Annotated in this window: 388 protein-coding genes, 3 tRNA genes, 1 other RNA gene and 21 pseudogenes (2 of these 413 only partly in view); 228 read left to right on the top strand and 185 right to left on the bottom strand. The window is 66.1% G+C overall.

All coding sequences use genetic code 11. The features are described 5' to 3' along the window. The 4 genes from nbtC to EET10_RS18660 all read right to left on the bottom strand — a co-directional run. On the bottom strand, positions 1–930 hold the beginning of the coding sequence (gene nbtC / locus EET10_RS18675) for a nocobactin polyketide synthase NbtC (RefSeq protein ID WP_276862153.1). 2,130 nt of this gene lie to the left of the window's left edge; the window shows 930 of its 3,060 coding nt (coding positions 1–930); its start codon is at positions 928–930; its stop codon lies beyond the left edge, outside the window. Positions 931–943: 13 nt separating this feature from the next. Beyond that, on the bottom strand, positions 944–2,251 hold the full coding sequence (locus EET10_RS18670; protein WP_036399897.1) for a beta-ketoacyl [acyl carrier protein] synthase domain-containing protein: 1,308 nt from the start codon (positions 2,249–2,251) through the stop codon (positions 944–946). Then, positions 2,248–3,006: a thioesterase II family protein gene (locus tag EET10_RS18665; RefSeq protein WP_036399894.1), complete on the bottom strand. Its 759-nt coding sequence runs from the start codon at positions 3,004–3,006 to the stop codon at positions 2,248–2,250. The genes EET10_RS18670 and EET10_RS18665 overlap by 4 nt, the downstream gene beginning before the upstream one ends. Before the next feature lie 155 nt (positions 3,007–3,161). Then, on the bottom strand, positions 3,162–3,719 hold the full coding sequence (locus EET10_RS18660; RefSeq protein ID WP_036399891.1) for a GNAT family N-acetyltransferase: 558 nt from the start codon (positions 3,717–3,719) through the stop codon (positions 3,162–3,164). Between the two features lie 242 nt (positions 3,720–3,961). On the opposite strand from EET10_RS18660, the gene EET10_RS18655 reads away from it, so the two are divergent. Genes EET10_RS18655 through EET10_RS18645 form a run of 3 tightly spaced genes read left to right on the top strand, consistent with a single transcriptional unit; the run spans position 3,962 to position 17,051 of the window. Then, complete coding sequence (locus EET10_RS18655; RefSeq protein ID WP_082276256.1) at positions 3,962–8,992, top strand: non-ribosomal peptide synthetase; 5,031 nt, start codon at positions 3,962–3,964, stop codon at positions 8,990–8,992. Between the two features lie 8 nt (positions 8,993–9,000). After that, the gene (locus EET10_RS18650; protein WP_082276321.1) at positions 9,001–13,557 is read left to right on the top strand and encodes a non-ribosomal peptide synthetase; all 4,557 of its coding nucleotides are present in this window, start codon (positions 9,001–9,003) and stop codon (positions 13,555–13,557) included. Between the two features lie 26 nt (positions 13,558–13,583). Next, positions 13,584–17,051, top strand: coding sequence for a non-ribosomal peptide synthetase (locus tag EET10_RS18645; RefSeq protein ID WP_174719743.1), 3,468 nt, complete (start codon positions 13,584–13,586; stop codon positions 17,049–17,051). Positions 17,052–17,098: 47 nt separating this feature from the next. Here the strand turns inward: EET10_RS18645 and EET10_RS18640 are convergent, their stop codons facing one another. The 4 genes and pseudogenes from EET10_RS18640 to istA all read right to left on the bottom strand — a co-directional run bounded on the left by EET10_RS18640 (position 17,099) and on the right by istA (position 20,253). Beyond that, positions 17,099–17,971, bottom strand: coding sequence for an IS630 family transposase (locus tag EET10_RS18640; protein WP_246013657.1), 873 nt, complete (start codon positions 17,969–17,971; stop codon positions 17,099–17,101). A gap of 4 nt (positions 17,972–17,975) precedes the next feature. After that, a complete protein-coding gene (locus EET10_RS30985) occupies positions 17,976–18,251 on the bottom strand; it encodes a helix-turn-helix domain-containing protein (RefSeq protein ID WP_246013656.1) in 276 nt (91 codons plus the stop codon). A 93-nt stretch (positions 18,252–18,344) separates the two neighbouring features. After that, positions 18,345–18,667, bottom strand: a pseudogene (locus EET10_RS18635) (ATP-binding protein); the annotation flags it as partial. Further along, positions 18,664–20,253, bottom strand: a pseudogene (gene istA, locus EET10_RS18630) (IS21 family transposase). The pseudogenes EET10_RS18635 and istA, both read right to left, overlap by 4 nt. Before the next feature lie 223 nt (positions 20,254–20,476). Between istA and EET10_RS32370 the strand changes: the two are divergent. Then, a pseudogene (locus tag EET10_RS32370) lies at positions 20,477–21,703 on the top strand (IS30 family transposase). Positions 21,704–21,875: 172 nt separating this feature from the next. Here the strand turns inward: EET10_RS32370 and EET10_RS18620 are convergent. Then, on the bottom strand, positions 21,876–22,217 hold the full coding sequence (locus tag EET10_RS18620) for a DUF3024 domain-containing protein (RefSeq protein ID WP_246013655.1): 342 nt from the start codon (positions 22,215–22,217) through the stop codon (positions 21,876–21,878). Positions 22,218–22,435: 218 nt separating this feature from the next. Between EET10_RS18620 and EET10_RS18615 the strand changes: the two genes are divergently transcribed. From EET10_RS18615 to EET10_RS18575, 9 genes are all read left to right on the top strand, one after another. Beyond that, complete coding sequence (locus EET10_RS18615; RefSeq protein ID WP_080692200.1) at positions 22,436–23,734, top strand: IS256 family transposase; 1,299 nt, start codon at positions 22,436–22,438, stop codon at positions 23,732–23,734. A 382-nt stretch (positions 23,735–24,116) separates the two neighbouring features. Further along, positions 24,117–27,785, top strand: a complete 3,669-nt coding sequence (locus EET10_RS18610; protein ID WP_122502392.1) for a nitrate reductase subunit alpha — start codon at positions 24,117–24,119, stop codon at positions 27,783–27,785. 1 nt (position 27,786) lies between these two features. Then, a complete protein-coding gene (gene narH, locus EET10_RS18605) occupies positions 27,787–29,382 on the top strand; it encodes a nitrate reductase subunit beta (protein ID WP_051490288.1) in 1,596 nt (531 codons plus the stop codon). After that, positions 29,379–30,050, top strand: coding sequence for a nitrate reductase molybdenum cofactor assembly chaperone (narJ, locus tag EET10_RS18600; protein WP_063467101.1), 672 nt, complete (start codon positions 29,379–29,381; stop codon positions 30,048–30,050). Before narH ends, narJ begins: the two co-directional genes overlap by 4 nt. Then, complete coding sequence (narI, locus tag EET10_RS18595) at positions 30,047–30,790, top strand: respiratory nitrate reductase subunit gamma (protein WP_063467102.1); 744 nt, start codon at positions 30,047–30,049, stop codon at positions 30,788–30,790. The genes narJ and narI overlap by 4 nt, the downstream gene beginning before the upstream one ends. Positions 30,791–30,919: 129 nt before the next feature. Continuing rightward, positions 30,920–32,380, top strand: a complete 1,461-nt coding sequence (locus tag EET10_RS18590; RefSeq protein ID WP_063467103.1) for a nitrate/nitrite transporter — start codon at positions 30,920–30,922, stop codon at positions 32,378–32,380. Then, the gene (gene nirB, locus EET10_RS18585) at positions 32,380–34,890 is read left to right on the top strand and encodes a nitrite reductase large subunit NirB (RefSeq protein ID WP_063467104.1); all 2,511 of its coding nucleotides are present in this window, start codon (positions 32,380–32,382) and stop codon (positions 34,888–34,890) included. Before EET10_RS18590 ends, nirB begins: the two co-directional genes overlap by 1 nt. 49 nt (positions 34,891–34,939) lie before the next feature. Beyond that, positions 34,940–35,305, top strand: a complete 366-nt coding sequence (gene nirD, locus EET10_RS18580; protein WP_063467105.1) for a nitrite reductase small subunit NirD — start codon at positions 34,940–34,942, stop codon at positions 35,303–35,305. After that, positions 35,277–36,407, top strand: coding sequence for a uroporphyrinogen-III synthase (locus EET10_RS18575; RefSeq protein WP_063467106.1), 1,131 nt, complete (start codon positions 35,277–35,279; stop codon positions 36,405–36,407). Before nirD ends, EET10_RS18575 begins: the two co-directional genes overlap by 29 nt. Positions 36,408–36,693: 286 nt before the next feature. Here the strand turns inward: EET10_RS18575 and EET10_RS18570 are convergent, their stop codons facing one another. After that, positions 36,694–38,070, bottom strand: coding sequence for a SagB family peptide dehydrogenase (locus tag EET10_RS18570; RefSeq protein WP_174719702.1), 1,377 nt, complete (start codon positions 38,068–38,070; stop codon positions 36,694–36,696). 238 nt (positions 38,071–38,308) lie between these two features. On the opposite strand from EET10_RS18570, the gene EET10_RS18565 reads away from it, so the two are divergent. Continuing rightward, positions 38,309–38,806, top strand: coding sequence for an MTB12 family secreted protein (locus EET10_RS18565; protein WP_122502390.1), 498 nt, complete (start codon positions 38,309–38,311; stop codon positions 38,804–38,806). Positions 38,807–38,822: 16 nt separating this feature from the next. Here the strand turns inward: EET10_RS18565 and EET10_RS18560 are convergent. The 3 genes and pseudogenes from EET10_RS18560 to EET10_RS18550 form a co-directional block, all read right to left on the bottom strand. Continuing rightward, positions 38,823–39,692 (bottom strand): annotated as a pseudogene (locus EET10_RS18560) (sigma-70 family RNA polymerase sigma factor); the annotation flags it as partial. Next, positions 39,689–40,284: pseudogene (locus EET10_RS18555) on the bottom strand (carboxymuconolactone decarboxylase family protein). The pseudogenes EET10_RS18555 and EET10_RS18560, both read right to left, overlap by 4 nt. A 107-nt stretch (positions 40,285–40,391) precedes the next feature. After that, positions 40,392–40,706, bottom strand: a complete 315-nt coding sequence (locus tag EET10_RS18550) for a type II toxin-antitoxin system VapB family antitoxin (protein ID WP_036400622.1) — start codon at positions 40,704–40,706, stop codon at positions 40,392–40,394. A gap of 216 nt (positions 40,707–40,922) precedes the next feature. Here EET10_RS18550 and hrcA point away from each other — a divergent pair, with 216 nt between their 5' ends. From hrcA to era, 11 genes are all read left to right on the top strand, one after another. Next, entirely contained in the window at positions 40,923–41,954 is a 1,032-nt protein-coding gene (gene hrcA / locus EET10_RS18545; protein WP_036399872.1) for a heat-inducible transcriptional repressor HrcA, read from the top strand. A gap of 59 nt (positions 41,955–42,013) precedes the next feature. Next, entirely contained in the window at positions 42,014–43,162 is a 1,149-nt protein-coding gene (gene dnaJ, locus EET10_RS18540; protein ID WP_063467108.1) for a molecular chaperone DnaJ, read from the top strand. Between the two features lie 18 nt (positions 43,163–43,180). Further along, entirely contained in the window at positions 43,181–43,927 is a 747-nt protein-coding gene (locus EET10_RS18535; RefSeq protein WP_063467109.1) for a 16S rRNA (uracil(1498)-N(3))-methyltransferase, read from the top strand. Between the two features lie 172 nt (positions 43,928–44,099). After that, entirely contained in the window at positions 44,100–44,645 is a 546-nt protein-coding gene (locus EET10_RS18530) for a nuclear transport factor 2 family protein (protein ID WP_063467110.1), read from the top strand. 92 nt (positions 44,646–44,737) lie between these two features. Beyond that, on the top strand, positions 44,738–45,529 hold the full coding sequence (locus tag EET10_RS18525) for a phthiotriol/phenolphthiotriol dimycocerosates methyltransferase (RefSeq protein ID WP_063467111.1): 792 nt from the start codon (positions 44,738–44,740) through the stop codon (positions 45,527–45,529). 203 nt (positions 45,530–45,732) lie between these two features. Further along, positions 45,733–47,088, top strand: a complete 1,356-nt coding sequence (locus EET10_RS18520; RefSeq protein WP_244602006.1) for a cytochrome P450 — start codon at positions 45,733–45,735, stop codon at positions 47,086–47,088. Positions 47,089–47,239: 151 nt separating this feature from the next. Further along, a complete protein-coding gene (locus EET10_RS18515) occupies positions 47,240–48,289 on the top strand; it encodes a PhoH family protein (protein ID WP_036399867.1) in 1,050 nt (349 codons plus the stop codon). Positions 48,290–48,308: 19 nt separating this feature from the next. Next, positions 48,309–48,845, top strand: a complete 537-nt coding sequence (gene ybeY / locus EET10_RS18510) for an rRNA maturation RNase YbeY (RefSeq protein WP_099187517.1) — start codon at positions 48,309–48,311, stop codon at positions 48,843–48,845. Then, complete coding sequence (locus EET10_RS18505; RefSeq protein ID WP_036399864.1) at positions 48,842–50,173, top strand: hemolysin family protein; 1,332 nt, start codon at positions 48,842–48,844, stop codon at positions 50,171–50,173. Before ybeY ends, EET10_RS18505 begins: the two co-directional genes overlap by 4 nt. Next, entirely contained in the window at positions 50,151–50,486 is a 336-nt protein-coding gene (locus EET10_RS18500) for a cytidine deaminase (RefSeq protein ID WP_423793613.1), read from the top strand. Before EET10_RS18505 ends, EET10_RS18500 begins: the two co-directional genes overlap by 23 nt. Continuing rightward, positions 50,483–51,403, top strand: coding sequence for a GTPase Era (gene era, locus EET10_RS18495; RefSeq protein WP_063467113.1), 921 nt, complete (start codon positions 50,483–50,485; stop codon positions 51,401–51,403). Before EET10_RS18500 ends, era begins: the two co-directional genes overlap by 4 nt. A 170-nt stretch (positions 51,404–51,573) precedes the next feature. On the opposite strand, the gene EET10_RS18490 is transcribed toward era, so the two are convergent. After that, complete coding sequence (locus EET10_RS18490) at positions 51,574–53,073, bottom strand: amidase (RefSeq protein WP_122502388.1); 1,500 nt, start codon at positions 53,071–53,073, stop codon at positions 51,574–51,576. 61 nt (positions 53,074–53,134) lie between these two features. Between EET10_RS18490 and recO the strand changes: the two genes are divergently transcribed. From recO to EET10_RS18470, 4 genes are all read left to right on the top strand, one after another. Continuing rightward, positions 53,135–53,932 (top strand): DNA repair protein RecO, encoded by a 798-nt coding sequence (recO, locus tag EET10_RS18485; protein WP_099188467.1) that lies wholly within the window; start codon positions 53,135–53,137, stop codon positions 53,930–53,932. Continuing rightward, entirely contained in the window at positions 53,925–54,818 is an 894-nt protein-coding gene (locus EET10_RS18480; protein ID WP_276861987.1) for a decaprenyl diphosphate synthase, read from the top strand. The genes recO and EET10_RS18480 overlap by 8 nt, the downstream gene beginning before the upstream one ends. Further along, positions 54,818–55,255: a hypothetical protein gene (locus EET10_RS18475; RefSeq protein WP_036399861.1), complete on the top strand. Its 438-nt coding sequence runs from the start codon at positions 54,818–54,820 to the stop codon at positions 55,253–55,255. The genes EET10_RS18480 and EET10_RS18475 overlap by 1 nt, the downstream gene beginning before the upstream one ends. Positions 55,256–56,101: 846 nt before the next feature. Then, positions 56,102–56,335, top strand: a complete 234-nt coding sequence (locus EET10_RS18470) for a DUF3892 domain-containing protein (RefSeq protein WP_244602005.1) — start codon at positions 56,102–56,104, stop codon at positions 56,333–56,335. 356 nt (positions 56,336–56,691) lie between these two features. Here the strand turns inward: EET10_RS18470 and EET10_RS18465 are convergent, their stop codons facing one another. Then, a complete protein-coding gene (locus tag EET10_RS18465; protein WP_036399858.1) occupies positions 56,692–57,084 on the bottom strand; it encodes a Fur family transcriptional regulator in 393 nt (130 codons plus the stop codon). Further along, positions 57,081–57,473 (bottom strand): ArsR/SmtB family transcription factor, encoded by a 393-nt coding sequence (locus EET10_RS18460; protein ID WP_036399855.1) that lies wholly within the window; start codon positions 57,471–57,473, stop codon positions 57,081–57,083. Before EET10_RS18460 ends, EET10_RS18465 begins: the two co-directional genes overlap by 4 nt. Before the next feature lie 192 nt (positions 57,474–57,665). On the opposite strand from EET10_RS18460, the gene EET10_RS18455 reads away from it, so the two are divergent. The 6 genes and pseudogenes from EET10_RS18455 to EET10_RS18435 all read left to right on the top strand — a co-directional run bounded on the left by EET10_RS18455 (position 57,666) and on the right by EET10_RS18435 (position 66,778). Next, positions 57,666–59,060: a glycine--tRNA ligase gene (locus tag EET10_RS18455; RefSeq protein WP_099187515.1), complete on the top strand. Its 1,395-nt coding sequence runs from the start codon at positions 57,666–57,668 to the stop codon at positions 59,058–59,060. A 315-nt stretch (positions 59,061–59,375) separates the two neighbouring features. Beyond that, complete coding sequence (locus EET10_RS18450) at positions 59,376–61,271, top strand: PPE family protein (protein ID WP_425461691.1); 1,896 nt, start codon at positions 59,376–59,378, stop codon at positions 61,269–61,271. 299 nt (positions 61,272–61,570) lie between these two features. Further along, positions 61,571–62,078, top strand: a pseudogene (locus EET10_RS32365) (PPE family protein); the annotation flags it as partial. Positions 62,079–62,092: 14 nt separating this feature from the next. Beyond that, positions 62,093–63,454: a beta strand repeat-containing protein gene (locus tag EET10_RS18445; protein WP_425461710.1), complete on the top strand. Its 1,362-nt coding sequence runs from the start codon at positions 62,093–62,095 to the stop codon at positions 63,452–63,454. 519 nt (positions 63,455–63,973) lie between these two features. Next, positions 63,974–65,155, top strand: a complete 1,182-nt coding sequence (locus EET10_RS18440; protein ID WP_122502386.1) for a PPE family protein — start codon at positions 63,974–63,976, stop codon at positions 65,153–65,155. Between the two features lie 420 nt (positions 65,156–65,575). Next, entirely contained in the window at positions 65,576–66,778 is a 1,203-nt protein-coding gene (locus EET10_RS18435) for a PPE family protein (RefSeq protein WP_122502385.1), read from the top strand. A gap of 302 nt (positions 66,779–67,080) precedes the next feature. On the opposite strand, the gene EET10_RS18430 is transcribed toward EET10_RS18435, so the two are convergent. Further along, on the bottom strand, positions 67,081–67,803 hold the full coding sequence (locus tag EET10_RS18430) for a GAP family protein (RefSeq protein ID WP_063466667.1): 723 nt from the start codon (positions 67,801–67,803) through the stop codon (positions 67,081–67,083). Between the two features lie 664 nt (positions 67,804–68,467). Here EET10_RS18430 and EET10_RS18425 point away from each other — a divergent pair. The 6 genes from EET10_RS18425 to EET10_RS18400 all read left to right on the top strand — a co-directional run bounded on the left by EET10_RS18425 (position 68,468) and on the right by EET10_RS18400 (position 75,049). After that, positions 68,468–70,003, top strand: coding sequence for a phospholipase C (locus tag EET10_RS18425; protein WP_036402768.1), 1,536 nt, complete (start codon positions 68,468–68,470; stop codon positions 70,001–70,003). Between the two features lie 206 nt (positions 70,004–70,209). Then, complete coding sequence (locus tag EET10_RS18420) at positions 70,210–71,742, top strand: phospholipase C (protein ID WP_036402331.1); 1,533 nt, start codon at positions 70,210–70,212, stop codon at positions 71,740–71,742. Between the two features lie 395 nt (positions 71,743–72,137). Next, the gene (locus EET10_RS18415; RefSeq protein ID WP_122502820.1) at positions 72,138–73,664 is read left to right on the top strand and encodes a phospholipase C; all 1,527 of its coding nucleotides are present in this window, start codon (positions 72,138–72,140) and stop codon (positions 73,662–73,664) included. 294 nt (positions 73,665–73,958) lie between these two features. Then, positions 73,959–74,282 carry a hypothetical protein gene (locus EET10_RS18410; protein ID WP_244602004.1) on the top strand — a complete coding sequence of 108 codons (324 nt, stop codon included), beginning with the start codon at positions 73,959–73,961 and terminating at the stop codon, positions 74,280–74,282. 147 nt (positions 74,283–74,429) lie between these two features. Then, positions 74,430–74,726 (top strand): WXG100 family type VII secretion target, encoded by a 297-nt coding sequence (locus EET10_RS18405; RefSeq protein ID WP_036393043.1) that lies wholly within the window; start codon positions 74,430–74,432, stop codon positions 74,724–74,726. A 38-nt stretch (positions 74,727–74,764) separates the two neighbouring features. Beyond that, positions 74,765–75,049 carry a WXG100 family type VII secretion target gene (locus EET10_RS18400; protein ID WP_023363993.1) on the top strand — a complete coding sequence of 95 codons (285 nt, stop codon included), beginning with the start codon at positions 74,765–74,767 and terminating at the stop codon, positions 75,047–75,049. Between the two features lie 172 nt (positions 75,050–75,221). On the opposite strand, the pseudogene EET10_RS18395 reads toward EET10_RS18400, so the two are convergent. Further along, a pseudogene (locus tag EET10_RS18395) lies at positions 75,222–77,230 on the bottom strand (TPM domain-containing protein). Positions 77,231–77,352: 122 nt separating this feature from the next. On the opposite strand from EET10_RS18395, the gene EET10_RS18390 reads away from it, so the two are divergent. Both EET10_RS18390 and dnaG read left to right on the top strand, forming a co-directional pair. Then, the gene (locus tag EET10_RS18390; RefSeq protein WP_063468214.1) at positions 77,353–78,636 is read left to right on the top strand and encodes a deoxyguanosinetriphosphate triphosphohydrolase; all 1,284 of its coding nucleotides are present in this window, start codon (positions 77,353–77,355) and stop codon (positions 78,634–78,636) included. Positions 78,637–78,652: 16 nt separating this feature from the next. Beyond that, entirely contained in the window at positions 78,653–80,599 is a 1,947-nt protein-coding gene (gene dnaG, locus EET10_RS18385; RefSeq protein WP_122502384.1) for a DNA primase, read from the top strand. A gap of 21 nt (positions 80,600–80,620) precedes the next feature. Here the strand turns inward: dnaG and EET10_RS18380 are convergent, their stop codons facing one another. After that, positions 80,621–80,887, bottom strand: coding sequence for a hypothetical protein (locus tag EET10_RS18380; protein WP_063468216.1), 267 nt, complete (start codon positions 80,885–80,887; stop codon positions 80,621–80,623). 193 nt (positions 80,888–81,080) lie between these two features. On the opposite strand from EET10_RS18380, the gene EET10_RS18375 reads away from it, so the two are divergent. Beyond that, positions 81,081–81,153 (top strand) — tRNA-Asn (locus EET10_RS18375). Between the two features lie 60 nt (positions 81,154–81,213). Here the strand turns inward: EET10_RS18375 and EET10_RS18370 are convergent. The 5 genes from EET10_RS18370 to EET10_RS18350 are packed head-to-tail and all read right to left on the bottom strand — an operon-like array spanning position 81,214 to position 85,095. Further along, on the bottom strand, positions 81,214–81,681 hold the full coding sequence (locus EET10_RS18370) for a DUF4395 domain-containing protein (RefSeq protein ID WP_063468217.1): 468 nt from the start codon (positions 81,679–81,681) through the stop codon (positions 81,214–81,216). A gap of 26 nt (positions 81,682–81,707) precedes the next feature. Next, positions 81,708–82,127: a thioredoxin family protein gene (locus EET10_RS18365; protein WP_036402338.1), complete on the bottom strand. Its 420-nt coding sequence runs from the start codon at positions 82,125–82,127 to the stop codon at positions 81,708–81,710. A 60-nt stretch (positions 82,128–82,187) separates the two neighbouring features. Beyond that, a complete protein-coding gene (gene cysE, locus EET10_RS18360; RefSeq protein ID WP_036402340.1) occupies positions 82,188–82,874 on the bottom strand; it encodes a serine O-acetyltransferase in 687 nt (228 codons plus the stop codon). A 2-nt stretch (positions 82,875–82,876) separates the two neighbouring features. Continuing rightward, positions 82,877–83,809: a cysteine synthase A gene (cysK, locus tag EET10_RS18355; protein ID WP_063468218.1), complete on the bottom strand. Its 933-nt coding sequence runs from the start codon at positions 83,807–83,809 to the stop codon at positions 82,877–82,879. Beyond that, on the bottom strand, positions 83,806–85,095 hold the full coding sequence (locus EET10_RS18350) for a TQXA domain-containing protein (RefSeq protein ID WP_063468219.1): 1,290 nt from the start codon (positions 85,093–85,095) through the stop codon (positions 83,806–83,808). Before EET10_RS18350 ends, cysK begins: the two co-directional genes overlap by 4 nt. 356 nt (positions 85,096–85,451) lie before the next feature. On the opposite strand from EET10_RS18350, the gene EET10_RS18345 reads away from it, so the two are divergent. Continuing rightward, the gene (locus EET10_RS18345; RefSeq protein WP_023365582.1) at positions 85,452–86,375 is read left to right on the top strand and encodes a family 2A encapsulin nanocompartment shell protein; all 924 of its coding nucleotides are present in this window, start codon (positions 85,452–85,454) and stop codon (positions 86,373–86,375) included. Further along, a complete protein-coding gene (locus EET10_RS18340; protein WP_063468220.1) occupies positions 86,362–88,281 on the top strand; it encodes a family 2A encapsulin nanocompartment cargo protein cysteine desulfurase in 1,920 nt (639 codons plus the stop codon). Before EET10_RS18345 ends, EET10_RS18340 begins: the two co-directional genes overlap by 14 nt. An 18-nt stretch (positions 88,282–88,299) precedes the next feature. On the opposite strand, the gene EET10_RS18335 is transcribed toward EET10_RS18340, so the two are convergent. Further along, positions 88,300–89,946, bottom strand: a complete 1,647-nt coding sequence (locus EET10_RS18335; RefSeq protein WP_063468255.1) for an NAD-dependent malic enzyme — start codon at positions 89,944–89,946, stop codon at positions 88,300–88,302. Positions 89,947–90,037: 91 nt separating this feature from the next. Continuing rightward, entirely contained in the window at positions 90,038–94,228 is a 4,191-nt protein-coding gene (locus tag EET10_RS18330) for a bifunctional nitrate reductase/sulfite reductase flavoprotein subunit alpha (RefSeq protein WP_063468221.1), read from the bottom strand. A gap of 441 nt (positions 94,229–94,669) precedes the next feature. Here EET10_RS18330 and EET10_RS18325 point away from each other — a divergent pair, with 441 nt between their 5' ends. Both EET10_RS18325 and EET10_RS18320 read left to right on the top strand, forming a co-directional pair. Continuing rightward, positions 94,670–95,185: an LppP/LprE family lipoprotein gene (locus tag EET10_RS18325; protein WP_423793637.1), complete on the top strand. Its 516-nt coding sequence runs from the start codon at positions 94,670–94,672 to the stop codon at positions 95,183–95,185. Positions 95,186–95,434: 249 nt separating this feature from the next. Next, a pseudogene (locus tag EET10_RS18320) lies at positions 95,435–96,978 on the top strand (nitrate/nitrite transporter). Here EET10_RS18320 and EET10_RS18315 read toward each other — a convergent pair. Continuing rightward, entirely contained in the window at positions 96,975–98,927 is a 1,953-nt protein-coding gene (locus tag EET10_RS18315; protein WP_036402348.1) for an acyl-CoA dehydrogenase family protein, read from the bottom strand. The pseudogene EET10_RS18320 and the gene EET10_RS18315 sit on opposite strands and share 4 nt — an antisense overlap. 107 nt (positions 98,928–99,034) lie before the next feature. Here EET10_RS18315 and EET10_RS18310 point away from each other — a divergent pair, with 107 nt between their 5' ends. Then, entirely contained in the window at positions 99,035–99,781 is a 747-nt protein-coding gene (locus tag EET10_RS18310; RefSeq protein WP_063468223.1) for a VIT1/CCC1 transporter family protein, read from the top strand. A 13-nt stretch (positions 99,782–99,794) separates the two neighbouring features. Here EET10_RS18310 and EET10_RS18305 read toward each other — a convergent pair whose 3' ends face one another. Together EET10_RS18305 and EET10_RS18300 are read right to left on the bottom strand one after the other, a co-directional pair. Beyond that, complete coding sequence (locus tag EET10_RS18305; RefSeq protein WP_099188465.1) at positions 99,795–102,203, bottom strand: ATP-binding cassette domain-containing protein; 2,409 nt, start codon at positions 102,201–102,203, stop codon at positions 99,795–99,797. A 148-nt stretch (positions 102,204–102,351) separates the two neighbouring features. Further along, positions 102,352–102,837 carry a MarR family winged helix-turn-helix transcriptional regulator gene (locus EET10_RS18300; RefSeq protein ID WP_036402354.1) on the bottom strand — a complete coding sequence of 162 codons (486 nt, stop codon included), beginning with the start codon at positions 102,835–102,837 and terminating at the stop codon, positions 102,352–102,354. A 203-nt stretch (positions 102,838–103,040) separates the two neighbouring features. On the opposite strand from EET10_RS18300, the gene EET10_RS18295 reads away from it, so the two are divergent. The 4 genes from EET10_RS18295 to EET10_RS18280 all read left to right on the top strand — a co-directional run bounded on the left by EET10_RS18295 (position 103,041) and on the right by EET10_RS18280 (position 108,313). After that, on the top strand, positions 103,041–105,017 hold the full coding sequence (locus EET10_RS18295; RefSeq protein ID WP_211187963.1) for an ABC transporter ATP-binding protein: 1,977 nt from the start codon (positions 103,041–103,043) through the stop codon (positions 105,015–105,017). Beyond that, positions 105,014–105,874, top strand: coding sequence for an energy-coupling factor transporter transmembrane component T family protein (locus EET10_RS18290; protein ID WP_036402360.1), 861 nt, complete (start codon positions 105,014–105,016; stop codon positions 105,872–105,874). The genes EET10_RS18295 and EET10_RS18290 overlap by 4 nt, the downstream gene beginning before the upstream one ends. A 100-nt stretch (positions 105,875–105,974) precedes the next feature. Then, a complete protein-coding gene (locus EET10_RS18285) occupies positions 105,975–107,444 on the top strand; it encodes an amino acid permease (RefSeq protein WP_063468226.1) in 1,470 nt (489 codons plus the stop codon). Further along, positions 107,441–108,313 carry a universal stress protein gene (locus tag EET10_RS18280; protein ID WP_036402362.1) on the top strand — a complete coding sequence of 291 codons (873 nt, stop codon included), beginning with the start codon at positions 107,441–107,443 and terminating at the stop codon, positions 108,311–108,313. Before EET10_RS18285 ends, EET10_RS18280 begins: the two co-directional genes overlap by 4 nt. Positions 108,314–108,836: 523 nt before the next feature. On the opposite strand, the gene EET10_RS18275 is transcribed toward EET10_RS18280, so the two are convergent. The 3 genes from EET10_RS18275 to EET10_RS18265 all read right to left on the bottom strand — a co-directional run bounded on the left by EET10_RS18275 (position 108,837) and on the right by EET10_RS18265 (position 112,000). Further along, positions 108,837–110,165 (bottom strand): ABC transporter substrate-binding protein, encoded by a 1,329-nt coding sequence (locus tag EET10_RS18275; protein ID WP_063468227.1) that lies wholly within the window; start codon positions 110,163–110,165, stop codon positions 108,837–108,839. Positions 110,166–110,259: 94 nt separating this feature from the next. After that, positions 110,260–111,111 carry a carbohydrate ABC transporter permease gene (locus EET10_RS18270; RefSeq protein ID WP_063468228.1) on the bottom strand — a complete coding sequence of 284 codons (852 nt, stop codon included), beginning with the start codon at positions 111,109–111,111 and terminating at the stop codon, positions 110,260–110,262. A 16-nt stretch (positions 111,112–111,127) separates the two neighbouring features. After that, the gene (locus EET10_RS18265; protein WP_036402365.1) at positions 111,128–112,000 is read right to left on the bottom strand and encodes a carbohydrate ABC transporter permease; all 873 of its coding nucleotides are present in this window, start codon (positions 111,998–112,000) and stop codon (positions 111,128–111,130) included. A gap of 34 nt (positions 112,001–112,034) precedes the next feature. On the opposite strand from EET10_RS18265, the gene EET10_RS18260 reads away from it, so the two are divergent. From EET10_RS18260 to EET10_RS18230, 7 genes are all read left to right on the top strand, one after another. Further along, positions 112,035–113,552 (top strand): TldD/PmbA family protein, encoded by a 1,518-nt coding sequence (locus EET10_RS18260; protein WP_036402367.1) that lies wholly within the window; start codon positions 112,035–112,037, stop codon positions 113,550–113,552. Beyond that, the gene (locus tag EET10_RS18255; protein WP_063468230.1) at positions 113,549–114,922 is read left to right on the top strand and encodes a TldD/PmbA family protein; all 1,374 of its coding nucleotides are present in this window, start codon (positions 113,549–113,551) and stop codon (positions 114,920–114,922) included. Before EET10_RS18260 ends, EET10_RS18255 begins: the two co-directional genes overlap by 4 nt. 40 nt (positions 114,923–114,962) lie before the next feature. Next, on the top strand, positions 114,963–115,820 hold the full coding sequence (locus tag EET10_RS18250; protein WP_036402369.1) for a carboxymuconolactone decarboxylase family protein: 858 nt from the start codon (positions 114,963–114,965) through the stop codon (positions 115,818–115,820). A 3-nt stretch (positions 115,821–115,823) separates the two neighbouring features. After that, a complete protein-coding gene (locus EET10_RS18245) occupies positions 115,824–116,576 on the top strand; it encodes an Rv1352/Rv1906c domain-containing protein (RefSeq protein ID WP_244602001.1) in 753 nt (250 codons plus the stop codon). A gap of 149 nt (positions 116,577–116,725) precedes the next feature. Then, complete coding sequence (locus EET10_RS18240; RefSeq protein WP_099187509.1) at positions 116,726–118,195, top strand: alpha-L-fucosidase; 1,470 nt, start codon at positions 116,726–116,728, stop codon at positions 118,193–118,195. A 234-nt stretch (positions 118,196–118,429) separates the two neighbouring features. Continuing rightward, positions 118,430–118,780 carry a DUF732 domain-containing protein gene (locus EET10_RS18235; RefSeq protein WP_167480197.1) on the top strand — a complete coding sequence of 117 codons (351 nt, stop codon included), beginning with the start codon at positions 118,430–118,432 and terminating at the stop codon, positions 118,778–118,780. Between the two features lie 42 nt (positions 118,781–118,822). Continuing rightward, positions 118,823–119,029, top strand: a complete 207-nt coding sequence (locus EET10_RS18230; protein WP_036402374.1) for a hypothetical protein — start codon at positions 118,823–118,825, stop codon at positions 119,027–119,029. A gap of 45 nt (positions 119,030–119,074) precedes the next feature. Here EET10_RS18230 and EET10_RS18225 read toward each other — a convergent pair whose 3' ends face one another. Next, positions 119,075–121,705, bottom strand: a complete 2,631-nt coding sequence (locus tag EET10_RS18225; protein ID WP_063468232.1) for a cation-translocating P-type ATPase — start codon at positions 121,703–121,705, stop codon at positions 119,075–119,077. A gap of 294 nt (positions 121,706–121,999) precedes the next feature. Between EET10_RS18225 and EET10_RS18220 the strand changes: the two genes are divergently transcribed. Next, a tRNA-Ile gene (locus EET10_RS18220) sits at positions 122,000–122,073 on the top strand. 263 nt (positions 122,074–122,336) lie between these two features. Further along, positions 122,337–122,840, top strand: coding sequence for a helix-turn-helix domain-containing protein (locus EET10_RS18215; RefSeq protein ID WP_036402786.1), 504 nt, complete (start codon positions 122,337–122,339; stop codon positions 122,838–122,840). A gap of 210 nt (positions 122,841–123,050) precedes the next feature. Here the strand turns inward: EET10_RS18215 and EET10_RS18210 are convergent, their stop codons facing one another. Beyond that, positions 123,051–123,986, bottom strand: coding sequence for a DUF389 domain-containing protein (locus EET10_RS18210; RefSeq protein ID WP_099187507.1), 936 nt, complete (start codon positions 123,984–123,986; stop codon positions 123,051–123,053). 103 nt (positions 123,987–124,089) lie between these two features. Here EET10_RS18210 and EET10_RS18205 point away from each other — a divergent pair, with 103 nt between their 5' ends. The 3 genes from EET10_RS18205 to EET10_RS18195 all read left to right on the top strand — a co-directional run bounded on the left by EET10_RS18205 (position 124,090) and on the right by EET10_RS18195 (position 128,647). After that, the gene (locus tag EET10_RS18205) at positions 124,090–124,992 is read left to right on the top strand and encodes a TPM domain-containing protein (RefSeq protein ID WP_036402377.1); all 903 of its coding nucleotides are present in this window, start codon (positions 124,090–124,092) and stop codon (positions 124,990–124,992) included. A 74-nt stretch (positions 124,993–125,066) separates the two neighbouring features. Then, entirely contained in the window at positions 125,067–125,687 is a 621-nt protein-coding gene (locus EET10_RS18200; RefSeq protein WP_063468234.1) for a helix-turn-helix domain-containing protein, read from the top strand. Next, positions 125,684–128,647 (top strand): DUF4349 domain-containing protein, encoded by a 2,964-nt coding sequence (locus tag EET10_RS18195; protein WP_122502383.1) that lies wholly within the window; start codon positions 125,684–125,686, stop codon positions 128,645–128,647. Before EET10_RS18200 ends, EET10_RS18195 begins: the two co-directional genes overlap by 4 nt. Before the next feature lie 6 nt (positions 128,648–128,653). Here EET10_RS18195 and EET10_RS18190 read toward each other — a convergent pair whose 3' ends face one another. After that, positions 128,654–129,358 (bottom strand): DUF4190 domain-containing protein, encoded by a 705-nt coding sequence (locus tag EET10_RS18190; protein WP_051490463.1) that lies wholly within the window; start codon positions 129,356–129,358, stop codon positions 128,654–128,656. 206 nt (positions 129,359–129,564) lie between these two features. Between EET10_RS18190 and EET10_RS18185 the strand changes: the two genes are divergently transcribed. Then, entirely contained in the window at positions 129,565–130,410 is an 846-nt protein-coding gene (locus tag EET10_RS18185) for a class I SAM-dependent methyltransferase (RefSeq protein WP_122502382.1), read from the top strand. Between the two features lie 43 nt (positions 130,411–130,453). On the opposite strand, the gene EET10_RS18180 is transcribed toward EET10_RS18185, so the two are convergent. Beyond that, positions 130,454–131,863, bottom strand: a complete 1,410-nt coding sequence (locus tag EET10_RS18180) for an IS1380 family transposase (protein ID WP_036402124.1) — start codon at positions 131,861–131,863, stop codon at positions 130,454–130,456. A 113-nt stretch (positions 131,864–131,976) separates the two neighbouring features. Here EET10_RS18180 and EET10_RS18175 point away from each other — a divergent pair. Both EET10_RS18175 and EET10_RS18170 read left to right on the top strand, forming a co-directional pair. Beyond that, positions 131,977–132,204: pseudogene (locus EET10_RS18175) on the top strand (SAM-dependent methyltransferase); the annotation flags it as partial. Continuing rightward, a complete protein-coding gene (locus tag EET10_RS18170; protein ID WP_122502381.1) occupies positions 132,201–132,836 on the top strand; it encodes a class I SAM-dependent methyltransferase in 636 nt (211 codons plus the stop codon). The pseudogene EET10_RS18175 and the gene EET10_RS18170, both read left to right, overlap by 4 nt. Positions 132,837–133,238: 402 nt before the next feature. Here EET10_RS18170 and EET10_RS18160 read toward each other — a convergent pair whose 3' ends face one another. Continuing rightward, positions 133,239–135,629: an ATP-binding protein gene (locus EET10_RS18160; protein WP_167480196.1), complete on the bottom strand. Its 2,391-nt coding sequence runs from the start codon at positions 135,627–135,629 to the stop codon at positions 133,239–133,241. A gap of 157 nt (positions 135,630–135,786) precedes the next feature. On the opposite strand from EET10_RS18160, the gene EET10_RS18155 reads away from it, so the two are divergent. Together EET10_RS18155 and htpG are read left to right on the top strand one after the other, a co-directional pair. Beyond that, complete coding sequence (locus EET10_RS18155; protein ID WP_036402386.1) at positions 135,787–136,800, top strand: TIGR03617 family F420-dependent LLM class oxidoreductase; 1,014 nt, start codon at positions 135,787–135,789, stop codon at positions 136,798–136,800. 117 nt (positions 136,801–136,917) lie between these two features. After that, positions 136,918–138,879 carry a molecular chaperone HtpG gene (htpG, locus tag EET10_RS18150; protein ID WP_036402388.1) on the top strand — a complete coding sequence of 654 codons (1,962 nt, stop codon included), beginning with the start codon at positions 136,918–136,920 and terminating at the stop codon, positions 138,877–138,879. 12 nt (positions 138,880–138,891) lie between these two features. Here the strand turns inward: htpG and EET10_RS18145 are convergent, their stop codons facing one another. From EET10_RS18145 to EET10_RS18135, 3 genes are all read right to left on the bottom strand, one after another. After that, positions 138,892–139,860 (bottom strand): aldo/keto reductase, encoded by a 969-nt coding sequence (locus tag EET10_RS18145; protein ID WP_036402391.1) that lies wholly within the window; start codon positions 139,858–139,860, stop codon positions 138,892–138,894. A gap of 32 nt (positions 139,861–139,892) precedes the next feature. Further along, entirely contained in the window at positions 139,893–140,507 is a 615-nt protein-coding gene (locus EET10_RS18140) for a TetR/AcrR family transcriptional regulator (protein ID WP_036402393.1), read from the bottom strand. A gap of 99 nt (positions 140,508–140,606) precedes the next feature. Beyond that, on the bottom strand, positions 140,607–141,830 hold the full coding sequence (locus tag EET10_RS18135) for an alkane 1-monooxygenase (protein ID WP_036402793.1): 1,224 nt from the start codon (positions 141,828–141,830) through the stop codon (positions 140,607–140,609). Between the two features lie 288 nt (positions 141,831–142,118). On the opposite strand from EET10_RS18135, the gene glgX reads away from it, so the two are divergent. Beyond that, positions 142,119–144,305 (top strand): glycogen debranching protein GlgX, encoded by a 2,187-nt coding sequence (gene glgX / locus EET10_RS18130; RefSeq protein ID WP_122502819.1) that lies wholly within the window; start codon positions 142,119–142,121, stop codon positions 144,303–144,305. Between the two features lie 174 nt (positions 144,306–144,479). Then, positions 144,480–145,247, top strand: coding sequence for an SDR family oxidoreductase (locus EET10_RS18125; RefSeq protein ID WP_174719742.1), 768 nt, complete (start codon positions 144,480–144,482; stop codon positions 145,245–145,247). A gap of 97 nt (positions 145,248–145,344) precedes the next feature. On the opposite strand, the gene EET10_RS18120 is transcribed toward EET10_RS18125, so the two are convergent. From EET10_RS18120 to EET10_RS18110, 3 genes are read right to left on the bottom strand one after another with little or no spacing between them, the layout of a single operon-like run. After that, the gene (locus tag EET10_RS18120; protein ID WP_122502379.1) at positions 145,345–146,358 is read right to left on the bottom strand and encodes an acyl-CoA dehydrogenase family protein; all 1,014 of its coding nucleotides are present in this window, start codon (positions 146,356–146,358) and stop codon (positions 145,345–145,347) included. Next, a complete protein-coding gene (locus EET10_RS18115) occupies positions 146,355–147,494 on the bottom strand; it encodes an acyl-CoA dehydrogenase family protein (protein WP_036402797.1) in 1,140 nt (379 codons plus the stop codon). The genes EET10_RS18120 and EET10_RS18115 overlap by 4 nt, the downstream gene beginning before the upstream one ends. Next, positions 147,494–148,270 (bottom strand): crotonase/enoyl-CoA hydratase family protein, encoded by a 777-nt coding sequence (locus tag EET10_RS18110; protein WP_036402400.1) that lies wholly within the window; start codon positions 148,268–148,270, stop codon positions 147,494–147,496. The genes EET10_RS18115 and EET10_RS18110 overlap by 1 nt, the downstream gene beginning before the upstream one ends. A gap of 111 nt (positions 148,271–148,381) precedes the next feature. Between EET10_RS18110 and EET10_RS18105 the strand changes: the two genes are divergently transcribed. Next, entirely contained in the window at positions 148,382–149,185 is an 804-nt protein-coding gene (locus EET10_RS18105; RefSeq protein WP_036402403.1) for an SDR family NAD(P)-dependent oxidoreductase, read from the top strand. A gap of 20 nt (positions 149,186–149,205) precedes the next feature. On the opposite strand, the gene EET10_RS18100 is transcribed toward EET10_RS18105, so the two are convergent. Next, entirely contained in the window at positions 149,206–149,718 is a 513-nt protein-coding gene (locus EET10_RS18100; protein ID WP_036402406.1) for a hypothetical protein, read from the bottom strand. Between the two features lie 285 nt (positions 149,719–150,003). Between EET10_RS18100 and EET10_RS18095 the strand changes: the two genes are divergently transcribed. The 8 genes from EET10_RS18095 to EET10_RS18060 all read left to right on the top strand — a co-directional run bounded on the left by EET10_RS18095 (position 150,004) and on the right by EET10_RS18060 (position 158,775). Further along, positions 150,004–152,385 (top strand): heavy metal translocating P-type ATPase, encoded by a 2,382-nt coding sequence (locus EET10_RS18095; protein WP_063468239.1) that lies wholly within the window; start codon positions 150,004–150,006, stop codon positions 152,383–152,385. A 152-nt stretch (positions 152,386–152,537) separates the two neighbouring features. After that, entirely contained in the window at positions 152,538–153,539 is a 1,002-nt protein-coding gene (locus tag EET10_RS18090; RefSeq protein WP_036402409.1) for an Acg family FMN-binding oxidoreductase, read from the top strand. A gap of 43 nt (positions 153,540–153,582) precedes the next feature. Then, entirely contained in the window at positions 153,583–154,164 is a 582-nt protein-coding gene (locus EET10_RS18085; RefSeq protein ID WP_036402412.1) for an Rv1733c family protein, read from the top strand. A 73-nt stretch (positions 154,165–154,237) separates the two neighbouring features. Continuing rightward, entirely contained in the window at positions 154,238–155,368 is a 1,131-nt protein-coding gene (locus EET10_RS18080; protein WP_051490501.1) for a 4Fe-4S dicluster domain-containing protein, read from the top strand. Then, positions 155,352–156,224, top strand: coding sequence for an FAD/NAD(P)-binding protein (locus tag EET10_RS18075; protein ID WP_036402414.1), 873 nt, complete (start codon positions 155,352–155,354; stop codon positions 156,222–156,224). The genes EET10_RS18080 and EET10_RS18075 overlap by 17 nt, the downstream gene beginning before the upstream one ends. Then, the gene (locus EET10_RS18070) at positions 156,225–156,980 is read left to right on the top strand and encodes an NADH-quinone oxidoreductase subunit B family protein (RefSeq protein WP_122502378.1); all 756 of its coding nucleotides are present in this window, start codon (positions 156,225–156,227) and stop codon (positions 156,978–156,980) included. It abuts the gene before it with no gap. Beyond that, complete coding sequence (locus EET10_RS18065) at positions 156,977–158,269, top strand: Ni/Fe hydrogenase subunit alpha (RefSeq protein ID WP_036402418.1); 1,293 nt, start codon at positions 156,977–156,979, stop codon at positions 158,267–158,269. Before EET10_RS18070 ends, EET10_RS18065 begins: the two co-directional genes overlap by 4 nt. Further along, positions 158,266–158,775 carry a hydrogenase maturation protease gene (locus tag EET10_RS18060; protein ID WP_036402420.1) on the top strand — a complete coding sequence of 170 codons (510 nt, stop codon included), beginning with the start codon at positions 158,266–158,268 and terminating at the stop codon, positions 158,773–158,775. Before EET10_RS18065 ends, EET10_RS18060 begins: the two co-directional genes overlap by 4 nt. A gap of 727 nt (positions 158,776–159,502) precedes the next feature. Here EET10_RS18060 and EET10_RS18055 read toward each other — a convergent pair. Beyond that, positions 159,503–159,934 carry a pyridoxamine 5'-phosphate oxidase family protein gene (locus EET10_RS18055; protein WP_036402422.1) on the bottom strand — a complete coding sequence of 144 codons (432 nt, stop codon included), beginning with the start codon at positions 159,932–159,934 and terminating at the stop codon, positions 159,503–159,505. A gap of 249 nt (positions 159,935–160,183) precedes the next feature. Here EET10_RS18055 and EET10_RS18050 point away from each other — a divergent pair, with 249 nt between their 5' ends. From EET10_RS18050 to EET10_RS18040, 3 genes are all read left to right on the top strand, one after another. After that, entirely contained in the window at positions 160,184–160,462 is a 279-nt protein-coding gene (locus tag EET10_RS18050; RefSeq protein WP_122502377.1) for a hypothetical protein, read from the top strand. Beyond that, positions 160,459–161,322 (top strand): ABC transporter permease, encoded by an 864-nt coding sequence (locus tag EET10_RS18045; protein ID WP_122502376.1) that lies wholly within the window; start codon positions 160,459–160,461, stop codon positions 161,320–161,322. Before EET10_RS18050 ends, EET10_RS18045 begins: the two co-directional genes overlap by 4 nt. Positions 161,323–161,570: 248 nt before the next feature. After that, entirely contained in the window at positions 161,571–162,953 is a 1,383-nt protein-coding gene (locus EET10_RS18040; RefSeq protein ID WP_122502375.1) for a WS/DGAT/MGAT family O-acyltransferase, read from the top strand. Positions 162,954–163,086: 133 nt separating this feature from the next. On the opposite strand, the gene EET10_RS18035 is transcribed toward EET10_RS18040, so the two are convergent. From EET10_RS18035 to acsA, 5 genes are read right to left on the bottom strand one after another with little or no spacing between them, the layout of a single operon-like run. Then, entirely contained in the window at positions 163,087–163,344 is a 258-nt protein-coding gene (locus tag EET10_RS18035; RefSeq protein WP_036402426.1) for an acyl carrier protein, read from the bottom strand. A gap of 7 nt (positions 163,345–163,351) precedes the next feature. Beyond that, positions 163,352–164,563 carry a dihydrolipoamide acetyltransferase family protein gene (locus tag EET10_RS18030; RefSeq protein WP_063468245.1) on the bottom strand — a complete coding sequence of 404 codons (1,212 nt, stop codon included), beginning with the start codon at positions 164,561–164,563 and terminating at the stop codon, positions 163,352–163,354. After that, entirely contained in the window at positions 164,560–165,537 is a 978-nt protein-coding gene (locus tag EET10_RS18025; protein ID WP_122502374.1) for an alpha-ketoacid dehydrogenase subunit beta, read from the bottom strand. Before EET10_RS18025 ends, EET10_RS18030 begins: the two co-directional genes overlap by 4 nt. Then, positions 165,534–166,541 carry a pyruvate dehydrogenase (acetyl-transferring) E1 component subunit alpha gene (gene pdhA, locus EET10_RS18020; protein WP_036402435.1) on the bottom strand — a complete coding sequence of 336 codons (1,008 nt, stop codon included), beginning with the start codon at positions 166,539–166,541 and terminating at the stop codon, positions 165,534–165,536. The genes EET10_RS18025 and pdhA overlap by 4 nt, the downstream gene beginning before the upstream one ends. Further along, entirely contained in the window at positions 166,538–168,367 is a 1,830-nt protein-coding gene (acsA, locus tag EET10_RS18015) for an acetate--CoA ligase (protein ID WP_036402438.1), read from the bottom strand. The genes pdhA and acsA overlap by 4 nt, the downstream gene beginning before the upstream one ends. A 261-nt stretch (positions 168,368–168,628) precedes the next feature. Between acsA and EET10_RS18010 the strand changes: the two genes are divergently transcribed. From EET10_RS18010 to EET10_RS17975, 8 genes are all read left to right on the top strand, one after another. Next, entirely contained in the window at positions 168,629–169,609 is a 981-nt protein-coding gene (locus tag EET10_RS18010; RefSeq protein WP_099188463.1) for an Acg family FMN-binding oxidoreductase, read from the top strand. Between the two features lie 159 nt (positions 169,610–169,768). After that, a complete protein-coding gene (locus EET10_RS18005) occupies positions 169,769–170,083 on the top strand; it encodes a hypothetical protein (RefSeq protein ID WP_244602000.1) in 315 nt (104 codons plus the stop codon). Between the two features lie 52 nt (positions 170,084–170,135). Beyond that, positions 170,136–170,567, top strand: a complete 432-nt coding sequence (locus EET10_RS18000; RefSeq protein ID WP_036402441.1) for an Hsp20/alpha crystallin family protein — start codon at positions 170,136–170,138, stop codon at positions 170,565–170,567. Between the two features lie 9 nt (positions 170,568–170,576). Continuing rightward, entirely contained in the window at positions 170,577–172,619 is a 2,043-nt protein-coding gene (locus EET10_RS17995) for an erythromycin esterase family protein (RefSeq protein WP_063468247.1), read from the top strand. A 38-nt stretch (positions 172,620–172,657) separates the two neighbouring features. Beyond that, positions 172,658–173,659 (top strand): 1-phosphofructokinase family hexose kinase, encoded by a 1,002-nt coding sequence (locus tag EET10_RS17990; protein WP_063468248.1) that lies wholly within the window; start codon positions 172,658–172,660, stop codon positions 173,657–173,659. Positions 173,660–173,799: 140 nt separating this feature from the next. Continuing rightward, entirely contained in the window at positions 173,800–174,570 is a 771-nt protein-coding gene (locus tag EET10_RS17985; protein ID WP_036402450.1) for a universal stress protein, read from the top strand. A gap of 334 nt (positions 174,571–174,904) precedes the next feature. Continuing rightward, the gene (locus EET10_RS17980; protein ID WP_036402455.1) at positions 174,905–175,561 is read left to right on the top strand and encodes a response regulator; all 657 of its coding nucleotides are present in this window, start codon (positions 174,905–174,907) and stop codon (positions 175,559–175,561) included. Between the two features lie 241 nt (positions 175,562–175,802). Continuing rightward, on the top strand, positions 175,803–177,452 hold the full coding sequence (locus tag EET10_RS17975; protein WP_174719701.1) for a GAF domain-containing sensor histidine kinase: 1,650 nt from the start codon (positions 175,803–175,805) through the stop codon (positions 177,450–177,452). Positions 177,453–177,515: 63 nt separating this feature from the next. Here the strand turns inward: EET10_RS17975 and EET10_RS17970 are convergent, their stop codons facing one another. Beyond that, entirely contained in the window at positions 177,516–178,325 is an 810-nt protein-coding gene (locus EET10_RS17970; protein WP_036402460.1) for a universal stress protein, read from the bottom strand. Between the two features lie 222 nt (positions 178,326–178,547). On the opposite strand from EET10_RS17970, the gene EET10_RS17965 reads away from it, so the two are divergent. The 6 genes from EET10_RS17965 (at position 178,548) to EET10_RS17940 (ending at position 187,416) form a co-directional block, all read left to right on the top strand. Then, positions 178,548–179,453: a universal stress protein gene (locus EET10_RS17965; protein WP_036402462.1), complete on the top strand. Its 906-nt coding sequence runs from the start codon at positions 178,548–178,550 to the stop codon at positions 179,451–179,453. Between the two features lie 63 nt (positions 179,454–179,516). Beyond that, a complete protein-coding gene (locus EET10_RS17960; RefSeq protein WP_244602003.1) occupies positions 179,517–181,034 on the top strand; it encodes a bifunctional aminoglycoside phosphotransferase/ATP-binding protein in 1,518 nt (505 codons plus the stop codon). Between the two features lie 131 nt (positions 181,035–181,165). Then, positions 181,166–182,164, top strand: a complete 999-nt coding sequence (locus tag EET10_RS17955; RefSeq protein ID WP_036402807.1) for an Acg family FMN-binding oxidoreductase — start codon at positions 181,166–181,168, stop codon at positions 182,162–182,164. A 29-nt stretch (positions 182,165–182,193) separates the two neighbouring features. Beyond that, positions 182,194–183,294, top strand: a complete 1,101-nt coding sequence (locus EET10_RS17950; RefSeq protein WP_036402464.1) for a 3-oxoacyl-ACP synthase III family protein — start codon at positions 182,194–182,196, stop codon at positions 183,292–183,294. Next, entirely contained in the window at positions 183,278–184,171 is an 894-nt protein-coding gene (locus EET10_RS17945; RefSeq protein WP_099187505.1) for a 3-oxoacyl-[acyl-carrier-protein] synthase III C-terminal domain-containing protein, read from the top strand. Before EET10_RS17950 ends, EET10_RS17945 begins: the two co-directional genes overlap by 17 nt. 41 nt (positions 184,172–184,212) lie before the next feature. Further along, positions 184,213–187,416 carry an AAA family ATPase gene (locus EET10_RS17940; protein WP_036402468.1) on the top strand — a complete coding sequence of 1,068 codons (3,204 nt, stop codon included), beginning with the start codon at positions 184,213–184,215 and terminating at the stop codon, positions 187,414–187,416. 32 nt (positions 187,417–187,448) lie between these two features. On the opposite strand, the gene EET10_RS17935 is transcribed toward EET10_RS17940, so the two are convergent. Then, complete coding sequence (locus EET10_RS17935; RefSeq protein WP_081260776.1) at positions 187,449–187,850, bottom strand: DoxX family protein; 402 nt, start codon at positions 187,848–187,850, stop codon at positions 187,449–187,451. Between the two features lie 17 nt (positions 187,851–187,867). Then, a complete protein-coding gene (locus EET10_RS17930; protein ID WP_036402471.1) occupies positions 187,868–188,773 on the bottom strand; it encodes a haloalkane dehalogenase in 906 nt (301 codons plus the stop codon). Between the two features lie 341 nt (positions 188,774–189,114). On the opposite strand from EET10_RS17930, the gene EET10_RS17925 reads away from it, so the two are divergent. The 7 genes from EET10_RS17925 to EET10_RS17895 all read left to right on the top strand — a co-directional run bounded on the left by EET10_RS17925 (position 189,115) and on the right by EET10_RS17895 (position 196,505). Further along, positions 189,115–189,549, top strand: coding sequence for an SRPBCC family protein (locus tag EET10_RS17925; protein WP_036402474.1), 435 nt, complete (start codon positions 189,115–189,117; stop codon positions 189,547–189,549). 57 nt (positions 189,550–189,606) lie between these two features. Beyond that, positions 189,607–190,398 carry an SDR family NAD(P)-dependent oxidoreductase gene (locus tag EET10_RS17920; protein WP_036402477.1) on the top strand — a complete coding sequence of 264 codons (792 nt, stop codon included), beginning with the start codon at positions 189,607–189,609 and terminating at the stop codon, positions 190,396–190,398. Positions 190,399–190,418: 20 nt separating this feature from the next. Continuing rightward, entirely contained in the window at positions 190,419–191,603 is a 1,185-nt protein-coding gene (locus EET10_RS17915; RefSeq protein ID WP_036402480.1) for an acyl-CoA dehydrogenase family protein, read from the top strand. Between the two features lie 116 nt (positions 191,604–191,719). Continuing rightward, positions 191,720–192,496, top strand: coding sequence for a 3'(2'),5'-bisphosphate nucleotidase CysQ (locus EET10_RS17910; RefSeq protein WP_051490466.1), 777 nt, complete (start codon positions 191,720–191,722; stop codon positions 192,494–192,496). Between the two features lie 154 nt (positions 192,497–192,650). Next, positions 192,651–193,961 carry a hypothetical protein gene (locus tag EET10_RS17905; protein ID WP_063468251.1) on the top strand — a complete coding sequence of 437 codons (1,311 nt, stop codon included), beginning with the start codon at positions 192,651–192,653 and terminating at the stop codon, positions 193,959–193,961. Then, positions 193,955–195,391, top strand: coding sequence for an MFS transporter (locus tag EET10_RS17900; protein WP_036402486.1), 1,437 nt, complete (start codon positions 193,955–193,957; stop codon positions 195,389–195,391). The genes EET10_RS17905 and EET10_RS17900 overlap by 7 nt, the downstream gene beginning before the upstream one ends. Continuing rightward, a complete protein-coding gene (locus EET10_RS17895; RefSeq protein ID WP_081260775.1) occupies positions 195,300–196,505 on the top strand; it encodes an aminotransferase class I/II-fold pyridoxal phosphate-dependent enzyme in 1,206 nt (401 codons plus the stop codon). Before EET10_RS17900 ends, EET10_RS17895 begins: the two co-directional genes overlap by 92 nt. A 52-nt stretch (positions 196,506–196,557) precedes the next feature. Here the strand turns inward: EET10_RS17895 and EET10_RS17890 are convergent, their stop codons facing one another. Continuing rightward, complete coding sequence (locus tag EET10_RS17890) at positions 196,558–197,430, bottom strand: DUF3159 domain-containing protein (RefSeq protein ID WP_051490468.1); 873 nt, start codon at positions 197,428–197,430, stop codon at positions 196,558–196,560. 95 nt (positions 197,431–197,525) lie between these two features. On the opposite strand from EET10_RS17890, the gene EET10_RS17885 reads away from it, so the two are divergent. The 3 genes and pseudogenes from EET10_RS17885 to EET10_RS17875 all read left to right on the top strand — a co-directional run bounded on the left by EET10_RS17885 (position 197,526) and on the right by EET10_RS17875 (position 200,058). Beyond that, positions 197,526–198,062: a PadR family transcriptional regulator gene (locus EET10_RS17885; protein WP_036402493.1), complete on the top strand. Its 537-nt coding sequence runs from the start codon at positions 197,526–197,528 to the stop codon at positions 198,060–198,062. Positions 198,063–198,268: 206 nt separating this feature from the next. Further along, positions 198,269–198,528, top strand: a pseudogene (locus EET10_RS17880) (IS256 family transposase); the annotation flags it as partial. Between the two features lie 153 nt (positions 198,529–198,681). Continuing rightward, positions 198,682–200,058, top strand: a complete 1,377-nt coding sequence (locus EET10_RS17875; protein ID WP_122502373.1) for an HNH endonuclease signature motif containing protein — start codon at positions 198,682–198,684, stop codon at positions 200,056–200,058. A gap of 5 nt (positions 200,059–200,063) precedes the next feature. On the opposite strand, the gene EET10_RS17870 is transcribed toward EET10_RS17875, so the two are convergent. The 4 genes from EET10_RS17870 to EET10_RS17855 all read right to left on the bottom strand — a co-directional run bounded on the left by EET10_RS17870 (position 200,064) and on the right by EET10_RS17855 (position 205,121). After that, entirely contained in the window at positions 200,064–201,215 is a 1,152-nt protein-coding gene (locus EET10_RS17870) for a MalY/PatB family protein (RefSeq protein ID WP_051490502.1), read from the bottom strand. Between the two features lie 63 nt (positions 201,216–201,278). After that, positions 201,279–202,394, bottom strand: a complete 1,116-nt coding sequence (locus tag EET10_RS17865) for an NAD(P)H-dependent amine dehydrogenase family protein (protein ID WP_122502372.1) — start codon at positions 202,392–202,394, stop codon at positions 201,279–201,281. A gap of 391 nt (positions 202,395–202,785) precedes the next feature. Beyond that, positions 202,786–203,772 carry an alpha/beta fold hydrolase gene (locus tag EET10_RS17860; protein WP_122502371.1) on the bottom strand — a complete coding sequence of 329 codons (987 nt, stop codon included), beginning with the start codon at positions 203,770–203,772 and terminating at the stop codon, positions 202,786–202,788. Between the two features lie 29 nt (positions 203,773–203,801). Continuing rightward, positions 203,802–205,121, bottom strand: coding sequence for a M23 family metallopeptidase (locus EET10_RS17855; RefSeq protein WP_122502370.1), 1,320 nt, complete (start codon positions 205,119–205,121; stop codon positions 203,802–203,804). A 99-nt stretch (positions 205,122–205,220) separates the two neighbouring features. On the opposite strand from EET10_RS17855, the gene EET10_RS17850 reads away from it, so the two are divergent. From EET10_RS17850 to EET10_RS17840, 3 genes are all read left to right on the top strand, one after another. Next, positions 205,221–205,628 carry a hypothetical protein gene (locus EET10_RS17850; protein WP_244601999.1) on the top strand — a complete coding sequence of 136 codons (408 nt, stop codon included), beginning with the start codon at positions 205,221–205,223 and terminating at the stop codon, positions 205,626–205,628. Positions 205,629–205,651: 23 nt separating this feature from the next. Beyond that, positions 205,652–206,218: a hypothetical protein gene (locus tag EET10_RS17845; protein ID WP_244601998.1), complete on the top strand. Its 567-nt coding sequence runs from the start codon at positions 205,652–205,654 to the stop codon at positions 206,216–206,218. 281 nt (positions 206,219–206,499) lie between these two features. Next, complete coding sequence (locus EET10_RS17840) at positions 206,500–207,513, top strand: phosphorylase family protein (protein ID WP_244601997.1); 1,014 nt, start codon at positions 206,500–206,502, stop codon at positions 207,511–207,513. 3 nt (positions 207,514–207,516) lie between these two features. On the opposite strand, the gene EET10_RS17835 is transcribed toward EET10_RS17840, so the two are convergent. After that, the gene (locus tag EET10_RS17835) at positions 207,517–208,377 is read right to left on the bottom strand and encodes a sulfurtransferase (protein WP_099188457.1); all 861 of its coding nucleotides are present in this window, start codon (positions 208,375–208,377) and stop codon (positions 207,517–207,519) included. A gap of 81 nt (positions 208,378–208,458) precedes the next feature. Continuing rightward, positions 208,459–208,917 (bottom strand): nuclear transport factor 2 family protein, encoded by a 459-nt coding sequence (locus tag EET10_RS17830; protein WP_136624748.1) that lies wholly within the window; start codon positions 208,915–208,917, stop codon positions 208,459–208,461. Positions 208,918–208,951: 34 nt separating this feature from the next. Between EET10_RS17830 and EET10_RS17825 the strand changes: the two genes are divergently transcribed. From EET10_RS17825 to EET10_RS17805, 5 genes are all read left to right on the top strand, one after another. Further along, positions 208,952–209,542: a TetR/AcrR family transcriptional regulator gene (locus EET10_RS17825; RefSeq protein ID WP_136622974.1), complete on the top strand. Its 591-nt coding sequence runs from the start codon at positions 208,952–208,954 to the stop codon at positions 209,540–209,542. Between the two features lie 86 nt (positions 209,543–209,628). Continuing rightward, complete coding sequence (locus EET10_RS17820; protein ID WP_244601996.1) at positions 209,629–210,105, top strand: hypothetical protein; 477 nt, start codon at positions 209,629–209,631, stop codon at positions 210,103–210,105. A gap of 166 nt (positions 210,106–210,271) precedes the next feature. Further along, positions 210,272–210,877: a LemA family protein gene (locus EET10_RS17815; protein ID WP_036402506.1), complete on the top strand. Its 606-nt coding sequence runs from the start codon at positions 210,272–210,274 to the stop codon at positions 210,875–210,877. Between the two features lie 13 nt (positions 210,878–210,890). After that, on the top strand, positions 210,891–212,840 hold the full coding sequence (locus tag EET10_RS17810; RefSeq protein ID WP_122502368.1) for a M48 family metallopeptidase: 1,950 nt from the start codon (positions 210,891–210,893) through the stop codon (positions 212,838–212,840). Positions 212,841–213,052: 212 nt separating this feature from the next. Further along, the gene (locus EET10_RS17805) at positions 213,053–213,238 is read left to right on the top strand and encodes a hypothetical protein (RefSeq protein WP_063468325.1); all 186 of its coding nucleotides are present in this window, start codon (positions 213,053–213,055) and stop codon (positions 213,236–213,238) included. A gap of 63 nt (positions 213,239–213,301) precedes the next feature. On the opposite strand, the gene EET10_RS17800 is transcribed toward EET10_RS17805, so the two are convergent. The 3 genes from EET10_RS17800 to EET10_RS17790 form a co-directional block, all read right to left on the bottom strand. Then, a complete protein-coding gene (locus EET10_RS17800; protein ID WP_081260796.1) occupies positions 213,302–214,369 on the bottom strand; it encodes a 2-hydroxyacid dehydrogenase in 1,068 nt (355 codons plus the stop codon). A gap of 360 nt (positions 214,370–214,729) precedes the next feature. Then, entirely contained in the window at positions 214,730–215,461 is a 732-nt protein-coding gene (locus tag EET10_RS17795) for a hypothetical protein (protein WP_036402510.1), read from the bottom strand. Beyond that, the gene (locus EET10_RS17790) at positions 215,458–216,324 is read right to left on the bottom strand and encodes a TIGR03619 family F420-dependent LLM class oxidoreductase (RefSeq protein ID WP_122502367.1); all 867 of its coding nucleotides are present in this window, start codon (positions 216,322–216,324) and stop codon (positions 215,458–215,460) included. The genes EET10_RS17795 and EET10_RS17790 overlap by 4 nt, the downstream gene beginning before the upstream one ends. Positions 216,325–216,383: 59 nt before the next feature. On the opposite strand from EET10_RS17790, the gene EET10_RS17785 reads away from it, so the two are divergent. Both EET10_RS17785 and EET10_RS17780 read left to right on the top strand, forming a co-directional pair. Further along, positions 216,384–216,932 carry a TetR/AcrR family transcriptional regulator C-terminal domain-containing protein gene (locus tag EET10_RS17785; protein WP_036402515.1) on the top strand — a complete coding sequence of 183 codons (549 nt, stop codon included), beginning with the start codon at positions 216,384–216,386 and terminating at the stop codon, positions 216,930–216,932. Then, positions 216,929–218,191 carry a cytochrome P450 gene (locus tag EET10_RS17780; RefSeq protein WP_122502366.1) on the top strand — a complete coding sequence of 421 codons (1,263 nt, stop codon included), beginning with the start codon at positions 216,929–216,931 and terminating at the stop codon, positions 218,189–218,191. Before EET10_RS17785 ends, EET10_RS17780 begins: the two co-directional genes overlap by 4 nt. Positions 218,192–218,241: 50 nt before the next feature. On the opposite strand, the gene EET10_RS17775 is transcribed toward EET10_RS17780, so the two are convergent. Both EET10_RS17775 and EET10_RS17770 read right to left on the bottom strand, forming a co-directional pair. After that, the gene (locus EET10_RS17775; RefSeq protein ID WP_036402517.1) at positions 218,242–219,834 is read right to left on the bottom strand and encodes a Na+/H+ antiporter; all 1,593 of its coding nucleotides are present in this window, start codon (positions 219,832–219,834) and stop codon (positions 218,242–218,244) included. Positions 219,835–219,885: 51 nt separating this feature from the next. After that, positions 219,886–220,995: a DUF5685 family protein gene (locus EET10_RS17770; protein WP_036402520.1), complete on the bottom strand. Its 1,110-nt coding sequence runs from the start codon at positions 220,993–220,995 to the stop codon at positions 219,886–219,888. A gap of 183 nt (positions 220,996–221,178) precedes the next feature. Between EET10_RS17770 and EET10_RS17765 the strand changes: the two genes are divergently transcribed. After that, the gene (locus EET10_RS17765) at positions 221,179–221,619 is read left to right on the top strand and encodes a protease inhibitor I42 family protein (protein WP_036402834.1); all 441 of its coding nucleotides are present in this window, start codon (positions 221,179–221,181) and stop codon (positions 221,617–221,619) included. 108 nt (positions 221,620–221,727) lie between these two features. Here the strand turns inward: EET10_RS17765 and EET10_RS30080 are convergent, their stop codons facing one another. After that, positions 221,728–222,933 (bottom strand): hypothetical protein, encoded by a 1,206-nt coding sequence (locus EET10_RS30080; RefSeq protein WP_176586653.1) that lies wholly within the window; start codon positions 222,931–222,933, stop codon positions 221,728–221,730. Positions 222,934–223,153: 220 nt separating this feature from the next. Here EET10_RS30080 and EET10_RS17755 point away from each other — a divergent pair, with 220 nt between their 5' ends. Further along, positions 223,154–223,867: a mycothiol-dependent nitroreductase Rv2466c family protein gene (locus tag EET10_RS17755; RefSeq protein WP_063468320.1), complete on the top strand. Its 714-nt coding sequence runs from the start codon at positions 223,154–223,156 to the stop codon at positions 223,865–223,867. On the opposite strand, the gene EET10_RS17750 is transcribed toward EET10_RS17755, so the two are convergent. The 3 genes from EET10_RS17750 to EET10_RS17740 are packed head-to-tail and all read right to left on the bottom strand — an operon-like array spanning position 223,847 to position 227,309. Continuing rightward, positions 223,847–224,995, bottom strand: coding sequence for an acyl-CoA dehydrogenase family protein (locus tag EET10_RS17750; protein ID WP_122502365.1), 1,149 nt, complete (start codon positions 224,993–224,995; stop codon positions 223,847–223,849). The genes EET10_RS17755 and EET10_RS17750 overlap by 21 nt on opposite strands. A 50-nt stretch (positions 224,996–225,045) precedes the next feature. Further along, on the bottom strand, positions 225,046–226,050 hold the full coding sequence (locus EET10_RS17745; RefSeq protein ID WP_122502364.1) for a tocopherol cyclase family protein: 1,005 nt from the start codon (positions 226,048–226,050) through the stop codon (positions 225,046–225,048). Next, positions 226,047–227,309, bottom strand: a complete 1,263-nt coding sequence (locus tag EET10_RS17740) for an alpha/beta hydrolase (protein WP_099187494.1) — start codon at positions 227,307–227,309, stop codon at positions 226,047–226,049. Before EET10_RS17740 ends, EET10_RS17745 begins: the two co-directional genes overlap by 4 nt. A 95-nt stretch (positions 227,310–227,404) precedes the next feature. Here EET10_RS17740 and EET10_RS32360 point away from each other — a divergent pair. From EET10_RS32360 to EET10_RS17725, 3 genes and pseudogenes are all read left to right on the top strand, one after another. Further along, a pseudogene (locus EET10_RS32360) lies at positions 227,405–227,522 on the top strand (ClpX C4-type zinc finger protein); the annotation flags it as partial. 320 nt (positions 227,523–227,842) lie between these two features. Next, entirely contained in the window at positions 227,843–228,640 is a 798-nt protein-coding gene (locus EET10_RS17730; protein WP_036402531.1) for a 1-acyl-sn-glycerol-3-phosphate acyltransferase, read from the top strand. Further along, positions 228,633–228,890 carry an IS3 family transposase gene (locus tag EET10_RS17725; RefSeq protein WP_122502363.1) on the top strand — a complete coding sequence of 86 codons (258 nt, stop codon included), beginning with the start codon at positions 228,633–228,635 and terminating at the stop codon, positions 228,888–228,890. Before EET10_RS17730 ends, EET10_RS17725 begins: the two co-directional genes overlap by 8 nt. Before the next feature lie 76 nt (positions 228,891–228,966). Here the strand turns inward: EET10_RS17725 and EET10_RS17720 are convergent, their stop codons facing one another. The 3 genes from EET10_RS17720 to EET10_RS17710 all read right to left on the bottom strand — a co-directional run bounded on the left by EET10_RS17720 (position 228,967) and on the right by EET10_RS17710 (position 232,005). Further along, positions 228,967–230,187 (bottom strand): alpha/beta fold hydrolase, encoded by a 1,221-nt coding sequence (locus EET10_RS17720; protein WP_063467370.1) that lies wholly within the window; start codon positions 230,185–230,187, stop codon positions 228,967–228,969. Between the two features lie 112 nt (positions 230,188–230,299). After that, positions 230,300–230,626: a ferredoxin gene (gene fdxA / locus EET10_RS17715; protein ID WP_036402840.1), complete on the bottom strand. Its 327-nt coding sequence runs from the start codon at positions 230,624–230,626 to the stop codon at positions 230,300–230,302. 2 nt (positions 230,627–230,628) lie between these two features. Further along, complete coding sequence (locus tag EET10_RS17710; protein ID WP_244601995.1) at positions 230,629–232,005, bottom strand: FAD-dependent oxidoreductase; 1,377 nt, start codon at positions 232,003–232,005, stop codon at positions 230,629–230,631. 100 nt (positions 232,006–232,105) lie between these two features. Between EET10_RS17710 and EET10_RS17705 the strand changes: the two genes are divergently transcribed. Further along, a complete protein-coding gene (locus tag EET10_RS17705) occupies positions 232,106–233,038 on the top strand; it encodes a LysR family transcriptional regulator (RefSeq protein ID WP_036402536.1) in 933 nt (310 codons plus the stop codon). A gap of 8 nt (positions 233,039–233,046) precedes the next feature. On the opposite strand, the gene EET10_RS17700 is transcribed toward EET10_RS17705, so the two are convergent. From EET10_RS17700 to EET10_RS17690, 3 genes are read right to left on the bottom strand one after another with little or no spacing between them, the layout of a single operon-like run. Beyond that, on the bottom strand, positions 233,047–233,763 hold the full coding sequence (locus tag EET10_RS17700) for a sirohydrochlorin chelatase (protein ID WP_036402537.1): 717 nt from the start codon (positions 233,761–233,763) through the stop codon (positions 233,047–233,049). Further along, positions 233,760–234,488 (bottom strand): phosphoadenylyl-sulfate reductase, encoded by a 729-nt coding sequence (locus EET10_RS17695; protein ID WP_036402538.1) that lies wholly within the window; start codon positions 234,486–234,488, stop codon positions 233,760–233,762. The genes EET10_RS17700 and EET10_RS17695 overlap by 4 nt, the downstream gene beginning before the upstream one ends. A 30-nt stretch (positions 234,489–234,518) precedes the next feature. Continuing rightward, entirely contained in the window at positions 234,519–236,189 is a 1,671-nt protein-coding gene (locus tag EET10_RS17690) for a nitrite/sulfite reductase (protein ID WP_036402539.1), read from the bottom strand. Positions 236,190–236,470: 281 nt separating this feature from the next. Here EET10_RS17690 and EET10_RS29985 point away from each other — a divergent pair. The 4 genes and pseudogenes from EET10_RS29985 to EET10_RS17670 all read left to right on the top strand — a co-directional run. Then, positions 236,471–236,695 (top strand): annotated as a pseudogene (locus EET10_RS29985) (TIGR03085 family metal-binding protein); the annotation flags it as partial. 53 nt (positions 236,696–236,748) lie between these two features. Continuing rightward, positions 236,749–236,979 (top strand): FitA-like ribbon-helix-helix domain-containing protein, encoded by a 231-nt coding sequence (locus EET10_RS32355; RefSeq protein WP_081260600.1) that lies wholly within the window; start codon positions 236,749–236,751, stop codon positions 236,977–236,979. Continuing rightward, a complete protein-coding gene (locus tag EET10_RS17675; protein ID WP_167480194.1) occupies positions 236,948–237,373 on the top strand; it encodes a type II toxin-antitoxin system VapC family toxin in 426 nt (141 codons plus the stop codon). The genes EET10_RS32355 and EET10_RS17675 overlap by 32 nt, the downstream gene beginning before the upstream one ends. A 1,013-nt stretch (positions 237,374–238,386) precedes the next feature. After that, complete coding sequence (locus EET10_RS17670) at positions 238,387–239,331, top strand: alpha/beta fold hydrolase (protein WP_099187492.1); 945 nt, start codon at positions 238,387–238,389, stop codon at positions 239,329–239,331. 33 nt (positions 239,332–239,364) lie between these two features. Here EET10_RS17670 and EET10_RS17665 read toward each other — a convergent pair whose 3' ends face one another. Continuing rightward, complete coding sequence (locus EET10_RS17665) at positions 239,365–239,946, bottom strand: TetR/AcrR family transcriptional regulator (protein WP_099187490.1); 582 nt, start codon at positions 239,944–239,946, stop codon at positions 239,365–239,367. An 83-nt stretch (positions 239,947–240,029) separates the two neighbouring features. Between EET10_RS17665 and EET10_RS17660 the strand changes: the two genes are divergently transcribed. The 3 genes from EET10_RS17660 to EET10_RS17650 all read left to right on the top strand — a co-directional run bounded on the left by EET10_RS17660 (position 240,030) and on the right by EET10_RS17650 (position 242,832). After that, positions 240,030–240,431: a nitroreductase/quinone reductase family protein gene (locus tag EET10_RS17660; RefSeq protein ID WP_036402540.1), complete on the top strand. Its 402-nt coding sequence runs from the start codon at positions 240,030–240,032 to the stop codon at positions 240,429–240,431. A 45-nt stretch (positions 240,432–240,476) separates the two neighbouring features. Continuing rightward, positions 240,477–241,136, top strand: a complete 660-nt coding sequence (locus EET10_RS17655; protein ID WP_244601994.1) for a carboxymuconolactone decarboxylase family protein — start codon at positions 240,477–240,479, stop codon at positions 241,134–241,136. 223 nt (positions 241,137–241,359) lie between these two features. Further along, positions 241,360–242,832 carry a wax ester/triacylglycerol synthase family O-acyltransferase gene (locus tag EET10_RS17650; protein WP_063467374.1) on the top strand — a complete coding sequence of 491 codons (1,473 nt, stop codon included), beginning with the start codon at positions 241,360–241,362 and terminating at the stop codon, positions 242,830–242,832. A gap of 177 nt (positions 242,833–243,009) precedes the next feature. On the opposite strand, the gene EET10_RS17645 is transcribed toward EET10_RS17650, so the two are convergent. Then, the gene (locus EET10_RS17645; protein WP_063467375.1) at positions 243,010–243,669 is read right to left on the bottom strand and encodes a class I SAM-dependent methyltransferase; all 660 of its coding nucleotides are present in this window, start codon (positions 243,667–243,669) and stop codon (positions 243,010–243,012) included. A gap of 383 nt (positions 243,670–244,052) precedes the next feature. Between EET10_RS17645 and EET10_RS17640 the strand changes: the two genes are divergently transcribed. The 3 genes from EET10_RS17640 to EET10_RS17630 all read left to right on the top strand — a co-directional run bounded on the left by EET10_RS17640 (position 244,053) and on the right by EET10_RS17630 (position 246,538). Continuing rightward, positions 244,053–244,310: a ribbon-helix-helix domain-containing protein gene (locus EET10_RS17640; RefSeq protein ID WP_036402542.1), complete on the top strand. Its 258-nt coding sequence runs from the start codon at positions 244,053–244,055 to the stop codon at positions 244,308–244,310. Beyond that, positions 244,307–244,711 carry a type II toxin-antitoxin system VapC family toxin gene (locus EET10_RS17635; RefSeq protein ID WP_036402846.1) on the top strand — a complete coding sequence of 135 codons (405 nt, stop codon included), beginning with the start codon at positions 244,307–244,309 and terminating at the stop codon, positions 244,709–244,711. The genes EET10_RS17640 and EET10_RS17635 overlap by 4 nt, the downstream gene beginning before the upstream one ends. A 219-nt stretch (positions 244,712–244,930) precedes the next feature. Beyond that, a complete protein-coding gene (locus EET10_RS17630; RefSeq protein WP_036402544.1) occupies positions 244,931–246,538 on the top strand; it encodes a WS/DGAT domain-containing protein in 1,608 nt (535 codons plus the stop codon). Between the two features lie 16 nt (positions 246,539–246,554). Here the strand turns inward: EET10_RS17630 and EET10_RS17625 are convergent, their stop codons facing one another. The 5 genes from EET10_RS17625 to EET10_RS17605 all read right to left on the bottom strand — a co-directional run bounded on the left by EET10_RS17625 (position 246,555) and on the right by EET10_RS17605 (position 254,762). Next, the gene (locus EET10_RS17625; RefSeq protein WP_063467376.1) at positions 246,555–247,547 is read right to left on the bottom strand and encodes an NAD-dependent epimerase/dehydratase family protein; all 993 of its coding nucleotides are present in this window, start codon (positions 247,545–247,547) and stop codon (positions 246,555–246,557) included. A gap of 66 nt (positions 247,548–247,613) precedes the next feature. Then, positions 247,614–247,844, bottom strand: coding sequence for a DUF167 domain-containing protein (locus tag EET10_RS17620; protein ID WP_036402546.1), 231 nt, complete (start codon positions 247,842–247,844; stop codon positions 247,614–247,616). Positions 247,845–248,387: 543 nt separating this feature from the next. After that, positions 248,388–248,636, bottom strand: a complete 249-nt coding sequence (locus tag EET10_RS17615) for an excalibur calcium-binding domain-containing protein (RefSeq protein ID WP_036402553.1) — start codon at positions 248,634–248,636, stop codon at positions 248,388–248,390. 356 nt (positions 248,637–248,992) lie between these two features. Next, complete coding sequence (locus tag EET10_RS17610) at positions 248,993–250,714, bottom strand: aldehyde dehydrogenase family protein (protein WP_122502362.1); 1,722 nt, start codon at positions 250,712–250,714, stop codon at positions 248,993–248,995. A gap of 187 nt (positions 250,715–250,901) precedes the next feature. Further along, positions 250,902–254,762: an NAD(P)-dependent oxidoreductase gene (locus EET10_RS17605; RefSeq protein ID WP_122502361.1), complete on the bottom strand. Its 3,861-nt coding sequence runs from the start codon at positions 254,760–254,762 to the stop codon at positions 250,902–250,904. Between the two features lie 297 nt (positions 254,763–255,059). On the opposite strand from EET10_RS17605, the gene EET10_RS17600 reads away from it, so the two are divergent. Then, positions 255,060–255,920: a hypothetical protein gene (locus tag EET10_RS17600; RefSeq protein WP_136624747.1), complete on the top strand. Its 861-nt coding sequence runs from the start codon at positions 255,060–255,062 to the stop codon at positions 255,918–255,920. 87 nt (positions 255,921–256,007) lie between these two features. On the opposite strand, the gene EET10_RS17595 is transcribed toward EET10_RS17600, so the two are convergent. Next, positions 256,008–256,727, bottom strand: a complete 720-nt coding sequence (locus EET10_RS17595; protein ID WP_063467380.1) for a hypothetical protein — start codon at positions 256,725–256,727, stop codon at positions 256,008–256,010. 5 nt (positions 256,728–256,732) lie between these two features. Then, on the bottom strand, positions 256,733–257,563 hold the full coding sequence (locus EET10_RS17590) for an SDR family NAD(P)-dependent oxidoreductase (RefSeq protein WP_051490476.1): 831 nt from the start codon (positions 257,561–257,563) through the stop codon (positions 256,733–256,735). Between the two features lie 270 nt (positions 257,564–257,833). Between EET10_RS17590 and EET10_RS17585 the strand changes: the two genes are divergently transcribed. Further along, a complete protein-coding gene (locus EET10_RS17585) occupies positions 257,834–258,838 on the top strand; it encodes an NAD-dependent epimerase/dehydratase family protein (RefSeq protein WP_063467381.1) in 1,005 nt (334 codons plus the stop codon). Positions 258,839–258,896: 58 nt separating this feature from the next. Here EET10_RS17585 and EET10_RS32350 read toward each other — a convergent pair whose 3' ends face one another. The 6 genes and pseudogenes from EET10_RS32350 to EET10_RS17555 all read right to left on the bottom strand — a co-directional run bounded on the left by EET10_RS32350 (position 258,897) and on the right by EET10_RS17555 (position 267,615). After that, positions 258,897–259,001, bottom strand: coding sequence for an excalibur calcium-binding domain-containing protein (locus EET10_RS32350; protein WP_225722907.1), 105 nt, complete (start codon positions 258,999–259,001; stop codon positions 258,897–258,899). A 392-nt stretch (positions 259,002–259,393) separates the two neighbouring features. Then, positions 259,394–260,190, bottom strand: a pseudogene (locus EET10_RS17575) (lysophospholipid acyltransferase family protein). Positions 260,191–260,367: 177 nt separating this feature from the next. Then, entirely contained in the window at positions 260,368–262,206 is a 1,839-nt protein-coding gene (locus tag EET10_RS17570) for an AMP-dependent synthetase/ligase (RefSeq protein WP_036402576.1), read from the bottom strand. 167 nt (positions 262,207–262,373) lie between these two features. After that, entirely contained in the window at positions 262,374–263,594 is a 1,221-nt protein-coding gene (ilvA, locus tag EET10_RS17565) for a threonine ammonia-lyase (RefSeq protein ID WP_099187486.1), read from the bottom strand. Positions 263,595–263,812: 218 nt separating this feature from the next. Continuing rightward, positions 263,813–266,122 (bottom strand): annotated as a pseudogene (locus tag EET10_RS17560) (GH92 family glycosyl hydrolase); the annotation flags it as partial. Positions 266,123–266,229: 107 nt separating this feature from the next. Beyond that, the gene (locus tag EET10_RS17555) at positions 266,230–267,615 is read right to left on the bottom strand and encodes an FAD-binding oxidoreductase (RefSeq protein WP_122502359.1); all 1,386 of its coding nucleotides are present in this window, start codon (positions 267,613–267,615) and stop codon (positions 266,230–266,232) included. 104 nt (positions 267,616–267,719) lie between these two features. Here EET10_RS17555 and EET10_RS17550 point away from each other — a divergent pair, with 104 nt between their 5' ends. Further along, positions 267,720–268,607, top strand: a complete 888-nt coding sequence (locus EET10_RS17550) for a hypothetical protein (protein ID WP_136624746.1) — start codon at positions 267,720–267,722, stop codon at positions 268,605–268,607. Further along, a complete protein-coding gene (locus EET10_RS17545) occupies positions 268,570–269,076 on the top strand; it encodes a sterol desaturase family protein (RefSeq protein ID WP_122502357.1) in 507 nt (168 codons plus the stop codon). Before EET10_RS17550 ends, EET10_RS17545 begins: the two co-directional genes overlap by 38 nt. Positions 269,077–269,131: 55 nt before the next feature. On the opposite strand, the gene EET10_RS17540 is transcribed toward EET10_RS17545, so the two are convergent. Beyond that, complete coding sequence (locus EET10_RS17540) at positions 269,132–270,400, bottom strand: cytochrome P450 (protein WP_036402581.1); 1,269 nt, start codon at positions 270,398–270,400, stop codon at positions 269,132–269,134. A gap of 129 nt (positions 270,401–270,529) precedes the next feature. Between EET10_RS17540 and EET10_RS17535 the strand changes: the two genes are divergently transcribed. The 3 genes from EET10_RS17535 to EET10_RS17525 are packed head-to-tail and all read left to right on the top strand — an operon-like array spanning position 270,530 to position 273,326. Beyond that, positions 270,530–271,711 (top strand): M24 family metallopeptidase, encoded by a 1,182-nt coding sequence (locus EET10_RS17535; protein WP_246013653.1) that lies wholly within the window; start codon positions 270,530–270,532, stop codon positions 271,709–271,711. Next, positions 271,708–272,871: a M24 family metallopeptidase gene (locus tag EET10_RS17530; protein WP_122502356.1), complete on the top strand. Its 1,164-nt coding sequence runs from the start codon at positions 271,708–271,710 to the stop codon at positions 272,869–272,871. The genes EET10_RS17535 and EET10_RS17530 overlap by 4 nt, the downstream gene beginning before the upstream one ends. Continuing rightward, entirely contained in the window at positions 272,871–273,326 is a 456-nt protein-coding gene (locus EET10_RS17525; RefSeq protein ID WP_036402586.1) for a VOC family protein, read from the top strand. The genes EET10_RS17530 and EET10_RS17525 overlap by 1 nt, the downstream gene beginning before the upstream one ends. Before the next feature lie 52 nt (positions 273,327–273,378). Here the strand turns inward: EET10_RS17525 and EET10_RS17520 are convergent, their stop codons facing one another. Both EET10_RS17520 and EET10_RS30260 read right to left on the bottom strand, forming a co-directional pair. Further along, positions 273,379–274,263 (bottom strand): haloalkane dehalogenase, encoded by an 885-nt coding sequence (locus tag EET10_RS17520; protein WP_244601992.1) that lies wholly within the window; start codon positions 274,261–274,263, stop codon positions 273,379–273,381. Next, complete coding sequence (locus tag EET10_RS30260; protein WP_168990988.1) at positions 274,260–274,400, bottom strand: hypothetical protein; 141 nt, start codon at positions 274,398–274,400, stop codon at positions 274,260–274,262. Before EET10_RS30260 ends, EET10_RS17520 begins: the two co-directional genes overlap by 4 nt. Before the next feature lie 163 nt (positions 274,401–274,563). On the opposite strand from EET10_RS30260, the gene EET10_RS17510 reads away from it, so the two are divergent. After that, positions 274,564–274,953: a YciI family protein gene (locus EET10_RS17510; RefSeq protein WP_036402860.1), complete on the top strand. Its 390-nt coding sequence runs from the start codon at positions 274,564–274,566 to the stop codon at positions 274,951–274,953. A gap of 92 nt (positions 274,954–275,045) precedes the next feature. Next, positions 275,046–276,182: a 6-phosphofructokinase gene (locus tag EET10_RS17505; RefSeq protein WP_036402864.1), complete on the top strand. Its 1,137-nt coding sequence runs from the start codon at positions 275,046–275,048 to the stop codon at positions 276,180–276,182. 132 nt (positions 276,183–276,314) lie between these two features. Here EET10_RS17505 and ppsA read toward each other — a convergent pair whose 3' ends face one another. The 4 genes from ppsA to EET10_RS17485 are packed head-to-tail and all read right to left on the bottom strand — an operon-like array spanning position 276,315 to position 284,965. Then, positions 276,315–278,711, bottom strand: a complete 2,397-nt coding sequence (ppsA, locus tag EET10_RS17500; protein ID WP_036402591.1) for a phosphoenolpyruvate synthase — start codon at positions 278,709–278,711, stop codon at positions 276,315–276,317. 19 nt (positions 278,712–278,730) lie between these two features. Next, on the bottom strand, positions 278,731–279,741 hold the full coding sequence (locus EET10_RS17495) for a dihydroorotate dehydrogenase-like protein (RefSeq protein WP_036402593.1): 1,011 nt from the start codon (positions 279,739–279,741) through the stop codon (positions 278,731–278,733). After that, the gene (gene nifJ / locus EET10_RS17490) at positions 279,741–283,313 is read right to left on the bottom strand and encodes a pyruvate:ferredoxin (flavodoxin) oxidoreductase (protein ID WP_122502355.1); all 3,573 of its coding nucleotides are present in this window, start codon (positions 283,311–283,313) and stop codon (positions 279,741–279,743) included. Before nifJ ends, EET10_RS17495 begins: the two co-directional genes overlap by 1 nt. Beyond that, positions 283,310–284,965 carry an NAD(P)-binding protein gene (locus EET10_RS17485; protein WP_036402594.1) on the bottom strand — a complete coding sequence of 552 codons (1,656 nt, stop codon included), beginning with the start codon at positions 284,963–284,965 and terminating at the stop codon, positions 283,310–283,312. The genes nifJ and EET10_RS17485 overlap by 4 nt, the downstream gene beginning before the upstream one ends. 107 nt (positions 284,966–285,072) lie before the next feature. Between EET10_RS17485 and EET10_RS17480 the strand changes: the two genes are divergently transcribed. Together EET10_RS17480 and EET10_RS17475 are read left to right on the top strand one after the other, a co-directional pair. Next, positions 285,073–286,488, top strand: coding sequence for a WS/DGAT/MGAT family O-acyltransferase (locus EET10_RS17480; RefSeq protein ID WP_063467385.1), 1,416 nt, complete (start codon positions 285,073–285,075; stop codon positions 286,486–286,488). An 81-nt stretch (positions 286,489–286,569) separates the two neighbouring features. Further along, on the top strand, positions 286,570–287,058 hold the full coding sequence (locus EET10_RS17475; RefSeq protein ID WP_036402595.1) for a hypothetical protein: 489 nt from the start codon (positions 286,570–286,572) through the stop codon (positions 287,056–287,058). A gap of 119 nt (positions 287,059–287,177) precedes the next feature. Here the strand turns inward: EET10_RS17475 and EET10_RS17470 are convergent, their stop codons facing one another. Then, complete coding sequence (locus EET10_RS17470) at positions 287,178–288,578, bottom strand: wax ester/triacylglycerol synthase family O-acyltransferase (RefSeq protein WP_063467386.1); 1,401 nt, start codon at positions 288,576–288,578, stop codon at positions 287,178–287,180. 678 nt (positions 288,579–289,256) lie between these two features. Between EET10_RS17470 and EET10_RS29700 the strand changes: the two genes are divergently transcribed. After that, positions 289,257–289,604, top strand: a complete 348-nt coding sequence (locus EET10_RS29700; protein WP_122502354.1) for a formyltransferase family protein — start codon at positions 289,257–289,259, stop codon at positions 289,602–289,604. Between the two features lie 75 nt (positions 289,605–289,679). On the opposite strand, the gene EET10_RS29250 is transcribed toward EET10_RS29700, so the two are convergent. From EET10_RS29250 to EET10_RS17405, 13 genes are all read right to left on the bottom strand, one after another. Further along, positions 289,680–290,000, bottom strand: coding sequence for a hypothetical protein (locus EET10_RS29250; protein ID WP_136622969.1), 321 nt, complete (start codon positions 289,998–290,000; stop codon positions 289,680–289,682). Between the two features lie 320 nt (positions 290,001–290,320). Continuing rightward, entirely contained in the window at positions 290,321–291,571 is a 1,251-nt protein-coding gene (locus tag EET10_RS17460) for a PPE family protein (protein ID WP_122502353.1), read from the bottom strand. Continuing rightward, positions 291,568–291,882: a PE family protein gene (locus EET10_RS17455; RefSeq protein ID WP_036402867.1), complete on the bottom strand. Its 315-nt coding sequence runs from the start codon at positions 291,880–291,882 to the stop codon at positions 291,568–291,570. The genes EET10_RS17460 and EET10_RS17455 overlap by 4 nt, the downstream gene beginning before the upstream one ends. Before the next feature lie 153 nt (positions 291,883–292,035). Further along, complete coding sequence (locus EET10_RS17450) at positions 292,036–292,326, bottom strand: WXG100 family type VII secretion target (RefSeq protein WP_036402598.1); 291 nt, start codon at positions 292,324–292,326, stop codon at positions 292,036–292,038. Between the two features lie 37 nt (positions 292,327–292,363). After that, a complete protein-coding gene (esxG, locus tag EET10_RS17445; RefSeq protein WP_036402600.1) occupies positions 292,364–292,657 on the bottom strand; it encodes a type VII secretion system protein EsxG in 294 nt (97 codons plus the stop codon). Positions 292,658–292,716: 59 nt separating this feature from the next. Then, positions 292,717–293,991 carry a PPE family protein gene (locus EET10_RS17440; RefSeq protein WP_122502352.1) on the bottom strand — a complete coding sequence of 425 codons (1,275 nt, stop codon included), beginning with the start codon at positions 293,989–293,991 and terminating at the stop codon, positions 292,717–292,719. Beyond that, positions 293,988–294,302 carry a PE family protein gene (locus EET10_RS17435; RefSeq protein WP_099188455.1) on the bottom strand — a complete coding sequence of 105 codons (315 nt, stop codon included), beginning with the start codon at positions 294,300–294,302 and terminating at the stop codon, positions 293,988–293,990. The genes EET10_RS17440 and EET10_RS17435 overlap by 4 nt, the downstream gene beginning before the upstream one ends. Before the next feature lie 152 nt (positions 294,303–294,454). Beyond that, complete coding sequence (locus EET10_RS17430) at positions 294,455–294,745, bottom strand: WXG100 family type VII secretion target (protein ID WP_036402606.1); 291 nt, start codon at positions 294,743–294,745, stop codon at positions 294,455–294,457. Positions 294,746–294,783: 38 nt separating this feature from the next. Next, entirely contained in the window at positions 294,784–295,077 is a 294-nt protein-coding gene (gene esxG, locus EET10_RS17425) for a type VII secretion system protein EsxG (protein WP_036402608.1), read from the bottom strand. Positions 295,078–295,137: 60 nt separating this feature from the next. Next, on the bottom strand, positions 295,138–296,502 hold the full coding sequence (locus EET10_RS17420; protein ID WP_122502351.1) for a PPE family protein: 1,365 nt from the start codon (positions 296,500–296,502) through the stop codon (positions 295,138–295,140). Then, positions 296,499–296,813, bottom strand: a complete 315-nt coding sequence (locus EET10_RS17415) for a PE family protein (protein WP_122502817.1) — start codon at positions 296,811–296,813, stop codon at positions 296,499–296,501. Before EET10_RS17415 ends, EET10_RS17420 begins: the two co-directional genes overlap by 4 nt. A 299-nt stretch (positions 296,814–297,112) precedes the next feature. Beyond that, positions 297,113–298,996 (bottom strand): serine/threonine-protein kinase PknD, encoded by a 1,884-nt coding sequence (locus EET10_RS17410; protein ID WP_036402610.1) that lies wholly within the window; start codon positions 298,994–298,996, stop codon positions 297,113–297,115. A gap of 242 nt (positions 298,997–299,238) precedes the next feature. Next, entirely contained in the window at positions 299,239–302,316 is a 3,078-nt protein-coding gene (locus EET10_RS17405) for an ATP-binding protein (RefSeq protein WP_122502350.1), read from the bottom strand. 346 nt (positions 302,317–302,662) lie between these two features. On the opposite strand from EET10_RS17405, the gene EET10_RS17400 reads away from it, so the two are divergent. After that, positions 302,663–303,364: a haloacid dehalogenase type II gene (locus EET10_RS17400; RefSeq protein WP_023365156.1), complete on the top strand. Its 702-nt coding sequence runs from the start codon at positions 302,663–302,665 to the stop codon at positions 303,362–303,364. Positions 303,365–303,415: 51 nt separating this feature from the next. Here the strand turns inward: EET10_RS17400 and EET10_RS17395 are convergent, their stop codons facing one another. Beyond that, positions 303,416–303,748, bottom strand: a complete 333-nt coding sequence (locus EET10_RS17395; RefSeq protein WP_036402612.1) for a DUF202 domain-containing protein — start codon at positions 303,746–303,748, stop codon at positions 303,416–303,418. Then, on the bottom strand, positions 303,745–304,134 hold the full coding sequence (locus tag EET10_RS17390) for a YidH family protein (RefSeq protein ID WP_063466377.1): 390 nt from the start codon (positions 304,132–304,134) through the stop codon (positions 303,745–303,747). Before EET10_RS17390 ends, EET10_RS17395 begins: the two co-directional genes overlap by 4 nt. A gap of 387 nt (positions 304,135–304,521) precedes the next feature. On the opposite strand from EET10_RS17390, the pseudogene EET10_RS17385 reads away from it, so the two are divergent. Then, positions 304,522–305,127: pseudogene (locus EET10_RS17385) on the top strand (DUF5995 family protein); the annotation flags it as partial. On the opposite strand, the gene EET10_RS17380 reads toward EET10_RS17385, so the two are convergent. Both EET10_RS17380 and EET10_RS17375 read right to left on the bottom strand, forming a co-directional pair. Further along, positions 305,121–305,648, bottom strand: coding sequence for a hypothetical protein (locus tag EET10_RS17380; RefSeq protein WP_051490483.1), 528 nt, complete (start codon positions 305,646–305,648; stop codon positions 305,121–305,123). The pseudogene EET10_RS17385 and the gene EET10_RS17380 sit on opposite strands and share 7 nt — an antisense overlap. Before the next feature lie 49 nt (positions 305,649–305,697). Next, positions 305,698–306,267, bottom strand: coding sequence for an ester cyclase (locus tag EET10_RS17375; RefSeq protein WP_036402621.1), 570 nt, complete (start codon positions 306,265–306,267; stop codon positions 305,698–305,700). Between the two features lie 98 nt (positions 306,268–306,365). On the opposite strand from EET10_RS17375, the gene EET10_RS17370 reads away from it, so the two are divergent. Further along, positions 306,366–306,992, top strand: a complete 627-nt coding sequence (locus EET10_RS17370) for a class I SAM-dependent methyltransferase (protein WP_036402626.1) — start codon at positions 306,366–306,368, stop codon at positions 306,990–306,992. Here EET10_RS17370 and EET10_RS17365 read toward each other — a convergent pair. The 4 genes from EET10_RS17365 to EET10_RS17350 all read right to left on the bottom strand — a co-directional run bounded on the left by EET10_RS17365 (position 306,961) and on the right by EET10_RS17350 (position 311,359). Continuing rightward, a complete protein-coding gene (locus EET10_RS17365) occupies positions 306,961–308,325 on the bottom strand; it encodes a flavin monoamine oxidase family protein (RefSeq protein WP_036402627.1) in 1,365 nt (454 codons plus the stop codon). The two genes, EET10_RS17370 and EET10_RS17365, sit on opposite strands and share 32 nt — an antisense overlap. 1 nt (position 308,326) lies before the next feature. Then, positions 308,327–309,628, bottom strand: coding sequence for a cytochrome P450 (locus EET10_RS17360; protein WP_036402629.1), 1,302 nt, complete (start codon positions 309,626–309,628; stop codon positions 308,327–308,329). Between the two features lie 87 nt (positions 309,629–309,715). After that, positions 309,716–310,096: an MmpS family transport accessory protein gene (locus EET10_RS17355; RefSeq protein WP_036402630.1), complete on the bottom strand. Its 381-nt coding sequence runs from the start codon at positions 310,094–310,096 to the stop codon at positions 309,716–309,718. 21 nt (positions 310,097–310,117) lie between these two features. Further along, a complete protein-coding gene (locus EET10_RS17350; protein ID WP_051490484.1) occupies positions 310,118–311,359 on the bottom strand; it encodes an MFS transporter in 1,242 nt (413 codons plus the stop codon). Positions 311,360–311,454: 95 nt separating this feature from the next. Here EET10_RS17350 and EET10_RS17345 point away from each other — a divergent pair, with 95 nt between their 5' ends. Both EET10_RS17345 and EET10_RS17340 read left to right on the top strand, forming a co-directional pair. Further along, positions 311,455–312,540: an NAD(P)H-dependent amine dehydrogenase family protein gene (locus tag EET10_RS17345; RefSeq protein ID WP_036402631.1), complete on the top strand. Its 1,086-nt coding sequence runs from the start codon at positions 311,455–311,457 to the stop codon at positions 312,538–312,540. 112 nt (positions 312,541–312,652) lie between these two features. Further along, entirely contained in the window at positions 312,653–314,518 is a 1,866-nt protein-coding gene (locus tag EET10_RS17340) for an Hsp70 family protein (RefSeq protein ID WP_122502349.1), read from the top strand. A 38-nt stretch (positions 314,519–314,556) separates the two neighbouring features. On the opposite strand, the gene EET10_RS17335 is transcribed toward EET10_RS17340, so the two are convergent. Further along, the gene (locus tag EET10_RS17335) at positions 314,557–314,955 is read right to left on the bottom strand and encodes a hypothetical protein (protein WP_081260364.1); all 399 of its coding nucleotides are present in this window, start codon (positions 314,953–314,955) and stop codon (positions 314,557–314,559) included. Between the two features lie 353 nt (positions 314,956–315,308). Then, the gene (locus tag EET10_RS17330; RefSeq protein WP_122502348.1) at positions 315,309–316,262 is read right to left on the bottom strand and encodes an SDR family oxidoreductase; all 954 of its coding nucleotides are present in this window, start codon (positions 316,260–316,262) and stop codon (positions 315,309–315,311) included. An 83-nt stretch (positions 316,263–316,345) separates the two neighbouring features. Here EET10_RS17330 and lnt point away from each other — a divergent pair, with 83 nt between their 5' ends. Both lnt and EET10_RS17320 read left to right on the top strand, forming a co-directional pair. Beyond that, the gene (gene lnt / locus EET10_RS17325; protein WP_081260366.1) at positions 316,346–317,845 is read left to right on the top strand and encodes an apolipoprotein N-acyltransferase; all 1,500 of its coding nucleotides are present in this window, start codon (positions 316,346–316,348) and stop codon (positions 317,843–317,845) included. After that, entirely contained in the window at positions 317,842–318,540 is a 699-nt protein-coding gene (locus EET10_RS17320) for an SHOCT domain-containing protein (RefSeq protein WP_122502347.1), read from the top strand. The genes lnt and EET10_RS17320 overlap by 4 nt, the downstream gene beginning before the upstream one ends. Before the next feature lie 7 nt (positions 318,541–318,547). On the opposite strand, the gene EET10_RS17315 is transcribed toward EET10_RS17320, so the two are convergent. Together EET10_RS17315 and EET10_RS17310 are read right to left on the bottom strand one after the other, a co-directional pair. Further along, positions 318,548–319,222 (bottom strand): MBL fold metallo-hydrolase, encoded by a 675-nt coding sequence (locus EET10_RS17315; protein ID WP_099188453.1) that lies wholly within the window; start codon positions 319,220–319,222, stop codon positions 318,548–318,550. Further along, the gene (locus tag EET10_RS17310; protein WP_063466594.1) at positions 319,171–320,256 is read right to left on the bottom strand and encodes an S-(hydroxymethyl)mycothiol dehydrogenase; all 1,086 of its coding nucleotides are present in this window, start codon (positions 320,254–320,256) and stop codon (positions 319,171–319,173) included. The genes EET10_RS17315 and EET10_RS17310 overlap by 52 nt, the downstream gene beginning before the upstream one ends. Positions 320,257–320,402: 146 nt before the next feature. On the opposite strand from EET10_RS17310, the gene EET10_RS17305 reads away from it, so the two are divergent. The 3 genes from EET10_RS17305 (at position 320,403) to EET10_RS17295 (ending at position 322,996) form a co-directional block, all read left to right on the top strand. Beyond that, the gene (locus EET10_RS17305; RefSeq protein ID WP_063466597.1) at positions 320,403–321,509 is read left to right on the top strand and encodes a class I SAM-dependent methyltransferase; all 1,107 of its coding nucleotides are present in this window, start codon (positions 320,403–320,405) and stop codon (positions 321,507–321,509) included. 13 nt (positions 321,510–321,522) lie between these two features. Next, complete coding sequence (locus EET10_RS17300) at positions 321,523–322,341, top strand: serine hydrolase domain-containing protein (protein ID WP_122502346.1); 819 nt, start codon at positions 321,523–321,525, stop codon at positions 322,339–322,341. 142 nt (positions 322,342–322,483) lie between these two features. Next, a complete protein-coding gene (locus EET10_RS17295; protein WP_036402634.1) occupies positions 322,484–322,996 on the top strand; it encodes a DUF3145 domain-containing protein in 513 nt (170 codons plus the stop codon). Between the two features lie 116 nt (positions 322,997–323,112). Here EET10_RS17295 and EET10_RS17290 read toward each other — a convergent pair whose 3' ends face one another. Together EET10_RS17290 and EET10_RS17285 are read right to left on the bottom strand one after the other, a co-directional pair. Then, on the bottom strand, positions 323,113–323,739 hold the full coding sequence (locus EET10_RS17290; RefSeq protein WP_122502345.1) for a hypothetical protein: 627 nt from the start codon (positions 323,737–323,739) through the stop codon (positions 323,113–323,115). A gap of 272 nt (positions 323,740–324,011) precedes the next feature. Further along, positions 324,012–324,578, bottom strand: a complete 567-nt coding sequence (locus tag EET10_RS17285) for a hypothetical protein (protein ID WP_051490486.1) — start codon at positions 324,576–324,578, stop codon at positions 324,012–324,014. 1,133 nt (positions 324,579–325,711) lie between these two features. Between EET10_RS17285 and EET10_RS17280 the strand changes: the two genes are divergently transcribed. Beyond that, on the top strand, positions 325,712–326,056 hold the full coding sequence (locus EET10_RS17280; protein ID WP_036402636.1) for a hypothetical protein: 345 nt from the start codon (positions 325,712–325,714) through the stop codon (positions 326,054–326,056). Positions 326,057–326,153: 97 nt separating this feature from the next. Here EET10_RS17280 and EET10_RS17275 read toward each other — a convergent pair whose 3' ends face one another. Genes EET10_RS17275 through EET10_RS17265 form a run of 3 tightly spaced genes read right to left on the bottom strand, consistent with a single transcriptional unit; the run spans position 326,154 to position 329,261 of the window. Then, positions 326,154–326,681, bottom strand: coding sequence for an Rv2253 family sensor-like surface protein (locus tag EET10_RS17275; protein ID WP_036402638.1), 528 nt, complete (start codon positions 326,679–326,681; stop codon positions 326,154–326,156). A 52-nt stretch (positions 326,682–326,733) separates the two neighbouring features. Continuing rightward, positions 326,734–327,684 (bottom strand): diacylglycerol kinase, encoded by a 951-nt coding sequence (locus EET10_RS17270; RefSeq protein WP_036402640.1) that lies wholly within the window; start codon positions 327,682–327,684, stop codon positions 326,734–326,736. Beyond that, positions 327,681–329,261 (bottom strand): FAD-binding oxidoreductase, encoded by a 1,581-nt coding sequence (locus EET10_RS17265; RefSeq protein ID WP_063466573.1) that lies wholly within the window; start codon positions 329,259–329,261, stop codon positions 327,681–327,683. The genes EET10_RS17270 and EET10_RS17265 overlap by 4 nt, the downstream gene beginning before the upstream one ends. Before the next feature lie 47 nt (positions 329,262–329,308). Between EET10_RS17265 and EET10_RS17260 the strand changes: the two genes are divergently transcribed. From EET10_RS17260 to EET10_RS17245, 4 genes and pseudogenes are all read left to right on the top strand, one after another. After that, positions 329,309–329,878, top strand: coding sequence for a TetR/AcrR family transcriptional regulator (locus tag EET10_RS17260; RefSeq protein ID WP_036402642.1), 570 nt, complete (start codon positions 329,309–329,311; stop codon positions 329,876–329,878). After that, entirely contained in the window at positions 329,878–331,425 is a 1,548-nt protein-coding gene (locus EET10_RS17255; RefSeq protein ID WP_099187468.1) for a glycerol-3-phosphate dehydrogenase/oxidase, read from the top strand. The genes EET10_RS17260 and EET10_RS17255 overlap by 1 nt, the downstream gene beginning before the upstream one ends. A gap of 37 nt (positions 331,426–331,462) precedes the next feature. Beyond that, a pseudogene (locus tag EET10_RS17250) lies at positions 331,463–331,663 on the top strand (helix-turn-helix domain-containing protein); the annotation flags it as partial. Further along, positions 331,654–333,183 (top strand): annotated as a pseudogene (locus EET10_RS17245) (FAD-dependent monooxygenase). The pseudogenes EET10_RS17250 and EET10_RS17245, both read left to right, overlap by 10 nt. 64 nt (positions 333,184–333,247) lie before the next feature. Here the strand turns inward: EET10_RS17245 and EET10_RS17240 are convergent. The 8 genes from EET10_RS17240 to aceE form a co-directional block, all read right to left on the bottom strand. Beyond that, a complete protein-coding gene (locus tag EET10_RS17240; protein ID WP_036402644.1) occupies positions 333,248–334,135 on the bottom strand; it encodes a hypothetical protein in 888 nt (295 codons plus the stop codon). Positions 334,136–334,260: 125 nt separating this feature from the next. Beyond that, a complete protein-coding gene (locus EET10_RS17235) occupies positions 334,261–335,682 on the bottom strand; it encodes an acyl-CoA carboxylase subunit beta (RefSeq protein ID WP_036402646.1) in 1,422 nt (473 codons plus the stop codon). Positions 335,683–335,718: 36 nt separating this feature from the next. Further along, positions 335,719–336,972, bottom strand: a complete 1,254-nt coding sequence (gene kasB, locus EET10_RS17230) for a 3-oxoacyl-ACP synthase KasB (protein WP_036402648.1) — start codon at positions 336,970–336,972, stop codon at positions 335,719–335,721. 81 nt (positions 336,973–337,053) lie between these two features. Continuing rightward, entirely contained in the window at positions 337,054–338,319 is a 1,266-nt protein-coding gene (kasA, locus tag EET10_RS17225; protein WP_036402649.1) for a 3-oxoacyl-ACP synthase KasA, read from the bottom strand. After that, on the bottom strand, positions 338,316–338,663 hold the full coding sequence (gene acpM, locus EET10_RS17220; protein ID WP_023365075.1) for a meromycolate extension acyl carrier protein AcpM: 348 nt from the start codon (positions 338,661–338,663) through the stop codon (positions 338,316–338,318). The genes kasA and acpM overlap by 4 nt, the downstream gene beginning before the upstream one ends. 77 nt (positions 338,664–338,740) lie before the next feature. Beyond that, a complete protein-coding gene (locus EET10_RS17215; RefSeq protein ID WP_036402651.1) occupies positions 338,741–339,658 on the bottom strand; it encodes an ACP S-malonyltransferase in 918 nt (305 codons plus the stop codon). 172 nt (positions 339,659–339,830) lie between these two features. Further along, complete coding sequence (locus EET10_RS17210; protein ID WP_063466565.1) at positions 339,831–341,162, bottom strand: PucR family transcriptional regulator; 1,332 nt, start codon at positions 341,160–341,162, stop codon at positions 339,831–339,833. A gap of 154 nt (positions 341,163–341,316) precedes the next feature. Then, complete coding sequence (gene aceE, locus EET10_RS17205) at positions 341,317–344,109, bottom strand: pyruvate dehydrogenase (acetyl-transferring), homodimeric type (protein WP_122502344.1); 2,793 nt, start codon at positions 344,107–344,109, stop codon at positions 341,317–341,319. A 197-nt stretch (positions 344,110–344,306) separates the two neighbouring features. Between aceE and EET10_RS17200 the strand changes: the two genes are divergently transcribed. The 4 genes from EET10_RS17200 (at position 344,307) to EET10_RS17185 (ending at position 346,016) form a co-directional block, all read left to right on the top strand. After that, positions 344,307–344,909, top strand: coding sequence for a hypothetical protein (locus tag EET10_RS17200; RefSeq protein ID WP_099187462.1), 603 nt, complete (start codon positions 344,307–344,309; stop codon positions 344,907–344,909). Positions 344,910–344,991: 82 nt separating this feature from the next. Further along, positions 344,992–345,414 (top strand): DUF3052 domain-containing protein, encoded by a 423-nt coding sequence (locus EET10_RS17195; RefSeq protein ID WP_036393365.1) that lies wholly within the window; start codon positions 344,992–344,994, stop codon positions 345,412–345,414. Then, entirely contained in the window at positions 345,414–345,884 is a 471-nt protein-coding gene (locus EET10_RS17190) for a peroxiredoxin (RefSeq protein ID WP_036402654.1), read from the top strand. The genes EET10_RS17195 and EET10_RS17190 overlap by 1 nt, the downstream gene beginning before the upstream one ends. 57 nt (positions 345,885–345,941) lie before the next feature. Next, a tRNA-Val gene (locus tag EET10_RS17185) sits at positions 345,942–346,016 on the top strand. A 58-nt stretch (positions 346,017–346,074) separates the two neighbouring features. Here the strand turns inward: EET10_RS17185 and EET10_RS17180 are convergent. Further along, complete coding sequence (locus tag EET10_RS17180) at positions 346,075–347,073, bottom strand: Fic family protein (RefSeq protein ID WP_246013652.1); 999 nt, start codon at positions 347,071–347,073, stop codon at positions 346,075–346,077. Positions 347,074–347,463: 390 nt separating this feature from the next. Between EET10_RS17180 and EET10_RS17175 the strand changes: the two genes are divergently transcribed. The 6 genes from EET10_RS17175 (at position 347,464) to EET10_RS17160 (ending at position 351,257) form a co-directional block, all read left to right on the top strand. Beyond that, positions 347,464–347,664 (top strand): hypothetical protein, encoded by a 201-nt coding sequence (locus tag EET10_RS17175; protein WP_023365061.1) that lies wholly within the window; start codon positions 347,464–347,466, stop codon positions 347,662–347,664. 9 nt (positions 347,665–347,673) lie between these two features. Then, positions 347,674–348,801 (top strand): epoxide hydrolase family protein, encoded by a 1,128-nt coding sequence (locus EET10_RS17170; RefSeq protein ID WP_036402663.1) that lies wholly within the window; start codon positions 347,674–347,676, stop codon positions 348,799–348,801. 51 nt (positions 348,802–348,852) lie between these two features. Further along, the gene (locus EET10_RS17165; RefSeq protein ID WP_122502342.1) at positions 348,853–349,782 is read left to right on the top strand and encodes a cation diffusion facilitator family transporter; all 930 of its coding nucleotides are present in this window, start codon (positions 348,853–348,855) and stop codon (positions 349,780–349,782) included. A gap of 70 nt (positions 349,783–349,852) precedes the next feature. Further along, entirely contained in the window at positions 349,853–350,014 is a 162-nt protein-coding gene (locus EET10_RS29695) for a hypothetical protein (RefSeq protein WP_167480190.1), read from the top strand. Between the two features lie 67 nt (positions 350,015–350,081). After that, positions 350,082–350,276 carry a hypothetical protein gene (locus EET10_RS29245; RefSeq protein ID WP_136622967.1) on the top strand — a complete coding sequence of 65 codons (195 nt, stop codon included), beginning with the start codon at positions 350,082–350,084 and terminating at the stop codon, positions 350,274–350,276. Between the two features lie 42 nt (positions 350,277–350,318). Then, positions 350,319–351,257: a cobalamin biosynthesis protein gene (locus tag EET10_RS17160; protein WP_036402668.1), complete on the top strand. Its 939-nt coding sequence runs from the start codon at positions 350,319–350,321 to the stop codon at positions 351,255–351,257. On the opposite strand, the gene EET10_RS17155 is transcribed toward EET10_RS17160, so the two are convergent. From EET10_RS17155 to EET10_RS17145, 3 genes are read right to left on the bottom strand one after another with little or no spacing between them, the layout of a single operon-like run. Continuing rightward, the gene (locus EET10_RS17155; protein ID WP_122502816.1) at positions 351,239–352,054 is read right to left on the bottom strand and encodes an SURF1 family cytochrome oxidase biogenesis protein; all 816 of its coding nucleotides are present in this window, start codon (positions 352,052–352,054) and stop codon (positions 351,239–351,241) included. The two genes, EET10_RS17160 and EET10_RS17155, sit on opposite strands and share 19 nt — an antisense overlap. A gap of 11 nt (positions 352,055–352,065) precedes the next feature. Continuing rightward, the gene (locus tag EET10_RS17150) at positions 352,066–352,563 is read right to left on the bottom strand and encodes a low molecular weight protein-tyrosine-phosphatase (protein WP_036402670.1); all 498 of its coding nucleotides are present in this window, start codon (positions 352,561–352,563) and stop codon (positions 352,066–352,068) included. Then, a complete protein-coding gene (locus EET10_RS17145) occupies positions 352,556–353,188 on the bottom strand; it encodes an HAD hydrolase-like protein (RefSeq protein WP_036402887.1) in 633 nt (210 codons plus the stop codon). Before EET10_RS17145 ends, EET10_RS17150 begins: the two co-directional genes overlap by 8 nt. A gap of 294 nt (positions 353,189–353,482) precedes the next feature. Here EET10_RS17145 and cobC point away from each other — a divergent pair, with 294 nt between their 5' ends. Genes cobC through EET10_RS17125 form a run of 4 tightly spaced genes read left to right on the top strand, consistent with a single transcriptional unit; the run spans position 353,483 to position 357,523 of the window. Continuing rightward, positions 353,483–354,535 carry an Rv2231c family histidinol phosphate aminotransferase CobC gene (cobC, locus tag EET10_RS17140; protein WP_081260356.1) on the top strand — a complete coding sequence of 351 codons (1,053 nt, stop codon included), beginning with the start codon at positions 353,483–353,485 and terminating at the stop codon, positions 354,533–354,535. Next, positions 354,532–355,668, top strand: coding sequence for a Nif3-like dinuclear metal center hexameric protein (locus EET10_RS17135; RefSeq protein ID WP_122502341.1), 1,137 nt, complete (start codon positions 354,532–354,534; stop codon positions 355,666–355,668). Before cobC ends, EET10_RS17135 begins: the two co-directional genes overlap by 4 nt. Then, positions 355,665–356,402, top strand: coding sequence for a zinc ribbon domain-containing protein (locus tag EET10_RS17130; RefSeq protein ID WP_036402675.1), 738 nt, complete (start codon positions 355,665–355,667; stop codon positions 356,400–356,402). The genes EET10_RS17135 and EET10_RS17130 overlap by 4 nt, the downstream gene beginning before the upstream one ends. Next, the gene (locus EET10_RS17125; protein ID WP_036402679.1) at positions 356,399–357,523 is read left to right on the top strand and encodes a bifunctional RNase H/acid phosphatase; all 1,125 of its coding nucleotides are present in this window, start codon (positions 356,399–356,401) and stop codon (positions 357,521–357,523) included. The genes EET10_RS17130 and EET10_RS17125 overlap by 4 nt, the downstream gene beginning before the upstream one ends. A 131-nt stretch (positions 357,524–357,654) precedes the next feature. Here EET10_RS17125 and EET10_RS17120 read toward each other — a convergent pair whose 3' ends face one another. The 6 genes from EET10_RS17120 to EET10_RS29690 all read right to left on the bottom strand — a co-directional run bounded on the left by EET10_RS17120 (position 357,655) and on the right by EET10_RS29690 (position 362,641). Then, positions 357,655–358,878, bottom strand: a complete 1,224-nt coding sequence (locus tag EET10_RS17120) for a cytochrome P450 (RefSeq protein WP_036402681.1) — start codon at positions 358,876–358,878, stop codon at positions 357,655–357,657. Then, complete coding sequence (locus EET10_RS17115) at positions 358,871–360,595, bottom strand: N-acyl-D-amino-acid deacylase family protein (RefSeq protein WP_063466559.1); 1,725 nt, start codon at positions 360,593–360,595, stop codon at positions 358,871–358,873. The genes EET10_RS17120 and EET10_RS17115 overlap by 8 nt, the downstream gene beginning before the upstream one ends. Before the next feature lie 19 nt (positions 360,596–360,614). Further along, positions 360,615–361,808 (bottom strand): amidohydrolase family protein, encoded by a 1,194-nt coding sequence (locus tag EET10_RS17110; RefSeq protein WP_036402683.1) that lies wholly within the window; start codon positions 361,806–361,808, stop codon positions 360,615–360,617. Between the two features lie 164 nt (positions 361,809–361,972). Further along, positions 361,973–362,104 (bottom strand): hypothetical protein, encoded by a 132-nt coding sequence (locus EET10_RS31700; protein WP_276863014.1) that lies wholly within the window; start codon positions 362,102–362,104, stop codon positions 361,973–361,975. An 85-nt stretch (positions 362,105–362,189) separates the two neighbouring features. Beyond that, positions 362,190–362,495: a type II toxin-antitoxin system PemK/MazF family toxin gene (locus EET10_RS17105; protein ID WP_036402687.1), complete on the bottom strand. Its 306-nt coding sequence runs from the start codon at positions 362,493–362,495 to the stop codon at positions 362,190–362,192. Next, complete coding sequence (locus tag EET10_RS29690; RefSeq protein ID WP_167480189.1) at positions 362,492–362,641, bottom strand: hypothetical protein; 150 nt, start codon at positions 362,639–362,641, stop codon at positions 362,492–362,494. The genes EET10_RS17105 and EET10_RS29690 overlap by 4 nt, the downstream gene beginning before the upstream one ends. A gap of 226 nt (positions 362,642–362,867) precedes the next feature. On the opposite strand from EET10_RS29690, the gene EET10_RS17100 reads away from it, so the two are divergent. From EET10_RS17100 to EET10_RS17090, 4 genes are all read left to right on the top strand, one after another. Continuing rightward, positions 362,868–364,304, top strand: a complete 1,437-nt coding sequence (locus EET10_RS17100) for an FAD-binding oxidoreductase (protein WP_063466558.1) — start codon at positions 362,868–362,870, stop codon at positions 364,302–364,304. A gap of 272 nt (positions 364,305–364,576) precedes the next feature. Next, on the top strand, positions 364,577–365,611 hold the full coding sequence (locus EET10_RS17095) for a 13E12 repeat family protein (RefSeq protein WP_246013651.1): 1,035 nt from the start codon (positions 364,577–364,579) through the stop codon (positions 365,609–365,611). Next, positions 365,520–365,867: an HNH endonuclease signature motif containing protein gene (locus EET10_RS30970; RefSeq protein ID WP_423793640.1), complete on the top strand. Its 348-nt coding sequence runs from the start codon at positions 365,520–365,522 to the stop codon at positions 365,865–365,867. The genes EET10_RS17095 and EET10_RS30970 overlap by 92 nt, the downstream gene beginning before the upstream one ends. Before the next feature lie 73 nt (positions 365,868–365,940). Beyond that, positions 365,941–366,147: a hypothetical protein gene (locus tag EET10_RS17090; RefSeq protein ID WP_036402689.1), complete on the top strand. Its 207-nt coding sequence runs from the start codon at positions 365,941–365,943 to the stop codon at positions 366,145–366,147. Here EET10_RS17090 and EET10_RS17085 read toward each other — a convergent pair. Next, complete coding sequence (locus tag EET10_RS17085) at positions 366,134–367,630, bottom strand: molybdopterin-dependent oxidoreductase (RefSeq protein ID WP_081260354.1); 1,497 nt, start codon at positions 367,628–367,630, stop codon at positions 366,134–366,136. The genes EET10_RS17090 and EET10_RS17085 overlap by 14 nt on opposite strands. A gap of 229 nt (positions 367,631–367,859) precedes the next feature. Between EET10_RS17085 and EET10_RS17080 the strand changes: the two genes are divergently transcribed. Then, positions 367,860–368,117 (top strand): zinc ribbon domain-containing protein, encoded by a 258-nt coding sequence (locus tag EET10_RS17080; RefSeq protein WP_081260352.1) that lies wholly within the window; start codon positions 367,860–367,862, stop codon positions 368,115–368,117. A gap of 29 nt (positions 368,118–368,146) precedes the next feature. Continuing rightward, positions 368,147–368,428, top strand: a complete 282-nt coding sequence (locus EET10_RS17075) for a hypothetical protein (RefSeq protein ID WP_036402692.1) — start codon at positions 368,147–368,149, stop codon at positions 368,426–368,428. A gap of 32 nt (positions 368,429–368,460) precedes the next feature. Here EET10_RS17075 and EET10_RS17070 read toward each other — a convergent pair whose 3' ends face one another. Further along, positions 368,461–369,966 carry an aldehyde dehydrogenase family protein gene (locus EET10_RS17070; protein ID WP_122502340.1) on the bottom strand — a complete coding sequence of 502 codons (1,506 nt, stop codon included), beginning with the start codon at positions 369,964–369,966 and terminating at the stop codon, positions 368,461–368,463. Positions 369,967–370,066: 100 nt separating this feature from the next. Between EET10_RS17070 and EET10_RS17065 the strand changes: the two genes are divergently transcribed. Both EET10_RS17065 and EET10_RS17060 read left to right on the top strand, forming a co-directional pair. Continuing rightward, positions 370,067–371,158, top strand: a complete 1,092-nt coding sequence (locus tag EET10_RS17065) for a Zn-dependent alcohol dehydrogenase (protein ID WP_063466555.1) — start codon at positions 370,067–370,069, stop codon at positions 371,156–371,158. A 175-nt stretch (positions 371,159–371,333) separates the two neighbouring features. Next, a complete protein-coding gene (locus EET10_RS17060; RefSeq protein ID WP_036402698.1) occupies positions 371,334–371,987 on the top strand; it encodes a TetR/AcrR family transcriptional regulator in 654 nt (217 codons plus the stop codon). A 55-nt stretch (positions 371,988–372,042) separates the two neighbouring features. On the opposite strand, the gene EET10_RS17055 is transcribed toward EET10_RS17060, so the two are convergent. The 6 genes from EET10_RS17055 to EET10_RS17030 all read right to left on the bottom strand — a co-directional run bounded on the left by EET10_RS17055 (position 372,043) and on the right by EET10_RS17030 (position 379,247). Next, positions 372,043–373,062, bottom strand: coding sequence for an alpha/beta fold hydrolase (locus tag EET10_RS17055; protein ID WP_051490490.1), 1,020 nt, complete (start codon positions 373,060–373,062; stop codon positions 372,043–372,045). A 58-nt stretch (positions 373,063–373,120) separates the two neighbouring features. Further along, the gene (locus tag EET10_RS17050; RefSeq protein ID WP_167480188.1) at positions 373,121–374,734 is read right to left on the bottom strand and encodes an MFS transporter; all 1,614 of its coding nucleotides are present in this window, start codon (positions 374,732–374,734) and stop codon (positions 373,121–373,123) included. A 2-nt stretch (positions 374,735–374,736) separates the two neighbouring features. Continuing rightward, positions 374,737–376,290: a bifunctional 3-(3-hydroxy-phenyl)propionate/3-hydroxycinnamic acid hydroxylase MhpA gene (mhpA, locus tag EET10_RS17045; protein WP_036402894.1), complete on the bottom strand. Its 1,554-nt coding sequence runs from the start codon at positions 376,288–376,290 to the stop codon at positions 374,737–374,739. Continuing rightward, positions 376,290–377,228: a fumarylacetoacetate hydrolase family protein gene (locus EET10_RS17040; RefSeq protein ID WP_036402700.1), complete on the bottom strand. Its 939-nt coding sequence runs from the start codon at positions 377,226–377,228 to the stop codon at positions 376,290–376,292. The genes mhpA and EET10_RS17040 overlap by 1 nt, the downstream gene beginning before the upstream one ends. Then, on the bottom strand, positions 377,225–378,355 hold the full coding sequence (locus tag EET10_RS17035; protein WP_122502339.1) for a VOC family protein: 1,131 nt from the start codon (positions 378,353–378,355) through the stop codon (positions 377,225–377,227). The genes EET10_RS17040 and EET10_RS17035 overlap by 4 nt, the downstream gene beginning before the upstream one ends. Before the next feature lie 175 nt (positions 378,356–378,530). Then, positions 378,531–379,247, bottom strand: coding sequence for a 2OG-Fe(II) oxygenase (locus EET10_RS17030; RefSeq protein WP_036402705.1), 717 nt, complete (start codon positions 379,245–379,247; stop codon positions 378,531–378,533). Positions 379,248–379,367: 120 nt separating this feature from the next. Here EET10_RS17030 and rnpB point away from each other — a divergent pair. After that, an RNA gene (gene rnpB / locus EET10_RS17025) (RNase P RNA component class A) lies at positions 379,368–379,784 on the top strand. Between the two features lie 34 nt (positions 379,785–379,818). Here rnpB and EET10_RS17020 read toward each other — a convergent pair. Continuing rightward, positions 379,819–381,393 (bottom strand): CYTH and CHAD domain-containing protein, encoded by a 1,575-nt coding sequence (locus tag EET10_RS17020; RefSeq protein ID WP_122502338.1) that lies wholly within the window; start codon positions 381,391–381,393, stop codon positions 379,819–379,821. A gap of 232 nt (positions 381,394–381,625) precedes the next feature. Here EET10_RS17020 and EET10_RS17015 point away from each other — a divergent pair, with 232 nt between their 5' ends. After that, a complete protein-coding gene (locus EET10_RS17015) occupies positions 381,626–381,991 on the top strand; it encodes a heme-binding protein (RefSeq protein WP_051490493.1) in 366 nt (121 codons plus the stop codon). Between the two features lie 22 nt (positions 381,992–382,013). On the opposite strand, the gene panB is transcribed toward EET10_RS17015, so the two are convergent. Further along, on the bottom strand, positions 382,014–382,868 hold the full coding sequence (gene panB / locus EET10_RS17010) for a 3-methyl-2-oxobutanoate hydroxymethyltransferase (protein WP_036402898.1): 855 nt from the start codon (positions 382,866–382,868) through the stop codon (positions 382,014–382,016). 136 nt (positions 382,869–383,004) lie between these two features. On the opposite strand from panB, the gene EET10_RS17005 reads away from it, so the two are divergent. Both EET10_RS17005 and EET10_RS17000 read left to right on the top strand, forming a co-directional pair. Continuing rightward, positions 383,005–384,396, top strand: coding sequence for a WS/DGAT/MGAT family O-acyltransferase (locus EET10_RS17005; RefSeq protein ID WP_023364983.1), 1,392 nt, complete (start codon positions 383,005–383,007; stop codon positions 384,394–384,396). A 59-nt stretch (positions 384,397–384,455) separates the two neighbouring features. Further along, positions 384,456–386,012 (top strand): alpha/beta hydrolase, encoded by a 1,557-nt coding sequence (locus EET10_RS17000; RefSeq protein WP_036402707.1) that lies wholly within the window; start codon positions 384,456–384,458, stop codon positions 386,010–386,012. Positions 386,013–386,339: 327 nt separating this feature from the next. Here EET10_RS17000 and EET10_RS16995 read toward each other — a convergent pair whose 3' ends face one another. Further along, positions 386,340–387,749: an IS1380 family transposase gene (locus tag EET10_RS16995; RefSeq protein WP_036402124.1), complete on the bottom strand. Its 1,410-nt coding sequence runs from the start codon at positions 387,747–387,749 to the stop codon at positions 386,340–386,342. Positions 387,750–388,007: 258 nt separating this feature from the next. Here EET10_RS16995 and ctaD point away from each other — a divergent pair, with 258 nt between their 5' ends. The 6 genes from ctaD (at position 388,008) to EET10_RS16965 (ending at position 397,340) form a co-directional block, all read left to right on the top strand. After that, on the top strand, positions 388,008–389,735 hold the full coding sequence (gene ctaD, locus EET10_RS16990; RefSeq protein WP_036402710.1) for an aa3-type cytochrome oxidase subunit I: 1,728 nt from the start codon (positions 388,008–388,010) through the stop codon (positions 389,733–389,735). An 87-nt stretch (positions 389,736–389,822) separates the two neighbouring features. Beyond that, complete coding sequence (locus EET10_RS16985; RefSeq protein WP_122502815.1) at positions 389,823–391,382, top strand: alpha/beta hydrolase; 1,560 nt, start codon at positions 389,823–389,825, stop codon at positions 391,380–391,382. Between the two features lie 71 nt (positions 391,383–391,453). Beyond that, entirely contained in the window at positions 391,454–392,794 is a 1,341-nt protein-coding gene (gene glnA, locus EET10_RS16980; RefSeq protein WP_036402712.1) for a type I glutamate--ammonia ligase, read from the top strand. A gap of 54 nt (positions 392,795–392,848) precedes the next feature. After that, positions 392,849–395,830, top strand: coding sequence for a bifunctional [glutamine synthetase] adenylyltransferase/[glutamine synthetase]-adenylyl-L-tyrosine phosphorylase (locus EET10_RS16975; protein WP_036402714.1), 2,982 nt, complete (start codon positions 392,849–392,851; stop codon positions 395,828–395,830). A gap of 17 nt (positions 395,831–395,847) precedes the next feature. Then, the gene (locus EET10_RS16970; protein ID WP_036402904.1) at positions 395,848–396,483 is read left to right on the top strand and encodes a PaaI family thioesterase; all 636 of its coding nucleotides are present in this window, start codon (positions 395,848–395,850) and stop codon (positions 396,481–396,483) included. Beyond that, on the top strand, positions 396,480–397,340 hold the full coding sequence (locus tag EET10_RS16965) for a TIGR03619 family F420-dependent LLM class oxidoreductase (protein ID WP_036402717.1): 861 nt from the start codon (positions 396,480–396,482) through the stop codon (positions 397,338–397,340). Before EET10_RS16970 ends, EET10_RS16965 begins: the two co-directional genes overlap by 4 nt. A gap of 336 nt (positions 397,341–397,676) precedes the next feature. On the opposite strand, the gene glnA (EET10_RS16960) is transcribed toward EET10_RS16965, so the two are convergent. Further along, positions 397,677–399,113 carry a type I glutamate--ammonia ligase gene (gene glnA / locus EET10_RS16960; RefSeq protein WP_036402719.1) on the bottom strand — a complete coding sequence of 479 codons (1,437 nt, stop codon included), beginning with the start codon at positions 399,111–399,113 and terminating at the stop codon, positions 397,677–397,679. A 240-nt stretch (positions 399,114–399,353) separates the two neighbouring features. Between glnA (EET10_RS16960) and EET10_RS16950 the strand changes: the two genes are divergently transcribed. Continuing rightward, positions 399,354–399,773, top strand: a complete 420-nt coding sequence (locus tag EET10_RS16950) for an RDD family protein (RefSeq protein WP_036402724.1) — start codon at positions 399,354–399,356, stop codon at positions 399,771–399,773. A gap of 121 nt (positions 399,774–399,894) precedes the next feature. Here EET10_RS16950 and EET10_RS16945 read toward each other — a convergent pair whose 3' ends face one another. Genes EET10_RS16945 through lipB form a run of 3 tightly spaced genes read right to left on the bottom strand, consistent with a single transcriptional unit; the run spans position 399,895 to position 402,393 of the window. Further along, positions 399,895–400,647 (bottom strand): DUF4191 domain-containing protein, encoded by a 753-nt coding sequence (locus tag EET10_RS16945; RefSeq protein WP_036402727.1) that lies wholly within the window; start codon positions 400,645–400,647, stop codon positions 399,895–399,897. 26 nt (positions 400,648–400,673) lie between these two features. After that, the gene (gene lipA / locus EET10_RS16940) at positions 400,674–401,609 is read right to left on the bottom strand and encodes a lipoyl synthase (protein WP_036402730.1); all 936 of its coding nucleotides are present in this window, start codon (positions 401,607–401,609) and stop codon (positions 400,674–400,676) included. A gap of 10 nt (positions 401,610–401,619) precedes the next feature. After that, positions 401,620–402,393 (bottom strand): lipoyl(octanoyl) transferase LipB, encoded by a 774-nt coding sequence (gene lipB, locus EET10_RS16935; protein ID WP_081260358.1) that lies wholly within the window; start codon positions 402,391–402,393, stop codon positions 401,620–401,622. A gap of 116 nt (positions 402,394–402,509) precedes the next feature. Between lipB and EET10_RS16930 the strand changes: the two genes are divergently transcribed. Together EET10_RS16930 and EET10_RS16925 are read left to right on the top strand one after the other, a co-directional pair. After that, on the top strand, positions 402,510–402,890 hold the full coding sequence (locus EET10_RS16930; protein ID WP_051490494.1) for a DUF1622 domain-containing protein: 381 nt from the start codon (positions 402,510–402,512) through the stop codon (positions 402,888–402,890). Between the two features lie 101 nt (positions 402,891–402,991). Continuing rightward, complete coding sequence (locus tag EET10_RS16925; protein WP_122502337.1) at positions 402,992–404,080, top strand: LLM class flavin-dependent oxidoreductase; 1,089 nt, start codon at positions 402,992–402,994, stop codon at positions 404,078–404,080. 37 nt (positions 404,081–404,117) lie between these two features. Here the strand turns inward: EET10_RS16925 and EET10_RS16920 are convergent, their stop codons facing one another. The 6 genes from EET10_RS16920 to sucB form a co-directional block, all read right to left on the bottom strand. Further along, the gene (locus tag EET10_RS16920) at positions 404,118–405,794 is read right to left on the bottom strand and encodes an acetolactate synthase large subunit (protein ID WP_122502336.1); all 1,677 of its coding nucleotides are present in this window, start codon (positions 405,792–405,794) and stop codon (positions 404,118–404,120) included. Continuing rightward, a complete protein-coding gene (locus EET10_RS16915; RefSeq protein ID WP_036402911.1) occupies positions 405,794–406,453 on the bottom strand; it encodes an RraA family protein in 660 nt (219 codons plus the stop codon). The genes EET10_RS16920 and EET10_RS16915 overlap by 1 nt, the downstream gene beginning before the upstream one ends. 21 nt (positions 406,454–406,474) lie before the next feature. Next, positions 406,475–407,329 carry a hypothetical protein gene (locus tag EET10_RS16910; RefSeq protein WP_122502335.1) on the bottom strand — a complete coding sequence of 285 codons (855 nt, stop codon included), beginning with the start codon at positions 407,327–407,329 and terminating at the stop codon, positions 406,475–406,477. Between the two features lie 33 nt (positions 407,330–407,362). Next, positions 407,363–408,115, bottom strand: a complete 753-nt coding sequence (locus tag EET10_RS16905; protein ID WP_036402914.1) for a flavodoxin family protein — start codon at positions 408,113–408,115, stop codon at positions 407,363–407,365. Between the two features lie 111 nt (positions 408,116–408,226). Further along, entirely contained in the window at positions 408,227–409,138 is a 912-nt protein-coding gene (locus EET10_RS16900; RefSeq protein ID WP_036402740.1) for a TIGR01777 family oxidoreductase, read from the bottom strand. Between the two features lie 39 nt (positions 409,139–409,177). Further along, positions 409,178–410,959: a 2-oxoglutarate dehydrogenase, E2 component, dihydrolipoamide succinyltransferase gene (sucB, locus tag EET10_RS16895; protein WP_122502334.1), complete on the bottom strand. Its 1,782-nt coding sequence runs from the start codon at positions 410,957–410,959 to the stop codon at positions 409,178–409,180. A 232-nt stretch (positions 410,960–411,191) separates the two neighbouring features. Here sucB and EET10_RS16890 point away from each other — a divergent pair, with 232 nt between their 5' ends. Continuing rightward, entirely contained in the window at positions 411,192–412,973 is a 1,782-nt protein-coding gene (locus EET10_RS16890) for an SDR family oxidoreductase (RefSeq protein WP_036402742.1), read from the top strand. Here EET10_RS16890 and EET10_RS16885 read toward each other — a convergent pair. Beyond that, positions 412,966–413,331, bottom strand: coding sequence for a hypothetical protein (locus EET10_RS16885; protein ID WP_051490495.1), 366 nt, complete (start codon positions 413,329–413,331; stop codon positions 412,966–412,968). The two genes, EET10_RS16890 and EET10_RS16885, sit on opposite strands and share 8 nt — an antisense overlap. 183 nt (positions 413,332–413,514) lie before the next feature. Here EET10_RS16885 and EET10_RS16880 point away from each other — a divergent pair, with 183 nt between their 5' ends. Next, the gene (locus EET10_RS16880) at positions 413,515–413,979 is read left to right on the top strand and encodes an SRPBCC family protein (RefSeq protein WP_244601986.1); all 465 of its coding nucleotides are present in this window, start codon (positions 413,515–413,517) and stop codon (positions 413,977–413,979) included. 2 nt (positions 413,980–413,981) lie between these two features. After that, positions 413,982–415,580 (top strand): phytoene desaturase family protein, encoded by a 1,599-nt coding sequence (locus EET10_RS16875; protein WP_122502333.1) that lies wholly within the window; start codon positions 413,982–413,984, stop codon positions 415,578–415,580. Positions 415,581–415,595: 15 nt separating this feature from the next. On the opposite strand, the gene EET10_RS16870 is transcribed toward EET10_RS16875, so the two are convergent. Together EET10_RS16870 and EET10_RS16865 are read right to left on the bottom strand one after the other, a co-directional pair. Next, complete coding sequence (locus EET10_RS16870; protein ID WP_036402747.1) at positions 415,596–417,143, bottom strand: leucyl aminopeptidase; 1,548 nt, start codon at positions 417,141–417,143, stop codon at positions 415,596–415,598. 6 nt (positions 417,144–417,149) lie between these two features. Continuing rightward, positions 417,150–418,286: an adenylate/guanylate cyclase domain-containing protein gene (locus EET10_RS16865; protein WP_036402750.1), complete on the bottom strand. Its 1,137-nt coding sequence runs from the start codon at positions 418,284–418,286 to the stop codon at positions 417,150–417,152. A 45-nt stretch (positions 418,287–418,331) separates the two neighbouring features. On the opposite strand from EET10_RS16865, the gene gcvT reads away from it, so the two are divergent. Further along, the gene (gcvT, locus tag EET10_RS16860) at positions 418,332–419,429 is read left to right on the top strand and encodes a glycine cleavage system aminomethyltransferase GcvT (protein ID WP_036402753.1); all 1,098 of its coding nucleotides are present in this window, start codon (positions 418,332–418,334) and stop codon (positions 419,427–419,429) included. A 50-nt stretch (positions 419,430–419,479) separates the two neighbouring features. Then, the gene (locus EET10_RS16855; RefSeq protein ID WP_063466550.1) at positions 419,480–420,586 is read left to right on the top strand and encodes a branched-chain amino acid aminotransferase; all 1,107 of its coding nucleotides are present in this window, start codon (positions 419,480–419,482) and stop codon (positions 420,584–420,586) included. Here EET10_RS16855 and EET10_RS16850 read toward each other — a convergent pair. The 5 genes from EET10_RS16850 to EET10_RS16830 all read right to left on the bottom strand — a co-directional run bounded on the left by EET10_RS16850 (position 420,583) and on the right by EET10_RS16830 (position 425,174). Continuing rightward, positions 420,583–421,992: a hypothetical protein gene (locus EET10_RS16850; protein WP_051490496.1), complete on the bottom strand. Its 1,410-nt coding sequence runs from the start codon at positions 421,990–421,992 to the stop codon at positions 420,583–420,585. The genes EET10_RS16855 and EET10_RS16850 overlap by 4 nt on opposite strands. A gap of 106 nt (positions 421,993–422,098) precedes the next feature. Next, positions 422,099–422,839, bottom strand: coding sequence for an adenosylcobinamide-GDP ribazoletransferase (locus EET10_RS16845; RefSeq protein ID WP_063466549.1), 741 nt, complete (start codon positions 422,837–422,839; stop codon positions 422,099–422,101). Next, positions 422,836–423,906 (bottom strand): nicotinate-nucleotide--dimethylbenzimidazole phosphoribosyltransferase, encoded by a 1,071-nt coding sequence (cobT, locus tag EET10_RS16840; protein ID WP_051490497.1) that lies wholly within the window; start codon positions 423,904–423,906, stop codon positions 422,836–422,838. The genes EET10_RS16845 and cobT overlap by 4 nt, the downstream gene beginning before the upstream one ends. Continuing rightward, a complete protein-coding gene (locus EET10_RS16835; RefSeq protein WP_036402755.1) occupies positions 423,903–424,445 on the bottom strand; it encodes a bifunctional adenosylcobinamide kinase/adenosylcobinamide-phosphate guanylyltransferase in 543 nt (180 codons plus the stop codon). Before EET10_RS16835 ends, cobT begins: the two co-directional genes overlap by 4 nt. A 24-nt stretch (positions 424,446–424,469) precedes the next feature. Then, positions 424,470–425,174, bottom strand: coding sequence for a DUF3043 domain-containing protein (locus tag EET10_RS16830; protein ID WP_036402758.1), 705 nt, complete (start codon positions 425,172–425,174; stop codon positions 424,470–424,472). A gap of 162 nt (positions 425,175–425,336) precedes the next feature. On the opposite strand from EET10_RS16830, the gene EET10_RS16825 reads away from it, so the two are divergent. Both EET10_RS16825 and EET10_RS16820 read left to right on the top strand, forming a co-directional pair. Further along, on the top strand, positions 425,337–426,413 hold the full coding sequence (locus EET10_RS16825; RefSeq protein WP_099188445.1) for a glycerate kinase family protein: 1,077 nt from the start codon (positions 425,337–425,339) through the stop codon (positions 426,411–426,413). A gap of 81 nt (positions 426,414–426,494) precedes the next feature. Beyond that, the gene (locus EET10_RS16820; RefSeq protein ID WP_036402761.1) at positions 426,495–426,851 is read left to right on the top strand and encodes an iron-sulfur cluster assembly accessory protein; all 357 of its coding nucleotides are present in this window, start codon (positions 426,495–426,497) and stop codon (positions 426,849–426,851) included. A 44-nt stretch (positions 426,852–426,895) separates the two neighbouring features. On the opposite strand, the gene EET10_RS16815 is transcribed toward EET10_RS16820, so the two are convergent. Next, entirely contained in the window at positions 426,896–427,564 is a 669-nt protein-coding gene (locus EET10_RS16815) for an Rv0361 family membrane protein (RefSeq protein WP_122502332.1), read from the bottom strand. A gap of 192 nt (positions 427,565–427,756) precedes the next feature. Here EET10_RS16815 and EET10_RS16810 point away from each other — a divergent pair, with 192 nt between their 5' ends. The 6 genes and pseudogenes from EET10_RS16810 to EET10_RS16800 all read left to right on the top strand — a co-directional run. Then, positions 427,757–428,731, top strand: a complete 975-nt coding sequence (locus EET10_RS16810) for a carbohydrate kinase family protein (RefSeq protein WP_036402763.1) — start codon at positions 427,757–427,759, stop codon at positions 428,729–428,731. 308 nt (positions 428,732–429,039) lie between these two features. After that, positions 429,040–429,267, top strand: a complete 228-nt coding sequence (locus EET10_RS29240; RefSeq protein WP_136623061.1) for a hypothetical protein — start codon at positions 429,040–429,042, stop codon at positions 429,265–429,267. Between the two features lie 693 nt (positions 429,268–429,960). Continuing rightward, positions 429,961–430,910: pseudogene (locus EET10_RS30965) on the top strand (reverse transcriptase N-terminal domain-containing protein); the annotation flags it as partial. A 138-nt stretch (positions 430,911–431,048) separates the two neighbouring features. Further along, positions 431,049–431,393 carry a group II intron maturase-specific domain-containing protein gene (locus tag EET10_RS32345; RefSeq protein WP_246013723.1) on the top strand — a complete coding sequence of 115 codons (345 nt, stop codon included), beginning with the start codon at positions 431,049–431,051 and terminating at the stop codon, positions 431,391–431,393. Between the two features lie 71 nt (positions 431,394–431,464). Beyond that, complete coding sequence (locus EET10_RS30955) at positions 431,465–431,719, top strand: hypothetical protein (protein ID WP_246013617.1); 255 nt, start codon at positions 431,465–431,467, stop codon at positions 431,717–431,719. Continuing rightward, positions 431,679–432,608: pseudogene (locus tag EET10_RS16800) on the top strand (transposase); the annotation flags it as partial. The gene EET10_RS30955 and the pseudogene EET10_RS16800, both read left to right, overlap by 41 nt. A 120-nt stretch (positions 432,609–432,728) precedes the next feature. Here EET10_RS16800 and asnB read toward each other — a convergent pair. Then, positions 432,729–434,705 carry an asparagine synthase (glutamine-hydrolyzing) gene (gene asnB / locus EET10_RS16795; RefSeq protein ID WP_036407289.1) on the bottom strand — a complete coding sequence of 659 codons (1,977 nt, stop codon included), beginning with the start codon at positions 434,703–434,705 and terminating at the stop codon, positions 432,729–432,731. A gap of 11 nt (positions 434,706–434,716) precedes the next feature. Between asnB and EET10_RS16790 the strand changes: the two genes are divergently transcribed. The 5 genes from EET10_RS16790 (at position 434,717) to EET10_RS16770 (ending at position 438,351) form a co-directional block, all read left to right on the top strand. After that, positions 434,717–434,968 (top strand): hypothetical protein, encoded by a 252-nt coding sequence (locus EET10_RS16790; RefSeq protein ID WP_036407287.1) that lies wholly within the window; start codon positions 434,717–434,719, stop codon positions 434,966–434,968. An 85-nt stretch (positions 434,969–435,053) separates the two neighbouring features. Then, positions 435,054–436,163, top strand: a complete 1,110-nt coding sequence (gene ctaC, locus EET10_RS16785) for an aa3-type cytochrome oxidase subunit II (protein ID WP_063466730.1) — start codon at positions 435,054–435,056, stop codon at positions 436,161–436,163. Positions 436,164–436,174: 11 nt separating this feature from the next. Continuing rightward, a complete protein-coding gene (locus EET10_RS16780; protein WP_023364906.1) occupies positions 436,175–436,594 on the top strand; it encodes a cytochrome c oxidase subunit 4 in 420 nt (139 codons plus the stop codon). A gap of 183 nt (positions 436,595–436,777) precedes the next feature. After that, positions 436,778–437,710, top strand: a complete 933-nt coding sequence (locus tag EET10_RS16775) for an MmpS family transport accessory protein (protein WP_036407285.1) — start codon at positions 436,778–436,780, stop codon at positions 437,708–437,710. Continuing rightward, on the top strand, positions 437,710–438,351 hold the full coding sequence (locus tag EET10_RS16770; protein WP_036407282.1) for a DUF2561 family protein: 642 nt from the start codon (positions 437,710–437,712) through the stop codon (positions 438,349–438,351). The genes EET10_RS16775 and EET10_RS16770 overlap by 1 nt, the downstream gene beginning before the upstream one ends. Before the next feature lie 238 nt (positions 438,352–438,589). Here EET10_RS16770 and qcrB read toward each other — a convergent pair whose 3' ends face one another. The 4 genes from qcrB to ctaE are packed head-to-tail and all read right to left on the bottom strand — an operon-like array spanning position 438,590 to position 442,997. Further along, entirely contained in the window at positions 438,590–440,248 is a 1,659-nt protein-coding gene (gene qcrB, locus EET10_RS16765) for a cytochrome bc1 complex cytochrome b subunit (protein ID WP_036407280.1), read from the bottom strand. Next, positions 440,245–441,486, bottom strand: coding sequence for a cytochrome bc1 complex Rieske iron-sulfur subunit (qcrA, locus tag EET10_RS16760; RefSeq protein ID WP_082273349.1), 1,242 nt, complete (start codon positions 441,484–441,486; stop codon positions 440,245–440,247). The genes qcrB and qcrA overlap by 4 nt, the downstream gene beginning before the upstream one ends. Then, the gene (gene qcrC / locus EET10_RS16755; RefSeq protein ID WP_036407322.1) at positions 441,483–442,331 is read right to left on the bottom strand and encodes a cytochrome bc1 complex diheme cytochrome c subunit; all 849 of its coding nucleotides are present in this window, start codon (positions 442,329–442,331) and stop codon (positions 441,483–441,485) included. The genes qcrA and qcrC overlap by 4 nt, the downstream gene beginning before the upstream one ends. 54 nt (positions 442,332–442,385) lie before the next feature. Beyond that, positions 442,386–442,997, bottom strand: a complete 612-nt coding sequence (gene ctaE / locus EET10_RS16750; protein ID WP_036407277.1) for an aa3-type cytochrome oxidase subunit III — start codon at positions 442,995–442,997, stop codon at positions 442,386–442,388. A 151-nt stretch (positions 442,998–443,148) separates the two neighbouring features. Here ctaE and trpD point away from each other — a divergent pair, with 151 nt between their 5' ends. After that, positions 443,149–444,261 carry an anthranilate phosphoribosyltransferase gene (gene trpD, locus EET10_RS30255; protein WP_036407275.1) on the top strand — a complete coding sequence of 371 codons (1,113 nt, stop codon included), beginning with the start codon at positions 443,149–443,151 and terminating at the stop codon, positions 444,259–444,261. Here the strand turns inward: trpD and EET10_RS16740 are convergent. After that, a pseudogene (locus EET10_RS16740) lies at positions 444,199–446,124 on the bottom strand (DEDD exonuclease domain-containing protein); the annotation flags it as partial. The gene trpD and the pseudogene EET10_RS16740 overlap by 63 nt on opposite strands. Positions 446,125–446,285: 161 nt before the next feature. On the opposite strand from EET10_RS16740, the gene EET10_RS16735 reads away from it, so the two are divergent. The 4 genes from EET10_RS16735 (at position 446,286) to pimB (ending at position 449,900) form a co-directional block, all read left to right on the top strand. Continuing rightward, a complete protein-coding gene (locus tag EET10_RS16735; protein WP_036407273.1) occupies positions 446,286–446,546 on the top strand; it encodes a hypothetical protein in 261 nt (86 codons plus the stop codon). A 175-nt stretch (positions 446,547–446,721) separates the two neighbouring features. Beyond that, a complete protein-coding gene (gene ripC / locus EET10_RS16730; RefSeq protein WP_036407271.1) occupies positions 446,722–447,876 on the top strand; it encodes a peptidoglycan hydrolase RipC in 1,155 nt (384 codons plus the stop codon). Positions 447,877–447,925: 49 nt separating this feature from the next. Continuing rightward, positions 447,926–448,747 (top strand): hypothetical protein, encoded by an 822-nt coding sequence (locus EET10_RS16725; protein ID WP_081260736.1) that lies wholly within the window; start codon positions 447,926–447,928, stop codon positions 448,745–448,747. 10 nt (positions 448,748–448,757) lie between these two features. Beyond that, positions 448,758–449,900: a GDP-mannose-dependent alpha-(1-6)-phosphatidylinositol monomannoside mannosyltransferase gene (gene pimB, locus EET10_RS16720; protein ID WP_122502329.1), complete on the top strand. Its 1,143-nt coding sequence runs from the start codon at positions 448,758–448,760 to the stop codon at positions 449,898–449,900. Between the two features lie 69 nt (positions 449,901–449,969). Here the strand turns inward: pimB and EET10_RS16715 are convergent, their stop codons facing one another. Next, the gene (locus EET10_RS16715; RefSeq protein WP_063468032.1) at positions 449,970–451,769 is read right to left on the bottom strand and encodes an AMP-dependent synthetase/ligase; all 1,800 of its coding nucleotides are present in this window, start codon (positions 451,767–451,769) and stop codon (positions 449,970–449,972) included. A 159-nt stretch (positions 451,770–451,928) separates the two neighbouring features. Between EET10_RS16715 and EET10_RS16710 the strand changes: the two genes are divergently transcribed. The 5 genes from EET10_RS16710 (at position 451,929) to EET10_RS16690 (ending at position 455,370) form a co-directional block, all read left to right on the top strand. After that, the gene (locus EET10_RS16710; protein WP_036407268.1) at positions 451,929–452,318 is read left to right on the top strand and encodes a hypothetical protein; all 390 of its coding nucleotides are present in this window, start codon (positions 451,929–451,931) and stop codon (positions 452,316–452,318) included. A gap of 121 nt (positions 452,319–452,439) precedes the next feature. Then, a complete protein-coding gene (locus tag EET10_RS16705; protein ID WP_023364872.1) occupies positions 452,440–452,877 on the top strand; it encodes an SRPBCC family protein in 438 nt (145 codons plus the stop codon). Continuing rightward, positions 452,870–454,147, top strand: a complete 1,278-nt coding sequence (locus EET10_RS16700; protein WP_081260734.1) for an ArsA family ATPase — start codon at positions 452,870–452,872, stop codon at positions 454,145–454,147. The genes EET10_RS16705 and EET10_RS16700 overlap by 8 nt, the downstream gene beginning before the upstream one ends. Next, entirely contained in the window at positions 454,144–454,545 is a 402-nt protein-coding gene (locus EET10_RS16695; protein WP_036407313.1) for a hypothetical protein, read from the top strand. The genes EET10_RS16700 and EET10_RS16695 overlap by 4 nt, the downstream gene beginning before the upstream one ends. 87 nt (positions 454,546–454,632) lie before the next feature. Further along, entirely contained in the window at positions 454,633–455,370 is a 738-nt protein-coding gene (locus tag EET10_RS16690) for a lysophospholipid acyltransferase family protein (RefSeq protein ID WP_036407264.1), read from the top strand. Here the strand turns inward: EET10_RS16690 and EET10_RS16685 are convergent, their stop codons facing one another. Further along, a complete protein-coding gene (locus EET10_RS16685) occupies positions 455,371–456,657 on the bottom strand; it encodes a glycosyltransferase 87 family protein (protein ID WP_036407262.1) in 1,287 nt (428 codons plus the stop codon). 91 nt (positions 456,658–456,748) lie between these two features. Here EET10_RS16685 and EET10_RS16680 point away from each other — a divergent pair, with 91 nt between their 5' ends. The 3 genes and pseudogenes from EET10_RS16680 (at position 456,749) to EET10_RS16670 (ending at position 459,665) form a co-directional block, all read left to right on the top strand. After that, positions 456,749–457,615 (top strand): hypothetical protein, encoded by an 867-nt coding sequence (locus tag EET10_RS16680; protein ID WP_081260733.1) that lies wholly within the window; start codon positions 456,749–456,751, stop codon positions 457,613–457,615. A gap of 21 nt (positions 457,616–457,636) precedes the next feature. After that, positions 457,637–458,140, top strand: a pseudogene (locus EET10_RS16675) (polyadenylate-specific 3'-exoribonuclease AS); the annotation flags it as partial. A gap of 136 nt (positions 458,141–458,276) precedes the next feature. Continuing rightward, the gene (locus EET10_RS16670) at positions 458,277–459,665 is read left to right on the top strand and encodes a class II 3-deoxy-7-phosphoheptulonate synthase (protein ID WP_036407309.1); all 1,389 of its coding nucleotides are present in this window, start codon (positions 458,277–458,279) and stop codon (positions 459,663–459,665) included. A 71-nt stretch (positions 459,666–459,736) separates the two neighbouring features. On the opposite strand, the gene EET10_RS16665 is transcribed toward EET10_RS16670, so the two are convergent. After that, complete coding sequence (locus EET10_RS16665) at positions 459,737–460,915, bottom strand: protein kinase domain-containing protein (RefSeq protein ID WP_036407261.1); 1,179 nt, start codon at positions 460,913–460,915, stop codon at positions 459,737–459,739. A 173-nt stretch (positions 460,916–461,088) separates the two neighbouring features. Between EET10_RS16665 and EET10_RS16660 the strand changes: the two genes are divergently transcribed. After that, positions 461,089–461,373, top strand: the 5' portion of a protein-coding gene (locus EET10_RS16660; protein ID WP_036407259.1) for an Rv2175c family DNA-binding protein. Its footprint extends 120 nt past the window's final position; only the first 285 of its 405 coding nucleotides appear in the window; it begins with the start codon at positions 461,089–461,091; the stop codon falls past the right edge of the window.

Here is a 461,373-nt window from a genome sequence, read left to right as displayed (position 1 = left end):
TTGGCGTTGCATGGCGACGCGCACCTTGGCGCCAAGCTCGTTGATCAAGCTGGTGTGCGCCGGGTAGTGCACCCGAATGATCCGCGCAAAGGTGCCGCGCTGGGTGAACGTGTCGACGATGCCCTGCACCATTTCTCGATCACCCGAAATGCCCACCATGGCAGGAGAATTGACCACTGACAGCTGCGCCCACCCCGGGCTACGCGCCAGTATCTCCTCACAGGTGTCGCGGCCGGCGGCGACGACTGCCATCGCGTAGTCACCGGAAGCGAACTGGTCGGCTGCTTGTGCGCGTATCCCGACGACCCGGACGGCATCTTCCAACGTCATCGCGCCGGATACGTACGCCGCGGCGATTTCGCCTTGGCTGTGGCCGATGGTGACGTTGGGCACAATGCCGAATGATCGCCACAAGGCGGCCAGCCCGGCCATGTGCGTGAACAAGGCCGGCTGGACGACACCGGCGCGGTCTCCGGCCGAAAAGCCTTCGTCGAGAAGGTAATCCAAGGGGGAGTCACTGAACTGTGTCGCGAAGGCCGCGGCGCAGCGATCCGCCTCGGCACGGAATGCCGGCATCGATTCATAGAGCAGCCGCCCCATCCCAGGTCGTTGGCTTCCCTGCCCGGGGAAAACGTATGCACGGCGGCGGATGGTCGCGGGTGTGTTTGTCCGTACCAACAAAGGATGTTCGCGGTCACTGACGACCGCCTGTAGGGCCTCGACAAGATCGCCGCGATCGGCAACCATGGCCAGGGCCCGGTGTCGACGTGCGGTCCGTGTCCGAAACAACATTCCGGCGATCGCCTGTGGTGCGACGTCGGGATGATCTGCCGCATAGGAAAGCAGGGCGGCGGCCTCGTGGCGCAACAAGTCGGGAGTGTCCGACGACAGCAGGACGGGTACGGTGCCGTTCGGAAGCCGGTAGGTCAGCGGTGTCACGTTGTCACACCCCGCTATTCACCGGCATCGCGATGATCGCATGCGCATTGGCGCCTCCGGCGCCGAACGAGGACACGGCGCCGTAGCGGACGCCATCTATGGGTTCCCACTGATGCAGTTTTGTCGCCAATCGCAGGCCCGTCATATCCCAGTCCAACTTCTTGGTCGGGTTGTCCGAAAAGAGAGTCGGCGGAATCTGACCGTGCGCGCCGGCGAGCAGCAGCTTGATGAGGCCGAGTATTCCGGAGGCTGCCTGCGCATGTCCGGCATTCGACTTCACCGAGCCCACCAGCGCCTCGGAGCCCAATGCGCCGTAGGTTCGGAAAAGAGCCAGCAATTCCACCGGGTCACCCGCTGGAGTCGCGGTGCCGTGTCCCTCGATCATTCCCACATCGACAGGGTCGATTCCCGCCGCAGCGATCGTCTTGCGCATCAGTTGCTCTTGCGCGCGCACGCGAGGAATGAGTATCGGCTTTCCTTTGCCGTTGTGGTTGGTGCGAACGGCCAGGATGCGTCCGAAGATCCGATGTCCCAATTTCCGCGCCCGAGACTCACGTTCGACGAGAACCATCCCGGCGCCTTCGCCCCAAACAGTACCGGTAGCGTCGTCGGAGTACGCGCGGCAATGCCCGTCATCGGAAAGAGCATGAAGGCGTGCAAACTCGTAGAAAGCGGCCGGCGAACCCATCACACACACCGCGCCGGCTAGCGCCCATTCGCACTCGCCCGTCTGAACCGAGGTAGCAGCCAGTTGCAGTGCGGTGAGCGACGATGCACACGCCGAATCTATGGCCATTGATGGACCGATCAGGCCAAGGCAGTGCGAGATCCGTCCAGCGCCACCGAGCTGGCCCATACCGACAAGCCGGTGTCCACTGTAGGCGTCGACCGTAGCCACCCGGGGGCCGTACTCCGTCTGCGACATGCCGACGAAACAGCCGACGTCTGCGCCCTCGAGCCTGCCGGGGTTAATTCCGGCATTTTCCAAGGTCTTCCACGCCACTCGCAGCACCACTCGTTGCTGTGGGTGCATCGCGATGGCTTCCCGATGGGTGACGCCAAAGCAGGTAGGGTCGAATGTGCCGGCGCCGTCGAGGAATCCGCCGGCGTCGCACACATGCCCCCAGCCATCGAGCCGGGATAACGACTGCAGTTCATCGAGGGGCCAGCCGCGATCGCGCGGAAAGGGGGCGATCAACTCCCTGGCTTCGGTCAGCGCCGACCACCAGGCGCTGGGTGTATCGATTCCCCCGGGGGCCTCGACAGCCATGCCGGAAATGACGATGGGATCGATGGAGGCGTCGTTGTTCACGCGGTCTGCTCACATCGCGCGCTCGACACCAACAGCTCCGCGACAGCGCCGATGTGTGACTTCAGGTAAAAGTGCCCGCCGTCGAACATCGTGACCCTGGCGGTGTCGGTGTGTCTGCCCCACCCGTAGAGATCGCCCAGCGTGATGAACGGGTCCTGATCACCGCCCATGGCGTGAACCGGGGTCGCTATCTTGACATCTTCAGCGCAGCAGTACGCGTCAAAGGCGTTGTAGTCGGCTTTGATCACGGGCAGTGCCATTCTCATGAGGTCGCGGTTCGCGAACACGTCGGTATCGGTTCCCTCGAGCGCTGCCAGATGGTCGAGGATCTCCTCGTCGTCCTTGGGGTGTGGTGGTTTGGCCGCGACTCGGGAAGGTGCAACCGCGGCGGACACGTGGAGGTGCCGCACGTCGATTCCGCTGGTTTCGGCGATCCGGACAAACTCGAAAGCCACCAGCGCCCCCATGCTATGACCAAATACGACGATCGGAATCCCGCGGTGGTGTTCTGTCGTCGAAAACTCGGCGAATGCCCCGGCAGCGATGTCGGGAAGCGAGTCCAAGGGGGCTTCGGCTGCCCGATCCTGACGTCCCGGGTATTGGAACACGATGACCGTGAACGTCGTGCTGAGCACTTTCGAGAAGTCGCGATAGGCCGATGCGCCGGACCCGGCATGCGGAAAGACAAGCAGCGGAAGGCTGTTGGCCGAATCCGGCCGATGGAATTGCCTCATCCATCCCACTGTGCGCGGCATGCACCACTACCCCTTCGCTTACGGTCGCTGCGCGACAGCCGCAAGAGCCATGCAACTTAGCGAAGGCTAACATAATCTTCGGGCGCACTGGGGTGGGCCTGGCTAGGGCGTGTCTCCCGAATGTTTGGCGCAGTTGCCTGGCGGGCTGTCCACCGCTACCGCTCGCGGACCATCAGGGCAGCGCGCTTGTCCGGCAGATCGAGGTCGGTGATGCGCCGGAACCCGGCACGCTCAAACGCCCGCACCGACCGCGTGTTGTCGACGTCGGGTTCGGCCACCACTCGGGTGGCGCGCGGATCCGCATCCAGCTGCCACGTGCAGACCGCACGCAGCAGGTCGACGGCCAGGCGCTGGCCGCGGCATTCGGCCGGGCCTAGGAGCAAGTGCACGCCGGCATCGTGGTCGCGGGCGGCGTAGTACTGGGCCAGCGGGTCCAGATCGGCGCGGTAGAGCTCCCAGTAGCTCATCGGGACGCCGTTGAGCACGCCCAGGTACGGGGTCGAGTGGGTACTGCGGTGCTGTTGGCGCAGGTAGGAGGCGATTCGGACCCGCGGCCACGGCTTCCCCCAGAAGCGGGCCACCTCGGGATCGTTCATCCAGCAATACACCAGGTCAAGGTCGCGGCTGGGGATGAGCCGACGCAACCAGAACTCTCCGGAGAACCGATGATGGTCCAGCGCGGCGCGGCGTTCCCGCAGGTCGAGCGTGTTCACCGCATACCTCCCGACCGAAGGACCCGCACAATTCGCATGAACGTATCGGACGCAGGGTTGATCCGGTCCCGTAGCCGCTATAGCCGCAACAGCCATCAAACTTAGCGAAGGCTAACATAAGCCCCTGGGCGGGGGATGCCGCTCAGAGCGGACGCCATTTGCATGGCCGGTGGAGAGAGGTTCATTGGTGCGTGTGGTGTCGTTGCAGGTCAAGAGCCGCGGATAGCAGGAGTAGACGAGGCATGGCAGACGATGTGAAGACGATGCAGGAACGGCGCCGGGAACTGCTGCGCCGGCGTATTGCCGAAAGCGGTGTGGCGGCGCGGGAGTCGGCCGGTGCGGCGCGCATCTGCGCGGGTGAACGCTACCGGCTATCCGGCGGCCAGCGCCGGATGTGGTTTCTGCAGGCCATGGACCCCGCCGACGTGACGTTGAACATCTGCGTTGCCTATCGACTGACCGGTGCGGTGGACCAGGCGCGCTTGCGGGCGGCTTTCGCCGATGTTGTTGCGCGCCATGCTATTTTGCGCACCACATATGCGGTGGATAGCGAGGGGGAGCCCTATCAAGTTTTCTCCGACGATGTCGAGATCAATTGGCGAGCCGACGATGTGACCGCTCTTGCGCAAGAGGAACGCGAGCGGCAGATCGAAGACTTGGCCCGGCAGGAGTTCGGCCGGCCATTCGACCTGACGAACGAGCTGCCGCTCCGGATCACCCTGATACGCACCGGTGCGGACGAATTCGTGCTGCTTTTGGTTGTCCACCACGTCTGTTGGGATGACGACTCCTGGGCCGTGTTCTTCGCCGATCTGAGCGCTGTCTACAACCGTCGCCAACTGAGCGGCCCTGCGCCACAGTTCATTACCGTCGAAGTGCTCGAGGCCGCGGCGGAACCTACCGTTGCTGATGTGGGCTATTGGGCGGACACGTTGCGCCCGGCACCCGAACCGGTGGAGCTTCCCGGTGCGGCCGCGCCACACCCGTCCCGGCGGGCTGCCCGTCGCATTCGGGCGGTGCCCGTCGACCTGTTCTGCCGAGTCGAGGAATTTGCCCGAAAACGCTCCGCCTCACCGTTTATGGTGTTGCTGGCGGTCTTTGGGGTGTTGGTGCGGCGTTATACCGGCGCAACAGATTTCCTCGTCTCCGTTCCGGTCACCGATCGCAGGGCGAAAGCCGAGGGTGCCATCGGGTATTTCGGCAACACGCTGTTGCTGCGGATCGCCGCGCGATCAGACGATACGTTCACTTCGTTCGTCGACGCGGTGCGCGAAACCTGTCTCGCCGGCTTCGCCCATCAGTCCGTCGGCATCGACCGTGTGGTCCGCGAAGCAAACCCAGAGCGGATGGGGCACGACGGCATGGACCGGCTGGTTCGACTGGGTTTCAGTATGCGTAAGAGCGCCGGTGGATTGGTGTTGGACGGCATCAGTGTGCGACAACTCGGACTTGGCGCGGTCGCCGCCCATCTTCCACTTGCCCTGGCGGTTGTACTCGACGTGGAAGGCGTGTTCATCGAGTCTGAGTATCAAACCGATGTGCTCAGTTCTGCAGTCGTCGACCAGATGCTGGCTCATTACCTACGGCTGTTGGACAACGCGCTACGTGAGCCCGGGCGGCGCGTCGCGAGTCTCGAGCTGCTCGGCGCTGGCGAGCGGGATGCCGTCCTGGCAAAGTCGCACGGCACACTGGTCGACACACCCGCTACCACGATGGTCGCCGTCTTGGAAGCACGCCCGGTCGCAGCCCCCGACGCGGTCGCGCTGATTTCCGGCGAGGCACAACTGAGCTATGCCGAACTGCACCGGCGTGCCAATCGCTTGGCGCGCTGGCTGGTCCGGCAGGGAGTGGGTCCCGACGACATCATCGGCTTGCGCATGGCCACGTCGATCGAGTTCATCGTGGCCGTGCTGGCGGTCCTGAAGGCCGGTGCAGCTTACCTGCCGATCGACCCGGCGTACCCGGCTGAGCGCATTGAATACCTGGTCACCGACGCCCGCCCACAGATGGTCATGTGTCGCCAGGAATTCGACGCCGCCGGGTGGGCCGCCGCCGAGATGTCGGACGTCGAGCTGACCGATGCCGACCGGCGGCACGCGTTGCGTCCCGAACACTTGGCCTACGTCATCTACACGTCCGGCTCCACCGGCAAACCCAAGGGCGTGGCGGTCTCGCATCATGCGATCGCCGACCACGTCACCGGTTTCATAGCCGAATGGAGCATGACCGTCGAGGACCGGTTGCTGCAATCGTCGTCGGTGAGCTTCGATGCTTCGCTGCTCGACATCTTCGTTACGCTGTCGGTTGGCGCGGCGCTGGTTGTACCCAAGCCCGGGGCTTTCGGTGACCTTGGCTACGTTGCTGATCTGATCACCCGCCACCGCGTCACCGTGCTGCACATGGTGCCGTCCATGTTAAGCACCCTGCTGATGCTGCCGCACGTCAAGCAGTGGCAGGCGTTGCGTCACGTGCCGGTGGGAGGCGAAGCGCTTCCCGGTGAGGTCGCCGACAAATTCGCCCGCTACTTCGACGCGGAGTTACGTAATCACTACGGCCCGACCGAGGCGGTTGTCTGCTCGACGCACATCCTGGTCGAAGGGTCGTACGGCGCGCGTGTGGTGCCCATTGGTGTGCCGAACCGCAATGTCTACGCCTACGTACTTGACGCAGAGTTGCAGCCGGTGCCGGCGGAGGTGATCGGTGAGCTGTATCTCGGGGGTGTTCAGTTGGCACGCGGGTATCTGGGGCGTCCCGGCCTGACCGCGCAGCGGTTTGTCGCCGACCCGTTCAACCCCGGCATGCGGTTGTATCGGACTGGGGATTTAGTGCGCCGCAACATCTCTGGATGCCTGGAATTCATCGGCCGAGCCGACGAGCAGGTCAAGGTTCGTGGCTACCGTATCGAATTGGCAGAGGTTGAGTCCGTGATCGCGACACATCCGGCGGTGCGGCACTGCCTGGTTGTTGCGGAAGAATCCGAGGCCGGGCCCATGCTTGCCGCATACCTGGTCCCAGCGGCTGATTGCGACCAGGTGGCTGTTGACGAGATCCGCGCACATACTGCCTCGGTGCTGCCGGAATACATGGTGCCCAGTGCATTTGCGGTGATCCCCGACATACCGCTGACTGTCAGCGGCAAATTGGATAAGCGGGCACTGCCCGCACCAACGCCTATCGCGGTGCGCCGCTACCGCGAGCCGGCGACGCGGACCGAGCGACGAATGTGCGAGATCTTCGCCCGGCTGTTCGGCTGGGAGCGAGTCGGCGCTGAGGACTCGTTCTTCGGGCTGGGCGGTCATTCACTGCTAGCGGCCCGGCTCGTCGTACAGATCCGTGCCGAGTTCGGTGTCGAGCTTACCGTCCGCGCCGTGTTCGATACCCCGACCCCGGCTGGACTGGCGGCCGCGCTGGTAGAGCAGTTCCGTGCCGAGTTCGAGATCGACCTGGACGCGCTGGATGTCGAGGACGCGTCCGATGACGCTTCCCGTGACCCTCAGTCCGGGCCACAATCTCTTCGCCCAGAGTTCGTCGAATCGGTTCGGCCGGAACGGCTCCCACTGTCGCACTCCCAGCTCGCCGTGTGGTTCCAATATCGGATCAATGGCCCGCGTGACGGCTTCAACATGCCATTTGCGCTTCGCTTCGACGGTCCGCTGGACCCCGTCGCTCTTGCCAAGGCGCTTAACGATGTCGTGGCCCGACATGAGGCGCTGCGCACCAACTTCGCTGAGCACGAAGGCGTTCCGTATCAGATCGTGCACCCCAGCCTGGATCTGGAACTGGCTATCCGGACGATCGACGCGGGCCACCTCGACGAGGCGATGGGGCAGCTGCGCCGGCAGGTGTTTACCCTGGAATCCGGGCCGCTGGTCAGGGTGACCCTGTTTGCGCTGGGCCCTGATACGCACGTGCTGTTCTTGATCGTGCATCACATCGTTAGCGATCATGCATCGCTGGGTGTCGTCTTTGACGATCTGGTCGCTGCGTATCGCGCCCGGCTTCAAGGAGTCGAGCCGCAGCGGGCCGCGCTGCCCGTCCAATTCGCGGATTACGCATTGTGGCAACGAAATGCGCTGGGGTCCGGGTGGGGACACGCTGAGCTGTCGTACTGGCGTGATGCATTGGCTGGCTTGCCGGACGAGATTTCGATAACGCCTGATCGCTCGCGTCCGCCCGTGCTCGGAAAGCGCGGGGAGGTGGTGAGTTTCACGGTTTCCGCAGCGCGCCGGGCGGCCCTTATACAGCTTGCCGAGGAAAATGGCGTGACCGAGTTCATGGTCTATCAGGCCGTCCTCGCAGTGTTGCTGCACAAACTCGGTGGCGGCACCGACATCGCAGTCGGCAGCCCGGTGGCGTGCCGGGTCGATCCGATCACAGAGAATCTGATCGGCCTGTTCGCCAACGTGGTGGTGCTGCGCAACGACTTGTCTGGCGATCCAAGTCCGCGCGCCATGCTCGCCCGCAGCCGCGAGACAGTGCTCGATGCGTTCGCACACCAGGAACTTCCTATCGAACGGTTGGTCGAGGCGCTCAACCCGCCGCGTTCGCTGTCCCGAAACCCGCTATTTCAGAGCATGATCCATTTTCGTGGCGAGGATTGGGCGCTAGTAGCACGCGATCTCACCAGGACGGGCGAAACCACCGTCGTTCCCGTTCCGATTGACTTCGAGGTTTCGTTACTGGATTTGGACGTTGGGATGAGCGTGACACCGCAGGGAGAACTGCACGTGCGGGTTGTTGCCAATGCCGATCTATACCAACCTGCGACCGTCGCACTCATTGCCGATGCTCTCAACGCCGCGCTCGATGCGTTCGCGATGACACCGGACCGTCCGGTGTCCACGCTGGAGTTGCTGCCCGCGGCTGACTTGGAGAAGCTGCTCGCTCCGCCAAGCCCGCCCGTCGCTATTCCGTCGGAGCCGGTCTCCGGCGGCTCGGGGGAAACCGAGCGGGTCTTGGTCGCCTTGCTGGAGGAGTTGCTCGACATCACCGGCGTCGACCGCGATGACAACTTCTTCGCCTTGGGCGGTGACAGCATCATTTCCATCAAATGGGCGGCGCAGGCCACCGCGCAGGGCGTGGCCTTTACCCCGGCAATGGTGTTCGAGCACATGACCATCGCCGAGCTCGCCGCGGCAATTGATGCGGCCACCGCACAGCCGGCCGCCGAGGCCGATTCGGCGCCAGAGCAGGAATACACGCCGACGAGTGCATCGGGCCTGAGTCGGGAGGCGTTGGCCGAGCTGACCGCATCCTGGCTCAAGGAGTCGTGAACGCCGTCATGACCGCAGCTCCACAGCAGATCGAAGACGTTCTCGCCCTCAGCCCTCTGCAGGAAGGGTTGTTCGCCTTATACCGAATGGCCGGGGACAGCATCGATCTTTACACCATGCAGTTCGTGATAGATATCGACGGACCGGTCGACATCGAGCTGCTTCGCCGCAGCGCTCAAGCCATGTTGGACCGGCATGCGAACCTGCGCGCCGCCTTCTGGGATCGCGATTTACCCAAACCGGTGCAGATCGTGCCCGCCCACGCCGAGCTGCCGTGGTCCGAAAGGCTGGCGCTGCCAACGGAATTCGATGCTATCGGACGATCGGAGCGGCGCCGGCCGTTTGATCTGCGTCGTGGGCCGGCATTGCGCGTTGTTCTGCTCACCGTCCCCGGTGAGACCAGGCGCCGGATGATTTTCACCGCGCATCACATTCTGGTGGACGGTTGGTCGCTTGCCGTGTTCTTCACCGAAATGCTCGCCGTGTATCGCGCGGCGGGATCGGTCGATGGGCTGCCAACCGCGCGCCCCTACCGTGACTACATCGTATGGCTCGCCCAGCAGGACAGGGCGGCTGCGATCGCCCAGTGGACCGCGTATCTGAAGGGCGTATCGGGACCGCTCATGGTCGCCGACGGCACAATCGCTGCGGGTGATGGCGTGCCGGAGAAGACGAAACTGCTGTTACCTGCGTCCGATACGGCACGTTTGCGAGAGTGGGCCGGCCGCAACGGCCTCACGCTCAATACCGCAGTGCTTTTCGCCTGGGCTGTGGTGCTCGGTAGGCTCACCGACCGTCGCGATGTTGTCTTCGGCACGATCGTCTCCGGCCGACCCGAAGATTTGCCCGGCGTCGAGACCATGGTCGGATTGTTCATCAACGCCGTGCCGGTTGTGCACCAGATGAGCAGCAGCGAGTCGGTGGTGAAGCAATGCGCCGGGTTGCAGCGCGAGTCATCGGCGATGCGTGACGTCGGTTATCTGAGCCTGTCGGAAATCCAGCGTGAAAATGGTCACGGAACCCTGTTTGACTGCCTATTCGTGTTCGAGAATGCACCGATTGAGGACGCCATCCGCACCGTTAGCACACCCGACGGCATCCGCTTTTCTCCGGTAGAGATGGAAAGTCTGACGCACTACCCGTTGACTGTGGTCTCGCACCGCAGCGGCGACGAGCTGGTGGTGCTGGTCGAGCTGATTCGTGAAGCGCTGCCGCATCTTCCGGCCCGCGAGATCGGTGAGCGCCTGCTTGCCGTGCTGCGACAACTGCCCGATATTGGCGACGACACGCCAGACGCGCTGGATATTCTCACCGCGGCGGAGCGTGCAGAGTTCGATGATCTTGCGGCACGGTCGGCTCCGTCACCGCATACGACGCTGTGGCAGATGTTTGAGTGGCAGGTCCGCGCCACACCGGATGCCGTCGCCCTGACCGCCGGCGGTGGTGAGCGTTATACCTATGCCGAATTGCACGCTGAGGCGAGCCGGCTGGCGGGGGAGCTGGCCGAACAGGGCGTAGGTCCGGAAGCGGTCGTTGCGCTGGTGCTGTCGCGCTCGACCAGATCCCTCGTCGCCATCCTGGCCGTGCTCGCCGCCGGCGGCGCCTATCTGCCCGTCGATGTGACGCTTCCTGAACTTCGTATCGAATCTATGTTCCGCCAAGCAAATCCGGTGTTTGCAATCACCGAGGCCGGTTATGGAAAGCTAGTCGGCGCAAGGGTTCCCACGTTGGTTCTCGACGATCCCCGCGTGGCCGAGCGCATTTCGCGACGTGCTGCCGCCGCGCCGTTGGTTCGCCGTCATCCGGAACACTGCGCCTACGTCATCTTCACGTCTGGCTCGACCGGTGAACCCAAGGGGGTCATTGGCACCAATGCCGCATTACTCAGTTATTTCGCCGACCACCGCGAGCGGGTCTACCGGGAGGCCGCACGGCGTCTACGCCGCCGGCTGCGGATCGCGCACGCCTGGTCGTTAAGCTTCGACGCCTCGTGGCAGCCTATGGTTGGCCTGCTGGACGGTCATGGGATTCATCTGTTCGACGCCGACGAGATACGCGATGCGGATCGGCTGGTGAAAGGTATCGCCACTTACCGGATCGACATGATCGACACTACTCCGTCGATGTTTGTGCAGCTGCGTGCTGCCGGATTGTTGGATCACAACCTTTCGGTATTGGCCCTGGGCGGCGAAGCGATCAATGCGGCACTCTGGGGGCAGTTGCGCGCGCTGTCGGCGGCCCCGGCCTACAACGCGGTCTACAACTGCTATGGGCCCACCGAAATGACGGTCGAGGCGGTGGTGGCCTCGGTCCACGACTACCAGACACCGACAATCGGCACGGCGAACGCTGGAACCTTCGGGTACGTCTTGGATTCCGCGTTGCGGATAGTGCCCACCGGCGTGGTAGGTGAGCTTTACCTGTCGGGCGCGCAGCTGGCCCGCGGCTATGCCGGCAGAACAGCACTGACCGCCGCTCGCTTCGTGGCCGATCCGCTGCGCCCTGGACAGCGCATGTACCGCACTGGTGACTTGGTCCGTCGCTTACCTCATGGCGGCTACACCTATGTGGGACGCAGCGATACCCAAATCAAAATCCGCGGCTACCGCGTCGAGATTGGCGAGATCGAGGCCGCCCTGCGTAGCCAGCCTGGGGTACACGACGCGGCCGTCTCCGTTGTACGCCGTGATGGCGGCACCAGCCTGGTGGGATTCGTTGTGTGGCAAGCGAATGCGCACGCTGACCTGGCGCGCCTGCGTGCTGCGCTCACCGAACACCTGCCCGCGTACATGCTCCCGGTCCGGATCATGGCATTACCTTGGCTGCCGGTGAATGACAACGGCAAGCTGGATAACCATGCTTTGGACCGGCTGGCCGAGACCGCCGTCCGGCACGTCACAGGCGGTGGCGCGGAGTCGGCGTCCACCGCCACCGAGCGGTCGCTGTGCACAGTATTCGAAGAGCAATTCAACGGCATGGTGCCGCACATCGACGACGACTTCTTCTCGCTCGGATTAGACAGCATTGTGGCGATCTCGTTGGTCCACAAGGCTCGACGCCGGGGCCTCGCATTGAATCCGCGGATGGTGTTCACCGCTGCGACAATTCGCCAACTCGCGGCCACGATCGACGGAGCGGCCGGTTCGGGTCCGTGCGTTGAGAGTGCCAAATACGGTGAGGTGCTGCCACTGCCGATAGTGTCGTGCCTTTACGAGTATGGCAACTATCGTCGCTTCACGCACACCATCCTGCTTCGATTGCCCTGCGAGATCGAGCGTTCCTCGATTGAGCTGATGCTGCAGTTGTTGCTCGATGGGCATGACACCCTGCGATCGATTCTGGCCGACACGCCCGACGGGCCGCGTCTGGTGACTCGTGAACCTGGCGTGGTCCGCGCCGCCGACCTACTTTCCCGCGGGGAGCTGACGAAATCGACTGATACCGAACTGAACTCGGCTATAAGATATGAGGCGCGGCGAGTGATCGACGAGATTGATCCCCGCGCGGGAGCGATGGTACGTGCGGTTTGGCTGTCTGGCGTGGACCAACAGGTGCTGCTCCTCACCGTGCACCACTTGGCGGTGGATGTGGTGTCCTGGCACATCATGTTGGGTGATATCGCCGAGGCGTGGCGTTCGTTGACTTTGGGCGCAACGCCGAAGGCGCTGCCAGAGTTCACTTCGTACCGCCACTGGTCGGAGCTGATGTGGAAACGAACGGCTACACCGGAGGTGCGGAACCAACGCGAATACTGGGTCGCGCAGGTCCGCGGGCCCGATCCCGCGTTGGGTGCACGACATCCAGACCCCAGCCGGGATACCTGGTCCACGTTGCGGATCACCCCGACCGAAACGGCGGTTCAGGCCACTGAGCGGGTGCTGGCCGCAGTCACCAGAGAGGAGGGAATGCGCGAATTCTTGCTGGCCGCGATCGCGATTGCCGTCGCGAGCTGGCGTGGTGTTCACGCGCAGGACCCGTCTTCCGGCGTGCTCATCGCTCTGGAGAGCCATGGGCGTGCTGATGCCACTCTCGACACCGACACTACGAACACCGTCGGTTGGTTTACCAGCGCGTTTCCGGTGCGGCTCGGAACTGGTGCTGCGGCTGTCGATATCAAGCAGGCCGAGGCGGATCCGCAGGCCGCCCGGGCGGTACTCGATTCGGTAACCACCTACCTCACGGGTATCCCATATGGTGGTTTGGATTACGGTCTGCTTCGTTATGTTGACCACATCCCCGAATTGCAGGAGGCCCCCGACCCGCAAATCATGTTCAATTACATGGGTCGGCTGGACCTCAGCGGCGTCACGGATCAACCTTGGTCACCACTGACCTGGCCTCACATTGAATTTTTACCGGTCGATCCCGAGCCAGATCTGCCACTGCGCTTTGCCCTGCACATCAGCGCATTTGTACGTTCTACGCCCGACGGCCCGCAACTGACCGCGAACTGGCTGTGGAGTGATGCTCTATTCACACCCTCAGATATCGACCGTTTGATGCAGTTCTGGCAACGTGGCATCGCCGTGCTTGCCGCTGGTATGACAGAGAACGGAGCGGAATGAAGCCGGTGCGGGGGATGGACGGCGCAGTGGACCGGATCAGCAGGGACGCCATCAGGGCGACGGTTGCTGCTCAGCTCGGATGCGCGGCCGCAGACGTGGCCGACCACGACAATCTCATTCAGCTGGGCCTGAACTCGATCCGTATGATGGCGCTGGCCGGCGGCTGGCGTCAACGTGGTGCCAACGTAACTTTCGCCCAACTTGCCGCCAGCCCCACGATCGATTCGTGGCACGCTCTGCTCACCGCGGATGAGATGGGAACGGCGGCAGAGCCAGGCGCAGCTCAGCTCCCCGTGCCGGCGGCCGAAGAAACTCCATTCCCCTTGGCCCCCATGCAACACGCGTACTGGGTCGGCCGCTCCGATGAACAGGAGCTCGGCGGTGTCGCGGCCCATCTCTACGTCGAATTCGACGGTGCGGGAATAGATCCAGGACGCCTGGAAAGGGCGGTGTCCGACCTCGTCGCGAGACATCCAATGCTTCGCACCCGATTCCTCCCGGACGGGACTCAGCAAACGATGCCAAGGCCGGGCGGGCCGGTGTTCGGCGTTGTCGATCTGCGTGGGCACAGCCCCGATAAGCTCCAATCAACACTGGCCGAGCTGCGCCACGGTAAGACTCACCAGCGCCTGGGAATTGAAGACGGTCAGGTCATCGATATCACGCTGACCCGGTACGACCAGGACCGTACCCGGCTGCATCTGGACGTCGACATGCTGGCCTGTGACGCGATGAGCTATCGCGTTGTGGTATCGGATCTGGCCGAATTGTACTGGGGAACAACGATTCCGGCCCCGGGTTACAGTTACCGGCGTTATCGCACCGAACGCCACGAGGACCGCGCCGTGCGAGAGCGAGACCGACACTGGTGGCAGCAGCGGTTGCCCGAGATGCCTGGTGCGCCGGAACTGCCGACCGTCCCGATCGGCAACCGCACCGCCTCGCATCGCACTATCCGTTACGACCACTGGTTGGCGCCGGAAGCAAAGCAGCGACTGATAGCCGGCGCCCATGCTCGTGGGATAACCCCGGCCATGGCGTTGGCGGCGGTCTTCGCCGATACCATCGGCGGTTGGTCTGCGCAGAGTAAGTTTATGCTGAACGTTCCGCTATTTCAGCGTGAACCGGTGCACCCGGACATCGACCGTGTGGTCGGAGACTTCACTTCCTCGATCATGCTCGAGGTCGACGTCACCGAAAACATGTCGGTCGCCCAGCGGGCCTGCGCGATTCAACGCAGTATGTACGAAAGTGGTTCACACGCCGCCTATTCCGGACTTGAGGTGTTACGCGATCTGAGCAGATACCGGGATAAGCTGGTGCTGGCGCCGGTGGTCTTCACCAGTGCACTCGATCTCGGTGAGCTGTTTACCGACAAGGTCGTCGAGACCTTCGGTGAGCCGGTGTGGATCATTTCGCAGGGGCCTCAGGTGTTGCTGGACGCCCAGGTCACCGAGGTACGCGGCGGGTTGCTGCTCAACTGGGACGTAAGCGAGTCTGCCTTCCCACCCGGTCTGGTCGGCACCATGTTCGCCAACTTTACCGAAGCGGTCGAACGGCTCGCTGCAGGCGATGCCGGCTGGGACGCTGAGGCCCCGGTCCGGTTGCCCCCCGCGCAGGCACAGTTGCGTGCGGTGATCAACGCGACCGACGGTCCGGTGAGCGGCAGGTGTCTGCATCAAGGGTTCTTCGAGCATGCGGCGGCGAACCCGGACGCGCCGGCGGTAGTCTGGGGCGTGGGCGAGCTAGGCGGCGCATGGAGTTACCGAGAACTCGCGGAACACGCCCTTGCCGTCGCAGGAGCACTGCACGCCCTCGATGTACGACCCGGCGATGCGGTCGCCGTCCAATTACCAAAGGGGCGCGATCAAGTCCTGGCCGTGCTCGGGGTACTCGCCGCCGGGGCCACGTATGTGCCGATCGGATTCGACCAGCCGGATGCGCGGCGCGCCAAGATCCTTCAGACCGGTGATGTCGTTGCGGCGCTGACGGTCGAAGGGGCGGATGTCGGTGCACCGATTCCGTGTTTATCCATCGATGCGGCACGCAGTTTTCTGGAACCGCTTTTGGAGCCGGCTTTTCCTGATACCGGCGAGATCGCGTACGTACTGTTCACGTCGGGTTCGACCGGGCTGCCCAAAGGCGTCGAGGTACCGCACAGCGCGGCGATGAACACGATCGACGCCGTGAACGAGTGGTTCGGGGTCGGCACCAACGATCGAGCGCTTGCGTTGTCCGCCCTCGAGTTCGATCTCTCGGTCTACGACATCTTCGGTATGTTCTCGGCGGGTGGGGCACTGGTAGTGGTCGATGCCGGGCAACAGCACGTGGCGACAACATGGGTGGAATTGATTCGCCGCCAAAGGGTTTCGATTCTCAACTGTGTGCCGAGCCTGCTCGACATGATTCTGGAGCTAGGCGGGGATCGGCTGGGTGATTCGTTGCGTGCCGTCATTCTCGGTGGTGACTGGGTGGGCGCTGATCTGCCCCGCCGGCTAGCCAAGCAGATCCCGGGATGCCGGTTCGCTGGCCTCGGCGGTGCGACCGAGACTTCGATCCACCACACGATGTGCGAAGTGGTCGGCGAACCACCGGCGCACTGGGCGACGGTGCCGTTCGGCATCCCGCTACGCAATGTACGGTGCCGAATCGTGGCGCCGTCGGGTCGCGACTGCCCGGACTGGGTTGCCGGTGAATTGTGGGTCGGCGGCGCAAATGTCGCTGCGGGCTACCGCAATGACGTGCAACGGACCGCAGATCGTTTCGTCGAGCATGGTGGTATTCGCTGGTACAAGACGGGTGACATCGCCAGGTACTGGCCCGACGGCACCATTGAGTTCCTGGGCAGGGCAGACAATCAAGTGCAGATTCGCGGGTATCGGGTCGAGCTTGGCGAGGTGGAGAGTGCGCTTCGTACCGTGCCCGGCGTGCGCCATGCCGTCGCGGCTGTCGTCGGTACCAGCGCGCCCACGCTGATCGCTGCTATCGCGGGCGATCCGGGCGAGGTCGGCGATGTCACGGCGGCAGTCGTAAATCTATTACCCGGCTACATGATTCCCCGTCGCACCGTATTCTTCGAGCAGATTCCGCTGACCGCGAACGGCAAGCTGGACCGCCGCGCCGTGGCCGCGCTGCTGGAACCCGGAGCCACAGATCATGAGGACGGTGCTGCACGTAACGATGTGGAGGCCGCGCTCGCTGGCATTGTCGCCGAGGTGTTGGGTGTGGATTCGGTTGGTGTGCAGGACGATTTCTTGGCCCTCGGTGGCGATTCGGTGTTGGCCACCACGGTCGTTGCGCGGGTACGCGACTGGCTGGACATCGATCATGCCTTGGTCTCGGACTTGTTCGCCACCCGAACGGTGACCGGATTCGCCGAACGGCTCGGTGCCCGGGAGGCTCAGCGTGGCACGCCGGAACGACTGCCGATTATCGCCCGCCACTACCTCGAGGTCGCCGCATTGACCGATGCGGAAGTCCTCGCCGAGGGCTAGCCTAAGTGGTCTGGCGCGGAATTTCGGTGACGTATTCGTTGGGTCCGTTATGCGGCGGGTGTGAGGGCGGCGCCTTTGTGGGCGGCGATGCGCTCGGGTAGGGCGTTCAGATCGTCTTTGGTGAACTTCCATTCGAACGGTGTGGCGATCTGTTCGTAGTACTGCTGGAAGTCGAGCAGTCGGGCCTGGACCTCGTCGAGTGTGTGGAAGTCGTTGGGTGAGAGGACTTTACGTTGTACGACGGAGAAGTAGATCTCCACTTGATTGAGCCAGGACGCGTGCACGGGCAGGTGGATCAGGTGCAGTTTCGGCCAGCGATGCTGGAGCCGCTCGATGCTGGCCTGTCCGCGGTGAGAGGAGCCGTTGTCGACGACCCAGAACACTCGACGCGCGGTGGCGTAGGGCTCAGTGGTCATGACCTGGTCGACCAGCCGGTCGAAGGGGTCGATGCCGGTGGTGGCTTCGCAGCGGCCGAATACTCTGGCGCGGTGCACGTCCCAGGCTGCCAGGTAGGCCAGGGAGCCGCCGCGGAAGTACTCCGCCTCGACACGCGCCGGCTGGCTGGGTGCCGGGGGTGTGGTGGGGTGCTTGCGAATGCGGGCCTGGATGGAGGTCTTCTCGTCGGCGGAGATGACGTACTCATCGGGGCGCAGCGGCGTGTCATCGAAGCGGTGGGCGTAGAGGTCGAGCACCCGGCCCGCCTTGGGTCCGAAGTCGGGGTCGCGGGGAAAGATCCAGGAGCGGTGCTGCCAGGGTTTGATCGCATCGGCGCTGAGCCAGCGCCAGATCGTGGTGCCCGAGATCGAGGCGGCGATACCTTGCTCGACGGCCGCGCGGGCCAGGTCGGGGCAATGCCAGCGGGCCAGTGGCGTGCCGGTGTTGGCCGGCAGTTCGCAGGCCAGCGCCTTGATCGCGACCACCACGTCAGGGGGAAAAATTCGGGGGTCGTCCTCCCCGGGGCAAATCGGTCAGCCCGGCGAGGCGTTCGTCAAAGAATCGTTTACGCCACTTCGACACCACCTGCCGGGGCGTGTCCAGGCGTGCGGCGATCTCGTCGTTGCCCATCCCCTGGGCGGCGTAGAGCACGATCCTGGCCCGCACGACATCCGAATACGGTGACGTATATCTTCGTGCCCGCGCCTTCAGCTCGGTGCGCTCGGCATCGGTGAGAGTCAGGCGATACGGACCGGTTCGTGGCATGTTGGTCCCTTCGTCGAGAGAACCATGCCACGTAACCGTACGGAAGTGTGGGACCTGAATTACGTCACTGTAATTATGTCAGCGACCACTAAGCTTAACCCACGCGCAGGTGGCCAACTGCCCGATGCCGGCGGGGTTGATTGCGGGGTTGACATCAAAAGAGGACTCCTCCAACCGTTTTGGTCGTGGAAAGCTGGGATGTCACGGATGCGGCGTTTGGCGCGGCCGCGGGCTCGGTCGTCGCATTCGGCGATCACCAGATCCGACAGAAACCCCAGATAGGACAGTTGCTCGGGCTCGGCAGCGGCGGCGATCTCGGCGAATCGGTCACGGATGGTCGGCAGGCGCAGCATGCGGCGGCCCTGCTCGATCGCTGCGCCGGCTGCGTGTGCGGTGACACTGCGCCGCCGGGTCATGAGGTTTCCCGCCCCAGCAGCGTGTCGTATTTCTCCACCGAGGGCAGCGGACGCTCATCGGCAGGCACTGCCGCGCTGCGATGCTTGGCCAGCACCACGACACGACCACCCCGGTGGGCATCGTGGAGGCCGCTCGCCGCGCCGCGACGGTCGGCGGCCTTGCGGGCTTCCAGGGCCACCACATCGGGGCTGGTGGACCCGACCGAGAGCGCGCCGCTGATGCCGGCCAGCACGTCGGCGCGGTAGAGGTGGCGGTGCAGCAGCAGCACCTCCACGAGCACCCGGGTGCCGCCGGCGTCACCGTGGGCTTGGCGGGTGGCGTCCAAAACGTCTGGTGCTCAGCAGTGAAGGCCTTCGATGCGCGGGCCTGCGCCAGCGCGGTCGCCCCGGGCAGCGCGCCGGGCTTGCGCAGCAGGATTTCCAGATAGTGGTCCAAATCAAGGACTTTGGCGCCCTTACCGACCGCGCGCTGATGTCGGGCCACCACCGTGTTGCGGTCATAGACGATCACCGCCGAGGCCGATAGCTTCACCCGCACGCGATGCCCGATGAACCGGACCGGTACGGAATATTGATTGCAGCGCGCTATCACCTGGGCGTCGCGGTCCACTCGAGGCGTCAAAGGCAGTGCGGTGTCGAATGATTCAGTCGGTAACGGGCGCAGCAGTGTCTTCTCGAACGCCCAGTCCTGGCTGAGATGGCGCGGTTGCCGACACGGCGGGCATCGTCGGCGTCATCGGTGGCCTCGAGCGGCGTGTTGAGTTCCTCAATGGAGTCCACCACCGGCATGGGCACGCAATGATTGCGGCGAAACCGCCCGCCCTCGCCCTCCACGCCGCCTCTCTCGTGGCTGCCCTCATGGCCGGGCTGGCAATACCAGGACTCATACCCGTAGTGACTGCGAAACGCGATCCAGCGCTCGTTCTCCTGCCGGGAGCGCCCGAACAACACCTGCTTGACCGCGCTGTTGAGGTTGTCATAGCGCACCTTGTCCACCGGTACCCGACCCAGGCGCTCGAACCCATACACGTGTCCCTCCAGGAACGCCTCCTGGCCCTGGGTCAAAACGCCCGGTGCGCCGCGCGTGCCGAGTACGACAACCGCATGGTGAACAACGCGGTCTTAGCCTTCACCCCGCCAAGCACCACCCACAGGTCATGAAAGTCGACCTCCGCCTCGGCCCCCGGCTCATGGGTCTGCGGCACGTATCCTTGCTCCAGCGGTTTGCCCGCCTCGGCCAGGATTTGGGGGCGGCGCTTGCGGACATAATCGCGCACCGTCGAATACGACAATCCCACCGCGTCATGCTCGTCCACCCGCCGCGCCAAAACCATTCGCGCCGTGTGGCGTTGCTTCTTCGGCGCATCCAGAGCACTACGCAGCATCTCATCGATCGCCGTCTTGAACGGATCCAACCGTGGCGCGACCCGTTGCGGCGTCTTGCGCGCCGGCCGGATCGCCGACTCCAACGCTTGGCGCACCGTGCGCCGATGCACACCATGCCTGTCGGCCAGCGCCCGAATCGACAATCCCTCCACCCGGTGATCACGGCGAATCGCCGCAAACTGCTCCACCCCTGACCTCACCCTCCAAGCCCTCACCTTCGTGACCAGCGATCCGGGCCATCCGGATGCTGCTCACGGTGAGGTGGGGCCAGTTCAAGCCGTCCCAACCGTCACGGCGTGTCGCAGAGGTGGGGCCAAATCAGACCGTCACAACGACACCCCGCCACCCCCGCAGGCGGGGGCCACCTCAAGCCGGGCGGATTCCAGTCAACGTCGCAACACCGAAGACTTTTCGGAGGTTGCGATGGGAGCGGAGCGGAAGCAGCGGAAGGCCCGGGGACGTGGGCGCCCAAGTGGCGGAATGCTGGTCGAGGAGCGGGAGTGGTTCGGCCGGCTGATCGCCCAAGGCATCAGCAACTCTGAGGCGTGCCGGATCGTCGGTGTCGACCGCAAGACGGGGACACGCTGGCGCTATGGGCGCACAGTGGTCAACAAGGCCGGCGATTCGGTGCACTATCCAGCGGTGAGTGACGCGCAACCCGATCCGCATCCCCGATACTTGTCGCTGAACGAGCGGACGATGATCGCTGACTTGCACCGTGAGGGTGTCAGTGTCCGCGGCATCGCCGATCAGCTGGGCCGGGCGGCCTCGACGATCTCACGGGAGCTGCGCCGCGGCGGCGATGACCAGGGACGTTATCTACCTGCTACCGCGCTGCGGCTTGCCGTCGGACGGCGATCGCGATCATCATGTACCCGCCGGGTGGAGCGTGACGAGGAACTCTGCGGTGTTGTTTCTGATCTGCTGGCCAAGAGATGGAGTCCTGAACAGATCGCCCACGAGTTGGTGATCCGGTTCCCCGACCAACCCGAGCGGCAGCTGTGCACCGAATCGATCTATCAGGCGATCTACGACCCGCGGGTCGAGTTAACCCGTCCAGCCAGGTGCCGACGCCGGCGCCGCCGCCGGCAGCTGCAGGGATTGCAGCGTGCTGGCCGGATCGCCAACATGACGATGATCGCTGATCGACCTGCCGAGGTCGACGACCGGGTGCAGGTCGGGCAATGGGAAGGGGACAGCATCATGGGGGCCGGGAACCGTTCTGCGATAGGAACTCTCGTCGAACGTGTCACCCGCTTTGTGATCCTGATCCACGTGTCCACCGGGCGCCCGAGCGCAGAAGCGATGCGTGACGGCGTCGTCGCCGCGCTGGGTGCTCTGGCACCGGATCTTCGACGAACGCTGACCTGGGATCAGGGCAAGGAACTTTCCTACCACCAGCAAATCACCGCGGCCACCGGCACGGACGTGTTCTTCTGCGACGCGCACTCACCATGGTAACGCGGCTCCAACGAGAACACCAACGGCCTACTGCGCGACTACTTCCCCAAAGGCACTGACCTGGAACACATCTCATCGGAGGAATTGCAGCGGGTCGCCGACGAAATCAACGACCGGCCACGCAAGACTCTCGGCTGGGCCCGGCCAGCTGATCTGATCAGCAGCGCTGCTGCGGTGAAGACCGCATAAGAGGTCACAGCAGCCCCCCGCTCTGGCCCGGGGAGCGTTCACCACGTCAACCCCGGTGGCCCGTTCGACGAACGCCGCGCGGGCCGAAGGCCCGCACGGATGTTTACCCCCCATACCCGGCCGGCAACGTTTGGTCATGTCATGTGGGCATTGCTCTGCCCCGCAACGACACTCAGCCCCAAAAGATAGCTGTGGGATCGCGATCGACCTCGGCCAACAAATCCTCGATAACAGAAGTGGGTGACACCCCGTCATAGGCGTGGAAGCGCACATTACGGTCACGCCAGTACAGCGACCACACCCCGGTGGTCTTCGTGTAACGCAGCCGCGCGATGGGGACGCGGGTCCACTCCGTCCCCACATCCGTCCGCCACAGCGAGCGGCACTCCACGATCGTCAGATGACGCTCAGCAACGTCAGCCTCGACGCGCACCTCGTCACGAACATGCTCAGGCACCCTGGCCCGGCACCACCGCTGCACCCGCGCGACATCCGTCTCCGGCAGACCCGACACTCCACTAGCGTCACAGCTGTCCGTTGCGACGTTGACTGGAATCTGCCCTGTCACGGCCAGCCAGAGAGGGCATTCCTGCTCGTCTCCGCCGATACACCCCAGGCGGAGGTTGTCCCGGGCGTCGTAGAACTTGAGGTGGCGGTCCCCCGCTTGAGACCTGCCGTGTGGTAGGTGTCGGGCGTTCCGCCAAGAACACCAACTGCAAGGGGACCACCACCGTGAAGAAGACTAACCAGAATTTGGCCGTGGACGCGACGGCGCCCGCGATCCCAGAACACGTCAGTGTGGCGATGGCCGAGATCGCCGAGAACATGCAGGAGGGCCTGCTGGCTTTGGCCGTGGGCGCCGGTCTGCAGGTGATGCAGATGCTGATGGAGGCCGACGTGACAGCGTTGGCTGGGCCGAAGGGCCGCCATGATGCGGCGCGGACAGCGGTGCGCCACGGCCGTGAACGCGGCTCGGTGACCCTGGGTGGTCGCCGGGTGCCGGTGACCCGCCCACGGGTGCGGGCCGCCGACGGGGCGGGCGAACTGCCGGTCGCCTCGTATGAGTTGTTCAGTTCGACGGAGATTCTGGGCAAGATGGCGATGGAGAAGATGCTCGCCGGGCTCTCGACCCGCCGTTACCCGGTCGGGCTGGAGCCGGTCGGGCAGCAGGTCACCGAAACATCCTCGGCGACAAGCAAGTCAGCGGTCTCCCGCAGGTTCGTCGCGATGACCGAGACCGCGCTGGCCGAGCTGCTCGCCGCGGATCTGTCGGGGCTGGATCTGGTGGCGTTGATGATCGATGGGGTGCACTTCGCCGAATCGTGCTGTGTGGTGGCCCTGGGTATCGGCATCGACGGGGTCAAGCATCCGTTGGCGTTGGTGGAGGGCTCCACGGAGAACGCGACCCTGGTTACCGGCCTGCTGGTGGACTTGCGGGAACGGGGCCTGGACGTGACCCGGCCGATGCTGGTCGGCCTGGACGGGTCCAAGGCGCTGCGCAAGGCGGTAGTCGACGTGCTCGACCATCCGGTCATCCAACGTTGTCAGCTCCATAAGATCAGGAATGTGAAAGACCATCTGCCGCAACGGCTTCGCAGCACCGCCGGCCGCAGGATGACCGACGCCTACCACGCCGACTCGGCGCTGGAGGCCGAGGCGGCCCTGCTGGCCCTGGCCGCCGAACTCGACCGTACCCACCCGGGCGCGGCGGCCAGCCTGCGCGAGGGCCTCGATGAGACGCTCACGGTGCTACGCCTCGGCGTGCCGCCCACGCTGGCGCGGACACTACGCTCGACGAACTGCATCGAATCGATGATCTCGGTGTGCCGCGAGCACGCCGGGAACGTCAAACGCTGGCGCGACGGGCAGATGGCGCTGCGCTGGTGCGCGGCTGGGATGGTCGAGGCCGGCAAGCAGTTCCGTCGCGTCAACGGTCACCTGCACCTGCCGGCACTACGGACCGCGCTCGAACATGAAGCCGCCAAACATGTCGGACCCGTCGCGCACAATGATCAGGTGAGCGCAGCCTGATGCTCACCGGACCGCCACCGAAGTTCCACGGGACTCGGGACATCCTCCCCCAGGCGTCAATAGGTCACGTAGCCATCGTCGATTGATATTTTGCCAGCCGGCCGGTGTTAATTAGATGAAAAATGCACAATTCGAAGCCGTGACGGCTGAGTAGACCGGTGTTACAGCCGTCGCCCGCACATGTCGGCTGTCAACTGATCTTCGCAGGTAGACACCAAGGTTCCAGAGGTACGTCGTTCGTTGTTCGGTGACTGTTGTGTTAAAACAATCGCACCGCCGGCGCGCGGCCGTCAGTGCGAAGTTTGACACCCTCCTGACCGGTCCTACGCTTGGTGAATCACCCGATCTGGGTTGCACATTTCGAGCTTGGAAAGGGGGCGTGATGGTGGATTTGCCCACCAGCAGGGAGGCGGCTGCGGACGCCCTGCTAAGGCTGGGCAGATACTTTCATCGCGGCGAGATCTCCGCTGACCAGCGGACCCTGCACAAGGTGGGCGGCCGATCCGCGGACGATTTCTACCGTGACCGCTGGGCACATGACAAGGTGGTGCGCTCGACGCACGGCGTTAACTGCACCGGGTCGTGTTCGTGGAAGATCTATGTCAAAGACGGTGTGATCACGTGGGAGTCGCAGCAGACAGACTATCCGTCGGTTGGGGCCAGCAAGCCGGAGTACGAACCGCGTGGTTGTCCTCGCGGCGCCTCATTCTCCTGGTACACGTATTCGCCTGCGCGCGTGCGGTATCCGTACGTGCGCAGCATACTGCTGCAATATTACCGCGAGGCGAAGGAGCGGTTGAACGACCCGGTGCTCGCATGGGCAGACATCGTGGACGACCCGGTGAAGTCTGCGCGCTACAAGCAGGCACGCGGCAAGGGCGGGTTTGTACGCGCGGAGTGGTGGGAGGCCGCGGAGCTCGCAGCGGCCGCGCACGTGTACACAATCAAGAAGTACGGCCCAGACCGGGTATCCGGCTTCTCACCCATTCCGGCGATGTCCATGGTCAGTCATGCCGTTGGTGCGCGGTTCATTTCGTTGATAGGCGGCTCGATGCTGTCGTTCTACGACTGGTATGCCGACCTTCCGGTGGCGTCACCTCAGGTGTTCGGTGACCAGACTGATGTGCCGGAGTCGGCCGATTGGTTCGACGCCAGCTACCTGATCATGTGGGGCTCCAATGTCCCTGTCACACGAACGCCGGATGCACACTTCATGACTGAGGCTCGCTATCGTGGCCAGAAGGTGGTCGTGGTCTCACCTGACTATGCAGACAACACCAAGTTCGCTGACGAGTGGTTACCGGCGCGGCCGGGAACCGATGGAGCGCTGGCGATGTCGATGGGGCACGTGATCCTCAAGGAGTTCTTCGTCGACCGACCGACGCCTTATTTCACCGACTACGTGAAGAAGTTCACCGACTTGCCGTTCCTGGTGACGCTTGCCGAGTGCGATGGCGGGTTTGTGCCGGGAAAGTTTCTCACTGCAGCCGATCTTGGCGATACCGCCGAGGGCGCGGAATTCAAGACTGTAGTGCTTGACGCCGACGCCAATCCCAGGGTGCCGAATGGCTCGCTGGGGTATCGGTTCACCGCGTCGGGGGAGGGAAACTGGAACCTCGACCTGCACGGCATGGACCCGCTAATCACGCTGTGCGAAGTGGATAGCGATGCGGCCACTGTCCTGCTTCCGCGATTCGACGGCGACAGTCCGGGCGTGCTGGTGCGTGGCGTTCCAACAAGGCTCGTTGCCGGGCAACGAGTTACGACCGTGTTCGATCTGTTGCTCGCGCAGTATGGCGTGCATCGTGAGGGACTGCCCGGCACGTGGCCGACGGGTTACGGCGACGCGGCCGAGCCCTACACCCCGGCGTGGCAGGAGTCGATCACCGGGGTCCCGGCCAGGGCGGCCGAACGGGTAGCGCGCGAATTCGCCTCCAACGCAGAGCGTTCCGAGGGCCGGTCGATGATTCTGATGGGTGCTGGGACCAACCACTGGTTTCATTCCGACCAGATCTATCGCTCGTTTCTCACGCTGATCATGTTGACCGGCTGCCAGGGGGTCAACGGCGGCGGGTGGGCGCACTATGTCGGTCAGGAGAAGTGCCGTCCGGTGACGGGTTGGTCCACATTGGCTTTCGGGCTCGATTGGCAGCGACCGCCGCGGCAGATGCAGGGCACGGTGTTCTGGTATCTGGCGACCGATCAGTGGCGATACGACCGGTTCACCGCGGAGGTGATGACCTCGCCGCTGGCCGATGGCCGGTTCGCTGGCCGCACCGCAGCGGACAACATCGCGTTGGCCAGCCGGCTGGGTTGGATGCCAAGCTATCCGACGTTCAATCGGAACCCGCTGGATCTGGCCGACGAGGCGATGCAGCTAGGAAAGGACCCGTCGCAGCACATTGTGGACGGGTTGACGTCAGGGCACCTTCGGTTCGCCTGCGAGGATCCTGATGCGCCGGAGAACTTTCCGCGCTGTTTGACGGTGTGGCGGGCGAACCTTCTGGGCTCATCGGCGAAGGGCAACGAGTACTTCCTCAAGCACCTGCTCGGCACCGATTCCAACGTCGCCGCCAGCGATCAGGACGGCGTACGGCCACAAGAGGTTCGCTGGCGTGACGAGGCACCGATTGGAAAGCTGGATCTGTTGCTGTCGTTGGACTTCCGCAACACGAGCACCACGCTGTTCTCCGACATCGTGCTCCCAGCCGCGACGTGGTATGAGAAGCATGATCTGTCCAGCACCGACATGCACCCGTTCGTGCACGCGTTCTCCCCGGCGATATCACCGCCATGGGAGACCAAGACCGATTTCGAGGCATTTCACCGGATCGCGCGCGGGTTCTCCTGGCTTGCCGAGAAGCATCTCGGTAAGCGCAAGGACATCGTTGCGGTGCCGCTCCAGCACGACAGTGCCGACGCCACCGCACAGCCGGGTGGTCGCGTTATGGATTGGAAAGCCGGTGAGTGCGAACCTATTCCGGGCAAGACCATGCCGCGACTGGTGGTGGTCGAACGGGACTATCCAGCGGTCGCAGAAAAGTTGGCGGCGCTAGGCCCGATGGTGGAAACCGTCGGGCTCACAGTCAAGGGCGTAACCACTCACCCGGAGGCGGAGGTCGAATACCTGCGCGGCGTTAACGGAGCTGTGGTCAGCGGGGTCGCGGCCGGACGGCCGTCGCTGGCCAAAGACACGTATGCCGCCGAGGCGATCCTCGCCCTGTCGGGAACGACCAACGGGCGCCTGGCCGTCGAGGGCTTCAAAGCACTGCAGCGTCGTACTGGCATCGAACTCGCCGACCTGGCGAAGGAGAACGAGGGCAAGCGAATCAGCTTCGCCGACACACAGTCCCGGCCAGTAGCTGTCAACACGTCACCGGAGTGGTCCGGTTCGGAGTCAGGCGGTCGCCGCTACTCGCCCTTCACCATCAACACCGAACGCCTCAAACCCTGGCACACGCTAACCGGTCGCCAGCACTTCTACCTGGACCACGATTGGATGAGCGAACTTGGCGAGCAGCTGCCGATCTTCCGGCCTCCGCTGGACATGACCGCGCTATTCGACGAGCCCGTTGTGGGTAATGCGGCCGGCGACTCCATCACCGTGCGGTACCTGACGCCGCACTCCAAGTGGTCGATCCATTCGTCTTATCAGGACAACCTGCACATGCTCACACTGTCCCGTGGCGGGCAGGCTGTATGGATGTCGGACGTGGACGCGGAAAAGATCGGCGTCAAGGACAACGATTGGATCGAAGCCACCAACCGCAACGGCGTGGTGAACGCGAGGGCCATCGTCAGCCACCGGATACCCGAAGGCGTGGTGTTTATGTATCACGCGCAGGACAAGGCGGTAGACGTGCCACGCACCGAGAAGACGGGAAAGCGTGGTGGCATCCACAACGCTCTGACCCGGGTGATGATCAAGCCGTCGCACCTGATAGGCGGGTACGCACAGCAGTCTTTCGCGCTGAACTACCACGGCCCCACCGGAAACCAGCGCGATGAAGTCACAACCATTCGTCGGCGCTCGCAGGAAGTGACGTACTGACATGCGCGTGATGGCACAACTCGCGATGGTGATGAACCTCGACAAATGCATCGGATGCCATACCTGCAGCGTCACCTGCAAGCAGGCGTGGACCAACCGCGGCGGCATGGAGTATGCCTGGTTCAACAACGTCGAAACCCGGCCCGGACAAGGGTATCCGCGTCAGTACCAGGACCAGGACCGGTGGCGGGGCGGCTGGACGCTGAACAAGCGGGGCCGGCTAACCCTCAAGTCGGGCTCGCGGATCAAGCGGCTACTCAACATTTTCGCCAACCCGGACCTGCCCACGCTGGCCGACTACTACGAACCGTGGACGTACGACTACGAGAACCTGCTGGCGTCCCCGGCGATGGATACCACGCCTGTGGCGCGGCCCAAGTCGCTGATCACCGGACAGGACACCAAGGTGACCTGGGGTGCCAACTGGGACGACGACCTCGGCGGCGGACCCGAACAGGTCGGCCGGGATCCATTGCTGGCTAAGGTGTCCGACAAGGTCAAGCTCGAGTTCGAGCAGACCTTCATGTTCTACCTGCCACGAATCTGCGAGCACTGCCTCAATCCATCGTGCGCGGCGTCCTGCCCCTCAGGCGCGATTTACAAGCGCAGCGAGGACGGCATCGTCCTGGTCGACCAGGACCGGTGCCGGGGCTGGCGACAATGCGTCACCGGCTGCCCCTACAAGAAAATCTACTTCAACCACAAGACCGGCAAAGCCGAAAAGTGCACGTTTTGCTACCCACGCGTCGAGGTCGGCATCCCAACGGTGTGTTCGGAGACCTGCGTGGGTCGGTTGCGCTACATCGGCGTACTGCTCTACGACGCCGACGCTGTGCAGGCTGCAGCGTCGGTGGAGCACGAGAAGGACCTCTACCCCGCGCAACTTGCCGTGTTCCTGAACCCGCACGACCCGCGGGTGGTCGCCGAAGCGGAGCGGGCCGGTATTTCTGGTGAATGGATTGAGGCTGCCCAGATTTCGCCGGTGTACCGGCTTATCGTCGACTATCAAGTCGCGCTGCCACTGCACCCGGAGTACCGCACGATGCCGATGGTTTGGTATGTGCCGCCGCTATCTCCGGTCGTCGACGTGCTCACGGAAACCGGCCACGACGGGGAGAACCCGAACAACCTGTTCGGCGCGATCGACACGCTGCGCATCCCGGTCGAGTATCTGGCGGAGCTGTTTACCGCAGGTGATGTCGGGCCGGTTCGCGCTGCACTGCAACGGCTTGCGGCGATGCGCTCCTATATGCGCGCCGCCAATTTGGGAGAAGACTTCGACGAGACGATTCCGGCGTCGGTGCGGCTGCGCGGCAACGAGATTGAAGCGATGTACCGGCTGCTCGCGATCGCCAAATACTCCGAACGCTACGTGATCCCCAGCAGCGCGGGCTCGGAGGCACATCGACTCGACGCGCTCGCGACCGGCTGCAGCCTCGACGGTGACGGCGGGCCGGGTATGACGGCGTTCGATGCGATGGTCGACAAGTTCCACCTCACCGACACCAATGGCGCTGCACCGGAAGACAAGTCGTCCAGGGTCAACCTGCTGAACTGGGACGGCAAGAGCACGCATGGGTTGGTACCGGCGAAATGAAGCTGCTCGCGCTAAGCCGGCGCCCCGCGCAGGCAATTGACTTATCCGAACGGGATCGGCGGCTGGTGTGGCGTGTTGCGGCCCTATTGCTGGACTACCCGAGCGAGCAGACGGTCGAATTGACCGCGCAATTGATCGCGGCCGCAATGCAATTGCCGTCGGCGATCCACGCGGGACTACTCGAATTCTTGTACCACTTCCGTGGAGCCAATCTGCTGCAGCTACAGGCGAACTACGTCGAAACGTTCGACATGAGACGCCGCGCGAGCTTGCACCTGACGTACTACGCCTACGGTGACACCCGCAAGCGCGGCATGGCGTTGTTGCGGTTCAAGCACGCGTACCGACAAGCCGCCACGGGGATCGGCGACGGCGAGCTGCCCGATTATCTGCCGCTGGTGCTCGAGTTCGCCGCCATGATCGACCAGGTGCAGGGCGAGCGGCTGCTGGTTGAGCACGTCCCCGTGCTCGAGCTGCTGCGCCTGTCCTTGCAGGACAGCGGATCGGTCTACGCCGGCCTGCTGACCGCGATCCTGGCCACCCTGCCGCCCATCAGCACGGCCGACCGGCGCCGGATCGCCGAGCTGGCCGCGCAGGGTCCACCCGACGAAGAAGTCGGCCTGGAGCCGTTCGCGATGGATCCGCTCACCGCCGGTGGCCGCCGATGAACAGCGCGCTCTGGATGACCATGCCGTACATCGCGTTCACCTCGTTCGTCCTCGGCCACGTCTGGCGTTATCGCACCGATCAGTTCGGTTGGACCACTAGGTCATCGCAGATCTACGAGTGCCGGCTGCTGCGGATGGGCAGCCCGTTGTTCCACTTCGGGCTCCTCGGTGTGTTCGGTGGTCACGTGGTTGGTCTGCTGGTCCCCGAGTCATGGACATCGGCGGTGGGAATCTCCGAGTACGTCTACCATTTGATGTCGGTGACCTTGGGCTCGCTGGCCGGATTTGCCGTCGTCACGGGTTTGGGCATCCTGCTGTATCGGCGTATCACAGTTCCGGCGGTGCGCAGGGTGACGACCCGTAACGACAAACTGATGTACCTGCTGCTGGTGGCCGCGCTGCTCACCGGAATGGTTAATACGCTGACCAACGTCGTCGCCACCTACAACTATCGCGACACGGTGTCGCCGTGGTTCCGCAGCCTCTTCTCGCTGCACCCCGCACCGGAACTGATGGCCAGTGCTCCGCCGACGTTCCAAGTTCACGCCGTGATCGTGCTTGCGTTGCTTGGTATCTGGCCCTACACCCGGCTGGTGCATATGTTCAGCGCGCCGGTCGGGTATCTGCTGCGCCCGCACGTGATCTACCGCAGCCCAGATCTGAAGCGGCCGGGCAGCCACCGCTACTCCAAGGCATGGGTCGCGCCCGAGGCGCCGCCCGTGCGCAGCAAATGGGTGTGATCGCATGTGGCGCAATGGATGCAATCCGCTGGTACCTCACCGCTGCCGGCGGAAGCGATGTGAGCAGGTTGTGACGAGCAAGTCACGTCGCGCAGTATTGCTGCAATAACTCTTTCGTAGCGTTGGCATGTGCCGATCACAACGACTGTTCGCAAACACCACATCGACGGCTGGGATCCCGAGGACGTCGACGCTTGGCGCAACGGGGGCGCAAAGATCGCCCGGCGCAACCTGATCTGGTCGATCGTCGCCGAGCACGTCGGCTTCTCGGTCTGGTCGATCTGGTCGGTCATGGTGCTGTTTATGCCGCAGAACATCTATCATATCGACGCCGCCGACAAATTCGTCCTGGTCGCGGTGCCGACACTGGTCGGGGCGTTCCTGCGGGTGCCATACACGTTCGCCGTCGGGAAGTTCGGCGGTCGCAACTGGACCGTCTTTTCCGCCACGGTGCTGCTGGTACCGACGCTGCTGACGCTCTACTACATCGCGCACCCCGGCATGTCCTATACCACGTTCATGATCGTCGCGGCGATCGCAGGCTTCGGCGGGGGCAACTTCGCGTCGTCCATGACCAACATCAACGCGTTCTACCCGCAGCGGCTCAAGGGCTGGGCGCTGGGCCTGAATGCCGGCGGCGGCAACATCGGGGTCGCCGTAATCCAGATCGCGGGTTTGCTGGTGATCGCCGCCGCGGGCAACCGCTCGCCGCACTGGGTGTGCGCGATCTATTTGGTGTTGATCGCGATCGCCGCCGTAGGCGCTGCGCTGTTCATGGACAACCTGACCAACCAGCACACCGACGTCCGCTCGTTGGTCCAGGTGATGGCCCATCGCGATTCATGGCTGATCGCGCTGCTCTACATCGGCACGTTCGGGTCGTTTATCGGCTTCAGCTTCGCATTCGGCCAGGTTCTGCAGATCAACTTTCTCGCCGAGCTGAGCCATGGCGGGCCCGTGACGGCCGCCATGACCGCCAATGCCTCGCTGCACGCGGCGCAGGTCGCCTTCATCGGCCCCCTGCTGGGATCGCTGACACGACCCATCGGCGGTCGGCTATCTGACCGATTCGGCGGCGGCGAGATGACGCTCTATACGTTCGCGGCGATGATTGCGGCGACCGGCTGGCTCACGGTTGCCAGCGAGCTCACCGATGCGAGCCACCGCGCTCCCACGGGAGGCTCCATGGCCGCTTACATTGTTGGGTTCGTGGCGCTGTTCATCTTGTCGGGGATCGGCAACGGGTCGGTGTACAAGATGATCCCGTCGATCTTCGACGCCAAGTCGCGAAGCCTCGATCATTTGAGCCCCGCCGAAAAGGCTGTCTGGTCACGACGCATGTCGGGCGCCTTGATCGGGATAGCCGGAGCCATCGGCGCACTCGGCGGAGTCGGCATCAACGTCGTGCTGCGGGCGTCCTACCTGTCCGCGGCGAAGTCGGCGACGATGGCGTTTTGGGTGTTCCTCGGCTTTTACGTGCTGTGCGCGGCCATCACCTGGGTCTCCTACGTGCGCAGGCCCACCAGGGCATCCACCCCGAACGCGGCGGGAACTGAACTGGCCCCCGAAATGGTCTGTTCCACGGCGTGATGGCCAGCGCGAAGACCGTCGTAGTAGTGGGCCACGGCATGGTGGGCCACCGGTTCGTCGAGGCGTTACGCGACCGTGACCGCGACAACCAGTGGCGCGTTACCGTGCTGTGTGAGGAACCCACGCCGGCCTACGACCGGGTGGCGCTGTCCTCGTACGTCAGCAACTGGGACCGCGAGGCGCTTGCGCTGGCCGGAAACGACTACACCGGTGACAGTTTGGTCGAGCTGCGGGTGGGCGAACGGGCGACGGTGATCGACCGCGACAGCCGCATGGTCACCACCTCGGCGGGCGCCCGCATCGGCTACGACGCGCTGGTGCTGGCCACCGGCTCGTACCCGTTCGTCCCGCCGATTCCGGGTAACAATCTGGATCGCTGCTTCGTTTACCGCACGCTGGATGATCTCGACGCGATCCGGGCGGTCGCCGAGCCGGGGGCGGCGGGGGTGGTGGTCGGTGGCGGTCTGCTCGGTCTGGAGGCCGCCAACGCACTTCGCCTGCTCGGTATGACGCCGCACATCGTGGAATTCGCGCCCCGTCTGATGCCGCTGCAGGTCGATGAAGGAGGCGGCGCGGTGCTGGCCAGTCTGGTCACCAGGCTGGGGCTGACCGTGCACACCGGGGTGTCGACCTCCGCTATCGACGATGCCGGCAACGGTTTGCGGGTGACGCTGTCGGATGGCGAGACGATCGACGCCGCGGTGCTGGTGTTCTCCGCCGGGGTGCGACCACGCGACGAGCTGGCCCGCGCCTGCGGCCTGGGAATCGGCGAACGCGGCGGAGTGCTCACCGACATCAGCTGCGCCACCACAGATCCGCGCATCTATGCGATTGGCGAGGTGGCCGCGATCGAGGGCCGCTGCTACGGGCTGGTGGCTCCCGGCAATGCGACCGCCGAGGTGGTGGCCGACCGCCTGCTCGGCGGCGCCGCCGAATTTCCGGGTGCTGACCTGTCCACCAAGCTCAAGCTGCTCGGCGTCGACGTGGCCAGTTTCGGTGATGCACATGCCCACACCGCCGGCGCGCTGGAGGTCGTGCTCAACGACGCCACCAAGGCCACCTATGCCAAGCTCGTCGTCTCCGATGACGCGTCAACACTTTTGGGAGGAATCCTCGTCGGCGACGCCACCGCATACGGCACCCTGCGGCCGCTGGTCGGCCGCCCGCTGCCAGCCGATCCCGCGTCGCTGATCTCCCCGGCAGGTGCGGCAGTCGGCCTTGGCGCACTGCCCGACGACGCGCAGATCTGCTCGTGCAATGCTGTCAGCAAGGGTGCGATCCGCACGGCCATCGCAACCGGCGCATGCGACATTCCGGCCATTAAGGGCACCACGGCGGCTGGAACATCTTGCGGCAGTTGTGTTCCCATGCTCAAGCGGCTGTTGGAAGCCGAGGGTGTTGAGCAGTCGAAGGCCCTGTGCGAGCACTTCACCCAGTCTCGGGCCGAGCTGTTTCAGGTCGTGCAGGTCACCGGTATCCGCACCTTCTCCGGGCTGATCGGCGAATACGGCACCGGCACCGGCTGCGACATCTGCAAGCCCGCGGTGGCATCGATCCTCGCGTCGACCTCCAACGACCACATCCTGGACGGGGAAGCCGCCTCGCTGCAGGACACCAACGACCACTTCCTGGCCAACTTGCAGAAAAACGGCACGTATTCGGTGGTGCCGCGGTTGCCGGGCGGCGAAATCAGCCCGGAGAAGCTGATCGCGATCGCAGAGGTGGCCCGCGATTTCGGCCTCTACACCAAGATCACCGGCGGCCAACGCATTGACATGTTCGGCGCCCGCGTCGAGCAGCTGCCGCTGATCTGGAAGCGGCTGATCGACGCCGGCATGGAATCCGGCCACGCCTATGGCAAGGCGCTTCGGACCGTGAAGAGCTGTGTCGGCTCGACCTGGTGCCGCTATGGGGTGCAGGACTCGGTAGCGATGGCCGTCGATTTAGAGCTGCGCTACCGGGGACTGCGCTCACCGCACAAAATCAAGATGGGTGTTTCGGGCTGCCAACGCGAATGCGCCGAGGCCCGCGCCAAGGACGTCGGTGTCATCGCGACCGAGAAAGGTTGGAACCTTTACGTCGGCGGCAACGGCGGCGCCACTCCGAAACACGCGCAACTGCTGGCCAGCAACCTGGATGCTGAGACCCTCGTGCACTACATCGACCGTTATCTGATGTTCTACGTGCGTACCGCCGATCGTCTGCAGCGCACCGCGGTATGGCAGGAAACCATCGAGGGTGGCCTCGATCATATCCGCGCCGTGGTGTGCGACGACTCGCTGGGCATCGCCGCCGAGCTGGAGGCGGCGATGGAGCGCCACGTCGCGGGGTATTCCGATGAGTGGGCCGGCGTGCTTGCTGACCAGAAGAAGCTCTCGCGGTTCGTGTCGTTCGTCAACGCTTCCGACGAGCCCGACCCCACTATTGCGTTTGACGAGACCGGCCCACGCAAGGTGCCGGTGCTGCTTGGGATGCCGGGCATGGTCAACACGGCAGAAAACGGCAGTTAATAGCGGCGAAACGCAGGTGCCGTAACAAGGCGAGAGAGGAGTTGACACCGTGACCGTTGTCGCAGAGGTACGAACTGAACCGGGCGTGAAGCGCTGGACCCGCGCGTGCCGGGTGGACAGGCTGCTGCCTGGACGCGGTGTGGCCGTGCTGTTGCCGGGCCGCGACCAGGCAGCCCTTTTCTTGCTTCCCGGCGGGAAACTGGCGGCAATCGGCAACGTAGACCCGTTCGGCCGGGCAGCGGTGATGTCGCGCGGCATCACCGGCGACCGGCATGGCGAACCGACAGTGGCCTCACCGCTTCTCAAACACGTCTTTTCGCTGGTTGACGGGCGCTGTCTCGACGACCCGTCACATGCGCTGCCGGTCTTCGAGGTCCGGGTGATCGATGGATTCGTCGAACTCGCCGCCACGTGAACCATTAGCGGGCTTCACGATCGGTGTAACCGCGGCGCGCCGGTCAGAGGAGCTGATCACAATGCTGGAACGCCGCGGCGCGACCGTCGTACATGCGCCGGCGATCCGCATCGTCCCGCTGGTCGACGACATCGAACTACGCCGAGTCACGTCGTTGCTGATCGAGCGGCCACCCGACGTCGTCGTGGTCACCACCGGCATCGGTTTTCGCGGCTGGGTCGAGGCGGCGCACGGCTGGGACGTGGCTGACCAATTGATTGCGGCGTTGGGGTCGACCCGCATCCTGGCGCGCGGCCCCAAGGCCCGCGGCGCGGTGCGCCAGGCCGGTCTGTGCGAGGAGTGGAGCCCGCTCTCGGAATCGTCGGCCGAGGTGCTGGGGCGGTTGGCGGATGATGGCGTCGAGCATCTGCGCATCGCGGTGCAGCTACACGGCGCCGCCAGCCAGTGGGAGCCCAGCACTGACATCTGTGATGCGCTGACAATGGCGGGCGCGCAGGTCATTAAGGTCCGCGTGTACCGCTGGGAGCCGCCCGACGATTCCCGCCGCATGGACCACCTTATTGCCATGATCGTTAACGCCGAGCTCGACGCGGTCAGCTTCACGAGCGCCCCGGCGGTGGCCTCATTGCTGCAGCGGGCGGAGGCCCTGGGTGTACTGGACGAATTGGTCGCCGCGCTGCCCGGCAAGGTCGCAGCGATGTGCGTCGGGCCGGTGACTGCCGCCCCGCTGCGACGCCTGGGAATCCGCGCCAGCTATCCCGAACATTACCGCCTCGGCGCGCTTGTCCGGCTAATGACCGACGAACTACCCCGCCGTGGAAGGCATTTCAGTGCTGGTGGTCATCTGGTCGGTGTCCGTAGCGGCGGGGTTACAGTCGACGGGCGAGTCCGGACAATCCCCCCGGCGAGCATGGCTCTGCTGCGGCGGCTGATGGAAACCCCCGGCGCGGTGGTGTCGCGGGAAGAACTGCTGACCCGGCTGCCCGTCGGCGGTGACACCCATGCAGTGGAAACGGCAATGACGCGACTACGGTCAGCGTTGGGCACCCCGCGCGTGATCCAGACCGTAGTCAAACGCGGCTACCGACTGTCCATCGACTGAGCCGAACGCTGACCCGTGCCCCACGGCTTCGCCGGGTACCCCGAAAGGTCTACGGCCTAAGAGAATCCGGAAGTTGTAAGCACTGTCTGCGGGCGGGTCGCTGCCGCACTGACGGCCGACGCAGACTCGTCGGCTAGATCCAAACTTAACGCACGAGTCTGCATCCAGGGCGTCCAAACTGCGTCCAGGGCCGCGGTATCGCGACTCGTCGCCCTCAGCGCAGAATGAAAACCTGACCCGGGGTCGGGCAACGCCGGACCCCGTGAACCGTTACTGACTCGCGCTCCTAGCTTTCGGCAGGCGAGCCGATGATGATACTGCCGACGTTGCACTCTTGGAGCTCGTCGACTCCGGTGGCCGCGACGAAAGCGGCGGTGTCCCCGAAGCCTTGCGCGCAGGCACCTAAGCCCATCGCTGTCGCGACAAGATAAATCGTCTGCATAAGGACGCCAACATCCTTGAGAATCGCCGCGTAGGCGACCTGTTCGTAGGTCCACATGATGCGGCCGGAACGGGCGGCGATAACGAGGAGCACCTGCGGCTCGGCACCTTGGCTTAGGGTCGCCGCAGCCGGCTTTATCAGTTGGGACACGGCTTTTGAATCCGCGGGTGCCACCGGGCGCAGCACATGGTCGAAGGAGTCGTAGTGATACATGCCGGGCTCGAGTCCGGCGACATGTCGCACCACCGGGTAAAGCTCGAGTTCATAGAGACCTCCACCGGAAGGGTATGGCCGCGACAGCAGTTCTTCGTCGTCGTCGACCGGTAGCGTGCGTCGCGTCCGGGCGGTGCGGTACAGCAACTCGCCGAGTTGTTCGATGGTGACCGGGTCGGTGTCATCGAATGTCCTTGTCGAAACCCGGTCTTCGAGGACGGCGGCCAGGGGCGGATCCTGTGTCCGGGTCGCCGTCAAATCGGGAACGAGAAGAGGGATCGGCAGGCCCGGATAGTTCGCCCTGCGCGCGGGCGGCTGGGGGAATCGGCCTTTTGCCCATCTGGTCGGCCCGAAATGGTCCCAGGTGATGGTGCGCTCACCAAGAGTGCTGCGTCGGTGAAACCACAGATCCGGTGCGCTCCAACTACGGGTCTCGAATCTGCTGTCCTCGTCGCCAGCCGCGACGAGCATGCCGCACCAGCGTAGGTCCTGGACGAACTGCGAGGTGACCGCAGTCGCCGTATTGTGGCCGTCTGCTCGAGGCGCATCGAGTAGGGCGAGCAGCCGGGCATCATGGATGCGCACGTCGCACCACGCCAGCGGATGCTCGAGGACGAAACCGTCTGCGTCCCGGTGCAGTACGGCGAACTTCGACAGCGCGAGGGATCCCGTCGGCGGCGGTTCCGGCTGGGCCGGGGGTCGTCCGACCGGCAGTATGGAGTAGAGGTCTTTTCCATTGTCGCGCACCGTAATTGCGAGCCAGCCGTTCGCCATGAGTTGATCGATCAGAGCGCCCACAACGGATTCGTCTGCTGCCGTAGAGACCTTCGAAATCGACGCCGGCCCTCCGTTGAGGGATTTCAATGCCTGTAGTTGAGCCGAGGATAATCGGGTCAGCTTCTCGCTGAGCGGTGGATTCAGCAGCACAGCTCCAGCAGGCGTGGTCAAGCAGGTGACGCCGGAACGGAACGCGAACGTTGTCTGGCCGGGATAGCCGAGCGCGCGCAAGTCGCCTCCCCTTCCGTTCCTCCAGTGAAATTCGCCGTGCCAAGCCCATCAGCGTAAGTCAGCGGTGTGTCAATCAACAACGACGCATCCTGACTCGCAACCGAATCGGTCGGTAGGTCTATCCTCAGGGGGCGGGCACGTAGTACAACGTGGCGCAAAACCAAACGGCATTGGCACCTGGCACAATTACCATCAAACAACTGCCATCAAACGCGCAAGTCGAGGGGGAACATTGACCATGAAGTCAGTCGCTACGGCTGCGGCAGTGGTCGCCGCAATCGGCGCTGCCGCCGCGGGTGTGACGTCCATAGCATCCGAGAGTTCGGCGGTAAACCAGGTGCTGCCGGTGGTCTTCGGGGCGCCCATGCCACAGGACCCGGCCCCCGCCGCAAACCTGCCGACCGCCGCTCAATTGACCAGCCTGCTCAATAGCCTTGCCGATCCCAGCGTCTCGTTCACCAACAAGAGCGATTTGGTCGAGGGCGGCATCGGCGGGACCGAAGCGCGGCTGGCCGACCATGAGCTGAAGAAGGCTGCCAAGAACGGGGACCTGCCGTTGTCGTTCACGGTGTCCAACATCCAGTCGGCCGACGCCGGGACTGCCACGGCCGACGTTGCCGTCTCCGGCCCCAAGCTGACGTCGCCGGTCACGCAGAACGTCACGTTCGTCAACCAGGGCAGCTGGATGCTGTCGCGCAGCTCGGCCATGGAACTGCTGCAGGCCGCGGGACACTAACCCGTCCTAGCTGGTTCAGCGCGCCCAGATCGAGCTTGGCGATGCGCTGCGGATCGGCCAGCACGTCGATCGCGGCGATCCTTCCCTTGCGCACCAGGAAGCCCATGACCGCGGCGGGGCGGCCGGCGACGAAGACGACCACGCCGGCCGCGCCGTTGACGGTCGCGGGCCGCACCTCGCGTTCGGGTGACGCATAGCTGCGGGCCAGTGCGGCCACGGCCGAGGCTCCGTGCGCCGAGCGGACGGCTCCGGGTCCCAGGTCGCCGCGTAACACGACGCCGGGGTCGAGCAACGACACCAGCCGGTCGAAGTCACCGCTGCGTCCCGCCGCGAAGAAGGCGTCGACGAGCCGGCGCTGCGCAGCGATGCCGCGGTCGGGAACGGCCTCGGCTCGCTCGATGCGTCGCCGCGCCCGACTGGCCAGTTTGCGAGCAGCCTCCGGCGAGCGCTCGACGATGGACGCGATCTGCTCGAACGGGACGGCGAACACGTCGTGCAGCACGGCCAGCCGCTCCGCCGGGCGCAGCGTATTCAGCACGACGAACAGCGCCAGACCCACCGCGTCGGCCAGCATCGCCCGGTGCTCCGGGTTGAATTTCCCGACCGGGTCCACGATCGGATCCGGCAGCCGCTCGACCAGCTCCTCGCGGCCCTGATCGCGGCGGTCGCGCAGCATGTTCAGGCAGATCCGCGCCACCACGGTGGTCAGCCACGCGTCGAGGTTGGCGATACCGCCGGCCCGATCCGTGCTGGCGTCGAGTCGCAGCCACGCTTCCTGAACGGCGTCCTCCGCGTCGTCCGCCGAGCCCAGCATTCGGTAGGCCAGCGCGCCCAGCTGCGGCCGGGCCGCCTCGAAACGCGCGGTCAGCGCCGGGTCGGCCGTCATCGTGCCGTGGTGTGGGGCAGCGCGCACACCCGGTTGCTCGACAAACCCGAAGCCCCGATGCCCAGCGCGATATTGAACCGGGCACGCAGATTGCCCAGGGTGACGATGTGGGTGAGCGCGACGAGTTGAGCCGTGTCCAAGTGCGCGCGTAACGCCTCGAACAGCTCGTCGCTGACCTCGACCGGGGTACGGCTGATCGCCGTGGCGTACCGCAGCACCAGCTTGTCGACGTCGGAGAAGCAGGTGGCCCGCTCGAAGTCGGCCAGCGCCAGCAGTTCCTGGTCGCCGAGCGCGAGGCCGCGGGCGATCTGTGAGCCCAGGTCGATGCAGTATGCACAGCCCACCGTCGTCGCCGCCGTCAATTCGGCCAGGGCCGTATCCGGGGACTGAGCATATCCAGTTTCGATTCGGCCTGCTCGAGCCTGCCGTAGGCGCTGAGCAATCTGGGAATATGGGCGTACATCCGCAGTGGTTCCAGCATGGCGGCTGTTTGCAGTCCGGTCAGCTTCGCCAGCTTGCGCCTGGTGGAGAAGAAGGCGATTTTGGCGGCCGGGCCGGCGTCGCGATCACAGACCCCGATAAGGCGAGACATGGTGGGTTCCTCACGGATTGGTGGTCTTTCTTAGATCGAACACCTGGCGGCAGCAGAATGTGACCGGCCGATCCGCATCCGGCGAGCAGCGAACCAGTCGGTCGAAGCTAGTTCTGGCGACCCGGCTGCATGTCCATGTCGAATACCCGCGCATGCAGCACCGTCCGGTTACGCAGCGCCGCTCGCACCGCCCGGTGCAAGCCGTCCTCGAGATACGTCACCCCGCGCCACTTCACGGCGTGCGGGAAGAGGTCGCCGTAGAACGTGGAATCCTCCGACAGCAATCGGTCCAATGCGAGCACCGTGGTCGTGGTGACCAACTCGTCGAGGCGTATCTGTTGCGGCGGAATCTGCGACCAATCCCGATAGGTCAAGCCATGGTCGGGATATGGCTTGCCCTCCCGCACACCCTTGAAAATCATTGGCGGATCGTCGCTGACGCGCCGTGGTAGCCGCACATGACCATGCCGAACAGGCTAGCCGCAAACGCGCCGCGGACGCAGAGCTCCACCAAATCTGCCGAATGGGCCGGCCGGCACCGTCCTGGTGACGCGGTGCTATTCCACAGCTGGACGTTCAGATACTTCCGAGACCGTAAAATGAACCCGGCCGACCGGGCGTGAAGGAGGTGACAGTCGATGGGAAGCGCGGACGAGCGCCGCTTCGAGGTACTGCGTGCCATTGTCGCCGACTTCGTCGCCACCCAGGAACCGATCGGCTCGAAATCCCTGGTAGAGCGCCACAACCTGGGGGTGTCCAGCGCCACGATCCGCAACGACATGGCGGTGCTGGAAGCCGAGGGATACATCACCCAGCCGCACACCAGTTCCGGGCGGGTGCCCACGGAAAAGGGATACCGGGAGTTCGTCGACCGCCTCGACGACGTGAAGCCACTGTCGAAGGCGGAGCGGCGGGCGATTCAAAGCTTCTTGGCCTCCGGTGTCGATCTCGACGACGTGCTACGCCGGGCGGTACGGCTACTGGCCCAACTGACCCGGCAAGTCGCGGTGGTGCAGTACCCGACGTTGTCGAGCTCGACCGTTCGCCACCTGGAAGTCATCGCGCTGACCCCGGCGCGGCTGTTGATGGTGGTGATCACCGACTCCGGCCGGGTGGACCAGCGCATCGTGGAACTCGGCGACGTCATCGACGACCACCAACTGTCCAAGCTGCGCGAGCTGCTGGGGCAGGCGCTGGAAGGCAAGAAGCTCTCGGCGGCCTCGGTCGCGGTGGCCGACCTTGCCGGCCAATTGCGCGGTGCCGGCGGTTTGGGCGACGCGGTCGGCCGCTCGGCGACGGTGTTGCTGGAGTCGTTGGTGGAACACACCGAGGAGCGCCTGCTCATGGGCGGCACCGCAAATCTGACCCGCAACGCCGCGGACTTCGGTGGGTCGCTGCGCTCCATCCTGGAAGCGCTCGAGGAGCAGGTGGTGGTGCTGCGGCTGTTGGCGGCACAGCAGGAAGCGGGCAAGGTGACGGTGCGCATCGGCCATGAGACGGAAGTGGAGCAGATGGTCGGGACCTCGATGGTGAGCACCGCCTACGGCTCCAACGACACCGTCTACGGCGGCATGGGTGTGCTGGGGCCGACCCGGATGGACTACCCGGGAACTATCGCCAGTGTCGCCGCGGTTGCCATGTATATCGGCGAAGTGCTGGGTGCTCGATGATCGCGCACCCGCTGCAGAGGTTGTTGACAGCCGCGTAGGGCGGCACAGGAAGGTCAATCGTGGCACGCGATTACTACGGGCTGCTCGGCGTCAGCAAGGGCGCCAGCGACACAGAGATCAAACGCGCATATCGCAAGCTGGCCCGCGAACTGCATCCCGATGTCAATCCCGACGAGGCGGCGCAGGCGAAGTTCAAAGAGATCAGCGTCGCCTACGAAGTGTTGAGCGACCCCGAAAAACGCCGGATCGTCGACTTGGGCGGGGATCCGCTGGAAAGCGCCGGCGCGTCGGGCGCCGGGTTCGCCGGCTTCGGCGGGCTGGGCGACGTCTTCGAGGCGTTCTTCGGTGGCGGCTTCGGCGGCGGTTCGGCGTCGCGGGGCCCGATCGGCCGTGTTCGCCCGGGTTCGGACTCGCTGCTGCGCATGCGGCTGGATCTCGAGGAATGCGCGACCGGTGTCACCAAGCAGGTCACCGTCGATACCGCGGTGCTGTGTGACCGCTGCCAGGGCAAGGGCACCAACGGCGATTCCGCGCCGGTGCCCTGCGACACCTGCGGTGGCCGCGGCGAGGTGCAGACCGTCCAGCGTTCGTTGCTCGGGCAGATGCTGACGTCGCGCCCGTGCCCCACCTGCCGAGGTGTCGGGGTGGTCATTCCCGACCCCTGCCATCAGTGCATGGGCGACGGCCGGGTGCGGGCGCGCCGCGAGATCACCGTCAAGATTCCCGCCGGTGTCGGCGACGGCATGCGGGTGCGCCTGGCCGCCCAGGGCGAGGTCGGGCCCGGGGGAGGGCCGGCGGGCGACCTGTACGTCGAGGTCCACGAACAGGCCCATGACATCTTCGCGCGCGAGGGCGACGACCTGCATTGCACGGTGTCGGTGCCGATGGCCGACGCGGCGCTGGGCGTCACCGTACCCCTGGACGCCATCCTGGACGGCCATAGCGAGATCGTCATTCCGCCGGGGAGCCAACCAGGTGCGGTCATTACGCTGCGGGGTCGCGGGATGCCGCACCTGCGCTCCAACACTCGCGGAGACCTGCACGTCCACGTCGAGGTGGTGGTCCCCACCCGGCTGGACCACCACGACGCCGAGCTGTTGCGCGAGTTCAAGAACCGCCGAAGCCGCGACGTGGCCGAGGTACGGTCGGCGCACGCCGCCGGCGGCGGGCTGTTCAGCCGGCTGCGCGAAACCTTCACCGGGCGCTAGCCGGTTGGCGGCGCGCACATGGCGGCGATGCTGTTCTACGTCGACGCGTTGCCCGACACCGGCGCGTTGGCCGTGGTGGACGGAGACGAAGGTTTTCACGCCGCCACCGTGCGGCGGATCCGTCCCGGCGAGGAGGTAGTGCTCGGCGACGGCGGGGGCGACCTGGCCCGCTGCCGGGTCGAGCGGGCCGGACGCGACGGCCTGGCTACCCGGGTGCTGGAGCGTTGGCGCGCCGTGCCGACACGGCCGGCGGTGACGGTGGTGCAGGCGCTGCCCAAGTCCGAGCGCTCCGAACTGGCGATCGAGCTGGCCACCGAGGCCGGCGCCGACGCGTTCGTGGCATGGCAGGCGGCGCGCTGCGTGGCGAGCTGGAACGGTTCGCGCGTCGACAAGGGTCTGCGCCGGTGGCGAGCGGTCGCCCGCTCGGCTGCACGGCAATCACGGCGGGCCTATATCCCGGCGGTCGACGGCCCGCTGTCCACGGCCGCGTTGACCGTGCGGGTCCGTGACGAGGTGGCCCGCGGTGCGATGGTGCTGGCGCTACATGAGTCGGCGATCGATCGGCTTGCCGATAGCGCTGTGGCGCAAGCGGATTCACTGCTGCTCCTGGTTGGCCCCGAAGGTGGCATCGCGCCGGCGGAGATCGACGCGCTGACCGGCGCCGGAGCCGTCGCGGTCCGGCTGGGTCCGACGGTGTTGCGGACGTCGACCGCGGCCGCGGTGGCGCTGGGCGCGCTCGGGGTGCTGACCCCGAGGTGGGACTAAGGCATCTCCGGCGATTCGACACTCGCGTGACCGTTGTGACCAGTCACAGTCTGGCTCGGGTTGTGGACGGGACCACACACCAGCTCCCTCAGCAGACGGCGAAATGGCGAAGCGATTTTCCCACACCACCGTTGCCGGCGTGGGACTCTCGGGTGCAAAAGGAGCGTGCCCCATGACCGATATCGCCCGCGACCTGGGTGCGATTTTCGACGAACACGTCGCTCACGAGTTCGTCGCGAAGGATCTCGCCGCGACCATGGCGACGATGACCGCCGATCCCTACGTCAACCATGTGCCCACCATGATGGGCGGCGTCGGCGCCGCCGGGGTGGCCGAGTTCTACGGCCAGTACTTCATCGGGCACTGGCCCGAAGACACCAGGATCATCCCGGTCTGTCGTACCGTCGGCAGCGATCGCGTCGTCGACGAGATGATCATGTCGTTCACGCACGACATTGCGATGCCGACCTTTCTGCCCAACGTGGCGCCCACCGGCCGCGCGGTGATGCTGCCCGTTGTCGTCGTGATGGGATTCGAGGTGGACCCGGATTCCGGGGAGCCGAAAGTCGCCTACGAACGGATCTACTGGGATCAGGCCTCGCTGCTGGTGCAGGTCGGACTGCTGCACGAGGACCTGCTGCCGGTCACCGGCGTGGCCCAAGCGCACAAGGTCCTGGACAAGGACCTGCCGGCAAACACGCTGCTACGCCCCGTTTGAACCGGCGGCGCGCCAGGATTTTTGACCCGACGTAGGGGGATCACTGGGCACCGCGGGTGTGTATTCCCCCGGCTAGTGGGCATACCTGAACCATGGGCCTTGCAACCAGACTGGTGTCGACCCCCGCCTGGAGAGTCTTCGCCAAGTACTACTACCCATTCATCACCCGCCACGGCGCCGACGACGTGGCGTTGCTGAATCTTGGCTACGAGGAAGACCCGCCGATGGCCATCCCGCTGTCGGAGTCGGACGAGCCGGACCGGTATTGCATTCAGCTCTACCACCGCACGGCCACCCAGGCCGATATCGCCGGAAAGCAGGTGCTGGAGGTGAGCTGCGGCCACGGCGGCGGAGCCTCCTACCTGATGCGCACCCTGTGCCCGGCCTCCTACACCGGCCTGGACCTCAACCCGGCGGGCATCGAGGTTTGCCGCACAACCCACCGGGTGCCGGGGCTGGACTTCGTCCAGGGGGACGCCCAGAACCTGCCATTCCCCGACAATTCCTTCGATGTCATCATCAATATCGAAGCCTCGCACTGCTATCCGTCGTTGCCCCGATTTCTCGCCGAAGTTGCCCGGGTGCTGCGCCCGGGCGGTCATCTGCTCTACGCCGACGTCCGGCACAGCGACCACGTCGCCGAGTGGGAGGCCGAGCTGGCCGACGCGCCGCTGCGGATGCGTTCCAAAGAGATCATCAGCGAGCAGGTCGTGCGGGGGCTCGAAAAGAGCCTGCCGCGCTCGCAGAACATGTTCACCCGGCGTACCCCGGCAATGCTTCGTGGCCTGGTCCGCGACGCCGTAGCCACGTCGAACTCCAAGATCTGTCGCGGGCTGCAGAACGGCGAGAGCTCGTATCGGATGTACTGCTTCGAAAACGAGTGAGTCGTCCCATCTTTCGATACCCGTGCCGGCGCCACGCGCCGGCGACTCAACACTGACTCAACACTGTGGAGATGAATCCAATGACAGCGGCGACAGCGGCGGCCCAACGAGACGTCTATTGGTTGACCCGTAACCCGGTCGGTTGTGCGCGGCAGGCGCTGCGATCGCGGCGAGGCTCTCAAGGATTCAGGGGCCCTCGAGCCGTGCCGCGCCCGCCCGGCCCGCGCGGGCGCCCCTTCGTCGGCGTGCTTCCCGAACTGAAGTCCGACCCGTTCGGATACCTACAGCAGCTGGGGAATACCTACGGCGACGTCTACCGGCTGCCGTTGCCGCTGTACGACGTGGTGGTCCTGAATCATCCCGACCACGTGCGCCACGTCATGAGCCACCGCGACGGCGAGTACAGCCTGATCGGCCCCGCCGCGGGCGCGGCGAGGAGGGTGCTGGGCGCGTCCATGCAGATGATGGAGGGCCCCGAATTCCGTCGCCGACGCAAGCCGCTGACACCGATGATGGGTCGCCAACAGCTGAGCCGGGTCGCCGCCACCGTCGCCGACGAATTCGCCAACCGCCTGACCAGATGGGAGCGGTTCGCGCAGACCGGCGAACCGATCGATCTGCAGCACGAGATCAACGGCGTGGTGATTCCGGCGTTCATGCGAGCGATGTTCACCATGGGGCTCTGCGATGCCGAGCTGCATCGGCTCGACGTCGACGTCCGCACCCTGATGCAGAGCGCATCGTCGCCGCTGCTGCTCGGTGCCCCGCCGCGGGTGTTGCCGGGCGACGGGAACCCCGTGCAAGCCTGGTTGCGGATGCGGCGCTGGGTGAAGCGGCGGGTCGAGGAACGGCTGGCCGACTCCCGCTCCTACGACGACCTGCTGCAGATACTTCTTGACGCGCGCTATGAGGACGGCACGCCCATCAGCCGGCGCGATGTGATCACCGAAGCGATCATGCTGATCGGCGGCGGTTATGAAACCGTGGTCGCCGCACTGGCCTGGACGCTGGCGCTGCTTCCGCAGAATCCGCAGGCGCAGCAGCGACTCTACGACGAGGTCGACGCACTCAACGGAGCCCTGCCCTCCTACGCCGACCTGGACAGGCTGGAGTGGGCGAAGGCGTGTTTCGACGAGGGCCAGCGTCTGCAGGGCCTGCTGCTGCAGCCGCGGTTCGCCATGATCGACGACGTCATCGGTGGCTACCGGATCCGCCGCGGCACCCTGATCGGCTTGCCGATCTACGCCCTGCAGCGTGATCCACGCTGGTGGGGCCCCGACGCCGACTGCTATGAGCCGATCCGGTTCCACGACAAGGACATCGTCGCTGCCCGGCCCAACCTGGCCTTCATGCCCTTCGGCGCCGGGCCGCACCGCTGTTTCGGTGCGGCCATGGGTTACCTGGAGGCCCAATTCTTTCTCGCCCAGCTTCATCAACGGTTCCGGATACAGATCCCCGCCGGCTGGGCTCCCGAACACGACCCTGCGCTGCCGTGGCCGGTCAAAGGTGGCGTGCCGGCCGTCGTCACCAAGGTGCCGGTATCCGCCGAACGGATCTAGCGCCCGGGCGCCGAGACCGCCCCCAGGGTTCGTGGGCGTCGGTTTCGGGGCGGCTTTTCCCGCGGACCAGGCCCGCTGGGCGCACCCGGCGGTAGACTTGACTACCGGCTGTCGCCGCCCGCGAACACAGAAAGTAGGCATCAGAAACCACGTGACGCCCCGCGAAACCAAGGCTGCTGACGCATTATCGGCCTCATCTCAGGTTCGCAGCAGCATCGATGTTCCGCCTGATTTGGTCGTGGGCTTACTCGGATCGGCAGACGAGAACCTGCGCGCGCTGGAACGCACCCTGACCGCCGGCCTGCATGTGCGTGGCAACTCGGTGACCCTTTCCGGCGAACCGGCCGATGTCGCGCTGGCCGAACGTGCGATTTCGGAGTTGGTGGCGATTGTGGCCCGGGGACAGTCGTTGACTCCGGAGGTGGTGCGCCACAGCGTTGCCATGTTGCTCGGCGCGGGCAACGAGTCACCGGCAGAGGTGCTCACCCTTGACATCTTGTCGCGCCGCGGCAAGACGATCCGGCCCAAGACGCTCAACCAGAAGCGCTATGTCGACGCAATCGATGCCAACACCATCGTGTTCGGGATCGGCCCGGCCGGCACCGGGAAAACCTATCTGGCGATGGCCAAGGCGGTTCATGCATTGCAGACCAAGCAGGTCACCCGCATCATCTTGACCCGTCCGGCGGTGGAAGCCGGTGAGCGCCTTGGCTTTCTGCCCGGCACGCTGAGCGAGAAGATCGACCCGTACCTGCGGCCGCTGTATGACGCGCTGTACGACATGATGGATCCCGAGCTGATCCCGAAGCTGATGACCGCCGGGGTTATCGAGGTTGCGCCGCTGGCGTATATGCGCGGCCGCACCTTGAACGACGCCTTCATCGTCCTCGACGAGGCGCAAAACACCACGGCCGAGCAGATGAAAATGTTCCTCACCCGATTAGGGTTCGGGTCGAAAGTCGTCGTCACCGGAGACGTCACCCAGATCGACCTGGCGGGTGGCGCCAAGTCCGGGCTGCGGGCGGCGGTCGACATCCTCGAGGACATCGACGACATTCACATCGCGGAGCTGACCAGCGTGGACGTGGTGCGCCACCGACTGGTCTCGGAGATCGTCGAAGCCTACGCCCGCTCCGAGGAGCCCGGCTCCGGGATGAACCGGGCGGCTCGGCGGGCCTCCGGCGCCCGTGGTCGTCGATGATTGAGCACGTGAGAATCTCATGAGCATCGAAGTATCCAACGAGTCGGGCGTCGACGTCTCCGAAGCCGAGCTGGTCAGCGTCGCACGATTTGTCATCGAGAAGATGGACGTCAACCCGGGCGCGGAGTTGTCGATGGTGTTGCTGGACACCGCCGCGATGGCCGACCTGCACATGCGCTGGATGGATCTGCCCGGGCCGACAGACGTGATGAGCTTTCCGATGGACGAGCTGGAGCCCGGGGGGCGTCCCGACGCGCCCGAGCCCGGCCCGGCGATGCTCGGCGATATCGTGCTGTGCCCGGAATTCGCGGCGGAGCAGGCGGCCGCGGCGGGACACAGCCTCGGACATGAGCTGGCGCTGTTGACAATCCACGGCGTGCTGCATCTGCTCGGCTACGACCACGGTGAGCCGGACGAGGAGAGGGAGATGTTCGCCTTGCAGGAGCGGTTGCTGGAAGAGTGGGTGGCCGCCCAGGTCGAGGCTTACCATCACGACCGCCAGCATGAACGAGACCGCCGGCTGTTGGACAAGTCCAGGTACTTCGACGAGTCGTGACCGGTCTTGCTCAGCTGCTCGGTGCGATCGTGTTGATCGGACTGGGCGGAATATTCGCGGCGCTGGATGCTGCCTTCAGCACGGTGTCGCTGGCCCGCGTACAGGAGCTGGTGCGCGAGGCCCGGCCGGGAGCGGTGGCACTGCTCAAGGTGATGGTGGAACGGCCGCGCTACATCAATTTGGTGGTGCTGCTGCGGATTGTGTGTGAGATCACCGCCACCGCGTTCCTGGTGGTGTTTTTTCGGCACAACCTGAATCTCAACGGCGGGTTGTTCGTGGCCGCGGCCGTCATGGTGGTGACCAGCTTCGTCGTTATCGGTGTGGGTCCGCGTACGCTCGGCCGCCAGCATGCCTATTCCATCGCGCTGGCCACAGCCGTTCCGTTGCAGGTGATTTCATGGCTGTTGATGCCGATCAGCCGGTTGCTGGTGCTGCTGGGCAACGCGCTCACCCCGGGCCGTGGATTTCGCAACGGGCCGTTCGCCTCCGAGGTCGAACTGCGCGAAGTCGTCGACCTGGCTCAGCAGCGCGGCGTGGTTGCCGCCGACGAACGCAAGATGATCGAGTCGGTCTTTGAACTCGGCGACACCCCCGCCCGCGAGGTGATGGTGCCGCGCACCGAGATGATCTGGATCGAGGGGGACAAGTCACCGGCTCAAGCGATGAACCTGGCCGTGCGCAGCGGCCATTCCCGCATTCCGGTGATCGGCGAGAACGTCGACGACATTCTCGGCGTGGTATACCTGAAAGACCTTGTCCGCCAGACCTTCTTCTCGCCAGGCAGCGGTCGGGAAAGCACTGTGGCGGACGTTATGCGCCCAGCGGTGTTCGTGCCGGACTCCAAGCCGCTGGACGCGTTGCTGCGGGAGATGCAGCGCGACCGCAACCACATGGCGCTCCTGGTCGACGAATACGGCGCCATCGCCGGCCTGGTCAGCATCGAAGACGTGCTGGAGGAAATCGTGGGCGAGATCGCCGATGAGTACGACGAGGCCGAGACGGCGCCGGTAGAAGACCTGGGCGACAAACGATTTCGTGTGTCGGCGCGGCTGCCGATCGAGGATGTGGGCGAGTTGTACGGCTTGGAATTCGACGGCGATCTCGACGTCGACACCGTAGGCGGTTTGCTGGCATTGGAATTGGGCCGCGTTCCACTACCCGGTGCCGAGGTGGTATCCCATGGCCTGCGCCTGCAGGCTGAGGGGGGCCGCGACCATCGGGGCCGGATGCGGATCGGCACCGTATTGGTGAGTCCCGTAGAGCTGGGCGAAACCGTAGCAACCGACGGCCCCGGGCACCGTCCAGATGAAGGCGATTCCGATGGCTGAGCCGGCGGACCCTGAGGACGCCAAGCTGGTGGTGCTGGCGCGGGCGGCCATGGTGCGGGCCGAGGCCGACAGCGGAGCAGCGGTACGCGACCGCGACGGGCGCACCTACGTGGGCGTACCGGTGAACTTGTCGGCGCTACGGCTGACCGGATTGCAGGCTGCGGTGGCTGCTGCCGTATCCAGCGGGGCGACCGGTCTGGCGGCTGCCGCGCTGGTCGCCGGATCCGTCGCCGACCCGGGAATCGCGGCCTTACGCGAGCTGTCGCCGATGGCGGTGGTGATCGTCACCGACAGCACCGGAACGCCGTTATGACGGCTGAATTCCGTTCCGGCTTCGTCTGTTTGGTCGGCCGGCCGAACACCGGAAAGTCAACGCTGACCAATGCGCTGGTGGGTAGCAAAGTCGCGATCACGTCGATGCGGCCGCAGACCACTCGGCACACCATCCGCGGGATCGTGCATCGAGAGAACTTCCAGATGATCCTGGTCGACACGCCCGGCCTGCACCGCCCGCGGACGCTGCTGGGCAAGCGGCTCAACGACCTGGTCCGGGCCACCTACGCCGAGGTCGACGTGATCGGATTGTGCATCCCGGCCGACGAAGCGATCGGCCCAGGCGACCGGTGGATCCTCGAGCAGATTCGCTCCGTCGCCCCCGGCGCGACGCCGCAGAAGCTCGTCGTCATCGTCACCAAGATCGACAAACTGCCCAAGGAGCGGGTGGCGGCGCAGCTGGTGGCGGTCGGCGAGCTGATGGAAAACCTGCCCGGCTCAACCGAAATCGTCCCGGTGTCGGCCGTGACCGGCGCGCAGGTCGACGTGCTGGTCGACGTGCTGGCCGGGGCGTTGCCACCCGGCCCGGCGTACTACCCCGACGGCGAGCTGACCGACGAACCCGAAGAGGTCCTGATGGCGGAGTTCATCCGCGAGGCCGCCCTGGAGGGTGTCCATGACGAACTGCCTCATTCGCTGGCCGTGGTTATCGACGACGTCAGCCCCCGCGAGGGACGGGACGACCTGATCGACGTGCACGCCGTGTTGTACGTCGAGCGGGACAGCCAGAAGGGGATTGTCATCGGCAAGGGCGGCGCCCGGCTACGACACGTTGGCACCGCGGCCCGCGGTCAGATCGAGAAGCTACTGGGGACCAAGGTCTATCTCGACCTGCGCGTCAAGGTGGCAAAGAACTGGCAGCGCGACCCCAAACAACTTGGCCGACTGGGATTTTGAACGGCGAGCAGCCGGTTCGTCACGGTTTTCTCGCGCCTGATTGGGAAGCCGCCCATCTCTCAAGCAGGTCATGCCTGTACCCCGACCACCGCGATGCTGTGGCAATTACCCGGCGGCGCGATCGGCCAACGTCATATCGCGCGTTACGTTGAGCGCCCGGGTCGGTGCTGCTAACGCTGTGGCGCCCGGACGCTGTCGGGGCCAGGAGTGTCGGTGCCCTCGTCCCACCAGACCGCCGGCTGCTTGGCTGCCCAGCCGCTGACGGCTTCCAACTCAGCGGCCAGCGAGATCAGCATGCCTTCGCTGTTGGCCGGTCCCATGAGTTGAACACCGATCGGCAGGCCCTCGACGGTGAACCCCGCGGGCACGTTGATCGCCGGCCAGCCCAGCAGGTTCCACGGCCAGGTGTAGGGGCACGCCGCGATCATGGCGCGGTCGGTGGCCAGCCCGCCCATCTGGTCGAACGCGCGGGCCGGCGGCGGGGGCTGTGCGGTAGTCGGTGCCAGTACCACGTCGACGATGTCGAAGATCGAGCCCACTCGCCGCTGTGCGGCGGCTTCGTGGCGGCGCGCGCTGCGCAGGATGGCCTGGGAAAGTATGTGTCCGGTGCGCAGATTGGACACTGTGCGGGGGTCCAGCGTGACGCCGTCGCCCAGCCGCTGCGCCCACTCCCACAATCCGGCGGTGGACCGGGCAAGAAAGTCCCACGACATCTGCACGCTGTAGTCGGGGTTGCCGCGTACCACGGTATGGCCGAGCAGCTGAAGCTGTTCGCCCACCTGACGCGTCGCGGCCAGGATCTCCGGATGCAACTTTGCGCGAAAACCGTTGAAAGGAGGCCGGGTTGACAGGGCGATCTTCAGCGGACCGGGGGCGATGCCGACGTAGTCGGATGCGGTCACCGGCGGTGGCCGGTGCAGGTCGCCCTCGACGTTGCCCGCCGCCGCATCCAGCACCAGGGCCGCGTCGGCTACCGTGCGGGCCAGCACGCCGTTGACCGTGATGCCGTTGAACGCCTCCGGCAGCGGCCAGGTGGAGATGCGGCCGCGCTGCGGCTTGATGCCCACCAGGTGGGTCCACGCCGCGGGAACCCGGATGCTGCCGGCCCCGTCGGAGCCAATTGCCGCGGTGACCAGGCCCGCGGCCACCGCGGCCGCGCTGCCGCCCGACGACCCGCCCGGTGTATGCCGGCGCGCCCACGGGTTGCGGGTGTGTCCGAACCCGGGCCCGCTGGTGAATGGCCACTGGCCCAGCTCACAGGTGTTGGTCTTGCCGACGATCACCGCCCCGGCCGCCTTGAGCCGCCGGACGACCTCCGAATCCGCGGTAGCGGGAGCGACATACCCCTCGGTGCCGTAGGCGGTGGGTACTCCAGCAACGTCGACATCGTCTTTGACCGCGATCGGGATGCCCAGCAGCGGCCCGGTGTCGCCGGCCGCCCGTCGCCGGTCTGCCGCGGCCGCGTCGGCCAGCGCCGACTCGGTCAGGACCACCCGGAATGCATTCAACGTCGATTGGCTCGCCTGGATCTCGCGCAGCGACCGGGCTACCAGCTCGGCGGACGTCACCGAGCCGTTGGCCAGCTGATACACAAGATCGGTCAAGGTGGGCAAGCGCTGGTTACCGGCCCCGGAAGCGGACCCGGAAGCGGACCCAGAAGCGCCAACCACGGGGTACGAGACTATCGGCGCGGATACCCGCGATGTCGCGGCGGGGTGCGAAACTATGGGGATGCGGCTATATCGAGACCGGGCTGTTGTGCTGCGCCAGCACAAGCTCGGCGAAGCCGACCGGATCGTCACCCTGCTGACCCGCGACCACGGGCTGGTTCGTGCGGTGGCCAAAGGGGTACGTCGTACCCGCAGCAAATTCGGTGCCCGGCTGGAGCCGTTCGCGCACATCGATGCGCAACTGCACCCCGGCCGCAACCTCGACATCGTCACCCAGGTCGTCTCCATCGATGCCTTCGCCACCGACATCGTCAACGACTACGGCCGGTACACCTGCGGCTGCGCGATGCTGGAAACCGCCGAACGCCTTGCCGGTGAAGAGCGGGCGCCCGCCCCGGCCCTGCACCGGCTCACGGTGGGCGCGTTGCGGGCGGTCGCCGACGGACGTCGTCCTCGCGACCTGCTGTTGGACGCCTATCTGCTGCGTGCCATGGGTATCGCCGGCTGGGCGCCGGCGCTGACCGAGTGCGCTCGCTGCGCCACACCCGGGCCGCATCGTGCGTTTCACATCGCGGCGGGGGGCAGTGTCTGCGCGCACTGCCGTCCCGCCGGTGCGACGACACCGCCGCTGGGCGTGCTGGAGTTGATGTCCGCCCTACACGACGGCGATTGGGCGGCCGCCGAGCAGGCCCCGCAATCGCATCGCGGCTATGTCAGCGGGTTGGTGGCCGCGCACTTGCAATGGCACTTGGAACGTCAGCTCAAGACGTTGCCGCTGGTGGAGCGGACCTATCGGATCGATCACACCGTTGCCGAGCGTCGCGCCGCGCTGATCAGACAGGTAGGTGAGTGTGGCTAACAAGGCCGAACGAACGCTGACGTCCACCGACTTCCCACAGCTACCCCCCGCACCGGACGACTATCCGACTTTCCCCGACACCTCGACGTGGCCGGTTGTCTTCCCGGCATTGCCGCCGTCGCCCGACGGCGGCCCGCGCCGGCCGCCGCAGCACATCTCGAAGGCGGCTGCGCCCCGAATTCCGGCCGACCGGTTGCCCAATCATGTCGCCATCGTGATGGACGGCAACGGCCGGTGGGCCACCCAGCGTGGCCTGCGTCGCACCGAGGGGCACAAGATGGGCGAAGCGGTGGTGATCGACATCGCCTGCGGCGCAATCGAACTCGGAATCAAATGGCTCAGCCTCTATGCCTTCTCCACCGAAAATTGGAAGCGTTCGGCCGAGGAGGTCCGCTTCCTGATGGGTTTCAACCGCGATGTGGTGCGACGACGCCGGGAGAATCTCAAGGAGATGGGTGTGCGGATCCGGTGGGTGGGTTCGCGGCCGCGGCTGTGGCGCAGCGTCATCAACGAACTGGCGGTGGCCGAGCAGATGACGAAGTACAACGACGTCATCACCATCAATTACTGCGTCAACTACGGCGGGCGCACCGAAATCGCCGACGCCACAAGACAAATCGCGCGCGAGGTGGCCGCCGGCCGGTTGAACCCGGAGCGGATCACCGAGTCCACCATCGCCCGTCATCTGCAGCGCCCCGACATCCCCGATGTCGACCTGTTCCTGCGGACCTCGGGGGAGCAGCGGTCCAGCAATTTCATGCTGTGGCAGGCCGCTTACGCCGAGTACATATTCCAGGACAAGTTGTGGCCCGACTATGACCGCCGCGATTTGTGGGCGGCCTGCGAGGAGTACGCTTCCCGCAATCGACGGTTCGGGAGCGCCTAGTGCCCTCACTGCAGCAGCGTCTGGCATCGATTCTGCGCGACGTCCTTTCCGTCGAGCAGGAACCCGACGGCGCGTTGACGGTCCGCCACAACGGCACGTTCGCTTCGTTACGGGTGGTGAGCATCGCCGAGGGCCTCGAGTTGGTGTCGCTCACCCAGATACTGGCCTGGGACCTGCCGCTGACCAGGAAGATTCGCGATCGGGCGGCCAAGCAGGCGCGTGACGTCAATTTCGGCGCAGTCACCGTGCTGGAGAAGGGCCCCGGCAACGGTACGGCCAAGGGTGCGGCCAAGACAGCGTCCAAAACCGGGGATGTCATGCTGCGGTACAACTTTCCCGGCGCCGGGCTGGGTGACGACGCGCTGCGCACCTTGATCCTGCTGGTGCTCGATTCCGGTGCCCGGATACGTGACGCGCTGATCGCCGGGGCTCCCTGACGCCGATTTCGACGGCGGCGCGGAAAAGTTCGAGCGGTACTGTCGATACCCACCAAATACACATGCTCAGCGAAGCGCGCGGCGTCCTACGCTGGGGGAATGCGCGACCCTGAAGTGATCGACCCCAGCTACGCCTGTTGGTCGCAGTGCGGGGCGCGGGCGGGCCGCCGCGGTCGATCGGCCCGGTCGATGAGCTCTTGGACGAGCGTGCGCGGCAGGCCGGGCGAATGACACGCATGTAATTGGTGTTTGATTTAGGGCACCGGGTGATGCACGCTGAGAGCGCGGTTGTCGAAGTGGTTCTGGCTGGCACCGGACACACCGATAAGCGACAGAGGCCCCGTCTCACCCGAGGCGGGGCCTCATCATGCTTGGAGCGCGACACGCCCGGCGCGAGATGAGCATCACCGCCGAACCTGGACGGTATCTTTCTGGCAGCCAGCCAGTTGCAATACCACTACGACGGGAGAGGTCGCATGTCGAGCAGCCACACCTACGCCGCGCATATGGAGTCGCTCACTGTCCGAGACTCTATGCAGTAAGCGAACTTTCGGGCTGAGCCATAGTCTGCTCGCCGCCTCCCGCATACCCCGCCGCAAATTGCGCGGGCGCGGTCCCTCGGTCGCCGGCCACCAACACCTTGGGCATCCAACTTGGTCCCGCGGGTCCACCGTGACCGCGCGGATTCCTATGCGTGCGTTGGCTTTTCGGCCAAGTACAAAAGGGTTGAGTGAGCATTGCCGTGCCCACCCAACCCCTGGGCCACTACATGACCGTCCTTGCAGACACGAATGTAGAGCCCAAACTTCAGCTCCGTGAAATGAAACCCGAAAGTTAGGAGCCCTCGTGGCTATTCGCATTACCGCCATCCGCCTCTCGGGTGGCACCGATCATCCGCACATCACCCGTCTCTGGTGGGTCAACCCCGCCACCAACGAGACGGGTAACAACACGCGGGCCGAGATCGTCTCATGGATCGAGAACGAGAACGGCAAGGCTTACGTGGAAGACAGCGGCGGGCACCGCGTCAACGTGAAGGTTGTGACCCCCGCGTACGGCCCGATGTACCTCCGTACCTAACGCGGACGGGCGCTGGACCAACAACCTGCTGTCCCTGCCGCAGCGGTAACACGACGCAGCGGGATGGGCTCCGGCGCTCGCCGGGGCACATCCCGCTCTTACCTATGAATCGACGTGCCGGGCGGAGAGTGCGCAGGTGAGGCTTTGTCGCCTCTTGTCGCGTCTGCGGCACCCCGGCGCACATTCGAGTGCAGATTTCGGATAGAGCGGGTTTCAGCTTTGCATCCATCGCGACGCGCTCTCGCAGAGGATCTGGGCAGATCGGGAGCTTCGACAGCGGCCAACTTTGAATGCCCCATAAAGCGCGGAAAAGTTCGAGCGGTGCTGTCGATGACGGTGGGGCAGCGCTCCGAATGTCAGGACCGGCAGGCTGCGCAGTTGCCGAAGATTTCGATGGTGTGGCTGACGTCGGAAAACCCATGCCGGGCAGCCACTTCCGCGGCCCAGGCCTCCACTTCGTGGTCGGCCACTTCGATGGTGGAGCCGCAACTGCGGCACACCAGATGGTGGTGATGATGTTCCGAGCACCGGCGGTAGACCGACTCACCGGTGTCGGTGCGCAGCGTGTCGACCATTCCCGCGGCGGCCATCGACTGCAGGGTGCGATAGACGGTGGTCAGGCCGATGTTTTCGCCCCGGCGGCGCAGTTCGTCGTGCAATTCCTGTGCCGAGCGGAAATCATCGATCGTCTCCAGCAGCGTCGAGATCGCCGCGCGCTGGCGGGTGGACCGGACACTGGTTCCGGTCACGGCGACTCCTCACTGGCGTGGGCGACCGCGTCGACGACGATATGTGCGAGGTGATGATCGGCGAGCCGGTACAGCACTTCACGACCCGACCGCTCTCCGGTGACGACGCCAGCCGCCTTGAGGATCTTCAAGTGCTGGCTGACCAGCGGTTGCGGTACACCCAACGCGTCCACCAATTCATGCACACAGCGTTGCGATTCGCGCAATTGCAACACGATGGCGATGCGTACCGGTGCGGCCAGCGCACGCAGCAACTCGCCGGCGGCGTCGAGAATTTCCCGGGGCGGGGGCGCGGGGGAGGCGGGATGTCCCGAAGAGCTGCCGGCGCCATGCTCATGATGACCGACCAGGTCGTCGACGGCGACAGGCGTAGCGGGGGACGTCGCCATATCTGAACCACCTCGAAACGTACCGGCATCGGGACCGCTCGTCCCGAAACAGCTCGCGGACACCTGCGGCTGTCCTCCACTGTCACATGCGTGATGGTGCATGTCAAAGAGCCGCCGGCCGATCGCTACCATGACTGAGGTTTCCTGCGCAGTGATTGCCCGCTGCATGCAGTTGCCCGATCCGGGAAGGGAGTGCGGTACCGCGTGGCGTCTGTCATCGACACTGTGGTGAACCTGGCCAAACGGCGCGGCTTCGTCTATCCGTCTGGTGAAATCTACGGCGGTACCAAGTCGGCGTGGGACTACGGTCCGCTGGGGGTGGAACTCAAGGAGAACATCAAACGGCAGTGGTGGCGGTCGGTGGTCACCGGCCGCGACGACGTCGTGGGAATCGATTCGTCGATCATCTTGCCGCGTGAGGTATGGGTTGCCTCGGGCCATGTGGAGGTCTTCCACGACCCGCTGGTCGAGTCGCTCATCACGCACAAGCGCTACCGGGCCGACCATTTGATCGAAGCCTACGAAGCCAAGCACGGCCATCCGCCGCCCAACGGGCTGGCCGATATTCGCGACCCGGACACCGGCGAGCCCGGCCAGTGGACCGAGCCGCGCGAATTCAACATGATGCTCAAGACCTACCTCGGACCCATCGAGACCGAGGAGGGGTTGCACTATCTGCGCCCGGAAACCGCACAGGGCATCTTCATCAACTTTGCCAACGTTGTGACGACGTCCCGCAAGAAGCCACCGTTCGGCATCGGCCAGATCGGTAAGAGTTTCCGCAACGAGATCACCCCCGGCAATTTCATCTTCCGGACTCGCGAGTTCGAGCAGATGGAGATGGAGTTCTTCGTCGAGCCGTCGACGGCCAAGGAATGGCACCAGTATTGGATCGACACCCGGCTGCAGTGGTACGTCGACCTGGGCATCGATCCGCAGAACCTGCGCTTGTGGGAGCACCCCAAGGAGAAGCTGTCGCACTACTCCGACCGCACCGTCGACATCGAGTACAAGTTCGGCTTCCTCGGCAATCCCTGGGGTGAGCTGGAAGGTGTCGCCAACCGCACCGACTTCGACTTGTCGACGCATTCAAAGCATTCCGGTACCGACCTGAACTTCTATGACCAGGTCAACGACACTCGGTATACGCCGTATGTCATCGAGCCGGCAGCGGGCCTGACCCGGTCGTTCATGGCGTTCTTGATCGACGCGTACAGCGAGGACGAGGCCCCGAATGCCAAGGGCGCGATGGAGAAGCGGACGGTACTGCGACTGGATCCTCGGCTGGCCCCGGTCAAGGCCGCGGTGCTGCCACTGTCCCGCCATGCGGACTTGAGCCCCAAGGCCCGCGATCTCGCCGCCGAATTGCGCAGCTGCTGGAACATCGACTTCGACGATGCGGGTGCCATCGGGCGTCGCTACCGGCGCCAGGACGAGATCGGGACTCCATTCTGTGTAACAGTCGACTTCGACTCGCTCGAGGACAACGCCGTCACCGTCCGTGAGCGCGATGCCATGACCCAAGAACGGCTAGCGATCGACAAGGTCGCCGATTATCTGGCGGTCCGGCTCAAGGGCTGCGGTTAGCGGGACCCGGATTTCACCGCGCAGACCGTTTGCTGCGGGGCAGCGGCGCCCGCGGCGTACCCGTGCGGCTTCGACCGAGCGACGAACACGGTTCACATTCCGGACCGGCGATCTTTTTCTGGTGGTTGGGTGGTCGACACGGGTGGGTGGTGGGGGTAAATGCGCGGATTTGGTGGGGGGTGTGGCCTAGGGTCGCTGCCAGGAGCGGTGGTTGCTGGCCAGGTGTGGGGTGGTGGCCGGTGGCCGGTGCTGTGGTGGTTGCGGTAACGCCTGCGGGTGGTGTTGAGAATATTCCGTTGAAGGAGGGGCGGGTTGATGAATTTTTCGGTGTTGCCGCCGGAGATTAATTCGTTGCGGATGTTTTCTGGTGCGGGTTCGGGGCCGATGTTGGCGGCGGCGGCGGCGTGGGCGGGGTTGGCTGATGAGTTGGGGTCGGCGGCGGCGGCGTTTGGTTCGGTGACTTCGGGTTTGGCGGGGGGGCCGGGTTCGGCGTGGCAGGGTCCGGCGGCGTCGGCGATGGTGGCGGTGGCGGCTCCGTATTCGGGGTGGTTGAGTGCGGCGGCGGCGCGGGCTGCGGGTGCGGCTGCGCAGGCGCAGGCGGTGGTGGGGGCGTTTGAGGCGGCGCGGGCGGCGGTGGTTCATCCGTTGGCGGTGGCGGCTAATCGCAATGTGTTTGTGCAGTTGGTGATGTCGAATCTGTTTGGTCAGAATGCGCCGGCGATTGCGGCTGCCGAGGGTGTGTATGAGGAGATGTGGGCCGCCGATGTGGCGGCCATGGTGGGTTATCACGGTGGGGTCTCGGCGGCGGCTGCTCAGCTGGCGTCGTGGTCGGGTTCGGTGGCGGGGCTGCCCGGGTTGTCGGGTCTGGTCGGTGGCGCGACGGGGACCGGCGCGGCGGCGGCCGGCGCACCGTCAGCGCTCGCCGCACAGGCGACTGCCGGCCCGGCGGCGGTTTCGCAATGGCTTGACGACTTCGTCTTCAACCTGGGTTTCGGCAACATCGGCTCGTTCAACCTGGGTAGCGGCAACATCGGTGGGGTCAACCTCGGCAGCGGCAATATCGGCGACACCAACATTGGCAGCGGGAACTACGGCAGCGAGAACTGGGGCGGTGGCAATACCGGGACCGCCAATAGCGGCAGCGGAAACATCGGGGACTACAACTTCGGCAGCGGAAACTTCGGCAGCGGCAACCTGGGCAGCGGCAACATCGGCAGCCTCAACCTGGGCAGCGGAAACTTCGGCACCATCAATATCGGTGGCGGAAACCTGGCCGACGTGTCCCTGGGCAGCGGAAACACCGGCGACTTCAACCTCGGCAGCGGGAATCTCGGTGGTGGCAACATCGGATTCGGAAACCTCGGTACCGGCAATATCGGGTTCGGCAACAAGGGTAACGACAACATCGGGTTCGGGCTCACCGGTAACGGTCAAATCGGCTTCGGCGCGTTGAACTCCGGCAGCAACAATATCGGTTTGTTCAACTCGGGCAACAACAACATCGGCTTCTTCAACTCCGGTAACAATAACATCGGCTGGATAAACTCGGGCAACGGGAATACCGGTTTCGGTAACGCTGGCGACTTCAATACCGGCTTCTGGAACGCGGGTAGCTCAAATACCGGCTTCGGCAGTGCAGGTAGCGCCAACTTCGGTATTTTTGACGCGGGAAACGGAAACTTCGGCAGCTTCAACGTGGGCACCCATAACACCGGCTTCGGAAATTCTGGTGCGGGAAATACCGGCTTTATGAACGCGGGCAATTCGAACACCGGTGCCTGGAACGCGGGTAATGTCAACACCGGCTTTTTCAATGGCGGCGACACCAATACCGGCGGATTCAATGGCGGCAATCTCAATACCGGCTTCGCCAGCGCGGTGGACCAGCCGGTCTTGAATTCCGGATTCGATAACCAAGGCGCCGGAAACTCAGGCTTTGGTAACAGTGATCCTAACGGTACTGTCAACTCTGGATTCTTCAACACGGGCATCGGTAATTCAGGAATCTCGAATGCGGGGCCCGCGCTGATCCCCGGCTTCAATTCCGGTTTCGGCAATATCGGTACCAACAATGCCGGATTTGTCAACTCGGGTAATACCCTGTCAGGTATCTCGAATTCCGGTGACGACAGCTCGGGCGTCGTTAATTCCGGCGATCAGAACTCCGGCGGATTCAATTCGGGTTCAGGGATTTCCGGGTTTTTCCGGTAGCTGCCGAGTCTGGGCTGGCTTCAGCGGATTTGTGCGCGCCGCCATGGGCGGCGGCCGCGGCGAACCCCTTTCCCGGTGGTCCCCGCGGTCCCGGTGGTCCTCGTGGTGGTTGGGTGGTCGACACGGGTGGGTGGTGGGGGTAAATGCGCGGGTTTGGTGGGGGGTGTGGCCTAGGGTCGCTGCCAGGAGCGGTGGTTGCTGGCCAGGTGTGGGGTGGTGGCCGGTGGCCGGTGCTGTGGTGGTTGCGGTAACGCCTGCGGGTGGTGTTGAGAATATTCCGTTGAAGGAGGGGCGGGTTGATGAATTTTTCGGTGTTGCCGCCGGAGATTAATTCGTTGCGGATGTTTTCTGGTGCGGGTTCGGGGCCGATGTTGGCGGCGGCGGCGGCGTGGGCGGGGTTGGCTGATGAGTTGGGGTCGGCGGCGGCGGCGTTTGGTTCGGTGACTTCGGGTTTGGCGGGGGGGCCGGGTTCGGCGTGGCAGGGTCCGGCGGCGTCGGCGATGGTGGCGGTGGCGGCTCCGTATTCGGGGTGGTTGAGTGCGGCGGCGGCGCGGGCTGCGGGTGCGGCTGCGCAGGCGCAGGCGGTGGTGGGGGCGTTTGAGGCGGCGCGGGCGGCGGTGGTTCATCCGTTGGCGGTGGCGGCTAATCGCAATGTGTTTGTGCAGTTGGTGATGTCGAATCTGTTTGGTCAGAATGCGCCGGCGATTGCGGCTGCCGAGGGTGTGTATGAGGAGATGTGGGCCGCCGATGTGGCGGCCATGGTGGGTTATCACGGTGGGGTCTCGGCGGCGGCTGCTCAGCTGGCGTCGTGGTCGGGTTCGGTGGCGGGGCTGCCCGGGTTGTCGGGTCTGGTCGGTGGCGCGACGGGGACCGGCGCGGCGGCGGCCGGCGCACCGTCGTCGGCGCAGGCGGCCAGCGTCGTCCCGGCACCTCTTCAGGGCATCAACTTCGGTTTCGGCAACATCGGCTCCCTCAACCTGGGTAGCGGCAACATCGGTGACACGAACATCGGCAGCGGCAACGTCGGCTCGTTCAACCTGGGCAGCGGCAATATCGGCAGCACCAACATCGGTAGTGGCAACCGGGGTGACATCAACCTCGGCAGCGGCAACGCCGGCAACTTCAACTTTGGCAGCGGAAACTTCGGCAGCCAGAACCTGGGCAGCGGCAATATCGGCAGCACCAATCTGGGTGGCGGTAATATCGGCAACACCAACGTGGGAAGTGGCAATATCGGCGACACTAATTTCGGCAACGGTAATGGCGGTAACTTCAACTTCGGCAGCGGAAATTCCGGGAGTAACAACGTCGGCTTCGGCAATACCGGCAATGGGAATTTCGGCTTCGGCAACACCGGGAACAACAATATCGGCATCGGGCTCACCGGCAACGGTCAAATTGGCTTCGGCGCGTTGAACTCCGGCAGCAACAATATCGGTTTGTTCAACTCAGGCAGCGGCAACGTGGGCTTTTTCAACTCGGGTACCGGCAACGTGGGCTTCGGTAATTCTGGCGTGGGGAACACGGGCTTCGGAAACGCGGGCAGTGTCAACACCGGGTTCTGGAACGGCGGCAGCACAAACACCGGTGCCGTAAATGCCGGGGCCGGCAACTTCGGCTTCTACGATTCCGGAAACTTCAATGCGGGCAGCTTCAATGCCGGCAACTCGAACACCAGCTTCGGCAATTCGGGCAACGTCAACACCGGCTTTTTCAACGCGGGCGACATCAACTCCGGGTTCGGGAACGCGGGCGACGTCAATACCGGCTTCGCCAACGCGGGCAACACCAACACTGGAGGCTTCAACGGTGGCGCACTCAACACCGGGTTCTTCAGCGCTACGGCCCACCCCGGCCCTAACTCCGGTTTCTTCAATGTCGGCACCGGTAACTCGGGCTTTGGTCAGAACGACCCAAATGGTACCGGTAACTCGGGTATTCAAAATTCGGGATTCGGCAACTCGGGCTACGTCAACACCAGTACCACGAGCATCTTCGGCGGCAACTCTGGCGCGCTCGACACCGGCTACGGGAACGCGGGTTTCTATAATGCGGCTGTCCAGAACGCGGGCATCGCCATCGCGGGGGTCATGACTTCGGGCATCCTGAACTCCGGGACGGGAAGCTCGGGACTGTTGGTCTTCGGCAACGGGCTTTCGGGCTTCTTCAAGAACCTTTTCTAGCGGCGCCCGAACGCCAATTTTCCGATGGTAGGCCTGTCGATGGGTATTGGAGGGTATGGGGTCTCCGGCAATGGCCGGGTGCTGACCGTGCGGACCTCAAACCGCCGGACGACACATCCGGCGTAGCAGCTGGTCGCCACAGGCTGACCAGGCGGTTCTTGGCATACGCTTCGCAGTTGGCCGCGTCGGTGCGCATGAACGAACAGGCCCCGGCAGCCGACGGTCGGGCATTACCTTCCCGTCGTGGTGGCGATAGGGAAATCACTTGGCGAACCAATCAAGCGGATCATTGTTTGTCCACGTCATTGACATGAGACAGGCATGGCCGCCTGGCCCCGCCGAGATAGTTCCGAGATCTTGCCCGCTGGTGGACCGGCTCTTATCCAATATTTATGAATAACTCGGCGAATCTGGAGTTTTTCGCTGTGGGTTGGCTTACGATCCGCCCGTGGGTTGGTGAGTGTTCGGGCCCGGTCGGTTGTCGGTGCCGTTGGTGCGGCTGGTTGGTTTGGGGTTGGAATGATTCCTGAGTTTGCGTGGTTGCCGCCGGAGATCAATTCGACGCGGATTTTTGCTGGTGCTGGGGCGGGGCCGTTGTTTGCGGCGGCGTCGGCGTGGGAGGCGTTGGCTGCGGAGTTGGCGGGGTCGGCGTCGGCGTTTGATGCGGTGATTGCGGGGTTGACGGGTGGGCCGTGGGCGGGTCCGGCGTCGGTGTCGATGGCGGCGGCGGCGGCGCGGTATGTGGGGTGGTTGAGCGCGGCGGCGGCGCAGGCGGAGACGGCGGCGGCGTCGGCGGTGGCGGCGGCGACGGCGTTTGAGTCGGCGGTGGCGGCGACGGTGCATCCGGCGGCGGTGGCGGCGAATCGGGTGTTGTTGGGGGCGTTGGTGGCGACCAATTTCTTGGGTCAGAACACGCCGGCGATTGCGGCCACTGAGTTCGATTATGTGGAGATGTGGGCTCAGGACGTGGGGGCGATGGTGGGCTATGACGCGGGGGCGGGGGCGGCGGCTGCGGAGTTGATGCCCTTTGGTGTGCCGCCGTTGGATTTGGCGGGGTTGGCCTCGCAGCTGGGTGCGCAGGCGGCGGGGTTGGCGACGACGGCGACGGCGGCGGTGTCGCCGGCGTTGCAGGGTGCGCTGGCGGGGGTTCCGGGGGTGGTGGCGGGGGTGCAGTCGTTGGCCTCGTCGCTGCCGTTGTCGTCGGTGATGCAGGTGGCGCAGGTTGCGGGGTATCCAGCGAGCATGTTGATTTCGCCGTTGATGCAGTTGGCTAACACGGGCAATGCGGGTACGGCGGGGTTGGCGGGGGCGACGGCGGCGGGTCTGGCTGATGCGCCGAAGTTTGTCGGTGATGTCAATCCGATGAAGGGCCTCGGCGGCGGCGCGGGGGTGGGTGCCGGTATCGGCGCGGACTTGGGTAAGGCGCGGTTGGTGGGGGCGATGTCGGTGCCGCCGACGTGGGAGGGGTCGATGCCCAAGGGGTTGTCGTCGGCGGCGATGGCGGGGTTGGGTGGTTTGCCCAATGCGGCGGAGTTGGCGCAGGCCGCGGGGACCGGTAGTGGGATGGGGATGATGCCGATGCCGATGGGGATGGGTGGTGCCGGGGCGGGGATGCCCGGCGGGATGATGGGTCGCGGGGGGGCTAATCCTCATGTGGTGCAGGCGCGCCCGAGTGTGATCCCGCGCACCGGCGTCGGGTAGGGCCGGGACTTCCGCGGCGGGGCCTGCCAGGAGTTGATCACCGCGTCGGGCCGCAACACCCAGGTGATCTACGAACGAGCCAACGCCCACTCCCAAACCGACTCCGCCGGCTGCTCCAGCCGGACCTGACCAACACCGAGCCGGCCTCACCAGCCAGCTCTACAGGGCGCGGGTAACACCAACCAACCAGTGTTACCCGCGCCCTCACCATGTCAGCATCCTGTCAGCCGCTTGGTCGCAATCCAGCGCTTCGGTAGGACGTAACTCACGGAGATCACCGAATGCCCCTGCGGTTTCAGCGTTTGGCGAATCTGGAGTTTTTCGCTGTGGGTTGGCTTACGATCCGCCGATGGGTTGGTGAGTGTTCGGGTTCGGTTGGTTGTCGGTGCCGTTGGTGCGGCTGGTTGGTTTGGGGTTGGAATGGTTCCTGAGTTTGCGTGGTTGCCGCCGGAGATCAATTCGGCGCGGATTTTTGCTGGTGCTGGGGCGGGGCCGTTGTTTGCGGCGGCGTCGGCGTGGGAGGCGTTGGCTGCGGAGTTGGCGGGGTCGGCGTTGTCGTTTGATGCGGTGATTGCGGGGTTGACGGGTGGGCCGTGGGCGGGTCCGGCGTCGGTGTCGATGGCGGCGGCGGCGGCGCCGTATGTGGGGTGGTTGAGCGCGGCGGCGGCGCAGGCGGAGACGGCGGCGGCGTCGGCGGTGGCGGCGGCGACGGCGTTTGAGTCGGCGGTGGCGGCGACGGTGCATCCGGCGGCGGTGGCGGCGAATCGGGTGTTGTTGGGGGCGTTGGTGGCGACCAATTTCTTGGGTCAGAACACGCCGGCGATTGCGGCCACTGAGTTCGATTATGTGGAGATGTGGGCTCAGGACGTGGGGGCGATGGTGGGCTATGACGCGGGGGCGGGGGCGGCGGCTGCGGAGTTGATGCCGTTTGGTGTGCCGCCGTTGGATTTGGCGGGGTTGGCCTCGCAGCTGGGTGGGCAGCTGGGTGCGCAGGCGGCGGGGTTGGCGGCGACGGCGACGGCGGCGGTGTCGCCGGCGTTGCAGGGTGCGCTGGCGGGGGTTCCGGGGGTGGTGGCGGGGGCGCAGTCGTTGGCCTCGTCGCTGCCGTTGTCGTCGGTGATGCAGGTGGCGCAGGTTGCGGCGCAGCCCGCCAGCATGATGCTCGGGCCGCTGATGCAGTTGGGCAGCACGGCCAATGCGGGTACCGCGGGGTTGGCCGGGGCAACGGCGTGGGAGGGTCTGGCTGATGCGCCGAAGTTTGTCGGTGATGTCAATCCGATGAAGGGCCTCGGCGGCGGCGCGGGGGTGGGTGCCGGTATCGGCGCGGACTTGGGTAAGGCGCGGTTGGTGGGGGCGATGTCGGTGCCGCCGACGTGGGAGGGGTCGATGCCCAAGGGGTTGTCGAGTGCGGCGATGGCGGGGCTGGGCGGGGTGCCCACGGCGGCGGAGCTGGCGGCGGCTGCCGGCGGGGCCGGCACCGGCGGAATGCCGATGATGCCGATGCCGATGGGTGCCGGTGGTGCCGGGGCGGGGATGCCCGGCGGGATGATGGGTCGCGGGGGGGCTAATCCTCATGTGGTGCAGGCGCGCCCGAGTGTGATCCCGCGCACCGGGATCGGGTAGGGCCGGGACTTCCGCGGCGGGGCCTGCCAGGAGTTGATCACCGCGTCGGGCCGCAACACCCAGGTGATCTACGAACGAGCCAACGCCCACTCCCAAACCGACTCCGCCGGCTGCTCCAGCCGGACCTGACCAACACCGAGCCGGCCTCACCAGCCAGCTCTACAGGGCGCGGGTAACACCAACCAACCAGTGTTACCCGCGCCCTCACCATGTCAGTCGAAGCGATCCGCGGTCTCGGCGCCGGACGCGATGTGTGACGAGGTGAGGGCACCGGCGCCGGCAGCCGCAATCAGAGCGGGCGCTTATACGCGGCCCATCCCCCTGGTCATCAGGAATGCCCCCAGCAGGGCAATGACGACGGCGAAGATCTGGTGCCGCCGAGCCTTGACCCGGCGCTGCAGCACCGACATGATCTGGCCGGTCTTAGCCGGCGCCGCCAGCTGGCTGGCGAGTGGGAACTCGACGAATGCCAGCGCCACAAGGGTGTAAACCCCCGCCGCTGTGACCTGGGTGGCCACCGCAGCTCCCGAGGCCAAAATCGCAGTGAGAGCCACCAGGAACCGGAGATCCGCCAACATCCCGACCCCGAGGACGAACGCCACCCGCAGCGGTCGGGCCTGCAACGCGAACTGGGCGCGCGTCGACAACCTCGAGATCGTCATGGACGTCCGGACCTGCAACTGTGATGGATTGGCGCCTGTCATCCCCAGCCGTATCCGCTGGCCTGGGGAGAGGCTAATCGCCAGCGCGGCGACGAGCAGCGCCGTGACACCCATCGCGATCTGAATGTGTCTGGCGGTGGAACTGGCGGTGGCAACTTCCACCCGGTGCAGGACGTCGAGCGCGAATCCTCGTAGTCCGAAGAGCACACCCGAAGCCAGACCAACGCTGGTGACAATGCCGCCGAGCCAAAATGCAACGAGCTGGCCGACGGCACGAGGTCGTGACGACAGGAGAACGCCGATCCCGATCCGCACCGGGTCGGCCGTCGCGACGAGCGCCAACACGAGCACCGTACCCCACATGGCAACGGACGCTACAACGACGACGACGATCACGAAACCCCGGTCGAGACAATGGTTTTCCGATCACGACCGGTTACTCGCGCTACGACATCATTCCTGGCCTCAGATTAAGACCGACGGCGCCCAATGCCATTCGTTTGAAAAGTCGAAGAACGGGCGTTGACCTCGAATAATCGGGGCAGTTGCCGGCGCCGCGCCAAGCCGAGAAATAGCACTATGAGGGATCGATTAGGAATGTGAGATTCGATAAATTTTTGTCGTGACGCACTTTAATCCGATGGGTATTGGCACGTTGGTCGCAATGGGTCGCGGCGGCACGGCGTACCGTCTTCTTCGATAACAGGGCAACCGGTCGGTGCGCTTCGGGGGGTCGCCGCCGCGTGAGCACCGCTCCCAGCCGGGGCTTAACCAGACCTCGGCCGTTCGCCCGGTTCTGGTGGCTTCGACAACGCCGGCCAACAGACCCGGAACTCCGTACCCACCAGTACACCGCGACCGGCCAATACCGATCCCCCGGAAACCGATTCCAGCGCGTTTGCTGCAGGTGAAAGTAGGCCTGCGACACGCCGGTCGGCCTGCCGCGATCCATCGGCTTCGTAACTATACCGTGAGCTGAACTGTGCGCAGGGAGGCGAATTACGTGACGGAAAACCCCTTCCGGGGCATGTCACGCCGGGAGTTTCTTGCAAAGCTCACCGGCGCCGGCGCTGCGGCGTTGCTGATGGACTTTGCCGGCCCGGTGATCGAAAAGGCCTATGGTGCGGGCCCGTGCTCGGGGCATTTGACCGACATCGAGCACATCGTGTTGTTGATGCAGGAGAACCGGTCATTCGATCACTACTTCGGCACGCTTTCGAGCACCCGAGGTTTCAACGACCCGTCGCCGGCATACCAGCAAAAGGGTTGGAACCCGATGACGCAGGCGCTCGACCCCGCGGGAATCACCATTCCATTCCGGCTCGATACCACCCGTGGCCCCATTCTGGACGGCGAGTGCGTCAATGATCCCGACCACGCCTGGATCGCCATGCACACCTCCTGGAATAACGGCGGCAACGACAACTGGCTTCCGGCGCAGTCGGCGACGCGCACCGGACCTTATGTCCCGATGGTCATGGGTTATTACACCCGCCAGGACATCCCGATCCACCATCTGCTGGCGGATACCTTCACCATTTGCGACGGCTACCACTGTTCACTGCTCGGTGGCACGCTGCCTAATCGGCTGTATTGGATGAGCGCCACCATCGATCCGGCCGGCACCAATGGGGGACCGCAGTTGGTGGAGCCCGGCTTCCTGCCCGAGCAGCAGTACAGCTGGCGCATCATGCCGGAGAACCTCGAGGACGCCGGCATCAGTTGGAAGGTGTACCAAAGCAAAGATGCTGGACGGTTTATCAACACTCCGATCAGCAATAACGGGCTAGTACAGGCTTTCCAGCAGTCGGCAAACCCGAGGTCGAACCTGGCTCGGTTCGGCATTGCACCGACCTACCCGTTGGACTTCGCGGCTGACGTCAAAGGCAACCGGCTGCCGCAGGTTTCCTGGCTAATTCCACCGTTCATCCAGTCGGAGCATCCCGCATTGCCGGTGGCGCTGGGTGCCGTGGCGATGGTCAATGCGCTGCGCATCCTGCTTTCCAACCCGGCGGTGTGGGAGAAAACCGCCTTGATCATCAGCTATGACGAAAACGGCGGTTTCTTCGACCACGTGACGCCGCCGACGTCACCACCGGGTACGCCAGGTGAGTACGTTACGGTGCCCGACATCAACGCTGTGGCCGGGTCCGGCGGTATCCGGGGCCCGATCGGCCTGGGCTTTCGGGTGCCCTGCCTGGTCATTTCGCCGTTCAGTCGCGGTGGGTTGATGGTCCATGACGTTTTCGACCACACCTCGCAGTTGAAATTGATTCGCGCCAGGTTCGGTGTGCCCATTCCCAATTTGACCGCATGGCGCGATGGCGTCGTGGGCGACATGACCTCCGCGTTCAACTTCGCGACACCGCCGAATCCGACCAGACCCAACTTGAGCCATCCGCTCCTGGCCGCGGTGCCAAAACTGCCGCAATGCATCCCCAACGTCGTATTGGGAACGACGGACGGCACGCTGCCGGCTATTCCTTACCGGGTGCCTTATCCCCAAATGATGCCCACCCAGGAAAGCAGCCCCACCCGCGGGATTCCCAGCGGGCTTTGCTGATCGGCCGGGAAGCCGCCGTTACGGCTTTCGGTGACGGCGGCGGATTTGCGCTCCGGGATCGAAATGATTAGCACTGGCTTGTGTATCGGGTCCGACACGCCGATGGGCTTATCAGGATTGATCGGCGGCGCGACTATACCGTGATCGGGAATGTGAGTAGCGGCCGTCAAGGAGGGCGTGTGGGGAGCGAGCACCCAGTCGACGGAATGACCCGTCGACAATTTTTCGCTAAAGCCGCTGCCGCCACCACCGCCGGCGCTCTCACCTCATTAGCCGCTCCGATTATCGAAAAGGCCTATGGAGCCGGGCCCTGCTCGGGGCATTTGACCGATATCGAGCACATCGTGTTGTTGATGCAGGAGAACCGGTCATTCGATCACTACTTTGGCACATTATCGGGCACTCGGGGTTTCAACGATCCGTCACCGGCATTCGCGCAGAAGGGCTGGAACCCGGCAACGCAGGCGGTCGATCCGGCCGGCACCACCATTCCGTTTCGATTCGACACCACCCGGGGGCCGCTGCTTGACGGCGAATGCGTCAACGATCCCGATCACGGCTGGATCGCGATGCATAACTCATGGAACGGCGGCGCCAACGACGGCTGGCTGCCGGCGCAGGCCGCGTCCAGCCCGCTGCAGGGCAACGTCCCGGTGACGATGGGTTATTACACTCGCCGGGATCTCCCGATCCACTACCTGCTTGCGGACACATTCACAGTTTGCGACGGCTACTACTGCTCGCTGCTGGGCGGGACCACGCCCAATCGGCTGTATTGGATGAGCGCCTGGATCGACCCGGACGGCACCAACGGTGGTCCGATTCTGATCGAACCAAACATCCAACCGCAGCAAAAACTCAGCTGGCGGATCATGCCGCAGAACCTCGAAGACGCCGCCGTCAGTTGGAAGGTCTACCAGAACAAATTTCTAGGTCCCCTCAACAATACGGTTGTGGGCTACAACGGACTGATCAACGATTTTCAGCAGGCCGCAGATCCGCGATCCAATCTGGCCCGGTACGGCATCGCCCCTACGTATCCCTTGGACTTCGCCGCTGACGTCAAGAACAATGCGCTGCCCAAAGTTTCCTGGGTGCTGCCGGGATTCTTGCTATCCGAACATCCCGCATTACCCGTTTCCATCGGTGCTGTCGGAATCGTCGACGTGCTGCGGATTTTGCTGTCGAATCCGGCGGTGTGGGAAAAGACCGCGGTGATCGTCAATTACGACGAAAACGGAGGGTTCTTCGATCACGTGACGCCGCCGACGCCGCCACCGGGTACCCCCGGGGAGTACGTCACCGTCCCCGATATCAACGCGGTGCCGGGTTCGGGCGGTATTCGTGGGCCCATCGGTTTGGGTTTCCGCACCCCATGCATCGTCATTTCGCCCTACAGTCGCGGTCCGCTGATGGTCCACGACACGTTCGACCACACATCGACGCTGAAATTGATCAGTGCGCGGTTTGGAGTGCCCGTTCCCAACCTCACCGCCTGGAGAAACGGCGTGGTCGGTGATATGACTTCGACGTTCAATTTCGCGGTCCCGCCGAACCCGTCGAAACCCAATCTGGATCACCCGTTGCTGAAGTCAGTCCCCAAACTGCCGCAGTGCGTTCCCAACGCGGTATTGGGAACGACGACCAAGACATCAATTCCGTATCGGGTGCCATTTCCACAGATGATGCCCACCCAGGAAACGTCACCGACCCGCGGAATTCCCAGCGGTATCTGCTGAATCGGGCTGGCCAAGTCACCGGATGCCATGGCTGCGGTTCGCCGGTGCCGATCCGTTTCTGCTGGCTGAGGGGATACGGCGGGGAGGCGCCTCCCCGCGCCGGAATGCACGCAACGTGGCACAACAACTTTCCGCACCGAGGCCTTTTCCCTAGCGGGTCGCGGCTGCGCCGAATATGCCGGTGCCAGAAACGAGCCCGCACGAGCATTCCCGACGGGCCGGTTATGTCGATGCGGCCGATTCAAGGTTGAACCGGACACCGCGGACTGCCATCGGAGCGATTGAATACGCCAGGACACGCCGGTTTGCGTTTCGCACCCTACTTCCCTCACGCCTATACGGTCAACTCAAACATTGATAAAGGAGTGCCGGTGGGCGGCGGTGCATTTGCTGGAATGTCGCGTCGAGAATTCCTGGCCAAGGCCACCGGCGTCGGGGCGGCAGCTTTTCTCAAGGACTGGGCCGCCCCGGTGATCGAGAAGGCTTATGCGGCCGGCCCGTGTTCGGGACACCTGACCGACATCGAACACATCGTGTTGTGCCTGCAGGAAAATAGGTCATTCGACCATTACTTCGGCACGCTCTCCAGCGTGGACGGATTCGACACCCCGACGCCGCTGTTCGCCCAGAAGGGCTGGAATCCGCAGACGCAAGCTGTTGACCCCGCCGGCATAACCTTGCCGTATCGCATCGATACGACCAGGGGCCCCAACGGGGTTGGCGAATGCGTCAACGACCCCGATCACCAGTGGATCGCGGCGCATTTGTCGTGGAATGGCGGAGCCAACGACGGCTGGCTTGCGGCGCAAGCCAGAACCCGGTCGGCCGCCAATACGCCCGTGGTGATGGGCTACTACGCGCGCCCCGACATACCGATCCACTACCTGCTGGCCGACACGTTCACCGTCTGCGACCACTACCACTCTTCGCTTCTCGGCGGGACGATGCCCAACCGGCTCTACTGGATCAGTGGCACCGTCAACCCTGATGGCGACCAGGGCGGACCACAGATAGTCGAGCCGTCCATTCAACCGAAACTGACATTCAGTTGGCGCATCATGCCTCAGAACCTCAGCGACGCCGGTATCAGTTGGAAGGTCTACAACAGCAAGCTGCTCGGCGGGCTCAACGACACGTCGCTGAGCCGCAACGGCTATGTGGGCAGTTTCAAGGCGGCGGGAGATCCGCGGTCGGATCTGGCGCGATACGGGATTGCGCCGACGTATCCCGCGGACTTCGTCCTCGACGTCATCAACAACAGGCTGCCGCAAGTCTCCTGGGTTGTGCCGCTGACCGTCGACTCCGAGCATCCGTCCTTCCCGATCGCCGTGGGTGCTGTCACGATCGTCAACCTGATCCGGACGTTGCTTCGCAATCCAGCCGTATGGGAAAAGACCGCGCTGATCATCGCTTACGACGAACACGGTGGATTTTTCGACCACGTCACGCCACCGACGGCGCCGCCGGGCACACCCGGCGAATGGATTCCCAACAGCGTCGACATCAACAAGGTCGACGGCTCGGGCGGTATCCGGGGTCCGATCGGTCTGGGGTACCGGGTGCCATGTTTCGTTATCTCTCCCTACAGTCGAGGCGGGCTGATGGTTCACCACCAGTTCGACCACACGTCGCAGCTGCAACTCATCGGTAAGCGTTTCGGGGTTCCGGTCCCCAACCTGACCCCCTGGCGGGCCAGCGTGACCGGTGATATGACGTCGGCATTCAATTTCGCCACCCCGCCCGACCCGTCGCGACCCAACTTGGACCACCCGGCTCGGCAACTGCCGAAGGTTGCCAACTGTGTGCCCAACGTGGTCCTGGGGTTTCTCAACGAAGGGCTTCCCTATCGGGTGCCCTATCCGCAGACGATGCCGGTCCAGGAATCGGGGCCGGTCCGCGGAATTCCCAGCGGCATTTGCTAGCCATCGAATGCCTTTTGAATGCATCTCTAAACCACACTTGCGCTGCAAGCCGGTGCAGTGCAGGGTTGTTTCCCGATGCGCGGATCGACCGACAGCCTTGGCCGTTGCGCGCGGCGATGCCCGCACCCAAGCCGCCCGACGTGGGTCCGCAGCGCCCCTGCTCGGGCTGGCATGCAGAGAAATCGGAGAAATAGGCATATTGGCCGCGGGATTGCCATACGATGCAAAGTGCCCGATGGTTTGTGGTTGCCATTGAGGGTTGGTTTTCTGGAATCGGCACTGGAAGGGGACAGCGTGCTTTTGCCTCTTGGTCCGCCCTTGCCGCCCGATGCCGTGTCGGCGAAGCGCGGCGAGTCGGGGATGCTTGGCGGGTTATCGGTTCCGCTCAGCTGGGGTACGGCCGTTCCACCGGATGACTATGACCACTGGGCCAAAGAGGATGAAGCTGCCGAGGTTGCCGTCGTGCCCGGTGCGGTGGATCCCGAGCCCGCCGAATCCAGCGCCGACGAGTGGGACGAGTGGGCGGAGTGGAACGAGTGGGAGGCAGCCAATGCCGAACCTCGGTTCGAGGTGCCGCGTAGCAGCAGGGTCGTACCGCATTCTCCGGCGGCCGGTTGAGAGAAAGGGGTGACTGTCGTTCTTCATGACCGATTGGTGACTTCGGTATCACCGCGGTCGGCACTACTAGGAGTCAATCTGCACAAATAACTCCCGACTAAGAGCCCAGTTGACTATATAAGCCCAGTTGACAAGGAGACAGGCAACATGGCAACACGCTTTATGACCGACCCGCACGCGATGCGTGCGATGGCGGGCCGCTTCGAGGTGCACGCTCAGACGGTTGAGGACGAGGCCCGCCGGATGTGGGCGTCCTCGCAGAACATCTCCGGCGCGGGCTGGAGCGGTCTGGCCGAGGCCACCTCGCTGGACACCATGGGTCAGATGAACCAGGCCTTCCGCAACATTGTGAACATGCTGCACGGCGTGCGTGACGGCCTGATCCGTGACGCCAACAACTACGAGCAGCAAGAGCAGGCCTCCCAGCAGATCCTCAGCAGCTAGCCCCGGCCCGACAGCTTCGATACAGGAGGACAAGACCAATGACTATCAATTACCAGTTCGGCGATGTCGACGCCCACGGCGCCACGATCCGTGCCCAGGCGGCGTCGCTCGAGGCCGAGCACCAGGCCATCGTTCGCGATGTGCTGGCCGCCGGCGACTTCTGGGGCGGCGCCGGTTCGGTGGCCTGCCAGGAGTTCATCACCCAGTTGGGTCGCAACTTCCAGGTGATCTACGAGCAGGCCAACGCCCACGGCCAGAAGGTCCAGGCCGCCGGCAGCAACATGGCACAGACCGACAGCGCCGTCGGCTCCAGCTGGGCCTAACTTCTGCCGGACGGAGAGGTTTGCGTTTCCGGCGGCGCGTTGCAGTCGGTACGCCCGCCTCCACGATTGATTGCGCACGCCTACGCACGGGTTGTCAGAACTTCGTGCGTAGGCGTTCGCACTTTTTGTGCCGTGACTCGCGGGTCCAGCCCTAGTCCGGGCCTGGACGGCCCTAAAATCGCCCGCCGCCACCCATGAACCCGCCGCCGGACGAGCCGCCGGACGAGCTGGAAGAACCACCGAACGACGTCGGGCTCCAGCCGCCGAAACCGCCCCGCAGGCCCCCACTGAGCAGGTTCCCGATGATGATGCCGCCGAGGATCGCTCCCGCATTGTCGCCGCCCTGCTGGGTGTAGGCACGCTGAGCCGCTTGCACGTCGGCGTTGGCCAGCGCCTGGGCGTTGGCTGCCAGCGACGATGCCGCATTGGCGTGACCGACCGCTTCGGTGATGTTGGTCGAACGTTTGTCACGCGCGGCGTGTAGCTGACGTTTCGCTTCAGCCAGCCGGGTCCGTGCTTCGGGCCCGATACTGCCGCGACGAGTATCGATATAGTCCGACACCGCGCGCACCCGCGACTCCGCGGTGAACAACGCCTGCTCGAAGGAGCGGTTGAGTCGCTCGGCGTTGGCCTGCTCCTGGGCCACAGTGGTCAAGAGCCGATCCAGATCCGCGCCGGCCTTGCTCACCCGGGCAAAAGTGCCGAGCGGATCGGAGACGCCCGCGCCCCCAGTGTCGCGGGACTCTTCGAGGGCTTGTGCGGCTGCATCGCGCGCGGCGACGAGTTCGCGGGTGTGCGCCGACGTGTTGCCCGGCATCTTCTGCAGTTGCTCGTCGGCTTGCTTGATGCCCGCCTCCACATCAGCCAGGACCGACGGCAGCTCGGCGACGGCGTGCCGGATGTCGCCGGCCGCGTTGTCTACCGCGTCGAGTAGTGAACGGGCTTGTCCGAGCGCGGATTCAGCGGCGCGAACGGCGTCCACCAAGCCGGACTGCCGGCCGCTGACGGCTTGAGCGGACAGCTCACGGGCCATGCCGATGTTGCGGTCGGCGAACACCAGTCGTTCCTGGGCGGCGGTGACGTTGGCAGCCACGGAAGTCAGCGCCGTGTCGCCGAATTCGTGGTGCAAGTCGGCCAGCCGCTGCTGGCTGGGGCCATGCGGGTGGTGAGTTCGACGTACTGCTGGGTCAGCATGTCCAACCGGGACGGGGCATTGATCACCAAGTCGCGCAGCTGTTCGAAGGCCTCCGTCTGCGCCTCCAATTCGCGGTCGGCGGTGGCCGCCGACACGATGACCCGGGTCAAAAGCTCGCGCCGTTGCGCCGGTGTCTCGGGAGCGCTGTCGTCAAGCTGTTGGCGCACGCTGAACGCCTGGGCCAGAGCCGCTTTGGCGTTGTCCACGGCCCGGGTGAACGGCGCGGTGCGCTCTTGGCCGAACTCGTCGATCGCCAGTGCGAGCTCGTTGGAGCTGGTGCGCACCGCATTGTCGACAGCGACCACCATCGACCGGGACAAGTCGTCGAGGATATCCAGCGGCACGGCGGCCAGTGCCCGCTGATCGGTGGGGTCCACGCGTCGTGCCGCGGCCAACGCGTCAGCGCGCCGCCGGCGGGCCCGGTAACGCATCACCACCAGCAGGATCACCACCGCAACGACGATGACGCCCAGCGCCACCAGCAATATCACCTTTCCCGACGAACTGGGTGACTTATTGAGTCCGTTGGCCGCCGCAACAGCGGCACCGCCCCAATCGCCGCTGCGTAGCGCGGGTTCGATCTGGTTTCGGCGAAGGTCTTCGACCTGGCCGGCGCTGACATCTGGCACGGTGGACGGCACCAGGAAGACATAGGACCGGGCGACGGTGGCGACGGCCAGCAGGGCGTCATAGCTCCCCAGTTCGCTGCTCCGGAAAGTGCTCTGTCCCCAATTCATCGCGCTCTGGCCGGAGAAGTTGTCAACATAGACCACCCACAGCCGGATATGGCGATCGGCGTAGAGCTCGTTGATGGCCGATGTGACCTCGGCGCGATCAGAACCGGTCAGCACGCCGGCGTTGTCGGTCACATAGCCCGGTAGCCGAAACGGCGGTTGCGCGGCTGTGGGGGGCGCCAGCAGCATGCCTCCGGCGAGGCCCACAGTGACGATCGTCAGAACCACGCCGAGCAGGCGAGCGATGCGCATACGGCTAATCTAGCCCGGCCAAAAGGCCGGTCCGACGGAAGCGCGGTGCGGTTGCGGCCGCATTGCGGGATGGGGCCGCAACGACACCACCGGCAGCGGCCTGCCTGGCAGACTGTCGGTCGGTGACCACGAATCAGCAAGACCCCTATGGCGACCTCGACCGCCAGCGGCGGGTAGTCGAAGCGCCGAAGTCGGCGGGTCTGCCGGGCACGGAGGGGCAGCACCGCACCGACTTCGCCCGGGACCGCGCCCGGGTGTTGCACAGCGCCGCGCTGCGCCGCCTCGCCGACAAGACCCAGGTCGTCGGACCGCGGGAAGGTGACACCCCGCGCACCCGGTTGACTCATTCGCTGGAAGTGGCGCAGATCGGTCGGGGGATGGCGATCGGATTGGGTTGCGACCCGGACCTGGTCGAGCTGGCCGGTTTGGCCCATGACATCGGGCACCCGCCTTACGGGCACAACGGTGAGCGGGCACTCGACGACGTCGCGGCCTGCTGCGGCGGCTTCGAGGGCAACGCCCAGAACTTCCGCATTCTGACCAGCCTTGAGCCGAAAGTTCTTGATAGCCAAGGGCTTAGCGCGGGACTGAACCTGACCCGCGCAGCGTTGGACGCGGTCACCAAATACCCGTGGACGCGCGGTGACGGGCGCCGCAAGTTCGGCTTTTACGAGGAAGATCAGCAGCCGGCGGCCTGGGTGCGCGCCGGTGCACCGGCTGATCGGCCATGCCTGGAAGCACAGGTGATGGACTGGGCCGACGATGTCGCGTATTCGGTGCACGATGTCGAGGACGGCGTCGTCTCCGAACGCATCGACTTGCGGGTGCTCGCCGACCACGACGACGCGGCCGCGCTGGCCAGGCTGGGCCAGAGCGAATTCCCCCGGGTCGGTGCCGACGAGTTGATGGCGGCCGCCCGCCGGCTGTCAGCGCTACCGGTGGTAGCGGCGGTGGGCAAGTACGACGCCACGTTGGCGGCGTCGGTCGCCCTGAAGCGATTGACCAGCGAACTGGTGGGGCGGTTTGCTTCGGCGGCTATCGCCACCACCCGTGCCGTGGCCGGGTCCGGGCCGTTGAGCCGTTACCAGGCCGACTTACAGGTCCCCGACCTGGTGCGGGCCGAGGTTGCGGTGCTGAAAATCCTGGCGCTGCAGTTCATCATGTCCGACCCACGGCATCTGCAAGCCCAGGCTCGCCAGCGGGAACGCATCCACCGGGTGGCGCAGTGGCTGTCCTCCGGTGCGCCGCGGACGCTCGACCCGGTCTTTGCCGCGACGTACCACACCGCGGCCGACGATGCCGCCCGGATGCGGGTCATCGTCGATCAGATCGCCTCCTACACCGAGGGGCGGCTGGAACGCATCGACGCTGGTCAATTCCCGGGCCGGACCACGGTTTTGCACTGAGCCCTAAGATGAGCGGATGTCGAGTCCGGCTGGGCGCTCCAGGATTTCCGACCGCGACATTGCGGCCATCCGCGACGGCGCCCGCATCGAGGACGTGGTCGGCGACTACGTGCAGCTGCGGCGCGCCGGGGCGGACTCGCTGCGCGGCCTGTGCCCGTTTCACAACGAGAAGTCACCGTCGTTTCATGTGCGGCCCAACCACGGTCACTTCCACTGCTTCGGCTGCGGTGAAGGTGGCGACGTCTATGCATTCATCCAAAAGATCGAGCACGTCAGCTTCGTGGAGGCGGTCGAATTGCTGGCCGACCGGATCGGCTACACCATCAGCTACACCGGCGCGGCCACCAGCGTGCAGCGCGACCGGGGCAGTCGCAGCAGGCTCCTCGCGGCCAACGCCGCCGCGGCCGAGTTCTATGCGGCTGCTCTGGAATCCGACGAGGCCGCACCGGCCCGCCACTACCTGACCCAGCGCAACTTCGATGCCGAGGCGGCGCGTCGTTTCGGCTGCGGGTTCGCGCCGTCGGGCTGGGACTCTCTGACAAAGCATCTGCAGCGCAAGGGTTTTGAGTTCAAGGAGCTGGAAGCGGCGGGACTGTCCCGGCAGGGCCGGCACGGTCCCATGGACCGGTTTCATCGGCGGTTGCTGTGGCCCATCCGGTCGTCGGCCGGCGAGGTGGTCGGTTTCGGGGCGCGGCGCCTGTTCGACGACGACCCGATGGAAGCCAAGTACGTCAATACCCCGGAGACGTTGCTGTACAAGAAGTCGGCGGTGATGTTCGGCATCGACCTGGCCAAACGCGACATAGCCAAGGGACATCAGGCGGTGGTCGTCGAGGGCTACACCGACGTGATGGCCATGCATCTGGCCGGGGTCACCACCGCGGTCGCGTCCTGCGGCACCGCATTCGGCGACGAGCACCTGGCCATGCTGCGCAGGCTGATGATGGACGACAGCTTCTTCCGCGGCGAGCTGATCTATGTTTTCGACGGCGACGCCGCCGGCCGCGCCGCCGCACTGAAGGCCCTCGACGGCGAACAGAACCTGGCGGGTCAGTCGTTTGTAGCGGTCGCGCCGGACGGCATGGATCCTTGCGACCTGCGGCTGGCTTCGGGAGACGCGGCGTTGCGGGACCTGGTGGCACGGCGAACTCCGTTGTTCGAGTTCGCAATTCGGTCCGCGCTCGCCGAGACGGACCTGAACAGCGCCGAGGGCAGGGTGGCTGCGTTGCGTCGGTGCGTGCCGATGGTGGGCCAGATCAAAGACCCGATGCTGCGCGACGAGTACGCCCGGCAGTTGGCCGGCTGGGTCGGTTGGGATGACGTCGCCCAGGTCGTCGACCGGGTGCGCGGTCAGGCCAGAACCGCAAAAACGCCGGGTAGGGGTGGTCCCGGATCGTCCGGATCAAAGGCGCCCCGGCGGGCGACGCAGCAGCCCCCTGATGCGCCTTCGACCGAACCCGCCGCCGCTCGTCCCGACCCCCGCGACCCGACACTGTGGCCGCAGCGTGAGGCGCTCAAGTCGGCCCTGCAGTATCCGGCGCTGGCCGGACCGGTTTTCGACACCCTGACCGTCGAGAGCTTCACCCACCCCGGATACTCGGCCGTGCGTGCGGCCATCGAGGCCGCGGGAGGGACATCGGCCGGGGTCACCGGGGCGCAGTGGATGGACATGGTGTCCCGGCAGACCACGTCGCCGTTGACCACCGGCCTGATCAACGAGCTGGCGGTTGAGGCGATTGCGGTCGACGACGACAAGCTGCCGCGCTATATCGGCGGAGTGCTGGCCCGCCTACAGGAGGTGTGGATGGGCCGGCAGATCGCCGAAGTCAAGTCCAAGCTGCAGCGTATGTCGCCGATCGAACAGGGCGACGAGTATCACGCGCTGTTCGGCGATCTGGTGGCCATGGAGGCCTACCGGCGCAGCCTACTGGAGCAGGCCAGCGGCAACGACCTGACCGCGTGAGGATGATACGGCGTCGGCGCGCTATTTCGCCTGGCGCTCGACAACCCGTTCGATCCGCTCGGCCCGCTCGATGATGGCCGTCTGCTCGTCGATCTCGGTCACCGTCACAAAGCCCGAGTCGGGGGAGATTCGATTGGCGATCTTACGGCGGCCCCCCTCGATCATCGACCTGGCCACGGGACTCCCGGTCAGCGCGCGGTAGGTGCCGGCGATCTGCTCATAGCGGCGACGGCCGGCCTTCGCCCCCAACACGTACCCAATCCCCAACACGGCGACATACCCGATCAAAGCGGTCCCTCCGACTATCAGCGCGGTTCGTTCTATCCTGCCTCATCCGCCCGAGTGCGGGCGTGCCAATCCTGCGAGGCGAGTTCCCACCGACGGGGCTCGGCAGTCTGGCTGATCCCGCAAGTTGGCGCGGGTATGCCAGTACGCTAGAGTCGTCCCGCGATCCGCGACAACCTTGGCGCGGACGCGACGGTCCCCTGTAGCTCAACTGGCAGAGCATTCGGCTGTTAACCGAAGGGTTGAAGGTTCGAGTCCTTCCGGGGGAGCTCGGTCTGCACCGGCCTTATCGCCCGCCGCCGGCTCGTTGGCGGCCTGCTCGGTATCGCTCAGCCATGCGGCGCTTTGGCCATCGGTGTTCGGCGGAGTCGGGCGACCAACGGGTAAAGCTGACAACCCAGGCAGATGCCGAAGGCGGCGTTCAGGAAACAGGCGAATAGCGCGAACGAGGTCGCGACCACGCCCAGCACCGGGACCGCCACGGCGAAGCCGACGATTCCGATGACCGTGAAAACAAGTCCGACCAGCTGGGCGAACTTCAGCGGTGGCACCGGTTCCCGCTGTGTCACCGGTCCCAGCCGGGGCGCTACCAGCTTGGCGAACAGCAGGCCGTAGGGACTGTTGCGCGGACCGCGCAGCGCGCTGATGGCGAAGACGATCGCCTGGGCGACCAGTATCACCGCCGCCGCCTTGGTGCTGAACACCGAGACGATCAAGGCCACGACGAGGACCGTCGTGGTGATCCACGCGGCAAACCGCGGACCGCGGACGTCCACTTGTCCAGGATTACTCGGCATCAAGACCACTCCTTTTACCAAAGGTCTCAGGTGAGCAGGGGCTGCAACGCTGCCCGCAGATCGGCCGCCTTCGGCACCCCCGCGGTGCGGTACAGCTGCCGCCCGTCCGCGTCGAAAATGAACGTGGTGGGTAGCGACAGCACGGCCATCCGCTGTGCGGCCACCGGATTGGTGTCGATGTCGATCTCGACGTGTGCCACATCGGGCAATCCGGCGCACACCTCGTCGACCACACGGCGCACCACTGCGCACGGACCGCACCACGCGGCGCTGAAGTGCACGACGGTGGGACCGGTGTCGGACAGGCCGAGATCGGAGGCGTCCTGGTGAACTGCGGAGCCGGTTTCCCGCAGCACGCCGGACCGTCGATTGACCGTCCAACCGATCGCCGTCGCACCTGTCAACGCTGCGATGAGCGCCATCGAAGCGATTGCGATCGAGCTCATCGGCTCGCCATGCCTTTCATAGTAGTCATAGTCGTCATAGTCGGGTCTTCCTCAGATAGATCAGATGGAGAAATCTTCGCCATGCCATACACCGGCCTCGGGCGGTCGGATCACCCGTCCGGCCGGCGGGTGGTGGTCGGCTGCGGCCTCCAGCCTGGCCACCCGGCTGAGCAGCGACTGGAGGCTGACCCCCACCAAGTCGGGCAACACCGAGTCGTCGTGTCTGGACGAACCGTTACGGCTGATGACCTGCCCGGGGACGCCGACCACCACTGCGGCGGACGGAACCTCTTTGACCACAACGGAATTGGCGCCGATCCGGCTGCCGTCGCCGATCTTGATCGGGCCCAGGATCTTGGCCCCGGCCCCGATGATCACCCGGTCACCGACCGTGGGGTGGCGCTTACCGATATCGGTTCCGGTGCCGCCGAGCGTGACGCCGTGGTAGAGCGTGACGTCGTCACCCACTTCGGCGGTTTCACCGATGACCACGCCGGTCGCGTGATCGATGAACAGGCCCGAGCCCAGCACGGCGCCGGGATGGATGTCGACACCGGTCAGGATGCGGGTGAGTTCCGCCAACGCCCGGGCGGCCAACCGCGCGCCGCGCAGCCATAGCCAGTGGCTGATCCGGTGGCCCCACACCGCGTGGACACCCGGATAGCAGAAAACGACCTCCAATGCGGTCGGCCGGGCCGGGTCGCGCTGCCTGGCCACCCGGATGTCGCGCCGAATCTGCGCCAGCATGGCTAATCGCTCAGATCCGCGAACAACGGCGTGCTCAGGTAACGCTCGCCGAAGTCGGGAAGTACGACGACCACGAGTTTGCCGGCGTTCTCCGGCCGACGGGCCACTTCCACCGCGGCCCACGCGGCCGCGCCCGAGGAGATGCCGACGAGCAGACCTTCCTCCTTGGCCAGCCGGCGGGCCAGGTTGAACGCGTCGTCGTTGGCCACGGTGATGACCTCGTCGACCAAGCCCATGTCGAGCACCGCCGGGAGGAACCCGGCACCGATGCCCTGGATTGGGTGTGGTCCCTTCTGACCCCCGGACAGCACCGGCGACGCGGCCGGTTCCACGGCCACGAACTGCGCCGACGGCCTGCGTTCCTTGATGACCTGCGCGACACCGGTGATCGTGCCGCCGGTGCCGATGCCCGACACGAAGATGTCGACCTTGCCGTCGGTGTCCTTCCACACCTCCTCCGCAGTGGTCACGGCGTGGACCGCGGGGTTGGCCGGATTTTCGAATTGCTGCGGGATGAAATACCGCTCGTCGGTCTTGGCCAGTTCTTCGGCCTTGGCGATGGCGCCTGCCATGCCGTCGGCGCCGGGGGTGAGCACGAGCTCGGCGCCGTAAGCGCGCAGCAGCATGCGTCGCTCGATGCTCATGGTGTCGGGCATGGTGAGCACGCACTTGTAGCCGCGCGCGGCGGCCACCATCGCCAGCGCGATACCGGTGTTCCCACTGGTCGGCTCCACGATGACGGTGTCCGGCTTGATCAGGCCCGCTTTCTCGGCGGCGTCGATCATGGCTACCCCGATGCGGTCCTTCACACTTCCCGCCGGATTGAAGGATTCCAGCTTGGCCACCACGTCGGCCACTGCGCCGTCGGTGACCCGTCGCAGCCGGACCAGCGGCGTGCCCCCGATCAGTTGGGTGATGTTTTCGGCGATGGTCATTGGCGGTCTCCAGCGATGTCGGCGCGCGCCTCCGCGGCCTGCCAGTTGATGTCGAACTCGATTGTCACGTGCACGGGTGTCGTCAGCGCAACCGGCGTGAGCCGCTGAGTCGTACTCTCCAACGCCACTCCGGTCAGCACCCGTCCACCCAGGTGGTGGTGGGTAGTCGTGGCAGTCAGTGTCGTCGCCGTGGTGCCGGGTGCTCGGCGCAGGTAGAAGTCCGCACCGGGTTGAACGGTTCCGGTGACGGCACGCCCGTCGGCGTCGACCAGCTCGTGCCCGTCAGGCACGCTGAACGTCAACGGAATTCGGATCCGGAACGGCCCCACGAGTTCCGAGTCGACAGCGGCGGCGGTGTCGAGGAGGTGCGGATCGCCGTCGTCCCGCAAGGCCGTGTATGCCCCCGCGAGCAGATAGTTGTAGAGATGCACCACTCGATCGGCGTTGCGATAGTGGCTGGAACCGGTCAGCCAGAAGTCGACGTGGTCGATCACCGGCGTGGTGTCGGAGGTGGCGACCAGCCGGTAGCAGCGGTAGCCGTGCGCGCCGTATCCGTGGCTGGCGGTCGACAAGGTGCTGCCGACGCCGAGGGTGCGCTGGTAGCGTCCTCGGCCGGCATCGGTGGTCAGTTGGGATCCGGAGATGTCTTGCCAGACAAGGCCATCCGTCGACTTTTGCAGCTTCACCGCCACGGGGGTGTCGGACGCCGTCCACAGCGAATAGCCGCCCAGCTGTGGCCGCCCGTCGAATTCGAAGGTGAGCACCGGTCCCGGTCCGCGGCGCACCGCGAGGGGGGCATTGAGCGGGCGGGTGTCCAGCGTCATGCCGTTGGTGAAGTACCAGATCGCCGCCTGCGTTGCGGCGATGGCTTCGTGTTCGCTGATGTTGGCCGGCCCCAGCGGATACCCGGCGGCGCGGAGCCGTCGGCTCAGCTCGGCGATCGGGCACATCGGGAAAGAGTTGCGCAGGATCCAGTCCACCTCGGCTTCGCAGTCGCGGGTGCGCAGATGTGGCAGGGCGGACCAGGTGCCCAGGCGGTAGGGCGACGGCTGGTGTGGTGCGACGCCGGTGAAATCCAGCGAGTAGGCCTGCACGTTCGGGTTCAACCTGATCAGGTCGGTGCGGGCGGTGGTGCCGTCGGCGAACACGATCCGGTCGACGGTGTGTGAGTAGGTCCCGCCTCGGTAGCGGGTCATCCGGGTCAACTCGGTGGCCGGTCGTACCCGGATGCGCCGACGGGTCGCCACCGGGGCCGGCGCGCGGTGCGGGATGGACAAGACAGTCATAGGGGTCGTTGCTCTTCCTGAAGACTTTGGGTCGCGCGCGTCATCAAGGTGTGAAGCGCCGCAGCGCGACGATTGCTGAACGGTCAGAAGACGTCAGGAATCAACAGCAGCAACAACAACAGTCCGCGGCGATGCAGCGCGTAAGGACAAAGCGCAGCGGTACGGCCTGTTGCATGGCATCCATTATAAGGCATGCCGCATATCAGCTGTTCGGCTCAGCGATGATGTAACGCTTTGCCCGGGCGACCGCGTCGAATACGCTCTCAGCGCACGTCTGGGCGCGGCCGACGATGATTGCGCCCGACCTCCAGGCCCGGTGCCTGCGCAGGGATCGATCATGCACGGAAGGGACAACGATGAGTTCGCCGCAAAACGAGTCTCAGGCACTGGGTGATCTTGCTGCCAGGCAGCTTGCCAACGCCACCAAGACGGTCCCGCAGCTGTCGACGATCACGCCCCGCTGGTTGCTGCATCTGCTCAGCTGGGTGCCGGTGGAAGCGGGTATCTATCGGGTGAACCGGGTGATCAACCCCGAACGGGTGGCGATCAAGGCCGAAGCGGGCGCCGGAACGGACGGGCCGCTGCCGGAGACCTACGTCGACTATGAGACCAGCCCGCGGGAGTACACGCTGCGAACCATCTCCACGCTGCTCGATATCCACACCCGAGTGTCCGACCTTTACTCGAGCCCGCACGACCAGATCGCGCAGCAGTTGCGGCTGACCATCGAAACCATCAAGGAGCGCCAGGAGTTCGAACTGGTCAACAGCCCCGAATACGGATTGCTTGCCCAGGCGACACCCGGGCAGACCATCCGGACGCTGGCCGGAGCGCCCACGCCGGACGATCTGGACGCGCTGATCACCAAGGTCTGGAAGACGCCCAGCTTTTTCCTGACCCACCCCCAGGGGATTGCGGCGTTCGGCCGTGAGGCCACCTACCGTGGCGTGCCGCCGCCAGTGGTGAGCCTGTTCGGCGCGCAGTTCATCACCTGGCGCGGCATCCCGCTGATTCCCTCCGACAAGGTGCCGGTTGTCGACGGCAAGACCAAGTTCATCCTGGTGCGCACCGGCGAAGAACGCCAGGGCGTGGTAGGCCTGTTCCAGCCCGGGCTGGTGGGGGAGCAGGCGCCGGGGCTGTCGGTGCGGTTCACCGGCATCAACCAATCGGCGATCGCGACCTACCTGGTGACCCTCTACACGTCCTTGGCCGTGCTCACCGACGATGCGCTTGCCGTGCTCGACGACGTGGCGGTGGACCAGTTCCATGAGTACAAGTGAGTACCCGGCGCCAGACGCCGCAGGTGAGGCGCCGATCAGCGCCGCGGAGCTGGCCGCATTTGCCGGTCAGCTCTACGCCGCCGGCATTCGGCCGGGCTTCGACAGCCCGCCGCAGGCGGCTCCGGTGGCCCCGCGCGGCAACATGCCCGACACGACGGCCGCAGCAGCGGCCGGGCGGGCAGCTGCCGGCGCGTTCGACGTGGCGCCGGCTGCGGTTCCGTCCGTCGGCGTAGCCGACATCTACCTTCCGGCGCCGACGTCACCGGAGCCCGAGGGGCCGCCGCAGACGGCACCGGTGGCTCTGCGCGGAAGCGTTCCGGATACGACGGCGGCGCCGGCGGCATCCACGGCAGCTGCCGGCCTGGCGGATCGGTATCCACCGGGTGCCGGCGGGCTGACGGCGTTCGCGGTACCGAGTTCAGGCATCGTGCCGACGGTTCCGGGGGTGCTGGCCGGCGCGGCGCCCCACGTTCCGATCGCTCCGCACGATTCGATGCCGGTTCCGCGGCCCGAATGGCCGCGTGCGGCGCCGTCGGTCGGCGACCTCGGTTGGTCCGACACGGTGCCGGCCCGCCGCGATACGCCGCTCGGTGACGAGCGCAACTACGCCTTCCTCACCCCCTTGCTCACCGAGGCCGACTCGGTGCCCAAGCCGGCCGACGATCACCGGGCGATCGATGTCTTCGACGTCGAGGCCGTGCGTGCCGACTTTCCGATTCTTCGGGAGACGGTCAACGGCAAGCCGTTGATCTGGTTCGACAACGCGGCCACCACCCAAAAGCCGCAAGTGGTCATCGACCGGCTCGCGCACTTCTACGCCCACGAAAACTCCAACATCCACCGTGCCGCGCACGAGCTGGCCGCCCGGGCCACCGATGCCTACGAAGAGGCGCGCGACACCGTCCGTCGATTCATCGGCGCCGCCCGCGACGAAGAGATCATCTTCGTCCGCGGCACCACCGAGGCCATCAATCTGGTGGCCTACGCATGGGGTGGAAAGCATCTGCGCCCGGGTGACGAGATCGTCATCACCCATTTGGAGCATCACGCCAATATCGTTCCGTGGCAACTTATTTCCCAGCAGACCGGTGCCGTGCTGAAGGTGGCCCCGGTTGATGAAGCCGGCAATCTGCTGTTGTCGGAGTTCGAGGCGCTGCTGGGTCCGAAGACCAAACTCGTTGCGGCAACTCATGTCTCGAATGCCCTCGGTACCGTGACGCCGGTACACCAGATTGTCGAGCTCGGACACCGCTACGGCGCCCGGGTGCTGATCGACGGTGCCCAGTCGATTCCGCACCTGCCGATCGACGTTGCCGAGCTCGGAGCTGACTTCTTCGCGTTCTCCGGGCACAAGGTCTACGGCCCCACCGGAATCGGTGTGCTCTACGGGCGCGAGGACGTTCTCGCCGAGACACCGCCGTGGCAGGGGGGCGGCAACATGATCACCGACGTCACGATGGAGCGCTCGCTGTATCAGGAGCCGCCGAGCAAGTTCGAAGCCGGCACCGGCAACATCGCCGATGCGGTGGGTCTCGGCGAGGCGTTGCGTTACGTCGAGCGGGTGGGTGTCGAGCGCATCGCCGCCTACGAGCATGCGCTGTTGCGGTACGCGACCCCGCGGCTGGCCGATGTGCCCGGTGTCCGCCTGGTGGGCACCGCGACCGAGAAGGCCAGTGTGCTGTCGTTCGTGCTGGCCGGCCATGAGCCGCTCGAGGTCGGCAAGGCGCTCAACGCCGAGGGCATCGCGGTGCGTGCCGGACATCACTGCGCCCAGCCGATTCTGCGTCGCTACGGCTTGGAGGCCACGGTTCGCCCGTCGTTCGCCTTCTACAACACCTTCGACGAGGTCGACGTGTTCGTCAGCGCGGTACGCCGTATCGCCGAGGGCGGCATGAACGCCGGCTGAGCGGGATTACGTCCGCATTCAGTCGTAGACCGGCAGCCACATGGTCTCGACGATGGCTCGTGCGACGTCGTCATGGGCCTTGGTGGCGACGCCGTCGTCGACTGCGGCGTGATAGACGGCCTCGGCGACCGTCGCCGAAATCCCGCGGAGGTCCTGAACGTCGGGCAACAGCGAATCCCCGGGCTGGGTCGGATTAGCCCGGCGCGCAAGGGCTTTGGCCGCCGCGCGGAGCATACCCTGAGTCAGCAACCGGGCTCCGGCCACGATGACGCCCAGACCGATGCCCGGAAAAACCAGCACGTTGTTGGCCTGGCCGATGGTATAGGTGGTGCCGTCGGATTCCACGGGCCCGACCGGGGTGCCGGTGGCAACCAGAGCCTTGCCGTGCGACCATGTCAGGACGTCGGCCGGCATGGCCTCCATCCGCGAGGTCGGATTGGACAGCGGGAAGATCATCGGGCGTTCGCACGATGCCGTCATCGCTTCGACGACCTCCTGGGAGAACGCGCCGGAGACCGTCGAGGCGCCGAGCAACACGGTCGGGGAGGCCAGCTTGATCGCGTCGACCAGGCCGATCCGTGCCGCGGGCTGGACGCCCAGCCGGTTTCGGTTTTTCGCATACGGCAGCTGGAATTCCCGCAGACCCTCCATGTCGTCGAACAGCAGCCCCTGCTTGTCGATGGCCCAGATCTGCGACGTCGCCTGCTCGACGGTGGCGCCGTCGGCCACCATGGCGTCCCGGATCTGGTCGGCGACACCCATGCCCGCGGTGCCGGCCCCGAAGACGATCACCTTCTGGTCGCGGACCCCGACGCCGGTGACGTGCGATCCCCCGTCGATGGCGGCCACCACCACCGCGCCGGTGCCTTGCACGTCGTCGTTGAACACGCAGTACTGCGCACCGTAGGTTTGCAGGATCATCCGCGCGTTGGCCGGCCCGAAGTCCTCGAAGTGCAGCATCGCCCGCGGAAACATCCGGTGGGCGGTCTCGATGTAGCGCTTGATGAACTCGTCGTATTCGGCGCCACTGCGCCGGGCGTGCCGGTTGCCCAGGTAGAACGGGTCCTGCAACAGTTGCTCGTTGTCGGTGCCGACGTCGAGCGACACCGCCAGGCAGCGGCGGGGATCGATGCCGCCACCGGCGGTGTAGAGCGCCAGTTTGCCCACCGCGATCTGGATGCCGCCGACGCCCCAGTCGCCGATGCCCAGGATGGCTTCGGCGTCGGTGCACACGATCAGGTCGACGTCGTCGGGTCCGAGGCCCAGGGTTTCGAATGCGGCCGCGACATCGTCGGGTTCGTCGATGCTGAGGAACAGCCCGCGCTGCCCACGGTATTCATCCGAGAACCGTTGGATCGCTTCCCCGACCGTGGGCGTGTACACCACCGGCATCAGTTCGGGCAGATGGTCGATCAGCACCTTGTAGTAGAGCAGTTCGTGGCGGTAATGCAGCTGTTCCAGCAGCAGGTTACGGCCCAGATCGGTGGCCAGGCTCTGCAATTGATGCCACACCCGGTCGGCCTGCTGGTCCAGGGCGAGTACCGCGGACGGAAGGCGACCGACGAGCCCAAGCTGTCGCCGCTGCTCGTGGGTGAAGCCGACCCCGCGATTGAGGCTCGGCGTGGACAGTGCGGCCGGAAACCGGGGCACGCGGGCATCGCTCATCACCATCTCCGTCCGTGACCTGATGCGTCAAGTCACGGTAACGCCGGGGACGTGAGCGCACCGTGAAGAGCCCCAAGAGGAACAGATCGGGTCAGTAGACGTCGCGGTGGTAGCGCTTGGCCGCGCTCAGCGACTGCACGTAGGCGTTGGCCGCTTCGGGCTCGAGGTGTCCGTGCTCGGCGGCGATGTCACACAGCGTGCGGTCGACATCTTTAGCCATCGGGTCGGCGTTGCCGCACACGTACAGTTGCGCGCCGTCCTGCAGCCATCGCCACAGCTGCGCTCCGCGCCGGCGCATCAGGTGCTGCACGTAGACCTTCTCGTGCTGATCGCGCGAGAATGCCAGGTCGAGTTCGGTGAGGAAGCCGTCGGCGTGCATCGCCTGGATTTCCTCACGGTAGTAGAAGTCTGTGGCGGCGTGCTGCTCGCCGAAGAACAGCCAGTTCGGCCCGGTGTGGCCGAGCGCGCGCCGCTCCTGCAGGAAAGCCCGGAAGGGCGCGATACCGGTTCCCGGACCGATCATGATCATGGGTGTGTGCGGGTCACTGGGGGGCCGGAAACTGCTGGATTTCTTTACATAGACCGCGATCTCGTCGCTAGGGGAGCGGTCGGCCAGATAGGTCGAGCACACCCCGCGCCGCGGCACGCCCTGGAAGTTGTACCGGACCGGCGACACGGTCAGATGCACTTCCCCCGGATGCTGTTTGGGGCTGGACGATATCGAATACAGCCGCGGCTGAAGCGGTTTGAGTACAGCTAGCCACTCGTCGGCGGTTGCGGTGACCGGCGCCTGAGCCAGCAGGTCGACTGACTGCCGGCCCCAGGACCAATCGGCAAGCGCGGCTTTGTTTTCCGGGCGCATCAGGTCGGCGAGCTGGCCGGCAACGTCGCAGTCCGCGGTGCGCTGCTGGACGAAGCGCAGCAGGGCGGGGCTGATGTGCGCGATCTCGAGCCGATCGGTCAATGCCGCACGCAGCGACATCGACCCGTGATTGGCGACATCGACTTCGGTGTGGCCATTCAGTCCGGTCACCGTCAGCCATTCGTCGACCAGCCGGCTGTCGTTGCGGGGCCACACCCCCAGCGCGTCGCCGGCTTCGTAGCTGACCGCTTGCTCGGGTGCGTGAAAAACCAACTGCCGCACGTTTTTTCCTGAACGCGGTTTACTGAGCGTGGTGTTGCGGACCACGTTGGTGATCAATGGGTTCTTTTTCGTGAACGCCCGTGGTGTTGGGGTAGCCGTCGGCGACGCCTGAAGCGTTGTGGCCGTGGTCGACACCGTGCCGCGCAGCTCGTGCAGAACCCGGCTCAGCCAGTCGGCGGCAGGATCCTCGTAGTCGGGTTCGCAGTCGACGCGGTCGATGATGCGGGCCGCTCCCAGTTCGGCCAGGCGCTGGTCCAGCGCCCGCCCGTGACCGCAGAAGTTGCCATAGTTGGAATCGCCCAGCGCCAGGACGGCGTAGCGGGTGCCGGCCAGCTGCGGCGCGGTTTCAGCCGACAGCGCCCGCCAGAAAGCTGCGCCGTTGTCCGGTGGCTCGCCGTCCCCGGTGGTGCTGGTGATCAGCAGCAGCTGCTGAGCCGTCGGCAGCTGCGACACCGGGAACTCGTCCATGCCGTGCAATGCGACCGGCAGCCGGGCCGCACGCAGTTGCGCCGCGACGTCAGCGGCGAGTTCTTCGGCCGTCCCGGTTTGCGACGCCCACAACACCACGATCGGGGCGGTTGCCGCAGTGGGCTTTTGGCGGTCGCCGTCGGCACCGTGGGGCCGCATGACCGGCACCGGTTGCGGCATCTCGGCGCGCGCGAACATTCCCGCGAGTAGGCCGGTCAGCCACAGCCGGGTGGGCGTGTCGAAGGGAGCGCTGACCGGCACGGTGGGCACCCCGGCCATGCGCCGACCGGTTTCGGTGCGCAGCCCCGCCAGCAAACCGGCAAGGTAGGAACGAGCGAACGGACCGAACTGGGGCATCGGTTCGGTTGCCACTCCGAGGAATTCGGCGAGCGCGTCGATGTCGGCCACAGCGAGGCGCGGGGTGTCGGTGAGCAACTCCGGTTCGGGTGCGTCGGCCCCGCTGGGTTCGTCTGCCGAACGTGGCCACGCCGCGGTTTGGGCGACTTTGGTCAAGGTGACCGCACACGCCTTGTATTCCGGTTGCCGTGATATCGGGTCGACGGCGTCGTTGGTGACCGCATTGATCGAGAGGTACTCGCCGAAGACGTCGTTCCAGTGGAAGGGAGCAAAACAGTTGCCGGGCCGCACCCGGTCGGTGACCAGGGCGGGCAACACCGCGCGACCGCGACGTGACGCTATCTCGACGTCGTCGCCGTCGCAGACGTGCAGTTGTGCGGCGTCATCGGGATGGATCTCGACAAACGGTCCCGGGTTGAGTTTGTTGAGTTTGGCCACCTTTCCGGTCTTGGTCAGTGTGTGCCACTGGTGCGGCAGGCGCCCGGTGTTGAGCAGGAACGGGTAGTCACCGTCGGGCATCTCCTCGGGCAGCAGATGGGGACGGGCGAAGAACACCGCACGCCCACTGGCGGTCGGGAACGCCAACCGCGGCACCGTCCCGTCGTCGCGAACCAACAGGGTCTGGCTGACCCCGTCGTTGCGGTAGCGGATCGGGCTGCGGCCATCGCTTTCGGGTGGGCAGGGCCACTGCAACGGTGTCTGCCGCAACCTGTCGTAGCTGACCCCGCGCAGGTCGTATCCGGTCGCCGGGTTCGAGAACCGCTTGATCTCTTCGAACACCTCCGCGGCGGATTGGTAGCTGAACGACTCCGAATAGCCCATCTCGCAAGCGATCCGGGCGATGATCTGCCAGTCCGGCAGTGCCTGCCCGACCGGCTCGACGGCCTTCTGGAACAACGTCAGGGTCCGCTCGGAATTGACCATCACCCCCTCGGACTCGGCCCACAGGGCCGCGGGCAGCAACACGGTCGCGTACTCGTTGGTCTCGGTCTCGGCGAACGCATCCTGGCTGATCACCAATTCGGCCTTCTCCAGCCCGGCCAGCACAGTCTTCCGATTAGCCACGGTGGCTACGGGATTGGTGCACATGATCCAGCATGCCTTGATGTCGCCGGCGGCCATCCGGGAGAACATATCGACCACACCGGCGCTGACTTCGGTGCGCAGCGACCCGTGGGCAATGCCCCATTGCTGCTCCACGAATTCGCGGTCGGCGGCCGAGAGCACCGAGCGCTGTCCCGGCAGACCCGGCCCCATATAACCCATTTCGCGTCCACCCATGGCGTTGGGCTGCCCGGTGAGGGAGAAGGGGCCGTTGCCCGGCTTGCAGATGGCGCCGGTGGCCAGATGCAGGTTGCACAGCGCGTTGGTGTTCCAGGTGCCGTGGGTGCTCTGGTTGAGTCCCATTGTCCAGCAGCTCATCCAGTTGGTGGCTTCGCCGATCCAGCGCGCTGCGGTGCGGATGTCTTCGACAGGAAGACCGGTGATTTCGCTGACCTTGTCGGGTGGGAACTGCTCGAGAAAGCTCGGCATCACCTCCCAGCCCTCGGTGAACTCGGCGATGAAATGCGGGTCCGTGTGGCCGTTTTCGACGATCAGCTGCAGTAAGCCGTTGAGCAGCGCCAGGTCGGTGCCGGGAGCGATCTGCAGGAACAGGTCCGCCTTGTCGGCGGTCGCGGTGCGGCGCGGGTCGACGACGATCAATTTGGCGCCGGCCTGGACGCGTTCCATCATCCGCAGGAACAGGATTGGGTGGCAGTCGGCCATGTTGGCGCCGATGACCAGAAACAGATCGGCCTGATCGAAGTCCTGATACGAGCCGGGCGGTCCGTCGGCGCCCAACGACAGATTGTATCCCGAACTGGCCCCCGCCATGCACAGCCGCGAATTGGCCTCGATCTGGTTGGTGCCGATGAACCCTTTGGTCAGCTTGTTGGCCAGGTACTGGGCCTCGATCGACATCTGTCCCGATACGTACACCGCGACGGCGTCGGGGCCGTGCTCGTCGATGATGTCGCGTAACCGCTTGGCGCATTGGGTGATGGCGTCGTCGATGCCGACCGGCTCGAGGGGCTCTCCACGGTCATTGCGCAGGCATGCCGACTCCAGCCGTCCCGGCGCGGCGAGCAGGTCTGCCGTCGTGGCCCCCTTGGTGCACAACCGCCCAAAGTTGGCCGGATGGGAGGTGCGGCCAATTGACTTGGCAATGTGGCGCTTTCCGGTTTCCGCGTCCGTTGTGACCTGCAGCACAATGCCGCAGCCCACGCCGCAATAGGCGCACATAGTCTCCACGGCGTCCTTACCGGGCGCCATGAGTTCCCTGGACACGCCTACTTCCTTTCTCACAGCCGCTGCTTACACACCGCTGTGCAACGGGGTATTCGCCAAATCCTGCGACAGGGATGTTTCGGTACGGGATGTGCGACGTTTCGGCCGTTTTACGGTCTTCTCGCACCGGGTTAAACGTGCCGGTGCGTTGCTGGAAACCGGTGAGCCCGTCGATCGGGCCCTCAGGCCGACCCGCTCATCCCAGGTCGTCATCGACCGGTGTTCTCGAGGCCAGATTACCCGCGACTGACCTGCGGTGACGCCCCTCGCGCCGCCACACCCGCAGTTGTGACGAAACGTGGGGAAGATTCACAGTTTTCGCCCAGCTCTCGGCGTTCGTCCCGGACGGGATCTGAGGAGATCCCAAGAGGTTCGCCTACAGAGATTTACCTGGTACTGCACAGATTTCGCTAAGCTCGCCAGGTGGTGCGTAGGCGGCCGACTCTGATTCGTCTGTGCCTGGGTGTGATGCTCGGGATCGCCGGAATTGCCGGGGCTGCGGGTTGCGCCGGGAAATCGCCGACACCGCCGCCTCCGCCGCCGGATACCTGCAAGCAGTCCGACGGCCCGGCAGCCGAGACGGTGCGACAGTCCATAGCCGCTGTTCCGATCGAGGTGCCTGGCTCCAGCTGGGTGGAAATCGCGCGGGGACACACCAGGAAATGCCGGCTGTACTGGGTGCAGATCATCCCTACCATCGCCTCGGAGTCGACTCCGCAACAATTGCTGTTCTTCGACCGCAACACCCCGTTGGGGTCGCCGACCCCCGATCCGAAGCCCTACATCACGGTGCTGCCTCCTGGTGATGACACCGTGACGGTCCAGTACCGGTGGCGAGTCGGCGGTGATCCCGAATGCTGTCCCAGCGGTATGGGCACGGTTCGATTTCAGATAGGTCTCGACGGCAAGCTGAAGGCACTGGGCCCGATACCGCACCCGTAGCGGCCTGTAGCGACCCAATAGCGACCCAATAGCGACCCAATAGCGACCAATAGCGACCAATAGCATTGGCCCACAGTTGGTTACGCCGACGTAGCCAACCGGTCACGGTAGGCGCCTACAGGACTTGTTCAGCTGTTCTTCAGCAGATTCAGGCTGCCCACAACGTGCCGCGCGACTGCAAGTTTGGCACTCTGGGAGTTCGTGGTTGTTTCCCGGCGGGAAGCAACGTGGCCGGGGCTAAGGAGAGTGATGGAACAGCAGATGCTGCTGCAACGTGAGGAGCCGCTGAGCAATTCCGGCCACGCTCAGCACAATTCGGATACTTCAGCAAGGCGCAGGACTGGCTCGCGGCATATTTCGCATTGGGACGCCGAGGATGTCGCGGCATGGGAAGCCGGCAACAAGGTCATTGCCCGGCGCAATCTGTTCTGGTCGGTGGTCACCGTGCATCTGGGCTACTCCGTGTGGACGCTGTGGCCGGTACTGGTGTTGTTCATGCCCCAGAGCGTCTACGGTTTTTCCGCCGGCGACAAATTCATGCTCGACACCGTCGCAACCCTGGTCGGGGCGTGTACGCGGCTGCCGTACTCGCTGGCCACGACGATCTTCGGCGGCCGCAACTGGGCGATTTTCTCGGTGACCGCGCTGCTGGTCCCCACCATCGGCACGCTGGTGCTGTTGACTCATCCGGGGCTGCCGTTGTGGCCGTATCTGGTGTGCGCGGCGCTGACCGGGCTGGGCGGCGGTAACTTCGCGGCGTCGATGAGCAACGCCAACGCGTTTTACCCGCATCGGCTGAAAGGCTCGGCGCTCGGCATTGCCGGCGGCGTGGGAAATCTCGGGGTGCCGACCATCCAGTTGGTCGGGCTGCTGATCATCGCCGTGTTCGGGGACGGAAAGCCGTACCTGGTGTGTGGGCTCTACGCGGTGCTGCTGGCCGGCGGGGCCATCGGTGTGGCGCTGTTCATGAACAACGTCGAGCAACACCGGGTGAAGGCCAACCGGCTGCGCCCGATCATCTCCGCTGTCCTTGCCATTCGCGACACCTGGCTGCTGGCACTGCTCTACCTCGGCACCTTCGGCTCGTTCATCGGGTTTTCGTTCGCATTCGGGCAGGTGCTGCAGACCAACTTCGTGGCAGCCGGTCAAAGCACCGCGCAGGCGGCGTTGCACGCCGCCGAATTGGCTTTCCTGGGACCGCTGCTGGCCGCGCTGGCCCGCGTCTACGGCGGCCGGCTGGCCGACCGGCTCGGCGGCAGCCGTCTCACCCTGGTGGTCTTTGTCGCTATGACGCTGGTTGCCGGGCTGCTGATCGGCGCCGGCAGCCTGGAAGACCGGCACAGCGGCCCCATGCGGGGAGCCAGCATGGCCGGCTACTTCGTCTGCTTCATTGCGTTGTTCATCCTGTCCGGGTTGGGCAACGGGTCCGTGTACAAGATGATTCCGACGATTTTCGAGGCATGCAGCCGCGAGCTGCATCTCGGCTCGGATCTCGGCGAAGCCGAGCGCCGGGACTGGTCGAGGCTGATCTCCGGGGTGGCCATCGGGCTGGTGGCGTCCTTGGGTGCGTTCGGAGGGGTCGGAATCAACCTGGCGCTGCGCGAGTCCTACGTGGCCACCGGGGCCGCGACCGACGCGTTCTGGATCTTCATGGCGTTCTACGCCGGTGCGGCCGCCCTGACGTGGAAGGTCTACGTTCGCCGGCCGGTGGGGTACATTCCGGCTCTGCAGCCGGCCGCCGTCGAGCTCGTGGCGCAGCCGGCCGCCGTCGAGCTGATGGGTCGCTGAGCTAGTCGGGCAGGTTCTCCGGATGCAACATCTCGGCGTAGCGCAACGGTTCGGGGATCCCGAAGCCGTCCACCAACGTCTTGGCGTGGGGGCGTAGCACCCGGCACCGGTCGTTGATGCCGCGGGTGACCGCCTTGGCTCGTTCCGTCGACAGGAACCGGTGTTCGATGTACCAGGCCTTGTCGTCCTCGATCACCGACAAGGCGTACAAGTCGCACACCGCCTCGAGCACTTCGCGGGCCTCGCGGTCCGGGCAGGATTCGATCCCGGCGACGAATGCCTCCAGCACCACCCGGTCGATGTGTGCCTGCGCGGCGTGCAGCACGTGATCCTGAACCGCGTTGAAGGCGTCGAACGCCGACATCTCGTTGGATTTGCTCTGCAGCCGCCGCGCCACCGAGGACAGCAGATACTCCTCACGGTCCTCGAACATCTTGACCTGGGTGCCGCGGTTGAACAGGCTGCCCTCTTCCTCGTTGTCCTGGCGGGCGTCCACGACCGTCTGAATGATGGTCTCGGCCGCGGTGCGTTTCAGCACCCGCTGACCGACGGTGTTGGCGGCGAAGCGCACCCATTCCACCGGGCTCATGCTGCGGATGTCGTCGGCGTAGGCGGTCAGCAGCTCCTTGGCGACCAGCTGGGTCAGCACGTGGTTGTCACCCTCGAACGTGGTGAACACGTCGGTGTCCGCACGCAGTGCGATCAGCCGGTTCTCGGCCATGTAACCGGCTCCGCCGCAGGCCTCCCGGGCCTCCTGGATGGCGCGGCTGGCGTGCCAGGTGTTGGCGGCCTTCAACCCCGCGGCCCGGGCTTCCAGCTCACGCTGCTCCTCGGCGTCCGGGTCGTCTGCGGTTTGCATGTCATGGCACCTGGACACCAGCTCGTTCTGGGCGAACTGCAGCGCATACGACCGCGCGATCAGTGGGAACAACCGCCGCTGGTGGACCAGGTAGTCCATGATCAGAACTTCGTTGTTGTCGTCGTCGGGTGCGCCGAATTGCCTGCGCTGCAACGCATATCGGGTGGCTATATCCAACGCGACGCGTGCCGCCGCGGCCGCGCTGCCGCCGACCGTCACCCGGCCGCGGATCAGCGTGCCGATCATGGTGAAGAAACGGCGGCTGGCGTTTTCGATCGGCGAGCTGTAGGTGCCGTCCGGTGCGACGTCGCCGTACTTGTTCAGCAGATTCACCCGCGGAATACGGACGTGATCGAACATGATTCGGCCGTTGTCGACGCCGGGCAGGCCACCTTTGTAGAGGCAGTCCGACGTCGTCACGCCCGGCAGGTCGTTGCCCTCGTCGTCACGGATCGGGACCAGGAAGCAGTGCACCCCGTGGTTGACCTGCTCGCCGTTTCCGGTGGTGATCAGTTGCGCGAAAACCGCTGCCAGGCGCGCGGTTTCGGCCGCCCCGCCGATGTAGTCCTTGCGCGCCGTCGGGGTGGGGGAGTCGATGACGAACTCTTCGGTCTCGGCGTCGTAGGTGGCGGTGGTCTCCAACGACTGCACGTCGCTGCCGTGCCCGGTCTCGGTCATCGCGAAGCAGCCGCGGATGCCGAGGTTGATGATCTTGGGCACGTACTCCTCGTGATGGCGCTGGGTGCCCAGGTTCTCGACGGCACCGCCGAACAGGCCCCACTGCACTCCGGCCTTGACCATCAGGGACAGATCCGACATGGCCAGCATCTCGATCATCGTGATCGCCGCGCCCACGTTGCCGGTGCCGCCATGCTCCTTGCGAAAGCTGTCTTCGGCGGCGCCCGCGGCGGCCAACAACTGCATCTGCTCGGCCACCTTGGCGCGGGCGATGACGGTGTTGGGTGTGTAGTGCGGGCGGAAGATCTCCAGGTTCAGCTTCTTGCGCATGTCGTTTTTCACGTCGCGGAAGCGCCCGTCGAGGGCGTTGCGCAGATGTTCGGCAGTGTCGGCAGTGTTGGTCATGTCCGGCGCCATACCCGAACCGTAACCCCGTCAACCACAGTGTGGGCCAACAGACGACATCGGTGTCCGAATACGGAAGGCACATATGTCGTTTCGCCCCTGTGGGTTTAGATAGCGCCATGGCGAATCCTGAACCCGGGTCACGGCCGGGCGAATCGGGTCAATCCGGCGAACCGGCCTTCGACGTCGGGCACTCGCACTCCGACGTCAGCGGCGGCTGGTTGCGGGCGGCGGCCTTCGGCGCGATGGACGGCCTGGTCAGCAACACCAGCCTGATCGCCGGTGTGGCCGCGGCCGAAAGTGTCCACGCCACCATCGTCAGCGGTATCGCCGGGCTGCTGGCCGGCGCGTTCTCCATGGCTTTGGGCGAATACACGTCGGTGACCACGGCCAACGAGCAGATCGACTCCGAAGTCCATCTCGAGCGTCGGGCCCTGCGCTCGCGTCCGCACGACGAACGGGCCGAATTGGTTGCGATGTTGCGGGAGCTGGGTATGAGCGCGGAAACCGCGGAGATCGCCACCGACGAAATTCACCGCGACGAGAACCAAGCGGTCAACTTTCACCTGGTGCGCGAGATCGGCGTCGATCCGGCCGCCAAGCCGTCGGCGCGGGTGGCAGCCGGGTCGTCGTTCGCGATGTTCGCCATCGGGGCGCTGCTGCCGCTGATCCCCTACCTGCTCGGCTTCGGGTCGTTGGTTGCCGGGCTGGCATGTGGCGGGGCCGGGCTGCTGGTCGCCGGCGGCCTGACCTCCCGGTTCACCGGCAAAGCGGTGTGGTGGGCGGCGTCGCGGCAACTGATCTTCGGCGCCGCCGCCGTGGCAGCCACCTATCTGGTGGGATTGCTGATCGCGGCCGTGCTGTGAGCGGCCCGCGACGTCACGATCGGGCGGTCATGCCGTGACCGGGCGGACGTAGCCGGAACAACACGAAACCGGCCCACAACGCACCCATGATGGCCAGCATGGCCATGTCGAAGGCCCACCAGCCGGTGTAGTGCGTCCACACCCCGTTATGGGCCGCCAGCGGGTCGACCCGCCGCAGATCAACGGTGGAGGCCGCTGCGGCGAAGCCCCAGTGGGCCGGAATCAGCCAGGCGACCTGGTCGAAACCCCAGGTGCCCACCAGGGGCAGCAGCCCGCCGCCGAAGAGCGCGGACGCCAGGATCACCGGCACCGCCAGCGGCAGCACCTCCCGCTTCGACCTGCCCAGCGTGGACAGCGCCAGGCCGACGATCATCGAGACGACGGCCGTGGCTGCCACGCTCACGTAGAGCTCCACAGTGGCATTGCGCAGTAGCACCGCCTCATGGACGGGCGGACCTTTGCCGGCGACGACGATGGCGGTGAGGATGGCGGCCTGGATCGCCGCGACCAGGCCGAACACCGTGAGCTTGGCGACAAGGTAGGCCGGCGTCGACAACCCGACAGACTGCTCGCGCCGCAAGATCTGCCGCTCGCCGACGAGATCGCCAATCGTCAACAGGATGCCCATCAGCACCGCGGCGAGGTTCATCGCGGCCAGGATTTCGGTCGCCTCGTGCGGGTTGGGCGCCGACCGGCCAGCGCGGTCGAACCCGGAATCTCCGGGAATCAGCAGCGTCAAGCCGCCCAACACAAACGGCAGCAGCAACAGGCAGAGCAAGGACACCCGCCTGGCGACGAACAGGCGGACCTGACGACGAATCGCCAGCCCGAGCTGCTGGTCGGCAGTGAGCTCGGCGGGCGGCCGCCCGGGAGCCGCCACCGCGGGCGGTGCCGGCCGTAGTGATCCAGATGCCTGCTGGCGGTTCAGGAACGCCTGATGCGCACCGCCGGGATCGGCGTCGACCTGCGCGAAAACCTCGGACCAGTCGGTGGTGCCCATCGCCGGTTCCAGCTGCACCGGCGGCCCGGCGAAAGCCAAGGTGCCGGCCGGGGTGAGCAGCAACACCTGGTCGCACAAGTTCAGGTGAGCAAGCGACGTCGTCGCCACCGCGACGACGCAGCCGAGGTCGGCCTGTCGGCGCAGCATCGCCATGACGTGGCTTTCCTGCGCCGGATCCAGCCCGGCGTTCGGTTCGTCGACCACCAGCAGCGACGGCCGGGAGACCAGTTCGGCAGCCATCGACGCGCACCGGCGCATTTCGGGCGCAAGTTTGGCCACCCGGGTGTTGCGATGCGGCGTCAGTTCGAGTTCGTCGAGAACATGGTCCACCACCCGGTCGCGGGTCTCGGGAGTGGTATCGGGCGGTAGCCGCAGCTCGGCGGCGTAACCCAGGGCCTTGCCGACGGTGAGGCAGCCGGGTACCGCATCGTGGCGCGGCACTGCCCCGATGCGCGATCTCGTCCAGTCGGGCTCGGCCTGCACGTCGTGGCCGTCCACGGTCAGCACTCCCGAACCGAGCGGCCGCAGGCCCGCAAGCAGCTCGATCAAGGCGGTGGTGCGGTTTTCCGACGGCCCGACGACCGCGATCAACGTTCCCGGCCGTGCGGTGAACGAGATGTCAGAAAGCAGTTCGCGCCCGTCGACGGTCAGTCCCAATCGATATGCCGCCACGCCGACCGTGCGCGCGCCGGGTGTCAGCGGCAGCCGGCTGGTTGTCGGCCCCTCCTCCGCGGATCCGGCGTCGGGTCCCGCCGCGAGCAGCTTCCGGGTGGCACCGGTCATCCGCTCGAACAGACCGCGTCCCCCGGGCTGCTCAGCCGCCTGCACGGGCTGCTCACCCGCCGGCGCGGGCTGGTCAGCCGGTGGCGGGTGCCCGGCCTCCGGCGCGGGCGGCGTTTCCTGTGGTGTCAATCGGATGGGCTTGGTAGCCCTGCCGAACGTCGGGGCCGCGGGGATTCGCTGGGTCGCCGACTCTGCGACGATGCGCTGCGCCGCCGCCTGGGCGGGTTCTGGGCGGGTGATCGACGTGGCCGGCATCCGCTGCGTGGCCTGCTCGGTCGGTTTCCCGGGTTTGCGCCACTGACCGGTAGGCGGCGGGGTCGGCCGGTGCGCCTGCGGCGGATCGGCCGATGCCGTCGGCGCTCCCGCGGGCGCGGCGAGCTGGAAGGTAAGCCGGGGTCCCCGGCGGGGGTCGCCGATGGCGATCGTCTGGCCGTCGCGGATGTCGACTGCCGACAGCCGGGTGCCGTCGACGAAAATGCCGTTGCCGCTGCCGTCCATGGCCACCCAATGCGTGCCCTGGAACCGCAGCACCACATCCGGGGCGGGGCGGCCGCCAGGACCGGGGTGGTGCAGGCGGATGTCGCAGTGCTCGCCGGACCCCGCCAGCACGTCACGGCCCGGGGCAAAGACGTACCGCATCGATCCGAACCAGACGGTCAACGGCGGGGCGTTCGGTATCAAGATGCGGCCGCCACCTTTCGTCACCGAATGTCGTCACCGCAGCGACGATCGATATTGACTGAGTACCCGGCGGGCGGGTCTATCTATCCAGGATGCACCGCGACGGTCACAATGTGTTGCGGCCCGGGGTGGCCGCCGCGTTGTCGAGCAGCCGGCGCAGCACCTCGACGGCCTCAGCCAACACCTGCCGGTCCGCCGGTCCGAGTCGGGCCAGTTGCGGTTCGATCGCGGCAGCACGGTCGGCCCGCACGGCGGCCAGCGTGCGCTGCCCTTCCGATGTGATCCGAATGCGGACCGCGCGGGCATCGCCGGGGTCGACCGTCCGGGTCACCAGACCGGCCTCTTCGAGGCGTCGTACCTGTGTGGTCATCGTGGGTTGGGAACAGTGATCGACCGCGGCGAGGTCGCCGATGCGTGCTTCGCCCTTGGCTTCGATGGTTGCCAGCAGCCGGGCCTGCGCCGACGGCAACGGCATCTGGATGCGTTGGGTCGCCAGCCGGTTGAGTCGCGCGACCACACCCAGCAAATCGGCGCCGAGACCCTGATGGGGCACCACTGCCCCGGCTTGGTCGGTGGCGGCGGATGAACTCATGGCCCCATCGTTGCATAGCTTTGCTATGTGACACCAATCGTGGGCGCTGGCAAGCCAATCCGACGGGCGGCTGTGTGCTGCCGCCGCATGCGGCTTCACCTGGCAGAATCGGTGAGGTGACTGTGCCGGCCCCCGTTGCTTCGCGACATCGGCGACATCGACGCGGGCGGCTGCAACCGGTGGAACTGGCCCAGGCATCGGTGATGGCCGCGCTGTGCGCGGTGACCGCCATCATCTCGGTCATCGTTCCGTTCGCCGCGGGACTGGCGCTGCTGGGCACCGTGCCCACCGGGCTGCTGGCCTACCGCTTCCGGCTGCGCGTGCTGATTGCCGCGACAGTTGCCGCCGGGGTGATCGCCTTCCTGATCGCCGGAATGGGCGGCTTCATGGGCGTGGTCCACAGCGCCTACATCGGCGGGCTGACCGGAATCGTCAAACGCCGGGGGCGGGGCACGCCGACGGTCATTGTGTCGTCACTGATCGCCGGGTTGGCCTTCGGCGCGGCGATGGTCGCGATGCTGGCGGCTCTGAGCCGGCTGCGGCACCTGATTTTCGATGTGATGACCGCAAACGTCGAGGGTCTTGCGTCTTTTATGACCCGGATCCATCTGCAGGGCGCTGCCGCCGACCTGCAGCGATACTTCGCCGACGGTTTGCAGTACTGGCCGTGGGTGCTGCTGGGCTACTTCACGCTCGGGATCGTGATCGTGTCGCTGATCGGTTGGTGGGCACTGTCGCGGCTGCTGGAGCGGATGCGCGGAATTCCCGACGTGCACCAACTGGACGCTCCGGCCGGTGATTCAACGGACCCGATAGGACCGGTTCCGGTGCGATTGGACAATGTGCGGTTCCGCTATCCCGGTGCCGCCCAAGACGCGTTGCGTCAGGTCAGCCTGGCTGTGCGGGTCGGTGAACACGTGGCGATCACCGGCGCCAATGGTTCCGGCAAGACCACGTTGATGCTGGTACTCGCGGGCCGGCAGCCGACGTCGGGCACAGTAGAGCGTCCGGGCGCGGTGGGTCTGGGCAAGCTGCGCGGCACGGCAGTGGTTTTGCAGCATCCGGAAAGCCAAGTGCTGGGCACCCGCGTCGCCGACGACGTGGTGTGGGGCCTGCCGCCGGGCACCAGGATCGACGTCGCCCGGTTGCTCACCGAAGTCGGCCTGGACGGACTGGCCGAACGTGACACCGGCAGCCTGTCCGGTGGTGAGTTGCAGCGGCTAGCGCTGGCGGCGGCGTTGGCCAGAGAACCGGCGCTGCTGATCGCCGACGAGGTCACCACGATGGTGGACCAGCAGGGCCGCGATGCGCTGCTGGGCGTGTTGTCCGGCCTGACGAAACATCACCGCACTGCTCTGGTACACATCACGCACTACAACAATGAGGCCGATTCGGCCGACCGCACGATCAACCTCAGCGACTCTCCCGACAACGCCGACATGGTCGAGACGGCAGATGTTCCGGCGCCGGCCGTCGCGGTGGGTGGCCTGGGGCACAAACCGGCGCTCGAACTGATCGGCGTCGGACACGAATACGCCACGGGCACACCGTGGGCCAAGACCGCGTTGCGGGATATCAGCTTCGTCGTGGAACAGGGCGACGGGGTGCTGATCCACGGCGGCAACGGCTCTGGCAAGTCCACGCTGGCGTGGATCATGGCTGGACTGACGGTTCCCACCACCGGCGTTTGCCTGCTCGATGGCCGGCCCACCCACGAGCAGGTCGGTGCGGTGGCGTTGTCATTCCAGGCGGCCCGGCTGCAGCTGATGCGCAGCCGGGTCGACCTGGAAGTCGCCTCCGCGGCGGGCTTTTCGCCCCGCGATCACGACCGGGTGGCCGCGGCGCTCAGTGTCGTCGGGCTGGATCCCACGCTGGCCGGGCGCAGTATCGATCAGCTCAGCGGTGGCCAGATGCGCCGGGTGGTGCTGGCCGGGCTGCTGGCATGTTCACCTCGGGCGTTGATTCTCGACGAGCCGCTGGCGGGTTTGGATGCCGCCAGCCAACGCGGTTTGCTGCGACTGCTGGAAGACCTGCGCCGCGAGCAGGGTCTGACGGTGGTGGTCATTTCTCATGACTTCGCCGGGATGGAAGAGCTTTGCCCCCGAACCCTGTATCTGCGCAACGGCGCCATGGAACCGGCGTCGACGAGCGCCGCGGGCGGGACGGGGAGCATGTCATGACGCTGTCGGCAACCGCCGCCTCCGACGCCGACGGACGCGGCGCCCGTCGCCCCACCCGACCGGTTGTCCTGCTGGTTCCGGTACCGGGCACCTCGGTCATCCACGACTTATGGGCCGGCACGAAACTGCTGGTGGTCTTTGGCATTTCCGTGCTGCTGACGTTCTATCCGGGCTGGGTGACGATCGGGCTGATGGCGGCGCTGGTGCTCACGGCGGCCAGGCTCGCGCACATCCCGCGCGGTGCGGTGCCGTCGGTACCTCGCTGGTTATGGGTGGTACTGGCGATCGGCGGCATTACGGCCGCGCTGGCCGGCGGCGCCCCGTCGATCGCGGTGGCCGGAGTGGAGCTCGAACTGGGTGGAGCGTTGAACTTCCTGCGGATCACCGCGCTGTCGATCGTGCTGCTGGCGTTGGGTGCGATGGTTTCCTGGACCACCAACGTCGCCGAAATCGGGCCTGCGCTGGCGAGTTTGGGCCGGCCGCTGCGACTGCTGCGGATCCCGGTCGACGAGTGGGCGGTCACCCTGGCGCTGGCGCTGCGCGCTTTCCCGATGCTGATCGACGAATTCCAGGTGCTCTACGCCGCCCGCCGGCTGCGGCCCAAACGGATACCGCGCAGTCGCAAGGCCCGGCGGCAGCGGCGCACTACCGAAGTGATCGACCTACTCGCGGCTGCCATCACCGTGACGTTGCGACGCGCAGACGAGATGGGCGATGCCATCACCGCCCGTGGCGGCACCGGGCAGCTGTCGGCGTACCCGGCGCGACCCAAACTCACCGACTGGACGGCCCTGATGATCACCGCCGTCACCGGCGGCGCAGCGGTGGCGATCGAGACGCTGCTGCGGGTCACCTGAGCGGCGGTTCGACGCCGATCGGCCCGGCCATTCAGCGGTTCGCTGCCGGAGTGCGGCACGCCGGGTTCATAATCAGCCTGGTCCAGCACCAGGAGGGCACTTGCCGGCAACTTCGGCCAGTCTGAGAGAGCAGATGCTGCGGCGCCGCCCGGTGGTCGGTGCCGCGGTCGCTGCGGGGGTCGACGGAGGCCTCAAGCGCAGCATCGGCACCTTTCAGCTGACCATGTTCGGGGTCGGATCGACGATCGGCACCGGGATCTTCTTCGTGCTGTCCGAGGCAGTGCCTCAGGCAGGCCCGGGCGTGATCGTCTCGTTCGTCATCGCCGGTATCGCCGCCGGACTTGCGGCCATCTGCTACGCCGAATTGGCGTCGGCGGTACCGGTTTCGGGTTCGTCGTATTCGTATGCCTACGCCACCCTGGGCGAGGGGGTGGCAATCTGCGTGGCAGCCTGCCTGCTGCTGGAATACGGCGTGGCCACCGCCGCTGTCGCGGTCGGCTGGAGCGGTTACGTCAACAAGCTGCTGCACAACGTGTTTGGATTCCATTTGCCCAGCGCGTTGTCGGTGGCGCCGTGGGATCCGCAACCCGGCGAACCACACGGATACGTGAACCTTCCGGCTGTCATCCTCATCGGGCTGTGCGCGTTGCTGCTGATCCGTGGTGCCAGTGAGTCGGCGAAGGTCAACGCGGTCATGGTGCTGATCAAGCTGGGTGTGCTGGGCATGTTCGTGGTCCTTGCGTTGACGGCCTGCAGCACCGATCACTTCAGGCACTTCGCCCCGTTCGGTGTTGCCGGAATCGGCGCGGCGGCCGGCACCATCTTTTTCTCGTTCATCGGCCTGGACGCTGTGTCCACCGCCGGTGAGGAAGTGAACAACCCGCAGCACAGTGTGCCGCGGGCATTGATGGCGGCGCTGGCTGTCGTCACCGGCGTCTACGTGCTTGTCGCATTTGCCGCGTTGGGCACCCAGCCATGGCAGCTTTTCGCAGGCCAGGAACAGGCCGGGCTGGCCACGATTATGGACAATGTCACCCACGGCACCTGGGCCAGCACCATTCTGGCCGCCGGCGCGGTGATCTCGATTTTCACCGTCACGCTGGTCACGTTGTACGGCCAGACCCGCATCCTGTTCGCGATGGGACGGGACGGGCTGCTGCCGGCACGGTTCGCCGCGGTGAATCCGCGCACCCAGACTCCGGTGAGCAACACCGTGATCGTCGCGGTCGCCGCGTCGATCCTGGCCGCTGTGGTACCGCTGGACCGCTTGGCGGACATGGTGTCCATCGGTACGCTCACCGCGTTCATCGTGGTGTCGGTCGGGGTGATCATCCTGCGCGTGCGTGCACCCGAGCTGCCGCGGGGGTTTTGGGTCCCCGGTTACCCGGTGACACCGGTCCTGTCGGTGCTGGCCTGCGGCTACCTGCTCTACAGCCTGCACTGGTACACCTGGATTGCGTTCACCGCCTGGGTGGCGGCGGCGCTGCTGTTCTACCTCTTCTGGGGGCGCCACCACAGCGCGCTCAACAACCCTGCGCTGCTTGCGGATCCACCTGCGGAGGAGCTGTGAGCGTCGTCGTGGGGTATCTGGCCGGCCGGGTTGGTGTGTCGGCCCTGCAGCTGGGCGTCCGGTTGGCGCGGACGCTGAACACGTCGCTGACGGTGGCGACTATCGTGCCGAAGCCGTGGCTGCCGGCATCGCTGTCGCAACCGGATTATGCGCAGTGGGCCGATGAGCTGGCCACCGACTCGGCGACGGAGGCGCAGCGTTACGTTCGCGCCGTGGCCGACGGGGTCGAGGTCAGCTATCTGCATCGCGAACACCGGTCGGTGTCGGGCGGATTGATCGAGGTGATCGAGGAAGTCGACGCCGAGATGCTGGTGCTGGGCTCATTCCCGAGTGGGCGACGGGCGCGGGTATTGATCGGCTCGACCGCCGATTGGCTGCTGCATTCGTCACCGGTGCCGGTGGCGATCAGCCCTCGCCAGTACGACTCCCAGACCGGCCGGCTGACCAGGCTCACCTGTGGGTATTCTGCGGCGCCGGACTCGATCGAGGTGGTGCAGCGGTGCTCGGAGCTGGCCCGGCGCTACGGCGTGCCGTTGCGGGTGATCACCTTTGCGGTCCGCGGCCGGACGATGTATCCACCCGAGGTGGGCCTGCACGCCGAGTCATGGGTGCTGGAGGCATGGGCGGCGCAGGCCCAAGGAATGCTGGAAAGGCTCAAGACCGACGGAGTAGTCGGCAAAGATGTTGTACTGCAAGTGATTACCGGAAATGGATGGCAACACGCGCTGGAGCACACCGACTGGCAGGACGGTGAGATATTGGCATTGGGCACCTCACCGCGCGGCGATATCGCCCGAGTCTTTCTCGGTTCCCGCAGCGGCAAGATCATCCGTCACAGCCCGGTACCGGTGTTGGTGCTGCCCGGCTAGGACGGTGCTGATCTACGCTGTGCGTGGTCCTGGACCAAGCGATCACGTCGTTAACGTGGACCCCAAGTCGAGTCGGTGCGCCGATTTGCCCGGCTCACTCGGAGGTTCATGGTGACATGCCGATACCCCACCTTCGCTCAAACCTCTTGAGATGGCGGGCGTTTGGGGGATGTCTCCCGTGTTCGCCGAGTCGGCTGCCATACCGCCGCATCGAGTGTGCAGTGACGGCTTTGACCGTGTATGGAGGGCGGGAACCGCCGCGATCGGCCGCCCTGACGGCACACTCGACGCCGTCAGCGCACAGTCGACGCCGTCAGCGCACAGTCGACGCCGCAAGCGCACACTCGACGCCGTCAGCGCGCAGCGGGCGCCGTCAGCGACCGACCCAACCGCGCCAGCACGGGATTTCCATCTCCCAACACCGGAGCGCAGCCCCACGACCGCTTTGAGCGAGGAGCCCTGGGGTGCAACGAATTTGTCGCCACCAGATGGGCAAAACGAGACATCCCCGCATGTCCGGCTGTCAGCGCTGTGCGGCGGCGTTGGCCGCGGCCTGCGCCTGCCTCAGGATTGTCGCTACATCGCCGCGGCCAAGGAACATTTCGTCGAAATAGGGCTTGAGGGCGTCGTTGCCGGCAGCGAATCCGGAACCACCGGGGGCCGGGATTCGCGGTCCGTTCAGCACCGCGAAAAACGGGGTGACGTCGACCCCCTTGGCTTTCCAGTAGGCGAAGTAAACCGGCTGGGCCGACAGCACCGCCGGGATGGCCGCTCCTTCGCGGCCCAGGTAGGTGTTGCCGTCGCTGCTGCCCATCCAGGCCAGTACCCGGCGCACCGCGTCGGGATGCTTGGTGGCCGAATTACCGGCCGCGGCAATGCCGTTTGTGACGCTCACCCGACCCACCGGCCCGATCGGCAGCATCGCGACACCCCAGCGGAAGGTGGCGTCGCGAGCGACCGGCGCCAGGCTGTAGGTGCCGGACTGAAACAGCGCCATGCGGCCGGCCAGGAACTGGTTGCGGGAGAAATCACCGTTGTCGTTGGTGTCGGAGGCGGGCGGCGCGACGTGGTCGTCGTTGATCAGGCCGACCAGATAACGGAAAGCCTCGATGGCGGGCGGATTGTCGAAGGCGAACTCGTTGCCGCGCTGGAATACCCCGCCGGCCGAGCCGATGTAGTTCAGGTAAATGCCCTGCGGGTCGTTGGCGGCGTTGTAGCCCCACTGGCGGACCCGTCGGGCCTCGAAACCCGTTGTGCCGGCGACATGTCCGTCGGCGTCGACGGTGAGCCGGGCCAATAGTGGGCGCAATGTGTCGTCGGGGCCGGGACTCCAGCGCACCCGGTCCAGCTCGGCCGCCTCGACACCGGCCGCCGCCAGCAGGTCGGCGTTGTAGAACACCGCGACTCCGGCGTCGGTCAGCTGCGGCACTGCCCACAGCACACCGTTACGGGTGAACTGGTCGACCACCGACGGCTCCCAGTCGCCCGGATCGAGGGCTGGGTCGATCTTCATCAACCGGCCGCTGTCGGCATAGGCGGCGAGGTGGGCGTTGGACAGCCAGAAGATGTCGTCGCCGCTGCCCCCGGCCACGTCGGTGCGCAGGGTGTCGAAGTAGTTCGAATACGACACGAGATTCGTGCGGACTTCGATGCCGGGATATGTGCGGGTGAACGCTTCGAACGAGCGCTGATAGGCCGATGCGATCGGCTCGGCCCACAGCCGGACGGTGACGATGATCCTGCCGGCGGCCGGTTCGCCGGCACGGTCCAGCACCACCGCCGTAACCCCGAGAAGCGCCGCGATCGACGTGAGCGCGGCGGCGACCAATGTGGAAAAGCGGGGTCGCGTCATGGTTTGCGTCCAGATGGCCGTGACGGTCGTGGATCGGCCGTTGAGCCTGCCGCCAGGACGACAGCCCTGACGGCAATATCGGTGCAATGACGCGTCATTTGAGCCCCGAGACGAGGATCGACGAGACGATATGCCGCTGAGCCGCGACGAACAGCACGATCAGCGGAACGATTGCGACCGTCGTGGCCGCCATCACCAGCGTCCACTGGGCGTTGAACCGGGACTGCAGGTCGGCCGTGGCCACCGTCAACACCCGCCACTTGTGGCCGCTGGTGATCACCAGCGGCCACATGAAGTTGTTCCACTGAGAGACCACGGTGATCAGCGTCAGGGCGGCCAGGACCGGACGGCTGGACGGAATCACCACGTGCACCAGCACATCCAGGGTGTTGGCGCCGTCCAGGAAAGCGGCGTTGATCAAATCGTTCGGGATGATGCGAAAGTGCTCGCGCAGCAAGAAGATCGCATACGGCGATCCGAACATGAACGGCAGCACCAGTGCCCAGAACGTGTTGCGCAGGCCCAGCTGGGCCATCATCAGATACAGCGGCACCACCGTGACCGTCGCCGGCACCATCAACGTCGCGATGTAGACCCAGAACAACACGTCTCGTCCGGGGAACTCCAACCGGGCGAATGCGTAGCCGGCCAGCACCGAAAACGTCATCTGTCCCAGCAGGATCACCGCCGTCATCAGCGCGGTCACCACCGCCGCGCGGCCGAAGCCCCCGCCGGCCAGATCGGCGTAATTCGACAGCGTCGGCGGGCGCGGCAACTGCAGCGGTGTGCCCGTCGCGAACTGGTGGGCGGAGGTGAACGACGTGAGCAGCCCAAGCAAGAAGGGCAGCAACGTGATCAGCGCGCCGAGGATCAGGCCGGCGTAGATCACGGCGTTGGCCGCCGCGCCTGATGGTCCGGCTCCTCTTCGGGCCGTGCCGGCCCGCATCGTCGCCGAACGGCGGCTAGATGAGGTCATAACTGATCCGTCGCCTGAAGTACAGGTGCTGAACGAAGGTGACGCCGACGAGAATGACGAACAGCACCACGGCCATCACCGACGCCCGCCCGATGGCCGCCGAACCGAATGCCTCGGAATAGATCTGGTGAGCCACCAGGTCGGTGCTGCCTTCGGGCCCGCCGCCGGTCAGCGCGTAAACGATATCGAAAATCTGTGCGGCGCCGACGATTCCGGTGACCAGCACGAAGAAGGTCGTCGGCCGTAGCATCGGCAGGGTGATCCGCCAGAACCGCTGCCAGGCAGTCGCGCCGTCGGTGCGCGCGGCCGCGTGGATGTCGTCCGGGATGGCCAGCAAGCCCGCCAGGAACGACAACGAGACATAGCCCACGTTGGTCCAGACGACGACGGCGGCCACCAAGGGCAGGGCCAGGTCGGGGTTGCTGAGCCATTCGACGCGGCGGCCCAGCACGGCGCTGACGGCGCCATCGGTGGGCGCCAGGATCCAGCGCCACATCACCGCGATCGCCAGTGGGGCGCAGACCCACGGCAGTACGTAGAGCGTGCGGAAAAAATTGGTGCCCGGAAGCTGGCGGGCCAGCATCATCGCGGCCAGCAACCCGAGCACCGTCTGCGCCGGAACCACGATCGCCACGAAAACGGCGGTGACCACCAGGGAGCCGCCGAAGCCGGAGTCCGCCAGCACCGACCGCCAGTTGGCCAGCCCGACGAAGCGCAGCGGGCCCAGCAGATCCCACCGGTACAGGCTCAGCCAGACGACCACCAGGATGGGCAGCAACAGAAAGGCGAGCACGCCGAACAGGCTGGGCGCCAGCAGGGCATACGCCAGCGCGGTGGGTCGACGTCGTGTGGCGCGCATGGGTGTATTAAAGCGTGGTCGATACGGTGGAGTCGTGACACCGAAGCGCGGGATCGATTCCGACTTCCTGGACCTGCCGCGCCACGCGTTGGCCGACGCCGCGTTGTCAGCGGCCACCGCCGCCGGGGCCAGCCATGCCGACCTGCGGATTCATCGAACCAGCACCGAGATCATCCAGCTGCGCGACGGCGAGCTCGAGACCGCAATCGCCAGTCACGACGTGGGCTTCGCGGTGCGGGTGATCGTCGACGGCACGTGGGGCTTCGCCTCGCACGCCGAGCTGGCGCCGTCGGTGGCCGCCGACACCGCGCGCCGCGCGGTGCAGGTGGCCACCACGCTGGCCACGCTGAACACCGACCGCGTCGAGCTGGCGCCCGAGCCGGTGTACGCCGACGTCAGCTGGGTGTCGGATTACCAGATCGACCCGTTCGGCGTGCCCGCACCCGAGAAGATCGCCGTGCTGCAGGACTACTCCGGCCGATTGTTAAGCGCCGACGGCGTCGATCATGCGTTAGCCAGTCTGAATGCGGTCAAGGAGCAGACCTTCTACGCCGACACTTTCGGGTCGTCGATCACCCAGCAGCGGGTGCGGTTGTTCCCGTCGCTGGAGGCGGTCACCGTCGATGCGGCGGCGGGCACCTTCGATTCGATGCGCACCCTGGCGCCGCCGACGGCCCGGGGCTGGGAGATGGTCGCCGGCGACGAGATCTGGAACTGGACCGACGAACTGGCTCAGCTACCGTCGTTGCTAGCCGAGAAACTCAAGGCGCCCAGCGTGACCGCAGGCCCCACCGACCTGGTGATCGACCCGACCAACCTATGGCTGACCATCCACGAATCCATCGGCCACGCAACCGAATACGATCGTGCCATCGGCTACGAGGCGGCCTACGCCGGAACCTCGTTCGCCACACCGGACAAACTCGGTACCCTGCGCTACGGCTCACCGGTGATGAACGTGACGGCCGACCGCACCGTCGAATTCGGTCTGGCCAGTATCGGTTACGACGACGAAGGCGTGGCCACGCAGAGCTGGGATCTGGTGCGCGACGGAGTGTTCGTCGGCTATCAGCTCGACCGGGTGTTCGCGCTGCGGCTCGGCAAGGAGCGCTCCAACGGCTGCTCGTATGCCGACTCACCCCATCACGTGCCGATCCAGCGGATGCCCAATGTTTCGTTGCAGCCCGGGCCCGAGGATCTCAGCACCGCCGATCTCATCGGCCGGGTGGCGGACGGCATCTATATCGTCGGCGACAAATCATGGTCAATTGACATGCAGCGCTACAACTTCCAGTTCACCGGTCAGCGATTCTTCCGCATCCGCGACGGCCGTCTGGACGGTCAGTTGCGCGATGTCGCCTATCAGGCCACCACCACCGACTTCTGGAATTCCATGGAGGCCGTGGGCGGCCCATCGACCTGGCGGCTATGTGGCGCGATCAACTGTGGCAAGGCCCAGCCGAGCCAGATCGCGGCCGTCAGCCACGGCTGTCCGTCGGCGTTGTTCCGCGGCGTCAACGTGCTCAACACCCGTACCGAAGGCGGCCGATGATCACTGCGCAGCATGTCGTCAACATCGTCTTGACGGAAGCGGCACAGCGTGGCCGCGCCGACGAGACCATGGTGCTCGTCGTCGACCGAACCGAGGCGACGTTGCGGTGGGCGAGCAATTCCATGACCACCAACGGGCTTTCGACCAGCCGCAACGTGACCGTTATTTCGATTGTCCGCCAAGGTGATAACGCGTTCGTCGGCGCGGTGGAGTCCGGTGAGGTCGACCCATCGGTGTTGCCCGGGCTGGTGGCCGCGTCGCAGGACGCGGCCCGTTCTGCCCCCGAAGCCGGTGACGTCGCACCCCTGCTGGCCGATGCCGGGATTCCCGTCGACTGGGACGCGCCGGTTTCCCGCACCGGTGTCGAGGCATTCGCCGATGTCGCGGCTTCGCTGAGCCGCGAGTTCGGGGGTAGCGACCGGCTGTACGGCTATGCGCACCACAGCCTTTCGACGATATTCCTGGCGTCGTCGACCGGTTTGCGGCGGCGCTACACGCAACCGGCCGGCGCGGTGGAGATCAACGTCAAACGCGGCGACGCCAGTGCCTGGGCGGGCGTGGGGGCTCCCGATTTCGCCGGTGTGCCCATCGATGTGCTGCTCGATCAGCTGTCGACCCGGCTGGGGTGGGCGCAACGCCGGGTTGAGCTTCCCTCGGGACGTTACGAGACGATCATGCCGCCGTCGACGGTGGCCGACATGATGCTGTACCTGTCGTGGTCGATGGCCGGCCGCGGGGCACAGGAGGGCCGCACCGCGCTGTCTGCCCCCGGCGGCGGGACCAGGGTAGGGGAGCGGCTCACCGAACTGCCGCTGACACTGTTCTCCGACCCGATGGCGCCGGGCCTGGCGTGCAGGCCGTTCGTCGCGGTGAGCAACTCGTCGGAGACGGTGTCGGTGTTCGACAACGGCATGGACGTCGGCCATGTGGACTGGATCCGCGATGGGGTGATCAACGCGTTGGCCTATCCGCGGGCCACGGCCGCCAAGTACGACGCCCCGGTTGCCGTGGCGGCCGAGAACCTGCTGATGACGGGCGGTTCGGCTGGTCTGGCGGAGATGATCGCGGCCACCGAGCGCGGTCTGCTGCTGACCACGTTGTGGTACATCCGCGAGGTCGACCCGACCACGATGTTGCTCACCGGGCTGACCCGCGACGGGGTCTACCTCATCGAAGACGGCACGGTGACGGCCGCGGTCAACAACTTCCGGTTCAACGAAAGCCCGCTGGACCTGCTGCGACGCGCCACCGAGGCCGGTGTCAGCGAGGTCACGCTGCCCCGGGAATGGGCGAATTGGGCCACCCGGGCGGCGATGCCGTCGCTGCGGATACCGGACTTCCACATGTCGTCGGTCAGCCAGGCGCAATAGCCGATTGCCGGGACGTAGGGCACGCCCTAGCGTGTGAAAGATGGCGGCGGAGGCACCGGTTGGTGACGGCCTGGCCCGGTTGATTGCGTGGTCCCCGGGCGACGGGCGGATGGCGAGCCTGGTCCGGCGACTATGTGCCCGGACGTTGTCGCTGCCCGCCGTGCCTTCCGAGGTGGCCGTCGATGAGCCGGCGTCGGAGGCAGAACGTGCCGTTGCCGAGTTCGCCGAACAATTCAGCGTCGACGTGTCGCAGATCAGCGCCGAGCAGCGATCGGGTTTGCTTGAGCAGTTGGGGGACAATGCGTTTGGGGCTGTCGTATCGATCTTCATCGCCGACTTCGTGCCGCGGGTGCGCGCGGGTCTGGAAGCTCTGGGCGCCGGCTCGCAGTACCTGGGATGGGTGCGGCAGCCGGTCAGGTGGAACCACGCGGCGACCGAGGGGCCCGGCGTTTTGTTCAACGACTTGTTGCCCGCCGTGGCCCGGATGCGCGCACTCGATCCCGTCACCTCCGAGCTGGTCCGGCTACGGGGCGCGGCTGCGCACAACTGCCGGCTATGCAGGTCGCTGCGTGAGGGCACCGCCCTGGATGCCGGTGGTTCGGACACGCTGTACGACGAGATCGAGCGCTTCGAGACCTCGGTTCTGCTAGCAGATCGCGCAAAAGCCGCCCTGCGGTATACGGATGCGTTAATTTGGACGCCTGCGCACCTCGCCGCCGACGTCGCCGCCGAGGTGCGCTCAAGGTTCGCCGACGCGGAGGCCATCGAGCTGACCTTTGACATCATGCGTAACGCCAGCAACAAGATTGCCGTGTCGCTGGGCGCTGACGCGCCGAGGGTGAAGCAGGGCACTGAGCGGTACCTGATCGGGGCCGACGGTCAGACGGTGTTCGGCTGACCGATGAGCACCGGAAGCATGGTCCGGGCGATATTGGCCATCGCGGTGGGGGTGACGTCGGCGTGCGGGCTGGCGGGGTGTTTCGGCGCGGGTGGCAAGACCGCCCGGCCGACGGTGCCGGTTCATGACCGCGAGGAATCACGACTGCCGCCGATATATCCCGGAACGACGGTGTCCATCCCGCCGTCGACTACGCCGGTGGGTCCGGCGAACACCATCCCGGGCGACGGCACTTACCGGGTCGGGGTGGACATCCGGCCCGGAACATACCGGTCGCAAGGCAGCAACGCCTGTTATTGGGAACGGCTCAGGGGGCTCGGCGGAACCGTCGACGACATCATCGCCAACGGCGCTGGAACCGCGCCCCAGGTCGTGCAGATTGCGCCGACGGACGTCGCGTTCAAGACGCAGCGCTGCCCGGCGTGGACGCTGGATTCCGGCGCTACTGCCCCCTCGACGACTTCGACGACTTCGACGACGCCGGTGACGGTGCCCGAGGGTGCCCACGCATGTCCGACCACGGCCGGGCCCGCCGGCGGGTTGAGCCGGTCCGCGGTCGGATCGTCGGCGACATCCTGCCAGTTCGCCGAACAGGTTCGGCTTGCATACGGAGCCAGCGGACCAGCCGGCCCGGCACCTCGGCAGGTCACCGCCGTCAGCCCGGTGACCGGTCAGTCTTACACCATGACCTGCTCAGCCGACGGGGGATTGGTGGTGTGCCGCGGCGGCGACGACGCCGTCGTCTACCTGTACTGATGCGACAACGGTCGCAACGCCAGGAGATCTGTTCGGCGGTCTTTATCCACGAAAACGCCTGCGTCCGTTGGGCTTTGCGGTGGCCAGACCCAGCCGTCGAAATCCGTGACATTACCACGGACGCCGGCCGTTCCGAGTAAGGTGCGTGGATGACCGACTATGAACCGACCAAGGAGTCGCTCGCGACGCATCCGGTGCCCGAGTGGTTCGAGAACGCAAAGTTCGGGATCTTCATCCACTGGGGTTTGTACTCGGTGCCCGGCTGGGCTCCGCTCGAGGCCGACACCCAGGAGCTGATGGCCACCAAGGGACCCGCGTATTGGCTGAAATACAACCCGTATGCCGAGTGGTATCAGAACACCATCGGAATCCCGGGCAGCCCGTCACAGCGGCACCACGTCGAAACCTATGGCCCCGACTTCACGTACGACGACTTCAAGCCGATATTCAACAAAGCGGTGAAGCAATTCGATCCCGACTCCTGGGCCGCATTCTTCGAGCAAGCGAACGCGCGCTACGTGGTGCTCACCACCAAACACCATGACGGGTTTACGATGTGGCCCAGCCGGCACCCCAACCCGCACAAGGAATCCTGGCATGCCGACCGCGACCTGGTCGGCGACCTGACCAGCGCGGTCCGCGACCGCGGCATAAAAATGGGTCTGTACTACTCGGGTGGGTTCGACTGGACGTTCGACCCGACGATCATCACCGACCTCCCGGGACTGGCGAGCTCACTCGTCCAGACCGACGAGTACGCGCAATACGCGGACAACCACATTCGTGAGCTCGTTAACCGCTACCAGCCGTCAGTGCTGTGGAACGATATCGGCTACCCGCCCCAGTCCAAACTCGCTGAGCTGTTCGCGCATTACTACAACCAGGTGCCCGACGGAGTCATCAACGACCGCTGGGCCCAGCTTCAGCTGCCGAAAGTCCCCGGTGTCGAACCCCTGGTCATGGGAGGTCTCGGGCTGGCCGGTGTCCTGTGGAGGTTCCTGCCCGACCGGGTACGGGTGCTGGACTTCCCGACCGGTTTCCACTACGACTTCCGCACCCCGGAATACGCCCAATACGACGAGATCAAACCCTACAAATGGGAATCGACCCGCGGCGTGGGGAACTCATTTGGCAACAACCGCCAAGAGGGTCCCGACGAGATGCTCACCCTCACCGATCTGGCCCGCAGCTTCGCCGACCTGGTCAGCAAGAACGGCAATCTGCTGCTTGGCATCGGACCCTACCCCGACGGGACGATCCCGGAGCTGCAAGCGCAGCTGCTCGCCGATTTCGGCGCATGGCTCGACGTGACCGGCGAAGCCTACTTCGACACCCGCCCCTGGACGATCCCCCAAGCCACCGCCACCGACGGCACCCCGCTGCGCTTCACCCAGACGGATGACGCCCTGTACGTGACGTTTCTCCAGGCCCCGGGGGAACGCCGCGTCGGGCTGCACCGCCTATTGGGGGCCTCGGAGACCACCGTCCAGTTGCTTGGTGGCGGCACACTGCAACACGAATGCGCCGGCGATCGCATCAACGTCACGTTCCCCGACGCGTTGGACGTCTGGCCGGCCTACGCGCTCAAGGTCACACCACCGCCCACCCTCGCGAACTGACACCAACAGCACACCTGAGGCGTCGGACGCGGCCGGCGCTATTCATGTTGGCGAGCCGGCCGGCCGGCGGCTGGAACACAGACACCGCGGCTGGCACCACCCATAAGTACTGGCACTGTAGGAGATTTGGGCGTTGACTTGGATATATCAGGGGTCGGATCGGGCTTCCGTGCATTGGCAGGTTTAGCAATGAAAGCCACTCGAATGGGCTCGACTGGTCGAGTCCGATCACGGTTGGCTGCCGTATCTGCGGCCGCGCTGCTGGGCCAAATCGGGCTGCCGCCGCCGCCTGCATCGGCGGACTGCGTCTTGAGCGCGCAGGATCAGCACTACATCGCACTGCTGGCACACCGGCAGATCGGCGCGGCTTCCGGGAACACCGACTGTGACGTGGCAGCACAGGGCCGGCAAATCGCCAATGACGTTCGCGTGGCAGACAACCCACCATTGCGGGCGTCGACCATCGCCGATGACGTGTACTATCGGACGAACTTGACCGTTGAGCAGGCTGCGTTCGAGGTCGCGGCAGCGATCTACGTCTACGCACCGGATATGGTCTGGGTTGTCAAAGACACAGCGTTGTGATCGCCGCCGGATCGCGGTCTACGTGCCCAAGGAGACGTCCAGATGATCACCAAAGCGCTGATCAGTGCCATTATCGCCGTCGGTGCCGCGATAGGGGTGGCCGCACCGGCCATGGCTGATGAGCCAATTGCGCCCGTGACGACCTGTAACTGTGACCAACCCGTCGACAAGCCTGCTGCCCCCAGCCCGCAGCAGATGAACCAGAGCATCCGGGAGGCCCTCGCCAGCCTGGAAGCCGGCGAAGTTTGATCCGAAGGGTGGGCCGGACCGCTTAACCGCCACATCCCGATTTCTTCAGAAAACCTTGACGCTCAACACTTTTCGAGCGGCTACCTCAGGTGATCCGCTGCTTGCCGAGCGGCGGCGGTGACGCGCTCGCAGGTGCTTGTCGAGCGCGTCGACAGCGAGCAGGATCGGCATCGAGCTGAGCGCGACGACCCAGCCCCACAGGGGCGGGTTCCACTGGCCGAGCAACCTGGCGACCGGCGGCACCCACAACTCGACCAACGACAAGGTCAGACCGATGAGCGCCGCCGGCACCAGGAGCCGGTTGCTGGTCCAGCCCAGCGCCCCGGGCCAACGCGACGAGGACCGGCAGGCGAAGACGTTCGCCGTCTGGGCGAAGACCACCGTGATGAATGCCGCGCCGGATGCGGCCGCCAAGGCGTGCCCGGTGGGGAACGGGTCGGCCGGACGCCAGCCCAGCGCCAGCATGGACACCAGGAAGGCGGCCAGGGACAGGACTGCCTCGAGTGGCCCCAGCAGTCCGAAGGCTCGGCGCAGCACGGTGTGGTTCATCAACCGGCCACGCACCGGGGGACCTTCGAGCAGGTGCTGCGCCGGCGGCTCGGCCCCCAGCGCGACCGCCGACAAGGTGTCGGTGCCGATGTCGAGCGCGATGATCTGCAAGACCCCGAGTGCCAGCGGGAACAGGCCGCCCGAGAGTGCCCAGACGAGAAACGGCGCCAGCTCGGCGACGTTGTCGGTCAGGTGGTAGGTCAGGAACCGGCGGATGTTGACGAATGTCGCGCGCCCCTGCTCGATACCGGCCACGATGCCGGTGAAGGAGTCGTCGAGTAGCACCAGGTCGGCGGCCTCGCGGGCGACGTCGGTGCCGGATTCGCCCATCGCCACGCCGATGTCGGCCTCGTGCAGCGCCGGGGCGTCGTTCACTCCGTCTCCCGTCATCGCCACCACGTGGCCCCGGGAGCGCACCGCACGGGCGATCCGAAGTTTGTCCTCCGGGGAGACCCGGGCGATCACCACCCCGTCGCGGTCGAGCAAAGCGGCCAAATGCTGCTCGTCGTCGGGCAGGTCCGCCCCCGAGAGCACCGGCGAGTTGGGGAAGCGCAGCCCCACCTGGTCGGCGATGGCGGTGGCGGTGGCCGGATGGTCGCCGGTCACCATCGCCACCTTCACACCGGCCCGCCGGCAGGCCTGCAGCGACTCGGAGACCTCGTCACGCGGCGGATCCTGCAGTGCCACCAGGCCCACCAGGCGGGCGCCCTGATCGCAGTCCTCTTGGCTGCGCGGCGTGCGACCGTTGCGCGGGCTGGCGGCGACGGCGAGCACCCGCAGCCCACGGTCGGTGAGGGCATCGACTGCCCGGTGGGCCCCCGGGTCGTCACCGCAGAGCGGAAGCACCGTGTCGGGTGCCCCCTTGACGATGATCTCGTCGGCCAACACCACGGCCATCCGGCGCAGCCGGGGGTCGAAGGGGAACCGCAACTCAGCCGTCATGGTGCGACGGTCCGCGTCCGTGTCGAAGCCCAGCCGCCGGGCCAGGGTGTCCAGGGCCGCTTCCATGGGGTCGCCGTGCGCGCGCCAATTACCTTGGGCCTCTTCGGCGTATCCGGTGGAACAGCGCTCGGCGGCCAGGGCGAGCTCGCGGACGGGGTTTTCTGCGGTAGGGGAGGACCAGGCCAGTGTGGCCGTCGGCCCGTAGCCGGCGCCGTCGACGGTCAACGAGCCCGCGGGTGTCCACGCATCCACGACGGTCATCTGGTTGCGGGTGAGGGTGCCGGTCTTGTCGGTACAGATGAACGTCGTCGAGCCGAGCGTCTCGACGGCCTCGAGGTTGCGGACCAGGATCTGGCGTTTGGCCATCTGCTCGGAGCCCCAGGCCAGCGACAGCGTCACCGTCGGCAGCAGCGCCTCGGGGACCAGGGCGACGGTGACCCCGATCGCAAACACGAAGGCCTGCTCGACGGGGTTGCCCACGAGCATCGAGATCAGCAGGAAGACCACGCCGACGCTGACCGCGATGGCCGCGGTGAGGCGGACCACGCCACGCAGGCCGCGGGTCAGGGGCGTGTCGGGTTTGGTTGTCGACGTTGTCAGCCGGGCGATGCCGGCCAGCCGTGTGTGCTGGCCGATCGCGGTGACCCGGGCACACGTATCGCCCTCGACGACAAAGGTTCCGGCGAACAGCGCGTCGCCCTCGGCCACGGCGCCCGCCACGCTCTCGCCGGTCAGCATGGAGGAGTCGACCAGCAACCGGTTCTCGGCGAGCACCACGGCGTCGGCGGGCACCCGGTCGCCGCTTTCCAGCAGAAGGATGTCGTCGACCACCACGTCCTCGGCGGCGACGACCTGCCGGCGTCCGTCGCGCCACACCGTGATGCGCGTCGGCAGCATCTGTTGCAGCCGGTCGGCGGCGCGGTCGGCCCGTGCTTGCTGAATCATGGCGAAGACGCCGTTGAGCACGATCACGGCGATGATGGCGATGCTTAGTTGGGGGAGCTTGGCAATGAAGGCGAGCAACGCCGCCGCCCAGAGCAACAGGGCGAAGAAGTGAGTCAGCTCGCCGAGCAGGCGACGGATTACCGACGGCCGCCGGGCCGCGGGGAGCCGGTTGGCGCCGTCCTTGGTTCGGCGTGCGGTGGCCTCGGCCGTCGTCAGCCCAGGTGGCAGGACATCGGCCATGGCCCTCCTCTCGGCTGCGTGTCGTACCTTGTCGGGTGGGGCGTTTTGGTTCGGGTCTTGACGCAACGCTAACCGCGGATGGTGGTTCGCGCGTAGCTCGCTGGCAACAGCCGAAATGCTATCGACGGGGCGGTCCCACGTGCGCGCTCAGCCGGCCGCACGGCGTCCGGCTGCTGCCGCGTTGGTCTACCCTTTCGTAGGTTCGATTGTCTTGGACGAAGCGTCGTGCGAGCCGTCGGTACTACACAGGCGTTGTGACAGAAGGCGGAAGATAGAAGCAGAAAGTTCCCTTGCGGGGCGGTAGCTCAGTTGGTTAGAGCCGCGGACTCATAATCCGTTGGTCGCGGGTTCGAGCCCCGCCCGCCCCACTTCAGAGGTCGCCCGCTGCCCGGCGAAGTGGGCCCGGTGGGCCATTGTGGTTCGATCCTCGGCCGGTTGCTTGCGATGGGCGCTCCACCTTGCAGCCGGGGGCGCAGCGGCCGGTTCGATCCGTGGTCAAAAGGCCGCCGCGAAGTGCAACGTGTTCGTCCTCCCGCGGGGTGTGCGTCGCCCCTTCATCAAGGCCGCTGCCTGGGACCCCAGCGCCATCATCGACGTTGTGTTTTTTGTGGTTAGTTTCTACCTTGGACCTATGCCCACCGACACTTTCCTGCGCACTGGCGAGGTCGCCAGCCGACTTGGCGTGTCCCGGCAGCACGTTGTCGACCTTTGCAACCAGGGCAAGCTGCCGCACATCATGGTCGGCGCGCACAGGCGGATTCCTGAGCAGGCCGTCATGTCAAAGTTCGTGAACACGCGCGACCCGCGCAGCGATGGCAAGCAGCAGTCCTTGTGGCTGCACGCAGCGTTGATCCCAAAGTTGGTGCACACCCCTGATGCGGTTCTCGGAATTGCGCGACGCAACCTGGACAAGCAGCGGGAGCGTGGATCTGCTCGTAGCACGGCCTACATTCGCGAATGGGAGTCCATTCTGGATGCGGGGGTCGGACGGGTGATCGAGGCGTTTTTGGACCCGTCAGATCATGGGGCGACCTTGCGATCCTGCACGCCATTCACGGGCGTGCTGAGTCAGGACGAGGTGCGGACCATCAAGAAGGCGTACCGCGAATTGCGGGATTCGGCGCAAGTGGTGTGAGGCGGACGACCGGGCGACGCCAACGAGCCCAGCCGCCCCGGTAATCGGTCATCCCGGCGAGCGCCCCTGGTAGGTGCCGTCGACGTACCTGCGCCACAGGACATCCCGACACCAAGCTGTAGCAGCGAAAAGCAGGCCTGCATGTCGGCCAGTGTGCAAATCGGCATTTACGGGGATCCCGGCGTCGATCGGGCGCGGGCGTTTCCGTTCTCACGCGTTCAGCGCTGGCCCCCGCCGGCGTGAGCCGGTACGGAGATGGACCCACAGCACCAGGACCCCTGCCAGCACGATCCCAGCCAGGTTCACCCCGAGTTGTACCGCGGACTGTCGGGCGACCTGCCAGTCGCCCACGGTGGCGGCGACCACCGCGAATCCGGCGGCTGGGACCGTGGTCACCGAAATGAACACCCCGACCAGCGCGGAGGATTTCGCGGACACCAGCGATAGCATCCCGGCTGCGCCGGCGAACAGTGCGACCACGAACGACAGCGGACCGACCTGAAAGATGAAGTCCACCTGTTCGAGCTGTCGGGTGTTGCCCAGCTTGATCCAGCCCACGGCCTCACCGCCGAGCACGCCGATCGCCGTGACCAACATCGCCAACGGGAAACCGACGACCAGCGCCAGCGCCGCCCGCCGGGCGAGGTAGCCGCGCCGCCGCACGAAAGCGACCGCGAGCGCGGCAAGCGGCCCGAACTCCGGGCCCACCACCATCGCGCCGACAACCGTGACCGGGGAATCCGTCACGACCCCGACCGCCGCGATGAGACAGGCCAGCGTCAGAAACGTCAGGTAGGTGGCGTTGAGCGTGGACTCTTCCCGGGTTCGCTCGGCCAATTCGTCCCAGATCACCGCGTCGGCGGGATCGCCGTCGGCCTCTTTCTCGGCGCGGTATGCCGCCGTGGACACCACCGTGTCGACCACGTCGAGGGTGATCGCTCCCCGCCGTTTGAGCCCGAGTGCCTTGAGCTCGTCGATGACGTCGTTGGCGCATTCGCGCGCGATGTCGGCGGTGATCTCGTCGCCCCGCGGATCTAGTGCCGCATCCCGGTGCACGACGATGTGGGTCACCCCCACCTCGCGGCGAAGGACCTGGAGCACCGAATCGCTCGACTCAGTCGGCGAAATCACCCGCAGATGAAGCATTTACGCACAGTAGCGGCAGCCGTCGGTCCGGGTTCGGGTCCGCGTGGACAACCGTTGCAAGTGAGCAGCCGGCCCGTCCACGGATCAGGGCTAGGTTACCCGTATGCGCATGGTCCGCCTCATCGGTGCCGTCCTCGTGACGATCCTTGCGGGGTTACTGCCGGCAACACCCGCTGGGGCGCTCCCGCCGTCCAAGCTCACCGATCACATCACCGACAACACCGGCGCGTTGACCGATTCCGGCCGGGCGGCGGTCAGTTCGGCAATCGACCGGCTTTACCGCGACCGGCGCATCCAGCTGTGGGTGGTCTACGTCGACAACTTCTCCCGGTTCAAACCCGACAACTGGGCCGAGCGAACCCGCATCGCCAGTGCGATGGGCGACCAGGACGCGCTGCTGGCGGTGGCCACGAACACCAAGTTGTATGTTCTCGCCCTGCCGCCGAAGATGCAGGTGCTCACCGCAGACGAGCTGAACAGCTTGCGCAGCAACAATATTGAACCGGCGGTGACCGCCAGGGACTGGAGCGGTGCCGCGGTCGCTGCGGCCGAAGGATTGAACAAGGCGCCGAACTCCGCGAAATGGGCGTGGCAGCCGATCGCGATCGCGGTGGCCCTGGTCGTCCTAGTCGTCCTAGTCGTCCTAGTCGTCGTAGTCGTCGTAGTCGTAGCCCTGGTGGTTGTGGTGCTCTATCGCAGGCGCCACCGGCGGCTGGACCGCGGTGATGTCCACGCGAACATTGAAGTACCCGAGCAAAACTTGGTGCAGGCGCTGGCCCGGGCGGACGCCAGATTGCGCCAAATTTCCGACTACGTCGCACGGCATCGCGCAAGCATCGGCGCTGAGGCCCGGACCCGACTCGAAGAGGCGAAACGGCATCTGGCAGCGGCGCACGGCAAGGAGGCAACCAACGAGTCCGAGGCCATTGCGTATGCCAACCGGGCTTCGGCGCTGGCCGCTGAGGCGCAAACACTGGCAAATGCCGACGTGCTGGGACACCGCTGATCCAACGGCCGAGTTTCGGCGAGGCCTAACCGCCAACGTTGACAGTGTAATAGTAACAGTGTCAGTATTGAGACATGACCGAACAGGCGTCCTGGACGCTGGACGAGCTGGTGCGACGGGTCGCCGTCAGCCTGGCCGATCCCGCGTATCCGGGAGCCCCCAACGGGCGGGTCCGGGAGCTACCCGACCGGCGGGCGGTGCGGTGGTATACGACGGCCGGACTCGTGGACCCGCCGGCCAGGCAGGGCCGCACCGCGGTCTACCGCCCCCGGCACCTGCTACAGCTTGTCGCCGTCAAACGCCTTCAGGCGCAGGGCTATTCGCTCGCCGAGATCCAGGGCGAACTGGCCGGAGCGACGGACGAAACACTGCGAAAGGTCGCCGCCGTCCCCGACGCTGTCATCGCCGAGCCGGAGCCTGCATCCGTCGAGCTGCCGGCACCCGCGCGCCGGAGCCGCTTCTGGGCCGCCCCGCCCACACCTGCGCCGGCTACCGAACCAGCGGCTCACGGCGCTGACACTGTCACCACATTGGCGGCCGTTCACCTACCCGGCGGGGCACTGTTGGTACTGCCGGGCGCACCCGACGAAGACGACATCGACGCGATCCACACCGCCGCTCGGCCACTGCTCGAACTACTGGCCGAACGTGACTTGCTGTCCGGCCCGCCCCTCAATGAACGGAGCCCATCATGACCGTCCGCATCACGTCGATGACCGACGCAGAGCATGGCGCGGCCACCGCAGACGCCGGGGCTCGGTCGGGCACGCTGCATTCCGACCGGGGCAGTCTGCCGCTGGAGCGCGTCGACGTGCGCGTCGAGATCGCCGGGCTCACCAGTGAGGTCGAGTTGACCCAGGATTTCGTCAACACCTTCGACGTGCCGCTGGAAGCCACCTACGTGTTCCCACTGCCGGATCGAGCCGCGGTCACCCGAATGCGGATGACCGTGGACGGGCGGGTGGTCGAGGCCGAGCTCCTGGAGCGTGAAGCTGCCCGCCGGGCCTACGACGACATCATCGTGTCGGATCGGCGCGCAGCCATCGTCGAAGAGGAGCGGCCGGACGTCTTCACCATGCGGGTTGGCAACATATTGCCCGCCGAACGAGTCAGTGTCGCGCTCACGCTGGTCAACCCGCTGGCTTACCAGGACGGTGCGGCCACGTTTCGCTTCCCGTTGGTGGTCGCGCCGCGCTACATCCCCGGCGCCCCGCTGCCGGATAGCGCGGTCGGCGACGGCTACGCCGCTGACACCGACGCAGTCCCCGACGCCTCGCGCATCACCCCGCCGGTGCTGCTGCCCGGCTTCCCGCACCCCGTTCTAGCGACCATCGACGTCGGCATTGACCCCGCCGGCCTCACATTGTCGGAGGTGCGGTCCAACCTGCCCGCGGAGTCGACCGATGACGGCCGCATCACGGTGCAGCCGGGCGAGCGTGCCAACCAGGATTTCGTCCTGCGGCTGCGCTACGGCGCCGAAGACCTCACCGATTCCCTCGTGCTGGTACCCGATGCCGACGGTGACGAGGGCACCTATCAGCTCACCGTGCTGCCGCCGGCATCGGGCGCGCCGCCGCGTCCCCGCGACGTGGTGTTGCTGCTGGACCGCTCCCGCAGCATGGCCGGTTGGAAGGTGGCGGCCGCGCGCCGGACCGCGGCCCGCATCGTCGACACGCTCGACAGCGCAGACCGGTTCGCCGTGCTCACATTTGGCGATCTCATCGAGCGTCCCGCGGGTCTGCCCGACGGTCTGGTCGACGCCAGTGACCGGCACCGGTACCGGGCCATCGAGCACCTCGCCCGTGTCGACGCCCGTGGCGACACCGAGTTGCTCGCACCGCTGCGGCAGGGGCTGGCCCTGTTGCGTGGTTCGCAGGGGCGTGACGCCGTGCTCGTCGTCGTGACCGACGGGCAGGTCGGTAACGAGGACCAGTTGCTCCGCGAGCTGTCGCACGAACTGCAGCAGGTGCGGGTGTATGCGGTCGGCATCGACCAGGCCCTCAACGGCGGCTTCCTGGACCGCCTGGTCGGACTCGGCGCGGGCCATTGCGAGCTGGTGGAAAGCGAGGACCGCCTCGACGAGGCAATGCAGGCCCTGCAACGTCGTATCGGCGCGCCACTCGCACATTCGCTGACGCTGCATGCCCAGGGGCTGAACATCATCGCGGACAGCGCAAGCCCGGTTCGGCTACCCGATCTGCTTCCGGGAGTGCCGCTGGTGGTGACCGGGCGGTACCGGGGAAACGCGACCGGCACACTGACCCTGCGTGGCACCACCGGCGAAGGCGGGGACTGGTCAGCGACAGTCGCCGGACAGCGTCGCGAGGCGCCGGCCGTCACCGCTGGGTGGGCGCGGGCCCACCTACGCGACCTCGAGGACCGCTACGTCGCGGCTGCCACCGAGGAGTTGGAAAAGCGGATCGTCGACACCTCGCTGCGGTTCACAGTGCTGTGCAGGTTCACCGGCTACGTCGTCGCTTGTGACCATCGGGACAGTTCGGACCCCCGGGTGGCCGCCAAGGGTGAAGTGCAGCATCGGGTGATGCAACCCGTCGAGGCGCCGGCCGGATGGGAGCGGTGGCCGGCCCGGGACGACGCCGGTATTTCTCACCAGGGCGCGCCGCGGTCTGCAGGCTCCGCCGACGCGGCGGGCGCCCGGGTGGCAACGCCGGCGGCTGCGGCACCGTCCGCCACTACGTCGTCGGTCGCCGCGCGAACGATCAAGCTGCGCAACGCAATTGCGGTGGCCATCGCCGGCGTCGTGCTGGTCGGTCTCGGCTGGGCGTGGTCGCTCACCCGCGACGGGTTGCCCGTCACCGCGCGCGACTCGGGAGTGGCCGGCAAGCCTTCCGCAACAGCGGATGCAACCGTTCCGGGGACCAAGGGCGGCATCGCCGAAAACACGGTGGCCGCACCAGAGGCGCCGCCACCGCCGCACACCCCGCCGGACGGCACCTACAAGCGCGACATCGTCACCACCGGTTCGCTGCAGATGGTCGTCGCGGAGCCCGCCCAGCTGGCCGACCGGCTGGTCTTGACGGTCACCGATGCCGGCGGGCGAGTGGACTCGCGGTCGGAGCGGTCCGGCACCTCGTCGCGGTCCGGGTCGCCGGTGGTCAATCTGGTGGTCCGCGTTCCTGCCGACAAGCTCGACGCGGTGCTGGCCGACGTCAAGAAGCTCGGGGCCGTCACGTCGATCTCGATCAACCACGCTGACGTCACGTCGCAGCGCGTCGACCTCGATGCCCGCATCGAGGCCTTACAGACCTCGGTCAATCGACTCTTGGAACTGATGCGCCGCGCCGACAACACCGCTGACCTGCTGGCCGCGGAGTCGTCGCTGACCCAACGACAGGCCGAGTTGGACTCGCTGCGGGCTCAGCGCGCAACGCTTGGCGACCAGATTTCCTACGCGACGATCAATGTCAACCTCTCCGCCGAACCGACCGTGAACCGGGTTGGCTTCCTCGGTGCACTCGACCGCGGCTGGCACTCGGTGCTCTCGGCTGCCTACGGCATCATGTTGACGGCCGGGTTCCTGTTGCCGTGGTTGCCGGTGCTGGCCGTGCTGGTGTTGGCGGTCGTCGTGGTGCTGCGTCGGTGGTCGTTCCCGCGAGCATCCAGTGCGGCCGGCAGCCCGACAACTAGCCCGTGACCACCCTCACCCCTTGATCGACCCGGTGCGTTTCACCTTGGTAGTGGCGATGCATACCACGTCGCGGTCACCCTGGTTCCAGGTCGCCTCCGTGGGATACAGCACATAACTTTCGAAGTCCTCGCTGTCTGCGGCATTGGGCGCATAAGCGGCGAACGCCGACAAGCACCTCTCCCGATAGTCGCTCTCCAGGGTGGACTGGCCGGGGAAACTACGTGCAGTGACCCGCAATTGCGCATACACCTCGCCCTCGTGTGGTTTGGCGCACGACACCTTCGGAAGCGTGGCGACCCGCGCATTGTCACCCGGGATCGACTCGATGCAATCGCCGACGGCGAGGCTGGTTGCGCGCACCGAACCGTCGTTGGTTACGACGGCAGCGATGATCGCGACCCCGAAGAGTAACGTCCACAGCGCGGACAGCACCAGACCGGCGATTGCCATGCCGCGCCCGCCCTGACCCCGAGTCTTGATCTGTTTGAGCGCGATGATGCCGAAGATGACACTTAGCAGGACACCGCCGAGAACCCCGAAGATCAGCGAAGCGATCGCAAAGCCGTTGGTGCCCCGGGGCGGCGGAGGCGGCGCATAGGGCTGGCCGTACTGACCGGGCTGCTGCGGGTAGCCGCCGGGGTAGCCGGGTTGTTGTGGATAAGGGCCCGGCCCCGGTGGCGGTGCAGGCGGCGGATATGGCGGCGGCTGAAACGTCATGAGGGCAACCGTAATACCACGTGAGCCGCCAACGGGGGGCGTCGACAATATCGGCACTGTTGGACAGCCGATCGGGTTCGGCGCTGTCGCCGGGCGCGTGGCCTCCCTCGGAAGACCTGCCGCGCGTCAGGGGTGCAACCCTGCCACCCCCCAGCGTTCGTTATACTATCTAAGTATCCGCGGTCCGAGAACGAGAGAGCAGGCATATGCCACGCACCGACAACGACACCTGGGACTTGGCAACCAGCGTGGGGGCGACGGCCACGATGGTGGCGGCAGCCCGGGCGATAGCCACCAAGGCCCCGGCCCCCTTGATCGAGGACCGGTTTGCCGAACCACTGGTCCGTGCCGTCGGCGTGGACTTCTTCACCCGGTGGGCCACCGGCGACCTTGTCGCTGCCGACGTCGACGACGACGAGTCCGTTTGGAAGCTCGAGCACATGCCCGATGCGATGGCCGCACGGACTCGCTTCTTCGACTCGTTCTTCCGCGACGCGACGCAGGCCGGGATCCGTCAGGCCGTGATCCTGGCATCCGGTCTGGATGCGCGCGCCTACCGGTTGGCGTGGCCGGCCGATATGACGGTGTTCGAGATCGACCAGCCGCAGGTGATCGGGTTCAAGACCGCCACCCTGGCCCGGCTGGGAGCCGCCCCGGCGGCCGATTTGCGCCCGGTGGCCGTCGATCTGCGCCACGATTGGCCGAAAGCCTTGCTGCACGCAGGTTTTGACAGAAGCCGGCCGACCGCGTGGATCGCCGAGGGGCTCTTCGGTTACCTGCCGCCGGCTGCTCAGGATCGCTTGCTGGACAACGTCACTGCGCTCAGCGCCGACGGCAGCCGGCTGGGCTGCGAGGCGGTCCCGGACATGTCGCGGCTGGACGTCGACAAAGCCCGGGAGATGATGCGCCGAGCCACCGCTAAGCCTGAATCCACCGATGTACTTGGTGTGACGGTTTGCGACCGGATTGAGTTGAGGCCGCTGGGTGGTGGCGCGTTTGAGCTGCTGGCCTCTTCTGCCAGCTTGTCCAGTTGGGATTGGCCCCTGAAGTAGGGCGGTTTGGTCAGGGCGGGCGGTGACGGAGCGCGGTTTTCTTTCAGGCGGCCAGCGCTGGTGGTCCGCGGTGGGTGGCGTGAAAGGCGTTGAGCCAGTGTTGTTCCCAGGGCCAGTCGCGGGGTAGGTGCCAGGTGATCGTGTCACGTCCGGCGCGGGCGGGGCGGGCGGCGACGTTAATCAGTTGGGTGCGGATGGTGGCACCGCGGGCCAGGGCGTGTTCGGGTGAGGCCAACACACCCAGGGCGCGGGTGAGCGCGTGGGCGGTGGCGGCCAGGGCCAGCCAGGCGGCATTGGCATTGAACTTGCCCGAAGGTAGATGGGCGAGTGGCCCGGCGAACAGGTCGGCGAAGACCTGTTCGATGATGGCGTGGGCGCGGTGTTGGGATTCGGCCTGCACGAGTTGAAACGGGCTGTTGGTGAATACCGCGTGATAGCGGTGGGCGGCAAACAGCTCGCCCTGGCCGTGGCCGGCGGGGCTTTTGGCCAGATCGCGCACCCGGCGCACGATCAACCGCCCCTCGGTGGCATGCGCTGGGGTGGAGGTGAACGCGGTGTAGGGGACTTCGGCGATCTCGGCGTCGGAGATCCATTGCCCGGCCTGCTCGTCGAACACCGCGTTGGGATAGGCGATGGCGGTCCAGGCGTCCTCGTCGATGGCGGCGATGGCACGGCGGATCTTGGGATCCATGCGCACGGTGACCGAAAAATGTGCCCCATTGCGGCGGCAGGCGGCCACGAACGCCCCGTTGTAGAAGGCCGAGTCGACGCGCACCACGATCAGCCCGGTAATCCCGGCGGCGCGGGCAGTGCTGATCGCCTCGGCCACTAGCGATGCCGCCCCGCGTGCGGAGGCGGCGTTGCCGCCGCGCAGCCGGGTGGTGGTGATCACCGGGGCGGCGATCGGGGTACTCACGGTGGCGATCAGCGCGTTAAGCCCGCGCACCGTCAGCGATTTGGACGCGATCTTGGCATGCCCGAACGCCGCGCCCTGCTTGTCCGGCCCGAATACCCGCTTCTGCGTCGAGTCGACATCGATGAATGCCAGCTGATCGGCGCCGGGCAGCAGCGGGGTGCGCGCGGCCAGCTCGGCCAGCACCATGCGGTGCGCCGCTCCTAGTTGACGCACGTGGCCGTGGGTGAACGCGCGCAGAAACGACCCCAGCGTGGAAGGGGCGCGGATCCCGCCGAAGGTGTCCGGCAGCGCGCCGTGGCGCAACAGGTCCATGCCGTCGATATCGTCGGCGCCGGCGATCATCCCCGCGATCAGCGAGCCGACCTTCACACCTGCGTTGGCGCCCACCTCGGCGTTGAGCCGAACATGCTGGGCGACAAGCTCTTCCAGCCCCACCAGCTGGGCCAGCCGCATCACCGGCACCAGCCCGGCATGCGACACGAGATTCGGGTCATCGAAGCTGGCGTGCGTCTTGGCCGCGGCATGTAACAATTGCACTTACGAGGTGCCCTTTCCTCGGGACGGATTGAAGCTTCACCAACTCCGATCTTCCCAGGTCAAAGGGCACTTCTGCTGTTACGACACACTCAAGGCGCCAATTGCATCGGTGCATTCAGGCTAAGTGGCGCGAACACGGTTTCGACCTCGAGTTCGCCGATCTGGGCTACGAGGGCGAGCGCAACGACGTCGGCGGCTATCTGGACCAGCTGGGCTGGCGCTCCGCCGCTACCCGAATGAGTCGGTTGTTGGCCGACAGCGGTCTTGCGGCGATCCCCCAAACCAACGACTCGGTGTCGATGGCCGACACCATCTACTACAGCTCCGTGCTGGGCGTATGACGCAAGCGCGTCGCCGCGGGCTCAACGGCGTCGTCACCCGGATGTGGAGCCTGCTGGCCCCAGCCTACGACCTGCCGGTGTTGCAGCAGTGGGTGTACCGTCCGCCGCACGACGAGGTGATTGCGCATCTGCGCGGCCACGGATCCCGCAAGATCGCTGATATCGCCTGCGGCACAGGAATTCTCAGCGACCGGATCCAGCGCGAACTGAATCCCGACGAGATCTACGGCGTCGACATGTCCGACGGCATGCTCAACCAGGCGCGCGCCAGATCCAACCGAGTGCAGTGGATGCGTGGTCCTGCCGAGCAACTGCCCTTCGACGATGGCGCACTCGACGCCGTGGTGACGACCTCGGCGTTTCACTTCTTCGATCAGCCGGTGGCGTTGCGGGAATTCCATCGGGTACTGGCGCCCGGCGGGCTGGTGGCCGTGGCGGCCCTGAGCGCACGCCAACCGCTGCTGCAGGCACTCTCGGCCGGCAGGTGGAAGCCACAGCACAATGCCTCGCCGGCCGAGGTGCGGGCACTGTTCGAAGACGCCGGGTTCGTCGTGAGCGATCAGCACCGGGTCCGGCGGCCGGTCTGGACGAAGATCGTGTCAGACCTGATCACCGTCGGCACCAAGCGCTGACGGGTGAGCACGTAGCGACGGCTCTTGCGGGCGGTACCCGACAACCCCGAAGACGTTGTCCACCACGCGCTAACTCCGCGCGCATCTTCTCGGCGAACAAGCCGACTGCCGGTAACGGCCGCAGCATGACGGTGATCTCGTCGATCAAGCCGTCGGGCCTAGCCTGACTTGATAGCGGCGCGGAATGCGTGCATGGCGATCTCCTTTACAGGGGCAGTGTCCGGCCCACGGCGACCGTGACGGCGGCGACGAGGATCAGTGCGGTCAACGCGACGTTGCGCGGCTAGAGTCCACAGAAACCCGGTGCCGGGCTGATCAGGCACACCGGCGGCTACCCCTCCGGTGCCACCGTGTCGTCCGTTGGCAACGGCCGCGCCCAGGCCGCCGTCGTTGCTGGTTCGGTCAGTCTTCCGCGGGCTGGGTGACAGCCATGGGCACCGTCCAGGTCCACGCCGTCTCGCCCGTTTCCGGCGTGGTCATCTCCAGTCGCGCACCGCGCGCGGCAAGCTGCTGGGGGAGTAGGGCCGTCGGGTCGGTGGCCGCCGTCGGACTTGGGGCTGTTCTGGATTTTTCGATCACGGTGACCACCAGGTCGGTCTCACAGGTGGCCTGCAAGATGATCTCGTCGGCGATTGCATGCCGCAGAATCGCCGTGACCAGCTGCTGGACCGCGTCGTAGAGCCCGCTTGTGATGGCTCTGTCGATGGTGTCCAGCGGGCCGGTGAAGAAAACCTGGAATCTGGCGTCCAGAGCTTCGGCCACTTCGCCGAGCAGATCCGACATGCGCAGCCGAAAGTTGGTCTCGTCGCCGGTCGGTATGTCGAGTTCGTTGATGGTGTTGCGGACCTCGTTGATGACGGCGTCGAGTTCGCTGACCGACTCGCCGATGCGTTCGGCGACGGCCGGTACTCGGGCCAGCGGCAAGACTGCGCTGAGTTGCAGACTGATCAGAAACAACCGCTGAGTCACCGAGCGATGCAGTTCCAGTGCGATGCGTTCGCGCTCGGCCGCCACTCGTAAGGTCCGTGCCTGCGCTTCGGCGAGGCGCAGATTCACCAGGTTGTCCACCCGCGCCCGAAGCTCGCCCAGCTGGAATGGCTTGGACAGGTAGTCGTTGGCGCCGGCTTGTAGCAATGCCAGCCTGGATTGGTCGTCGGCGCGGGCGGTGAGGATCAGCACCGGTGTGTTGGCCAGCACCGGGTCGGCGCGGACCTGGTGCAGCAGTTCGTCGCCGCTGAGCTGCGGCATCATGATGTCGCACACGATCAGGTCCGGGCGGTGCGCACGCGCCAGCTCCAGTCCGGACCGCCCGTCGAACGCCGCCTTGACCCGATAGCGCGGCGACAGTGATTGGCACACAAAGGTATTGAGGTCGACATTGTCTTCGATCACCACGATGACAGGTTTGGAGTCTGCGATGTCCGGTTCACCCTGGACTGACGTTGTCGAGATCGCGGTGATTTCGGCTATCGCGCCGGCGGGATCCGGGCTGGAGCGCTCTTCGCCGCGGGGACTGGCCGGCTGCACCGGCAGACCCGCCGGCGCGAGCCGTGGAAGGTCGACGATGACCAGCGCTCCGCCTTCACGGGCGTCGCTGATGGTGACACTGCCCCGGTGCAATCCCACCAGGTCGCGGACAATGCTCAGTCCTAACCCGGTGCCACCGACCGCCCGCGTGGGACCGCCCTCGACCTGGTGGAACCTTTCGAAGACCGCCGCGCGCTGCTCGTGTGGAATTCCCGGACCGCTGTCGGCGACCTCGATAATGACTCGATGGTCGGGATCCGTCGAGACCGAACAACGCACTGTGCCACTGGGCCGGGTGAATTTAAAAGCATTGGACAACAAATTCACCAATATCTGGTGCAAGTGCTCGGGGTCGAGTTCCGCCGTAACAGGCTGGTCTGCGTTGACGCTGAATTCGATGTCACGGTCTACGGCAAGCGATTCGAACAGGGAGGCACCCAGGCGCACATGCTCGGCGACGTCCACGTGCGCGTAATTGGGTTGGACGGCACCGGCTTCCAGCCGAGAGGCATCCAGCAGGTTGTTGACGTGCCGTTGCAGCAACCGGGCGTTGCGGACGATCAGCTCGAGATCGGCACGTGACGGCTCCTGCGGTTCGGTCGATTCCAGCAGCCTGCGGGCGGGCTCCAAGATTAGCATCAGCGGGGTCCGCAGTTCGTGGCTGACGTTGGCGAAGAACTGGCTTTTCAGGTCGTCGAGTTCCTTGGCACGCGCGTAGAGATCGGCCAGTTCGGCGTTGGCCTCCTTGAGCTTTCGGCTTGCCTCGGCCACCTCGTAGGCGCGGGCGAAGACCTCCTGCTCCATCTGCTGGGTGGTGGCGCGCAGCGCGGCGGTCTCCTGCTGCTGTGCCGCGTCGGATGCTTGCAGGCGGACGAACTCGGTGACGTCCTCGACCCGATGAATGACATAGCGCAACTTGCCGGCCGAGTCCAATACCGGTGAGTTGGCGGGGCTCCAGAAGCGTTCCTCGAAGTCCCCGTCCGGGCGCCGAACATCGTAACGCTGCACCGGCATCGCGTCGGGGACGCGATCGCGCACCACCCGTTCCAGCGACACCCGCAGGTTGCGGACTCCTTCGGCATTGGGGTCATCGGGGTTGTCCGGAAAGATCTCGAAGATGACGTGTCCCAGAATCCGCGTTCGTTCGGTCATCGTCGCCTGCAGGTAAGCGTCGGTGACGGCGACGATCCTCAAGTCAGGGTCCAGTACCAAGAACAAGCCCGGAGCCGACTCGAACAACAGCCGGAAGTCGACAGCCTCAGTCAAACGCGCACCTACGTTCTCGCATCGCGTTAACGCTACTATCGCGCCACGCCGCCTATCGGCCAAACCGAAGCGGCGATCCAACCGTAGCCCGGTCGATGGGCAGCGGCGGAAGATCCGGATGCAGCGGTGCCGCCGACCGTGCACGTAGGCTCCCGCCATGCATATCGACGCGATGACGTTTCCCGAGCCCTTAGGCAAGGTCGGTGACGTGGCCCGGCAGGCCCGGGCGGCCGGATTCTCCGGTCTGGTGTTCACCGAGGCGGGCCGCACCGCCTATCTCGGTGCCGCCGTGGCCTCGCAGGCGGCTCCCGGCCTCGAGTTGTCCACCGGCGTCGCGGTGGCCTTTCCCCGAAGCCCCTTCGTCACGGCGGCCACCGCGTGGGAGCTTCAGGACGCAACCGGCGGCAGATTTCGCCTGGGTCTGGGCACACAGGTGCGCCGTCACGTCGTGCACCGCTACGGGACGGCTTTCGACCGGCCCGGGCCGCGGTTGCGCGACTACGTGCTGGCCGTCAAGGCGTGTTTCTCCGCTTTCCGCACCGGGACGCTCGATCACCACGGCGAGTTCTATGACCTCGACTTCATCACGCCGCAGTGGAGCCCGGGCCCCATCGACGTCCCCGATCCCAAAGTCGATGTCTCGGCGGTAAATCCATGGATGCTGCGGATGGCGGGGGAAGTGGCCGACGGCGTACACGTCCATCCGATTGGCGAGCCTGGCTACATCGCCCGGCACGTTGTGCCCAACGTGTCCCTGGGCGCGGCAAGAGCGGGGCGCGCACCGTCGGACATCGCGTTGATCGTGCCCGTGCTGACGATCGTCGGCGACAGCGACGAAGAACGTGACAAGGAACGAGAAGCCGTGCGAGCCAGCATCGCCTTCTACGCCAGCACACCCAACTACGCGTTCATCTTGGACGAGGCGGGATTCGAGGGCACGACCGCCCGGATACGGGAGAAACAGAAGGCCGGTGACTTCGCCGGCATGGCGGGCCAGATCACCGATGAGCACATTGCCGTCTTCGCCACGGAGTCGACCTGGGACGGGTTGGCGGACGCGCTGGCCGACAAGTACGCCGCGATCACCGGCCGCCTCGTCTTCTACAACGCCCGAGGCGATCGGGAGCGCTTCGAGCGGTACGGCGAGGTAGCCCGCCGCATACGGCGGTGATGCGATCTCGGTGACCGTTGCCGACGCGGCGGGCCGCCTACTGGGGCGGTGACCCCCAGCCAACGGCCGGCTGGCGGCTCGCTAAATTCGAGACGCGATCTCGTCGGAAGGAATGTCATGAACGCACATGTCGAGCAGCTGGAGTTTCAGGCGGAGGCCCGGCAACTGCTGGATCTGATGGTCCATTCGGTGTACTCCAACAAGGATTCATTCCTGCGAGAGTTGATCTCGAATGCTTCCGATGCGCTGGACAAGCTGCGGATCGAAGCCCTGCGCAACAAGGATCTCGACCCCAACACCATTGACACCTCCGATCTGCACATCCAGCTCGAGGTGGACAAAGGTGCAAGAACTCTGACCGTTCGCGACAACGGCATCGGTATGACGCGCGCCGAGGTCGTGGACCTGATCGGGACGCTTGCCAAGTCGGGCACCGCCGAGCTCCGACAGCAACTCAGGGAGGCCAAGAACCTCAAGAACGACGCCGCCTCCGAGGAACTGATCGGTCAATTCGGCATCGGCTTCTACTCGTCCTTCATGGTGGCCGACAAAGTCGAGCTGCTGACCCGCAAGGCCGGCGAGAGCGAAGCCACCCGGTGGGAATCCAGCGGCGACGGCACTTACACCATCGAATCCGTCGACGCATCAACTGCCGGGGTTGGGCAGGGAACGTCGGTCACGCTGCACCTCAAGCCCGAAGACGCCGAGAACGACCTGTTCGACTACACCTCGGAGTGGAAGATCAGGAGCCTGGTCAAGAAGTACTCCGACTTCATCGCCTGGCCCATCCGGATGGAGGTCGAGAAGCGCACCCCACCCGCCCCCGACGACGAAGGTGGCGAAGAGACGGTCAGCGTCGAAACCGAGACCCTCAACTCCATGAAGGCGCTATGGGCCAGGCCCAAAGAAGAGGTCTCCGCCGAGGAGTACCAGGAGTTCTACAAGCACATCGCACACGCCTGGGACGACCCGCTCGAAGTCATCGCGATGAAGGCCGAGGGTACCTTCGAATATCAAGCCCTGCTGTTCATCCCCAAGCACGCCCCGTTCGACCTGTTCAACCGGGATGCCAGCTTCGGAATCCAGCTCTACGTCAAGCGCGTGTTCATCATGGGCGACTGCGACCAGCTCATGCCCGAATACCTGCGCTTCGTCAAGGGTGTGGTCGACGCACAGGACATGTCGCTCAACGTGTCCAGGGAACTCCTGCAGCAGGATCGCCAGATCAAGGCCATCCGTCGCCGCCTGACCAAGAAGGTCCTGGCCACCATCAAGGACCTGCAGGGCGAGCGCCCGGAGGACTATCGCACCTTCTGGACCCAATTCGGCAAGGTCGTCAAGGAGGGCCTGCTGTCGGACTTCGACAACCGGGAAACCCTGCTGCAGATTTCGTCCTTCGCCTCGACTCACAGCGAGGAGGAGGCCACCACGCTGGCCGAGTACGTGTCGCGCATGAAGGAGGGCCAGGAGCAGATCTTCTACGCCACCGGGGAGTCGCGTCAGCAGATCCTGAGGTCCCCGCATCTCGAGGCGTTCCAAGCCAAGGGCTACGAGGTGCTGCTGCTCACCGACCCGGTCGACGAAGTGTGGGTCGGGGTGGTCAGCGAGTTCGACGGCAAGCCGCTGCAGTCGGTCGCCAAAGGCGAGGTGGACCTCGACTCGGCGGAGGACCAGAGCGAGGCGGAGCGCGAGGAGCAGCAGAAGGAGTTCGCCGACCTGCTCACCTGGCTGAAGGAGACCTTGAGCGAGCACGTCAAGGAAGTGCGGTTGTCGACACGGCTGACCGAGTCGCCGGCCTGCCTGATCACCGACGCCTTCGGGATCACCCCGGCGCTGGCCCGCATCTACCGGGCTTCGGGGCAGGAAGTGCCGGTCGGCAAGCGGATCTTGGAACTCAACCCCAATCACCCGCTGGTGACCGGCTTGCGTCAAGCGCACCAAGACCGCAGTGACGATCCCTCCTTACCGGAGACTGCGGAATTACTCTACGGCACAGCGCTTTTGGCCGAAGGCGGGACACCAGAGGATCCGGCGCGGTTTGCGGAGCTGCTGGCCGGCCGGCTGACCCGCACGATTTAGCCGTACACCGCTTTATCGGCGGAGCTTCTCACGGACCGTGTCGGTGAGGAACTGCCTCATCGACGTTGGACGAAATGCCTTGGCCGCCTTGGTGAGTGCCTCACGGGATTCCGCGCTGAGCTCGAGATCGGCTGCGGCGACGTTGAACTCGAGCTGTTCGACGCTGGATGCCCCGGGGATCGCGACCACTCCCGGCAGGCTGATCAGCCACGCCAGCGCCACCTGGGCCGGCTTGGCGTCGACCTCTGCGGCAACATCGCGAAGCGTCTGCAGCAGCGGCTCGATCCGGCGCAGATTCTCGCTGCTGAACAGTTGGTTGACGGCACGCACGCCGCCCGGCCGGTTGTCCACGCCGTACTTGCCGCCCAGCAGGCCCTGTGCCAGCGGGCTGTAGGCGATGACGACGCGGTTCTCCCGCTCGGCGAACGGAACCAGGTCGTCGAGCGCGCCCGGGTGCGCCAGGGAGAAATGCACCTGGTTGCTGATGACCGGGCGGCCGAGCGCGGCGTCGGCCTTTCGCCATCGGGCCAGCGAGTAGTTGGACACACCGGCCGCGCCGATCTTGCCTCCGTCGAGAAGCTCGCGCATTCCGGGCATGATCACCGAATCGGGGACCACCGGATTGGGCTGGTGAACCTGGTAGAGCGGGATGCGGTCGAGCTGCAGCCGCCGGGCGCTGGCCTGCGCGCGCTGCTTGATGACGGCGGGAAACGGAGCGATCGGCAAGATCTTGCTGGCCACCGCGACCTTGTCGCGCTGGTCGCCGAGTGCCTCGCCGAGGATCCGTTCGCTTCTGCCGAAGCCGTAGACCTCGGCGGTGTCGAACAGCGTGACACCCAGCTCGAGGGCGCGCTGCACGATGTCGCGGGCCGCGCCGGAGGCGTAACGGTCCCCGTATCCCCATTCGCGGGAACCGAACTGCCAGGTGCCCAGCCCGATGCGGCTGACTTTTCCTATTCCGTCGACGTCGAGATATTTCATATTTCACACCGTACTGAGGTCCGCACGTTCGATTAGCCACCGATCGATTCGACGAACGGCGTGAGCAGACGCGCCATGCCCCTCGCGGCTTCGTCGGCGTCGGCCGGGGGCAGCGCGAGAAAGCTCAGTGCGGCCCGGACCACAGCCTGCCCCATCACTGTCGCGTCGTATTCGTCGGCGTTAACCCAGCTGTGTTGGAAGGTCCGCGACAGCTGGCTCGAGGCATGGTCGACCAGGAACTGGCTCTCGACCGTGATCAACCGGAGAATGTCGTTGGGAGCATCCTCGGTTCGCAACACCTGCACAAGGGGATCGTGGTCGACGCGGTCGAAGAAGTCGCGAAAGACCGTCCGCATGGCACCGTAGCCGTCGCCGTGGTGTTCGTCGATGGCCGTTCGCATGCCGGTGACGATGGTGTCCGTCAGTCGAAGGGCATAGCTACGCGCCAGGCCGCGTCGTGACTGGAACTCGTTGTAGATGGTGCCCCTGCTGACGCCGGCCGCCGATGCCACGTCGGCCATCGTGATCGACGACCACTTCCGCTGGAGCAGCAAGCCGTGCAGCGCGTCGAGCACCCCGTTGTGCATCAGGCTCAAAGCGGTGCTCTGATACGGGTTGCGGTTTCGCGACGGCTCGGTGTCGACCATGTGGCTGAGATTAGTGTGCACGGACGGTGCTTTCGGCGTCGTGCCCGCGGGGCCGGCGTCGGTACCCGCGGGCGGACCCCGGGCATGGACCGGCGGCCATCACCGGGTTCCGTAGCGGGCCAGGACTTTGTCGCGCTTGCGCGGATCGATGTTCACCTTGGTGATGTCACCGCCGTAGTGCTCGATTACGCGGTGGTCCATCACCTTTCGCCACAGCGGGGGAAGATAGGTCAGAGTGATCAGGGTGGCGTACCCGCTGGGCAGGTTGGGGGCACCGGCCATGCTGCGCAGCGTCTGATAGCGGCGCAGGGGATTGGCGTGATGATCGCTGTGCCGCTGCAGGTGGTAGAGAAAGATGTTGGTGACGATGTGATCGGAGTTCCAGCTGTGCATCGGCGCGCATCGTTCGTAGCGTCCGGAAGCGTTTCGTTGCCGCAGTAGACCGTAATGTTCGAGGTAGTTGACCGATTCCAGCAGCGACGCGCCGTAGAACGCCTGGATGATCAGGAACGGCAGCACCTGCCACCCGAAGGCGGCGGTCAGCCCGCCGAACAGGACGATCGACATGACCCAGGCGTTCAGCACGTCGTTGCGCAGGCTCCAGGTGGGCTCGTTGATCCGCTGCATGCGGGTCTTTTCCAGATCCCAGGCCGACTTGAGTGAGCCGAACATGCTGCGCGGCAGGAACATCCAAAAGCTTTCCGCGAATCGCGCGCTGGCCGGATCCTCCGGGGTGGCCACCCGCACATGATGGCCGCGGTTGTGCTCGATGTAGAAGTGTCCGTACAGCGTCTGGGCGAGGGTGATCTTGGACAGCCATCGCTCGAGGTTCTCGCGCTTGTGCCCCATCTCGTGGGCGGTGTTGATGCCTACTCCGCCGACGACGCCGATGGTCAGCGTCACGCCGATCTTGGAGATCAGGCCCAGGCCGCCGCTGATCCCGAGCCAGCTCAGGTCGTCGGCCGTCCACAGGTAGCACGCCAGCACCAGGCTGACCATCTGGAAGGGAATGAACGCGTAAGTGCAGTAACGGTAGTACTTGTCGTTCTCGAGTCGCTCCATCACCTCGTCGGGCGGGTTTTGGCCGTCGGGGCCGAAGAACAGGTCCAGGATGGGCAACAACACGTAAAGCAACAGTGGCCCGACCCACCACAACACCGGCGTGGCGGCGTTCCAGCCGAGTTTGCCGAACACCCAGGCAAGCGCCACGCTCACCGGCAACGCCGTGGGCAGGACGAGTCCTACCAGCCACAGGTGTCGCTTGCGGTCCCGCCATCGTTCGACCGGAGACTCTATTACTGCTCCTATTGCGGTAGTCCCCATGGTGTTTCCCTTCTGGACTAGGTCACCGCCGGGGCGGCGGGTCGACCTGATGAACATATCAAATGATTTGTTCAATTGGTAGATAAATCAGGAAATTTGTTCAACCGCGGTGGCCGACGACTCTGGGCTCCGCGGTGCGCGCTGACATCCCATACGCTGCGCCAGCGCCGTGCGCTGCGAAATCGCTTCGTCCACAAGGTGTTTGGTATGCAACTGGCATCGACCGAAGTCGACGAGGATAACGCGGGCCGGGTTTGGCCGCGGCACCGACGGGGTATCAACTGCGCCATGACCAGCGCCCCCTTCCTCGCCGCCCCGCCGACCCTCGAAGTCTGGCCTGGCCGGGCCTACCCGCTGGGCGCGACATACGACGGGGCTGGCACCAATTTCGCACTGTTCAGCGAGGTCGCCGAGAAGGTCGAGCTGTGCCTGTTCGACGCCGACGGCATCGAGACCCGGATCACCATGCCGGAGGTCGACGCCTTCGTCTGGCACGCCTACCTGCCGACCATCGAACCCGGCCAGCGCTACGGGTATCGGGTCCACGGTCCCTACGACCCCCGCGCCGGCCACCGGTGCAACCCGAGCAAATTGCTGCTGGACCCGTATTCCAAGGCCATCGACGGCATTTTCGACTGGAACCAATCGCTGTTCGGCTACGCCTTCGGTGACCCGGAGAGCCGCAACGACGACGACTCGGCGGCCAGTATGCCCAAGGCCGTGGTGATCAACCCCTACTTCGACTGGGGCACCGACCGCCCGCCCAACCACCACTACGCCGACACCGTCATCTACGAGGCTCACGTCAAAGGCCTGACGCAAACCCACCCGGACGTCCCGGAGCACCTACGCGGCACCTACGCCGCGGTGGCCCACCCGGCGGTCATCGAGCACCTCACCGGCATCGGTGTCACCGCCATCGAGCTGATGCCGGTGCACCACTTCGCCAACGACTCCACCCTGGTCGAGAAGGGGCTCTCGAATTACTGGGGCTACAACACCATCTCGTTCTTTGCGCCCGACCCGAAGTACTCCAGCGCCACGTCGGCAGGCGGCCAGGTGCAGGAGTTCAAGGCGATGGTGCGCACCCTGCACGAGGCGGGAATCGAGGTCATCCTCGACGTGGTCTACAACCACACCGCCGAGGGCAACCACCTGGGCCCGACGCTGTCCATGCGCGGAATCGACAACGCCGCCTACTACCGGCTGGTCGACGACGACAAGCGCTACTACATGGACCACACCGGCACGGGCAACAGCCTCAACGTCGGGCATCCGCACTCGCTGCAGCTGATCATGGATTCGTTGCGGTACTGGGTGACCGAGATGCACGTGGACGGCTTCCGGTTCGACCTGGCCGCGACGCTGGCCCGGGAGTTCTACGAAGTTGACCGGCTAGCAACGTTTTTCGAACTTGTGCAGCAGGATCCGACGGTCAGCCAGGTCAAACTCATCGCCGAGCCCTGGGATGTCGGGCCGGGCGGCTACCAGGTGGGCAATTTTCCGCCGCAATGGACGGAGTGGAACGGGAAGTTCCGCGACACCGTCCGCGACTTCTGGCGCGGTGAGCCCGCCACGCTCGACGAGTTCGCCTACCGGCTGTCCGGATCGGCCGATCTCTACGAGCACACCGCGCGCCGGCCGGTCGCCTCGATCAACTTCGTCACCGCCCACGACGGGTTCACGCTGCGCGACCTGGTGTCCTTCAACGACAAGCACAACGAGGCCAACGGCGAGGACAACAACGACGGCGAAAGCCACAACCGGTCATGGAACTGCGGCGCCGAGGGACCGACGGACGACCCGGGCGTTAACGAGTTGCGCGCCCGCCAGCAGCGCAACTTCCTCACCACCTTGCTGCTGTCCCAAGGCGTGCCGATGATCTGCCACGGTGACGAACTCGGACGCACCCAGAACGGGAACAACAACGGCTACTGCCAGGACAACGAAATCACCTGGATAAATTGGGCGCAAGCCGACGCCGGGCTGCTGGATTTCACCCGCGCGGTGTCGGCACTGCGCGCCAGCCACCCGGTGTTTCGCAGGCGCCGGTTTTTTTCCGGCAAGCCGGTGGGCCGTCGCGGCGAGGACGGTCTGCCCGACATCGCCTGGTTTGCCGCCGACGGATCGGAGATGACCGACGAGGACTGGGGCGCAAGCTTCGCGAAATCCATCGCGGTGTTCCTCAACGGCCACGGCATTCCCGACCGCGACCTACGGGGTCAGCGGGTGCTCGACGACTCGTTTATCCTGTGCTTCAACGCCCACTACGAGCCGATCGAATTCAGCTTGCCACCAGCAAGATTCGGCGAGAAGTGGCGCACCGTGATCTACACCGGTGCCCGAAAGCTGGCGCCCTGCGACGAATTGCCCGCCTCGGCAAGGCTCACCGTCGATGCGCGCAGCACGGTGGTGCTGCAAGCCGCCAGCGAATCGCAGAGCCAGTCCGATATCGCCGGCATTGCCGGTCGGTAGCGCTTCGGCCAGGTGAGAGACCAGCCATCTCGCCGAGACTGTAGTTTTGCAGGCCGGTACTCGTACTTTGTCTGCAATAACACAGTTTCGGCGACCCGATAAACGCTGTGGCTCTGGCGGGTCCCGTCGCACATGGTCAACACTTGGGGAAGGGAGGCGGCTATGTCGAAAACGGTGGTCATCGGCGCCTCGAGCGGCTTGGGGCGCTGCATCGGTATCGGACTTGCGCAGCGCGGCGACGACGTCGCGCTGCTCGCGCGGCGGCTCGAGCGCACCCAGGACGCTGCCAACGAAGCTGGCCCCGGTGCCATCGCCCTGAAATGCGACGTCACCGACGAGGCGTCGTGCCGATCGGCCATCGCCGCGGCCGCCGAGGCGCTCGGCGGAATCGACAACCTCGTCTACGCTCCGGCCATCAGCCCACTGGTCCGCTTGGTCGATACCGATGCCGACACCTGGCGGCGAGTCTTCGACACCAACGTCATTGGCGCGGCGGTGGCGACGGCGGCAGCGGTGCCACACTTGGCCGCCGCCTCGGGCAAGGCGGTCTACTTGTCCTCCGACACGGGCGGTTACACACCGCCGTGGCCCGGTCTCGGCGCGTACGGGGTCAGCAAGGCGGCCCTGGAGAGGCTGGTCGAGGCGTGGCGGGCCGAGCACCCCGAAATCGGGTTTACCTGCCTCATCGTGGGCGAGTGCGCCGGCGGCGAGGGCGATGCGCGGACCGGCATGAACATCGGCTGGGACAGCGATCTAGCCAGGAAGGCCTATCCACTGTGGCTGTCCGCAGGCGCCATGCCGGGCAAGTTGATGCCGGTCGAGGACCTGGTCAATGTGGTGCACACCATCCTGTGCACCCACGCGGCAACGTCGATGCCGGTCGTGGTTGCCAGGGGTGGATCGGCTGCCGGCGGACCGGTTCTCGACGCTGGTGAGGGTTAGGGGAGCCGACCACGCGCAGCGCGAGGTAACGCCAGCGCTTGAATCCAAGAGCGCGATTTGCGCCGTGGCATACGCTCGGCGAAAAATCGCCGTGGCGTCACCCGGTGATCAGGCTCCAGAGGCCGGCCGCCCCCGCTCCCAGTGCCGCGCGGGTGACTTGTTCGTCCCAGTGGTGGACCGAACCGAACTCCGAGCGCCACGCCAGTGCCGCGCGGGTGTACTCGTGCAGGCGGTGTTCACGCGTGGTACCCATCGCGCCATGGACCTGATGGGCGTTGCGCACCACGACCGAACAGGCCTGGCCCGCACACGAACGTGCCACGGCGACAAGGAAATCAAGGTTCGGCGCCGCCCAGTCGCTGCGCACCGCCGCGGTGAGTGCGGCCTCCGTGGCGGCTCGGGCGAGGGCGGCCTCGGCGGCGATGTCGGCGATCAGGTGCTGGATCGCCTGGAATTTCGACAGCGGTCGACCGAACTGGACCCGTGATGTCGCATGCTCGATGGACAGCTGCACACTCCGGTCCAGTGCCGCACATACCTGGATCGCCCGCACCAGTGCGGACTTGCGCGACAGCGTCGCCACCACCGGCGCGGCGATCCGAACCCCGCGCAGCACGGCGGGATCCGCCGATACCGTGTCGCGCGGTTCACCGATCAGGTTGGTACCAGCGGTGATAACGAGCGATTCTGCCGCCAGGTCGGCCACCTGGTATTCGGAGCCGGCTTGCCAGATCACCACGATCCGCTCGGCGCCGCTGGCCCAGGGCACGTCGTCGGCCACGCCCCGGTCGTCGAGCAGACACACCGTTCGCACCGCGCTGTCGGCGGGCATCCGGTTGGCCTGCAACAGCCAGCAGGCCAACAAATCATGCTCGGCCAACGGAATTCGCACCGCATGGCGCACCGCCGCGGCAAGCAGCTCGGCTGCTTCGTACCATCCGGCCCCGCTGCCGCCGGACTCTTCGGAGCCGGTCAGCCGCACCAGGCCGAGATCATCGAGCCGTGTCCACAGCTCGGTGTCACGCGCCACGCCCCCAGGATGGGTGTCACGATAGCCGGCGAAGACGGCGTCCATCATCTCGGCCAGGGCGGGGTCGACTCCGGTCGTCATCGCAGCCCCAGCCCCCGCGCGATGACGCCCCGCAACACCTCGTTGGTGCCGCCCCGCAGCGTGAAACCCGGACGCTGGTCGACCGCCTGCGACACCAGCCCGCCGTGGTGCGAATCGCCACCGGCGTGCCGGTCGGCGAAGTCGGCGATGTCGCCTTCGGCGGTGGTGCCGAGCACCTTGACCACCGCCGCGGGGACGTCGGCCCGTTCGCGGCGCTGCAGCGCCCCGGCCACCGCGGCCGACATCTGATGCAGACCGGCCACCCGCGCCACCAGCCGGCCCAGGTTAGCATCGTGCGAAAGGCGTTGTGCTGCCATGCTTTCAGTGGCCGACGCCAGCAGCACGAAGGTCGACAGGAAGCGTTCGGGCCCGCTGCGCTCGAAGCTCAGCTCGGAGGTCACCTGCTGCCAACCGTTGCCGATTTCGCCGAACACCATGTCGTCGGGAACGAACGCCGCGTCGAGGATGACTTCGTTGAAGTGGTGGTCGCCGTTCATCGAGACGATCGGCCGGATATCGACGCCGGGCCCGCGCAGGTCGACGATGAACTGACTGAGCCCGGCATGCCGATCGGCAGGATCGACCGGTGCGGTGCGGGCGAGCACGATGAACGCGTGCGCGAGGTGGGCGCCCGACGTCCAGACCTTGGTACCCGACAACGACCAGCCATCCTCGACGCGCTCGGCCCGGGTGCGCACACTGGCCAAATCCGAGCCGGAGTCCGGTTCACTCATGCCGATGCCGAAAAAGCACTCGCCGCGCACGATCCGCGGCAGGAAATACGACTTCTGCTCGTGGGTGCCGTATTTCAGCAGCGACGGCACGATTTGGCGGTCCGCGATCCAGTGCGCAGCGACCGGAGCACCGGCTGCCAGGAGTTCTTCGGTGACGACGAACCGCTCCACAAACGAGCGTCCGTGGCCGCCATATTCGACCGGCACCGTCATGCCCAGCCAGCCGCGCGCCGCGAGCGCCGCGGTGAAGTTCTCGTCCCACTGTGTCAGCCAGGCATCGACGGAGGGGGTGAACGCTCCGGTGGCCAGCTGGTCGGCGAGAAACGCGCGAACCTCGGCGCGCAAGGCGTCGGTCGCCGAGGGGTCGACGACGGCGGGCGGCACCAACCTGGGCGGTGCCATCAGCGCGTCTTCCACTTGGCGATGCGGTGCTGGTGCTCGGGGTCGCGATGCGCCAGCGGTTGCATGGCCGCGGCCAGTCCCAGCGTCGACTCGAGTGAGCCGGTCCGGGATTCCTGCAGCAGCCGCTTGGCCATCCGCAACGCGTGGGCCGGATTCTTGCTGATGCGTTCGGCCAGCGCGTGCGCCTCGGTGAGCAGTTCGTCGTGCGGCACCACGTGGCTGACCATGCCCCACTGCAGGGCGGTTGCGGCGTCCACGCGGTCGCCGGTGAACGTCATCTCCGCGGCGCGTTCGTAGCCGACGGTCCGCTGCAGAAACCAGGTGCCGCCGTCGCCGGGGATCAGGCCGAGCTGGACGAAGCTTTCGGCGAACCAGGCGCGCTCCGACGCGACCCGGATGTCGCACATCATCGCCAGGTCGCAGCCGGCGCCGATGGCCGGCCCGTTGATCGCACCGATCAACGGAACCTCGAGGCGGGTCAAAGCCCGTGGGACCCGCTGGATGCCGTCGATATAGGCGTGCCGCTGGTCGAGTGCGTCAAGCCCGAACATCCCGTCGCGGTTGGCCATCTCCTTGACGTTGCCGCCCGCGGAGAAGATCTTGCCCGTCCCGGTCAGAATGACCACGCAGACACTGGTGTCGGCGTTGGCGTCGTCGACGGCGGTCTCGAATTCGGTGATGAAATCCTTGCCGGTGATCGCGTTGCCGACGTCGGGCAGGTTGATCGTCCAGATCCGGATCGGTCCGTTGCTGGCAATGTCCAAGACGGTGCTCATGACGGAAACTGTAAGGACTCGGTCTTGCGCCAACCCGCTCGCGGTGCCCGAATAAAACTGGCGGCTTTCGCCGATGCCACGCGGTGCTGGCTTCAGCGCGGAGGAGGAACCATGCCCGACGTCGCGAAGTACGGCCCGTGGGCGGTGATCGCCGGTGGTTCGGAGGGCGTAGGAGCCGAATTCGCCAAGCAGTTGGCCGGTGACGGGCTGAACCTGGTGCTGATCGCGCGCAAGCCGGGACCGCTGGCCGACACCGCGGACAGGTGTCGGGAGTTCGGTGTGCAGGTTCGTACGATTGCCGTGGATCTCCTTGATCCCGAATCGATTTGGCGGATCAGCGCGGATACGGCCGAGCTGGAGGTTGGCCTGCTGATCTACAACGCCGGTGCCAACACCTGCCGGCAGAAGTTCCTCGACGCCGACCTCGACGACGTCGCTCGAGTCATCGACCTCAACGTGGCCCGGATGCTGGAACTGGTACATCACTTCGGGCGGTCGATGCGGGCCCGCCGCCGCGGCGGCATCCTGCTGGTCGGTTCGACCGCGGGCACGTACGGTTCGATGCGGCAGTCGGTGTATACCGGCGTCAAGGCGTTCAGCCGGCTGTTCGCCGAGAGCCTGTGGCTGGAGCTGCGCGACTACGGGGTTGACGTCCTGGAACTGGTGTTGGGGGTCACACGCACGCCGGCCATGGTGCGAGCCGGGCTGAACTTCGACGTGCCGGGGATCTCGGTTGCCGAACCCGCCGATGTGGCGCGCGAGGGGCTGGAGAACCTGGCACACGGCCCGGTGTTCATCGCCGGCGACAACGCATCGGCGGTGCAGCGCGGCAGTGGACCCGATCGTGCCGCGATAGTCCTCGGCGGCCACCGGCTGATGCAGAAACTCATCGGTGCCTCGCGGCGAGATGTGTGAGGAGACCGACGCTGAGATCGTCAGCTGCCCGGCCCGATGACGAAGCAGCGGCCGGTGCTGCTGTCCAGAAACACTTCTGCCACCGCAGATTGGTTGATGGTCGCAAACTCGAAGCGGTGCACTTGTTGTCCCGCTTGGATATCGGCTTCCTGGGATTCCGTGGTGCCGTCCTTCTTGCGCACTACCGCGGTGACCTTGTCGGGTTTCGACATGTTGTGCGGCTCATGGAAATACCACACCTCGATGCCGGCCCCGGACGACGTCGCCTGCCAGCCGTCGGAGTAGAAACATGCGGGATTGCCTTCGGCGTCCGGCGGCGGCGGTGGACAGATCGACAACCCCACACACGGTGCGGTGGTGGTGGGAGGTGACGCAGTGGTACCGGGTTGAGTGGTGCTCGCAGTGGTCGTGCTGACCGTCGTCGAGGTCGAACGCGAAGCCGACGCGCGTGGCGGCGTCTGCTGCTGCGACGCGCATGCCGCTATCCCCGGCCAACTCAGCGCGAGGACGACCAGCAACCTGATTATCGGCATCGGATTCCTTCGGTGCTCGTCCCGTGGCCGGGTAGGCGGCTAGACCTGTCGGCGCGTGATTGTACGCACCACCCGGCTTGACCAGGTGTCGTTCGACGCTTGTGGATCACGAATGCGTCGACGCCGGCCCGGCCAAGCCCGGTGTCCAAGGACCCGGGGAGCCGGGCATTACGGCGCTAGCAGGGCCAACGCCGAGCTGGTGAACTCGACTGCGGATTCGTTCAGCTGTATCGGGCCCCGCTGTGGTGGACGTCGAAAGTATCGGTCAACGATAGGATTTTCGAGGTGGTTGGCGATACGGCAGCTGGGGGCGGCCGGTGGTTGCCGCGTGTTCGCCGACTGACCCAACCGGCGCTGGTGGTGTCGACCGTCGGTCTGTTGGCCGCCGGTGGGATCGCCTGGTTGCTCGGTGCGCGCGACCTGGCCGACGGCTGCTGGATTGCGGGTACGGTGGTGGCCGTTGCGCCGGCCTCGGTCTGGGTATTGGCCGCATTGCGCCGGGGCCGGATCGGTGTCGACGTCATCGCGGTGTTGTCGCTGATCGGCACCCTGCTGGTGGGCGAATACGTGGCCGGCGCATTGATCGCGGTGATGCTGGCAACTGGTCGCGCCCTCGATGCGGCCGCCGAGCGCCGCGCGTCGCGCGATTTGCGGGCGCTGCTCGAACGTGCGCCCCGGTTCGCCCGCCGACGTGCCGGTACGCAGGTGAGCCTGGTTCCGTTGGCGGAGGTGGCCGTCGACGACATTGTCCTCGTCGGCCCGGGTGAGGTGGTTCCCGTGGACGGGCGCATCGTCGACATGGTGGCCGTCCTGGACGAGTCCGCGCTGACCGGTGAGCCGCTGCAGGTCGAACGGGGGATCGGGGAAGCGGTCCGTAGCGGTGTGGTCAACGCCGGCAGCGCTTTTGAGCTGCGCGCGACCGCAACCGCCGACGAGAGCACCTACGCCGGAATTGTGCGGATGGCGCAACAGGCGGGCGCGGACAATGCGCCGATCGTGCGGTTGGCCGACCGCTACGCGGCGTGGTTCCTGCCGTTGTCGCTGCTGCTGGCCGCGGCGGCCTGGCTGGCGAGCGGGTCGGCCGTCCGCGCCGTGGCGGTTCTGGTGGTGGCAACCCCCTGTCCGCTGCTGCTGGCCGCGCCGGTGGCGATCGTCTCCGGACTGTCCCGGGCCTCCCGGGCGGGGGTGGTGATCCGCAGCGGCGTCGCGTTGGAAAACCTCGGGCACGCAACGACTTTGGTGATGGACAAAACCGGCACGCTGACCATGGGACGTCCTGCCGTGGTTGACGTGGTGGCCGCCCCCGGCCGGGACGCCACCGAGACGCTGCGGCTGGCCGCCTCGGTGGACCAGCTTTCCCCGCACGTCCTGGCCGAGGCCATCGTCACCGACGCGCTCAGCCGGGGTCTGGGTTTGTCACTTCCGACCGATGTCGTCGAAGAGCCGGGCCGCGGTGTCACCGCCAACGTCGACGGGCATCGGGTCACGGTCGGCAAGTCGGCCGCCGACGCCCTGACCGGCGCCTGGGTGCGAGCCGCGGTCAACCGGGCCCGGTTGGACAGCGCGGCGATCGCCTGGGTCTGCGTCGACGGTGACCTGGCCGGGGCGGTGTTGCTGCGCGACCCGTTGCGCCGGCAGGCGCCGCGCACGGTGCGCCGATTGCGCGATGCCGGGCTGACCCGGCTGATCCTGCTCACCGGCGACCGGGCCGAACCCACGCGCGAGGTCGCCACGATTCTGGGCCTGGACGAGGTCTACGCCGACCAGAGCCCGGCCGACAAGTTCGCCGCCGTGCGCGCCGAATCCGAACAGGAGGTGACTGTGATGGTCGGCGACGGCGTCAACGACGCCCCCGCGCTGGCGGCGGCCACGGTCGGGGTGGCGATGGGCGCCCGGGGAGCCACCGCGTCTTCGGAGGCCGCCGACATCGTCTTGACCACCGATCGGCTCGACCGGCTCGCCGATGCGATGGATATCGCGCGCTGGTCCCGGCGGATCGCCGTGCAGAGCGCAGTCGTGGGCATGAGCCTGTCGCTGCTGGCCATGGCGATCGCGGCGCTGGGCTGGCTGCCGCCCGCGGCCGGTGCATTGTTGCAAGAGGGTATCGATATCGCGGTGATCGGCAACGCGCTGCGGGCGTTGCGCGGTAACCCGCACACCGAGCTGCACTTGGCCGCGGGTACCGAGCGGCTGCTGCACCGCTTCGCTGACGAACACGACCAGCTGCGTGACACCATCGCGCTGCTGCGCACCGCCGCCAACCGGGTGGTCGCCGGACCCGATGCCGCGGCGCTGGCGTCGTTGACCGCGGCGCATACTTTGCTGACTGAGCGGATCCTGCCGCACGAACAGGCCGAGGAGGCCCAGCTTTACCCGGCGCTGGCGCGTCCGCTGGGCAGCGGTGAAGCCACAGCCACCATGAGCCGCACCCATGCCGAAATCCAGCGGCTTTCCGATCGGATCGCGACCCACCTGGCGTTGGCGCAGTCGGCCGGGGCAATCCAGCACGATCAACTCGATGACCTGCTGGCCTGCCTGTACGGCCTGTATGCGTTGTTGCGCTTGCACTTCGTGCAGGAAGAGGAAAGCTACTTCACCCTCGCCGAGGACGACTCCGCGACCGGTCTGCCGCCGCGGCCCGCCGGCGCGCAACCGCGCAAATCCTGAATCACGGTTGTCCGGCGTGCTGCCGAGGGGACGTTCGCCGATTCGGCAATGGCACAAAGTCCTTCGCTGCAAGGACGCCGTGCCCTCGTCCGGCCTATGTGATTGCGCAATCGTTGATACGACGACTCCGACGACCGAAGGGAGTAACGACCATGACAGCGCATTTCCCAGATGCCGGCACGGTCCGCACGGTGCTGACGCTGGCCTCTCGGGCGCCATCTGTGCACAACACGCAGCCGTGGCGGTGGCGGGTGGGCGAGGCGTCTCTGCATCTCTACGCCGACGCCAGCCTGCAGCTGCCCAGCACCGACCCGGAGGGGCGCGACCTGATCCTGAGTTGCGGTGCGGCATTGAACCACTGTGTCATCGGCCTGGCCGCGACGGGCTGGCAAGCCAAAGTGTGTAGGCTGCCCAACCCGGCAGACCCGAGTCACCTTGCCTCGATCGAAGTGTCTCGTCAGAACGCCGATCAGTTGGATATCATGCTGGCCGCGGCGATACCGCGGCGGCGAACCGATCGGCGGCACTACAGTTTTTGGCCGGTTCCGGTCAGCGACATTGCGTTGATGGCTGCGCGAGCGGCCCGCAATGGGGTGACGCTACACCAGGTCGACGCCATGGACAAGCTGAATGCCGTTGTGGCGAAATCGGTTTGGGACCACGCATCCGATGCCGACTATCTCGCCGAGCTCACCGCATGGAGTGGCCGGCACGCCTCGGCGGTCGGCGTTCCCGCCCGCAATACGCCCATACCTGACCCCGCGGCGGCGCTACCCAGCCGGCGTTTCGCCGGCCCGACGCTGGCCATGCCGTCGGATGTCTCGCCCGCCGACGACAATGCGGTGATGCTGGCCCTGGGGACGCGCACTGACGACCGGCTGGCTCGGCTACGCGCCGGTGAGGCAACCAGCGTCGTGCTGCTGACCGCGACGGCGATGGGACTGGCCAGTTGCCCGGTCACCGAACCGCTGGAAATCGCCGAAACACGTGCGGCGGTTCGTGCCGATGTCTTCGGCGATAGCCAGTATCCGCAGATGCTGCTACGGGTGGGCTGGGCGCCCATCAATGCCGATCCGTTGCCGTCGACGCCGCGACGCCCCCTCTCGGAGATCGTCGAGTGGATTGCCGACGGCGAGAAATCCGTCAACGGATAGGCGTCCGATAACCAAGGCCCGCAAGAAGTTTCAGGAAGTTGTGATGGAGACGTTCACGATAGACCCGCGCTGTTGGCGGCTCGCCCGGCTGGTCGGTCGCAATCCGCTGCTTCGGCGCACCGACCGTCTCGAAGCCCTGCTGCTGCTGGTCGCGCTGATCGCGTCGCTTTTTTTGATACCTGCCGCCGCCGTCGCGGGCGTCGAGGTCTTCGACGCCCGGGATCGCCAGTACGCCGCGCAGGCACAGGCACGGCAGCCGGTCACGGCCACGGTCACCGGTGCTACCCACAACCCGAACTCTGAAGGGATCGTCGTGCACGTGCGCTGGCCGGTGGGGGCCGGCGAGCGCACCGGCTCGTTCCGGCACAGTGCCCCGCTCAATGTGGGGCAGCGCGTCGAAATCTGGGTGGACCGGGACGGCAATCTTGTCAGCCCCCCGACACCGAGGTGGCATGCGGGTGTGGACGCGGCCGTCACCTCGGTGCTGATCGTGCTGACGTGCGCCGTCGCGATGGTGTCACTGGTCGCCTCGGTCCGCTCCCGGCTCGACCGGGCACGCGATGCCGCGTGGGAGCGGGAAATCAGGTGCCTGCAGGACGACGGTGGCCGGACGAATCGGTATTGACCACATGCGCCGGGACAAGATTCAGATGCTGCAGCCCTCGCCAGCGCTCGTGAAATAGGCTGATGACGTGTCGATGACCAGACATGGGGAAGACTCCGATGCTGCTTTGCTGGACACCGCCGGGTTGCGCCGCCTGGTTGAGGTACTGATCCGGCGGGACTACCGCGTCATTGGCCCGACGTTGCGTGACAACGCGATTGTGCTCGCCGAACTCGAGTCGGCGGATGATCTTCCGCGCGGCTGGGGCGTCGACGTGGCGCCGGGGCACTATCGGGTGCGCCGGCGCGGCGACGACGCGCTGTTCGGACATTCGGCGGGGCCGCAGTCGTGGAAACAGTTCCTGCACCCGCCGCGGCAGCGGTTGTGGGCCGGCACCCGGGACGGGTTCGGCGCCATCGATTCCGAGGATGTTCCGCGGTATGCGTTCCTCGGGGTGCGCGGCTGCGATCTGGCCGCGATCGCGACCCTCGACCGGGTGCTGGGCGGTGCGGCCTATGCCGACAGCAGCTTCGTCGGCCGCCGGCGGCAGGCTTTCGTCGTCGCGGTGAATTGCACCGAACCGGGCGGGTTGTGTTTCTGTGCCTCGATGGGCACCGGACCCGCGGTCGGCCCCGGTTACGACTTGGCGTTGACCGAGCGCGTCGGCGCCGACGGCGTGACCTACCTGGTGGATGTGGGCAGCCAAGACGGCGCCGACGTGCTCGCCGCGGTGCCGCACCGGCCGGCCGGTGGCGACGAAATCGATTGCGCGCGTGCCGATGTCGAGGCTGCGTCGCACCGGATGGGACGGCAGATGCCGGACACGGATCTGCGTGAGCTACTCGTCAGGTCACGCGAGTCGCCGCAGTGGGAAGAGGTGGCCAGCCGCTGCCTGACCTGTGGCAACTGCACGATGGTGTGCCCGACCTGCTACTGCACCAGCACCGAAGACGTCACCGACCTGACCGGTGAGCACGCCGAACGCTGGCAGCACTGGGCGTCCTGCTACGAATTCGACTTCACCTATGTCCACGGCGGCGGCAGCGTGCGCCGCTCCGGCGCGTCGCGGTACCGGCACTGGCTCACCCACAAACTGGGTACCTGGCACGACCAGTTCGACATGTCGGGCTGCGTCGGCTGCGGACGATGCATTGCCTGGTGTCCCACCGGCATCGACATCACCGAGGAAATGAACAAGATGGACCGCGATGACCGACCGGGCTGACCGAGCTGACCGGGTGACCAGCGCCGCGCCATCATCTGCGATGGCGCCGGTCCCGTACCGGGTGCGCAGCCGCGTGGTGGAAAGCCCGGATGCGGCAACGTTGTGTCTGGAGCCGCTCGATGCGGTGCTTCCCGCGCCGCAGCCCGGCGAATTCATGATGCTCTACGCCTTCGGCGTCGGCGAAGCGGCGATATCCATCAGCGGTGATCCCACCGTCACCGACGGCTCGATCACCCACACCATCCGGGCGGTCGGGGCGGTCAGCCGTGCCCTGCACGACGCGCAGCCGGGCACTCTTGTCGGCGTGCGCGGGCCATTCGGCACCACCTGGGGACTCGACGAGGCGGCCGGACGGGATTTGGTGATGGTGGCCGGCGGCGTGGGACTGTGCCCGCTGCGCCCGGCAATCCTCGGCGCGTTGGCCAACCGCGCCCGCTACGGCAGGCTGATGCTGGTCGTGGGTGCCCGCTCCAGGGCCGACTTTCTGTTCGTCGCACAACTGGAAAAGTGGGCGCAAGACCCGCACATCGAACTCCACCTGACCGTCGACGTTCCCGTCCAGGACTGGCACGGTGAGGTCGGCCTGGTGACCGAGCCGGTGCGCCGGCTCACGCTGCGGCCCGACCGCACCACCGCGTTCCTGTGCGGGCCGGAGCCCATGCTCCGGTTCGGCGCGGACGCCCTTCTCTCCAAAGGTGTTGCAGCCCAGGATATTCGGGTATCACTGGAGCGGAACATGCAGTGCGGTGTCGGCTGGTGCGGCCACTGCCAGTTGGGCCCATTGCTGGTGTGCCGCGACGGCCCGGTCGTCGGCTACGACGTGGCCGGCCCACTACTACGGGTCAAGGAGCTGTAAATGAGCCCCAGTCTTGCGGTGTGGAAGTTCGCCTCGTGCGACGGGTGCCAGCTGACCTTGCTCGACTGCGAGGACGAGCTGCTCACCCTGGCCGACCAGGTGACGATCGCGACCTTCGCCGAGGCCTCCAGCGCGATGGTCGGCGGGCCGTACGACATATCGCTGGTCGAGGGTTCCGTCACCACTCGCCACGACGCGCAGCGCATCCGGGAGATCCGGGACCAGTCGAAGATATTGGTCACCATCGGTGCCTGCGCGACGGCCGGGGGCGTGCAGGCGCTGCGCAACTTCGCCGACGTCGCGGAGTTCACCTCGCTGGTCTATGCGAACCCGGAATACATTGACACGCTTGCGACTTCGACACCTGCGGCCGCGCATGTCAAGGTCGACTACCAGCTTCACGGCTGCCCGATCGACCGCGGACAGCTCTTGGACACCCTCGCGGCGCTGCTGGTCGGGCGCAAGCCGCGGCTGCCGGCCAAGACGGTGTGCACCGAATGCAAACTGCGTGGTACGACGTGTGTCGTTGTCGCCGAAGGCATTCCGTGTCTGGGACCGGTCACCCATGCCGGTTGCGGCGCGTTGTGTCCCAGCCATCACCGGGGCTGCTACGGCTGTTTCGGTCCGTCGGCGGTGCCGCAAACCGCCACGCTGATCCCGCTGTTGCGCCGCGACGGAATGTCCGACGGGGATGTCGACCGGGTGTTCTCGACGTTCAACGTCACCGCGTTCGCCGCCGAACGGAGCAAGCAGTGACCACCGACAACCGGACACTCAGCGTCGGCACCCTGACCCGCGTCGAAGGGGAGGGGGCGCTGCACGTCACCCTGAAGGACGGCGCGCTGGACAGCGTGCAGCTCAACATCTATGAGCCGCCAAGGTTTTTCGAGGCATTTCTGCGGGGGCGGGCCTATACCGAGCCGCCGGACCTGACCGCACGGATCTGCGGCATTTGTCCGGTTGCCTATCAGGTCAGCGCCTGCAACGCGATCGAACAGGCCTGCGGCGTCGAGGTGGATCCCGAACTCGTGGCACTGCGCCGGCTGTTGTACTGCGGCGAATGGATCCACAGCCACGTCCTGCATGTCTACCTGCTGCACGCGCCGGACTTCCTCGGCTGTCCGGACGTAATCGCCCTGGCCCGCGACCAGCGCGCGGCGGTCGAGCGCGGGCTGCGGTTGAAGAAGGCCGGCAACAAGCTGATGGACTTCATCGGCGGACGGTCGATACACCCCATCAATGTGCGTCTGGGCGGGTTCTACTCGGTGCCCGACCGGTCGCAGCTGGCGCCGCTGGCCGAGCTGTTGCGCCGGGCGCTCGACGACGCGTTGGCGACGGTGGAGTGGGTGTCCGGGTTTGACTTTCCCGACCTCGAACTCGACCACGAGATGCTGGCGTTGAGCCAGCCGGGGCGCTACCCGATCGAGAACGGCAGCATCGCCCGCAGCGCCGGCCCGTTTTTCGCCGTGGCCGAGTTCACCGAGCACGTGCACGAGTCGCAGGTTCCGCATTCGACTGCGCTGCATGCCGCCCTTGACGGCGGCCGCTACCTGACCGGGCCGATGGCGCGGTATTGCCTCAATTCGTCGGCGCTGTCGCCGGTCGCCGCCGAGGCCGCCGGGGCCGCCGGGCTCTCCGGCGAGTGCCGAAACCCGTTCCGCAGCATTGTTGTTCGTGCCGTCGAGGTGGTCTACGCGATCGAGGAGGCGTTGCGCATCATCGACGGATACCAGCGGCCGTCACGGCCATTCGTGGAGGTCCCGGTCCGTGCGGGCGTCGGTCATGGCGTCAGTGAGGCGCCCCGCGGCCTGCTGTACCACCGATACGAAATCGACGACGACGGGCTGATTTCGGCGGCGACGATCATTCCGCCCACCTCGCAGAACCAGGCGGCCATCGAGAGCGACCTGGCTCGTGTCGTTTCGGCAAACCTCGCTCTCGCCGATGCCGAGTTGACCACACTGTGCGAACGGGTGATCCGCAACTACGACCCGTGCATCTCCTGCTCGGCGCACTTCCTGACGCTGACGGTGCAACGCGAATGACCGCGGGCCCGGTTGTCGTCATCGGGCTGGGCAATCGCTACCGCCGCGATGACGGCGTGGGCATTGTCGCCGCCGCCGCGCTCGACGAACTGGGGTTGCCCGATATCCGGGTGGTGACCGACATTGTGGAGCCCATGGGTCTCGTCGAGGCGTGGTCGGGCGCCCGCCTGGCCGTCGTGATCGATGCCGCGGTCAGCTTCCCGTCGACGCCCGGCAGGGTAACCCGTTGTGCGCTTGGCGATCTGGTCACCGCAACGGACGGGGTGAGTTCGCATCGCGTCGACGTCGCCGCCGCATACGCACTGGGGCAGGCCCTTGCCCGGGTGCCCGACAGGCTGGAGGTGGTCTCCGTCGAAGCGGCCGATACCGGTCATGGCGTGGGTTTGACACCGCAGGTGGCAGCTGCCGTACCGGCGGCGGTCAGCATGGCGGTGGATCTGGCCGCGGAGGTAGTCCCGGTTGCTGCCCGGCGAGACCGCGACTGGTCACATCAGGGATACGAGTAGGCGAGGGTGTCTGACAACGGCTTCCAGGTCGCTTCCGGGACGCTGTGTCGACTCGGTCATCCCGTAGGTCATCTGTTTGGCGATCGGATGCTTGCGCGAAGCCAAAAGGCTGCTCGTCTTCGATGTCCGCGGGCGCGGGCCTGGGTGTGCACGCATAGCCGGGCGTCTGTCTTCGGGACGGGGGCACGCATTGTCGCTCAAACTTCTTGTAATGGCAGGTGTTCGGGGGAATCACGTGCTCACAGGGTCGACTGCAATGCCGCCGTGTCGAGTGTGCGGTGACGGCTTCGATTGTGCGTGTACGGCGGGAATATCGCGATTGGCCCGCCCTGAGCGCACGTTCGACGCCACCAGTGCACGCTTGACGCCATGAACGCACAGTCGACGCCGTGAACGCACGCTCGACGCCGTGAACCAAAACTGAATGCCCTGGCTATCCCGTATCCGGCGAATCGGCGGAAGTGGAGTGTGGCTGCATCCCGGCCCACACCGCCTCGAATTCGGAAAGCAGTGTTGACATCTGCGGTGCACGCGCCATTACCGCTGCGCCGACGATCGCAAGAAACGGGCCGAGCACGCGGGCGAACATGCGTGTCCGTGGCCGCAATCGGGAAGAGTTCATGGCGACACCTCAATCGGGCGGTCAGATGTTGCGCCCCTAGGGGTGTGTCAGCATCGGCAGGAGCTCAACGGCAGGCGCAGCGCGCAACGGCTCCACATGCCGAGCTCACTGGAGCGGCTCTGACGGGCTCGGCCGATCGAACCGGAACCGCCGTCCGGTCACCAGGTCCGGAAGTATCCGCACATAGTGCTTTTTCTCGGTTGCGATCCAGGTCAAGAGCTGGGCGCGGTCGGCCTCCTCGATCTCCTCGTCGCTACGAAGCGAGCGCGCCCTGCCCTGGATGATCACGCTCCAGCCTTCGACGGCGGTGTGATCGTCGACTTCGAACAGCACCTGGTTGTTCATCGCGGCGCTGACCAGCTTGGTGCCTTCCGCGGTGCGGAACAGAATGGTGCGGCGCTGGACGACGAAGTTCACCGGGAAGATCTGCGGACGGCCGTCCACGCTGGTGACCAGCCGCCCCAAGGTCACGCTTTTCAGCAGTTCCCAGCATTCGCTCACGGGGAGGATGGTGATCACTTCTCCGGTTCCCGACATCAGCCAACCCCTCTCATCTGATACCTGACAGGCATGATGCTATTGGAGTCGGCTCCGTATCCGCGCCAGCTGGCCACCCCCGTAGCAGGACTGGGTTGGCAGAAGCGACGCCCGGGGCAGTTCAATCCACGGCAGCGGTGTACGGAATTGCGCTGATACGCGGTAAATCGCCAACTCGATAGCCCTGGCTGAGTGCCGCGGGCTGCTTCCAGTGCGAATGACCAGGAAACGATACTATCATATAGCGCCATGGACATGCTCTTCCTCATTAGGTGTCCCGGCCCGAGAGACCTCGACCATGAAACCAAGGTCAAACCGGAGCGGTTCATCGCCGACGGCGCCGCCAACAAGCGGATGTATCGTCAGCATCACCTGTGGCCAGATTCGCCCCGGAAGGATCTCGATCCTGATGTTGCAGCGCTCGGATCACTGTCGCCACAACAAGTCAACGCCGTTCTGAGACTCCGGTTGCCGGATCTCGGCGAGCCCTGCTCGGCGCACCATCTCACGAGGTGGGCTCTGCGATGAGTCCCCGGGTTATCGATCCGCCCCGGCACGCAACCTTGTGGAGGCTGAGTAAGAATGTGAAGACACCACGCCTGCTGGCGCTTCGGCAGGGGTGGGTGCTCTTTGGCCGCTTTATCTCACCGAGTCTGAGCGTCGGAGAGAAACTCACCACGGTCGGAGCGCCGGTGGTGTTCATGGTGGGCTTCTATATCCCGTTCGCCAAACCGTGGAACCAGTTCGTCGGCGGCTCTGGAGTAGCCAGCAGCATCGGGCAATACATCACGCCATTGGTCGCATTGCAAGCCATCGCTTTTGCGGCAATCGGATCGGGCTTCCGAGCGGCCACTGATGCCTTGCGAGGCATCAATCGACGGTTCGCCACGATGCCAATTTCCCCGTTGACACCGGTGCTTGCTCGCGTGTCCGTCGCTCTTTACCGATGCTGCTGGGGCCTGTCGGTATCACTGATTAGTGGTTACGTGGTCGGATTCCGGTTTCATCGCGGACCCCTTTATATCGTCGGCTTTTGCGTATTGGTGCTCGTGATCGGGGTTTTGCTGGCGCTAGCTGCTGATTTGCTGGGCACCGCTACCAAAAACCCCGACGCGATGGTGCCTCTCCTGTCCCTGCCGATCTTGATCTTCGGACTGTTGTCCGTCGGTCTCATGCCTATCCGGCTGTTTCCTCGATGGATTCACCCATTCGTGCGTAATCAACCCATCTCTCAGTTTGTCGAGGCATTGCGCGCTCTGGCGGGCGATACCACTAAGAAAGTCTTACCGGTTACATGGCCTGTCATGGCGCCGACGTTGGCGTGGATTCTCGGCTGCCTGGTGGTTTTGGTGCCGATCGCGGTCATTGTCTTATCCAAGCGGCGATGATCGTGATGGCAATTCAGCCATCCACTTGGCGGGCAATTGAATGCTAATGAGTAGCATTATCGCAACGATCGTAACGTCACGTTATCGATTGTGTTCACGCCAAGTTGGCGCCATTCGTGGCTGGGAGCAGTGCCCGTGCGCTCAGCATCAATCGAACGATGTTGAGTACCGCAAACAGGAGCGTATATTGTAAGAGTTTCTGGTTCTTTTATCTGGTAATTATTTTGGGTTGTCAGCGGGGTTCGACAGTGAAATTTCTTAACGGCGCGGATGCGCTCATGCTCTATAGTGAGAAGCCCAACGTCCATATCCACACGCTCAAAGTCGCGATCATAAAGTTGGACGACGACTGTCGGAATTTTGATATCGAGTCGTTCCGTTGGGCGATCCGCAATCGGCTGTACAAGCTTGAGCCGTTGCGCTACCAGCTGGTCAACGTACCGTTCAAGTTGCACCACCCGATATGGCGCGAGCACTGCGACGTCGACCTCGACTACCACATCCGGCCATGGCGCCTGCCCAGCCCGGCTGGTCGCCGCGAGCTACACGAGGCGATCGGAGAAATCGCCACTACCCCCCTTGATCGCCGACGCCCACTGTGGGAAATGTACGTCGTCAGCGGCCTGTCCGACGGCCGCATCGCAGTGGTCACCAAGATTCATCATGCACTTGTCGACGGAGTCGCCGCCGCGAACCTGTTCGCCCGCAGCATGGACCCGCAGCCCGGGCCGGTAGCCCGTCCGTACCTGCCCGACCCCGCTCCCCGGAAGTGGCAGGTGATGAGGTTGGCGCTCGCGGACCACCTGCACCAGGCTGGTCGAATCCCGGGCACAATTCGCCACACGGCGCAGAGTCTGGCCCGGATGCGCCGCAGCTCGCGCGAGCTTTCGGCGGCGGTACCGCGGTCGGCGGCGCCACCGCGGACCTTCATCAACCACCTCCTGGCCGGCCCGCAGCGCAGGTTCGCCAGTGTCAGCCTGGCGTTGGCCGACGTCAAACGGACCGCCCGGCATCTCGGGGTTACCATCAACGACTTGGTATTAGCGATGTCGGCGGGTGCACTGCGATCGTTGCTCTTGCGCTACGACGGAAAGGCCGACCCGCTGCTGGCGCTCATTCCGGTGAGCTGGGATTTATCGGCAGATCGGATTTCTGGGAATTGCGCTGACGCGTTGTCCGTTGTGCTGCCCGTTGACCTTCAAGACCCGCTAGAGCGGGTGCAACGCTGCCACGAAAACGCCATTTTGAGTAAGGAGCGTCACCGGCTCAGGGGGCCCAGGCTCCTCAGCCGCTGGTTGGACTGTGCGCTGCCCGTAGCTGTGGAATCTGGCCTACGGCTGGCGTCCAGCCGCAGAGCGGTAAGCAAAATGCCCAATGTGACAATCGCCAATGTTGATGGGGCCTTCCAGCGGTATGGCCGGGTTGGCGGCGCGCTGGTCACCGAAATATATTCAGTGGGGCATTTGCCCCCGTGGAGTGGACTCAACGTGACCGTGTGGAGTTATGTCGATCAGCTCAATATCGCGGTACTGACCGACGGCGCAACTGTTGACGACCCGCACGAGGTGACGGCGGCCATGAACACAGAGTTCGCCGAAATCCGCAGGAATGCGGGCCTTTCGAGCTGTTGACGGTGGCTTCACCATTATGGCAAGCCATTCTCGTACGCCATTCCGGTGCCGATCTGATCAGTCACTTAAGGCGCGGCGGGTGTGTAGACCAGTTCGTCAGTCGGCCCCGCAAAGCGGCGGGCGGGCTCCCCGTTCAAGCCGTTGTGGTCGCGTGCTTGTCGACGTAGTTCACCACGTCGGTGAGGGTGCGAAGGGACGCGTAGTCCGACTCGGGAATGTCGACGTGCATCCGTTTGTGGATCCCGAGAAGGAAGTTCAGCCAGTCCATGGAATCGAGGTCGACTTGATCGCGCAGCAGCACGTCGTCGCGAATGTCGTCGGCGTCGACTTCGGGTGCGATGGTGGTCAATACGGACAGCACCGCGTCACGGGTGTTCTGTTGGGTCGTCATGTGTGCATCACTTTTCCAAGAGGTCGGGTTGTTGGAGGAGTTCATTGATGGCGCTCAGGAACAGGGCGCCGCGGTGGCCGTCGCTGGCCCGGTGGTCGGCGGCGAGGGTGCCCTGCACGGCGGTGACGACGCGAATGCCGCCGTCGATGACGCAGACCCGCTGGGTCGGCTTGCCGAAGCCGACGATGGCGACCTGCGGTGGGTAAATCACGCCGAAGACCGTGTCGACGCCCTGGTCGCCGAGGTTGGTCACCGTGATGGTCGGGTCCGACATCTCCGAGCTCCGCAACGAAAAGGAACGTGCCCGCGCCACCAGGTCGGTGAGGTCGCCCATCAACTCGTCGAGCTTCTTGTCGGGAACGTCGTGGATGGCCGGCGCGACCAGCCCCCCGCCGCGCAACGAAATCCCTACGCCGACATGAACACCCGTCGCGGGCTGGAACCCGTCGTCGCGCCAGAAACCGTTGAACTCGCCGTAGCGTTGGGCGGCGAGGCCGACAGCCTTCAACAGCAACACGGCCGGCAGCACCCGCTCGGTGATTGATCGCTCGGCGTTTCGCGCGGTCAGCCAGGTCAGCGACTTTTCCATGATGATTTCGTCGGCAAGGTAGTAGTGCGGAATCTCGCGCTTGGACCGGCTCATCGCCGCCGCGATGGATTTCCGCATCAGCGCGGCGCGGTCGGCCGCGCTCGGTTTGGTGGCGATCGTGGCCGCCGGCTTTTCGGCCGGCTTGGCCGCCGCCGCATGCTCGACGTCGTTGATGGTGACCGCTCCCTGCGGACCGGTGCCGGTGACGGTGTCGAGATCGACCTGTAGCGACTGCGCCAGTCGGCGGGCGGCGGGGGAGACCCAGCGGCGATGCGGCGGCGGCCCCGGCGGGGTCACCGGCGCCACGCCGGCACCCGACGGTACCGACACCGGCGCCGCAGCGGCCGCAATCGGGGGCCGGGCCCGCTTGCGCGGTTGTTTGGTCGGTCGCTCACCCGGTTCCAGCAACGTGGCCAACGGGGTTCCCACTTCGACGGTTTCGCCCACCGGCACCAGCAATTCGTTGACGGTGCCCTCCTGCCAGCACTCGATTTCCACTGCGGCCTTGGTGGTTTCGATGATGGCCACGATCTGCCCGCGGGTCACTGTGTCGCCGGGTTTGACCAGCCATTCATTCAGGGTGCCCTCGTCCATGTCGGAGCCGAGTGCGGGCATGGTGAACTCGATCATGATTGGTCACCGAACATGTCGTGCACGGCGGCGACGATCTTGGCGGGCTGCGGCAACGCCGCCTCCTCCAAGTGTTTGGCATAGGGAATGGGAACCTCTGCGCTGCACACCCGGGCCACCGGTGCATCGAGGTCGTAGAACGCCCCCTCCATGATCTGCGCCGAGATTTCTCCGGCCAAACTGCCGCTGCGCCACGCTTCGTCGATCACCACCGCGCGATGTGTCTTGCGGACCGACTCCAGGATGGTGTCGGTGTCCAGCGGTCGCAGCACCCGCAGATCGATGACTTCGCAGTCGATTCCGGCCAGCGACAGCTCGTTGGCCGCGTCGAGCGCCTTGCCCAGGCAGCCGCCGTAGGCGATCAGCGTCACGTCGGCGCCGCTGCGGCGCACCGCTGCCCGGCAGATATCGGTCGGCTTGAGCGCGTCGACATCGGCCGAGGTGTTGTAGAGCTGAACATGCTCGAAGATGATCACCGGGTCGGGGTCGGCCAAGGCGGGGGCCAGCATGCCGTAGGCATCTTCGATGGTCGCCGGAGCCACCACCTTGATGCCCGGAATGTGGGCGTACCACGGCTCGAGGCTGTGCGAGTGTTGCGCGGCGAGTTGACGTCCGGCCCCGGTCGCCATCCGGACGACGATCGGCACCGAGAACTGCCCACCGGACATGTGCCGCAGCGCCGCAGCGGTATTGACGATCTGGTCCAGCGCCAGCAGGCTGAAGTTCACCGTCATGACTTCGACTATCGGGCGTAATCCGTTGAGCGCCGCGCCGATTCCGATGCCGACTAAACCCAGTTCGGACAGCGGGGTGTCGCGCACCCGTTCCGGGCCGAATTCCTCCAGCAGACCCTTGGAGGCGGCGTACGTTCCGCCGTAGCGTCCGACGTCTTCGCCCATCAGTACGACGTGCGGGTCGTTGCTCAAGGCGTCGCGGATGCCGTCGTGAACCGCGGTTCGGTAGCTGGTCTTCATCGCGCCGGCTCCCAAGTCGATTCGTCGGTCGCGGTGCCGTCCCCGACCGGCGTCAGCACATCCCGCGCGAGATCGGCCGGGTCTTCCCAGGTCCCGGCTTCGGCGTAGGCCACCGCCGCCTCGATCTCGGCGGCCGCCGAATCCTCGATCTCGCGCACGTCGTCGTCGGTGAGCGTGCCGCTGTCCAGGCACTGTTGGGTGAACAGCCGGATCGGGTCACGCTCGCGCCACCGCTGGACTTCGGCCTTGTCGCGGTACAGTTCCGGGTCGAACATCGAATGCGCGCGGAACCGGTAGGTACGGAACTCGATGAAGAACGGGCCGCCGGTATTGCGGACGTGGTCGACACCCTGTTGGGTGGCGTTGAGGCACGCCTCGACGTCCATCCCGTCCACGGCCAGCGTCGGGACCTTGTACGACGCCGCCTTGACGGTGAGGTCGGTCTGGGACTGCGCCCGGTCCAATGCGGTCCCCATGGCGTAGAGGTTGTTCTCGCACAGGAACAACACCGGCAGGTTCCACAGCGCCGCCATGTTCAACGACTCGTGAAACGCGCCTTCGGCGACCGCGCCGTCGCCGAAATAGCATGCTGTCACGCGGTTTCGCTTCAGCATCGCGTCGGCGAGCGCGACACCCACCGCCAGCGGCAGGCCGCCGGCCACAATCGCGTTGCCACCGTAGAACCGCCTGGACTTGTCGAACAGGTGCATCGACCCGCCGCGGCCGCGCGAGCAGCCCTCCTGCTTGCCGAACATCTCGGCCATGATCGAGGTCATCGGGAGGCCGCGCAGCAGCGCGTGCGCATGCTCGCGATAGGTCGCCACCACCGCGTCGTCTTCGGCAAGGGCGCGCAGGGAACCCGCGGCCACGGCCTCCTCGCCGACGTAGAGATGCAGGAACCCCCGAATCTTGGCCGCGCTGTAGAGTTCTGCGCATTTTTCTTCCATCCGGCGCACCCGGACCATATCCGCCAGCAGTTCCTGCGCCAGCTTCGTATCGGTCACTGCGACACCTCCTGGGGCTGCTGTTGCTGAGGAGCGGTCAAGTTCTCCACGGTGGAGGTGTCACCTTCGGGCAGCCCGAGCTCGCGAGCCTTCAGCAGCCGCCGCATGATCTTGCCGCTGCTGGTGTGCGGCAACGCATCGACGAACTGAATCTCCTTGGGCGCCACGGCAGCTCCGAGCCGCTTGCGGGCGTGTCCCAACAGCTGCAGCCGCAGGTCGTCGTCGGCGACGAAACCGTCCTTGAGGGTGACAAAGGCTTTGATGACTGCCCCGACGGTCGGATCCGGCTTGCCGATGACGGCCGCCTCGGCCACCGCCGGATGGTCGGTCAGCGCGCTTTCCACCTCGAACGGCCCGATCAGATGGCCGGCGGATTTGATGACGTCGTCCTTGCGGCCGACGAACCAGAAGTAGCCGTCGGCATCCTTCTTCGCCAGATCGCCGGTGAGATAAAGCCCGTCACTGAAGCACTTTCGATAGCGGTCCTCGGCGTGCAGATAACCGCGGAACATCGACGGCCAGCCCGGCTTGAGGGCCAGCTCACCCTCCACGTCGGGCTCCTCGATCACCGACGTGCTGCCGTCGTCGTTCTGGCGCACGATGTAGGCGTCCACGCCGGGCAACGGCCGACCCATCGAGCCGGGCTTGATGTCGAACGCCGGCGTATTGGCGATCATGATCCCGCCGGTCTCGGTCTGCCACCAATTGTCGTGAATCGGCAAGCCCAGCACCCGTTTTCCCCACCAGACCGCCTCGGGATTGAGTGGTTCGCCCACACTGGCGATGAAACGCAGCTGCGGGAACCGGTAATGCGCCGGTAGTTCGGATCCGGCCTTGATCAACATCCTGATGCCGGTCGGTGCCGTGTACCAGACCGACACGCTTTGGTCCTGCAGTATCCGGTACCACCGCTCGGCGTCGAACTCCGCTTCGTCGACGACGGAAGTCACCCCGTGCAGCAGGGGGCTGATGATGCCGTACGACGTTCCGGTGACCCACCCGGGATCGGCCGTGCACCAGTAGATGTCGTCGGGATGAAGGTCGAGCGCGTAGCGGCCGGTGACATAGTGCATCGCGACGGCACCGTGAACGTGGATGGCGCCCTTGGGGGTGCCGGTGGTGCCGCTGGTGAAGTGCAGCAGTGCCGGGTCCTCGGCGGTGGTGGGTTCGACCGGCGTGTTCTCCTCGGCTGCGTTCATCCAATCCCAGAAGTTGAGCGTTCCCGGTAGCTGCTCGCCCGTCTTGTCGTCGTCGACGACGAGCACGTGTCGTACCGAGGTCAACCGGTCGCGAATCTTGGCGATCTTGCGCTGGTAGATCGCCTTCGTGGTGACCAGCACGTCGGCTTGCCCGATCTCGACTCTGGTGGCGATCGGCTCTGGCCCGAAAGCCGAGAACAACGGCGAAACGATGCTGCCGTTGCGAAGTGCACCCAGCATCGTGAGGTAGAGCTCGGGGATCCGGCCCATGATCGTGAACACGCGGTAGCCCTTGTTGATGCCCAGCGCGCGCAACACGCCGGTGAATCGCGCCGCGAGTCGGCTGAGCTCCGCATAACTCAGATCCCGCGTGGATATCGCGCCGTCCCAGCTCTTGTCGGTGACGAACCGCAATGCGGTGTGTGTGGCGGCCGGGCCGGTCGCGTCTTGGACGTGTCTGTCCAGGGCGGCGTAGCCGATGTTGCAGCTGTCCTCGCCAATGCCCCCGCCCATACCCTCACACAGCGCCGGCACATCCGACCACCTGAACTGGGCACGCGCCCGCTCGTAGTCGGTGAGATTGGGCGGGACGCGGTAGTCGTGGGGCGTCTTGTGAATGACATCCATCAATCGTCCTAACGATTCGACACGGCCTACACCCAGCGCGAAGCCGTGGCCTCTTCATCGGTTTCATCGTTTTCCCGGGCCTGGCCACCCGATAGAGAAGAAAGTCATCAAGTCCACTGCCGGTTGTCCTTCGACTCGGAACTCAGCCGCCGTCCAGCTCCTTCAAGGCCCAATGGGCCACCGCGCCGGGGACCAAGGACTCTGGCGCCGAATCCCGGCTGCGACGAAAGTCGATATCAGATCACAAGGCAGGTGAATGCGATGACCCAAGCGATGGTCGACACCACGGTAATCACGAAGGCCGTGGAGTTGGCGTGCCATGCTCCTTCACTACACAACAGCCAGCCGTGGCGGTGGTTCGCGGGCGGTACGGCCGTCGATTTGTTCCTCGATCCGCGCCGCCTGGTGACCTCGGCGGACAGCTCGGGTCGCGAAGCGGTGATCAGTTGCGGTGCCCTACTCGATCACTTTCAGGTCGCCATGGCCGCCGCCGGGTGGGACGCAGCCGTCGACCTTTTTCCCAACCCCAACGATCTGGACCACCTGGCCTCGATCGACTTCGCCCCGATGGACTATGTCACCCAACCCCGGCGTGACCGGGCCGGCGCGATATTGCGTCGCCGAACCGACCGGCGTCCGTTCCGGGCGCCCAGCGAATGGGCGTCATTGGAATCCGTGCTGCGCAGCTCGTTCGAAAACGACGGGATCGAGCTTGCGGTATTGGCCGACGACGCGCGGCCTCGACTCGCCGAGGCGTCGCGGCTCACCGAGGCGCTGCGCCGCTACGACGACTCATACCATCATGAATTAGCGTGGTGGACAGCGGCTTCCAGGGAATCGGAAGGGATACCCGAAAGCGCGCTGGCGTCCGGGTCGGCGGCTCGGGCGGTGGCTGTGAATCGCCGGTTTCCTGCCGACTGGCACAGCGAGCGCAGTTCGGCCAGCAGGCCCGATCAAGCCAGAATCGTGGTGCTGTCGACGCCCGGGGACACCCGCGCCGACGCCCTCGATTGCGGCCGGGCGCTGTCGGCCGTCCTGCTCGAGTGCACCCTTGCCGGATTGGCGACCTGCCCGGTCACCCACCTGACCGAGATAGCAGCCAGCCGCGCCATCGTCGGCGATCTCACCGGCAGCCCGGCGGTACCTCAGGTGTTGATCCGGATCGGCGTGGCACCCTCCGGCGAGGTTCCGCCGCCCACACCGCGGCGACCGTTGCGCGACGTGCTGGAGTTTCGCCGCTGAACCATGGCGATCGGGCCCCGCCGGTCAGGCCGCACCGATTACCGATCACAGGTGACTTCCGGCCCTATGCGCCGGCCGAAAAGCGCCGAATCATTGGGCCAACCCGGCGAATCGACGAAAGCCGCGTGCACACACAAAGAAAACACAAAGGAAATCGGTATGGGTTCTCCGTTGGGAAACGCTCCGCTATTGACAGATTCCGATCTCGATGCGCTGGCGGTGCAGTTCCTCGACTCGGCGTATGCCGACCACCACAAATATTCCGAGTGGCCGCTGGATCGGCGGATCGAGGGTTTTCTGCTTCGCCGGGGACTTGTCCGTCTCGCCGAAGACGGTGACGCATATGGCCTGATCCTGGACCGCGTCATGGCCTACCTGGGGGCAGCCCATCGTCGAGGTCCCGGCACCGGCGGCAGAGCCGACGAACGGCCCCGCCGGCCCGGGACTTCGGTCCCTATCGTCGGCCGGGATTGACTGGTCGGATAGAAATCGCCACTACGAAGAGTCGAAAATCAAGGAGATAATCATGACTTCTTTCTCCGTGCAGCGCCGGCCCAGGTCACTGTTCCCGGACTTTTCCGAACTGCTCGCCGGCTTTCCGTCGTTTGCCGGCCCGCGTCTCGCGGCCGAAAGCCGGCTGATGCCGCTCGAGGACGAATTGAAGGAAGGCCGCTACGAGGTGCGCGCCGAAATCCCGGGTGTCGACCCGGCCACGGACATCGACATCACCGTGCACGACGGGCGGCTGACCATCAAGGCCGAACGAACCGAGAAGAAAGAATTCGATGGCCGGTCGGAATTCTCCTACGGCTCGTTCGTTCGGACCGTCGCGTTGCCGGCCGGCGCCGACGAAGACAGCATCGAGGCCACCTACGACAAGGGCATCCTCACCGTCTCCGTTGCCGTGTCGGACGCCAAGCCCGCCGAGCGCCGGATTCCGATCCAGCGCGCCAACTGACTGAGCGCCATGACCAGTTCAGCGAAGACCACCCGGCACGCGCCGCGGCGGGTATTCCGTGACCGCGGCGAGGCCGGCCGGGTGCTGGCAAGTCTGTTGAGTGCCTATCGCGACCACGGGGACGTGATCGTGTTGGGCCTGGCGCGGGGTGGCATACCCGTCGCCTGGGAGGTGGCGGCGGCGTTGCACGCTCCGCTGGACGCCTTCATCGTCCGTAAGCTCGGCGTTCCCGGCCACGAAGAGTTTGCCCTGGGCGCGCTGGCAAGCGGTGGCCGCGTCGTCGTCAACGACGATGTGGTGCGGGGGTTGCGGATCACGCCGCAGCAACTGCGCGACATCGCCGAGCGCGAAGGCCGCGAGTTGGTCCGCCGCGAGGCCATGTATCGCGCGGGCCGCCCGCCGCTCGACGTCGCCGGCAAGACGGTGATCCTGGTCGACGATGGGTTGGCCACCGGCGCAAGCATGTTCGCGGCGGTGCAGGCGTTGCGCGAAGCCGAGCCCGAACAGATCGTGATTGCGGTGCCGGCGGCCCCGGAATCCACCTGCCGGGAGTTCGCCGGCATCGTCGACGACGTCGTATGCGCCTCCATGCCCACCCCGTTTCTGGCGGTCGGCGAATCGTTCTGGGACTTTCGCCAGGTCACCGACGAGGAGGTCCGCCGGCTGTTGGCCACCCCGACCTCGGGCATCTCGGTGATCCGACCCGCGGCGCCGACAGTCGCCGAGGTGATCAACAGCGTGGCCATCGACGCTCCCGGCGGTGTTCCACCGCCGGAAACCCTGGAAGAGCTCATCGGCGACGCGCCGATCGTGTTGATCGGCGAAAGCTCGCACGGCACCCACGAGTTCTACGCGGCCCGGGCCGCCATCACGAAATGGCTGATCGAGGAGAAGGGCTTCTGCGCGGTTGCCGCGGAGGCGGACTGGCCCGACGCCTACCGGGTGAATCGGTATGTGCGCGGCCTGGGCGAGGACCGCAGCGCCGCAGCAGCGTTGAGCGGTTTCGAGCGCTTTCCGGCCTGGATGTGGCGCAACGTCGTGGTCCGCGACTTTGTCGACTGGCTGCGCGCACGCAACCAGCGGCACCAATCGAATGGTCGACGGCAAGCCGGTTTCTACGGCCTGGACCTCTACAGCCTGCACCGCTCGACGCACGAAGTGATCAGCTTTCTCGACAAGGTCGACCCTACCGCGGCGGCACGGGCACGCGCCCGTTACGCCTGCTTTGACCACACCTCCGCCGACGACGGTCAGGCCTACGGGTATGCGGCGGCATTTGGCGCCGGTCCCTCGTGTGAACGTCAAGCCATCGAGCAATTGGTCGACCTGCAGCGCCACCTGCTCAGCTATGCGCGCAGGGACGGGCTGCTCGCCGAGGACGAAGCGTTCTACGCCCAACAAAATGCGCAGACCGTACGCAACGCGGAGGTGTACTACCGCGCGATGTTCAGCGGACGGGTCACCTCCTGGAATTTGCGCGATCAGCACATGGCCCAGACCCTGGACGCGCTGCTGAAGCACCTCGACCGCCACGACAATGTCCCGCCGGCCCGAATAGTGGTGTGGGCACACAATTCTCACGTCGGAGACGCCCGGGCCACCGAAGTATGGGCCGACGGACAGCTCACCCTCGGTCAACTTGTTCGGCAACGATACGGTGACGAGTCGCGTCTGATCGGGCTGTGCACCTATTCCGGCACGGTGACCGCTGCCAGCGAATGGGGCGGAGTCGCCGAACGCAAGGTGGTTCGACCCGCACTCAACGGAAGCATCGAGCAACTACTTCACGAGACCGGACGCAACGCCTTCCTGGTGTCACCGCAGATAACCCCGGAAGCCGCGGACCCGCTCAGCGTCGTGCGGCTGGGACGTGCCATCGGGGTGATCTACCTGCCTTCGACGGAGCGGCAAAGCCACTACTTCCACGTCCGCCCCGCCGATCAGTTCGACGCGATGATCCACATCGACAAGACCCGCGCGCTCGAACCTCTCGAGACCACCAGTTTGTGGATCGCCGGCGAGACACCGGAAACCTACCCGAGTGGCCTGTAGCCGCCGGTCCCAGCGGAGTCAACGGACATGAAACGGAGATGACCAAGCCGGCCCACCCAGTCGCGACCGGACCTCGAATCGTCACGTTGACCATGAATCCGGCGCTCGATATCACCACCAGCGTCGACGTCGTCCGGCCGACCGAAAAGCTGCGCTGCTCGGCGACCCGCTACGACCCGGGCGGCGGCGGGATCAACGTCGCCCGGATCGCCCAGGTCCTCGGCGGGTCGGTGTTTGCGGTGTTTCCCGCGGGTGGGTCGCATGGCGGGCTTCTGGTGCGGCTGCTCAGCGAGGAGGGGTTGCCGTGCGCACACATCCCGATCGCCGCGTCGACCCGGGAAAGCTTCACCGTCAACGAGACCAGTACCGCCCGGCAGTACCGGTTCGTGCTTCCGGGACCTCAACTGACATCGGCAGACCAACAGCGATGTCTTCAGGAACTGCGGTTTGCCGCGCGCTCCGCCGACTTCGTGGTGGCCAGCGGCAGTCTGCCGCCAGGGGTACCCGCCGATTACTATCAGCGGGTTGCCGATGTCTGCCGCCAGCTCGGTGCCAGGGTCGTGTTGGACACCTCCGGAGGCGGCCTGCGGCACATCTCCCGCGGGGTCTTCCTGCTCAAGGCAAGCGTGCGAGAACTCCAGGAGTGCGCCGGACGCGAGTTGGTCACCGAGTCCGCGCAATTCGGCGCCGCGCACGAGCTGATCGACCGCGGCCTTGCGCAAGCCGTGGTGGTGTCGCTGGGATCGCACGGCGCGCTGCTGGCCACACGCGACACCAGTGAGCGGTTTTCGGCGGTTCCGATGGGACACGGAAGCGGCGTCGGGGCCGGCGACGCCATGGTTGCCGCCATCACGGTGGGCCTGTGCCGCGGCTGGTCGCTGGCCGAGTCGGTTCGGTTGGGGATTGCGGCGGGCGCGGCAATGCTGCTGACACCCGGTACGGCGGCATGTGAGCGCGCGGACGTGGAGAGGTTGTTCGAACAGGTTGGCCAGCCCTCCGAAGTCACCGAAGTCACCGACGTGTCCGCCTCCGCGATGTGACCGTGAGGGTTCGACGTCGGATTCTCGGCGGAACCCGCCGGGGACGAACGACATTCCAGGTAAGGCCGAACGGCCCCTGCCCACGGAGCCGATTTCGCAATAGCCTGACATTGAGCGGGTCGAAGTAGTCAGGAGCCCACATGTCGCAGCCGGACCCGAAGTCAGTGGTCGTGGCCGTCAACGGCTCACAAGCCGCGGTCAACGCTGCCAAGTGGGCGATCGAAGAGGCAAGGGGCCGACAGCTGCCGCTCCGCCTGGTATATGTCATTCCCGCCCCTGATGTGCCGGGCGAGTCGGTGCAGAACTCCGAGTGGGAGCTCGAGCGCGCCGAGCGGGCGCTGTATCAGGCGGACGGGGCCATCCAGGGCGAAGGACGACCGGTCGAGACCGAAACCGCAATCCGATCCGGCGATCCGGCACAGGTGTTGATCGGTGAATCGCAGGAGGCCGCCCTGATCTGCGTCGGCACCGCGCGGCGGGGCAGGGCGGCCGATGGGTTGTTGGGTCCGACCGCCGCCGCGTTGGTCACGGGCGCCCACTGCCCGGTCGCGATAGTGCGGACCAATCCCGACGGCTCGCCCACCAAGCTGGGCGTGATCGCCGTCGTCCTCAACGACGAAGCCGACAACGACGAAGTCGTGCACCAGGCGATGGAGGAGGGGCGGCGCCGACATGCCACGGTGCGCCAGATCGATCGCCGGCTCAACAGCTGGGTCCGCCGCTATCCGGACGTGCCCGTCCAAATCGTTGCCGCGGGTACCGGCGCGAAGGGCGCCGAGCGCCACGGCAGCGCGATCGACCTGGCCGTTGTCGGCCAGACCGACGCCGAGCAGCTCCCGGAACTGGCTACCCCCAATTGCCATCCGATTCTGGGCTATCCCGACTGCTCGATCCTGGTGGTTCGGCGCTGACATCGGGCGGGAGAGCACGCCGCGCATTTCGGCCAGTTGCGAGCACGACATACCCACCGATTTTCTTGCGGCGCCAACCGGTTCATCGCCCGACCCGGTGAGTGGAAAACCCGTCGGCCACGTCGTCTTCGACGGCGGCAGGTGGCGCCGCGACGCCGGGTGACGGGTACGGGCCGGATCGCGTCCAGGGTCGGGATGCAAGACGCGCAGGGCGTACGAGGGACACGAAAGAGATGCCAACCGACATCGCCGTCCAATATGGGCCCAATATCGGCAATAGTGGCAATAGTGGGGAATAGTTGGGAGTTGGCGCGGTCAGCTGAAAGGACTCGCAATGGTTAAGGTTTTCTTGGTCGATGACCATGAAGTAGTCCGCCGCGGATTGACCGATCTGCTCGCCTCCGACCCTGACCTCGAGATCGTCGGCGAAGCGGGTTCGGTATCGGAGGCAATGGCGAAGATCCCGGCGCTGAAGCCGGATGTCGCCGTGCTCGACGTGCGCCTGCCCGACGGCAACGGCATCGAATTGTGTCGTGACCTGCTGTCCGATCAGCCCGAATTGCGGTGTCTGATGCTGACGTCGTTCACCTCCGATGAAGCGATGCTGGAGGCGATTCTGGCCGGCGCCAGCGGCTTCGTCGTCAAAGACATCAAGGGTATGGAGCTGGCCCGGGCGATCAAAGACGTCGGCGCCGGCAAGTCGCTGCTGGACAACAGGGCGGCCGCCGCGCTGATGGCAAAGCTGCGGGGCGGGGCTGAGCATCACGACCCGTTGTCCGGATTGACCGAGCAGGAGCGGACGCTGCTGGGACATCTCAGCGAGGGATTGACCAACCGGCAGATAGCCGCCCGGATGTTTCTGGCCGAGAAGACGGTGAAGAACTACGTGTCGCGCTTGCTTTCCAAACTCGGTATGGAGCGGCGAACCCAGGCAGCCGTGTTCGCCTCGAGGCTGGGCCAAGGATCTGCGCCGCCAACGCCCGGCAACTGACGCGTCCGGCCAAGACCCCGGCCGGAATTATTTTGCCGGTCAGCGCCGCCGGCGAATCATGGGCTCCGGGGGTAATGGCTACTTGGCCGCGGGGTCGTTAAGCTGGTCAGCGACATCCGATTGTCGCCCGGATAGCGCCGGCTGTCGTAAGCCGGGGGCGTGGAAGGTTTCGAGTCAGGTGGCTAGTGACCAAAGCGGCTCACCATTTGCGGGGTTGGGTCAGCCAGGACTAGTGGACAGGATGCACGCGCAGCTCGACGAATTGTTGGCGGCCCGTGACCAAATGGAGCAATTGCTGCGCGTGATCGTCGAGATCGGGTCGGATCTCGACCTCGACGGAACTCTGCGGCGGATCGTCGCCGCGGCCAGGGAGTTGACCGCCGCCCCCTACGGCGCCCTGGCCGTCCGTGATCTCGAGGGAACGTTGCTCTCGTTCATCCACGAGGGGATAGACGCCGAGATGGCGCGACGGATCGGGCATCTGCCGGTCGGCAAAGGGGTGCTGGGCGTCTCGCTCGTCGAAACGCCGGCGTTGCGCCTGGATGACCTGACCGCACACCCGGCCGCCTGCGGGTTCCCCGAGCACCATCCGCCGATGCGCGCTTTTCTCGGCGTGCCGATCATGATCCGCGGAACGGTATTCGGCCACCTCTACCTCACCCATGTCGGCCCCGGCCGGGTCTTCTCCGAATCCGACGAGTTCGCGGCTCGCGCGCTGGCGTTCGCGGCCGGGGTCGCCATCGACAACGCGCGGGTATTCGAGCGCGAGCGCACTGCGGTGAAGTGGATGGAGGCCAGCCGCGAGATCACGACCGCACTGTTGACCAGCGCCGAGCCGCAGCGGCGTCCGTTGCGGTTGATCGCGGAAAAGGCTTGTGTACTAACCGATGCCGAACAGGCGATTGTGCTGATTCCGCTCGATGCCGACCAGCCGCCCGAGGAGATCGACACGTTGGTTGTTTCCGCCGCGGTGGGGCGGCATGCCGCTGAGGTCGTCGGCCAGCGGGTCCCGGTGGACGGCTCGACCACGGGTACCGTTTTCCGGTCCGGCCAACCGCTGATCACCGAGGCGTTCAACCACAGGATTCCCGCGTTCACTGATGTCGCGCAGCGTTCCGCGATTCTGATGCCACTTCGCGCCCACGACCACGTCGCCGGGGTGATCGCCATTGCCCGCGGCGCCGACAAGCCGCCTTTCGACGCCAGCTATCTGGATTTGGTGCGCGATTTCGCGACCCATGCCACGATCGCACTGATGCTCGCCTCCGGCCGTGAGGATGCGCGGCAGCTGACCATCCTGGCCGAGCGCGAGCGCATCGCTCACGACCTGCACGACCACGTCATCCAGCGGCTGTTCGCCGCGGGGATGGATCTGCAGGGCACGCTTGCCCGGGCGCGCTCACCGGAGGTGATCGGCCGGCTCGGCCGCACGTTGGATGATCTGCAGACCATCATCGAGGAGATCCGCACCGCCATTTTCCAGCTGAAGGCTCCGCTGGAGCGCGACGGCGGCTTTCGGCACCGCATTCAGGCAGTGGTCGCCGACCTGACCGAGCATCGCGACATCGTCACTACCGTGCACATCGATGGTCCGATGGCCGCCGTCGGCGGCGAACTGGCCGACCACGCCGAAGCGGTCACCACCGAGGCCGTCAGCAACGCCCTGCGCCACTCGGGCGCTACCGAGCTGACCATCGAGGTCGGCGTGGCCGACATGTTCAGCCTTGACATCGTCGACAACGGGTGTGGCCCGCCCGCCGGCATTTCGCGCCGCAGCGGCCTGGCCAATATGCAGCACCGGGCCGAACAACTCGGCGGCAGCTGCGAGATCAGCAGGGCATCCGACGGCGGCACCCGGGTCCACTGGACGGCTCCGCTGGGTGACTGCTGACGACGGCTGCTCGGCGGGTGGCGTTGTCGCCGTCACGGTCGGCCCGCCGCTGTGGCGGCGCCGTCAGTTCGGCACTACGAGCACCGAATGCCCATCGCGGCGTGGCACGTGGAATGTCACCGGGCCGACCATCCGCGCGACGTCGTCGGCGTCGTCGCTGCCCACGACGGCCAATTGGATCGGTTCCTCGGTCCTGCTGAGAAATTCGGCGACCCCATGCCGAGCGGCTGCCGGTTGGACGTGGAGGTCTCGATACTGACAAACCCAGCGGTCGAGCCGACGATTCAGCTGCTCGTAGCGAATCTCACCCACACCCCATCGCCAGACACCCATCGCCAGGATCGGCGCCCCGCGAAGGTGCGCCTCCCGGAAGCCCTGTTCGAGCACCGCGTCGTTCGCCGGTGAATCCTCGACGACAACAGCGATCCAGGCCGAATCCGGCACGGCGTCGTTATGGCCGCTGCGGATGACCGCGGTCGGGCACCGGGCCTTTCGCGCCACCGCCTCGGCGGTCGAGCCCAGCAGTTTGCGGGCGACCCGCCCGATCCCCACCGACCCCACGCAAACCATGGCCGCCGAACGTGATTCGTCGATCAAGGTGCCGCCGGGTGATCCGTGGACGATCTCGGTCTCGACTTTGACGGCCTCGTCCATGGCGTGCAGCGCGGCCGCGGCGCCGTGGAGGGCCATTTCGGCGTATTCGACGTCCAGACTTTCGTCGCCGGCGGGCATATCGGCGCCGCGGGGGGTCGCATGGATCAACCGCAGCGGGATGTCGCGGCTGATCGCTTCGGTAACCGCCCACTTGGCGGCGTTGATCGCGGCGTCCGACCCGTCGATACCCACCACGATTCGTGATTGCGGATGATTCATCGCATCCTCCCGATCAGACGGCCCGCCCACAGACCAGCGAACCCGTCACTTCGCGAGGTTATTGCGCATCGCCGGTTGCCGGCAGGGTCGTTCGACCCCTGCTCGCGAGGCGTTGGTCCCCGGTGGGTAGCGAAGGTCTGACGGCCACGCGGTTGGTGACTTAAGCCCCACGACCGGTGCCGGCGCGGGCACTAGCGTTTTGGTTGGCTGAGCGAGAAGGGAATGTCTACAACCATGAAACGTCTGGGCATCGTCGTAGGCGTCGACGGATCGGCCGCGTCGAATGCGGCAGTGTCGTGGGCAGCACAGGACGCCACGCTGCGCCATCTTCCACTGACCTTGGTGCACATGGTGAATGCGGCCGTGCCGATGTGGCCCGAGATGCCGATGGCGATGGGCATGGCCGCGTGGCAGGAGGAAGACGGTCGCCAGGTCCTCGAACAGGCGGTCAAGATCGCTGAGGAGGCTGTGCAGGCCCACCGGGAGATCACCATCCACAGCGAGCTGAGATGGTCGCCTCCGGTGCCCACGCTGGTAGAGCTGTCCGCCGAAGCAGAGTTGGTGGTGGTGGGCAGTTACGGGCGCGGAGCGGTCGCCCGGGCGGTCCTGGGCTCGGTCGGTTCGGCGCTATTGCGCCGCGCGAACTGTCCGGTCGCCGTCGTCCGCGACCCGGACCCGGCCGCCGCCGATCCTGCGCATCGTGCTCAGCTGCAGCAAGCCCCCGTCGTGGTCGGAATCGATGGCTCGCCGGTCTCGGAGCTGGCGACGGCCATTGCGTTCGACGAGGCGTCGCGCCGCGGTGTGGAGTTGAAGGCGGTGCATGCCTGGAGCGACCTGGAAGTGGTCGACCTGCCGGGTTTGGACTGGGCGACCGTCAAGGCCGAAGCGGAGCAGACCGTGGCCGAACGCCTGGCCGGCTGGCAGGAGCGTTATCCCGACGTCACGGTCCATCGGCTCGTCGTGTGCGATCGGCCGGCGCGCGAGCTGATCGACCAAGCGCAAAGCGCCCAACTCGTCGTGCTGGGCAGCCACGGCCGAGGGGGATTCACCGGAATGCTGCTGGGTTCAGTCAGCAATGCGGTGGTTCACTCGGTTCGGACACCGGTGATCGTGGCTCGTCCGTCCTGAGCCGTCCTGGCCACAGCGCCGAGATGTCCGCGTCAATCGGCAACGAGCGCATGGGAGGCCGTGATCAACGCCGACAGAGATACTGCCGACGCAGCGACGACCGCTGGGGTGCTCTACGTCGATGTGCACGAAACCCACACCGGTGTCGTGGTGCTCGCCGGCGACCGGGCCTACAAGGCGAAGAAGCCGGTGTTGACCGACTTCCTGGATTTCCGGACACCCGAGCAACGCGAACGCGCGTGTCTGCGCGAAGTCCAGTTGAACAGCCGGCTGTCTGCCGACAGTTATCTCGGCATCGCGCATCTCTCCGACCCTGCCGGAGGTCCCGCCGAACCGGTCGTGGTGATGCGGCGTTACCGCGACAGCGACCGGTTGGCGTGGCTGGCCAAGCACGGCGGGTGCGAGACGTCGGTTCGGGGGTTACTGGACACCATCGCCGCAGTGCTGGCCCGCTTTCACGAGCATGCTGAGCGAAGTCCACTGATCGACGCCCAGGGCGAGGTCGGCGCGATCAATCGACGCTGGACTGATAACCTGACCGAACTTCACCGCTATGCGGGTGCGGTGTTCTCCGACGAGTCGATCGGGCGGATCGAGCAGCTGGTTGCCGAATTCGTCTGCGGCCGTGACGTTCTGTTCAACCGCCGGATCGCGGAAGGCTGCATTGTCGACGGCCACGGCGATCTGCTTGCCGACGACATCTTCTGCGTCGCCGACGGACCGGCCCTGCTCGATTGTCTCGAGTTCGACGACCAACTTCGTTACGTCGACCGTATCGACGATGCAGCCTTCCTGGCCATGGATTTGGAGTTCTTGGGCCGCAACGACCTTGGCGAATACTTTCTCGAACGCTACCTGGTTCATTGCGGCGATACCGCGCCGAAGCCGCTGCATGACTTCTACATCGCCTATCGCGCGGTAGTGCGGGCCAAGGTCGACTGTGTCCGGCTGTCGCAGGGCAAGTCGTCGGCCGCGGCCGACGCTGCCCGGCACCTGGCCATAGCCACCCGGCATCTGCGCCAAGGCGCGGTTCGGCTGGCGCTGGTCGGCGGCAACCCGGGCACCGGAAAATCCACCGTGGCCCGCGCATTGGCGGAACGCGTTGGGGCTCAAGTCATCTCCACCGACGACGTGCGCCGGCAGCTGCGTGAGTGGGGCGCCATCGCGGGAGAGTCCGGCGTGTTGGATGCCGGGCTGTACAGCCCCCGAAACGTCACGGCCGTCTACGAGGTAGCCCTGCGCCGAGCGCGTCTGAGTCTGGCGAATGGGCGGCCGGTGATCCTCGACGGGACCTGGCGCGATCCGCAGCTGCGCGCCCAAGCGTATCGCCTTGCCGCCGAAGCACATTCGCCGCTGGTGGAACTGCTGTGCACGGTCCCGGTCGACACGGCAGCCGACCGAGTCAGGACCAGGCAAGCGGGCAATTCCGATGCGACGCCGCAGATTGCCGCGACCCTGGCCGCTCAGCACAACGGCTGGGACACCGCGCATCCGGTCGACACCTCCCGTCCGCTCGAGTTCTCGGTTCGGGAAGCCCACGACGTCTGGCTCGGTGCCACCGGAGCCGGCGCGCCGCAATAGCACCGCGGTCGTCGGATTCGCTCCCGGCGGCCGCGAGCCGAGCCCAAGGCCCCTCTCGTCGAGGACCAACGGCCCTGTCCGCCCGCGGCGCAAGTTCCTAGCGTTGACCACACAGGCGAAAGGTGATGCTCATGACGGCGGCGACGGGGCCCGATGGACCCGATGCGGTGGTGATCCGCGAAGCGGTGATGTTGGCATGTCATGCCCCGTCGTTGCACAACAGCCAGCCATGGCGATGGATTGCGGAGGGTCCCACGTTGCACCTGTGGGCCGACACCAGCCGGTCGATGCCGGCTACCGACCACACCGGCCGGGAACTGTTGTTGAGCTGCGGCGCGGTGCTGGATCACCTGCGTGTCGCCATGTCGGTGGCCGGCTGGGACACGACCACCGAACGGTTTCCCGATCCTGTCAACCAGGATCACCTCGCAACATTGCGATTTCGTCGCGCCGAAACCGTCACGGCAGAGCAGCAGCGGCGGGCGCAGGCCATCCTGCGACGCCGCACCGACCGATTGCCGTTCGACCCGCCCGGCCGGTGGACCGCGGCGGAGTCCGTGCTGCGCCGCGTGGTCGCGCCCTATCACGTCCACCTGGGCGTGGTGGCCGACGACCAGCGTCCGGCCCTGGCCGAGGCGTCCCGGCTCACCGAGATGCTGCGCCGTTACGACACCACATATCTATCCGAATTACGTTGGTGGACATCGCCGTTCACGGAAGACCCCAGTCACGCGCCGGAAGGCGCGCTGGTGTCCACCGCCGAAGCGGCTCGAGTCGACATCGCGCGGGCGTTTCCACCGGCCGGCGGCGGGCACCGTCGTCCGGGCATCGATCATGACCAGTCCAAAATCGTGGTGTTGTCCACCGACAGCGATGAGCCGTTGGACGTGTTGCGCTGCGGCGAGGCGATGTCGGCCGTGCTGCTCGAGTGCACCATGGCGAGCATGGCCACGTGCACGCTGACGCATATGACCGAAATGACGATGAGCCGCAACATCATCGCCGAGATCACCGGGACCGCGGGCCGGCCGCAGCTACTCATCCGAGTCGGCCGATCACCGGCCAACGACCAGCACGTCGAGCGCACCGCGCGGCGGCCCGTGACCGAAGTACTCGAATTCCGGCGTTGACCTGCGCCGGCGGGAAGGAGGTCCAGCTCATGACGCGGCACTGGCTGGTAATGGAGACGGCGAACGGACCGCAAGCGCCGTTCGTCACCCGGGTCGCCGGCGCCGGCCGGCATCTGCCCGAAACACACCTCACCACAGACGAATTGATGGCGACCACACGTCATCACACCCATATCGACCTAGAACGGCTGACCGGAATACGGGAGCGCCGGGTCTCGGTGGGGGATGAGGATTCCTACTCCCTGGCCACGTCCGCGGCACTGAACGCACTGGCCGCCGCGCGGCAGGACCCGGCGTCGCTGGACGTGGTGATCAACTGCAGCATCACCAAGTTCCGCGGCGGCCTCACCCAATGGCTGGAACCGACCATGAGCAGCGCTGTTGCCCGTGCCATCGGGGCTGCGCGGGCGATGACGTTCGACGTGTCCAATGCGTGCGCCGGAATGCTGACCGGGGTAACGATTCTGAACAACTGGATCCGGCAGGGCGTGGTCGAGCGGGGACTGGTCGTCAGTGGCGAGTACATTTCCCAGCTCAGCCATAACGCCGCGCGCCATATTCGCAACATCATGAGCAAGGAGCTGGCCTCGTTGACCCTCGGCGATGCCGGTGCGGCTCTGCTGCTGGAGCGCGCACCCGTCGGCTCGGCGGGAATCGCCCTGGCCGGGTTCACCACCGTCGCCGACTACAGCCGGCTGTGTCTGGCCTACCCGCGCGGACACGACCCGGGCGCGCGGATGTTCACCAATTCCCGCGCCATCCACCAGGCCGCGATGGAAAACACGCCGCTGCTGTTGCAGGAAGTCCTTGATACGGCCGGCATTTCGATTCACGACATCGACCACGTGATCACCCATCAGACGTCGGCGCGGGCAATCCGCAAGGGCATGGCCCGAATGTCGCAGTCGTTCGGCGACAAGCCCCGCCATGACGCGGTGATCACCGTGGACCGGTACGGCAACACGGCGTCGACCACCCACACGGTGGCCCTGGTCGAGGAACTCGAGGCCGGACACATCGCACCCGGAGAACGGATCGCGCTGATCGCCCTGGCTTCGGGGCTGGAAATAGGAATCGTCTTACTGACCCTGGATGAGGACATGGTGAGCCGGTATGGGCACAGTCATTGACCGAGTCGACCTCACACACCCGGGCCTGCTGCATCGGCACAGCGCGCTGCACCTGGCCGTGGCCGCGGCCAAGGATTGCCTGCAGCGAGCGGGATGCGATCCCGGCGAGCTGGATCTCGTGGTCAACGCGGGGATATATCGCGACCGGAATCTGGGCGAACCCGCGCTGGCAGCGCTGATCCAGGACGACATCGGGGCCAACCCCGAAGACCCGCATGCCGGTGGTCACGGCACGTTCTCCTTCGACATCGCCAACGGCGCCTGCGGTGTGTTGACCGCGCTGCAGATCGTCGACGGTTTTCTGCGGACCCACAGCATCAATCGCGCGCTGATCGTGGCCAGCGACGCCGATCCCGGGCACGGGATGAGCGAGCACTTCCCGTTCTCGGCCGCCGGAGCCGCGTTGTTGTGCGGCTGGACCAACGACGACTACGGTCTGAGCCGCGTCTCGTGGGCGAACCTGGATGACGGGGCAACTGACGAGACATTCCGTGCCACCGTCGGTTTCGCCGACGCCCGTAATGTTCTCCGGTTCAGCGAGTCGGCCGACATCGATGACCAGTTCGCCGCCGCGGCGGCCCAGGCGGTGGCGGCCTGCCTGGCGGCGCATTCCGTGCGGCTGTCGGCCATCGACATGATCGTCGTCGCTCCGGCACGGCAGGGGTTCCGTGCGGCGCTGGGCAACCGGCTCGGGGTGCCGGCCGACCTGATCCGCGTGGCGGACGACGAGCACATGCATACGGCGGCGCTGGCCGCAGCCTTCCAGGGGCAGGTGGAGAGCCTGCCCGCGGGCACCCAGGTGCTGTTCGTCGCCGCGGGTGCCGGCGTGACCGCCGGCGCGGCGCTGTATCGTCAGCCGCCCCGCGTCGTCGGGTGAATATGTAGACCCGGCGTCTCGGGCAGTGCCACGATACCGAGGTGGACGTCAGTCGAACCGTCGCCGCGGACGCGTCCTGCCGATCGTGTGGCAGCGCGGTGGCCGCCACCGCGAAGTTCTGCAGCGAATGCGGTGAGCCACTGATCCGCAGCGCCCGGTCAGCGGAGTACAAGCAAGTCACCGTCTTGTTCGCCGACGTCGTCCGCTCGATGGACATCGCTGCCTTGCTGGGCGCGGAGCGGCTGCGCGAGATCATGGCCGAGGTGTTCACACGCTCGGCGACCGCGGTGCAGCGTTACGGCGGCACGGTCGACAAGTTCACCGGCGACGGCATCATGGCGGTATTCGGGGCGCCGGCTGCACTCGAAGATCACGCGTTGCGAGCCTGTCTGGCGGCGGTGGCCATTCAACGCGAAATCCAGCCGCTTGCCGGCGATATCGAACGCGATGACGGGGTGGCGTTGCGGTTGCGGGTCGGGCTCAATTCGGGCCAGGTGATCGCCGGTGAAATCGGTTCCGGCCCAGCGGGTTACACAGCGATCGGCGAACAGGTGGGGATGGCGCAGCGCATGGAATCCGCCGCCCCTCCCGGCGGTGTGATGATCAGCGAATCGACCGCACGCCTGGTCGAAAATGCCGCTGTCCTGGGTGATTCCGAGCTGGTGCAGATCAAGGGCACCGACGTGCCGGTGCCGGCGCACCGGCTGCTGGCCGTGGGCGACGGGCGCACCCAACGTCGGCGACGGGAGCCGACGCTGGTGGGCCGGACCTGGGAGCTGAGCACCCTGACCGGAATCCTGGACCAGGCCGTCGGCGGCCACGGCTGCGTGGCCGGAGTGGTGGGACCGCCCGGCATCGGCAAGAGCCGGACCGTCGGCGAGGCGACACGGCTGGCGGCTGACCGTGGCGTCGAGATCTTCGCCACCTACTGCGAATCCCACACCCGTGACGTCCCTTTCCACGTGGTGGCCCGGCTACTTCGAGCGGTGTTCGGTACCAGCGACAGCGCAGCCGACGCGGCCCGGGGCGCCGTGCGCGCTCGCGTGCCGGCCGCCAACCCGGAGGACCTGCTGCTGCTCAACGATCTGCTCGGAATCGGCGATCCCGCAACGGCATTGCCTCCCATCCCGCCCGATGCGCGGCGGCGCCGATTGACAGCGCTGCTCAACGCAACCGCGCTGGCCCGCACCCCGCCGGCGGTGTACGTGATCGAGGACGCGCACTGGATCGACGAGGCCAGCGACGGCATGCTGGCCGAATTCGCCACGGTGGTTCCCCAAACCCGCTCGCTGGTCCTGGTGACCTATCGCCCCGAGTATCGAGGGCCGTTGTCGCACCCGCCGGGTGGTCAAAAGATCGCCCTTGCGCCGTTGAACGCAGACCAGACCCGCGCACTTGCCGGCGAGTTGCTGGGCAGCCACCCCTCGGTGGCCGGTCTGAGCCTGCAGATCATCGAGCAAGCGCTCGGGAACCCGTTTTTCGTCGAGGAGATCGTCAGAGACCTGGCCGGGCGGGGCGTGCTCGACGGCGACCGGGGCCGCTACGTCTGCCGGCGGGAATCGGCTGCCATCAGTTTGCCCGGCACCCTGCAGGCCACCATCGCCGCCCGCATCGACCGCCTGCCGGCCACCGCCAAATCGGTGCTGTACGCCGGGGCCGTTATCGGGGCCCGCTTCACCCCAGGCGTGCTCAACACCGTGATGGGCGCCACCGACACCGTGCCGGCTGACCTTTCCGACCTGCTGCAACTCGAACTCATCGACCAGGTGCGGTTCACCCCGGACGTCGAGTACGCGTTTCGGCATCCGCTGGTTCGCGCGGTGGCCTACGAGTCGCAGCTGAAGACCGAGCGCACCGAAATCCACCGCCGGGTAGCCGCCGTCATCGAACAACACGATCCCGGCTCGGCAGACCAGAACGCCGCGCTCATCGCCGAGCACCTGGAAGCGGCCGGAGATCTGGTCGAGGCATTCGACTGGCACCTGCGCGCCGGCGCCTGGTCGCGACACCGTGATCTCGCATCGGCCCGAACCAGCTGGCAGCGCGCGCGAACTGTCGCCGACGGCCTGCCCACCAACGATCCGGCCCGGGTGAGGTTGCAGATCCAGTCGCAAACTCTGTTGTGCGCCACCGCGTTTCTCGCCGCGCGCAATGCCGCCGATACCGGCTTCGAGGAACTGCGCGAACTGTGCACGGCGGCCGGCGACGAGATTTCGCTGGCGATCGGTATGTCCGGGATCATCATGGCGCTCGCGGTCAACGGCCGTGCTCGCGATGCGGCACAGCTGGCCGGCGAGTTCACCGAGCTGGTCGAATCGATCGCAGATCCGACGCTCACCGTCGCTCTGTTCTATGCGGGGTGCTACGCGAAACTGGAGGCCGGCGAGGTCCGGGAGGCGTGGCGCATGGCGCAGCGAGCCGTCGATCAGGCCGCCGGAGATCCGACGAAAGGTAGTCTTATCTTCGGTTCACCGCTGGCAATGGCAACGGGCCTCAAGGGTTTCGTCGGAATCTGCCTGGGAATGCCGGGCTGGCAAGCCAATTGCGACGCGGCCATCGTCATGGCGGCCTCGATCGATCCCACGATCCACGTCATGACCGTCATGTGGAAACACGTCTTGGCAATTCCGTTCGGCGCCTTGGCTGCCGACACGACCGCCTTGGCGGCCACCGCCGAGGCACTACGCATTGCCGAGCAGACCGGCGACGAGCTGGTTCTGGGGTTCGCCCGACTCGCGCACGGCGTGACGCAAATCCATCATGGCGGCGCCCACCGCGACGACGGCCTCGCGCTGCTGGTCAAGGCGCGGCAGTCAGCGGCGAGGCAGCGTTTCGTCAGCTTGGCGATCGCCGTCGTCGACCCCGAGATCGCCAGACACAAAGTGCGGCAGGGAGATCTCGACGGCGCCATCGAACTGGCGCGTTCGGCCGTCGACGACAGCTTCGCCTCCGGTGAGATGATATGGCGCTGGCTGGCCGTCACCGCTATGGTTGAATCCCTGCTTGCTCGTGGCACCGGCGCCGACCTCAAGGAAGCCCAATCCGTGATCGACCGGTTGGCCGCGGTACCCACCGATCCCGGCTTTGTTCTTCACGAACTGCCACTGCTGCGGCTGCGCGGTTTGGTCGCCCTGGCGCACGGCGACGCGGCCCGCCATGACGAATTCATGGCGAGTCTTCGGGCCAGGGCCGCTGCGCTGGGCTTCGAACCTCTGGCTGCCGCAGCCACTTCGGCTCATTCCTGAGGCGCCGGCAGACACGGCCGCCGGTGTGGGAGCTAACTGTTACGGCTGAGTTTGAGTGCGGTGGTGATCATCGGAACCTGCAACGGCAGCCGCGCCAGCGCCATGATCCGCATCGGCCAGGGCTTGTCCCACCACAGCCGGACCATGTTGAGATTGCCCGGAAAGACCGCCACGAACAGCCCCGCGGCCGCCAGCGCGGCCACTCGCCGGGTGCGTCGCGGCAGCAACAGCGCTGCGATGACCAACTCGGCGACACCCGATACGTGGGTGTAGAGCCGCGGGTTTCCGGGCAGTTCGGCGGGGATGATGTCGTCGAAAGGTTTGGGCGCCACGAAGTGGATGGTGCCCACGCCGATCAGGAGCGCGGCGATCCGATACGCCGCGATCTGGTTACGGTCATGCCGTGCACCCGCAGGCTCGGTCACCGATGACATCGAATTGTGCCCGGGGCTCATCGCGTAGCCTGCTGCCAGGAAATGATGCGTTCGGCAAGCTCCGGTCCGCTGTCCTCCTGGATGAAGTGGTTGGCGTTGATTCGGGCATGCGGCTGGCCCGCCGCGCCCGGGATGTGGTTGATCAACGGACGGTCGGCTCGTCCCAGGATCGGGTCGCGTTTTCCGAAGATGGCAAGGAAGGGTTTCTCCCACCGGCCAAGTGCGTCCCAGGCGGCGCGGTTGGCCGCAATGGCGGGGTCGCCGGCCGAGGTCGGTACCAACTGGGGAAAAGCGCGGGCGCCCGCTTGGTACCGCTTGTCGGGGAACGGAGCGTCGTAGCCGGCCCGTACCTCGGCCGGGACCTTGTGTACGGTGCCGGTGTCGACGATGCGGCCGGCGGGCAGCACGGGGGAGTAGCGCGCGAAAGCCCGCCAGATGTAGAACGCGGGCGGGGTGCGCCGCTGCGCGGTGGGAAGGAAGCCGTTAGCCACCACCAGCGCCGCTATCCGGGCGTCCCGTTCCGCGGCGATGCGCAGGCCGATCAGCGATCCCCAGTCTTGTACGAAGAGCGTGACGTCGTGCAGATCGAGATTCTCGAACCACGACGTCACCCATTCCACATGACGCAGGTAGGTGTAATCCTCGATGCGCGTTGGTTTATCGGAGCGGCCGAAGCCGATCAGGTCGGGTGCCAGGACCCGGTTGCCGGCCTCGGTGAGCGGCGGGATCATCGTCCGGTACAGGTAGCTCCAGGTGGGCTCGCCGTGGAGCAGCACGATCGGCGGCCCGTCGGTGGGACCCTCGTCGAGGTAGTGCATGCGCAACGCCTGGGTGTCGGTTGCCACCACATCGACGTAGTGCGGTGCGAACGGGTAGCCGACCAGGTTTTGGAACCGGGCATCCGGTGTTCTCAGGACATCCATCAGTCAGCTCCTTCGGGATGGCACGGCGAGCTAGTCTGCTACGGCAAGCCTGCCATGCCGCCGCGCCGGGGAGGTGGGCCGGCCGGTCCAGCCGGCCCACTGCGACAGCCGAACCGCCCATCCCAAAGCACCGAAACATCGTGCCGCAGTTGGTATCTCACGGTCTACAGCCAAGCCGGCGACGGGATGGCGCCGGCACCGCGGAGCCGACAACTGCTTGGGCGCGGGACGCGACGTTCATCCGACCATGGTGCCGGTGGTTCGCGGCCGCTTGCCGGGCGGAATTTCTGCTGCGTCTAGCATGTGCGGGAGTACGAAGCCGCGGCCAGGCAGGAGATCTCATGGTCGAGATTCACGTGGAGCGGACCATCGCTGCGCCGATGGAAAAGGTCTTCGACTGGCTGGCCGACCCGCACGCGTTGGCCGCCGCCCCGTTGGTGCTCCGGGCCGGTTACACCAAGGACTCGTCCCCGCCGGGTCCGGGCGCGGTGCGTGAAGTGGTGGCGCTCGGCACGTGGTTTCGCGAGCAGATCACGGCCTTTGATCGGCCGCACAGCTACACGTACCTCATCCTGCGCTCATTTCCGCCGTTCAATCACGAGGGGGGCACTCTGACGTTCACTCCCGCGGGCAACGGCACCCATGTCGATTGGCTGACCACCTACACCCATCCGGCCCGAGCCGGCGGCAACCTGCTGGCCGCGATCACCCGCCCGCTGTTGCGCTCCAGCTTCCCGGCGATCCTTGCCGCCTGCGCGACGACGCTCGAAAGCTAGCGGTGCCGAAGAATCGGCTCGCGGTCGTGGGCCACCGAAGTCGGGAGTGGACCGGCCGTGGTCCATGCTGAACGTGCGCGCGCGCGGACGTTCGTCGTGACGGGTGCGGCCTCGGGCATCGGCCGGGCGACCGCGCGTCGCCTGCTGGACGAAGGTGGCTCGGTCGTCGGCGCCGACCTCGTCGCCCCGCACGAGGACCTCGGCCCGCGATTCACGTTCGTGGCGGCCGACGTGACCGACGAAGCCGCCGTCGCCACCGTCACGGATGCCGTGCCCGGCCGCCTGGACGGGGTCGTTCACTGCGCCGGCGTCGCCGGCGGCGGCCCGGTCCACCTGCTGCCCCGGACCGAGTGGGACCGGGTGATCGGGATCAACCTCACCGCGACGTTCCTGGTGGCCAAGGCCGCACTGGCCAGGATGATCGAGCAACCCCGCGTCGACGGCGAGCGTGGCTCGATCGTCACCCTGGCCAGCATCGAAGGTCTGGAAGGCACCGCCGGCGGTAGCTCTTACAACGCCGCCAAGGGTGGTGTCGTGTTGTTGACCAAGAATATTGCGCTCGACTACGGGCCGAGCGGCATCCGCGCCAACGCCATCTGCCCGGGCTTCATCGCCACGTCGATGACCGAAAGCGTCTTCGGTATGCCGGGCATGGAGGGCCCGCAAGCCGCGATCATCGCCGAGCATGCCCTGCGGCGGCTGGGCCGCCCGGAGGAGGTCGCGGCCATGGCCGCCTTTCTGGTGTCGCCGGAAGCATCCTTCGTCACGGGTCAGGCCATTGCCGTCGACGGCGGCTACACGGCCGGACGCGACCATGGCGTTGTCCGGCTTTTCGGCTTTCCCGAGTGAGACGAGTGATAGGAACCCCGATGACGTCGATAGCCGAAGCGAGCGGGCGGGTCGTCGCCTTGGCCCGCGGGATGCGCGATCTGGTGCGGGCCGAGGCCGCCGAGTCCGAGCGGAATCGCACGCTGACCGATCCGATCGTCGATGAGATGTGGGCTACCGGGCTGATGTCGGCGTTCAGTCCCGTCGCCGCCGGCGGGGTCGAGCCGCCGTTGGCCGACACGATCGAGATGTGGATCGAAATGGCTTGGCAGGATGGGTCTTTCGGCTGGATCGGGATTGCGAACCTGCCGTCGCGGTTCGCCGCCGCAACCTACCTGCCCGACGACGGCTTCGCCGAGGTGTTCAGCGCGCACGACAACCATGTCACGATGGGCGGCCAGTTCTTCCCCAACGGCCAGGGGACCGCCGTCGACGGCGGCTACCGGTTGAGCGGATCGTGGAGCTTCGGCTCGGGCATCGGCCATTCGCAGTACATCGCCGCAGGGTTTTTCCCGATGGACAACGGCGAGATGCGCTGGATCAGCGAAGGCATCCCCGACATGCGGGTGGCCGTGGTTCCGCGCGACGACATCCAGTTCAACGACGGATGGTACGTGCAGGGGCTCAAGGGAACCGGGTCTTATGACTACAGTGCCCAGGATGTGTTTGTGCCGCACAGCCGGACCTTTCCGCTGTTCACCCGCGAGCCGTATCGGGGGAGCTCGCCGGCCACTCGCATGGGCCTGATGCCCGTCACCGCCGCCGGTCACGCATCGTGGGCACTCGGAGTCGCCAAGAGCATGCTCGACGACGTCGCCGACCTGGCGGCCACGAAGTACCGGATGAGCGACATGGCGCCATTGGCCAGTCGCCCGACCTTCCAGAAAGGGCTTGCGCACCACGTCGCGGCATGGCGGGCCGCGCGCCTGCTCGTACTCGACGCGTTCACCACCGCCGAAGCCGCGGTCGCCGCCGGTGACGACCTGACCCCGATGTTGCGAGCGGACCTGCGCGCGGCCGCGGTCTACGCCACCGATACGGCACGAAGCTGCGCGGAGTGGGCGCACCTGGTCGCCGGAACGAGCTCGATCCGCGAAGGCAGTCGTCTCGAGCGCGCGTTCCGTGACATGTACACCGGGACTCAGCATGCCTTCATCAGCGAGAAGGTGGCCATCGATTGCGCCCAGGTGTGGCTGGGCATCATCGAGGACCAGTTCGGCCTCTGAAATCCGCTTTGTGTCCGCTTTGCCATCGCGATCCAACTCGCCGGGACGGCGAGCAGCCGATCCGCGGTGCGGTAATTTGGCAAAGATTGCCAACCCACCCGGAAAAGCGGTTCGCCATGGATGACCACGCTCTTGCCGCATGGCTGGCCACCGAGGCCGGGCAGCTCTTGCTCCAAGTTCGGCAGGAATTCGCCGACGCTGCGACGAGCGAGCGAAAAGCGAAGGGGGACAAGCGATCTCATGATTTCTTGATACAAGCACTGGCCATGCGGCGTCCCGCCGATGCGGTGCTGTCCGAGGAGGGCGTCGACGACCCGGCGCGGTTGCGCTCGGCGCGGGTGTGGATCATCGATCCGCTCGACGGTACCCGTGAGTTCTCCGAACTCGGACGTGAGGATTGGGCGGTTCACGTCGCGCTGTGGCAGACCGATGAGCTTGTTGCCGGTGCGGTGGCGCTGCCGGCGCAGGGCGTCACCCTGGCGACACCGCACGTTCAGCCGCCGCCCGCCGCATCCGGCCGACCACGCATCGTGGTGTCGCGCACCCGTGCGCCCGCTATCGCGCTGGCTGTGCGCGACGCGTTGCACGGCACACTGGTCGAAATGGGCTCGGCCGGCGCCAAGGTGGCAGCGGTGGTGCAGGGCTCGGCCGATGTGTACGTTCACGCCGGAGGCCAATACGAATGGGACTCCGCGGCGCCGGTCGCGGTGGCCCGGTCCGCCGGTTTGCATGCCTCCCGTATCGACGGATCCCCCCTGGCGTACAACCGGGCGGATCCGAAGCTCCCGGACCTGGTGGTATGCCGCCGGGAGCTGGCCGACGCCGTATTGGCCGCCACCGGCGTCGCGGGCCGACGGATCAATACCGGCGATACGGAAAGCCGAATTGTGTAAAGCACGAAAGCTGTTGTGCGTCGCCGCCGAATGACTTTCGCGAGCGTCTTCCGCCGATCGGGGGACAGGCGATTCATCCCGGCGCTGACCGCTCAGGCGACAGACATTTCCGCGTCGTGACGTCATTGTTATGCGTAGTCGTTCGCGCTGTCGCTTGGGGCCGCTCGCGATTGACGAGCAGACCCAGCGCCTCACGGATTCCGACAAAGGAGAACACTACATGCCGAGCGACCTTATTCTCGGCTCTGCGGTCACCGGCGCAAAGTTCACTCCGCGTAATCACGCCGCCACGGGAAATTCATTCATCGATCTGGTGTCACGCGGACGGACGATCAAATCCGACACCGGCCAACTCGTCGCCGAGGGCGCCGGGTTATTTGATATCGGGGTTCGCTATTACCATTACCACGCGCGAAATCCTCAAACGCAAGAGCAAAGCACCTCCAACGCGCTGTATGCAGCGGTGAGTCATGAGATCCAGGACCGGTTTCCGGGGATGCTGATCAGCTTCGGCGCCAGCCGCAACGGCGTCGAGGTCAAAGAGGCGATCAAGCGTCACGGCGAATGGGAGCGCATCAGTCAGTCCGCACTACCGCTACACCTGGGCGGCGCCCACTTTGTCACCGGTCAGGCCGCGGTGGAGCTGCAAATAATCCTTGACCTGGAGCGTCGCGGCGTCGATATCGGTATCGCGGCCGCATCGCACCCCGAATTCGGCCGCGCCGTCCGTCACTATGTCCCGTCGAAGAAAGACAACGAGACTGCGCTTGACGTTCACTCCACGACCGGCGGCAGCTCCTACGGAAGCACGTCACCGCATACGCAATTCCAGGTTTATCGGAAGGCGGTCGACGCGCGTCGCCGACTGCACCTGCTACACGAAGTGGAATGGGTTCAGCTGGACCGCAGCTATGCAATGACGCGTTTCGCGGCAGAGCACCCGCTGATCCGCCTCGGCTCCGAAGGCCAGCTCAATATCACATTGCTATTCGGGTTTTCCCCGCGCTTCCCTTTTCCGGATTCTTACGAAGACTTCCGTCGTGCGGTATCGCTGGCCAAGTCCCTTGAATTTGATCTTTCCGGAAAGCGCGTCCGCACCGTAACGGTCTCCGTCGGCGCCGCGGTGCTGCCTCAGCACGCAACCGCGCACATCAAGAACCTGGAGTTCGGCGAACGCAAAGGGCAACTCGCGGGCCCGCTGGAGCGGCTGGCCTGCTACGCGGCTCAAGCCGACAGCAACGTCGACGTGATCCGGTCCGGGATGGAGGACACCCCCTACATCGTCACACCCGACGGCGAGGTCACCTTGACAGACAACCTGGGCCTTGCGCACCAAGTCAAAGCGATGATCGACAGTTGCGGCTCGGGCGTGCTCACCGACCGTGCCGCGGTCAGGTCCCGGATGGGCTTCGGCGAGTTGTCGAAGCTCGTCGAGCCACCGACAGCCGCGCTCGCCGCATGGTGACCACTCGCCACCGTGGTATGGCGGTCGCCGTCTGCACGTTGGCGACCTTCATCGTCAACGTCGACAACACCGCGTATCAGGTCTCATTGACTCAGATCCGCGACAGCCTGCCGGCCACCTTCACGCAGGGCCAGTGGATTCTCAACGGTTACATTCTGACGCTGGCGGCTCTGGAAGTAGTCGCCGGCGCCCTCGGCGACCGATTCAACAAGCGCAGCCTGCTGGTAACCGGACTGGCCATCTACGTCACCGGCTCGATCCTCACGGCGTTGTCTCCCAACGCATTTGCGATGATCGCCGCCCGCGTGCTGGCCGGCATCGGGGCCTCGATTCTGGTGCCGGTCGGTTTGGCCATGGTTCGGGTACTTGCCAGGGACTCACGAGAACTGGCGCGCTTCACCGGCGGGTGGGGGGCAGTGGTGGGCCTCGGGATGGCCACCGGGCCGCTCGCCGGGGGCTTTGTCTCCGGGAACCTGGGGTGGCGAATGCTGCCGTTGGCCACGGCCGTGCTGGCAACGGTGTTCGCGGTGCTGGCGATCGTCTTCCTCCCGTCGACTCCGCCGCAGCATTGCCCGCGACACGACTGGAACGGGATCGTTCTTCTGGGCGTGGCGATGTTCGGCTTGATCGGTTTGCTCATCGCGGTGGGGGAGCCGAGCGATGTCACCCAGTTCGGCCTGCTGATCCTGGTGACGTTCCTCGGCGGATACCTGGTGATCAGGCGGCAGCGGAGCGGCTTGTTCCCGATACCCGAACAGGCCTGCCGGTCGCCGAGGTTCCGCGCGGCGATGTATGTGGCGATCAGCAATTACTTCTGCGTGGGTGGCGCAATCTTTCTGCTGGCCAGCGTATTCTTCCAGGCGCGCCAACACCTGTCGGTGATCGTCGCGGGTGTAAGCCTCGTACCGCTTGCGTTCGGGTACGCGATCGGCGCGCGAATATCACCGATGATCATCGGGCGATGGGGGGTGTTTCGAGCCGTCGTCGCGGCCGGGTTGCTCATGCTCGCCGCGAGTTCGTCCATCGCGGCGCTGATTGCCATGTCGTCCGGCGTCACGACCGTCAGTGTGGTCGCAATGGTGCTTGGCGCCGGAATGGGTATGGCCAACACTCCGACCAATGTTTTGGCCATGTCCGAGCTTCCCGTCGACTATGCCGGCACCAGCGGAGCCTTTGCCTCGGTGGCGCGTCAGTTGGGCCAAGCGATGGGCATTGCCGTCTGCGGGGCGGCGTATTCGCTGTCGGCTGCCGCGCCCGGGCCGGCGAGTTTGCCGTGGATCGCGGTCGTCACCGCCGCCGCGATCATCACGTTGACGGGAATGGTATTCCTGACTCGGCATTCCAGCAGCACTGTCTCAGGAGGTCACCATCACCGGGGCATTTTCGACTCGATCGGCCGGGGACCCGTCGCCAACGCTGGCGCTCAATGACTCGGTAGCCCAACTCCGCAGGTCGGGGGCGGCCGTCATTTCCTTCGGCGCCGGTGCCCCTACCATCCCGCCGCCGGACACGACGTTCGACGCGCTGGCCGCGTTCGACGTCAAGAACGCGTCGGGCTACGGCAGTAGCCGCGGTGAGCCTGCGCTCCTGACGGCGTTAAGTGACTGGTATGCAGCCGAATTCGGCCGTCCGACCACTGCGGCACATCATGTCGTCACCAATGGCGCCAAGCAGGCGATCATGATCGCGCTGCTGGCGCTGTGCGATGTGGGTGACGAAATAGCCATTCCGGCTCCTTACTGGCCGAGTTACCTTGATATCGCCCGCCTTTCGGGCCTGACGACAAGAGTGCTGCCGTACCTGTCCGGGACGCCCGATATCGGCGAGTGGATCGATCATGTAGGCGATCGGACCAAGGTGATCGTGTACTCCAGCCCGTCCAATCCGACCGGGTCGGTATTGCCGGCAACGGACGTCCGGGTCCTCAGCGAATGGGCCAAGGAGACGGGTCGCTGGCTGATAGCCGACGAGATATACCAGTTTCAATACTATGCGGAGGACGGCCCCGCTCCGTCGGTCCTGCGCTTGCCCGAAGAGGAATCCGAACACGTCGTCCATATCTCCAGCGCATCCAAGACATTCGCGCTGATGGGCCATCGGGTTGGCTGGATCACCGCGCACCCCAGCGTGATTGACCGGTGTTCGGCAATCGCGTCGAATATGGCCGGCAATGTGAACACGGCCGGGCAGGCGTTGGTGACCCGCGCCTTGTCAACACCCCGCGACGAGTTGGCGCAGCGATCGGCACAACTCAAACGCCAGCGTGATGTCCTCTGCGCCGCCCTGCGTGATTGCGTCCCGTGGCTGCGCTGGACGACGCCCGACGGTGGCCTGTTCGTATGGTGCGAGCTGGCCGACCACCTTTCCGGTCGTTGGGACGGCGACACCGTGGCGGCCGCCCTGCTGTCGGACCAACACGTTGCCGTCGTGCCGGGGTCAGCCTTCGGCCATCGTGACGCGGTGCGCCTGTCGTTCACCGAGTCGCCCGACAAGATCGTCGAAGGAGTGCAGCGGATCAAGCAGTGGGGCGAAGCTCGGCTCTGATTCGGTGTAACGTGCGCTGCCAACGGTTTCGGGCCGGCTGTATCGGCAGCCGTTAGTGCTTCTTGTCCGCGGCGAAGAGTTTGACCATGAGGCCGGATGCCACGCTGCCGGCCATGATCAGCGTGATACCCACCGCGAAATCCACCGAGTCGGTGACCAGGCCCGCGATCCCGGTGACCACGACGAACGTGGGCAGCCACTCGACGAGCCCGATGGTCGACGGCAACCGGGCCGGTTCTCCGTTGGCCAGGTCGAATTTGGCCGAGGCGTAATCCGGGTAGAACTCGGTGACCGCCACTGCAAAGAAGATGGCCGCCAGCTGCAGGATCCAGCCCGTCCAGAAGTTGCTGGGTTCGTGAAAGGCATAGTCGCCGACAAAGCCGACCGCTGCCGTGAACGTGAACGCGCCTGCCCACACTGCGGTGATCACCGCATTGATTCGCATAAACAGGGGGCTGTCCCAATACTCTTGTGGCGTCGTGTCTTTGGCGTAGGCCATGGTGAACGGCTTGCGGATCAGCAGGGTGAGCCAGGCGAAACCGGCCAGGGAAATGTTGGTCAGCTCGCCGGACCACAGTTCGAGCCAACGGATCACGTTGTCGGTTGCGGCCAATCCGATGACGGCCAGCGCCGCGAAGAACAGCGCACCGAAGGCCTCCAGCGTGTGAACCTTGATGCCCCGGATGAGACCGGCAACCATGACGAGCAACGAGAACCCCAGCGCGGCTACCACCGCTTCCTCGAAGCGGCCCGGTCCGGACAGGATTGACAACAGCGCCCACGGTGCGATTCCGGCGAAGGGCGACTTCAGAAACGAGTCGATCACGCCTGCCCGGCGGTTTGCCTCCGGCCGGCCCTTCGACTGCTGAGCGTCGTTGTCGCTACCGGAAGGGGCCGGCAGGTCAGGGCGGGCGGTGTGGCTCATCTGCAACTCCTCGCGGTATCGACCGTCCAATTATGACATGTGAATAGTGGCATGTCGTTAGTGACATGTCAATGATGGATGGTTAAAATGGTCTGGTGAGCCTGCGACATGCCGCGTTGGGGTTGCTTTCCCAGGAGCCGGGTAGTGGATATGACCTGCTGAAACGGTTCAAGTTGTCGATGGACAACGTCTGGCCGGCTACCCAGAGCCAGCTCTACGGCGAACTCAACAAGCTCGCTGCCGCCGGGCTGATCAAGGCGTCCGACACGGGGCCGCGGGGGCGCAAAGAGTACGCGATCACCGATGCGGGCAGGGCGGAGCTCAATCGCTGGATCACTTCTCCGCAGGAGGATCCGCCCATTCGCAACGCTGCGTTGCTGCGGGTGTTTCTGCTCGGCCACCTGCCCCCCGGCCAGGCGCGTAAGTACTTGGAATCACTGTTGTCGCTGGCCGAGGAGGAGCACGCGCACTACGAGCAGATCCGCGACGCCTACGACTGGTCCGACGATGACGACAGCTTCTTTGCCCGCGCCGTTCTCGAGCAGGGATTACGCTGGACTCGCCACGAGATCGAGTGGGCCACCTGGGTCATCGAGCGCCTGGATCGGCGGGGTATTCGACGTAGCGACTAACGTGGATCGTTCACGCGATGAAGCAGATGCATTGGGCTCGAACGGTGTTCAGGCCCGCGTCCAGGCAGTGGCTTTGGCCGTTGGCCTCAGTTGGGTTGGTAAATCACGTTTTCTCTAGTGGCAGAAGGACTTTCCGTTGCCTACCCGTTGACGTCAACGGCTGCTGAAATATCTGCGTTGGTGGCACGTCAGTGCGGGGTCGTGTCAAGATCGCCGACGATGCCGACGTGTTCTCTGAAGTCCTACCACTACCCGGCGGAGCATTGGATCCATCGTCACCATGGGGCTGGGCTCGCGGGCGTCCGGGCTCGCGATGGCGTTCAAGTTGACCGAGGCCATTGAGGCACGCTGGCGCGCCGTGAACGCGCCGCACCTGGTCGCCCTCGTTCGGGCCGGAGCCGTGTTCGAGAAGGGCAAACTCATAGAAAGAGCGGTCGTTTCGTCAACTACGAAGGAGGCCGCCTGACGCTCGCCCATCCACAAGTCTTGACAATATCTCCAGTCAAGGTGCCCGCCGGTACAGCGGGTGGCTGTTCGCCATGAGTGAACACGTGAAATCGGTTGTTCGGCAATCACTTTCTGACCGGTTCTTGTCGGTGGCGGCCGATAGATTGCACGTATGGGCTCGCGCGGTGTCGTGGATCGGGAGACAGTTACGGCGGTCTTTGATGCACTCGACGCCGCGGTGGATAGGTTGGTGGGTCTGGACTTCGATGGGTTGACGACTCCGGAGTGGTTGGCGCTGCTTGGGCGCTGTGAAAAGGTGCGCCGGCGGCTGCCGGTGGCTGAGCATCAGCTGATCAACCACCTGGCCCGCCAGGCCAGCGCCGAAGAACTGGGCGGCAAGCTGTCGCATGCGATCGCCGATTGGACGCTGACCAGCCGGGCTGAGGCCACTCGGCGCATCAACGCCGCCGCCGATCTGGGGCCGCGGCGCGGATTGACCGGTCAGCCGATTCCCCCGGCGCTGGCCGCCACCGCCGCCGCCCAACGCGACGGCGCGATCGGCGCCGAGCACATCGCGGTGATCCGACGGTTTTGCCGGCAGCTGCCGGGCTGGGTGGACCAAGCCACCCGCGAGCGCGCCGAAGCCCAGCTGGCCCGCCAAGGCGGCCAGTTTCGCCCCGAACAGTTAGCGGGGTTGGCCGACACCCTCGCTGATTGTCTCAATCCCGACGGCACCTACCGCGACGAGGATCGGGCGCGGCGGCGCGCTCTGATGTTGGGCAGCCAGCAAGCCGATGGCATGTCGGAGCTGCGTGGGCTGATCACCCCCGAGCTGCGCGCCACCCTGGAAGCGGTGCTGGCCAAGCTGGCCACCCCGGGCATGTGCAACCCCGAATCTGAAAGCCCTTGTGTCGAGGGCAGTCCCAGTCAAGACGCCATCGACACCGACACCCGCTCAGCGGCCCAACGAAACCACGACGGGCTGCTGGCCGGGCTGCGCGGCCTGCTGGCGTCGGGGGAGTTGGGTCAGCACAACGGCCTACCCGCGACGATCATCGTGTCGACCACACTGGCCGAACTGGAAGCCGCCGCCGGACAAGGACTCACCGGCGCCGGCACCCTGCTGCCGATGAGTGATGTGATTCGGCTGGCCCGCCACGCCCGGCATTATCTCGCGGTTTTCGACGGCGGTAAGGCGTTGGCGCTGTATCACAGCAAACGGCTGGCCTCACCGGGGCAGCGAATCGTGTTGTATGGCAAGGAGCGCGGGTGCAGCGCGCCGGGTTGTGACGTCAAGGGCTACTTCTGCGAGGTCCACCACGTCATCCCCTACGCCCAATCCCCGAGCACCGACGTCAACCAACTCACCTTCGCCTGCGGCGGCCACCACCCGTTAGCCGACAAAGGCTGGAGCACCCGCAAAAACACCCACGGCGACACCGAATGGACACCCCCACCACATCTCGACCGCGGCCAACCCCGCACCAACACCATGCATCACCCCGAGAAACTGCTCCGCGACGGAGACGACGACGACGAAACGGAGTAGCCCGGTCAGCCCAGAGCTAACCTGTCCGCCAGCGCCCGGCCCATTCGCGATACGGCTTCGATCAGGATGGCTTGGCTGGCCGCGAAATTGATGCGCACATGCCCGTCCCCGCCCGTTCCGAAGACGTGGCCGGAACTCAGCGCCACGCGGGCGTGGTCCCGGAACCACCTGGCCGGACCCGACAGGTCCGACACCACCGCAAGGCCGTCGGCGGCTCGTTCGTCGAAACCGAGTGCGCGACAATCCAGCCAGGCCAGGTAAGTGCCTTGCGGCCAAAGGTATTTCACCCCGGGAAGGTGTTGCTCGACCAGATCACCCAATAACGTTCGGTTGGTCTCCAGGCCCTGCAGCACGGCGTCGAGCCAATCGCCGCCACTGCGAAATGCTTCGGTATGCGAGATGACACCGAGGTGGCTTGGCCCGTGACTGACTTCCTCGGGCATGCGGCGAAGATCGGTGCCTGCTTCGGCACCGGCGATGGCCACAGCGGCTTTGATCCCGCAGAGATTCCATGCTTTCGAGGCAGACATCAAGCTGAATGCGTTCTCGGCACCGGGCACGCTCAGGTACGGCGTGAATCGCGCTCCGCTCATGACGAGCGGAGCATGAATCTCGTCGGATACCACCCGCACGCCGAACCGGCGTGCGAGTTGGGCGATCTCGCTCAGTTCGTCGACGGTGTGCACAGCGCCGGTAGGGTTGTGGGGATTGCACAACAGGTAGGCGACGTTCCCGCCGGAGCCACCGGCGCGCGCGAACGCCCTCTCCAACGTGTCCACATCGATCCGGCCGTCAATACCCAGCGGCGCTTCGATCAGCTGCCGGCCGTCATGGGACACGAATGCGTAGAACGGTGCGTAGACCGGCGAATTGACGATGACCGTGTCACCGCGCTCGGTGACCAACCGTAGTAGCTCGACAACACCGAGCATGACGTCGGGCACGATCGCGGTGCGGCCGACCTCCAGATCGTGCCAATCCCAACGTTGCGAGGCGTATTCGGCCACCGCTTCGGCATAGGCGGTGCCGTGGGGATATCCGGTGTCGCCGCGGTCGACGGCGCTGTGGATGGCGGCGGCCACCGTCGGCGCAAGATTGACATCCATCTCCGCGACCCACAGCGGCAGGACATCGGCCGGGTAAGCACGCCATTTCATGCTGGTGCGGCTCTGCAATTGCTCGAGCGTCAGCTCCTCGAACGGATTCGTCACTGTTGCAGATTACGGCGCACCGGTGCGGAGTCGCCGAGCGGCAAACGCGTGCACGGGGATGGTCAACGGCAAATCCACCGAACTGAGCAGGCCCGGCTCCGCGGCGATGACATAGGGGACGGCGTTGACCACGCGCATTGCCGTGGCGACCATCGCGCCGGCCCCCGAGGTCATTCCCGCGATACCGGCTCGATGCGGGTCCCGCAGCGTTGCCGCCATGGTGCAGTCGATGTCGGGGTCCCCGGTGATCACGATGCGATACGACAGGTCACCCACACCGGTTGGCCAGTGGGGCGCGACGTCGTGCGCGAGCCGGGTGACGTGTTCGATGACGATGACTTCGCGGTCCTCGGCCACGCCGATCGCCTGCATGCGTATCGCCCCGCATGTTCCGGCCGCGACGGTACCCATCGCCACCTCCAGCGTCCGGTTGGTGATGGCACGATCGAATCTCTCACGGATTTCCTGCAATTGGATGCCGAGCGCATCGGCGATCAATCGGATCTGTCCCTGCCATTCGCCGGCTATCGCGCCGGGAATGGCGACCCAGGGTTGGTAGTCGAGCGACTGCCCGAATCCCAGCCCGTTGATCATGATGTCGGCGACGCCGTAGTCGTCATACAGGCCGATCTCTAGGGCGTGGATCTTCTCGATGGTCGACGACTGGGTGGACAGCACCAACGGCAGGTAATCGGCGACGAAGCCCGGTTCGATGCCCGAGGCATACAGCGACACCCGGCCTCGCCCGGCCGCGGCGGCGAGTTGGTCACGCCACCCGGTGGGCTGGTAGGCATGCGGGTTGACCAGCCGCGTCGTACTGGTCGTGGCGATGTTGATTCCCGCTTCGAGCAGCTTCACGTAGTCGGGGATCGCGAGCGCGTCGCGTTCGGGGCCGGCGGCCGCATAGACCACGCATTCGGGCTCGAGGGCAATCAGTGCGTCCGCGTCATCGGTGGCGGCAAGACCTATCGGCTCCCCGTTGGCGAGCTCGCCGGCGTCCTTGCCGACCTTTTCGGGCGAATGTACCCACACACCAACAAGTTCCAGGTTCGGGCGGCGCTGGATGGCGCGGATGGCGATCGACCCAATGCCACCCGTCGCCCACACCACCACGCGGTGCGACATCGTTTCTCCTTTGTTGTGGCTCTGCGGTCCTGATGCGCAGCAGACTCAACCTCGGCGACGGCATTCCGGGCCGAAGCAGCCGTAGCCAGCCAACCCACGTCGAGTGCCTGATGTGAAGTTCGGGTACCAGGTCGGCCATCGTTGGCCCCTTCGGCCGCGGTGACGCACAATACCGAATATTTGATCCGCAAGTTAACAGTGCCGGGTCGACAGGTCAAGCTCCAGCAGCTCAACGCCCGGCTTCGCCCTCGAGTGCGGTGAACAAAAGTTAGGTTATGGCTTGTAGGTGTGACGGCCGAAACCGACTCGCGCTCTTCTGCGAGCCTCGTCTCGGCACTGCTGACCCGTCCCGGCGAACTCGCCGCCGTGTCAGCCGATGGCGCCCGAGCCGTTAGTCGCCCTGGTCGACCAGAACCGCTCCCTCGGGCCGGTTCCCCAGCGTCTGCAGCCCGATGTCCTCGCCGCCGGCGATGACGCGCACGATCTCGGCCAATTCCGTGGGCGCGTCACATTGCAGATAATGGTCGGCGCCGGGTATCACCCAGTAGCGGCTGCGCCCGGGCTGGTTTTTCAGATACGCCTGCCAGACATGGTTGGCGACGCGCAGCGGCGCCACGTTGTCGTGCAGTCCCCACACCAGCGTGGTGTTGAGAGATATCGTGGAAAGCTGTTCAAGCCAGCGGGTTTCGTCGGCCGCCCGCTCATGAAGGTACTGAATGGTGTCGGGCAGCACCGAAATCCCGTCGTTGTGGGCAAAGCACTTCGCCAGCGCGGCGATCTCCGGGTCGTCCAGCGTCCGCCGCGGGATGAAGGTGCTGGCTCCCAGGCCGGCCGCCAGCAGCTCGGGCGTCGTCGCGGCGGCAGTGGCCCGCCCCGTCGCGCCGTCGAGCAGCGCCGTCTGGAACGTGGTGAGGTTCGACAGCGGCAGGTAGATGTTGGCGTTGGTGATGATCACGTCGAGCGGTAGCGCCGCTGGGTCTTCGCCGGCCAGCATGCCCAGCGCGATCATGCCCACGCTGCTGCCGCGGTCGTGGGTGAGCATCCGGAACTCGGTCAGCTGCCACACCCGCCTGATGGCGTGAACGAGCAGCCGGGCGTCGTCGTACAACGAATAGACGTAGGGCGCCGACGGTTTGTCGGACAGGCCGTAGCCCGGGAAGTCGAGCACGAAGATGTCGAACTCCGAGCCCAGCTCACCCGCCAGCCCGAAGTAGTCGATGCTAGACGTCGGGAAGCCATGGACCAGCACCAGCGCCGGCGCCCCGGGCGTGCCGCTGCGGCGGGTGAACACCGACACTTCGGCGTCGTTATTCGCCGTGGTGGTCGACCGCCAGCGCAATTGGGTACCGGTGCTGTGCCATTCGGTGAAGATGTCCACGGGTGGGGTTCCTTCCAGTCCTTTCAGACTTAGGCGAAGGTCGCAATCGCCAGCAATAGCGGCAGCTGGTTCGAACGACGTTCGGGTGCCTGCAGTCGCTCTGGCCCGAAGAACGAGCCGCTGAGGTAGTTGTCGGCGTTCCACACCGAGGTGGTGCTCACCTGACCTTGGTAGCTGAAGTTGTCCAGCACATAGGGCACGGCGTCGGCTTCCAGCAGCGACGGACCGCTCATCAGCTGGAAGTGCAGATGCGGGGCGTTGGAGTTGCCGGTGTTGCCCAGCTTGGCGATCTGTTGGCCCTTTGTGACCTTGTCACCGGGTTTGACCAGCAACGAGCCCTTGATGAGGTGCGCGTAGAGCGCGTACACGCCGTCGCCGAGGTCCATCACGATGTGGTTGCCGTCGATGGTGTCGATTGTCATCTTGGCGGCCAGGGCAGGATCGGAGGCCGGCAGGATGCCCGGTACGTTGGCCTCGACAGTGTCGAGTGTAGAGGCCACGGTGCCGTCGGCCACCGCGTAGACGGGAACTCCGTAAGAGACGTAACTCTCGTTCTTGGTTTGGTCTCCAGTGTAGAAATTGCCCTGGTCGTCCATGTGCATCCAGTCGATCGCGAAACGCTGGCTGTTGTTCAGCTTCATGTCGACCGGCATGATGGCGTCGCGGTGCGCCCAGCCCGGATCACAGCAGCCGTTGAAGGCGACCCAATTGTTGCCCCGCAGTGGCGGGCTGATCACCCGCGGGGTGCCGGCCGAGATATCGAACGGAGCACCCAGGGTGTCCAGCGGGCCGGGTTCGTTGCTCACCGCCGGCTTGGTCACCCCGGTGCCATGCAGATGCAGCATGACCGCCTTCGGGAATTGCGCCGACGTGTCAAGCGTGAAGTCCAGCAACAGCGTCCGTGACGTTTGCGGTGCGATGCCGAAATCGGGGGAGGGCTGTTGGGTGAGCTGCCGTAAGCGGTTGCAGTTTCCATAGTTACAGGCGGGGTCGACCAACTGCGGGCCGGCGAACGTGGCGAGCACCTTCTTGGGATCCTGGGCGTCGACCACGTCGACTGCAGTGAGGCTGGCCGGCCCCCCGGTGGCATTGGTGATCTGCACGTCGAAGGCCAAGTGATACTTGCCGTCACTGCCGGGGAAGGGAAATGTCGGGCGGCTGATCGGCGCGACGGTCAGCGGGGTAAAGGCGTCGGGCACCGTCACACCCGCGAGCGGGTTGGTTCTGGCCGGGGTGGTCGAGGTGCCGCCGCCAGTTTGCCCACTCGACGAGCACGCGGCGACGAACAGGATCAACCAGAAGGTGGCCAACGATTTCCAGAGCGGACGGCGTGCGGGGTCAGGTGCCATCGGGTGGGTCTCCTTGGTCGGGGCCGGGTCCCGTGAGCTTAGTCTTCGGCTCTGCTATTCCGGCCGACGACATGCACGCGCAGGCTTACCATGCTGGTCATGATCACTACCCGGATAATCGGTGTTGGCGAATATCAGATCAGCTCCGAGGAAGCCGGCGTCATCAATGCGCGGTATGTCTCTTCTGGTTCGGTTCGGTCGAGCAGCGGGATCGGTTCGGGACGGGCCAGGGGCGATACGTCCAATGGCTTCCCCGGCGATTACCGTGTGCAATACTTCGACGCTGCAGGCGAATTGACCGGGGATCTCGACTTGCGGATCCAGCGGGCCGGAGCGTCCTATCGGTTGACCTGGCGACACCGCTCGCAGAATGTCGGTCTGCCGGCGGCGGTCGGCGAGGTGGTCTTCGAAGGCATCGGCTTTCCGAATGGAGAGCGATCCATGGCCATTGCCTATTGGATGGCGGAAAGAGTGTCGGCGGCAATTGAAGGCCGGCCGCTGCTCTGACACGAATCCACCCGGGAGGCACGTTGAGACACAGGTTGTTGTTACTCGCCGTCGCTGTGGCGCTGGCCGTAACGGCCTGCGGCGAAACATCTCACCCGCGCCTGTGGGGAGCGTTCACCGAACGCGGCTTGGCCAACGTCCCGATGAAACCCGGCGTCAACGTGCGCGTCTTCAACGACGTGAACTTGGACGCGCACGGCTACATCAAGTACGACAAGTCGAACGGACACCTGACGCTGCAGCCGGGCACGTATCGCATCGATGGCTGGTCGCTGACCTCGTTCGGTTTCAAGCTGACGCCCGAGCAGCAGGCGGCCGCCTATTCGGCTCCGGGTTATGCGTTCTTATGGAATGTCGACCAGAAAAAGATGGAGATCCTGGGTTCGCTTCAAGATCCCCGCTATTCGCACCAGAGCATCATCAACGGCGTGCTCACGCTACGCAAGACGACGAATTACTTCGTCGGCCATCAGAACGGCGACAAGGTCGACGGGATAAGCCTGCAGCTCTACGATCCCAACATCAAAATGCCCGATGGACAGGTCTCGACCAACCACGCGTTCGCGCAGCTGGTCGTCGAGCGGTTGTAGCGCCGCCGGCCCGTTCGCTCACTCGGCGACAGCGAAATCGACACCAGTGCGGAAAACTTCGAGTGGCCGTCGCGCGGCCGTTGATCTCGGCGAAAGCCATGGCGGGCCGAACAGCCAAAATTTTGTGTCCCGGCATAACGACACGGAATCGTTGGCGAAAAACATCGATAACGCATAGCCAGCGTTGCGTCATGTGGCGCCAAAATCTAAGCCACACCACCCATGAGACAGCGTGTCCTGGCAGCCGCGACCGACGAAGTTCCGCCGGGGATAGGGGGATCGTGCTCGAGCGGTTCCGGGCTGCGGGTGCGGTGTTGGCCGCCTTGTCGCTGGGCGCAGCAGCGGTCTCGTCGAACACCAGGGCCGACGCCGGCGGCTTCGCGACGGTGAGCCCATGCCAACAGCGCACGCTGATCCTGTCGGCCTTTCCCGCAGAAGCCGACGCGGTGTTGGCGCACACCACGCTTGACCCCAACCCGGTTGTCGTCGCCCACCATCGGCACTTCTACCTCGGGGCGATCGCCGGAAAGAGGGTGATAGTGGCGATGACCGGCATAGGGCTGGTCAACGCCACCCGCACCACGGAGATCGCCCTCGATCGTTTCACCTGCTCGTCCGGCATTTCCGTTGGCGCAGTGGTGTTTTCGGGTGTCGCCGGTGGCGCCGGACGCACCGCGATAGGAGACGTGGCCATCCCGGCGCGCTGGACCCTGGACAACGGCGCGACATTTCAGGACGTCGACCCCGGGATGCTGGCCGCGGCCCAGACACTGGCCGTCAACCTGGGCAACGTCAACAATCTCGGCAACCCTGCCTGCCTGTGCAAGCACATGCCCACGGTGCCATTGATCAACCTGGGGCGACAGACGCAACTCCTCGTCGGCGGCGACGGCTCCAGCAGCGACAACAACAACGGCCAGGCGTTTCCCTGTATCCCCAACGGCGGCGACGTCTTTGGTTGCCAGCCATGCTCGGCGCCGGACCGCTCACTTCTTTACACCGGCAACTTTCTGCACGCGTTGTTGCCGTTCCTGGCCCACGGCTTGCTGAGCAACCTGAAGGTACCGGTGCACAACCCGGCCTTCGACGCTGTGGACCAGGAGACCGCCGCGGCGCAAGCGGTCGCCAACGCGCGTGGCATACCGTTTCTGGGCATCCGCGGCATGTCCGATGGCCCCGGTGACCCGCTGAACCTGCCCGGCTTTCCGTTCCAGTTCTTTCTCTACAAGCAGATCGCGGCCGAAAACGCCGCACTGGTGGCCCAGGCGTTTCTGCAGAACTGGGCCGGCGCCTGATGCTCAGGGGCTTCCGGCGCCCCGACCAACGGGACGAGTCGGGTCCGTACACCACTCGGACCACGATCCGGGATACAGCGCCGCCTCACGACCCATCGCGGCGAGCGCGGCTACGATGACGGCCGCGGTGATACCGGATCCGCAGTAGGCGCCCACCGGGCCGTCGCGATTGATGCCGCGGCCGGACAACAGCCGGGTAAGCGCGTCCTCATCGAGAAACGTTCCGTCGCAAGCTAGGACGGCAGCGCTGGGAAGGTTTATCGCGCCGGGGATGTGACCGGCAACCGGGTCGACCGGCTCGACATCGCCGCGAAAGCGCTCCGGTGCCCGTGCGTCCAGCAGCGGCACCGCGCCTGACCCGGATTGCTGCGCAGTCAAGGTGGGCCGGCGCCCGGCAGCCAGATCATCATGGCGCACAAGCACATTCCCGGCGAGAGGCGTCACCGCGCCGGTCTCCAACGGCTGTTCGGCTGAGCGCCATGCGGCCAGGCCACCGTCGAGGATGCGGACGTTCTGGATCCCGGCTGCAGTGAGCAGCCACCACGCTCGCGCCGAACCGGCCCGGTTCCAGTCGTCGTACGCCACGACCAGGCCGTCCTGCCGAATTCCCCAGCGGCGCGCGGCCACCTGAAGACTGCGCCCCGAGGGTAGTGGGTGACGGCCGCGGCCGACGACGGTGTGGTCGCTGAGTTCGTCTTCCAGCGAGACGTAGACCGCCCCGGGTAGGTGGCCCCGCAGATAGGCCGAATGCCCGTCGGGTTCGTCGAGTCGCCACCGCACATCGAGTAAGGTGACGGGCTCGCCGGACCGGATTCGGCTGGCGAGCTCGGCGACAGTGATCAGCACCTGATCTCTAGCGTTCACCCGGTTCACCTCGTTGTCGCTCCTGGTTGCGGAACGGGCGCCGTCGAAGGCGACAACGAGCCTAGCGCCCGCCCGGACGATTCAGGCCGCGTTACCGGCAACCAATGGCGCGAGCCGCGATCGGTCGAAAAAGACTTCGTCGTGCACGACCTTTCCGTCGCGGAGAAAGACGATATCGACACCGTGGATGTCGAGATGAGTATGCCCGGCGCGGAGCCGGAAGGTGGCGTCCCATGTCACCGCGGCGCCCTCGGCGCCGTCGAAAACAAACACCTCCCGGGCCGACCAAGTCATCTCCCAGAGATCGAAAAGCTTTGAGAGGTAACGGCGTAGCGCGTCCCGACGCTCGATGGCGGCCGCACCGATGTTGGGATCGCGATAGACGAAGGGTTCGGTGTACCACGCCACGACCTCTTCAACATCGTGGCGGTTCCATGCGCCCAGAAAGGCCTCGGATTGACGGAGCCACTCGGCTGTGTCCATGACCGCCTCCTGCGGATCGAGCCATAACAATTTTAGAAAAATCGTTCTAAAAGTCAAGGGCGGCGAAGTCTGGTCAAGCACAATGGGTTAGGTGGGCAGGCCGCGACGACACGACACCGAAGCAATGCTCGACGCCGCGCGCTCGATCGCGTTGGAGCGCGGGGCACGCGCCGTCACCGTCGATGCGATCGCCGCACTGAGCGGTGCTTCGGTGGGTTCGCTCTACAACCGCTTCGGCTCCCGCGACAAGATTCTGACCGCGGCATGGCAACGGGCACTCGAGCGCTTCCAGGCACCGTTCCTGGACCAGTTGCGCCGGGACAATATCAATGACGCGGCGGTTGGTGCCGCGCGGTGGATCATGGAGTTCGCCCGCAACCAGCCCGAAGATGCGCGACTGCTCGCCGCGTTTCGCCCCGCCGATGTGCTTACCGATCCCAATGCCCCTGCGGCACGGCATCTTGCCGGCGGCAACGCCGCCATTCGCGATGCCCTGCGCAGACTTGCCGAGCGCACCGGCGGGGACGAACGGGCCCGCGAACTGCTGTCACTGGCCGTCATCGATATCGCCGGCGGCGCAATTCGCCGCCGTTTGCTCACTGGTGCACCGATTTCTGCGGCGTTCGAAGCCGACGTCCTGGCCGCTGTCGTCGCCGTCCTTGACCGCATTGCGCTCAGATGAACAGGGCCGGTTTGCTGGATTGGTCCGCGACCGGGCGCGCCGGGCGATACCTTGGTGACACCGGCGAAAGTAGGTGAACCAGATCGGTGGCGCGGGGGTTTCGCAATAACGTGACGATGTGGCTTGCGGCAGCTGTCGCGTCGGCGGTCGCGACGGCGGGCCCGGCTGCAGCGGTGCCCAACACGCAATGCGCGCTGGCCACACCGGTCCAGGAGGTGCCCAGTGTGTCGGAGCTGCCGCCGGCGCTGCTCAAACTCCTGCCACCGATCGCGGACATCGGTGCGCCTTTCAACAAGACGGACGCGGTCACCGATCCGTCACTGCCGTTTCGGCGACTGATTCGTGCCGGCAATCGCGGCACCGACTGGTTTGTCTGGTACGAACACGGCGGCCTTACCTACTTCTGGCAGGCGGTGGTCGTGCGCGTCGTATCTGGCTCCGCAACAACGACATTGGCGAACGCCGGAGCCATTTCCGACACATTGTGCAGCTTCACCGACGGGGTGTTCGGCGGCACCGTTCCACCCTATCCACAAGGCACCTGGGCCGAGGCTGCTTACTGATGCGTTTCGATGTCGACGCAATGTGGCGCGGCACGGCGTTCCCACCGTGACGGGGGTGCCGCTGCGCCACCCGGGAACGCAGGAATCGCCCACGGGGACACCGGTGCCCCGCTAATATCCGGCGTGGCCGCGCGATGCGGCAAATTCCGACGGAGAGGGACACCTCATGGGACTCGTCATCGGCGTCCTCGTGGCAATCGTGGCAGTCGTCATTGTGCTGCTGGTCATGGTGATCGCCGGCTACAACGGTCTCGTTCGGGCCCGCAACGCCTACAAGAATGCGTTCGCGCAGATCGACGTCCAGATGCGCCGCCGCTTCGACCTGATCCCCAACCTGGTCGAAACGGCCAGGGCGTACATGGCCCACGAGCGCCAAACGCTGGAGGCCGTGGTGAATGCCCGCAACATGGCAATGGCGGGTCTATCCGCCGCACAGGCGAACCCGGGGGATCCCGCTGCGATGCAACAACTCTCGGCTGGGCAGCAGCGGCTGGACGGCGCGTTGGGCCGGCTCATCGCGGTCGCCGAGAGCTACCCTGACCTCAAGGCCAATCAGACCATGATGCAACTTTCGGAGGAGTTGACCTCGACCGAGAACAAGGTTGCGTTCTCCCGGCAGGCCTACAACGACGCGGTGATGAGCTACAACAACCGCCGCGAAACGTTCCCGGGCAACATCTACGCGGGCATGTTCGGCTTCACCGCTGCTGCGCTGCTCGAGCTTCCGCCGGATCGCCCGGAGATGCGGGAAGCGCCGCGGGTCCAGTTCTGACGCTTCGATCGGCGTGAACTTCTTCGACCACCAGCGCGCGGCCCGGAGTAGCACGCTCAAGCTGGTGTTCCTGTTCATCGTCGCCGTGGTGGCGATGGTCGCCTTCATCGACGCCGCCGCGGCGGTCGCGATGACGTATCGAAGGGCCGACCCTTCAGCGGTGTTCGACGTCGTCGTCGGCGTTACGGCCGTGACGCTGCTGATCATCGCCGGCGGCATGATTACCAAGACGGTCGCGCTACGCCAGGGCGGGGCGGCCGTTGCCGCCTCGGTCGGGGCCGTCCAGGTCGACCCGACGAGCTCTGACCCGCAGTTGCGCCGACTCGTCAACATCGTCGAGGAAATGTCGCTGGCATCCGGGGTGCCGGCTCCGCGCCTGTTCGTCCTGCCGGAGGAACCCGGCATCAATGCGTTTGCGGCCGGTTTTACCCCGGCCGACGCGGCGATTACGGTCACCAGCGGTGCACTGTCCCAGCTCAATCGCGACGAGCTGCAAGGTGTGATCGCCCACGAGTTCAGCCACATCCTCAACGGCGACATGCGGTTGAACATCAGGCTGATCGGACTGTTGAACGGGATCCTGCTGATTGGCCTGACCGGTTTGCGGGTCCTGCAGTTTGGCGGCGGCCGCGGCGGCGGTTCCAAGAACGGCGCGCCGATCTGGATGATCGCGCTCGCGATGATGGTGCTCGGCTTCATCGGGGTGTTCTTCGCCAACATCATCAAGGCGGCGGTGTCCCGCCAGCGCGAGTGGCTGGCCGACGCGTCCGCGGTGCAGTTCACCCGTCAGACCGACGGACTCGTCGGGGCGCTGAAGAAGATCGCGGGCATCGCGTCCGGGTCGGCGCTGCGCGACGCCCGCAGCGCCACCGAAGTCAGCCATATGTTGTTCGGCGAGGGCAGACGGTCGTTTCGCGCGTGGTACGCGACGCATCCGCCCCTGGCCGACCGGATCAAGGCGCTCGACCCCAGCTTCGACCCGCGTGAGGTGGACGCGCTGAAGCAGCGCTACGGACAACGGTTGCCCGACGGGCTCGCCGAGGACGCGATGGCCGGATTCACCCCGACCGGCACTGCCTCCGCTGTCGGCGCGGCTGTTCAGCCCGCCGCGACGGTAGCGGGGCCGTTCGGGGCGGGTCGGCGTGGCATCAGTCCCGAGCAGGTGGCCGATCGCGCCGGCACGCTCACCCGGGCCGACCTGCAGCACGGCTCGGCGCTGCACGCCACGATTCCCCCAGACGCTCGTCGGCTGGCCACCCAGCCGAGCACCGCCGCGGCCGCGATCATCGCGTTGCTGCTGGCCCGTCCCGGCGATCCGCTGCATGCTCGCCAGCTCGCCTCGGTAGCGCAGCGGCTAGGGCACCGGGAGGCGCAGGCAGCCGCCGCGCTGGTGAACACGATGACGGTGTTGCCCGCCGAGCTACGGCTGCCGTTGGTCGACCTGGCTATCCCGCAGCTCGCCGCCCATCCGCCCGCCTTCCGGGAAGCGCTATTAGGGGTGCTCAACGAACTCGCCGTCGCGGACGGCTCGGTGTCGATGTTCGAGTACTGCGTGACGCGGCTGGTCTGGAGCTACCTGCAGGACGCGGCCAATCCGCACCGCCGAAGCAAGGTCGGGCATGGCTCGCTCGACCGGGTGCGGCCGACGGTGACGACGCTGCTCGCGACGCTCGCGGTCGCCGGCGCCGGCGACCAGGAGTCGGCTCGGCGGGCCTACGATGGCGCGCTGCGCCGGTTGTACCCCGATGCCGCTGCGCCACCGCCGCGGCAAGTGGCATGGCAGCAGGCGCTCGACCAAGGCTGGGCCGGACTGGACGGCCTGGCGCCGAAGGCCAAGCAGGCACTCGTGGAAGCGATGGCCGTGGCGGTGACCGCCGACGGCACCGTGACGACCGCAGAGGCCGAGATGCTGCGGGCGGCATGTGCATTGATGCACGTGCCGTTGCCCGCGTTGCTCACCTGAGCGGCCCTGCGAAATTGTGCCGGTGTTCGCGTCGCCGCGCCGAGGCGGACGAGTGGGTCTTTATTCCGTCTTCCAGATGACGAATGCTGGCACTATCGACCCCGTGGCCCAAGATGAATGGTGGTGGGTGCCGAGACCCCCGGACAACGGCGAGGTGCCAAGTGGGTCGGCTTATCCCGCAGCGCAGGACAAGTCAACACTGGGGACAGTTGATGGCGTTCGAGGAGCAGATCATCGCATGGGTGACCGGCGATGGTGAGCAGCGGCCGTCGACGATCACCACGATTCAGACGTTGCTGGAACCGCCGGGGGTGCATAGTTCCGTATCAGACGTTGAACCGATTCGCCAGCGAGCGTTGTGGATCCGGATGCAAGGGCACCACGGTGCGGGTCGCTGAGGGTCATACCGCTTGCTCCCCGACCGCCGGTCGACGGACGGCTCCACCGCAATCAGAAACTGCCTACAAAACTGCGTTACTGAGTTCAGCCCCCCGGCGACCGGCCACGAATTCGGCGATATTATCGAACGTAATGTCGGCAATATTGCCGAGGGCTTCCCAGGTCAGGAACGCCTGGTGGCTGGTGATGAGAACGTTGCCGAAACCAATAAGGCGTGCAAGTACGTCGTCGGTCATGACCTCCGCGGAAAAATCCTCGAAAAAATAGGCCTCCTCTTCCTCGTACACGTCGAGACCGGCGGCGCCGACAATGCCGGATTTCAGGCCTTCGATGAGCGCGACCGAGTCGACGAGCGCGCCGCGACTGGTATTGATGAGGATGACGCCGCGCTTCATGCGCGCGATGGTCTCGGCGTTGATGAGGTGGTGTGTACCGGCCGTGAGTGGCGCGTGGAGGCTGATCACGTCGGCCTGTGATAGCAGGTTCGGCAGCGGGACGTACTCGATCCCGTTCGCTGCGGCGAACTGCGCGTCTACGAAGGGGTCGTGGGCGAGCACACGCATCCCGAACCCGCGGAGAATTCTGATCAGGCACTTGCCGACTCTGCCCGTGCCGACAACGCCGGCGCACTTGCCGTGGAGGTCGGTGCCCACAAGACCGTTGAGCGAGAAGTTCCCCTCCCGCACGCGGACGTAGGCTCGGTGTGTCTTGCGGTTGAGGGTGAGCAGCAGCGCGGCGGCGTGTTCGGCGACGGCGTGGGGCGAATATGCCGGCACGTGCACTACGCCGACCCCCAGGCGGCCCGCGGCTTTGATGTCCACGTTGTTGTAACCGGCGCAACGCATGGCAATGAGGCGCACACCCGAATCGCGCAGCGCCTCGATAACCGCGGCGTCCAGCCGATCGTTGACAAAGGGGCAGACGACATCACTGCCGGCGGCTAGGCCAACGGTGTCGGAAGTCAGGCGGGTCTCGAGGAAATGCAGAGCGTAGTTGCGCCAATTGTGATCGCGGAAGCAGGCCTCGATGTACGGCTTGCTGTCGAAAAAAGCTATCTTCGGGCGGATGTCTACGCTATGGGAGCCCAACGACGGGGCAACCGACCTTGCACGGCGCAGGTCGCGGCTCATCACGACCAGGTGCGGTAGTTTCTTCAGCGGTAATCGATACTCGCCTGGAGATTCAACTGAAAGCAATTATTTGATTAACCCTTCTCCTCACAAAGGATAGCCACGAGACCGCCAATCTTTGCGGCCAACCTGTTCGCCGACTGAATGCAGATGTCGCCTAACGCGTATCCCTAAATACAAAGAATCTTGCGCTGGGGCTTTCAGGCGCATGATCAAATTTTGCCGAAACGCCGGCCGAAGTCAATTCAAACTGTCGATGGAATAATAATGACAGTTTATATCTAAGCTAAGGCGTGCTCAGTTGACTGTTTAATCCTGATTTAGTGAGCCGCTCTGCCAGGTGTCCTGATGTTCGCGTCGTCACGGCCAGGCTTCCCAGGTGATCATGGTCCGCATCGGCCCGGCGAACACCGGCCGCACCGCTGCCAAGCGCCACCGTTGTTCGACCACCGGCGCCAGGGCGTCCGTCGTCGCCAGCGGGTCGTCGTCGAGGTAGACGACGGTGATGTACTGCGGGTCGGTCCGCCATCCGCGGGGCATCGGATCCCATGCGGTGGTCGAGCCGAATGTCCAGGCTCCCGCCACGCCGGGGACGGCCAGCAGCGCCGGATAGTGTTCGCAATGCAGCCATTCCAGCCATCGATCGGAGCGGCCGTCAAAGGATTCCTCGATGATCAGCAGCACTCCCCGGTGCGGCCGGAACGGCACCACCTCGTGGGAAACGAGCGCGCGCGGGGCGGCTTGCCACTGCAACAGCCGCAGGCCCGCCACTTCCAACAACGGTCGCATGACCGGCATCCGGCCGCTGTCCCGCAACGCCCGGCCCAGCGCCACGAAGTCGTCGAATGTCTGCCGAACGGGGTCACCGACGAGATAGTGCACGGCATTGGCGATCTCGCCGAGCGGGCCGCGGCTTGCCAACCGGTGATCGAGGTAATCGCCGTCAGCGATCCAGCGCAGCCCGTGCACGATGCCCGGCAGTTGATATTGCTCGGGCAGGTGATCGAGCAAGTGCCATCGCAGATAACCGCCGTCGTCGTCGGGCGGCGCGGCTGCGGTGAGGCTGAAAATGCCTGCCCTGACCCGGTTCACGAGGCGGCCAATTCGGCGAGCGACTGCAGGTTCTCCAGGCAGTGCGTTAGGCAGCTGTGGACGAACGTGGCGGCGATGGTCGTGGCCCCGTGCTCGGACATCTCGGCGAGCACGGCGCGGGTCCATTGCGGTTCGCCGATCGGGTCCAGCGGCGCCGGGGGCGTGAGCACCACTTCGAAACCCGGCCGGATTTCGAAACGGTTCAGCCACTCTCGGGCTTGGCGCAGGCTCACGTTGAAGGGGACCCAGCCATCGGCCAGCGTCGCGGCTCGCCGCAGTGACCGCAGGGTGCGTCCGCCGACCCAGATGGGGACGTGCGGCTGGACCGCGCACGGGTCGACGACCATGCCGTCGAAGGAATAGAACTCGCCATGGTAGGCGGGCTCGGGCACCGACAGTGCCGAGCGCAACGCTCGCAACGCGTCGTCGGCCCGTGCTCCGCGATCAGCAAACGGAGCGCCGACGAGGTGGAATTCCGCTTCGAGGCTGCCGACGCCCACACCAAGGATGAGCCTGCCGCCGCTGACCGCGTCCAAAGTGCCGTAGCGCTTGGCGATTTCGAGCGGATGGTGATAGCCGAGCACCAGCACGTTGGTGGCCAGCCGAATGCGCCGGGTGCGCGCCGCCAGGTAGCCCAAGGTGGCCAACGGATCCCAATAGCGGGTCCCGCGGCGCCGCTTCTCGGCTTTGGGCAAGGCTATGTGCTCGCTGCAGGTCAGGTGGTGGTAGCCGAGCCGGTCCGCGGCTTCGGCGATCTGTGCCAGGTCTTCGACGGTGGCGTGCCTTTCCCAGTCGGCGCTGACCCCGGGCAGCATGGTCACCACCGGCGTGGCAATCGACAGCTTTGCGGCGACGGCGCTCATCGCGCTAAATTCTAACAGTGCTCGAATTATTTCGAACGCCGCTCGAATAGGCGCGTTCAATGACCTCCGCACAACGGCGGGCCTACGGCGAACTCGACCGCGCTCGGGTGGTGGCGTGTCTGCACAACCTGGCCCGGCGGGTGGGCGTGCAGCAGGTGACGATGCGTGAGCTCGCCGCCGAGCTCGGCGCCGCGGTCCCGTCGGTGTATTACCACGTCCCGGGCAAGCAGGCCGCCCTGGATCTGCTCGCCGAATCCGTTCTGACCGATATCCCCGAACCCGAAGCCGGGCCCTGGGACACCCGGCTCACCGAGCTTTACTGTGCCGCACGCGAAGTGATGCTCGACGTCCGCGGCATCGCCGGCGTCCTGCAAACCAGTGGCGGCGGGGAACGCGCCCGGCGCCTGGACAAACTGAGCCGCGCCCTTCTCGCCGAAGCCGGACTCGCCAAAAGCGGTGCTGCCGCAGCACATTCGGTGCTGTACACCTATCTGCTGGGTTCGATCAGCCTGGAGGAGTCCCGCGGCAAGCGCCAGCCCGCATCGCGGTTCCGGGCCGGACTCGACGTCGTCATCGCCGGTATCAAGGCATGCGCGGAGCACCGATGAGCATTCCGAAGCTCAGGTCGCTGATTGTCGAAAATCACGACAGCGCTTCCGGTCGGGACGCCGCCGCCGTGCTGAACCCGGACACTTATCTCGCCGGTGCTCCGTTCGAGGCGTTGCGCCGGTTACGGGCCCACGCGCCGGTGTATCCGGTGCAACTTTCCGGACTGCCCAGAACGTGGTTGCTGACCCGGCACTCCGATGTGCGACTGGTCAGTCGCGACACCGAGACGTTCACCAGCAGCAAGGGCAACACCCTGCTGGAGGTTGAGGCGGCGCCGACCTCGGCGATGCTGCCGGGAATCGACCCGCCGCGACATGTCCACTACCGCAAGCTGATCAACCAGGGCTTCACCGCCCGCAATGTGCTGCGCCTGGAACCGCGAATGCGCCAAGTTGCCCGCGACATCGTCGCCAACATCGATGGCAAAGGCGAATTCGACGCCGTCACAGACATTTCCGCGGAAATATCGCTGCAGGTGATCGCCGAGGTACTGGGCGTGCCGGCCGCGGACCGGATGGACGTCTTCCGCTGGAGCAACGCGATCGGAAGCCTGGGCATCGAAGACCCCGACTACGCTCCCACACCCGAGGCGCTCGGGCTGGCGGCCGCCGAAATGTTCGCCTACTGCGGAGAATTGGTCGAACACCGGCGAAAGCACGGCCTCACCGACGACATCCTGTCCGCTCTGCTCGCCGCCGAGGTCGACGGCGAGCAGCTCAACCGCGACCAGCTCAACGAATTCTTCCTGCTGCTGGCGATTGCCGGCAACGAGACCACCCGCAACACCCTCAGCCACGGCATCCTGGCGTTGTCCGAGCATCCGGACCAGCAGGCGCTGCTGGCCCGCCAGCCCACCGCGGCCAAGTTCGCCGTCGAGGAACTGCTGCGCTGGGCCACCCCGGTGATGCACTTCCGCCGCACCGTCACGCGCGACGTCGAGATCCGCGGCCAGCACATCCGGGCCGGCGACTGGGTGCTGATGCACTACCTGTCGGCCAACCGCGACGAGGACGTGTTCGAGCGGGCTGCCGAGTTCGATATCACCCGCGGGCGCTCCGGCCCGGGGCCCGACCATGTCGCGTTCGGCGGCGGGGGAGTGCACTTCTGCCTGGGTGCTCAGCTGGCCCGGCTGGAACTGCGGGTCATGCTGGAAGAGTTGTATCCACGTGTGCCCGGCCTCGTCGTCACCGGGTCGCCCGACCGGCTGCGGTCTTCGTTCTTCCACGGGATCAAACGGCTGCCGTGTGCGGTGGGTTGAGAAGCCGGCCGCTCGACTCGGGAAGCAGTCGCCGCCACCAGGGATCGACGTCAATCGGCGTCGGCCGGGTCGAGCAGCTGCACTTCCTCGAGATCCATCTCCGCCTGCAACTCACGCAGCACGATGTCATCGATCAGGTTCTTGTTGCGCAGCGCGGTGACGGCCTGCCGCTGATATTGCAGAACGCCGAGTCGGACCCGCCGAACCAGATCGCAGTGTGCCACCAGATCGCTCGTCGCGGAGTCGGCGCCGTTGGCCCCGACGAGTTCGGCGCGTTCTTCGTAATCATGCCGCAGGCGTTGCACGATCTCGGTGCCCGCCCCGAGCGCGTCGGCGACGGCCGGCAAGGCTTCCAGGGCGGCCTCGGCGCTGCGAGTTCGGGCCAAATGCAGTTCGTCGGCACGAGTGACGTCGTCCGGCATTCGGGCCCAGCGGACCACCGCGGGCAGTGAGCTGCCCTGGACCAGCACCGTCACCAGAATGACGATCGACACGACAAAGATGATCAGGTTGCGGTCGGGGAACGGTGCGCGGCTTGCAGTCGTCGTCGGGACCGCGAGTGCTGCCGCAAGCGAGACCGCGCCGCGAAATCCCGCCCAGCTGGTCACGCAGCGGTGGCGGAAGCCGACGTAGCGGTGGGGTTTGCGCAAGGCCCGGTCTACCGCGCGTCCCAGCAGGGTGGTCAGCTCGACCCACACGATTCGGGTCGCCACGACCACCCCCGCGACGACCAGCGCCAGGACGGTGGCGCGTCGCAGTCCGCCGTCGACGTCGGAGATATGGTCGATCGCACCGGGGATCTGGACCCCGACGAAGACCCACAACGAGCCGTTGATGAGGAAAGTCGAGATGTCCCAGAATGCGAAGGACTGCAGGCGGGAACGCGCCCGAATCACCCGCGGGCCGGTGTAGGCGAGTACCAGCGCTGACACCATGACCGCGACGACGCCGCTGCAATGCAACTGTTGGGCGAGCAGGAACGCCGCGAACGGCGTCATCATGCTCAGTGCAGCTTCCTCGAGTGGTGCGTCAATCCTGCGGCGCAGCGTCGTTACCAGTCCCCCGACCAACAGCCCCGCGACGATCCCGCCCAGATAGGAGGTGACAAAACGGCCGACCAGGGCCGCCGGCCCGATCCCCGGCGCACCTTGGGCGACGGCCACGGTCATGGCGAACAGGACCAGCGCCGTGCCGTCGTTGATGAGGCTCTCGCCTTTCAAGACGGTGAGCGTGCGCCGCGGCAATTTTTTGGCCAGGCCGGCCACCGCGGCGGCGTCGGTGGGAGACAGCACCGCACCCAGCACCGCCGCAGCATGTGACTCCATGCCGAACGCCCGTGCGGTCCATGACACGGCTACCGCGGTGGCAATCACCAGACCGACGCTGAACATGATGATGACGCGTAAGTTCCAGCGGATTTCACGGAAGCTGGTGTTCAGGCTTTCCCAGTAGAGGATCGCCGGCAGGAATAGCAGCAGCACGATTTCGCCGTCGATCTCGACGCTTCCGAACTCGGGGATGAGACCCAGCAGCGCACCCAGCAGGATGAGCAAGACCGGCGGGCCCACCCGGTAGCGCCGACCCAGAATGGTTCCGGCAACCACCGTGGCGACGAGCGTGACGATAACGACAAGACCGAACACCAGCCCATCTTCGCCTACGGGCTCAGCGATCCCGCGGCCACATGGCCCGAACTACGAGCAGTCGCAGCAGTCTCCGCAGTCGCAGCAGTCTCCGCAGTCGCAACAGCAGTCTTCGTCGCAGCAGCAGTCACAGCAACATGCGTCGGTGCAGGTGTTCCAGCATCCCTGTTTGGGACTTTGCTCCGGATTGGGCGGTAGCTCACCCGGATCGCCCGGGTAGGGGCCGGCGCCCATCGCCTGGGCGCCGAAGGTGATCCCGTCCTGCTCGCCATGCGGTGTCCCGCCGCGCGCGGTGTAGCCGGCCCGGTTGAAGGTGCGCGATATCGCGCGGCGCACCTCGCGGGTCAGCAACCGCCGCGCCAGTCGTCCGTCGGTGAAGTCGACGTCGGCCAATGCCAGTTCGATGCCCAGCGCCGCGTCGTCGCACAGGATGCGGGCCGCCGCGACGGATGTTCCCGTGGCCGCCAACGGGTTCCACTTTCCGTGGGCTGCGTCGTCGTGGCAATCTTCGACCGCGTCGAGGACATGCGCGATCCGCCCGAACAGCCGACCGACCTCACGCAGCGGCTCCTGGTTGTCCGGTCGGCCGGCCAACACCGCGGTATGGGCGAAGGCCGCGGCTACCGCGGTCTCGGTGGGCTCGGTCACCAGCAGTAGCGAGCCGCCCGGGCCCGCGCGACCGACCATGGCCTCGAGCTCGGTCTGCCGGTCGATCGCGGCGACCAGCACGCCGGTGTCGAACCCAAGGGAGTGTCCGGCATCGCTGCCTTGGCGCACCCAGCGATCGGCGATGCGGCGCGCCGCCACCCGCACCGGGGCCACACCGACCACGCCGTCACGGTCGTCGACGTGATCGCGCACCCGGGCAGCGGCCAGCGCCAGCGACACCACGGCGGCCAATCGCACGCACTCACCGGTCGCCACGTCCGCACGCCGCATCCCGCGCAATGGACAGGGCCCGGCGGTCCGTCGCGTTGGTCGCGCGTCGGACTGTGCCTCGACCAGCAACGAGACCACCAAGCCGTCGTAGTTGGTGGCGATCCGCGCGGCCTGGCCGTAGTCGTCGCGAAGGGCCAGGCACAGCCCGCATAACTGCGCTCGCCATACTGCTGTGAGTTCGCCACCGAGCCGGTGACGGCACGGCCGGATGATGCCAAACACGCGTTGAAGCTACCGGACTAAGGCCGGACTCGCGCCGGGAAACGCCGCGACGCCGAGCGCGGGAAACGCGAGAGCGGGGATTCGCCGGGACGCCTCACTCGCCGGGCGAGCAAAGGTCCTTGCCGGCCAACGCGATCCCGATCAGGCGACTATGCTGCAAACCCTGATTGAAGGGCGGTGTTGATGAAGATCAGGCTCATGGTGACCGTCGGCATGGTTGTCTTGTCGGTGGTGTTGGGTTGCATCGGCTGTGCCAGCAAGGCTCGGCCACCGGCGACCAAAACCATTGACGTGTCGATGGATGACGTGTTGAAGCAAAGCGCGATCGAACGCGATGTCACCATGTCGGTCGGTGACACGCTGCAGGTGACGCTGGGGTCGAATTACACCACCCCGTTCCGATGGGCGGAAGACATGAAGATCGGTGACGCCACGGTCCTCAAGCAGGTCGATCACCGCTATGTGCGGCCAGACACCGACATGATGGGCGCGCCCGGCACCGAGGTGTGGACGTTCACGGCACTCAAGCCCGGCACCACCACCATCACCACCGGCTACGCCAGCTTCGTGGGCGGCGACAACGCGCCGACGTGTACCTTCACCGGGAAAGTGACTGTGCAATAGCGTGTGGCGCACGAGCTGGGTTGACTCGTGCGACGTCGAGACCAACACCAGTGCCGAAACATTCGACCGAGTGGACGTCGCGCTGATGTCGGTCTCGGCGAATGTCGCTCACGCGGGGTGTTCGGTCGTGGTCGGCGGCGTTGTCACCGGCGGGGTCGAGGGCTTGGTTGTTAACGGCGGGGTCGAGGGTTTGGTCGTCACCGGTGGTGTTGTCACTGGCGGGGTCGAGGGCTTGGTCGTCACCGGAGTGGTTGCATTCGGAATGCATCGTTCTGGATTGTGGCCGCAGTGATATCCCGGAGGACATTCGACGCAGACATACGTCGGCGACGGCGGTGTCCCCCCGCCTGGCAGGTCGTCACAGATACCGTCGCCGTTCAAGTCCACGCACGGGAGTTTCTTTTCTCCTGACGGTACGAGCCAGTCTTTACCGACATACTGCACCCAGATCGGCGGGGTAACGCTTGAGCCGAAGATGGCGCTGGTCCTGGTGCTTTTCGTGGTATGGGGTGTGCCCCGGTATACCGAGTATCTGATCCACGGCCCGGTATTGCCTGCCACCGCCGGATCGGATTCTTTATCGAGGTAATCCGGGGCCGCAATTGCGATGTGCCCATATTCGGTGCGGCCCGGAATGCTATGCGATGACGCCACAACAAACTGACCCTGATTTGCCAGGTCCGTGACCTCGGACCCGGGATTGATACCGACGCCGACGAGCTTCCAACCGCTTCTGTCCGGATTCTTGACCGCTTGCGCGAGGAACTCGTTCATCTTGTCGGCATTACGCAGCTTTTCGTCGTAGACCCCGTCATAGTAACGATCTCTGAAATAGGGAATGTCCAGGATTGCTCCGAGGGCGCCCAGATACCAATTGCATGCCTGTAGCGAATAGGGGGCCCACGGCTTTTCGGAGGCAGCCGACAGAGCGTCCACGAACCCTTGCCGCATCAACTTGTTGGCGAGGTCGATGGCGTCCTGATATGGGATTTTCCGGTTTTGCTCCCATGACACGACGACATAACATGCCGCCGGTGGGTGGGCGCCGTGCATATCGTCCTCGCACTGGCGGGCAGCATCCAGCAATCGGCCCGCGTGCTTTCTATCCGCGGCCGGGCCCCGTTCCGCATCCGGCGCACCCTTTGTGGGCTCGCAGGCAGCTCCATTTCCACAATTATTTGGTTGACGACTGCAGGCAACGGGTATCACCGTGCCGAACACCATCAATGTCACGCCCATGAGCACCACGGACCAGCGCAGCTTCATGCCCTGGCTCCGCAGAAAAGCGGCTTGGCGCCCCAGAAAACCCTTCATATAAAATCCCCCTCGCATTTATCCGCGCGCCGGCCTATCGCAACACTGCACCAAAAAACCTGGCACCTGCTAGGGCCTTTGGGCCTCATCGGCCGATTACCTAAGAAATTGTGGCCGGCGATATCAGGTAATCGCGCAGGCACGGCTTTCGGTCCGGCACGCTCGCGCTAGGCTACGCAGCAACGTCAACTCGCGACGCGCCGTCGAAAGGTCCAGGGTGATGAGCACTGTCGTAGATTTCCACTTTGACCCCATGTGCCCGTTCGCCTACCAGACCTCGATCTGGATCCGTGACGTCCGTGCGCAGTTGGGCATCGCCGTCAACTGGCGGTTCTTCAGCCTCGAGGAGATCAACCGGGTAGCGGGCAAGAAACACCCGTGGGAGCGCGACTGGTCCTATGGCTGGTCGTTGATGCGCATCGGCGCGCTGCTGCGCCGCACCGATATGTCCTTGCTGGACAAGTGGTACGCCGCGATCGGCCATGAATTGCACACGCTTGGCGGCAAACCGCACGACCCCGCCGTTGCGCGGCGCCTGCTGGGCGAGATCGGCGCCGACGAGGCGGTTCTCGATGCGGCCCTTGCCGATCCGACCACTCACGACGAGATCCGTGCCGAACACCAGCGGGTCGTCGACGCCGGCGGATACGGCGTGCCGACGCTGTTCATCGAGGGTCAATGCCTGTTCGGGCCGGTGCTGGTGGACCCGCCGACCGGGCCCGACGCCCTCACACTGTGGAACGTGGTCACCGGTATGGCCGAATTGCCGCATGTCTACGAGCTGCAGCGGCCGAAGTCGCCGGCCGACGCCGAGCTTATCGCCCAAAGCCTGCGGCCTTACCTCGACGGGCGCGATTGGGTCAGCATCAACCGCGGTGAAGTCGTCGATGTCGATCGCCTTGCCGGACGCACGTCACACCATGGCGATGGGTGAGATTTTGACGCCAATCGCCAAGGCACCGGCCAGTTCTCGGCTGACGTCGTAGTCGAAGACCACATGGCCGCTGAGTACGTCGACGTCGCGTTTGGCCCGTTGCAGCGGGTTGCTCAGAAAGTGCGCACCGGCGCCCGACGCCTCGAGCAGGGCGGTGATCACCGCGCGTGATTCCCGCACGATGTGCGCGGCGGCCAGGCGGGCATCGGCGCGGACCGGACGCGCTACCCGCTCTCCTGCAGTCAGGATCTGCTCGATTCCCTCGACGGTGCCGGCCAGCAGCCCGTGCAGTGCACGCAGCCGGACACGGGCCTCGGCCAGTCGGGCCTGAGCAGCCGGCCTGTCTTTCTGCCGGCCGCCGTCGTAGGCCAGGACGCGTTCGTGGAGTCGCTCGGCGAAGATGGCGGTGACGCGCTCGGCCGCACCCAGGGCGGGCATCGCGGCGACCAGCGCCAGCGCGGGTACCAGTGGCCAGCGGTAGACGGCCGCGTCGTACAGCTGCGCACCCGGCGCGGTGCCGGCGTAGATGTCACTGACCTTGATCAATCGGTGCTCGGGAACGAAGACATCCTCGATGACCACGTCGTTGGAGCCGGTGGCACGCATCCCGTCGGTTTGCCAGACATCGACAATCCGGATGTCGTCGGCGGGCACCATAGCAAGTGCGGGGTAAATCGCGTTGTCGGGACCGCAGAGCGCGCCGACGATCGTCCAGTTGCCGTCCATCACACCGGTGGCCCACGACCAGCGACCGGACAGCCGAACGCCCCCGTCGACCGCAACCCCCCGCCCGGTGGGCGCCAACGGTGCCGAAGCCAGAAACGGGCGGGAACCGAACCCCTCGCTTTGCGCCCGCTCGTCGAACAGGGCCAGCATCCAGTTGTGCAACGTGTAGAACGCCGCGGTCCAGGCGGTAGAGGCGCAGCCGTGTGCCATCCGGCGCACGGGATCGAAGATTGCCGCGAATCCGGCTTGCTGACCGCCGTACCGCGTCGGCTTCAGCAGATCGAAGAATCCCGACTCGACCAGCTCAATAACCGTGGCGGCAGGTAACCGGCGAAGGTCCTCGGCCTCTTGTGCACGCTGGCCCAGTCGATCCACGAATGCGTCGGTGACGCCGGCGGTCATGTGCTGACCATACTGTCTCGGGCGGGCACGACCGGCTCGGATGGGCGCCGCTACCCCGTCGGCCTGCTGCCGATTTCCAGACCCGTCAGCTCGGAGGTGCCGTCGAAGACCACCCGGCCGAACTTGCGCACCACGCAATGCAGCCGGCCGGCAAGATGCTCGAAGTCGGTGTCGACGTTGCGCCGCTCCGCGGGCAGTGGCACCGGTAGGACGTGCGGATCACGGCCGGCGGCGGCACCGTCCAGCCAGATCTGGTACAGCGGCGTGAACGCCCGGATACGCCAGTGGCCGTCGCCGACCTGTGATCGCACCAGCGCCGGGGGCGTCATCCGGATCACCTCGTCACCGAGGCGCACCACCACTCCGGTGACGTCCTGGCGGATGGGGCCCAGCTGAAGAAGTCCGCCCGAGAATGCGACGGAGACGTCCGCGCCGTCGAAATCGTGTGCCTGGCCCCACCACCAGCGCTCGGGAAAGCCCGCGCCCCAGTTCCGTTCGGCATAGAGCCGGCCGTCGTTGAACGTCCAAGTTCCGTCACCGAATTCGACTGTGCCGCTTGCCTTCCCGCCCAGGCGGTAGGGATGCCAGTATTGGTTCAGGAACGGGATCGAGGAGAAAACCCCGCCGCCCCCGAAAACCTTGGGCCATTGGAACAAATCAGTGAATCGCAGATTCAGATGGATGTCGTCGAGGTCGATCCGTAGCCCGTCGGTGGCGGCTGCGAAACTGCCTGCCGGGTCGGTCCCGGCGTGGACCGTGAACGGCGAGGATTCCGCTTCGGCGCCGTCCAAGGCTGCCGACCGCACGATGCCGCCGGGATGCAGCGCGACCGCCACGGTGGCCCAGTCTCCGTCCGGGTGCCGGTTGACGCTGCACAGCCCGACCACGACGCGATCCGAGGCGCTGTCGGTGAGGCGCCAGAACCAGCCCTCCATTTCGCAGCCATGAGAGGGCAGCGGATCGCCGAAGGGCAGGTCGGCGCCGGTGCTGCGATAGGCATCGACCAGTCGCTTGGCGATCCCCTCGGCGGCCCAGCGCAGGTATGCGGCGGTCATCGGTGCCGCGTCGCGTAGATCTCGGCCAGGAACTGCTCGACGGCGATCGCCGCGTGCGCTGCCCGGGCCGACCCGAAGATGTCGAAGGCGTGCTGGGTAAGCGGCAGTTCGGCGTACACCACGGGTTGGGTGCTGACGTCGCGAAGCGCGGTGACGAACCCGCGTGCCTGCTCGACGGGCACCAGCGAGTCGTTGCGGCCGTGCAGCACGAAGAAGGGCGGAGCCTCAGCCGAAACATAGTTGATCGGAGACGCGGTGACAAACGGCTCCAGGTTGGTGGCGGGGCGTTGTTTGAGAACGGATTTCACGAGCAGCGCCGGCATCATCGGATGCATCGCGTCGTCGAAGCGGGTGAAGTCGTAGACACCGTAGAACGGCACCGCCGCGTGGACGCGGGTATCGGCGTCTTCGAATCCCGGTTGGAATTGCGGATCGTTGGGTGTCAGCGCTGCCAGCGACGACAGGTGACCGCCGGCCGAGCCGCCGGTGATGGCGATGAAGTCGGCGTCGCCGCCGTACTCGGCGATGTGTGCCTTGACCCAGGCGAGGGCACGCTTGACGTCGACGATGTGATCGGGCCACGTGTTGCGCGGGCTGTGCCGGTAGTTGATCGCCACGCAGACCCAGCCCAATTCGGCGAGGTGGCTCATCAAGGGGTGGGCCTGTCCGCGTTTGTTTCCGGTCGTCCAGGCGCCGCCGGGGATCTGAAACAGCACCGGCGCCTTGCCGGAGCGATCGAGATCCGGACGTCGCCAGATATCGAGATAATTGGCCCGGCCGTACTCGCCGTAGCTGATGTCGCCGTCGTGGGCGTAGTCGCGGTAGATCCGCAGCATGCGCAGCGGTCCGGGAGTCTTGGCGGTGCCACCGCCGGACGGGCGGCGCCACAGGCCGTCCGAGTCGGTGCGGCGACCGGTCCCCAAGCCGCTGTCCAACGCCGCGGCAAGCGGCGCATCGGCTCGATGGCCTGAGCGACTGAAGTTGAGCAGACCGAATGCCGAGATGGCAGCGACCAGCCAGGAGAGCGCCCGCACCGGCCGGGTCAGGCGCCGGGCGGTCAACGCCAGTCCGCCTACCTGGCTGGCCAGTGTCGGCAACGGGAACTCGGTGACCACCAAACCGAAAATCCATGACCACAGCGACGCGAAACCGTTGCGCGCCAGGGGTTTATATGCGTTGAGCGTGGAGGCGGCAGTCACCGCCGTCACTATCACAGCGCCGATTTGTCGGAGGATGTGGATGACCTGAGCTCTGCCCATGTGGCCACCTTACTTAGCTCCCCTTCTGACCCGCTTGTCAGGCCGACCCTGACGTCCTAACCTTGTCAGGATAAACCTGACAGAATGGAATGGCGATGAGTCCGCAAACTACGGCAACCGCGCAGATCTGGTGCTCTTTCTGCGGCAAGTCGAACACCGAGGTGGGCAAGCTCGTGGCGGGTCCGGGAGTGCACATCTGCGACGAGTGCGTTGCGGTAGCCGAGGCGATTATGGCCAGGTATCGCGACCAGCCCGCCGAGCTTCGCTTGCCGGTGTGGGAGTCCATGAGCGACAAGCAGATGCTCGGCCATATTCCGCGCATGGCAGTGGTGGCGCGGCAAGTCGAGACCGATCTGCGTTCTTGGGTGGCCGAGCTTCGCCGCCGTGGCGTGACGTGGTCGAGAATTGGTGCGGCTCTTGGTATCACTCGGCAGTCCGCATGGGAACGATTCTCCGGAGAACAGTAGGTCCGCCGCTGCCGGGTGGGCGTACCATCGGTTCCAGCTCAGCACCTATGCGCGCCCGGGAAAGGCATGAGCGACATCGACAACTGGGACCGCAGTTTGACCGAGCACGTCATCACGCTGACCCGGCCGATCGTCAAGCGGTATTTCCGTTCAGAGGTACGTGGTCTGGACAATATCCCGCCCGGCGCGTCCCTGGTGGTCTCGAACCATTCCGGCGGCCTGGTTTCGGTCGACCTGTCGGTGTTTGCTGTGGGCTATTACGACAAGTACGGCTACGATCGCCCGCTGTACGCGCTGGGCTTTGACACCCTGTTCGCCGGGCCGGCCGGCGAGTTCTTCAAGCGCACCGGAGTGGTCCGCGCAACGCGCGACAACGCCGCCAAGGCATTGGCCGCGGGTGCGGTCGTGCTGGTATTCCCCGGCGGTGACTTCGACGTCTATCGGCCCACCCTGCGGGAGAACGTCATCGACTTCGGCGGCCGAACCGGCTACGTGACCACCGCCGTCGCGGCAAAGGCGCCGATCGTGCCCGCCGTCTCCATCGGCGGCCAGGAAGGCCAGTTCTTCCTGACCCGGGGCCGGCGGCTGGCCCGCGCGCTGGGACTTGCCAAGTGGGAGCGCAAACTGTTCCGGACGAACATCCTGCCGGTGACCTTCGGCTTCCCGTTCGGGCTCAGCATTGTCGCGCCGGTCAACATGCCGCTGCCTACCAAGATCGTCACCGAGGTGCTGCCTCCCGTCGACGTCGCTGAGCAATTCGGCGACGCTCCTGACGTCAAAGAAGTCGATGCGCACGTACGCCAGGTGATGCAGAAGGGGCTGGACAAGCTGGCAGCCAACCGCCGCTTCCCGATACTTGGCTGACGACCGCCAGAAAGCGAAGCGGGACAACCGCTTTCACGTCGGTGCCATCGACAGCCAACTCGGCGGCGGTCATTTACGAAGATTCGTCGCCGGGCAGGAGCAGGACGAGTGCCGACGCATCCTGTGGATCTTCTGGTCTTCTGACGGCGTCTACGGCGCCCCACGCATCCTGGCCGACCTGCGCGCCGACGGTGAGCAGGTGACACGGAAAACCTTGGCGGCCTTGCTGTGCACCGGGCACAAGGCCTAGTTCGTCGGCCCTCAACCCCCAAACTCGCCCAGCGCTCACCCGTGCCGAACGCCGGCCGAGCCGTAGCTACTTCGGGCTAGCGTGTGCGTTGGAACGACGCCGGGTCCACCATCCCGGACTGCGCCAGCGCGTCGTCGATGAACCGCTGTACCGGCCGGGAGCGGAAGAAACCGGTGTGACCGCCTTGGTACCAATGGATCTCCGGTTTGCCCCAGTGCTCCCAGAGCCGGGTGACTTGGTCGTGCGGATCCACCAACCGGTCAGCGATGCCGGCGTAGATGAAGCGGCCTTGCACCGGCACGCGGGGAGTCAGCGCCAACGGCGAGATCATCCGGCCTATGGGCTGGGCCGACCTCATCGTCTGACGCAGGTGACGTTGACCGCTGAGGCCGGCATGACGGCCAACCAGTTCCACCAAATCGACGGCTGGTACCCCTAAAATCGCACCCGTCAACCCGTCATCGAGGCTGGCAACCAGCGAACTGATCAGACCTCCCAGGGAGATGCCGTTAAGGCCGACCATCGAGTCGGGCTGTTGTGCGCGGATCCACGACAACAAGCGGCGGATGTCCCACACTGCCTGGGCGACGCCGTGAACCGCGTCCATCACATCCGCGCCGGGGAACACGGCGCCGTTCGGCCGACCGCGTGCCCGTGGGCCGTGCAGGGGAAGGACGGGAAGTACGACGTTGAGATCGAGGTTGCGATACAGATACCAGGCGTGAAACAGCATCAGGTCGAGCCCGGCCCGCCCCATCTCGGCCCCGTGCACACACACCAGCCACGGCCGCGGCCGGCGGTGTCGCAACATCAAGGCGTACTCGCGGTTGTTACCCGAATAGCTCAGCCATCGGTCACGGCCGGGTTCGCCGGGATGCGGTTCGTAGCCGCTGTCGAACGAGAGGCGCTGGTAGCTGCGCCCCATGCGGTCCACCCGCTTGACCGCGACGTCGGCCAACGCGGGGGGTGCCGCGAAGAATCCCTCCGGGTGGTCCAACCAGCCCCGGTGGCCGTAGAAGTCGAGTCCCGCAAGCACTTCACGATCGATCCGTTCCCGAGTGGGTGCGGCGGGGGTGGACCGCAGCATGCCGAAGCCGGTCAGCAAGATTTCGTCGCGGAACGCCTGCGCGGCGAGCGTGATGGTGGGCCGGGCCACCGGCATTTCATCGGGCCGGCGGTCCAGATAGGTGCCCCAGGATCGGGCGTAGAAGCCGCTGGTGCGGGTGATCGGGCCCAGCACCTGTCGCAGCGGATTGGCGCCGTTGCGGCGCCGCTCTGTCTGGTCGATGTCCGGCATCTCGTCTGTAACCTTGCTCGATGCGGTCTGGCTTTTCGGTCAGCCTAAGCTCAAGGGTACGGTAACCCTGCAGCGCAGGGCGTTTCGCATGAAGTGACGCGCTGGGCCGGCTTTATGTCGCCTCAGCCTTACGTGGCAGCTCCACGACCGCGGCGGGGTCGTTCTCGGTCATCCCGACTTTCGACGCGCCCCCGGGCGAACCGAGCTCGGCAAAGAAGTCGGCGTTGATCTGCTGGTACTCGCTCCACTCGCCGGGAAGGTCGTCTTCGTAGTAAATCGACTCCACCGGACACACCGGTTCGCAAGCGCCGCAGTCGACACACTCGTCGGGGTGGATGTAAAGCATCCGGGCGCCCTCGTAGATGCAATCGACGGGGCATTCCTCGATGCAGGCCTTGTCCTTGATATCAACGCAGGGTTCGGCAATCACGTATGCCACAATCATTCTCCTTTCTGACAGCCGCCGATGTGGAGCAACTCCGGCACGCTCGCAACCTTGACCCGCGGCCGGTTCTGCGCGGCACCGGCTTCCCGCTCGAAGCGGTCGATCAGCTGCCAGTGCGCGGCGCTGACCAGTTGTGGCTGCCGCGAGGCCAGCCACTGGGCGAGTTGGTCGGCACGATCCTCGGCGGGGGTGGCGGTGCCTGGGCCGGCGGCCAGGTCCGCGAGCAGGGTGTCGACGGTGTCCTGGGCGTCCTTCTTGTTGGTACCGATCACCCCGCTCGGTCCGCGCTTGATCCAGCCGACGACGTATTCGTTGCGGCTGCCCGTTATCCGGCCGTCGGTGTGGGGGATGGTGGCGCTCTTGGTGTCGAACGGCAGCCCGGGTGTGGGTATACCGCGGTAGCCCACCGATCGCACCACCAGCTGCGCGGGCAGCTCTTCCCGGGCGCCGGTGTCCTTGGCCACCATTCGGCCGCCGGCGTCACTGACCAGCTCGTTGCTGCCGAGCACGATACTTTCCACCTTGTCGTTCCCGTTGATTTCGATGGGAGACGTCAAGAACCGCAACACGATCCGGCGGTGTCCGGACCGGGGCGCGCGGGCGGCGTAGTCGCGCAGCACCTTGATGTTCTGTTTGGCGACTTTGCCGGCGGAGGCCAGATCGTCGTCGCTGATGCCCTCCAGCTGGGTGGGGTCGACGACAACGTCGACGCCCTCGAGTTCTCCGAGTTCGCGTAATTCCAGGGTGGTGAACGCGCTCTGCAGAGGGCCGCGGCGACCGATGATCACCACTTCCTCGATGTGGCAGGCGCGCAACGCCGTCAATGCATGGTCGGCGATGTCGGTGACCGCAAGTACGTCGGGATCGGTCACCAGGATGCGGGCGACGTCGACCGCGACGTTGCCGTTGCCCACCACGACGGCGCGGTGGCCCGATAGATCGGGGGACATCTGCTCGAAGTGTGGGTGCGCGTTGTACCAGCCGACAAAATCGACCGCGGCGACGCTGCCCGGCAGCTGTTCGCCGGGAATGCCCAGGGGCCGGTCGGATTGGGCGCCGACGGCGTAGATCACCGCGTCGTAGCGCTCGGCGAGTTCTGCGGCCTGGACATGCTGGCCGACCGTGACATTGCCGAAAAACCGGAATCGGGGGTCTTGCGCGGTTTTCTCGAACTGCTGGCTGACCGATTTGATCTTGGGGTGATCGGGTGCCACCCCGGAGCGCACCAAACCCCATGGCGTGGGCAGCATTTCCAGCATGTCGATCGCGACCTCGAGCCCTTCGCCGGCGTCGGCGGCTTTCAGCAGCGACGCCGCGGCGAAGAATCCCGACGGACCGGAACCCACAATCGCTACGTGATATGGACGGGTCATGAATCTCATGGTTGTCGTCCGCGCCGGGCCGGGGTAGACGTGTCGATGTTGTGTTGTCACAAACAATGGTTGTGTCGCCGTTTTCGTGGTTTCATCAACCATGCCGCTCAGTTCCCGCATGCCCGAACTCGCCTCGTTCGAGATCTTTCTGGCGATCGCGCAGACCGGCAGCCTCGGCGGTGCCGCCCGCGAACTCGGCTTGACCCAACAAGCCGTGTCGAAACGGCTCGCGGCGATGGAAGCCCAGGTCGGCGTGACGCTGGCCGCCCGAACCACCCGCGGCTCACAACTCACCCCGGCCGGGGTGGTCGTCGCCGAGTGGGCTGCGCGCTTACTTGACGTCGCGAGCGAGGTCGATGCCGGTCTGGGTGCCCTGCGCAAGGAGGGGCGCGAGCGGATCAAAGTGGTGGCCAGCCAGACGATCGCCGAACAGCTGATGCCGCACTGGCTGCTGTCGTTACAGGACGCGGCCAGGCGGCGCGGCGACAGCGCCCCCCAGGTGATCCTGACGGCCACCAACAGCGAGCACGCCATCGCCGCGGTTCGTGGCGGCACCGCTGATCTCGGATTCGTCGAAAACCCCGGGCCGCCAAGAGGGTTGGGTAGCTGTGTGGTGGGCCATGACGAGCTGGTGATCGTGGTGCCGCCAGGGCACAGGTGGACTCGGCGAGCGCACCCGGTGAGCGCCGGTGAACTCGCGCAAACACCCTTGGTTACTCGCGAACCCCGTTCGGGCATCCGCGATTCGCTGACGGTGGCGCTGCGTCAGGTGCTAGGCGACGATGTGCGCCAAGCGCCGCCGGTGCTCGAATTGTCCTCCGCCGCAGCCATGCGCGCCGCGGTGCTGGCCGGTGCCGGGCCGGCGGCGATGAGCCGGCTGGCGGTTGCCGACGACCTCGCGGTCGGCCGACTGAGCGCCGTTCCGGTGCCCGATTTGGACCTGCGGCGCCAGTTTCGGGCCATCTGGGTTGGCGGGCGCACCCCGCCTGCTGGGGCCATCCGGGAGCTGCTCAGCCATATCCGCTCCGGCTAGGAACGCGGCTAGGCCGCGGCGTGGTGGGCCAGCGCCTGGTCGTAGCGGTCGAGGAGCGTCTCGGCCACCAGCCGGTGCGCGCCCAGCGGTTGCGCCATCGGAATACCGTTGTCGCGCGCGTAGTTCCACACCTTGTCGGTGATCAGACCCGGCGCCAGGAACCACGGTGCGATGACGAGGCGGCGGGCGCCGTGGCGCCGCAACCCCGCGACCGCGTCGGCCACCGACGGTTGTGGCCGGGTGGCAAAGGCGATGGTGGCCCCGGCCCAGCGGGTGCCGGCGGCCAGCGTGGCGGCCACCTGGGCGGTGCGTGCATTCGCTGCGGTGTTCGATGAGCCGATCGCGACCACCACCACACCCAGGTCCCGGTCCAGCGGCGAAACATCGAGTTCTGCCAGGCGTTCGCGCAGTACCGATATCAAGCGATCGTCCTCACCGAGCACGTCGGCCTGACGGACGCCGTGCGCACCGGCGCGCGCAATCTGGGTGGGGATGTCGCGGCGTGCGTGGTAGGCGCTGGCCAGCAGCAGGGGAGTGACGACGGCCGGGCGGCCGTTGGGCAATCCGGTGAGCACGTCGACGAAGCTGGGCCCGGCCAGTTCCAAGAAGGCCGGCCGCACGTCGAGTTCCGGCCGGATGCCGGTGAGCTGGGCTGCGACCGCTCGGGCGTTGGCCGCCGATCGCGGATCTTTGCTGCCGTGCGCGGTGAGGATCAACGTGCTCATGAGGCGTGCAACCCGCATTCGGTCTTGGCCAGCCCCTGCCAGCGCCCACTGCGCGGGTCGGCCCCGGCGACCGGTTTGGTGGTGCACGGGGCGCAGCCGATCGACGGGTAGCCCTCGTCGACGAGCGGGTTGACCAGCACGTTGTTCTGCTGGACGTAGGTCTCCACGTCCTCGTCGGTCCAGGTGGCCAGCGGGTTGACCTTCACCAGTCCGAACGCCTCGTCGAAGCTGATCAGCGGGGCGTTGGCGCGGGTGGGCGCCTCCACCCGGCGGATGCCGGTGACCCAGGCCGAGTAGCCTCGCAGCGCCTTGGTCAGCGGGAGGACCTTGCGCAGCCGGCAGCACTCCGTGGGATTGCTGGCGAACAGGTCCTTACCGAGCAGCTCGTCTTGCTCGGCCACCGTGTGTTCCGGGGTGACGTTGAGAACCCGGATGTCATAGACGGATTCGACCGCATCCCGGGTGCCGAGGGTTTCGGCGAAGTGATAGCCGGTATCGAGGAAGATCACCGGCACGCCCGGGCGCACTTTGGAGGCCAGGTCGACCAACACGGCTTCTTGCATGTTGGAGGCGACCACGTAGTTGCAGGTGGCCCAGCCCCGGGGGCCGTTGACGCCGCCGAAGTGGGCGTCGGTCCAACGCAACAGGTCGGTGGCGCTGGCACCGTCCAGCTCGTCGGCACCACGGGCAGCCAATTCACGTAGCTGCGCCTCGGTATAACTCATCTCGTCGTCCTCCGCTCGTTTCGGGTGGACTTATCGAAGGTCGGCCTCCTCGGCCCGCAGTGCCCAGGTTGCGAACCGTTCGCCGTCGTGGCGTTGCTTGACGAAGTTGCGGACCACCCGATCGATGTAGTCGCCCAGTTCGTCGCTGGTGACCTTGTGCTGGCGCAGTTTCCGGCCGAATCCGCTGTCTTCGCCGAGGCCGCCGCCGAGGTGGACCTGGAACCCCTCGACCGGTTTGCCGTCCCCGTCGTCGACCATTTGGCCCTTGAAACCGATATCAGCGACCTGAATTCGGGCGCACGAGTTGGGGCATCCGTTGACGTTGATGGTGATCGGCACGTCCAGATTGGTATTGATTTCGGCCAGACGGCTTTCCAGCTCCGGCACCAAAGACTGTGCCCTGACCCGGGTTTCGGCAAACGACAGCTTGCAGAACTCGATGCCGGTGCAGGCCATCATATTCTTGCGCCACGACGACGGCCGCGACGGCAAACCGATGGCATCCAGACCGGCTACCAGTTCATCGACCTTGTCGTCGGCGACGTCGAGGATGACCAGTTTCTGGTAGGGGGTGAACCGGGCGCGTTCCGAACCGGCCCTTTCCATGAGGTCGGCCACCTTGCACAGGATGGTTCCCGATACCCGGCCCGCGATGGGGGCCACACCGACGGCGTTGAGCCCATTCTTGAGCCGCTGCACTCCGACGTGGTCGATCGGGTGCTTGACCGGCTCGGGGGCCGGACCGTCGATCAACCGCCGCTGCAGATACTCGGTTTCCAGGACCTCGCGGAATTTGGCCACACCCCAGTCCTTGACCAGGAACTTCAACCGGGCCTTGGCGCGCAGCCGCCGGTAGCCGTAGTCACGGAACAGCTTGGTGACCGCTTCCCAGACGTCGGGAACCTCGTCGAGCGGAACCCACACGCCGACTCGTTGGGCCAGCATCGGGTTGGTCGACAGGCCGCCGCCGACCCACAGGTCCATCCCCGGGCCGTGCTCAGGATGGTTGACGCCGATGAAGGCGACGTCGTGGGTTTCGTGGGAGACGTCCTGCAGGCCCGAGATCGCGCTCTTGTACTTACGCGGCAGATTGGCGTACTCGGGATTGTTCATGAACCGCCGCAGGATTTCGTCGATCGCCGGTGAGGGGTCGAGGATTTCGTCGACTGAGTCGCCGGCCAGCGGCGAACCGTGGATAGCGCGCGGGCAGTCGCCGCAGGCTTCGGTGGTGGTCAGACCGACCGACGCCAGCCGGTCCCAGATCTCGGGCACGTCTTCGATTCGGATCCAATGGAATTGGACGTTCTCCCGGTCTCCGATGTCGGCGGTGTCACGGGCGAAGTCGGTCGAGACTTGGCCCAGGGTGCGCACCGTGGCGGCCGACATCGGCTTGCCGTCGGAGCGCACCCGCATCATGAAGTATTTGGCCTCGATGGTGTCGGTGTTTTCCTCACCGGTCCAGGTGCCGTCGTAACCCTGTTCACGTTGGGTGTAGAGGCCCATCCAACGGAAGCGGCCACGAAGGTCGGACTTTTCGATGCTGTCGAAACCTTGCTTGGCATAGACGTTCAGGATTCGGTCGCGGACGTTCAGCGGTGCGTCCTCTTGCTTGAACTGTTCCGCGTCGTTGAGCGGCTCACGCTGTCCAAGTGCCCACTGGCCTTCGTTACGAGTCTTGGCGGGACGGGCTGCTGTGGTCATCTGGCATACTCCTTCGCGAACATTGGCGATCCGGATCGCCGTTGCGCGCAGCGCTTTGGCGGTTGTTTCCCTTTCGGCGGGAGTCGACGGTGGGCGGCCACCGGACCGGCCTGCGACATCAGCGATGATGTTGGTCAGCGACAGGTACCCGAAGGTACTTCACCGGACCCACGGGTCATGACATCGATGTTGCGCTGTTGGTTGTTGCGCCGGTAGGGACCTTGATGTTGTGAGGTCACATCGTTTGGTTGTGAGCGCCGCGAGCCTTGGCCGGGGTGTGCGCGCGGTATCTGAGTCGGCGGCTGCGCGTTTGCGGGCTGGAAGTCGAGTGGGCCGGCGCCGCCGAGGTGGTTCGGGTGCGCTCGGGCGATCCTGCCGCACGGCTCAGCGGCCCGCCCGGAGAGCTGCTGTTGTATGTGTTCGGGCGCCAAGCGGCGGCACACGTCGACGTTTGCGGACCGCCGGAGGCCGTTGCGGCGTTGCAGCGCACTCACTTCGGTATGTGAGTCGGACACCCGTCGTACTTGCGGTTTGGCGCTTGTAGCGCCAAAATGGCGCCATGCCCAGTGTGCAGATCAAGGACGTTCCGGAGGACACCCACCGAGTCCTGCGTCAGCGAGCGGCACGCGCACATCAATCCCTACAGGAATACCTCCGAAGTCGACTCATCGCCGACGCGAATCAACCCACGCTGGATGAGGTGTTCGACCGAATCACCACACGTCGCGGCGGCCGCGTGTCTTTCAGAGCCGCCGTCGATGACGTTCGGGCTGATCGTGATCGTCGTTGATGCGAGCGTGCTGGCCGTAGCGCTGGGCGACGACGGGTCGGACGGCCGGCTCGCGCGGGAACGTTTGGCGCACGAGACGTTGGTTGCTCCGGAACTCATCGACCTCGAGGTGGTCTCGGTGTGGCGCCGCCACGTCGCGGCAAGACGGATGCCGGCTCGAAGGGCCGCGTGCGCGGTGGCGGACCTGACCGATCTGCCGCTGCGTCGGTCCTCACATCAGCCATTGCTCCACCGGGTGTGGGAATTGCGGCATGTCCTGACGGCCTACGATGCCGCCTACGTTGCGCTGGCCGAGGCTCTCGACGTCGTACTTGTCACCGCAGATGCACGCCTTTCCCGTGCTTTTGGCTCCTATTGCGAGATCGAGGTCGTCGGCGAAATCAGCGATTGCTGAGGGCGGTCGCGGGATATCGCTGGTCTGCTTGAGACCAGACCCGCCACGGAAATGGACGATGGCGGGACGGTGTTGATCTGGTTGCCGCGCTCACCGGAGTCCGGCCGAGCGGATACGCGATTTGCCCGGCTCGCTCGGATTCATGGTGACCACGAATGCGGCTGGTCAACAAGATCGTCTTGCGCAGCCTTGGATGCCTGGCTCTGCTTTCGGCACGCCGATACCGCACCTTCGCTCAAACCGCTTGTGATGGAGGGCGTTCGGGGGATGTCGCACGTGCTCACCGAATCGGCTGTCCTGCCGCCTTATCGAGTGTGCAGTGACGGCTTTGACTGTGCATGTAGGGCGGAAACCGGCCTGATCGGCCGCCCTGACGGCGCACTCGGCGCCGTCAGCGCACAGTCGGCGCCGTCAGCGCACAGTCGGCGCCGTCAGCGCACAGTCGGCGCCGTCAGCGCACAGTCGGCGCCGTCAACGCACAGTCGGCGCCGTCAACGCACACTCGATGCCTTCAGCCACGCACCCGACCGCACCAGCCCGATTTCCATCTCCCACGCCGGGGGCGCAGCCCAAGGACCGCCCGTTAGCGATAAGCTCAGGCACGCAACGGAATTGTCGCTAACAGGCGGGCACTTTCAGTGAATCAACGCGCACCCCGACTCCGAGTAACTCGAGTGACTGATGCGACCACACCGGCCGTCGGACCGAGCCGGTAGCGGTTGAGGCATCCGCCTCAATTTTCGGATCGTGATCGTTGGCGAGGCACGCATTCTGCGACCTGATCACCGAGCGCTGCATGTCCATGCCGCGAGAGTTAGGAATATGACGCCCATGGCCGCATCGAGGCTACTACCCACATTGCGGCAATAACATGTCGGCGCACACGTAGCACGTTCACGTGCGTCAGGAACTGCGGTTCTGCACTTCGGCCGACGGTGTGCGGATCGCGTACGCCACCAGCGGACACGGCCCCGCAGTGGTCAAGGCCGGACATTGGATGACCCACCTCGAACATGACTGGACGTCGAAGGTCGGGCGCCACTGGGTGCAATTCCTCAGCGAACAGCACTCCCTGGTCCGCTACGACGAACGCGGCTGCGGGCTATTCCGACCGGGACTACCCGAGCCTGACGCTGGAGAACTGGGTGGAGGACCTCGAGGCCGTCGTCGATGCTGCCGGGGTGGACCGTTTCACCCTGCTGGGTGCCAGCGGGGGTGGTCCGGTCGCGATCTGCTATGCGGCTCGTCATCCGGGTCGGGTGACCGGTCTGGTGCTCTACGGCACCTACGCACTGGGCCGGGTCGCCTTCATCCCGACACCGCAGGCACGCGAGGAAGCCGAACTGCTCATCGGGCTGACCCGGGTGGGCTGGGGCAAACCGAACCCGGCGTTTCGGCGACTGCTCACGACGTTGTTCCTGCCGGGCGGCTCGGACGCGCAGATGGCGTGGTTCGACGAGTTGCAGCGATCATCGTGTTCGGGTGAGCACGCGGCACGCTCCCGCGCGGTCCGCTACGGCGTGGACGTCAGCGAATTGGCGCGGACCATCACGGTCCCGACCCTGGTGCTGCATGGCCGCGACGACGCGGTGGTCGCCTTCGACGAGGGCCGCAAGCTCGCGTCCTTGATACCGGGCGCCACGTTCGTGCCACTCGACAGCGCCAATCACATCCTGCTCGAGGACGAGCCGGCGTGGAGCGTTCCGCGCACAGTTGCGTGGCTCCTTCCTGCAGGCCGCTGCGCGCCGCCGCTCGACGGTGCCCTGCTCACCGACCGCGAGATCGAGGTCCTGCGCTTTATTGCGCAGGGCCGCGACTACGAATCCATTTCGGCGGCAATGTATTTGAGCGTTCAGACGGTGGAGCGGCACCTGTCGAACTGCTGCGCCGAGCTCGGTGTCGCGGGGAAGTCGGCGCGGGCGGCTGCGGCTGCCCGACTGGCGGCGCTGAACCTGTAGCGATGCGGCGGTGGTTGATCCTGGTCGCCGGCTTCACCCGTTTTTGAGGTGCGCGTTGACAATTGGCGTGACCCGCGCAATGAGTTCGTCGGCTGGTGTGGACGCGATCGGCTCCACCCGCAGAACGTGGCGCAGGTAGGCGATCCCCAGTAGGTGGGCCATCGCCAGGTCGATCCGCAGTTTGGCATCCGACCCCTGCAACGGCTTGGCCAGCTGCGGGTACAGCTGGCCCTGAATGAATTGCCGCACCAGGGCGGTGGATTCCTCGTGGGTGGCCGCGCCCCGCAGGATCGCCAGCAGCGGGGCGCGGGAATCCGGGTGCTCCCATGCCTCGAAGAACACCCGGGTCAGCCGCGCGCCGATGTCGCCGCGATCGCCACTGACGACGCGCGCGCTGATCTCGTCCGACTCGAACGGCCAGCCCACGGTGGACCGGAACAGCTCGGCCTTGCTGCCGAAATAGTGCCGGATCAGGGCCGGGTCAACGCCGGCGGCGGTCGCAATGTCGCGGACCGACGTCTTTTCATATCCAGAGTCGGCGAACAACCGACGAGCGGTCGTGACGATCGCGTTGCGGGTGTCGGGATTACCGGGGCGTCGTCCAATCGGGCGCATAGTTCCGAAATTCTACAGTCGTTGACTTCTGTGTCCGCGAGCGTTAGCCTAAACATATAAATTCCACAAGTGAGGAGTTTAAAATGCCGGCACCACGATGGGTTGCCCAAGCCAACAAGTTGGGACTCAATCGCGTCACCAAGTACGTCGCCACCTGGGCGCCGGGATGGGGGGTCGTCATCCACCGCGGTCGCACATCTGGCCGCGTCTTTCGCACACCGCTGTGGGTCTTCCGCCGCGACAACGAATTTGTCGTCGCACTGACCTACGGCCCCGGCACCGACTGGGTGCGTAATGTGCTCGCCGCGGGCGGCTGCGAACTGCAGACCAGGCGGCGGCACTACCAGCTCGGCGCCCCGACACTATTTCGTGACGAGATGGCGAACGGCATGCCGCCGTTCATCCGCTTCATGCTCCGCAGGGTGATCAAGGCGCCGGAATTCCTCAAGCTCGACGTGGTGCGCGAGCTGGTACCAGCAGGCTGATCCCGGCCGAATTCCGTTGTGGCGGCTTGGGAAAGGGGGAGCAGAGTGACGGTGGAGTTACCGAGCAGTCCGCTTGGTGAGGTGGATCCGCAGTTCGAGAGACTCGCACTGGACGTGGGGGCGGCTACGTTCTCGCTGCCCGGGACGAGCGCACGGGAGAAGCTCATGCAGAACCTGGCCATGGATATCTGCCGTCCGACCCTGGGGCTGGCGTTCCGGATGCACGTCACCGCGGCCACCATGCACGGTCTGAGCTACGCCGACCTGTTGGCCGCGATCCGGTTTGTCGCCCCGTATTCGGGTTATCCGGCGGTCGCCGACGCACTTGCCCGGCTGCAGCAGGTCGCCACCGAGATCGGCATGGACACCAGTGATCTCGACGAATTGCCGGCACCCGCTGTCGTGGACGCCGCGGTAGGACACCTCGACACCGGCGACGAATGGACCACCGAATTCATTGATCGGCAGTTGTCGCGGGCGTGGTCGGAGGACCGGCTCAGCATGCGAGAGCGCGCCATCATGGCGCTGACTTCCGATGTCGCCCTGCAGGCTCTCGGCGAGTCTTTCCGCCGGCACGTCGAACTCGCGCTCGATGCCGGTCTCGGCAAGGACGGCGTTCGTGACGCGGTGCGCTTCTGCGCCGAGCACGGCATCGCGCGGGCCGCGGCAGCGCTGCGCGAGCTCGACAATGTGCTGTCGACATAGTGGGTTCAATCGCCCCTCGCCAGGGAATTGTCGGCGTGTCTCCGGATTCGGCACCCGCTGCTATCGGCGTAGTGGACCTTTGCCTCTAGCCACGCGGCAGCATCAGCGACTTGGCTCACCTTGTAAGAACGGCATCGTCTGCGAGGTTGCGTCTAGCCACCGAACTCAACAGCGGCGCGCATTGGGCTTGACCGCATTCGATCGATTATCGGGCTAGGTGACGATGGAGCAATTGAGCGGTTTGGACGCCGCGTTCGTGTACTTCGAAGCTGCCGGCGGGGCGCACGTCAGCTCGTTCGCGATCTACGACCCGTCGACGGCTCCGGGCGGCACTGTCAGCTTCGACGATGTCGCCGCGCATATCGGCTCCCGGCTTGGCGCGGACCGCGCTTTTCGCTCGGCGCTGGCTCGGGTCCCCTTCGATCTGGATCACCCGTACTGGGTGCGCGACAAGAACTTCGAGCTGAGCCGGCACCTGCACCACCTGACCTTGCCCCGCCCCGGTGACTGGCGGGAGCTCTGTGAGCTGGTGTCACAACTGCATGCTCGACGCATGGATCTGAGCCGGCCTCCCTGGGAGTGCTACTTCATCGACGGGCTCGGCAAGATCGAGGGATTCCCGGACGATGCCTTCGTGGTGTGCTTCAAGATGCATCATTCGGCGGTCGACGGCATCACGGGCATGGGCATCGTCGGCGCGCTGCATGACCCCACCCCGGAAACCCGGCCAGCGCCGGCGGACGAGTGGAGCCCGGAGCGGCGCCCGTCGCCGCTGAATCTGCTCGTCCGCGCCGCGGTCAGCTATGCCCGACGACCGCCCCGACTGCTGTCTGCGGCCAGACACGGCGTTCCCGTCCTGGCTCGGCTGCCCGCAGCGATGACCCGATTGAGGTCGACAGGTCAGGTGGAGCAAGGACTTTTCGGCGGCGTGCCCCACACCCGGTTCAACGACCGCACCGATGGCCGTCGCAATTTCGACGGACGAGCCTACGACCTGGCCGCAATCCGGGCCGCACGCACGCAGGTGCCGGCAGCCACGGTCAACGACGTCGTGCTTGCGGGCATCGGGGGCGCGCTGCGCCGCTATCTGCTGGACAAGGGGGAGTTGCCCGAATCGTCGCTCGTCACGGTCATCGCGATGCAGGAGCACGTCAAGGGACGGCGCGGGGCGAATCAGCTTGCAGTGGCCCGTGCATCGCTCGGCACGAACATCGCCGACCCGGTATCCCGGCTGCGGGCCGTGCACGAGTCCAGCGCCCGCTCGAAGGCCTTCATCGAGGCGGTGGGTCCGCGCTCTTTCGTCGAGTACGCCGAGTTCTTGCCGGGCTCCCTGCTAGTCCCGGCGATCCGTCTCGCAAGGGCGGCACACCTCGGGCAGTACTGGGACACGTCGTGGGTCGCCAACACGTACGTGACCACCATGCGCGGTTCGCAGTCCCCGATCTACCTTGTCGGTGCTCGGATGATCGCGAGCTATGGTTTCACCCCATTCTCGCAACGAAACGGGTTGATGCACAGCGCGGTCAGCTATTGCGGACGCATGCTCGTCAGCATCAACGGCTGCCCGGCCGTGCTGCCGGATATCGAGCACTACGGCGAGTGCATGGACGCGTCGTTCGCTGAACTACTGCCGCGTGCAGATCTCGGCACCGGGTCGAGACCGAAACCAGCCCCCGCGCCCGCCCATCACCGGTAGCCTATCCGGCTATTGCGGCGAGAGCCGCTATGGCTCTCGATTCTGTTCTCGTCATGGGCGCATTCGGCATCGTGGGCAGTTCGCCCGCTTCTCAATGTTTGTTGTCGCCGGATCTGCTCTCCGAGATGCGCGCCACCTCGCGGTTGGCAGTGCTAACCCGCATCGGCCGAGGCGCCGTCATCGTTGGCGTGTGTCCGGAGTTGCGATCACGACATCCATGACAAGCCCCAATCGATGCACGCGCGAGTGATGCTCGACATTCCAGCCGTGTTCCAGCAGAGCGGTCACGCTGACGAGACGACACCCGCCCAAAACCTTTGGCGCAAACCGCCATAGCCTCATCCAAGTTCGCGAGATGGCTCGTTCGGCCAGCCGATCTCCGTGGCCCAGGCTGGCTATGCAGAGCCGGCCGTTGGGTGCGAGGATCCGCCGCAGATCGTCGAGCACGGTCCGGGCGTAGGCTTCGTCGAGCAGATCGAACACAAACGTAGACAGCACTCGGTCCGCGCACCCGTCATCGGCGGGTAGCGGCAGCGAGCCGTCGACAAGCACTATTCGGGCCTGCTTGGCCCTGGCGGCGACTCGACGGGTGGCCAAGCTGACCATCACCGGGCTGACGTCGACGCCGAGGTAGTTGACCGTAGGCGGCAGCGACGCCAGCAGACGCGCGGCTAACCGACCAGTGCCGCAACCGAACTCAAAAATCGTCTGGTCCCCGGCGAGGGCGGCATTTGCCACGAGCCGGTTTATTGTCGTGTCCTCATAGAAGGCCTGCCAGTCCTGGACGCGACCGATCCGGTCGTAGAGCGAACGGGCCTCGCCCACCGTGAGCGCCACGCGTTGTCCTCCCTGATCGCCAGCAAACGGGTGCGGAAATGGTAGCGCCGGTGTCGACCGGCCCGGGCCTCGCGCTACCGTCGGGATCAACCAGCGAGTTATCGCCGCCGTGATGCCCACGGGTTGGGTGAGGCTACGACAGCGAATAGCCATGCGTGGCAACATAAGTCACCTGGGTCATGAAAACACCGCCCGGCGCCTAGACCCAGGATCGGGACGCGGCTACCAAATCAGAGGCCGACTTGAACGCTGAACTGAGCCAAATCGCCGCCCAACGAGCGGCCCCTGTGCGGTCAAACCAACAGTGCCACACCACTTTGAGTTAGCGTCGGAATGGTGAAGGGGACGCCTGGCTAATCCAGTTGTGATGTATAATATGGTGTATGCGTCGCACCAACATCTACCTTGACGAGCAGCAGACCGCGAGCCTCGACCGGTTAGCGAAACAGCAAGGTGTGTCGCGGGCCGAACTTATCCGCCAGCTGCTCGAGCGCGCTCTGGCCAGCGCTGACGACAACCTGGCGTCGGATCTGAAAGCGATCGACGATTCCTTCGGTACGCTTCGAGACGTTGACTTGCCGGGGCGTTTTCCTGGCTATCGGGAGGAGCACCTCGCCCGAGTGTGGCGCGGGACGTCGTGATCCTGGTCGACTCCGATGTGCTGATCGCGCACTTGCGAGGTGTGGCCGTCGCCCGCGACTGGCTTCTCAATGTTCGGAGTCGCGGACCCCTGACAATGAGCGTGGTATCGATCGCGGAGCTGATCGGCGGTATGCGGACTGTCGAGCGGCGCGAAGTGTGGCGCCTGCTTGCATCATTTCGTGTCGAGCCGGTGACTGAGATCATTGCTCGCCGCGCTGGAGACATGATGCGCCGATATCGGCGCAGCCACAACGGTATCGGACTCGGCGACTATCTCATCGGTGCAACGGCGGACGTGCGGGGCCTAGAACTGGCGACGCTGAATGTGCGGCATTTCCCCATGTTCGAGCATTTGCAGCCGCCGTTTGCCATCACGGACGGGCAGCCGCCGGGGGAGTGACTCAATGGACCGCTCGCCTCGACGGCAGGAGTTCTTTCCGAATCACGTTGTCAATGCCAGTCGGCAAGCGGTGGCAATGTCTGCTACCGCGCCCTCGGTCCCCACGGCGCCTCACCAGCCCCACCCGGGGTAGCCCGCGCGCATCGGCTGGGCGCATGATTCTCGGATACGAAGCGCGGGCACCCCGGGCTTGCGGTCGATCGTTCGCGGAGGTGCAAGGTGGCAGAGCGGCGCCGGCTCGGCATCCAGGACTCCCTGTGGCTGGAGATGGACCGGCCGAACAACCTGATGGTCGTCGACACGGTGGTCTGGACGACCGACCCGCTCGACTGGAGTCGGGTGCGCCGAGTTATCGAGGAGAGGCTCACGACCCGCTATCCCGTGTTCCGCAGCCTGGCGGTCAAGGACCGCGACGGCTCGTGGTGGTGGGAGGTCGACGACGAGTTCGACTTCGAGCGGCATGTCACGGTTGTGGACCTGAAGGATCCCGACGACCGCCGCGAACTGCAGGTGCTGGTCGCAAGCCACCGCACCGAAATGCTCGACCGCAACCGGCCACTCTGGCAAGGGATTTGGGTGAACCGCTACCGGGATGGCAGCGCTATCATCATGCGGACGCACCATGCCGTCGCCGACGGGATGCGCATGGTCGAACTGGCGATGAGCCTTTTCGACGCGTCTCCCACCGGAGGTCCGATCCGCGGCCCCGGGGTCATGCAGCACGGGGCGCGGCCGCACCCGCCGGGGCAGCCGATGCGGCAACGACTGCGCACGGCAGCGGGCCGGGCGGCCGCTACGGCGCAGCGCGCGAGGTCGCTGATCGAAGAGACGGTGAGCGACCCGGGCGGACGGGCGACGGACGTGGCTGCCGGCATGATCGGGGCGGCTGCCGCAGCGCCTCGTATCCTTAGTCGTGCCACCGGTTTCGGTCGTTTGGCGTTGCAGAACCCGGTGGGGGCCGGCCACACGATCACCACCTCGGCGCGGGCGGCGGCGTCCGACGTCGTCGAGTCCGTCGGCGCCATGATGCGGGCGACGCTGCCCGGCAGTGGCACGCTGGTCGACGTGTTCTCCGCCGCACCTGGTGACCTGGACATCCTGCGCAAGCTGCTGCTCGGCACTCGCAACGACCCGACGATCTGGACGGGTACCGCGGGCCAAGACAAAGCGGTGGCGTGGTCAGAGCCCATTCCGCTGGCCAAAGTCAAGGCCGTGGCCAGGGCGAACAACTGCACGGTCAACGACGTGCTGGTGACCAGCGCGGCCGGAACATTGCACGACTACCTGCAGGCCCACCACGCCCGCTGCTCGGCGGTGACCTTCATGATTCCGGTCAACCTCAAACCCGTCGACGTGACGCTGCCTGACAATCTCGGTAACGAGTTCGCCCTCGTACAACTCGAACTGCCCACCGATGAGGCCGATCCCCTCCGGGTCCTGGCCGTAGCCAAGAACCGGATGAACCGGATCAAGCACGGCCACGAGGCGGCCGTGGCGTTTCGCCTGCAGGAGACCATCGCCGGATTCAATCGGCAGCTGTATGAAGCATCGGTGGACTTGTTCACCAACCGCACGATCGGCACCTTCACCAACGTTCCTGGCCCGCCGATGCCGGTGTACCTGGCCGGTAGCAAGGTGGCGGGCATCGTCGGGTGGGCACCGGTATCGGGTAATCAGCCCATGAGCTTCACGATTTCCACCTACAACGGCAACGTGGTGGTGGGCATCGCCTGCGACAAAACCCTGGTGCCCGATCATGAAACGATCGTCGACGGGTTTGCCGGGGCTTTTGAGCGGTTGCTGGCGGCGAGCCCCGGGGTTGCCTGATGACGGGACGGCTCGCTTATGTTTCGTCGGCGTTGCGATGCGCGAAGGTCGCGATGATCGCCTCTCGGGGCGAGCGCCAGGTCACCCCGAGTTCGGCCAGGGTGCGCGAGTCGTCGGTGGGTATCGCCGCGGTGAGCAGTTGTGCGGCTTCGAAACTGAATCCGGCGCCCAGCGGCAGCACCGCGCCGATGACGTCGGCGATCCTCCCGACGGCCCGAAACATACGGCTGGACAGAGGGATTCGTCTGATATGGCGCCCGCAGCCGGCCTCGAGCGCACTGATCATCTCGTCGAAGCTCAGCATCACACCGCCGCACAGGTAGCGTTTCGGGCCGCGGCCCGGACTCATCGACGCCACGTGTACGTCGGCGATGTCTCGCACGTCGATCATCATCATCCCGGCGTTGCGCAATCGCGGTGCCACACCCGTGCGGACGATCGTGGCCCAGCCCTGCTCGGTGATTCCGGGGTTCGTCATGTAGGCCCGGCCGACGACGCTGGACGGATAGGTCAACACGATGGGCGCACCCTCGTCTTGCAGCCGCCGGGCAACTCGATCGGCGTAGCCCTTTGTCTTGGCGTAGGCAGATCTGCCCGCCGCAGTCGGAGTGTCCGGTCCGATCACCGGTCCCGGCGGCGGGAAGAGGGCGCTGTAGCTGTTGAGGGAGACGATCGGGTCCAGCCCACGCTCATGCGCCTGACGCAGCACCGCCTCGGTGGCATACGCGTTGACTTCCCACATCAACTTCTCGCGCCGGTTGTCGGTGCCGACGACGCCGGCCCCGTGCAGCACGGTTTCGGCGTCGTCGACGAGCCGCGCAACGGTATCGGGCTCTCGCACGTCGCCGCGATGCACGGTGATCGCCCCGAATTCCGAAAACTTATGTAGCAGTGGGGGATTGTCCCAGCCGGGCTCGGCGAGGAGCCGTACCTGGTGGCCGGCCGTCAACAGTCCACGGACGATGTGCGCGCCGAGATATCCGGTGCCACCGGTGACTGCGATCTGCACGAATTGGTGACTCTACCGGTGTGCATCAGAGGTCGGGAGGTGCGCCCGGCGCCTGGCCGTGCGCGCCTAGCGGCTGACGCGGAAGCGCTTGTGACTCGACGTCGCTCCGGACACCATCTGGACCCGGCTCCTGGGCACTCCCAGGTGGGTGGCCAGTAACCGCGCGACCGCGTCGTTGGCCTTGCCGTCCACAGCCGGCTCGCGCACGTAGATCGTCAACCCACCGTCAGGACCGATTTCGACCAGCGGCCCCTTGCGGCTGCCCGGCTTGGCCTTGACCATGAGGATGTCGGTCATGCTTGGTGAGGTTACTCCTGTCTACTTCACTCCTTCGCTGCCGCGGGTCCGGCCGTTGTCGCACAACATGTTCGCGGTCGTTGGACAGGATCGGCGTCCTAACGCATTTCGGCGTTCACCGGAGCCGGCTTCGCGTGCCCGTGCGCGCGCCGGTTGACCGCATCTCAATGCGCCATCTCAAGGTTTTGCATCGAGTGTTCGGGGCGATGCACCGGTCGTGGATTGTCGACTCCGGTTCGTCTTCCCGAAAGTTGTGGTCCGCCTGACCAGGCTCACATTCGGGCTCTTCGGCTCCAAGGCAATAACGGCCGTTGGCGCCGCGGTCGCTGTCCCGTCCACAAGCGTCCGCCCCACGCAGCCGCCTCCGCCAAGGTGACCTTGAGGACATAGCATCTTCCCTCCCGCCAGGAACGCGCGCCCAGCGCGCCGGGATGCTCATCTCACGATGCCCGGGACGGTATTCATTGCCTCAAATGCTGGATGCCCGCGTCAGCTGATTCGTCGCATCGATTGCTAGCGGCTTCTTTGGATGGGGCTTTGCGGTTAGCACTCGCAGGCGAAGCCATCGTTGTCACGGTCCTGCCTCGGGCAGTAGGCCGGATCGTCGCTGGGGATGTTGCATCTGCCGTGCGCGTGCGCGTCGGTGCAGTTCTTGTAGACGCAGCTGCCGGTTGAGCTCACCTCCGTGCAATTCGCGTCGGCAGGCTCGGTCTGCGCGACCGGGGCAGCGCCGAGGGCGATACCCCAAGCCGCGGCGGTGATTGCTACGCATACCAGCAATTCACGAACCATCGTCGATCCGCTCCTCGTTGAGGATGCCCACCCTGTGGGACGGAGCCTACGCCGCGTTTGCTGATCGCACAATCAACGGCACTCCAAAACTATTGCCGGCAAATGCATTCGAGTCCGATACTGACGACTCAAGTCCGAGCAATTCGCATAGCCAGCTGCGCAGGCTGCACTGAGTTGAGGCTCCCTCAGTTGCGACGCACCCGCGCCAACAGGTATTTGCCCCGCCGCTCCCGACACGAATCGTGGACGCGACCTCCGTCTGTTCGGTAAGCACCGAGGAAGGCGTGGTCGGCGCGATAGCAGCTGTGGCTGTCAGCGGACCACGACGCTAGGAGCGAGTCGCCCGAGCAAGCCCGTCATCCCCCCAAAGCCGACGCAAAGATCCCGGGCAGCGCGGTGGGCTTGCCGTCCACCAGGAATTTGACCAGTCGACGGATCGTCGTCTCCGCGGTCTTGTTGGTCACGAAAAAGACGGGCTTGGGCGATATCGTCAACTCGCCTCCGAGGATGGCGCGCGGTGACGGCCGGAATGGGATCTCGGCGATGGCCTTCTGCGGGTGCTGCAGCAAGAAGGCGTTGTGCACCACCCCGGTGCCGCTGCCGATGTCTTGCGGAGTGTGCCCGGGGAACGCACCCCAGGGCGTGTATCCCAGCAAGAAATTCATCGCCGACCACACGTTGACCCCGATGTCGCCGTAGCGCAGGCCGGAAATCGCGTCATCGAAGGCCGCTGCGTTCGTCTTTCGCGTCTTGGGGTCAATGATGATCGTCGCGCCTAGGGTGCCCGGCAGAATGTCGTTGGCGAAATCGACGGCGTTGCACATGAATTCGCGCGCCGTCTTGCCGGGAAGCCGCACGATTCCCAGGGCGCCGGCGAACACCTCGTCACGCAGGATGCTGGCACCGCTGTGCGGGTCGACATCGGAGATGAGCACCCGGCTCTTGTCGCCGCTGAGGACCTCCGCGCCGCGCATCCCCTCGCACGCCTGCTCGGTCTTCTCTTGCGAGCGGGGGTAGTACGTGCGGCGAGGCTCGACCTCACGCATGACGGCGCGAATTTCGGCGATGAGCTGGTCGGTCAGCTCCCAATCTTCCGAAACGAGCATGACCTGGGTCGCGATGCAGTTGTGGCCGGCGTTGTTGAGCTTGCTGGATGCGATGTGTTCGGCCTGGAACCTGAGGTCGGCGTCGCTCCAGTCGCCCGGGACGACGATCACCGGGCTGAGTCCGCCAAGCTCGGCCGAGATCGGCTTGTCCAGTAACGGGGTGTTGTTGGCCTTACGAGTCGCCGCCTCGGCATCGCTGCCCCACACGATCGCGTCGTAGGTTGCCGCCGAACCGGTCATGTGAATGGAGTCGACCTTCGGATGATGAGCCAGGTAGCTGCCGACGTCGGCGCCGCCATAGACGAAGCGCAGCCAGCCACGCGAGACGAAGTCATTGAAGATCTTCTCGTAGAACGGGCCGAGGTAGTCGTTGACGGGGTTCATCTTCACGACGCAGACGTTCCCCTGGGCGAACAACTGGTCGAGGATGTCGAGCGTCGTAATGGTTCCCACGTTGCCGGCGCCGAGGACCGATGCGACGCCCGGGTGGTCGTAGCCGGCACCGCGGTACATGCGGGCGGCGTCCTTGCGCGTTTGCTCAGCACTGACGCCCGGCTCGATCCAGACCTGCGCCTTGTAGCCGTTGAGCAGCAACCGGTCGTAGACGGTGACCGGGAAGACGTCGACGACGACCTGTCCGTCGGGCCTGGTGTGCACCGCGTCGGCCTTGATCGGCTCCTGCCCGGCAAGTATCCGCCTGAGCACCAGGGCGTGCGAGTTGACGCCCTGGATGAAGGCCCATACACCGGTCAGCCAGTCTTCGGCGACCCAACTGGAGGTCGAGGCGATGCCTTTCGCCCTGTCGGCCGCGGCCACCATCTCCGGGGCGAAATTGAGGATCTTGCGCGGCAACGCTCCCAGCAGTGCCACCTTGGCTTCGAGGGACAGGGCGACCCAGCTGGCCGCATTAGCGTGCAGAGCGTCAAGCGCCGTGTCGAGTGTTGTCGTATCGAGTGATGCTTGTGTGGTCATGGGGCCGTCCTATCTTGCTGTGGCGACGGTGCGCGCCGCCTCGGCGGCTTTCCGCATCGCTGCCTGTAGCGTGCGCCGTTCGCCACGCGGTCGAAAGGGGTCAAAGGTCCTGACATCGAGCCTCGAACTGGATGCGGTAGCTGGGCTGACGTCGGTGCGGGTGCGACGAGCCACATCGGCCCGGACTTCACGCCATCAAATCGCCCATCTTCTGCAGCATTTCGACCACGTCGCCGGGCAGCGTGGTCGGCTCCTTGCCGACGGCGTAGCAACCCAGGATGATCTCGGCCGAGCGGTCGATGATCTCGACCATGTCGGCGGCGCGGCGCAGACTGCGGCCGGCGACCAGTATCCCGTGGTTCTGCATGAGCACCGCCCAGCCGTCCCGGATGGCCTCGGCCACGGCATGTGCCAGCTCGTCGGTTCCCGGCATGATGAACGGCACCCGCGGGATGTCACCGAAGAACGCCGCCTCGGTCGACACCGGCAGAAACGGCAGCCCGGTATTGACAAGCATGGTGGCGTGCGGTGCGTGGGCATGCACCACCGCCTGCGCGTCGGGACGGGCACGGTACACCAGGCAGTGCATCATTCGTTCGCTCGACGGTGAGGGAGCGCCGGGATCAAGCACGTGCCCGTCTAGGTCCAGGCGCACCAGGATTTCGGGCCGCAGGTCCCCCTTGAACATTTGGCTGGGCGTGATCCACAGCTGGTCGGTTCCAGGGATGCGCACGCTGACGTTACCGCCGGTGGCGGTGATGAGTTCGGCGGTGTAGAGCTCGTGCACGGTCTGCAGCAGGGTGTCCCGGAGATCTCCCGCGGATCCGGTTGGTGTCGGCAATGCGGTGGCGGGTGCGGCGGACGGCACGGCTGCGGTGGCGTCGGGGATGGTGGCCAGATCGCCCGGATCACCGGCTTCCTCGCGGGCCTCCTGGTAGAGCCGGGCCAGATCGTCCTGCATGTTCTGCAACGTCATCGCCTTGGCTGTGTCGCCGCTGAACGAGAGTCGCCCGCCCATAGCCGCTTGCATGGGATTGACGCGCCCGGTGAACATCCCGTCGAGGATCTCGGCGCGCATGCGTAATTCGACGTCGGCGGGCGTAGCGGGATCGCCGAGGTCGGCGGTGATCGCGCCGCCCTGTAGTTGCAGGAAGAACGCCAGCTCCAGGTCGGTGAGCGTGAAGTGCAGCGTGACGGATTTGCCTGCGGCAAAAGCGCTTAGCGCCTCATCGTGGGTGATCCGGTCGACAAAGCCTTTCAGGATGCGCCGCATGCCGTCGCGCATTTCGGGCGGCACCTCGGCGCCCGGCGCCAATGTCGTTGCGGGGGGCGCTGGTTCAGGCTGCGCAGCGGCCGCGCCCCGGTCGAGCTGCAGGTCCGACACCGCGGGCCCGGGTTGGCGGGCCAACTGTTCGAGGACTCCGGGTTCCGGTGTCGGGCGCGGTGCGGTCCAGTCGAAGCTACGCAGGGTTTCGGGGTTGAGGACGTGCAGCGGCGCCTCGCCGACGAGCAGTCGGCGCAGGTCTGCGCCGATCATCCGCCCTTGGTGCGCCGCCACGTCGATGGTGTTGCCGCCGACGTGCGGCGTCGCGATCACATTGTCGAGGGCCAGCAGCGGGTGATCCGACCCCGGGGGCTCGACGCTGAAGACGTCGAGCGCGGCGCCGCCGAGGTGTCCGTTGCGCAGCGCGTCGGCCAGGGCAGCCTCGTCGACGAGCGCCGCGCGCGCCGTGTTGACCAGGCAAGCGCCCGGCCGCATGCGGGCCAGTGCTGCGGCGCCGATCATTCCGCGTGACTGTTCGCTCACCGCGGCGTGCAGGCTGACGAAGTCGCTGCTGTCCAGCAGCTCATTCAACGTCGCCGGCCCGGCATCGGCCAGCACGATCTGCTCGGCATCGACATACGGGTCGAACACCAGGACGTGGGCGTCGAAGGCGCGCAGGCGTCGGGTGACAGCACGGCCCACCGCGCCGAAGCCGACCAGACCGATTGTCTTGTGCCACAGTTCGTGACCTTGCAGGCTGGTGAACGCCTGACCCATCCGGCCCATGTCGCCGGCGGCGACCCCCGGCTGATGAAGGAACGCCGACGCCGTGGGCAGCCGGCGGGCCAGCATCAGCAGGAACGCGACGGTGAGGTCGGCGACGGCGTCGGCGTTGCGTCCCGGGGCGTAGAGGACTGGAATCTCGAACGCGGTGCACGCCACGAGGTCGACGTTGACCGCGTTGCCCCGGCACGCGGCCACGACCCTCAGATCGGGCAGTTGCCGGATCGCATCGGCGTCCACCACGTCCACTTCGGTGATGAACACGTGCACCCCGGCCAGCGCCTCGACCAGGCTCGGCCCGGTCAGCAGCCGCATTGCGGTGCGAAAGCTCGCGTATTCGGTGTCGCCGAGCGCGCGCAGCGCCGCCAGTCCGTCGTCGTCCATGTCCGCGGTGACCATGATGCGCGGCCGCAGCGCCGGTCGCGACCGCGCAGCCGTAGCGCTCATCGCCTTGAGCGCCGACGGCAGGATCAGTTGCGACGCAAGCGTTTCGGCGTCGGCTCCCGCGGCCCGCAGCTGTTGCCAGCCGCCGTAGAGCTGGTGGTAGGCGCGTGTCCGCTCGCCGTCCGGCAGCACCGTGCGGGCCTGGCCGTGGAATCGCTGGGCGCCTTCGACCAGATCGGCGAAGACTCCGACGGCGACGCCGGCGCACAGCGCCGCGCCGAGCGCGGTGGATTCCGGTGTGGCGCCCACTTCGACGGGCATGCCGAGGACGTCGCTGAGTACCTGCGCGAATACCGCGCTGCGCGACATGCCGCCGGCGAGGCTGAACGCGGAGGGGCTGGTGTGTGTTGCCGCGACGTCACGGAACTGCTCGAGGTTGGCGCGCACCGCATACGCCATGCCGTCGACCACGGCACGCTCCAGGTGGCGCCGCCGTTGCGGATCATGGGCGGTGCTGAGGTGCGACAGCGTGATAGTGCCGGTGGGCAGCCGCAATTCCCGCGCGTTCATCACGCCGGTGCCAAGGGTGGACAGAATGCCGGCCGCACCCGGCTCAGACAACCCCGCTTCGGCTAGGAAGTGGGCCACCGGATGCTCGGCGTCCGGGTGCAGGATGCGTGCGAACCAGTCGAGCGCTTCACCCATCGCTCCGGCGTTGCTCTCCAACACCCAGCGGTCCGCCAGCACGTGGCAACCGGTCCACAGCCGCTCGTCGGGATCGACAACCGGTCGGTCGAGCACCAGCTGGACGGGAACCGTGGTGCCACCAATCGCCCCCACCTGTCCCGGCGCTACCGCGCCGACGCCCAGCATGGCGCACTGGGTATCGGCGCCGGCGACCGCGACCGGAGTCCCGGCGCGTAGCCCGAACAACTCCGCCGCCGTGGGCGTGACTGTGCCTAGCCGGGTACCCGCGGGGCGCAACGGCGGTAGCAGGCGACGCGGAATGCTCAATTCGTCGGCAAGGTCGACCGACCAATCACGTTGCGCCACGTCGAACAACAGGGTGGGGCTGGATTGCGACGGCTCGCTGCCGGACTCGCCGCACAGCCGGTAGGCGATCCAATCGCTGAGCGTGAGCACCATCGTGGCGCGCGCCCACGCGTCCGGATTCGTCTTTGCCAACCAGCGCAGTCGCGCCGCGGTGGCAAGCGGGCTCGGCCATTGCCCGGTGCGGACATAAAGCGCGCTGCCGTACTCGCTCGCCAGCTGAAACGCCTCGCCGGCCGCGCGTGCGTCGCGGTTGGGCGTGGCCAACAAGGCGTTGCCGTCTTCGTCGAGTACCAACGTGGTGTGCCGCATGCTTGTCGCCGCCACACCCAACACCTGATCCGGCGTTGCGCCCGCCTTGTCCAGCGCCGCGCGGGCGGCCTCGGCGAGGGTTGCCCAGATCAGGTCTAAGTCGAGATCGGTGCCCAGTCCGCCGGTTTCGGGCGCCGCCGGGTGGGTCCATGACCGGAAGATGCGGGTAAACGCGCCGCCTGCGATGTCAACGAGCAGACAATGCCCGCCGCTGCCGCCGGCATCGAGCGCCATCAGATAGCTGGGGTTCATCATGGCCTCACGGAATTTCGGGCGTCATCTGCTTGATTCGACCACTGCGTGCTCGATCGCCAGTAGAGTCCGAAGTCCTTGCGTCGACCGGTGCCGGCGACCGAGTTCGCGCATCCAGGTGTCCACGTTTTCTGCTCAATGCGGCGCTCGCGTCGCGGAACACGATGTCACGCTTTGCGTGCGGCCAGATGGCCCATCGACAAAGCACTGCACTGCGAGGAGCCTCGAATGAAACCTTCGAAGTTGCTCCTCAGAAGATGACTCGGAGGGTGGTCGCCAATACAGATGAGGCGATGACGAGTGGGCGACGAGCACTCGCCACTGGGTGCGCTGATGCGGCCACTTCGCCTCCGGATTGAGGATTCACTTGCTGCGCCGAAGCAGTGCACGGGCGCAGTCAAAGTGTGGCTCACAAAACAATATAACCAAGTGAAATGGAGTGCGCCGAATATGACTAGCATGCTTATGCCCGGACATGCTGAAATCTACAATGCGCTTCCGAACGTCGAGGACGCCGACAAAGAGCGGCAATCACGAACAGAGTTTGACAACTTCCTGGACGATTTCGCTGAGATATTGGTTGAGGCCGAGCTCTATAAAGTTGGGCTCGATGAGATAGCCGGCCCGCTACTGCTGCACAGTCATTTCCCGGTCAGCGGTGACACGGCAATTGTCGAGAGGCCAGCGGTGCTGGATGACGGTCGTCCCGCACTCGTGGCACGGCCCGAAGCCGTGATCCCTGAGGCAGTTGCGGTTCGGTGGAAGTGGCAACCCGAAACGGCGCAATTCCATCCATTGGAGTATTGCACCGATCCCGTAGCGGTTTCATCCGCCCAAAAACTCAGCCAGAATCCCGATTTTCTCAGCGCGGTGGGGCAGCTACTTGAATCATACGGTCTTCACGACGTCATCGGTCTCACCGTATTGCCTCGAAGTCTCGAAGTCAAAGAAGCGGGTTTGGTCTATTTCGAACGCTCCGCCGATGACCTGAGTGTCACAACGGTTGAGGCTTCGTCGTTGCCGGGGATCATAACAGCATGGGCCGCGACCATAACCAATGAGGGCGTACGAATTCGACCGCAAACCAGGTGCGATCTCACCACGAGATTTTGCGGGTCATGCAAGTGCCTCCGGACTACCTGCGTATCGGATCCAGATTAGGGGTCGCGGTAGGTAATTTCGGAATCAACACCTGCTTCTTCAAGAAGGCGGGCCGAAGTCCCTACGCCCAGGTGAATGCGGCGTGACTCAGCTCTTCAGTATGTACTCGCTTGTCATCGTGGTGCGGATGCGGTGCAAATCCAAGAATGAAGTCACGCTGCGCAACATCTTGATGATATTCAACACCAGTTTGAACGGGTTCCTGCCGGCTCCGTAGAAGAGGAAGTAGTTGGTGACGTGCCTGGTTGACGGCCATGCTTCCTCAACAATGCCCTCGTAGCTCGGCGCATCCGGTGTAACCGCCCTGATCACCAGGTTGCGCACATAGCGGGCTCTGGGCTGCATTGCTTCGGAGACCGGCGACTGCGTTCCGTGCCAGCGCCGAATCCATTCCGCGCGGGAAAGTCGCTTGGGCCGTTCCATCAAAGTCACTGCGACAATGCCGGGGGAACGTTTGCCGTCCGGCCAATTTCTCGGAGCAGAATGGCGATTACCGCCGTATTCGGTGTACATCGACTCGTCAACCAGATAACCGGCGAACCGGAAGCCTGCTTTTCGGAAGATCTCATCGAACGATGCATGTTCGCCGGCATCGTCCAGCCAGATGGCAACCTCAGCACACATCCGCTCTCCAGCGTAAAAGGGTGCGGGTGACCGTATGTTCGCATCCTGGTCAACGATATACATGCTGAGCTTGAGAGCTCCGGTCTGCAGCAGTTTGGGCGCGACGGCGGTCAGCAAATTTTGCTGGCGGTGACTACGACGCTGGCGGTCCGAGTCCCAGAGTATGTACACCAATTTGTCCATAGCCGTTAGTTCAGCGTCACCCGCCTGTCGCCATACATCTTCTCGGTGGAATTCCCCATGATGCTTATCCGACGTTTCCGCGATGCGAACCGCTCCAACAACGTCTGCGAGGCGCGGTAGGCGCCTCCGGGAATGAGCAGCGGACTACTGCCCAGAGCAGTGATGGCGTCGTGGGCGACCTTGTCCACCGTCAACGGCTTAGGAGCGAAAAATCTCAGACTCGCCGGGTTGCTGGAGGTGTAGTTAGGTGTCTCGATGGCGCCCGCGCAACAGGCCATGACGTCGACCCCGTGCGGCTTCAGTTCGTACCACAATCCCTCGGCCAGAACGATGTTGAAGGCTTTGGTGGCACCGTAACTCGCCAGCCAGGGAGCGCCCTGCATGCCGGAAAGCGACGTCATCAATATGATCCCGCCTCGCTTCCGCGCGCTCATCTGCTGTCCGAAGTGATGTGCCAGCATCAGCGGACCGCGGCAATTTACGTCAATAGCCCGCAGATGACTCTCGACAGAATGGCCGAGGAAAGGACCGATCAGCATGTAAGCGGTGTCGTATACCAGTAATCCGATGTCGAGATGGTTTGTCTCTCTGATAATCGTTTCCATCATGTCCGGGGCGGCCAGATCCATCGAAATGGTCTGCACCGATACACCGTATTTGTCTTCGAGTTCGGTGGACCGCGACTCCAGTGGACCGGACCTGCGTGCAATCAACACCAGGTTCAAGCCTCTTTGTGCCAGCTCAGCGGCAAAAGCCGCACCCAGCCCTACCGACGCGCCGGCAATGAGCGCCCACGGCCCATATCGTCTTTTGAAGCCATCCGATTCACTGCCCATCACCGCTCCCTCGACCGGGTCTCGGTGCTGAATTCTAGTTGTGATTACGCATAATGGTCAAGGACGGTCTTTTTCCCGGGCGCGGCCGCCTCGAAATAAATTCGCGTCATCCACGCCGTTGTTACGCCCCAGATGAATTGAAATTGAACTTGACATTTCGCACCACCTGGCAATACGCTAACGACCGGGCCGGAGTCGGGTCTCTCTATACCACGCCATACCAGGCCGCAAATGCCGGCAAAACGCCGACAATATTTTTGGGCAGGCATCATGAAGACACTCGTTACGGGAAGCACCGGGCTGGTCGGAAGCGCACTCGTCGAATGTCTCCTGGCCAGGGGTCACGAGGTTCGTGCGCTAGCCCGAAAGACATCCGATCTTACTCATCTCCGGGCCACTCAGGCGGAGGTCGTCGTCGGCGACATTACCGACTACGAAACCTTGCCGCCGATCGTTCAAGGCATCGAAACGGTTTTTCACGCGGCGGCAAAGGTCACTCCGGGGTGGGGGAGATGGGACGAGTTCGAGAAAACGACGGTGCACGGTACGGAGAATATGCTGAGAGCCAGCGCTGCGGCCGGGGTCCGACGTTTTCTTCATGTCAGTTCGTGCGCGGTATACGGCGATGCCTGCCAAGAAGGTGATATTCCGGTCGACGAATCAACCCCGACAATAGTGCAGAAGACACCATTGACCTACTACGACTACGCAAAGCTGCTCGCGGAGCGGGCCTGCTGGAAATACCATCGACAGGGCAAAATCCAGGTCTCGATGATCAGGATAGGCACGGCGTATGGCCCGCGTGACAAGCTTTTCTGTGATCGGGTCTACAACCAGACCTCTTTTCCCGTCATGATCTGGCCGGGCCGGGCGAATCCGCGATACTCGATTGTTTATGTATACGACGTCGCTGAATTGGCTATCCTGGCGGCTACCAACGACAAGGCGGTCGGACAGGTGTACAACGTCGCCGGGAGACCCGTAAGGCTAAAGCAGTTCACCGAGGCCATGATCGAAGCGCGCGGAATACGGCGGCATTGGATAACCATGCCCTACGCCATGGCCTGGCTGTGGTGTTATGCGATAGAAACCATCGCTAAGTTGCGGCGCTCCGAGGAAATGCCGTACCTGACACTGGCAACTCTGCGCAACCTGTACACCGAGAATTATCTTGACGGCACCAAGGCCAGGAAAGAACTCGGATGGCAGCCCACCACGTCACTGCGGGAAGGCACCCGACAATATGTTCTGTGGCGGCGCGCCAACGAAGAGTGATGAAATAGATCGCCTGCGGCCGTACCGTGATGACCGCAGGCGTCGGCGGCCCGCCGGCTTATGACGTCGAAGGCCAGTCGGCTACGAATTCACACGCGATGCCGTTGTGGTTGAGGTCGAGATCGGCGCGGTAGTGCGGGTCGCTCCGCGGGATATTGACCATACCCTGGCTGGCCACGCACTGTGACGAGTCAGACCCTGCATTAGCCAGCGGAGCTGCACCGATCCCGGCTGCCGCGATAGCCGCGCCGACCAGAAGTGTCCGTATCATAGGTCGTCCTAACTTTGAATGAGTTGAACTTGATTTCTTCATAACGCGATGCCAAGCGATTTTGTTCCGCTGGAAGGCAACGTGTGGGGCGGATTTGGTGGTAGTTCGCAGCGTCCGAGTTTTTGGCCCGCGAGATATTTCGACGGGTCGCAAAATTGCTGTCGGCTTCTTTCACAAATATGTTGGAGGTGCCGCAAAAAACAAGATGTCTTGACACCCGATTTCCAGTTCGACGGGGCCGCGAATCTGCGAGCAGCGCATCGTCGCGTTCTGGTTGACCGGCGTCAACCGATGATCGGAAAACGGCGCTTGGCGGCGAACTCGTCGAGTCCCGTTTGCATTACCTGCCGCACGTACGCGTCGACCTCCGCGGCGTCGGGATGCGCGCCGAATTGCGCGGCGATGTGGATCGGCGCCAGCACTTGGATGACGATCTTGGTGGGCAGCGGCAGGTTGACCGGCACCACAATGCTCAGCCCGAACGGGAAGCCGAACGTGATGGGCAGGACCTTGGAATGCGGCAGCTGGTCCAGCCGAAGGGCGCACGCCAGCCGGGTGCCGCGCGACAGAAACAGCTGGTTCTCTTGCGCGCCAACGGAAACCATCGGAACGATGGGAACCGCGGCGTCGATGGCCGTGCGGGCGTAGCCGATGCGGCCACCGAGTCGATGGTGTTGCGGGACCAGGTGGGCCGGTACGCGTCGTAGTCACCACCCGGGAAGTCGATGACCACGGCTCCGGCCCGCAGCGCTTCGGCGGCGTTGGCGCGGGTGGCGCGGACATACCCCAAGCGGCGCAACGAATCGGCGGTCGGGCCGACCAGCATGATGTCATGGGTCAGGGTGTAGATGGGCCGGGTGTAGCCGAACTCGCCGTAATAGTCGACCGCGAACACCACCTCGTCCATCGGGAGAAAGCCGCCGGAATGATTCGACACCACCAGCACCCCTCCGGGCGGTAACAACTCCAGACCGTGCACTTCCGATCGGTAATACCGCTTGACGATCGGCCGGGCCACCCGCATTGCCCGCTTCGTGAGGCCGGGATCCCACCCGGCGATTTCACTGTCGTTCACTGCCATTCCTTAGCCGAGGGTGCCGGGAGGGTGCTGATCTAGGTGCGGCGTTGAGCGGAGCGCGAGGCTGCGGCAGTCACGTCGCTGACAGGTTGGAATAACGCGCACCCCGCCCCGGGGTGTCGGCAGTCACGTCGCTGACCAGGACCGACATCGCCCAATAGCAAACGGCTCGACAACGGGCTAGTCAGCCAAGTTGACGATGTCCGGTCCGGGCGTCTTCGCATACAGCTTGTCGATCTCGGCGGAATACTTCTCGGCGATCGGCCTGCGCTTGAGCTTCATCGTCGGGGTCAGTTCGTCGCCGCCCGGTTCCCACGGGGTCCCGACGATGACGAACCGCTTGATCTGCTCGACGCGGGAAAGCTTTGAGTTCCCCTCGCGGACGGCGGCGGCAAGCATCTCGCTGGCCTCGGGGCGTTGCGCGAAGGCGGCGGCCGAGTGGTCGGCCATGCCGAGCGCGGCGGCCTGGGCGGCGGCAGCCTCGCTCTCGAGGACAATGAGCGCTGTCACGTAAGGCCGGGCATCACCGATGGCTACCACCTGGTCGATCAACGGAGACGTCTCCTGGATGGCCATCTCGATGTTGGTGGGGGAGAGGTTCTTTCCGGATTCGTTGACGATCAGCTCTTTCTTGCGGTCGACGATCGTGACGAAGCCACGTTCGTCGATGGTGCCGATGTCGCCGGTATGCAACCAGCCGTCGGCGTCGATCGCTTCGGCGGTCTTCTCGGGCTGCTTTCGGTAGCCGCGCATCACGATCGGTCCACGGATGAGCAGTTCGTCGTCGTCTGCCAGCGAGATCTCGACGTTGCGCAACGCCCTTCCGACCGAGCCGACCTTGTTCGCGTCGGGCCGGTTGGAGGTGGCGCCGCCCACACACTCCGACTCGCCCCACACTTCGTAGACGGGAATGCCCAGGCCCCAGAAGAATTCGATCGTTTCGACCGGGATGGCGGCGGCCCCGGTCACTCCCCAGCGCAAGTGGTCCAGGCCGAGCGCGGCGCGCACCTTGGCCAGCACCAGACGGTCGGCGATCTTGTGGCGCAGGGCAAGTGACGGGGACACGGATTTGCCGGCCAGCATCTGGCTGGCGGCGCGTACGCCGGTGTCGATGGCCCACAGCGCCAACCGCCGCTTGAGCCCGGTCGCCTCCGTGTCGAGCTTCGTCTCGATCCCGACCTTGATCTTGTGCCACACCCGCGGCACCCCGAGCCACACCGTGGGACGAGCATCCGGCAGGGCCTGCGCGATCGCCCTGGGGTCGGCGACGTCGGTCATCGGCACCCCCAGGACCATGTTGGCGTAGTGCCCGGTCACCCGGTCGGCGATGTGTGCATGCGGCAGGTATGAGGTGATCCGATCGTCTGGGCGCAGGTCGAGGAGGTCGACGATGGCCGCGAACTCGGCCATGACATTGGCGTGGGTAAGCTCGACGCCCTTGGGCGGGCCGGTGGTCCCCGATGTGTAGATCAGTGTTGCGACATCGTCCGGCCGTACCGACCGCCACACCGAATCGAAGTCGAAATCGGCTTTGTCTCCTAGCGATTCGATATCTGCGAGGGTGTGGCAGCCGTCGATATCGGCGTCGACGGCCACCAGGTGCGCGAGGTCGGCGCCAGCCGCCCTGATAGCGGGCAGAAAGTCTTTTTCGGTGAAGACGACCGCGTTCTCGGCATTGGTGAACAAGTACCGGATCTGGTCCGGCGCCGAGGTGTTGTAGATCGAGAACGGGATCGCGCCCAGGTGCATAGCGGCAGTGTCGGCCAAATGAAACTCCGGGCGGTTGCGCAGCATGAGACCGACTGTGTGCCCGTGTTGGACGCCGAGTGCGGCCAGTCCGGAGGCGATCCTCCGTACCCGATCGGCGTACTGGCGCCAGGTCAGGACCACGGCGTCGCCGGTCGTGCGGATGGCCACCGCGTCCGGCTTGAGGGCTGCGGTCTGCTGAAAGGCCTGTGGCAGCGTGGATACCAATGCGCCGCTCGGGTGCCGAACCACCGTTGGATCGCCGTTGGTCATGTCCTGTCCGCTCCTTCGACCACGAGACTCACGGGAGTCGCCTATCGCTTCCGAATACCCACGGCGAATCTCCGCTTACGTCGGTTATCGCGGAGTCTTTCTCGTTTCTTGCGCCGGGAGTAGAGTCGTTCGTCCTCATCGCGGACGCCACGGAGGAGCCGCGCTGGCTAGGCGTCCTCGACGCAGACGACGAATCCGGCTCCGATCAGCGCCTCCAACACCTCCTCGCGGTGTGCTGCACCGCGGGTTTCGAGGGTAAGCCGAACCTCGACTTCATCCAGCGCCAGTTTGCGTGCGGTACGGACGTGCACCACGTCAAGCACGCTGGCACCGGTCGCGCTGACCACGGCGAGCAGCCTGCTGAGCCCACCGGGGCGGTCCGGGATGGTCACTTTGATCGCGAGGTAGCGGCCGGCTGCGCGCAGGCCGTGGGTGACCACGTGGGTCAGCACCAGCGGGTCGATGTTGCCTCCGGACAAGACCGCGCAAACGGGGCCGGTCGCGTCGGGTTCGGGCGCCGACGTCATCACCGCTGCCACGGCTGCCGCCCCGGCCGGTTCGACGATGAGTTTCACCCGCTCTATGCACAGCAACAGCGCGCGCGACAGTGCCTCTTCGCTGACCGTCTGAATCGAGTTGACGAATGCCCGGACATGGGCGAAAGGAATTGCCCCGGGTGCGGCGACGGCGATGCCGTCGGCCATCGTCGACATCGACTCCAAGCGCACCGGATGCTTGGCCGCCAGCGACGCCGGCCAGGCCGCCGCATTCGCGGCCTGCACGCCGATGACCCGGACGTGCGGCGCCAGAAAGTGCGCCGCAGTGGCGATTCCGGCTACCAGGCCGCCGCCGCCGGTAGGCACCACGATGGTGGCGACATCGGGGATCTGCTGCAGGATCTCCAGCCCGACGGTGGCCTGGCCGGCGATGACGTCGGGGTGATCGAACGGGTGGATCAACACCGCGTCGTGCTGCTCCGCGTACTCGCGCGCCGCCACCAGCGCGTCATCGATCGTGTCGCCGATCAGGTGAACGTGTGCGCCATAAGCCTTGGTGGCCGCCAGCTTCGGGAGCGCGACGGTGACCGGCATGAACACCGTCGACGCGATCCCGAGTTCGGTCGCGGCCCAAGCGACGCCCTGCGCATGGTTACCGGCGCTGGCCGCCACCACACCACGAGCCCGGTCCTCGACGTTGAGATTGGCGATCCGGTTGTAAGCTCCACGCGCCTTGAACGACCCAGTGCGCTGCAGGTTCTCGCATTTGAGCCACACCTGTCGGCTCATGCAGTCGGAGAGTATCCGCGACGCGACGACCGGGGTCGGCCGCACCACCGGCTTCAGCAGCTCCGCCGCCGCATTGATCTGGTCGAGGGTCAGCAGCTCCACGGCGCGACTCGCAGCTCGGCCAGCCGGCGCTGGATCATGATGTCATCGGCATTCATCGGTGGCCTTCGTCGTCTTCGGGAACAGGCCAAGGCTAGAGCGTGTCGCTCGCGTTACGACTTCGGGTGGGAGTAACCCGGCCGTGCAAGCTGGTCCGACGCTGTCGGGGTCGGCGACTCAACCATGCGAATCGCCTCTCACGACCGCTGCTGCGACGGCGGAGCTGCTGCGCCGAACGACGGTGGCGCGGCGGCCTCCGCAGCGCCCCAGACCATAGTGGGGGTTGCGGAGAGCGAGAACGTCACGTCGCCGCCGGTACGGATGAACGACTCCGGAAGAAATGTCTGATCGGTGGCCCGGCCGTCGACGCTGAGGCCGTTGATGTACTTCAGGCCGTTGTGTCCGGACGCGCCCGGGGCGAAGATCCGGATGGTCTTGCCGCCCGGAATCGATACCTGAGCGCGATCGAACAGCGGTGTGTTCACGGTGAGGACCGGCGTTCCCGGGGTGCTGGGGAACAGGCCGAGTGCGGCCCAGACATACCAGCTGGATTGCGCGCCGAGGTCGTCGTTGCCCGGCTCGCCATCGGGTCTGGGGCCGAATAGTTCGCTGCGCACCCGGTTGACCGCCTCCTGGGTCTTCCACGGTTGACCGACGTAGTTGTACAGCCACGGCACCCCGAAGTCCGGCTCGTTGCCGGCCCACATAAACGGCCTGTTGGGGCCCGCATTGAGTTCAGTCAGGAAGCGGTCGAGCCGGTCGGCCGCGGCCTGGCGGCCGCCGAGAGCGGCCACCAGGCCCGCGACATTGTGCGGCACCAACCACAGGTATTGCTCGGCGTTGCCCTCGTCGTACCCTTCCTGGCCGAAGCCCCGGAGAGGCTCCACGAAGCCGGGCCCGAGGGGGAACGTGCCGTCGGCGTTGCGGGGCGAGAGGTAACCGGTGGCCGGATTGAACAGGTTCTGCCAGTACTGCGCCCGGTTCTGGAACTCGGCAGCGGTCGCGGTGTCGCCGAGCGCATCGGCGAACCGGGAGATGGCGAAGTCGTCGACCGACCACTCCAGCGTGATCGAGGCGCCGACGATGTTGTGGTCGGCTCGGAACTCGTCGGTCTGGGGTGCGTAGCCGCGCTCCAGGTAGGTGGCAATTCCGGGTCGCTCCACGTAGCCGCCCCGACCGACACCGCCCTGGGTGGCTCCGCTGACCATGTAGCGCAGCGCCGTCTTGACGTCGAAGTCTCTGGCCCCGAAGGTGTAGAGGTTCACGATGAGCGGCACCACGTTGTCTCCGGTCATCTCGCCGGTCGCGGAATTGGCCAGGGCCCAACGGGGAAGCGATCCGCTTTGCTCGGCGTCGTTCACCAGCGATTGGGCCATGTCGCCGGCCTGTGCCGGGAACAGCAGTGCTTGCAGGGCCGCCAAGCACCGATAGGTGTCCCAGTCGGAGAAGTTGGCGTACTGGGTGTGCCCCCGGGCCACGGTGTGGATCTTGCCGTCGAAGCCGATATAGCGGCCGTCGGCGTCGTTGAACGTGTTGGGGTGCAACAGGGTTCGATACAGGGAGGTATAGAAGGTTTGCAGGTCGGCGCTATCGGTGCCGGCCACCGTGATGCGGGCCAGCGCGGCGTTCCACTGCGCTAATGCGGCGGCGCGCACCTCGTCGAAACTCCGTCCGCCCTCGGCCGCGAGGTTGGCCCGCGCCCCGTCGACACTGACGTAGGAAATCGCGGTCCGCGCCTCGAGTGTCGAGCCGGTCGGGAACTCCACGTACCCCCCGCTGTGGATCGAATCCGCGCTGCCGGCACCGGGATAGACCGCATCGCCGTCCCAGGTGCCATACGAGGTGAACGGCCGGCTGAACTTCATGGCGAAGTACACCGTGTAGGTGTTGTTCTTGCCGCAGAATCCACCGGTCGTCGCAGATCCGGTGATCGTGGTGTGGTCCTGGCCGATCTGGATGGTCGCGGCGTCGTTACCCCCCAGCGACCCGCCGGAACGCACGTGGAACAGCGCAGGCTGACTGTTGGCCGGGTAGCTGAACCTGCCGACACCGGTGCGCGTGGTGGCGGTCAGTTCCGCGGTCACCCCGGTGACGGGGAAGCGCACCGTGTAGTAGCCGGGCACGCCCACCTCGGTGCCGTCGTGGGCGATCTCCTCCCAATCGTCCCAGGGCCGCGGGCCGATCGGGGTGGTGGTCGGCAGCATCGAAATATCGCCGAACGCAGCGCAGCCCACCGAGGCGTGGGTCATGCTGAATCCGGTCGAGCGCTCGTTGTCGTGGTCGTAGCCGGCATAGGTGTCAGTGGTGTCCGGCGAGTACTGCACCATGCCGAACGGCACCGTGGCCCCGGGGAAGTTGTTGATTTCACCCACCGTTTCGCCACCCGTCCCGGTGCCGATGAGCGTGTCGACGTGGCTGATGGGGTTCACGACGAACGCGGGTTGATCGGCGTGCGCCGCCGGTGGCGCACCGCTCAGCATCACGCCGACAAGCGCCGCTACCAGCGCGGCCAGCGGCCTACCTGAGCGCATCGCTGACTACCCTCTCGACGTCTCGAGATGGATCGATGGACCGGACGGCAGCGGCGCATGGTCGATGAGTCGTTGCGGCGGCCGCGAGCCCAACAAGGTGTGGCCGCTCACGTTATATCGGCCGGGAACAGAATACCGGGGTTGAGGATCCCCGCCGGGTCGAAGCTCTGTTTGATTCGGTGCATCAGCGCGATCTTGGCCGGGTCTTCGAGCTGCAGGAAGTACGGAGTCTTGGCGTGACCCAGGCCGTGCTCGCCGGAGATCGCGCCGCCCAATTCCATTGCCAGTGCCAAGATGTCGGTCATCAGCTGCTTCTTCTTCGCCGGCTCCTTACAGATGATGGCCAGGTGCACATTGCCGTCGCCGGCGTGGCCGCAACCGATCGCGGCGCCGCCCGCGGCCGCCGCCTGAGCGCGTGCGGCGCTGAGGAACTTCGGCATCGACGCGCGCGGCACGACGGTGTCGATGATGTCGTCGGCACCCGCGGCTTTTGCCGCCCAAAACGCCTTCTCGCGCGCCTCGATCAGCTTGCGCGCCGAGCTTCCTTCCAGTACGTAGGCGTCGATGGCTCCCATTTCGGCCAGCATCTCGCCGGCCGTCTCGACATCCTCGAGTAGCCGATCTGCGGTGCGATTCTCTACTGCCACAAGAAGATACGCTTGACAGCTGTCGCGGACCTGATCCGGAATGCCCAGCTCCAGGTTCTGGGTGTGCACGAGCGCGGCCATCGTCAGGTTGTCGATATATTCCAAGATGTACGGTGCCAGCCCGCTGGCGACGATCTTGGGCACCGCCGCCATGACTTGATCGAAGTCGGCGAACGGGGCCAGCACGCTGGCGCTGTGGTCCAGACGTGGATGCAGCTTGACGATCACCTCGGTGGCCAGGGCCAGGGTGCCTTCCGAGCCGACGATGAGCTGGGTCAGGTCGTAGCCGGAGGACACCTTGGCGATCTTGCCGCCGGTTCGGATGATCTCGCCGGTCGGCAGCACTGCCTGCAGCCCCAGCACGTTATGGCGGGCTATGCCGTACTTGACCGCGCGCATACCGCCGGCGTTCGTGCCGACGTTGCCGCCGACGCTCGACGACAGCTCACCTGGATGAACCATGTACCCCAGCCCGGAATCGACGGTCGCGGCGTCCAGTTCGGTCAGCGTCAGCCCGGGCTGGACGACGGCGACCTGGTTAGCGGTGTCTATCTCCAGTACCCGATTCATTCGTTCGAACGAGATCAGCAGGCCGTCCTCGCACGGCCGCGCGGCCCCCGACAAGCCGCACCCGGACCCGCGTGCCGTCACCGGGGTTCGATGGTCGGAGGCGGCCGTCAGCAGTCGCGAAACCTCTTCTGCGGTGGCCGGTTTGACGACGTAGGCCGGCCTCTGCGGCGGCTGCGTCAACTCCTCGTCGTGGGAATAGTCGTCGGGAATTGCGTCGCCGGTGAGCACATTGGCGCTCCCGACGATGTCCACCAGCCGCGCTGTGATGTCACTCATGGAAGGCCTCGTGTTTCTGCCGTGCCGGACAGCGATTCACTCTATAGCCGGCTGCGGCCGAAAATCTCAGTTGGTTCTCAGCCGCGCGGAGCATCCTGAGCGACGTGCAACCCTTCGCCGGGCTTCGCGGGTCGGCCCCGCCGCCTGACGGTGGCACGTGGGTGCCACCATCGGGGCCGGCAACCTCCCCGCCGCGACGGGGCCGCCTGGCGACCGGATTGCTCGTGCTGCATGGTGTCGAGTTGGTCATGCTGTTGCAGGCTGCGGGCATGGTCGGGCGTCTCGTGCGGGCGCAGCCGGGTCACGGGGCGGGTCTGGCAATGGTGCCGGTGCTGATGGCGGTGCTGATGGTGGGATGGCAGGCGGTGCCGCTGCTTCGCGGGCAGCGGTCGTTGAACCCGGCCGGATTGGCCGTGCAATCGGGGATAGTGATGACCTCGATCGCGGTGGCCACCCGCAACCTCGTCCCCGGGTTGATCGGGATCGCGCTGGCATGCGCGGTATTGGCCGGTTGGGGTCGACTCGCCAACTCCCGCCGCGTCGGCATCGGGCGCTACGCCGGCGCGGCGCCGCCGCAGGCCACCGCGACCGCGGCCCCGCAGCGAGCATCGGACGCCGGATTGGGTGGTGTCGTGCTGGCGGTGGTGACGGCGCTGGTGGTGTTGGCCGCGCTCAGTGTGCGCAGCGGCATCATTTTCGGGTTGGCGATTCTGGCGATCATCTTCATTCCGCTGGAGCGGCTGTTCGCGTTGCATCCCCGTCGAGTGTTGCGGCGCGGGTGGCGAACCGACGTGGTGCACTATCTGGTAAACGGAACCGCGCTGCGGCTTGGGCTGCTCGTCTCGGTGGTCGTAATCGGCGGAGTGCTAAGAGTTTTCGTGCCCGGGCCGGTGCGCTACTCGGTTTCCGCAAGTCCGGGCTGGGTGCAGCTGGTCGCGGGGGTTGGCGACCGCGATGGTTGGTGGCTACGCCGGGCACCGGGCGGCGCATGAAGTGCCACTGCTGTGGCGGTTCCACCGCGTGCATCACAGCATCCGGGAAATGGATTGGCTGGCAGCGAATCACCTTCACCCGCTTGATGAGACCTTCATCCGTTCGGTCGCGGTGCTGCCGCTGTACGCCCTGGGTTTCGGGAGGGTCAGCCTGGGGGCGTTCCTCGTCCTGATCACCTTGCAGGCGGTCTTCATCCACGCCAACGTCCGGGTGAACTTCGGCCCGCTGCGGTGGGTGATCGCCACGCCTCAGTACCACCATTGGCACCACGCCCGTGAACCGCAGGCCTACAACAGCAACTATGCCGGTGAACTCCCGGCGCTGGATGCGTTATTCGGGACCCTGTACCTGCCGGCCGACCGCTGGCCCGCGCAGTACGGCGTCGACGACAGCGAGCCCGCAGGCTATCTGCGTCAACTTGCCTGGCCGCTGCGCGCAGGTTGCGCGGTCGACGCGGCCCATCCTTGACGGCGTAACCGCCAAGGTTCCCGCTTCAGCCCGACTCCCGTTGGCGGGCAGGCGATTACCACGGGCGTTGGGTGCCCAGGAGCGGTGTGGGGGTAAAGACGACCGGCAGCTTGCCCAGTCCGGTCATGCTCGGGTTTCCCCGATACTGGTGCACGCCGTCGAGGTCGACCCGGTAGTCGGGGATGCGGTCGAGGACTGCCCTGACCATCACCTCGGCCATGAGGCGAGCCAGATGAGATCCGATGCAGCGGTGCGGTCCGAGGCCGAAGGCGAGGTGGCGGTTGGGGGTTCGGTCGAGGACGATCGCCTCCGGTCGGTCGAACTCGTGCTCGTCGTGGTTAGCGGCCAGCCAGCTGATGACGACGCGGTCGTTTCGCCGCAGCTGTTGGCCCCCGACGGTCACGTCGCGGGTGACGGTGCGGCTCAGTTGCTGGTTGACCGAAAAGTAGCGCAGGAATTCGTCGGTGGCAGTGCGGTAGAGGTCGGGCTTTTCGATGAGCTGGTGGCGCAGCTGCGGGTGGGTGCCCAGGTGCAGCAGCGTCAGCGCGGTCTGTGAGGTGGTGGTGTCGACGCCGCCGGCGATGAGGTTCCAGATGATGGTCAGCAGCTGTTCGTCGGACAGCCGCCGGCCGTCGAATTCGAACTGGATGAGAAAGCTGGTCAGGTCGTCGTGCGGGTCGGCCCGTCGGGTGGCGGCGAACTCCAGGACGTCGTGCATCATGGCGGGCGCGGCGGCCAGCGCGTTGGCGTACTCGGGACTGTCCTGCGGCACGGCCATGACGGAGTGGAAAAGGTTGGCATACAGGTGCCAATTGTCATACGGCAGACCCATCAATCTCATGGTCAAGATGGCCGGGACCGGGCTGGCGTAGTCGAGGACCAGGTCCATACGCCCGTCGGCGATGCGCTGGTCGAGAAACCAATGCGCCGATTGCTCCATGAACGGCCGCATCTTCTGCACGGCGCCCGGTGAGAAGAACGGCGCCAGCGCGTGACGTAACGCCTGATGGTAGGGGCCGTCGACCTCGCCGATGCCCAATGCCGGGTGACCTTCGGGACGGGGCACCCCCATCTCGCCCTGATAGTCGATGCCGTCGGGCGCGTTCGGTTGGTACTTGTGGGCGAAGGTATCGCCGTCCCGGGCGGCCTGGCTGACCGCGTCGTAGCTGGTGAGAAACCAGAATCCGCCGTAGTTTTGGTTCCACGCCACCGGGCAGGTCCGTCGGAGTTCGGCGTTGACGGCCAATTCGTTGAGGTTGAACTCGTCGGAATGATGGTCGAAATCGACTATCGCGTCTGGGCTGACGCCGGGGCGGGTGACCATCGAAAAGCCTTTCCTCGCAAGTTCGTTGTTGCCTCGTCGGCTTATTAGGCTATCTTTGCATTATTACGCATTTGAGGATGCGGAGGTAGCGACATCGAGGATTGGTCGGCGGGAGCCACCATCGGCGGAGTGGCGATCCCGGGCACGCCCGACCTGGCCCGGATGCGACGGCAGCGATATGCGCGGTTGCAGGCCGAAATTGCGGCCGGCGGTCTTGACGGGCTGGTGTTGCTGGGCTCCAGTGCGGTGACGTATGCGACCGGTGCTGCGATGCCGGCCGTCGCCGGTGACCGGGCCGCGCTGTTCCGCGCGCTGGCGGTCGTGGTTGCCGGGGAGTCGGCGCCGCACCTGTACACCGTGTTCGACGACGGCGTGCCGGCAGAGGTGCAGCTGCATGGGCCGTTGTTCCCGGATCTCGACGACGCGATGGCAGGGCTCGCCGCGGCGCTGGGCGAGCACTTCGTTCCCGGCGCTCGGGTAGGTGTCGATCATCTTTCTCATCCGATGCTGCGCTGCGTTACCGGCATCGATTGGGTGGATGCGTCCGGGGTCCTGGGCGCGGCCAAGCTGGTGAAGACCGGTGATGAGATTGCCTGTATCAGGCAGGCGCAGCGGCTCAACGAGCTGGCAATGGTCGATGCGATGCGCCTGTTGCGACCCGGTGTCCGGCAGACCGATTTGAGTGCGGTGTTTCTTCGCCGAGTGTTCGAGCTAGGTGCGTCGGCGGGCGGGATCGATCCGATCTGGCAGGTGATGGCCCCGAGTCGCGAACAGGGACCGTGGACGCTGCACGGGGATCTGGCCTACCCGACCGTCACCACCGACCGGTTCCTGCGCCATGGCGATGTCATCTGGGTGGACGCCGGCGTCATGTGGCAGGGGTACGCGTCCGACTACGGCCGCACCTGGATTGTGGGCACCGGCCCGAATGCCAGGCAGCTCGGACAGTTTCGTCGTTGGCGGGCGGTCGTCGACGCGTGTCTGGAGGTCCTTGGGCCGGGGTTGTCCGGCTTGCGGCTGGGCGAGGTTGCCATCGAGGCCAACGACGGTGTCCGGCCGTGGATCGAGCATTTCTATCTCGCTCACGGCGTGGGCACCGATAGCGCCGAGATGCCCTTGATCGGAACGGATTTCGGCGCGGATTTCGACGCGCAGCTGGTTATGCGGCCGGGCATGGTCGTGGTGTTGGAGCCGGTGATCTGGGAGGACGGTGCTGCCGGTTATCGCTCCGAAGACATTGTGGCCGTGACCGATACCGGATGGATCAAGCTCAGCGGCGCCACCTACGACCCTTATGGGTTTGCCGCATGAGCCCCGTTCCGCGGGATCGTGGGGTGCGCATCGGAATGATGAGCCTCGAGGACGACGCACGGGTCGACTTCGGCTGGCTGCGGGCTCAGCGCCGCGAAAAAGTCTTCTCCGCCATGGAAACCCACGATGTGGACACACTACTGCTTGGCGGTGCCGGCAACGTGCACTACGTGTCCGGGGCGCGGCTCCTCGGCCGCGCCGGGGTGCTGCCGTTCGCGCCGGCAGCGGTGGTGGTGCGGTCGACCGCGCGGGTGCACCTGCTGTCGACCTGGGACGAGGGGGTACCGCCGGAGATCACGCGTCAGGACCTGTATGGGTTGAGCTGGAATCCGGCCAATCTGATGGAATCGTTGGCTTCGATTCCCGGCGTGAGTCGGTCGCGCCGGGTGGGTATCGATGGAGTGACACCGATGTTTGCCGGTTTGATTTCTCAGCTGACCGGCTCAGCCGAACCGGTCGATGCCGATTCGATACTGGCGGCCGCGCGCCGGATCAAGATGGCCGAGGAGATCACCTGTCTCGAAGTGGCGGCGGCCATTTCGGAGTCGGCGTTAGGCGCCATGGAAGACGCTTTGCGGCCTGGCATTACCGAGCGTGACCTGCTCGGGGTGTACTACCAGCAGGTGGCGCGGCTGGGCGCGCCGACCGCGCCGTCGGAGAGTGTTTGCTTTGCGACGCCTTCGCGTGGGCCGGTGTGGTTTCGGCATCTGGCGTCGGAGCGTCCTATCGGGGACGGCGAGCTGGTGGTGCTGGCGCCGGGCGCGTTGTACGCCGGGTATGAGGCCGGCGTGGCACGTACCCGAGTGGCGGGGGAGTCGGCTCCGGCAGGGCGGGCGGATCTGGCGTCGCGGTGTGCCGTCGGCATGGACGCGCTACTGGCCGCCTGCCGAGCGGGCAACACCGGGGCTGGCCTGTATCGAGCGTGGGAGGACGCCGGTAATCGGGAGTCGCCGGTGCCGTTGGCTCACGGGCTGGGGCTGGGTGCTGAACCGCCGGTCATCGGTTTGGGGCGTGGCTGCGACGTCATGCTCGAGGAGGGCATGGTGCTGAGCGTGCAGTCGTGGGTCGCCGCGGAAGGCGTCGGGGGTTGCCTGGAGCGGGCCACCGTCGTCATCGAGGGCGGGGGAGCATCGACACTGACCCGCTATGGAAGGTTGTAATGTCTGGTAGCCGAGCCGTTTTCAACCATGTCGGGTTGTGCGTCAGCGATCGCCGGCGGTCCCGCAGCTTCTATGAAGGCCTGCTCGGGTTCGAGTTCTGGTGGGAACTCGATACGCCCGACGAAGGCACCGACCGGCTTCTGCAGCTACCGAAGCCGATCGGACTGCACGCGACGTATCTGGTGCGCGATGGGTTGGTGCTGGAGCTTCTCGACTACGCGGGGCGCGGGGTCCACGCCGGAGCACACCGAGTCATGGACCAGGTGGGGCTTACCCATATCTCGTTTTCCGTGCCTGACCTTCCTCACGTGGTGGCCAGCGCCGAGAGCCTCGGCGGATCGGTGGTGGACGGGTCGGTGTCGGAGCAATCGGCGATGATTCGCGATCCGGATGGCCAACTGCTCGAACTGTTGTCGGATCAGTGGCTGGCGGTGCTGCCGCCCCGTCGGCAGTGAAAATCCGTGGGGCAAAGCCTGTTCCGTCGATGCAATGTCCCGGGGCCGCCGGTCAGCGGCGTGCGGATAGGTCCAGGACGAAGTCGCGCAGGGCTACGCCGATGGCCTCCGGTGAGTCCTCTTGGATGAAGTGCCGGCCAGCCACCTTGATTTCCCGCTGGTTGCGCCAGGTACGGGCGAATTCCAGTTCGCTGCCGCCTTCCTGGAGGATGGTGCCAGGGTCTGCGACGATGAGCAGTTTCGGGATGTCGCTGTGAGACAGGAAATCTGAGTACTCCAGCACCAGCCTGTGGACATCGGCCGGCTCACCCTCGATCGGGATCTCGCGACCCCACAGCAGCGTAGGAATACGGCTGTACGGCGTGGGATAGGGCTCGCGGTAGGTGGCCATTTCCTCGGTGCTCAGTTGGCGCAGTACGCCGCCGGGCAGCACCTGCTCCACGAAAGCGTTCCGGTCCAATGCCATCTGCTCTCCCCGCTCGGAGCGTAGCGCGCGGAAGAACGGCTCGAGGTCGGTGAATCCTGCCCAGGGCCGTGGCTGGACAAGGGCCTCCATGTAGGCGATGCCGGCAATCTGTTCGGGATAGCGCAGCGCCCGGTAGAACCCCAGCGCCGAGCCCCAGTCGTGGACCACCAGCACCACGCGCTCGGCAACCCCGACGTTCTCGAACCACGCATCGAGGTACCTGGCGTGGTCGGCGAACCGATAGGAGAAGGTTGGCGATTTCGCAGAGGTCCCCATCCCTATCAGGTCCGGGGCCAGGCATCGAGCAAGATCGCTGACGTGCGACATGACGTTTCGCCACAAGTAGGAGGAGGTTGGGTTTCCGTGGAGGAAGACGATCGGATCGCCCTCTCCGGCGTCGACGTAGCTCATCACGCTGTTGAGCACGCCGACCCGCTTCTTCGGCCCGGTGATCGGTGGCAATGGATTCACAACTGCTCCCTGAAGCCGGTGATATCCGCGCGCCGGATCGTCGGCCAACGATCATGTCCCACCGCCGGTTCGGGCCGGCTGCACAATGGGAGGGCATGGCTGTGCACGATCAGGTTCACGGTTTCCTCCTGTGACATCGGTTGCAGTGTAGGCATGCGGCGCAGGTTCGGGCGGTCGATAGCGCCCGGGAGAAGTCGGCGGTGCTGCATCGGTCGACCAATATCGTCGAAGTGCCACCTCGGATGCGGCGCTGTGACGCAGAATTGCGAAGCACAACGCGTCGGCAACAAGGAGTGGATCGTGACGGACCGGATCCAAGCGCCGAAAGTCATCGAAGATTCGGGCGACCCGGTCGGGTTGACGCTGTACGTCGTCACCTCGACGGCGGCACGCGGTACAGATGCCGTGCAGCAACACCTCCAGGATCACTTCGCCTACCTGCGCGAGTTGGAAGACCGCGGAGTGCTTTTCGCTGCGGGCCCACTATGGACCGACGACGGCGAATACTTCGAAGGCGACGGCATGCTGATCTACCGCGCGGGTTCGGTGAGCGAGGCTCAGGCGATTGCCGACGGCGATCCGATGCATGCCAGCGGCGCGCGGACCTATCGCATCAGACCGTGGTTGATCCATGACGGCAATATCGGCATCCGCGTATTTCTTTCCCAGTCGCGCCACGAGCTGCTATGAGCAGCCCTCTGGCTGGCGCGCGATGACTTACCCCGGTATTCACCCGTTTTGAACCTCACGCCCCAGAGCTTCTCTGGCGTAAGGTGCGCCTCGTGAGATCTTCGATAACGCGGATTGCGCTCAGCACCGGCGGCGGTGATGCGCCCGGGCTCAATGCCGTCATTCACGCGGCCACCCTGGCCGCGCGTAATCGCGACTGGGAAGTCGTCGGGATCCGCGACGGCCTCAACGGGTTGTTGTTGCCCGACGCCTATCCCGACGGCGGGTTGATAGAACTCACCCGCGACCGCGTCCGCGGCATCATCCACCAGGGCGGCACCATCATCGGTACCACCAATCGCGGCAACCCCACCGCCTATCCGGTGCAACAAAGCGACGGCACCTGGATCGAGATGGACCGCACCAAAGAACTGTTGGGCCGCTTCGAGGAACACGGAATCGATGCACTGATCCTGGTCGGCGGCGACGGATCGATGGCGATAGGCCAGCACTTGCACAACGCCGGACTTCGGCTGGTCGGGGTGCCCAAGACGATCGACAACGACCTGGACAAGACGACCTCGACATTCGGCTTCGACAGCGCCGTCGACTTCGCCTCGGAGTGCATCGACCGGCTGTTCACCACCGCGACATCGCACGGCCGCATCATCGTGGTGGAGGTGATGGGCCGCTACGCCGGCTGGATCGCCCTGAACGCCGGCATGGCGTCGGGAGTGCACGCGATCCTCATCCCGGAGATCCCATTCAGTCTCGACCCGGTGGCGGCGGTGATCCGGGACCGCGAACGGCACGGCGCGAAGTTCTCCATCGTCTGTGTCGCCGAGGGCGCCCGGCCGGTCGGCGGCGAGGTGTCGATCGTGGGCAAGTCGGTGGGGCAGGCGGAGCGTCTTGGCGGCATCGGCGCCAAAGTGGCCGCCGAGCTCGAACGGATGACCGGACGCGAGGCACGCACCGTGGTGCTCGGCCACTTGCTGCGGGGCGGCTCGCCGACCTCGTTCGACCGCTTGCTCGGTCTGCGCTTCGGCGCCGCGGCCGTGCGGGCTCTCGACGAGGGGCACAGCGGCGTCATGGTGGCGCTGAATCCGCCGACCGTCGATTACGTGCCACTCGCCGAGGCCACCCACCGGCAAAAGACGGTCCCGCTCGACTGCGACTCGATTCTGACCGCGCGGGATATGGGCATCAACTTCGGGGACGAAATGCCCACCCATAGCGCGATCGGTGGATGACCCGACGGCGATGTCCGTGTGACGATCTCATCGCAGCCACCGCCGAGATCGACGTCCGCCGAGATCGACGTCATCGTCTCTCGCACTTTTCCGCGGTGGTGTGGATTTCGGCGTGAGCCGATGCACGCGAATTCAGGGCCGCGACGCCACCTGCTGCTCCAGCTCGAGGATCTGCCGGGTGGTCTTGACCACCACATCGGGGTTGAGGCTGATCGAGTCGATACCGATGCGGACCAGGAACTCGGCCATGTCGGGGTAATCCGACGGCGCTTGCCCGCACAGCCCCGAGTGAATCCCGTTGCGGCGGCAGCCTTCCACGGCCAGGCGAATCATCTCCTTGACTCCCTCGTCGCGCTCGTCGTAGTCGAAGGCCACGATCTCGCTGTCGCGATCCACGCCGAGCGTGAGTTGAGTCAAATCGTTGGAGCCGATGGAGAAACCGTCGAAGCGCTTGGCGAACTCGTCGAGAAGGATGACGTTATTCGGGATCTCGCACATCGCATACACCTGCAGCCCGTTGCGGCCGCGCTGCAGCCCGTGTTCGGCCATCGTCGTTAGCACCAGGTCCGCCTCGGCGACGCGGCGGACGAAGGGCAGCATGATGACGACGTTGGTCAGGCCCATCTCCTCACGCACCCGTTGCATCGCACGGCACTCCAGCGCGAAGCCCTCGGCATAGGCCGGGTGCGCATAGCGTGACGCGCCGCGGAAGCCGATCATCGGGTTGCTCTCGGTCGGCTCGAAGCCGCTGCCGCCGATCAGGCTGGCGTATTCGTTGGTCTTGAAGTCCGACATCCGCACCACCACGGGCTTGGGCCAGAAGGCCGCCGCGATCGTGCCGATTCCCTCCGACAGCCGCTGGACGAAGAACTCGCTGCCGTCGGCGTAGCCGCGGGTGAGCCGCTCGATCGTCCGCCGTGCATCGGGGTCGTCGACCTTGTCCGGATGCAGCAGCGCCAGCGGGTGCACCTTGATGTATTCGCTGACGATGAACTCCATTCGGGCCAGCCCCACACCGTCGTTGGGCAAGAACGAGGTCTTGAAAGCCAGATCGGGGTTGCCGAGGTTGATCATGATCTGGGTGCGCGGCCGCGCCAGGTCGGCGACCTCGGTGCGGTCGACGTGGAAGCCCACCTCGCCGCGGTACACCCGCCCGGTGTCGCCCTCCACACACGACACGGTGACGACCTGGCCATCCGGGACGCTCGTGGTGGCATCGCCCGCACCGACCACCGCCGGGATGCCCAGCTCGCGCGCGATGATGGCCGCGTGGCAGGTTCGCCCGCCGCGGTTGGTGACGACGGCGGCCGCCGTCTTCATCACCGGCTCCCAGTCCGGCGTGGTGGTGTCGGCCACCAGCACCTGGCCGGGCCGGAAGGCCGACAGCTGCTCGAGGTTGTCGATCCGTTTCGCGACACCGGTGGCGACCTTCTCGCCGACCGAGCGGCCCTCGGTGAGGATCTCGCCTTTACCTTCCAGCACATAGGTTTCTATGGTCGTCAGGCTGCGTTGGGAGGCCGCCGTCTCGGGCCGGGCCTGCACGATGTAGAGCTTGCCGTCCAGACCGTCTTTGGCCCACTCGATATCCATCGGGCGCCGGTAATGTCCCTCGATGGTGCAGGCGTAGCCGGCGAGCTCCAGAACGTCCTCGTCGGTGATGCAGAACCGGGCACGGTCGGCCTTGGGGGTGGGGATGTTGCGGGTGGTGTGCTTGGTGCCGCCCTCGACGAAGATCATTTTCACCGCCTTGTCGCCGACCAGGCGGCGCAGCACGGCACGATGGCCGGCCTGGTAGGTCGGCTTGTGGACGTAGAACTCGTCGGGGTCGACGGCACCCTGGACCACGTTCTCGCCCAGGCCGTAGGCGCCGGTGATGAAAACGACGTCGTTGAACCCGGATTCGGTGTCGATGGTGAACATCACCCCCGAGGAGGCCAGATCGGAGCGCACCATCTTCATCACGCCGATCGACAGCGACACCTTGAACTGGTCGAAGCCCTGGTCGATGCGATAGTGGATGGCCCGGTCGGTGAACAGGCTGGCGAAACAGCGGCGGCAGGCGTCGAGCAGACTCTCCGACCCGGTGATGTTGAGGAAGGTTTCCTGCTGGCCGGCGAAGCTGGCCGTCGGCAGGTCCTCGGCGGTCGCCGAGCTGCGCACCGCCAGGCTGACCTCCTCGCCGTACTCCTCCTGCAGCGTGCGGTAGGCGGCCACGATCTCGGCCGCCAGGTCGTCGGGAAGCCCGGCGCCGTAGACGATTTCCCGGGCGCGTTTACCTTTGCGCGCCAGTGCGGTGACGTCGTCGGGGTCGAGGTCGTCGAGCTCGGCGTGCAGCGCGTCCCAGGCGCCGGCGCTGTCCAGCATGTGTTTGTAGGCCTGGGCGGTGATGGCGAACCCGTGCGGGACGCGGATACCCTGCTCGGACAGCTTCTGGTACATCTCGCCGAGCGAGGCGTTCTTGCCGCCGACGAGCGGCACGTCCTCGATGCCGAATTCTTCGAAGTAGCGAATGTAGGTAAACGTGCTCATGGTGCCTTCCTCCGTGTGTTCAATAGGATTCGTACAGTCCGTAATTGGCTTTTCGCAGCGCCCAGACGTAGTCGGCGCGCTCGCGGGAAGCGGAGTCCTCGGCGCTGGGGGCCGCCAGCAGCCCGCGTACCTCATCGAGGGTCTGAAAGCCCTTGCGGCTCATCCAGTCCGAAAGTCCCCGCAACAGCACGCCCGCGTACTCGGGACCGTGGCGCAGCAACGCCGACGCCGACTGCACCACGTCTGCCCCGGCGAGCAGGTACTTGGCCACATCCGCGGCGTGCTCGACCCCCGTGCTGGCGGCCAGCGAGGCGCGTATCCGCCCGCGCAGCAACGCGATCCAGGTCAGCGGCAAGCGCGTGTCCGTCGGCGTCGACAGCGTGATCGTGCGCACGGTGCTCAGCGTCTCGGGGTCGATGTCGGGTTGCAGAAACCGGTTGAACAACACCAGCCCGTCGGCACCTGCGGCGTCGAGGCGGTGCACCATGTCGGCGGTCGCGCTGAAATAGGGGCTGAGCTTGACGGCCACCGGCACGGTGGTCGCGCTTTTGACCGCGGCCAGCACGTCGAGATGACGCCGTTCCACGGCACTGCAGTCGACACCGGTATCGCCGGGAAGGTAGTAGATATTCACCTCGATCGCAGCCGCACCGGCGTCCTGCATCCGCCCGGCGTAGCGTGCCCAGCTGCCGGGGGTCGACGCGTTCAGGCTGGCGATGACCGGGATGTCGACGGTGGCCGCAGCGCGCTCGACCAGACGCAGATACCGCTGGCCGCCACCGCTCTCGCCGCTGTGCGGGGGGAAGTAGCTCAGCGACTCGGCGTAGCTTTCGCTGCCCTGGGAGGCCATCCGCTGGTTGTGCTCGGCTTCACGGCGCAGTTGTTCTTCGAACAGCGAGTACAGCACCACCGCCGCCACACCGGCGTCGGCGAGCCGCCGGACACCGTCGACGGTGTGGCTCAGTGGGGATGCCGAGGCCAGCAGCGGGTTGCGCAGGCTCAGCCCGAGGTAGCGGGTAGACAGGTCCATCAGCGCTCCCGTCGCGCGTCGGAGGGAAATCGGTGCGGCGCTTGGCACGCCATGTCCTCGTAGACCTCCCAGCGTTGGTCGATGGACTCCTGGGCAAGCGCGAGCAGCCGTTCGGCCTCCTCGGGATCGGAGTTGGCCAGGCTGCGGTAGCGCAGCTCACGATTGCGAAAGTCGGCCAGCGATACCCGAGGGCGGTGGGAATCCAGCAGAAACGGCGGTCTGCCGCTGGCGCGTAGCACGGGGTTGAAGCGGATCAACGGCCAGTGCCCGCTGGCGACCGCGCGGTATTGCTGCTTCAGGCCATACCGCAGCTCGAAGCCGTGAGCGATGCAGTGGCTGTAGGCGATCACCAGCGACGGCCCGTCGTAGGCCTCGGCTTCCCGCAACGCCAGCAACGTCTGCTGCGGGTCGGCGCCCATCGCGACGCGCGCCACGTAGACGTTGCCGTACGAAATGGCCTGCAGCGCCAAGTCTTTGCGCGGAACGGTCTTGCCGCCGGCGGCGAACTTGGCCACCGCGCCCAGCGGCGTGCTCTTCGACATCTGCCCGCCGGTGTTGGAATACACCTCGGTGTCGAGCACCAGCACATTGACGTTGTGCCCGCTGGCCAGTACGTGGTCGAGCCCGCCGGCGCCGATGTCGTAGGCCCAGCCGTCGCCGCCGACGATCCACACGCTGCGGCGGATGAGATGGTCTAGCACACTGCGCAATTCGTCTGCAATGCCGGGCGGCAGCCGATCCAGCCGGCTGGCTAGCTCGGTGATCCGCTGGCGTTGGGCGTGCAACTCTGATTCCCGCCGTTGCGGGGCGGCCAGGATGGCGTCGACGAGGTCGGCGCCCAGGCGGTCGCGCTGTTCGGTCAGCCGCTGGCGGGCCTGATGCAGGTGGGTATCGGCCGCCAGGCGCATGCCCAGACCGAATTCGGCGTTGTCTTCGAACAGCGAATTGGACCAGGCGGGGCCCCGGCCCGCGGCGTTGGTGGTCCAGGGTGTGGTGGGCAGGTTGCCGCCGTAGATCGACGAGCATCCGGTGGCATTGGCGATCATCAACCGGTCGCCGAACAGCTGGGACAGCAGTTTGAGGTAGGGCGTTTCACCGCATCCCGCGCAGGCGCCGGGGAATTCGAACAGCGGCTGCAGGAACTGTGCGCCGCGCACCGTGCCGAAGTCGACCATCGAGCGGTTTGGCACCGGCAGGGTTTCGAAGAACGCGATGTTCTGGCGTGCCTCGGCAACCAGCGGTTCGCGCGGCGCCAGGTTGATCGCCTTGGTGATCGGCGTCCCGGGAACCACGGCCGGGCAGGCTTGCACACACAGGTTGCATCCCGTGCAGTCCTCGGCATACACCTGCAGCGTGTAGCGGGTATCGGGCAGGCCGACGGTATTCAGCGGTGCCGACCGGAAGGAGGCGGGCGCGTCGTGCAGGCGGTCCTGCTGGTAGAACGTGGTCCGGATGACGCTGTGCGGGCACACGAATGCGCAGTTGCCGCACTGGATGCAGGTGTCGGGATCCCACACCGCGACCAGGTCGGAGATATTGCGTTTCTCGTAGGCCGCGGTACCGCTGGGATAGCTGCCGTCGACCGGAAGCGCGCTGACCGGTAACGCGTCGCCGCGCCCGGCAATCATCTCCGCGGTCACCCTTCGCACGAAATCCGGGGCATCAGGAGGCACCGGCGGGTCGAGTCCACGGGTGGAGGTGGCGTTGTCGGGCACCTGCACCTGGTGCAGGCCGGCGAGGGCTCGATCGACGGCGTCGAGTTCGCGACCGACCACGTCCGCACCTTGCCCGGCATAGGTTTTGGCGACGCTGTCTTTGATCTCGGCGATCGCGGTCTGCACCGGCAGCACACCGGCGATCGCGAAAAAGCAGGTCTGCAGCACAATATTGATCCGGCCGGCCAGCCCCACCTCACGCGCGATGGCTGCGGCGTCGACGACGTAAAGCCGGATGTGTTTGTCGATGATCTGCTGCTGCACCGGGCCGGGCAGGCTATCCCACACCCGCTCGGGCGTCCGGGAGCTGTTGAGCAACAGCGCCGCACCCTGGGCAGCGTGGCCCAGCACGTCGACCTTGTTCAGCAACCGTTGGTGGTGGCAGCCGACAAAAGCCGCGCGCTGCACCAGATATGGCGCTTTGATGGGTTCCGGCCCGAAGCGTAAATGCGAAACAGTTTGCGATCCGGACTTTTTCGAGTCATAGACGAAGTAGCCCTGGGCGTAGACGTGGTCCTGGGCGCCGAGGATCTTGATGGTGTTCTTGTTGGCGCCGACGGTGCCGTCGGAGCCGATGCCGAAGAACACGGCACTGGTGATTGCGGGGGAGTCGATGTCGAATCCCGGGTCGTAGCCGATGCTGGTGCCGCTGACGTCGTCGTCGATACCCACGGTGAAACGGGTGCGCGGCCGCTCGCGGGCCAGCTCCTCGAAAACGCCGGCGACCATGCCGGGGGTGAATTCCTTCGACGACAGGCCGTAGCGTCCGCCGCACACCAGCGGCAGCGACGATCGTTCGCCGCGGCTGTGGGCCTCGGCCAGGGTGGCGACGACGTCCAAATACAGCGGCTCGCCGTGGGACCCGGGCTCCTTGGTGCGGTCCAGCACCGCGACGGCGCGGACCGAGGGTGGCAGCGCTGTCAGGACCGCTTGCGCCGGGAACGGTCGGTACAAACGGATCTGCACCACCCCGACCCGCTCGCCGCGCGCATTGAGAACGGCCACGGTTTCGGCCGCGGTCTGGGCGCCCGAACCCATCAGCACCACGACCCGCTCGGCCTGCGGGTGCCCGGTGTAGTCGACGATGTGTAGCGGGCGTCCGGTGCGCTGGGCGAGCTCGTCCATGAGGTCCTCGACCACCTCCGGCACCCGGGCGTAAAACGGGTTGACGGTTTCGCGGGCCTGAAAGTAGGTGTCGGGATTTTGCGCGGTGCCGCGCACGAACGGCCGTTCGGGAGACAAAGCACGGTCGCGGTGGGCCAGGACCAATGCCTGCGGGACCAGGGACCGTAGGTCGTCGTCGGTGAGCGCCTCGACGGTGTTGAGCTCGTGCGAGGTGCGAAAGCCGTCGAAAAAATGCACGAACGGCACCCGGGTGCGCAGGGCGGCCGCCTGCGCGACCAGGGCCAGGTCGTGGGCCTCCTGCACCGACGCCGACGACAGCAGTGCAAAGCCGGTCTGGCGCACCGCCATCACGTCCTGGTGGTCACCGAAAATCGAAAGGCCCTGGGCGGCAAGGGATCGCGCGGCAACATGGAGCACCGCCGAGGTGAGCTCGCCGGCGATCTTGTACATGTTCGGGATCATCAATAACAGGCCTTGCGACGAGGTGAACGTCGTCGCCAGCGCTCCGCCCTGCAGGGCGCCGTGCAGGGCGCCGGCCGCCCCGCCCTCGCTTTGCATCTCCACCACCGTCGGCACGGCGCCCCACACGTTCGGCCGGCGCCGGTTCGACCACGCGTCGGCCAGCTCGGCCATGGGCGAGGACGGCGTGATCGGGTAGATGCAGCACACTTCGTTGAGCCGGTAGGCCACCGATGCCACCGCCTCGTTGCCATCCACCGTGATGCGTGTCATCGCGGCTCCGGCATCATCTCGATGGCGTGCACCGGACACTGCTCGTAGCAGGTGGCGCAACCGGTACACCGGTGGTAGTCGAAGCGGTAGCGGTGACCGCGGCCCAGCTTGATCACCGCGTCCTCCGGGCAGGCGCCCAGACAGCCGTCGCACTCGAAGCAGTTACCGCACGACAGGCAGCGGCCGGCCTCGAACGTCGCAGCCCGCGCCGAGAGGCCGCCGATGACTTCGTCGAACCCGGTAATCCGTTGTGCCGGAGCAAGTTCAGGCTGCCGACGCTGGCCGGCGTCGCCGAAGTACCACAGGTGCAGCGCGTCGAAGCCGGCGACCGGATGCTTTGCCGGGCGCTGAGCGGAGGCGCCGCGCAGCCACGCGTCGATGTAGTGGGCGGCCTTCTTGCCATGTCCGACACCGACGGTCACGGTGCGTTCGCACGGCACCATGTCGCCGCCGGCGAACACCCCAGGGCAACCGGTCATCAGCGTCGGTGAGACCCGCACGCTGCCGTCGCGGTCGAACTCGACTCCGGGAAGGCTGCGCATGAACGCCGATTCGGTTTCCTGCCCGAGCGCCATGATGACCGAGTCGGCGGCCAGGGTCTCGAATCTCCCGGTCGGGCGGGGACGTCCGGATTCGTCGAGCTCCATCAGCTCAACCCGGAGCTCGGTGTGGTCGAAGGCGGTGATGGTGCGCAGCCAATTGATCCGCACGCCTTCGCGTTCGGCTTCGTGGACTTCGTGTTCGTGAGCGGGCATCTGGGCCGCGGTGCGCCGGTAGATGATCACGGTGTCCTCGGCGCCGAGGCGGCGGGCGACACGGGCGGCGTCCATGGCGGTGTCGCCGCCACCGTACACGGCCACGCGGTGGCCGAGGTCGGGTTTCTCGCCGGCGGCGACCGCACGCAGGAACGACACCGCGTCGATCATGGGGCCCGCGTCCCGAGCCGGGATGTCGACGCGCTTGGCCAGATGCGCGCCCACCGCGACGAATGCCGCATCGAAGTTCCCGGCTTGACGCTCAGCGGCGAGGTCGTCGACGCGATGCCCGCAGACCAGCTGCACGCCCAGCGCGGCGATACGTTCGATTTCGGCATCCAGCACGTCGCGGGGCAGCCGATAGCTCGGGATGCCGTAACGCATCATCCCGCCCGGCTCCGCGCCGGCGTCGCGAACTTCAACGTGGTGGCCCAGGCGAGCCAGGTGATAGGCGGCAGACAGCCCGCTGGGACCGGCACCCACGACGAGCACTCGCTTGCCGGTTGGCTGCGGTGCGGGCCCGAACCGCCAGCCTTGGTCGCGTGCGGTGTCGCCGAGGAACCGCTCCACCGCGTGCACCGAGACCGCGGCATCGAGTCGTGCTCTGTTGCAGACGGATTCGCACGGGTGATAGCAGACCCGGCCGTGGACGGCCGCGAACGGGTTGTCGGCGACGAGTTGGCGCCACGCCTGCTCGTGGCGTCCGGCCCGGGCAAGGGCCAGCCAGGCCTGGATGTTCTCCCCGGCCGGGCATCCGGCGTTGCACGGCGGCAGCAGGTCGACGTACACCGGGCGGCGGTCACGCATCGGCCCCGCGCGGTGCTGCCCGTGCAGCAGGTCGGGCAGGGCTGTGAGGTCGCCGCGGGGCACGAACTCATCGGCGTCACCGGACGTCATGGTGCTGACGATAGGACTCGTTGTGCGGCTGTGCTGCTTTCGTTTGGCCCTCAAGGTGAGGACTTCCGACTCTGATCGGAGAGCGCGCAACGGCGGACAGTAGCGGGATGGAGCATTTGACCGCCCTGGATGCCGCTTTTCTCGAGGTCGAAGACTCCGATCCACATGTGAGCCTGGCGATCGGCGGTTTGTCGATCATCGAAGGGCCTGTCCCGGCATTCGAAGAGTTCGTCTCGGGTCTGGTCGAGCGGGCTTCGGTGATTCCGCGGTTCAGGCAGATCCTGCGGACGCACCCGCTGGATCTCGGTCCACCCGAGTGGGTGGATGACCCACATTTCGACATTTCGCGGCACCTGCATCGCCTCGCCTTGCCGCACCCCGGCGGGGACGCCGAACTGTTCGAAATGATCGCCACCGTGATGGAGCGCCGGCTTGACCGCGAGCGCCCGCTATGGGACTGCTTCATGATCGAGGGGCTCAGCGATGACCGCTGGGCGGTGCTGACCAAGCTGCACCACTGCATGGCCGACGGCATCGCGACCGCGCAGATGTTGGCGCGGTTCAACGACGGTGGCAGTAACGGGGGCGGCAGCGACTCTTTCGCCACCGATATCCGGGCCGCGAAGGAACCCGATCGGCATGGGCTTGGCCTGCCGAAGATCAGCCTCAACCCGTTGAGCTGGGTGAGCGGGATGGTGCGCAGTACATTGGGCGCCGCGAGCGTCGTCGAGCATGTCGCGGTGGGCGCGGCCGAACTGGCGGGCAGTCTGCTCAGTCCGGCGCCGGATTCGTCGTTGCACGGACGGGTCACCGCGATGCGGCGCTACCATGCGGCCCGGGTCCGGTTGGCTGACGTGCGCGAAGTTGCCCAGGCGTTTGGTGTGACGCTCAACGACGTTGCGCTGGCGGCGATCACCGACAGCTACCGCAGGCTGATGCTTGCGCGGGGGGAACACCCCGGCCGCGACTCGCTGCGCACCCTTGTCCCGGTGTCGGTGCGCGGAGCGAACCAGTTCAACCGGGCCGACAATCAGGTCTCGGCGATGCTGCCGTTGCTGCCGGTCGATGAGCCGGACCCGGTGCAGCAGCTGCGGCTAGTGCACAGCCGACTCACCCGGGCGAAAGGCAGCGGTCAACGCGAAGGCGGCAACGCCGTGGTTTCGGCGGCCAAGAACATCCCATTTGTGTTCTCGGCGTGGACGATTCGGTTGCTCAGCCACCTGCCGCAGCGGGCGGTGGTGGGGTTGGCGACCAACGTTCCCGGCCCGCGACGCGAACAGAAGCTGATGGGGCGGCGGGTGCTGGAAATGCTGCCGATCCCGCCGATCGCTTTGCAGTTGCGCACCGGCGTGGCGATGGTCAGCTACGCCGACAATTTCGTCTTCGGCATCATGGCGGACTACGACACCGCGCCCGATATCGAGGCGTTGGCGGCAGGCATCGAGGACGGGGTGACGCGGCTTCTCGAGATCAGCCGGGCGCGCCGGGGCAAGCGAGGGTCCAAGCCGCGCGCTGCCGGGTGACTGATGTGAGCTGCGCGGCTGCGAAGGCCTGCGAAAGCCCTCGGGTGGCGGGCAAGAAACTTAGCTGATATAACATCTAGCATGTCAAAACAATTGCATGCGGTCGAAGGTGTCAGCGACGGGGGGCAGCGCGCGCTCACTATCATTCGCCCGCTGGTAAACCTGTTGCTGCGCACCCCTTTCGGGGGCTCGGCGGGTAAGCATTTCATGGTGTTGAGCTTCACCGGGCGCAAGACTGGTCGTCAGTATTCGATACCGATAAGCGCCCATTGGTCGGACGACGGTCTTTTCGTCCTCACCCGTATGCGATGGAAGAACAACTTTCGCGACGGTGCCACGGCCGAGATCCACCACGACGGCATGCCGATGACCATGCGTGGCGAACTCATCGAAGATCGCGCGACCGTCGCCGAGATGGTGCACCGCTGCGCCGAGTCCTATGGGTTGCGGCGCGCGCAACTGATCATCGGGTTGAAGTTCCGCGACAAGCGCATACCCACCCTTGAAGAGTTTGCCGAGGCGGCCGAACGCCTGAATTGGGCCGTGGTCCGGTTTACGCCGGCCGACTAGCTGCGGCAATCGCGGGCTGTCGAATCCGAGGTGCCGGCCGAGTGTGCGGTGTTGTAATCGCCTTATGTGGCAACGAGTTTCGCCGACCCGGGTGTGGCTGAGACGTTAGCGTGCCGGCTTCAGGAAGATGCGCGGCTCGGTCGCGTGGACCGTGTTGCCGCGGCGTCCTTCAGCTCCTGGTAGGCCTGCAGCGTCAGGCGGGCGAGGCGCGTGGGGTCGTCGATCGCCGCAGCGTTGGCGATGAAGCCGAAATCCATACTGTCGTGGTAGGACGCCATGGTGACATTGAGCCCGATCGAGGCGGCGAGCGCCGAGACCGGGTAGATGCCCAGCAGGCGGGCTCCGTTGAGGTACCGGGTTTCCTTGACGCCTGCGACGTTGGAGATGACGAGATTGCATGCCGGATGGCCGATGCGATCCAGATGTGTGGACGCGCCAAGGCCCGCCAGCGCGACGAGTCCGACCGCGTAGGTCATCGCGGCCTCCTTGGACATGGCGGCGAGTTCCTTCTTGGCGGTGGCGACCGAATCCACCACCTCGCGGATGCGTTCCGGCATGCTCGCTCGCGGCTCGCCGAGTCGCACGAACATCGCCGACACCCGGGTGCCGATCGCGGTGTCGTCATCGCTCCGCAGCGACACCGGGCACATCGCGATGAACGGGTGCCCGAACGCGCGGTCGGTCTCGCGCAGGTAAGCATGCAGACCGCCGTCGATGACGCTGGCCGCGACGTCGTTGAGGGTGGCGCCGAAGTGGTGGCCGACCGCACGCATTTCGGCGAGCGGCAACGTGAGTGTGGCGAATCGCCGCCCCATTTCGAGTGGAGCGTTGGTGGGAGCATGCTGCGCCACGAACGGCAGGTTGCCCTCGAGATGCGAGCCGAGCAGACCGGCGAGCACCTTACGTAACGCACCGACCGCGACCTGGTTGAGTGCCACGAGTTCGGTGACTGCGCCTCGAATCGAACCGGCAACCTTGTGGTTGAGTCCAGTCGACGAGTGCGGTTGCGCTGCCGGCGCGCCCAGCGCGAACGCGGGCTCAAGGATGGGGGAGCGATCGGAGGTACTCAGGCCTGCGTAGAGCCGCTTCAGGCCCGATTCGCCGTCGATGATCGAGTGATGAGTCTTGGTGTAGATCGCGAACATCTCATCCGGTAGTCCATCGATCACCCAGCAGCGGAATAGCGGCCGGTGCCGGTCGAGTTGCGGCTCGTGCAAATCGGCAACCAGGCGCAGGAGGTCGTCGTAGCAGGCGCCGGCAGGAAGCGACAGGTGTCCGATGTGGTAGTGCGGATCCCAGGCCGAAACTTCCCTGAAATGGGGCGCACCGCGAACCAGAAGTTCGGGCACATAGTTGAACGGCGGTGCCGGAGAGTACTCCCGATAGGTCTGCACCAGCTCGGCCACGGGGTCGCGACCGGCAGGCTTTTTGAACAGCAGCATGGCGCCGACGTGCGTGGTGCCGGCCGGCGACTCCAGCAACAGCCATGAAAGATCCAGTGGCGGAATCGGTTTGGTCATCGTGTGGCTCCCATCCGGAAGCCTTGCCGGTTAAGCGCTATCGGGGCGAGGCTCGTACGGAAATGCTCTCTGGCGAAGCGCGCAGCCGGCCAGGGCACAAGGACCCCGCTGTGGCAGTCGTAAGTCCCTGCGGCAAGGTCAACCAGGACTTTCAACAAACTGTCATTCAATCTGCAGTGATAATCCGGATCTGTCTCATACCTTGGCTGTAATCACTCGGCAAATGCTCTGTGGTGCCGTTTGTGAACGCAGCAACAAATTTGCTCGCCTGATCACTCTCAGTGAGTCATCGTGTACGGATTCCCGCCTGCAATAAGCGTAGGAATAGGGTGCTCTCCCCGGCTGTCACGAGGCCTGGGGCGCTCGACGAAAAACACACGCCATAATGCAATTATATTGGTGAGTCAGATTTCGGAACCGCCTGCAACTGCCAACATCGCGCTCATTGTTGGGAGCGATATTGTCAGTCATCTCGTCAGCGTCGAAATCACTTGGCGAACAATAGACTACGGCGGACGGTGCACATTACTGTTTACTCGCGCACGGATCCGCAAGACAGCCCCTCCTCAGCTGCAGCGCTTGTTATTCCTCGAGTATGAACTCCTCCAACGGTGGCCTACCGACACTTGCGGCGTCACCCATCCCCCGCCTCGACCCGGCCGCTTCTCAACACGATCAATGGCTGGCGGACCTGCGCCGGCGAAGCCATCGATGCCTACGAGCTTGTTGATGTCAACGGTATCCAGAGCCACGAACTGCTCGACCGCATCCGACCGGACATCACGGTATCGGTGCGTTGTTGCCAGAAGTTCAGCACGGCAACAATCGCCGTGCTTTTCCAGTCGGCCGTGCCGGTCATTCCTCAACCTGCACCCCGGTCGCCTGCCGTCATGTCGTGGCGTCAATCCTTTTGCATGGTCGATGTTGAACCAGGAGGACTATGCGGCGTGGACCCTTCACCACGTCGACGTCGAGTTCGACACCGGCGCGATCGTCGACTGCGTCGGGGTCCCGTTGCGTGACTGATGTCTTTGCCGAAGGGTCGAAATGGTTTGATAGCCCAGTGCTCACTGAGCACTGGGCTATTCGGGTTGAGCGATTCTAACGGCCTGGCGTGGGAGAAGGCGCGGGTGAAGGTTGCGCGTGGTTGGGCACACCGTGGCCGCCGTTCGGAATTTCCATCACCATCGCGGGATATTCGCGCTGATGGTGATGGGAGCCGCCGGCATGTTCGCTATAGACAGCCATCCCAAAGCCAGCAAAGAATATTGCGGCAACGACCACTAGGGTCCCGACGACAACGGTTACCCACGCCGCGGCTTTGAAAATCTTTGGGGTCTCCGATTTTTGCGAGACCATTGTCGGTGCAGGAGCTACGGTGTCAGATACTTCATTGACGGGAGTCTTGGATGTTTCAATCACGTAGAGATTTTAATCGTGTTATCTGAATGTGGACTGTTCATTCCCGGACAAATGCCTGTGAGCTGATGTAAGTCAATAACTTTTGGCTATTGGTTGATCGAGGAGATCGATGAGTATATTAACCGAAACTTCTGCTGAAAGATGGCCATGACGATTATTCCGATCGCAGATTCGATTGATATCAAACTACCGCCATCAAAGCGCGGCCTAAGCAGTTCGACCGACTCGGTCCTCAGCAAAACGAATTACAGCAGTTCGGGAAGTCGTTTCCGATCAATGCCGGCAATTTTAGATCAACCAGCATGAAAAAGCCGGGACCGCTACACCCCAACCGCCGCCGCCGGCTGCGGATGCCAGGTGGCCGGCAACATGGGCAGCTGCGCGCCATCACCGAACTCGGCACCACGTACGGTGGCCAAACCGCCAGCTTGCACGCCGGCCCCTTGTTCGGCGGTGCCCGCAAATCCTAATGGCCCGGCACCCTGGTGGCCAGCCGTCACCGACACCAACTGTGACTGGGGCACCACCGCCGAAATACCCGCCACCGGCTCCACCGCAGCGACTTCGGCGGCCGCCACCGGGGTTGCCGCAGCCATAGCCGTCAATGGAGCGGTCGCAGTGGCCAGGCCCACACCCGGGACGCCGGCCATCTGGGGAGCGACACCGCCAGCCAACATCCCGGCTAACAGGGGAGAGACACCCAAGACATTCCCGATCACCCACTCGAGCAGGATCTCTACGACACCGAAGTACCCGTAGGCCAAGAAGTACGCGACCAGCAAGCAATTTATACCAAACTGGATGAATAGGGGAGCATCTTCGATTAATTGGAGCACCAGCCCAATTACATTAAGAGTCAAGACATCTAACGCCAGCCAAAGCACCGCGAATCCGAGCGGAATGAGTTCCGACAGCAATGTTGGAAGTACTTCCCATAGCAGCCGGCCTACATAGTCCAGAAGCTCGGTGATTTGTTGCCATGGGAAGGGTGTGAGGGTGGTTTGGGCGGTGGTGGTGGCGATGGTGCTGCCGGGTTTGATGATGAGGGGTGCGGGGGTGGTGTGGGGGGTGGTGGCCAGTGCGGTGGCCGAGAGTGCTTCGTAGGCGCTCATGGTGGTGGCGGCTTGGATCCACATGCGCAGGTAGTCGGCTTCGTTGAGGGCGATGGGGATGGTGTTGATGCCGAAGAAGTTGGTGGCCAGCAAGACTGCGTGGGTGGTGTGGTTGGCGGCCAGTTCGCCCAGGGTCGGCATTGCCGCGAGGGCGCTGAGGTAGGCCGTTGCGGCGCTGTGGTGGACGGTGGCGGTGGCGGCGCTGTCGGCGCTGGCTTGGGTCAGCCAGGCCAGATACGGCGCGTAGGCGGCCGCGCAGATCTCGGCGCTCATGCCGTGCCAGCTAACAGCTTCCATCCCGGCCAGCGCGGTGCTGAGTTCTTCGGCGACGGCGGCGTATTCGGCGCTAAGCGACGACCATTGGGTGGCGGCTGCGATCAGCGGGGCGGGCCCGGGTCCGGCGCTGAGCAGCGCGGAGTGCACCTCCGGGGGTGAGGCCATCCAGACCGGTGCGCTCATGCTCCGCCGCCGGCCAGGCCGTAGGTCAGTGCTGCTGCGCTATCGCCGGCGGCGTAGCTGATCCCGGCGGCACCCAGGCCGACTCCGGAGCGGGTCAGCTCTTCGACTCCCTCGGTGGCCACGCCCACGTGCTCGATACCGCATGCGCTTAAGCCGGCCGCGGTGCCCACCGAGACCGGATCGGCCGCCGGTGCCACCACCGCTGAAATCATCGGTGCGGCAGCGGCATGCGCGGCCGCCAGCCGAGCGCTCAACGCCTCGACCGCGGCGGCCGCGCCCGCCAAGCCCTCAGGAACCACCCACAACGTCACCGTCACAACCCCTTGCTGCGAAAGTCAGGCACTGCCCGTTCCATGGAAGACAATGCACCATTGCAATAGTCTCATACCGCATGGTTTTTCGAGCGTCCGGCCAAGCGATTGACAACCGGCTGACCACCGTCGACGCGTTGCCTTCTCAGGGGTTCACCCTCCCCATTTGGCGGCTTCGGCGATGTCGCGCGCGTTCATCGCCAACGTGTTGGACTCGTGAGTGGAGGCCATCGAGTGGTAGGCGCGCACCAGGTCTTGCATGGCGTCATTCCATTGGGCCTGCCAACCCTGATAAGTCATTCCGGTGTCACCCTGCCATGCATTGGACAGCGCGGATTGTTCGCTAGCGATGTCGGCACCCAGGCCCTGAAGCGTTCCCGCGTATCCCGACATATCCCCGGCGTGACCCAACATCGCCGCGTAGTTGTACATAATTTGTGACATCACAAATTCCTTTCAAGAATGAGTAGTGGTGACCGACTCAGAATCCGGTGTAGCTTGACGCCGCGGCAGCGTCGGCGGCCACGTAAGTCCCGGCAGCATCGCCCAGATTGGCCTGCGCGATGTCTAGCAGGGCGTTGACCTTGCCTGCGGCCTCGACGAACCTCGCGTGCGCGGCCTGAAACGCCGCGGCCGACTCACCCTGATGAAACGCTTGCGCCGACATCGCCGATTGCTCGGCCGAACCGATGGTGTGACGCATCAGCCCGGCCTTGGCGGCAAACGCCGACTGCGACGCCACCAACTGCGGAATGTGGGCATCCAACAAGCTCACAACATATCTCCTGTCTACTCGATCTTGTTAAATTCTTGCGACCATGTGGGCGCGATACATCACAGAGCAGCCAGGACTAATCCGCTATCAGCGGCTGTCCCAACCGGATCCGGGTGCCAGGTGGCCGGCAACATGGGCAGCTGCGCGCCGTCACCGAACTCGGCACCTCGCACGGTGGCCAACCCGCCAGCGTGCACACCAGCACCCTGCTCAACCGTGCCAGCAAACCCCAAGGTGCCAACACCCTGAGGCCCCGCCGACACCGCCGACACCAGCTGCGCCTGCGACGCCAACGCCGGCATACCGGCTAGCGGCTCCACCGCAGCGACTTGAGTGGCCGCCAGCGGAGCGCCGGCAGCTACACCCATCAAAGGAGCGGCCGCGCTCGAAGCGACAGCGGAACTTGGCGACGCCAATGCCGCAGCTGCTGAGGGCGCCAACGCTGGACCAATCAAAGTCAAGTTTCCGATGATCCAGTCAATCACGATCCCGATGACATGTAGGGGAGCAACAATAGGTAATAGCACACCCGAGATTCCGAACACCGGAATCGCGATCAACCAAAACGTAGCTGCAAAAGCAAGATCATACGCAAGAGTGGCATTACCTGCCCACAATGCTATCGCAGCGGCGACAAAAAGGAATGGCACAACCCAGACGGTGAGAAGAAAACCCCAGAATCCGACAATGAGGATAATCTCGGTCAGGATAGCTCGGGCAATATATTCGAGGATCTCCCACAAGGGGAAGGGTGTGAGGGTGGTTTGGGCGGTGGTGGTGGCGATGGTGCTGCCGGGTTTGATGATGAGGGGTGCGGGGGTGGTGTGGGGGGTGGTGGCCAGTGCGGTGGCCGAGAGTGCTTCGTAGGCGCTCATGGTGGTGGCGGCTTGGATCCACATGCGCAGGTAGTCGGCTTCGTTGAGGGCGATGGGGATGGTGTTGATGCCGAAGAAGTTGGTGGCCAGCAAGACTGCGTGGGTGGTGTGGTTGGCGGCCAGTTCGCCCAGGGTCGGCATTGCCGCGAGGGCGCTGAGGTAGGCCGTTGCGGCGCTGTGGTGGACGGTGGCGGTGGCGGCGCTGTCGGCGCTGGCTTGGGTGAGCCAGGCCAGATACGGCGCGTAGGCGGCCGCGCAGATCTCGGCGCTCATGCCGTGCCAGCTAACAGCTTCCATCCCGGCCAGCGCGGTGCTGAGTTCTTCGGCGACGGCGGCGTATTCGGCGCTAAGCGACCACCATTGGGTGGCGGCGGTGAGCAGCGAGGCGGGTCCGGGGCCGGCGCTGAGGAGTGCTGAGTGCACTTCTGGTGGGCTGGCCATCCAGATGGGTGCGCTCATATTGCACCGCCTGTTAGGCCGTAGGTCAGTGCTGCTGCGCTATCGCCGGCGGCGTAGCTGGCCCCGGCGGTGCCGAGGCCGACTCCGGAGCGGGTCAGTTCTTCGACTCCTTGGGTGGCCAGGCCCAGGTGTTCGATACCGCCGGCGCTAAAGCCTGCTGCGGTGCTCAACGAGACCGGGTCGGCCGCCGGTGGTATTACCGCGGAAATCGCTGGTGTGGCAGCGGCATGCGCGGCCGCTAGCCGAGCGCTCAACGCCTCGACGGCGCTAGCCGCACCCGCCAACCCTTCAGGAACCACCCACAACATCACCAACACAACCCTTTCCATGAATGTCAGCTGGTGGACGCCTTATCGGCGAACACGCAGCACCGGAAATTCTGATACCGCGGGGTTTTCGAGCGTCTGGCCGAGGTGATTTGACGATCGGTGCACCGCGTCGGACGCGTTGTTTTGTTGCGGGTTTAGGCTCCCCATTTGGCGGCTTCGGCGATGTCGCGGGCGTTCATCGCTAGGGTGTTGGACTCGTGGGTGGAGGCCATGGAGTGGTAGGCGCGCACCAGGTCTTGCATGGCGTCATTCCACTGGGCTTGCCAGCCCTGATAGGTCATTCCGGTGTCGCCCTGCCAGGCGTTGGACAGTGCGGATTGTTCGCTTGCGATGTCGGCGCCCAGGCCTTGCAGGGTTCCGGCGTATCCCGACATGTCTCCGGCGTGGCCGAGCATCGCCGCGTAGTTGTACATGATTTGTGACATCAGAAATTTCCTTTCAGGAATGGGCAGTGGTGGTCGGCTCAGAATCCGGTGTAGCTTGACGCTGCGGCCGCGTCGGCAGCCACGTAAGTGCCGGCGGCGTCACCGAGATTGGCCTGCGCGATGTCTAGCAGGGCGTTGACCTTGCTGGCGGCCTCGACGAACCGTGCGTGCGCGGCCTGAAACGCCGCGGCGGACTCGCCCTGATGAAACGCTTGTGCTGACATCGCCGATTGCTCGGCCGAACCGATGGTGTGACGCATCAGCCCGGCTTTGGCGGTAAATGCGGTCTGCGACGCTACCAACTGCGGAATGTGGGCATCCAACAAGCTCACAACATGTCTCCTGTCAATTCGGTGTTGTTAAATTCGTGCGGCCCTTGTGGCCGCGATACGTCACAGAGCACTCAGGGCTAATCTGCTATCAGCAGCTGTCCCAACCAGATCCGGGTGCCAAGTGGCCGGCAACATCGGCACCTGCGTGTCGTGGCCGAACTCGACATCTCCAACGGTGGTTAATCCGCCAGGCTGCACAGCACCGTGTTCGACCGTGCCGGCAAACCCCAAAGCGCCGGCACCCTGAGACCCCGCCGACACCGCCGATACCAACTGCGCCTGCGAAACCACCGCCGACACACCCGAAGCCGGCGCCACCGCACCAACTTCCATACCCGCCAACGGAGCAACCGCAGCCAAGCCCATGGCGGGAGCGGCAGCCATTGACGCTGCAGGCACACCGATTGCCGTCGGTACCGCGGTCGCTACGCCCGGGACGAAGCCTGAGCTAAGCGCAGATAACCCGCCCGCAGTTGCGACGATCGAGCCCATGAAAAACCCAGACAGATTGCCGATGATTTGTACCACGATTTCGACGATGGGGGCGACCACGACATAGATAGGAAGAAGTGGCGACGCGACAATTCCCAAAGCTGCTGCGATTAGCAGAAGTCCATCTACTACTAGGCCGATAGCACCGATTTCGGCTGTGAGAGCTGATCCAGTCAGCAGACCGACGATCGCTATCAACCCGAAAATCGGTAATGTGATCAAAGCGAGGATGGCTGTTCCGATGAGAATGGGAATCAATATAAAAAGTGCGGCTATGCTGAGTATAAAAGCGATGATGATCCTGGGTATCAGCGTCAATATTTCCAAAAGAATGGTCGTCCATGGAGTGGATGACAATATTTGGGCGGCGGTGGTGGTGGTGAGGGTGCTGCCGGGTTTGATGATGAGGGGTGCGGGGGTGGTGTGGGGGGTGGTGGCCAGTGCGGTGGCCGAGAGTGCTTCGTAGGCGCTCATGGTGGTGGCGGCTTGGATCCACATGCGCACGTAGTCGGTTTCGTTGAGGGCGATGGGGATGGTGTTGATGCCGAAGAAGTTGGTGGCCAGCAGGATTGCGTGGGTGGTGTGGTTGGCGGCCAGTTCGCCCAGGGTGGGCATGGCGGCCAGGGCGCTGAGGTAGGCGGTTGCGGCGCTGTGGTGGACGGTGGCGGTGGCGGCGCTGTCGGTGCTGGCTTGGGTTAGCCAGGCCAGATACGGTGCGTAGGCGGCTGCGCAGATCTCGGCGCTGGGGCCGTGCCAGGCAAGGGTGTGGGTTGCGGCTAGTACGGTGCTGAGTTCTTCGGCGACGGCGGCGTATTCGGCGCTGAGGGTGGACCATTGGGTGGCGGCGGTGAGCAGCGGGGCGGGCCCGGGTCCGGCGCTGAGCAGCGCGGAGTGCACCTCCGGGGGTGAGGCCATCCAGACCGGTGCGCTCATGCTCCGCCGCCGGCCAGGCCGTAGGTCAGTGCGGCTGCGCTATCGCCGGCGGCGTAGCTGATCCCGGCGGCACCCAGGCCGACTCCGGAGCGGGTCAGCTCTTCGACTCCCTCGGTGGCCACGCCCACGTGCTCGATACCGCATGCGCTTAAGCCGGCCGCGGTGCCCACCGAGACCGGATCGGCCGCCGGTGCCACCACCGCTGAAATCATCGGTGCGCCAGCGGCATGCGCGGCCGCCAGCCGAGCGCTCAACGCCTCGACCGCGGCGGCCGCGCCCGCCAAGCCCTCAGGAACCACCCACAACGTCACCGTCACAACCCCTTTCGATGGATCTCCCGCGGCGAAACTGCCCGGCTCGACGCTTCGCCGAATCATACGTCTGTATTGAATCCAATACATTGGTACTGGCTACAGTTGCACAAATCAACTGTGTGTGTCAACCCCCGGTTTCGGTTCGGCTGCCAGACTGCGGCGGCGTGGCGGTACGTGTGCCCGACGAGCGTCGCAGCCGGGCGCTGCGGCCAACCATCATCAAACGCAGTCGCGTGGTTGTGTCCGTACGCGCCTCAGGGCATCTCCGGCTGGGCCGGGGCAAAACCCTGCCCTGCCTACTTCTGCCGAAGCGCCACAATCTGGTCATTGCGGCCGCCGACGTAGACAGTGCCCATGTTGTCGACCGCCAAACCCCAGGGATTGTCGAGGCCGGTGAAGTGCAGCTCGACTTGCGTCGACGAGCCTGGCGGGAGTTTGAGTATCCGGCCGTTGCCTTTGTTGGTGACGTAGACCGCGCCCTCACTGTCCACGGTGACACCGCCGGGTTGCTTGAGTCCGGTAAAGGGCAGTGTGACTTGGGTTTTCGCGCCGGCCGGCAACGCCAGGACCCGATTGTTGCCGCCGTCGGCGACGATCACTGTTCCGCTGCCGTCCACCACCAAACCGGTTGGATCGCTTAGGCCGGTGAAGGGCAGAACGAACTGTGCGTTCGAACCGGCGTACAGTGCGACCACTCGGTTCTTCGCCGTGTCGGTGACATAGACGGTGCGGCTGCTGTCCACCGACAACCCGGTCGGATTGCTTAGATCCGTAAAGGGAAGGGTGACTTGGGTTTTCGAGCCGGCAGGAAGTACCACGACCCGCCTGTTGCCGGCGTCGTTGACGTAGACGGTGCCGCTGTTGTCGGCTGTCACACCGGTCGGATAGCTGAGGCCGTCGAAAGGCAGTACGACCGGAGTGGTCGATCCCGCGAACAATGCCAGTATCCGATTGTGCAGGGTGTCACCGACATAGACCGTGCCCCCACTGTCGACCGACAGGCCATGCGGGTCCCGAAGGCCGGTGAAAGGCAGCACCACCTGCTGAAACTCGGTGCGTTCTGGACTCAGCTTGCTGACCGTGACCATGGCCGCAACAGCGACAGCCACCGTGAGCAGGGCCGCGGCCGAGATGGCGACGGCCTTGCGGCGCCACCATGGCCGCGACGGTGACCGTGTCACCTCCGCCGGCGGGCCGGCAGCGAGTTGTTGCCCTGGGACCGAGAGCGCCTCTGCCAGCTGCCGCGGCATCGTCGGCGGGGCCGGGAGATTCTGCCGTGGCGAGCGTGGTTGGCCACGAGTGTCGGGGTGGGCGTGCGCACCGACGGGGTGGGGAGTTGGCGGCGGTGTCCGAACGGACGGCTGCAGCGGGGGCGCGGTCAGGGCGTCATGGGCGGCTCTGGCCAATTCGACCGCGGTCTCGTAGCGGTCGTCGGGATTCTTGGCCATCCCTTTGGCGATGACCATGTCCAACTTCACCGGCAGCCCGGGAATGGTGCTCGACGGCCGCGGCGGCGGCGCCTCGAGGTGGCTGGTGATCTGTTCCTCGATGTCACCGGGGAAGGGGCGCTGCGCGGTCAAGCACTCATAGAGCACACAAGCCAACGAGTAGATATCCGAACGGGCATCGATCTGCGCGGTGCTGAGCCGTTCCGGGGCCATGTAATGGCAGGTTCCGATCACATCACCGACTGTTGTCAAGCCCAGTTCGCCCGCCGCGCGCGCGATTCCGAAATCGATCAGATAGGCGAAGTCGTCGGCGTCGAGCAAAATGTTTGACGGCTTGACGTCTCGGTGCAACAGCCCATCCCGGTGCGCTGCGTGCAGCGCCTTGGCAACCTGCTCGATGATGCGCACCGCCCGCATCGGCGGCAGCGGCCCGTGGCTGAGCACCGACTGTAGGTCGCGGCCCTCGATCAACCGCATGTCCACGAACAGCCGTCCGTTGATCTCCCCGTAGGTGTGGATCGGGATGAGATGTGGGTTGCTCAATCGTGCGGCGGCATGAGCTTCGCGACGGAACCGCTGCTGGAACACCTCGTCGTCGGAAATCTCGGCGGGCAGGATCTTGACCGCGACGACCCTGTCGGTGACGGTGTCATAGGCCCGCCACACTTCGCCCATGCCGCCGCGGCCCAGCAACTCGACCAGGCGGTACCTCCCGAACGAAGTTCCCTCCAACGAGCCCTCCCAGCAACCGCCAGCAACTGGCCAGACCATACGCGGCACCGGCAACAGTTGCAGGCATTTCAACGCGCCACGGCGCTCCCTATCCGGTGTCCGGGGTGTGGACCAGCCACCACGAAACTACCGGTTTGCTGCGCCGGGGGCCGTCGTACGCGGGGCCTCGCGAGCAGACACAGAGTCGCACGGCGCGGACCCCGCGCGTGCGACTCTGTGTCTGCTCGCGCACCGGGCCGCGCTCAACCGCGTTGTGCATACCCGATCGCCTCCTCGGTGGAAAGTCGAGCGCCCTCCGCCCAGAAGGCATCGAAATCGCTTTGCCCCAACGCCTCTCGAATGCAAGCGACAGCAGCGTCATACCCCGCTTGATACATCGTGAAGCGGGGATGGCCCATGCGCTGCCGGATCGCCTCCGCCGCGCCCAGCAGACGCGCCGCGTACGGATGGTTGCCGTCGCTGACAGCAAGGCGGGCAAGGCATTCCAGCGTGTCGTCCACTCGCAGATACCCCTGGGTGCGGGCGGCGATCGTGAGGGCGTCGTGGGCATCGCGCGCGGCCTGTTCCGGCTCGTCCTGTGCCAGCGCGACAAACGCCCGCGCCAGCAGCGCCATCAGCCGGTACCAGCCCGGCACCACCGCCACCATCTCGTCGGCCAGCCGTCGGGCGGCGGTCAGTTCACCGCATGCCAACAAGGCCTCGGGCAGCGGGGCAACGCTCCTGGTGAACACCTCGCGCAGCGGATTGGTCTGCTCCAGGGCCGTCTCGGCCGCTTTCCTGGCTGCCGCGGCGTCACCGCGGGCCAAGGCGGCGTTGGCGAACACCGAGTACACCGCGTCGGCGAAATACCCGCCCATCATGGTTGCCGCCGCCAGCGCGGACTGCGCTGCGGCCAGGGCAGCGTCGGCCTGGCCGTGGAATGAGAGCACTTCGCTGAGGCTGACGTAACTGAATACCGCCATGGTGAGGTCACCGGTCGCCTCGACCTCCTCGATCACACCGCGAACCATCTCCGCGGCCCCGGCGAGGTCTCCCCGAATCATCAATGCGGTGCTCATCCAGGCTCGGCAGTTTCGCGAGAAGAATCGGTCGCCCAGCGCGTCGGCGAGGTCACGTCCTTGTTCGCCGGCCGCAATCGCGGGGATGGGTTCACCGGCCAACACTGCTGCGGTCGCTTGATAGCTGAAGATTTGGCACAGGCTTCGCCGATCACCGCTCGCCCGGACCAGATCGACCGCCTCGTCGAAGTAGGGCCAGCGCAACCCGGGGTCGTAGAGGGCAAGCATCCCGCACGCGATCAGGGCGCGGGCGATCAGCCCGGGATCGTCAAGCTCACGAGCGACGGCCAGCGCCTCCTGTGCTCGCCCCAGCTCCGCTGGAATGCCGACCCAGCTGGCGAGGATGCTGTACTGTGCCACCGATCCAGCCCAGACCGCTGGCGCTATTGCCGAGCGATCCGCGTCGGCAAAGATGGCCGACAGACCGGCCAGCGCCTCTTTGACGCGCCCGCCTCGTAACCACAAGGGCCGCAACGACAAAATGAGCTGTAGGGCGGCGTCCGGGTCGCCGGTTGTCCGACTCCAGGTGAATGCCGCTCGCAGATTGTCGATTTCGGTTTGCGCCCAATGCAGCAGCCGCTCGTCGGCCCAGTGGCCATGTGCCTCCAATTGGGCGGCCATACCCGTGTAGTAATCGCGGTGGCGGGTGCGCACCTGGTCGGTCTCGGCGGACTCGTCGAGCTTCTCCAGCGCGTACTGGCGCACGGTTTCCAGCAACCGGTATCGCATCCCGTCGCCGGTGTCGTCGGCGACCACCAATGACTTGTCGACCAACAGGCTTAGTTGATCAAGCAGCTGGTAGCTTTCGACTTCGCTGCCGGCGGCGACGGCTTGGGCGGCATCGAGATCGAATCCGCCGGCGAACACCGCCAACCGGCGAAACAGCACCCGCTCGGGCTCGGTCAACAGCGCATGCGACCAGTCCACCGAGGCCCGCAGCGTCTGCTGGCGTCGCACCGCGGTGCGCGCGCCGCCGGTGAGCAACCGGAACCGGTCATGCAGGCCGTCGACGATCTGCTGCAACGACAGCGCCCGGATACGGGCTGCCGCAAGCTCGATCGCCAGCGGCATGCCGTCCAGGCGGCGGCAGATTTCTTCGACCAGCGCGATATTTTCGTTGTCGACACCGAACTCGGGGCGGGCGTGGCGGGCGCGGTCGGTGAACAGCGCGACGGCCTCGTCGGTCACGGACAGCGACGGCACTCGCCAGCTCAGTTCGCCGGGCACCCCCAGCGGCTCGCGGCTGGTGGCTAGGATCGTCAGCCGTGGGCAGGCCGCGAGCAGCGTGACGACCAGGCTATCGCACGCGTCGAGCAGATGTTCGCAATTATCAAGCAGCAGAAGGGCTTTGCGCTCGCCGAGGAATCGGATCAGCAAGTCCATGGTGGAGCGGCCCGGTTGGTCGGGCAGACCCAGCGCGCGCGCAACGGTCACCGGTGTGACGTCGGGGTCGGTGATGGGAGCCAGGTCTATGTACCACAGCCCTTCGCCGAACTCGGTGCCGAGTTGGTTGGCGACCTGCACCGCAAGGCGGGTCTTGCCGGCGCCACCGGCCCCGGTCAATGTCACCAGCCGCTCGCTGGCGACCAGACGGCGCAACTCCGCCATTTCGGCCTGGCGCCCGACGAAGCTCGTCAACTGCGCCGGAAGGTTAGGCGCAGCGATATTGCGGACGCGAAGTGGCGGGAATTCGTTGCGCAGGTCGGGATGGCACAGCTGGACGACGCGCTCCGGGCGCGGCAGGTCCCGCAACGGGTGGCTGCCCAGATCGGCCAGCCACACCCCCTCGGGGAGCCGATCGACAACCAGCGGCTGGGTCGCCCCGGACAACACGGTTTGGCCGCCATGGGCCAGATCGCGCAGCCGCGCGGTGCGGTTGATGGTGGGGCCGGCGTAGTTGGATTCGTCGCGTAGCTGAATCTCGCCGGTGTGGATCCCGATGCGCAGCCGGATCGGGGCCAGCGGCGCGCGCTGCAGCTCGAGCGCGCAGGCCACCGCGTCGCTGGCGCGGGCAAATGCGGCCACGAAGCTGTCCCCCTCGCCCTGCTCGAGGGGGCGCACCCCGTCGTGGGCGGCGATGGCCTTGTTGACGGTGGTGTTGAGCCGGGCCAGCGCCGCGGTCATGTTCTCGGGCTGGGTCTCCCACAGCCGCGTCGAGCCCTCGACATCAGCCAGCAGCAGCGTCACCGTTCCCGTCGGCAGCAACTCGCTCACGCCCAACTCATCCCAGGTCAGCGGCGGAATCTCCGCACGTCGGCTCATGGTATCCAGCGCCCGGGGACCGACGGCAAAGAACTCGCGCAGTAGCGACCGCGCAGCAAGAGTGTCCGAGCGGCGGCAGTTGGGTCGGACGTGTCCTCGGCGATACCCGGGGTCGTGGGCCACTTGCGGAGAAGGAAAAGATATTTCCTTATCGAGATTCAAAGTCTTAGGCCTAGCTGCCAGACGTCGTCGCGACCGCACCGGCCGGCGCGACACTTGGCGCCGTTATCAGGGCAAACGCCGAAATTCGCATAGCTCGTCAAAGCACCCCTGCGACGCTGCGGTAACGCGCTTTGATTGGCGGCCCGCCGGCCTTTGGTTTGCGGCCAGGCTGCATGATGAACCCATGGTGAAAGCGATCATTTTCGACGTGCAAGGGACGGCGACGGATTTCCATTCGACTGTCTGTGAGGAAGCTCAGCGGATCAGCGCCGGCCGACACCCCGGCGTTGACTGGGCCGAGGTAGTCACCCGCTGGCGTGCGGGTTACTTCACCACGTTGAAGGCCGCACCGAGCGAGCATGGCAAGTGGATCTCGGTGTCCTCGGTGTATCGGCGCTCCCTCGACACGGTCCTCGACGAATCCGGAATCACCGATTTCTCCGCTGCCGAGCGCGATGAACTCACCTTGGCCTGGCAGCGTCTGAGGCCGTGGCCGGACACGGTGGCCGGACTGACCCGGCTGAAACGCGACTACACGTTAGCCACCCTGTCGAACGCCGACGTCAGTGCGGTGATCAACATTTCCAAACGGGCGGGTTTGCCGTGGGATGCGATTTTCGCCGCGGAGATGGTGGGGGCGTTCAAACCTGATCCGGCCGTCTACCACATGGCCGCGACCTACCTCGGACTCGAACCCGCCGAGATCATGATGGTGGCAAGCCACAAGTACGACATCCGTGCCGCGGCCGAACTCGGGTTCCGCACCGCCTTTGTCGCCCGCCCGCTGGAATTCGGTCCCGGCGGTGACGCCGACGTGGCTTACGAGGACGAGTTCGACATCAACGCCGCCGATTTCCTCGACCTTGCCGATCAGCTCGGTTGCTGACCGGTTTCGTCGAAAGACGTTTCGGTACAACGGAATTGCGCCAAGATACCACTACAGCAATTGGGCAAGCGCGGTCACGACCATGAGCACCAGCACCGCTGACCCGACGATGTAGACCTGGCGGCGCGCAGTGATTCGCGCGGGTCGGGGGCGGCTCAGCGTTCGTTGCCGCTGCCAAGCGATCGCGTAGCCGCACGAGGCCGCAAGGGCGGCCAGGCCGGCCGGGATCAACCCCAGCGCGCCGTGATCGCCGTGCAGATTCTTAAGTGTGAGCAACACGCCGTTGACCAGCAATGCGAACGACGTCCTGGTCCAGGCCAGCGTCGTCCGTTCCGCCTGCAGGCCGCGATCCGATGTCCCGCCGGTCGCCGCCGGCTGGCTCAACCCCGGACCGCCTTCACGATCACCAAGCCGAGCGCCACGATCCCGACCACGGCCAGACCCACCGCCAGGTACGCGGGCGTGGGATGACGGGGCAGGGGCCGGCCGCGGCGCATGGCACGATCGGCCTGCCGCCAGCGCAGCAGGCCCATCCCGCTGGTGAGGATTGCCAGCGCCGCGAGCGCCACCCCCAGCATCCGGCGGGCGCCGGGGATTGCCAGCTCCGGGACGAGTTGCACCAGGGCGACCGCTGCGGCGAGCAGTCCCAGGGCGGTGCGCTGCCAAGCCAGGAACGTCCGCTCGTTGGCCAGGGTGAACCGGTAGTCGGGTTCGGTCTCCGCGGGGCCGTCAGCGCCCTGCGTGCCGGCGGGCGTGTGGTTATCGGCCACGGGGCAACTCCCAGAAAGTCGGGGACAGGCGCTTCGACGTCGACCGAGTGTAGCCAGGGCTCGCGCCCTGGCGCGGTGGAATGCTCTGGCGCGAAAACGACTCCCATCCGATGCTCACCCGGTCCGATCGTTGTTGCGTCTGCGTCGACACGGTCACGCCTCACATTTAGTCGGCCTAAGCACCTGACCAGCGGTTTCGGGTCCGTGTTGGTTTGCCGAACTGGCCACCCATCGGCTGGCCCGCCGCTACTCTGTCACTGTTCGGAGCTAGCTCTGCCTATGTAGGCGCCTATATAGGCCGGTATCGGAGGGCTATGACGAGTTCCGAAGTGGCGGCGCCGCACAGCGGCTGTCCAATGGCGCGCGGCTTACCCGGGACCGCGCACGACCCGGTTTATTTTGACGTTCGCGCGGCGTTATTTCGATGCCCTGCACGGCTATTTCGGCAGCGGCACTGGTAATCCGTCGCAGGTGTGGCAGGCTGCCTTCGAGACGAACGACAGCGATGAGCCGATCATGTTGCAGCACATGCTCACCGGGATGAACGCGCACGACACCTTCGATCTGGGCATCACCGCCGCCGAAACCGCCGGTGATTCCTTGGAGCCGCTGCGAAACGACTTCGACGCGGTCAATGACATTCTGGTGAGTCAGGCCAACGTCATAGCCGACGCCACGGAACAGATTTCGCCGGGCTTTGCCCGCTACCGCAGGCAGTTGACCGGCGACGACATCGGCCTACTCACTGCAGAACTGCGGCAATCTCGGGACATGGCATGGACATTCGCGCAGCAGCTGCTGGCCGAGCCGGAAAGCAACCGCTCCAAAGTCATCGACGATCACGATACGATTTTTGCGTGGTGGATCAGACGCCACCTGAACCCGCCACCGCCGTTGTCGGAATGGGTCGAGGTCATTGCGCGGGAGGAAAGCCGCGATACGGCCCACAACATCGGTGTCCTCGACCAGACCGCGTCGAGACCGCGTCAGTGACGCGCGGATCCGGTCAGAAGCTGACCGTTTGGTGCTTGCAGTAGGCAGATGACGGTGCTGGGAGTGGGGTTGGCCCCGGTTCTGTCTTGGTTGGAGTCGATCAGATAGGTCACCGAATATGCGCCGCTGTCTACGGATTGCCCGGTGTAAGACCCGATTCCGGCGGCACATTCGCGGTTCGCGACGGTGCCGATGGCGTTGTCGACCGCCACCGGCGCCCGCAGATACACCTCGGCCAAATGCGGTGTCGCACAGTCGACCACGGTGACAGTGATCCGGCTGAGGTCGGCCGGGGGCAGGTCGGCCACGCACTCGCCGACCTGCAGGGCGATCCATTTCTCGGTGCGTGGGCCTGCCGGGGTCGGTGGTGTGCTGGCGCGCACGGCCACCGTTGTCGGCTTACTGCCGGCCGGGCTGGTGCCGGCCCGGACGCTGTTGGTGGCACAGCCCGCCAACAGTGCGGCCGCCGACAGTACGGCCGCCGACAGTCCGCACAGCGGGTGATGGATTCTTTGCCTCATCGCAGCGGGATTCTCAGCATCGGGGACCTCGGTGCGAAAGCGTACTCGCCTAAGTCCGGGCATCGACGAAGGCCGGCGGCGTGGTGTTGGTCAATGCGGGGTCCGGTTGCTCCGACGACATCGTCAGCAAGCCACGCAGGCAGCGTGCCGCCACTAGCCAGTTCGCCGGCTTCTTCAGATCCAAGCCGCCGACCAGCTGCTTGACCATTGTCACCGTGTCGAAGTAAATACGTTCGCAGACAAGTGTTTCGGTGTCGTCGAAGACGAAGTACGCGGTCATGCGGACCCGGAACCGGCTTCCGGTGGGCGGGATCGTGCCGAGGTAGCCGCGGTGGGTTCCCATCAGCCAGAACTCGACGATCACCGCATCGGCGCTGTGGCGCAAGGCGATGATTTCGTGGTCCTGGTCCGGGAACGCCGTCCGGGTGTAGCCGTAGTAACCGCGTACCGCCTGGTCGCCGTCGTGGACGGTCATTTGCGGGATCAGCTCGTAGCGGGGATGCGGGAACGTCGCCAGCACGGCGTCCCAGTCGTGGCGGACCTCGTCGTGGAAGTGGTCGAGCACCAGCTTCTGCCGGGCGGCCAGCACGTCGGCGGCGGGTAATGCGGGAATGGCCATGCTTGAGAGTAAACGCTGCGGTCGGCGTCATCGAGTGGTGGCATCCGCCGGTGCCGCCGCAGCGGGTCGCCCACCCTCCGAGAGGTTTTCACGGCACAATGATCGCCGTGCGGCTGTCTTCCCCACCGGCTCTCTCGGACGCGCTGAACGTCATGCGGCCGTCGGCCCGGTTGCGCGGACAGGCGGGAGCGCTCGAGGGCTACCTCGACGAGGGGGACAGTGTGCTCGACGTCGGGTGCGGGACCGGCTATCTGTCGGCGTATCTGCATGAGATGTACGGAGTGAACGCCAGCGGCGTCGACGTGCAGGACTCGCGCCGGACCCAGATCCCGTTCCGCCTGTTCGACGGCACCTCAATTCCTGTTCAAGGCAAGTCATTTGACCATGCGTTGCTCAGTGAGGTGCTGCATCACAGCCATGATCCCCTGGCGCTGATCAAGGAGTGCTACCGGGTCGCGCGGCGCAGCATCATTGTGTTCGAGGACATGCCGCAGGGCCGCAGCGGCAAGTTGATCCTCCGTGCGCACGTGGAAGCGTTCGCCCGCTACTATCGCTACCCATTCCGCCCGGCCAACGTCGATGCGTATCGCCGTGCGCTGGAGTGGTTGGGCGACAACGCATCCTGCGTCGCACGGATCCCGCAGCCGCCGGAATGGCTGCGTGTATACCCGCGGGTGCTGTTGGTATATGCGCTTAGGCCACCGTCAGCGTCTCGGTCATCATGACTTCGCTGGCGGCCCGCTCACCGGAGCGAATCGCGCCATCGATCCAGCCGCACATGGTGGCCGATGTCTCGGTGCCCGCCCAGTGAATGCGCCCGCACGGCCTGCGTAGTGCATGCCCGAACTGGGTGAGCACACCCGGGGGTGCGTGGCTGATCATCCCGCCCCCGGAATAACGCTCACGGTTCCAGTTCTGCTCCACGTAGTCCACCGGCCTGCCGGCCTTGGCGCCGAACCGGTCCACCAGGGTGTCGAGCACCGCCTGGCGGCGCCCGGCCGCGTCAAGACGCTCGTATTGCCGAGCGGTGGGGCCCTCGATGACCACCACCAGCACGCCGGGGCCGCCGGTGTCGGGGCAGCCGTCGATGGTGAGCGTCGCCAGCGATCCCGGCGCAGCGCTTTGGCCGGAGAGGCCGCAGGCACGCCAGAAGGGCTCGTCGTAGACGATCGAGACCTTGACGATCGCACCGCTGGGCATCCGCTGATGCAGAAACGACCGATCGGTGGGAAGCATTGGCTCATAGACGATTTGGCTGGCGATGGCCAACGGCACCGCGACGATGACCCGACCGGCCCGCACCGTTAGACCGTCCGCTTGCACGGTGGCGCCGTCGGAGTCCTGGCTGATGGACCGCACCGGCCGGGACAACTTGATCGCGTCATCCAGCTCGGCGGCCATCGGCCGGTAGATGGCACCCATACCTCCCACTGGCCGGGAGTCTTGCGAGCCGCCCTCGCCACCCAGTACGAAACCGGGCCCACCGCCTGATGCCATCTGATAGAGAACGAACAGCATGGAGACCTCGGAAGCGTCCGAGGTATAGGTGCCGGCGATGGCGGTTTCCAGCAGGTCGTGGGCCGCCTTGGACATGACGTTGGTGCGCAGCCACTGGGCCAGCGTCATGCGATCCCACTTGGCGGCCTTGTTGGCTTCCCATGGGGCCTCGAGCGGGATCGTCTTGCACATCTGGCCGATTTCGAACATGGCCGCGCCAAGATTCAACGAGGCCCACGGGCTCATGGTCCACGGGACAGTGCCCTGGTAGCGATGCTGCTTGCCGTCGACCACCATCATGGCTTCGCCGCCGGTGTACTGTTTGAAGGCCGAGACCCCGAATTCGTGCATCAGCGCATAGATTCGGTCCTGGGTCGGCCCGATCCAGGCACCGCCCTTGTCGATCCAGGATCCGTCGTCACGCTCGACGGTGAAGGTGCGGCCGCCAACCCGGTCGCGCGCCTCCAGCAACGTGACGGAACGACCGGCCTGTTTGAGCCGAAGCGCGGCCGTCAAGCCAGCGAATCCGGCGCCCACCACACAGACGTCAACGTCGGGCATCTCATTGATTCCAGGCCACCGGCAGGCATTTGATGCCGTGAATGAACTGCGACAGCAACCGGGCCGGCTCCTCGGTCACGACGACGTCGGGCATTTGCCGGCGCAGTTCGTCGAATACCACCCGGATCTCGCGGCGAGCCAGGTTGGCCCCCAGGCAGAAATGCGCGCCGCCACCGCCGAAGCCCAAGTGTGGGTTGGGGTCGCGCGCCACGTCGAACCGCCACGGATCGGCAAATTTCGACTCATCCCGGTTGGCCGAGCAATACCACAGTGAGACCTTGTCGCCGGCGGCCATCTTGGCGCCTCTGAGTTCGACGTCCTCGCTCAGGGTGCGGCGCATGTAGACCACCGGAGAGGCCCAGCGCACGATCTCCTCGACCGCGGTATGCGCCAGCGCGTCGTAGTTGGACCACCACCTTTGTCGTTCCTCCGGATAGCGCGACAGCGCCAGCACGCCGTGGCTGATCGCGTTGCGGGTGGTCTCGTTGCCGGCCACCACCAGCAGGATGAAGAACATCGCGATCTCCGACGACGACAGCCGCTCGCCGTCGACCTCGGCTTCCACCAGACTCGTCGTCAGATCGTTGTGATGGTTGACGCGGCGGTCATCGGCCAGTGCGGTGGCATAGGCGCCGATGTCCATCGAAACGTGAAGAAACTCTTCGAAATCGGTCGTCAGATCCGGGTCGCCGAACCCGAGAATCACATTGGTCCAATGGAATATCCGATGGTGGTCCTCTTCGGGAATCCCCATCATGTCGCAGATGATCTGCAACGGCAGCGGCCCGGCCAGCTCGCTGACCAGGTCGGCTTGGCCGTCGGGATGGTTGGTGATCATCGCCGCGACCAGTCGCTGCGCACGGTCGCGCACCGACGCCTCGATGCGGGCCACCACCTTGGGTGTGAACGCCCTGCTGACGATGGAGCGCAGCCGCTGGTGCCGGGGATCGTCGAGCACGATCATCGAGCCGAAGTACTCCGCCAATTCCGGCGTCTGGTCGTTGATCGTGATGTTGGGGGAGGAATGGAAGACCTCCGGATGGCGGCTGGCGAAGAAGATGTCGTCGTGGCGGGTCAGTGCCCAATGCCCGGCGCCACCGGTGAATCCCGGCAGTTCGAGCGCCGGCCAGAACGAGACCGGAGCTTCCCGTCGCAAGGTGGCGAAGGCGCCGTCGCGAAAGTCGTCGTCGCGGCCCCAGAATTCCAGCGAACCCAGATCGATGTCGGAGAGTGGAACCTCCGGTGGCGGCGTCCCGTTCACCCGGGGCACCAGGCCGGCATTGCGGTCAGTCTTGAGGTCCACCGTGCTCCTCCTTTGTCCCGCTTCGTCGGTGAAGGGTGACATTGGCGAGCTTAAACCGCCGGCGGTCGAGTTAGTGACCCGGCAATGTCAATGCGTGCAGACCGTGTGCCCCGGCGCGCCCGTCGCCGTCTGCTGTGTCACCACGTTGCCGTCGAGCAGAATTCTGCAGGTGATGCTGCCCGGCCCCTGCGCGCTGAGCACGAACACCTGAGCCCCGAAGGCGGTGAACTGCGTCGACCATGGCAAACCCACATTGACCGCACGCTTCTGACCGGTGTCGGTTTGGTACGAGATGTACTCGGCGACACCGCTGCCACTCACCTCGTAGCGGACCTGCGGTAGCTGAGGAAGTGGATCCGCGTTCGCCAGACCACACGTGGCTGTGAAGCCGATGCCGAGAGCGCACACCGTCGCGGGTCCGCTCAGGCGTTTGAGGTGACGTAGCTTGGCTGCCGATCGACTGGTCATGGTTGTCCATCGTGTCACCACTTAGGACGGCATGTAAGGGGTTTGGGTCCGCTTTGGCGCCGCAACGCGCGGTAACCCGATGGTGAACATGCTGAGCAGCGCAACCAACTGGATTGCGACCACCACCACGACCACCGTGCCGGTGGAGATTTCGTACAGCCAGCCGACGAGGGCGCCACCGGCCGCGCTTGCCGCGCCCAGTCCGGCCGCGAACACGCCGTAGGCGCTGGCTCGCCGCGGGGCGGTGACCATGTCGGCGACCACCGCCCGCAGCGTGGATTCCTGGATCCCCACGGCCGCACCCCACAACAGCGCGCCCACTACTACCATCGCGGTGTTGCCGCTGAAGGCGAACAAGACCACCATGATCGACAGAAGCGGCAGTGCCGCAAGGCTTTTCCCACCGAACCGGTCGTAGCTGTAGCCGGAAGCCAGAGCGGCCAGCGCATCCGCGGCCATCGCGGCCGCGTAGACCACCGGCACCGTGGCAGCGCTCAGCACGCCGTGGGTGACCATGTGAAACGACAACAACCCGAACGTGGCGAAGCCGGACATGGTGACCGCGGTGAATCCGCAATAAAGCCAGAACCGTGGCGGCAACGCCCAGAACCGTTGCGCTGCAACACCATCGGGTGATGCTGCGGGAGCCGCTGGATCTTCGTAGGAGTCCGGATGCGGCACTCGGACCCGCAGCCACAGCAGCAGCGCCAGCGCCGCCGCACCCGGCAGCGCCAGCACCCCGAGCGCGGGAGCGTAGTCGTTGCCGGTGACGGCGAGCACCCCGGCCACGGTCAGCGGGCCGATCACCGCCCCCACCTGGTCGAGCGCCTCGTGCACCGCAAAGCCGCGGCCGCGACCCGTGACACTGGCGGCGTGCGACAGCAACGTGTCCTTGGCGGGACTGCGCACCGCCTTGCCGACACGCTCGCCGATCACCAAGCTGCAGGCGACCCACAACGCGCCCGCGACTCCCAGCAGCGGAACCGTGATCAGCGTCAGCGCGTAGCCGGCAACCGTCCACGCCCAGAATCGTCGGGTTCGATCTGCCAGGGGACCCGACACCAACCGCAGCGCCAACGCGGCGGCCTCGCCGATGCCGGTCACCACGCCGACCACCAGTCCGGTCGCACCCAGGGACGCCAGCAGCGGACCGGTGATCGACCGCGCGCCCTCGTAGACGAAGTCGGCGAGCAGGCTGACCACGCCGAACACCGCCACGAAGCGCCACGCACTCAACGCTGGCCGGCTTCGCACCGCTCCGATGCTAGAGGTGTGCCAGCTTTGTCCTGGCCTTGCCCAAGCCTTGTCCCGGCTTGCGGCTTCGCGTCGCTTAGGGTGAAGCCGGGAGGTGGCAGTTGATGTCGCAACGGGACGCGAAGCGAGTAGTCGTCTGGGGCACCGGCTTCGTCGGCAAGATGGTGATCGCCGAAATCGTCAAGCATCCGCTGTTCGAGCTGGTGGGGGTCGGTGTCAGCAATCCAGGCAAGGTCGGGCGCGACGTAGCCGAGGTCTGCGGGCTGCCCGAGCCGGTGGGCATCGTCGCCACCGACGACGTCGACGCCCTGATCGCGCTCAAGCCTGACGCATTGGTGCACTACGGACCGACCGCGATGCGCGCCGACGCCAACGTCGCACTGATCACCCGGTTCCTGCGGGCCGGCATCGACGTGTGCTCGACCGCGATGACACCGTGGATCTGGCCGACAATGCACCTGAACCCGCCGCAGTGGATCCAGCCCATCACCGAGGCGTGCGAGCTGGGGCAGTCCTCCTGTTTCACCACCGGCATCGACCCGGGATTCGCCAACGACCTGTTCCCCATGACGTTGATGGGACTGTGTTCGGAGGTACGGCGGGTACGGGCCGCCGAGCTGCTGGATTACACCAACTACGAAGGCGACTACGAGAAGGAAATGGGAATCGGGCGGGAACCCGAATTCAGCCCGATCCTGGAAAACCGCGACGTATTAATTTTCGCGTGGGGCGCCACCGTCCCGATGATCGCCCACGCTGCCGGGATCATGCTCGACGAGATCACCACCACCTGGGACAAGTGGGTGACGCCCACCGAGCGCCAGTCGGTGAAGGGCGTCATCAAGCCCGGCCAGGTCGCCGCCGTCCGCTTCACCATCAACGGCATCTACCGTGGCGAGACGCGCATTCAACTCGAGCACGTCAACCGCATCGGTCGCGACGCCGCACCCGACTGGCCCTCAGGTCACGACGACGACGTCTACCGGGTGGACATCGACGGAACCCCCAGCATCTTCCAGGAAACCGCGTTCCGGTTCACCGACGGCTCGGGCCGCGATGCGGCCACCGCCGGGTGCCTGGCGACCGGGATGCGGGCGCTCAATGCCGTCCCGGCCGTCAACGACCTGTCTCCGGGCTGGGTGACCGCGCTGGACCTGCCCCTGATTCCCGGCGCTGGCACCATCCGCTGAGCCATGTCGTTATACAGCTCGCGCATAGCCGGCGCAAAGAACGGCTATAGGTGTAGACGGCACAATTTCGGGTAGGCGGGCGCGGGGGCGCGCAGCCGGACGGGGACTAACCATGGCAGAAGGACCACGGCCCGCACTGGGTCTGTCGATCGGTGCCACCAACCTGGCGGCGGTGACCGCCGACCACGCGATCACCCGCAAGCCGGTGCTGACTTTGTATCGACAGCGCCCGCCCGAGGTGGGACTGCCGTCGGAAAACTCGAGACTGGATCAGCCCGGCCTGGTCATGAGCGACTTCGTGGACCGGGTGGGGGACCCGGTCGGCATCGTCGCGGCCGACGGCTCGATTCACCGCAGCGAGGCTCTGGTGGTCGACAGTCTGCGTGCTCTGGCCTACACCGCCACCGGTGGGCGGGCCCTGCCCGACGATGTCGCGCTGACCTATCCCGCCCACTGGGGGACGGCCGCGGTCGACGCGTTGGGTGCCGCGCTGAGCCGGGTGCCGGAATGGTCGCACGACGCCCCGCCAATCCTGATCCCCGACGCGGCGGCCGCGCTGTTCGCGATGCGGGCCAACCCCGGCATACCAGCCCGCGGCATCGTCGCGGTCTGTGACTTCGGCGGCAGCGGAACCAGCATCACGCTGGTCGATGCGACCGGCGACTATCAGCCGGTCGCCGCGACGGTCCGGCATCGAGACTTCTCCGGTGATCTGATCGACCAGGCGCTACTGACCTACGTACTGTCGGAGATGCCGGCCACCGGTTCTTTCGACCCGTCGGGGACCGCGGCCATCGGCTCGTTGAACCGGCTGCGGATCGAATGCCGCAATGCCAAGCAGCGGCTCTCCCAGAGCACGGTGACCACCCTGGCCGACGAGTTGCCGGGGATGCATGGCGAAATCCGGCTCACCCGAAACGAGCTTGACGAGACGATTCGCGAGGCGTTGGCTGGTGTCGCCGCGGCTGTGGAACAGACGTTGGCGCGCAACGGAATTCACCCGGCGGACCTGGTCGCGATCATTTCCGTCGGTGGTGGTGCCAACATCGCGTCGGTCACCACGACGCTGTCGGGGCGATTTGGCGTTCCGGTGGTCACGGCGCCGCGCCCGCAACTGACCGCCGCTATCGGCGCGGCGTTGCGGGCGGCCCGAGGGCCCGCCGACACCAGTGCGACGGTGTTGACGTCGGCCCCGCCGGTCGCCGCGACGGCACTGGCGCCGCCGCTTGCCTCGCTGGCACCGGGTGGCGCGGATGCGCCCGCGTCGGCATTGCAGCCCGCGCTGGCCTGGTCGGAAGCCGACGATGATTCCCGCGTCTTGCCGGTGCCCGGCGGCGACTACGCCGATGCCGGCGGTTCCGGCTACACCTCCGCCCGGCCGCAGCTGGCGTTCGACCATGACACGCCCACGGAGTCGAAGCCTGAGCCGCCGGTCATCCCGTGGTATCGCCTGCCGGCCGTGATCATCGTCAGCACGGTCGTCGCAGTGCTGCTGGTCGGCACCGCGGTGGCGATCGCGCTGGGCTCTAGCGACAAGCCTGCGACACGGTCGCCAGGGGTGAGCCCGGCCCCGACTACTTCCGAGCCGGCCCCGGCGCCGCCGGCCGAGGGGAGCCCGGAGCCGGCGCCGCCACCGCCCGGCACCCAAGAACCGGCGCCGCAAGCGCCGCCGCCAGCGCCGCCGTCGACCCAGGCACCCCCTCCTACCGCCGAAACGACACCACCGCCCCCGACGACAACCCCACCGCCGGAAAGTACGGCGCCCCCAACGACGGCGCCCCCTACGACCACTCGGCCGCCCGCAACAACCCAGCCGCCCGCAACAACCCAGCCGCCCGCAACGACCCAGCCGCCGGCCACCACGCAGGCACCGCCGACCCAGCAAGCGCCGGCGGTGCCGCAGATCCCGCCGATTCCGGCCATCCCGCAGATCCCCGGCATCGGTTTCCCGCAGATACCCCCGGTTCCCGGGCTCTAGACCTGGTCCTCCCGCGCCGGGTAGCGCGCTAGTTCGTCTTAGCCCCCCGCGGCTGTCTCATCCCGGGCGGCCTTGAGAACTTCCTCGTTGTAGGCCTTGTCCCTGTCCAGATTCTCCGCGACCTTCCTGTCTTCGTCTGTTTCCTCGTTGTCTGCCTTGGCTTTTGCCGCCGGCGAATCCTTGTCGTCGGCGTATCGAGGATGACCGTTTTCGTCGAGCCAGTCCCCCACCGCCGTACCGGTAATGGTCCTGCCGGAGCCGGGCAACACCAGCGTCGGCCGGTCCTCATAGGCCGTCATCATTTCGGCTGCGGTTTCTTTGGCTTCGTCGCTGGGTTCCGGTACTTCGGAGGTATTCGGTTTCCCGCCGTCGCTGCTGCTGCCGGCCTGGTGCCGGTGGTCGCTGCGGCCGGCGGCCTGCTCGTCGTGCGCAGTCATGCCCGTGCCCCTTTGCTGTTGCCGTTTGTGACCGACCCCTCAATTCCGGTTACCCAATGCAGCGCTGGATCGAAACGCCTGCCGGTACGCAGGTCGTCGTCCCTACACGGCAGCCGCACACACGACACGCACGCCGCGATAGCGGTCGCAGTGGCTGCAGTCGCGATGAACACAACCACCGAGCCCGGTCCGGGTAAACGCCGCAGCGGGCACCGACACGCCCGCCCCCGTCTTGGCGATCAGCGAATCACCCTGCGCGCCAGCCCTTCTGGCTGCGTCCTCGGCGACTGGCAGTAGGCTGCGCTATCCGCCGGTTCCGGCAGGATCACTACCCCGCCGGTTCCGGCGGCCTATCAGGCCGGCGTCGGATAGCTGACCCCCGTGAGACGCTCGGAAACCTCCCAGAGACGTCGGCAGTCAGCGTCGTTGCGGGCCCGGGCGGGCACCTTGGCCTCCGTCACGCCACCGCCGGCTGCCTCGTAAAAGCCCCGGGGGCCGTAGAACACGCCGCCCTCAGCCTGCGGAGTGGTGGCCGCATACAGCGCGGGCAGTATCCCCTCGTCGATCTCCTGCCAAAAGAATGGAGTCAATCGCCACGACGCCTGGTACAGCCGCTGCATCAGCGCCGGCTTTTCCCGGCCGTGCGAAGGTCCGCTGATCTGCAGGTTGGTCTTGGTCAACCCGGGGTGCGCGGCATTGGACATGATCCCCCAGCCGGCCTCGCGGCTGCGGCGGTCCAGTTCGCGGGCGAACATCAGCACTGCCAACTTCGACTGTCCGTAGGCCGCCATGGGGGCGTAGGACTTTTCGAACTGCAAGTCGTCGAAGTGGATACGACCGCGCCGTGCCGCCAAGCTGCTCAGCGAGACCACCCGCGCGGCCGGCGCCGCGCGCAACAGCGGCAGCAGATGGGCGGTCAGCGCGAAGTGACCGAGATGGTTACTGCCGAACTGCAATTCGAAGCCGTCGGCGGTGGTGTCGCGTTCGGGTGGGGTCATGACGCCGGCGTTGGTGATCAGAATGTCGATCGGGCGGCCTTCGGAGTTCAACTGCTCACCCAACGCGGCGACGGCGGCCAGCGACGACAGGTCGAGTGCCTTGATGGTCAGCTTGGCGTCGGGAACCGCGGTGCGGATCTGGTCGATCGCCGCCTCACCCTTGGCGCGGTTGCGGATTGCCATCACCACATCGGCGCCGGACGCCGACAGTCGTCGGGCCAGCCCGAACCCGAGACCGCTGTTGGCGCCGGTGACGACGGCGAGCTTGCCGGACAGATCGGGCACCGTGGCGATCAGATCGTTAGCCATGCGTTTCACTCCTTTTCCGGTGGCGCCTGTCTAGTGTCCTCTTTTCCTCGCCGTCGCAGAATCCGACCGGCATGCTGAACACCATGGCCCTCCATTCGGGAACGTGCCGGCGACGCGTCCCCGGATGGGCGGTGGCGTTGGTCCTCGGCGCGCTACCGGCGCTGGCTTTCCCGGCGCCATCGTGGTGGTGGCTGGCGTGGTTCGCGGTGGTGCCGCTGCTGCTGGTGGTGCGGGCCGCGGCCACATCGTGGGACGGCGCCGTGCGGGCCTGCTGGGGTGTCGGCGGGTTTGTGTTGACCACTCAATACTGGCTGGCGACCAGCACCGGCCCGCTGTTGGTGGTGTACGCCATCGGACTCGGGGGCCTGTGGCTGCCGTGGGGATGGATCGTCCACCGGCTGTTGTCGGCGCCGGTGACCGCCGGCCGCGTGGCTGCCGCGGTCGTGATGCTGCCCAGCGCGTGGGTGGCGGCCGAAGCGGTGCGGGCATGGCCCCCGTTGGGCGGTCCGTGGGCGCTGTTGGGGGCATCGCAATGGAATCAGCCCGTCACACTGGCGTCGGCGTCCGTGGGCGGAGTGTGGCTGACGAGCTTTCTGGTGGTCGCTGCCAACGCCGCCATCGCCGTCGCGATCGTGCACCACGGGCCGATGCGGATGGTCGCACTGGGGTGTGCGGCGGCGTGCGCGGCACTGGGGCCGGCGTGGTACCTGCTGGGCCCGGCGCCCGCCTCCGGTCCGACCGTGCGAGTCGCGCTCGTACAGCCCGGCGATATCGACGATGCGACCGCCCGCGAAGCGGCCAGTGAGGCGATCACGGCCACCCTCGTAGGCCAGCGCCTGGACTTGGTGGTCTGGGGCGAAAGCAGCGTGGGGCAGGATCTCACCAGACATCCCGAGGTGCTGGCCCGCCTGGCGGAGTTGTCCCGACGGGTGGGCGCCGAGCTGCTTGTCAACGTCGATGCGGCAGCGCCGGGTGGGGGCATCTACAAGTCGTCGGTACTCGTGGGTGCAGGCGGAGTGCTCGGCAGTTACCACAAGACCCGTCTGGTGCCGTTCGGCGAATATGTGCCGCTGCGGCCGCTGGTCGGCTGGGTCACCCGCCACAGCAAGGCCGCCGCCGAAGACCGGAGGCGGGGAGCCGGGCCGGTGGTGCTGTCTGCCGGTGGTCTCGATATCGGACCGCTGGTCAGCTATGAGACCACGTTTTCCGATCTGGCGCGGCGCGAAGCGCTGCTGGGGGCCGAGTTGCTGGTGTACCAGAGTTCCACCTCCACTTTTCAAGGCAGTTGGGCGCAGCTGCAATTGGCCGCGCAACCCGCGGTGCGTGCGGTCGAGGCGGGCCGCCCAGCGGTGCATGCCGGGTTGTCCGGCGACAGTTCGGCCTTCGACGTCCGAGGGCACCGGCTGGCGTGGTGCCCGTCGGATTTCCGGGGCGCCGTGGTGGTCAGCGTTCCGTTGGGCTCGAGCACCACGCCGTACCAACGGTTGGGGGATTGGGTGCCGGTGACGGCGTTTGTGGTGCTTGGCGGTGCGGTGGTCGTCGCGATGCTTCGCGCCCGTCGGCGTGACAAACTGCGTGGATGAACAGCAGACGGGTCGCCAAGATTTCGCTGGCATTGGCCATCGCGATGCTGGTGGTATCGGTGGCCGGCTTCATCACCACGTCGGTGGTCAACGCATTTTTTCTGGACAAGTACAACGCCTACGGTGAAGTGCCCGTCCCCGGCTCGGGCAGCATCCATCTGCCGGCGGGGGAAGTCACCGTCAGCCTGCACACCGTCGTCATCGGCGGCACCAACGGCACCGGCCTGCCCGTCCCGCCGTTGGGCATCTCCATCGACCCGCCCGAGGGTGTGCCACAACCACGTCTCACCGAAAGTATGGGCAGCACAACGACGGTCAACAACGACGCGCATGTGCGGGTATGGATTGTCCAGGTTCCGGCCGAAGGCACCTATCGCGTGACCACCGAGGGGCAGGTCGGCGGATACATCAATCCGCGACTGGCTTTCGGTCATCAGAGTTCTTACGGCTATCTGGTGTGGGTATTCGTCGCCGTCTTCGTCGTCGGCCTGGCGGACCTGGCGTTGTCGGTGATGTGGCTGAGCCGCAGCCGGCCCAAGGTGGTGTCGCCGGCCGGGTGGTCGGTGCCCGTCGAACCCAGCGACGAGGGTGTCAAGCTTGAGCGCCTCAAAACGATTGCCGCGTTGCGTGATTCAGGTGCGCTGACCGAAAGCGAGTTCGAGTCTGAGAAGCGCCGGATTCTGGAGGGGCACTAACCGGCCTTCAGTGACCCCGGGCGACCCATTCTTCGTAGTGGACGATCTCATCGCCGACGGTGGTGCTGTCGCCGTGGCCGGTGTGCACGACGGTGTCGGCGGGCAACCTCCCGAGCCGTTCGGAGATCGACCGCAGAATCGTGGGGAAGTCGGAGAACGAGCGTCCGGTTGCCCCGGGTCCGCCGGAGAAGAGGGTGTCACCGCTGAACACCACGCCGGGGCCGAGGTCCGGGGCATACCAGCACACCGATCCCGGTGAATGGCCCGGGGTATGCAGGGCACGCAACTCCATCCCGGCCACCCGCACCGTATCTTCGTCAGCGATGGGACGAAAGTGTTTGTCCGGGTGCGTCATTCGCCACAATACGTCGTCGCCGGGGTGCAGTAGCACGGGCGCGTCCAGGGTCTCACCGAGTTGGGGGGCGACCGTCACGTGGTCGTTGTGGCCATGCGTGCACACCACCGCTACCACGTTGCGGCCCCTGACCGCCTCGATGATCGGCACCGCGTCATGGGCGGCGTCGAAAACCACGACCTCGGAGTCGTCGCCGACCAGCCAGATGTTGTTGTCGACTTCCCAACTGCCGCCGTCGAGTTCGAAAGTTCCATGGGTGACCACGCGCTCGATCGTCACAACATCACCACCGAGCGCAGCACCTTGCCGCCGTGCATCTTGTGGAATGCCTCCTCGACATCGCCGAGCCCGATGCGTTCGGAGACGAACTTGTCCAGCGGAAGCCGGCCCTGCTGATAGAGGTCGATCAGGGTGGGGAAGTCGCGTTCGGGCAGGCAGTCGCCGTACCACGAGGACTTCAACGCTCCGCCGTGAGAAAAGAAGTCCAGCAGCGGCATGCCCAGACGCATTTCGGGCGTGGGCACACCCACCAGTACGACGGTTCCGGCCAGGTCGCGGGCATAGAAGGCCTGCTTCCAGGTTTCGGGCCGGCCGACGGCGTCGATCACCACGTTGGCGCCGAAGCCGTCGGTGAGGTCTTGGATGGTTGCGACGACGTCGGATTCGCTGGCGTTGACGGTGTGGGTGGCGCCGAATTCGCGGGCCCATTGCAGCTTGGTGTCGTCGGTGTCAACCGCGATGATCTTTTTGGCACCGACTAGCGCGGCACCGGCGATCGCGGCGTCGCCCACACCGCCGCAGCCGATCACCGCCACGCTGTCATCGCGGGTCACACCGCCCGTGTTGATCGCCGCACCGATGCCGGCCATCACTCCGCAACCCAGCAGACCGGCCACGGCCGGGTCGGCTGCCGGATCGACCTTGGTGCATTGACCCGCGTGTACCAGCGTCTTGTCGGCGAACGCGCCGATGCCCAACGCGGGGGTGAGCTCGGTGCCGTCGGTCAGCGTCATCTTCTGTTCGGCGTTGAAGGTGTCGAAACAGTAGTGCGGCCGGCCCCGTTTGCACGCCCGGCACTGACCGCAGACAGCACGCCAGTTCAGGATCACGAAGTCGCCCGGTTCGACCGTGGTTACCCCAGGGCCGACCGCTTCGACCGTGCCCGCGGCCTCGTGGCCCAGCAGGAACGGGTATTCGTCGTTGATGCCGCCGTCGCGGTAGGTCAGATCGGTGTGGCACACGCCGCAGGCGCTGAGGTCGACGACAACCTCCCCGAGCCCGGGCTCCGGGACGACGATGTCCACCAATTCGACGGGCTCACCCTTTTTTCGTGAAATCACGCCGCGCACTGTCTGACTCATGGGCTCAAACCTATAGCTCGACGTTATGAGCCTCACCGAGACCGCGCTCAGCGCGTCGATTCTGCGGTGAGTGCGTCCATTTCGGCGGCGTGCTCACGCTGAACGCAGACTCAGCGCCTCACCAGCCCGGTGTAGCGTCGCTGACCATGACGGCAACCGACACCGGCCCCGAAACCGGCCCCGAAACCAGCCCCGAAACCAGTGAGGAATTTGGCAACCGGATTGTTGCCGCCATCGACGGCGCCGGTTTGGCGATTCTGCTCAGCGTCGGCCATCAGACCGGGCTGCTGGACACGATGGCCGAGCTGCCGCCGTCGACCAGCGCCCAGATCGCCGAGGCGGCGGGCCTGAACGAGCGCTATGTCCGGGAATGGCTGGGCGGGGTGACCGCCGCGCAGGTCGTCGACTACCACCCCGAGAAGGGCACCTACGCGCTGCCCGCCCATCGGGCGGCAGCCCTTACCCGAGCCGCCGGACCCAACAACCTGGCCCGCGTCACGCAGTTCATCTCATTGCTCGGCGAAGTCGAGCAAAAGGTCATCGACTGCTTCCGGGCCGGCGGCGGCGTGCCCTACAGTGACTACCCGCGCTTCCACACCCTGATGGCCGAGATGAGCGGTGAGGTGTTCGACGCCACCCTCGTCGACGTGGTATTGCCCATGGTCGACGGCCTGCCGGAGCGTCTGCGCGCCGGTGCCGAGGTGGCCGATTTCGGTTGCGGCAGTGGGCATGCGGTCAATTTGATGGCGCAGGCCTTCCCGCACAGCCGGTTCACCGGCATCGACTTCTCGGACGCCGCCGTCGCGGCGGGTGCGGCGGAAGCGGCTCGACTTGGCTTGAACAACGCCGCGTTCGAGCGGCACGACCTGGCGCACCTCGACGAGGTCACCGAAAAAGCAGCCGCCTACGACGTGATCACCGCCTTCGACACCATCCACGACCAAGCGCAACCGGCGCGGGTGCTGGCGAACATCCATCGAGCGCTGCGACCCGGTGGTGTGCTGCTGATGGTTGACATCAAGGCGTCGAGCCGGCTCGAGGACAACATCGGTGTTCCGCTGAGCACCTATCTGTACACCACGTCGATGATGCACTGCATGACGGTGTCGCTGGCGCTGGACGGCGTGGGGCTGGGGACGGTGTGGGGCCGGCAGGTGGCCACCTCGATGCTTGCCGCCGCCGGGTTCGTTGATGTGCAAGTCCGCGAAATCGAGTCAGATCCGCTGAACAACTACTACATCGCCAGGAAGTGAAGCGCCCGACTCCATGGCCGCTCTGAACGCTCTTGACGACTGGCCGGTCCCCGCGGCTGCCGCCGCGATAGTTGGACCCGACGGTGTGCTGGCCACCCACGGCGATACCGCACAGGCTTTCCCGCTGGCGTCGGTGACCAAGCCACTGGTGGCGCGTGCCGCGCAAGTCGCCGTCGAGGAAGGTGTCGTCGACCTGGACACCCCGGCCGGACCCCCCGGCTCCACGATCCGCCACCTGCTCGCGCACGCATCAGGGTTGGCGATGCATTCGGCGAAACCGCTCGCTCGTCCCGGCGCCCGGCGGATGTATTCCAACTACGGCTTCACCGTGTTGGCCGAGGCGGTGCAGCGGGAATCCGGCATCGAGTTCGCCGGCTACCTGACCGAGGCGGTGTTCGAGCCATTGGGCATGGCCGCCACCCGGCTCGATGGCGGCACGGGCGCGGCCGGATTCGGCGCCACGTCGACCGTCGCCGACTTGGCGCTCTTCGCCGGTGATCTGCTGCGCCCGCAGACCGTGTCCGGACCGATGCACGGCGAGGCGATCACCGTGCAGTTCCCAGGCCTGGACGGGGTGCTGCCCGGATACGGCGTCCAGCGTCCCAATGACTGGGGGCTGGGCTTTGAGCTCAGGGATGCCAAGTCGCCGCACTGGACGGGTACCCGCAACTCGCCGCGAACATATGGCCATTTCGGTCAGGCGGGCGGGTTTGTCTGGGCCGATCCCGACGCGGACCTGGCGCTGGTGGTCCTCACGGATCGTGATTTCGGCGAGTGGGCTTTGGATCTGTGGCCTGCGGTTTCGGACTCGGTTTTGACCCAGTACAGCTAATCCGGACTGCACACTAGCGCAACACCGGTCCCACAGGGCACAATAGACACGCAAGACAACAATAATTTCAGGCAGGTATCTCGCTCTGCTGGTTCGCCAGGTCGTTGGGGAAGACGTCCCTCGTGAACCGAAGGAGCAAGAGATGCGTGCGTCGAATCAGTTCGCCGACGTGACGACCGGCGTGGTGTACATCCACGCCTCGCCCGCGGCGGTATGCCCGCATGTCGAGTGGGCGTTGTCGTCGACCCTGCAGGCCAAGGCGAATCTGGTCTGGACGCCACAGCCGGCGATGCCCGGGCAATTGCGTGCGGTCACCAACTGGGTGGGGCCGGTGGGCACCGGGGCCCGGCTGGCCAATGCGTTGCGCTCGTGGTCGGTGTTGCGGTTCGAGGTCACCGAAGATCCCAGCCCGGGCGTTGATGGGCAGCGATTCAGCCACACCCCGCAGCTGGGCTTGTGGAGCGGTGCCATGAGCGCCAACGGCGACATCATGGTGGGAGAGATGCGGCTGCGGACGTTGATGGCGCAGGGCGCTGACACCCTTGCCGCCGGGCTGGATTCGGTGCTCGGAACGGCGTGGGACGAGGCGCTCGAGGTGTACCGAGACGGTGGCGACGCGGGTGAGGTCGCGTGGTTGAGCCGCGGGGTCGGTTAGCTACTTCGACCTGAAAGAGTTGCGCCGGCGTTGAGGGGTTGAACCCCTTCTGAGGCAGGGGATTGCGCGATGAAGATTCGAACAAAATCCGGGATGCTTCACGACACCGCTAGCCGTCAGGGCGCCACGACAACTTCGACGGTGCTTGCGCCCGGGTCTGCCACGATGGTCAACAAGGTAGCGCCGGCTGCCGAAGTGACTTGTCCGCCTTTGACATTCACCTGATAGCCGTTCGGATACTCGATGGCGGGCACTGAGATGACTGTCTGCTCGCCGGAGACGAAACTTCCGTGGTAGTCGGCTCGCTCAGTCGAATAGGACAGTTGGAACTTGCCTACGCGGAATGCCCAGAACTTGGGTGTGCCGCCGACCACTCGGGGGTACGGTTCGGCGAGCACTGCGAGTTTGGCTGTGTTGACGTTATCGCCGGTCGGCGGGAGTGCCGGATTGTAGACCAGCGCCTGCGCATCGGATGCCGTGCTCGTCGGATCATTGCCGGTGTACGCCCACTCCAACCAACCCATGTTCTGCAGGTCCGCTTGCGGTATCACCTCGGTGATGTTCTGCAGGTTAGTGGTGGCGCCAAACTCCGTCATCAGTTGCGGGATCTGGAAGAACTTTGCGTAGATTGTTCCGTTGGTTTGCGTGATCGCGTCCAAGACCGGGCACTCGACATCTACATGCACCGTATTCTCGGTGGCGCAGTAGTCGTGAAACGCGAAGGCGGTGTGTGGGTCGATCACTCTGCCGAGGTCCGTGTGGATTCCGGCGGCGAAGAGCTTGATACGGCTGGAAGAAGACCAACCTGGTTGGGTCGACCGCCCGGATTATCGAAGCGATCTTTTTGTAGAAGTTCGTCGACTTGTGGTCCTGGACCGGGCAGCCCAAGACCGGGTTCAAGCACCCTTCTCACACGAATCCCGGAAACGGCTCGTTAAACGCCTCGTAGCCGTTACTGCGGCGTTGTTGCGGAAGTACTCCGCGACATGCGCCCAGGCGCGTGCAAAGTGGTCTTCTACTCCGATCCCGTCCGGCGCCGGCGCGTCTCGCCAGAACGCGGCATATGCATTTTCCAGCGCTGGTTGAGGAAATAGTTGTTGGGAAAACCGAATTGGTGGTTGGGCAGCCTGGTTTCCGGCACCGCGCACGCCGGGGCGCCCTCACCTCGAAAAATCTCGTTGTACATATCCTGGCGCATATCGAGCAGGCTGACGATGCCGTGCGCCGCCAGCGTCTGCACGGTCTGCGCGATCGAGGCGAGGTAAGTGTCGTCATAGGTGAGCGGTTGGAGTTCGACGGCCGTCCAGAAGACACCCAACCGCACCGCGTTGAAACCGCTGGCGGCAAGGAAAGCCGTGTCGTCGTCGCCGAATCCGTCGGCGGACGGCTCGTACCGTGGGAATTTGTATAGCTGGTTGAGACCGTACAACACGACGAATCGCCCGCTGGCGTCGGTTATCCACGTGTTGGTGCCGCCCAGTGGCAGCATCGGCCCGGGAGGCATCGTCGCGGCGGCTTGTGGGGCAGTGCGCCACGATGCATCTGTCGTCAGGGCCAAAATGAGCAGACCGGCTGCGACCAAACGGGTAACGTGGCGATGCGGGTTCTGCGGTCGCTGTCCAAACGTGTGGTCGTGGGGCGTCGTTGTGTGGGTAGATGAATTCCTGGATCGAGGCGGTCAGTTCGAGAACCGCGGCAATGAAATACCAACGGCCGCAACGAGTTATCGGTTAGTACGGGTAACCAGCGTTCCGCCCGGTCGGGCCATGACGAGGCTGGCGTGAACCACAGGCGGACGCCACAGCCGCCATTGTCCTTGTGCTCCAATTCGTCTCGCCCTCGGCGCCATTCCTCGGTCGGCGTCACGGCCTCCTGGATGGTTGGGATCGACGGCTTTCGGCCTCGGCCCCCACTGGCCTGCCCTCGCAGTCGACGTTGGCTTGGCCGGAGCTGTGGTCCGGGGAAAGGGTGCCTGGTGCGCGCACTGCCCCGATCGAATGATTGACCTCTCGATCCCGCAACTCAACCGCAGATACGTTTCCGTCGGGGCTGGATGATCGCTCGATCCGCGGATCGAAGAACGGCGTAAAGGGGCGAAGAATACCTGATCATCGACGCCCACGGACCAGCCGGAGATCAAGACCGGGCGACCATGAAATTTCGGCCCTTATAGCGTCGCACACTAAGGCGCTATTCAGTGCTCAAACGAAAACCGGCTTATACCGTACAGATATCTCTCATCAGATGCTAATAAAAAGCCATTATAAATCTATAACCTAAAATTATTGAGTTCATCGATTTCAGCGCGCGGCGCTGGTACGTACCCGCCACCGTTCCCCCGACTTGACAACGTTCCGTTGACCGGGGCTCCTGCGTAGTGATGATCGACGGACGATATGCCTATGCGGCGTAAGCAATGGGGCGTGGCGGCGGGGCCGTTACCGCCTTTTCGGTCGGTCTGATGTGTCCCGCTCACCGGTCCACTTCGAGTTGACACGGTCGGCCCTCCGTGCCGTAAACTGCCGCGAGTATGTTGCGACTTTTGGCCGAACTAGCGAGTCAATGCCACACGTTTATCAGAACAGTCCGGACTTCAGATCCTTCTCGAGAAGGTCCGTTTACTTACGCTGTCTGGCCGAAGCTCATTCACATGTTCAGATCTGACTTGAAATCAGCCGTATGGATTCAGCAAGCCAAAGAAGGGTCAAAACACAAATGAAGTCGTACCTTACTCGCCTTGGCGCCGCGACGTTGGGCTGTGCTGCGGTGATTGTGTCTTCTGCTGCGGTTGCCAGCGCTGACCCGCCGGACCCGCACAAGCCAAACATGACGATGGGCTACTGCCCGGGCGGGCGTTGGGGTTTTGGCGAGTTAGCTGTGTGCGACGGCGAGAAGTATCCCGACGGGTCGTTCTGGCACCAGTGGATGCGAACCTATATGACCGGGCCGCAGTGGTACTACGACTGCGTCAGCGGCGACGAGCCGCTGCCGGGTCCGCCACCGCCCGGTGGTTGCGACGGCGCGATTCCGCCCGATCAGCCTGATGCGCCTGCCAGCTGACCGCTGCCGGTGGTGATCGCGGCCTGACCTGAGGGCTAGCGGGAGGTCCCCGGGCTGGATCGGGTTGGCTCCGAAGCCCGCCACCCAGTAGCTATCGCTAGATAACACTGTCCGGCTCGAACGCCGGCTTGGCCGATACCGGCATATCGACATTTCCTTTGCAGGCGCCGCTGGTGATGTCGGTGTGGAACACGCCGGTGAGGATTCCATACGCTCCGGGTGTATATACCGCAATGGATGTGGCCGGGTCGTATTCGATCGTCCTGTCGGGCAGCAGGCAGTCCCATTTCCAGGTCGTCTCTCGCACCCATTGGGAGCCGTTCCAGGTGTATTCGATTGGGCGCTGGATGAACTCGTTCTTGGCCGGCGGCCCATCGGTCACCGTCGCGATACAGACACCCGCCGCGCAGCTGGACCTGAAGGAGTATTTCGCCCGGTGGGCGTATTCCGGTGCACCGGCTGCGATGCTGGTGCCGGTTTTCGCGTTGGCCCCGAACGTCACGACGTATTGTCCGTTCCAGCTCGGACCGTCGTCGGCTGCCGCCTGGGGAGCTTCCGACGTCACGACACAACACCACGACGCAGCAGCCAAGGTGACGAGCGCGGTCTGGCGAAGTCCGGACATCTTCCCTCCCTGATCGGGTTTGGAAAAGATGTCGGGTTCCGTGACCGAGTCGTTACACCGCTGAGGGATTGGGGCGCAGCAGCTGTAGCGCGGCCGGAACCGCGGAGATCTCGGCGGGCAGCGGACACGCGAAGTCGCCGTCGGCGTACACGTTGATGCCGGGGCACTCGACGTCGACGGTCTTGGCCCGTGCGGTGGTCACCTCGTCCAGTTCGACGTGAGTGCCCTTCATGGCGGTGGGGAAGAAACGGATTAACCTTGTCCGTGATCCCGACGCCACCATGGTGATGTCGAGCAGACCGTCGGAATGATCGGCGTTGGGGCAGATCAGCAGCCCGCCGCCGTAGCTGCGGGTATTGCCGAAGGCGGCGAGCGTGAGGTCGGTCTCGATCTCCCGGGCACCGTCGAGGATCAATCGGAACGGCAACGTCCGCAGCTGCGACAGCTCGGCGAGCATCGCGATGTAGTAGCGCATGCGCCCATGCGGCCACCGCATCCGATTGGCTCGATCGGTTACCAGCGAATCGAATCCGGTTGCCGCCACGGTGCCGAACCATTTATCGACCCCCGCGCGGTCGCGGATCCGGCCCAGGTCAATGGTTTCCGTCCAGCCGTCGACGACGATGTCCGCGGCGGCTTCGGGATCCTTGGTGGGAATCCCGAATTCGCGGGCGTGATCATTGCCGGTGCCCGCCGGGATAATACCCAGCGGAACATCGGTGCCCGCCAACACCTGCAGCGCATTGGAGATAACACCGTCGCCGCCGGTGACGACGACGGCGTCGGTGCCCTTCTCGAGTGCAGCCGAAACGAGATAACGCGCGTCTTGCGCGTCGTCGCCGATGATTTCGACGACTTCCACACCGCGATGATGCAGCCGGGCAATCGCGATTTGTGCGGCCCGGACCGCGGCGCCGTGCCCCGAGACAGGATTGGTCAGCGCGGTCACCTTGCCGATCTCGCGCCGGCGCGGTTGCCGGGAGACAGGGTTCTCGGCAGTCACGGAATCAGCTTGCCGGGATTGAGAATTCCGGCCGGATCCAGGGTCGCCTTGATCGCGCGCAGCAACTGCACACCCAGATCGCCAACCTCCTCACCCATCCAGGGGCGGTGGTCGGCGCCAATCGAGTGGTGGTGGGTGATGGTGCCGCCGTTGGCCATGATCGCGTCCGACGCCGCCTTCTTGGCTGTCATCCACTGCTCGATCGGATTGCCTCGCTGCCCCGCGACGACGGTGAAGTACAGCGACGCCCCGGTCGGGTACACGTGCGACACATGGCACATCACCAGCGCCGGGGTACCCGATTCCGCCAGTGACGTGGTCAGCGCCTCGGTGACTGCGGCTTTCAATGTCGCGATGTTGGACCAGTCGGTGGCGGTCTCCAGCGTCTCGCAAAGTGCGCCGGCCGCCAGCAGCGAGTCGCGCAGGTAGGGCGCGGCGTACCGGCCGCGCTCCCATGCCTGCGCCGGCCCCTCACCCAGTGACGTTCCGCCGTTGGCCGCCAGCAACGCGCGCGTCTCGGCGTGCCGGCTTTCGGCGTGTTCCTTGGTGCCCTCGAAAAGGGTGAGGCCCAAACAGCCGCCGGTGATTTGGCTTTCGCCGATCGATTCGGTGGTGGCGAGGTTCACGCCGGTCTCGGCCTCATCGGAGAGGCGGACGACGGTGGGTCCGGTTCCGGTTTGGGTGATGGCACGCAGCGCCTCGACGCCGGTAGTGAAGTCGGGGAACGACCAGGCCTCGTAGCGCGTCGTTTCCGGTATCCGGTGTACCCGCAGTCGCACCTTGGTGATGACGCCGAAGGCACCCTCCGAGCCGATCGCAAGTTGGCGCAGGTCCGGACCCGCCGCCGATGCCGCTACCCGGCCCAGATCCAGCACACCCACCGGGGTGATCATCCGCAGCCCGAGAATCATGTCGTTGAACCGGCCATAGCCGGCCGAATCCTGGCCGGAGGAACGGGTTGCCGCGAAACCACCGATGGTGGCGAATAGGAAGCTTTGCGGAAAGTGCCCGAGCGAGAAGCCGTGCTCGCCGAGCAGGCGTTCGGCCTCGGGGCCGGTGACGCCGGCGCCCAATTCCGCTATGCCCGATACCTCGTCGAGAAAGTGAAGTTGGTTGAAGCGTCGCAAATCCAGCGAGATCACCGCGCCGAACTTGCCGCGGTCGGGATCGAGCCCGCCGACGACGTTGGTGCCGCCTCCGAAGGGGACAACGGCGATGCCGTGGTCGGAGCAATACCGCAGGATCGTGGCGACAGTGCCGTCATCACCGGGCAGCAACACCGCGTCGGGAGCATCCTGAGGACCAGTGTCCTTGCGCCGCAGCATGTCTGGGGTAGATTTGCCGCCTGCGTGCAGCAACCGGTCGCGATCGGTGGCACGGAAGTATTCGGCGCCGACGATTTCGGCCAGCGCATCCCGGTCGGCCTGCGACAACGTGGACGGGCGCAGTGTCACCTGATCGGGATCCAGTTCGGCTTCATCCGAATCGCCAAGGCCGACAACCTGTTTCAGCAGAGCACGGACGCTGTCGGAGAGCGGCTTCGCAGCGGCGGGATCTCCCCACGCGTTCCATTTCATGGGCGGAAGGAGTTCCTCGAGATGTGTCATGCGTTACAGTATTACATATGCTGTCAACGAGTAATGCTCCCGAAAACATCGGGGCCCGCATACTTGCGGCGACCGCGAGCTGTGTCCGCGATTACGGTGTTGACAAGGTGGCTCTCGCCGAGATCGCACGACGCGCGGGCGTCAGTCGCCCGACCGTTTACCGCCGGTGGCCGGACACCCGGTCGATCATAGCGGCATTGCTGACCAGCCACATCACCGACGTGCTCAACGAATTGCCCCTCGATGGCGACGACCGTGAAGCCGTGGTGCGACAAGTCGTCGCGGTGGCTGATCGGCTGCGGCGCGACGACTTGATCAAGGCGCTGATGCACTCGGACCTGGCCAGGGTTTACATCACCGAGCGCCTGGGCACCAGCCAGCAGTTCCTGATCGAAGGGCTCGCGGCGCGGCTCAAACTGGCACAACGATCGGGCAGCGTCCGCGCCGGCGACCCCCGTCAACTCGCGACCATGGTGCTGCTCATCGCCCAGTCGACGATCCAGTCCGTCGACATCGTCAATCCGATCCTCGGTTCCCAAGCACTGGCTGCCGAACTCACCTACTCACTGAACGGATACCTGGCCTGATGCCCAATTCGACCGCTCTGAACGCCGCGCGCCGCACTGCCGAACTGACCGCTCTCGCCGAGGGCGAAGCGCTGGATGTGCTCGTCATCGGTGGCGGCATCACCGGTGTCGGGATCGCGTTGGACGCCGCGTCCCGAGGCCTGCGGGTGGCGCTGGCCGAAAAGCACGACCTCGCGTTCGGCACCAGCCGGTGGAGTTCCAAACTGGTGCACGGCGGGTTGCGCTACCTGGCGAGCGGCAACGTGGGCATTGCCCGGCGCAGCGCGATCGAACGCGGAATCCTGATGACCCGCAACGCCCCTCATTTGGTGCATGCGATGCCGCAGCTGGTCCCGCTGCTGCCGTCGATGGGTCACGTCAAACGCGCGCTGGTGCGCACCGGGTTCCTGGCCGGCGACGCGTTACGCATGCTGGCCGGCACGCCGTCCTCGACGCTGCCCCGATCGCGCACAATCCCGGCGCAGCGCGTGGTCGAGATGGCGCCGACCGTGCGACGTGACGGCCTTGCCGGCGGCTTTCTGGCTTACGACGGACAATTGATCGACGACGCCCGACTGGTAGTGGCGGTCGCGCGCACCGCGGCCCAGCACGGCGCCCGGATCCTGACTTATGTTGGCGCATCGAACGTGACGGGCACTTCGGCGCGGTTGACCGACCAGCGCACTGGCCAAACCTTCGATGTGTCCGCCCGCGCCGTCATCAACGCCGCGGGCGTGTGGGGCGGCCAGATCGACCCTTCGCTGAAGTTACGTCCCAGCCGTGGAACGCATCTCGTATTCGACGCCGATGCCTTCGGGAATCCGACTGCGGCGCTGACTATTCCGATTCCCGGTGAGCTCAACCGCTTTGTGTTCGCCATGCCCGAGCAGCTGGGCCGGGTTTACCTGGGGTTGACCGACGAAGATGCTCCCGGACCGATTCCGGATGTGCCAGAACCATCTTCGGAAGAAATCATGTTCCTGCTGGACACAGTCAACACCGCACTGACGACCAAACTGCAGACCACCGATGTCATCGGTGCCTATGCCGGGCTCCGGCCACTGATCGACACCGGCGAGGGCCGTACCGCTGACGTTTCCCGCGACCACGTGGTCATCGAGTCCCCGTCGGGGGTGATCAGCGTGGTCGGCGGCAAGCTGACCGAATACCGGTATATGGCCGAGGATGTGCTGAACCGCGCGATCAGCCTGCGGCAGTTGCGCGCCGGTGATTGCCGGACTCGCAACCTGCCGTTGATCGGTGCGCCGGCGAACCCCGGGCCTTGCCCGCAGGGACCGGCGGCCGGCTTGCCCCAGTCATTGGTGGCGCGTTACGGCGCCGAAGCAGCCAATGTCATCACCACCGCCACCTGCGAGCGTCCCACCGAACCGGTCGCCGACGGCATCGACGTAACCCGGGCCGAGTTCGAGTACGCAGTGACCCATGAGGGTGCACTGGATGTCGACGACATCCTGGATCGCCGAACCCGAATCGGCCTGGTGCCCCGCGATCGTGAGCGGGTTGTCGCCGTCGCCGAGGAGTTCCTCGCGGGGGCCGCACCCGGTTAGCGGAACTGAGTAGTGTCGGCAGAATGGTTCACATGCCATGGCAGTTGAGCGTGCGGGCAACGACCCGCTGAAGCGAGCGTCGCGCCCGCGGCGCAGTCCCGGGCGTCTCGACCGGTCGTTGGACGCGGTCATCCTCGAGGCGACGCTGGCGGGTGTGGCCGAAGCCGGCTACGACCAAGTGAGCATGGACGACATCGCGTCCCGCGCCCGGGTCGGCAAGGCGGCGATATACCGGCGCCGGCGCTACTGGCCCAACACGGTGTTGCTTCGCTGCTCGTCGACAAGCGCGACGAAGTCTTCAGCTATCCCAAGGCCCGCAATCTCAGCTTCCGCAGTGTGGAGATCCTGCGCGGCGTCGGAGTGGGCGACCGGGTGCACGCGGCTGCCGAGCATGTTTCGACCATGGTGGTGAAGCCGACGCTCAACAGCGCCGAAGAGCGACCGGCAATGGACATCGACGCACTCTTCGCGGGCCTGGACACGCTGAGCCCCGAACCGGCCGCGCAGTATTGCCCACAGAGCAAATCTGAACCGATCTTGTTGGGTGCGACCCGCGCCCATGGCGGCGAAGTTCGCTACGGGACGAAGTTCGTCTCGTTCGACATGGACGAGGCCGGCGTCACCGCGACCATCGCCGACCGGAAATCGGGAAAGCGCGAGACGGTACGTGCCGACTACCTGATCGCCGCCGACGGCGTGCACAGCCCGTTCCGCAAGGCGCTCTCGATTACCACATCCGGTTACGGGGCGCTGCCGATCTATGTCGTCTTCATCTACTTCCGGGCGCCGTGGCGGCATTTCGTCTCAGACCTGAACGACGGGGACGCGGTGCAGGTCACCAACCCGGAAGCACCGGGAATATTCTTGGCGGTCACCGACGACATCGGCATGTTCACCACCACCTAATTTCCCGCCAAAGGTGAAACGGCACAACAGTTTACGCTGCAGCATTGCCGTGATCTACTGGCCATGGCCATCGGTGAACCTCTCGACGCGCAGATTATCGAAGTCGCGTCGTGGCAACCTTACGAACAGGTGGCCGACCAGTTCTGTTGTGGTCGTGCAATTCTGGTCGGCGATTCGGCGCACACGATGCCGCCGTTCAAGGTCGGGGGAGCCAACTGCGCAATCCAGAGCGCACACAATCTGGCCTGGAAGCTGGCTGCCGTCCTGCAGGAGACCGCCGGTCCGGGGCTGTTGGCCACCTATCACGCCGAGCGTCACCCGGTCGGCCGATTCGCGGCCCGCCAGTCGCTCACCGGCCCGACCGTCACCATGCTCGAGTTGAACGAGGACCGACCCCGGTTGCCCGCCGGCGAAGAGTGCTCGATGTTCCAGTTGCTGATCGGTTATCGGTATCACTCGGCGGCGGTAGTGACGGACCAGCCGGCGATGGACCCGGACGAGGTGCAGCAGGTGGACGAATTATGTGGGCAACCCGGCACCCGGGTACCGCATCTGTGGATAACGCAAGGCGGACAGCGCACTTCGACCCTGGATCTGCTCGGCCCCGGATTCACCCTGCTCACCGGCGACGAGCGCTGGCGCGGTGCTACGGCTGCGGCGTCGCAGGCCCTCGGTGTGCCGATCGCGACGCGATGCCTCCGCGACGAGGCGTGGTTCGCGGTGACCGGTCTCGCGCCGGAAGGAGCGCTGTTGGTACGCCCGGACGATATTGTCGGCTTGCGGTGCAGGGAGCTTCCGGACGACCCCATTGGCATTCTGCGCCAAGCACTGTCGAGGATCCTATGCCGCTGACGAGCAGACATACAATCGCGTTCCGCCGGCCTTTGGCGTGCGATTCTGCGACTGCTCGCCAGCGTTAGATAGCCATGCGCGTGCGGTCCAGGTGGCTCGCGATTCGCTGGGCGAGGCGGTGGGGCTCCTGTCTCACGTCGCTGGCGACAATCGGGATAATCGTCCACCCGAGTTCCTGGATCTTGGCCCACCTTGATTTGTCACGCAGCATCTCGTTGCGCCCGGCATGCCACTCAACACTTTCGTACTCGGCCGCCAGACGCCTGTCAGGCCAAGCGAAGTCGAGTCGCCACAGCTCGCCGCCGCGGCCGTAGATCGGATATTGCAGTTCCGGGAGCGGCAACCGGTGGTCGATGATGACGAGCCTAACTTCGCTCTCCATAGCCGATTCCGCTCGGGGGTCGGCAAGTGGCAACAGTTCGCGCACCGCGACGACTCCCCGGCGACCTCGCTGCTCGATAACGGCACTTTCAATCTCGGAGCGAGTGCACCGCATTGATCGCAGTGCGGCGTCAAGAGTGGCCAAAGCTCGGGGACGGCGCAGCTGTCGTGCGACCTCGACGGCCGTCCACGCCGGGGCGGTTGCCGGACGGCCTGACACCCGCTGCAGCCGGGCGCCGGTGCGCTGGTGAACCATCAAACCGACAGTGGGCCGCATCCGTACGCCGGGGTCGAGCACATGAATCGCTGTGGTGTTCTCCGTGTCGAACCCGTATAGCGTGGCCGCAGTGCCCAGGCAAGCCACGGCCCGTTGTCCCATGAAGACGTCAAGTGCGGCCAAGCGCCCCAGTAGATCTGGCGTCCGGGCTGAGTAGACCCCGTACCACACGCGAACGAGGCCACCGTTCTTGACCTGGACGTCGAGCTGTTGTCGGGTCATGACCGTCAGCAGTTGGGCGGTGGTGGCGAACCCGCCGGCCTTTTCCAACAGCGCTAGCGCTCCAAGGTGCACCGGGACAGCATGCGAGGAGTGGCTGGCCTGGGCCAGTCACGCTGGGGACAATCGCTGCGAGCAGTCGCAGAATCGCAGTGCGCGGGTCGCGCGCATGCGATTCTGCGACTGCTCGCGCTCAGGAACTACAGCGGAATGTTCTTGTGTCGCCCGCGCCGTGCCGGTGCCTGGGCCAGCGCCTCGGTGAGCTTGCTGCGGGTGTGCGCCGGGTCGATTTTCTCGTCGACCACGCCGATGTCGATGGCACTGTCCACGCCGCCGGCAATCCGCTCGTGCTCGGCCGCCAGTTCGTCGTGCAGCGCTTCGCGTTCGTGCTCGGCCGCCGCGGCCAGCTTCTTCTTGTGCAGGATGCCGACGGCCGCCTTGGCACCCATCACCGCGACTTCGGCGTCCGGCCAGGCGAACACCTTGGTGGCATTCAGCGAGCGAGAGTTCATCGCAATGTAGGCACCGCCGTAGGTCTTTCGGGTGACCAGGGTGACACGCGGAACGGTGCACTCGCCGAACGCGTGCAGCAGCTTTGCGCCGCGACGTACCACGCCGCCCCACTCCTGGTCGACACCCGGCAGATAGCCGGGCACATCGACCACCACGACCAGCGGAATCCCGAACGCATCGCAGAGCCGCACGAAACGTGCTGCCTTCTCGGCGCTTTCGGAGTTCAGGCAGCCGCCCAGTCGCAGCGGATTGTTGGCCAGCACCCCGACCGTGCGCCCGGACAGCCGGCCCAACCCGACCACCATCGACGGCGCCCAATTGGCCTGGAACTCGTCGAACGGCGTTTCGCCGTCGAGGATTGCGGTCACGATTGGACGCACGTCATAGGCCCGCCGAGGAGATTCGGGCAGCAGCGCGTGGATATCGGTGTCGCCGGCCTCGGCCTTGGTCCGGTCGAAATGACCTTGTTGGCAGAACAATCCGACTAGCCGGCGGCCCCGCTCGTAGGCGTCGAGCTCGTCGTCGGCGACGATGTGGCACACCCCGGACTTCTTGTGGTGGGTCTCCGGACCGCCGAGGGAGGCCATGTCCACGTCCTCACCGGTGACGCTGCGCACCACGTCGGGCCCGGTGACGAACACCCGGCTTTCCGGTGCCATCACGATGACGTCGGTCAATGCCGGACCGTAAGCGGCGCCGCCGGCGGCGAAACCGACGACCACCGAGATCTGCGGTATGTAGCCCGACGCGCGGATCATGGCCTCGAACACCGTGCCGACCGCGTGCAGCGCCCGCACCCCTTCGGCCAACCGGGCGCCACCGGAGTGCCAGATGCCCACGATCGGGCTCTGCTCCTCGATGGCGGTGTCGTAGGCGTTGACGATGTGTGCGCAGCCTTCGGTGCCCATGGCGCCACCCATCACGGTGCCGTCGGTGCAGAACGCGATGGTGCGCACGCCGTTCACGGTGCCCGAAGCGGCCAGTACGCCAGAGCGGTCACGCTCGTGCAGCAGCTCCACGCTGCCGTCGTCGAAGAAGGTGCTCAGTCGCAGCAGCGGATCGCGGGGGTCGAGCGACTCGCCGACCGCCTCGGGGGCCATGATCGTCATCGCAGGTCTCCTGTTGCTCCGGGGGTGGCTTGGGGTTCAGTACCGCCCGAAAGCGATGGCCACGTTGTGGCCGCCGAATCCGAACGAGTTGTTGATCGCATACCGGTAGTTGCCCGGCCGCGGCTTACCCGCCACCACGTCCAAGTCGATCTCTGGATCGAGGTTTTCCAGGTTCAGTGTCGGGGGAACGACCTGGTCCCGCAACGCGAGCACGGTCAGGATCGATTCCACCGCGCCAACCGCACCCACTGAGTGGCCGAGGGCAGATTTCGGGGCATACACCGCGGGCTTGTTGCTGCCCAAGGCATTGTTGATGGCCCGGCCCTCGGCAACGTCACCCACCTGAGTGCCGGTGGCGTGGGCGTTGACGTGATCGATATCACGGGGAGTCAGTCCCGCGAGCTGAACCGCCCGCGTGATCGCGTGTCCGGCGCGTTGCCCGTTGGGATCCGGTGCCACCATGTGGAAGCCGTCCGAAGTAATGCTGGCCCCCATGATCCGGGCCAGGATGTTGGCACCGCGGGCTTTGGCATGCTCTTCGGTCTCGATCACCATCAGCGCACCGGCTTCGCCGAACACGAAGCCGTCGCGGTCTTTGTCGAATGGGCGACAGGCACCGGCAGGGTCGTCGTTTTTGGTGGACATCACAATGCGCATATTGGCGAACCCGGCGATAGGCACGGCCTCGATCCTTGTTTCCACGCCACCGCAGATTGCCATGTCGGCTTCACCGAGCACGATCTGCTGCCACGCTCGGGCGATGCCTTCCGAACCGGACGCACACGCCGATACCGGCGTCATGACGCCGGCCTTGGCATGGCGTTCCAGCCCCACCGCAGCCGCGGCACCGTTGGGCATGTACTTTTGCACGGCCAGCGGGGAGATCGCTCGGAATCCGCGCACGCGCATTTCGTCGTACCCGAAGACGAGCTCTTCGGCCGAGCCCAATCCGGTGCCGATGGACACCGCCAACCGGTTGGTGTCCACATCGGGTGATCCGGCGTTCTCCCACACCCGGCGTCCGATGACGGTGGACATCCGCTGCAGGTACGCCGTCCGACGCAGCTCGACCCGCGTCAGCTCATGGTCGAATTCCTCCAGCAGGTGCCCGCCGATACGAACAGGAAGGTCGAACTCCTCGACGAACGGGTCGTCAAGGGTCCGGATACCGCTCTGCCCGTCCAGCAACAACTTCCACGTGGTCTCCGCGTCCGTTGCCAATGCGGTTGTCATGGCGACGCCGGTGACCACTACGTTCGGGAGCGTTTTCCCGGTAACCAGCTCTGTCATGAGTGTTACGAACGTTCCTTTCGTATTTGTCCGGCGGTTCCTCGGGCCGTTTGCGGCCCGCATCGTCGCCAGACGCCGTGCTCAGTAGCGCCCGAAGGCGAGCGCCACGTTATGACCGCCGAAACCGAACGAGTTGTTGATGGCATAGCGGAATTCGCCGTAGCGAGGTTCGCCCGCGACAACATCAAGGTCGATTTCAGGATCAGGGGTCTCGTAGTTGAGGGTGGGCGGGATGACACCGTCCCGCAGTGTCAGCACGGTAAGTACCGCCTCCAGCGCCCCGACTGCGCCAATGGAGTGACCTAAGGCCGATTTCGGCGCGTACACCGCGGCCTGCTCACAACCGGCGACCCGGATGGCGTTGGCCTCGGCCGCGTCGCCGATCGGTGTCGCCGTGCCGTGCGCGTTGACGTGGTCGATGTCCTTGGGGGACAAGCCCGCCAGCTCCAGCGACCGGGTCATCGCCCGGCCGGCACGAATGCCGTCCGCCGCGGGCGCCACCATGTGGAAGGCGTCCGAGGTGATACCGGCACCCATCAACCGAGCCAGCGGCTTGGCGCCGCGAGCCTTGGCGTGCTCCTCGGTCTCGAGCAGCATCAGCGCACCGGCCTCGCCGAACACGAAACCGTCCCGGTCCTTGTCGAACGGCCGCGAGGCACGCTCGGGCTGGTCGTTGCGGGTCGACATGGCCCGCATCATCGAGAACGCCGCGATGGGCAGTGCCTCGATGGGACCCTCGACACCGCCGCAGACGGCGACGTCGGCGTCGCCCATGACGATCTGACGCCACGCGTGGGCAATGGCCTCCGAGCCCGACGAACAGGCCGAGACCGGGGTCATCACGCCGGCGCGGGCGCCGAGCTGCAGACCCACGACCGCGGCGGCGCCGTTGGGCATGATCATCTGAACCGCGAGCGGCGACACCTTGCGGGGCCCGCCCTCGTTCATCAGGTCATAGCTCTCGATCACCCGCTCGGCTCCACCGAGGCCGGTTCCGACCACGACGGTGAACCGGTCTGGATCGACCTGCGGGCTGCCCGCGGACTCCCAGAGGTGTCCGCTGAGCAGCTTGGCCATCCGCTGGACGTACGACATGCGCCGCATGTCGAGGCGGCCCATGTGGTTGTCGACCGGGTCCTTGAGGTGGCCACCGATCTTGACCGGTAGGTCCCACTTGGTGACGAATTCGTCTTCAAGGACGCGAATGCCGCTCTCGCCGGCCAACAGACCCTTCCACGTGCTCTCGATGTCCGGCGAGATCGACGTCGTCGCTGTGACGGCGGTCACCACGACGTCCTTGAAAGGAGCGCCGCGGTAACCGCCATTAGCAGTGGAAGGCTTGGTCACTTGCTCTCTGCTTCCAGCCTCGCCTTGACGTTGGCAACAGCCTCGGGGTTCTCCGACTCGAGCTTGGCGCGCAGCGCCTCGGCAGCCTCGGGGTTCTCTTCCTCGAGCTTCTGGATGTAGGCGACGACGTCACCGACGGTACGCAGACCGGCCAGGTCCTCGTCGGGGATCTTCACACCGTACTTGTCCTCGGTCTGCACGGCGATCTCCACCATCGACAGCGAGTCGATGTCCAGGTCGTCGACGAACGACTTCTCCGGGGTGACCTCGGAGGGCTCGATACCGGTGACCTCTTCGATGATCTCGGCGATACCGGCGATGATTTCTTCCTGACTGACGGCCACAGTTAGCTTCCCTTCGTAATATGTTGTGGGCAAATCGGTTTGACGTACTTTTATTTGGTTCTGGACGAATCCTGCGGTTACAGGTTTGCCAACTCGTCCAGATCTGCGGGTGACTTGACGGCGCGCGTCGCAACCCCCCGAAGTTCGCGTTTGGCGATGCCGGTGAGCGTGCCCGCGGGGGGGAACTCCACGATCGCCGTGACTGGGCTCTCTGCGTGGTCACGCAGATAAGTGGTGCACAGGTCCCAGCGCACCGGCTGGGTGAGCTGGGAGACGAGGGCCTCCATCGCCGCGTCCGCGGAAGTGACCGGCTTTCCGTCGCGGTTGGACAACAGCGTGGTGGTGGGCTCGGCGGTCGCGATGCCGGCCGCTGCGGCCGCGTAGGCCTCCAGGGCGGGGGCCATGAACTGGGTGTGAAACGCTCCGGCGACGCCGAGCGCACGCACCCGGGCCTTGGCCGGCGGGTCCTCGGTCAGCTTTTCCAGGGCGGTCAGCCGGCCGGCGGCGACGATCTGGCCGGCGGCGTTGCGGTTGGCCGGTACCAGGTCGAGCTGCTCGAGGCGACTCAGCACCTCGGCCTCGTCGCCACCGAGCACCGCGGACATCCCGGTCGGCTCGGCGGCGCACGCCTTGGCCATCTCGGCGCCGCGGGTCGCGGCCAGTGCGACGGCGTCGTCGGCGGCCATCACCCCGGCGATGGCGTAGGCCGCGATCTCGCCGACCGAGTGGCCGGCCACGACGAACTCCTGGCCCACCAGCAGACCCCTCTGTGTCAGCTCCTGGTAAGCCAGCAAGGTGGCCGCAACGATCAACGGCTGAGCGATCGCCGTGTCGGTGATCTCCTCGGTCGACGCGGTGGTGCCCAGGCGGGCCAGGTCCAGGCCGCTGGCCTGCGACCACGAGGCGATCCGGTCCGCCGCGCCTGGCAATTCCAGCCACGGCGACAGCATTCCCTCGGTCTGGGAGCCCTGTCCGGGCGCAAGCAACGCAATCACGTGTCTAAGAGAACACTGTGGAAACGGTTTTGCGCCGTGTAACAGATTATGAACCTCGTCTTAGGTTTTTGTGGAGACCCTACAAAACAGCCGCGTAAGCTACATGTTTGAGATCGAGCCGCGACCTGTGCCCTGAATCACTATATGTCCTGATTCGGCCGCCGGCGGCTTCTCAGGCCCCTTCTGCACCCCGCCTGAGCGGGAGCGGAACCGCTGCCATGGCATTGTTGGCCACGCCGGAGTGCGGTGCCGGATAGTTCAGCTGACCCACCGTCGCGGCCACCCGCAGGACATAGGCATCGCGGGGCTGGGTGGGATCACGCCCGGTGAAATCGGTGATCCGCTTGAGCCGGTACCGGATGGTGTTTGGATGAACGAACAACTTCCTGGCACACGCCTCAATCGCGCCGCCACAATCCAGATACGCGTCCAGCGTCTCGATGAGCGTCGGGCCGGCGTCGGCCAGTGGCCGCATCACGTCGGTATGCAACGCCACGATCGCCGAGGCGTCACCCATCAGGGCGCGTTCCGGCAGCAATTCACGTGCCAGCACCGGCCGCGGCGCGCCGCGCCAGCCGGCGACCGCGTTCATTCCCGAAATCGCCTCGCTCGCACTGTGATAGGCCGCGGTGAGCATGGGAGCGGTCGGCCCGATGACCACCGGCCCGGCGGAGAACGCCTCCAGCAGGTCCTTGAGGAATTTATCGGTGGGCGACAAGTGGCCGGACACAATGGCCACCAGCCAGGTGCCGTGCACGTCGGTGAGCGCTGCGCGGCCGTGGCGGGCGGCGATGTCGCGGACGTCCTGGCTGGCGCGCTTGCTGCCGTCCTCGTTATTCGAGCCGTCGCGCCCCGGCGCCGGGGCGCCCACCACCACCGTTGCCGGCGCGGTGGTGTCCCAGTTCAGTGCGGCCGCCCGGGACAGCAGCTCCGGGCCGGTGTCGCCGCGTACCACCGCGTCGACCACGCTGGCTTCCATCCGGCTGTCCCAGGTGCCGCGCGCCTCGGCGGCGTCGGCGTAGGCGGAGGCGGCGGTGAAGGCCAGGTCCCGGCTGTACTTCAGGATGCCCACGGTCAGCGCGGTCAACTGCTCCTCGGAGCGGGCCAGCAGCGGCACCACTTCTTCGAAGAACTCCATGGTGACCCGCACCATGTCGACGGTGTGACGCAACGCGATTCGTCGGGTCAGGTCCTGGGGCACCAATTCGAATGCCTGTGCGGTATAGCTCACGTCGCTGTGCGGGTCCTGCATCCACTCGACGAAGTTGACCACGGCCGTCTGCACCACCAGCGCGACGCTGGCCCGCTGGGACGCCTCCAGATCGGCGAAGAACGGCAGCCGCTCCTGCATCGCCGAAACCGCCTCGGTGGCCAGCCGGCCCGAATACTGTTTCAACCGTCGCAACAGCGAATCGGGCACGGTGTCCAGCAGTTCGAGCGGCGACCTCGACGACGCAAGCCGCGCCAATGGTGAAAACTGGGGTGAAAACTGGTTGTCGCTCACCCCTAAAAGCTACGCCTGTTTTCTGGCACTTCCCGCCAAAGCGCGTGACGGGTTCTTAGTGTCGTCTTATTCAGCGCTCGCGCTATGTCCGCTATGTCCGCTATGTCCGTTATGTCCGTTATGTCCGTTATGTCCGTTATGACCGTTATGTCCGCTATGTCGCCGTGCCGGCGTCGGCATCCTGCTTCGCTGCCGCCTGCACGTTGTCGATCTGGTACTGACGGGCCGCCGCCACCGACACCGAAGGGTCGATTTCCCCGTCGCGGGCCAGCGCCTCCAGCACCGCGACGACGGTCGACTCGGCGTCGGTGTTGAAGTAGCGCCGTGCCGCGGGGCGGGTGTCAGAGAAGCCGAACCCGTCGGTGCCCAGCGTCACGTAGGTGCCCGGCACCCAGGGGCGGATCTGCTCGGGGACCGCACGCATCCAGTCCGACACCGCCACCACCGGGCCGGCGGTATCGGCGAGCGCCTTGGTGACGTACGCCTCGCCCGCCGGCTGGCCGGGATTGCGCAGCCGTTGCTTCTCGACGGACACCCCGTCGCGGTTCAGCTCACTCCAACTGGTCACCGACCACACGTCGGCGGCCACGTCCCACTCGGCGGCCAGCAGCTCGGCCGCCCGCAGCGCGTCGGGCATCGACACCCCCGAGGCCAGGATCTGCGCCTTGCTGGAGCGTTGCTCGGTGGCCGCGCGGTACCGGTAGATACCACGCAGCACGCCCTCGGGATCGAAGTTCTCCGGCTCGGGCGGCTGGACGTAGGGCTCGTTGTAGACGGTGATGTAGAAGAACACGTTCTCCGGGTTCTGCCCGAACATGCGCGCCAGTCCGCTTTCCACGATGTAGGCGATCTCGTAGGCGAACGCCGGGTCGTAGGAGACCACCGCCGGGTTCGTGGCGGCCAGCAGCAGCGAGTGGCCGTCGGCGTGTTGCAGCCCTTCGCCCGTCAGCGTGGTGCGGCCCGCGGTGGCGCCGAGCAGGAACCCGCGCGCCATCTGGTCGCCCGCGGCCCACAAACCGTCGCCGGTGCGCTGGAAACCGAACATCGAATAGAAGATGTAGACCGGGATCATCGGCTCGTTGTGCGTCGCATACGACGTGCCGGCCGCGATGAACGAGCCTACCGCCCCGGCTTCGTTGATGCCCTCGTGCAGGATGTGGCCGTCGTGGCTTTCCCGGTAGGCCAGCATGAGTTCGGCGTCGACCGCGGTGTAGAGCTGGCCGAGGCGGTTGTAGATCTTCAAGGACGGGAACCAGGAGTCCATCCCGAAGGTGCGGGCCTCGTCGGGAATGATAGGGACGATGCGCGGGCCAACCTCCTTGTCCCGCAACACTTCCTTGAACGTGCGCACCGTCGCCATGGTGGTGGCGACCTCTTGGTTTCCGGATCCCTTCTTCAGGGCGGCATAGATATTGCGGCCGGGAAGCTTCAGCGCCTTGGTCTTGGTCCGGCGTTCGGGCACGAAGCCGCCGAGGGTGCGGCGCCGGTCGAGCATGTACCGGATTTCCGGGGCGTCCAGGCCGGGGTGGTAGTACGGCGGAAGGTAGGGGTCTTCGTCCAGCTGAGCGTCGCTGACCGGGATCCGCATGGCGTCCCGGAAATACTTGAGGTCTTCCAGCGCAAGCTTTTTCATCTGGTGGGTGGCGTTGCGGCCCTGGAAGTGCGCGCCCAGCGAATAGCCCTTGATGGTCTTGGCCAGGATCACCGTCGGCTGCCCCTTGTGGTCGACGGCGGCGCGGTAGGCGGCATAGACCTTGCGGTAGTCGTGGCCGCCACGCTTGAGGTTCCAGATCTCGGAATCGCTCATGTGTTCCACCAGCGCCTTGGTACGCGGGTCCCGGCCGAAGAAGTGGTCGCGCACGTAGGCGCCGTCGTTGGCCTTGTAGGTCTGGTAATCACCGTCGGGGGTGACATTCATCAGGTTGACCAGCGCGCCGTCCTTGTCAGCGTGCAGCAGGGCGTCCCATTCGCGGCCCCACACCACCTTGATCACGTTCCAGCCGGCTCCGCGGAAAAACGACTCCAGCTCCTGGATGATCTTGCCGTTGCCGCGTACCGGGCCGTCGAGGCGCTGCAGGTTGCAGTTGATGACGAAGGTCAGGTTGTCCAGGCCTTCCAGCGCCCCGATGTGGGCCAGCCCGCGGCTTTCGGGCTCGTCCATCTCGCCGTCGCCCAAGAAGCACCACACGTGCTGTTCGGAGGTGTCCTTGATGCCCCGGTCATGCAGGTAGTGGTTGAACCGCGCCTGGTAGATGGCGTTGAGCGGGCCCAGGCCCATCGACACCGTCGGGAACTCCCAGAAGTCGGGCATCAGCCGTGGGTGCGGGTAGGACGGCAACCCGCCGCCGGGGTGGCTGTGCTCTTGGCGGAAGCCGTCCAGTTGGTCGGCGGTCAACCGGCCTTCGAGGAAGGCGCGCGCGTAGATCCCGGGGGAGGCGTGGCCCTGGATGAAGATCTGGTCCCCGCCGCCGGGATGCGACTTGCCGCGGAAGAAATGGTTGAAGCCGACCTCGTAGAGGGCTGCCGAGGACGCGTAGGTCGAGATGTGACCACCCACGCCCACCCCGGGCCGTTGCGCGCGATGCACCATGATCGCCGCGTTCCATCTGATCCAGGTCCGGTAGCGGCGCTCGACGTCCTCGTCGCCGGGGAACCACGGCTCCAGCTCGGTCGGGATGGTGTTGACGTAGTCCGTCGACGTCAACGACGGGATGGCCACCCGCTGTTCGCCGGCGCGTTCCAGCAGCCGCAACATCAGGTAGCGCGCCCGCGACGGGCCGGAATGCTCCAGCATCTCGTCGAAGGACTCCAGCCATTCCGAGGTCTCTTCGGGATCGATGTCGGGCAGATAGGACGCCACGCCTTCGCGAATAACCCGAACGCGGTCGGGTTCGCTTGCGCTGCTTGGGGTTTTGGCCAAATCGTGGCGGGCGAACTCGGTGGTCACGCGCTACTCCTGGAGTCGGCGGGTGTGCTGCTTGGGACGCGTCGGCGGTCCGTCCCCCTATCGTGCCGCACCGACGTCGCGGGCGGATAGCCGCCGCCCGATCGGGGTTGCGGGATCGCGGCCGCCGGAGCCTCGGCGCCGGCCGGAGTCGGAGCGTCGCGGATAGTTGATGCCCCGACCCGGTAACGTCACTAGCCGTGCTCATCGGATGGCGTGCCGTCGCTCGTCGGCACGCGGGGGTTGTGACCAGTCTGAATGCCAGGCGAGTCGCCCAGCTCTGCGGTTGCATTGCGGTGCTGCTGATGGCAATCCTGGGGTGTACCAGCGTCACCGAGGGCACCGCGACTCCCGACACCAAGGTTGCTCCGGCCTACCGGTCGTCGGTGTCGGTGTCGCTGTCGGCCTCGTCGGCGACATCCAGTATCCGCGAATCCCAGCGCCAGCAGTCGCTGACGACCAAGGCGATCCGCAGCTCCTGTGAGACCCTGGCAACCACCAGCAAGGACGCTATCGACAAGGTGAATGCCTTTGTCTCGGCGTTCAACGCCGGCCGCAGCACCGGGCCGGCGGAGGGCCCGGCCATCGAAGCGCTCAACAACAGCGCCTCATCGGTGACGGGCAGTCTCAGCGACGCGCTGTCCAGGGAGATGCGCGACGCGCTCAACGCCTATGCCGATGCGGCGCTGGCGGTGGCGAATGCCATCGGCACCCACGCGCCGACCGGCGAATTCAACCGGCGAGTCGATCAGCTCAACGACACCAAGACCAAGGCGCTGAAAATGTGCATGGCCTCCTATTGAGGCGGCGTTATTGGCTCGATGGCGTTTGTGCGACGATAGTGCCCATCACGCGTCGTGTGGCTGAACAAAGGGAGGTTCCACGGTGGTCGCGGCGGATCACGCCCCGAGCTACGCTCGCAAACTGGGCATCCAACGAGACCAAGTCGTCCAGGAGTGGGGCTGGGACGAAGATGCCGACGACGACATCCGCGCGGCAGTCGAGGAAGCCTGCGGCAGCGAGCTGCTGGATGAAGACACCGACGAGGTCGTGGACGTCGTGCTGCTGTGGTGGCGCGACGGCGACGGCGACCTGGTGGACACCCTGATGGATGCGATCAGCCCGCTCGCCGAGGACGGCGTGATCTGGGTGCTGACCCCCAAGACCGGCCGGCCCGGCCATGTGCTGCCCGCCGACATCGCCGAGGCGGCGCCCACCGCGGGGCTGATGCCGACCTCGTCGGTCAACCTCGGTGACTGGAGCGCCAGCCGGCTGGTCCAGCCGAAGTCACGCGCCGGGAAGCGCTGATGCTCGACGTCGGGGCCACCGCTCCGGACTTCACGCTGCGCGACCAGAATCAACAACCCGTCACCCTCAGCGACTACCGAAGGCTTCCTGGCGCGAAGAACGTGCTGTTGGTGTTCTTCCCGCTGGCCTTCACCGGGATCTGTCAGGGCGAGCTGGACCAACTGCGTGACCACCTGCCTGAGTTCGAGAACGATGACAGTGCGGCACTTGCCATTTCGGTGGGCCCACCGCCGACGCACAAGATCTGGGCGACGCAGAGCGGGTTCACCTTTCCGGTGCTGTCCGATTTCTGGCCGCACGGTGGGGTCAGCCAGGCCTACGGCGTGTTCAACGACCAGGCCGGCGTCTCCAACCGCGGTACCTTCGTCATCGACCGGTCGGGGATCATCCGGTTCGCCGAGATGAAACAGCCGGGTGAGGCCCGCGATCAGCGGCTGTGGACGGATGCGCTGGCGGCCTTGCGAGCCTGAAGGTTTGGGCGGTTGGGCCGCGGGCGGGTAGCCTGCTGCGGACCCCCCGGGTTTCAAGGGCGCGTAGCTCAGTGGTAGAGCTCTGGTTTTACACACCAGCGGTCGGCGGTTCGATACCGTCCGCGCCCACCAGTGGATGCGGGTTACCGATACCCGGGGCGCCACCCGATCCGCCATTGGTGCGGTCAATTCAGCCTCGGCGTTTGTAGCGGTTCTGGGCGTACTCCTGCACCCATTGACGACTTGAGCGCCACTGCCCGTCGGAGCCTTTGGTGGCTTGCAGCGCACCGCGGTTAGCGGCTACGCGCAGCGCCGTGGCGTTGAGCTCGTCGGTCGCGAGCGCGGCCAGTGGGACCAAGCGCGCCGGCCCGGCAACTGCCGGCACGATGAATTTGTAGAGGTTCTCCATGATCGCCCGCGCGATGAACTCGCCTAGTGCGCCGTAGTCGCCGCCGTCGGCGCGCTGTAGCGCTCGCAAATATCTGCGGCGGTCGCTTTTGTAGATGATGGCCGGCGGATACCCCAGGCGCACCAGAATGAGGTTGAGCACCAGCCGTCCGGTACGTCCGTTGCCGTCGAGGAACGGGTGGATCGCCTCGAAGTCGCGGTGAACCTTGGCGATCCGTTCCGGGAAGTTCAGGGAACGCGCCTCGATGTCGTTGGCTTCATCGAGCCATGAGGCCATTTCGGCGTCGATGAGTGGCCAGGTAACGGGCTTCATTCCGCCATGAAATGCTTCAATTTCATGTTGGCGGAATGCGCCCGGGCCTTCGGCCGGCGACGCGCTGGGATCAGGGTCGACGGCCCACACTAGGGCCATGACCTGCTGATGGATGTGGCACACGTCTTGCATGGTGATATGGCGCTCAGGGTCGTAGCTGGTCGGCTGGATGCCTTCGCGATAGACCCAATCAGCGGCATTGGCGTAGCCCTTGACCTCCATGTATTCGCGGAGTCGCTTCGCGCCGACGGCGCGGCCCTCGTCGAGTAGCTTCTGGACTTCGCTGATGACCAGGGTGTTGCCTTCGATGGCTGTCGAGTGATGCGCCTCGGCTGTCCAGATGTCTTTCCAGATGCCTGCGGCTTCTAGCGGGCTCGGCAGGCCGCCAAGCCGGTTCCATAGTTCGGATATCAGGGTGTCGAGTCGGTTGTAGACCTCGGATCGCGCCGGTCGACCCCTTGTGGCCACAGTGCTCCTTGACCCTCTCTTTGGTTGCTCTGAATTCATACGGAGCATCGATTTACAAAGTATAGTACGAAATTTCTGTTGTGAACTGGGGAAACGTACAGATTTCGTACTGTACGCTTTGTTTCCTGTTAGCGTATATATTTGCCGGACCGAGGGTCAGCCTGGCGCTGCGATGACGAGATTCGCCTGCGACGCTGCGATGGTGGTGCTGCTACTGATGGTGGTGCTGGTGCTGCAAGCCTGGGTCGGTTGACACACCAGCGGTCGGCGGTTCGATCCCGTCCGCGCTCACCGGCTGCGCGAGCGCAGCGCCGCGGCGACAATCCAAGCCGGTCGCGCCGCGGCGTCATACCCGCCGCGTTGTCGGTGACGAGCGGGTATGGCAAGGTCGTGGACGTGGGTGAGCTATCTGGTTCTCAGAGCGACGGTGCGGGACGGCAGAAGTCGAGACCGCCGGTGCGGCCGCTGTCATCGGATCAGCAGCCGGCGACCAAGGCGGACCTGTATGCCGCGGTGGACGCGATGCGCGCCGACATGCGCGAACTGCTCGAGCAGATCAGCACACTGATCAAAGAAGCCAACAAGAAATAGTCTTGCGGCGTGAGGCCGTTTCGCATCGACGTCTCTGACGACGTCCTGGATGATCTGCAGTCCCGTCTGGCGCGCACCCGCTGGCCCGAAGCCGAGTGTGTGGACGACTGGAGCCAGGGCATTCCACTGGAGTACACCCGCGATTTGGCCACCTACTGGGCCAACGACTACGACTGGCGGGCACGCGAAGCGGCGCTGAACCGCTTCGACCAGTTCGTCACCGAAATCGACGGACTCGATATCCATTTCATCCATCAACGGTCACCACATGACGACGCCTTCCCGTTGGTGATCACGCATGGCTGGCCGGGCTCGATCGTGGAGTTCCACAAGGTGATCGAGCCACTGACCAATCCCACCGCCCATGGCAGCCGCGCCGAAGACGCCTTCCATGTCGTCTGCCCGTCGCTTCCCGGCTACGGCTTCTCCGGCAAGCCGAGCCACCCGGGCTGGGGGGTAGAGAAGATCGCTCAGGCCTGGGAAACGCTCCTGCAGCGCCTCGGCTACCAGCGCTACGGAGCCCAGGGTGGCGATTGGGGAGCGGCTGTCACCACCCAGATCGGCCGCAACGCCGGCCTTTCCGGCGGCCACTGCGCGGCCATCCACCTGAACATGCCGATCGCCTGGCCCACGACCGACGAGCCCACCGACGACGAGCGGCAGGCGCTGCAGGACCTGGCCCAGCACCGCAAGTGGGGCACCGGCTATTCCAAGCAACAATCAACCCGGCCCCAGACCCTGGGTTACGGCCTGGTGGATTCACCGGTGGGACAACTTGCCTGGATCGTCGAGAAGTTCTGGGCGTGGATGGACTGCGACGGTAACCCCGAGAACGTGCTCACGCGCGATGAGCTGCTGGACAACGTGATGATGTACTGGGTGACCGGCACGGCAGCATCCTCGGCCCGGCTGTACTGGGAAAGCATGAAGAGCTTCCGGCCGGGCGGCCGGGTCGAACTGCCGACCGGCGTCGCGTCGTTTCCGAAGGAGATCCTGCGGGCGTCGCGGCGGTGGTGCGAGCCCAACTACAACATCACCCACTGGACGACCATGCCGCGCGGCGGGCACTTCGCCGCATTCGAACAACCCGATCTGTTCGTCGAGGACGTCCGCAGGTTTTTCGCGACAGTGCGGTGACGTTCCGCCTCACACTCGGAGCGCCGAGCACCACGTGGCACGCTACTGGGCATGCATGTGATCAAGGGTCTGCGGGATCCGGCCGCCAGTTTCCCGTTGGCGCACCGGTTCGACGACCGGGCGGAGCGGAGCCGGGCCAATCGTGCTGTGGCGCTGAGTGCTGTGGGATTGGCGCTGACGGGACTGATCGAACTCGCGATTGCGATGGTGTCCGGGTCGGTGGCGTTGCTCGGCGACGCCCTGCACAATCTGTCCGATGTCTCGACGAGCCTGGTGGTCTTCGTCGGATTCCGCAGCTCGCAGAAGTCGGCGAGCCAGCGTTACCCGTACGGCCTGGAGCGGGCCGAGGATCTCGCCGGTATCGGGGTGGCACTGGTGATCTGGGCCAGTGCCGCGGTAGCCGGTGTGGAAAGTGTGGACAAGCTGCTGCGCCACGGGACCACCCAGCACGTGGGCTGGGGCATCGCCGCGGCGGCGGTCGGCATCGCCGGCAATCAGCTGGTGGCCCGCTACAAGCTCGTCGTCGGCCGCCGAATCCAGTCGTCGACCATGATTGCCGACGCCAAGCATTCCTGGCTGGACGCGCTGTCGTCGGCGGGCGCGCTGCTGGGTCTGTGCGGGGTCGCCGCGGGCTGGGGATGGGCCGACGGCGTTGCCGGCATCGCGGTGACGGGATTCATCTGCCATGTCGGTTGGGAGGTGACCTCAGACATCGGCCACCGGTTGCTCGACGGGGTGGATCCGGCTGTCATCGCCACCGCGGAGGCGGTCGCCGCCGCCACACCGGGGGTCAGCCACGCCCACGCACGCGCCCGCTGGACCGGGCGCACGCTGCGTGTGGAAGTGGAGGGCTGGCTTGATCCGGCCACCTCGGTGGCCGAGGCCGACGCGACCGGCCGCCTGGTGGCCGAACGGCTGTCCGCGAAGCTACCCGAGATGCGCAGCTTCGTCTGGGCGGCGCGTAGCGCGCAGCCGGTCTGAGACGGCGGTATGCGACGAGGTTCTCACCCGCTGGAAGGTTAGCCCTCCTAAAAATGGGCACATTCCCGGCATGTCGATCGAACCGTCACCCCGCGATATCGATGCTGCGGGGGCTGGCCTGCCTAAACTGCCAGTCGAGCCGGGTTGGTACGGCCATGCTCGCGAGATGTGGTGGATGCTGGCGGCGCAACTGGTCGTCGTCCTCGCGCTGATTGCCGTCTTGGTGATGTAGCCGCCCGGGCGACGATTGTTACCCAGCACACAGGTTGGTCCGGCCGGAAGCGGGCACCCGTGCACAGGTGAGCAGTCAACCTTCACCTCCGCCTCCCGACCCGCCCAACCTGTCACCGAAAGGCAAGTGGGGAGTTGCGCCGTCGACGAGTCCCCAAGTGATGCGCCCCGGGCGCCGTGCAAAGTCTGCTCCGCTGCTCTGGTGGGTATTGGCCGCGCTGGTTGTGGTGGTGATCGTGCTGGCCATCGTGCTGACGGTCTAGCGGCCCGGCCGCCACGAAGCGGACGTATGAGACGCTGCCGAGGTGGTTGCGTCGCGGCAGGCCCGGATCGCCGGTGTCTTGGTGGGTTACCTGGCCGACCTCGCCCTGGGCGATCCGAAGCGGGGTCATCCGGTCGCGGTGTTCGGGCAGCTGGCCGCAAAGTTGGAGCAGACCAGCTATCGCGACAGCAGGCTCGCCGGGATGACGCACGTTGGGGCGTTGGTCGGTGCCGTGTGCCTGCTGGGCGCGGTGCTGCAGCGGGGTCCGGGCAGGGTGCGGTCGCTTGCGGCCACGGCGACGGCCACCTGGGTGTCATTGGGTGGGATGTCGTTGGCTCGCACCGGCCGGGCGATGACTGAGATGCTGGAGCGCGGCGATCTTGAGGCGGCGCGACGGCTGCTGCCGTCGCTGTGCGGGCGCGATCCGGCCGGGCTGGACCTGCCCGGCTTGACCCGCGCGGCGCTGGAGTCGGTGGCCGAAAACACCTCCGATGCCCAGGTGGCGCCGCTGCTGTGGGCGGCGATCGGCGGCGCACCCGCGGTACTGGGATACCGCGCGGTCAACACGCTGGATTCGATGGTCGGCTACCGCTCGCCGCGGTATCTCCGATTCGGTTGGGCCGCAGCACGATTGGATGATGTAGCCAACTATGCCGGGGCGCGCGTGACCGCGACGCTGGTGGTGCTGTGCGCGCCGCTGGCCGGCGGATCGCCGTTGGGCGCCCTGCGGGCCTGGCGTCGCGACGCCGTGCGCCATCCCAGCCCCAACGCGGGCGTTGTAGAGGCGGCGTTCGCCGGGGCGCTGGGCGTGCGGCTCGGCGGGCCGACCCGGTACCCCCACGGGCTGCAGATCCGGCCCACCCTCGGCGACGGCCGCCAGCCCACGCTCGCCGATCTGCGCCGGGCGGTGCAGCTGTCGCAGGTGGTGCAGGCCGGTGCGGCGTTGGGCGTTGGGTTGATGCTCTACCGCCGGCGGCCGTAGCGGTCGGCAAGTTTCTTCTCGACCGTCATCGGCTCGTCCGCCGGCGGCCGCTCGCGCCGTTCGCGGCGGCGCGCCCGCAGCTCGGCGTAGGCGAAATAGCCCAGTCCGATCGGCGCCAGGATGCCGAAGGTAATCCACTGGATGCCGTAGGACAGAAACGGTCCGGCATCCAGATGCGGTATCCCGATCAGGCCGAGTCCGCCGGGCTGGTCCTCGACCAACTGCAGATAGGATCCGGCCAGCGGAACTCCGGTCAATGCCGACACCTGTGCCGTGCTGATCGAATATACCTGCGGGAAACCGTCTCTGGTGAACGGCTCCTTGCCCACAGCCGTCGGTTCGGAATCGCGCAGTCGCGCCGTGATGGTCACGGTCTGCGCCGGCGGGCGGGGGATCGGCGGCACGTGTGAGCCGGGCTCGGGCCGCACGTAACCCCGGTCGACGAGCACCGTCGGCCCGTCGTCGACGGCGAATGGCGCCAGCACCTCGAACGCCTGCTCGCCGTCGACCACCCGCAGCCGAGCCAGCACCTGCGCGTCCGGCAGATAGCGCCCCGTCGCCGTCACCCTGCGCCACTGCGCGCCCTGAGCTGATGAATCTTGTTGTGGCAGAAGAGTTTTCAGCGGCACAGGCGGCGTGTGCAGGGAATAGTCGATCTGGCGGTTCTCGCGGGAGGTCCTGGTGTTCTTGCCCAGCTGCCACGGGGCGAGCACCGTAAAGCACAGGTACGTGAACGCGATGACCACCAGGATCAGCGCTATCCATCCCGGCCGCAGCAGGAACGTCAGGCTTGGAATCCGTCTGGGCATCACGGGGATCCGTTCTGCGCCAGCCGCTCGTCCACCCAGTCATGCAGGCCGGGCAGCGCGGCCTCGATGACGGCGAAGACCTGCTCGAATTCGTCGTGGCCGCCGTAGTAGGGATCGTCGACGTCGAGGGCGCGGGCATTCGACCGCGGGTCGAACGAGCGCAGCATGCGCAGCCTCGCATCTTCGACACCGAGCTGGCGCAGCAGCCGAGCGTGGTTGCGGCCCAAGGCAATCACCAGGTCTGCCGCCAGATGCCCGGCATCGATCTGCGCGGCGCGGTGCTCGGTGGGGTAGCCGTGGGCGCGCAGCACCCGCCGGGCCCGCTCGTCGACCCCGTTGCCGATATGCCAGTCGCCGGTGCCGGCACTGGTCACCCGCACGACATCTCCTAAGCCGCGCTCCCTGAGTTGGTGGGCGAACATCTTCTCGGCCATCGGCGAACGGCAGATGTTGCCGGTGCAGACGAAGGTGACGTGCAAGGTTGGCGGATCAGACACCCAGCGCCTCCCGCAGCTCGTCGATGGTGCGGGCGTGCCTGACGAGGGTGGCGTCCGTGTCGTGGCCGAAATCGTCCTGCCCGTAGCCCCAACCGACCACCACGGTGTCGATGCCGTGCGCTGCCGCGCCCTCGACGTCATGATTGCGGTCGCCGACCATGAGGACCCGCTCGGGCAGCGGTCGCAGCTGGGTGAGCGCGTGGCCGAGCACCTCGGTCTTGCTGCTCCGGGAGCCGTCGCCACCGGCTCCGGCGATGACCTCGAAATGTTGCTCCAGCCCGAAGTGCGCCAGAATGCGCCGCGCCGTTGGCTCGAGCTTGCAAGTGGCCACCGCCAGCCGGACCCCCGCGGCGGTTAGATCGCCCAGCAGCGGCGCTATCCCGTCGAACACGGTGTTCATCGCCCAGCCGCGGGCGCCGTATTCGGCCCGGAAAGCCGCGATCGCGTCGTCGACACGATCGCCGAGTTCCATCGCGCGAAAGGTGTCGTCCATCGGCGGGCCGACGATCCAGGCGGCCAGGTCGCCATCGGGAACGGCGGCGCCGATGTGGTCGAGCGCATGACGGAAGCTGGCCACGATCCCGTGTGCCGAATCGGTCAGGGTCCCGTCGAGGTCGAAGATCACCAGCTGCGGCGACCCGTCGGAGACGGTGGTAGGGCGGTGCGCGGCGCCGCGGTCGGGCGAATCGGTCACGATCGAACTTGTCACGCCTTCCATTGTCGGTGATGCGGCGGGGTGTCCGGCACCGACCGGCGTTAACGCCAGTCGGCGGACCGGACCGGCGCAGACCCGGCTTGGCCCGCTTCCACCCTGGCCAGCCAGGATCGCGACTGCCGGCCGGGACCCGACCGCGTCACGCTCGCCGGGGGCGGTGCTCCGGATGCCTGGGGAGTCCACCGGCGCACTAGTGTTTCACTGGTGGCGGACCTGGATCACAGCGCGTCGATTTGCCTCGCCGCGGCGCGCTATCACGGTGATCAGGACGTGGCGCCCGACATGCTGGATTTCGCCGTCAATGTCCGTGACACCCGCCCGCCGCAGTGGCTTGTCGACGTTCTGGCGGCCCGGCTGACTGATCTGGCGCGCTATCCCAGCGTGGACGAGGTGCGCCGGGCGCAACAGGCGGTAGCCGCACGGCACGGCCGAACCCGCCACGAAGTGCTGCCCCTGGCCGGGGCGGCGGAGGGTTTCGCGTTGTTGCCCAACCTGGCTCCGGCGCGCGCAGCGATCATCGCGCCCGCGTTCACCGAGCCGGCGGTGACGCTGAGCGCCGCCGGAATCCCGGTGGACCACGTTGTCCTCGAGCCGCCGTTCGGCCTGGCCGGTGCGGCGTTGCCCGAGGCGGCCGACCTCGTGGTGGTAGGTAACCCGACCAACCCGACCTCGGTGTTGCACACCCGCGAGGAGTTGCTGGCGTTGCGGCGACCGGGACGAATCCTGGTCGTCGACGAAGCGTTCGCCGATTCGGTTCCCGGGGAGCCGGAGTCGCTGGCCGGCGACTGCCTGCCTGATGTGCTGGTACTGCGCAGCCTGACCAAGACGTGGTCGCTGGCCGGTCTGCGGGTGGGGTATGCCCTCGGCGCGCCGGACGTGCTGGCCCGGCTGACCGCGCGGCGCGCGCACTGGCCGGTGGGCACCCTGCAACTGGCGGCCATCGCGGCGTGCTGTGCGCCCGAAGCGGTGGCCGAGGCCGCCGCCAGTGCCGAGCGGTTCGTGGCACTGCGCGCGGCGATGGTGGCCGGCCTGAAATCGGTGGGTGCCACGGTGGTCGACGGTTGCGCACCGTTTGTGCTGTTCGGCATGCCGGATGCCGAGCGAATACGAAACGACTTGCACCACAAGAGAATTGCGGTTCGCCGCTGCGATACGTTCGTCGGCCTGGGCGACCGGTATCTGCGCGCGGCGGTGCGCGCGGAGTGGCCGCGGCTGGTTCAGGCCATCGGTTGCTGGCACAGCGGGAGGCGCCAATGAGTGTGCGGTTGGCTGACGTCATCGAGGTGCTGGACCAGGCGTATCCGCCGCGGCTTGCCGAGTCGTGGGATTCGGTCGGCCTGGTCTGCGGCGATCCGGTCGACGTGGTGGATACGGTGACCGTCGCGGTGGACGCGACGCCGGCGGTCGTCGACGACGTTCCCGACGGGGGCCTGTTGCTGGCCCATCATCCGTTGCTGTTGCGCGGGGTCGATACCGTGGCTGCCTGTACACCCAAGGGTGCGCTCGTGCACCGCTTGATCCGGTCGGGCAAGTCGCTGTTCACCGCGCACACCAATGCCGACTCGGCGTCACCGGGGGTCTCCGACGCGCTGGCGCAGGCGCTGGGGCTGACCGTCGAAGGAGTGCTTGACTCGTTGCCCGGGGTGGCCGATCAGGACAAGTGGGTCATCTACGTGCCGCGCGAGTCCGCGGATGCGGTGCGGGCGGCGGTGTTTGACGCCGGTGCCGGACATATCGGTGACTACTCGCACTGCAGCTGGAGCGTGACCGGTAGCGGACAGTTCCTCGCGCTGGAGGGGGCATCGCCTGCAATTGGCGCCGTCGGCACCGTCGAACATGTGGCCGAGGATCGGGTGGAGGTGGTCGCACCCGCGCGGGCGCGGACCGCGGTGCTGGCGGCGATGCGGGCCGCGCACCCCTACGAGGAACCGGCATTCGACATCTTCACGCTGGTGCCGCCGCCGGCCGGCGTCGGGTTGGGGCGGATTGGCACGCTGCCCCAGCCGGAACCGCTTCGCGACTTCGTCTCCCGGGTCTGCGCGGCGCTGCCCGCGACGTCCTGGGGAGTGCGTGCCGCCGGTGATCCCGGCCTGCCGGTTTCGCGGGTGGCGGTCTGCGGTGGCGCCGGGGACTCGTTGCTGGGCGCTGCGGCCGCAGCGGAGGTGCAGGCCTATGTCACCGCCGACCTGCGGCACCACCCCGCCGACGAGCACTGCCGGTCCTCGCCCGTGGCCCTGATCGACCTCGCACACTGGTCCAGCGAATTCCCTTGGTGCGGCCAAGCCGCCGGCGTGCTGCGGTCACATTTCGGCGGGTCGCTGGCGGTGCGGGTGTCCACCATCCGCACCGATCCGTGGAATATGGCGACAAGACCTGGAGACCGGACATGAAAGCCGAAGCGGCACAGCAACGTTCGCTATTGGAATTGGCGAAGCTGGATGCCGAGCTATCGCGGATCGCGCATCGGTCCACGCATCTGCCCCAGCGAGAGGCCTACGAGCGGGTGCAGATCGAGCGCGACGCCGCCGGCGACCGGCTGGCCGCCGTGCGAATCGCCGTGGAGGACTTGGACGCCCAGGTGTCGCGATTCGAGGCAGAAATCGATGCGGTGCGCAAGCGTGAGGAGCGGGACCGGTCGCTGCTCACGTCCGGCGCCACGGACGCCAAACAACTGTCGGACCTGCAGCACGAACTGGAAACGCTGCAACGTCGTCAGGCCAGCCTGGAAGATTCCCTGCTGGAGGTGATGGAGCGCCGCGAGGAACTGCAGGCCCGGCAGGTCGCCGAGTCGGCGGCATTGGAGAAGTTGCACACCGAGCTGGACGGCGCCCGGCAAGCCCTGGACGCCGCGCTGGCCGAACTCGAGCAGTCCCGCCGGGAACGCTCGTCGCGGCGCGAGGAACTCAGCGTCTCGTTGAATCCCGACCTAGTTGCCCTCTACGAGCGGCAGCGGGCCGGGGGAGGGCCGGGTGCCGGACCGTTGCAGGGTCATCGATGTGGGGCCTGCCGGATCGAGATCGGCCGCGGCGAGTTGGCCCGGATCTCGGCGGCCGCTGACGACGATGTGTTGCGGTGTCCGGAATGTGGCGCAATCCTATTGCGGGTCAAGGGTTTTGAGCAGTGAAAGTCATCATCGAAGCCGACGGCGGGTCGCGGGGCAACCCCGGGCCGGCCGGATACGGCGCGGTGGTGTGGACCATGGACCGCTCGACCGTGCTGGCGGAGTCCAAGCAGGCGATCGGTCGGGCCACCAACAACGTCGCTGAATACCGCGGGTTGATCGCCGGCCTGGACGACGCGGTGAAGCTGGGCGCCACCGAGGCAACGGTGCTGATGGACTCCAAGCTGGTGGTGGAGCAGATGTGCGGGCGCTGGAAGGTCAAGCACCCGGACCTGGTGGAACTGCATGCACAGGCTCAGGCGCTGGCACGGCACTTCCGCCGGATCAGTTACGGGTGGGTGCCGCGGTCGCGGAATGCGTATGCCGATCGGTTGGCCAACGAAGCGATGGATGCCGCGGTTCGCACCAATCGCCGTGGGCAGAACACCACCGTGCCGGTGGTGGCCGTTGCCGACCCGCCGCACAAGCTTGCGACCAAGTCCCCGACAGCTCCCGGATGGACGGGCCGACGCGGCGCGGCCACCCGGCTGCTGTTGTTGCGGCATGGGCAGACCGAGCTGTCGGTGCAGCGCCGCTATTCGGGGCGGGGCAACCCGGCGTTGAACGAAGTGGGATGGCGGCAGGCCGGGCTGGCCGCCCGCTATCTTGCGCAACGCGGCGGGATTGCGGCGGTGGTGTCCTCGCCGCTGCAGCGGGCCTATGACACGGCGACGACGGCGGCCCGGGCCCTGGGTCTGGAGGTGACCATCGACGACGACCTCGTCGAGACCGACTTCGGCGCATGGGAGGGAATGACTTTCGCGGAGGCTGCCGATCGCGATCCCGAGCTGCACCGCCGCTGGCTGCGTGACACCGGCGTCACGCCCCCGGGTGGAGAAAGTTTCGACGACGTGCTGCTGCGGGTTCGGCGTGGGCGTGACCGGATCATCGCCGGGCACGAGGGCGCCACGGTCCTGGTGGTCTCTCACGTCACGCCGATCAAGATGTTGTTGCGGATGGCCTTGGACGTCGGCCCTAACGTCTTGTACCGCTTGCACCTCGATTTGGCGTCGCTGAGCATCGCCGAGTTCTACGCCGACGGAGCGTCGTCGGTGCGGCTGGTGAACCAGACGGGTTACCTGTAGCTCGCCGACTATGCGCGCCGAGCGTGTATTCAGTGCGAATTTGCCCGCGATCTTTCGCACTACGTGCACGTTCGAGAAGGGCTAGCGGTGGACTCTGGGGCGCCGACAAGGCGCCGTGAGGGAGGCGGGCGTCAGGCCGGCGCCGGGGCGAACTCGACCGGCAGTGCGGCGGGCGAGCGGAAGGCGACCCCCACCACATGCGGGGTCGGTGCGCTCGCGTCCAGCCGAAGCCCTGGCAGTCGGTCCAGCAGTGCGTTGATCGCCACCGCGGTCTCCATGCGCGCCAGGTGCATGCCGAGGCATAGATGCGGGCCGCCGCCGAATGTCAGGTGCGCGATGTTTTTACGGGTGGGATCGAAGCAGTCCGGGTTCGGGTAGCGCGCCGGGTCCCGATTGGCAGCCGCGACGCTGACGCTGACGTTGGTTCCCGCCGGAATCGTGATCCCACCGAGCTCGCAGTCGCGGACCGCCGCCCGCACCACCGTGGTGATCGGCGGCTCCCAGCGCAACGCCTCCTCGATGGCACCGCGCACCATGCCGCGATCGGCCTGCAGCGTGTCCATCAGCTCCGGTTCGGTGAGCAGCGCGACCAGCAGGTTGCCCGAGGCCCGGTAGGTCGTCTCGACGCCGGCGGGCAGGATCAGCAGCAGGAACGCGAAGATCTCGTCGTCGGTCAGCCGTGCGCCGTCGACCTCGGACTCCGCGAGCGTGCTGATCAGGTCGTCCTGCGGGTTGCGTCGCCGCGCGGCGAGGATTTCGGTGAAGTAGGCCTTCAGCGATCTCGACGCGGCCAGCCCGCACTCCCAGTCGTAGACCACATTGAGCAGCTCGATCGACAGCCGCTGGAAGCGCGGGTAGTCCTGTCGCGGCAGGCCCATGATCCGCGCGATCACCTGGACTGGAAACGCGAAGGTGAAATCGCGGGCCAGCTCGGCGTGCCCGCGCGGCGCGAACCTGTCGATGAGCTCCTGGACCACCACCTCCACCAGCTCGGCGCGCCACCGTTCCAGCAGCGCCGACCGGAACGACGGTGACACCAGCGCCCGGCTGGCCCGATGCTCGGCTCCCTCGAGTTCCAGCAGGGTGCGGCCCATGACCGGGCCCATGATGTGCTCGTAGATCGACGAGGAGAAGGTGTCCGGGTGCGTCAGCACCGTCTGGCACTCGTCGTAGCCGAGCACCGTCACCCCGAAATCGCCGATCTGCCCGGCCTTGACCTCGGTGAAGGGGTTTCCGAGCATCACCCGGTGTCGCGCGCGTGCCTCGCGCAGCCGCTCGTGCACGTTTTCGACCTGCATGAGCAGCCCGCCCTGCAGCTCGGTCGGGTCGAAGTCGTGGGTTGCCACCTCAGCCATGAGCCGACACCGTCTCGGTATCACGCCCGGACCGCAGCACGGTGCCGGGCAGCGCGCCGGTGGCGACGCCGTCGCGGCACACCTCGACCCCACCGACCAGCACCGAGCTGATCCCCCGGGCGTCGGCGACCAACCGGGGCGCGCCCGCCGGCAGGTCGTAGCGAGTGCGTTCGGGGCCGTGGCCGACGGTCGCCGGGTCGAAGAGCACCAGGTCGGCGTGCCAGCCCGGCGCGATTCGGCCACGCTGCGTCAGCCCGTAGAACCGGGCCGGCACGTCGGTGATCAAGCGCACGGCTTCCTCCAGCGTCACCACCCGGTGCTCGCGCACGCCCTTGCCCAGCAGCGACGTCGTGTAGATCGCGCCGCACATCATGTCCAGGTGGGCGCCGGCATCCGAGCCGCCGATCACCGCACCCGGGTGGCGCCACACCTGCGCGCGCGCCCGCCAGTCGGCCGCGTCGTCCCCGGTCAGCGGCGGGGAGAGTCCGGTGCGCAGCTCGTCGGCGATCACGATGTCCAACAGTGTGTCGAACGGCTCGCCACCGCGGGCGGCGGCGACCTCGCCGACGCTGCGCCCGGTCGCGTCGGCGTTCTCCGGCGCGAACGTCTCGACGATGACCAGCCGGTCCCATTGCGCGAGGCCGCGCAGCATGCCCGCCTCCTTGGAGGCGGCGCCCTCGGCGAGCCGGCGACGCACCGCGGGGGCGGCGAGCGCGGCCAGGCGTTGCGGCACCGGCAGGTGCATGGTGTCGCGCCAGCCGGGCAGCCCGTCGAGCACGAAACCGGACAGGAATGAAAGCCGGATCTTCATGCCGTGCGGCAAGGTCAGTGCCACCACCCGGCCCCCGTGTTCGGCGGCGACATCGTAGGCGCGCAACTGATTTTCGTGCCCCGCCGGGTTTGCCGCCGAAACACCCAGCAGGTTCCAGTTCAGCGGCCGGGCGGCGGCGACGGACATGTCGGTGAGCAGCGCGATGTCGTCATCGGTGAAGCCGGACAGGCAGCCGGGGATGATGGCCTCCAGCGTCGTGCCCGGGTGGTCGCGCACGCCGGAGGCCAGCGCCACCAGTTCGTCTCGCGAGGCGCTGCGGGACGGCACCGGTTGGCCGGAAGCGTCGTTGTGGGTGGGCGACTGCGAGGTCGACAGCCCGAGCGCGCCGGCGTTCAGCGCGTCGTGCAGCAGCCCGACCATCGTGTCGATCTGTGCCGCGGCGGACTGGCCGCCGACCGCGTCGTTACCCATCGCCGCCAGCCGCAGCGCCGAATGACCAACCAGGAACCCGGCATTGACGGCGATGCGGCCCTCGAGGCGGTCGAGCCAGTCGCCGAACGATGCCCAGCCCCAGTCCAGGCCGGCGCGCAGCGCGTCCAACGGCATCCCCTCGACCCGCGCCAGCATGCGGGTGAGGTAGTCGTGCTGGTCGGCCGCGGCGGGCGCCAGCGTGAAGCCGCAGTTGCCGCCGAAGATCGTGGTCACCCCGTGCTGCACCGACGGGCTGGCGGTCGGGTCCCAGAACAGCTGCGCATCGTAGTGAGTGTGCAGGTCGACGAATCCCGGTGCTAACGTGAGTCCTTGGGCGTCAACGGTTTTCGCCGCTGAATCGTCGTTTTCTCCCACGGTGACGATCCGCCCGTCACGGACGCCGACGTCGCCGTGGCGGGCGGGCGCGCCGGTGCCGTCGACGATCTCGGCGTCACGGATCAACAGGTCGAGCATGGGCCCCTCCTACGCCTTTCTATCCGGTGGCCGCGAGCCACCGTTCGTCCGGCAGCGGGTGACGAAACAGCTGTGCGGCGTTGCGGTGGGTGATCTTGGCCGCGTCCTCCGCCGAGAGGCCGGCGACGTTGCGCGCCACGACCTGTTGGGTGTCGGGCCAGGTCGAATCGGCGTGCGGATAGTCGCTTTCGACGAGGATGCGGTCGGCCCCGATCGCGTCCAGCGCACCGAACGCGTGCGGATCGTCGATCGAGCAGAACCAGAAGGTACGGCGCAGCACCTCGCTGGGCAGCAGGTCACTTTTCCACGAGCCGCCCTCGTGGCCCGAAGCGGAGTGCGCCAGAACGTAATCGGCGCGGTCGCCGAGCATGGCCGCCCAGCCCAGGCCGCCCTCGGCCAGCGTGATGTTCAGCCGCGGGAAGCGCACCGGGATGCCCGACCACAGCATGTCCGCGCAGGCGACCAGGCCGTTGACCGGGAACAGTGTGGTGATGGTCTCGAACGGGGTGTCGAAGGCGGGGATCGGCGCCCACTGCGCCGACCCGGTGTGCAGGCACACCACCGTGTCGGTCTCCTCGCAGGCGGCGAAGAACGGATCCCAGACCCCGGTGTGCAAGCTGGGCAGGCCGCATTGCGCGGGCAGCTCGGGGAAGCTGACCGCCTTGAACCCGCGGTCGGCGTTGCGGCGGATCTCCTCCGGTGCCAGCTGTGGGTCGGCGAGCCACGGCAGCTGCAGCGGGATGATCCGCTGCGGGTAGGGCCCGGCCCACACCTCGAGGTGCCAGTCGTTCCAGGCGCGCAGCACGGCCAGCCCTAGCTCCAGATCGTCGCTCTTCCAGAACACGGTGCCCGCGAACCCGGCGATCAGCGACGGGAAGTTCAGCGACGCCCAGATGCCGGCCAGGTCCATGTCGGCGATGCGGGCGTCGATATCCCAACAGCCGCGGCGCATTTCGTCGAACCGGGCGGCTTCCATGCTCCATTCCTCGCGCGGCCGGCCGATCACCGCGTTGAGCCCGATGTTCGGGTATTCCCGGCCCTCGTAGCGCCACACCTGGCGCCCGTCGTCGGTCTCGACGACCGTCGGGGCGCGGTCGGCCAGCAAGGTGGGCAGCCGCCCGACGAACATGCCGGGCGGCTCGATGACATGGTCGTCGACCGAGATCACGACGTGCTGTCGCTGCCGGGGATCGGGGTCTGGCAGCAGCGCCATACTTGATGACTATCGTCGGTTTTCCGGCGGTGTCAATGCCTTTTACCGCTATCTATGCAATGAATATAAGGTTGCCTTGTCAGGACAGTCGCGTGATCCCCGGGTAGGCGTCGAAGCCGCGGTCGAAGCTCATGAGGCAGTGATGTGCTGCCGGGCCATGATGCCTAACCCACCAGGTACATCGGGATGGTGGCGTCGACGAAGATGACCGTGTTGCGTCCGGCGGCTCCGGATAACCTGCGTTCGGTCTCTTCGAGCATCTGCTCGATGTCGGGTGCAGGAAACTCGTGACGCACGGGTTCGGGACGAACTGTGTCGCAACATTAGTGCGCAGTCCAAGCGCCCAGCCGGCCGCACGCCTCGATTGCCTGCGGCATGACGTCACCGGCCACCCGCCGGGGTGGCCAGAATCTTGAAAAGCATGTTGTTCACATTTGTGAGTGCTCGTACGTCGACGTGGTCGTGGAATGGGGCGAGCCGCGCCTTCCGTAAATTCGTGATGAATCCCGGCGCAGCCCAGATGTCGTCTCCGATGGGCACCCCGAAGCCGGCGGCGGGTTCCCCGGTGAATACGGGTACCACGATAATCGTTGGTTCAGAGGCGATTTCGTTGTAGAACGTCGACGACAGGACCAGGACGCTGCGCCCGTCATCGAGGAGCCAGACATCCCCACGGCATGGGCTCATGGCCGCGGTAGCGCCTCAAGGTTTTGCTCAGCCCCCGCTTCCGCGAAGGAGACAGCGCCGGGTTTTTTCGACATCCACTGGCCGGCATACCGTTTGACCAGGTCGTATTGGTCGTCAGACAGCCGCAGTGTGATCGTCGTTGCCATGGCTGGAAGATAGCGCGATTTGCTAGCACTGCAGGTGCGCAACCGGCGAGGCGCGCAGCCGGATCGATTGGTTCCCGGACCCGCCACGCCAACGATGAAAGTAAGAAACTCAGCCGTGCGGGGTAACGGTTCGGGCACGTTCCGGTCATGGCCCGACACGTCATGCGCTACAGCGGTTCCCGGTACTCGACAATGCCGGACATGACGCAATCGCCGGAGCCCGACGTTGGCTCGTGAATTCTCGCGTCAGATGTTTCTGCGGGGTGCCGCCGGGGCATGGGCCGGCGGCGCGATTCTAGGCCCGGCCCGGGCCAGCGCCGAGCCCGCTGCCTCCGGTTTGGACGGTCTGGCGGCGGCAGTCGGTGGACGGGTGGTACGCCCGGACGACCCCCAATTCGCAGCGGCCAAACAGGTTTTCAATACGAACTACAACGGCTCGACACCGGCGGTGATCGTCACTCCGACATCGGCGGCCGACGTGCAGAAGGCGATGACCTTCGCCGCCGCACACAATCTCAAGGTTGCTGCGCGCGGTGGCGGACACTCCTATACCGGGGTGTCCACGGCCGACGGTGTGATGGTGCTCGACCTACGCCAGCTGCCCGGGGGAGTCAACTACGACGCCGCTACCGGGCAGGTCACGGTGCCGCCCGCGACGGGTTTGTACGCCGTGCACGAGGCGCTGGCCGAGGTCGGCCGCGGCATCCCGACGGGTACCTGCCCGACAGTCGGTGCCGCGGGACACGCGCTGGGCGGCGGCCTGGGCGCCAATTCCCGCCACGCGGGTCTGCTGTGTGACCAATTGACTTCGGCGTCGGTGGTGTTGCCCAATGGCCAGGCGGTCACCGCGTCAGCAACCAGCAATCCCGACCTGTTCTGGGCGCTGCGCGGCGGCGGTGGCGGCAACTTCGGGGTGACGACTTCGCTGACCTTTGCCACCTTCGCCACCAAAGACGTCGACGTGGTGAACCTCAATTTCCCACCGCAGTCGTTCGCGCAGGTCCTGGTCGGTTGGCAGAACTGGCTGCGTACCGCCGACCGAAACAGCTGGGCGCTGGCCGACAGCACCACCGATGCGCTTGGTACGCATTGCCGTATCCTCGCGACCTGTCCGGCCGGGTCCGGTGGCGCCGTGGCGAACGCCATCACGTCAGCCGTCGGCGCACAACCGACCGGTACCGAGAACCACACCTTCAATTACCTGGACCTGGTGCGGTATCTGGCCGTCAACAACCTGAACCCGTCACCGCTTGGGTATGTCGGCGGATCCGATGTCTTTCCCACCGTCAACCCGGCCGTCGCTGCGGGGATAGCCGCGGCGGTCGACGCCTTTCCCCGCGACGCGGGCCGCATGTTGGCGATCATGCATGCCCTCGACGGCACTCTCGCCAGCGTGGCGCCGGGGGCCACCCCCTTTCCGTGGCGGCGGCACGGCGCGCTGGTGCAGTGGTACGTCGAAAACGCCGGTTCCCCGGCGGCGGCGACCAGCTGGCTCAACACCGCACACCAAGCGGTGCAACGGTATTCGGTCGGCGGCTATGTGAACTATCTTGAGGCAGGCCAGCCACCGTCGCGGTATTTCGGCCCGAATTTGGCCCGGCTGAGTGCGGTACGGCAGAAGTACGATCCCAGCCGGGTCATGTTCTCCGGGATGAATTTGTAGCCGACCAGTCTGCGTCGGCCGTCGCGGGCGGACCATGGTCGCCGAAACCACATGCGGTTGCGTTGTGTCGGTCCTGGTGCCACTTAGGCGGATCGGACAGAGCTGGGGCCTCGGATCTCTGCAATCCCCTGTGTCACTGTGGTTTCAGTGGTCACAGGACGGCGATTGTTGTCGGTGGGTGTTCGTAACATGTCAGGCATGGGTGCGGGCAGTCGTGAAGACATCGTCGGGGTCTTCAAAGCGCTGGATGCGGATCTGGAGCGTTGTGCGAGTTGTCTTTTGACGTGCTGACCACCTCCGAACGGTTGCGCGCTCTGGAGCGCCGGGAGTGCGTGGCACGGCGCCTGCGGACACCCCAACACGCGCTGATCAATCAGCTCGGCGCGCAGGCCGGCGAGGAAGAGCTGGGCGGCAAGCTGCGTTCGGCGCTGGCCGGTCGGTTGCGTATCACCAAGGCCGAGGCCGGGCGGCGCATCGATGAAGCGGCTGATCTGGGGCCGCGGCGGGCGCTGACCGGTGAGCCGGTGGCGCCGCAGTTGTCCGCGACCGCGGCCGCCCGACGAGACGGCCTGATCGGGGACACCCATGTGCGAGTGATCCGCGGTTTCTTCGCCCACCTGCCCGCCGAGGTGGACCTGGCCACCCGGCAGGCCGCCGAAGCCGATCTGGCCGGCAAGGCCAGCAGCTATCGCCCCGACGAGTTGGCCAAATACGCCCAGCGGATCATGGACTGGCTCAACCCCGACGGCGAGTTACGCGAGCAGGAGCGGGCCCGCAAGCGCGGCATCACGATCGGCAAGCAGGAATACGACGGCATGTCGCGCATCAGCGGCTACCTGACCCCGGAGGCGCGGGCCAGCTTCGAACCGGTGTTGGCCAAACTGGCGGCCCCCGGCGCCTGCAACCCCGACGACCCAACACCGGTCATCGACACCACGCCCGATGCGGACGCGGTGCGCCGCGACACCCGCAGCCAAGCCCAACGCAATCACGACGCCCTGCTGGCCGGACTGCGCGGCCTGCTGTGCAGCGGGGACCTGGGCCGCCACAACGGCCTGCCGGTGTCGATCGTGGTCACCACCACGCTGAAGGACTTACAGGCCGCCGCCGGCAAGGCCCACATCGGCGGCGGTTCGCTGCTGCCCATGTCGGATCTGATCCGCCTGGCCAGCCACGCCCATCATTTATCTGGCGATCTTCGACCACGGCAAGCCCTTGGCGCTGTATCACACCAAACGCCTAGCTTCTCCCGCACAGCGAATCATGTGGTACGCAAGCGATCGCGGGTGCACCAAGCCGGGATGTGATGCCCCCGCCTACCACAGCCAAGTCCACCACGTCCGCGGCTGGGCCACCACCGGGCGCACCGACATCGATGACCTCACCCTGGGCTGCGGTATCGACAACCGACTCGCCGAAAATGGCTGGCGCACCCGCAAGAACGCCTACGGCGACACCGAATGGATACCGCCGGCGCACCTCGATCGCGGACAGCCCCGCACCAACCCCTACCACCACCCCGAACGATTCCTCTACGACCGCGACGACGACCAACCCGTTTGACGCGCAGAGGCTTTTATCCGTCCACGTCGCAATCGTTGATACCCAAACTCACTGCGGGTCGTAGCATCCCAGTATGAGAAGGACTTTCGTCGTGACGTTCGCGATCGGGTTGCTGGTCGCGCTGTTCGGTGTGATCTGGGCGCTGCAGGGATTCGGTGTGCTTGGGGGTAGCCCGATGAGCAGCACCGCGACCTGGTCCATCATCGGTCCGATCACCGCGCTGATCGGCATTGTCATCGCGGTGTTCAGTTGGCGGAAACTGTCGGCTAGACCACGGTGAAGGCCACCGTGTGCCACCCGGTGGCGCCGTCCGGCACGGGATCGGCCTGATCCGCGGTTTGGACAGCTCCGGTGTTGTCGGTGGCGCGCACGGTGATGGTGTGTTTCCCAGGGTTTTTCGCCTGCCAGGGAAAGCTCCACAACCGCCACGTCGCGTTGGAATAGCTCGCGCCTTGGTGCGCGGGCTGCCATGCGCCGTCGTTGATGCGGACCTCCACGGCCCGCACGCCACGAATCTGGGCCCACGCGACACCGCCGAACACCACGGGTCCCTGAGGCACCCGCTGACCACTTTTCGGCACGTCGATCCGCGACTCGGTCTTGATGGGCGCCCGCGCCGCCCAGCCGTGCCGCGTCCAGTACGCCTTGGCTCTGTCGAAGCGGGTCAGCTCCATGTCGACGACCCATTTGGTGGCCGACACATACCCGTAGAGGCCAGGTACCACCAGCCGCGCCGGGTAGCCATGCTCGATCGGCAGCGGCTGACCATTGAGGCCGACCGCCAGTAGCGCGGCGCGGCCATCGGTAAGCGCCGCCACCGGCGTGCCGGCGGTGAACCCGTCGATAGAGGTTGAGAGCACCATGTCGGCGTCGGCGTGCACACCGGCCGCGGCCAGCAGATCGGCCAACCGGTATCCGGTCCAGATGCCCGTCGAAATCAGTTTGCCTCCAACGGGATTCGACACACATGTCAGTGTCGTCACCGTCTCGACGACGTCGAAGCGGGCGAGGTCGGCGAAGCTGTAAGTGGTTTCGCGGTCCACCATGCCGTGGATGTGCAGCCGCCAGTCGCCGTGGCTGAGTTGGGGAACGCTCAGCGCGGTGTCCACCCGGTAGAAGTCGGCGCTCGCGGTGACAAAGTTCGGTAGCGCAACGCCATTCGGTTGCACATCGGCAGGTATGGGCGGCGCCGGTGTTCGCGGTCGGGGGAGCGCGAAGCTGTTGCGGTCGGCGGCCACCGAGTGCACCAACCGCGTGATGACCGCACCCACCACGCCAGTGACTACTCCGAATCCGAGGAATCCGAATACGACCAAGCTGCGCCGGCCGGCATCGGGCTGGTCCGGTTTTTCCGGGCCGGGCCCGAACCGACGGGCGAGCAAGCGCAGGGTCGCCACGCCGCAGGCGGCGCCGGCGACGGTGGGGATCGTGTCCAGTGCTGACGTACCTTGCCGAGACAGCACCGCGACGCAGCCGAGGACGCCCGCCGCGGCGATCACCGCGCTGCCCAGCGGTCGGCGCTGCGTCTCGAGGGTCCCGGCAATTGCGGCGATCGTGGCGATCACCACGAGCACGACGACGGCCAGGAAGAGTTTGTCCAGAGCGCCCAGGGTCGCAATCGCCCACTCTTTGACCGGCCCCGGCGTCAGGTCGACGACCGTCGAACCGATCGCGGTACGCGCATCGGCTCGTGCACCGAACGGGATGCCCACCAGCTGGGCCACTCCAAGCGAGACGGCCGCGGTGGCGACGCCGGCGATCATCCGCTCACTGGACGGGGCGACAGCCATCGAATTACTGTACTCGCGTAGCCCTGAACGACCGTAAACACCTTGGCGTACAGGTGAACCGGTGACACGGGAATACTGCCGTCGAGCTGCGGCCCGGTACTGGCGGTGACAACAGCAGCAAACCGGACTGTCCGCGGCATATCCTTTGAGGGTCCTTCGGGGACCACTGCGAATGCTGGGGCCGGGATAAGCGGAGAGTCGGATGACGACCATGACGGCATGCCGAACGTGTGGCACCGAGCCTTTGGCCAATGCCCGCTTTTGCCACAATTGCGGCTCACCGGTCGACGACACCGCTGCCCGCGCCGTGTTCGGCGCGCCGGCGGCGTTGGAGGATCACGCTGTTCGTGCCTGCCCGGCCGCCCCGGGGCTGGTCACAGAACGTGATCGAGGTGATCGCGACGGCGCCCTACCGCGACTGCGTGCAGCCGGCGACGAGCTGTTTCAGCGCGAAAGCTAGGGCATTTCGGTACGGCTACCGGCGCTTTGGTGGAGACACTGTTGGCCGGCGCCCCACCAGGCGACCCGGGCGACCTATCAGAAGCCGCCGAAGCCGTCGACAGGTTGGCGGCCGCGCCGAGCGACAGCGGTTTGAAATCGCGTGAAATCAACCTGCTGCGGTTGCGTGCACTGCTGGCGCGGGCGTGGGGTGATCGGGTTCGCTTCCGCGACCTGCGGGATCGCTACCGCGACCTGGCGACATCACTGGGCTTCGAAGGGCATATCGCGTGGGCCAAGGCTCTCAAACCGCCGCGTGACCGCTATCGCTGAGCCCCAAATCCATAGTCTCCCAAGCGCTTCGGTTAGCGCGGCACCGGGTGCCGGACGAATGCTCGAGCCTGAGTGAACGCGCGGATCCCCTCGATGCCGAATTCGCGGCCAATGCCCGACTGGCCGCAGCCGCCGAACGGCAGCCGCGGGTCCTGGGCGGCCAGGCCGTGGCAGTTGACGCTGACCGTGCCCGCCACCAGCTGCGACGCCACCCGGTCCGCGAGCGCATCGTCGCCCGTCCACACCGACGCGGTCAGACCGAACTCGGTTGCGTTGGCTGCGGTTACCGCGTCGTCGAGGTCGTCGTAACCGAAGATCGGCAACACCGGGCCGAACTGCTCCTGGGTGGCCAGCGCCGAGTCGGGGACCAGATCGGTGACCACGGTCGGCAGTACGAAGTATCCCGCCGCGTCGGCATCGGCCTCGCGGATCCGTCCCGCGGTCCGCACCGACGCGCCGCGCGCCTCGGCGTCGCCGACGAGCGCGGTCACCCGGTTGCGCCCCGCCGCGGTGTGCAGCGGGCCCAGCGTCGTCTCCTCGGCGAGGCCGTCGCCGACCACCTCCCGCTCGCAGCGGGCCAGCACCGCCTCGGCCAGCTCACCCGCACGGTCCACCGGAGCGTAGAGCCGCTTGATCGCCATACAGACCTGACCGCCGGTGGTATAGGTCGCCGTCACCAGCCGCTCCACCAGCTCGTCGCTGACCGCGAGGTCGGGGGCGATGATCGCCGCGTCGTTGCCGCCCAGCTCCAGCAACACCGGAGTCAGCCGCACCGCCGCTGCGGCCATGACCGCGCGGCCGGTGGCCACGCCGCCGGTCAGTGAGATGAGGTCGATGCCGGGGTGGGTGACCAAAGCCTGGGCAAGATCACTGCCCGGGCCCGCGAGCACGTTCACCACGCCCGGCGGCAGCGCCGCGGCCAGTGCCCCTGCGAGTTCCAGCGCCGCGAGCGGACACGTCGGCGGCACCTTGACGACGGCGGTGTTACCCGCCGTCAGGGCCGACGTCAGTTTCGTCATCGTCAGCGCCAGTGGCCAGTTGAACGGCAGCACCAGCGCGGCCACGCCGAACGGCTCCCGCTGCAGGCGCGGGTACGCCGACCGCGGGTCGAGTTGCTCCGGTGCCAGCGCCGCCGCGGCCATCGACCCGATCAGCGCCGCCAGGCCCGGGCCGGTGCTGATCTCAAAGTTGGCCTCACCGAGGACTTTTCCGTGTTCACGGGTGTACAGCCGCGCGCCGTCCCGCGCGGCCAGCTGTTGTGCGGCCGTGGTCGCCGCGGACGTGAGCGCGGCGACCCGCTCGGCGACGCCGAGCGCTCGCCACGCCGGCGCTGCCCGCCGCGCCGCCGACACCGCGGCGTCGAGCTGGGCCCGGTCTGCGGCGGGCGCGTGGCCGACGATCTCGGCCGGCCGGGCCGGATTGTGTACCGGGTAAGTCCCCGCGGCGCCCGGCTGCGGTTCCCCGCCGATCGTCAAGACCGGCCCCTCGCCGGCAACGTGGCTGTCGTGCGTGATCACCGTTGATCGCGTCTCGCTCATCTTGGGCCGCTCTCCTTACCTGACGCCCGAGGCAACCTTGACCCGGTGCGGTTATCTCGCCATCGTAAGTCGCTATGACACCGATCACAGGTTCCCTCCCATGAGGGCGGTGGTGCTGCGCGAGGCCGGGCGGCCGACGCAGGTGGAGGAACTCGCGCTGCGGCGGATCGGCGACCACGAAGTGCGGGTGCGACTTCAGGCCAGCGGTGTGTGCCACACCGACCTGTCGGTGTGCGACGGCTCCATGCCGGCGCTGCTGCCCTGCACGCTGGGTCATGAGGGCGCCGGGATCGTCACCGAGGTGGGCGACGCCGTCACCACCGTCAGCCCGGGCGACCATGTGGTGCTGACGTGGAACGTGCCCTGCCGGCGCTGCCCGCACTGTCTGCGCGGCGAAACCCAACTGTGCTCACACGGCCTCCAGCACGCCTTCGGCGGGCCGTATGCCGAAAGTCCGACCGGCCCGGTGTGGCCGGAGATGGGCGCCGGGACGCTGGCCGAAGAGACCCTGCTGCCGGCCGCCGCCGTCGTGCCGGTCGACCGATCACTGCCCCTGGACCACGCCGCGCTGCTCGGTTGTGGGGTCACCACCGGAGTCGGAGCGGTGCTGCGCACCGCAGCGGTCCGCCCCGGGGACAGTGTGCTGGTCATCGGGTGCGGCGGGGTGGGCCTGGCCGCGATCCAGGGAGCCCGGCTGGCCGGGGCGGCGCGGATCATCGCTGCCGACCGCAACGCTGCCCAACTTCCGGCCGCAACCGCCAGCGGCGCGACCGACACGGTCGACGTCGGTCAGGCCGACCTCGTCGGCGCAGTCCGCGACCTTACCGGCGGCTCCGGCGTCGACCACGGGATCGAGGTTGTCGGCAAGCCGGCGACGATTCGCGCCGCCTTCGACGCCACCCGGCGCGGCGGAGCCGTCACGCTGGTGGGTGCCGCCGGGTTCACCGAATCGGTGACGTTGCCCGCACTGATGCTGATGGCCGACGGCAAGAAGATCCAAGGAAGCGTCTACGGCGCCAGCGACCCGGCCCGTGATATCCCGGTGCTCGCCGAGCTAGCACTGCGCGGCCGGCTCGACATCGAGGCGCTGGTGACCCGACGCATCGGCATCGACGACGTCGAAGCGGCCTTTGCCGACATGACCGCCGGGCGAGGCGCACGCAGCGTGGTCTGCTTCGGCCCGCCAAGCTGATTCGGAACGGACTCGACTCGGATGCCGGCCAGCGGGTAAATTCCGGCCGCCGTGAACGACCACGAGCAGCGCCGCGACGGCCGCAACACATCCGCTCCCACGATATTCTGAGTGTATCGTCAATATTGAGGTATTGAGGCAAAAGCCGTATCGGCGTGGGACGAGGAGAAGCTGCGTGGACGATTCCGACAGGCCGGCCAACCGTCAGGAACGTCGAAAGCAACGCACCCGAGCCGCCCTGATCAAAGCCGCACAACGATTCATCGCCGCCGGCAAGGTCAACGTCCCGGTGCAGGACATCAGCCACGCCGCCGACGTCGGCGTCGGGTCGTTCTACAACCACTTCGACAGCAAGGAAGAACTGTTTCAGGCGGCGGTCAACGAGGTGCTCGACGCGCACGGGGCGTTGTTGGACGCCATCACAGATGCGTCCGAGGATCCCGCGGAGACCTTCGCGCGCAGCTTCCGGCTGACCGGCCGAATGTTTCGCCGGCGCCCGGAGGAGAGCGGCGTCGTGCTCTCCCACGGGCTGGAATTGATTACCTCGGACCGTGGCCTGGCGCCGCGCAGCAAGAGGGATATCGCCGCGGCCGCGGCGGCCGGCCGGTTCGACGTGGAAGACCCGGAACTGGCGATGGCGGTTGCCGCCGGCGCGCTGTTGGGACTCGGTCAACTGTTGTGCGATCAGCCCGAGCGCGACGCCGCCCAAGCCACCGACGAAGTCGCCGAAAACCTACTGCGGCTGTTCGGCATGCCCGCCGACGAGGCGCATCGGCTTTGCCTGCGGCCGTTGCCCTTTCTGGACGACGGCGCGAGCCCGGTGGTCTGAGCGGCAGGCGGTCGCATCCGGGAAGCGGCCCGGCACCATCCCGGCGTGCCGCTGCTTACCGGCGGGCCACGCGGTCGCAGAATTCGGTGAGCACGCCAACCGTCGCCCGAGGCGCCTCGAATGGCCAGAAGTGACCGGTGTCGAACAGGTGCACGTCGCTGCCCGGCGGCAGCATCGCCAAAAGCTCTGGCTCGCCGTAGAACTCGCGTGGCTGCAGTGGATCATGAGCGCCCTGCAGCAGCAGCACCGGAGCCGCCCAGGCCCGGATGAGCCGGGTCCGCCGATCCACCCACTCCTGCCGAAACGACGACGAGTGGAAGTAGCGGGGTACCGCGGTGGCGATCCCCGGGTGGCTGAACTCCTCGATGGTGCGGATCAGGTCTTCGCGGGCCACGGGCCGCTCGGTGAGCCACGTATAGACGGTCGTCACGAACCGTCGGGCCTCGCGCAGCATCGCCGGCGCCTCCGCCGACTGCATCAGCTGTTCCTGGGGATGCAGTCGCGGGTGCAGATGCCAAAGATGTTGCTGGCCACGACCGTATCCCCGCACCCGTGCACCCATTGCCGCGACCAGGTGATCACCGACCGGGCTGCCGCGGTCATGGGTGATCAGGATGAATTCGCCGATACCGAGTTCATCGAGGAGCGCGCCGAGCTGCGCCGCGACGCCGGCCTGCCGGTAATCACCGCTGCGCTTGTCGGATTGGCCGTAACCCTTGAGATCCACGGCCAGGCAGTGATAGCGCCGGGCGAGGCCTTCCAGCGCATAGTGCCACTGCCACCAGGAGTCGGGCAGCCCATGCAGGAAAACCACCGTGGGGTCCGAACGGGCGCCGCATTCCACGAAGTGCCATCTGACGGTTTCGCTGTCGCCCGGTGCGTCGACGAACCGGTGCGCGGCCGTTACGGCGCCGAGGTGCTCGACGTCACCGTCGCGGTGAGCCCGGGCAGACGTGTCGGGCAACCCGGCCACGATCTCCTCGGCGGACCGAGCGGCGTGCGCCAGCCCGCCGTCGAGGTTTTCCATCACGCGTTGCGGCGGTTCGGTGTAGGACAAGTCAACCGGTGCTGTCATTGTTGTCGCTTTCGTGAAGACGGCACAGGCGTGTCCGCCGGGCCGATCGGGGCCGACATCAATTGTGTTGCCGTGCTGGCGCGGTCGACTTGGCCGACTTCGCAAGGCTTGGCAGCTGGCCCCGCACGAGCGGCAGCCACCACGACGGGCTCGGCGGCGCCGGCAGGCGCCGCGCCTTGCGGTGCCGTCCGCGTCGCGGCAGCGGGAACACCAGCAGCAGAACGAGTGTCAGACCGGTGATGACGGCGCCTGCGGTGAAGGCGTGCGACAGGCCGGTGACGAAGGCATCGCGGACAGCGTCGTTGACGCTGGGGCCCAGCGTGCCCAGTTGCGGGTCGGCGGCGACGTGCATGCCCGCCGCGGGTGATTCGCGGATGGTGCCGGCCGCTTGCGTCGGCACCGCCGCCGGCAGCCTGAGGTGGTTGCGGTAACCGGCGCTGAACAGCGAGCCCAGCAGCGCGATGCCCAGCGCAGCGCCCAGTTCGCGAGTGACGTCGTTCATCGCCGAGGCGACGCCTTGTTTGTCCGGCGGCAGCGAGTCCACGATGGTGTTGGTCGCCGGGGTGGCCGACAATGCCAGGCCACCGCTGAAGACCAGCATGCCGATCAGCAGATCGGTGTAGGTAGAGGCGGTGCCGAGGCGGGCCAGCAGGGCGAAGCCGGCAACCATGCACGCCAGCCCAGCGGCGATTACCAGCCGATTGCCAAGGCGTTCACCCAGTTTCGGTGCGATCGCGGAAACAGGAAGGACGACCGCGGCCATCGGCAGCATCGCCAGGGAAGATTTCAAAGGCCCATAGCCGAGCATCAGCTGGAGGTATTGCAGCCCGACGTAGAAGAAGCCGAAGGTGCCCAGGAATTGGATGATCAGCGCCGCCGTTCCGGAACTGAAGCCGCCATCGGCGAACAGGCGCGGATCCAGCATCGGGCGCGCGACGCGCAGCTCGTGGACGACGAACAGGGTCATCGCCGACACCGCCGCGACGAAAGCGACAACCACCGTGGAATGGGTCCAGCCATGGTCGGCGCCTTCGATGATGCCGTACACCAGCGCACCGATCCCGATCGCGCTCAAACCGGCCCCGGGGAAGTCGGGCGCGGGTTCCTCCGCGCTCTTGGTGCTGGGCACCAGCGCCACCGTGACCAGCAGCGACACCGCGGCCATTGCGGCGGTGCCGATGAAGGTGGAACGCCATGAGTAGTGCTCGAGCAACAGGCCACTGATCAGCAGCCCCATAATCGATCCCGCACTGGCGAATCCGGCCCAGATGCCGACGGCGCGGCCTTTATGGTCGGGATGCACGACCGCAGTGATCGTCGACAGCGTGCTCGGCATGATCAGCGCCGCGCCGATACCCATGATCACCCGGGCGATGATGATCGTGTGGGGTGAGCCGGCGGCGGCTGCCAGCACGTTGGCCAGCCCGAACAGCACGGTGCCGCCGATCAGGGTGCGCCGCCGGCCGAAGTCATCACCGATCGCTCCCGCCGGCAGCACCAGCGCCGCCAGCGCCACCGTGTAGGCGTCGGCGATCCAGGTCAGATCGGTCGCGCTGGCCCCTTGGTCCAACGCGATGTCGGGCAGCGCCACGTTGACGCCGGCGACCGCCGACATGACCACCACCAACGCGCCGCAGCACGCCAGCACGACACCACGCGGATCGTTGCGCATCGTCATCTCCTCTCGTATTCGGCGCTATCGCCGTTGCCGGGCAACACAAATCGGGGCACCGCAGCGCAGAGGCCGGCCAGTCGGCGCCCGGCACGCAACACGGTGCGGTCGGGCCGGATGACGGCCGCCGTCACCGCGCCGCGCTGCAGCCAGTGAGCAAGTTCGCTGCCCGGCGCCGCGTCGATTACCACGGCCCCGCGGCGACGGAGTTGTTCGCGCTGACCAGAATTGGGTGTCTCGGTGGTGATGAGCGCGAAGCCTCGTCCCAGCACCGCGTCGAGTCGTTCACCCGTAGGAAGAATTGCGTTGGGGCACAACGCTCCTGCGCGCCGCCAGCCGCCAAACGTCTTGTGCACCAAGGCGCTGCGGTGCAATGCCGGTGTTCGGCTGTTGGTTAACCGTGACCGCATCCCGGGGACGAAATGCAGCCGAGGCACCACGGCGCCGCGCACAGCGTTGCCGAACCTGCCGCCGGCCGTCATGGACCAACCCACAGTCAAGGCGAGTCCGATCATGGCGCGGGCGTGCGGCTTTCGCTCCTGCTCGTAGGTGTCGAGAACGGTGGCGGGAAGGTTCCCGGTCAGCACGCCGGCCAGCTTCCAGGCCAGGTTCGCCGCATCACGGATGCCGGCGCCCATGCCCTGGCCGATGAACGGCGGTGTCAGATGAGCGGCGTCGCCGAGCAGAAAGACGTTCCCCTGGCGCCAGGTGTCGGCCACGGCTGCCCGAAACGTGTATTCGGCCACCCGCACCACGGACAGCTCATCGGCCGGCACTCCGTTGACCCACGGGGCAAGCAGTGGATACAGGCTCGTCATCGTGGCGAAGCCGGCTGCTGTTTCGTTGTCCCGCAGCTGAAATTCCCAGCGGTAGCGGCTTTCACCGATACGCATGTAGGTGGCCGCCCGGTAGGGGTCGCAGACTTGGTACACCCCGTCCCACCGGTCGATCGCGGAGTCGGTCGCCACATCGACGACCAGCCAGCGCTGCTCGAACCGGAGGCTACGCAGCACGCCACCGATCGAGGAGCGCACGACGCTGTTGGCGCCGTCGCAACCCAGGACGTAACCGGTGTCGACGACGTGCTGCTCGCCGCTGACCCGATCGGTGTATCTGAGGCGCACCCGGCCGGGCTCCCGCTGGCTGACCTCGGTGACTTCGGCGTTGCCGCGAAACGCAACACGGCTGTGCTTCTTGAGGTTTGCCCGCAGGAGTTCTTCCAGCTCGGGCTGGTCGAACATGTTGGCTTGCGCGCAGCCGTGCGCGCTGTGGGCCGGATCTCGGTGAAACTGAGCCAGTGTCCGCAGATCCGGGTCGACCAGCCGCAGCCCCAGGGCCGGGCGCGAGATCGCGGCGAACTCGTCACCGATGCCCAGCCAGGTGATGATCCGCCTGATCTCGTCGTCCAGGTGTACCGCCCGCGGTTGCGGATAGACACTTTCCCACCTGTCCAGCAGCAGGGAGGGCATGCCGTATTGGGCCAGCAGGGTGGCCGCGGTGACGCCGGTCGGCCCGGCGCCGACGATGACGACTGGCACGGATCCGGGCGGAGTGATCACTTGTACCGCACCACCGTGCGTTGGGCGCCAAGGTCGATCGCGCCGTCGTCGGTGCCGACGGTGGCCTCGACGACGTCGCCGTCGTGCAGGTACTTGGCGTTGCGGAGCTGGCTCTTGAAGAAGGCTTTCCACTTGACCGCGGGCGGCAATAGCGAACTGACGATCTGGACGGGTTTCGCCGGAGCGCTGAGCGCAGTGCCCACCGGGGTCCCGGTCAGCACGAGATCTCCGGGCTGCAGATGCTGAAACCGCGCCAACCCCTGTAGGGCTTGCAGTGGCGAGTAGATCATGTCGCCGGCCACCCGCATGTCCTGGCGCAGTTCGCCGTTGACCCGCAGCCGCAGCCGCAGCTCGCCCAAGCGCCCCAGCTCGCCGGCATCCAGCAGCACCAGCGCGGGGCCGACCGGGGTGAACGTCGGATACGACTTTGCTTCGTAGAACTGTGTTTTAGGGAGCTGGATGTCGCGCGCCGACACGTCGTTGGTCACCACCAGGCCGGCGACATAGTCGGTCCAGTTGGCGGCGGTGACGGTGGCGCCGACGGGCAACTCCCGTCCGATGACCAACCCGATCTCGACCTCGTAATCCAAGAACCGGACGTGCCCGGGTTTGACGATGTCGTCGAACGGGCCGCTGATCGAACCCGACGCCTTTCGGAAGAAGGTCAGCGGCGTCGAATTCGGGTCCATACCGGAGTCTTTGACGTGTGAGGCGAAGTTGGTCATCTGCGCCACCACCCGGCAGGGCGTCGTCACCGGCGACATGAGTCGCAGGCCGTCCATCGGTATCACCTCACCGCCGGTCGCTGCGGCGTCGATGGCGGCGCGGTCGGCCAACAACTCGCCGGTGCTTACCGCGGCGGTATCGACTTTGCGTGCGCCGTCGGCCGTTTGCACCCACCAGGCGTCTGCGGTGCGAAGGATGGTGACGCTCATGAGTTGGCCGCTTTGATCAGGCCCATCAGGCGGCGGGAATCGAATTCGTTGTCGGCGCGCAAGCCGCGGAGCATCGACAGCGCTTCTCGCGGTAGGGATTTGAGGTCGGCACCGAGGAAGTCTTTGGTCGCGCGCGGGCCCCATTGGGCAAGGCCCGAAGCCGCGAACGGCGCCCAGCCGGGTTCGAGCGTGCAGTCGAACATGTCTCCGTCGGTGAAGTGCTCGACGAGCAGCCCGTCCGGGTCGCGCCAGTAGTCGAAGAGCTGGCTGCCCTGGATGTGGCGGCCGATTCCCCACGACCGGCGATACCCGCAGTCGGACAGGTATTGCCCGCCGGCGGCCAACGAATCCAGGTCGCAGACCTGATAGGCCGAATGCACATAGCGATTGGCCGGACCCAACGCGAGCGCCAGGGTGTGGTGGTCGGTGGGGGCCAGGCCGCGATCGCAGCGGATGAAGCTCATGGTCGGGCCCCGCTCGCGTTGACCCGGGTAGTACAGGAAGTCGCTGACGATCATGCCCAGCGTGTCGAGGTACCAGTTGAGTGTCTGCAGGTAGGTGGTGGTCTGCAGGACCAGGTGCCCGAGCCGTTGCACGGTGGCTGGTCGCCGCGGCGGCCGTTGGGTGGCGTTGATGCGCTGCACTTCGTGTCCGGCGTTGAAGGTGTGCGGCGGCTGCGACGGCAGCGGTTCCAACTGGTGGGTCCCCGCCACCACACGGACCGTGAGCCCGCCCGGATCGGTCAGGTTGACGGAGATGCCGCCGAGCGCCTGGGGCAGTCGTTGGAGGTTCCGTCCGGTTGCGTCGGACAGTCGCAGCAGGTCGTCTTTGTCCTGGGTGGTGAATGCCGCGCCGACCAGTCGGGACCGGTGGCCGCGCCGGATGAGGATGCACGGCGATCCCGCGTCGGCCCCACGCAGCTGCAACTCGTCGGGGGTGCGCGCGGAGACGGCGAAGCCGAACGCCTGGGCGAACGCCCCGGCGCGGTCCAGGTCGGGCTTCTCGAACTCCAGCCAGGCGATGTCGTGAACCTTGATCACCGGGTTGCGCGAGCGTCCGGGATGCTCTTCGGCGCGAGCGCCATGCCCGCTGTGCAAGTTGTTGTGGGCGGCCAGATCGTACGTCACCAGGCATCCTCCAGAATTAGGAAACTGACGATATCTTCAGTCAAGAAGCTATCATCAGTCAAGAGGTTCTGAAGAAAAATTCAAAACTGTGGTGACCGCGGTGGATCGCCCCACCGTTGCAGGGTCGGCCACGCTCGACGGACCGCACGCGCGCGGTCGGCTGAACCCGGCGGTTTCAGGCGGCGTCGTGAAAGATCAGCCCCAACGCGTAGCGTTCTCCCGAATGCACGACCGAGATACCGTGCCGTACCGGTGCGGCCGACCACCCGCGAGCCGACGGCACCGGGCGGTCCCGAGTGGTGAATGCGTACCCATACCCTTGCGGCAATTGCGTTGCGGTGCCCCGGGATTGGGCTCGGAGCCGCTGCTCGACCAGGAGGAACTCGCCGCCGGCGTAATCGGTGGCGGGGTCGCTGAGATTGATCACCACCTGAAGCGGAAACACCAAGTCGCCGTAGAGGTCACGGTGCAGGGCGTTCCAATCCCCAGTGCGATATCGCAACAGCAGCGCGGTGGGCTTGGTCTGGCCGGCGGCATGGCACATCTGTAGCCATTCGTCCAAGGTGTCCGGCCAGGGGCTGTCTCGGCCCAGTTTGGCCCACCAGTCCCGGGCGATGGTCAGCAGCCGCGGATACAAAGCGTGCTTGAGCTGCTCGAGCGGCTCCGGGTAGGGCCGTCGAAAGTAGCGGTATTCGCCGGTGCCATAGCGGTGGCGCTCCATGTCGACGGTCTTGCGGAACAGGTCGTCCTGGGTGTAGAGCCTGCGGAGGCGCGCCGCCTCGGTGGCCGTGAGCAGCCTGGGTAGCAAAGCGCCGCCGTGGGCGTTGATCTGTGTGGCGATGGCGTCCCAGTCGCCGGAGTCGGCGCGGGTATGCCACGGGGTCGACGACATCGCTCCGCACCTCCTGTCGCATGCTGCAGCGGCAGACAATAGAGAAACGATATTGAATCGCGGCGGCCAAACGCACGCTGGCCTTGGAATATGCACAGGAGGTACGGTGTTGGTCGCGGACGAGTTGGCCGGGCGGCCGCGGCTCGAGTTGGTTCGCAAGGGCCAGCGCCGAGTCGAGGAAAGTCCGGACTTCACAGAGCAGGGTGATTGCTAACGGCAATCCGAGGTGACTCGCGGGAAAGTGCCACAGAAAACAAACCGCCATCCTCGCGGTGGTAAGGGTGAAACGGTGCGGTAAGAGCGCACCAGCATCCCGGGTGACCGGGGTGGCTAGGCAAACCCCACCCGAAGCAAGGCCAAGAAGGCTGCACGAAGGTGCGGCCGCGCAGACGCTCGAGGGTTGCTCGCCCGAGTCTGCGGGTAGGCCGCTCGAGGCACCCGGTGACGGTGTGTCCAGATGGATGGTCGCCGCCGTGCCGCCGTTGGTTCAGCCGCGGCGGCAGGGAACAGAATCCGGCTTACAGGCCAACTCGCCCGCGCTCGCACTCCACCGGGATGTGCCTCGCGCGGCTCACGGTCGTGCTTTGCGCACCGCTTTGTCGAGTTTGCGCAGCGCCGCACCGAGCTGTGCCCGGCAGCTTTCGGCAAGATCGTTTTCCTGCTGATAGAGCAGGCCGTAGGTGAAGGTGTCCTCGCCCGCGGCATGGGCGGCTTCGGTCTGCTCGAGAAGATGTTCCCGGCTGACGACGCTGTCTTGATGATCTCCGAGCAACGTCTGGACAGCCTTCGCCTGCTGGGCCACCCTGTTGGCTCCGGTAGCCGCCGCGGTATAGCGTAATCGCTTGGCGCGCTTGCGGATTCGATGCAATGCCGCGTCGGGGTGCATTACCGCGGCCGCACCTGCCTCGGCCTGGTCCGCCGGGGCGGCTGTGGCGTGGGCGGCCCGCGCCGCCTTGGCGGCCTTCGCGGCTTTCTTGACGCGGCGGTAGGCCGCGTCGATGTTTGGCGGGGTCGCCGGCTCGGGCCCCGGTCCGAGGATGGTGGTCACGGGGTATTCGGCCACCATCGCGTCGAGAGCGTCCAATAGGCGGAAGTATCGCTTCGAGCGCATCGCGATCAGCGACCGTCGCAATCCCGTCTGATATCGCCGACGGGCGCCCTCGACGAGCCGTTCGCGTACGGGCCCGCGCACCAACGCCGGGTCCAGCCCGTCCAGTTGCTTCTGATAGCGCTCGGCGAGCACCTCGGCGTCACGCGCCACCCCCAAGACACCGGCGAGCTCACGCAGTTCGTCGAGAACCCACGCGCCGTCGGCCAATCCGAACGAATCCGGGGCCTCGCGCAACAGGCTGCGAATCTTGCGGGTGGTCACCCGCATCTGGTGCACGGAGTCGTCGACGTCGGCGCGCACCGCACGATCCCACGTCAGCAGCTCTTCCACATGCTGGGCCACCGCCCGGTGGACCGGATCCACCGGCGCCGGCTCGCGCGCCGACCGTGACGTCCGGCCCAGCACGCGGGCCAGCTTGGAGCCGTGCCCGGCGGGGGCGGCCCCGGCGTCGAGCAACCGGTTGCTCAGTCTGTTGAGCAGCTCGTGACCGGCGGCCCCCGTCGCGTCGATGAGCTCGAGTTCCCACTCCCGCCACTGTTGTTCGGCGGGCCCGGCATCGGAGCCGTCGGCCGGTCCAGCCGACCATGCGGTGACGTGGTCGTTGCAGAATTCGGCCAATGCGGCGCCATCGGCGCCGTACAGAAACTGGCTTTCCCGCTGAGTGGTGATCCGTGCGACCGGCTCGACGGGGCGGTCCCGGACGATCGCCAGCACCACGTCCAGCAACTCGGCCGGCACGGCGTCCCCGGCCGTGATCGGCGCGTGGACTTCGGTTCGGGCGTCCGGCCCGGCCGGCAACTTCAGGTGCCACCCGGCGTCGGGGCCACCGGTTCGCCGTCGCAGGGTGATCCGGTTACGGGCCAAGTCCTGCGCCGGCGTGTCGAAGTACACCGCGTCGAGTTCGTGGGGCGGCTTCTTGTCCACCCGGGCCACGGCCGCAATTCCGTCAAACGACGGCGACACCGTCGACTCGACGACGTCGAACTTGCGCTCGACCTCCAGCTTGCGCGCCATCTTCGGCGCAGGTACGGGCATTTCGCCTCCGGTGACAGCGCGTCGCCGCGGTCGTACATCGTGGATAGGCCTCATAGAGAGTGCCACACCCGGGGTTGGCCGCCCGGCCCAGGCTCGGGTCACACGGCGTACGGCATGTTGGTCGGTGCGTGTCGCCGGAACCACTTATCGTTTGCGGTGCGGGCCACCGCTGCGGCTTGGCTGTGAGAGGCCGATCGGATCCCCTCCGGATCCCCTGACGAAGGAGTTGTCGATGTTGTTCTTGGGTTGTGCCCCGTCCCGGGTGGTCGCCGGCGGGTTGGGTGCCGGTGCGATCAGCGCCGCGATGCTGTTGGGCGGCATCGGGCCGGCCTGGGCCGATCCGGGCGACCCCGCACCGCCACCGCCGAATTGCACGGCAGCCGACCTGGCCGGGGTGTCCGCGGGGGTGGCGGCGGCGACCTCCGCTTATCTGTTCACCCATCCGGACGTCAACGATTACTTCACCAGCCTCAAGGGTCAGCCCCGCGAGGATATCCGTGACCAGCTGCAGCAGTACATGGATGCCAACCCGGCGGTTCATGCCGACCTACAGGGCATTCGCCAGCCGTTGACCGACTTCCGGAATCGGTGTCAGTGACAACCTGGAAGATCGAGAAGACCTAGAAGCAGTGCTCCTCGGCGGGGAAGATCCCGCCGGCCACCTCGTCGGCGTATTGCCTTGCGGCGCGGCGTAATTCGCCTGCAATGTCGGCGTAGCGCTTGACGAAGCGGGCGGCTTTGCCACCGCTGAGACCGGCCATGTCCTGCCAGACCAGGACCTGGCCGTCGCAGTTGGGTCCGGCGCCTATCCCGACCGTCGGAATGGTCAGCTTGCCGGTGATCTGGGTGGCCAGCTCAGCCGGCACCATCTCCATCACCACCGCGAAAGCTCCGGCTTCGGCGACGGCGATCGCATCCGCCACGGTCTGCTCGGCGGCATCACCGCGGCCCTGCACCCGGAACCCGCCCAGTGTGTTCACGCTTTGCGGGGTGAAGCCGATGTGAGCCATCACCGGGATCCCCGCCGCGGTCAGGCAGGCGATCTGCTCGGCCACCCGCTCGCCGCCTTCCAGCTTGACCGCGTGCGCGCCGCCCTCCTTCATGAACCGGGTGGCCGCGGCCAGCGCGGCGCTGGGTCCGGCCTCGTAGCTGCCGAATGGCAGGTCGGCGACGACCAATGCGTGCGGGGCACCCCGCGCGACGCCGCGGACCAGCGGAATCAGCTCGTCGACCGAGATCGGCACCGTGGTGTCGTAGCCGTAGACGACGTTGGCGGCCGAATCGCCGATCAGCAGGACCGGGATGCCGGCGTCGTCGAAGACCCTCGCGGTCGAGTAGTCGTAGGCCGTGAGCATGGCCCACTTGTGGCCTTCGGCCTTCCATTTCTGCAGGTGGTGGGTGCGGACCTTGGTTCGTGGCGCGGCCGGGTCGGCGGGTGTCGACGGGCTGGCGCCGTAGATATTCTGCTCAGACATCATTGTCCCTAGGTGTTGGTCGGGTCGATCCTCGTGGCCCAGCAGGGGGTCCCCGGGTTCGTCTGACACTCACAGTCTGCCATCTCTTCGGCCTAGATACACTGTGGGACCCCGTGAATCGGCTTACCATCGGCGGATGCAGCGGCTCAGTGGCCTCGACGCCAGCTTCTTGTACCTGGAAACCTCGTCCCAGCCGATGCACGTGTGCTCGATCATGGACCTGGACACCTCGACGATGCCGGGCGGCTACACCTTTGACCGGCTGCGCGAGGCATTGTCGCTTCGCGTCAAAGCACTGCCGGAGTTCCGGGAGAAGCTCGCCAGCAGCCCGTTGAACCTCGACCATCCGGTCTGGGTGGACGACGACGACTTCCACATCGATCGCCATGTGCACCGCATCGGTTTACCGTCACCGGGCGGCCGGGCGGAACTCTCGGAGATCTGCGGACATATCGCGTCGCTGCCCTTGGATCGCCGGCGACCGCTGTGGGAGATGTGGGTCGTCGAAGGCGTGGCAGGTACCGATTGCCATCACCGGGGCCGCATCGGGATCATGACCAAGGTGCACCACGCCGCCGTGGACGGGGTGACCGGAGCCAACCTGATGTCGCAGCTGTGTACCACCGAAGCCGATGCGCCCGCGCCGGATCCGGTGGACGGAGTCGGTGGTGGCACCGGCTGGCAGATAGCCGCCGGCGGCCTGGTCAGGTTTGCCGCCCGGCCGCTACAGCTGGCCAACGTGATGCCGCAGACGGTGTCCTCGGTGGTCTCCACGGTGTTGCGGGCCCGCGACGGCCTGACCATGGCACGCCCATTCGCCGCGCCGCGTACCGTGTTCAACGCCAGCATCAGCGGTCGCCGCAACATCGCCTACGCCGAACTGGATCTCGAGGACATCAAGACGGTGAAGAACCACTTCGGCGTCAAGGTGAACGATCTGGTGATGGCACTGGTTTCCGGGGTACTTCGGCAGTATCTCGCCGAACGCAACGCCCTGCCCGACTCGTCGCTGGTGGCGTCGGTGCCCGTTTCGGTGCACGGCAAGTCCGATCGTCCCGGCCGTAACCAGGTTTCGGCGATGTTCTCCAGCCTGCACACCGAAATCGCCGACCCGGTGGAGCGTCTGCGGGCCATCGCCCAAGCGAATTCGGCTGCGAAGGGCCATAGTTCGGCTATCGGCGCGACGCTGTTGCAGGATTGGTCACAGTTCGCCGCGCCGGCCGTTTTCGGGGTGGCGATGCGCGTCTACGCCAGGACCCGGCTGACCGAGAGTCTGCCGGTGCACAACCTGGTGGTCTCCAACGTACCGGGGCCGCAGGTTCCGTTGTACCTACTGGGTTGCCAGGTCAAGTCGATGTACCCGTTGGGGCCGATCTTTCACGGCTCCGGTCTCAACATCACGGTCATGTCGCTCAACGGCAAGCTGGACATCGGTCTCGTCTCGTGTCCGGAACTGCTGCCGGACTTGTGGGAAATGGCCGACGAGTTTGCTATTGCCATGGAAGAACTGCTGGCGGCCGTCGGGTGATTCGACCCACGACGCTCATTGGCCAGCATCTTCGGCCGGCTCTGGCACCATAGGTTGCCATGTGCCTGTTTCGCCGCGAAAAGTTCGCGCGCATGTTGCTGATCTGGACCGTGATCGCCACCGTGGCGTTGGTTCTCACGGGCTGCATCCGCGTCGTCGGCGGGCGCGCTCGCATGGCCGAGCCGAAGCTGGGACAGCCGGTGCAGTGGACGCCGTGCCGCAGCTCCAATCCGGCGGTGAAGATTCCCGGCGGCGCGCTGTGCGGCAAGCTCGCCGTGCCGGTCGACTACGGCCATCCCGACGGTGACGTCGCGGCCCTGGCCCTGATTCGCTTCCCGGCGACGGGGGACAAGATCGGTTCGCTGGTCATCAATCCCGGTGGTCCGGGTGAATCGGGTATCGAGGCCGCGCTCGGCGTTTTCCAGTCGTTGCCGAAGCGGGTCCATGAACGGTTCGACCTCGTCGGGTTCGACCCGCGTGGCGTGGCGTCCTCGCGTCCCGCACTGTGGTGCAACTCCGACGCCGACAACGACCGGCTGCGGGCGGAGCCGCAGGTCGACTACAGCCCGGCGGGTGTGGCACGCATTGAAGAGGAAACCAGGCAATTCGTCAGCCGCTGTGTCGCCAAGATGGGCAAGAAGTTCCTGGCGAACGTCGGGACGGTCAATGTCGCCAAGGACCTCGATGCCATCCGCGCGGCACTGGGCGACGACAAACTGACCTACCTCGGCTACTCGTACGGCACCCGGATCGGCTCCGCCTACGCCGAGGCCTACCCCCAGCGGGTGCGGGCGATGATCCTCGACGGCGCGGTCGACCCCAATGCGGATCCCATCGAGGCGGATCTGCGTCAGGCCAAGGGATTTCAGGACGCCTTCAACGACTACGCCGCCGACTGCGCCAAGGACGGTAGCTGCCCGTTGGGCAACGACCCGGCCAAGGCCGTCGACGTCTACCACAGCCTGGTCGACCCGCTGGTCGACCCCAACAACCTGCAGGTGAGCAGGCCGGCGCGCACCAACGACCCGCGGGGACTCAGCTACAGCGACGCGATCGTGGGCACCATCATGGCGCTGTACTCGCCGAATCTGTGGAGTCACCTGACCGACGGCCTTTCGGAGCTGGCCGACCACCGCGGGGATACCCTGCTCGCGCTGGCCGACATGTACATGCGCCGCGACTCGCACGGTCATTACACCAACGCCACCGACGCGCGCGTGGCCATCAATTGCGTTGACCAGCCGCCGATTACCGACCGCGCCAAGATCATCGACGAGGACCGCCGCTCCCGCGAGCTCGCGCCGTTCATGAGCTACGGCAAGTTCACCGGCGACGCGCCACTTGGCACCTGCGCATTCTGGCCGGTGCCGCCGACCAGCAAGCCGCACGTCGTCTACGCACCGGACCTGGTGCCGACGGTCGTGGTGTCGACAACCCATGACCCGGCGACTCCTTATAAAGCCGGAGTTGACCTGGCAAACCAGCTGCACGGCTCGCTGCTGACCTTCAACGGAACCCAGCACACCGTGGTCTTCCAGGGCGACAGCTGCATCGACGACTACGTCACGGCCTACCTGATCGGCGGGACCACCCCGCCGAGCGGCGCGAAATGCTGACGCCGGCGGCGCAACCCGGCGACTAAGTGGTCACCCACGCAAGTTCGCCGAGGGTGGGCATCGCGCTGGCGTCGATCTCGACAGGTGTCGGGCGAACGCCGGCCTCCTAACAGAACAGATCGACCCCCGACGAATTTGCGAGTGCGACCACTGAGCCTGAATCCACCGATGTACTTGGTGTGACGGTTTGCGACCGGATTGAGTTGAGGCCGCTGGGTGGTGGCGCGTTTGAGCTGCTGGCCTCTTCTGCCAGCTTGTCCAGTTGGGATTGGCCCCTGAAGTAGGGCGGTTTGGTCAGGGCGGGCGGTGACGGAGCGCGGTTTTCTTTCAGGCGGCCAGCGCTGGTGGTCCGCGGTGGGTGGCGTGAAAGGCGTTGAGCCAGTGTTGTTCCCAGGGCCAGTCGCGGGGTAGGTGCCAGGTGATCGTGTCACGTCCGGCGCGGGCGGGGCGGGCGGCGACGTTAATCAGTTGGGTGCGGATGGTGGCACCGCGGGCCAGGGCGTGTTCGGGTGAGGCCAACACACCCAGGGCGCGGGTGAGCGCGTGGGCGGTGGCGGCCAGGGCCAGCCAGGCGGCATTGGCATTGAACTTGCCCGAAGGTAGATGGGCGAGTGGCCCGGCGAACAGGTCGGCGAAGACCTGTTCGATGATGGCGTGGGCGCGGTGTTGGGATTCGGCCTGCACGAGTTGAAACGGGCTGTTGGTGAATACCGCGTGATAGCGGTGGGCGGCAAACAGCTCGCCCTGGCCGTGGCCGGCGGGGCTTTTGGCCAGATCGCGCACCCGGCGCACGATCAACCGCCCCTCGGTGGCATGCGCTGGGGTGGAGGTGAACGCGGTGTAGGGGACTTCGGCGATCTCGGCGTCGGAGATCCATTGCCCGGCCTGCTCGTCGAACACCGCGTTGGGATAGGCGATGGCGGTCCAGGCGTCCTCGTCGATGGCGGCGATGGCACGGCGGATCTTGGGATCCATGCGCACGGTGACCGAAAAATGTGCCCCATTGCGGCGGCAGGCGGCCACGAACGCCCCGTTGTAGAAGGCCGAGTCGACGCGCACCACGATCAGCCCGGTAATCCCGGCGGCGCGGGCAGTGCTGATCGCCTCGGCCACTAGCGATGCCGCCCCGCGTGCGGAGGCGGCGTTGCCGCCGCGCAGCCGGGTGGTGGTGATCACCGGGGCGGCGATCGGGGTACTCACGGTGGCGATCAGCGCGTTAAGCCCGCGCACCGTCAGCGATTTGGACGCGATCTTGGCATGCCCGAACGCCGCGCCCTGCTTGTCCGGCCCGAATACCCGCTTCTGCGTCGAGTCGACATCGATGAATGCCAGCTGATCGGCGCCGGGCAGCAGCGGGGTGCGCGCGGCCAGCTCGGCCAGCACCATGCGGTGCGCCGCTCCTAGTTGACGCACGTGGCCGTGGGTGAACGCGCGCAGAAACGACCCCAGCGTGGAAGGGGCGCGGATCCCGCCGAAGGTGTCCGGCAGCGCGCCGTGGCGCAACAGGTCCATGCCGTCGATATCGTCGGCGCCGGCGATCATCCCCGCGATCAGCGAGCCGACCTTCACACCTGCGTTGGCGCCCACCTCGGCGTTGAGCCGAACATGCTGGGCGACAAGCTCTTCCAGCCCCACCAGCTGGGCCAGCCGCATCACCGGCACCAGCCCGGCATGCGACACGAGATTCGGGTCATCGAAGCTGGCGTGCGTCTTGGCCGCGGCATGTAACAATTGCACTTACGAGGTGCCCTTTCCTCGGGACGGATTGAAGCTTCACCAACTCCGATCTTCCCAGGTCAAAGGGCACTTCTGCTGTTACGACACACTCAAGGCGCCAATTGCATCGGTGCATTCAGGCTAAGTCGCCGCGGAATCAAGGGACGTTTGGCCCTAGGACGCGACGGTGGCATGCCGGAATACTTGGGCGGCTTGTCCGATGCTGTTCCGACGCTGCTCCGATGCTGCTCCGATCATGAGACCCCCTGGAGTCAACCCATGACCACTGAAGCGCCGCCCGCCCACGACCTTCAGGCCCGCCGGCCGTTTCCGGCCCGGGTCGGGCCGAAGGGCAACTTGATCTACAAGATCATCACCACCACCGACCACAAGATGATCGGCATCATGTACATGGTCGCCTGTTACATCTTCTTTTTCATCGGCGGCCTGATGGCCTTGCTGATCCGCGGTGAACTCGCCGCACCCGGGCTGCAATTCCTGTCCAACGAGCAGTACAACCAGTTGTTCACCATGCACGGCACGGCGATGTTGCTGTTCTACGCCACCCCGGTCGTGTTCGGGTTCGCCAACCTGGTGCTGCCGCTGCAGATCGGCGCGCCTGACGTGGCCTTCCCGCGGCTCAACGCGCTGTCGTTCTGGTTGTTCATCTTCGGCGCGCTGATCGCGCTCAGCGGCTTCATCGTGCCGGGCGGTCCGGCCGACTTCGGCTGGACGGCCTACACTCCGCTGTCGAACGCGATCCACAGCCCGGGACCCGGCGGCGACCTGTGGATCCTGGGCCTGGGTGTCGGCGGCCTGGGCACCATCCTGGGCGGGGTCAACATGCTCACCACCGTGGTCTGCATGCGCGCGCCGGGCATGACGATGTTCCGGATGCCGATCTTCACCTGGAACATCATGGTCACCAGCGTGCTGGTGCTGATGATTTTCCCGCTGTTGACCGCCGCGCTGTTCGGCCTGGCCGCCGACCGCCACCTCGGTGCCCACATCTATGACGCCGCCAATGGCGGGGTGATCCTGTTCCAGCACCTGTTCTGGTTCTTCGGACACCCCGAGGTGTACGTGATCGCGCTGCCGTTCTTCGGCATCGTCTCCGAAGTGATCCCGGTGTTTGCCCGCAAACCGATTTTCGGCTACACCACGCTGGTCTACGCGACCCTGTCCATCGCGGCGCTGTCGGTGGCGGTGTGGGCCCATCACATGTTCGTCACCGGGGCGGTGCTGCTGCCGTTCTTCTCCTTCATGACGTTTCTGATCGCGGTGCCGACCGGCCTGAAGTTCTTCAACTGGATCGGCACCATGTGGAAGGGCCAGTTGACGTTCGAGACGCCGATGCTGTTCTCGTTCGGGTTCCTGGTCACCTTCCTGGCCGGCGGCCTGACCGGGGTGATGCTGGCCAGCCCGCCGCTGGACTTCCACGTCAGCGACAGCTATTTCGTGGTGGCGCACTTCCACTACACGCTGTTCGGCACCATCGTGTTCGCCACCTACGCCGGCGTCTACTTCTGGTTCCCGAAGATGACCGGACGTCTGCTCGATGAGCGGCTGGGCAAGCTGCACTTTTGGCTCACGTTCATCGGGTTCCACACCACGTTCCTGGTCCAGCACTGGCTGGGCAATGCGGGGATGCCGCGCCGCTACGCGGATTACCTGCCCACCGACGGCTACCAAACGCTGAACGTGGTCTCCACTGTGGGGGCATTCATCCTCGGGGTCTCGGTGCTGCCGTTCGCATGGAACGTTTTCAGGAGTTGGCGCTTCGGCGAACTGGTGCTGGTCGACGACCCCTGGGGTCACGGCAATTCACTGGAATGGGCCACCAGCTGCCCGCCGCCGCGGCACAACTTCACCGAGCTGCCCCGAATCCGCTCGGAGCGGCCGGCGTTCGAGCTGCACTACCCGCACATGGTGAAGCGCATGCGCGCCGAGGCCCACGTCGGCCGGCACGAAGAAGTAGCGGAAGCCCAGAGCGTCGGCGCCGACTGAGGCCCGCCGCGGACCCACCGCGCGCCACGCCGTGCGAGATCAAGGCGTGACACCTTCGTGTCGCGGCGGGTATCCGTGGGTGAGACGATGCTGGCCATGTCGCGTCTGAGACCGTTCAGCTCGGCGCTGCTGTCAGTGGGACTCGTGCTCGGCGGTCAACTGGCGTCGGCCCGCGCGACTCCCGAGGCCGACACCGGTCAGACTCAGAGCCCGGTAACGCCCGCGGCCGCGGCGCAGCAACAGAATTGGGGTTCGTGCTCCGCGTTCGTACCCGACACCCGGGATATCCCGACGGCACGCTGCACGACCGTGGCGGTCCCGGTCGACTACGACCACCCCGGCACGGCGCAAGCCGAGTTGGCGGTCATCCGGGTTCCCGCGACCGGGCAGCGGATCGGGTCGCTGCTGTTCAACCCCGGCGGGCCGGGCGCGTCCGCGGTCGACATGGTTGCCGTGATGGCGCCCGAACTCAAAGACACCGACATCGCCCGCCACTTCGACCTGGTGGGTTTCGACCCCAGAGGAGTCGGCCACTCGACACCGGCCCTGCGGTGCCGCACCGACGCCGAGTTCGACGCCTACCGGCGCGACCCGATGGTCGACTACAGCCAGGCCGGGGTGGCCCACATCGAGCAGCTGTACCGGGAGCTGGCACAGCACTGTGTCGACCGGATGGGGCCCGGGTTCCTGGCCAACGTCGGGACCGCGTCGGCGGCGCGCGATATGGACGGGATTCGTCAGGCCCTCGGTGATGACCAGATCAACTACCTCGGCTACAGCTACGGCACCGAGTTGGGCACCGCCTACGTCGAGCGGTTCGGCGCCCACGTCCGGGCCATGGTGCTCGACGGCGCGATCGACCCGACCATCGGTCCGATCGAGGAAAATGCCAAGCAACTGGCCGGATTTCAGACCGCTTTCAACGACTATGCCGCGGATTGCGCCCGCTCGACGGCCTGCCCGCTGGGCACCGACCCGGCCCAGTGGGTCAACCGCTACCACGCGCTGGTCGACCCGCTGGTAGCCAAGCCGGGCAAGACCTCGGATCCGCGGGGCCTGAGCTACGCCGACGCCACCACGGGCACCATCAACGCGCTCTACACTCCGCAGCATTGGAAGTACTTGACCAGCGGCCTGCTGGGGCTGCAGCGCGGCACCGACGCCGGCGACCTGCTGGCCCTTGCCGACGACTACAACGGCCGCGACCGCGAGGGCCACTACGACAACGACCAGGACGCGTTCAACGCGATCCGCTGTGTCGACGCGCCGGCGCCGACGGATGCCGCGTCCTGGGTGTCGGCCGATCAGCAGTTCCGCCAGGCCGCGCCGTTCCTCAGCTACGGGCTGTTCACCGGCTTCGCGCCGCGAGATCTGTGTGCGCTGTGGCCGGTACCGGCGACCTCAACACCACACGCCGCGTCACCTGCCGGTCCGGGCAAGGTCGTGGTGGTCTCCACCACCCACGACCCGGCCACCCCCTATCAGGCCGGGGTAGACCTGGCCCGGCAGCTGGGCGCGGCGCTGATCACCTACGACGGGACCCAGCACACTGCGGTGTTCGACGGCAACGACTGCGTAGACACCGCGGTGGTGCGCTACCTCGTCGATTTGACGTTGCCGCCGACGAATCTTCGCTGCGGGTCTTGAGCCGGCTTCGCAACGTGTCTGGCCGGGCATTGGTAACACGGTATTAACAGAGCTTGCATAGTGTTCCAGTTATGGATCGGCAGAAGGAATTCGTCCTGCGCACGCTCGAAGAACGCGACATCCGCTTTGTTCGGCTCTGGTTCACCGACGTGCTCGGCTTCCTCAAGTCGGTCGCCATCGCCCCTGCTGAACTCGAAGGCGCCTTCGAGGAGGGTATCGGCTTCGACGGGTCCTCGATCGAGGGCTTCGCCCGGGTATCGGAATCCGACACCGTGGCCAACCCGGATCCGTCGACCTTCCAGGTGCTGCCGTGGACGACCGGCTCCGGGCACCACCACTCGGCGCGGATCTTCTGCGACATCACCATGCCGGACGGCTCACCGTCGTGGGCCGACCCGCGGCATGTGCTGCGCCGGCAGCTGACCAAGGCCAACGAGCTCGGCTTTTCCTGCTACGTCCATCCCGAAATCGAATTCTTTCTGCTCAAACCCGGCGCCGAAGACGGGTCGGAGCCCATTCCGATCGACAACGCGGGGTACTTCGACCAGGCGGTGCACGAATCGGCCTCCAAGTTCCGCCGGCATGCGATCGAGGCTCTGGAGTTCATGGGCATCTCGGTGGAGTTCAGCCACCACGAAGGCGGGCCCGGCCAGCAGGAGATCGATCTGCGGTTCGCCGACGCGTTGTCGATGGCCGACAACGTGATGACCTTTCGTTACGTCATCAAGGAAGTGGCGCTGGAAGAGGGTGTGCGCGCGACGTTCATGCCCAAGCCGTTCGGGCAGCACCCCGGTTCGGCGATGCACACCCACATGAGTCTTTTCGAGGGTGACGTCAACGCCTTCCACAGCCCCGACGATCCGCTGCAGCTGTCGGACGTGGGCAAGTCGTTCATCGCCGGAATTCTCGAGCACGCTTCCGAGATCAGCGCGGTCACCAACCAATGGGTCAACTCCTACAAGCGGCTGGTCCAGGGCGGTGAGGCGCCCACTGCCGCCTCGTGGGGTGCGGCCAACCGTTCCGCGCTGGTGCGGGTGCCCATGTATACGCCGCACAAGACGTCCTCGCGACGCGTCGAGGTACGCAGCCCGGACTCGGCGTGCAATCCCTACCTGGCGTTCGCCGTGCTGCTGGCCGCTGGATTGCGTGGGGTGGAGAAGGGTTACGCGCTGGGCCCGCAGGCCGAGGACAACGTGTGGGACCTGACCCCCGAGGAGCGCCGCACCATGGGCTACCGCGAGTTGCCGTCCAGTCTGGACAGTGCGCTGCGCGCCATGGAGGCTTCCGAGCTCGTCGCGGAGGCGTTGGGGGAGCATGTTTTTGACTTTTTCCTGCGCAACAAGCGCCGAGAATGGGCTAACTACCGCAGCCACGTCACGCCCTACGAACTGCGCACCTACCTGTCGCTCTAGCCCAACGCGGCCGCTCGCGCCGCTACCGCGCCGGCTTGCGCTACCGTCGAGGTCGTGACGAAGCCCGCGACGCAGCGACCCAAGCTGCCCAGCGTCGGCCGTCTCGGGCTGGTCGACCCGCAGGCTGGCGCCCGGCTGACCCAGCTGGGTTGGACCGACGAAGACGACCAGGCCCACGTCGACCTGCTGTGGTCGCTGTCGCGGGCCCCGGACGCCGACGCCGCACTGCGAGCGCTGGTGCGGTTGGCCGAAAACCCCGACACTGGATGGGAAGAGCTGAACGCGGCTCTGCGCACCGAACGCAGCTTGCGCGGACGGCTGTTCGCGGTGCTGGGTTCCTCGCTGGCGCTGGGGGACCATGTGGTCGCGCACCCGCGGTCCTGGAAGCTGCTGAGCGGCAAGATCACCCTGCCCTCGCGCGACCGGATGCAGCAGTCATTCCTCGCGTGTGTCGAGGGTTCGTCGGATGCGCCGGGCTCGGTGGGACACCGGTTGCGCGCCCTGTACCGCGACCACCTGCTGGTGCTGGCGGCGCTGGATGTGGCCGCGACCGTCGAAGACGAGCCGGTGTTGCCGTTCACCGTGGTGGCTGCCCACCTGGCCGACATCGCCGACGCGGCGCTGGCCGCGGCGCTGCGGGTGGCCGAGAAGACGGTGTGTGGTGACCGCGCTGCGCCGCGGCTGGCCGTCATTGCGATGGGCAAATGTGGTGCGCGCGAACTGAATTACGTCAGCGATGTCGACGTCATCTTCGTCGGCGAGCGTGCCGACCCGGTCACCACCCGCGTCGCCGGCGAGATGATGCGGGTCGCGTCGTCGGCGTTCTTCCAGGTTGACGCCGGGCTGCGGCCGGAGGGCCGCAGCGGGGAGCTGGTGCGCACTGTCGAATCGCACCTCGCCTACTACCAGCGCTGGGCAAAGACCTGGGAGTTCCAGGCACTAATGAAGGCCCGCGCGGCGGTTGGCGACACCGAACTCGGCAAGCGTTACCTGGAAGCGCTGATGCCGATGGTGTGGACCGCCTGCGAGCGTGCGGATTTCGTGGCCGAGGTGCAGGCCATGCGCCGCCGGGTGGAGCAGCTGGTACCGGCCGACATCCGCGGCCGCGAGCTCAAGCTCGGCAGCGGCGGGCTGCGCGACGTCGAGTTCGCCGCGCAGCTGCTGCAGCTCGTGCACGGCCGTAGCGACGACTCATTGCATGTTGCTTCCACCATCGACGCGCTCTCGGCGTTGGGCGACGGCGGCTACATCGGGCGCGAGGACGCGGCCAACATGATCGCCTCCTACGAGTTCCTGCGGCTCCTCGAACATCGGCTGCAGCTGCAGCGGCTCAAGCGCACTCACCTGCTGCCCCCGGCCGACGACGACGAGGCGGTGCGCTGGCTGGCGCGTGCGGCCCACATTCGGCCCGACGGACGACACGATGCCGCTGGGGTATTGCGCGAGGAGCTCAAGCACCAGAACGTGCGGGTGTCCCGGTTGCACGCCAAGCTCTTCTATCAGCCGCTGCTGGAATCGATCGGCCCGGCCGGGCTGGAGATCGCGGGCCGCGGCATGACGTCCGAAGCCGCCGAGCGGCAGCTGGCGGCACTGGGCTACGAGGGGCCGCAGACCGCGTTGAAACATATGTCGGCGCTGGTCAACCTGAGCGGTCGCCGCGGTCGGGTGCAGTCGGTGCTGTTGCCCCGGCTGCTGGACTGGCTGTCGTATGCGCCGGACCCCGACCGCGGGCTCCTGGCCTACCGGAGACTCAGCGAGGCGCTGGCCACGCAGAGTTGGTACCTGGCCACGCTGCGCGACAAGCCGACCGTGGGTAAGCGGCTGATGCATGTGCTGGGCACCTCTGCGTACGTGCCGGACCTGTTGATGCGCGCGCCCGAGGTGATTCAGAACTACACCGACAGCCCGACCGGGCCCAAGCTGCTCGAGACCGAACCCGTCGCGGTGGCCCGGGCGCTGATCGCCTCGGCCGGGCGCTATGCCGACCCGGCGCGCGCCATCGCCGTCGCCCGCACCCTGCGCCGCCGGGAACTGGCCCGCATCGGTTCGGCAGACCTGCTGGGGATGCTCGAGGTCACCGACGTGTGCCAGGCGCTCACCTCGGTGTGGTTAGCGGTGCTGCAGTCCGCGCTGGATGCGATCATCCGGGCCAACCTGCCCGAGGACGGCCACGCCCCAGCGGCCATCGCCGTCATCGGCATGGGCAGGCTGGGCGGTTCGGAACTGGGCTACGGCTCGGATGCCGACGTGATGTTCGTGTGCGAGCCGGCCGACGGTTTCAATGACGCTCAGGCCGTCAAATGGTCGACGTCGGTGGCCGAGCAGGTGCGAACGCAGTTGGGCACACCCAGCGTCGACCCGCCACTGGAGGTCGACGCCAACCTGCGTCCCGAGGGCCGCAACGGACCGCTGGTCCGCACGCTGGCCTCGTATGAGGCCTACTACGCGCAGTGGGCGCGGCCGTGGGAAATCCAGGCGCTGCTGCGGGCCCATTCGGTGGCCGGCGACGCCGAACTGGGCCAGCGGTTCCTGCTGATGGCGGACCGGACGCGATATCCGCCCGACGGCGTGTCCGCCGAGGCGGTGCGCGAGATCCGCCGGATCAAGGTGCGTATCGAGTCCGAGCGGCTGCCCCGCGGGGCCGACCCCAACACCCACACCAAGCTGGGCCGCGGCGGACTGACCGACATCGAGTGGACGGTGCAGCTGCTGCAGCTGCGGCATGCCCACGAGGTGCCGGCGCTGCACAACACCTCGACGCTGGAATCCCTGGACGCGATCGCCGCGGCCGGGCTGGTCCCCGACGACGAGGTCGACCTGCTACGCCAGGCCTGGCTGACCGCCACCCGGGCCCGCAACGCGTTGGTGCTGGTCCGCGGCAAGCCCACCGACCAGCTGCCCGGACCAGGACGTCAGCTCAACGCCGTCGCGGTGGCCGCGGGCTGGCACAACGACGATGGCGGGGAGTTCCTGGACAACTATCTGCGGGTGACGCGGCGCGCAAAAGCGGTGGTGCGCAAGGTGTTCGGAAGTTAGGGGGAGGACGGTTGGAGTTGGACGCCACGTTCGAGGTGTTGAGCGAAGCCGAGCACAATCGCGTCACCGCGACGTATGCGCCGCTGGCCGCGGCGGTTCGCGACCTCATCGACGCCACCATCCGGACCGAGGCCGACGACGACGTCATCCTTCAGGCGCGCACCGCGATCGAAGCGGTGACGCGGTCATTGCGCAGTCAACGAACCCGCCCCTCGGGCATCAGTTACCGGGTCGACGGGCGCCCCGTCCCATTGGGCAACGCCGCAGTGGGCCAATGTAACCCGATCGCCCCGCCGCTGGTTGTCCACCATGACCCGGATGCCCGGGACGGGCGCTGCTTCAGCGAGTTCGTGCTGGGCACGGCCTACGAGGGGCCGCCTGGGCTGGCGCATGGCGGTGTGTCCGCCCTGGTGCTGGACCACATGCTGGGCGAGGCGGCCAGCCGGGGGCTGACCCAGCCGCTGTTCACCGGCACCATCACGGTGAAGTACCTGCGCGGCACACCGCTCGGGCCGGTTCGTTCCGAAGCCTGGATCGACCGCACGGCGGGGATCAAAACCTTTGCGCGCGGCTTCATTTCGGACAAGGCGGGAGTCACCGTGGAGGCCGAAGGCATCTTCATCAAGCCGGCGTGGGCGCGAGAAGGCGAATGAAGTTCTATATCAGCAGCGCCTTCCTGCAGACCGCGGAGATCGTCGAGATCGCCAAGGCCGCCGACGATCTGGGCTACGACGGCATCGGTATCCCGGACCACGTCGTCAACCTGGAAACCCTGACCACCCCGTACCCCTACACCAAAGACGGACAGCGGCGCTGGCCACCGTTCACCGACTGGCCCGATCCCTGGGTACTCGTCGGTGCGCTCGCGCAGGTCACACGACGGCTGAAGTTCGTCACCACGGTGTACATTCCCGCCATGCGGAACCCCTACGCGGCGGCCAAAGCCATTGGCACCGCAGCATTCTTGGCTTCGGGCCGGGTGGAGCTGGGCATCGGGGTGGGCTGGTGCGAAGAGGAGTTCACCCTGATGGGCGAGCAGTTCGCGGCCCGCGGCAAACGCACCGACGAAATGCTGGAGTTGATGCGGGAGCTGTGGAAGCCGGGCTGGACGGAATTCGACGGCCGGTTCTACCGGACTCCGCGGCTGGAAATGCAGCCGACGCCGCCGCCGATACCGGTGTATGCCGGCGGGCTCAGTGACATCGCGTTGCGCCGTGCGGCCCGCTATGACGGCTGGATCGGGGACCTGATCAAGACCGACCGCGCGATCGAAGCGGCCGGCCGGCTACGCGAGTTGCGCGTCGAAAATGGCCTGCCGCTACACGATTTCACCATCCTGACGCCACTCACCGATGCTTTTGCCGCCGCCGACTATCGGCGGGCCGAGGAGGCGGGCATCACCGGGATCCTCACCATGCCGTGGATGTTTTACGCCGGGCCGGATGCCGGTCTGGCGGAAAAGGTGGACGCCATGCGGCGTTTCCGCAAAGACCTGGCATTGGACGGCTAAGACCGGCTAAGGTGGCGCTGCCATCTGCCACATTGCCGTCTCGACGGGGCGGTACCCGGTTTGCCCGGCTTGCAGCGACAAGCATAGGAGCGTGACTCTCAGCGCGGCGCCGACAACGCGAGGCGTTGCCGTACGGCGCGCCAGGCATGACTGCGGCGTTGCCGCACAATCGGTTTGGCGTCGTGACGCACTGCGCGACACCTAACCAGCTGCGATGTCACGCCGAAAACCCGTGCACTGGCTTATGTTTCGGCGCGAGGCGCGAATACAGACAGCCCGCTTGGCGATCGATGAGATGATCGCCAAGCGGGCTGCTGTACCCGGGGCTAAACGTCTCTAAACGTCGTAATACAGCGCGAACTCGTATGGGTGCGGCCGGACGTTGACCGGCTCGATCTCGTTCTCGCGCTTGAAGCTGATCCACGTTTCGATCAGGTCAGGCGTGAAAACGCCGCCCTCGGTGAGGTATTCGTGGTCAGCCTCCAGCCGGTCGATCACCGCGGACAGCTGGGTGGGCGCCTGCGGGATGTTCGCGGCCTCCTCCGGCGGCAGTTCGTAGAGGTCTTTGTCCACCGGAGCCTGCGGCTCGATCTTGTTTCTGATGCCATCCAGGCCCGCCATCAGCATGGCCGAGAACGCCAGATAGGGGTTGCCGGATGAGTCGGGGCAACGGAACTCCAGCCGCTTGGCCTTCGGGTTGCTGCCCGTGATGGGAATACGGACGCATGCACTCCGATTCCGCTGGCTGTACACCAGGTTGATCGGGGCCTCGTAACCGGGAACCAGCCGCTTGTAGGAGTTCACCGTCGGGTTGGTGAACGCCAGCAGCGACGGTGCATGGTGCAGCAGACCGCCGATGTAGTGGCGCGCGGTGTCCGACAGACCGGCGTACCCGGTCTCGTCGTACATCAGCGGGCTGCCGTCCTTCCACAGCGACTGGTGGGTGTGCATGCCGGAACCGTTGTCACCGAACAGCGGCTTGGGCATGAACGTGACTGTCTTGCCCGCCTGCCACGCGGTGTTCTTGACGATGTACTTGTACAGCTGCAAGTCGTCGGCGGCGTGCAGCAGCGTGTTGAACCTGTAGTTGATCTCGGCCTGCCCGCCGGTGCCCACCTCGTGATGGCCCTTCTCCAGGCTGAAGCCGGCGTTGATCAGATTGCGCAGCATCGTGTCGCGCAGGTCGACGTAGTGGTCGACCGGCGCCACCGGGAAGTAGCCGCCCTTCGGGCGGACCTTGTAGCCGCGGTTGGGGCTGCCGTCGGCCTCGTTGGGTGCGCCGGTGTTCCACCACCCTGCGATCGCGTCCACTTCGTAGAAGGAGCCATTGGTGCGCGAATCGAAGCTCACCGAGTCGAAGATGTAGAACTCGGCCTCGGCACCGAAATAGGCGGTGTCGGCGATGCCGGTGCTGATCAAGTAGTTCTCGGCCTTGCGGGCGACGTTGCGGGGGTCGCGCGAATACGGCTCGAGGGTGAACGGGTCGTGCACGAAGAAGTTGAGGTTCAGCGTCTTGGCCGCCCGGAACGCGTCGATGCGCGCCGTTACCGGGTCGGGTAGCAGCAGCATGTCTGATTCGTGAATCGACTGGAACCCGCGGATCGACGAGCCGTCGAAAGCCAAGCCGTCTTCGAACACGCTCTCGTCGAAGAACGAAACCGGAATTGTGAAGTGCTGCATGGTGCCGGGCAGGTCACAAAACCGGACGTCGACAAACTCGACGCCCTCGTCCTTGACAATTTTGAAGACGTCGTCGGGCGTCTTATCCGTCACAGAGTGCTCCTTTACTAGGTGATTCGCGGCCGACGGTATGGAGGTGTTGTTGCCCGCCAGTCAACCCCGTGTTGCGCAGACGTTACGTGACCATACGCCCGCCAACAGTCCGCGGTTGGTGGCCGGGTCCTATTGTGGGGCCATGGCCCGCAAGATCGTAACCGGTCAACCGATCGGGTTGTCCGGTCCGTCCCGCGGCCGGCCCGGTGTGATGCGGAGCCAGCCGATCGGACCGGGCCGATGACGGCGGAATCTACCGGATATCCCGGCAAGACGCGCGGTTTTCCGCGGACCGGGCCGGGTTCGCTGGCGCCGATGGGGCGCCGGCTCGGCGCGCTGTGCATCGACTGGCTGGTGGCTTACGGACTGGCCCTGCTGGGCCTGGGTGTCGGCGCCTGGTCCCAGGCCATGCTGTCGTCGATGGTGCTGGTCATCTGGCTGCTGCTGGGTGTCATTGCGGTGCGCCTGTTCGGATTTACCCCGGGCCAGTTGCTACTGGGTCTGGTGGTCGTGACGGTGGATGGCCGGCTGCCCGTGGGGGTCGGCCGGTTGGTGGCGCGGGGCCTGCTGATCGCGCTGGTGATCCCACCGCTGTTCACCGACTCGGACGGACGGGGGTTGCACGACCGGCTGACCGGCACGGCCGTGGTGCGGCGCTGACAGTTGAGTTGCGGGTTTCCTCCTCGTGCGGCCTCGTGTGGCCTCGTGCGGCCGCGCCGTACGCATCGTCGCCGCGCTGATAACGCCCGGGTGTTCTGGGGCTACTTGCCGCTGTGTGCGGCTATTTGCGGCGCACGGTGCGCTGGACGCCGCGCACCTTGCCGGCGTTGGGTAACGGGCCCTTCGGCAGGGCGCCGGTACCGGCGCGGGAACCCAGGGCGGCCAGACGCGATTCCAGGGTGTCCATCTGCTTGACGGTGATGTTGGCCGGAAGTTTGGTGAGGTGGCGGTCCAACTTGGCCAGCGGCACCTCGCCGTCGCCGTTGCCGATGACGATGTCGTAGATCGGCACATCGCCGACCAGGCGAGCGGTGCGCTTCTTCTCTTGGGCCAGCAGTGGTTTGACGCGGCCCGCCGATCCCTCGCCGACCAGGATGACACCCGGCCGGCCGATCACCCGATGCACCGCGTCAAAGTGTCCGGTGGTGGCCACCCCCGGGGTGACCCGCCACTTGCCCCGCAGGTTGTCCAGCACCCAGGCCGCGGCGCCGGTTTGACCTTCGGCTTGCCGGTAGATGCTGCGCTGGGCGCGGCGGCCAAAGATGATGAACGCCACCAGCGCGCCCAGCAGCACGCCGAAGATGATCAGCGTGATCATGGTCAAGCCGCCGGCCCACACCCCGACGCCCACCGAGACGCCGACGATCAGCACGAACGCGCCGATCATGTACGGCAGCAGGCGCTTGTCCTCTTTGCGCTGGATGTTGAACGCCTGCCACAGCTGAGTGCGGCGCTGCCGGGCGGCGGCCTTGCGGGCAGCACTCGCCGCGGCTTTGGCGGCCTTGTTCTCAGCGGCGTTTCGGGGTTTTGCCATAGTCCTCAAGGATACGTACGCTGCGGCTAACCGGAGTCCGAGGTTGGCGAGCGCCGGGCCTGCCGGTAGAGGCGGCCCGCCCGGTACGACGAACGCACCAACGGCCCGGACAGCACCCCGGCGAAGCCCAGCCCCTCGGCGTACTGCGCGTACTCGACGAACTCGTCGGGCTTGACCCACCGCTCGACCGGGTGGTGGCGCGGCGACGGTCGCAGATATTGGGTGATGGTGACGATGTCGCAACCGGCGCCATGCAGATCGGCCAGGGCGGCGCGCACCTCGTCGGGGGTTTCACCCAGACCGAGGATGAGGTTGCTCTTGGTCACCAGGCCGGCGTCGCGGGCCGCGGTGAGCACATCCAGGCTGCGCCGGTAGGTGAACGCGGGCCGGATCCGCTTGAAGATGCGGGGCACCGTTTCGACATTGTGCGCCAACACCTCCGGGCATGACTCGAAGACCTCCGCTAGCCGGCTGGGCTCGCCGTTGAAGTCGGGGATCAACAGTTCGACGCCGGTGTGCGGATTGAGCTCCTTGATCGCCCGCACGGTTTGCGCATACAGCCAGGCACCGCCGTCGGGCAGGTCGTCGCGGGCCACCCCGGTGACGGTGGCGTAGCGCAGTCCCATCGTGTGCACGCTCTCGGCGACCCGTCGCGGCTCGTCACGATCCAGGGTGGCGGGCTTACCGGTGTCGATCTGGCAGAAGTCGCAACGGCGGGTGCACTGGTCGCCGCCGATCAGGAAGGTGGCTTCCCGGTCCTCCCAGCATTCGAAGATGTTGGGGCAGCCGGCCTCTTCGCAGACGGTGTGTAGGCCTTCGCGCCGGACCAGGCTTTTCAGCTCGGTGTATTCCGGGCCCATGCGCGCCCGGATCCGGATCCACGGCGGTTTGCGTTCGATCGGGGTTTGCGCGTTGCGCACCTCCAGGCGCAGCAGGCGCCGGCCCTCGGGTGCGACAGTCACATCGCTGATGCTACGCGTGCGCCGGCAGGCTCCGCCCGGCCACGATGCCTGTGGGGGTACCGCCCGGTTGCGGGGGAGTGGGGGTGTCATCTGCCTGCGGGGGCACGTGGTCACTGACCGGCAGGACGCCATCCAGGGCGTCGCACACCGCGTCGGCGACGGCGGAGCGGACCTCGGCCACAGTCACCCTGCGTCCCAACTCGACGGACAGCGACGTGACCCCGGCGTCGCTGATTCCGCAGGGCACGATGGCGGTGAACGCACCCAGGTCGCAGTCACAGTTGAGCGCGAACCCGTGCAGCGTCGTCGCGCGCGACACCCGCACGCCGATGGCGGCGACCTTGCGTGCCGGGCGTCCCGCGGCGGCCGGCAGCCATACCCCGGACCGGCCGTCCACCCGGATGGTCTGCAGGCCCAGGTCGCCGCACACCTTGATCAGCGATTCCTCAAGGCGCCGAACGTAATTCACCACATCCAGCGGTTCGGCCAGGCCGATGACCGGGTAGCCGACCAGCTGCCCTGGGCCGTGCCAGGTGATCTTGCCGCCGCGGTCGGTGTCGATGACGGGGGTGCCGTCGGTGTCGTTCATGGGCCGTTCGTGCGGTTCGGTGCGGCGCCCCGCGGTGTAGACGGCCGGGTGCTCCAGCAGCAGCAGCGTGTCCGGTCCGCCGGCGACCCGGATGTCGGCGAGCTTGCGCTGCAACTGCCAGGCGTCGTGGTAGTCGATGGTGCCAAGCTGACGGACGTCGATCTCGGCCCCGCTCGACCGGGTTGAACCAGCCACGGTAACGAGGCTACCCGAGACCACCGCAGCGGGATCGTGCTCGCGCTGAGGCGACGCGAGCGGAACCGCCGGTTGGATGCCGGGAAAAAGCGCTGTGCCGAGCTAATGTGCGTGCAATGAGCTTCATCGAAACCGTTGTCCGCGTGGGCATGGCGATCGACGGCCTGGGCGTCGCGGTGATCATCATCGGCGCTGTGGGCGCTATCGTGCTGTTCCTGTGCCGAGCGCCGCGCAACGCCGCCCAGGCCTACCGAGAGTTTCGCGTACAGCTCGGGCGCTCCATCCTGGTCGGCTTGGAGCTTCTGGTGGCCGGTGACATCATCAAGACGATTGCCCTGAAACCCAACGCACAAAGTGTCGCCGCCCTGGCCGGCATCGTTGCCATTCGGACCTTCTTGAGCTTCTCGCTCACTGTGGAAATGACCGGACGGTGGCCCTGGCAGCAGAACAAGACGACGGACTCGGCCACGCCAGGCGAGCTCGCCGCGGAGGCTTAGTTATAGTTAGTTAGCCTTATTAGCTTAGTCAGCCGGCCCGTTCGAGCCCAAAAACCTCCGTTACCCCGCAACTGCGCATCCGTCGGCGTATTAGTGAAGCGATGAAAGTCGGATTGCTGGTGGCGCCGATGCACCCGTTCGAGTCGTACCGGGCGATGATCGGCCTCGCCGAGGACGCCAACGCCGACTCCGCGTGGATCCCCGACCATCTGCTCGGGTGCGCGCATCCCGCGCTGTGGCCCGACATGGCTTTGGCGTCGCTGTCGCCGGACGCAGACGCATGGTATGACCCGTTCGCCTGTATCGCGGTGATCGGCCGGGAATCGAATCTTTCGATGGGGGTGTGCGTCACCGACCCGATCCGCCGCCGGGCAGCCGATGTCGCACGGACGACGCTGACCTTACATCAGTTGTGCCGCAATGGATTCAGCTTGGGTGTGGGGGCGGGAGAGGCCGAGAACCTGGTGCCGTTCGGCTACGATTTCTCGGCTCCGGTAACCGAACTGGAGACGTTTCTGGGCGAGCTGCGGGCACTGCTGGATCGCGGCATGACGGCGTCGGGGTCATGCGGCCGGATCGGTCTGCCGTTGCGGCGCGACGGCCTGGGCTCACCGAAGGTATGGGTGGCCGGTCACGGTCCGCGCATGTTGCGGCTCACCGGCGAGTACGGCGATGGCTGGGTTCCGGCGTGGCCGATGAGCCCGTCGAGCTACGGCGACAGACGCGACGCGGTGGCTAAGTACGCCGCTCGGGCCGGGCGGGCGATGCCGGAGTGTGCGTTGCACGTCGCGGTGATCGTCGGTGAGTCCCGGGACTATGTCGCTGAACTCATGGAACGCGATCCTCTCGGTAAACTCGGCGCATTGATGTGCTCGGCTGAGCTGTGGAGCAAGCATGGACTCAGCCATCCGGCCGGTGACCGATGCCGCGGACTGGTGGACCTGATCTATCACGACCTCGATCCGGAACTGCTTCGCGACATTGCCCCGACCATCCCGTTCGAGCTCGTCGAGGAGTTCATGTTCGTCGGGAACGCCACCGAAATCGCGGCTAGGGTCAGTGGCTACGTCGACAACGGCCTGGAACACGTCATCGTGGGCAACGCCACCGGAACCGTCGGCGGGATCGACGAGATCAACGCCAACGCAGGGCAATTGCTGACCTTGGTGGCCGCTCTTCGTGAGCTGTAGGCGCCTCCGCCGTCCCGGCGAGGCAGCTGGCTGGCGCCTACCGCCCGCCGCCGGCCAGCAGCTGGTGGCAGTCGACCGAGCGCATCTCCATCATCAGCGCCATGTTCTGCTGCGGGTCCACCGGCGCATCGATGACGTGCACTCCGCCTGCCGCTGCGGCCTGGTCGAGGATCGCGCGGAACTTGGCGGGATCGTCGAGGCGATGGCCGGTGGCTCCGTAGCCGTGGGCATACGCGACAAAATCCGGGTTGCCGAAGTCCACGCCGTACCGTTGGTAGCCGTCGAGCATTTGCTTCTGAGCGATCATGGCCAGGCTGGCGTCGTTGAACACCACGACGATCAGATCCAGCCCGAGGCGGACGGCGGTTTCCAGGTCCTGGTTGTTCATCGCGAATCCGCCGTCGCCGGTGAGCACCACGACCTTACGTTCGGGGTGAACGAGTTTGGCCGCGATGGCCGCCGGCAGGCTGATCCCCATGGAGCCCAGCGCATGATCGATCAGCATCGTGTTGGGTTGGCGGGCATTGAAGTTGCGTGTGGCCCACATCATGTGGATGCCGTTGTCGAGCGAGAGGATGTCCTCGTCGGCCATGAACTCGCGCAGGGTGGCGATGAGATATCCCTGCTTGGCGGGCGGCGAGGCGTCGGCGGCTGAGCGTTTGATGCTGTCCTGCATGGCTTTTCCGAGACGGCGGAAGCCGTCGTGATCCCACGCCGGATTAGGGGTGAGTTGCGCGGTCAGGCGACGCAGCGCGTCCGCCATGTCGCCGACCACCTGTGCCTGCGGGAAATAAGAGTTGTCGCCTTGGGCGGCAAAGGGATTGAGGTGGATGACGGTGCGCCCGTCATCGGGCGCCATGAACAGGGTCGGCTTCTCCATGACGTCATGACCGACGTTGAGGAGAACGTCGGCCGCCTGGATGGCGCAGTTCGGGTAATCGCCGGGCATGATCGAACAGCCGAGGTAGTTCGGGTCGTCCTCGTTGGCCACGCCCTTGCCCATCATGGTCGCCACGAAGGGGATTTGGGTCTGGGCGATCAACTCCCGCACCGCCGCCGCGACCGCCGGCCGGTTGGCGCGGGTGCCGCCGCCCACCATGATCAGCGGCCGGCTCGCGTTCTGGATCAGCTGCGCTGCGGTGTCGATGCTGTCCTGCGTCGCCACCGGAATGTCGCTGTGCCGGCACGAAACCAGCGGCCCGAGTTCGGTCTCGCGTGCCACGTCTTCGGGCAGTTCCAGATGCGCGGGCCCCTGACGTTCGCCCAATGCCGACATCATCGCCTGTCGCAGCAGCGATCCGGCCATCTGTCCGGACGGGATCTTGGCCGCGAACTTGGTGATGGGACGCAGCACATCGACCACGTCGACCAGTTGGTATTGCCCCATGCGGTTGTCGCGCGCCGCTTTTTGGCCGGTGATGACCAGCATCGGCATGGCCGCCAGATACGCGTGGGCGACCGGGGTGGTCAGGTTCATCGCGCCCGCGCCCAGAGTCGACATGGCAACGGCGAGCCTGCCGGTCAGGCGACCGAAGGCCGCGGCCGCGAAACCCGCGGCCTGTTCGTGGCGGAACAGGACGAACTTGATCCGCCCGTCCTTGCGGAGCGCCTCCAGGAAGTGCAGGTTCTCATCGCCTGGAATGCCGAAAACATACTCGACGCCTTCGGCCACCAGCGCCTCGACAATCTGCTCGCTGGTATTCGACGGCGGCATCAGAGCTCACCGCTGCCGTGGCGCAGCACCGCTTCCGGATCCTCGGATTTCAGGCCCTCCTTCAGCTGGTCCATTTTCTGCATCACCTGGCGCGCCTTGGTCAGCATCGCCTCGGCCTCGGCACCGGGGATGACCACGGCCGTCGACCCCTTGGCGAAGATCACGTCGCCGGGCACCACGGTGACCCCGCCGACCGCCACCGGAACATCGGCCAGATAGGGCTGAACCTCGTTGCCGCCGGCGCGCACCGTCTCGCCGTGGCAGTACGTCGCGAAGTTGTAGGTGTTCAGTTCCTCGAAGTCGCGCAGCATTCCGTCGGCGAGAATGCCTGCCATGCCGAGGTTTTGCACCCGGCTGAGCTTGGTGCCACCCCCAAGCGACGTGTGCTGGTACCCGTTGGACGCCATCACCAGGACAGCACCCTTGGCCTCGTGTTCGGCGACGGCACGGTAGATGGCCGGCCCGAGGCTGTGCTTCTGCGGATCCATCAGGTCCTTGCGCACCGGCAGAAAGGAGATGGTCACCGCCGGGCCGACGAGGACCCGATCCGGGTCGGGGCTGTGCAGTTCGATGATGTGCGCACGATGTTGATACGTCATCATCATCGCGTCGACGACGTCGGCGACGCCGAGACCAGCTACCAGTTCCCTGAGTTGCATGACTTCGTCCAATCCCTTCTGTTAGCGCTCATTGTCGGTCTCACAAGGCAGCAAGCGAAGTAGCAGACTCACCACCGGGAGCATCCGTGCCATCGCGTTCGGCACCAGGTTCTCCAATGAATCCCTGATGGCCGTAGCGGTTTCGGCGTCGGGTAGGCCGGTGTTCCCCAGCGCGCCGCTGACTGCGTGCCCGCGTCGTCTGCCGTCGGCAAGCACCGCGTCGACGGCGCCCAGCAGCGAGCCGTTGTCGTGCAGGGGTTGCAATGCGGTGTAGTAGAGCACCAGCATGCCCGGCCAATGAGCAAGGTTTCGGGGCAGGCTGACCTGTAGGTTTCGCGCGGGGCCGCGGGCTCCGATCAGATTCACAATGCGCACCATTTCCGCGACATGCGGCGGCATCTCGTCCAGGCTCATCAACAGCGCACATGCGGCCGGCGGTGGCCGGCGGGGGGGCTGCTGAATCCACGGGCACGCGGGCGGGGTCAGGCCGTGCAGCCGGGCCCGGACGGCGCAGAACCCCACCAGGTTGAGCGGATTGCCGGTGTCATACCCGGAAAGTGTTGTGCGGATGACATTTTGGTCATCGGCTCCGATTCCGACGGATTGCAGCGCGGCAGCGCTGAGTTGCGGTACCGGCGGCAACTCTTGCCCCTGGCGCAGCGCGTCGGCTTCCCAGTACACCGCGCCGTTGGCGTAAAGGGGTTTCATGGTTTCCCACGTCCAGCGCAACGCACCGGGGATCGAGGCGAGATTACGCCAGATCAGGTTGACAAAGGTCATCCCGAGCGTTTGGCGGATGTCGGCATAGAGGTCCGTGATTTCCCCGGTGGCCGCGGCCTCGCTGATACTGGGAACCGGATCTCCGGATGACCGCATGACGATGGCTTTCAGGCTGAATCCATCGCCGGCTCAGTCTGGCATGTTTGCGCGCATATGCTCGATCGCGAGCTTCATGGCCGCTTCCTTGACTTTGTTGCGCGCCATCATCTTTGCGTTGTGTTTGGCGATGCTGATGGTGTAGGGGTTCTCCCGCAACAGCTTTGCCGCAAAGAGCAGGTTGAGCGCGGTCAGCTCGGCGTTGCGGCGCACGTACGGCGACAACTCGCCGCCGGCCTCGATGTAGCTGGCTCCGGGTCCGGCGTCGCCGACCCAATACACATCGGTATTGGGCGGGACTGTCGCGCCGAAGTGCAGGAGGTTGGCGAAAGTGTTGGCCACGCAATCATGGCTGCCGTCCTCGTTTCCGGTGACCACGATGCCCGCCACCGACCCGTACAGCGGGAACTGTCCGGTCCGCTCGCACATTACCGTCTTGGTGGTGCCGTCGAGCCGTTCGATCACCCGCTGGATCACCGATGACCGCACGCCCATCCAGATCGGCATTGCGGGCACGATGATGTTGCAGCGCTTGACTTTTTCCAGGATCGCCGGCCACTCGTCCCCGTCGCCCTCGTCGTTCATCACCCCGGGCTTCACGTTGTAGTCGACGACCCGGACGATTTCGGTTTCGATGTCGGGCTCGTGAGCGCGCAGACGCTCGATCAGCAGATTGCACAGCGCCTCGGTATTCGATACCTCCGGCGCATTTTTCAGGGTGCAGTTCAGAAAGAGCGCGTAAAGCGGCCCTTCCTTTTTCAGGTCGTGGAATACCGACGTCGCCACGCGTTTCTCCATTTGTTGACCGCTGGTGGAATTTTGATGAGACCGCAAGCGAAGAGTACACGAATGTACGCGTATCGGAAGGGGATACGCCGGGCAAAAAGCAGCTGAGTGCTAAGCGTGGTCGCGCCGCGCGGTGGCGTAGCGCAGCGCTTCGCCAATTGTGTTGTGGTGGAACTGAAAACCGGTTTGTTCCAGCGCAGCCGGGATGGCGCGCTGACCGCTGAGCAGCGCTTCGTCAGCGAACTCGCCGAGCGCGGCGCGTACCGCGAAGCCGGGCAGCATCAACGGGGTGGGGCGGTTCAGTGCCCGGCCGAGGGCGGTGGTGAACTCGGCGTTGGTCACCGGCGCGGGCCCGGTCATGTTCACCGGTCCGGACAAGTCCGGGTTGGAGATGGCGAACAGCAGCGCCCGCACTTCGTCCTCGAGGCTGATCCACGACATGTATTGACGGCCGCTTCCCAGCCGCGCCCCCAGGCCCACGGAGAATGCCGGCCGCATCGGACGCAGCGCGCCTCCGGCCGGAGCCAGCACCAGCCCGGTGCGGGCCAATACCACACGAGTGCCCGCGTACTGGGCCGGCAGTGTGGCGGCTTCCCAGTCCACGCATAGCTGGGCCAGGAAACCCGTTCCGGCTGAGTCGTTTTCGTCCACAACGCGGTTCCGGGTGTCTCCGTAGTAACCCACCGCGCTGGCGTTGATCAGGGTGCCGACACCGGCGTCGGCGACGGCGGCGGACAACACCTCGGTGGGCGTGAGCCGACTGTCGCGCAGGCTCTGTTTGAAGGCACCCGACCACCGGCGCCGGCCGATGTTGACGCCGCACAGGTTGACCACGGCGTCGACGCCGGCGAGTACGTCGGGATCGAACTCGCCGCTGTCGGGATTCCAGTGCAACTCGTCCGAACTCGCCGGTGTCCGGCGCACGATGCGAAGGACCGTGTGGTCGGCGGCGCGAAGCGCGGCGGCCAAAGCCGAGCCGATCAAGCCGGACGAACCCGCTATCGCGACAACAGTCTCGGGCACCGTTTCATCTAGCCTTTCTCGGCCCTTCTTGACGGCCCATCAAAGACCCAGGTCTGCTTCGAATGCTCCCTCTTCGAGGCGGTGCTTGATGGTGCTGAGGAAACGTCCCGCATCCGCGCCGTCGATGAGGCGATGGTCGTAGGTCAGCGGCAGATAGCACACGGAGCGCACGCCGATCGATTCGTTGCCGAAGGAATCGACGATCACCCTGGGCCGTTTGACGATCGCTCCGGTACCCAACATGGCGGCCTGCGGCGGCACCAATATCGGAGTGTCGAACAAGGCGCCCTGGCTACCGATGTTGGTGATGGTGAAGGTGCCGCCGGACAATTCGTCGGGCTTCAAGTTGCCTGACCGCGCGCGGGCGGCGATGTCGGCAATCGCGCGGGCCAGCCCGGCCAGCGACAAGTCGCCGGCGTTGTGGATCACCGGGGACAGCAGACCCTGCTCGGTGTCGACGGCGAACCCGAGGTGCTCGGCGTCGTAGTAGGTGATCTCCTTGGTCTGCTCGTTGTAGCTGGCGTTGATGTTGGGATGAATCTTGAGGGCGTCGATGACCGCTCGGGCGAAGAACGGCAGGAAGGTCAGATTCACCCCCTCCCGTTCGGCGAACGCCGCTTTGGCCCTGGCGCGCAGCGTCACGATCTTCGTCATGTCGACTTCGTGGGTCTGTGTGAGCTGCGCAGTCGCCTGCAAGGACTCGCGAGTCTTGTTGGCGGTGATCTGGCGGATCCGGCTGGCCTTCTGCGTGGTGCCGCGCAGATGCGCCAATGCGGGCGCCGGGGCGGGCGGGGCGGCGGCTTGGGCAGCCGGCGCAGGGGCTGGAGCCGGCGCCGGCCCGGCTGGTTTCTTCTGTTCTGCCGCGGCCAGCACGTCCTGCTTGCGGATCCGGCCGCCGACGCCGGTGCCGGTGACCTCGGCGAGGTCGATGTTGTGCTGTGAGGCCAGCTTTCGCACCAACGGTGTGACGTACGGGGTGCCTTCCGCTCCGCCTTGGGGCGCGGGCTGAGATGGTGGCGCTTCGGCCTTCGGCGCGGGCGCGGTGGCGGGTTCCGGCCTGGGTTCCGGCTTGGGTTCGGGAGCGGGCCTGGCGGGCTCCGGCTTGGATTCAGGCTTGGGCTGGGGCTTGGGTTCAGGCTCGGCTTCGGGTGCGGGGGCCGGCTTGGGTGCGGCCGGCGCGGCGGCTTGGGAGCCGGTGCCGATCCGCGCCAACTCGCCGCCGACCTGGACGACGTCGTCCTCGTCGGCGGTGATGCTGACCAGAACGCCGGCCACCGGTGACGGGATCTCGGTGTCGACTTTGTCGGTGGAGACCTCCACCAGCGGGTCGTCGACTCCGACCGAATCCCCGATTTTCTTCAGCCAGCGGGTCACGGTGCCTTCGGTGACCGATTCGCCGAGTTCGGGCATCAAGACCGGTGTGGTGTCGCCGGCGGAAGCCGACGGCTGGGCGGGTTCTGATACCGCCCGGGGTTCCGGTTCGGTCTCGGGCGCCGGTTGGGCCTGCGGCGCCGGCTCGGCCCTACCGGAACCCGAGGCCTCCGGCTCTGGTTGGGCGGGCTTCTGGTCGCCGCCGCTTTCCGACGTGTCGCCGATGATGGCCAGTTCGCCGCCGACTTCAACCGTGTCGTCCTCCTGGGCGATGATCCTGGTCAGCACGCCGGCGGCCGGCGAAGGGATTTCGGTGTCGACCTTGTCGGTAGACACCTCGACGAGGGGCTCGTCGATCTCGACCGTGTCGCCTTCCTGCTTGAGCCAGCGGGTGACGGTTCCCTCGGTGACGCTCTCACCGAGTGCCGGCATCTGGACTGAGAAGGCCATCTCTGTTGACTCCTCGATCGGTCGTCGGTCGGCGCAAGCCGACCTCTGGCTTACCACACAGTCGTACACCGGGTGCGGAACCCAAGTAGATGTCGAAACCTATCCTGTCACTGCCGCGCGGCCGCCACGCATTCAGGGCGCGGCGCCTTCCGGCAGCAACGGCGACCGTGCGGCGCTTGCTACGGTGTGGCCACTGGTAGGCGAAGCAAGTCCCAGGTGAGGCGGAGGTCCGATGCCGGCAGCACAACAGGCACCCCAGCGGTTCGTCGACAGCGCCGACGGCGTTCGTATCGCGGTCTACGAAGAAGGCAACCCCGACGGTCCGGCGGTGGTGCTGGTGCACGGCTTTCCCGACTCGCACGTGTTGTGGGACGGCGTGGTTTCGCGGCTGGCGCAGCGTTTCCGGGTGATCCGCTACGACAACCGCGGGGTCGGCCTGTCGTCAGCGCCGAAACCCGTCTCCGCCTACACCATGGCTTGTTTCGCCGACGACTTCGCCGCAGTTGTCGACGAGCTGAGCCCGGGCCGGCCGGTCCACGTCATGGGCCACGACTGGGGCTCGGTGGGCATCTGGGAGTATCTGACCCGCCCCGGCGCCAGCGACCGCGTCGCCTCGTTCACCTCGGTATCCGGCCCGAGCCAGGATCAGTTGGTCAACTACCTGTTGGGCGGGCTGCGCCGGCCATGGCGGCCGCGACGGTTTGTCCGGTCGCTCACCCAGGCGCTGCGGTTGAGCTACATGGCATTGTTCTCGGTGCCGGTCCTGGCGCCGCTGTTTGTGCGGATGGCGCTTTCGCTCGCGGCGGTTCGGCGCAACATGGTCGACAACATCCCTGCCGAGCAGATCCACCACTCCGACAACCTGCCCAGCGACGCCGCTCGTTCGGTGAAGACCTACCCCGCCAACTACTTTCGGTCGTTCTCCCGGCAGCGCCGCAGTCGTGGCATCACCGTCATCGGCGTGCCCGTGCAACTCATCGTCAACACCCAGGACCCGTATGTGCGGCCCTACGGCTACGACGAGACCGCACGCTGGGTGCCGCGACTGTGGCGACGCGACATCAAAGCCGGCCACTTTTCCCCGATGTCGCACCCGCAGGTGATGGCGGCCGCGGTGCACGACATTGCCGATCTTGTCGAAGGCAACCCGCCCAGCCGCGCGCTGCTGCGGGCACAGGTCGGCCGGCCGCGCAAGCACTTCGGTGACATCCTGGTGGCCGTCACCGGGGCCGGAAGCGGAATCGGCCGCGAAACCGCACTCGCGTTTGTCCGCGAGGGTGCCGAGGTGGTGATCAGTGACATCGACGAGGCCACGGTGAAAGACACGGCCGCAGAGATCGCCGCACGCGGTGGCGCCGCCCATCCGTACGTGCTCGACGTGTCCGACGCCGAGGCGGTCGAGGCGTTCGCCGAGCAGGTCAGCTCCGAACACGGCGTTCCCGACATCGTCATCAACAACGCCGGCATCGGCCAGGCGGGCGGCTTCCTGGACACCCCCGCCGAACAGTTCGACCGGGTGCTCGCGGTCAATCTCGGCGGCGTGGTCAACGGTTGCCGTTCCTTTGGCCGTCGTCTGGTCGAGCGCGGCACCGGCGGTCACATCGTCAACGTGTCGTCGATGGCCGCCTACGCGCCGCTGCAGTCACTCAGTGCCTACTGCACCTCCAAGGCGGCGACGTTCATGTTCTCCGACTGCTTGCGGGCCGAACTCGACGCCGCCGGCGTCGGACTCACGACCATCTGTCCCGGCGTCATCGACACCAACATCATCGCGGCCACCCGCTTCGATGCGCCCGACGGCAATGCCGAGCAGGTCGAAGACCGGCGCGGGCAACTCGGCAAGATGTTTGCGCTACGCCACTACGGGCCGGACAAGGTTGCTCACGCGATCGTGTCCGCGGTCAAGAAGAACAAGCCCATCCGGCCGGTAGCTCCGGAAGCCTACGCGCTGTACGGCCTCTCGCGGGTGCTGCCCCAGGCGCTACGCAGTACCGCACGCATGCGGGTCATCTGACGTCTCCCAGGCTGGTGTCGGCGGTCTCGGAGGCCTGGGTCCGTCGCACCAACAGCGCGCCGCCTATCCCGACGACCCCGATGACCACCAGCGGGATGGTCCACATGCGCCGGCTCGATACCGCCGATTCACATTGAGCCACGAAGTCGGTGTGCGGGATGACCTGGTTGAGGATCGGGATGTTGGCGCCGTTGCTGTCGTTGGCGTTTCGCGCCGCGGACAGGTCGGTGGCGAACCCGTTTCCGCAGGAAATCGAACCGCCGTTGCTGTTGGACACCGACACCGGCACCAGCAGACCGATGACACCGGCCACCAACAGCACGGCACTCACCGCAATGATCAACCGTCGCAGAGTCACAATTCGGCCTTCCTCGAAGTTTCCGGTCGCTTCCAGTCGCTTCCGGTGGCCAAGGTGGGTTAGCCGCTGCGTCGTGCCGCTAAACCTGCGGTGTTTGCTCGCCGGCCTGCGCGGTATTGCGCATTGGTTCCCGGCGCGGCGGGTACCCGCTCGGATTACCCCGGCGCGAAAGAAGGACCACTCATGACCGTGATGCGAGAACTGATCGCTGCCCGCGACGTGGCGGCGTCGTGCCAGGACGTCTGGAGCGTGCTGGCCAACGGATGGACCTACAGCCAGTGGGTGGTGGGCAACAGCCGCACTCGCGCGGTCGACCCGCACTGGCCGCAGCCGGGTTCGGCAATCCGGCACTCGATAGGGGTCTGGCCGTTGGTGATCGACGATCAGACGGTGGTCGAGAGTTGTGCGCCCGGCCGGGAAATCGTCTTGCACGCCGGTCTGGGCTGGTTGGGTGCCGCCCGGATCACCATGCGGCTGCAGGGCATCCCAACCGGGTGCCAGGTGGAGATGATCGAGTTGCCGGTGCAGGGGCCCATGCGGGTGATCCCGGATCGGCTGGCTCTGGCGGCCATTTATCCGCGCAACCGCGAATGCCTGTTGCGGCTGGCGGCCATGGCGGAACGCTTCGAGCCCAGTCAGGTCACGTAGTCATGGCCCAGGCTTCCGACGCGGTTGACGCCGTCGTTATCGGCGCCGGACATCACGGGCTGGTTGCCGCGTCGATGCTGGCCGACGCCGGGTGGGACGTGCTGGTCCTGGAGGCCCAGCCCGAGCCGGGCGGCGCGGTGCGCAGCGCCGAACTGACACCTGGCTACATCACCGACCTGTTCAGCTCCTTCTATCCCATGACGGCTGCGTCGCCGGCCATCGCCGCGCTGCAGCTGGAAGACCACGGACTGCAATGGTCACATGCGCCCGCGGTAGTTGGTCATCCGCGCAGTGCGACCGATGACGACCCGCCCGTCCTCTACCGCGACCCGGCCCGCACCGCGGCGGACTTCGAGCGCCGCCACCATGGCGACGGCGAAAACTGGTGGCGGGTGGTGAGATTGTGGGAACGAATCAAGCGACCGCTGCTGGACGCGATGTTGTCGCCGTTTCCGCCGGTGCTTCCAACGATCCGGCTGCTGGTCAAGCTCGGTGCCGCCGACGGCGTTCGGCTCGCGCATCTGCTGGCGCAGCCCGCCAACACCATGGTGGATCGGATGTTTTTCGGTGAGGCGCCGCGAGTGTTGTTGCTGGGCAACGCAATGCACGCTGACGTGCCGCTGGATGCGCCGGGCAGCGGCGCATTGGGGTTTCTGATGACGATGCTGGGTCAGGACTGCGGCTGGCCGGTGCCAGTCGGCGGTTCCGGTCAGTTGACCGCGGCTCTGGTGAACCGCGCTTCGTCGGCGGGCGCGCGAATTGAGTGCAATCAGAACGTCGCTCGGATCAATGTCCGCGGTGGCCGCGCGGTGTCGGTGACCACCAGCGGTGGGCGAACGGTTCGGGCGCGACGGTCGGTGGTCGCCGATGTGGCGGCGCCGCGACTGTTCTGCGACATGTTGCCAGCCGAGGCGGTCCCGGACGGCTTGCTGCGCGAGCTCGAGCACTACGTCTGGGATCCGCCGGTGGTCAAGGTCAACTATGCGCTCAACGGTCCCATCCCGTGGCGGGCGGAAAGTTTGCGGCAGCCGGGCACCGTCCATCTCGGGGCCGACGGGGACGGGCTGGTGCGCTGGATGGCCGACCTGAACACCCGGGTGGTGCCCGAGCATCCCTTCATGCTGCTGGGCCAAACCACCACCGCCGACCCGACCAGATCACCTGTCGGTACCGAAAGTGTTTGGGCCTATTCGCATCTGCCGCGCACCGTGGCTGACGACGCTGCGGCGGAGCAACTGGCCACATCGATCGACCACGTCATCGAAGCGCATGCTCCCGGGTTCGGGGCGCGGGTGCTCGACCGGTTCGTGCAACGTCCGTCGGATCTGGAAGCCAGTGACGCCAACCTGCATCTCGGTGCGCTCAACGGCGGCACCGCTCAGTTACCGCAGATGCTGATATTTCGTCCCGCTCCGGGACTGGGTCGCGCCGAAACCCCAATCGAGGGACTGTATTTGGGTAGCGCGTCGGCTACTCCGGGTGGCTCCGTGCACGGCGCCTGCGGGCGGAACGCCGCGCAGGCCGCGCTGGCGGCCGCCGGCCTGACCGGCTGGCCGCGGCGCAAGCTGAGCCGCGCGGTGATCTCGCTGCTGACCAAGTAGCCGGCCGGCGGTTTTCTAGCCGTTTTCGCAGATGTCCTCGAGCGCCGCGACCATGGTCCGGGTCGGCACGCCGGTGGCACCCTTGGGCGTGTAGCCCCACGCGCTGCCGGTGTTGTAGGCGGGGGCGGCCACGTCGATATGCGCCCAGTCCACCGAGTCGGCGACGAATTCCCGCAGGAACACGCCGGCCACCAGCATGCCGGCGAAACGTTGACCACTGACGTTGGCCAGGTCGGCCACCGTGGATTTCAGGTCCTCTTTGAGCTCATCCGGCAGCGGCATGGGCCAGCCGTTTTCGCCGACCCGCCGCGAGATCGCGGCGACGCGATCGCGGAACGCGTCGCTGCCCATCACGCCGGGGATACGCGCGCCCAGCGCCACCGTCTGCGCACCGGTCAACGTCGACGTCTCGATCAGATAGTCCGGGTTGTCCTCGCAAGCCCGAACGATCGCGTCGGCCAGGATCAGCCGGCCCTCGGCGTCGGTGTTGAGCACCTCGACCGTCGTTCCGCCGTATTGGGTCAGCACGTCGCCGGGGCGCTGCGCCGTCGCCGAGGGCATGTTCTCGGCGATCGGCACCGTGGCGATCACGTCGATCGGCAACTGCAGCCGCGCGGCCAGCGTCACCGTGGCGATCACCGCGGCGGCCCCGGCCATGTCCGAGGTCATGTGGTGCATCGACGCGGCCGGCTTGATCGAGATCCCACCGGTGTCGAAGGTGATTCCCTTACCGACCAGCGCGACCTTCTTGACCCGCTTCGCATTCTTGGCCAGCCGCGATCCCCGATAGACCAGCCGCACCAGGCGCGGCGGCCGCGACGAGCCCTGGCCGACACCGATCACACCGCCGTAACCGGCCTTCTGCAGCGCCTTCTCATCGAGCACCTCGACCTCGAGTCCGGCCGCCTCGCCCAAAGCCTTTGCGCGCCTAGCTAACTCGGCGGGGTAGAGGTGGCTCGGCGGCGTGTTCACCAAGTCGCGGGCGGTGGCAACCGCGGTCGCCACCGCCGCGGCGTGGGCGCTGTGCTTCTTGGCGTCCTTGGCCGTGCTCAGCACCGTGATCTTGTGCAGCCCTTCGTCTTTGGGCGCGGTCTTGGCGCTGCGGAAAGCGGTGAACCGGTAGCTGCCCAGGATCAGCCCCTCGACGGTGGCCGAGCAGACGCCCTCGCCGGGCAACTCGGCCAGCGTGGTGATCACCGCCTGCGCGCTGCCCAGCGACCGCGCGGCCACCCCGGCGGCCCGGCGAATGGTGTCCGGCGGCCAGTCCGAACGCGGCTTGCCCAGGCCGACCGTCAACACACTGCCCACCGGCAGCGACGGCACGACCAGCCGGTGCACCTGTTCGGCGGCGCCCGTGGCCTGCAGTGCGCGCAGGCCGGCCTCGATCTCGGCGACCGCGTGGGCGCTCAGAAACGGCTCGGCGACGGCCACCAGCGCCCCTGGAGTCTCGTCGTCACCGGCCGAGACGACCGGCACGATCAGTACTGCAGAACCCGCACCGCGTTTCGGCGGTGAGGTGGCAACGTTGACGGCGGGGCTGTGGTAACCCGGTTCGGTGGTCACGCGCAATTACCCTACGGGACTTGGCCCGTCGGCGTCGCGGGCCTGCAGTTCGAAGGCCGTCACCGGGGCGTCAAAACCCTTCAGCGTCAGCGGGCCGTGCGGGGTCGCGGGCCAATCCGGCAATTTCTCATGGAGATCGCTCGCGGCCAGGATTTGTCCCGGTGCCGCGACGGCCACGAGTCGCGCGGCGAGGTTGACCGGGCTGCCGAAGTAGTCGCCGTTGATGGCCAAGACGGTGCCGTAAGCAAGCCCGGCACGCACCTGCAGGTCGGCCTCGCGCGCCCGCGGATGGTCGACTAGATCAACCGCCGCCTGCACCAACCGCTCGGGTGTCGGGCTCACCCACATGACCGCGTCGCCGATGAACTTCACCAGCCGGCCACCGTCGGCATGCACCACGTCGGCGACGGTGGCGCCGAACTCGGTGAGTAGATCCTGCAGCTGCGCAGGTGTGAGCGTCTGGGTCAGCGCGGTGAAGCTGGACAGATCCGCAAAGCCGATGCCACAAGTGATGCTCGCCGACGTGTCCTGAACGACACCTTCGAAATACGTGCGGGCACTGGTCAGATGATGCCGGTGAACGACGTCGATCAAGCTCCCGATCCGGGGGACGAACTCGGCGATGGCCCGGTACGCCTGGGCGGTGGCGAGCTCGTCATGGGTGTGGGTCATCTGGATGTCCGGCATGCCGGCACGGATCATCGTCGACTCGGCTTCGGCGAGCCGGGCCATCGCGGTGCCGACCACCCGCAAAAGTCCGTACGCCCCGTCCTGACCTACGACCGCTTTCAGCGCCACCCAGGTCGCCAGCGCCTCGACGTCGGCCTGGCTCAACGCCGGAACATCGGGACCGGCGACGGTAAGACCGAGCAGGGCCCAGACGCGGGCGACCTCCTCGGCGGACAACCCGAGTTCTTCGGCCGCCGACTGCACGGTATGGATGGGAGGCCCCGACCATTGCAAGACATCACCGGCAAGGCCGAATAGCCGGCCGCGGCGCTCGGCTTCGGCCATCTCGTCGACGGTGAAGCCCAGTCCGTCCAGGTACTTGATCAGGTCGGCGCGCCCGCGTGGATCAGCGATTCCGGCAGCTTCCAGCGCTTCGACGTCGAGGGAGTCGGGAGAGTCGAGGGAGTCGGACACCTACCCAAGTGTGCCAGCCGCCGACGCCGATTAGGGTGAGTCGTCGTGACCGATGAGCTGCAGCATGGACCCCTGGAAGATCGCCACCGCGCATTGGGTGCCAGTTTCGCCGAATTCGGCGGCTGGCTGATGCCGGTGTCGTATGCCGGGACCGTCGGCGAGCACCATGCCACCCGCACTGCCGTCGGCCTGTTCGACGTCAGCCACCTCGGCAAGACGCTGGTCCGGGGACCGGGTGCGGCGGAGTTCGTCAACTCCGCGCTGACCAACGACTTGCATCGCATCGGCCCCGGTAAGGCGCAATACACGTTGTGCTGCAACGAATCCGGCGGCGTCATCGATGACCTGATCGCCTACTACGTCGACGACGACGAGATCTTCCTGGTACCCAACGCCGCCAACACCGCAGCGGTGGTCGGCGCATTGCAGGCCGCCGCCCCGGGTGAGCTGACGATCACCGACCTGCATCGCTCCTATGCGGTCTTAGCGGTGCAGGGCCCGCGCTCCACCGATGTGCTCACCGCACTGGGCCTGCCGACCGACATGGATTACATGGGCTACGCGGATTCGGCGTATTCGGGAGTTCCGGTGCGGGTATGCCGCACCGGCTACACCGGTGAGCACGGCTACGAACTGCTGCCGCCCTGGGAGGCTGCCGGCGTGGTGTTCGACGCGCTCGCGGCGGCGGTCACCGACGCCGGCGGCCAGCCCGCCGGTCTGGGCGCTCGCGACACACTGCGCACCGAGATGGGTTATCCGCTGCACGGGCATGAACTTTCGCGCGACATTTCGCCGTTGCAGGCCCGCTGCGGCTGGGCGATCGGCTGGAAAAAGGATGCGTTCTTCGGCCGCGACGCGCTGCTGGCGGAGAAGGCAGCGGGGCCGCGGCGGTTGCTGTGGGGACTGCGGATGGTCGGGCGCGGCGTCTTGCGCCCGGGTCTGACGGTGCTGGTCGGGGATAGGGCGGTCGGGGTTACCACCTCGGGAACGTTTTCACCCACGCTGCAGGCCGGCATCGCGCTGGCGCTGATCGATAGCGATGCGGAAGTGGTCGACGGTGGGCAGGTCACCGTCGAGCTTCGCGGCCGCACGGTCGACTGCGCTGTGGTGCGCCCGCCGTTCGTCGAGGCGAAAACGCGTTAGCGACCCACTCGCGTGCGGAAAACCCTTCCTACACCGATAGAATCGGCGCCATGACCAGCGGGTCCCTACAGTTCACGGTTACGCGCGCGGCGAATCCGGCAAGCGATGCCCAGCGCGTAGCGATCCTGCAGGACCCCGGTTTCGGCACGTTTCACACCGACCACATGGTCTCGATCGACTACACCGAGGGCACGGGCTGGCACAACGCGCGGGTCATCGGCTATGGCCCGATCGAGCTGGACCCGTCGGCGATCGTGCTGCATTACGCGCAAGAGGTCTTCGAAGGCCTCAAGGCCTACCGCTGGACGGACGGCTCGATCGTGTCGTTTCGGGCCGAGGCCAACGCCGCAAGATTGCGGTCCTCGGCCCGGCGGCTGGCGATCCCGGAATTGCCCGACGAGCTGTTCATCGAATCACTGTGTCAGCTCATCGCCGTCGACAACGCCTGGGTACCGCAGGCCGGCGGTGAAGAAGCGTTGTATCTGAGGCCGTTCATCATCGCCACCGAGCCCGGCCTGGGAGTGCGGCCGGCCAAGGAATACCGCTACCTGCTGATCGGCTCACCAGCAGGCGCGTACTTCAAGGGTGGCGTCAATCCCGTCAGCGTCTGGGTGTCAACGGAATACGTGCGAGCCAGCCCCGGTGGCACGGGCGCGGCCAAGTGCGGCGGCAACTACGCCGCCTCGCTGCTGGCCCAGGCCGAAGCCGTCGACAACGGATGCGACCAGGTGGTGTGGCTGGACGCCGTCGAACGCCGCTACGTCGAAGAAATGGGCGGGATGAACATCTTCTTCGTGTTCGGCAGCGGCGGATCGGCCAGGCTGGTCACCCCGGAGCTGTCCGGCTCGCTGCTGCCCGGCATCACGCGGGATTCGTTGCTGCACTTGGCGATTGATGCCGGTGTCACCGTCGAGGAGCGCAAGATCGATATGGCCGAGTGGCAGAAGAAGGCCGCCGTCGGCGAGATCACCGAGGTGTTCGCTTGCGGTACCGCCGCCGTGATCACCCCGGTCTCGCGGGTGAAATGCGGCGACGTCGAGTTCACCATCGCCGACGGCCAGCCCGGTGAGCTGACCATGGCGTTGCGTGACACGTTGACCGGAATCCAGCGGGGCACCTTCGCCGACACCCACGGGTGGATGTCGCGGTTGGGCTAACTGGCTGCCGCGGCTGCGGCGGCGGCCGGCCGAACCGGCTCGGATTGCCAGCTGCGCGCGGCCCGTACGGTCGGCCGGCGGCGGACGGAGCCGTCACAGTCGGTGAGAAGGACCAGCCTTGGTACGCGGGTCTGCGGTCGCGATGATCGATCGTGCGCCCGGTCGTCCATTGGCCCGGGTGCCCGGACGGCTGCGAAAGCGGCAACCAGGGACAGCGCCAGCACAACGACGACCGGCCAGACGGTGGCGTGTTTTTGGGCGATCATGCCGAGGACACCGCCCACCAGGGTGAACGTGATCGCGAGCAACGTCGCCCCGAAGCCGATCAGCGTCGCGCGGTGCTGCTCGGCGGCGAACACGCTGATCCAGGAAACCGACGCGGCGGATACGGGCTGGGCGGCCAGCGTCGCCAACAGGAAAACCGTGCCGTACGCCCACAGGTGGTACCACTGGCCGGACAACTCCGCCACGATGCACACCAGGGCTGCGGTCGTGCTGCACAGTGCGCTGCCCAGCAGCATGCCGCGCACTCCGAACCGGCGGTAGACCTTGCGCCAGAACGCCGAACCGACGACCAGTCCGACGCTGGACAGGACCACCAGCACATGCAAGCTACCCATCTTCTTTGCGGCGCGCAGGCTGTAGAAGGTGGTTCCCAGGCAGATCGGGGCGAACAGCAGATACGTCATCGCGTACTGGCGAAACCACGGCTGGGCCTGGGCGACCGCGAAACCCTGTCGATAGATTTCCCGAAGCGGCGGGCGGGCGGTGGTGGACGCGGACCGCATGGGACCCACGAGCAGCGCAGCGACACTGGAAGCGATCAGAGCCAGGGCACCCAGCCACAGCAGATCACGGTAGTGGGCTATTTGATCACCGCTGGCCAGCATGGGCGCGATCAGCAGCATGACGCCGGTGGCCAGCGTCGATCCCGCGGCACCTTGAGTCAGGAACAGTTCGCCGCGGCGTCGTGCGGGCAACTTGCTGGAGACCATGTCGGTATAGGCGACAGTCGCCACCGCGATGACAACTCCGGCGGCGGCTGTGGTCAGCAGAAACACCGCCGCGGCGTAGACGCCGGTCCATGGGATTACCGCATCCCAGATCAGCAGCGCGGCCACCGTCGCCGCGGTCGCCGCCAGCAGCACGTGGCGCATCCGGCCGGCTCGCTGCAGGATCGCCGGCGACGCCGAATTTCCCATGATCAAGCCGATGCTGTACGCCGGAAACAGCATCCCGGCCGCCCAGGTGATGCCCTGATGTGCGCAGATGAAGGGCAGCACCACGGCGCTGTTGCTGAGTTGCATTCCGGTGGTGTAGAAAGTGCCCTGGGTCACCAATCGCCCGAACGGGCTGGTCCGCGCCGAAGCGGCAGCGACCGGCCTGGTCGACGGTGATAGCGGCATGTCTGAAGAGGTTAGGGCTGCTAAGCGGCCGAGACAATCCTCCGATCGGCCACAATCAGGGGAAACGCTTGTCCCCCGATTGGGGGAACGGCGGTGTCGCGACAGACTAGAAGCGGGCCAGTGCCGCCAGCATAAGTGCGCTGACCGTCGTCGTGAGTTCAATGGCCGCGCCGATCACGTCACCGGTGACGCCGCCGAACCGGCGCCTGCAGTGCGCGACCAGGGCGGCCCCGCACACCACCGCAACCAGTACCGCAACCGGTCCCTGCCAGGGCCGGGGACCCGCCGGCAGCGAAGCCGCCAGCAGCACCGCCAGCCAGGCCGCGACCACGGCCGCAGGCTGGGTACCGGCGACCTGCGCACCCAGGGTGCTGCCCTCGGCCGCCGGTACCGACCGGCGACAGGCCAGCACCGCGGTGATCCGGCCGGCGAACACCGCCACGATGACGCCGGCTACGCCCAGCATCGCGAAGGCCAGCCCCTGCAGCGTGATGACCAGGACCACGGCGGCCACCCCGAACGGCCCCGAAGACCCGTCGCGCATCACGGCCAGCGCGCGCTGCGGCGGGCCGTAGCAGCCCAGACCGTCGGCCGTATCGGCAACGCCGTCGATGTGCAGGCCGCGGGTTGCCGCCAGCAACACCGTCACTGCCAGCAACCCGGACAACGGGCTGGACGGCCCGAAGACCACAGCGCCGGCCCAGGTGACAGTGGCGGCCAGGCCACCCAGCGCCGCGCCGACCACCGGTAGCGCCGTCATCGAGCCGCGTCCCATCGGAGCGGCCCGCGAGCTCGGCATGCGCACCACCGTGCCGAAGGCGAAAGCTGTTGCCAGGTAACGGATCACGGCCAGGCCGGGCCGATACCGGAGGTTCGGGGACCGGACACACCGGCCTCGGTGAAGGTAGCCATCGACGACAGCGCGGCCACTGCGGCGCGCAGCACCGACAGCGCAAGCGTGGCGCCGGTGCCCTCGCCCAACCGCATCCGCAGGTCCAGAATCGGATCCAGCTGCAGCGCCGTCAGGGCCAGCTGGTGGCCCGGTTCGGTGGACCGGTGACCGGCCTGCCACCACTGCCGGGCGCCGGGCGCCAGGCGTTCGGCGACCAGAGCTGCGGCCGTCACCGCCATGCCGTCGAGCAACAGCGGAGTCCGCCGGACCGCGGCCTGCGCGCAAAATCCCGCCATCGCCGCCAGATCCGCGCCACCGCAGCAGCGCAGCAGCCCCACCGGGTCGGGCAGCACCGGCCGCGCCCGGAACAGCGCATCACGCACCGCGGCCGTCTTGCGGGCCCAGCCGGCATCGTCGATCCCGGTCCCGAACCCGACCACCGCGACCGGTTCGGTGTCGGTCAGCGCCGCCACCAGGACTGCCGATGCGGTGGTGTTCCCGATTCCCATGTCGCCGGCGATGAGCAGATCGGCGCCGGCATCGACCTCCTCGTCGGCGATCTGCTGGCCGGACGCGATGGCGCGGGCCGTCTCGTCGGCGGTCAATGCGTCTTCAGTGCTGATATCACCGCTGCCGCGGCGCACCTTGTACGCGCCGATCCGCTCCGACACCGCATCGGAATCCACAGCCAGGTCCGCCACCCGCACCGTCGCACCGGCCACGTCAGCCAACGCGTTGATCGCCGCCCCGCCGGCGTCGATATTGGCGACCATCTGGTCGGTGACTTCCGGCGGGTACGCCGACACCCCCGACCTGGCGACGCCGTGGTCACCGGCGAAAACGACCACCCGGGCGCGCTGGAACTGCCGCGGCGGACAGTGGCCCTGGCAGGAGGCCACCCAGACCGACAGGTCCTCGAGGCGGCCCAGCGCTCCCCGCGGCTTGGTCAGGACGTCCTGTCGGGCTCGCGCGGCGGCTTCGGCATCCGGGTCGGGCGGCGATATCGGCGCGAATCCGATCATGTGCGTGACGGCATGATCGGGACGGCCTGCCCGGGCACCACCAGCATCGCCTGATCGCAGATCGCTGCCATTCGCTGGTTGAGGCTGCCCAGCTCGTCGGCGAAGCGGCGCCCGGATGCGGTTGCCGAAACGACGGTCAGCCCGACTTCAGGGCTGACGAGTACCGGCGTCGACTCGAAGGTGCTGACCGCGTCGACCAGGTCGTGGGCGGGACCGGCCCCGGATCCGCTGTCCCAGGCCCGATGATGGTCCGGGGCGGCGGTCAGCCAGGCGCTGGGGTCGCCGACGAGCCTCGCGGTGTCCCGTGGCCGCCGCAACCGGGTGATGATGCCGTCAGTTTCGACGGTCGACCAGTGCCCAGGCCGGCGTTCGCGATGCTTGGCGACCCGTTGCGCCCACTCCTGCGCCCAGGCTGGGTCGGACTCGGCGACCGGCGCCAGGTAGCGGACCGGGTGGCCGGGTGCCAGTGAATCCGGGATGGTGCGCTCCGCCCAGCGGGACTTGCCCGACCTGATCCCGCCGAGAACCGGTGTGCGCATGAGTGGTCAGCCAGCTTTCCGGCGCTAACCGATGCTGGCTCCGCGCTCCACCTGGGGGCGCGGCGCCCGCATCCGGCGCATCTGTGACGCCCGGCCGGCAGCGTAAAGGCCGAGTTTCCAACGGCTTTCGGTGTTGCTCGGGAACTTCGCGTCGACCAGCCTGCTCACCTTGCGACCCAACAGGATCCCGTCGATGGTCATCAGGGCCATCAGCACCAGCATCGCGGGCGACATGTAGAGCTGCAGCTGCGGGACGGCGAACATCACGAACAGCAAAGCCAGCGCCGAGGGCATGAACAGGCCCAGCAGGCTAAAACGCCGGGCATCGACCACATCGCGGACATAACGGCGTATCGGGCCCTGGTCGCGCGGCAGCAGATAGGCCTCCTCCCCGGCCATCATTCGTTCGCGGCGTTCGCTCATCCGGGCCCGGCTGGCAGTGCGTTCGGCCCGGCGTTCGGCGCGGCTCAGTTTCGGGCCGGCCAGCGACTTGCGCCGGGCACGCGCCTCGGCGGCCGTCATCGGCGCCGGGACGACTGGGCCCTTCTTTGCGCTGCGCCTTGCCTCGCTGCGCTTGGGCGTCGGCCGGCCCTTAGGTCCGGTTGCTCGGGACCCGCGAGAAGTTGCGGGCTCGGCCGGGGAACGGGTCTGCGCCCCCTGGCTGTCCTCAGCCTTCGCCGATACCTCGGCGCCTTCTTCGTGGCCCTTCTTTCGGCCCAGCAGCTTCACAGTCGACAGGTTACTGTGCGCGCGGGCAGTGCCGGGGAATTGTGCTGCTGTTACCCAGCGCCAGCATCCGTGTTAGCCCTACTCTTGCTTGTAATGGACGGCAGGTCTGCTTCGGATGCCGCTGCCGATGCCCTCGGGCCCGGCCGGATCCAGCTGCCCGCGATGCGGGTACTGGTGGCCCCGGACTGCTACGGCGACAGCCTGTCGGCGGTGGATGCCGCCGCGGTGATCGCCACCGGCTGGACCCGCTCCCGGCCGAACGACACGTTCATCGTGGCTCCGCAGTCCGACGGCGGGCCCGGTTTTATCGAAGTGCTGCAAAGCCGCTTCGGGGAGTCGCGGCTGCTGCGGGTGTCCGGGCCGCTGGATACCGCCGTGGACGCCGCATGGATGTTCGATCAGGCCTCGGCAACCGCCTACCTGGAGTGTGCGCAGGCCTGCGGCCTGTCCCTGCTCGGTGGTCCGCCGACGACCGAGACCGCGTTGACCGCGCACAGCAGGGGAGTGGGCCAGCTCATCGCTGCCGCAGTCGCGGCCGGGGCGCGCCGCATTGTGGTCGGGCTGGGCGGTAGCGCGTGCACGGACGGTGGGTACGGCATGATCACCGAACTCGGCGGCCTGGACGCCGCCCGGCGACGACTCGCCGGAGTCGAGCTGATCGCCGCCTCCGACGTGGAATACCCGCTGGTGGGACCATGGGGCGCGGCCAGGGTGTTCGCGCCGCAGAAGGGCGCGGACGCGGCCACCGTCGCCGCACTGGAGGCCCGTCTCGAGGCATGGGCGGTGGAACTGGACGCGGCCGCCGGGCGGGCGGTGAGCGCCGAGCCCGGTGCGGGTGCCGCCGGCGGCATCGGCGCGGGTCTGCTCGCGCTCGGCGGCCGATGCGAGTCCGGTGCCGCGATCATCGCCGAACACACCAACTTGGCCGACGACCTGGCCGAAGCGCAGCTGATCATCACCGGTGAGGGCAAGTTCGACGAGCAGTCGCTGCACGGCAAGGTCGTCGGCGAGATCGCGGCCGCGGCCCGTCCGCTGGGCATTCCGGTGATAGTGCTGGCCGGGCAAGTGGTCCTGGATAAATCGACGATCCGATCGTCGGGGATCATGTCGGCCTTGTCCATCGCCGACTATGCGGGTTCGGTGCGGTTGGCACTGGCCGATGCGGCCAATCAGCTGATGGGTTTGGCGTCGGAAGTCGCCGCGCGACTCGGGAATCCCCGGCCTGCGGGGTACCGTTAGTAGCAGTGGGTTTTTCCCGACGGCCCGGGCTGACACGCCAGCCGGCGAGCCCACCTAACGATGAGGCATGTAGGAGAAGCAATGACGGTGCAGAACGAGCCGACCGCCAAGACTCATGGTGTGATCCTGACCGAGGCCGCTGCCGCCAAGGCGAAGTCCCTGCTCGATCAGGAGGGGCGTGACGACCTGTCGCTGCGGATTGCGGTGCAGCCGGGAGGCTGCGCCGGCCTGCGTTACAACCTGTTCTTCGACGACCGGACGCTTGACGGCGACCTGAGGGCGGAGTTCGGCGGCGTGACGTTGACGGTCGACCGGATGAGTGCGCCGTATGTGGAAGGCGCATCGATCGATTTCGTGGACACTATCGAGAAGCAGGGCTTCACGATCGACAACCCCAACGCAACCGGGTCCTGCGCGTGTGGGGATTCCTTCAACTGACCTGACCGAAGTGGGTCTACCGGGCCGGGATCATCCCGGCCCGGTCAATATTGCCCGGCTGTGCGCAGCACGTAGGAGCAGACCAGTATCTGCCCGCGCTGGAAGAGCAGCTGCGCGATGCCCTGCATCTGCCCCTTCGGCGGGCCGCCGGTGGCAGGTGTTACCTGCATGGTGAACAGCACCTGGGCCTGGTATTGCGACCAGTACACGATTTTGTCGATCGACGTCACGTCGGCCTGGGAGAACTGCTTGCGGAAGGCGTCACTGCTCAACTTGGCCAGGGCCTGATCCGACCGCCGGTCCTTGACCCCGTCATAGATCCCGCACAGCGCGTTGCGCACAATGACGTCGACATCGCGGTGCTGGAGTGCCTTGAGGTAGCCCTGAATCGCCGTTTTGGCCGATGTTTCCGTGAAGGTGCCCCCGGTGTTGGCCCCGTTGGTGCGAACCCCGTACACGATTGCCGCCGTCAACGCACCGACCAAGGCGAGGGCCAGCAGCGTGCCGATCAGCAGCCGCTTCGGCCGTCGCCTTCGATAGGAGCCCGGCATGCCGGGATAACCCGCCGCCGGGGCGGGGGGAAAGCCGGGTTGCCGGTCGGCCGCTTCATGGGGGTATTCAAGAGGCTCATCGGGCCCGGTCTGCGGGTACGGTCGCACCTCTCGGGCTCCTTCGGTGCCGACGGCAGGGTTCGGCGGGTGCTGACCGGCCATCGTGGTTCTCCTACGGTGGTGGACGAAACGACATGTGGGCTTGCCGCCCGGCAGCGGATTCCGGCAATCAGGTGAGTTCCCTAGGGCAGGCTAGCGCAACACCGGCCGTCGGCTGTCGACGCGACGGGGCGGGCCGCGGCGCCGATAATTGTGAGAGGCTAGACGACCTTACGGATCAAGGACGGAGATTTTGTGACGATTGCGGTAACCGGTTCGATTGCAACCGACCATCTGATGCGGTTTCCAGGCCGATTTTCCGAGCAACTGCTGCCCGAACACCTGCACAAGGTGTCGCTCAGCTTCTTAGTCGACGACCTGGTGGTGCACCGCGGCGGCGTGGCCGGAAATATGGCCTTCGCCATCGGCGTGCTGGGTGGCGACGTGGCGCTGGTCGGCGCGGCCGGCGCCGACTTCTCCGATTACCGCGACTGGCTCAAAGCCCACGGTGTCAACTGTGATCACGTCCTGATCTCCGAGACTGCGCACACGGCACGGTTCACGTGTACCACCGATGTGGACATGGCCCAGATCGCGTCGTTCTATCCGGGGGCCATGTCCGAGGCCCGCACCATCAAGCTCGCCGACGTGGTGTCGGCGATCGGCACGCCGGAGCTGGTCATCATCGGCGCCAACGACCCCGAGGCGATGTTCTTGCACACCGAGGAATGCCGCAAGCTGGGGCTGGCCTTCGCCGCTGATCCCTCCCAGCAGCTGGCTCGGCTGTCCGGCGAGGAAATCCGCCAGCTCATCGGCGGCGCCACCTACCTGTTCACCAACGACTACGAATGGGACCTGCTCTTGTCGAAGACCGGTTGGTCGGAGGCCGAGGTGATGGCCCAGATCGATCTGCGGGTGACCACGCTGGGCCCCAAGGGCGTGGATGTGGTGGACCCGGACGGCACCACCGTCCACGTCGGAGTGGTCCCCGAAACCAGCCAGACCGACCCGACCGGGGTCGGCGACGCCTTTCGCGCCGGTTTCCTGATGGGGCGAAGCGCCGGGTTGGCCCTGGAGCGGTCCGCGCAACTGGGTTCGCTGGTCGCGGTGTTGGTGCTGGAATCAACCGGCACCCAACAGTGGCGGTGGGATCACCAGGCCGCGGCGTCCCGGCTGGCCGGTGCCTACGGCGACGAGGCCGCCGCCGAGATCACCGCGGTGCTGGCCTAGCCCCGCGAGCAGTTGTCCGGGGGGCTAGGCCAGCCCCGCGGTGGGGGATGAAAATTGGTGCCGGCCGTTCGGCTGGGTAAGTGGTTGTTTGGCGGGCTGGTGGGGTCGAGGCGTGGGGGTGTTTCGGTGGACCCCGTTGCGTCTGTGGTGCCGGTGAGCACGGCGAGCAGCTTGGGAGCGGAGAGTGCCCCGGTGGTTGTGCGGGGGCGGTGGATTGTTGCCTGTGCGCACGTGAGTGAGACTCCTGTTTGTTTGACTCTCTCCGAAACGCGCTCCACGACAATAACTCTGGGTGAAGGAGTGCCACTATGGAGGTGATACGTCCGCGGTGTGTGGGTATCGATGTCTCGACGAAGGACGCCACGGCGTGTATCCGGGTTCAGGGGCAGGGTCGGCGTGCCACGTCGACGACGGTGAGCACGTGGGGCTCGACCACCGCCGAGATCTTGGCGGTGGTCGAGCATCGGATCGCCGAGCAGGTCAGCTGCGTGGTGATCGAATCCACCTCGGAGTATGTGCGACATGAGGGTGCATGAGTGAAGCAGGAGGCACCGTTTGGAGGTTCGGCTGATGCCGTAGGTGTAGTACTCGGGCCAGTGCGTGAGGGCCTGTCTTCGCCTCGGCGTGCTCTGCGGGTGACTGCGGGGTGCGAAGCCCGGGGTAGAAGCCGAAGCGGTTCGCGTTCCATCCGTGGACCGTGGGCGAGGAGAAGACCGGCGGGAAGCGAACGCGCTTCCCGGCTGCGGGGCGGCATCCAGTCGTCGTGCGGTGATGGGTGAACGCGAGTGAACCCCTGATGACGCCTTGTGAAGGTGACCCCCGCCGATGGGATGTGTCAGCGGGGCCGTAGGGACCCGCTGGAAGCGGCGGGTGTCGGCCAGAGGATAGTCGCTGGTCGGGAGCGCATCACCGTCCCCGGGGTAAAGGGGGCACCCTGCCCGGTCGAATCTTGTTCATGCGCAACATGACAACCCTGTTGGGGTCCGGTGAATTCTGCCGGTAGGCCGACCGTGGGGAAGGTGCAACTCCCCGGCAGGCGCTGGATGACCCAAGAAGCCGATGCCGACACACCGAAAGGCAACGGGAAACCGGCAACCGCACGATTTGGCTCCTCCGCCAGATGGTAGCCGCATAACCGGTCGGATACGGGCGTGCTGCCCGGCCCGAAAGGGAGCTGACGTGGGTCGGGTGAGCCTGTGAAGACCAGATGATCGGAGACTCCAGAACCGATGGGCAAGTTGGACACCGTGACGGTGAACGGACCTGAGGACGAGATCATCGACTGGGACGCCGTGGATTGGCGCCAAGTCGAAGACGACGTACGGAGGCTGCGGCGACGAATCTTCACGGCGATGCAGGCGGGGGACCTCAAGCGGGTCCGTAATCTGCAGAAGCTGATGCTGGGTTCCCACGCAAACGCTCTGCTGAGTGTGCGGCGGGTCACCGAGCTCAACGCTGGCCGCAAGACGGCCGGGGTCGACGGCAGGGTCGTGCTCGCGGGATGGGAAAAGGCCGAGATGGCCACCTGGCTGCAGCGCGACACCAACGCGTGGAGACCTCGACCGGTCAAGCGGGTGTTCATTCCGAAGAGCAACGGAAAACGGCGCGGCCTCGGGATTCCCGTGATCGCCGATCGGGCGCTGCAAGCGCTCACGGTCAACGCGCTAGAACCCGAGTGGGAGGCCCGGTTCGAGTCCCGATCGTATGGGTTTCGGCCAGGCCGTAGCTGTCAGGACGCAATGCAGGCGATCTTCGTGACCGCTCGCGGTGCGACCTGCAAACGCGTGTGGGCGCTAGACGCCGATTTGGCCGCCGCGTTCGACCGCATCGATCATGCCCATCTTCTCGCACAGCTCGGCTCGTTCCCCGCGCGGGAATGATCGCGGCCTGGCTACGCGCGGGGGTGATCGATCAAGGTCGGTTCGCACCGACCGAGGACGGCAGCCCACAAGGCGGGGTGATCAGCCCGTTGCTGATCGTTGCCCTGCACGGAATGGAACAGGCCGCCGGAGTCCGCTATATCCGCACCGGCACCAACGCCGAAACGGCGCGGCCGGGCTCCCCAGTTTTGATCAGATACGCCGATGATCTGCTGGCCCTGTGCCACTCGCGGGAACACGCCCAACAGGTCAAGGCGCGGCTCACGGAGTGGCTGCGACCTCGGGGTCTGGTCTTCAACGAGGACAAGACCCGTATCGTGCACCTCGAGGACGGGGTGGATTTTCTGGGGTTCAACATCCGCCGCTACCGCAACAGGCTGCTGATCAAACCCAGCAAGGCGGCCGTGAAACGGATCCGGGCACGGCTGACCACCGAGATGCGAGCACTGCGGGGCCACAACGCCCAGATGGTGCTCATCCGGCTCAACCCGATCATTCGGGGGTGGTCGGCCTACTACCGGCACTGCGTGTCGGCCCGGGTGTTCAATGCGCTGGACAATCACGTGTGGAAGCTCACCGACAAGTGGGCCAGATTCACCCATCCGCACAAGGGACGGCGCTGGATCGTGTCCCGTTACTTCGGCGCGTTCCACCCGTCCCGGCGCGACCGCTGGGTATTCGGTGACCGCGACACGGCGCCTACCTGGTCAAGTTCGCCTGGACGGCGATCACCCGGCACACCCTGGTCAAGGGCTGGGCGTCCCCGGACGACCCTGCCTTGACCGACTACTGGGCGACCCGGCGCCGCCGCGGGAGACCCCCGCTGGGCCGGGCCCGGTCGAGACTGATCCGCATGCAGCGCGGACGCTGCCCGCTTTGCGGCCAGCTACTGCTGCACGCTGAGGTCGAGCCGCAACACCCCGACGAGTGGGAGCAGTGGATCACTGCCACCGCCAAGGCGATCCGCCACCAGGCGATCATCGTCGATTCGGGGCCAGAGTCATTGGGTTATACCGCGTTCCGTCTCATTCACACACACTGCCGAGGCCGTCACCCAGACCGCATCGGCGTGTACCGTGCCGCCGGAGCCGATTCGGGTGTTGCGTGATCTGACCCGGGCGCGCACCACCATCACCCGAGCGCGCACCAAAGAAATCCAGCGGCTGGAAAAGCCGCTCGAAGATGCCGGGATCAAACTGTCGGCGGTGGCCTCCAACATCGTCGGGGTCTCGGGGCGGGCGATGCTGGAGGCGTTGATCGGCGGGCAGCGTGATCCGGTGGTGCTCGCCGATCTGGCCAAACAGCGGCTCGCATTTTCGAGTGAGAAGATCCCCGCATCGACCGAGGCGTTGCGCGGGCCGTTTAGCGACCATCACGCGTTTATGGCTCGGCTGTATTTGGATCGCATCGACGCCCACGGCGCCGACATCGCCCGCCTTGAGGAGCGCATCGAGGAGGCGATCAAACCCTTTCAACCCGCCCGGGAATTGCTGATGAGTATCCCAGGCTTTTCCCACATCGTCGCCGATGTGTTTATCGCCGAGACCGGCGCGGACATGAGCGTGTTTCCCACCGCTGCCCATTTGGCGTCGTGGGCCGCGGTGGTGCCCGGCTGCAACGAATCGGCGGGCCGGCTCAAATCGGCCACCACCCGCCCCGGCAACCGCCACCTCAAAGCCGCTCTCGGGGTGGCCGCGCTGTCGGCAGCGCGTTCCAAAGACACCTACTACAACGCCCGCTACCGCCGCATCGCCGGCACCCACCGGCCCGCCACATCCCACCGCCGCAAAGCTCGCAGCCCGTCGGTGCCCGCCCTGATCGCCGTGGTCGCTGTCGAACACAGCATGCTCATTGACGCCTGGAACATGGTGGTCAACGGCGCCTTCTACCACGACCCCGGCGCCGACTACTCCACCCGACACCACCCTGGGCAAACCAAAGCAAAAGCCATCAAACAACTGCAGGCCCTTGGCTACACAGTCACTCTCGAACCCCTCACCCACGCCGCCCAACACCGGGGGCCCGCCACTCACCCGCTTCGGGTCACCGCATTTTCGAGTAAGACACAATAGCCCCCGAAAACCACGGTTTTCGGGGGCTATTGGGTCTGCTGGCCGTCATAACTGGACCGGATACTGCGGCTCTCCGATCTGCGGCACCACGCTGCGCTCGACAAAGATCGCGTGCCACAGCATGAAGATCAGCACGGTCCACAGCCGGCGGCTGTGATCGCTGGCGCCGGTCCGGTGCTCATCGAGCATCCGGCGGACGGCGCCCAGGTCGATGAGATCCCCGGCGTCCGACGAGGCCACCGTCTGGTAGGCCCACTCCAGTAGCTCGCCGGCGCGTAACCAGTGCCGGATCGGCACCGGAAACCCCAGCTTGGGCCGGTGCAGCACGTGTGCCGGAACGATGGGCTCAAGCGCGCGGCGCAGCGCATATTTGGTGGTGGTGCGGGTGATCTTGGCCTGCAGCGGTACCCGGGAGGCCACCGCGAACACCTCGGGGTCCAGGAACGGCACCCGCAGCTCGAGCGAATTGGCCATCGTCATCTTGTCGGCCTTGACCAGGATGTCGCCGCGCAGCCAGGTGAACAGGTCGATGTGCTGCATGCGGGCCACCGGATCCCAACCGGCCGACTGCGCGTACACCGGCGCCGTGACGTCGGTATGGGTCCAGTTCTCGCGGAAGCCGGGCAACACGTCGCACAGCTGTGCGTCGGAAAAGCTGCGGGCATTGCCGTAGTAGCGCTCCTCGAGCGTCAACGAGCCGCGGTGCAGCAGGCTCTTGCCGCGCATGCCCTCCGGCAGCGGTTTGGAGGCTTTCCCCATCGACCGCCGCAGCCGCCGCGGCAGGTAGTCGAACGGTTTCAGCGACAGCGGTTCGCGGTAGATCGTGTAGCCGCCGAACAGTTCGTCGGCGCCTTCCCCGGACAGCACCACCTTGACGTACTTGCGGGCCTCCCGGGCGACGAAGAACAGCGGGACCAGCGCCGGATCGGCCACCGGTTCGTCGAGATACCAGACGATTTCGGGCAGGGCGGCCACAAACTCGTCCGCGCTGACCACCTTGGCGACGTGGCGCGCGCCGATCGCCTCGGCGGAGGCCACGGCCACGTCGAGCTCGGAAAAACCCTCCCGCTCGAAACCGGTGGTGAAGGTGATCAGCCGCGGGTTGTGCCGGATGGCCAGGGCGGCGATGGCCGTGGAGTCGATACCCCCGGACAGAAACGAGCCGACGGTGACGTCGGCGCGCATGTGCTTGGCCACCGAGTCCTCCAGCACCGCCGTGATCTCGTCGTAGCGCGCCTGCTCGGTGTCGGGCGTGATCGGGGTGGCGGCGAAACGCGGCACGAAGTAGCGGGTGATCTCCGGCTCGCGCCCGGGCCGAATCCAGGCATAACACCCTGATTCGAGCCGTCGCACCCCGCGGTGCAGCGTCTCGGGCTCCGGCACGTACTGCAGCACGACGTAGTGCTGCAGCGCCCGGCGGTCGATTTCGGTGTCGAATTCGAGCAAGTCGACGAGGTCCAGCAGGCACTTCTTCTCGCTGGCCACCGCGGTGCCGCCGGCGCCGGTCGCCAGGAACAGCGGCTTGATGCCGAACGGGTCGCGGGCGCAGAACAATTCGCGGGTGACGGTGTCCCACAGCGCGAAGGCGAACATGCCGCGCAGCCGCTTGAGCACGCCGGTGCCCCAGTGGTGGTAGCCGGCGACGATCGTCTCGCCGTCGCCGTCGGTCACGAATACGGCGCCGTGCCGGGCGCGGAGTTCGTCGCGCAGCTCCAGGTAGTTGTAGATCTCGCCGTTGAACACCAGCACGTAGCGCTGTGGCTCCTCCGGCGGCCCCCACCGCAGCGGCTGATGGGAATGGGCGATGTCGATAATGGACAGCCGGTTGAACCCGAAGATCACCGATCCGTCGGCGTCCGGGTCGACCCAGGTGCCCGGCTCGTCGGGGCCACGGTGGCGCATCAGGTGCGACGCGCGGGCGATCGCGCTGTCGGCCTCCGTGACGCTACGGGCAGCAGCGTCGGACCCCTGGGTCTCGGCAGCGCCAGCCGGGGCCGCGACGAAGGCCAGCAGTCCGCACACGGCGCCCCAGTATGCCGCACGAGGCGCTGCTGCCCGGGCGCGGCCGGCGGGTAATGGTGATCGAGACCGGATCTCGCGCTCGTCGGTTCACGATGTGGAGTTCCGAAAGGGGTTGTATCGAGCTCCTGGTCACCACCGCGGGCGGGCTACGCACCGTCTCACTCGATCCGGCGGTGCCGCCACCGCGGGCCAGGGTAGCGGCACCGCCGGTCGTTTTGGCACGCATCGTCGCCACCGCGGGCGGCGTGGTCTACGCTGCGTAGTATTCGAATCCGAGTTAGCCGACGATTCCCGCCGGAAGCGGCGCCTAACCCGAGTCGGCCCAGCTTGTGCTACAGGAGGCGCAACGTGACACTTCGCGAGCCAGGTCGTTCGCATTGCTTGTCGCAGGGCAATTCTGAGATCCGTTCCGGCGGTCGGCGGCGCGGAGCGCGCGGGGTCACCCCACGCCGACGGCTGGCGGCACTGGCCGGGGCCCTCGGCGCGCTGGCTGTCACCCTGAGCGGTTGCAGCTGGTCGGAAGCGCTAGGCCTCGGTTGGCCCGAGGGCGTCACCCCGGAAGCCCATGTCAACCGGGAGTTGTGGGTCGGTGCGGTGATCGCCTCCCTGGTGGTCGGGGTCATCGTGTGGGGTCTGATCTTCTGGACGGCAGTCTTTCACCGAAAGAAGCGAAGCGACGCCGACTTTCCTCGACAGTTCGGCTACAACATGCCCCTTGAGCTGGTGCTGACAGTCACGCCGTTCCTCATCATTTCGGTGCTGTTCTACTTCACCGTTGTCGTGCAGGAGAAGATGCTGCACACCACCAACGACCCAGAAGTCGTGGTCGACGTCACGGCTTTTCAATGGAACTGGAAGTTCGGCTATCAGCGGGTCGACTTCCACGACCACACCTTGACCTACGATGGCGCCGACGAGGCCCGCAAGCACGCCGTTGAATCCAAGCCGGAAGGCAAGGACGCCCATGGTGAAGAGCTCGTCGGACCGGTTGCCGGCCGTAACACCGAGGACCGCAGCTATCTCAATTTCGACAAGATCGAGACGCTGGGCACCACGAACGAAATTCCGGTCCTGGTCTTGCCGGCCGGCAAGCGCATCGAATTCCAGCTGAACTCGGCCGACGTGGTCCATTCCTTCTGGGTGCCCGAGTTCTTGTTCAAGCGTGACGTGATGCCCAATCCGGCTGCGAATAATTCGGTCAACATTTTCCAGATCGAGCAGATCACCAAGACCGGAGCGTTCGTCGGTCACTGCGCCGAAATGTGCGGCACCTACCACGCCATGATGAACTTCGAAGTTCGCGTGGTGGCCCCCAACGACTTCAAGGCCTATTTACAGCAACGTATCGACGGCAAGACCAACGCCGAAGCCCTGCAGGCGATCAACCAGCCGCCCCTCGCCGTGACCACCCATCCGTTCGACGCCCGCCGCGGTCAATTGGCCCCGAGCCAAGGTTAGGACACTGCAGAATGCATATCGAAGCCAGGCTTTTCGAGTTCGTCGCCGCGTTCTTCGTATTGTGTGCGGTGCTCTACGGTGTGCTGACTTCGATGTTCGCCACCGGTGGGGTCGAGTGGGCCGGCACAACTGCGCTGGCGCTGACAGGCGGTATGGCGTTGATCGTGGCCACGTTCTTCCGATTTGTGGCCCGCCGGCTGGACACCCGGCCCGAGGACTACGAGGGTGCCGAAATTAGCGATGGCGCAGGAGAATTGGGGTTCTTCAGCCCGCACAGCTGGTGGCCGATCCTGGTTGCGTTGTCCGGTTCGGTGGCGGCGACGGGCGTAGCGCTATGGCTGCCCTGGCTCATCGTTGCCGGCGTGGTATTCGTCCTGGCCTCGGCGGCCGGACTGGTCTTCGAGTACTACGTCGGACCCGAGAAGCACTGATCAAAGCCGGAAAGGTCACAATCAGGGCATCAGTTGATCGGCGGCCAGTTAGCCGCGACTTCTGTGCCCTGCCCGGTTGGGTAGGGTTTGCGATACACAGTGAAATTCCACCGAGCGCACGCGCACACATGCAGCCGCGGAGCCCAGCGCTCTGGTGAGGCAGTTTGGACAGGGTAGGCAAACATGAGCGGGCCGAATCCGCCGGGACGGGAACCTGAGGAACCCGATTCCGCCGGCGATTCCAGCGCCGAACTGGAAGCCTTGAGCGACACCGGTGATGAGCTGACAGCTGGTGCCGAGGGCGGAGCACTGAAACCGCTTGACGATAGTGGCCACTTCGACGCGGCATATCCCACGGGGGAGACCGAAGCCTACTCGCGTGCGTACTCGGCGCCAGAGTCCGAGCAATTCATCAGCGGGCCGTATCTGCCGGCCGATCTCAGTCTTTACGACTACGACAATTACGACGACGCATCGGATGCCGACGACGAACATGGCGCTCCGCGCTGGCCATGGGTGGTCGGCGTGGCGGCCATACTGGCCGCCATCGCCCTGGTGGTTTCGGTATCGCTGCTCGTCACCCGCGCCGGATCCCAAAGACTGGCCAACCCGGCCACGACGTCCTCGTCGGCGCCCCCGGTACAGGACGAGATAACGACAACCACGCCGCCGCCACCACCGCCACCGCCGCCACCACCACCGCCCACCACCGAGATCCCGACAGCGACGGAGACGCAGACCGTGACCGTGACGCCTCCGCCCCCGCCACCACCGGCGACGGCCCCGCCTCCGGCGACGACGACGGCGGCGGCGCCTCCGCCCACGACCACCACCACGCCGGCTGGTCCCCGACAAGTCACTTATTCGGTTACCGGCACCAAGGCACCGGGTGACATCATCTCGGTCACCTATGTCGACGCTTCAGGGCGCCGGCGGACGCAGCACAACGTGTACATTCCATGGTCGATGACCGTCACACCGATCTCACAATCTGATGTGGGCTCGGTGGAGGCGTCCAGCCTTTTCCGGGTCAGCAAACTCAACTGCTCTATCACCACGAGCGACGGGACGGTGCTGTCATCGAACAACAACGACGCACCGCAAACGAGCTGCTGATGCTCGGGAGATACTCCGCATACCGGCGCGGGCCGGACGGCATCGTGGCTCCAGCGGTCGTTGACCGCATCCTGATCGGCGCGTGTGCGGCGGTCTGGCTGGTGCTTGTCGGCATCAGCGTCGCCGCAGCGGTCGCGCTGGCCGACCTCGGACGGGGCTTTCACAAGGTGGCGAGGGACTCGGACACCACCTGGGTGTTGTACGCCGTCATCATCATCTCCGCGTTGATCATTGCGGGGGCGATTCCGGTGCTGTTGCGGGCTCGCCGCATGTCGGGGGCCGAGTCGGTGGCGAGGCCGGTGCCGCCACGTGCGCTTGGCAGACCGCCGGCCGGGCCGGGGAAACCCGCGGTGCGTACGGTCGGCGGCTCGACCCGCCGAGATCAAGTCCGGGCATTCGAGGCGGCCGCCGAGCGATCCGGGGAAGCAGTGGATCGGATCTGGTTGCGCGGAACCGTCTCGCTGACTGGTGCCATCGGCACCGCCTTGATCGGTGTGGCATTGGCAACGTATCTGATGGCCGTCGGTCACGACGGCGCATCATGGGTCAGCTACGGGGCGGCGGCGGTTATCACCGCAGGAATGCCGGCGATCGAGTGGTACCACGTTCGGCAGCTGCGCCGCGCAGTCGCCGAGCGATAACCCGATCCGGCAACCGGCAATCGCCTGGTCTCGCTTGACCGGACATCCTCACGAGGCACGCCCACAGCCACCCGGGTAGCCGGTTCGGCGTGGCGCAGTTAGCGGGGCCGCGGATCCGCGGCAAGTGCGCACCTGCGGCTGGCTGCTGCGGGTAGCTCCGGAGTCCAGGCTGGTCGACGGCCCGAGCCGGAACGGTGTCGGCGCAGGGGCTGTCCCTGGCGCGCCGGCTGTCTCGTCCCTAGTGCTGGCCGTGCTCGTCGTTGGGCGAGCCGGCGATGCTGTCCTGGTATTCGCGTAGCGCGGTCAGCGCACGTTGTTCGGCGGCATGACCGGCCTCCCGCAGTGCCGCGTCCTCTGACGCCGGATCGGCGGCCAGGAAGCTGCCAATACCAGGCGCACCGGCCGAGCCCAGCTTGTTCATTCGCTTGGGAACGGCAGCGCCCTGGTACTCCAGCGGTAGCGGATGACCGTGGTCGTCGACCGGGCCGAGCGGCTGGTGCAGCTCGATGTAGGCCCCATGCGGCAGGCGCTTGATGATGCCGGTCTCGACGCCGTGTTCGAGCACCGCACGGTCGCTGCGCTGCAGGCCGATGGACCACCGGTAGCTGATGAAGTACACGAACGGTGGGAGCACCACCATGCCGATACGGCCAATCCAGGTCGTCGCGTTGAGCGAGATGTGGAACTTGAACGCGATGATGTCGTTCATGGCGGCCAGTGTGAGCACCATGTAGAAGGCGATCGCCATCGCGCCGACCGCGGTCCGCACCGGGGCGTCCCGTGGCCGCTGCAGCAGGTTGTGATGCGCGTAATCGCCGGTAAACCGCTTCTCCAGGAATGGGTAGACGATCAGCAGCACAAAGATCAGGCCCATAATCAGCGCCACCCACACCGCCGCGGGAATGGTGTGGTGCCAGAAGTAGAACTCCCACGGCGGCCAGATACGAGCCAGCCCCTCGGTCCACATCATGTAGAAGTCCGGCTGCGAGCCGGCCGACACCTGAGAGGGCTTATAGGGGCCCAGGTTCCAGATCGGGTTGATCTGCAGCAGGCCGCCCATCAGGCCCAGAACGCCGACGATCGCGGCGAAAAATGCGCCGGACTTGAACGCGAACACCGGCATGACGCGCACGCCGATGACGTTGTGCTCGGTCCGGCCGGGGCCGGGGAACTGGGTGTGCTTCTGGAACCACACCAACGCCAGATGCATACCGATCAGCGCCAGGATGATTCCCGGCAGCAGCAGAATGTGCAGCGCATAGAGCCTGGGAATCAGGATTGTGCCCGGGAAATCACCCCCGAACAGCGCCCAGTGCAACCAGGTCCCGATGATCGGCATGCCCAGCGTGATCGAGGAGAGCGCGGCGCGCAGGCCGATACCTGACAGCAGGTCGTCGGGCAGCGAGTAGCCGAAGTAGCCCTCGAACATAGACAGGATCAGCAGCAGCGAGCCGATGACCCAGTTGGCCTCGCGGGGCCGCCGGAACGCGCCGGTGAAGAAAATGCGGGCCAGGTGCACCATGATCGCCGCGGAGAACATCAACGCGGCCCAGTGGTGGATCTGGCGGACAAACAGTCCGCCTCGGACTTCGAACGAGATGTCCAGTGCCGTTTCATAGGCGCGCGACATCTCGACGCCGCGCAATGGTTGATAGACGCCGTTGTAGGTGACCTCGGTCATCGACGGGTCAAAGAACAGCGTCAGGTACACGCCGGTGATCAGCAGGACGATGAAGCTGTACAGCGCGATCTCGCCGAGCAGGAACGACCAGTGGGTCGGGAAGACCTTGTTCAGCTGTCGGCGCAGCGCGGCCGAAGGGTGATACCGGGTGTCGACGTCCTCGGCTTGGCGAGCCAGAACGTCACCGATTTTCGGAGGACGGAGTTTCGGACTCATGATGTTGTGCGCTCCCAGAATGCCGGTCCGACGGGCTCGACGAAATCGCCGTTGGCGACGAAATATCCGTTGGAGTCGATAGTGATGGGCAGTTGCGCCAACGCGCGGGCCGCCGGGCCGAATATCGGCTTGGCGAAGTGCAGCGCGTCGAACTGCGACTGATGACACGGACACAGGATTCGGTAGGTCTGCTGTTCGTACAGCGATGCCGGGCAACCCAAGTGCGAGCAGACCTTGGTGTAGGCGAAGAACTCGCCGAAGTTGAAGCTCTCCTGGCCTTGACGTTTCACCATTTTGCCCAAATCGCTTGGCTTGACGCGGATGAGCATCACCGGATTGCGAATGCCCATCGCGATGGCCTGCAACTTCTCGTGCGATTCCACGGTGGTGCCATCACCATCGGATTCCCGCCACGGGAAGACCGTCTCCATGCCGCCGGCGTCCATATCCTCGGGGCGCATTTTGATAAACGGTGGCCCGTCGTGCAAACCGGTGGCCCGCGCCAGATAGATCGTCTCTCCTTTGTAGCGCGGGGTCCAGCCCGACGTCCACAGCTCGGCCTTCATGCCCTCGGCCGTGGGGACGACCGGCTTCCACGGATTCTTGATGAGGCCGCCGGCAAACGCAACCAGAGTGCCGAGCCCGAACGCGCCCAATCCCATGCCCAAGGACAGCCCGACGAGCTTGCGGCGCCGGATGGTCGAGCTCTCGAAGGCGTCGGTCAGATTGGCCACCACCGTCTTGCGGTCGATCTCGCGAGACGCGCCGTCGTGCCGGTCCTGGATCGTAATCTCTTCCGGGATAAAGCGTTTCTGGAACAGCACCGCCCCGATTGCGATCGCCAGGATGGACAGCCCGAAAGTCAGCCCGTACAGCGGGGTGGCAAGGGAGTACAGGAAGCTTCCCGACTCTCCCTTGGCTTTGTACTGCCACGGCCAGAAGAGGAAAACCAACAGCAGGGCGAGTCCGAATGCACCGCCCAGCAAAAGCCAGACCGCCACTCCACGCTCGGCACGTTTCTCGGCCTTGGTGCCCTCGACCGGCCAGCGGGGTTCCTTGTAGGCGATCTGGACGCCGTCGAGCTTGCCGCCCAGGTCGAGCAGTTCCTGCTGCGACATCGCAGCCAGCGCAGCCTCGTCCGGCTCATGGGCCGCGCCGGTGCCCTTGTCGGTGTCAGAGCCGGTGTCCGAACCGATATCGGTTTTGGCGTCGCCGGTCACGGGAGAGCCGTCGCTCATGATCGCGCCCCAATCCACAGTGCCAGCCCGATGGCGGCGACCATGCCGATGATCCATATCGCCATGCCTTCGGGCGCGGGTCCGAATCCGCCAAGTCCGTAGCCACCCGGCGACCGCTCCTCGGCGACGGTCCGCACGTAGGCGATGATGTCCTTCTTTGCTTCGAAGGACAGCTGGCGGTCGTCGAACTTCGGCATGTTCTGCGGCCCGGTCAGCATCGCGGTGAGGATTTGCTGCTCATTGGCGGGTCCCAGGTCGGGCGCGTACTTTCCCGACGACAACGCGCCGCCCTTGCCGGTGAAGTTGTGGCAGGAGGCGCAGTTGAGGCGAAACAGGTCGCCGCCGCGCCCCAGGTCGTCTCCCCGCAGGGATTTGGTGGCGATGCTGCCGTCGGGGTTGCGGACCACGGTGGGCCCGCCCCCGTTGGCTTGCACGTAGGCACCGAGCGCGTCGATCTGGGCCTCGTCGAAGATCGGCTCCTTGCGCTGCGCCTGAGCCTCACCCCGCATGGCGGGCATCCGGCCCGTCGAGACCTGGAAATAGACGGCCGCCTCGCCGACGCCGATCAGGCTGGGCCCGTGGTCGGGTACGCCCTGCAGGTTGGCGCCGTGGCAGGACACGCACGACGTGTCGAACAACTGCTTGCCGGTGCGCAGCAGCGCTGAGGACGACTCGTCAGCGACGGCCACCTGCGGGGTAGGTGTCAGCACGGCCGCCAGGCCACCGGCGACGGTCAGCGCTATCAGCAGTAGCAGCCCGCCCGACAACCGCCGGTGGAGACATCTCCGCGAGCGACTGTTCCGCTGCGCGCTGCCACCGGATCGGGTGAATCCCAGTCTTTTCAACTGAGCACTCCTATTCATGCCTGTTCGGGGTTCATGCCTGTTCGGGGGGCCGGCTCATCGGATGAAATAGATCACCGTGAACAGCGCGATCCACACGATGTCGACGAAATGCCAGTAGTAGGAGACGACGATGCTGGCGGTGGCCTGCGCCGGGGTGAACTTGCTCATCCCGGTCCGGACCAGCAAGAAGATGAAGGCGATCAAGCCACCGGTCACGTGTAAGCCGTGGAACCCGGTCGCCAGGTAGAACACGCTGCCGTAGGCGCTGCCCGGGATGGTCGTCCCGTGGGTCGCCAGGTGGTAGTACTCGTAGGCCTGACCAAGGATGAAGAACAGGCCCATCATGAAGGTGATCACATACCAGCGGCGCAGGCCGAACACGTCGCCGCGCTCGGCGGCGAACACCCCCATCTGGCAGGTGAACGACGACGCGATCAACACCAGCGTCACCGGCACCGCCTGATAGAGATTGAGCTCGGTCGGCGGCGGCGGCCACTTCCCGCCGGACTGAGCGCGCGCAGTGAAGTACATAGCGAACAGGCCAGCAAAGAACATCAACTCACTGGAAAGCCACACTATGGTGCCGACACTGACCATGTTCGGTCTGTTCAGCGAATGCACGCGCGACGTGATGGCAGTACCCGAGGTCCCTACAGCACTCGTCACATCCGCAAGTATGACGCTTTGTAGTTGTCGAACTCTACCCGGGTCACAAATTCGTTTTCCGCGCGTCGTTTCACAGCCGCGTGCCGCCCCGTACCCCGGCGTTGCCGGCCGCGCGTTGGGCGGTGGCCGGCCGGCATGCGACCATCGGCGCGTGGCTCGGTCAGGTGAAGGATCCCCCTTTGGTCGGCCCCCGGCGGCGTCGGCGTCGGTGTCGGCTTCGGGGACCTCTTGGCCACAGGTTCTGGGTCGCTTGACGGGCCGGACCAACTTGGCGCGGGGTCAGGCGGCCTGGGCCATGGATCAGATCATGACCGGCGCCGCACGGCCGGCACAGATCGCCGCGTTCGCGGTGGCGTTGACGATGAAGGTGCCCACCGCGGACGAAGTTGCCGAATTGGCCGGCGTGATGCTCGACCACGCGCGCCCGATGCCGGCCCACGCCGTTCCGGAGGACGCCGTCGATGTCGTCGGTACCGGTGGCGACGGGATCAATACGGTCAACCTGTCCACGATGGCGGCCATCGTGGTGGCCGCCGCCGGTGTGCCGGTGGTCAAACACGGCAACCGAGCGGCATCGTCGTTGTCCGGGGGGGCCGACACCCTGGAAGCGTTGGGGGTGCGCATCGACCTGGACGCCGATCAGGTGGTGCGCAGCCTCGAGGAAGTCGGGATCGGCTTTTGCTTCGCGCCGCAATTCCATCCGTCTTACCGGCACGCCTCGGTGGTGCGCCGCGAGATCGGCGTGCCCACGGTGTTCAATCTGCTTGGGCCGCTAACGAATCCGGCCCGGCCGCGGGCCGGGTTGATCGGCTGCGCGTTCGCTGACCTCGCCGAGGTGATGGCCGGGGTGTTTGCCACCCGCCGGTCCAGCGTGCTGGTGGTGCACGGCGACGACGGGCTCGACGAGTTGACCACGACGACCACCAGCACGATCTGGCGGGTGCAGGCGGGCACCGTCGACAAACTGACTTTCGATCCCGCGGGATTTGGCTTCGCACGAGCCGAGCTCGACGAGCTGCTGGGCGGCGACGCGCAAGCCAACGCGGCTGAAGCCCGCGCTGTACTGGGCGGGGCCCGGGGCCCGATCCGGGATGCGGTGGTGCTCAACGCCGCCGGCGCGATCGTCGCCCATGCCGGGCTATCCAGCCGGGCTGAATGGCTGCCCGCGTGGGAGGACGGCTTGCAGCGGGCCAGCGCGGCGATCGACAGCGGCGCGGCCGAACAGTTGCTCGCGCGATGGGTGCGGTTCAGCCAGCAGCTCTGAGCTGCCGGCCCGGCGGTGCGGCGGGTCCTGGTGAGGGGAGAGTCGCCCCGTCGGGCCGGGTGCCTGCTCGACGGCCAGCCGCGCCGAACGGGCCGATGCCGCCCACGCCGCCCATGCGCCGGCGCAGCGCAACGGTGTGGCCCAGCCCGCGGTTTCGGCGGCGCCCCCGGCATCCGGAATTCCGGTGACCTGCACGATGCGCACCCCCGGAGCCGCGAGCCAGCGGGCGATGAGCGCGGTCTCCTCCACCAGCGCACCGCCGAGCGGCGCCGCGGCCGGCATGATCGCCTGGGCACCGGTTTGCAGGGCGTCGACCACCGGCATCGGTGGCACCCCGCGCCGGGCGGTACCGGCGGCAGCCAGTTGGCCGTGGCGGATGACAGCAAACTGGTAGCCACCACCGCCGTCCGGCGCCGCGGCGATCAATTCGGGCAGCGCGGCCAGCGCCCGCAACCGCTGACCACGCCACAGCGTCTCGATCGCGGTGGCGATATGGTCGCGTAGCCGCGCCGCGCTCTCGTAACGATGTCGCTCGGCCAGGGCGGTGACCTGGTGGGTCGCGGCGGCCAGCGCGGTGTTGTCGCGTCCGTCGATCAAATCCGTCGCGCGCTGCACGGCGTCGGCGTATTGCTCGGCGGTCAGGTTGCGCGCGGCGGGGCACGGGGACACCTCCACCTCGGGGCAGGCCGGGCCGTGCAGGGCCGACCGCGCCAGCCGCTTGGTGCAGGTTCGGATCCCGGTGAAGCCCGCCACCAGGGTGGCCGTCTCGGCTGCGTCGGCCCGGGACCGGTACGGGCCGATGACCCGGCCGTGCCGGGGAGCGCGAACGACGGCCAGGCGCGGGAACGCTTCCTCGGTAAGGACCACCCACCACCAACGGAGGGGAAACTTCGATCGGCGGTTGTACGGGGGCGCATGTGCGGCCAGCATTCGAAGCTCACGCACGCCGGCTTCGAGTGGGTGCGCGCACTCGACGTGGTCCACCCCGGTGGCCAGGTTGACCATTTCCTTGATCCGGCCGCGAGGATCGGCGCCGTTGAAGTATTGGCTGACCCTGCGGCGCAGGTCGACCGCGGTGCCGACGTAGAGCACCTCGCCCGACGGCCCCCGGAACACATAGATTCCCGGCCGGTGTGGCAGGCCGTCGGCCAGCACCCGTTTGCGGCGCTGCGCCGGGGTCACGTTGGGCAGATACGAACGCAGGTCGGCAAAGGTGTGCACGCCCTGGTTGCCCACCCGCTCTATCAGGGCATGCAAGACGTCGACGGTGGCACGGGCATCGTCGAGGGCGCGGTGGGTGGGTTGGGTGACAACCGAGAACAGCCGCGCCAGTTCGGCCAGCCGCACACTGGGGGCTTCCTCTCGGCTCAGCACCCGCCGCGCCAGGCGGACCGTGCACAGGATCTTAGGCCGCGGCCAGGTGATGTCGCATCGCCGCGCGGCGGCCCGCAGGAACCCGATATCGAACCCCGCGTTGTGGGCGACCAAGACCGAGTTGCCGGTGAACTCGAAAAACATCGGCATGACGGCGCCGATGACTGGGGCGTCATGCACCATGGCCGTAGTGATCCCGGTCAGCTGCACGATCTGGGGCGGGATGCTGCGCTGCGGGTCCACCAGCGTGGCGAACTCGCCGAGGACGGTCCCACCGCGCACCTTGACCGCCCCGATCTCGGTGATGGCGTCCGGCGGGGCCGCTTCGGTGCCCGTGGCGCGGCCACCGGTGGTCTCCAAGTCGACCACCACGAAGGTGGTCTCCCGTAGCGGCAGCTCATCGGCCGGAGCGCCCGCCGGGTCGATACCGGCAAATGCGAGCGGGTCGAGCCCGGCGAGACTCAGTTGAGTTCCGCCGCTCGCACCCATGGCGGTGACGTTAGGCAGCGGCACCGACAGCCGACGGTTCCCACGCCGGGCACGGGTCGGCAGCGCTCGATCCGCAGCAGCGCGGAGTTGTCGGTGCCGGCGGTTAGCCTTCGGCGCAGCCCCAATTGCGATCGAACGTTTTACCGAAAGGACCGGGATTGATGGCATGGAACAGCGGTGGCGAATGCACCGGCGGCGCGGCCGAACAGGGGGAGGTGGTTATCGACTGTGATGAGTGTGCGGTGCGGGGACGCGCCTGCCGCGATTGTGTGGTGAGTGTGTTGCTCGGGGTGCCCGATACGTTGTTGCACGACGAGCGAGCGGCCCTCGAGGCACTCGCCGATGCCGGGTTGGCTCCGAGATTGCGTCTCGTCCCGATCCGGCGTGGCCGAGGGCCGGGTGCTGCGTCGGGTGTTGCCTGATCGAGCCTGTATGGTGGTGTGGCGCAAAGACGCGCTCTCTCACAAGAAAATGACAGAAATCTTGCCATTTTCTTAACTCCCCCCTTTGGACAAAAGCCGAGACCATTTCGTAACCTGTTTGAGACCTAAACCAGCTCGACGGCGCCAGGCCGATGGCAGTTTAAGGAAGCAAATCTTGAGGCTCGACTGTAGGCATTCGATCGCGCGCGTCATCAAGCGGTCCGCAGTCGGTTCGTTGGCGAGCTTCACCGTGTTGTCCGGCATCCTGGCCGCGACTGCGATGGCCGACCCCGCCGACGACGCGCTGGCAAAACTCAACGAGCTATCGCGGCAGGCCGAACAGACCACCGAGGCGATGCACAGCGCAGAACTCGACCTGAACGCGAAGCTTGCGGCGCAGCAGGCCGCGGAAAGGAAGCTCGCCGACGACCAGGCCGCGCTGGCCGCCGCGAAAGCGCGCCTGGCCACCTTTCAGACCGCCGTCAACAAGGTTGCGGCCGCCACCTACATGGGTGGCCGCACCAACGGCTTGGATGCGATCTTGACGGCGGAATCGCCGCAGCTGCTGATCGACGGTCTCTCGGTGCAGCGGGTGATGGCGCGTCAAATGTCCATGCAGATGGCCGGTTTCCGGGCCGCCGGAGAACAGGCTGCCAAGGCTGAGCAGGCTTCTGCCAAGTCGGCTGCCGACGCCAAGTCCGCCGCCGAACAAGCCGCGGCGGTGCGAGCCAATCTACAGCACAAACAGAGCCAGCTGCAGGTGCAGATCGCCGTCGTGAAGTCGCAATACCAGGCCCTGACGCCGGAGCAGCGCACCGCGCTCGCCGACCCGGGACCAATCTCAGCGCGAGTACCGGACGTTCTCGGGCCGCCACCTGAAGGACTGCCACCGGGTGCTCCGCCCGAGGGCGTGCCGGCTCCCGGCGAGGCGCCGGCTCCCGGCGTAGTGTCCGATATACCTTTCATGGCTCCTGGCGGTGGCGGCGATCGGGCGACCGTGGTGCAGGCGGCCTTGACCCAGATCGGCACTCCGTACGCATGGGGTGGCGCCGCGCCCGGCGGTTTCGACTGCTCCGGACTGGTCATGTGGGCATTCCAGCAAGCCGGGATCGCACTGCCGCACTCCAGCCAGGCGCTGGCCCATGGTGGCCAGCCGGTGGCGCTGTCGGACCTGCAGCCCGGTGACGTGCTGACCTTTTATTCCGATGCCTCACATGCCGGCATCTACATCGGCGACGGTCTGATGGTCCACTCGTCCACCTTCGGCCAACCGGTGCGGGTAGTGCCGATGACCTCCTCGGGTCCGATCTACGACGCCCGTCGCTACTGACGACCTCGTGGCGTGGCTTCGCCGCCGGCCCCGGTGGCTGTCGATCACGCTGGCCCTCGTCTTCGTGGCCGAGCTCGTCGCGGCAGCCGCTCTGCCTGCTCCTGCGGTACACGACGGCTCGGCAGCACCGCCGGCGGCGCGAGTCGACGACGCCGGCCTCACCCCGGTGGTCGTCGGCGGCCGCACCGTCCGGCTGATCGGCCTCGGCGGCGCGGATAATGAGCGTCTGCTATCTCGTGTCGCGGCTAACCTTGGTCCCGCGATCGACGCGGTCGCAGCCTTCTGGGGCACCGAATGGCCGCACGAGATCTCGGTGGTGGTGGCCGGCTCCGATGACCAGTTCCGCACTGCCGCAGGCGGCGGGCCGACGTCGCAGTGGGCCGATATCGCGGCGGTAACCGTCGTCGAGTACGTCGATACCGCCCGCCGGACCGCCGCCGGCCAACGGATCGTCTTCGCCCCGGGTGCGGTCCGCATGAGTCCGTCTGCGTTGCGAATTGTGTTGACCCATGAGCTTTTTCACTACGCGGCGCGTATCGACACCGCGCGCGATGCGCCGCGCTGGCTGACCGAGGGGGTGGCCGATTTCGTCGCCAGGCCGGCGTCCAGGCCACCCGTCGATACGCCAGCCCGGGCGCTACCGTCCGATAACGACCTGGACACCGCGGGACCGCAGCGGGCGCTGGCATATGACCGGGCGTGGTGGTTTGCCAGGTTCGTCGCGGAGACCTACGGGACCACCGCGTTGCGCGGGCTGTACCTGGCCGCGTGCGGTGCCGGACATCCGGACTTCGAAACCGCCGCGCGCACCGTACTGGAGACCGACCCTGCCGGGCTGCTCGCCCGCTGGCAGGGATGGCTGGCCGATTAGCCTGACGCAGGTGAGCCGGGTCCTGCTGGTAACCAACGACTTTCCGCCCAGACGCGGCGGCATTCAGTCTTACCTGGGGGAGTTCGTCGGCCGGCTGGTCGAAACCGGATCGCACTCGGTGACGGTATATGCACCGCAATGGAAGGGGGCGCAGGCATACGACCACGCGGCTTGTGCAGCCGGCTATCGCGTGGTGCGTCATCCCGGCACGTTGATGCTGCCCGTCCCGGCCGTCGACAGCCGCATGCGCCGAATGATCGCCGAGTACGACATCGATACCGTCTGGTTCGGGGCGGCCGCCCCGTTGGCGCTGCTGGCGTCCCGTGCGCGCCGGGCCGGTGCCACCCGGATAGTGGCCAGCACGCACGGCCATGAAGTGGGGTGGTCGATGCTTCCGGTCGCGCGGTCGGTGTTGCGCCGAATCGGGGACGGCGCTGACGTGGTGACCTTCGTCAGTCGCTACACCCAAGCCCGGTTCGCGCCCGCCTTCGGACCCGGCGCCGCGCTGGAATACCTGCCGCCCGGGGTAGACAGCGACCGGTTCCGGCCGGACCCGGCCGCGCGCGCCGAACTGCGTAAGCGCTACCGGCTGGACGAGCGGCCCGTGGTGGTGTGCGTGTCCCGGCTGGTGCCGCGCAAAGGCCAGGACATGCTGATCAAGGCGCTACCGGCGATCCGCCGGCGCGTCGACGGGGCCGCGCTGGTGATCGTCGGGGGCGGCCCTTACCTGCAGGCGCTGCGCAAGCTGGCCAGGGACTGCCAGGTGGCCGACCATGTGACGTTCACCGGAGGCGTGCCGGGCGACGAACTACCGGCGCATCATGCGTTAGCCGACGTGTTCGCGATGCCGTGCCGCACCCGCGGTGCCGGACTGGATGTCGAGGGTCTGGGGATCGTGTTTCTCGAGGCTTCGGCCAGCGGCGTTCCGGTAATCGCCGGCGAATCCGGCGGAGCGCCGGAAACCGTGCAGCACAACAAGACTGGGTTGGTCGTCGACGGTACCTCGGTGGACAAGGTGGCCGACGCCGTCGCCGACTTGCTGACCGATCGCGACCGTGCCGCCGCCATGGGCGCTGCCGGCCGGGAATGGGTAACGGCCAACTGGCGCTGGGACACACTGGCGATCCGGCTGGCCGGCCTGCTCGGTGCCTAAGGGTGGCGAGCAGACGCGAAAGCCCCCGTTCCACCCGCGGAATGGGGGCTTTCGCGTCTGCTGGCGCCACTAGCCCGTGTAGATCGCCTCGATCTCGTCGGCAAACTTCTCGGCTACCACCTTGCGCTTGACCTTCATCGTCGGTGTCAGCTCGCCGGTGTCCTCGGTGAAGTCCACACCCAGAACGCGGAACTTGCGGATCGACTCCGCATGCGACACAGCCAGATTGGCCTGTTTGACGGCCGCATCGAGGTCGGCCACCAGGTCCGGATCGGTGGCCAAATCGCCCACCGACGCGTCGGCGGGCTTGCTGTTGCGCTGCTTCCAGCCGACGAACGCCTCCGGGTCGATGGTGATCAGTGCGCCGATGAACGGCTTGGCATCTCCGACCACCACTGCCTGACTGATCAGCGGGTGTGCCCGCAGCTGGTCCTCCAACACGGCGGGGGCGACGTTCTTACCGCCCGCGGTGACGATGAGTTCCTTCTTGCGGCCGGTGATGCTCAAGAAGCCGTCCTCGTCGAGCGCGCCCAGATCACCGGTGCGGAACCACCCGTCAGTAAAGGCTGCCTCGGTGGCCTGCTCGTTGCGCCAATAGCCGCTGAACACCACACCGCCGCGTACCAACAGCTCCTGGTCGTCGGCTATGCGTAAGCTGTTGCCGGGCACCAGCTTTCCGACCGTCCCGATCTTGAGGGCACCCACCTGGTTGACGGTGATCGCCGCGCTGGTCTCGGTCAGGCCGTAACCCTCGTAGATGGTCAATCCCACGCCGCGGTAGAAGTGGCCCAGCCGCGCGCCCAGCGGGGCTCCGCCCGAGACCGCCGCATGGCAGTCGCCCCCGAGCGCCGCGCGCAACGTGCAGTAGACCAGACGATCGAACAGGGCGTGCCTGACGCGCAGCAGCAGCCCTGGGCGGCCGCTATCGAAGGCTCGACTCCAATCGACCGCGGTCTGCGCGGCGCGTTTGAAGATCGCTCCCTTGCCGTCGTTGACGGCATTTCGCTCGGCGGTGTTGTACACCTTCTCGAAAACCCGGGGCACCGAGACCACCACCGTGGGCTTGAACACCGCGAACAGCGGCAGCAGATTCTTGATATCGCTGGTGAACCCCACGGTCACTTTGCTGGCGAACGCCGACAGCGTCAGCGACCGGGCCAGCACGTGTGCGAGCGGCAAGAACACCAGGAGCCGCTGTCCCTGGCGCAACAGCGTGGGCAGGCATTCGCGGGTGCCGCGGATCTCGTGCAGCAGGTTGGAATGGGTGAGCTGACAGCCTTTGGGCCGCCCGGTGGTGCCCGACGTATAGATGAGCGTCGCCGCGTCGTCGGCCCGTAGGGCCTTGAGGCGCGCGGTCAGCTCCGCCGGGTCAACCGACGCGCTTTCCTCTTCGAGCTGGTCGAGCGCCTTGCGGCCGGGGCCGTCGATAGGCAACACCCGGCGCAATGCGGGCAGGTCACCGCTGAGCTCGGTAACCATCGCGGCATGCGCGTCGGTTTCGGCGAACGCCAGTACGGCTTCCGAATTCTGCAGGACCCAGCGGACCTGCGCGGCCGACGACGTCTCGTAGATCGGCACCGTGACCGCACCCACCGCCAGGATGGCCAGGTCCAGGATCGCCCACTCGTAGCGGGTGGCCGAAAAGACCGACACCCGATCACCGGCCTGTACCCCGAGCGCGATCAAACCCAATGCCGCAGCACGAATCTGATGGGCCGCCTCGGCGCAGGTCACGTCGGTCCAGACGCCGTCGACAAGGCGTTGGTAGATGACGCACCCCGGATCGTCGCGCTCGTGCTCGAAGACCATGGCCGCGACGTTGTCGCGCTCGCCGACCGAAAAGCCGGCAGGGACACTGTACTGACGCACCTTGTTGACCTCGCTCCAACTGATGTTTTTGCGGGTAGATCCCCTCGCGCCAGCCTAGCCGGGCATTAGGGGAAGCCAGGTGATTGCTGGTCTGGTGGCTTTTCGGACCGAGCCGAGCGCCGTTGGCCGTCGCTACCCGGGGTATGTGAAGCTGTGGCTATGAACAGCATCCAGATCGCGGACCAGACGTATGTCGCCGCGGATGGCGCACGGGTGGGAGCTGCAATTGCCGACCCGTCGAAGTGGCGCCGGTGGTGGCCTGATCTGCGGCTGGAGGTCACCGAGGACCGCGCCGACAAGGGCATGAGGTGGGCGGTTACCGGGGCCCTGACCGGCACCATGGAAATCTGGCTGGAACCGTCGATGGATGGGGTGGTGCTGCACTACTTCCTGCACGCCGAACCGACCGCGGCGGCCGCCTGGCAACTGGCCCGGATGAATCTGGCCAAAATCACCCACCGCCGCCGGGTGGCAGCGAAGAAAATGGCGTTCGAGGTCAAAACCACATTGGAACAAGCACGCCCTGTCGGGGTTTCTCCGGTAGTTTAACCGGGTCGAGTGGGCTCGAGTGGGGCTCAAGCTGGGCATCGGGAGTAGCGTTTGTGCCGAATGGCGGATATTCCCGAGGAATCGACGCGCAGTGCGAGGAGACGGGAAAGGGATTTGCCAGGTGGCGGACAAGACGAGGCAGACGATCTACATCGACGCGGCTCCAGGCGAGGTGATGAAGGCGATCGCCGACATCGAGGCCTACCCGGAATGGATTTCGGAGTACAAGGAAGTCGAGGTCCTGGAGGCTGACGACGAGGGATACCCGCAACGGGCCCGGATGTTGATGGACGCAACCATCTTCAGGGACACCTTGATCATGGCCTACCAGTGGCCGGCGGACCGCCAGTCGCTGAGCTGGACTCTGGAATCGAGCTCCCTGCTGAAGTCTCTCGAAGGTTCATATATCTTGGAGCCCAACGGTTCTGGAACTGACGTGACCTATGAGCTCGCCGTCGACCTCGCCGTCCCGATGATCGGGATGCTCAAGCGCAAAGCCGAACGCAGGTTGATCGACGGCGCGTTGAAGGATCTGAAGAAACGAGTCGAGGCTGAGTGAGTCCAGTGAATTCCGGGCGTCAGCCCCGGCCCGGATCAGTCTCTTCGTCGGTAAAGGCGGAGTAGGAAAGTCCACACTGGCGGCCGCCACCGCGGTTTGCGATGCCGGTGCTGGACAGCGAGTACTGCTGGTATCCACCGATCAGGCGCACTCGCTGGGTGATGTGCTGGGCATCTCGGTGCCGCCGACCGGCCGGGGCGAGCCGGTCCGCGTTCTCGCCGATCTCGAAACCGGGCGATCCGGGTCCGACGGCGGTTTCCTCGACGCCATCGCGCTGGACACCCTGGCGCTGCTCGAGGACCGGTGGCGAGACGTCGTCGACGCCCTGGACCGGCGATTCCCCGGTTCCGAGCTGAGTAGCGTTGCGCCAGAGGAACTCTCGGCGTTGCCCGGGATTCAGGAGGTGCTCGGGCTGCACGCCGTCGGCGAGCTTGCCGCCAGCGGACGTTGGGATCGCGTCGTCGTCGACTGCGCATCGACCGCGGATGCGCTGCGAATGTTGACGCTCCCGGCGACCTTCGGGCTATACGTGGAGCGCGCGTGGCCGCGGCATCGCAGGCTCGCCATCGACGACAACCGATCTGCCGCACTGGTGGAGTTGCTGGAGCGCACCAGCGCCAGCGTGGACCGGCTCAGCGCCTTGCTGACCGACGGTGACCTGGTCGGCGCCCATCTGGTGCTGACCCCGGAGCGGGTGGTAGCCGCCGAGGCAGCCCGCACGCTGGGTTCATTGGCGCTGATGGGGATGCGCGTCGAAGAGCTGCTGGTCAATCAGGTCCTGGTCCGCGACGAGACCTACGAGTACCGCAGCCTTCCCGACCACCCGGCCTTCTACTGGTATGCCGAACGCATCTCCGAGCAACGCGCCGTCCTGGAAGAACTCGACGCCACCATCGGTGACCTGGCGCTGGTGCTGGTTCCGCACCTGTCCGGCGAGCCGATCGGCCCGAAGGCGCTGGGCGCGCTGCTCGACAGTGCCCGCCGTCGCCGAGGCTCGGCGCCGCCGGGCCCGCTGCGCCCTATTGTGGACCTGGAATCCGGGTCGGGGCTTGAGTCGGTATATCGTCTGCGGCTAGCGTTGCCCCAGCTCGATCCCGGTTCGCTGGCGCTGGGCCGCGCAGACGACGACCTGATCATCAGTGCCGGCGGGGTGCGGCGCAGAGTTCGGTTGGCGTCCGTACTGCGCAGATGCACGGTGCTGGACGCGCAGCTGCGGGGCAGCGAGCTGACCGTTCGATTTCGACCCAATCCGGAGGTGTGGCCGACGTGACCGGGGTTCATACCGAGGTTGGTCCCGAACTGCGCAGACTCGCGCAGGCAATCCTGGATGCGATCGACCCCGCGATGCGCGCCGCGGCCGCGATGGCGTCCGGGTCGGCCGGCGGCAAAGCGGCCGCCAAGTGCCAACAGGTGTGGTGTCCGGTATGTGCGCTGGCGGCGGTGGTCGGTGGCGAGCAACACCCGTTGCTGACGGTGATCGCCAACCACAGTGTCGCTTTGCTCAACGTGATTCGCGCCATAGTCGACGACATTGATCGATCGGCGAAACCGCCGCCGGAGGATCCGCCCGGCGGCGGCCTCACCAGCGAGACACCGCCGGAGAACGGGTCCGTGGACCCCGGTGCGAAAACGCGCTACCAGCCCATCCCGGTGAGTTTGCAGGAGTGAGGCGCCGCCCGGCGAAGGTGGTCGCAGCCACGGCAGATGGGTACAGTTGGCCCAGACATTGTTCCGGTGCGGGCGAGAGGGAGGGCCATGTGGTACTACCTTTTCAAGTACGTTTTCATGGGCCCGCTGTTTATTTTGCTCGGCCGGCCGAAAATTGAAGGTGCGGAAAACATTCCGAGTTCCGGGCCGGCGATCCTCGCCAGTAACCACCTTGCCGTGGCGGACAGCTTCTACCTTCCGTTGGTAGTCCGCCGCCGGATCACGTTTCTGGCAAAGGCCGAGTACTTCACCGGCACCGGGCTCAAAGGCTGGATCAACCGCTGGTTCTACAGCGTCTCCGGGCAGGTGCCCATCGACCGCACCAACGCCGACGCCGCACAGGCCGCCTTGGAAACCGCGGAGGGCTTGCTGCGCCGGGGGAAGCTGCTGGGTATGTACCCCGAAGGCACCCGGTCGCCCGACGGTCGCCTCTACAAGGGGAAGACCGGCTTGGCGCGGCTGGCGCTGCACACCGGGGTTCCGGTGATTCCGGTGGCGATGATCGGCACCAACGTCGTCAACCCGCCGGGCAAGAAGATGTTGCGGTTCGGCCGGGTGACCGTTCGTTTCGGCAAGCCGATGGACTTCACCCGGTTCGAGGGACTGGCCGGCAACCACTTCATCGAGCGGGCCGTCACCGACGAGGTGATGTACGAGCTGATGGGGCTTTCCGGTCAGGAGTACGTCGATATCTACGCAGCCAGCGTCAAAGGCGGCAGCAACGGTGCCGGGGCTCATCCCGGTCCGCACGACGCCGCCCGGATCCCCGAGACCGCTGCCGGCTGATCAGGCCGCGGCCGTCGACACCGGGGTCCGCCCGGGCTCGGGCGAGCGCTCCGTCGTCAGCCGGGTCGTCACGGTGAGGCCGGCAGCGACGATGACCGCCAGCGCCCACCACACGTAGGACATCCCGGCGAGTTGACGCCACCACTCCGCGGTGGCCTCCCGGTGCTTGGGCAGCAGATCGATCGGCGTCCACCTCATCAGCGCCACCCCGACGGCGGTGACCACGGCCAGCGCCGCATTTCGCCGTCGCCAGGCCAGCACCCCGGTCACCAGAACCGCCGGCAGCATCCACACCCAGTGGTGGGACCACGAAACCGGTGAAACCACCAGCCCGAACAACGCCACGCAAATCACGGCCAGGGCCGGTTCGTCGGTCCGCAGCACCCTGCGCATCGCCCATACCGTCCCAACCAGCACCACCAGGGACAGGACCACCCACAGCAGGAAGCTTTCGTACTCGCCGATCGGCAGCCGGGCCAGCGCACCCGCAATGTTCTGGTCGGTGTTCAACGAAGCCGAACCGATCCGATCGGTGTGGTGCAGGGTATGGGTCCAGTACTCGCGGGAATCACCCCACGCCAGGGCGAAGCCGGCCAGCGTCGCGGCCGCAAAGGACGCCAGGGCGGTCAGCGCCGCCCGGCCGTCCCGGCGCAGCAGGAAGTAGAGCAGAAACACCGCCGGGGTCAGCTTCAGTGCGATGCCCAAGCCGAGCAGCAGCCCGCGCGGCCACGGGGTGCGGCGCGGGAAACAATCGAGGATCACCAACGTCATCAGCACGGCGTTGATCTGGCCGAAGGCGAAGTTGGAACTCAGCGGCTCCAGCCAGATCGACGCGGGCGCGACGATGATCACCGCCAACCACAGCCGGCGCACCCAGGCCGGGCCGGGCAGCAGCCTCGAGGTGGGCCAGACGTTCAGGCCGGTCAGCACCACAACGGTCGAGACGACGAGCACCACCAGTGTCACCAGGGTGATCGCGACGCTGGCGGCCGGCATCTTCAGCCAGGCGAACGGACTGAACACCACAGCGGCCAGGGGAGGGTAGGTGAACGGCAGGTCCAGCCCGATGGGTGTGTGGAACTTCACGTCGCCGGTGTACAGCGGGCGCCCATCCAACCAGGCCTGAGCGCCCATCTGATAGATGTCGATATCGATGCGGTAGGGGATGCGTCCGAACAACCGCCAGGCCACGTAGCCCAGCGCACCGGCGGCCACCAGCCAGAGCAGGCACCATAACGAGGCCCGCCCGAGTCGACTGCCCACCCCGGGCGACCGCCATGTACTCATGTCAGAGACAGCCTAATCGTTGCGAGACGGCCGCCTACCGCCACAGCGGCGCTTTGGCCGCGCCGGCGTCCGCAGGCGTATTTTTTGTGGAGTGCTCCAATGGCTGCAGCATGACATCATCGACCGTGGCCGACTGCCCCTCCTGTGCTGCCTGGTCGCCTTCATCCTGACCTTCTTTGTGACGCGCACCTTCGCCCGCATCATCCGTCGCCGCCCCGGCGACGCGCCACCGCCCAGCTGGTGGCAGCCCCGCAATATCTACATCGGGTCCGTACACGTCCACCACGTGGCCTTCGGTGTTCTGGTGGTGATGGTCTCCGGGCTGGCGCTGGTAACGCTATCCGTCGACGGACGCGCACCCGAGTTCGCGGTGTCGGCGACATTTTTCGGAATCGGCGCGGCACTGGTGCTCGACGAGTACGCGCTGATCCTGCACCTGTCCGACGTCTACTGGGAGGAAGACGGACGCACCTCGGTGGACGCGGTCTTCGCCGCCGTAGCCGTGGCGGGGCTGTTGACCCTGGGATTCCATCCGCTGATGTTTGTCCTGGCGATCTGGTCGGACACCAATTCCGTGATGCTGCATGCCGCGCTGGTCGGCGGCGTGGTGCTGACGCTGCCGCTGGCGGTGGTGGTCCTGTTCAAGGGCAAGGTGTGGACGGGGCTGCTCGGCATGTTCATGGTGGTGCTGCTGATCGTCGGCGCGATTCGGTTGTCGCGTCCGCATGCCCCGTGGGCACGATGGCGATACAGCGCCCGGCCGGACAAGATGCGCCGTGCCCTGCAGCGTGAACGCACCTTGCGCCGCCCCGTGGTACGGGCCAAGCTGTGGCTGCAATGTGCGATCGCCGGAACCCCGCGACGGCCCGACGAGCACGCCGTGGACGCCCGGTTGGACCTCGACATCCATCCGGCGCCACCGCCGAAGGCTGCCGAACGCCTGCTGACCGCGCGATAGCCTGCCCGGATAAACTGCGATGTGCGGTACTTCTATGACACCGAATTCATCGAAGACGGCCGCACCATCGATTTGATCTCCATCGGGGTGGTGTCCGAGGACGGCCGCGAGTACTACGCCGTCTCCACCGAGTTCGACCCGCAGCGCGCCGGCAGCTGGGTTCGCTCCCATGTCCTGCCGAAGCTGCCGTCGCCGGATTCGCAGGTGTGGCGCTCGCGCCGGCAGATCCGCCGCGACCTGGAGAAGTTCCTGGGTGTGGACGGCGACGACCCGATCGAGCTGTGGGCCTGGGTGGGCGCCTACGACCACGTCGCCCTGTGTCAGTTGTGGGGTCCGATGCCGGAGCTGCCAACGGCGATACCTCGCTTCACCCGGGAACTGCGGCAACTATGGGAGGACCGCGGATGCCCGCGCCTGCCGGCGCGGTCGCGTGATGCCCACGACGCGCTGGTCGATGCGCGCGACCAGTTGCGACGATTCCGGATCATCACCTCGGTCGGCCATGCCGCCCCCCGTCCGGCACGCGGCGGGGGCAGGCCCAGCGGCTCCCGGGTACGGGCAGCCAGCCGGCCAGACCGGCGACCAGACCCGGCGGGCGGACGGGATTGACGCCGACGTTCGCCCTGATCAGCGCAAGCCTCAACCCGGTTACCATGTACCGATGAACTGGACCGTCGATATTCCGATCGACCAGCTGCCGCCGTTGCCGCCGCTGCCCGCCGAGTTGCGCACCCGGCTGGACGCCGCGCTGGCCAAGCCCGCCGCACAACAGCCCAGTTGGCCCGCGGACCAGGCGTTGGCGATGCGCACGGTGCTCGAAAGCGTTCCGCCGGTGACGGTGCCATCCGAGATCGTCCGCCTTCAGGAACAGCTGGCACAGGTCGCCAAGGGCGAGGCATTCCTCTTGCAGGGCGGAGACTGCGCGGAGACGTTTGTCGACAACACCGAACCCCACATCCGCGGCAACATCCGCGCGCTGCTGCAGATGGCCGTGGTGCTGACGTACGGCGCCAGCATGCCGGTGGTGAAGGTGGCCCGCATCGCCGGTCAGTACGCCAAACCGCGGTCGGCCGATATCGATGCGCTGGGCTTGAAGTCTTATCGCGGCGACATGATCAACGGCTTCGCGCCGGACGCAGCGGTGCGCGAGCACGACCCGTCGCGGCTGGTGCGGGCCTACGCCAACGCCAGTGCGGCGATGAACCTGGTACGAGCGTTGACGTCGTCGGGCCTGGCGTCGCTGCACCTGGTCCACGACTGGAACCGGGAATTCGTCCGGACCTCGCCGGCCGGCGCTCGTTATGAGGCGCTGGCCACCGAGATCGATCGGGGCCTGCGGTTCATGAGCGCCTGCGGGGTGGCCGACCGCAATCTGCAGACCGCCGAGATCTATGCCAGCCATGAGGCATTGGTGCTCGACTACGAGCGGGCCATGCTGCGCCTGTCCGAAGGCGCCGATGGCGAGGCGCAATTGTACGACCTGTCGGCGCACACCGTGTGGATCGGCGAGCGAACCCGCCAACTCGACGGCGCGCACATCGCGTTCGCCGAGGTGATCGCCAACCCGATCGGGGTCAAGATCGGCCCCACGATGACACCCGAGCTGGCGGTGGAGTATGTCGAGCGCCTCGACCCGCACAACAAACCGGGCCGGCTGACGCTGGTCAGCAGGCTGGGCAACAACAAGGTCCGTGACCTGCTGCCGCGGATCATCGAGAAAGTGCAGGCCACCGGTCACCAGGTGATCTGGCAGTGTGACCCGATGCACGGCAACACCCATGAGTCCTCCACCGGGTACAAGACCCGTCACTTCGACCGCATCGTCGATGAAGTGCAGGGCTTTTTCGAGGTGCATCGCGCCCTCGGCACCCACCCCGGCGGCATCCATGTCGAGATCACCGGTGAAGACGTCACCGAGTGTCTCGGTGGCGCACAAGACATTTCGGAGACCGACCTGGCCGGCCGCTACGAGACCGCGTGTGATCCGCGGCTCAACACCCAGCAATCGCTGGAACTGGCCTTCCTGGTGGCCGAGATGCTGCGCGACTAAGTCGGCGAGCAGACGCAAAAGCCCCCAAAACGCAACGGTTTTGGGGGCTTTTGCGTCTCCCCACCATACCGCTAAAGCAGTCCGCTCAGATTGCTGCCGATCGTCCAAGCCGCGGTCGCGACCAGCCCGGTGATCGCGAGCACCACCGCCACCCAGATCAGCACCACGCGGCGGGAATGCTGTCGCGCCCAGACGAATTCGTCCATCGAGATGCCGGCGAATTGCCCTGACACCGGCTGGTATTCGTATTCTTCCGGTTCGGCATCCGGCCGGGCCGCAGATACCGGCTCGGCCCAGCTCCCCGGTTCTCGGGTCAGTTCGCGAGTCGGGTGGCGAACCGGTGGCCGCGGCTGCTGCCGGCTATGATGCAGCACGGCCGACCGGTGCTGGGCCGAATTGTGCGGCGCGGGCACCCGAAAGTCCGGAAGTGCCAGCTCCTCGGCGATGGACTCGAGATCGGCGCCCATTTCGATGGCGTCGGCGTACCTCTTGGCAGGGTCACGGGCGGTCGCGCAGGCCACAAATTCGTCGAATTGCGTTGGCACACCATCGATTACAGAGCTAGGTAGCGGCACGTCGCGGTCCAGCCGTTGATAGGCGATCGACAATGCCGAGTCGCCGCTGAATGGCGTCTGCGCGGTCAGCAACTCGTAGGTGAGAATTCCGGCCGAGTAGACATCGCTGCGGGGGCCGGCCTGGCCGTCGCGGACCTGCTCGGGAGACAAATACGCCGCGGTGCCCAAAATGATGCTGGCCGAAGTGATTCCAGCGGCGGCGACGGCCCGGACCAATCCGAAATCGGCGATCTTGACCTCGCCGTCATCGGAGATCAACACGTTTTCGGGCTTGACGTCGCGGTGCACCAGGCCGGCCCGATGCGCGGCGGCCAGCCCGCCCAGCACCGGACGCAGTACGGCGACCACCGCATGTGGGGGCATCGGTCCTCGTTCGGCCAGCAGTTCGCGCAGCGTGCCGCCTTCGACGAGTTCCATCACCAGAAATGGGTGCCGGGCATCCAGCCCCTGGTCATAGACCGCAACCAGGCCGTGATTCTTTAACCGGGCGACCGTGCGCGCCTCGAGTTGGAAGCGGGTGAGGAACTGTTTGTCGCCCGCATAGCGGGAGTCCATCACCTTCAGGGCGACGGGGCGGTCCAGCCGGACGTCAAGACCGCGGTAGACCGTCGAGGTCCCGCCGCTGGCGATCTTGGCCTGGACCAGGTAGCGGCCGTCCAGCAGCGTGCTGTCCAACGGATCCGGGGTGCCGGCTTCGGCTCGGTGACGATGCGGGCCGGCACGGCCCGAGGTGGGGGTACCTCCCGCTTGCGGGGGAGAGCCGGGCACTTCAGCTTCAGCCACGGGGCCATCGTAGGTGGCGGCGCGAATCGGATGAGACAACGTGCACCAAGCTCTACACTTGCGCCGTGGGCAGCATTCCGGCCGGCGATGATGTTCTGGATCCCAACGAGCCAACCTACGACCTGCCCCGGGTCGCCGAACTTCTCGGTGTGTCGATCAGCAAGGTGCACCAGCAGCTGCGCGAAGGTCACCTGGTCGCGGTGCGGCGCGCCGGCGGCGTAGTGGTGCCGCAAGTGTTCTTCACGAAATCCGGCCAGGTGGTCAAGAGCCTGCCGGGACTGTTGACAATCCTGCACGACGGCGGCTATCGCGATACCGAGATCGTGCGCTGGCTGTTCACCCCCGACCCG

Origin of the sequence: Mycobacterium pseudokansasii (assembly GCF_900566075.1) — a bacterium.
GTDB classification, from domain to species: Bacteria; Actinomycetota; Actinomycetes; order Mycobacteriales; family Mycobacteriaceae; genus Mycobacterium; species Mycobacterium pseudokansasii.
Note: the sequence above shows the minus strand (reverse complement) of the source record. Positions and strands in the feature narration are given on the sequence as shown.

What these genes read in the sequence shown, in the direction of transcription:
- EET10_RS18275 (WP_063468227.1), bottom strand. Translation starts at nt 110,165, where the DNA reads ATGACGCGACCCCGCTTTTCCACATTGGTCGCCGCCGCGCTCACGTCG.
- EET10_RS17595 (WP_063467380.1), bottom strand. Translation starts at nt 256,727, where the DNA reads ATGGACAAATTGGTGTACATACTCTGGGACTCGGACCGCCAGCGTCGT.
- EET10_RS18115 (WP_036402797.1), bottom strand. Translation starts at nt 147,494, where the DNA reads ATGGCACCGCCCAGGTTGGTGCCGCCCGCCGTCGTCGACCCCTCGGCG.
- EET10_RS17380 (WP_051490483.1), bottom strand. Translation starts at nt 305,648, where the DNA reads ATGAGGCAAAGAATCCATCACCCGCTGTGCGGACTGTCGGCGGCCGTA.
- EET10_RS18105 (WP_036402403.1), top strand. Translation starts at nt 148,382, where the DNA reads ATGCCCGACGTCGCGAAGTACGGCCCGTGGGCGGTGATCGCCGGTGGT.
- EET10_RS16670 (WP_036407309.1), top strand. Translation starts at nt 458,277, where the DNA reads ATGAACTGGACCGTCGATATTCCGATCGACCAGCTGCCGCCGTTGCCG.
- EET10_RS18650 (WP_082276321.1), top strand. Translation starts at nt 9,001, where the DNA reads ATGACCGCAGCTCCACAGCAGATCGAAGACGTTCTCGCCCTCAGCCCT.
- EET10_RS18140 (WP_036402393.1), bottom strand. Translation starts at nt 140,507, where the DNA reads ATGGTCGACACCGAGCCGTCGCGAAACCGCAACCCGTATCAGAGCACC.
- EET10_RS18215 (WP_036402786.1), top strand. Translation starts at nt 122,337, where the DNA reads ATGCCCACCGACACTTTCCTGCGCACTGGCGAGGTCGCCAGCCGACTT.
- cysE (WP_036402340.1), bottom strand. Translation starts at nt 82,874, where the DNA reads ATGCTGGCGCAGATTCGGCGCGACATCCGGGTGGCCAGGCAGCGCGAC.
- EET10_RS18195 (WP_122502383.1), top strand. Translation starts at nt 125,684, where the DNA reads ATGACCGTCCGCATCACGTCGATGACCGACGCAGAGCATGGCGCGGCC.
- EET10_RS17720 (WP_063467370.1), bottom strand. Translation starts at nt 230,187, where the DNA reads ATGCCGGACATCGACCAGACAGAGCGGCGCCGCAACGGCGCCAATCCG.
- EET10_RS17665 (WP_099187490.1), bottom strand. Translation starts at nt 239,946, where the DNA reads ATGCGCCCGATTGGACGACGCCCCGGTAATCCCGACACCCGCAACGCG.
- EET10_RS17740 (WP_099187494.1), bottom strand. Translation starts at nt 227,309, where the DNA reads ATGGGCAGAGCTCAGGTCATCCACATCCTCCGACAAATCGGCGCTGTG.
- EET10_RS17135 (WP_122502341.1), top strand. Translation starts at nt 354,532, where the DNA reads ATGAGTGTGCGGTTGGCTGACGTCATCGAGGTGCTGGACCAGGCGTAT.
- EET10_RS17105 (WP_036402687.1), bottom strand. Translation starts at nt 362,495, where the DNA reads ATGAGCCCATGCCGTGGGGATGTCTGGCTCCTCGATGACGGGCGCAGC.
- recO (WP_099188467.1), top strand. Translation starts at nt 53,135, where the DNA reads ATGCGGCTATATCGAGACCGGGCTGTTGTGCTGCGCCAGCACAAGCTC.
- EET10_RS16780 (WP_023364906.1), top strand. Translation starts at nt 436,175, where the DNA reads ATGCATATCGAAGCCAGGCTTTTCGAGTTCGTCGCCGCGTTCTTCGTA.
- EET10_RS18145 (WP_036402391.1), bottom strand. Translation starts at nt 139,860, where the DNA reads ATGAAATATCTCGACGTCGACGGAATAGGAAAAGTCAGCCGCATCGGG.
- EET10_RS30080 (WP_176586653.1), bottom strand. Translation starts at nt 222,933, where the DNA reads ATGAAGGGTTTTCTGGGGCGCCAAGCCGCTTTTCTGCGGAGCCAGGGC.
- EET10_RS18525 (WP_063467111.1), top strand. Translation starts at nt 44,738, where the DNA reads ATGGGCCTTGCAACCAGACTGGTGTCGACCCCCGCCTGGAGAGTCTTC.
- EET10_RS29690 (WP_167480189.1), bottom strand. Translation starts at nt 362,641, where the DNA reads ATGGCAACGACGATCACACTGCGGCTGTCTGACGACCAATACGACCTG.
- EET10_RS18045 (WP_122502376.1), top strand. Translation starts at nt 160,459, where the DNA reads ATGAGTCCCCGGGTTATCGATCCGCCCCGGCACGCAACCTTGTGGAGG.
- EET10_RS32355 (WP_081260600.1), top strand. Translation starts at nt 236,749, where the DNA reads ATGCCCAGTGTGCAGATCAAGGACGTTCCGGAGGACACCCACCGAGTC.
- EET10_RS18085 (WP_036402412.1), top strand. Translation starts at nt 153,583, where the DNA reads ATGGAGACGTTCACGATAGACCCGCGCTGTTGGCGGCTCGCCCGGCTG.
- qcrA (WP_082273349.1), bottom strand. Translation starts at nt 441,486, where the DNA reads ATGAGCGACGGCTCTCCCGTGACCGGCGACGCCAAAACCGATATCGGT.
- EET10_RS18240 (WP_099187509.1), top strand. Translation starts at nt 116,726, where the DNA reads ATGACCGACTATGAACCGACCAAGGAGTCGCTCGCGACGCATCCGGTG.
- EET10_RS18335 (WP_063468255.1), bottom strand. Translation starts at nt 89,946, where the DNA reads ATGAGCGATGCCCGCGTGCCCCGGTTTCCGGCCGCACTGTCCACGCCG.
- EET10_RS17370 (WP_036402626.1), top strand. Translation starts at nt 306,366, where the DNA reads ATGATCGCCGTGCGGCTGTCTTCCCCACCGGCTCTCTCGGACGCGCTG.
- EET10_RS18270 (WP_063468228.1), bottom strand. Translation starts at nt 111,111, where the DNA reads ATGCGGGCCGGCACGGCCCGAAGAGGAGCCGGACCATCAGGCGCGGCG.
- EET10_RS17485 (WP_036402594.1), bottom strand. Translation starts at nt 284,965, where the DNA reads ATGACGTCCGGTGACGCCGATGAGTTCGTGCCCCGCGGCGACCTCACA.
- EET10_RS18200 (WP_063468234.1), top strand. Translation starts at nt 125,067, where the DNA reads ATGACCGAACAGGCGTCCTGGACGCTGGACGAGCTGGTGCGACGGGTC.
- EET10_RS18225 (WP_063468232.1), bottom strand. Translation starts at nt 121,705, where the DNA reads ATGGCCGATGTCCTGCCACCTGGGCTGACGACGGCCGAGGCCACCGCA.
- EET10_RS32350 (WP_225722907.1), bottom strand. Translation starts at nt 259,001, where the DNA reads ATGGTCAATATCCCGCGGAGCGACCCGCACTACCGCGCCGATCTCGAC.
- EET10_RS18075 (WP_036402414.1), top strand. Translation starts at nt 155,352, where the DNA reads ATGACCGACCGGGCTGACCGAGCTGACCGGGTGACCAGCGCCGCGCCA.
- EET10_RS17995 (WP_063468247.1), top strand. Translation starts at nt 170,577, where the DNA reads ATGACCAGTTCAGCGAAGACCACCCGGCACGCGCCGCGGCGGGTATTC.
- EET10_RS17730 (WP_036402531.1), top strand. Translation starts at nt 227,843, where the DNA reads ATGAGCGACATCGACAACTGGGACCGCAGTTTGACCGAGCACGTCATC.
- EET10_RS17165 (WP_122502342.1), top strand. Translation starts at nt 348,853, where the DNA reads ATGCATGTGATCAAGGGTCTGCGGGATCCGGCCGCCAGTTTCCCGTTG.
- EET10_RS18400 (WP_023363993.1), top strand. Translation starts at nt 74,765, where the DNA reads ATGACTATCAATTACCAGTTCGGCGATGTCGACGCCCACGGCGCCACG.
- EET10_RS18185 (WP_122502382.1), top strand. Translation starts at nt 129,565, where the DNA reads ATGCCACGCACCGACAACGACACCTGGGACTTGGCAACCAGCGTGGGG.
- EET10_RS17495 (WP_036402593.1), bottom strand. Translation starts at nt 279,741, where the DNA reads ATGGACCTGTCTACCCGCTACCTCGGGCTGAGCCTGCGCAACCCGCTG.
- narJ (WP_063467101.1), top strand. Translation starts at nt 29,379, where the DNA reads ATGAAGCTGCTCGCGCTAAGCCGGCGCCCCGCGCAGGCAATTGACTTA.
- EET10_RS18245 (WP_244602001.1), top strand. Translation starts at nt 115,824, where the DNA reads ATGAGCACCGGAAGCATGGTCCGGGCGATATTGGCCATCGCGGTGGGG.
- EET10_RS16875 (WP_122502333.1), top strand. Translation starts at nt 413,982, where the DNA reads ATGGCCCAGGCTTCCGACGCGGTTGACGCCGTCGTTATCGGCGCCGGA.
- EET10_RS18575 (WP_063467106.1), top strand. Translation starts at nt 35,277, where the DNA reads ATGGATTCGTCGAACTCGCCGCCACGTGAACCATTAGCGGGCTTCACG.
- EET10_RS16825 (WP_099188445.1), top strand. Translation starts at nt 425,337, where the DNA reads ATGCGGGTACTGGTGGCCCCGGACTGCTACGGCGACAGCCTGTCGGCG.
- EET10_RS18030 (WP_063468245.1), bottom strand. Translation starts at nt 164,563, where the DNA reads ATGATCGAGTTCACCATGCCCGCACTCGGCTCCGACATGGACGAGGGC.
- EET10_RS18250 (WP_036402369.1), top strand. Translation starts at nt 114,963, where the DNA reads ATGGCGGCGGAGGCACCGGTTGGTGACGGCCTGGCCCGGTTGATTGCG.
- EET10_RS17980 (WP_036402455.1), top strand. Translation starts at nt 174,905, where the DNA reads ATGGTTAAGGTTTTCTTGGTCGATGACCATGAAGTAGTCCGCCGCGGA.
- EET10_RS17295 (WP_036402634.1), top strand. Translation starts at nt 322,484, where the DNA reads ATGCGTGCGTCGAATCAGTTCGCCGACGTGACGACCGGCGTGGTGTAC.
- EET10_RS17585 (WP_063467381.1), top strand. Translation starts at nt 257,834, where the DNA reads ATGAAGACACTCGTTACGGGAAGCACCGGGCTGGTCGGAAGCGCACTC.
- EET10_RS17870 (WP_051490502.1), bottom strand. Translation starts at nt 201,215, where the DNA reads ATGAAATGGCGTGCTTACCCGGCCGATGTCCTGCCGCTGTGGGTCGCG.
- EET10_RS17605 (WP_122502361.1), bottom strand. Translation starts at nt 254,762, where the DNA reads ATGATGAACCCCAGCTATCTGATGGCGCTCGATGCCGGCGGCAGCGGC.
- EET10_RS16690 (WP_036407264.1), top strand. Translation starts at nt 454,633, where the DNA reads ATGTGGTACTACCTTTTCAAGTACGTTTTCATGGGCCCGCTGTTTATT.
- EET10_RS17090 (WP_036402689.1), top strand. Translation starts at nt 365,941, where the DNA reads ATGAGAAGGACTTTCGTCGTGACGTTCGCGATCGGGTTGCTGGTCGCG.
- EET10_RS18080 (WP_051490501.1), top strand. Translation starts at nt 154,238, where the DNA reads ATGACCAGACATGGGGAAGACTCCGATGCTGCTTTGCTGGACACCGCC.
- EET10_RS18265 (WP_036402365.1), bottom strand. Translation starts at nt 112,000, where the DNA reads ATGCGCGCCACACGACGTCGACCCACCGCGCTGGCGTATGCCCTGCTG.
- EET10_RS29695 (WP_167480190.1), top strand. Translation starts at nt 349,853, where the DNA reads ATGTCGATCGAACCGTCACCCCGCGATATCGATGCTGCGGGGGCTGGC.
- EET10_RS17020 (WP_122502338.1), bottom strand. Translation starts at nt 381,393, where the DNA reads ATGCCCGTACCTGCGCCGAAGATGGCGCGCAAGCTGGAGGTCGAGCGC.
- EET10_RS17850 (WP_244601999.1), top strand. Translation starts at nt 205,221, where the DNA reads ATGATCACTACCCGGATAATCGGTGTTGGCGAATATCAGATCAGCTCC.
- EET10_RS18420 (WP_036402331.1), top strand. Translation starts at nt 70,210, where the DNA reads ATGACCCGTCGACAATTTTTCGCTAAAGCCGCTGCCGCCACCACCGCC.
- EET10_RS16815 (WP_122502332.1), bottom strand. Translation starts at nt 427,564, where the DNA reads ATGGCCGGTCAGCACCCGCCGAACCCTGCCGTCGGCACCGAAGGAGCC.
- EET10_RS17640 (WP_036402542.1), top strand. Translation starts at nt 244,053, where the DNA reads ATGCGTCGCACCAACATCTACCTTGACGAGCAGCAGACCGCGAGCCTC.
- EET10_RS17915 (WP_036402480.1), top strand. Translation starts at nt 190,419, where the DNA reads ATGACGTCGATAGCCGAAGCGAGCGGGCGGGTCGTCGCCTTGGCCCGC.
- EET10_RS17700 (WP_036402537.1), bottom strand. Translation starts at nt 233,763, where the DNA reads ATGAGCACGTTGATCCTCACCGCGCACGGCAGCAAAGATCCGCGATCG.
- EET10_RS18060 (WP_036402420.1), top strand. Translation starts at nt 158,266, where the DNA reads ATGACCGCGGGCCCGGTTGTCGTCATCGGGCTGGGCAATCGCTACCGC.
- EET10_RS30260 (WP_168990988.1), bottom strand. Translation starts at nt 274,400, where the DNA reads ATGTCACAGGAGGAAACCGTGAACCTGATCGTGCACAGCCATGCCCTC.
- cysK (WP_063468218.1), bottom strand. Translation starts at nt 83,809, where the DNA reads ATGACCATCGCCGAAAACATCACCCAACTGATCGGGGGCACGCCGCTG.
- EET10_RS18430 (WP_063466667.1), bottom strand. Translation starts at nt 67,803, where the DNA reads ATGTGGGGTACGGTGCTCGTGTTGGCGCTCGTCGCGACGGCCGACCCG.
- EET10_RS16850 (WP_051490496.1), bottom strand. Translation starts at nt 421,992, where the DNA reads ATGCCGCTATCACCGTCGACCAGGCCGGTCGCTGCCGCTTCGGCGCGG.
- EET10_RS17800 (WP_081260796.1), bottom strand. Translation starts at nt 214,369, where the DNA reads ATGAGCCGCGACCTGCGCCGTGCAAGGTCGGTTGCCCCGTCGTTGGGC.
- nirB (WP_063467104.1), top strand. Translation starts at nt 32,380, where the DNA reads ATGGCCAGCGCGAAGACCGTCGTAGTAGTGGGCCACGGCATGGTGGGC.
- EET10_RS17070 (WP_122502340.1), bottom strand. Translation starts at nt 369,966, where the DNA reads ATGAGCGAGACGCGATCAACGGTGATCACGCACGACAGCCACGTTGCC.
- EET10_RS17300 (WP_122502346.1), top strand. Translation starts at nt 321,523, where the DNA reads ATGGCCGCTCTGAACGCTCTTGACGACTGGCCGGTCCCCGCGGCTGCC.
- EET10_RS17965 (WP_036402462.1), top strand. Translation starts at nt 178,548, where the DNA reads ATGTCTACAACCATGAAACGTCTGGGCATCGTCGTAGGCGTCGACGGA.
- EET10_RS17985 (WP_036402450.1), top strand. Translation starts at nt 173,800, where the DNA reads ATGTCGCAGCCGGACCCGAAGTCAGTGGTCGTGGCCGTCAACGGCTCA.
- EET10_RS17690 (WP_036402539.1), bottom strand. Translation starts at nt 236,189, where the DNA reads ATGACCACAGCAGCCCGTCCCGCCAAGACTCGTAACGAAGGCCAGTGG.
- EET10_RS17755 (WP_063468320.1), top strand. Translation starts at nt 223,154, where the DNA reads ATGAGCACTGTCGTAGATTTCCACTTTGACCCCATGTGCCCGTTCGCC.
- EET10_RS18310 (WP_063468223.1), top strand. Translation starts at nt 99,035, where the DNA reads ATGGCGAATCCTGAACCCGGGTCACGGCCGGGCGAATCGGGTCAATCC.
- EET10_RS18440 (WP_122502386.1), top strand. Translation starts at nt 63,974, where the DNA reads ATGATTCCTGAGTTTGCGTGGTTGCCGCCGGAGATCAATTCGACGCGG.
- qcrB (WP_036407280.1), bottom strand. Translation starts at nt 440,248, where the DNA reads ATGAGTCCGAAACTCCGTCCTCCGAAAATCGGTGACGTTCTGGCTCGC.
- EET10_RS17305 (WP_063466597.1), top strand. Translation starts at nt 320,403, where the DNA reads ATGACGGCAACCGACACCGGCCCCGAAACCGGCCCCGAAACCAGCCCC.
- EET10_RS18425 (WP_036402768.1), top strand. Translation starts at nt 68,468, where the DNA reads ATGTCACGCCGGGAGTTTCTTGCAAAGCTCACCGGCGCCGGCGCTGCG.
- EET10_RS16880 (WP_244601986.1), top strand. Translation starts at nt 413,515, where the DNA reads ATGACCGTGATGCGAGAACTGATCGCTGCCCGCGACGTGGCGGCGTCG.
- EET10_RS16820 (WP_036402761.1), top strand. Translation starts at nt 426,495, where the DNA reads ATGACGGTGCAGAACGAGCCGACCGCCAAGACTCATGGTGTGATCCTG.
- EET10_RS17705 (WP_036402536.1), top strand. Translation starts at nt 232,106, where the DNA reads ATGCCGCTCAGTTCCCGCATGCCCGAACTCGCCTCGTTCGAGATCTTT.
- EET10_RS17555 (WP_122502359.1), bottom strand. Translation starts at nt 267,615, where the DNA reads ATGAGTGACATCACAGCGCGGCTGGTGGACATCGTCGGGAGCGCCAAT.
- EET10_RS18530 (WP_063467110.1), top strand. Translation starts at nt 44,100, where the DNA reads ATGACCGATATCGCCCGCGACCTGGGTGCGATTTTCGACGAACACGTC.
- EET10_RS16920 (WP_122502336.1), bottom strand. Translation starts at nt 405,794, where the DNA reads ATGCCGCCGTCGAATACCAGCGAGCAGATTGTCGAGGCGCTGGTGGCC.
- EET10_RS16950 (WP_036402724.1), top strand. Translation starts at nt 399,354, where the DNA reads ATGACGGCGGAATCTACCGGATATCCCGGCAAGACGCGCGGTTTTCCG.
- EET10_RS17765 (WP_036402834.1), top strand. Translation starts at nt 221,179, where the DNA reads ATGAAGATCAGGCTCATGGTGACCGTCGGCATGGTTGTCTTGTCGGTG.
- EET10_RS18350 (WP_063468219.1), bottom strand. Translation starts at nt 85,095, where the DNA reads ATGACTGTCTTGTCCATCCCGCACCGCGCGCCGGCCCCGGTGGCGACC.
- EET10_RS18550 (WP_036400622.1), bottom strand. Translation starts at nt 40,706, where the DNA reads ATGATTTTCAAGGGTGTGCGGGAGGGCAAGCCATATCCCGACCATGGC.
- EET10_RS16710 (WP_036407268.1), top strand. Translation starts at nt 451,929, where the DNA reads ATGAACAGCATCCAGATCGCGGACCAGACGTATGTCGCCGCGGATGGC.
- EET10_RS17875 (WP_122502373.1), top strand. Translation starts at nt 198,682, where the DNA reads ATGGGCTCGCGCGGTGTCGTGGATCGGGAGACAGTTACGGCGGTCTTT.
- EET10_RS18070 (WP_122502378.1), top strand. Translation starts at nt 156,225, where the DNA reads ATGAGCCCCAGTCTTGCGGTGTGGAAGTTCGCCTCGTGCGACGGGTGC.
- EET10_RS17310 (WP_063466594.1), bottom strand. Translation starts at nt 320,256, where the DNA reads ATGAGTCAGACAGTGCGCGGCGTGATTTCACGAAAAAAGGGTGAGCCC.
- EET10_RS17990 (WP_063468248.1), top strand. Translation starts at nt 172,658, where the DNA reads ATGACCAAGCCGGCCCACCCAGTCGCGACCGGACCTCGAATCGTCACG.
- kasB (WP_036402648.1), bottom strand. Translation starts at nt 336,972, where the DNA reads ATGACAGAGCTGGTTACCGGGAAAACGCTCCCGAACGTAGTGGTCACC.
- EET10_RS17420 (WP_122502351.1), bottom strand. Translation starts at nt 296,502, where the DNA reads ATGAGCGCACCGGTCTGGATGGCCTCACCCCCGGAGGTGCACTCCGCG.
- EET10_RS17660 (WP_036402540.1), top strand. Translation starts at nt 240,030, where the DNA reads ATGCCGGCACCACGATGGGTTGCCCAAGCCAACAAGTTGGGACTCAAT.
- EET10_RS17525 (WP_036402586.1), top strand. Translation starts at nt 272,871, where the DNA reads ATGTCTGGTAGCCGAGCCGTTTTCAACCATGTCGGGTTGTGCGTCAGC.
- EET10_RS17440 (WP_122502352.1), bottom strand. Translation starts at nt 293,991, where the DNA reads ATGAGCGCACCCATCTGGATGGCCAGCCCACCAGAAGTGCACTCAGCA.
- EET10_RS17975 (WP_174719701.1), top strand. Translation starts at nt 175,803, where the DNA reads ATGCACGCGCAGCTCGACGAATTGTTGGCGGCCCGTGACCAAATGGAG.
- narH (WP_051490288.1), top strand. Translation starts at nt 27,787, where the DNA reads ATGCGCGTGATGGCACAACTCGCGATGGTGATGAACCTCGACAAATGC.
- EET10_RS18210 (WP_099187507.1), bottom strand. Translation starts at nt 123,986, where the DNA reads ATGCTTCATCTGCGGGTGATTTCGCCGACTGAGTCGAGCGATTCGGTG.
- EET10_RS17405 (WP_122502350.1), bottom strand. Translation starts at nt 302,316, where the DNA reads ATGAGCCGACGTGCGGAGATTCCGCCGCTGACCTGGGATGAGTTGGGC.
- EET10_RS17130 (WP_036402675.1), top strand. Translation starts at nt 355,665, where the DNA reads ATGAAAGCCGAAGCGGCACAGCAACGTTCGCTATTGGAATTGGCGAAG.
- EET10_RS17910 (WP_051490466.1), top strand. Translation starts at nt 191,720, where the DNA reads ATGGATGACCACGCTCTTGCCGCATGGCTGGCCACCGAGGCCGGGCAG.
- EET10_RS17080 (WP_081260352.1), top strand. Translation starts at nt 367,860, where the DNA reads ATGACGACCATGACGGCATGCCGAACGTGTGGCACCGAGCCTTTGGCC.
- EET10_RS32345 (WP_246013723.1), top strand. Translation starts at nt 431,049, where the DNA reads ATGCGAGCACTGCGGGGCCACAACGCCCAGATGGTGCTCATCCGGCTC.
- EET10_RS17335 (WP_081260364.1), bottom strand. Translation starts at nt 314,955, where the DNA reads ATGACTGCGCACGACGAGCAGGCCGCCGGCCGCAGCGACCACCGGCAC.
- EET10_RS18665 (WP_036399894.1), bottom strand. Translation starts at nt 3,006, where the DNA reads ATGCCGCGCACAGTGGGATGGATGAGGCAATTCCATCGGCCGGATTCG.
- EET10_RS18610 (WP_122502392.1), top strand. Translation starts at nt 24,117, where the DNA reads ATGGTGGATTTGCCCACCAGCAGGGAGGCGGCTGCGGACGCCCTGCTA.
- EET10_RS17745 (WP_122502364.1), bottom strand. Translation starts at nt 226,050, where the DNA reads ATGACCGCCGCATACCTGCGCTGGGCCGCCGAGGGGATCGCCAAGCGA.
- EET10_RS18460 (WP_036399855.1), bottom strand. Translation starts at nt 57,473, where the DNA reads ATGGCGACGTCCCCCGCTACGCCTGTCGCCGTCGACGACCTGGTCGGT.
- EET10_RS17015 (WP_051490493.1), top strand. Translation starts at nt 381,626, where the DNA reads ATGTTGTTCTTGGGTTGTGCCCCGTCCCGGGTGGTCGCCGGCGGGTTG.
- EET10_RS17265 (WP_063466573.1), bottom strand. Translation starts at nt 329,261, where the DNA reads ATGAAATGGAACGCGTGGGGAGATCCCGCCGCTGCGAAGCCGCTCTCC.
- cobT (WP_051490497.1), bottom strand. Translation starts at nt 423,906, where the DNA reads ATGATCGGATTCGCGCCGATATCGCCGCCCGACCCGGATGCCGAAGCC.
- EET10_RS17890 (WP_051490468.1), bottom strand. Translation starts at nt 197,430, where the DNA reads ATGAGCCACACCGCCCGCCCTGACCTGCCGGCCCCTTCCGGTAGCGAC.
- EET10_RS18025 (WP_122502374.1), bottom strand. Translation starts at nt 165,537, where the DNA reads ATGAAGACCAGCTACCGAACCGCGGTTCACGACGGCATCCGCGACGCC.
- EET10_RS17260 (WP_036402642.1), top strand. Translation starts at nt 329,309, where the DNA reads ATGCTGTCAACGAGTAATGCTCCCGAAAACATCGGGGCCCGCATACTT.
- EET10_RS17355 (WP_036402630.1), bottom strand. Translation starts at nt 310,096, where the DNA reads ATGACCAGTCGATCGGCAGCCAAGCTACGTCACCTCAAACGCCTGAGC.
- EET10_RS29240 (WP_136623061.1), top strand. Translation starts at nt 429,040, where the DNA reads ATGGAGGTGATACGTCCGCGGTGTGTGGGTATCGATGTCTCGACGAAG.
- EET10_RS17865 (WP_122502372.1), bottom strand. Translation starts at nt 202,394, where the DNA reads ATGTCGCACCGCGTGGTGGTGTGGGCGACGGGTGGCATTGGGTCGATC.
- EET10_RS17365 (WP_036402627.1), bottom strand. Translation starts at nt 308,325, where the DNA reads ATGCCCGACGTTGACGTCTGTGTGGTGGGCGCCGGATTCGCTGGCTTG.
- EET10_RS18500 (WP_423793613.1), top strand. Translation starts at nt 50,151, where the DNA reads ATGAAGGCGATTCCGATGGCTGAGCCGGCGGACCCTGAGGACGCCAAG.
- EET10_RS17855 (WP_122502370.1), bottom strand. Translation starts at nt 205,121, where the DNA reads ATGGCACCTGACCCCGCACGCCGTCCGCTCTGGAAATCGTTGGCCACC.
- EET10_RS18340 (WP_063468220.1), top strand. Translation starts at nt 86,362, where the DNA reads ATGAGTACAAGTGAGTACCCGGCGCCAGACGCCGCAGGTGAGGCGCCG.
- EET10_RS17115 (WP_063466559.1), bottom strand. Translation starts at nt 360,595, where the DNA reads ATGCTCGACCTGTTGATCCGTGACGCCGAGATCGTCGACGGCACCGGC.
- EET10_RS17005 (WP_023364983.1), top strand. Translation starts at nt 383,005, where the DNA reads ATGCAGCGGCTCAGTGGCCTCGACGCCAGCTTCTTGTACCTGGAAACC.
- EET10_RS18035 (WP_036402426.1), bottom strand. Translation starts at nt 163,344, where the DNA reads ATGACGACCCAACAGAACACCCGTGACGCGGTGCTGTCCGTATTGACC.
- EET10_RS17120 (WP_036402681.1), bottom strand. Translation starts at nt 358,878, where the DNA reads ATGGCTGAGGTGGCAACCCACGACTTCGACCCGACCGAGCTGCAGGGC.
- glgX (WP_122502819.1), top strand. Translation starts at nt 142,119, where the DNA reads ATGACCAGCGCCCCCTTCCTCGCCGCCCCGCCGACCCTCGAAGTCTGG.
- EET10_RS17815 (WP_036402506.1), top strand. Translation starts at nt 210,272, where the DNA reads ATGGGACTCGTCATCGGCGTCCTCGTGGCAATCGTGGCAGTCGTCATT.
- EET10_RS17930 (WP_036402471.1), bottom strand. Translation starts at nt 188,773, where the DNA reads ATGGATGTCCTGAGAACACCGGATGCCCGGTTCCAAAACCTGGTCGGC.
- acsA (WP_036402438.1), bottom strand. Translation starts at nt 168,367, where the DNA reads ATGGATGTCATTCACAAGACGCCCCACGACTACCGCGTCCCGCCCAAT.
- EET10_RS18120 (WP_122502379.1), bottom strand. Translation starts at nt 146,358, where the DNA reads ATGACGACCGGAGTCGACCCCGCCCTGGCCGAGATGATGGACGCCGTC.
- EET10_RS17955 (WP_036402807.1), top strand. Translation starts at nt 181,166, where the DNA reads ATGACGGCGGCGACGGGGCCCGATGGACCCGATGCGGTGGTGATCCGC.
- EET10_RS17750 (WP_122502365.1), bottom strand. Translation starts at nt 224,995, where the DNA reads ATGACCGCCGGCGTCACCGACGCATTCGTGGATCGACTGGGCCAGCGT.
- EET10_RS16930 (WP_051490494.1), top strand. Translation starts at nt 402,510, where the DNA reads ATGAGCTTCATCGAAACCGTTGTCCGCGTGGGCATGGCGATCGACGGC.
- EET10_RS17545 (WP_122502357.1), top strand. Translation starts at nt 268,570, where the DNA reads ATGGTTGGTGGCTACGCCGGGCACCGGGCGGCGCATGAAGTGCCACTG.
- EET10_RS17650 (WP_063467374.1), top strand. Translation starts at nt 241,360, where the DNA reads ATGGAGCAATTGAGCGGTTTGGACGCCGCGTTCGTGTACTTCGAAGCT.
- EET10_RS17675 (WP_167480194.1), top strand. Translation starts at nt 236,948, where the DNA reads ATGACGTTCGGGCTGATCGTGATCGTCGTTGATGCGAGCGTGCTGGCC.
- EET10_RS18090 (WP_036402409.1), top strand. Translation starts at nt 152,538, where the DNA reads ATGACAGCGCATTTCCCAGATGCCGGCACGGTCCGCACGGTGCTGACG.
- lnt (WP_081260366.1), top strand. Translation starts at nt 316,346, where the DNA reads ATGGCCCTCCATTCGGGAACGTGCCGGCGACGCGTCCCCGGATGGGCG.
- EET10_RS17110 (WP_036402683.1), bottom strand. Translation starts at nt 361,808, where the DNA reads ATGGCGCTGCTGCCAGACCCCGATCCCCGGCAGCGACAGCACGTCGTG.
- EET10_RS18295 (WP_211187963.1), top strand. Translation starts at nt 103,041, where the DNA reads ATGGCCGCGCTGTGCGCGGTGACCGCCATCATCTCGGTCATCGTTCCG.
- EET10_RS18050 (WP_122502377.1), top strand. Translation starts at nt 160,184, where the DNA reads ATGGACATGCTCTTCCTCATTAGGTGTCCCGGCCCGAGAGACCTCGAC.
- EET10_RS18170 (WP_122502381.1), top strand. Translation starts at nt 132,201, where the DNA reads ATGACGCAAGCGCGTCGCCGCGGGCTCAACGGCGTCGTCACCCGGATG.
- EET10_RS18230 (WP_036402374.1), top strand. Translation starts at nt 118,823, where the DNA reads ATGATCACCAAAGCGCTGATCAGTGCCATTATCGCCGTCGGTGCCGCG.
- EET10_RS17935 (WP_081260776.1), bottom strand. Translation starts at nt 187,850, where the DNA reads ATGTCATCGGTGACCGAGCCTGCGGGTGCACGGCATGACCGTAACCAG.
- ctaD (WP_036402710.1), top strand. Translation starts at nt 388,008, where the DNA reads ATGACCACTGAAGCGCCGCCCGCCCACGACCTTCAGGCCCGCCGGCCG.
- EET10_RS18565 (WP_122502390.1), top strand. Translation starts at nt 38,309, where the DNA reads ATGAAGTCAGTCGCTACGGCTGCGGCAGTGGTCGCCGCAATCGGCGCT.
- EET10_RS18345 (WP_023365582.1), top strand. Translation starts at nt 85,452, where the DNA reads ATGAGTTCGCCGCAAAACGAGTCTCAGGCACTGGGTGATCTTGCTGCC.
- EET10_RS16835 (WP_036402755.1), bottom strand. Translation starts at nt 424,445, where the DNA reads ATGCGCACACCGGTTCTCGGCGGGATCAGGTCGGGCAAGTCCCGCTGG.
- EET10_RS17275 (WP_036402638.1), bottom strand. Translation starts at nt 326,681, where the DNA reads ATGTCCGGACTTCGCCAGACCGCGCTCGTCACCTTGGCTGCTGCGTCG.
- EET10_RS17280 (WP_036402636.1), top strand. Translation starts at nt 325,712, where the DNA reads ATGAAGTCGTACCTTACTCGCCTTGGCGCCGCGACGTTGGGCTGTGCT.
- panB (WP_036402898.1), bottom strand. Translation starts at nt 382,868, where the DNA reads ATGTCTGAGCAGAATATCTACGGCGCCAGCCCGTCGACACCCGCCGAC.
- EET10_RS18435 (WP_122502385.1), top strand. Translation starts at nt 65,576, where the DNA reads ATGGTTCCTGAGTTTGCGTGGTTGCCGCCGGAGATCAATTCGGCGCGG.
- EET10_RS17530 (WP_122502356.1), top strand. Translation starts at nt 271,708, where the DNA reads ATGAGCCCCGTTCCGCGGGATCGTGGGGTGCGCATCGGAATGATGAGC.
- EET10_RS30985 (WP_246013656.1), bottom strand. Translation starts at nt 18,251, where the DNA reads ATGCCACGAACCGGTCCGTATCGCCTGACTCTCACCGATGCCGAGCGC.
- EET10_RS16685 (WP_036407262.1), bottom strand. Translation starts at nt 456,657, where the DNA reads ATGAGTACATGGCGGTCGCCCGGGGTGGGCAGTCGACTCGGGCGGGCC.
- EET10_RS17780 (WP_122502366.1), top strand. Translation starts at nt 216,929, where the DNA reads ATGAGCATTCCGAAGCTCAGGTCGCTGATTGTCGAAAATCACGACAGC.
- EET10_RS18290 (WP_036402360.1), top strand. Translation starts at nt 105,014, where the DNA reads ATGACGCTGTCGGCAACCGCCGCCTCCGACGCCGACGGACGCGGCGCC.
- htpG (WP_036402388.1), top strand. Translation starts at nt 136,918, where the DNA reads ATGAACGCACATGTCGAGCAGCTGGAGTTTCAGGCGGAGGCCCGGCAA.
- EET10_RS17615 (WP_036402553.1), bottom strand. Translation starts at nt 248,636, where the DNA reads ATGGTTCGTGAATTGCTGGTATGCGTAGCAATCACCGCCGCGGCTTGG.
- EET10_RS18370 (WP_063468217.1), bottom strand. Translation starts at nt 81,681, where the DNA reads ATGCCGAGTAATCCTGGACAAGTGGACGTCCGCGGTCCGCGGTTTGCC.
- EET10_RS16855 (WP_063466550.1), top strand. Translation starts at nt 419,480, where the DNA reads ATGACCAGCGGGTCCCTACAGTTCACGGTTACGCGCGCGGCGAATCCG.
- EET10_RS17450 (WP_036402598.1), bottom strand. Translation starts at nt 292,326, where the DNA reads ATGTCACAAATTATGTACAACTACGCGGCGATGTTGGGTCACGCCGGG.
- EET10_RS17330 (WP_122502348.1), bottom strand. Translation starts at nt 316,262, where the DNA reads ATGGCTAACGATCTGATCGCCACGGTGCCCGATCTGTCCGGCAAGCTC.
- EET10_RS17695 (WP_036402538.1), bottom strand. Translation starts at nt 234,488, where the DNA reads ATGAGTTATACCGAGGCGCAGCTACGTGAATTGGCTGCCCGTGGTGCC.
- EET10_RS17590 (WP_051490476.1), bottom strand. Translation starts at nt 257,563, where the DNA reads ATGGGCAGTGAATCGGATGGCTTCAAAAGACGATATGGGCCGTGGGCG.
- ppsA (WP_036402591.1), bottom strand. Translation starts at nt 278,711, where the DNA reads ATGAGCACGTTTACCTACATTCGCTACTTCGAAGAATTCGGCATCGAG.
- EET10_RS17460 (WP_122502353.1), bottom strand. Translation starts at nt 291,571, where the DNA reads ATGAGCGCACCGGTCTGGATGGCCTCACCCCCGGAGGTGCACTCCGCG.
- EET10_RS18110 (WP_036402400.1), bottom strand. Translation starts at nt 148,270, where the DNA reads ATGAGCACCGTCTTGGACATTGCCAGCAACGGACCGATCCGGATCTGG.
- EET10_RS17570 (WP_036402576.1), bottom strand. Translation starts at nt 262,206, where the DNA reads ATGACCAACGGCGATCCAACGGTGGTTCGGCACCCGAGCGGCGCATTG.
- EET10_RS18415 (WP_122502820.1), top strand. Translation starts at nt 72,138, where the DNA reads ATGTCGCGTCGAGAATTCCTGGCCAAGGCCACCGGCGTCGGGGCGGCA.
- EET10_RS17785 (WP_036402515.1), top strand. Translation starts at nt 216,384, where the DNA reads ATGACCTCCGCACAACGGCGGGCCTACGGCGAACTCGACCGCGCTCGG.
- EET10_RS18255 (WP_063468230.1), top strand. Translation starts at nt 113,549, where the DNA reads ATGATCACTGCGCAGCATGTCGTCAACATCGTCTTGACGGAAGCGGCA.
- hrcA (WP_036399872.1), top strand. Translation starts at nt 40,923, where the DNA reads ATGGGAAGCGCGGACGAGCGCCGCTTCGAGGTACTGCGTGCCATTGTC.
- EET10_RS17050 (WP_167480188.1), bottom strand. Translation starts at nt 374,734, where the DNA reads ATGCGCAACGATCCGCGTGGTGTCGTGCTGGCGTGCTGCGGCGCGTTG.
- EET10_RS16945 (WP_036402727.1), bottom strand. Translation starts at nt 400,647, where the DNA reads ATGGCAAAACCCCGAAACGCCGCTGAGAACAAGGCCGCCAAAGCCGCG.
- EET10_RS17065 (WP_063466555.1), top strand. Translation starts at nt 370,067, where the DNA reads ATGAGGGCGGTGGTGCTGCGCGAGGCCGGGCGGCCGACGCAGGTGGAG.
- EET10_RS16925 (WP_122502337.1), top strand. Translation starts at nt 402,992, where the DNA reads ATGAAAGTCGGATTGCTGGTGGCGCCGATGCACCCGTTCGAGTCGTAC.
- EET10_RS17945 (WP_099187505.1), top strand. Translation starts at nt 183,278, where the DNA reads ATGGGCACAGTCATTGACCGAGTCGACCTCACACACCCGGGCCTGCTG.
- EET10_RS17900 (WP_036402486.1), top strand. Translation starts at nt 193,955, where the DNA reads ATGGTGACCACTCGCCACCGTGGTATGGCGGTCGCCGTCTGCACGTTG.
- EET10_RS17970 (WP_036402460.1), bottom strand. Translation starts at nt 178,325, where the DNA reads ATGAATCATCCGCAATCACGAATCGTGGTGGGTATCGACGGGTCGGAC.
- dnaG (WP_122502384.1), top strand. Translation starts at nt 78,653, where the DNA reads ATGTCGAGTCCGGCTGGGCGCTCCAGGATTTCCGACCGCGACATTGCG.
- EET10_RS17345 (WP_036402631.1), top strand. Translation starts at nt 311,455, where the DNA reads ATGTCGCAACGGGACGCGAAGCGAGTAGTCGTCTGGGGCACCGGCTTC.
- EET10_RS18330 (WP_063468221.1), bottom strand. Translation starts at nt 94,228, where the DNA reads ATGGCGCCCGGTAAGGACGCCGTGGAGACTATGTGCGCCTATTGCGGC.
- EET10_RS18305 (WP_099188465.1), bottom strand. Translation starts at nt 102,203, where the DNA reads ATGCGGTACGTCTTTGCCCCGGGCCGTGACGTGCTGGCGGGGTCCGGC.
- EET10_RS17950 (WP_036402464.1), top strand. Translation starts at nt 182,194, where the DNA reads ATGACGCGGCACTGGCTGGTAATGGAGACGGCGAACGGACCGCAAGCG.
- EET10_RS18450 (WP_425461691.1), top strand. Translation starts at nt 59,376, where the DNA reads ATGAATTTTTCGGTGTTGCCGCCGGAGATTAATTCGTTGCGGATGTTT.
- EET10_RS17670 (WP_099187492.1), top strand. Translation starts at nt 238,387, where the DNA reads ATGACTGGACGTCGAAGGTCGGGCGCCACTGGGTGCAATTCCTCAGCG.
- EET10_RS17470 (WP_063467386.1), bottom strand. Translation starts at nt 288,578, where the DNA reads ATGACCAAACCGATTCCGCCACTGGATCTTTCATGGCTGTTGCTGGAG.
- narI (WP_063467102.1), top strand. Translation starts at nt 30,047, where the DNA reads ATGAACAGCGCGCTCTGGATGACCATGCCGTACATCGCGTTCACCTCG.
- EET10_RS18205 (WP_036402377.1), top strand. Translation starts at nt 124,090, where the DNA reads ATGCGCATGGTCCGCCTCATCGGTGCCGTCCTCGTGACGATCCTTGCG.
- EET10_RS17430 (WP_036402606.1), bottom strand. Translation starts at nt 294,745, where the DNA reads ATGTCACAAATCATGTACAACTACGCGGCGATGCTCGGCCACGCCGGA.
- EET10_RS17235 (WP_036402646.1), bottom strand. Translation starts at nt 335,682, where the DNA reads ATGACGATCATGGCCCCCGAGGCGGTCGGCGAGTCGCTCGACCCCCGC.
- EET10_RS16770 (WP_036407282.1), top strand. Translation starts at nt 437,710, where the DNA reads ATGCTCGGGAGATACTCCGCATACCGGCGCGGGCCGGACGGCATCGTG.
- EET10_RS17925 (WP_036402474.1), top strand. Translation starts at nt 189,115, where the DNA reads ATGGTCGAGATTCACGTGGAGCGGACCATCGCTGCGCCGATGGAAAAG.
- EET10_RS18405 (WP_036393043.1), top strand. Translation starts at nt 74,430, where the DNA reads ATGGCAACACGCTTTATGACCGACCCGCACGCGATGCGTGCGATGGCG.
- EET10_RS30955 (WP_246013617.1), top strand. Translation starts at nt 431,465, where the DNA reads ATGCAGCGCGGACGCTGCCCGCTTTGCGGCCAGCTACTGCTGCACGCT.
- EET10_RS17610 (WP_122502362.1), bottom strand. Translation starts at nt 250,714, where the DNA reads ATGACCACACAAGCATCACTCGATACGACAACACTCGACACGGCGCTT.
- EET10_RS16910 (WP_122502335.1), bottom strand. Translation starts at nt 407,329, where the DNA reads ATGCGGTCATCCGGAGATCCGGTTCCCAGTATCAGCGAGGCCGCGGCC.
- ybeY (WP_099187517.1), top strand. Translation starts at nt 48,309, where the DNA reads ATGAGCATCGAAGTATCCAACGAGTCGGGCGTCGACGTCTCCGAAGCC.
- EET10_RS18135 (WP_036402793.1), bottom strand. Translation starts at nt 141,830, where the DNA reads ATGGGGACTACCGCAATAGGAGCAGTAATAGAGTCTCCGGTCGAACGA.
- EET10_RS29700 (WP_122502354.1), top strand. Translation starts at nt 289,257, where the DNA reads ATGGCTGGCGGACCTGCGCCGGCGAAGCCATCGATGCCTACGAGCTTG.
- EET10_RS18300 (WP_036402354.1), bottom strand. Translation starts at nt 102,837, where the DNA reads ATGAGTTCATCCGCCGCCACCGACCAAGCCGGGGCAGTGGTGCCCCAT.
- era (WP_063467113.1), top strand. Translation starts at nt 50,483, where the DNA reads ATGACGGCTGAATTCCGTTCCGGCTTCGTCTGTTTGGTCGGCCGGCCG.
- EET10_RS18055 (WP_036402422.1), bottom strand. Translation starts at nt 159,934, where the DNA reads ATGTCGGGAACCGGAGAAGTGATCACCATCCTCCCCGTGAGCGAATGC.
- EET10_RS17040 (WP_036402700.1), bottom strand. Translation starts at nt 377,228, where the DNA reads ATGAGCGTCACCATCCTTCGCACCGCAGACGCCTGGTGGGTGCAAACG.
- EET10_RS17480 (WP_063467385.1), top strand. Translation starts at nt 285,073, where the DNA reads ATGGAGCATTTGACCGCCCTGGATGCCGCTTTTCTCGAGGTCGAAGAC.
- EET10_RS17190 (WP_036402654.1), top strand. Translation starts at nt 345,414, where the DNA reads ATGCTCGACGTCGGGGCCACCGCTCCGGACTTCACGCTGCGCGACCAG.
- EET10_RS18000 (WP_036402441.1), top strand. Translation starts at nt 170,136, where the DNA reads ATGACTTCTTTCTCCGTGCAGCGCCGGCCCAGGTCACTGTTCCCGGAC.
- EET10_RS17085 (WP_081260354.1), bottom strand. Translation starts at nt 367,630, where the DNA reads ATGATCGCCGGCGTCGCCACCGCGGCCGTCTCGCTTGGAGTGGCCCAG.
- EET10_RS17055 (WP_051490490.1), bottom strand. Translation starts at nt 373,062, where the DNA reads ATGACAGCACCGGTTGACTTGTCCTACACCGAACCGCCGCAACGCGTG.
- EET10_RS18365 (WP_036402338.1), bottom strand. Translation starts at nt 82,127, where the DNA reads ATGAGCTCGATCGCAATCGCTTCGATGGCGCTCATCGCAGCGTTGACA.
- EET10_RS18315 (WP_036402348.1), bottom strand. Translation starts at nt 98,927, where the DNA reads ATGGCGCCGGACATGACCAACACTGCCGACACTGCCGAACATCTGCGC.
- EET10_RS16985 (WP_122502815.1), top strand. Translation starts at nt 389,823, where the DNA reads ATGCTGGCCATGTCGCGTCTGAGACCGTTCAGCTCGGCGCTGCTGTCA.
- EET10_RS17805 (WP_063468325.1), top strand. Translation starts at nt 213,053, where the DNA reads ATGGCGTTCGAGGAGCAGATCATCGCATGGGTGACCGGCGATGGTGAG.
- EET10_RS16915 (WP_036402911.1), bottom strand. Translation starts at nt 406,453, where the DNA reads ATGCAACTCAGGGAACTGGTAGCTGGTCTCGGCGTCGCCGACGTCGTC.
- EET10_RS18010 (WP_099188463.1), top strand. Translation starts at nt 168,629, where the DNA reads ATGACCCAAGCGATGGTCGACACCACGGTAATCACGAAGGCCGTGGAG.
- EET10_RS16965 (WP_036402717.1), top strand. Translation starts at nt 396,480, where the DNA reads ATGAAGTTCTATATCAGCAGCGCCTTCCTGCAGACCGCGGAGATCGTC.
- sucB (WP_122502334.1), bottom strand. Translation starts at nt 410,959, where the DNA reads ATGGCCTTCTCAGTCCAGATGCCGGCACTCGGTGAGAGCGTCACCGAG.
- nifJ (WP_122502355.1), bottom strand. Translation starts at nt 283,313, where the DNA reads ATGACACGCATCACGGTGGATGGCAACGAGGCGGTGGCATCGGTGGCC.
- EET10_RS17375 (WP_036402621.1), bottom strand. Translation starts at nt 306,267, where the DNA reads ATGGCCATTCCCGCATTACCCGCCGCCGACGTGCTGGCCGCCCGGCAG.
- EET10_RS17620 (WP_036402546.1), bottom strand. Translation starts at nt 247,844, where the DNA reads ATGACCGACATCCTCATGGTCAAGGCCAAGCCGGGCAGCCGCAAGGGG.
- EET10_RS17340 (WP_122502349.1), top strand. Translation starts at nt 312,653, where the DNA reads ATGGCAGAAGGACCACGGCCCGCACTGGGTCTGTCGATCGGTGCCACC.
- EET10_RS18190 (WP_051490463.1), bottom strand. Translation starts at nt 129,358, where the DNA reads ATGACGTTTCAGCCGCCGCCATATCCGCCGCCTGCACCGCCACCGGGG.
- EET10_RS17710 (WP_244601995.1), bottom strand. Translation starts at nt 232,005, where the DNA reads ATGACCCGTCCATATCACGTAGCGATTGTGGGTTCCGGTCCGTCGGGA.
- glnA (WP_036402712.1), top strand. Translation starts at nt 391,454, where the DNA reads ATGGATCGGCAGAAGGAATTCGTCCTGCGCACGCTCGAAGAACGCGAC.
- EET10_RS17475 (WP_036402595.1), top strand. Translation starts at nt 286,570, where the DNA reads ATGTCAAAACAATTGCATGCGGTCGAAGGTGTCAGCGACGGGGGGCAG.
- EET10_RS16790 (WP_036407287.1), top strand. Translation starts at nt 434,717, where the DNA reads ATGCCGCACGAGGCGCTGCTGCCCGGGCGCGGCCGGCGGGTAATGGTG.
- EET10_RS17540 (WP_036402581.1), bottom strand. Translation starts at nt 270,400, where the DNA reads ATGGTCACCCGCCCCGGCGTCAGCCCAGACGCGATAGTCGATTTCGAC.
- EET10_RS17400 (WP_023365156.1), top strand. Translation starts at nt 302,663, where the DNA reads ATGGTGAAAGCGATCATTTTCGACGTGCAAGGGACGGCGACGGATTTC.
- EET10_RS17255 (WP_099187468.1), top strand. Translation starts at nt 329,878, where the DNA reads ATGCCCAATTCGACCGCTCTGAACGCCGCGCGCCGCACTGCCGAACTG.
- EET10_RS18655 (WP_082276256.1), top strand. Translation starts at nt 3,962, where the DNA reads ATGGCAGACGATGTGAAGACGATGCAGGAACGGCGCCGGGAACTGCTG.
- EET10_RS18100 (WP_036402406.1), bottom strand. Translation starts at nt 149,718, where the DNA reads ATGCCGATAATCAGGTTGCTGGTCGTCCTCGCGCTGAGTTGGCCGGGG.
- EET10_RS17790 (WP_122502367.1), bottom strand. Translation starts at nt 216,324, where the DNA reads ATGAGCGCCGTCGCCGCAAAGCTGTCGATTGCCACGCCGGTGGTGACC.
- EET10_RS16890 (WP_036402742.1), top strand. Translation starts at nt 411,192, where the DNA reads ATGCCGGCAGCACAACAGGCACCCCAGCGGTTCGTCGACAGCGCCGAC.
- EET10_RS18535 (WP_063467109.1), top strand. Translation starts at nt 43,181, where the DNA reads ATGGCGGCGATGCTGTTCTACGTCGACGCGTTGCCCGACACCGGCGCG.
- EET10_RS17000 (WP_036402707.1), top strand. Translation starts at nt 384,456, where the DNA reads ATGTGCCTGTTTCGCCGCGAAAAGTTCGCGCGCATGTTGCTGATCTGG.
- EET10_RS17320 (WP_122502347.1), top strand. Translation starts at nt 317,842, where the DNA reads ATGAACAGCAGACGGGTCGCCAAGATTTCGCTGGCATTGGCCATCGCG.
- EET10_RS18005 (WP_244602000.1), top strand. Translation starts at nt 169,769, where the DNA reads ATGGGTTCTCCGTTGGGAAACGCTCCGCTATTGACAGATTCCGATCTC.
- EET10_RS17030 (WP_036402705.1), bottom strand. Translation starts at nt 379,247, where the DNA reads ATGTCGTCGACCCCGTGGCATACCCGCGCCGACTCCGGCGACTGGGAC.
- EET10_RS18155 (WP_036402386.1), top strand. Translation starts at nt 135,787, where the DNA reads ATGCATATCGACGCGATGACGTTTCCCGAGCCCTTAGGCAAGGTCGGT.
- EET10_RS16775 (WP_036407285.1), top strand. Translation starts at nt 436,778, where the DNA reads ATGAGCGGGCCGAATCCGCCGGGACGGGAACCTGAGGAACCCGATTCC.
- EET10_RS16735 (WP_036407273.1), top strand. Translation starts at nt 446,286, where the DNA reads ATGGCATGGAACAGCGGTGGCGAATGCACCGGCGGCGCGGCCGAACAG.